Here is a 461,373-nt window from a genome sequence, read left to right as displayed (position 1 = left end):
TCAGGATTCTCATCCACGTTCAATTTAGCGATCTTCACATCGTCACCCAGCTCGGTAGACAATTCCTCGAGAATAGGGGCAAGCATTTTGCAAGGGCCGCACCAAGGTGCCCAGAAATCTACTACTACAGTACCTTGACCTTCCACTTCATTCACGAAGGATTGGTCAGACACGTTCACGATAGCCATGATATTGTTCCTCCTTAGATAAGTTTTGTGAGCCTAAGCTGTACGAAATAACCTCCGCTTCTATAGCCTGAGCCAAGTCCGCAGAATTTACTCCGAAATCATAGCGGGATAAAATGCTTCATGTAATATGATAACCAGATTATCATTTACCGACACATCCTCAGTATAACATAAATACAATGCATTTGTTATATATTTTAAAAAATTATATTGTATAAAATTAATTTGTAATATCCAGCTTCATCGTCCAGGAGGTTCCAGAAATTCCGTGAAACTGAAACCCGAGTCTGTCATATAACCGGACGGCCGCCTCCTGCGGTTCCATAGGTCTTATATGTATCATTAAATCACCCTTATTATCTTTACATCTTCCCTGCATCTTCGTATACTTGAAGAAAGCGCATTAATTGTCAATGACTTCTCTCACATGTATAACTGTAACCCACTTCACGCAGTCATGCAACAGCAAGGAGGAAGAAGCGAATGGACGTCAATGTCAACGCACAGGTCCGTGACCCGCGGGAGCATATTAATGAGGAGCCCCGCAACGATCTCGGTGATCTTATGGTCGGTTTCTTCGGAATGACCGGCTTCATGACCGTGGTCTTCTTCGGAATGGTAATCATCAAGTATTTGTCCGAATAGCTGCTTAAGCGCAGTGTCCGGTATTCTTCGCCCGCGTCAGGGCAGGATGCCGGATTTTTTTGCGTTCAGGTTGCGTTTTATCACGAATCATTAATAATAACATAAATTTACAATTTAATAAAAAGAAAACACATTTTTGTTTCACAGGAGCCGTGTTACTCTGTATGCGAAAGCGCTCTTATACCTATTTGGAGGAGGAAAAAAGAATGAAAAAGCTTGTCAGCCTTGCTGCTGCAGGCTTGTTGGCATCGGCGCTGTATTCCCCGGTATCGTTCGCTGACAACCCTGTTGTACAGACCATCTACACGGCAGACCCGGCCCCGCTGGTATACAATGATACGGTCTACCTGTACACCGGACATGACGAAGACAACTCGACCTACTATACGATGAATGATTGGAGGGTCTACTCTTCCAAGGACATGGCGAACTGGACAGATCACGGGTCACCGCTATCCTACAAGGCGTTCAGCTGGTCGAGCGGAGAAGCTTGGGCCAGCCAGGTTATTGAGCGCAACGGCAAGTTCTACTTTTATGTCACCGCCAAAAGCACTTCGCTCGGACGGCCCGCCATCGGCGTAGCCGTCTCCAGCAGCCCAACCGGCCCGTTCGTGGACGCTATCGGAGGGCCGCTCGTCTCCAGCAGCTGGGGCGACATTGATCCAACGGTATATGTGGACAGTGACGGCCAGGCTTATCTCTACTGGGGGAACCCTACACTGAAATATGTGAAGCTGAACCCGGATATGATCTCCTACAACCAGAGCACAGGTATTGTGCAGGTGCCCATGACCACAGACAGCTTCGGGGTGCGAAACGGCAATGCTGACAGACCAACCCTCTACGAAGAAGGGCCCTGGTTCTACAAGCGCGGCAGCTTATACTACATGGTCTACGCCGCAAGCGGCATTCCTGAGAATATCGCTTATTCCACCAGCTCTTCACCGACCGGACCGTGGAAGTACAGAGGGATCATTATGCCCACCCAGGGCGGCAGCTTCACGAATCATCCCGGCATCATCGACTTCAAAGGGCGCTCCTATTTCTTTTATCATAATGGGGCCTTGCCTGGAGGGGGCGGCTTCACCCGGTCAGTGGGGGTCGAGCAATTCACCTACAACGCGGACGGAAGCTTCCCGGTCATCAACATGACAACCGCCGGGCCGCAGCCCATCGCCACTCTTAACCCCTATGTCAGAACACAAGCCGAGACCAGCGCATGGGCAGCCGGGGTAGAGACCGAGACCACCTCGGATACGGACGGGGGAATAAATGTCGGCTTCATCGATCATGGCGATTATCTCAAAATCAAAAATGTGAACTTCGGCGCCGGAGCTTCCGGCTTCGAGGCCCGGGTAGCGTCAGCAGGCAGCGGCGGTACTATCGAACTGCGGCTGGACAGTCCAACCGGAACCCTGGTCGGCACCTGTGCGGTTCAGAATACCGGAGGCTGGCAGAGCTGGGTAACCAAGACCTGCACAGTCAGCGGAGCAAGCGGCACTCATGACCTCTACCTGAAATTCACGGGCGGCAGCGGATACCTGTTCAATATCAATTGGTGGAAATTCAGCGCCAGCTGAATCTAAGCATACCAGTGGAAACGGCATTGCCGTTTTTTTAAAGAGACGGGAACGTTTCAGCGAGAAATAGAAGGATAATTTATAGCGTAAAACATATAAATCTGCAAAAAAGGGACCCCGCTCAGATGCAGGGTCCCTTTTTTATATTATTAAAAACTCAGCCTCTGGCCTTGCCCCGCTGGTTCTCTCCATGCAGCGGAATCACCTCAACGAACGGGGCGATCCGGTCCATCAGCCGCTGGCCCTTGTAGACCTCTTCCCCGTCCTTGCTGGTGATGCTGAGATGCTTCTCCAGCCCGTCCAGCGGATAATTCGAGGTGTAGAAGGTCGGCTTGCGGTTCATCCGGTAGTTCAGGATCGCTCCGAGTACATGGTCACGCGCCCAGGGATTGAGATTCTCCGCTCCGATGTCATCGAAGATGAGCAGATCACAGTTCTTCATCGTATCGACCATTTCCTTCAGCTTCTGGTTGTCCATCATGATCAGCTTCAGTTCCTCGATGAAATCCGGCATGTAGACAATCACGCCGCTGTAGCCCGAGATCGCCAGCTCATGGAGCAGATAGCACATCAGGAAGGTTTTGCCGGTGCCGAAGCTGCCCTGCAGATAAATGCCCCGCGAAGTCAGGCCCTCTGCCCGCACAGCTGCTATATAGTCAAATATCTTGTTCACGGCTGAGGCCCGCCGGGGGTCCTTGCCCATAATATCCATCTCATCATATCCGCCGTTCAGCACCCGTTCATCCACATAGAAGCTGCGGATCCGCTTGCGGACATTATCCTGATTATCCTGTGCAATCTTCAGCTTGCACGGCGTCTTGCGTTCATACAAATCCGTTACACCGTTCACCGTCTCCACCGACAGCTTGCTGTAATGCCCCTGGAAATCATTCGGGCAATTCGCCAGGCCGGGGCAGTTCTTACAGTGCCGGTCCTCCTCGACATACTGGTACAGACGGCTCAAGTGCAGCCGCAGCCGGGACTCGTCCAGCTCGGGATGCTCCGCCTGAAGCTCCTTGACCAGGGGATGGTTCAGCAGGGTCTGCTCCAGGTCACGGGAGCGCTGGCGCAGAGCAGGGTTGTTCATCGAACGCAGCACTTCGCCCATGGACTCCATCGCTGCACCTCACTTTCTTCAGGGCGTCCTCAGAACGCCTTTTTTCTTGCTGGCCTTGATCTCGGCCGCTTTCTTCATCATCGCCGCGAATTCCTCTTCCGATACGGTTCCGGCACTGCCGTCATCAAGCACAATCGGAATCTCCTGCTTGCCGGACCGCCCGCCGCTCTTCGTATAGGAACGCTGGCGTGTTCCAGCAGTGCCTGTGCCGGAGGAGGCGGAGGCCGCCCCCTTGCCCTTCACCTTGGACTGGTCGCGGATATAGCGCACGGCCTTCTCGTAAGTATTCACCTGCTTCACCAGCATATTGGAGGCAATCGCCTCCACGAAGTTGCGGTTCATCCGCTGATCGCCGCCGGAAGCCACCATCGTCATCAGATAATGGATCAGCACATTGATCACTTCGCCGCTGAGCTTATAGTTCAAATCAATCTTCTCGAAGATATCCATCAGCTGGCCCGGAACCGCCCCGGGGAAGAACGTCTGCAACAACCGTGTATAAGGCTCGTTGCGCAGCATCATATTATATTGGTGAATGTCGCATTTGGACAGAAATTGCGGAGGCACTTCTACATAGAACTCCATTTCGACAGCCTGCTCCACCGGCACTGCGGTGGGATCATTCTCTTCCTCAGCGGCGGAGCGCAACGACACCACCTTGGCGGCGGCAATCTCTCTTTTCTCCTGGCGCTTCATATCCTGACGGAAATGCTGGCTCGCCTTGTATTGCAGCGTATCCAGAATCACCTCTCCGTCCGGCGTGAAGACATCATCCTCATCCAGCAGGCGGCATACATCCTGCGGGCCAAGCTCGTATTTGCGGGCCACATAATTAATGACGCCCATCTGATTATGGTCAAAGCGCAGCTTCTCGACATGCGCACGGTTCACCGATTCACGCGGGAAGCGCAGAATAATATCGCTGTAGGCTATATTCGGCTCAGCGTCTTGGGTGGTGCCAGGCTGACGCACGGAGGCTACCTCGGCCAGGGCCTGCTCCAGCTCATAGTCGATCACATGGGTATTCAGCTCAAAAATATCATAAAAGGGCAGTGAAATATTCTCTTTTCCCATCGACCGCCCGCTCCATTCCTCGGGTTCCCGGTGCCAGAACTGCTCGCGCAGCGACAGCACAGCGAACTTGCCGATCTTATCCCGGAGCAGCAGCGTCAGATGCTGGGTTGCAAAAAAATCAGCCGGCGACAGCGGCGGCATTAGCTCGTACTCGTACATATAATCATCGTTCTCCGCGGCATACAGCCGGCAGGTCTGCAGCAGGCCCACCGCTTCCAGCCGGGAAGCCTGGTCTACCATATATTTACGGCCCTTCTCGTTAGGTTCAACGCCCAGGGTCATAAAGAGCCTGCGCTGCTGCTCCACACCGGAATAACCGATAGATTCAGCCGGAATATGCTCGAACAGCAATCTGTACAGGCTGATGGCGAACGCGCCTACCATTGGCTGATAAACAGAGCCCAGCATCCGTCCGTCCAGCTGGCTTAGACCGAATTCGCGGGACACGCAGTACCGATGATGTTCAGTGAAATGATGCAGGTTGCTCATACGCATCTGCGGATACCTCCCCCTCTTCTATACGATATACGAATTCATATAGATTTCTATTCTATCACAAAACACCCGGCCGGAAATGTAAAATAAAGATGAATCCTTGGCACTTCTGGCGGAAAAAGCAAAAAAACGGCTCCCCCCTTTACAGGAGATTAGCCGTTACTTGTTGTAGCGCCCTTCAGGCAGCGCTTAGAACATTTTGTATCCGCCCAGCCTCAGCTTCTGAATCGTCCAGCCGCTCAGCACCGCTCCGGCAAGACCGGCGATCCCGGTAAGATAATCCACGATGTGGAAGGTAGAGAGGTGCTCCCATAGGGACATCGCGCTCCGGTCCCAGATGGAATAGACCACCACCGGAAGAATAACAATGACGAACAGATAGGCAGGGAACCAGGTAGTCTTCATCAGCATGTTAAGAATGAAGCCAATGCCGAACATCATCACAAAGAATAAAACGGCCAGAACAAACACCGGAATAAATCCCATCGTACCGCCATCCCCTCTCTCTATAAAGAACCGCACACTCAAGCTTATATAATAGTAAGTTTACTAGAAAAAATGTAGCGAAGCAATGAACATTATCGCGCTAAATACCGGAATAAGCGTGAAAGGGGGCCCCGGCGTTTGCTCTCTGCCGCCCGCTGCGCTACAATGCAAATAGCACCCGACCTATGTTCATACATATTTAAGGTATGCGGACAAAGAAGATTTTACGCGAGGATATTCCACCGATAATTGATAAGGAGTGAACAGCTTGAACGAAGCCGCTTTGACACTGGAAGGCTGGTATGCGCTGCATGACTTCCGCTCGCTGAACTGGACAGCCTGGACGGCAGCAGATGACGAGGAACGGGCAGTTGCCCTGGAGGAGCTGCATGCCTTCATGCAGGAATGGGGGCCTGTCGAGGAAGCGAAGGAAGGCAGCACTGCCGTCTATTCCATCGTGGGCCAGAAGGCTGATTTCGTGATGATGTTTCTGCGGGAGAGTCTGGAGGCGCTGAATGCGCTGGAGACCGCTTTTAACAAAATCGCCTTTGCCCAATATACAACGAAGGCCTACTCCTACGTAAGCATCGTTGAGCTCAGCAACTATGCCGCAGGAGGAAGCGCCGGAGACGGCAGCGACCCTATGCAGAACCCGCATGTGGCTGCCCGGCTGAAGCCTGTACTGCCGCAAATGAAGCATATCTGCTTCTACCCGATGAACAAGAAGCGTGAGCTGGCCGACAACTGGTACATGCTGGATATGGAGAAGCGCCGGGAGCTGATGTATTCGCACGGCCTGATCGGCCGCAGCTATGCAGGTAAGGTGAAGCAAATCATTACCGGCTCTGTCGGCTTCGATGACTGGGAATGGGGCGTAACGCTGTTCGCCGAGGATGCCCTGCAGTTCAAGAAGCTCGTCTACGAGATGCGCTTCGACGAAGTCAGCGCCCGCTACGGCGAGTTCGGCCCCTTCTACGTCGGCAACCTGCTGAACGAGGAATCGTTCGAGGAGATGCTGAAGCTGTAAAAGTATACATGCAAATAGACCGCCCCCCCTCTAGCAAAGGTATGCGGTCTATTTGTCGTATACTGTTTGTTCGAGCCTACCGCCCTTAAAAGCGGCTATTACACCCGAGAGCCGTGTTACAAGCACGGCTCTCTTTGCATTGTACGTCTTTTCTACCTCCACTATACCGCATCACTTATGCCGAAGGTTCTTTATCGTCCTCGTCCGCTTCATCCTCATCCCGCAGGCTCTCCAGATATTCCGCTGTCGCCTGGTCGCGGGCGCGGCTCTTCTCCTTCAGGCGCTCAATCGCCGGGAGGATCAGCAGGTCGATCTCCTTCTGGATAGGGTAGGCCAGATCGTACCGGGTCTGATCCTCCAGATAGGTGCCTACCTCAATCAGAGCATTATAGCGGTCCAGCTCCTCGCGCGTCAGCAGTCCGCGTACTTGCACGCTGCAGTGGCGCATCTTAGAGGAATCTTCCTTTTTTGAGGACGAGCGGAATGCCGCCGATAATGAGCAGGTAGCGCATATCAACAACCTTCTTCAGCTGCGCTGCCTTCCAGCCTTTGTATGTCTTCTCGCCGACTACGGCAATTCCCTGGCCCTTACCCAATGAAGCTACCGTCCCCTTGTTGCTGAAGGCGAATTTCTTCGGCTGCTGGCTGCGGATGGCCGCTACGAGATTATGCGCACAGCATTCTCCCTGCTGCATAGCAATCTGTGCTGTCGGCGGGTATGGACGTCCTTCCGGATTAATCATGAGGGAGCCGTCACCAATAATGAAGATGTTCTCATGTCCCGGAGCCCGCAGATATTCGTCTACCTTCACCCGTCCGCGCATCGCTTCGAAGCCGGCCGCTTCAATCAGACGGTTCCCGCGGATACCGCCGGTCCATACGATCGTGGAAGCTTTGATCTCCTCACCCGTGGCCAGAATCACGCCGCCAGGCAGGCATTCCTTGATCGCTACGCCCATCTTGAAGGTTACGCCCTTCTTGGTGAGCACGGTCATGGCGTGCTCCACCAGCTCAGGCGCGAACCCTGGCAGAGCCGTAGGCGCAGCTTCTATATTATAGATGTTGACCATGCTTGGATCGACATCAAATTCTTTGCATAGCGCAGGAATCCGGTCAGCCAGCTCCGCTACAAATTCAATCCCGCTGAAGCCCGCGCCGCCAATGACGAAGTTGATGTGCTCCTGTGCATTATTCTCATTCTTGTATTTGGCGAACTGGTACTGGATATGCTCCCGGATCAGCCGTACAGAGTTAATGCTGCGGATGGTCAGCGCATATTTGTCGAGTCCCGGAATCCCGAACGTTTCAGGCTCACCGCCAAGGGCAATCACGAGGTAATCATACGAGAGCGTTCCATCCTCCAGAATAACCTTCTTCTGCTGGGTGCGGATCTCCTGCACCGAGGATTTGACGAGATCGATCTTGAACTCATCGATTAATTTGGAGATAGATACGCGTGTATGCTCAATGCTGTCCGTGCCCGCTGCAGGCATATGCAGATGGGTCGTGAAATAGTGATATTCATGGCGGTTAACCAGGGTTACATCAGCTTCATTATAGTTCAAAGCTTTCTGTAGCCGCTGGGCGGTCAAAATCCCTCCATATCCCGCGCCTAGAATAACGATTTTGGGAATACTGCTCATGTTCCGGCTCCTTCCAACAGGTGAATCTGTCTATGTGTTATTTTTTGTTAAAAAATCAGGTTTCTTTTGTGAATTTATACACTTAAATTCAGAAGAATTTCCAATAAAACTTAAAGGATTTCTAAAATAACCATATCCATTGTAAACCTTAGTATCGTTTTAATCAAATATAATCATACAACAAAATGTCACATTTTTCATTGATATCAAAGCCTTTGCAGGCAGGTGAGACTATGTTTATAATGAGTAGGTACGCTTGTATGGCAAATTGAAACTATCAACTCGGAGGTGTAATATTACGTGACATTAGAGCAAACCGTTCCTATGAGCGATCTGCTGATTATAGGCGGAGGACCAGCCGGTATGTTTGCCGCTTTTTATGGCGGGATGCGCCAGGCTTCAGTAACACTTATTGAGAGCATGCCCCAACTTGGAGGGCAGCTTGCAGCTCTGTATCCTGAGAAATATATTTATGATGTCGCCGGCTTCCCCAAAATTACTGCACAGGAGCTGGTGGATAACCTGTCCCGGCAGATGGAGCTGTTCCAGTCCGATATCCGTCTGGAGGAGAAGGTCGTATCGGTTGTGAAGCAGGATGAACGCCATTTCACTGTCACCACCGACAAGGCAGAATATCACACCAAAGCTATCATCATCACGGCAGGCGTAGGCGCCTTCGAGCCGCGGCGTCTGGAGGTGCCGGATGCACAGCGCTTCGAGAAAGCCAACCTGCATTATTTCGTAAGTGATCTGAATGCTTATAAGGATAAGAAGGTACTAATTAGCGGCGGCGGCGATTCTGCTGTGGACTGGGCGCTGATGCTGGAGCCGATCGCTGAACAGGTAACCCTGATTCACCGCCGCGATAAATTCCGTGCGCATGAGCATAGTGTAGAGAACCTGATGGCCTCTAAGGTAAATGTGATTACGCCATCCGAGATTACCGAGCTGCATGGTGAAGAATTCATTACCAAAGTCACCTTGTCCCATATCAAGACCAAGGAAACTCAGGAAATCGAAGTAGACAGCGTTATTGTCAATTTCGGCTTTGTCTCCTCCCTGGGCCCGATTGCCGAGTGGGGAATCGATATTGAGGGTAACTCCATTGTGGTTGACTCCCGCATGGAGACCAGCATTCCGGGAATCTTCGCCGCTGGCGATATCACGACCTATCCGGGCAAGCTGAAGCTGATCGCTGTCGGATTCGGAGAAGCGCCTACAGCCGTGAATAACGCCAAGGTGTATATTGATCCGGATGCGAAGCTGTCTCCGGGACACAGCAGTAATCTTAAGCTCTAGGTTGTCTATAACCTTATAACCACAATAAAAGGGTATCCTTTCAGGTTGATTCCACCTCAACTTGAAAAGATACCCTATTCCTTGATGCTTGCGGTTAATGAAGTCCAATGCTGCAGGATGTGCTCTGATCTTTAATGAAGAACCGCATGGTCTGGAGAGTGTAAGTTCCGTTTGCGAATTTCAGCGAGAAGCAGGGCGATGAAATCATGCTCTAAATGCAGCTCTATCGCTCTGTGATAAGAGTCAAGCAGCATCTCATCCGACAATTCAACCATAACGTTCACCTACCTTTCCTTTATTTGGATCTGAATCTATCATAGCAAACTATCATTTTTCGAACAAGCGTTCTCATTATCCACAAGCTGCTGTGGAAATCCTGTGTATAATATGTGAGTAAGGGTTATAATGTCAGGAATTGCACAGTGGACTATGGGGATAACAGTTATACACAGGGCTGAAACCTGACATCTCCACACAAAAACTTTTTTAGAATGTTCATAATTGGCTGGGATATTTCTTGTTGTATTACCTCTGAATCTGCACAACTAAACGCAATATTAGCCTATTACTGTATTTATCGTCAAATATAAAAATTTTATTAATCATTTTGGTCTTGTATTTACTTCCAGAATCCAAATCTTCCCCCGATGATCTACGGCATAGTCGAAGCCCAGTTCACCGATCCCCGGGAAATGCCGCTCCAGCAGTTCGGTGCAGACTAAAGTCAGCCTGCGCATCTCCGCCTTTTTGGATGAGGTCCCCACTCTTGGCAGTGATCTCCGCAATCCCTGGCGGCAGCTTAGCATCGTGCCCCCTTTGCAGAGATTCGTAACGAACAATCCCGGCCGGGCTACTCTCCCTACCATGGAGCGGAACTCCCAGTGCTCGCCGTTCTTTACCACCTTGACCCGGTAATCAATCGGACGCCCGGAGATCCGTGCAAGGGAGATCCCCTGCTGGATCAAATATTTCCGTTTCACCTTGAATCTGTCCAGTGCCTGGCGCATGGAAGTGAAGTCCCCATAGATACGTGTGCTCTTCATATACGTGAAGCCGTACCCCCTCTGATCCCGGAACACCTTAATGACACCATATCCTCCTCCGCCTACAACCGGCTTGATGACTACATTGCCGTATCTTCCAAGCATCGCGGACAATCCGGCAGCACTATATTCCCGCGTTCTCGGAATGTAACCGGCAACCCGTGAATCGCTAAGCAGCGCCGCCGTCTTCAGCAGCTTGCTTGCCAGTTCTCTCCCCGCCATTATTTGCCCTCTCCTTTCGCATTCCCAGCCTACCCTATAGATTACTCACGAAAGGCCGTGCCCTCCTGTATGATTGTCCGTGGTTTAGCAGTCCACAGCAAAAAAGGGCATATGGCTGCGGGCCTTATGTCCCTGATTCATTTGACTGGAAAATCATTAAAATTCGTTGTATTATTGCCTCAAAGGGAGGGTTTCCTAATGGCAGAGTTTTTTGAAATCCTGTATTGGTTTGCAATGATCGGCATGTCTGTTGTACTGGCAGGAACGACAATACTCGTCTGTGCGCTTGGCTTCAAATTCATCAAAGACCGGCGCAGAGTGCTCGGTGCCGGCTGCATCGCCTTTTCCCTGGGTGCCTCCGCCCTGATCGTATTCATGATTAACCTGAAATTTATCATCCCCGCCTGAAGCTTGTTCCCGGCAGCAGTGGCCCGGGAAGCGGATCGCCTAACTCCTGCCGCCACTGCATTACATAATTCATAGATTCGCCCCGCTACCTTATTCTATGAAAACCGCGGCAGGCTGGCCTGTGCGGACAGACTGCTTCATTCGCTGAGCAGGTTCCGGCCTATTCCCCGCTTTTTTGCTCCCTCCCCTCCTGTAAGACACTCCAATCTTTGAAATTTCCGTTCATACAACAACTTTTTCACTTTATCTCCGTAATATGTATGTGCAATAAATTGGAAGAACCAATATTTTGAAAAAGGAGATTCTATTGTGTCGAAACCTGTGTACGGAAAACAAGCGGCTTCTGTCCAAGCCACGGACAAGCTTTCAGTAGCAGCTTGGACGCTTTGTGCTGCGTTTTTGCTGTTCCTCGGCTGGGCCGCTTTTCAGATCGGATTGTTCAATGGAATGACGGCGGATTTCGAGAAGCCCATTTATGTTGCCGCATTATTAAGCTGTCTGCTGCTGCTGGCTGCTGCCGTCCTCTATTTCAGAGCCTTCCGGCTTGAGGGACAGCGTGATCTGCTCAGCCTAGCGGCTCTCCTTCTTCCCTTAACCTATGCGTTGTCGCTATTCGGCGCTGCTTCGCGGTATATGGCAATGAACATGCTGTTCACCCAGTTCACCTATGCCGCAGTCTTCATCGTCAGCATCCTTCTGCTCCGGCACAAGCGGCTCAATTCCGCCGTCCAGCATTACGTGCTTGCCCTTGCTTATCTGATCGTCGGCTTTGGACTGCTCAACTGGCTCGGAAGCTGGAAGCTGGCCGGCAGCCTGGTGGGCTGGTTCTCAAAGACTGTAATTAACGGCCAGTATAATGCTGCCGTCATGACTGACTCGAACGGCCTGCGCCTGACTTCCGTTTTTCAGTATGCCAATACATATGCAGCTTTCCTGATGGCTTTTCTGTTCGTGGCTGTCTTCGCGCTGATCCGCTCCCGCAAATGGCCCGGACAATTGCTGCACGGCTTCATGCTGGTGCCCATCATCGTCTCGCTGCTGCTGACCTTGTCCCGCGGAGGCCTGGTGCTGCTGCCGGTGGTGTTCATACTCCTGCTGCTCTTCCTGAAGCCGGTGCAGCAGATTCTGTGGATTGTTCATCTCGCTATTGCCGGCCTATGCTCTCTGCTGATTACCAGCCCGGTCACGCGGCTGGGCCTGGAGCTGAATGCCGAGTTCAACTCGTCTGCTGCCCTTAAGGGCTGGGGCTATCTGCTGGGAGCCTCGGCCATTGCAGCTGCACTCTGCCTGGTGGTCCAGCGTTACCTGGCGCCTTGGCTGAGCCGCAAGCTCGGCAGACTGGAGTCCCGCCGTATGAGCGGACTTTGGATTCCTGCCATCTCTGTGGCTGGCGTCGTGATCATCGCCTTCCTGTTCATCGGCACCAGCGCCCGCAATATTCTCCCGGCGAATATCGGAACACGGCTGGAGAACATCAACTTCAAGCAGCATAGCGTCCTTGAGCGTTTTACCTTTTACAAGGATGCCATGAAGGTTGTCAAGGATTATCCGGTACTTGGCACGGGCGGCGGCGGCTGGGCCACACTCTATGAGCATTATCAGAACAACCCTTACCTGAGCCGCCAGGTGCATAACTTCTTCCTGCAGTATCTGATTGAGGTGGGCATTGTAGGCCTACTGGTGTTCATGGGCTTCATCCTGTTTATCTTCTACAAATTCAGCAGGGAGTATCTGAAACGGAAGACCGATGACTATAGCAACGGATTCTTCTATCTCATTATCGCCTTGTCCATTCTGGTGCACAGTATGCTGGACTTCAACCTCAGTTTTGCGTTCATGGGAATGCTCGTCTTCCTCTCCCTGGGGGGAATGGCTGTGGCCATGGAGAGCAAGCCGCTCCGTCTTCAGTGGAACAAGCTATGGATTAGAGCGGGTTATTTCACAGTACTCGGAATCGGCACGGGCTACTTGCTCTTCCTGTCTATGAGTTATACTCGTTCCAGCTCTGAAGCCGGTGCAGGCAAGAAGCTGATCCAAGTGAGCCAGTCGTATGAGGAGATCAAGGCCCCTTTCGTAAAAGCACTCAGCATCCGACCCTACCATCCGGAATCGGCTGTGTACCTGTCCATACTGGACCAGAAGGTGTATGAGCAGACGAAGAACGAGCAGTTCCTGGAAGAGGGCTATGCGGTATTGACCCGTGCACTAAAGGATGAGCCGTCTAACAAAGAACTGCTGACCCAGCTCGCTAGCTACTATGACCTGAAGGGCCAGAGCGCCGAAGCCTATCAGGTCTATCTGGACAACGCGGACAAGTTCATGTGGGATATTAACTGGTATGCCGATCTGATTAGCCGGGCCTCTCTCCTTGGACAGCAAGCTTATTCCAAGCAGGATGAAGCCGGGCAACAGACGTATTTCGCTTCCGCACTTGCTGCCTACAGACATGTAACGGACGGCATTGCCCATTTGAAAAGCCTCCCTCCCGAGCAGATGCAGGGCCGTGAATTCTTCGCTACACCTACGATTGGCCTAAGCGCAGGGAGAGTACAATTCCTGTCCGGGGACAAGGACGCCGCGGCTGCAGCTGTGAAGCAGGGCTTCGTGAACGGATACGAGGATCTGACAGACAGCGGAGGCCTGTGGACAACCGCCTGGTACAGCGGAGTTATAGCCCGTTCGCAGGAGCTGGGAGCCGCAGCCTTGAAGCGTTCACAGGAAGCCGCGGCCGAGGGCAAGCTGGAGATCAAGGACCAGGAGAAGCTTAACATGCAGCGGTATTTCAAAACCGGCCTGGACGCTTATACCTACGCCGCCGCAGACCGGGATGCACAGCAGGGAATCACAGTGACACCGGAACTGCTGCTGAACACCGGTAAGATCCAGTATATGTCCCAGGACATGCCGGCAGCAGAAGCCACATTGAAGCAAGGACTAAGCGAGGATTACAGCAACCCTGTCAACCGGGAGGTTGCCCGGTGGTTGCTTGCTGTGCAGCAGCGGATGCAGAGCGTCCAGGATCAGGCGCTCTATCAGAAGCTGATCGCCGCTGATCCGGAAGAAGCGGCAAGAATCAGTGAGATAGCGGGTATGCCGCTGTAACCTTACAGTGTCACTTATCCCTCAAATAACTGTAAAGAGAGCGCCTGCCTGCGGCAGTGCGCTCTTTGCTGTGCGGGGCCTTTGCCGCCGTCATCCCTCCATAAACCAAGTGTCATTAACTCATATCCTCGCTCATTTGACCAATATATGGCAGGTTGTGAAGGATTGATTATAGCTGTACTTTTCATCGGCACCGTATACTTTCAGTGATCAGCCTTAGATGTTGATCCAAATCGGTCCCATATAAGGAGAGGTTGTAATCATTGTGAAGAAACTACAACGCTTGTTATCCGTGTTCGTAATCGTACTGCTCCTATTCACATCCATTCCTTTATCTCTATCAGCCGAAGCAGCAGAGACTTCCGGACAAGCAGAGCCTGGGCCTTGGACCTTCAGTGCGTTCGGAGGTAATACATCCCCGGGCAAGAACCCCGAGCCTGCCATAGAGAATCCTTCCACCGTAACGCTGACTACTTATGGAGGCAAGATTTCAGGCACCGATGAGGGACTCTCTTTTTATTACCGGGAGCTTCCGGCCACCGCGAACTTTGAGCTCAGAGCCAGGGCCACCGTTATTGCCTTTAACAGCAATTCCGGCGTCAATTCGCCTAACCAGAAGTCCTTTGGCCTGATGCTAAGGGATACGGTTAATCCTCATGGAAGTTCAAGCACCACCACCTCCAATTATGCTGCGGCCGGTGCTTTGGATTTGGTGATGAAGGGTTTTTATAAAAAAACGGCACAGGTCAAGCTGAACCCGTTCGCCGGGCTGAACGCCCCTGCTGCGGGCGAAGTCTACGATCTCAGCCTCCGCAAATCGGGTGATACCTATCTGCTGAGCGTTAACGGCCAGACCGAAATCGTAACCTTGGAGGACACTTTTACGGATACAGTCTTTGCCGGGATTTACGTCGCCAGAGATGCAACCGTGACCTTCAGTGAGCTGAATCTACAGATCGATGCCAAACATGTAACAAGCTTGTCTGCCGACACGGGCGGGATGACGAAGACCTCTTATCTGGTGGGTGAACCGCTGGATCTGACCGGGCTTATCGTGAAGGCTGTATTCTCCGATCACAGTGAAGCCACTCTGTCTTCTGAGGAGTACATTGTAACAGGATTCGACAGCAGTAAACCCGGGGAGAATCGAATCCAGATTAACTATAACGGCGCCTCTGCAAGTATTCCGCTGCAAATCATCCCGCTGACCGTCAGCTCATTATCCGTCAAATACGAGCCTGTCAAAACCGTCTATTATCCAGGCGATTCTTTTGATCCGCAGGGGCTTGTTGTTGCTGCCCATTATAATAACGGCTACCTGATTAAGGAACTTGCGGATAATCTGTACACCCTCTCCATTGACGGGCAACCGGTAACAGATCAGCTTCCGTATACTTTTGCCGGGCCGGGCTCCTATGAACTATTGATCGCTTCCACAGCGACTCCGTCTGTCACCACAGCATTGAAGCTTGAGGTCATGGATGCTACCCTGTCCGAATTAGAAATAAGACATGAGCCTAAGCAAACCGTCTATTATATCGGTGATACCTTACAGCTGGAGGGACTCTCCCTTTATGCCCATTATTCAGACCTTACAGAGATCAGGCTGGCCAAGGACGAATACACCGTCTCCGCCTTAGACACAACGACTCCAGGAGACAAGGAGATCAAGGTAACCTACAAGGAATTAACGGCAAGCTTCATGGTTAAAGTCAAAATCAAAGAGCTGACCGGCATCGAGGTAACTGGCTATCCCAGAACTACCTTTTTTGTAAACGAGCCCTTTGACAGCAGCGGTCTGACCGTATCGAAGGTGTATGACAACGCTGACCGGGAGGTGCTAAGCGGGTTCACGCTGGATCAATCTGCATTCGATAACCGGCTTGCCGGAGTATATCCGGTTCAGATCATCCCTGATGATTCTTCCATACAACCCATTACGTATACCGTCACGGTAAAAGAAAAGACCACACCCGTCTGGCACAGTATCACCTTCGGCCAGTCTACATCCGCTGCGAATAACAAAGTCGTCACCCAGGACGACGGTACGCTCCGGCTGATCGCCTTGGAAGGAGGCGGTAAGGTCACTGAAGACCACGATGGCATAACGTTCTACTACACAGAGCTTAATGCCCTGGAAGATAACTTCGTGCTATCTGCGGATATTGAGGTGCTGAACTTTGCCAAAACCCCTTATGACGGGCAAGAATCCTTCGGAATCATGGCGCGGGACGCGATCGGGACACCCGGAACTTCGAGTGTATTCGCCTCGAATATCGCGGCCATCGGCGGCTACAGCGGCGGAACAAGAAGCGCTCTGGGTACCCAGCTGTTCGTCCGTTCCGGTATCGAGAAGCCGGATGGAACCGGAAGCAAGGGCATTAAGACAATCATGCTCAAAAATGAACGGCCTGCACCCGGCAACACGGCCCCTGCTGCACCATACCGCTTAACGCTGTCTAAGACGAACAGCGGCTTCACAGGCCGGATCAATTCGGAGCAGGAGGCTATCCATTTCGAACCGGATATTCTTAGCGTACAAGACTCCACGATGTATGTCGGCTTCTATGCGGCCCGTCTTGCTACGATAGATATCCGCAATATCCAGTTGACAGTGACAAGCGCTGCTACTGATGCGCCTAAGGTGGAGCCACCCGCGGCTCCTGTAACGCCAGATTTGAGCATACTGTCCCGAAGCAAAGCATCTACACCCGAATATGAAGTGATTGTCCGCCCTAACGTGAACGGAACCGTAACGGTGAAGCAGGGCTCCAGGATTATCGCACAGGATGTCGCGGCAACAGCCGATAAGCGTCTGGCGATTCCTGCGGTACTCAGCGGACATGGGGATACGAACTTCAGTGTTGTCTTTTGGCCGGAGGATACCCAGTACTTGACCTCTTACGGTACAATCGTCCGCAACTTCACTGTTAATATGAACAGCTATGGCGATGGGGAAGACATCTATGTATCACCTGCCGGAACAAGTGCCGGGGACGGGACGATGGCTCTCCCGCTGGATCTTGATACTGCGATTGATTATGTGAAGCCGGGACAGCATATCCTTATGCTTGATGGGCATTACGTGCGGAAATCGCCGCTGGTCATTCAGAAGTATAACGACGGTACCGAAGCTGCCAGAAAGGTTCTCGAAGCGGCACCCGGTGCAAGGCCCATTATCGATTTTGACAAAAAGTCAGAAGGGGTTCTGCTCAGCGGGGACTACTGGCATGTGAAGGGACTCGATTTCACCCGCTCGGCGGCCAATACGAAGGGATTCACGGTTGGCGGTAACCATAATATTGTTGAGAACAGCCGCTTCTATGCTAACGGCGACACCGGCTTGCAAATCAGCCGCACCGACGGAACCGCCAGAGACATCACGGAATGGCCGTCCTACAATTTAATTCTGAACAGCACCTCCTTCGATAACCGCGATCCGTCTGACAATAACGCAGATGGCTTTGCGGCCAAGCTAACCGCCGGCACCGGGAATATTTTCAGAGGATGCCTGGCGCATAATAACATTGACGATGGCTGGGATCTGTACACCAAAGCAGGCTCGGGTGCAATCGGTCCGGTACTCATCGAGAACAGCGCCGCCTTCAACAACGGGTATTTAACGGACGGAACCGTTGGGGCCGGCGATAAAAACGGATTCAAGCTCGGCGGAGAAGGCATTCATGTCGCGCATATCATCCGTAATTCGGTCGCCTTCGGCAACGGTGCCTACGGGTTCACCAGCAACAGTAATCCTGGAGTCATTGCGGTTAACAATATCGGCTATAACAACACCCGCGGCAACCTGAGCTTCACCACATATGGTCAGATTACTCCAGACTTCAAGATTGACGGCTTTGTATCTTACCAGTCGGGCAGCATCGGCAAGGATCAATATCCGGCTTCCTTAGCAGCGGAGAATAACTTCATGTACAATGGCACCGCGTCAGTTAATCAATCAGGCAAACAGCTGACCGATGCCAACTTCGCAAGTCTGCTGCCGGTGACCTCTTATCTGCGGGATGCAGAGGGTAATATCATCTGGGGGGAATTTCTGAAGTTTATTCCTTTTGAGAATCAAGAACAGGAGCCAGAGCCGGGAACTCAGCCGGAACCAGAGCCTCAGCCAGAACCGGAACCTCAGCCGGAGCAGGAACCTCAACCGGAGCCAGAGCCGGGGACCCAGCCGTCACCAAGTCCTTCCGCTGCGCCTGTTCCTTCTGCCACACCAAATCCAACCTCTGCACCTAATACAGGCAGCACTGGCACTGGATCAGCCGCCAACGATTCTATTACAACGGTTCTTTTGCTGGACGGCAGCGTAAGCATGGAGTTACCTGTAAGTCATACCACGGGAAAAGCAATAGCCCAGTTAAGTGAATCCGTTCTGCGCCGAATAGTTCCAGTAGCCAAAGCCGATTCCACAGGTACCAAGACTCTGCGGATTCAACTTACTGCTGATCCGGCCCAGGACATGAAGGAAGTTGAACTAAGCCTCCCCGCTGCGGCATTTCGTTCAGAAGAAGCTCCCCTCAAGCTTGAGATCCGTTCTTCCTTAGCGACTCTCGGGTTGCCTGACAGTATTTTCACAGCAGAGGCGCTGAACGGCGTAAAGACTGTTACTTTATCGCTAAGAAGCATTACTCCCGGCGGGCAGCTCCAAGCCAAGCTGGGAGACCGCCCGCTTATCGGGTGCGGGCTTCAACTGGATGGGGCGCCGCTGCAGCCTGACCGTCTTCAGTCGGCTATAGAGATCGGAATTCCCCATCCGCCAGCAGTTCCTGCAGCGGATAATGCCTATATTGTTGTGTGGGGCATCCAGGAATCGGGAATCATCCAGCCAGTGATACACGGGAAGTACAACGCAGATAAGCAGCAGGCCATTTTCTCAACAACACAGGCCTCCGGCCAGTATGCAGCAGTCTTTAATCACAAGACATTCCAGGATATCGCCTCAACCTATTGGGCCAAGTCCGCAGTGGAAATACTCGCCTCCCAAGGGGTGATTCAAGGCATCACGGCAGCCGAGTTCAGACCGGAGCAGTCCGTTACCCGCGCAGAATTTGCACTTCTGTTAGTCCGGGGAATGGAATTAACAGCATCAGAGGGGCCTGGCTTCACGGATGTATCACCGGGGGATTATTATTACAAGGAGCTTATGACTGCCCGAAAGCTTGGCATCATTACAGGTCTGCCGGGAGGTCTATTCCAGCCGGATGTACCGGTATCCAGGCAAGAAATGTTCGTTATGGCAGCTAGAGCATTGCGGGCAGTAGAGCGCATGAATCCGGGGGAGAACACTTCTTCTGTATTAAAAGACTTTACCGATCACCAGCAAATTGCCAGCTATGCGGCAGATGATATTGCCGCTCTAGCCGCAGCCGGTCTCGTTAAAGGAGATGCACAGCAGCAGCTCATGCCCGCTGCCTCCTCGACACGTTCCGAGGCAGCTATGCTGATCTATCGGATGCTTGCGCTATAGTTCAAGGCAGAATTAATTCAGCCTCTTACGCTTGAAGCGGGCTGAGAGAGGTATTCAAAGGGATTTATCCCTTTAATTCAGCCCGAAGTCCTTTGGAGAGGGTATTCAAAGGGATTTATCCCTTTAATTCAGCCCTAAGTCCGTTGGAGAGGGCATTCAAAGGGATTTATCCCTTTAATTCAGCCCAGAGTCGGCTGGAGGGGGTATTCAAAGGGATTTATCCCTTTAATTCAGCCCGAAGTCCGTTGGAGAGGGCATTCAAAGGGATTTATCCCTTTGGTTCAGCCCAGAGTCGGCTGGAGGGGGTATTCAAAGGGATTTATCCCTTTAATTCAGCCCGAAGTCCGTTGGAGAGGGCATTCAAAGGGATTTATCCCTTTAATTCAGCCCAGAGTCGGCTGGAGAGGGCATTCAAAGGGATTTATCCCTTTAATTCAGCCCGAGAGTCGGCTGGAGGAGCGGCTTGGGCAACTTATTTGCTCCCGTGGTTGTTCCTGTACTCATCCTCCAGAATCGAATATTGATAGGAGTCCATCCACTTCTCTTTATGATACATGTGTCCTCTAATATGCCCTTCGTATGTCATGCCCAGCTTCTGCATCACACGGGCGGAACCTGTATTCCCGGGGCGGCAGGTCGCATAGATCCGGTGAAGCTCCAGCTTATGAAAGCCCAAGTCCAGCAGTGCAGCGGCAGCCTCAGTTGCATAGCCCTGTCCCCAGTACAGTCTGTTGTAGCAATAGCCGATCTCTCCCTGTCCTGTTCCGGTAATATGCAGGCCGCAGCCGCCGATCAGCCGCCCGTTCTCCTTCAGAACCACCGCATACTCGAAGCCCTTGCGGGGCTCCTCCTGCTGCAATGTCAGCGTATGGCGGATATATTCGCGGGTATCCTCCAGTGAATTCGGCCCCCAGATTGAATGCGTTACTACTGCCGGATCGGACGCATATTCATGTACCTGCCCTACATCCTCCTCGGTGAATTCCCTAATCCACAGCCGTTCTGTCTCAAATTCCATATCTCTGCGGCCTCCCTGCTCTTTCATTTGTCAAATAATCCTCTACCAATCAGATTAGCCGTCACCGGCGGCCGGCCAATCTCCCGTGACCATACGGAGAGCTGGCCGGTATGATGGATCTCATGGGCAATCACGTGCCGCATCACTTCTCCGTAGGGGTGGGGCTCACGCTCTCCTTCATCCGTAATATCCACCATGATCCGCTCTTCCAGCTCCTCCGACCAGCCATACACAAACGGAGCCAGCTCTGCATGGCAGCGGGCAGAGAAATTCTGCACAAGCTCCAGACTCGCCACTTCCCCGAACAAAGGGATGTCAATGGCTCTCTCCTGAATCCCTCCGCAGATCCAGCCGTATTCAACCGCAACAATGTGATACAACGTGGGCAGGATATACCCGATGCCGCCGGTGCGCGGCTTCATCAGCTCTTCCTTGTCCACCCCGCTGCACCAGCGGAACCAATCCTCGCGCACTTGCCAGTTATACTCAAATAGCTTCTGCATCTGCCGCCTCCAATTCCCCATAAATTTCCTCACTCTAATCTTGTGTCACACTTTAACACAAACAGGACAGGCCCGCTACCGCTAATTGCGGCAACCAGCCTGTCCCATATCCTTGTCCTGCATTTATTCAAACACGTACTCGCCTTCACCCACAGTCAGAGTCTGTCCCTTCAGCTGAGGGGAATCTGTGCGGAACACGATCCGGCTGAGCCGGTTCTCCGTGCCCTGCACGAACTTGAAGGTCTGCTGATCTCCTGCCTTAAGGCTGTAGCTGCCGTCCGGACCATCCGCAGGTCCGCTCACCGGGAGGCCGAACAGCTCACTCCAATGGCTGGCGGCAGCGGCCGGATCGGAGACACGGAAGACAGCACCCGCCATGTCTACCTTCCCGGCAGGATGGGGCTGATTGATTCCGGCAGCATTCAGGCTGTCCAGCCGCTCCTCATCCGTCTGACTCCACTGGATAATGAACGGATAGACCAGTCCCTGAAAATCGCCGTCAATGGTCATCATCCGCCACTCAATTAACCTGCCCTGGTTGTCCAGACGGCGGCCGTCAATGATGGGTGACAAGGCTAAGCCTGCAGCCTTCAATTTACCCTCCACTGCCTCAATATCATCTGTCCGCAGCACCACTCTGCTCAAGACCTCGTGCTCCGGCAGAAGCGTAACGGCATCCCGCACAACTACATTATGCTTGGTCGCCCGCGCCAGCTCCAGATTCTCGATCCCCAGGAACTCCAGGTAGGTGAGCCCGAAATAGCTTAAGGCGTTATACGTTCCCCAATCCTTATGCGATCCGCCCCGGAAGGCCGTCAGGCCATGCTCCGCGAAGAGCTGCACCGGCTGGTCCAGATCGTTGACATAGTGCACCAGATGATCCCATTTGAGCAGGCTCATTACTTCTTCACTCCCAGCTCTGTCGTCCGCTTCACAGCCGCCAATACACTCCGCTGTAATCCGGCCGCGAAGTCACTGTTATTCAGCTCGTACAGCCCGTGCATCCCAACCCCGCCAGGGGAGTTGTTGATATCCAGCAGCTGTCTGGGATGAAGGCCAGTCTGCTCCAGCATCGCCACCGCTCCCCGCATATTCTCCAGCGCCACCTTCCAGGCTTGCTCCCGCGGCAGTCCGGCGAGGACTCCGGCATCCGTGAACGACTCAATAAAATAATAGATGTAGTTCGGTCCGGCAACTCCGAAGCCGGTGAAGATATCAATGTAGGACTCGTCCAGAACCTGCACCTTGCCGAAGCCGAGCAGGAATGCTTCCACCTGCTCCAGCGAAGCGGCTGCATTCAAGGCTACACCGCTGTATCCGTAGCCAGTATCGGTCAGAGTATTCGGAATCACCCGGACAATCGGACGCTCCGCTCCGAAATAATCTCCGAGCTGGGCAATCGTCACCCCGGCCACAATCGATACAATGACAGCAGCCGGTGCGGCATACTCGCGAACCTGTGCTCCAAGTGCAGCCAGATCATCCTGCGGCCGGACAGCAATCACAATCAGCTCTGCACCGGAGAGCGCCTCTTCCTGCGTGCTCTGCGTGTCTACGTTATATTTGGCTTTTAGAAGCCCAAGCCGGCCCTCATTAATATCCGACACACTGATCTGTCCGGCAGCCAGCGTGCCGCCTGCCAGGCAGGCCCGAACGATTGCTTCCGCCATCTGCCCGCCGCCAATGAAATGAATCTTGCCTTTTGACACTTCCATTCACTCCCTGATTAGATTAGTTATTAGCCCAAGCTTCCGGCAGAATGAACCCGGCATATTTCTCTTGTCCGAGGATGTATTCCTCGAACTCCTTGGATTCATAGGCAGCCTTTAGATCCTTGGCCCACTGGGTATCCTGGTCCTTCTTGTTCACCGATACAATGATTCTATGCTGCATAGGCGTATTCTCAATCTTCAGCGCATCCGTAATCTTGCGGTCGGGAGCGTTCGCGATATAATTCCCGTTCACCACACCGTAGTCAACATCCTGCAGCGAGACCAGTATCTGTGCCGGGTCCAGCACCTTCAGGTCAATCTTGAACTTGTCCGGCTCCACGCTGTTCACATTGAAGTCCGCTACCCCGGCGCCCTCTTTGATCTTGACCCAACCCAGCTCCTCCAGAATCCGCAGCGCACGCTCCTGATTAACCGGGTCGTTCGGAATCGCGACGGTTGTGCCGTCCTTCACATCATCAAGCGTCGTGTGATTAACAGAGTACAGCCCCTGTGGAGCACCTGGAACATAGGCAATCCCCACCATATCGGCACCAATTTCCTTATTGATCGCATCCATGTAGGCGGTACTCTGGAAGATACTCGCATCAATCGAGCCTTCCTTCATCGCCGGATTGACCTGCATATTCTGCGAGAAGGTTTTGATATCTACAGTATACCCTTTTCCTTCCAGGATCGGGAGAATGGATTGCCGGAACTGCTCCTCATACGTACCTACGCCGAATCCGACTGTGATTTCCTTCTTGTCCCCAGAGCTTGACGCTTCCTTATTGTTACCGCAAGCCGCCAGCACCGCCATCGAACTAATCAGTAGAATTGCCAGTAATTTTTTCATCACTCTCATCCCCTATCCTAATACTGTGTTTTTAAAATGCACTAATGCCTCGTCTGTAACCGTCAGCGGAATGGCGCAATTGGGCGACAGAATAAACGGCTGCCCCTTCATCTTGGACAAAGCGTCCTTCGCCTGCTGTTCAATCTGATCCAGATCATTTCCGGCAAACAGCCCGTGATCCACTCCGCCCACCTTCGTAGCCTTGAGATCGGCGTCCAGCCCGGGATTGCCTTCGGCTGCCGTATCCCAGCTGATCCCGTCGATCCGGTAATCATTGAATTTCGCAGGCTGGGCATGAGCACCGCAGGTATGTAAAATATTCTTGCCATAGCTCGCCGCCTCCAGCACGATAGAATCATAGGGTCTGGACAGCTCATCGAACATCGCTTCATCGAATAGTCCAGGGTGGGCTGTGCCTGTCACCGCATAGAACAGACCATCTGATCCCGCCTGCCGGAGCTCCTGCACATAATCGGCCAAGGTTAAGGCAATCGCATGCAGGGCATGATGCGCGGCGGCACGGTGTTCCTTGAAGAGTGACTCCAGCGTCACCGGCTGCTGAATCCCGAATACGGTCTCCGTAACATAAGCAGAACGTCCTACAATGAACAGCAATACCGTGAGCGGGGAGAACACTGTCTGAATCAGCGGTGTATCCGGCAAGCCCTGACGAATCTTCCTTACGGCCTCCAGATGCTCCAGCAGGGAAGGGGTTTGCACGGCTTTTTTCACCTCAAGATCCCAGAGATTCGCGGCTGCCGGAACCGCCGTAGTCAGCTGTCTCGGAAACACGGTCTGATAATCCGCGAAGTCGTACTGATTCCCCCAGGCTTCAGCGAGGTAGGTCGCTCTCGGGTTGATTTTGACCCAGTCCCAATTATATTTGTCCGTAAAAGAAATCGTAGACGACGCCAAGTCCTCCGCATTCTGCTCCTTGTCAATAAAGTGTCGCCATCCGCTAATGATCGGCCGGTCGGCAAGTTCCCCGGATAAGATCGCCTGAAATCGCTCCTGCTTGCTCCATACACTCATCTGCCTATCCCCTTTGTCTTGTAATCTCTAATAACGGCGAATTTTGCGCGCCAAGGTGTTGCCCAGGGACTGAATACCCTGCACCAGAATGATCAGAATAATGACCGTCGCGAACATGACCACCTCGTCAAAACGCTGATAACCGTAAACGATGGCCAAGTCGCCGACCCCTCCGCCGCCTACTGCCCCGGCCATTGCCGTAGCCCCGATCAGCCCGATCGTCGCTGTGGTCAGGGAGAGAATTAACGAGCCCACCGCTTCCGGCAGCAGAAAATACCAGATGACCTGCAGCGGAGTTGCGCCCATCGCTTCCGCAGCTTCGAGAATACCCGGATTCACCTCCAGCAGCGAATTCTCGACCAGCCGTGCGATATAGGGGGCGATATAGATAATCAGCGGAACAATTGCGGCACTGGTCCCAATCGACGTGTGAACAATTGCTCTTGTTAGCGGAATAATGGCAAACAGCAGAATGATAAACGGAACCGAACGGATGACGTTAATTAACGGATTCAGTAAGGTATAGAGCCACTTGCTCTCCAGGACGCCGCCCGGACGGGTAATAACAAGCAGGATGCCCAGCGGAATACCCAGCAGCGAGCCGATGAACAGCGATACACCCACCATCTGAATCGTTTCAATAATCGCCTTCAGGAATTGCTCACTTGTGATCGATGTCGAGAACATAGGACTTCACCTCCTCTATGCGGACCTCATGCTGCTTCATATAATTCAAGGCTGCTTCCATCTGGGCCGGTTCACCCTGCAGCTGTACGATAATAGTACCGAGCGTCGTCTCTTGAATCTCTGTCGTATTCGCAAACAGAATGTTGACCTTGACCCCGTAGGTACGGATAATCTCGTACAGCACAGGCTCAGAAGCGCTCTCCCCGGCAAAATTCAGCTTGTACACCCGGCTCCCCTGCTCAGTCTTCAGAGTTCTGCGGACGCTTGTAGTCATGCTGTTCTGAATGACCGTCTTGACGAAATTCTGCGTTGTCTGATGCTTCGGTGCTCCGAACACGTCCAGCACGCTGCCCTGCTCGATAATCCGTCCCTCTTCCATCACGGCTACTTTGTTGCAGATCTCCTGAATCACTGACATCTCATGCGTGATGATCATCACCGTGATGTTGTATTCCGCGTTGATCCGCTTGAGCAGCTGCAGGATGGACTGTGTCGTCTGCGGGTCCAGAGCGGAAGTCGCTTCGTCGCACAACAGTATCGAAGGGTTCGAGGCAAGCGCCCGGGCAATCCCGACCCGCTGCTTCTGTCCGCCTGACAGCTCGCTTGGATAGCTTCCAGCCTTGTCGCTTAGTCCGACGAATTCGAGCAGCTCCTCCACCCGCTTGCGGATTTCCGCCTTGCTCTTTTTCAGCAGCACGAGTGGAATGGCCACATTGTCGAACACCTTTTTGGACTCCAGCAGGTTAAAATGCTGAAAAATCATGCCAATGTTTTTCTTGGCTGCCCGCAGCTCTTTGTCGCTGTACGCTCCCAGATCGTACCCCTCTACCAGCACCTGGCCCTCAGACGGCCGTTCCAGGTAATTGACCAGGCGGATTAACGTGCTTTTTCCGGCTCCGCTGTAGCCGATGACCCCGAAGATATCGCCCTTTTCAACCTTCAGGCTAATCCCCTTCAGCGCTTCAATCTTCACCTCTTTGCGGGTGAACGTCTTATACACATTCCGTAGTTCAATCATATTTGTTCCCCTCAATCATCTGGTAAATTTAGGATTCAGGATTTGATCCAAGTCTGCTGCTTCAGCTTCGCAAGCGCCTCTTCTGCCAGCAGAGCGAAATACTTGGCCGCCGGCAGGATAGCCGCCTCATCGACATCGAAGCGGGGATGATGCAGCGCATGGTTCGGGCCAGTACCAATGTTCACAAAAGCACCCGGGATCTGCTGCAAATAATAGGCGAAATCCTCGCCGCCCATCTGCGGCGGAATATCATGTACCTCATAGCCTGCCTGGGCTGCGGCTGCTTTGGTGAAGTCTGCCCATTCCCCGTGGTTCACGGTTGCCGGCGGGCCGGGATACCAGTGCAGCTTCGCCTCGGCCCCGGCAGCGGCGGCAATGCCTTCAATGATCCGGGTCATCTGCTCCGGAATGCTCCGCCGGATCTCTTCATTGTAGGTGCGCACTGTCCCTTCCAGCTCCACCTTCTCCGGCAGGACATTCCAGGTGAAGCCGCCGTTGATCCGGGTCACACTCAATACTACCGGCTCCTGCGTACTATTCAGACGGCTGACAACGGTCTGGAGCATGGTAATGATCTGCGCGGCAGTGACGATAGTGTCTACCCCGTTCTCGGGGTAAGCGGCATGAGCGCCTACGCCTTTTACCGTTATCTCGAACCGGTCTACCCCTGCCGTCAATGCTCCCGTTCTTGTTCCGAATGCTCCTGTCGGCAGCTCCGGTGAATTATGTAATCCGAAAATCGCCTGGACCCCGTCCAGCCCGCCGGATGCCAGTACGTCCTCCGCACCATGGCCCGTCTCTTCTGCGGGCTGGAACAGGATTCTGACCTTGCCCGGCAACTCATGCTCGCGCTTCTTGAGCAGCAGCGCCGCGCCCAGGATCACCGCAGAGTGGAAGTCATGGCCGCAAGCGTGCATTTTTCCCGTAATGGTGGAGGCATAAGGCAGCCCTGTCTGCTCCTCAATCGGCAGGGCATCGATATCGCAACGGATCGCTACGATGCTGCCGTCACCTTGTCCCACCTCGGCGATCAGCCCGGTCTTCAGCGGAAGGTCTAACACCCGTATCCCCGCTTCAGTCAGCCACCCGCGCAGTTTCTCTGTCGTTCTGAACTCTTCATTGCTAAGCTCCGGTTCCCGGTGCAGGTTCCTCCGCACTTCAGTCAACCGGGCTGCCAGTGCTTTTTCCGTCTCATGCTGTGGTCTCATAGGCCTGTTCTTCCCCTTTCATTACGTATGCTCAATTCCTCTAATCCGCTCCAGCGCAGTCGCAAGGCTGCTTAAGATATGCTCCCGCATCGCCCGCTCAGCTCCCTCTTCATCCCTGTCTACAATCCTCTGCAGAATCACAAGATGCTCCTCATCCGCTTGCGTATTCCAGTCTCCGTGCAGAGAGACATAACGGCAATACCGGAGGGAACGGTCTCTTAGCTGGTTCAACACCTTCTCAAAAGTCTTCAGCGCGCTGATCTCCCACAAGTAATCATGAAATTCGAAGCCATAGGATACCACATCCTGCTGGTCCCCCATCTGGAAGGATTGCTTCAGCTTCTCCAGGATCAGCGTTAACCGCTGAATATCCTTGACGGTAGCGTTTCTGGCAGCGCTTCTGGCGATATGGCCTTCAAGCATGCTGCGGATCTGGAAGATCTCTTCGACCTCTTTAATTGTTAAAGGGGCTACCCGCAGCCTGCCGTTGGGCTGGCGTACCAGGAAATCCTCGTTCTCCAGCCGCTGAATCGCTTCCCGTAGCGGTGTCCGGCTGACCCCGAGCAGTGCCGCCAGGCTCTCCTCGTTAACCGCCTGATCCGGTTCCAGCTCGCTATCTATTATTTTTTGCTTAAGTGCATAGTAGGTATTATCCTTCGACAATCTTCGCGAACGCATTTCCATAGATTTCATTGCTCCTCGCTATTCAATTGCGGGTCGCCCGGTTAACTGTATAATTGTATACAATTATTTAAGATGAGAGACTTCCAAGATAATATGAAAGCTTCCGTTGAAAATCTCTCTGTGCAATCAAGCTTTTTTTCATACTATAATCCCATTATCCCCACTAGTCAAGTATGTTTTATAGGGGAATTAATATCCGACACTAATTTGACAATTAAAGTCGTATTTTCACAAAAAAAACCCTCCAGCACCTATTAGGTGTGGAGGGCTATTCACCTTACTAAAGTTCAAATACTATCTCATCACTTGCCTCACTCTTCTTGAAAGGGAAACTGTATTCTTTGAACCTAAGTTGAATTCCCGAAATCTCATCAGGCAATGGCGGAGAAATCACGTATTTGTAAGATGCATGATCAGATCTGCTCCCGCCACCAATCATTCGGCAGTCATATTGGTCATTAATATATAGTTCGTAATGACTATGCTGATGAGATTTGGATTCAACCTCCGGCTCACTGTCCCAATCTATATTCAGTGTTAATACACTTGCATTGGTGTATTGTTTCATAGAAGTTAGAGTATAGAATCGATCACCTATCACGACTGACTTCAGAATTGCAATATGTTGTCTGAATCCAGCTGGTTCGATCATGGGTTTAAATTCTTTTTCATTCATCAGGCTTCCAAATATCGACATCAAGAATCCTTCATAAAGTCCGTGTTCCTCTGACCATTTAGAAATATACTCTAACGGAGGAAATCCTGGATTATTATCCGAGACTTCCTTTCTCTTCTTGATCAAAGAGCAAATTTGTTTATCCATATCAATAATTCGTTCATCATAATGCTCTGTTGGGCGTACAAATGGCATTCGTATCATTTTTTATCCTCCTCGCAGATCCATTAAATGTTTCATCACCATATTTTAACATATAATGGTTTGAGTCAACATAAAAAACCTCCTAATAAGTACAGTTTGCACCATACAAATTAAGAGGTTTTGAAATCCGCAATCCACGCTTACTTTATCAATCATTCAGCATTTACAGGTTTAGCAAGGCTCCGCCGCCGGATTCCCCGCTTCTTCCTTCGTGCGGAACGATGAGCCGCAGCCACACGTGGCGGAAGCATTCGGATTGTTGATGGTGAAGCCGCCGGTCATGCCGGATTCCTCGAAGTCGATCTCCAGGCCGTTCAAATAACGGATATCGTCTTTGCTGACGACTACCTTCAGGCCTGCAACGTCCATGTAGACGTCCTGTTCGCTCTCGGTATCGTCGAAGCCCATGGCGTACGAGAATCCGCTGCAGCCTCCGGGGTTCACACCCAGACGGAGAAACATATCCGGCACTTCCTGCTCTGCCAGCATGGCCTTCAATTGACCTGCTGCTGTCTCACTTATGCTAATCATAATTACAACCTCCTTAGAATTCACTGTATTGGAATCAAGCAGCCTTCTGGCTGTGTGTAATGAAATCAAAGCCTTGCGCGGGAAAAGAATGAGTATGATGTATATCATTTTCATCGGCTCTTGAAATCAGTATACTCCACTATTCTTCTGCCCTCAAGTCGTAAACGGGGCGCAGTTAAGCGGTTTGTCCCGGAAGACCTGCAGTTTCTGGCGGTTGCTCACCCTACGAGAGAAGTTTATAATGAGAAAAGCGATAAAATTTCGATAAATTGTCACGGGGGTTGCAGTTAACCTCTATTTATAATGCCGGCTGTTGCCGGATATTCTCAGGTACACGATTATGCGATGCAACCGCCTCGCCAACCTTCAGGAGGAACTTATATGTCTACCCTTATTACACCCCACACGGATGCCCGGATGGCGAACATCATTGAGAAGGTTCGCGGCGGAGAACGATTGAATTTGGAAGATGGCGTTTATTTATATGAGAGTAACGATCTCTTAACGATCGGACAGCTGGCCAATGAGGTCAATCTGCGAAAGAACGGGAATAAAGTCTATTTTATCGAGAACATGAGTCTATATTTCACCAATGTCTGCGAATCCCGCTGTGCCTTCTGCAACTTCCGCAAGGATGAAGGTGAAGAAGGGGCTTATACCCTCTCCGGCCAGGAGATGGTGGAGTATGTGAAGCAGCATATTCATCCCGGTGTGCGCGAGTTCCATATTGTAGGCGGGCATAATGATAATGTGCCCTTCCAGTACTATGTTGATTCGCTACGGGCTCTGAACGAGCATTTCCCGGAGGTGACGCTTAAGGCTTATACAGCGGCAGAGATCGACTTCTTCACCCGCATCAGCGGACTCAGTATCCGTGAAGTGCTGGAGCAGCTGCGCGCCGCCGGACTGAAGACTCTTACCGGAGGAGGAGCAGAGATTCTGTCTGACCAGTACCGCAAAAAAATGCGCGTCGACAAAGCCAACGTCGAGGAATATCTTGAGGTGCACCGCACCGCCCATCACCTTGGCATGAAGACCCACACTACGATGCTGTACGGGTCGATTGAATCCCGTGAGGACCGCATCCGCCATATGCTGCAAATTCGTGACCTGCAGGACGAGACAGGCGGATTCATGGTATTCATTCCGCTGTCCATGCAGCCTAAGAACAAGAATGCGGGCATTATGCGCCGCAACTCGGCGAATGAGGATCTGAAGACCATTGCCGTCAGCCGTCTGATGCTGGACAATTTCGATCATATCAAGGCTTACTTCATTAATATCGGACCCCAGTTGACCCAGGTTGCCCTGAACTTCGGCGCTTCCGATGTGCACGGAACGATCCTGAAGGAACGAATCAGCCATGCTGCCGGCGCGCTTACACCGGAGGGGCTGACCCGCGATGAGCTGATCTGGCTCGTGAAGGGTGCGGGACGGATTCCGGTAGAGCGGGATACCTTCTATAACGAGATCAAGGTATACGAATAAGAGAAAGAACTAGCTTCCCTCAGCCAGTGAACGCAGAACTGCCTTGTCCATTACGTACCCGAAAGGAAGATCAGTTCGCATGAGAACCTTACTTGTCCTGGGCGGCGGCTACGGCGGTCTTGCCCTCATTCAGCAACTGCTGGATCATCATCTCCCTTCTGATGTGGAGATCATTCTGGTGGACCGGATGCCCTATCAGGGGATCAAGACCGAATATTATGCACTGGCCGCAGGCACCGTCACCGATTACCATCTGCGGATTCAATTCCCGGTACACCCCCGCCTGACCGTTCGTTACGGGCAGGTGGGCTCCATTGATCTGGAGAGCAGGCTGGTCCTGCTCGACTCCGGGGAGCCGGTAGCCTATGATATCCTCGCGATTGCCCTCGGCTGTACGGATAATTACCATAACATTCCTGGTGCCGAGGAATACACCTGCAGTATTCAGAGCTTCGCCGGAACACGGGAAACTTACCGCCGGCTAAATGATGTGAAGCCTTATGGAACCGTCAACATTGTCGGCGGGGGGCTGAGCGGCGTAGAGATTGCTTCGGAGCTGCGGGAGAGCCGGCCGGATCTGAACATCTCCCTGATGGACCGGGGAGAACGTATTTTATCTTCTTTTCCGGCCAAGTTATCCAGGTATGTTGAGGAATGGTTCAGTGAGCATCAGGTGCAGACGATCGGCCGGGTGTCGGTCTCTCATGTTGAAAAGGATGCCATCTTCAATGGCACCCAGGCTATTCCGGCGGACGTTACGGTATGGACTGCCGGTATTCAGCCGGTGAAGGTCGTGCAGCAGTTGGAGCTTCCGAAGGACCGCGGAGGCAGGATCATTGTAGGGGAATATTACAATATTGCTGAGTACCCGGAGGTATACGTGATCGGGGATTGTGCCAGCCTGCCCTTCGCACCCAGTGCACAGGCGGCGGGTGCCCAGGGCGAGCAGGTTGGCCAGATTATTCAAGCACTGTGGCGGGGAGAAACCCCGAAGCTGCATAAGATTAAGCTGAAGGGAACCCTCGGTTCACTCGGCAAAAATGCCGGCTTCGGTCTGATGGGCCGCCGCTCCGTCATGGGCCGGGTTCCGCGCCTGCTGAAGAGCGGCGTGCTGTGGATGTCCAAACGCCATTTCGGCTGAAGCTTAGCCGTATAACAGGCAGCATTCGGTCTTAGCCTCTATCCGGCTTAATCAATCTCCAGGCTGTCCCAGGCCTCTGCTTCTCTTATAGCGGCTTCAATAGCCTCTTCCAGAGCAGCGGGGGAATCAGCCTCTATGATCTCCCCGTCAACCATGGCGAACGGCTGAAGATAACACGCTCCGCAGTTGTTCAGACAGCCGTACTCCACTACATCATATTCAGGGTTTTGTTCCAGCTTAAGCTTGAGCGGTTCAGTGCCGTGGCCGATGTTGCTGGCACAGAATTCTATAATTGGTCGCATGATGATCTCCCTATTCTGCCTTAACCATTTTATTTTTTAACTTTTTGTACTATAATAAACATACGAAAGGAGTGATTGAGAAATGAGTGAGAATGTACAAAGCGCAACCATGTACGATGAAGTACTGGAAGTCCTTGATAAACTTCGTCCGTTCCTGCAGCGCGATGGCGGTGACGTGGAACTGATTGATGTTGAAGACGGCATCGTTAAGCTGAAGCTTATGGGTGCATGCGGCAGTTGCCCAAGCTCCACGATCACGCTGAAAGCCGGGATCGAACGCGCCCTGATTGAAGAAGTAGAAGGCGTGGAAGAAGTCGTTCAGGTATTCTAATCCCGTTTCATAAACCATCCCGGCCTCCGCTAAGAGGCCGGGATTTTTTTTATTATAGAGGATTTCGTCTGCAGGATCAACCACCGGGTTCGCAAAAAAAACCAGAAGCGGCTCCGCCAGCCATTCCTGGCTGCCGGGCTGCTTCTGGTCTCATTAGGATTATTCAGCTTGCCTAAGCTTAAGCTTAAGCTTAGAATGCTGGAATAATCGCTCCATCATATTGCTTTTCGATGAATGCCTTCGCTTCCGGGGAAGTCAGCGCAGCTGCCAGCTTCTGAATGGCATCCGAATCCTTATTGTCAGGACGGGCTACCAGCAGGTTGGCATACGGGGAATCTCCGCCTTCGATGAACAACGCATCCTTCGTTGGAGACAGCTTGGCATCCAGGGCGAAGTTGGTGTTGATCAGCGCCAGGTCTACCTCATCCAGCTGACGGGGCAGCATGGCTGCATCCAGCTCAATGATATCCAGCTTCTTGGCGTTCTCGGTAATATCCGCTTTGGTGGAAGCAATGTTGGTGTCATCCTTCAGCTTGATCAGACCGTTCTTCGCCAGCAGAATCAATGCGCGGCCTCCGTTCGTTGCATCATTCGGAATCGCAACCTTCGCACCCTCTGCCAATTCGTCGATCGACTTGATTTTTTTGGAATAAGCGCCAAATGGCTCTACATGAACAGCGGTTACAGCTACGAGATCTGTGCCGTTCTTCGAGTTCTGATCATCCAGGTAAGGCTTGTGCTGGAAGAAGTTCGCATCGAGCTGCTTCTCGGCAAGCTGTGTATTGGGCAGGATATAATCCGAGAATTCTTTGATATCCAGCTTAATGCCTTGGGCTTCAAGCTGCGGGGCAATCGCTTTGAGGATTTCCGCATGCGGTACAGCAGAGGCACCAATCACCAGGGTTACCGGTTCTGCAGCAGGCTCTGTAGTCGCTTCTGCACCAGCCGCTTCCGTAGGTGCCGTTGTTGCAGCAGAATTCGCGGCGTTATTCGCCTTGTTGTTTCCGCAAGCGGCAAGCACCAATACCAAGGTCAGGCTGAATAATGTAAGCAGTACTTTTTTCATCTGTAAATCCCCCTCTAATCCATATGGTTTATTGAATAAGGCTATATGTGGACGTACCTTATTTCCGTGTAAAATGTCTTACCAGCCGGTCGCCGGCCATTTGCAGCAGCTGCACCAGAATGACCATCAGCGCTACCGAGATGATCATAACTTCCTTCTCATAACGGTAATATCCGTAGCGGATCGCCAGGTCACCCAGACCGCCGCCCCCGATCATGCCGGACATCGCAGTATACGAGACAAGGGTCACTACAGTAATGGTTACTCCGGCCAGCAGACCCGGACGGGCCTCCGGCAGCAGCACGCGCATCACAATCTGCCCGGTGGACGCTCCCATGCCCTGCGCTGCTTCAATGATTCCCCGGTCAACCTCCCGCAGTGCCGTCTCCACCAGTCTGGCGAAGAAGGGTGCCGCGCCGATCACCAGTGCCGGGATCGTTCCAAGTACCCCTATCGAGGTTCCCATAATAGTCTTACTTAACGGAATCAGGGCAACCATCAGAATGATAAAAGGAACCGAGCGCAGAATATTCACAATAAAGGATAATACCGAGTAAACAACCCTGATAATAATGTTTTTTGACTTCCCCCATAAATATAACACAATTCCGAGCGGTAAACCAAGGATTATTGTGAATATTCCTGAAATAGCGATCATTTTGAGTGTAGCAATCGTAGCTTCCAGCATTTCTTCCCAATTGATTGTGCTAAAATCCATTACGAAATCACCTCCACATCAAGCCCCTGCGCTACTAACTCACGGAGCGTGTCTTCAACCGCACCCTCAGGTCCTTCGAACCGTACAATCAGCTGCCCGTAAGGAACATCCTTGATCGTAGAGATAGTGCCATGAAGAATGGCGAAGTGGACCCCGGTTCCCTGAACCACCTGGGAGAGCGTGGACCCGTAAGTCTTTTGCCCGAGAAAAGTGATTTTGACAGACTTCGTGAAGCCTGGCTGCACAGCATCAATCGCTTGCCGGAGCGGTCCGTCCGACTGGGTCTCACTGCGGATGAATTCCTTGGTGACCTCATGCTTCGGCTTCAGAAAGACCTCAGCCACTTCACCCTGCTCCACAATGCCGCCGCCATGGATCACGGCAACACGGTCACAGATGCTCTGAATCACATGCATCTCATGGGTGATCAGCACGATGGTCAGATGGAATTTGCTGTTGATGTCCATCAGCAGGCGCAGAATGGAGTCTGTCGTCTGCGGATCAAGCGCCGAGGTCGCCTCATCGCATAACAGAACTTCCGGATCACTCGCCAGCGCCCGGGCAATCCCGACACGCTGCTTCTGTCCGCCGGATAGCTGGGCCGGGTACTTATTCCAGTGCTCCTCCAGTCCGACCAGCGCGAGCAGATCCTTGACCTTGCGTTCAATCTCGTTCCTTCCGGCTCCGATCAGCCGCAGCGGAAAGGCGATATTGTCATAGACTGTAGCCGATGAGAGCAAATTGAAATGCTGAAAAATCATCCCGATCTTGCGCCGCTGCTCCTGCAGCTGTCCCTGGCTAAGCGCTGTCAGCTCCACACCGCCCACCCATACTTCTCCCGCAGTCGGGCGCTCCAGCAGATTAATGCAGCGGATCAGCGTGCTTTTGCCGGCCCCGGAGTGACCGATCACCCCGAAGATTTCACCCTTCTTAATCGACAGGCTCAGCGCAGAGAGTGCAGTTGCCTGCTTACTGCCTTTGCCATACACCTTAGTTATATCCTTCAATTCTATCAACCGCTGCGTCCCCCTTCTGTTCTAGCTTCCATCATTGCAATAAAAAGACCCCTTACGATCCATGCAGATCGCAAGAGGCCCTGTGTGTATAATGACAATGCCTTCTCATCTGCCAAATACCCCGTAACCGGCGGCATTGTAGGAATTAGCACCATGACATTTGGATGCAGCGCTTCGCTGTATTCAAACCGGTTGCCGGGCTTCATCGGGCCTATCCCTCCGCCGCTCTCGATAAGATAAAGTATGAGGTTATATATTCCGTATCCTGTCAGAAGTTAATGTATGCCTTAGTATAGTTCAGTTTCGAGTTTTTTGTCAAAGGTAAGTTTTTACGTACGTTCATGTCCGGATTTCGGGCCTGAGGCCGCTAGTTTCTTGTGCCATTGTTCATTCCCGTACTTGTATGCGGCGGTCAGGGATTGGCATACCATCTCCAGACTCTGCTTCAAATCCTCCAGATGGCTGTCCAGATCCTCCAGACGGATCTTGTCATGCAGTCCCTGGTGACGCTGCCAGAGGTCGTCGGTCATCTCCGCGTTCATGTAATGGATCTCGGCATTACGCCGCTTGCGCAGATTCTCCACCGGCTCCCGGTAGGAATTCCTGATCCGCTCCAGTTCGTCCGCGAGCGGATGATGCGGGTGAAGCAGCTGAAATTGCCTCAGCACCGTGAAATAGGAGAAATGCGTCTTCACCTTGCCTGTATTGAGATGGTACAGATTATTGAGCACCGTACCCAGCTTGTCCAGCAGCGAGAAGACACGGATGAAGCCATCCTTGTAGAAATACACATATCTGGCGTACTCCCCCTGCTCGGTGGACGACATATCATCCATATAACCGGCAATCACTGACTTCCGGAAAAAGGCGGCTGCGAACCAGCTCTGCTCCAGCTCATCCAAAGAGGAGATCAGGCCCCGTGTCCAGATTTCCAGCTTGCGGTATTCATGGTCATGGTCTTCATGTGCCGCCATCTCCTTGCGCAGCATGGAGGCAGCCTTCGCCATGGACTCCATAGCTTCAGCCAGCACACCGCTGTTCACGCGGGGCGGCTCTCCCAGTAATGTCCGCAGCATATTTTGACCCTCCTTAAAGTTCACTTCTACGCTAGAGGAAAATAACGGTTCCAGCCCCGCGCTACCCGCTTCGCAATATCCTCGCTTGGAGCCAGCTCCTCCGGGTATCCCGGCTTCATCCGGGCATCTATAATGATCGGCAGCGTATAGCTGATACTGCCCCGGCGTACCCCGGCCGCCGAATAAATATCATCCGCCGGATTGAAGCGGGTGAATACAGACCACAGGAATGAGGTCTGTGTTCTTACCGCCTCTTCCGCCTGATCGACCAGCACAATCAAAGGCCAGGAGGTCTCCCTCTCCTTGAAGGCAGTAACCAGCCGCTCTGGCAGCTCCGGGTCCTCTTCATAGGATGCACCGGAAACGGCTAAACATCCTCCGCAATAAGGCACAGCGGCGGTGATTGATGGAAGCAGCCCCTCTGTATAGGTCCTCGGCAGCTGACGGACCGGGCTTCCGATGCCCGCCATCACCGCCTTACTGCCATGGTTCAGCTTGCGTCCGGTATAATCCAGCGTATCCATGGAGGTATTGGCAAAGATCGTCAGATCCGTGTGCGGGTTGAAGCGCTCAAGCACCGTTTCCAGCAATTTAGGGAAATCGGCAAGCTCTACCTGAACATTAGTCAGCAGCAGGAATTTGGTTAAGGAGAGCTGGCCTTCCCCTAAGATACGAAACGCAGACACCATATACTCACGCGGATAGCTCTCCCTCACGACCGCTGAGGTCAATGAATGCGAACCGGATTCGGAATAGGACCATAGCGCTTTGACCGAAGGGATCAGCAGAGGATAGGCCGGAGCGAGCAGCCGCTGCAAATAATCCTTCAGATAATAATCCTCCTGGCGCGGCTTGCCGGTGATGGTCGCCGGGTAGATGGCATCCTTGCGGTGCCACATCCGCTGAACATGCATGACTGGGAAATCATGCTGCATGGAATAGTAGCCGGACTGGCTGCCATACGGTCCTTCCGCTCTCCGCTCCAGCGGAGACACACGTCCCCGGATGGAGAATTCAGCCTCGGCCGGAATCCGGTGCCCGCCCAAGGGGTCCTGCACCATGGGAAGCTTGCCGCCCAGCATCAGCGACGCCAGCATCAGCTCCGGAATCCGTTCCGGGACCGGAGCCACTGCCGCAGCAATCAGGGCCGGCGGCCCGCCGATGAAGACAGACACCGGCAGGGTCTCGCCGAGATGCTCTGCCTGCGAGTGATGGAAGCCGCCACCCTTGTGAATCTGCCAGTGGATGCCTGTGGTGCTGTCGTCGTACATCTGAATCCGGTACATTCCGAGGTTATGATCCTTGGGGTTGGTGATATTCTCCGTATAGACCAGAGGAAGCGTGAGGAATGCCCCGCCATCCTTAGGCCAGGCTGTAATCCGGGGCAGCTCCTTCAGCGGATCACTGCTGCTGCAGACGCCGAGCACCGGAGCCTCTCCTTGCGGTACGTTCTTGGTTCCTGCCCTCAGCAGCTCAAGCAGCACCGTCCTCTCCCGCCATAAGCCGGCGGCTGAAGGCGGAATCAGCTGCTCCATCGCCGTTGTCAGCGACTTCAGCAGCTGTTCTGGTCTGGTCCCGAAGGCCTTGTTGACGCGCCGGACTGTGCCGAACAGATTCGTTGCAACCGGGAACGGTGTTCCTTGCACGTTCGTGAACAGCAGAGCCGGGCCTTCCTCCTCGACCACCCGGCGGTGAATTTCGGCAAGCTCCAGATAAGGATCAACAGGCGTATCTATCACTGCCAGATCCTTATCCCTGCGGAGCTGCTCGATCCATTGTCGTAAATTACTGTATCGCACTATAGCGTTCCTCCTCAAACAGGACCTTATGCTTATCCCGTCCACCGTTGCCGTTACCTTATCACTTGCTGCCCTTGCCAGCTCCGCTTAACTGCCAGACCCTTACACTCATATAGCACAGAACCCCGAAGAGCCCGGAGATCAGCACAATATGAGACATTGCAGCAAATATGTACAATTTTTCATTATTCAGTGTGTATACCACAGCCGCTCCGCTGAATACCTGCATCAGGCATAGCAGGACTGCCGCTACTCCCAGAGCCCTCAGCTCCGGCAGCTCCTTATACTTCCAGAAGGCCAGATGCCCAAGGATAGCCGTAAGCAGGAACAGAATCGCCGCCGCAATCCGGTGGACGAATACGATCCCTACTCCGCCGCTCATCTCCGGAATCCACTGTCCGTTACACAGCGGCCAGCCGGAGCACCCGCCCTGGGAGCTGGTGTGGCTTACGTAGGCCCCAATGTAGACAACGATATATGAATATACTGCAGTAACCCAGGTTAAGTTGCGGAAGGCAGGGCGGACTTTGGGACTTCCTGTGCTGAGTTCCGCTCCCGGAGAGAACGCCCGCCAAGTCCCAAGCGCCAGCATCAGCGAACCGGCGAAGGCAATCAGCGAGAAGCCCATGTGCAGGGCCATAACCGCAGCCGACTGCGACTTCACAACTGCAAGCGCTCCCATTCCGCCTTGAACGATGACGAATATCAGGGTTAGCAGAGCGTAGGCCAGCAGATCCTTGCGGTGCCTGGCATAACGCCAGAAGGCAACCATGGAAGCCAGTGATAACAGGCCTGCCAGGCCGCTGAACAAGCGGTGGGTATATTCAATCAGAGAGCCGATGGTATAGGCCGGGATCAGCTTCCCGTGGCACAGCGGCCACTCATTCCCGCATTCCAGCCCCGAGCCGGTCTTCGTCACCACAACCCCGCCGAACAACGCCATGAACATAATGAGACAGGTCAGATAGCTGAGCCATTTTAATTGAAGTGTCGTCAATAGTATCACCCGTATTGTATAGGAATGAGTATGAAGCAGTATAAATTCTATATTATTTATATTATTAGAAAAAGCACCGCTTCTGCTCAAAATAGGGCGAAAGCGGTGCTGCGTAATTACTTGTGAATGCTGAGATAAACGTCCAGCGCCGTATCCAGAAACTTCTCGATTTCCTCCCGGGACTTGCGGAGCTTGTTCACGAACCGGACCAATTCCCGGCCATCGGTGTACGCGACAAAGCTTGGAATGCCCAGTATATTCTGTTCCTGGCTGACATCTCCTACAGCATCGACATCCACTTCGACCAGGGTAAGGCGCTCTGCATATTTCTGTTCCACATCCGGCATGAACGGATCAATGAATTTGCAATCCACACACCAATCTGCCTTGAAGACTGCCACCGTCAGGCGCGGAGACTGAATTGCCACCTGGAACTGGGCAGGGGAGCTGATTTTGTCCATCAATTGACCATTCCCTTCTATCAGAGAGTTCCACACGAAGCTTGCTCTTTAAGTGAATCAAAATGTACGGAATAAGTCAAACAATAATGACAAATCAAGACAATAGTCATATCATTATTCACCGGAACGTACACGGGCCGGCTGCAATCTCATCAAAGGACCCAGCACCTTGCGCAGCGGACGGGGATAACCGGCAATCTCCTGGCTGCTGAGGACGCCCAGAATGATCAGGAGAACGAGATACACAACCACAACTGCCGCTCCCACCACCAGACAGGTAATCAGGAAGGCCAGACGGGCTGGCATCAGCTCAGTCAGAAGTAGCCCTGCTTCATTCAAGCCATAGCCAATTCCTGCGGAGGCCAGAACTGCAATGGAGAAGCCTCCCCAGCGTTTGCCAAGAATAGAGAAGGGGACGATTTTTTTGAGCATCCGCAGGTTAAGCATTGTAATCACTATGAAGCATAGCGCCGTGGAACCAATAATGCCATAAATGCCAAACCACTGGCTGAACAGGAAATTGGAGCCGAACTTCACGAGGATCCCCACAAGCACGTAATACATGGATATCCGCGATTTGCCCATTCCGAGCAGGATCGAGTTAGTGGTCATCATCGTAATCTGGAAAATAGTTCCGAGCGTCAGCATCGCCACAATGCCGCTGCCGTCCAGTGTTTTGAACAGCAGGCCGTTAACGGAATACGCCGCCACGACCAGCGAGAGAACAACCGGTGTTCCGGTCAGAATGGATACCCGCATGGCGAGTGTGACCTGACGCTGCAAGTGCTGTTCATCTTTGCGGGCGAAGGCGGCAGAGATAATCGGAATCAGCGATGCACTTAGGGCGATCGACAATACCGGAGGAATCCCGGCCACACTCTGTGCCCGGCTGCCGAAAATCCCCAGCGTCCACGTCGCTTCCTTCAAGCCGATTTGCCCGCTAAGCAGCGGCACAATAAAGGTAGTATCAATGAAGTTCACTACAGGCACCGTAACGGAAGATAAGACAATCGGTATGGATAACTTGAAAATATCCTTATAAATCTTCAGCAGCGGGATACGGGCCTCGTTTGATTCATAAAGTGCGACCTTCTCCTCGCTGCGGCGCAGCTTCATCGCATAATACAGCATCACGCCGAAGGCGCCGATACTGCCGAGCACACTGCCGAAGGATGCGCCTGCCGCCATCCAGGTATTGCTGTAGCCCTGGCGCAGCAGGATGAAAGCAAGCAGAATGGCCGTGGATACCCGTGCAATCTGCTCGACAATCTGTGAGATGCCACCGGCCATCATATTGTTGCGGCCCTGGAAATACCCGCGCATCATCGCGATTGCGGGGAACAGCAGCAGCGCCGGGGCAATCGCCCGGATGGCCAGCGTACTCTCGGGAACCTTGCTGGATTCCGCGTAATAAGGAGCAGCTATGTAGAGCGCCACACTCATAAGCACACCAACCACAGCCGCAAAAATCAGCGCCGCCCGGTACACCTGCTGTGCTTCCTGCGGGCGGTTCAGCGCATAGCGCTCGGACACCATTTTACTAAGCGTACTGGGTATTCCGGCTGTCGCCAGCGGCAGCAGCAGCAGATATACGTTGTTGGCTTGTGTAAACGCAGCGTTACCGACTTCATTGAATAAATGCTCCAGCGGCACCCGCTGGGCAAGCCCGAGAACACGGGCCACCAGTGCGGCCGCCGCCAGAATAAGCGTGCCTTTAACAAAAGATTCCTTCTTGGTGGACAAGCTGTTTCGCCTTCTTCACAATAAATTTAGTAACGTCCGATCCAGATAAAGAAGAGGACGATCATCACAATCTGCAGAATAATCTTGACGACTGTGCTGCTGAACAGCCCGAGCAGAGCGCCGAAGCTGACCTTCACCGCTTTACCGGCCTTCTCGCCGGCAATCAGCTCGCCGATGAAAGCACCCAGGAACGGGCCAATCAGCAGGCCGAACGCCGGAATCAGAAACGGGCCGATAATCAGACCGATGGTGCTGCCGATCACGGAGGCGCGGGAGCCGCCGAACTTCTTGACGCCCCAGGCCCCGACCACATAGTCGGCAATGAACAGCACCACAACGATCAGCGTCTGGGCAATCCAGAACCAGGGACCGAAGGAGCCGAAGGAAAAGAACCAGCCATATACAAAGAAAGCCAGGTAAATCGCAAGCGCCCCCGGCAGGATCGGATATACCGCCCCCGCCATCCCGATTGCGAACAAAGCAATGATCAGAATCCAGCCCAGAATTGTCAATTCCCTCAACTCCTTAAGTTTAAGCTCGTTTCGACACTCTACCGGCCGGGGTTCCGGCCTCTGTCAGGATGTACTTCTGAATCACTTCCGCGATTCCGTCTTCGTTGTTCGTAGCTACTACTGCATCCGCTTCCTGCTTAACAGCTTCCTGAGCATTGCCCATAGCCACTCCGAAGCCGGACTGCTGGATAGCTGCCAGGTCGTTAAGGCTGTCACCTACGGCAACAACCTGGGACATGTTAATCCCCAGCAGCTTACAGACCTCAAGGATGCCAGAAGCCTTGTTGACGCCCAGCGGATTAATCTCCAGGTTGAACGGCGAGGAGTTGGTGATCTCCAGCCCGCCCAGCTCCTGCAGCCGCATCAGCAGCTTATGGCGGATATCGTTATCCTCAGTGGAATAGCCGAATTTCAGCCATTCCCTGCTGTCAATCTCCCCGTCCCAGGTATCCCGGTTGTACACCTCATCTACAGAGTAGGCCCAGAACCAGATATCGAATTCCTCAGCAATTTTGTGCATCTCCTTGACCAGCTCCACATCCATCAGAGACCGTCGGTACAGCTCATGGGGCGCACGCCAGACTTCACTTCCATTTACCATAATCATCGGAGTGTTCAGGCCAAGCTGTTCAGCATAAGGCATCGCACTGCGCGAAGAGCGTCCGGTAGACAGGCAGACATGTACACCGGCCTCCATCGCTTTTTTGATCCATTCCACCGTAAGCGGGGTAATCTTCTGTTCGTCGTTCAGTAAGGTTCCATCCATATCCAGTGCTAGCAGGCGGTATTTGGCAGTCATTTGCCACCCCTCCATTCTTGGTCGCTCTTTCGTGTGAAGGCAACCGTATATTTGGTGTTCTCGCTAATCCATCTCCATCCAGGCTATAATATCATCAGTTTGTTGCGGGAGTATTATCGGAAGGGTCACCGGAAGCAGCGCCGTCATTCGGGTTCGCTGTTTTCAGGCTTTTCTTAGGCACGCCATCCAGCCCGTATTCCCAGTCGTATGCATCGAAAATTTTACGTGCAACCGGAGCGGCACTGTTAGAGCCGAATCCGCCTTCGGGGATGACTACAGCAACAGCCAACTTAGGATTATTACGCGGGGCGAAGGCAATAAATACCCCGTTATCGCGCAATTGCCCTTTACCAAGCTGCTGTGAGGTCCCTGTCTTACGGGCAAAATCATAAGGGAAATCTGCGAATGCCGAGACCTTACTGTTCATACCCTTTTTAATTTCTCGCCAAAAGGACTTGTCAAAGGTCGTCACTTCATCCAGCACCTCGCGCTCAAATTTCTTGACCACCTTGCCCGATGAATCCGTGATCTTGCTGACAAGCTGCGGCTTGATCCGCACCCCTTCATTCGCAAGCGTAGAAGCATACTGAGCTAACTGCAGCACCGTATAACGGCCCTGCTGTCCGAAGGAGGCATAGACCAGCGCGGCTTGCGCACTGCCCGCTGCCTTAGTATCCGTGTAGTTGATCTGTCCCAGGTATTCGTTAGGGAGACCGCTCTGCGTAGATACGCCCAGGCCGAACTCCTTCATATACTTATCCCAGACTCCAATTCCCTCGCCTTTATATTGCTCATAAAGCTTCTTGCCGATCATATCCACCATGAACACATTGGAGGAATCCTCAATTGCCTTAGCCGCATTCATCCGCCCATAGACGTGCCCTGAGGCATTGCGGACGGAGGATTTATCATCCTTGCCGAAATAGGCAATCCCTTTGTCAGTGTAAGTATACGAAGTGCTGAAGAATCCTTCATTCAGACCGATCAGCACCGTCAGCGGCTTAATGGTGGAGCCGAGCAGTACCGTGGAACCAAATCCATGACCGGACATGCCGGAAGAGTATGGAGTGATCGTCCCGTTCTGATAATTACCCATGATTTTATTCCAGGTATCCGAATCCAGCTTCTCCGCTGTCCAGACATTGGTATCGTAATCCGGCATGCTGGCCATGGCTACGATATTGCCGGTATCGACCTCCATCGCCACCGCATAGCCTGTCTTGGCGTCAGGATGAGTCTTGCCTTGTACAGCGTTGCGGTGCAGCCAATTAATCTGTTCGGTGATGGCCTGCTCCGTCTTAAGCTGAACATTCTTGTCAATCGTCATCCAGATATCATTTCCCTTGACAGGCGGAACTACCTCTTCCACCTTCTCGGCCATGTTCTGCGGATTTACCGAGATGACCTGATAGCCGTTCTTGCCGCGCAGCTCCCGCTGATATTGCAGCTCCAGACCGTCGAAGCCGACGAATTCATCGTCTTTATAATTCAGGCCGGGATCTGCGCCGATCTTCTTCATGGCGCTCTGAATATTCTTGTAGATGTTGAGCGTATTGGAGGATTTGAAGGGCTTGATATATCCGACCGTCTGCACAGCTACGGTATCCTTGTCGTAATGACGTACGCCTTCTTCCACGATCTCAAGGCCGGGGAATTCGCTTTTGTGCTCCATGAAATAAGCGATTTCCTTGGTGGTCAGACCGGACTTGATCTTACGGGCCATATAGCCCGAATATTTCTTGAAATATAAATCCAGTGAATTAATTACTTCATTAACAGTCAGCTTCTCGCCGTTCGGGTCGCCATATTCATCAAATTTCGCAACCAGATTATTCGCAAGTGCGTACGCATTGGCTCTGGCCTCCGGCTTCAACGAGCTGATGCCCGTCTCCTTGTCTACCGCTTTAGCTGTATATTCCTTTGTAAGCGTAACATACAGCGTTTGAACGGAGGTCGAGTAGGCGATTTGCTCGCCTGCGGCGGCGCGAATGCCTCCACGGATGGAGGCGAGGGGGACACTTTTGGTATCCCGGCTGGTCTCCACCTCGGTCAGTGTGGGTCCCTCAACGAATTGAATAACTGCGAGACGAATAATAATTACACAAAAAATAACAAACGTGCTGAAGAAAAACACGTTAAGCCGCAGGCCAAGCGAGCTCTTGCTGTCCTTCTCTTCCGGGGGGGAGGCCTGCTTTCGGAAAACACCCACAGTTTTTCACTCCTCTACATCAAAATAAACCGTTTAGTCCACCCTTGACTCGGGCACATTCTTCTTAGGGACTCCATCCAGCCCATACTCATGGTCATAGGCTTCAAAGATCTTCCGGGCTACCGGTGCGGCACTGTTCGCTCCAAAGCCGCCCTCCGGGATGATCACGGCCACTGCAAGCTTAGGATGCTCACGCGGAGCATAAGCAATGAATACCCCGTTGTCACGGGTGGCCCCGAACGCTTCCATCTCAGAGGTTCCGGTCTTGCGGGCGAAATCATACGGGAAACCGTCAAACGCCTTAACCTTAGTATTCATCCCGCGCTTGATCTCCTTCCAGTAAGCAGGATGAAACGAGATGCTGTCGAGGACTTCCCGCCCAAATTGCTTAACCGTATTGCCTTCGGGATCTGTAATCTTACTGACGAGCTGAGGCTTAATCCGCACGCCTTCATTCGCAAGCGTCGCCGTGTACTGGGCAAGCTGAAGTGCAGTGTATTTCCCCTTCTGGCCGAAGGAGGCATAGACCAGCGCCGCTTGGGCAGAGCCCGCCTTCTTCGGATCAAGATAATCGGCAACTCCGGCGCTTTCACCCGGAAGCCCGCTTTGCGTAGACACCCCAAGCCCGAATGCCTTCATATATTTGTCCCATACGGCAATGCCCTCTCCCGGATACTTCTTGTACAAGGCATTACCGACCCACTCTACCATAAATGCATTCGAGGACTCCTGAATAGACTCCGCCGGACTAAGCGGTCCCAGGACATGGCCGGAGGAATTCCTGACCGAGGAGCTGTTATCCTTACCGAAATAAGCGAGCCCTTTATCCGTGTAAGTATCACCGGTAGTGAATAAGCCTTCTTCCAGACCGATCAAGACACTTAACGGCTTAATTGTGGAACCCAGGAAGATCAATGACTTCAGCCCGTTGCCGGAGACACCGGAGGAAATATCGTTAATTGTCCCGTTCTGGTAATAATCCTCAATTTGGTCCCACACTTCGGGCACCAGCTTCTCGGCATTCCAGACATTCGTATCGTAGTCCGGCATACTTGCCATTGCCACCACATGGCGCTGCGGATGTTTTTGTATAAATTATACCCTTTTTCTGTAGAACGGAATTGCTTCATATAACCAACCGTTTGGACGGCCACCGTGTCCTTGTCATAATGGCGGATACTCTCCTCCACAACAGACACCCCGGGATAACGCTGCCTGTTCTCCATCAGATGGGCGACTTCCTTCATCGTAAGACCGGTCTTGATCTTGCGCGGGACATACCCCAGTGATTTCTTATATTCAAGATCAAGCAGCAGCAGGATATCCTCCTTAAGCAGCTTCTTCGCAGCAGGATCGCCATACTCTTCAAACACAGATGACAGCCCCGCCACCAACGCCTTCGTATTCGCCTTGGCTTCAGCGGTGGGTTCATATAAGCCGGTCTTCTTATTCTTGACCTTCGCAGTGTATTCTTGGGTTAACGTAACGAATAAGGATTGAATCGGTGTGGAATGGGCAATGTCTTCCCCGCCCGCCGCATGAATAGTCCCCCGGATCGCCGCAAGCGGAACATCCTTGGTCTCCCGGCTGGCCTCCACCTCGCTAAGCTCGGGACTCTCTACAAACTGCAGTCCTGCAAGCCGGATCATGATGATCACAAAAATAAAAAAAGTGCCGAAGAAAAACAGATTTATGCGTAAGCTCAGGTAGTTGCGGGTATCTCCATCACCCGGGCCGGAGCCCGGCTTACCGAACCATCTCACAGCAAGTCCTCTCCTTATGTTGCATACGATAACTTATCCTTCTATTTCCCGCTGAAACGGTACCATCCTTTGAAAGGACGGCACAGCCGCTTCCACTTGCCCACTGTTATTGTACCATAGATAAAAGAGCATCCGCTCCTTCTCAGAGGATGTTTTCCTTGAGATGCGTGGAGTCGAAATCCCTGGGATTGAACCAGTCGCCGCTGCTGGCCCAGGTGGAATCAAGCGGAATCCAGGCTGCACGGCTGCTGATATAGACCTCATTCCAGGCATGCGGTCCATAACCGCCTTGCCCGTCATAGCCTTTACCGGTGACGACACGCACCTGGAGGCCTTGCGAACGGGCCATCATGGCATAGAGCCGCGCGTAATCAATGCATACCCCAAGCCGTGTATCCATCGTATCCTGCGGGGTCTGCTCATGCCAGATCCGTCTCTCTTCATAATTCTCTGCTTTGTTATAATCGTACGCAATACGCGAGCCTACCCAGTCATAGAGCAGTCTGGCCTTCTCTTCATCCCCGCTGGCTTGTCCGGCAATATCTGCGGCTGCACCGGCAATATCCGCCGAAATATCATGGTCAATCACCTCATATTTGCGCCGGAGAATATCGCTCATCTCGGCGGCTACCGCCTTAGTCAGCACTGGCAGCTTTCCTCTGACCTGTTCACCGGCCAGCGGCTCAAATACCGCTTCCGCACTCTGGCTGTAGACCGGTGATGACTGCACGTAGCGGCTGAAGCCGCTGTCCGGGTTCAAGGCGACGCTGATGAACAGGACAAAGACCAGCACCAAGGCGCGGGTAAGCCCCGCGGCGGTGCCAAGCACTGCCCCGACGAGCCGGCTGAAGCCTGTGATCTGCCCCGAACCCCTCCCGGACTGGCGCGGCAGGCGGAACGGCAGAAGCAGGAACAACAGCCCCAACAGCAGACGAATCAAGGTATAGCACAGTAAGAGCAGCAGCAGAAACCGCACCACTGGTGAATTCGCCAGTACGGAGGCTCCGGTGTAATATAACTGCTGCCATTGGCTAAGCTTGGCATCCGGCGGAGTAACGCCCGAAGCCCAGTTCCCGGCAGCAGGTGAGAGATATACGGCTGCGGGAATCGCCATCACCAGCGAAGCTGCCGCAAGCACGCCTGATCCGAGCATGCCGAACAGCCCTCCGGCTGCTCTGCGGAAGCCCCGGCCCCAGCCTTGCAGGGCAGAGAAGAGGACCACCAGCAGCAGAACAATGGAGATGATATTGGCTTCCCGAAGACTTTCTATCCAGCTGTTCAATGAATCACTCCTCCTTCTGCTGCTGCAGGTAACCCTGAGCCAGCTGCACTGTTACTTGCCCGCCTGTTTCCTGGCTTCATCGATGAAGGTCTTGGTTGTATCCGTAACGCTCCACTTCCCGAGGCTGACTCCGCGGAAGACCACTTCCACCTTATCCTCTGCGGCAGAGCCCTTCACCTCCAGATTAGGAGTAGTGATGGTGAAGGTGCCGTCACCGCCGGAGGTATAAACCGCTTCCTGCGCTTCTTTGAGCATGACCTCCTGCGCCTCATTCTTCAGCGTACTGACCGTCCCGTCCGCCACTTTGTTAACGGCATTACCGATCTGGTCCATAGTTACCCCGCTATAAATGAACAGCCCCACAATAATAACGACGACGATAGCCCATTTCAGCATAGTCTTAACGATGTTAACGACTGCGAACAGCAGGACAAGCGCAATAACGATAACAAGCCAATTCTCTCTGATAAACTGTGACCACACTTCCGGATTCATCAATTTCACAACACCCCAATCGCAAATTTCGCCACTCCGGGACGCTGTCCCGTCAGACATTTCATTAATATTAATTATTATACATGAATGACCCTTATAATTCATGGTTGCCGGAATGCAGAACTGCATACAGGGCTGGCCAAGAAAATGGTATAAGCCCCCGCTGCCGCACGTAAAGTACAAGTAGGCTGTTCCCTCTGCTGGAATCCGTTCCGTCATCAGCGGCTGGCCGCTAATCTGGAGGTGTTATCCGTGAAAACTGCAATGTGGCTCTACCTCTTCATGTTCCTGGCGTTCTTCGATTTGCATGCCCAGTATCCTATCCTGACCCCCTTTGCCATGTCACTGGGAGCGGGCCCGGCCTTCATCGGCTGGATGATGGGGATGTATTCCCTGACCCACCTCCCGGGCAATCTGCTGGCAGGTGTACTTGTAGACCGCAATGGCAGCCGCCGCTATATCGTGTTCGCCCTTACTGTAGCAGGACTGATCCTGCTCTTGCAGGCGCATGCCCAGCTGCCCTGGCATCTGCTCCTGCTGCGGGCAGCGAGCGGGTTCGCCCTGGCGTTCCTCTCGCCAGCCTGTATGACCCTATTAGCCTCGCTCTCCTCTGATCCGGCGACCCAGGGCAAATACATGTCAGGCAACGGAATTATTCACACGCTGGCTTCGGTGGTCTCCCCTGCTGCCGGAGCCTTCATCGTAGCCAAAGCCGGTTACTCCGGCACCTTCAGTACATTAGGGTGGCTCCTGATCTTCACCGGTGTGATGGCCTTCTTCAGTGTGCCGAAGCATAATCCCGCCCTGGTACTGCATAAGCCTGCACTCCCGGTGAAGCAGAATCTGCAACCCGGGGCGGTAGATACCGCCCAGCCTGCTGTCTCCAGGCGTTATTATCTGCTGCCCTTCTTCGTATCCTGCTCTCAGGGCGTACTGTTCTTCGAGCTTCCGCTGTCACAAGGACAGGACGGAATGGTCTCTACAGGAATTCTGCTCTCTCTGCTCAGCCTTGGAGCGCTGGCGACCCTCTGCCTGTTCTTCCTGAACCGGCTCTCGCCAAGCATACGTATTGCTGTTGCCCTGCTTGGGATGGCTCTTTGCTTCTTCACCTTGGCTGCCTTCCGCAGCATCCCGGCCGGAGTCGTTCTCTTCCTGCTCGGCTCTGCCAAAGGGGTATTGTTCCCGGCTATGGCCTCCCTCTTCATCAGTCTGGGCGGCGCAGGACGGCTGGGCCGGACCTTCTCGCTGCAATCCATCGCCATGTCCCTTGGGGCCTTCGCCGGACCTGTAACCGCCGGACAGCTTAGAGGGTATGTTTCGCCTTACTTCATCGCCTTCGTGCTGCTGATGACAGCTCTCCTGCTGCTGCCTCCGGGCAGATCCAGCCGTCTCTCTTCTTATGCTCCCGGCTGGAACAGTCCTGCCGCCTGAATGCGACATTTCCCGGGGAATGAATACATATTGTTCCGCTACGCTGTTAAAAATAGCGCAGCTTAGGTACAATATCGTCATAACAACTATGATCCGGGGGCTGATTGCATATGTCCATCACCATTATTGTCGAAGGCAAGAACGACCGCAGCAGACTGAGACGGCTGCTTGATCCAGAGGTCGACATTCTGTGCACCTTCGGTACGCTGAATACCCTGAAGCTGGAATCCCTGCGGAATACGATCCGGGACGGGGAAGTCTATCTGTACATGGACAATGACAGCTCAGGCAAAAAAATCCGTGCTGTCCTGCGGGACGCCTTTCCCGATGCTGTTCATATGTATACCCGCAAGGGTTATGCCGGTGTGGAAGGGACTCCGGATGAATATAACATCACCCAGCTGGAGAAGGCCGGACTTGAAGATTTCATTATTTACCCCCAGCCGTATCCTCAGGGCATAGAAGGATAATTCATCGCATGAAGCATATACATTCTTAACCTTTCACCACAAAACGAGGGTGTCCGGTGCAGCAGCTCCACTGCTTCACGGACACCCTCGTTTATTGCGTTCCTGTACTATTCACGGGCCAGCTTCTTAACCGTTCTGGCCAGGAACTCCGGCGTTACATTCTCCGTATCCCCCGCATCGTACAATCCCCGGAGCTGATTATTCTTGTCCACCAGACCAATGAGGTTCGCGTGGGCGAAATCATCCTTGCTCGTGCCGTAGATCAGCACCTTGAAGGACTCCGCTGCCAGCTTGCGTACCTGCTCCTGATCCCCCCGCAGAAAATACCAGCCGCTGTAATCAGCATGGAACTTGTCAGCAAAGGCTTTGATAGCTTCCCTGGTATCATTCTTCGGATCGAAAGATATCGAGACGAATTCAACGTCTTTGCCGAAGCTGCCGTCTTTAACCAGTATATCCTGAGTCTCTGACAGCATATAGGTGGTAATCGGACACACATCAGGACAGACCGTGAAGAAGAAATAGACCAGCCTTGCTGTGCCAGCCGTATCTGCCAGACTGATCTGCTTCCCGTCCACATTCTCCAGGGAGAAGTCCTGTACCTGACCGATGACCGGCAGCTTCTTCTCACCGAACCCAAATGACTGGACCGCCAGATAGGCAGCCATAATGATTGCAATCAGCAGCAGCAGCCAGGTCCACTTGTAACGTTTCAAGGTCTGCACAGGACACCTTCCCTCTCTATCCTAAGAATGCTTACACATGAATGGTATTCAGCACCAGGGCAATCAGGCTTAAGGTCAGATAGTTAATGGAGAAGAGGAAGCTTTTCTTCGCCCAGATCTCATCATCCTTGGCCTTGAATCCGATGAGGGTTAAGTAGAGCCAGCCAACCGACAAGGCCAGTGATACAATAAGATAATAAATACCTGCATAATCATAGGCGTACATCAGCACAGGCACCGGAAGCAGCAGAGCCACATAAGGAATCATCTGAAATTTGGTGCGTCGCGTCCCCTTCACTACCGGAAGGAGAGGAAAGCCTGCTGCTCTGTATTCCTCCTTGCGGCGGATACCGAGTGCCCAGAAATGGGGCGGCTGCCACAAAAAGAGCATTGCGAACAGCAGCCAGGCTCCAAGATCCACAGTTCCTGTAACAGCCACATAGCCGATGACAGGAGGCATGGCCCCCGAGATCGCACCTACCGAGGTGCTCCAGGTAGAGGTTCTTTTGAGCCAAAGGGTGTACACTACAACATATACGAACATGCCGACTATGCCGAACAATCCGGCCAATACGCCGCAGAATGCGAACAGCACGCCCAGCCCGGCAATGCCGAGTCCAATGGCATAGATAAGTACTGTTGTAGGCTTCAGCCTTCCTGTAGGCAGCCCGCGTTCCCGGGTCCGTTCCATCTTCATATCCAGATCGCGGTCAAAATAATTATTGAAGACACAGGCCGAAGCCATGACCAGCATGGTGCCGAGCAAAGTAAGAATCAGGCGGCCATACTGCACATCCCAGCCTGATGCCACCCAATAGCCTGCAAATGCCGCAATCAGATTGGAGCGGATAATGCCGGGCTTCGTAACGGTAATAAAGTCGCGCCAGCTTGCACCTTCCGGTGGAGACTTGGCAGACATTGATGCGGAATCAGAAGAAGCTTGATATCTCAATTGATTGTCCACGTATCGGGTTCCTCCTTCTAGGGAACTTCTAACACTCCGCTATTAACTTTATCATAGCAAACTGGGAAAGACTTTGACAATCATTGACCATGATGTTCATTAATTCGACAATTACGTGACGATATTTATTTCCCTGTCCTTAAATAACTTAGCCCAATAATGGGTAGTTATTAATAGAGAACTTCCGTACAAAGGAGATCTGACTAATGGATACTGCCACACATTTTGTTATGGGACTTGGACTTGCAGGTCTGTCCTTCGTCGATCCGCTCGTCGCTTCGAATGGAACGCTGGCCGGAGCGGTGATGGTAGCCACTGTACTGGCTTCTCAGGCACCGGATGCCGATACCGCCCTGCGTCTGAAGGATAACGCGGTATATATCCGCAATCACAGGGGAATCACCCATTCACTGCCCTTTTTACTGCTGTGGCCGGCATTGATCACAGTGGTCATCGGGCCGTTGTTCGGCTTCACAGACCTTGGTACCTTAAGCCATATCGCGCTCTGGAGCTTCATCGGCGTTGCCGTCCATGTATTCTCCGATCTGTTCAACACCTACGGGACTCAGGCTGCCCGCCCGTTCACCGAGAAATGGATCGCCTGGAATATCATCCATATCTTCGATCCGTTTATCTTCGGCAGCCATGCAGCCGCGATTATTCTCTGGATCAGCGGAATAGTGCCGCCCGCTCCACTATTCATTACCTTGTACGCCTGCATCGTCTTGTACTACATCTGGCGGACCCTTGTTCATGCCCGCATTACGCGCAGCATCAAGAACAAGGATGTTCACCACCATGCAGGTGACCGGTATTATGTGATCCCCACCATTTCGCCAGCGCGGTGGAATGTGGTCAAAGCCAAGCCGGACGGCAGCTATAATGTCGGACTGCTGAACAGCGGGCGGCTGGAATGGTTCAAGCATGCGGTGTGCTCCACTCACCCCGCTGTCGAGCATTCCAAATCCCATCCGGATATTCAGGCCTTCCTGTACTTCACCTCATACGCTGTCGCGGAGGTGGAGGAGCTGCCCTCTGGTTATATTGTACGCTGGGGAGATGTCCGTTATTTACACCGTAAGCAATTCCCGTTCGTCGCTGTCCTGGTAATGGATCATGAGTATAAACCGCTGAATACTTATGTCGGCTGGTTAAGCAGCGAGAAGCTCGATGAACGCTTCGCCATTGACCCGGGAACCGTCAAGCTGTAGGAAGTTTTTTTGAAAACAGGTGGCATCTGCCGGGGCAGGTGCCACTTTTTTAATTACATTTACCACCAAAACCACCCACATGTGCGGTCAGGGATCACGCCGAGATGTTGTAAATATTGCAACTTTGAATAAGGGATATAAGGGTCTCTGTAAGGAATGTTGCATGAAGTGCAGGAATTTCCCCGCTCCGCTGATTGGGGGAGGAAGATTGCTGCCTTTTGTGCAACATTTTTTGATTTGGGGTGATTTATAAATCGAAATGTTGCAATTTGTGCAGGATAATGCAACTCATCTAATACGTTATAGACTATATTTACCGGGGGATCTATTCTCTTGCCTGCCCCTTGACGCCCGGGACGGCATAAGGCACAATCACCATAAAGCGGTTACAGCGCAAAGCAAGTGCTCACCTACTACATTTATTTACATTTGAACTGAAAGCTTACTTTTGAACTAAAAATCCCGGCATGCTGCGAGGCACACCGAGATTCACTTGTACACTATTTGAAGCAGAAAGGAAGGCTGGAACATATGGGTAAAGGTCTGTCACTGTGGTTCGCCTGCTCTTCAATTCTACTCCTCACAGCAGCTTCCATCTCGATCAGCTATAACATTTGGCTGGCGCTCCTGCTCGGCGCGCTGTGCGTGCTCAACATCGGCTGGGGCTTCATCGTCAAGGCCAGGCTGAGACGCAAGGCGGAGAGTAACCAGCCTACCCCTTAACTTAACGGGTAGGCAGGAAGCCCATCCGTTCCTTGACGCCCTCCAGGGTCCGGGCAGCACTGATCCGTGCACTTTCGGCACCCTGAGCCAGAATATCACTCAGCATCCCTGAGCTGCGAATGTCCTGATATCTTTGCTGGATCGGCTCCAGCAGGGCTACGACCGCTTCAGCCAGCTCTTTTTTGAAGCCGCCGTACATTTGGCCTTCATATTTGTCGGCAATCTGCTGCAGGCTCATTCCCGAGCACTCGGCATAGATGCTCATCAGATTGCTGATCTCCGGCTTAGCCGCCGGGTCGAAGATAACCTCACGGCCGGAATCCGTTGTGGCCCGGCTGATCTTTTTGCGGATCACATCAGGCGGGTCCAATAGTCCGATTCTGCTGCCGGGGTTGGGATCGCTTTTGCTCATCTTCTTGGTACCGTCATCCAGGGACATAATCCGCGCGCCGACCTCCGGAATGTACGGCTCAGGGACAGTGAAGAAGTCACCGAACCGGTGATTGAAGCGTCCCGCCAGGTCACGGGTCAGCTCCAGATGCTGCTTCTGGTCTTCCCCTACCGGCACCAGATCCGCATTATAGACCAGAATATCGGCGGCCATCAGCGACGGATAGACGAACAGACCTGCGCCCACGGATTCTTTGCCGGCCGATTTGTCCTTGAACTGTGTCATCCGTTCCAGCTCACCCATGGCAGTGAGCGTAGTCAGAATCCAGCCCAGCTCGGCATGCTGCGGCACATGGGACTGCATATAGACATGTGCAATGGACGGATCGATGCCTGCAGCCAGATACAGCGCGGCTACTGATTCGGAATTCTCACGCAGAGCCGCAGGGTCCTGGGCTACCGTAATGGCATGCAGATCGACCACCATGAAGTAACATTCGTATTCCTTTTGAAGCTTGACGAAATTCTTGATTGCCCCGATATAATTACCGAGTGTTAGTGAACCGCTGGGCTGTATGCCCGACAATACTTTTTTAGCCATTTCCTTATCCTCCATCATCATAATTAATATCCGCTGGCGCATAGAACGCAAAAAGGCCCCACATCCGCAAGGGACGTGAGACCGTGGTACCACCCTTATTCGCTGCCTGGAGTCCCCGCAGGGATCTGTGCAAACAGCCTTGGCTTCCGTTAACGGGGAAGAGGCGGCCGGTCTACTTAAGGCTTAAACAGCCTGTTCGAGCGCGGCGCTCAAGGGTCCATTCAGTCAGAGGTGCACCACCGGTTCACATCAGCCACCGGCTTTCTGGAGGTACAGTCCATGCTTACTTGTCCCTGTCATCGCGTTACCTGTGTTACTTGATGCCTCCATCATAGATCGGCCCGGAGAAGTTGTCAAATCCCTAACCTCCGCCGGATAAATCTGGTATGATAAAGATATTCGTGTGTATGTAATCTGATTACAGCTTATCAAAGGAGCATATCTCTTATGAAACAGGTGACCAAAGGGCAGTGGAACGGTTATGATACGTACATTTTGCATAGCCGGGAACTGGAAGTCACGCTTCTGCCCCGGCTGGGTAATAACGTAATTTCATTGTGGGACCTCACCATGGAGCGGCAGATCCTCCGTCAGCCTGAAGAAAGCGACTTGGCATCATATATGCAGAAACCTTATCACTTCGGCCTGCCCCTCCTGGTGCCGCCTGGCCGCATACGCGGCGGAAGCTTCCAATTCGACGGCACAAGCTACCAGTTCGACCGTAATGCAGGAGAACATCATATCCACGGACTGCACCGCACCCAGGCCTGGTGTGTCAGTGACATTGAAGAGGACGAGGATGGCTGTGCGGTCACCACTGAATTCCTTACTGCGGATGATCCCGAGTGGATCAGACAATTCCCCGAGCCGCTGAAGTTTGAAATGACCTTCCGGCTTCAGGATGCCCGGCTCCAGCAGACGCTCAGAGTCACTCATCTCGGCAGCAAGCGCGTCCCCTTTGGCATAGGCTATCATACGTGGTTCATGCTGGACGGAACGCCCTCCCGCTGGAATGTCACCCTTCCTGCCGGGGCCGTCTGCGAGCTTAGTGAGGATCTCTTGTCTACAGGACAGCTGTTGCCGCTTGGGGAGCTTACGAGCCTGCACACCCGGCTGAATCTTGAAGGTGCGGACCTGGATACTGTCCTGCGTATAGCAGAAGGCCAGCCTGCCGAGGCCGTACTGATGCGGGACGATGGGTACGGGCTGCGTTACTCGGCCAATCCTGACCTCTTCCGCCACTGGATTCTCTATACCAAAGGCGAAGCCGACCAGTTCCTGTGCATTGAACCGCTCACCTGGCTTCCGGACGCCCCTAATCTGGAGCAGGACGCCTCCGCTACCGGGCTGATCACGCTTGAACCCGGACAGACGCTGGTTCTGGAAGACACGCTGCAGATGATCTATCCGGAGCGCTGAATTTTCATATAATTACCATCCTATAAACCTTCAAAATTCGTGTATGAATTCTTCCTCCCGCGCTCATACTATCTTCACAACGGGCGAAGGAGGTGAGCACACATGGGTCAAGCAGGTCAACAAAGTCGTGGTAGCCGTTCTAACAACCTGGTCGTTCCTCAAGCGAATGCAGCGCTGCAGCAGTTGAAATATGAAGCAGCACAGGAGCTTGGAGTAACAATCCCGGCAGACGGTTATTATGGTAACTATACTTCCCGCGAAACTGGTTCTTTGGGAGGATATATCACCAAACGTCTGGTGCAACTGGCAGAGCAACAACTGTCCGGTCGTTCGTAATCGCTACCCTTATCTTTAAGATCCGTCTAAGCCGTGAGGCATAGACCGAGCAGCATCACAGCCCTCCCGCGTTTCTCGTCGAAACGCAGGGGGGCTTTTCTATATGTATATAGAATCAGCCGAAGGATTGATCCGAGGCATCGCTGTGACTGCTGCGCGGATAGCGGATCATCAGATTCGCCATATTGTAGTTGGACTCCAGTGTAGCGTCCACCACCACCATTCCCTGGCGTACAGCAAATTCGTAGCTGATCTCTCCATGCGTCCACCGTTTCTTATACTTCAGGCTCTCCAGCGCCATGACGCGGAATGAGGATTGCTGTCCCGAAGTCAGCCCCTCCTGTTCGGCTGCGAAGCTTCCGCTGCGTCCGGCGAGCGGATTGTGGCGGACCCCGAATTTGCCGATAATATTATTCCTGATCTGTACAAATACCGTCCCTGAATTCAGTCCTGACAATTCCTCCTGCAGCTCATGAAATACCAGATCGATCTGTCTTGCAAGCGATAATTGTTCCGTCCTCACATACATTTCCTCCTAAAAGTCTTGTGGGTGATGCAGCCTCATGGCTCTGCCTCACACAACACTTGCTTCGAAAGCAGTTGTTTGAATTTCGTGGGTCTAGCAGCGCTTATATAAGGCTTTAGGCTCATTATAGGGTACTATTCAAACACCCACAACATTATTCAACATAATTGGGTTATAATCCCTATAAATGCGCAAATTATTTAGTATTTATAGCAAAATACAAACTTTTGTCGCCATTTATCGACAAATACACAGCATAAAAAGACCCCGAAACCGGGGCCTTTGCGCATTCACACCATTTTCAACCGCCATCATTATACTGCAAAAAACCAATTCTTCTCATTTTCGACAAATCCTTAGCCGTGTTGTTCTGTCATTTCCAGGAATTCATTGATATCGGCAACGATTAAATCCGCAGCCCCCTGCCAGAAATCCGACTTGGACAGATCAGCGCCCAGATGCTTCGACACCAGATCCTCCAGCGTCATCACCCCGGTATCCTGCAGCAGGCTGTCATACTTATCGGCAAAGGAGGTCCCTTCTTGCAGTGCAAGCCGGTATAGACCGGTACTGAACATATACCCTACTGTATACGGGAAGTTGTAGAATGGCACATCCGTGATATAGAAATGAAGCTTCGACGCCCAGAAATGCGGATGATATTCGGAAAGAACCCCGCAGAAGGCCTCCTTCTGGGCTTCCTCCATCAGCGCCGACAATTCCTCACTGCTTACAAGACCTGCCTTGCGCTTCTCATAGAAGCGGGTCTCGAACAGGAAGCGGGCATGAATATTCATAAAGAACGCCACACTGTTCTGGATCTTCGCTTCAAGCAGCGCCAGCTTCTCTTCGTTGTCCGATGCAGACTTCACCTGCGCGTCCGACACAATGACCTCCGCGAAGGTGGAAGCGGTCTCCGCCACGTTCATCGCATAGTTCTGGTTGAACAGCGGCTGGTCCTCCAGCAGGAAGGAGTGATAGGCATGGCCCAGCTCATGCGCAAGAGTGGATACATTGGACGGCGTGCCGCTATAAGTCATGAATATACGGGATTCCTTGCTCTCCGGGAAGGAGACACAGAAGCCGCCCGGACGCTTCGCGGCCCGGTCTTCGACCTCAATCCAATCCTTGTCGAAGGCGCGCTCGGCGAAATCCGCCAGCTTCGGACTGAATTTGCGGAACTGGGTCACGATGTCGGCGGCTGCCTGTTCATAGGGAATTTTGCCGGAGGACTTGCCGACTGGCGCATCCACATCGACCCAGGCGAGTGACTCCAGACCCAGAATTTCTGCCTTGCGCTTCAGATAGGATACCAGTGCAGGCTTACTCTTCGTGATCACATCCCACATGACATCCAGAGTCTCACGGGACATACGGTTGATGCCCAGCGGCTCCTTCAGCACATCCTCCCAGCCGCGGCCCTTGTACAGCTTCAGGCGGAAGCCTGCCAGATGATTCAAGGTATCTGCACAATAGTCGGCCGCCCCGCCCCAGGCTTCTTCCCATTTGCGGAACATCGTACGGCGGACCTCAGGATTCTCATCCGTCAGCTTGTTGAACGCTTGCCCGGCAGAGAGCAGCTTCTCTTCCCCGTCTTCTTCACAAGGAATCTGGATCTGTCCGACAATGGTCTCATAATGCTCGCTCCAGCCGTGATAGCCGTCAACTGCAAGCTCAAGGGCCAGGCTCTCCAGCTCCGGGCTCATCTTCTCACGGGCCAGACTCCGGCTCTCACTGAGCACGAAATTCAGCGGGGCAATCTCCGGCCGGGCCATCCACTCGGCCCATACCGCGTCAGAGGTCTGGCGCAGCACGTTATCGAAGGCAGAGCTGATGCCCTCATAACCGGCGCGCAGCCCCGTTACCTTGGAGGACAGTCTCACCGCCCCTTTGTCGAGCTGATTCTGCGCACCCAGACAACCGGCGAATTCAGAGGCCTGTGTAAGGCGTCCGGCACAGCTCTGCAGCAGCTCAATGACCGGGTCCAGCTCCTTCGTTGAAGCCGCATCAGCCGGTGCAGCAGCAGCGGCCACCTGTGTGCGCAGGCGTTCAATATCGGATTCGAGCACGCTCAGGAAGCTCTCGAACTGCGGAGAGGCAGAGCCTCCCGGAAAAATCGATTCCAGTTCCCATGTCAGTGATAACGGTTGTTTCATAGATACTCACCATTCCTTTGTTATAGAGTAGTTTTCTTTGTAATTGAGGTAGAGCCATGGTAAAGTGAATCATGATACTCCACTAATTGTAAGGAGGGCCTCCTAATGAAGCCACTGCAAATATCGCCGGAGACGGCCATCACCTTATCCAAACAACTCGGCGTTCCGCTGGAACACCTGATGCATATGCCCCAACATATCCTGCTGCAAAAAATCGCTGAATTATCCAAGAAGGCCGTAAGCGAGCCCCCCGAAGGCAGCGCAGCCCCCTCCGACGAGAAGGACAAGCAATGATCCCCTTCAGCCATACCTGGCCTTATGACATTATTCTTGGCGACATGTACGTGCAATATTGCCCCTTCTGCGACCATGAGAATGTTCTTCTGCCGATGAAGCCTAAGGAGCTGCAGCACGTGCGCGACGGCAAAAAAAAGCTGCTGGTCTTTCCTTGCTGCAGTGCAAGTCCCACCGTCATTGATAATGACAATGACTACCTGCTGTTTGACCGGGCGGTCCGCTAAGTGCGGATGTCCGGCCGTTCGCCCCGCTTAAGCGGGCAGAGGCGTAGAAGAGGCATCCCTTCTACGCCTTTTTGCGTTCCGGTATACCGGATAGACGCTCTAACACCCTACTCCGCCTTCTATGTACCTGCGGGAAGCCCATCCGGATCAACGTCCAGCCCGCGCATCTGCTCACGCAGTATGGCCCATTGCTCGCGCGAAGCCCGAATCATGGCCGCGTCCGTAATGCGCTGGTCATTAATGACCCTTGAGAACCACCGTACAGCAGCGGCGAACTCCCCGATCCGGCGGTTCAACTCACCAATCAGATACATCAGCCGCGCATCATTACCGCCGGAGGAATCATTCTCGAACACCTTCACATACTCATCCAGCGAATAGGTCAGGAAGCGCTGCTCCTGCACCGTATCCCCTTGATACCGGTACAGCCAGGCAATATGGTGCAGCAGGCTTGCTATAATACGTTCCTTGTCTTTAATGCTCTGCGCGCAGATCAGCGCCAGCTTGTACGTCTCCAGCGCTTCCTCCCAGTTACGCTTCTCTCCGAAGCTGCGGGCCTGCCACCGTCTTCCTACCTGGGCATCGAAGGACTTCCGCTGCCAGTCAGCCAGCTTGTCTGCTGAATTCTCTGTGGAGGCGAAGCCGCACTTCGGACAGACCCGAACCACATAATAATCGGGATTCTCCGCCTTGTAGTAGGAGCAGAAGTCCGCATCGCGGCGGATGGCCTTTTTGAGGCTGGGACGTACTCTTGAGGTAGAAAATTCATGTTCACAGTTACAGCAGGTAACCTTAATTGAGTACAGCGGTATTAATTCCGGCACGGGTGCCCTCATCCTTTCACAACTACACTTTATTCATGGGGCATATTGACAAAATGATGGGCGGGACCAGCCAGCCGGCTCAGGACAAAGGTACGCAGGGACTCTTCCACACCAACCTCTGCAAGCGCCGCCTTCATGCAGGCAAGCCAATCCTCCGCCAAAGCAGGAGTGATGGGAACATGCATATGTCTGGCTCTCATCATGGGATGGCCGTGCTGCTCGGAGAACAGGGCAGGGCCGCCAAAGAATTGGCTTAAGAACTGATATTGCTTCTCCAATACCGGAGTAATATCTTCAGGGAATAACGGGCTGAGCTGCGGGTGAAGCTGCACCTTGGCATAAAACACAGTCACTAGACGGTGTATCCCCTCAGCGCCTCCCAGGCTGTCATACAGGCTCTCTTTCGGATTCATGTGGAGGTTTCGCCTTCTTCCATATTAATCTGATAAGCAGTTGCTTATCATTATACCAAAAAACACGCTGCACGGTTATCCCTGCCTTAAGACATCCCCTTATTCCGGGACAAGAAGAACAATACGCTGCCCTTGTGCAACAGAAAGCCCAGATTATTTCAAAATTCAGACAAAAAAAGGCGCCAAACCGGAGTTCAGCGCTCGTAAGCTAATCAGTATGTTCTAAAATCTTCATCACCAGGCGGGACAAGGGAGACCCGGATCACATATACAAAAGCACAAACGAGCACTCCGGCAACCACACTCATCACCATCACTCCATCCCTGAAAATCTAACTCAACAAGATGTGCATTAATTAAGTTTATAATATCATAATTTCAGTGAAAAAGCACCGGTAAATGTAACCGTTTTCCTCGTTTTTTTGTGCTGTTTGTCCACCTTCCGGCATACAACTAAGCATAGAACTGGAGGCGAGAAACCGATGACTCTGAACAAAATCGCAAGCCCGCTGCTCGGGATCGTGCTGGCGGGCTGTCTGCTGCTGATGCTGGTGCATCCCGCAAGCTCTCTGGATGCGGCGCTGCGCGGGCTCGCTGTCTGGTGGGATGTGCTGTTTCCCTCACTGTTCCCTTTCTTCGTCATCTCTGAAATTATGCTGGGCTTCGGCATTGTCCATCTGTTCGGCGCACTGCTTGATCCGCTGATGCGCCCGCTCTTCAATATACCCGGCAGCGGCGGCTTCGTAGCAGCGATGGGATATGTATCAGGATACCCTGTCGGCGCGAAATTAACCGCCAAGCTGCGCGAGCAGGGAATGATTAGCAGAATTGAGGGCGAGCGTCTCGTCGCCTTCACGACCTCCTCGGACCCGATTTTTCTGCTGGGCGCGGTCTCTGTGGGGTTCTTTCATGACGCTTCGCTGGGGCTTGTGCTTGCCCTTGCCCATTACGGGGGAGGACTTATCATAGGTCTGCTGATGTCCTTCCATGGCCGGGGCAGGCCGGAAGAAGCAGCTACGCCCCTTTCCCTCCCTCATTCAGGCAGCTCTTCTGCGTCTCCGGAAGGACAAGGTCCCGGAAGGTTGCGGACTGCGCTGAACGCGATGGCAGGTGCACGCCGGGCGGACGGCAGAAGTCTCGGCGAGCTGCTGAAGAGTGCCATCACCTCCTCACTCCAGCTCATCATCGTTGTCGGCGGTCTGGTTGTCTTCTTCAATGTGCTGATGGAGCTGCTCGCCCGTGCCGGCGTAATGTCCGCTCTGTTCAGCATGACCGGCCGCCTGCTATCGCTGGCCGGCTTCCCGCCAGAGCTCTCAGCCGCACTGGTCAGCGGCTTATTTGAAGTGACGCTTGGCGCCAGGTCGGCGGGTGAAGCTGCCGGAGGCGTTCCACTGCAGTTCAAGGCAGCGGCGGCAGCGTTCATTCTCTCCTGGGGCGGCTTGTCGGTTCATGCGCAGGTCGCCAGTATCCTGAATGGTACCGGACTGCGCTATCTCCCGTTCATGGCCGCCCGTCTGGTACATGCCCTGCTCTCAGCGGTCCTGCTTCTCCTGCTCTGGAAGCCGGTTGTCAGCTCGGGACTGGCCGGTCAGTGGTCCGCATTGCCTGCCGCCTCCGGGCTGGCCGCTCCAGAGGCCGCCCTGATCAGCAGCATCAGCCTGCTCTGCCTTCTGCTTGCAGGCATGCTGGCCCTGTCGCTGGTGGTCTTTCTGCTCGGGAAGCTGTGGCGGCAGCCCTATGCGCGCCGGAGATAATTCAATATGCCTCAGTTCTGCCGCTGCAGCACTGCGGCGTATTCCGGCTTTTCACAGCGCTAATATTGTGTTCCGGGTCAAGATTGATTATGATCGGTGTATGACTGAATTAGACAAAGGAGCCTGTACATCTTGAGATATTATGTTCTGGACCGCGGAGATGAATTATCCATCCAACTAGCGGAGCAATTTCACAAGCTGGCGCAAGGCCGGAATCTGGAGCTGGATGCCAAGTCACCTGAAATCGTGATCTCTATTGGCGGTGACGGCACGATGCTGCACGCCTTTCATACGTTTATCGATCAGATCCCTAGTCTCGCTTTTGTTGGCGTGCATACCGGCCATTTGGGCTTCTATGCGGACTGGCAGGCCGAAGAGCTGCCGTCCCTGATTGATTATATGTGCGGAGAGGTAGGACCTCATAAACCCCGTATCGTACAGTACCCGCTGCTTGAACTGGAAATACATAAGAAATCCGGCTCCAGCAAGCATATTGCCCTGAATGAATTCACCCTTAAGGGGGTGGACGGGACGGTTGTAATTCAGGTGGATATTAATGATGTAACCTTTGAGATGTTCCGCGGGGACGGCCTGTGTGTGTCCACACCTTCCGGCAGTACCGCTTATAACAAAAGTCTGGGAGGCGCTATGGTGCACCCCTCGATCGAGGCGCTGCAGATTGCTGAAATTGCCTCCATTAATAACCGGGTATTCCGGACCATGGGATCGCCGCTGTTGCTGCCTAAGCATCATCACTGCGATATCTTCTCGCGCAAGGAGCAGCGCCTGCTGCTGACCATTGACCATAATAACATTCCGGTGGATGATCTGATTTCGGTACGCGCTCAGGTCGCGGACCACAAAATCAGCTTCGCCCGTTACCGCCCTTTCCCGTTCTGGAACCGTGTCCGGGAGGCCTTCTTAGTCTAGTCTGATCCCTGATTCTCATGAACAAGCGGAAACGGCTTTGCCGTTCTTTTAAAGGACGGCACCGTTTCAGCGAGAAATAGAAGGATAATTTATCGTGTCAACATATAAAGTCTTATATTTCAAGCGAGGATGGTATTGCGCCCTTAGCGGGGACATTCCATAGCCTGCTGGATATCCTAAGATAAAGCCGGAGACGCCCCTGATCTCCGGCTTTATCATGCCGGTTGAGGGGGACTCTACTAAGCCTAGCAGCATCCCGCAGAATAAATAGACAGACGGAATTTTCTAATGGTATAATGGTTCTATTTTACAAAGTTTTCTATTTGAAGGAGCGAATCTATTGAAGAAATTAGTATCCCTGCTAGGCATCAGCCTGCTGGCCCTTGTGCTGGCGGTTCCCGCTTTTGCCGCAGACCAACCCATCAAGGTGTATATTAACGGCAGTAACCTTGCCTTCACAGCAGGGACGCCTTATTTGAAGAATAATACAGTGCTTGTGCCTTTCCGCGTTGTATTTGAGAAGCTTGGCCTGCAGGTACTGTGGGACTCCAAAACAGGCACGGTAACCGGCACCGGAACAGGCCTTACTATCAGCCTTAAGGTAGGCAGCAAGCGGGCCAGCGTCAATGGAACCGTCAAGCAGCTCACAGCCGCTCCCGTCTCTAACGCCGGGACCACCTACATACCCTTGCGCTTCATCGCCGAAGCCACCGGGGGCACAGCGACCTGGGATGCGGCCAGCCGCAGCGTGAAGATTACCGTATCACCGTCCTCCGCCTCCAGTGAGCAGGAGATCAAGGCAATCATTCAATTAGCTAACCAATATTATAATGAAGAGAAGGCCAGCAGCTTCTATTCGCTTGTGGATGCAGGATCAGACCAAACGGAAGCTATAAGCGATATGAATTCCCAGTTCGAGCTATATGACATCAAGGATACGATCGAGAGTCTTAAAGTACTCAGTCTAACGGGCAACGAAGCAACCGTCCATTCCGTCGAAAAAGCAGTGCGGACCGGCGGGTATTATACACCGGATGAACAGTACGAATACCTATATACGCTAGTCCGTCAAAACGGCGCCTGGAGGATCTCTGCCATGGATCTGCAGGAATCCTCCGTGCTGCTGACGCGGGAACAAGGCATGAAGCCGGCTGTGCTGCCACAGGGCGATCAGACCGGAATTAAGGATACGCTCAGCAAATACTACCAGGGGATGAATGCCCGCAATGCAGATGCAGTCCTTGCCGTGATGACCTCGTACAATAAGGAGGATGACGACTCTTACAAAGAGGAGCTGCGTGATTATTTCAAAAATTATGATCTAAGTTATGCGGTGTCTTCCTCCAATGTCTTCTATTACACGGACTATGAAGCCGCAGTCTATGCGGAAGTGGTCATTACGGACGGTGAATCGAAGGAGACCTATACCCAGTCTCTGATCCTCCTCCTCTCCAAGACGGAGAGCGGTGCCTGGACAATTGACACTACTTATCATATCGGCTTCGAAGCACAGTCCTAAATTCAAAAAATTCATCTAAAGGATGTCATGAACTCATGAAATCAGCCAAAATTGTTACTGCACTTTTAAGCAGCTGTCTGGCGCTATCCATCGCCTGGGCTCCTGCTGCTTCAGCAGCAGACGCGGCCGCCACCGACGCGGCACAAGCCTCAAAGACGGAGATTATCAATGAAATTATGCAATATCTGGAGTATTACAACGTCGAGGGTGTAGACCAGGATACACTTATCCGCGGCGCAATTGACGGTATGGTCAGCACATTGGACGATCCCTACAGCCAATACTTCACGAAGGAGGAAGCCGCGGACTTCGGTCATCAGGTTGATCTGCAATATGTCGGCATCGGCGTCCGGCTGATGTATTCGGGCAAAGAGCTCTACATTGAAGAGGTCATGAGCGGCTCCCCGGCCGAGTCCGCAGGACTAAAGCGCGGCGACTCCATCCTCAAAATCAACGGGGTGCGGGTGGCTGATACGAATGGCGACGAGCTGAGCGGCAAAGCGGGCACCAAGGTCTCACTGCTGATTCAGAGAAACGGGGCTAACAAATCCTATACGGTTACCCGCAGCGAGATTGCTACAAGCTCCGTAACCAGCAAGATGCTTAGCTCCAAAATCGCTTACATCTCCATCAACGGCTTCACTCAGACTGCCGATGAGGAATTCTCCGCAGCGCTGGACAAAATGCGTTCAGGCGGCATGAAATCGCTGGTTCTTGATCTGCGCGATAATACAGGCGGTTATATGAACAGCGCCCAGAATATCGTCTCCAAGTTCATGGATGCCGGTATTATGATGTACACCTCCGACCAGACCGGTACACTCAAACCAGTCGCAATTACGAACGGCAGCAAGATCGGCGTACCTGTGGTCGTATTGACCAATGAATATACGGCCAGCGCCTCCGAAGCCTTGACCGGTGCACTTCGTGACAATAAGCTGGCTACAGTTGTAGGCACGCGCTCTTACGGAAAGGCCCGGATTCAGAGCCTGATTCCCATGTCCGGCGGCGGCGAACTGAAGCTGACCACCATGAAGTATCTGACTCCGAACAAGGAGGATTTCAACCATATCGGACTTGCGCCTGATATCGAGGTCAAGGGCAAAACTGCCCAGTTGATTACCGCTCTGCAAATTGCCGGGATGAAGGAGATTGTCGCCTCTGGTGACCGTCATATTCTGGATATCAACGGCACTGCTTTTGCCGGAAATGTAGGCCTGATCCAGCAGGGCGATAAGGTGTATGCCGCCTCCCGTGTTCTCTCCGCGCTGGTGGAGAATGAGGTCTCCTGGGATGCCAAGAACAAGAAGGTGCTGCTGACCACCGGTGCCGGTAACGTATCCGGGTTCACCCTGGCTTCCAAGGAGGCGCTGTTCCAGGACGGAGAGACCTTCATCGAGCTGAATGCCTTCAAGAAAAGGTTCCCTGCGCTCGTATGGAGCTACAATGCTTCACTGAAACAGCTCAAATTAGCTGTGAAATAGAATTAGCCCGGCGACAACAAGGGCTGTCCCAAAAGCCATAGAATGGTTGAATGGGGCAGCTCTTTATTGTGGGTTAGAATCTACGTGAGCACTTGGGTGGACGATCCGCAAACAGAATGTTATTCCAATCGCTTATCCGCGGGTCGTTCTGTCCGCTCCGCTGTTAAGCAAGAATTGACTCTTCCAGGCTTAGGGCTTAGTTTGTTCCGTAAACGGTAGGCGTCAGCACAATGTATGCTGTTTTTCGCATACATTCGGGCCATACGCCTGCGCACCGGCACAATGTATGCTGTTTTTCACATACATTTGGGCCGTACGCCTGCCCGCCAGCAAATGTATGCTGTTTTTCGCATACATTCGTACCACACGCCTGCGCGCCAGCAAATGTATGCTGTTTTCCGTATACATTTGGCTGGTGCTCCCTCGCTCGCTCATTAGAAAAAGCCCCTTCAGCTAATGCTGAAGAGGCTTTTTGAGTTGCATTTTAGTGACAGGGGGTGTACGACTGTCCACCATGGCTATCGTTCTAGTTGTCTTGCTTGCTCTGGTTATTGTCCTGTCTATCCTGCTTCTCCGGTCTTTCCTGCTTATTCTGATTTGCTTGCTTGTTAGACCGGTTGTCTCTGTGTTCTCTGTTCTGCTTGGAATTATTCGGCTGGCCTTGCTGGCCTCTGTTCTGGAACTCTTTATGATTCTTCTTGCCCTGGCCTTCTTTGTTGCGGTGATTGCGGCTCTGGTGCTCACGAACCGGTCTGTCCTTGGTTGCATGCTCGCGGCTGGAGCCGCCTGCGCCATCCCTGTCCCGGCCTGCACCCTTCGTCGGCTCCCGGTGTTCTTTTACCGTTACCACCTGTTCAGCTTCCTGCTCCTGATCCTCGTCCAGCCCGGGCTCCGGGACTTCCTTAATCAGAATATCCTTGAAGATTCCCTCCTGCGGGGACTCCTTCAGCTTATGCAGCACAAAATACGCACAGCCAAAGTTACAGTATTCGTTAATATAATCCACCATGCCTGAGATGGCTGTGTCCCGGTTCACTTTAGGGTGATTATCCCGGTAAAAGCCTTTGAGGCGCAATTGGCTGTAGCCCCAGTCACCGACTATATAGTCGTACCGGTCCAGCACTTCGCTGTATCTTCCGCGAAAAGCCTCCGGGTTCCAGCCATCCTTATGATCGAGCATCAGCTCGTAACCTTTTCCACCTATAACGATCAAGCGTGTGTCGCCTGCCTTTCAATAATATCTGGGGGGGGCGCGTTGATAAGCCGTCATTGCGCGGGATTTTGAATTTCCGGCCGCTGTTGTGGTCTGATTTCTTCCATTTAACCGCTAGGCGGTGAAATCAGACCACAGCTTATGCTTACGATGCAAGCTTTCCAGAGGAAAGCTCTCAGGCGGACGCTGCCGCTCCTACAATTTCAAAATCCCTCTCCATGACTCCATCAACGCGAAGGGGGTGCAACCGCCACCCAAGAACCTCGCCGCTATTGCGGCATTGGTTCTTTCAGCCTTTTCAAACCCCTTTTTAAAACCTAAAACCACTTAAAACCGAAAACCATAAAGCTTAAAACCTAGAACGTTAAAACCCTAAAACGTTAAAGCCCTAAACCTTAAAACAAAAACCTTAAACAAAAAACTGCCTGTGACTTCGTCATGCGGGGAATTTGCCCTAGCAAATTCTAATAAAACTTAAAGGCTCGGTATTGTGAGGGGCGTAGTTGCCGCTAAACATCTATGCCTGCGAAACAGAACGCGCCTCACGGGCCACGGCAGCAGACTTCACCTGCTCATGTGCACGATAAGAGCTGCGCACCAGCGGGCCGGCCTCCACATGGCTGAAGCCGCGCTTCAGGCCCTCTTCCTTCAGCACAGCGAACTCCTCGGGCGGATAGTATTTCTCCACATTCAGATGCTTCGGCGAAGGCTGAAGATATTGTCCTAATGTCAATATATCACAATCTACGGCTCTAAGGTCATCCATCGCCTGCAGAATCTCATCCCACTGCTCACCGACGCCAAGCATAATACTCGATTTGGTCGGAATCTCCGGCTTCATCTCCTTGGCCCGGCGCAGCAGCTCCAGGGAACGGCGGTATTTGGCCCGGGCCCGGACACGGTCAGACATCCGTTCCACGGTCTCAATATTGTGGTTCAGGATATCCGGGCGGCTGTTCATCACGGTCTCCAGGCTCGCGCGGTCCCCCAGGAAATCAGAAATCAGCACTTCAATGCTGCATAGAGGAAGGCGCTTACGGATCGCGGACACGGTCTCGGCAAAAATCGCCGCCCCCCCATCCTTCAGATCATCGCGGGCGACGCTCGTAACCACACAATGCTTAAGCTGCATACCTTCGGCAGCCTCTGCCACACGTTCCGGCTCCAGCAGATCCAGCTCGGTAGGCAGGCCTGTATTCACCGCACAGAATCGGCAAGCGCGCGTACAGATATCCCCCAGAATCATGAAGGTGGCCGTGCGGTTAGCCCAGCACTCATAAATATTAGGACAGCGTGCTTCCTCGCATACGGTATGTAACGTCTTCGAGCGCATCATACCCTTAATTTCCTGATATTCTTCACCGGTGGTTAACTTGATTTTGATCCAGTCTGGCTTGGGCTGTTTGGCTGTTCGATTAGTCAAAGTGATGAGACCCCGCTTTCGATCTGAATGTCAATGTCCATTTCTTTCACAGTCAAAAGTTGCTGCCTCATATTATAGCATGTGAAGTAGGCGTTTGCCTGTTTTTGTGAACCTTGGAGCGGTCATGGATAAAAAAAGTCCTTTTGCTTCAATCTAAAGAAAAGCACCCGGCCCGGGTGCCGCTTCCGCAAACCTATATGCAATTCATGCGCCCAAACGCAGGAGGATGAGATTATGCTGGCCTTATTAAAAAGCCCCTACACCCGCAGAACCTTGATGTGCATATCTGCCGCCGCCCTGCTCTGGAGCGGTAGTCCTGCCGAACATGCCCAAGCTGCCCGTTATCATAAAATTCCAGAACTGAGCTCAGGTAGTCCTTCTCCCGCTCCCGCAAACAGCAAAGAGACTGCCGCCGCTGACCGCAAGCAGCTCTTTGAGCAGATGGGCGCGGCAACCGGCATTCCCTGGTACCGCTTCGCTGCCATCGATCAGTACGAACGGACCATTGCCAGGAAGAGCAAAAAAACAGCCGCCGCAGAACCCCCTTCTGCAGCGGCTAAGCCACGGCTTACCGGAATTATGATTCCGGCGCCGGTATGGTCCGGTCCGCTGAACCCGGATCAGAACGACAAGCAGCCCGAATCGATCCGCTTCTTCGGCGGCTTCGGGCTGGACGGATCAGGGGACGGCATCGCAGATCCCGAGAGCGATGCAGATGTGCTATACAGCATGGCTAGCCACTTGCTCAAATACGGGGATTCCGCTACGGACTTCAATATTGGGATCTGGGAGTACTATCACAACGGGCGGGCCGCCCAGCGCGTCTCCCAGTTCGCCAAGCTATATGAGCATTTCGGACGGCTGGACCTGTCCGGCAGTGCATTTCCGCTGCCGATAGGGACCAATTATGCCTACCGCAGCACCTGGGGAACGGGCCGGAGCTGGGGCGGCGCGCGCATTCACGAAGGCACGGATCTGTTCGCGCCGCATGGCTTGACGGTGCGCAGCACCTGCTTCGGCATTGTTGAGACCAAGGGCTGGAACCGCTACGGCGGATGGCGCATCGGTATCCGCGATATCGAGAACCGCTACCATTATTATGCCCACCTGATGGGGTATGAGAAATCCCTCCTGCGGGGGGATATTGTCACTCCGGGACAGACCATCGGCTGGGTCGGCAGCTCCGGCTACGGCAGCCCGGGCACACAGGGCAAGTTCCCGCCCCACCTGCATTATGGCATCTACCGTGACCGCGGAATTACGGAATGGGCCTTCGATCCCTACCCGTTGCTCAAGCAATGGGAGAACCAGGAATTCCGGCAGCTGCGGCAAAACAAAAAGAAGAAATAACACCTGCAGGCTGCCCCCTCAGAGTCCTTTACTCTCTTGCCCGGGACAGAGGTTACAGGTTAGTGCAGCATCAGACAGCCAAACGGCCCGATCTCCACAAGAAGCTTGCTTGAGCTGCGGAGGGTGTGTCCGCTTAACAGCTCGGTCAGCACTTTGGTGTCCGAACGGTAGGCCGGCAGCTCCAGATGGTAGCGGTTGGGGGAGTTATTGATAATCAGCCCCATCTGGTCCTGCCCGCTGCGCCGGACATAGCCAAGGATACCCCGCGTCTCATCTGTGAACCAGGGGCGGAAAGCCCCTCGGTGCAGGACCTCATGCTCTTTTCTCAGCGAGATAAGCCGCTTGTACCAGTCCAGCAGTCCGGTATGCTGAGCCTGCTCCTCCCAGAGCATCGGCCTCCTGCAATCCGGGTCTGTCGCACCTTCCATTCCAACCTCATCCCCATAATAGATCATCGGCAGGCCTATATAGGTCATCTGGAAAAAGACAGCCAGCCGCATCCGGCTCATTGCCGTAGCTTCCCGGTCCCAGCCCCGCCCTCCCTCCTTGCAGGCAGTCAGGAAACGCAGTGTATCGTGGCTGCCCAGCAGCTGGAACATCGCCGAATTGGCCTGATCATTGTACAAGGCCTCCTGATGCAGCAGTTGTTCCATGAACCGGGTCGGACCCGCAGACTGCGCTGCAAAAAACTCCAGCACCGCATCCCGCAGCAGGTAATTCATGCCGCCGTCGAACTGGTCTCCCCGCAGCCAAGGCCCGGAAGCATGCATAATCTCGCCGATCAGCAGAAGGTCCGGGAATTCCGCCTTCAGCTCCCGCCGCAATCTTGTCCAGAAGGCCGGAGTCACCTCATTGGCCACATCCAGCCTCCAGCCGTCGATACCTGCTTCCCGCACCCAATACCTGGCTACGTTCATCATATAATCCGCTACCTCGGGATGATCCATATTCAGCTTCGGCATACTCGCCTCCGCCTTGGCGAAGGTCTCATAGCCGGGAGCCGGCGTAGTACTGACCGGGAAGGAATGGATGAAGAACCAGTCTTTGTAGCGCGAGGCCTCTCCATGCTCCAAGACATCCCGGAAGGCAAAAAAGGTATCGCCGGAATGGTTAAAAACCGCATCCAGCAGGACCTTCATCCCCAGCCGGTGTGCAGTCCCGACCAGCGTCTTCAGATCCTCAAGCGTCCCGAATCCGGGGTCTACCTTATAGTAATCGGAGGTATTGTACTTATGCCCGGAAGGCGATTCAAAGATAGGCGTCATATAAATAGCAGTTACGCCAAGCTCTTGCAAGTATGTAAGCTTGTCAGTAATGCCTTGAAGCGTCCCCTGATGGTAGCTCTCGGGATAAATCTGGTAGACTACCGCATCTGAACTCCAGGCAGGCAGCGCGATGGCGTGCGGGCGGTGAATATAGGCATACTGAAAGGCACCCGCCTGCTCCCTGTTCTCCGAGCATCCCCGCTCCCCGTACCATATGTATTCGCCCGCTGGATTCCCGATGTGGAACAGATAACGGCATTTTCCAGTCCCGGCCGGAACCAGGGCTTCATGTATGTCATACGCTCCGGCACAGCCGGTCCGCTCCATCTCCTGTGGAAGCTCATGACCAGGTGAATCATAACGGTCAGCGTGGACAACCGTGCAGGACAGGGACTGTCCGCTCTGCACGAATAGTCTGAGTTTAAGCAGGCGGGGGCCTGCCGGGAAGGCGAAGGGGTCCTCCGCTGTGTGATAGACGAATAACCGGTTAAGCATACTGTATAGTCTCCTTTTATGCCGCATAGAGCAGCTTCAGCAACTGTGTTATTATGACAGGTAGAACAAAGTTCGCCATTAGGGCGAACCATACCGTAAGGACGGGAGGGAAAGCTATGAAAGTTACTATTAAGGATATCGCCCAGGCAGCGGGTGTCGCGAAATCCACTGTATCCAAGGTCATGAACGACTCTCCCAAAATATCCGAGGAAACGAAGGCCCGGGTCCGGGACATCATCAAGCAGATGAACTATACTCCGAGCAGCATCGCCACCGGACTAGCCAGACAGAGCAGCAATACGATAGCTATCCTGATTGATATGTCTAAGGAAAGCGAGTTTCTCAACCAGTTCTTTTATAACATTATCGGCGGGGTGGAGAGCGTCATCGGTCCTCTGAAATATGAGCTGACCATTGCCAATATCCAGCATGACCATGCGGAGGGGCATTTCCTGCAGAGGCTGGTGCTGAATAAGCGGGTGGACGGCATTATTGCCAACACCTCAGTGCTGACTCCAGACCTGTGTGCGGAGCTGAACCGTCTTGAGTTCCCTTATATCTCCATCGGTGAGATCAACGCTCCGGGAATCTGGGTCGATTGCGACAATGAGCTGGGCGGATTCATGCTGACCCGGCATCTGCTGGAGCAGGGCTATCCGTCTGTGGCCTTCATCGGCGGTGAGAAGGATGAGCCGCTCTTCCTGCGCCGTGCAGCCGGCTATCAGCGGGCACTCGGCGAGGCGGGAATGGCTGTGCACAGCGGCTGGATCATCAATGGCCGTGCGGCCCAGGAGGATGGCTATCAGGCAGCCAAGCAGCTGCTGCAAAGTGCGAATTCCCCCGGCTCCATCGTCTGCATGAGCAACTTCTCCGCTTACGGTGTGCTGCAGGCGGCCCGGGAATTGAATATCTCCATTCCTTCACAGCTGGGCATTGCCACGTTCGATGATTATCCCTTGTCTCCCTACACTACTCCTCCGCTGACTTCACTCGATATGGATACCTTCCAGCTCGGCGCATCCGCAGGACGGCTATTGATGGACAAACTGGATAACAAAGAAGCTGCCGTGAGCGGACAACTGCTGGAGCCGGAGTTAATTCCCCGGTTATCTTCCAAGCGAAGCGGCGGGGCTGCTGCGGAATAACTAACAGAATCACGAAATAACGGAATAGTAGAATAGCGGAGGAAGGTATTCATCCCCTTTTAGCAAGGAAACCGGTTTCCTTAAGCTGAAAATACCACGCCCCCTCCGCAATGTCAATGTATATCATAGAGTAAGCGACAGACAGAAGAACCCTTTCCAGCCCTGGAAGGGTTCTTCGTTTACCCGGACTCGCCCGAGCGGCGGATAAACCGGAGTACTTCATCCATCATCGCAGGACTCTCCGCGCTATGGCAGACCATATGTCCGCTTTGCTCCATAATCAGCACCTGTTTGCGTTCCGAGGGGATCGTCTGCCGGAGATAGCCCGCACTTTTGAATCTCACCAGATGATCCCGACTGCCCTGTACAATCAAGGTCGGCACCTCCAGCTGCGGATAGACCTGGAAGCTCTCACGAACCAGCCGCTGGAACTCCCGCGTGGCCTTCATGGGTGTAGAGCCCCATTTGCTCAGATAATTCCGCAGCATCTCCGGGCGGACCAGTGTGCGCAGAATCTCGGCCGGATTGAGCGGATACACCGGGGTAGACAACAGAGTGAGCGACTGAATCCGGGAAGAATACTGAACGGACAGACACGATGCAATCAGCGCTCCGGTAGAGAAGCCGATCAGATGTACTTTGTCGGAGCTTGGGAATAGCTGCTTGAGTTCCTCCTCGGCGCTTAGCTGCCAGTCCCCCCGGCTTGAGTGGAGCAGCTCCCTTCTGCCGCCTCCATGTCCATGCAAGGTAAACATTCTGGACACATAGCCATTCGCCTCCAGATACTGCGCAAGCGGAGAAATCTCGTATTTGCCTCCGGTGAAGCCGTGTATAAATAGACAAGTCTCCATCCTTCCTCCTCCCCAATCCTCTATTTCATCCATTTATAGAAAAATAAACCTTAGACATCCTAAAGTCAAGCCGACACGGGTTCGGCCTCCTTGTAGCGACGGTATTACTTCAGCAAGAAATAGAAGGATAATGTCTAGCGTGAATCATCTATAGAGGTGCTGAAGCACCAACCTGCTATCTCTCCCACCAGTTCAGGCTTAATGCAGATATAATTGTCCCGACTGCCGCGCTTGAGGAGCTTACGCTGATGCTGATGACATTGTTCGGAGGGACGATAATGCTGCCGGTAAAAGCCGGACTGAACACACCCGGCGCAATCTGAACATTCGCCAGCACACTGCCCCCGGAAATAGCTGCTGCGCTGGACTGGACCGTCATGGAGCTGGCTGCTGCGCTGGCCAGATTATTATTCACCGGCGTCACCGTGGACGGCGAGGATATCGTCCCTCCTTTGACAATGGTAAAGCTGCCGGAGATCGAGGTCAGCACCGAGGTACCGCCAATACTGCCGCTGATCCGGGACAGATACAAGGTCCGGCCGCTGCCCGCAGGATTACTGATGCGGACCGAAATAACGGCCGAGAGAAGCGACAGCACGATCGTTGCCGAGTTCGAGGCATTCGCCGAGAATAATACGGCTGCCTGCGAAGCGCTGATCTCTGGCGGGGCGCTGATATCCGGTGCACGGAAGGTATTCGTCATTTCCACATAGACCGGCTGGTCATTGTCATTGATTACATAGTTATTGGGCATGGTTCATCCTCTCCCCTTCCGCTCAGAATTCCCACCAGCTGATATTTCCCGTTGCCGCAGTACTCCCTGATGCAATCGTTACCGATAGTGTAAGCGAGTTGCCGGGTGGCAGGATAATCCTGCCGTCCATATTAAGGATGACCGGGCCTATAGCCAGCTGCATCGACATTAATGTCGCCGGAGAACCTGTAGGCGCGGCCGTAGCGGTCCGGGCAGTACTGATGCTGGTGACTGAACTCCCGAAGTTATAGTTAACCGGAGTAATTGTTGAGCCGCCCACCGTTGCATTGCGCAATAGTGTTAAAGTGACCGACGCTGTACCCGTGCTTGCGATAATGCGGGAGATATATAAGGTACGTCCGCTACCGCCGGGATTAGCTACCTGCATGACAAGCGGGGTGGAAGTACCCACCGTGGAGGCAAAAGGAATTCCAAACAATAAACCTGACATCGCAGCTCCCGCTTCAGGCAGAGTATCAATTCCGGGTGCAATATAGGTGTTAACCTGCTCGGTATACAGCGGCTGGCTATTCTGGTTAAATACAGTCTCATTCGGCATATTCTCACTCCTTCTGTCGGTCTAGCATATGTTCATAGTATGCGAGGCTGTCCGGCAGGTTGTTTGGCAGCTGCGTATTTTTGCAGAGGTAACCCAGTCATTCTCTTAAAAAGCTCCATATCCTAATATCACACCATTCGAATGGTTCCTGCCCAGCTACACGCTCCTCCCTCTATTAACTGGCAGACTATACATGCTTAAGGACCCAGACGACGGTTTGGGTCTTTTCATGAGCAGGCTGACAGCAAAAATTGCCCACAGAAAGGATGACTCCATTTGCCAAATTTCAGTTCATTTCAGGCAAACCCGGATAATTTGCGTACGCTTATTTTTGGCCGGGACCCCTCGACCCTGATCGACCGGCCGTTAACTACGGATGCCAGCGGGAACCTGACCACCGTCATTTTGAACGGCACCATCTCTAGTGTACTTGGCGCAACGATCACTGCTGGTACATTAACATCTGCTGGTACAGTAACCAACATCCTCGGCGGTACGATTACTAGCGTGCTTGGTGCGACTATCACCGCTGGTACTCTATCATCTGCTGGTACAGTGACTAACCTGCTAGACGGTACCATTACTAGCGTGCTTGGTGCGACTATCACCGCTGGTACTCTATCATCCGCTGGTACAGTGACTAATCTGCTAGACGGTACCATTACTAGCGTGCTTGGTGCGACTATCACCGCTGGTACATTAACATCCGCTGGTACAGTGACTAACCTGCTAGACGGTACGATTACTAGCGTGCTTGGTGCGACTATCACCGCTGGTACTCTATCATCTGCTGGTACAGTGACTAACCTGCTAGACGGTACGATTACTAGTGTGCTTGGTGCGACTATCACCGCTGGTACTCTATCATCCGCTGGTACAGTGACCAATATCCTCGGCGGTACCATTACTAGCGTGCTTGGTGCGACTATCACCGCTGGTACTCTATCATCCGCTGGTACAGTGACCAATATCCTCGGCGGTACCATTACTAGCGTGCTTGGTGCGACTATCACCGCTGGTACACTGAGCAGCGTGACCTCCATTTCCCAGCGCAGCTTCGTTGAGCTGCCTACATCGGCAATTGCTACTTCGGATACCTATACGCCGCTGCCTGCCAACAATACCAGTGTCCTTGGCACCTATTCCTACTTCATTGTGAATACCGGGGCCAATCCGGTGAATACACGGGTCGAAATCAGCGCAGACGGAACCAACTATTTCGTCGATACGACCGGAGACAACCCGCTGGCAGCAGGTTCTGTAGACGTAATTGTGCCTGCCCGGTTCCTGAAATACACCCGCCTTTCCTATCAATCCGCCACGCCGGGTGCAGCTTCTACGCTTAATGTTATTTTTGATGCACAAGGAACGTAAGCCTAGTTACCGTCATACGATGCAGAAGAGAGGAGTGCATGGGTACCCATGTACTCTTTCCTGTGCGGTATTCCGCATCTACATAAGACGGCACGCTTATACATGCTTATTTTTGCAGAATACCCGGAGGAACTAAGGCCCGCGAAGGAGGAACAATCTTGAATCTATCTGCCACACCTACACTCGGAGTACAGCTCATTGTCAACAATGAAGCCGAGCTGCTCCCCCGTTGTCTAGCCAGCCTGCAGGGCGCCGATGAAATCATCGTTGTCGATACCGGCTCAACCGATTCGTCCGTGGAGATCGCCCGCAGATATGGGGCAACGGTCATTGAAGCCCAGTGGAATCATCATTTCTCAGAAGCACGCAATACCGGTCTCTCCCATGCAGCCAGCAGCTGGATACTGGTTCTGGATGCAGATGAAATCCTGCAAACTTCCATAGCGTCAATTAAGGAGATTCTCGTGGGCAGCACAGCCGAAGCGTACACGGTGCGTATAGAGAACCTGCTGGGAAGCAGGCCCGAGGATCGTCTGTATCACTATCCGGTGCGGTTGTTCCGGGGTGGGCAGGGCTATCTTTTCAGTGGAAGAATTCATGAGAGCGTGGAGTCCTCTATTCTCACAAAACATGGGTCCGCCGCCACCTGGGCCAGTCCAATAGAGATTCTTCACTTCGGCTACCTGCCCCCGGTCATGAGCGCCAGGCATAAAATCAGCCGCAACGAGCACCTGCTGCGTCTTGCACTTGCGGAAGAGCCTGACGATGTGTTCACCCGTTATAATCTGGCGGTCAACTGCTGTCAGGGCGGGCGGCTGAAGGAAGCCGGAGAACTGCTGCGCCAGAGTCTTACCCTCGCTCCGCTTCAGGCCTCTTACCGTCCCTCGATCATTCGCGATCTGTGTACAATTGATTTGGCCAACGGTCATGTAAAAGCGGTCGACAGCCTGCTGACCCGCGAGCTGACACGTTATGGAGATTATCCCGACCTGCATTACATGCAGGGCCAGTCCTGGGAGAGCCAAGGGTTCTATGAACGCGCTGTCCAGTCTTACCAGCACGCCATAGATACCACGTCTGCCCCGGCTCCGCGCAGAGCATATGTCACTGAACAGGGCATGGACAGCTTCCGCCCGCTGCACCGGATGGGGGCCATTTTCCAGCAGCTCGGGAAGCAGAAGGAAGCCGCGCAGCTGTACCATCGAGCGCTACAGCAGCACTCCCTGTATCTCCCCGCTCTGGAGGGGATCACTTCTGCTTTTCAGGAGCTGGAGGTGCCGGATGGAGAGATTGCCGCACTCTTGATACAGCTAACCGGTACAGCGCAGCGTGCTTCAAGAACCGCAATAATCGGAACATTGTATCGGCTGGACGCTTATAAGGCGATTGCAGAGCTGCCGCCCGCCGTCTGTCCGCTGGAAGAGGACACCTTGCTGTTCCTGCTGTCTTCCTGGATCATTACCGGAAATTATCATACATTCAGGAAGACTACCGCCAAGCTGCGGGCTAATCCCACCCAACTGTCACCGGATGGCCTAAATGCGGAGACTCTGCGGCAGCTCTGCCTGCTTGAGGCCGTCTTAACGTGGGAGCTGGGCGGGAGGCTGCAGGAGGAGCTGTGGCTGCAATTCCCTGCGGAAGTGCGCTTCGCAGTGCTTGAGATCGACAGGGAATTGTCTCTTGATTCCGCTGAGCCGCAGGGAGACTTCGCTAGCACCGGGGACTCTCCGCTGCTTGCCGAGGTGATAAGGCTCGCTGTGAAGCACCAGTTCATCGCGCTGGGCAAGCGGCTGGTTGGACGCCTCCCGGCACATACACGCACTCTGGCAGAAGCGCTGTATGAGGAAGGCTGGCGTGCAGAGGCGGGGGAACTATTCATCAGCCTTGCAGACAGTAAAGACGCTTCGGGCGCAACCCTGCGGTATCTCGGAGAACTGCTCATAGATAAAGGGCATTATGCGGAGGCTGCGGGCTGGTACCGGCTTGCCCTGGGGGAATCGCCTGCAGACGATGCCGTCAGCACCGGACTGGCGCTCTGTTATCTGTATCTGGCGGAGCAGCGGCTCGCAGAAGCTGTAGAACGTCTCCAGGGGGCGGGACAGCCGGCTCAGGGGCCGCTTCAGGAGGACAGGGCAGCGGTTGCCCAATCCATCGCGGTGCTGCGCTGCACCCCCTGGCATACGAAGTGGAATTACACCCAGCGGCAGAGAGGAGCGGAGCTGAGCTTATGACCACGAAACCAGAGCAACTGTTGATCTCCTTGTGCATGATCGTCAAAAATGAAGCCGACAACCTGGCCCGTTGTCTCCGGAGTGTGCGCGGGACTGTGGATGAAATCATCATTGTGGACACTGGCTCCACCGACGCCACCCGCCAGATCGCCCGCAGCTTCGGTGCCCGGATCATCAATTACCCGTGGAACGGGGATTTTGCCGCCGCACGCAATGCCGGACTGGCCCTGGCGCAGGGCACCTGGATTCTGGTGCTGGATGCAGATGAGGAGCTGGAGCCGGGGAGCCGGGAGGAGCTGCTGGTGTGCGCGAAGCATACGGAGTATGAGGCTTTTTTTGTGCGGATTCATAATCATCAGGGGACGGAGCGTGCTTCGCAGACGCTTACGGTTAACCCGATCCTCCGGATGTTCAAGAACCGTCCGAATTATCGCTTCAGCGGCATTATTCATGAGCAGATTGCGGCTGTCATTGTGCAGGAGACCCCGGATGCCGCGATGCATATGGGCACCGTCATTGTCCATCACTATGGCTATGCCGACGGGGTCGTGGAGCAGAAAGACAAAATCAGCCGTAATCTCGGATTGCTGAAGCAGCAGCTGGAGCAGAGTCCCGGAGATGCTTTTCAGCATTTCAACCTGGCGGTTGAATATATGCGGCTGGGCGATTACGGGCAGGCGCTGGAGCATATCGGCACCTCGCTGAACCTGGCCGAGCCGGGTACCAGCTATGTTCACCTGCTCTATAAATACAAAGTCCGCTGCCTGGCGGTAACCGGTGATTACCCGGGTGCATTGGAGGCTTGCGGGCAGGGAAGCACACTCTTCCCGGATTACTCCGATCTTCACCACCTCAAAGGTGCGCTGCTGCTACAGGTGTCTGCCTTAGCCGAAGCCAAGACCGCGCTGTGCCGGGCACTGGAGATTGGAGCCTCCCCTCCCCTCTACCATACGGAATCCGGGTTAGGCACCTATCTCACCCACACGCTGCTGGGGCAGGTCTGCCAGCAGATCGGCGAAGCGCAAGAAGCGGCAGCCTGCTTCACCAGAGCAGCCCAGCTCCAGCCGGACCCCTGGCCGCTGATCCCCCGGCTCACGCGCCTGTTCAAATGCACAGGCCGCGAGCCAGAGCTCCACGGCTGGCTGGCCGGGCAGCTGCCTGGCATCCTGACAGAGCAGCGCCAGGAGCTATTGCGCCTGCTGGTAAGGGATGGCTGTTACACAGCGGCGGCTGCTGTGGTTGGGGGCGGGGCTGCTGCGGGTGAGATGGACGGTACGGCGCAGAGTGCGGGTGTGGTGGATGCGGCGGTGCAGAGTGCGGGTGTGATGGATGCGGCTGCAAAAGATGCGGGAACGTTGGGTGCAACTGGGCGAAGTGCGGGTGAGAACGATGCTGGAGCGCGGGGTTCTGAAGGGATGGATAGTGTGATGCAAGATGTAGGGGCGTTGGATGCGACGATGCAGAGTGCAGGTGAGAATGATGCTGGGGCGCGGGGTGCGGGAGTAATGGATAGTGTTATGCATGATGCGGGAGCGTTGGGTGCGGCGGCGCAGAGTGCGGGAGTGATGGATAATGTGTTGCACGATGCGGGAACCGTAGATGATGCAGGGCCTGAGGTGCCGCCTGCCGCTGATTTGTTGAAGCTGTTGCAGCGGGCGGAAGCAGCTTCCGCAGCGGAGCTGGGCTACGCTGATATCACCGGGCTGCTTAATCATCCTGCAGTTGTCCCGGCGGACCGGAACACCACCCTCCCCTTGTCTGATGTTGCTGCGGCTGTGCAGCCCTGGATTCTGTTGGCTGACAAGGTTCTGGCTTCGCTCGTAACTTCGGCCATATACTCACCGGCGGCTGCGGCTGCGCGCCTCACACTTCCGCTTCCCAGACCAGCCGATTAGTACATCATCAGATGATCGGAGTTGCGATAGCCTTAATTGTATTTGGTACAACTAAAACGCCTGATTGCTCACCAATATCCCGTTTAGTTGTACTTCGTACATTTAAACATCCGCCGTTTCTTCCCTCTCCTCTTTTGGGCCAGTTTTAGTTGTACAGACTACATTTATCCATAAAAAGTCTACCTTTTCGCTCGTTTTAAGTGTACGTTCTGCAACTATCCTGCATCTGCATCCGGCTTTTTATCAGGAGAGTGCCGGTGTGACTGGTCGCTCGCGGACTGAGGATCGTTTATTTTGGAGAAAACGCATGATTGGGAAGAGTTACGGACTCCAGTGCGCTTAAAGACGGATCTGCTGCCAAAATCATCGGTTAGAGAGACAATAGGGTCCTCTCAGTCCGCCACTCCGTAAGAAGTGCTGTTTTTGGGGAAATAACGGCTCTCCAGTCCGGCAGGAATATACCCGCTCCGCTTGCTGTACACTCCCGCTTTTTCAATCAGCTACTGTTAGAAAGGAGCTTACAGACCATGGATACCCCCGGGATCTCACTCTGCATGATCGTCAGGAATGAAGCGCAGCATCTGGAGCGATGCCTGCTGTCTGTTCAGGGCATGGTCTCGGAGATCATTATCGCTGATACCGGATCAGAGGATAACAGTATAGTTATCGCCCGCAGGTTCGGTGCTAGGGTGATCCGGCTGCCCTGGGAGCATGATTTCTCCAAAGCCCGTAATCAGACCCTACAGTTGGCCTCCTATGGCTGGATTCTGGTGCTGGATGCAGATGAAGCCCTTGCTGACTGGAAGGTGGAGGAGTTGGAGCTTCTGCTGGAATCGGAGCGTGCGGACGGGTATTTCCTGCCTTTTATCCATTATGTGGGGGAGGGCTCCGGGCGCGAATACGTGACAGACAATGTGTGCCGGCTGTTCCGTAATGATTTACGTATCTGTTTTCGCGGCAGCATTCATGAAGAGGTGGCCTCCAGCATCTGGAGCCTCCCCGGAGGACATATCGCTTATGCCCGTCTGCCTGTGCACCATTACGGCTATCTGGATGATGAGCTTCAGCGCAAAAATAAAGCCAGCCGCAATCTGGAGCTGATCCACGCTGCTCTGCGGCTTGAACCGGACAGCGTTCCTCTGCGGTACGCACTGGGCACGGAATATTACCAGCAGGGACAATATCAGGCGGCAGCAGATCGTCTCCTGCCGCTGCTGGAGGAGGCTCGGCCAGACTCCGGGTATACCGCTGACTTGTATCTTAAGACAGCCTTTGCGCTTCAAGCGGGCGGGCGGCCTCACGACGCGGAGTCTGTCTATGAGGCCGGGATTGGGCTGTACGCAGATTTCACCGATCTGCTGGAGAGCTATGCGGGGCTGCTGCTGGAGCAAGGTCAGGTATGGCGGGCGTACCCGCTGCTGCAGCAGGCGCTGGACAGCGGGGATACCGCACACAAATACCCTTCCTCCTCCGGCAGCGGAACCTACCGCACCCGCCTATTCGCCGGGCGGGTCTGCGAGCGGCTCTTCCTCTACGAGGAAGCCATGGAGCATTACAGGCAGGCGATCGGCTGCTCGCCTGACGATCTTGCCGCCTGGGAGCAGCTGGCCACGCTGTGCCTGCTGTCCGGGCAAGCGGAGCAGCTGACGGTGTTCACCCGTCAGCTGCTCCCTGCCCTGCCCCGGCGAGTGCTGAGCAGGCTGGTGCCTGCCGCACTCAATGCCCGCGCCGCCCCATGGCTGGCGGCGCTTCTCGCAGCACCGCAGCTGCCGGAGGATATCCGGCAGGTGCTTCAGGTGCTGCTGGGGACGCTGTTCCGGGACCCGGAACAGCCCGGAGCCGCATCCGCCGGGCTTGCGCGGATGCAGAGAGATGCGCCGGATAACCCTTGGGTATCCGGCTATCTGTGGGCCTTGTCCTGCCGCAGCGGCGGAATCGCCGCGGCAGGACAAGGCCTGGGGCGGCTGGCGGAGCTGCCGCCCGGGCTCGCTGCCGCGCATCGCAAGCTTGCGGGGCTGCAGGCAGGCCCTGCGGAGCATGGGGCCGATGGACAATCGATCTCTTCATTTCCAGCAGGATGCTCCACTCATCCCCCTTATACTGGCAGCCTGGCCGATTCGGAACACCGCGCAGACACACCGCTTAGCTTTGCAGATTTTTCTTACGCAGCACAGCTTCTCCTTCAAACAGGTGCTTGGGACACATTGCTCGTGCTTGGCAGGCCCACTAGCGCTGCACGCTTTCTCTGGAGCAGACTTCCCCTGCCGCTGCTGCGAGGACTACTGGATGCCCCTGCTTCTTTTAAAATGCAATGGTGTGCGAATTACACCCGGCAATCACAACACTATAGCCTTCCTGGTGATGCTGCGGAATGGCTGCTCTATGCAGCCATCGCCCAGTCTTGCGGGCAGGCCCCGAAGCTTACGTCCACCGATGAACAGACACTGCTGCAATCCGGCTGCGCTGCCGCAATCACTGGCCTCAGCTACCACATGCTGCTTCTTGCGGCGGAGGTTCACTCACAGGGCAACCTCCCCGCTACAGGCAGCATTCCGTGGCTGGTGCTTGTGAAGTCGGCGATTCAGAGTGGGGATGACAGAGATAAGAATGTCTGAAGCGGCGCTAGACTTCCCCCCACTCCACCAGCCGGGGATGCTCATCCAGAATGGAGCGGTAGTGCTCCAGGCTTCCCCATTTGCCCTCGGGATCGAGCTCCATGTAGCGGTCGTACTTGCGGCGCAGCGCGTCAGGCTCCAGCGCCCAGCCGTAGTGCTTCACCCGCAGCTCGGCCAGGAAGCCGGGCAGCACCGCATACGATAGCGGCAGCCGGGGAACGTGATGATCCATCTGCGGGGTGTAATAATAGAAGCCGGGCAGATAACGCACCAGTGTGCGCGTATGCCTCATGTGCAGGTTCCAGAGCTCATCTTCCCGGTAATGGGTCGTGCCGCCCCAGAAATCATATATCCGGAAGGCCACCCAATCGTAGACATCCTGGTCAATCAGACGCCGCATTTCGTGCTTGGCCCGCTCTTCGTAGAACTCATCGGCATCTACCGACAAAAGCCAGTCCGGCCGCGTGGATACCGCCAGATCCCAGAGCGTCTGGCGCAGCTCCCATTCCCGCCCGAAGAGGGAGTGCTCCAGCGTCACCACCTTGCTCACCTTGGCAAAAGAGCGGCACACGCGCACCGTATCATCCGTGCTGCCGTCATCCACAATGACGATCTCATCGGTAAATCCGCTCAGCTCCTGCAGCACCTGCTCCAGATACCGGCCGCTTTCATTGCGCACCTGCATCATCGCTGTCAGGCGGTTGCCTGAAGCCTTGCGCAGCGGTTCATTCCCATGGTCAGCCACCCGCAGCCCCTCCTCTTAACTTCTGCACTGCTTCTTCCAGATCTGCCATTTCGGCAAAAAGCTGCCGGGCCCCCTGATCCGCACCCGCCGAGCGCAGGAAGCTGCGGATAGCCTCATGGCGCCTGCCGTACAGGAGATGCAGGGTCCCCTCAATCACAGACATCTGCCCGGCCATCCGTTCTGCCAGCTCATCCGCAGAAGAAGTCTCTCTTCCCGGACTTGCACCCTTTAGATTCCCCGCCAGCCCCGGCAGTCCCGCACTTCCCGCTTCCGCCACCGTTCCTTCGGCCGTCAGCTCCTGGTGAAGCTGCAACGCCTTCTCCCACTGGAAGGTGGCGATATAATTGTGCAGCAGCCGCTGCTGGGCCTCCGGGCCGGGCAAGCGCACCAATAGTCCGATGGCTGCTGCGTAGTCTTCATTCACCGTCATAAGCTCTGCACAAAGCAGCCCCTGCTGGACTTCACCCCCGTGCAGCCATTGCTTCATCTGCGTAACCCTTGCCCGCTCCTCTTCCGTAAAGGCCGTAATCTCATACTGCCGGAGTGCAAGCGCAAGATTCCCCTTTTTCGCTTCAACCGCTGAGAAGAACCGGTAATGTGAATGCAGACACTCCGTATAATCATGCAGCAGCATCAGCTCAAAGGATTGGGCCAGAAGCTGCGCAGCTTCCTCATCTCCTTGCAGATATAAGTAAGAAGCCGCTACATAATGCACCGAAGGCTCACCGGGCAGCTTGGCGCACATCGAGAGATAGTAACGGGTACGGAGCCTGCGCTGAATATCCAGATACGTCTCCCCGCCGTTCACCGCATCAGGCGGATGCCATAGCTCCGCCAATGCCCTGTTCCAGACCGCCTCAGCATCCGTGAGAAAATACAGCCGCTCCCCCCGGCGGAGAAGTCCGTAGGACACCGGCTCATCTCCATTGAGATAGACCACTTGGCCCCGGCGCAGATTCTGCTCCAGATAGATCCGTTCCGAGGAGGTGCCGGCAAGATCAGCCAGCGCTCCAAGAGATGCACTGTATTTATCCCACAGCGCAGCATCCTCCCCATCCGGACAAGGCTCCAGTAGAGCCACAGTATAAGCAGGCTGCAGAGCCAGCACATCCGGCAGCCAGTAAGGCGATGAGACCAGCAGCGTGTACTCCCTGGCATTCAGTTTGTACACTTCCGCCAGCGTCACAGACCTGACCTGGCTGCTCCGCTGCTGGACCGGGGTCATTGCTCCGGCGAAGCAGACCTCCCCGCGCTCCGGGAGGAGCTCCAGCATTCTTTTATACTCATAATCCTCCCAAGCCGTGCGGCTGAGCACAATGTAGTTCATAAGCGGCCCTCCCCCGCTACGGCTTCATCAAGGCTGCCCGCTCCCGTTGCTGTTGTCTCTCCTTCATAATCTATAGACAACCCCGGGTCCGGCACAAGCTCCAGACTAGGGAGATAGCCCTCCCGCTTCACAATTCTTCCGGGTGCTCTTCCGCTTCTATGCGCAATGCGTTCAAGCAGGAGAATTTGCGGAGTCCCTTCGCCTGTGCGCGGCAGCCCTGATTCTGCGGCATTACCGTCTGAACTGACAATCAGATCCGCCCGGCTGTACTGAAGAACCCGAACCATTCTCTCCACATAGCGGTTATCGTACGATGCGGAAGCCGATAAGTAGACTATGATCTCACTGCCGTAGAGTGCCGAGATATTCTCCAGCGCATGCAGCCATGCCTTCTCGCCGTGAACGGTAATAACCGCATCCCGCTCATGCACCGGAAATTCCGGAAAAGACTGACTCCAGCTGTCCCTGACCCACACCCAGCGGATATTCCCGTAGCTCTGGCTCTCCTGAAGTATCTGCTGCCGTTCGCGGGAATCTGCCGCCGTCCAGTTCTCTTCAAAGTACACGACCGTTGTAACCAGCGCAGCGGCAGCCGTATCCCGGCTAAGCGGAATGACCGGCTGCAGAGGGCAGGCCGTAAGATCACGGGGAATCTGGAGCGTACCCGCAGGGGATGGGGTGCTTTGCAGATTCCATTTTTGCAGATAAGCCTGTTCCCTCTGCCCCCTGACTTCACTGCAGCCCGCCTTCACACTCTCCGCTTCCAGCCTATGCAGCACATGAACATAGCCCGAGTCACTGCGCGCCAGCTCCGCTCCCAGCATCCGGGCCCGCAGACACCAGTCCGCGATGATCACGCGGCGCTCGCCCAGAGAAGCATCGAATCCGCCTACCCTCAGCAGCAGCTCTGTAGCTATAAGCAGGCAGGAACCGGTTAGCACCTCCGCATAACTCCATTTCCCTTGCTGTTTCTCCTGTGTATGGACGGTGTAAGCGGACAGCTCAGGATATCCGGCAAAATGCAGCTGCCGCTGCCCGTCTCCCCGCTCCGTGGAGGAGCAAGGAGCCACAACTAACACCGCAGGATCATCAATCGGCGGCCATAGCAGATGCCCGAGCCAGCCCGGAGCCACCATGACACAGTCCTCCAGCAGCACAGCAAAAGAGGTCTCGGCATAAGCCAAGGCCTCATTCACCCTATATTCCCCCTCGCTGCAAGGCAGGAAACGCATTCCCGCTTCCCCGGAGAACTGCTCCGACAACGCTTGCAGCGGATAATCAGCGGTCATGGCAACCGCAGTCACCCGTACCGCTGGCCCGGAATGCTGAAGCAGCAGCCGCAGGCACTCCGCCGACCAAGGCGCATGCCGCAGCTCCACGACCAGCGTAATGCCTCCCTGCACCGGCAGCGGCAGCAGACCTTCCCGTTCCAGATAACTGTACCTCGCAGCCAGCCGCCCGGTACGGTCCGCTTGTGCATCAATAGCCTTCTCCGCACTCCGGTCCTCCATCGCTCCATAAGACACCCGGCATCACGCTCCATTAGTCAGACTATGCTGTCTATAATGTATGAGTGTGACGGGGAATATATCCATATAATTACCATTCCTACTCACTTCCACCGCCCGCATTCCCGCTCCCGGCATTCGCACCGGGCGCAGAGCTGCCGCTTCCGGCGGGTGGCTCAATCTCATCGCTGCCCGCATGTCCGCCTGAGCCGCCGGAGCTGGAGCTGTTGTTACCGCTGCCTGCTGGTGTGCCGCCCGCACCGGTGCTGTTCTTCTCGGTATTCAGTGAAGGGGCCGGAATAGCGATACCTGGGGCGCTGTTGCCGTTCTCGCCTACAGGCTTGCCCTGATTGTCATAGTAGTACATCGGAACGTCACCGACTACCATCAGGTAGGAGACGGGGATCTCTGTATCCACCACCTGCGGCTCCATATCAAATGGAATGACGACCGCTACCTCAGTAACAATATGGATGAAGACTTCAACGAGAATCATATTGATTCCGGCATTCTGCTGCCGTGTGTTCAGCTCGACCTTCACTGCACCCTGAGGCTCCACCTTGATCGGAATATCCGGACCATAGGAGGCGATCAGCGGACTGCCGAGCGCCTGGCCGAGCGGAATATATTCCGTCCGGTTATGCAGCTCCTGCAGGGTGGACTGGATGACCTCGGCGGCCTGCGAGGTAATCCGCATATGCTCCTTGTAGTTGAGCATGAAGCCCGAGATTTTGCCGTTCTTGTCCGTCTTCCAGTCGATCAGCGCTTCTGCGTTCCCGCCATCCGCCACCTGGGACGTAATCGCCTTGTTAATCGATTCGGTGGCAATCTGCTTCACCCGGATCTGTGCCAGATGGAGAATCGGCGGCTTCAGATGCTGCTCCACATAACGCAGCCCCTGCAGCACCGCCAGAAGCAGCAGCAGGCTCAGGATGAGCCAGAATCTGCCCCGTCTGCGCGGCTTTTGCCCCTTGCCCCCGGCAGCTTCCTGCCGCTTCCCGTCCCTGCTGCCGAACAGGCGGAAGCCGCCCCCGCGCCCGGACTTGCGCCAGACCCGCTGGCCCGGAGCGCCCGCCGCTCTCCCGGATGGCTTCGCTGCCTTGTAATCCGCTTCGCTCCCGTCCAGCCGCACGCCGGACCTGGAGGGCTTCGCCACGAAGCCTCCGCTCCGCCCCCAGCCCCGGCGGGGCAGACCCGCGCCGGATCTTGACGGCTTCGCTTCGAACCTTGCTCCCGAGCCCGCACCCGGCGGCCGGATTCCCGTTCTGGACGGTTTGGCCTTGAAGGCCTGGCGGCGTCCGCCCGGCCCCCTCAGGCCGCTTCCGCTGAAGTCCGGCAGACGCAGACGCCCGAAGAGCGGCACACCTGCGCTCCGTTTCCCCCATTTTCTGATTCTACCCATGCCCTGCAGTCCCTCCCGACATTCCTGCGGTCAAGCCGCTCCCTGTACTAATAGGCTATTCGGCGCACACGCAAAATAACCCCACAAAAGTGGAGTTAACTTGAAGTGAAGAACCTAATGTCCCGCCCGCTTGCGCTTATCCTCCTGGAGATGCCCCCAGTGCAGCCGGACAAAGATAGCGAGCAGAATCAGCATGAATACGCCATACCACAACAGAAAACCGTTCCAGTCCTCACGCGGGACAATTAGCGAGGAGCTGAGCGTACCGAACAGCCAGATGAAAGACAGATTGCCGAGCACCGTCCCCCATACAAAAGCCGCCGGCTTCATTGGAGACACAGCTGACATCAGGTTGATGATATTGCTGGGCACAATCGGAATCGTACGCAGCAGCACTAGGGTCCAGATGCCGTAACGGTCCAGATAGGTCTGCCATTTCTCATACTTCTTGAGCTTGTAGCCCCATTTGCGGTCGAACCAGTCGAAGAGATAACGCCGGAAGAGGAAATAGACGACTACCGCACCCAGGTTGCAGGCCAGCCAGCTGACAGCCATCCCGCCGATCACTTCGAACACAGAGACATGGAGCACAATCAGAATCGCCAGGGGAAAAAATCCGAACAAGCTTTGCAGCACGGCGAGCGGAAAGGTAGCGAAAACAATATACGGGCCGCTAAGTCCCAGGCTTTGCAGCAGCCAGTCAATCCAGGCATTGATGATCTCGGTCATAGAGCGCTCTCCTTTCCTGACTCATAGCAGCATGTAAAGGAACCGCTCATTAATGAAGATTGAATTGGTGAAGAAAAACACCCCTTGCGGGGTGTCTATTGAACATGTACCTATATATTTTGCTTAAAAAAGCGTACAAGTTACAGAATTGTTGCTTATTTTCTCTCATCATAGCACACATCGGTCATCGCCGCCAGATCACTGAACCCTCCAGATTTCAATTATGAAGAGACGCCAGCCGTCCACTCGTTAACCTTGGCTTCATTGCTCTCTACCCATTCCTTGGCTGCTTCTTCAGGCGACTGTCCGCCTTGAATTTTGACCATAACCTGCTCCATATCCTCTGCGGTCCACTTGAATTGGCTCAGGAACTTGTGCACATCCGGCATATCCTCCTGCAGCCCCTTGCGGGCCATGGTGTGAATCTGTTCGGCTCCGCCGTATACATTCTGCGGGTCATCCAGATACTTCAGGTCCATGTTAGCGAACATCCAGTGCGGAGTCCAGGCAGTGACGACAATCGGTTCATTCTTGTCAAAAGCCTTCTGCAGCTCCTGTGCCATCGCCGCAGACGAGCTCTCCAGCAGCGTATAGTCGCTCAAGCCGTAGGCTTCGAGCGCTTTTTCCGTAGCCGTCATAATTCCGGCCCCCGGCTCAATCCCGATAATCGTCTGATTCAGGGAAGAGGCTACATCGGCATTCTTCAGGTCATCGATGGAGTTAATGTCCATATAGGCCGGAACGGCAAGCCCCGTCTTCGTACCCTCCAGATTCACCCCTACATCCTCAATATCCTTGCCGTATTTCTCCAGATAAGAGGCATGCGTGCTTGGCAGCCAGGCGGCTACCATAGCGTCCGCGCTTCCGTCAGCAATCCCTGCCCACATCGGTCCGGCATCGACCTGCAGCATCTCCACCTTCACGCCGAGCTTCGTTTCCAGCACTTCCTTGACTACGTTCGTACTGGCGATCTCGGAATCCCAGGCTACATAAGCCAGCTTCACCGTGCTGTTATTATTGGACGAACAACCGGCTACCAGAATTACTGCCATCAGCAGCATAAGCAGCATGAGCGGTCTGCGCTTTATCGAATGAGTTCTTTTCATATTAATAATACACTCCTATCCTTGTTGTTTGGGTTTGAACAGCTTCTGGGTCAGACGATCCAGCAGGATCGCGATAATGACAATGGCAATCCCCGCCTCGAAGCCCGCACCAGTCTTGGCCTGCGATACCGCACGATATACATAAGCCCCGACTCCCTGGGCGCCGATCATGGATGAGATGACCACCATCGACAGCGACAGCATAATCGTCTGGTTAATACCGGCCATAATGGTCGGCATGGCAATAGGCAGCTGCAGCTTGAACAGCTTCTGCCCTGCTGTAGAACCGAAGGCATCCGCCGCCTCCACTAGCTCGGGCGAGACCTGACGGATACCCAGATTAGTGAGCCGGATGGTTGGCGGAATCGCGAATATAATAGAAGCAATGACCCCGGGAACAACCCCCAGCGAGAAGAATGACACGGCCGGAAGCAGGTACACGAACGCCGGCATCGTCTGCATGAAGTCCAGAATGGGGGTGGCAATATTCTGAAAAGTCCGGCTCTGCGCGCACAGCACACCCAGCGGAACACCGATGACCACCGCCAAGATGGACGCTGTCAGCACAAGGGCCAGCGACTGCATTGAAGGGCCCCATAATCCGAGATTATCGATTAGCAGGAGTCCGACCACTGCGAACAGCGCCATCCGCCATTTGCCGATCCAGTAGGCTAGAGCGGCGATCAGAAGGGTCAGCACAAGCGCCGGCAGGAAATTCAGTGCCGTATCAATTCCGCTGACCATTCCGCCGATCACCGCATGAATGAAGTCAAATATCGGGCCGAAGTAGGCAGTGAGCCAATCCTCGATCCATTCTACGCCCTTTCCGAGCGGTATTTTAGGTAAATTCATGAATGAAGCCCTCCTTCCGGAACTGCGTTACCGGCCAGGGCAGACAACACAGCCCCCTTAATCACAATCCCCTTCAGCTTCTCGCCTTCCCCGACTACCGCCACCGGCAGATGCGTCTCCGACATCAGCTCGAACAGATCATTCAGCAGGGTGTCCGGCTGGACACGGGGAATCTCACGCTGCATCACTTCGAGGATACTGCGGTTCTCCTTCAAGGCCTGAGAGGCGTTATCTGCTGTAAGCAGACCTTGCAGCCGCATCTCATTATCCGCCACATACAGGCTGGATACCCCGCTGTCCCGCATAAGCTGCAGGGCTACCCGGGGTCCGCGTTCCGGGCGGATCATCTCTGGCTGACGCATCACATGGGAAGCCGTCAATACCTTGGACAGATCCACATCCTCCACGAAGCGTTCCACATATTTGTTCGCAGGCTGAATCAGAATTTCTTCCGGCGATCCGATCTGGACAATGACCCCGTCCTTCATCAGGGCAATACGGTCCCCAATCCGCAGCGCTTCATCCAGATCATGCGTGATGAAGACAATCGTCTTCTTCACTCTGGATTGCAGCTCCAGCAGTTCCTGCTGCATATCCTTGCGGATCAGCGGATCAAGCGCACTGAAGGCTTCATCCATCAGCAGAATGTCAGGATCATTGGCCAGACCGCGCGCCAGGCCGACACGCTGCTGCATGCCTCCGCTGAGCTGATCCGGACGGTGATTCTCCCAGCCCTTCAGCCCTACAAGCTCAAGAGCCTCCATGGCCAGCCGGGTTCGTTTGCTTTTCTCCACACCCTGGACTTCCAGTCCGTATTCTGCGTTGGCCAGCACACTGCGGTGCGGGAACAGCGCGAACTTTTGAAAGACCATGCCGATATTCTTCCGCCGGAATTCCCGAAGCTGCTCCGGATTCATCTTGACAACATCCTTACCCTTGAACAGCACCTGTCCTCCGGTCGGCTCAATCAGCCGGTTCAATAGACGGACGAGTGTAGATTTACCACTCCCCGACAATCCCATAATGACGAATATTTCTCCCTCTTCAATGCTGAATTCGGCTTTATTCACACCGACTGTCAGCTTGGCTTCCTTGGCAATTCTTTCTTTGGACCAGCCTTGTTCTAATAATGGAAGCGCCCGTGCTGCATCATGACCGAAAACTTTGGTTAACTGTTTCACCTCTATAATTGCCATGGTGACCTCCTTCTCTCCCCTTGAACTTTCAGGTTAATGCTACTGACCTAGTGTAACGGACTTACGAAAAAATAAGCAAAGCGCATATTCGGTTGAAATTTAGTGTACAGTTTTAACTTTACAAACTTTACGTATAGAATACTCTGTTTAACGCCAAATTCCGTTCCGGATGAATTCTTTACTTCTGGATGGGGATTTGATTACAATACAGTAGGAGAGGCATGTAGCCTGTCAGCCTATTCCTCAGGAGGGACATCATGAACGATTTAGAGGGGCTTCTGCCCGAGCAAATAGAGAAAATCAGCAAGGCCCGCGAACGGGTCATCGATTCTATCGGTAAAAATATGGATTTATACGGCATTACCTTATCGATTGGGCATTTATACGGTTATATGTACTTTAATGAGGGCCCGGTTACACTGGATGAGCTGAGCCGCACCATGGGTATGAGCAAGACCTCCATGAGTACTGGAGTCCGTACACTGCTTGATTTGAAGATGATCGATAAAGTCTGGGGCAAGGGCACCCGCAAGGATCTGTTCGAGGTGGTTCCCGACTGGCACCAGAACTTCAGCGATTACTTCTCTATTAAATGGAGAAAAGCAGTGGAAGGGAATATGACCGCCCTTAACAAATCGCTCGCCGAAATCCGGCAGATGCAAACCGATTATGCGGACGAGCCGGGCCTCTCGCGACTGCTCCACACCGACGAGCTCAAGATTGAGGAAGCTATCAAATACTACCGCTGGCTGCTGAAGCTGATCGAGTCGCTTGAAACCGGCAAGATCTTTGAATTAATTCCTAAGGAATAATATCAGCTATAGGCGTTCGAACTATTCTGCTCATGCTCAAAAAGCTGTCACCAAAAGCCAGGAAATGGCGCTTGGGACAGCTTTTTGTTTTGGAGTAGGAGGAATTGAGGAGTAGGATTAACGTGGGCACTTGGGTGGACGCTGCGTGAACGGACCGTTGTTCCGATCGCTGTTGTCCCCAGATTTTATTGATTCCCCTTAGCGGTGAAAATCCGGGGAGGCGAACGCGGCCGCTTCTACATAATCGTTCCGTCGACTCCGCTGTTTAAGCGGGAAATGGCACTACCTATTCTGGACACCCGCACGTTGGCAAATGTATGCTGTTTTTCACTTACATTCGGGCCATTGCCTGCATTTGGACACAATGTATGCTGTTTTCCGCATACATTCGGGCCATGCGCCTGCGTTTGAGCCAATGTATGTTGTTTTCCACATGCATTCGGGCCATGCGCCTGCGTTTGAGCACAATGTATACTGTTTTCCACATACATTTGGTCCATATGATCTTCTACCAGGGGAATTATAGTTTCCCTACAAGCATCAAAACGGGGCTGTCCCAAAAGCCATGAAGTGGCTGCTTGGGACAGCTCTTTATTTTGTAGTAGGATCAACGTGAGCACTTGGGTGAACGCTGCGCGAACGGACCGTTGTTCCAATCGCTGTGCTCTCCAGATTTTTTTCATTCCCCTTAACGGTGAAAATCCGGAGACCAAGGCGACCGCTGCCGCTTTTCCACAATCGTTCCGTCCTCTCCGCTGTTTAAGCGGGAAAAGGTTCTTCAAATCTTTCTAAAATCACACAAAGAAACCTCTCTTTTGTTAAAATGGAGTTACCACACAACCATTTCAAAGGAGAGGTTTCTTTGTACATTCAATATACCATGGACCAACTTTGCTTGCCAATGGATCTGGAAGAAGATATCCCGAAAAATCACCTCGTTCGCGTCGTGAATGCCGCCGTCAACCGGCTGGACAACGCCATTTTTAACGCGGCCTATCCTGGCGGCGGCCGTGACAGCTACCATCCTAAAATGCTTACCAAAGTCAAAGCTGCGGAGGTTGTCCGCTAAAAGAAAACTGCACGAAGGGAAGCGGAAACCGGGAAATCGCAGTCAGTTTGGAGCGGCTTAGATACCAGAAACAGGCGAAAGAAATCCTCCGAAGCGAGGAAGGCTATCTATTGGCCGTACGTCGAATGACGGAGCCGGAAAGTGTATTTGGACAATTAAAGAATAACCGGGGCTTCCGGCGCTTTCTGCTTCGCGGCTTGGAAAAAGTGACGCTGGAGGTCGGTTGGCTTTCGCTCGCCCACAACCTGCTGAAGCAAGCAGCAAATGACCAGAAATGCAAGGGAGCGATCCTCCAATAACGGAGAATCGCTCCTTTTTTTACTTGGTAAGCTTTGAAAAAGTTGCAGGTTTTGTTTCCACCTATAGAATATTTACTTTTGGGACAGCCCCGTTCTCACATGCTTCGGTGCCGTCTTTCGTTAGCTTACGGGTTCTCCACCAGACTCACATCATCGATGTAGATATGATTGCCTGCCTCGATAGCCGCATTCGTCTCTGCGCTGTTTCCGGGATTCAGCCCCAGCAGAAAGACGAGATGAACGCCTGCATCCGTTCCGCCGTTCATGGTGAAGGTGTAGCTGAAGCGTTGAATTTCGCCAGTCAAGGCAGCGGCGGTTGTCTGCAAATACTTCGTGTAATCTCCTCCGAAATGCTCGACTGCTACTTCAATATGACGGTTGATATCCGAACGGGCGCTGAAGTTCAAGGTATAGCTTTTACCCTGAGTCAGCTTCAGATCCCTATAGTCTACCTGGGCGGCGTAGTTGGCAGATCCCGTGAAGCCCAGCGACACCTCAAGCTCCCCATTCCGGACTGCGGCATTTCCGGCACCCTCGAAGTACTGGGTCCAGCCCTTAAGAGCCGGCTGCGCATCGAATGTGCCGTTATCCAGTGTGCCGCTGGCAGGCTCCGTGTCCGGTCCGTCTGTTACTTTCCTAAGCACGATATCGTCAAAAGAAATCGTATGCGGCGTATGGTTCGCCGTCTTATCCTCACCCAGCGTCGCGCCGATCAGATAATTCAGCTTCAGCGGGTTGCCGTTCGTCACACTGAACTGTGTGCTGTAAGTCGCCCATGTGGCCGTAATGCCGAACTTCGCCTGAGCCGCCTGGGCAGAGGTTCCGCTGTACTCCACGACAATCTGCCGGGGAACGGTAGATTTCGCTCTGAAGCTCAGCTCATAGGTTGCACCGGCTTCCAGCGGGATTTTCTCCTGATAGAGCTGGGTGTGCCAGGCTTGTGACCCCGCCGCCGTGATCAGCACCTCCGCTGCTCCGTCCACCACTTGGAAGGAAGAAGCTCCGCCTTCGCCGGACCAGATAGACCAGCCTGTGCTGCCGCTGGTGAATGATCCGTTGACGACCAGATTGCCATCACTCGCCAGAATGGTCTGCACCACACTAGCGTTAACATAACCTTCAGCTTCCACGGTAATGATATAGCTTCCCTCTGCGGGGAAGGCGGCAGGCTGAATTGTGATTGCTCCAGGCTCTACATCGTACAGCTCCGCCGCAAGCGCGACGCCGTTCACCTTAACGGACTTAATACTGCCGGACCACTCCGCTTTCGGGATAAAGGTAAGCTCAATTGGCTGTGATACCCGGTTGGCTGTGGAATCTGCGAGCAGCTCCTGCGGCTTCGCCGGTGCGTCCTTGATCTCGAATCGTACATTGTCGATGATGATGTCATGACTCTGCGGAACGCTCACCCCGCCCACCTTGCCAAGCAGGAATTTCAATGACAGCGTATCATTCGACCCCTGCCGGAATTCGAACCGGTAATGCTTCATCTCTGGTGTCAGCTCCACCGTCTTATCCATGGAAGGAGAATAGCTCGCATTCTCTGCCTTCACATTGATCTGCCGGGCCACGCTTGAGCTGGCATCGAATTCAACCACATAATCCAAGCCCGCCGCAGCCCTCAGGTTATTCTGGAAAAGCATCACCGAATACGCCTGATTGCCGGTGTTCGTAATACTGAATTTCGCTGCCCCGTCCACCGCAGCCGCAGTGCTCTGGCCGCCGTCTTCTGTCAGCAGCCGCTCCCAGCTTGTAAGCCCGAAGCTGAAATCCCCGTTCAAGAGCGGGTAATAGGTCAGATCAGGGTCATAATAGGAGCTGGTGCGTACCAGTACGAATTGATCCAGCAGCACCGTTCCGGTGCCCCCGCTTAGACGCAGAACGAATTGTCCAAGCCGGTCGCTGCCTCCCGGGAAGTTCTTGAACACCGCTTCAGCTTGCTGCTGTCCCACATTCAGCTGAACCGGCTGGGAAGCATAGACAACGCCGTCATAGCCGCGCAGTTCAACTACTGCTGTCCGTGCGGAGGAGCTATCCGCCTCGAAGGTCAGCTTGTAATCCTGGTCTTGCACCAGGAAAATCCCCTTCTGTTGCAGCGTAACCTCGCTGCCGCCAGAGTCCGCGCCTGTAATGTCCAGCTTCAGGCGGCCTTCAGTGTCGACCTGCGGATTAACCTCCGCACCTCCTGAAGCATCAATATGCCAATAGCTCATCCGGTCCGGCTCGCCCAGATCGAAGCTGCCGTTGTACAGATGGTTGCCGCTGCCGAGCGGCGTCTTGGCGCTGTCATGATCGAAGGGAATGCTATCGATTTCTTCAAGCCGTGCATTGCCGAGCCAGACCGGGGAAGCATTGGTCCCCAGGTTGAACTCAATCCGCGCGGCATTGTCCGAGCTCTCCTTCATCTGGAACATCGTCTCGTAATGCTGAAGCTGCGGGGTCAGCACTGCCTTGAATGCCGGGGAATAGGACGGGAAGCCCAGCGGTGCGCCTCCGGTCAGCCGGGCTGTGAATTCCCTTGCCGTATCCGTTCTAGCGTCGAAGCTTAGCTTGTAATATCTGCCCTTTGCCAGCGAGACAATGGCCTGCGGCTGAATTGAATAGGTGTTGCCGCCCGGCTTCAAGATGTTTACCTTGAGGAGATTTACGCCGCCTGCCTGCTCCAGGGATAGGGCTGCATCCGCGCCTTCCTCCTTGTACATTACCCAGTGGGCTGTATTCGGAATGCCCATCCCGGGATCTCCCTCCACCTGCTCCGTGAACCCGCTGTTATAAATGAAGTTGCCGTCCGCCAGCGGCGGCTTCGCTCCCTCCAGATAAGGCTCCTTCGCCAGCTCCACTGGTACCGGCTGGCGGTATTCGCGTCCTGTCAGTTCATAGATTCTGACATAGTCAATCTCCATGGAACTCGGAAATACCGTTTCTTCCGTAGGATTACCATCGAAGTTGCCGCCGACTGCCAGATTCATCAGCAGGTGGAACTTCTGGTTAAACGGTGCCGGATACGCATTCACCGCAGGCTGTCCGCTACTCTTGCTGTACCAGTCATTCTTGGTAGAGAACAGCACCCCGTCCACATACCAGCGGATCTCACCCGGTTCCCATTCAATGGAGTAAGTGTGGAATTCTTCAATAGTAGAACCGCCCGGCAGCACATATTCCTTGCCGGAATAGACATTATCCGGCCACTGGGAACCATAATGGATCGTTCCGGCAACTACATTCGGACGGCTGCCCCAGCCTTCCATAATATCCAGCTCCCCGGAGGCCGCCCAATTGCCGTACACATAATTCTCCGGCAGCATCCAGATCGCCGGCCACAGCCCCTTGCCTGCCGGTGCCTTCGCCCGGATCTCGAATTTGCCGTACATTTTGCTATACAAGCCGTTGGTCTTAATTCTGGTGGAAGTGTACGGCTTGCCGCCCATTGGCTCCTTGCGCGCGGTAATGATTAGCTTGCCGTCCTGCTCCTTCACATTCTTCGGATCATTCGTATAATACTCCAGCTCATTATTGCCCCAGCCCGGATTTCCGACAACGGTGCCATCTCCGAGATCATAGGTCCACTTCGCAGGATCAATGACATTGTCATCGAATTCATCATTCCACACCAGACTCCAAGGATCACTGGTCGGCGCTGGTGTTGCCGTCGGTGTCGGCGTCGGCGTAACCTCTGGCGTTGGTGTCGGTTCCGGCGTAACTTCCGGCGTTGGTATCGGCGTTGGCTCCGGCGTCGGTATTGGTGTCGGTTCCGGCGTAACTTCCGGCGTTGGTATCAGCGTCGGTTCCGGCGTCGGTATTGGCGTCGGCTCCGGTGTGACCACTGGTGTTGGTATCGGCGTTGGCTCCGGCGTAACCTCTGGCGCTGGTGTTGCCGTCGGTGTCGGCTCCGGCGTAGCCGTTACCGTCTCCCCGCCCCCCGCAGCAACAGGCGGCTGGCTGGCCTGCGGCGAGGCCAGATTCAGATTGCTGCGGCTGCCCGGCTTGAGCGCGATGTCCCCGGCCGTCACAGCCTCGGCCTGATTCAGCACGGTCCCGAAGCTGCCGCTGCCCGTAATCGTAGTGCCCCGGGCACCGGCTGTAAGTAGCAGCTCAGCCACCTGCGCTTGTTTCAACAGCACCAGCTTGCCGGGAGTACTCCAGATCAGCTTGGACAGCTGGCCTGACAAGCTCAGCGTAAGGTTGCCTCCGGCGGCATCAGCGGTGGATACAACCCCATAATTGCCAATAAGAGTGACCGCCCTCTCCCCTGCCGGGAGTACAACATTGGCGAAGCCCTCCCCGGTAAGCGCGCCTTCTTCCAGAATAGCACCGGAATCAAGGTACACTGTTCCAGTAGCTGTCGTCCCGCTGGCAACGATGCGGACGCTGCCCTTCGGCTTCGCCACCTGAACAGGCCCAAGAGTACAATTCACCAGGCTCACGCTATGTTCACCGCCGCCGCGGATATAGGTGGTGCCCTTCACCTGCACTCCCTCCAGCCGGAGCTCTCCCTCCCCGATCCCCTCGGTAAGATAGAGATTCCCTTCAATGATGCTGTCGCTAAGTGTAATATCCTCATGGCTCAGCACCACATTGCCCTTCACCTTGCCCAGCTTCACTTCCCCGGCTGCGGAGCGCAGCTCCGGCACCAGTGAATCCGCCAGCTTCGCCAGCTCGGCCCGGGTGATCCTCCCGTCCGGCTTGAATAAGCCTCCGGCATAGCCGTGCATATAACCTGCTGCCGTAAAAGCATCCGCCGCAGCGCTTACTGCACTGTCGGCTCCCGCCAGGTCGCTATACATGTCCTTCGCTTGACGTTCCGTCTCCAGCCTCAGTATCTGCTGAAGCGCAAGAACCGCCTCCCCGCGCTTCAGCGGAGCTGCAGGTTCAATTCGCTGATCTGCATCTGCACTCAGATACCCCGCTGCTACCGCTTTAGCAATATCGTTCTTATACCAGGCCCCCGCCGGGACATCTGCCGGAAGCACGGCCGCCATGTCCTTATAGCCGAAAATCCGGTTGATAATGGCCGTGAACTCTGCCCGGGTCACCTTCTGCTCCGGCCGGAAGCTGCCGTCCCCGTAGCCTGAGATCACCCCGCTGCTGCTCCAGCGCTGCACTGATTGAGCTGCCCAGCTGCCCTCTTTCACATCGGTAAACGCTTTCAAATCGCTAATCCCTGAGCTTCCGCCCTGCAAAGCGGCCGTTGTCTCCGCAGGTGCTGTCAGCCTGCTCAGAGCAGACGCCGCCTCAGCCCCGCCGCTGCCCAGCGGCGATAGAAGTCCGGTAACGATTATTGCGGCTGCTAACAACGCCGGTATTTTCTTTTTCATTCTGTGTAAGCCTCCTCTGAATTAGAGTCTCAACTTAGCTCAATAACACCGTCCGTTACTCTCCAATTACCTTCAAGCTCCGGATCGAAATCGGTTTCGATTATCTCCGTGCCATTCCTCTGAATGCAATTAACCTTTGACTTGTTTCGGCAAGTTGAATAGACTCTAGAAAGGACTGCTGTTTGACAGCAGAGAGTGTCCAAGTGAACGGTCAGTAGCCTTGAGTAACCCTGGCATACCCGTCTTTTGGCCCTGTTATAACTATCCAGCGGGGGTGAGCATAGACATGCAAATGAATATCAAAAAAATTGCCGAAATGGCCGGGGTCTCTGTATCGACTGTGTCCAAAATCATGAACAATTACAGCGATGTTTCCGAAAAAACGAAACGAAGAGTGCTCGAAATCATCGAACAAACCGGATATACCCCCTCAAGCTCCGCTAAGACGCTGGCTACCAAGAAGTCGAATCTGATCGGGGTTATTTTTGCCGGTGAGCTGAATGTGGAATTTACCCATCCCTTTTTTGTAGAGGTGCTGAATTCGTTCAAGAAGCAGATGGGAGTGCTGGGGTATGACCTGATCTTCTTCTCGAATGAGAAGTTCATTAACAGCGGAGATTACTATTCGCGTTGCCTGCATTTCCATGTGGACGGCTGTGTCATTATCTCGGGAGAGCAGATGGAGCCTGCAATACAGGAACTCGACCGGAGTCAAATTCCCTGCATCGGGGTCGACCTTGAGCTGACCGGCAAGAAGTCCGGCTATGTTATGTCAGACAATTACCAGATTGCCTCCAAGGTGGTGGAGCATTTCTACCTGCTCGGACACCGGGAGCTTGGCTTCATAGGCAGTACAGCGGATTCGGACATCTCTAACCTGCGGGAAGCAGGGTATGTCAGAGCCATTGCCGGCTTCGGCCTGGTCATGAATCCTAAGTGGTTCGTGCATGGCGACGACTTCTTCGAGCCCAGCGGGTATGCGGCAATGAACTCGTTAATTGCATCGGGAGATTTGCCAAAAGCGGTCTTCGCCGCTTCCGATCTGCTCGCCCTCGGCGCAGTCCGCGCCCTGAAGGAACAGGGCCTGCGTGTTCCCGAGGATGTGGCTATCATCGGCTGTGACGATATCGAGGCTTGCAAGTATACCAGCCCTACGCTGACTACCATCCGCCAGAACAAGGAACGCTTGGGTGTGCTCGCCGCCCATATGCTGTTCGATCTCATCAATAACCAGTCGGAAGGCGGCTCGTTTGTCGTTGAACCGGCGCTGATCGTCCGTGAATCCTGCGGCAGCGGGCTGAAGCACTTGAACCGCTGAACGCTTGAACCAATGGATCGCCGTAACGCTGAATTTCTGCCTCTCCGGACCCGCCCTGCGATCCCTCCCCTCCAGCTCAGAATTTCGCTTGGCTGCATGATGCACCTACACGAAAACGCTTTCGATACTATAATCGCTCATTTAACGGGCTGCTTCAAGGCACCGTTTTTCTGATTTTGGGGACCATTTTTCGGCTTGGCCCCCACATTGGCCTGTCCTTGCTTCTTTTGCCTCAATCCATCACAGCGCGATAGGCTCAGCTACCTGAGGGTCCAGCGACAGCCTAACCAGTTGACCCGCATGACTAAGACCCGCACCGAATCCGTACAGCAGCACCTGCTGGCCGCTGCGCACCTTCCCTTCACGGATACCCAGATCAAGCGCAAGCGGAATACTGGCTGCCGAGGTATTGCCGAAGGCTTCAAGACTGTAAAGTGCCTGCTCCAGCGGATAATTCAGCCGTTCACAGATGGGTTCAATCATCCGCAGATTGGCGCTGTGCGGGATGAACCAGTCAACTTCCGCAAGATCTGCTCCGGCATTCTTCAGCACCTGCTGTACTCCCTGCGGAACCGTACGTACCGCCCACTTGAACACTTCCCGGCCATTTTGCACCAAGAGCCCTGTCCCGGAGAGCTCTACTCCGTTCACCTTGTCCGCCAGCCCTGTGCGGTAGACATGCTGCGCTCCGCTTCCGTCACTGCCGAGATGGTATCCCATGAAGTCGTCCTGCTCCCCGCCGCTCTCCACCAGCACGGCCCCTGCACCATCCCCGAACAGAATACAGGTGCTGCGGTCCGTATAATCTGTGATCTTGGACAGCGTATCGGCACCGATGACCAGCACCTTATGATGCAGTCCAGAAGACACCAGCGCGTGAGCCGTATGCAGAGCATACACGAATCCGGCGCAGGCAGCGCTCAGATCTATCGCTCCCGCAGTCAGCGGAATGCCAAGGGTATTTTGTACAATCGAGGCCACAGATGGAAAAGAAAAGTCAGGCGTACTGGTCGCCACAAGCACCATATCGACATCCTGTACGCTTTTGCCATAACGCTTCATCATATCCAAGGCGGCGGCTGCACACAGATCACTGGTATATTCATCCTCGCGGCTGATTCTGCGCTCCCGGATACCCGTCCGCTGCACAATCCACTCATCATTGGTATCCACCATCTGCTCCAGATCCTGATTCGTAAGTCTGCGGGCCGGCACGTAAGAGCCGATCGCTGTTATTTTTGCACCTGTCATATGATCCACCTCAGCTTTTCGATTTATTAGTATCAGATATTAGTACTTGGTACTAATTATAACCTGCTCCTGACTATTTTGCAAAATGTATACCCGGAATCGCCTAGCGGCAATCACATCTTGACATTGTAAAGATCGCAAACACATGCTACAATCTTTACATTGTTAAGATATCAGTCAAGAAGGAAAGGAAGAACGGTACCTTTGAAGGCTAAACCCTACCACCACGGAAATTTACGCAATCAGCTTATAGAAGCAGGTATCAAGCTAATTAATTCGGACGGCATCAGCAGCTTTTCCCTGCGGAAGGTTGCCGCCGAATGTGAAGTCAGCCACACTGCCCCTTACAGCCATTTCAAAAATATAGATGAACTGGTAGCCGCCATGGGAGAGCATGTCACCGGTCAGTTCATGGACACCCTGCACGCCTCGGTTCAAGGCCTTACGGGGAAGCCGGAGGCGATTACCCTGCTTGGGCAGGCCTACATTGATTTTTTCATAGAGCATCCACAGTATTTCCAGTTCCTGTTCTACCATTCAGGCATTGTCATTGATCTGGATAACTATGAGTCTGACAGCTATCCGCCATTTGAAATTTTCAGGACTACGGCCTATGCAGTGTTCCGCAGCTGCGGGCTGCCGGAGACGGAGTTCACCCCTCAGCTAATCACACTCTGGTCCATGGTGCATGGAATTACGGCATTGCTTACCAATAACGGGGTCAAGTATTCGGGCAACTGGCGCGATCTGCTGGAGCTTAAATCTATCTTTTAAGGAGATGAAGTCTTGAGAACGATCATTCACGATCTGCAAGAGCAAGAATTCGCGGGCTGGCTGGGGGATACGGCGCAGGAGGAGGTGACGGTCATCTCGGACAGCGGTGCGATCCGTTCGTGCATGGGCTGCTTCGGCTGCTGGACCCGGACTCCCGGGACATGCGTCATTAAGAGAGATGGCTACGACAATCTGGGTGAGCTGTTCTCGCGCAGCGACGAGCTGATCATCATCAGCAAATGCATGTACGGCAGCTATAGCCCCTTTGTGCTGAACGTGCTGAACCGGAGTATCTCTTATATGCTTCCCTATTTTGTCACCACTGACGGAGAGACGCATCACCGGCCCCGCTATGACCACCAGTTCACACTATCCGTTCACTTCTATGGCAATGACATAACGGAGGGTGAACAGAATACAGCCAGAACGCTGGTTGCGGCCAACAGTCTGAATCTGTATTCGGCAGGTAACAACGTATTTTTCCATACCAGCCCGCAGAGCATTAAGGAGGTCCTGCAATGAACATCGCGATGATCAACGGCAGTCCCAAGCCGAGCGGCAGTAACTCAGGCCTTCTGCTGGGCATGCTGGAGCCGCTGATTGCGGACGGGAATGAGCTGCACGCCTATACACCGAATAAAAGACCGCTCACTTCAGAAGAGTACCGTGAGCTATGCCGCATGGATGTGCTGGTCCTGGCCTTCCCGCTCTATAATGACGGTATCCCCTCGCATCTGTTCCAGCTCCTGGTTACTCTCGAAGGATACCTAAAGGCAGAATGCGAACGGGAGATATACGTCTACGCACTGATTAACAACGGCTTCTATGAGGGGGAGCAGAACCATATTGCGCTGGAGATTCTCAGACACTGGTGCTTACGCGCCGGTGTACACTTCGGGCAAGCCTTAGGCCAAGGTGCCGGTGAGATGCTAGGCTCCCTGGGGAAGGTTCCGCTCGGCCGGGGGCCGCTGAAGAATCTCGGCCGTGCCATGCACAGCCTGGCCGGAAGCATTCGGTCCAGAAGCAGCGGGGAATCCCAGCTGTTCAGCCCGAACTTCCCGCGCTTCGCCTGGAAATGGAGCGCCACCCACTCGTTCTTCCACGGAACGGCCCGGAAGAACGGGCTGAAGCCGAAGGATCTGCGGCGGCGGATGTAGGATATACTGTAGCCAATCGCATACTTGCGGGTTGCCATACCCGGTAAAGGTGCAAGTGGAGGACTTAAGGGAACAAATGGATTACTAAAGGTATAAGTGGTGTGCCTAATTGTACTTTGTACAACTAAATCATCAGATCTTCCACCTAAGATACGTTTAGTTGTATTTCGTACATCTAAATTCCACCAATACCGGGTTTTTCCCCCATTCGGGCAGATTTAGTTGTACAAACTACAGTTAGAAGCAGAAAAACCTCCTTTTCACTGTTTTTAAATGTATGGAATACAACTATCTCCTTTATTTGTTTTTTACAATCATAGTTTAGAATACCTACTACATAGTCTTCCGCAAAAGGGGATGCCTATGAACCGGATAGGAAAGTTATTATTAGCACTAATTCTTATAGTGATAATCACTGGGTGTAGTAAGCTTAGCTCTATGCCTTTACCCGAAATGAGCGCTACTTTGGATACCGGTGAAGTTGTTCCTGTGGAGATTAGTACATATAGTTGGGGTGCCAAAGAATTATACGGTGGTCCATGGGAAGCTATGGAGGAGAAAGATGCGGAAATTGTTCCTGCTGGAGCTGAAATTCATATCAAATTCGATAATCCGCCGGATTCAATGCTCGTAAGAGAACACTTCAGTAAGTATAAATTCAAAGATATTACTGACTTGAATCAATTCAATGTACCGGGTAGTGCCGGCACCTACATCTACGGGGTAATGGCCACCTGGAAGAAAGGTACTGCTGTTTATGCCTTGAAAATCCAAGTTAAATAAAAAAACTTCTTTTTACTCTTAAGAGCCCGGTCCCTCAACAGGACCAGGCTCTTCTACCTATAACCCTATTAACACGCCCGAAGAAATGACTCCGCCAGCTCTCACCCGGTCTCGCCGGATCTCACCGAATCCCCAGGCGTTATCGTTCCGCCAGCTCCACCGTAACCTGCTCCACCAGCTTCTCCGGCTTCTCCGTGTTCCTGGAGCGGCAGTTCAGGAACTCCACTTCCTCCCCATTCTCCACGTAAAAGGCCGGGCCGTCGTGGTTCTCAATAGTGACCTGCTGGAACTGCACCTCGCGGACATTGCCGAGGAAGAAGCCCCGGCGCTGCATGTCCTGAAGTCCTGCCATCATGTCCGGCTGGCCGGGCACCGCATGCTCCGCCATCGAGATATCGATGTTGGTGAAGGTGATTTCCGAGACGGACTGCTCCGCCAGCCCGTACAGGAATCCCGCCGCCGCATGGACATTGCGGGCGGTAATGTTGGCGTAATGAATCCGCCGGAACAGCGGCGTCTCCTCCGTTACCGGATAAGGATTCTTGTCCCAGACATATTTCTCTTTGCCCCGTGGGCCGCAGAAGTAATAGAGATTCAGCGTAAAGGGACAGATGACATCCTCCATCACAATATTGCTGATCCGGATATCCTCAATAATCCCGCCCCGCCCGCGCCGTGACTTCATGCGGATGCCGCGGTCCGTCTGCTTGAACACACAATTGCTGATTGTCACATTGCGGATATCGCCGCTCATCTCACTGCCCAGCACCACCGCGCCATGGCCGTGAACCATCACACAGCCCGTAATCGTAATATTCTCGCAGGGAATGCGCTCCCGGGTATCCTCGGTGCCTGCCTTAATGGCAATGCAGTCATCGCCGACATCGATATGGCAGTTGCTGATACGCACATCGCGGCAGGATTCAGGATTGATTCCATCGGTATTCGGCGAATCGGCCGGATTCAGGATCGACAGATTGTCGATCATCACATTGCTGCAATGAATCGGATTCACCGTCCAGCTTGGGGAATTCACCAGCGTCAGATCGCGGAGCGTCACCCGGCTGCAATCATCGAAGCCAATCAGTCTCGGGCGCGGATACTCCAGCTCTTCCGGGCGGCTCCGGTGCTTCTCCCACCAGGGTTCTCCATTCCCGTCAATGGTTCCGCTCCCGGTAATCGAGACATTAGTCAGACCCGCTCCGTAGATGCAGGCGGCATGAACCTCCCGCTTCACCCCTTCCCACCGTGATTCCACGACAGGATAATCCGCCGGATCGGTACTGAAGGATAATACCGCACCGGGACTTACATGCAGCTCGATGTTACTACGAAGGCGCACCGCTCCGGTCAGGAAAGTGCCAGCCGGAATATACACTGTACCTCCGCCGTCACGGTCCGCCGCAGCTATAGCCTCCGCAATCGCCTGCGTTGCTGGTATTCCGCTGTCCCGCTGTGCTCCGTAGTCCACTATGTTATACACTGTCTGCCTCCTCCTCTCATCCGCTGCCGGTCTATGCAGCTCCAGCTCTATTGCGCCAATGCCTGAACCGGCAGCTTCCAACTCTACTCTGCTTATGCCTTATACAAATCCTGCATCTCCACACAGGCCATTACCAGCGCTCCCACCCCATGCAGATCATTACTGACTCTCGGGCGGGTAACATAGTTCCGGTAATCTCCCGCCGAGGTTCCGATGCAGATATCAGGCAGCAGCAGCCGGCCCTGCTCATCCCACTGGAGCACCTGAATTAAGCCTTCGTAGCCTTTACGCGCGGCTTCCTCCGCTTCATTCATAACTTCAGCCGGAAGGATACCAAGCTTCACTGCTCTGGCAATCGTGTAGACGAACAGACAGGAGCCGGAGGTCTCCAGCCAGTTGTCCGGCTCATGTCCCTTATCCACGACCTGATACCACAGGCCGCTCTGCGGGTCCTGATAGCGGATTAACGCCTGTACGAATCCGCTCAGCTCGGCGGCAAGCTCCGCCCGGCCCGGATCAGTCGCCGGCAGTTCATCCAGGAACTGGGATACGGCAAGCCCGTACCAGCCAAGTGAACGGCTCCAGAACTCCGGCGAGCAGCCGGTGGCGGGATTCGCCCACGGCATGCGGCGGCTTTCATCCCAGGCATGGTAGAGCAGGCCGGTCGCCTCGTCCTTCATATATTTGCGCATCAGGCGCTCCTGGTGCAGGACCTCGGCCCGCAAGGCATCGTCTCTATACGAATTCGCGTACTTCAGCGAGAACACCCCGGCCATGTACAGCCCGTCCAGCCACATCTGGTTCGGATATTTGTCCTTATGCCAGTACCCACCCTCTGAGGTGCGGTTCAGTGTCAGCAGCAGATGGCGCAGCTTGACCGCCGCCTCCCGGTATTTGCGCTTGCCGGTCCGTTCATACAGCGTGAAGAGCAGCAGCCCCGCCTGTACGGCATCCAGCTCATCCCGGGCAAAGTCGAAGTTCCCCTGCTCATCCACCAGATCATCCACATACTGCTTAATATACTCGATATAGCGGTCCTCCCGGAGCGTCTTCCACAGCAGCTCCATCCCGCACAGGAACACGCCCTGATGATAATGCCAGCGGTGCGCAGGCGGGAGCTCTCCCGCCTGATACGTATCCATCAGTGAATCACAGGCCTTTTGCGCCCATTCGATCGGTGTTTGCGGCAAACTGCCTATCATCGTAATACCCCTTTCATCTTGTCAGAATAGCCCGCCCGTCCCAAGGAATCAGCCCTTCATCGAGCCCAGCATCGCACCCTTGGCAAAATGCTTCTGCAGGAACGGATACACCATCAGAATCGGCAGCGTAGCGACCACGATAACGGCCATCTTGATCGTCTGATCCGGCGGCGGAACCGTACCGTCCAGTGTCGCACTGTGATCCATCCCGCTGGCCAGCACGACAATCTGCCGCAGCAGGACCTGTATCGGCCATTTAGCGCTGTTATCCAGATAGAGAATGGCGCTCATATACGTGTTCCAGTACGTTACGGCGTAGAACAGAGAGATCGTCGCAATCGCCGGTAACGACAGGGGCAGCACGATTTTGAACAGAATCCCGAAGTCATTGCAGCCGTCAATCTTGGCCGACTCCTCCAGCCCCTCCGGAATGTTCTGGAAAAAGTTCTTGAGGATAATCATATTAAACGCACTGATCGCAGAAGGAAGAATCAGCGCCGCATACGAATCGATCAGCCCCAGCTCCTTCACCACGAGGAACGTAGGAATCATTCCCCCGTGGAACAGCATCGTGAACACCACCAGGAAGTTGAACACCCGGCGGCCGTCCAGATCCTTACGGGAGAGACCGTAGGCCATCAGCGCCGTGATGAACATACTGAACAGCGTACCTACCAGTGTGACTCCAATCGATACCCCCAAGGCTCTGAAGATCGTATTTGTGGAGAAAATAAATTTGTACGCCTCCAGGCTCCACACCTTCGGAATCAGCACAAACTTGTTGGCGGCCAGCTCGGCGCTGGTCGTGAAGGAGCCGGCCACCACGTGGATGAACGGAAGCACCGTTACCAGCGCGATCAGGGCAAGCAGTATAAAGTTGACGGCAGAGAATAGTCTGCCGCTGAATGTACGGTCTTCTACCATTTAAATTCCTCCTGCGGCATTTTAATAAACGCCTTCTTCTCCTATTTTTTTGGACACCTTGTTGACGGTCATGACCATAATCAGGCCCACAATCGACTTGAAGAAGCCGATAGCTGTACTGTAGCTGAACTGCCCTTGCCGCAGACCGGCGGTGTAGACATACGTATCGATAATTTCCGCAACCTCGCGGTTCATGGAGTTGAGCAGCAGGTAGACATGCTCGAAGCCCAGATCGAGAACGGAACCGATTTTCAGAATAAACAGGGTGATGATCACTCCCCGGATGGCCGGAAGCGTAATATGCCAGACCTGTCTGAGCCGTCCGGCTCCATCCATGCGCGAAGCTTCATAGAGCCCCGGATCAATCGCCGCAATGGAAGCCAGATAGATAATCGTGCCCCAGCCTGCTTCCCGCCAGATGACCTGAAGGATATACATCGGCCGGAACCAGCCCGGACTCAGCAGGAAATTAATCTTGGCGAAGCCGAAGTATGCCAGCAGCTCGTTGATAATCCCCCCGTCCATCGTCACCATGACGAAGGAGATCGAGACGACGATAACCCAAGACATGAAGTGCGGCAGATACACCAGGGTCTGGAAGAATCTTTTGAAGAAGGTGCCTCTGAGTTCATTAAGCATCAGGGCCAGAATAATCGGAATCGGAAAATAAATCAGAATATTCATCCCGAACAGAATCAGCGTATTCGCCAAAATATTCAGGAAATCAGGCTCGGTGAACAGCCGGCTGAAATGCTTCATGCCCACCCATTCGCTGCCGGTAATCCCTTGGTAAGGCTTGTAATCCTGGAAGGAAATAATCAGTCCGTACATCGGCAAATACTTGAAGATAATGAAATACAGCACGCCGGGGATCAGCATGACATAGAGCAATTTGTTGCGCCACAGCCGCTTTTTCAGCTCACTGCTGCTCTTATATTTCTTCGGCATGGGTTCGGGAACTACGCGGGGCGGGGCGGTTACTTCCTGCATGATTCTCTTCCTTTCTCTGTAAATTATTCGGTAGTGGAAAAAAGGCTGCCGGAACGCTAACCCGGGGCAGCCCTCTTCCTGTTCAGTCCGCTGTTATAGCGGCTGTGTTTTGCTTATTTTTTGTACGCGGCATTATATTCTTCGATGATCTTCGCCCCGCCCCGGCTCTTCCAGTTCTCGACTTCCTTCTCGAAGCCGGCCTTATCCAGCTGACCGTACATATATTTGTAAGTGGCATCCGCAATAATCTGCTGCAGCTCTACGCCCTTGGACGTATAGGTTGCCGAATCGAGTGCCGCCGTAGGATCTGCGACCCCGTATTTCACGTTCTCCAGTACCAGCTCCTCTGCATGAATCCGGCCCGGCAGCACGTTCAAGCTCTGGTACATGCCGTTCGTTTCGTATTCACCGATGACGCTGTCCTTGAAGCCTTTGACTTCGCGTTCGATCAGCTCTTTATTGTCGGTTGCCTTGGCCTTGCCGTCCACGACGGTGTAGTGTGTGCCTTCAATACCCCAGTACATCAGGTTCGATACTTCAGGAGTCATCATGTAGTCGAAGAATTTCAGAATCTTCTTCAGCTCTGCTTCATCCTTCACCGCCGATTTCGGGAACAGCACTACGTTGTTATAGCCGGGAATCATCCACTGGGCGAATTTGCCGTCAGGTCCAGCCACCATGCTGTGCGTATCCAGTACGGCATCCGGCACGTTCTTGATCAGGTCCTTGTTCAGGGAATCGATGTCCTGCATCGAGCCGCCGATATACAGCCCCGCCTTGCCGCTGGTGAACATATTGACCGCATCCGTCTTACTGGTTGCCGCGAAGTCCTGGTTCATGTAACCGCCTTCGCGCAGTTTTTTGAAGAAGTCCATGGTGTCGATGTATTGCGGAAAAGTGAACTCCGGCGCAAGCTGGCCGTCCTTCTCCGCCCAGTTGTTCGGCGTGCCGAACCAGGAGGAGACCGTCTTGAACGCACCGTACACCAGCTCATTGCGGTCCACAACGCCGATGGTATCCTTTTTCCCGTTGCCATCCGGGTCCTTCTCGGTGAAGGCTTGGGCCATGGCGAACAGCTCCTCGGTATTGGCCGGTGCTTTCAGACCCAGCTTATCCGCCCAGTCCTTGCGGTAGATGATGCCTTGGCGGGCCAGCGGACGGCCGATGTACAGGGTATACAGCTTGCCGTCTACCTTCGTGTTGTTCAGGATCTCCGGCTTCAGCTTGTTCAGGTTCGGGAATTCGCTGAGCAGCGGCCCGATCTCCCAGAACTGTCCGTCCTTGATCGCTTCCTTCATCTGCAGGAAGGTCGTCTGGTTCTTCAGGTACGTCACCTGCGGCAGGGAGCCGGTGGCGAACGAGGAGTTCAGCTTCTCTTCATACGTGTCAGCCGGGAAGAATTGATAAGTCAGCTTCGTATTCGTCAATTTCTCCACTTCATTCTTGATCGTATCGGGCGGAGTATCTGTCGTATTCAGCGGCAGCATAATCTTGATCTCTGTCGGCTTCTCCGGCTCTGCGGCCGGTTCGGTGGTTGCGGTTGTGTTCGTCCCGGCGCTGGCGCCCGGGTCTGTGGTAGCTGCCGCCTCTTTGTTGTTGTTACCGCCGCAAGCGGACAACATGCTGAGTGTCAGCAGCGAGCTCAGGAGCAGGGTGAAGGATTTTTTCGTCATTCCTTTTTGACCTCCGTTTAACTTGTATTGGTTACAAGCCTCACATTACGCTCTGCACCGGATTACGAAAACAATCATTTGCTCATAAAAGCAGGCGGGGCGCGGGGGTGTGGGTTAATGATTATCGTGTGATGGGGGATAGGCATTGAAAGCTAGGGCGCGGGAGTGGGGGTAGCATGGCGGGCGCGGGACTAGAGCATAGTGGGACTGCGTTGCGGGTGCAGCGGCGGGCGGGACTGTGTTGTGGGCGGGTGCGGCGGCGGGCGGGACTGCGTGAGCTTTGGACTTCCGGCCGCTGTTAGGTTTGGATTTCCTGATTCGGACCGCTAGTTGCGGTAGAAATCCAAACCTAAAGGCGGACGCTCCCGCTCCTACAGTTCCAAACCTCCCTCCGTCCCTTTCTGCCGCTCCAGGGGTGGGCCCTTTCAATGCATATCCTTGAAAGGGGGCAAAGGAAATAGCCCCGCTGCTTCGCGCGGCGGGGCTTTGAAGTATGCTGTGTAGCGGGCGAGGAAGAAAAGGATAGAGTGAAGGTGCTGTAGGAGGCCGGATTGGGTCAGCTTTTGCTGCCTTAGGTGAGCTGAATAGGATTAAAGGTGAACAGTTCCTCTATTACTCAAAATCCTGCACAAAATGCAACACTCCGCTCATGAAACTAACCATTATCAAAAAATGTTGCAGAAAAAGCAGCATTCCTTCTCTTCTAAGCCGCCCAAAGAGAAAATTCCTGCATTTCGTGCAACATTCCTTTGTAGTGTCCTGATATAGGCGATCCAGAGATGCATTATCTGCAACATTTTAATGAAATAGCTTAATGGGCATCGCTTTACAGATCATAGTTTGGTGCGTATTCTGTGTTCGCTTAATTAGATTCCTCTTACAGCTTTCTTTATATAACTCTTCGCTTCAGCCAAGGTTAACTGTGTAGATATAACGAATACGTTCAATTCTTCTTGAGTTGTTTCATTGTATAGTGATTTTTCACCCAATGAATCAAGATCTCCAATTAATTTGTTTCCTAAGGAAGGGAGTTTATTTTGAACCTCAATGATGGAAAAATAATTATCTTCAGTCTGTACAGCAAAAAAACCTAACCGTCTATACTCCACATAGACTTGACCTCTCATTAACCCACTCCTCTCCCTTTTACCATTATTCTTATCTTGTTCTGCACTTTTATTATTGTTAGCTTCATTATTCGGCTGAAAAATAGATTAATCATGAAGGAACTCATTGACTTTTTGTCCTGATAACAATACATTATTATCAGGACAAAAAAAGGGGTGATGTAATGTCCTCTAAAAAGTTGGGGCGTCCACTATCTGATAATCCCAAAAGCAAAAAGATTGAAATACGTGTCGATCAGGAAATTCTGAGCAAGCTTGATGCTTCTGCAGAAAAGCTTAATATGTCACGTTCCGCAATCGTTCGCAAGGGAATTGAAAAGGTGTTTGACGAGCTCCAAAAATAAAAAAGGAAGCAGCGTAAGTCCCGCAAAGAACACCGCTACTTCCTACCACGCAACCGCTTGGATAAGCAGACTGCATAAATATCCTACCATGTGCAGGAAGTTCATTCAAGCGGGTGCGATGAACATAATGGGAGGACAAACATGAAAACAATTTTGGAAGCCCTGTACCATGGGAAGCTTCAATCCGATATGAACAATGTGCCGTCACATCCAGAGTATCGTTCTGCATGCAAACAGGTGGCAGCAGAGACACAGCAATGGCGCGAACGGTTAGGGGAAGAAGTGTTTCGAGAGCTAGAGGAATATTTAGACTTGTGCGACAGCGTGAACAGCATGCAAGTGGAAGCTGCCTTTCATCATGGGTTCAAGCTGGGAGCAAACTTATTAATTGAAGTTATAGGTGATCGGGAAGCACTATTATCTTAAGGGGCGTCCATCTATGCGGAGAATCCGGTCAATCACAGACCGGATTGCCCCGGATTCGATATATAATCGACTGGCGCGTATCATTCCCTGAAGATGTGCAGCATTAGACCAAATCCGAAATAAACATAGGCGTAGCTCCATGCTCACTCGAAAATCCACACTTATAATAAAATTCCACTGCACTCGGATAAGAAATCAGTACTTTATTTTTATATTCTTTATATCGTTCGAGCATAGTGGTCATCATTTCTCTACCTACCCCTTTCCCCTGATAACTGGGATCGATAAGCATATAATGGAAATACACTGTTAAAATACCATCAGACAGAGCATTTACCAGCCCAAAAAGCCTATCTCCATCCCAAGCCGCCACAATGGAATGGGAGTTTTGAATGGCTTGCAAAAGCTCATTCGGATATTTCCCGGACTCCCAATTGACCGATAGAAATAACTCTTGAAGCGCCTCCTTAGTGATAAACTCAATATTTGAAGTGTAACGGATACTCATCTCAGCACCATCTTTCATTCATGTTGGTTAGATACAAATCTTTTCCTCTGGTCAGATTAACATTGAACAGATATAAAGATAATGGAATGTTTGAAGAAATATTTGTACTAATCAGCATAGCTGCCTGTGATTGTAGGATAACAGGACGAACATAAGATGAGAGCACCACTCATCCAATATTACATGAATATCATTGGGGCAAAGAGGATTTCTTCTACATTTATGCTTATAGATGAATCTGTCGCGGAACGCCTGATTATGCTATATTTATCCTAATGAGGTGATTATCATGAAGAAGAAATTAAGTCTTGATGCTGATGCTCGTCGGTTTGCAGGCGGTCATTACGTTGAGCAATCGATGCCCGGCCCCAATCCCAAACGTGACAAAATGGTTAGCGAGGCAATAGCTAAATTAAAGCAGGGTCAATCTGCTGGAATGGTTCGCCAATAAGGCGGATCTTTTTTATTTAAGATGTACAATTTAGGTAAATTGGGGAAACGAGTTGGCTGATGTCACTGAAAAATCCCACCACAAGAATCTGTAGCAGGACTTTAGGTTGAGCTTATAGGATGATACTGTTCTAAGGGTTGGAGGAATTAATCAGCCTTCCCCGTGATTGTATAATGAAAATCCAGGAGAGCTAGGTACATTAGGCCCAACCACAATTGGCACTAAAACAATGCTAAGAACCGTAAGAAGTATAACGACCCTTTTCTTCATGAGAATCTCCTCCCAAAAGTAAAGTTTGATACTGCAGTTTGATCTCTTGACTAGCATTACTTCTAAATTTTTCAAATAGAATTACACTTTCCAGTATATACTTTTCATTGTTTATCTGTTGGAAATTTTTAATTGCTGTTAATAATAAGTCAAACCCTTTAGGATAATCACCTTTATATAAATAATAATATGCGAGTTCATATATTAAACTAGCTTGGCGATCCATGGCAAGGTTTCTAGAATATCTCCCTTTAACAATTTCATTTAATATTTCACTTAATTCTTGCTTATAACACTCCAGCGTATAATCAATAACAAACTGATTTTTATTAGCGGCTCTTAAAATATGTAATAATCCCATGACTAATTCATTTCTGTGTTTATTAATGTAGTCAACGTAAGATTCCAAGACAGTAGTATCGCCACTTAATAACTTTGTTATATAGATATTTGCGGTTGACCATTCAAAGAAAAGAGCTTTCCACTGTTCCACTTCTTCTCCCTGCTCACTTACCCAACTTAAATCGGAGTATGCATACTTGTAACCCAAAGCTCCCTCATAGTCCCCCAACTCATCACAAACATTCCCCCGCAGCAAATCACTGTAAGCAATGTAGAAGAACAGCGGTCTGCCGGGGAGCTTCACGGGTTCGGATGCTCTGCGTTCGTGCTGGACCTTCAAGTCATATTGAATTCTGGCCTTATGTCCCATCTTGGCAGCACATTCATCGACCTTGTCCCAGCGCTGTAAAGACCGGTATGTATTGGCAAGCTCTTTGAGTGCATCCAGTTGATCGACTTCATCGAGCCGTTCCACAAAAGGCTCAAACCGGTTGGCTGCCCACAGGTTCCGGTTCTGATCGTCACTGAGCGCAATAATAAACAGCCTGAACTGGCATAGCGCCAGCCGTTCCGAATGCTGATAACGTTCAGCCTCGGCGACAATCTCATAGATTGCGGCAGCGGCTTCCTTTTTCCCGGCCATAAATAATTCTTCTGCCGTCTCAAACAGCAGGGGCGCATACATCAGATTGTCCATAATATGGCGGGCCAGGCGCTGAATACTGTCCAATTTGTTCAGGTCAGCACAGCGGAGCAATAGCGGTCCAATCCTTCTCCAGTCTGAGGAACCGCGGATAATATAGTCATCGATATACAAGTCATAGAAGTACCCTTCCTCCTGTCCCATGGCCTGGGTAATCCGGTCCAACTGCTGCATCGCAATAGGCCGGTGCCCGCGAAGAATATTGCTGAGTGTCCCGGAATGAAGCTGAGAACGCTTGGCGAATTCCGTAACCGATAATCCCTTCTGCCGCAAATACTCCTCCAGTTCCGATAACATCGTAGTCGTTGCCTGCAAGTCCTAACCACCCTTCCTCTTTAATTTGTATTTATAGAATAAAATCCCTTTTATGTTATACAAAATATACCAGCGGTCGATTCATTAATCAAGTACTAATTATGTATTTTTCCTAAACTTTAAAATTTTGGCATTACGGTTGCCATTCTGATGAACAGGAAGCTGTATTTCACCTTGTGCTGGCGCTCCAATCTTGTAAGCCTCCGGGTGACAAGTGATGAAGAGATGGTTGGCTTTATCCTGTTTGACAATGAAGCCTATACAGACGGCTACTATTGGATTCTGAGGTTTATGATTGACGGGAGATATCAGGGACAAGGTTATGGGAAATCGGGATTACACCATGAATATTAAACTACATAAGATTTAATTAGCTCATCTCCGAACTCGAGAAAGAGCTGACTCATACTTGCAACAAACTCAGATAGTTCATTTTCTTATGAGTCTATAAATCCTGTCAAATAGATATTACCGAAATAGTTATTTTGTATAATGTTTATAATTTGACCCAAAGACATATACCAACCTCATTTCATGTTATTTATACAAGGTCCATTATTTTGCCTGTTTTTTCGTATTCTCCAACTGAATAGGGCAATATACGGTTGTGTAAAAGAAATAATAAAAGAAAGACCTTGAGAGTTCCCGCTCCCAAGGTCTGTACAATAACTAATAATAAAGCTGTTTCCCTCCATCAACTACTAGCAAATCATCATAAATTTCCCCTGACATCCTGAAAAACAACTCATACCTTCCAATTTCTTTGCCATCATAAACGATTGGAACTAGGGCAACAATGTGTGAATATTCAGACTCTCTCCAATCTATAATTACATAGATCTTTTTGAGTTCTAACTTTAACTTTTCAGAGCAGTACTCTCCAAAATACAGCTTCACATCTTCAGGAGAATCCTTAAAGTAGTTATTGACACATTTAAGACAATAGCTTAATGCGGTGGACTCAACATCAAAAGACCTAGCCCACTCATTTATTCCCTCTTTATCGAACATTGTGCTCTCCTTTAATACTTAATTAGTTCGAGATTAGCCCTTTCTACAAAAATAACTTTTATTATATTTTAATATAAATAATCCAATTAAACCCAATAATTTCCTACTCTTTCGCCCTCAATATCTGTGATATCCCTCTCCCCTTCGTTAATAATAAACTTGAATCAGGGATGGTCGAAGGTGGAGTAGCTCTCGTCCTTAAAATTTAAAATTCAATGATTGTTGATTAAGATCGGTATTCTTTTATCAAATTATTATTCTGACCCTAGAATCTCCTATTATCATCCCAATATTTATCCCAAAGAATTTGGCATAACAATAGTGTTATTTGTTTATGGACAACTTTAAAGTATGGCAGATAATCTCATCTCATTGCTTTTCTGAACATGTAAAATATTAGGGGGAATATTATACAGGATAATGAGGATTAAGTTCTTTCAGTAAGCACCCATCAATTCATTCAGCATTTGGAGTAAGGAAAAAGAAGACCTTGAGAATTATGTCCTCAAGGTCTTTAAATATCTGCTTATGGTAACCTGTTATAACTTTAAGTCCTTGTCATTTATCTAGGTTAACTCTTGTTTGTACTTCCTCACTCGACAAGTATTGAATGTTATCGTATTCCCATCTCAAATATCGATTAATCGCTTGCCCCACTTCATCCCAAGTAGGACGGATGCAATCCTTTAAAATCTTATTAACTTCTAGTTCCAAAAAAGTTAGGTCAAATTTATTAACAATGAATATTGCCCTTCCATTAAAAAGATTATTTTCCCTTAAAAATTTCGCCAGAAATTCTGTCGAAATCACTTGGAAATGAAAACAGTCCGCCCCCTTATCATTTTCTTCTGAAATATAAGCCGTTGCTCTCACATTAAAATCAGTCTGCTCTTCTGGGTTTCCAATAAAATCAATACCTTTAAGTACAGGTATTATCACACTAATTCCACCTTTCAAATCATTTAACTTTAATATGAAAATTTCCACCATTATTATTCTCTAAGTTCAATTCTAGTGATCCATCTTTCTTATAGCCATATCTAGCAACAAATTTCCCATCTTTACTAATATATGTTGTATACCCATTTTTGGAAACACCTGTAGAATAGCCGCTACCCAAAAATTCTTTAACAATTCCCATAACCTTATCTTTAGCAACATAATCATCTGCTAATCCAGCAATACCTCTGCTTGTTTTCCCCATTGTAGCAAGTGTTTTAGCGCTCAAGCTACACTCGGAGTTATGAACCCATATCCCTATATCGCTAACAAAATAAGTATGGAACTCGTCAACCGTTATATTATAAACCATAACACGCTTTTGCAATTTTTCAATGTTGTGTATTATTAAATTACTACCGTCAGCTTGAACAAGTAGATCACCGATTTGAAGATCTTTAACAAACGTCCATCCTTTTCCATCAACCCAAAACGGATGATTATAAGTTGATTCGATAATTTGGTCGCCTATATAGATTTTGTATATCTCATTCGTCTCATGGTTAAATGTAGTGGTAACCCTTTTAAAAGCCTTTTCACCTGTTTCATCATTCTTCGAGAGAACCATATCTCCGACTTCAATGTCTTCAATATTCTTCTCCCCTTCGTCCGTTTGAACCTTCGTTCCAGCGGTGAAGCAATTGCATGCTTTTTGGGCTGCCTTTAATGCGTCGCCAGCTAGCTTGAATTCTTTTTCAACAACTTTCCCTTCTTTGTTGAGCAGTTGTAGCGTTAACTTTCCGCCCTTTACAACCTTTCCTAGGGGTATAAAACCTGCAATAGCTAGACCTTTGGCTAACGCAGAGGAATCAGGGTCTCGAAGGGTGTTTATATCATCTAAGATTAAGAAATTAGCAACGCTTCCTACCGGCCCACTCCAGCCTTTCCATGGATCTGTTGCTGAATATCTGTTCCCCGCAAAACCGCTCCAGCCCGCTCCCCATTCATGTCTATTTCCCGTTGGGTCTGTATAAATCAGCGGATTATTAATTACGTATGTGTACAAATTCTGCGTCAGCGGATTATCAATTTGTCCCTCAACCGTATCCTCGTTTAGGAACCGTCCCATACTAGGATCATAGTATCGCGCCCGCAGGTAATACAGTCCTGTCTCAGCATCATACACTTCACCAGTGTACTTGAAGGAGTTAGAGATTCCTTCCACTTGACCTGTAATGTTCCCCCACTCATCATAATTGTAGTTATTAACCACTGCTCCACTCGTATTCACAATCTGCACCACGTCGCCGTGGCCATTGTACAGGTAGTAATAGTCTTGGGCAGTCTTTTTGTCTTTCTTGACCAGTACCCGGTCACCACGGACAAAGTTCGCCTGCTCCACCAACACCCCGTTAACAAGTTTCCCTTCAGTGATCACTTGTCCCTGGAAGTTATAATCCACTTGCGTCTGCGTACTGCCATTAGTCTTCATAAATCGTAAGCCATCTGCATAATACTTGAAGCTCGTTGCTGAGCCTCCCTTAGTCATGCTGGTAAGAGTGTTCTGCAAATCATACGTATAATTGGTATCCATCGATTCAGGGCCTACGCTGCTTGTATCAGATACAGTCAGACGGTTGCCTCGCACATCGTAAGTATATTGAATCTGGCTGCCATTCGGACGTGTGATGGATGTCAACCGATTTAATGCATCGTATCCATAATAGGTCGTCTGTGCCGCCGCCCCGTTCCTTGACTCGCTAACCGAGGTACGGTTACCATTATTATCATAGCTGTAGTTGTAGCTTGAGAGAACCGAACTCCCCTTCGTATTCGTCAGCGTCTCCGTCCAGCCCATCGTCTTGTTATACGTATATTTGCTGATGAGCTTGCTTCCATCTGTCAAGGTTGGATATACAATGGTGTCTACCAGGTTATTGGCATAATAGCTATATTGTGCATTGACGTACGGATCATTGCTCAGCGTAGAACTTCCATTAGTCTGCACCTTTTCCAGGCGTACCTTGTTGTATTGAAACTTGGTGTAGAAGCTCATATATGAGTCATTTAATTCTGTCATACGGCCCAGAGTGTCAAGCTTGTTAGCAATGTATGCTGAGTGAGTACCAGATTGTACATATGCGGATCTGACCTGACCCAAATTATCAAAGGTTTGGGTTAGAGTAGCAGCAATGGCCCCATTCTTAAGAGCTTGTATTTTCTTTGTCTGGGAATTGCCTGCAGATTGGATTATCTTTGTTTCTTCGGTTTGCGCTACATTGTTAATCTTTCCGCTAATGAAACTTTTTTTCAGTTGGCCGCCTTCGTCATACGTATATCCGAACGCACTTCCGTTGCGGTCTGTTTTGGATTCCAGTTGACCAAGATTGTTGTACGTATAGCTCTCACTCTGTGAGGCTCCATCCTGCTTCACATTAAGGAGACCCAATTCATTGTACGTTTTGGTATTAAGCATTTGCGGCGAACCATTGTTGGCTTGGATGGTTACTGCTGACAGCTGGCCGTTACCATCGTATGCGTACCTAGTTGTTTGATTCAAAGCATCCTTGACAGCAATCAACCGGTCGAGGGCATCGTAAGTATACGATGTTGTAACACCATCTTCATTTAGATTTCTATTCGGATCGGTATAGCCAGTGACGTTCCCTCTAATATCATACCGATAGGACTCACTAATTCTTTGCTGATTGGCAGGCCAGTCTTTAAAGGTGGACGTTGAAATTAAATTGCCCCATTCATCGAATTGCTGCTCGGAATAGTTTAGAGCTTCGCCTGTGATCTTATCACTGATATATTTAGTGCTCAAACGCATCTTGGTATTATAGTCACTAACCACGAGATCTCCATTGGCACTGGTTGCGCGGTTCTGTTTCCCCCAAACATCATACGTTGCTGTAATCTCATTACCTTCCGTATCCTTCTGATAGGTTGCCCGTCCCTGGTCATCGTAATGATAATGGGCAAAGACCCATTTTCCAACATTACTGTTCCAATGCTCTTCCATAAGGCCGAGACCGAGTCCGTTATAATACACAGCTGAATTAATCGACACCGAAGTGTTCGTGGCCAGATAAGTCAGGGTTTTAATGGTATTCACTTTTAAAACGAACGTTCCATCATTGACAGAATCAAAGTTTACCGAAGATTGATTATAATAATTGTAATCGATAACCTCTCTGAAGGTCTGACCGTCACTGTTGGTACGGATCGGATACGTTTCTTTTTTGGGACGGCCAGCTGCATCATATTCATACTCTACAATCTGGTTATTTCCATCTTTTTGGCTTTTTAAATTCCCCGTCCCAAGATCATAAGTCATATAGGTTTTGACAATTTTCTGATCCGGTTTGCCGATATTGAAATACTGTTGTTGTTCAGTAGGATACGCATAACGGCTTTCCGGCCCATACAGAGTTATATTTCTAGCAACAATTTGACCGTTGGCAATCTTCTCTGTCGTTACTTGAGAGATTCCACCCGATGTATTGCGGCTATCATAACTGTATGTGGTTTGCTCACCCAAAGCATTGGTTACCGTTGCCGGTCTGCCCTTATCTGTATACGTGTACCGTTCAGTCTTTGGAGCCGGGTCAGATTCATTCTGATACCAGGATGTTGTATCCAAGAATCGATACTTTGGTTCATATTGATATGTTGTAGTATAATGCTGCTTAATTCCAGGATTGTTATACTTGTCACTGGTTAACGGTTGTGTCTGACTTTGAACTAGCCCCCACTCATTAAGCTCTGTTTCGGTGTACTTCCGGTCAGCAGTGGCATCACTGTCTTGAGCGGAATATTCCGAGATCGTCGTGCGTATGGGTGATTGAGTAAATAACCCGTGAAATACTGTATTTTCAATTACTTTTCGTTCTCCGCCAGCTTCCCGGGTCTCTGTCCGCAGAACTCTTCCATCTTTATCAAAGGTATTTGTAGTTTGAATTCCGTTGCTAGGCGTATTACTTACTATTCTTGAAGTAGTACTAAACCGGAAGTCATTAGGTAAGTGATTAGGATATTCGTTAACTCCATTTCCGGTATAATCACCGTCATAGGAGTAATTCATTTGATAGTATGCCTTACTTCCAGTATAATCCCCTCTCGATTTCACACGATATTCAGTGACATAATCATACTGCTGGATTTTACGTGAAACACCTTCCATTTCATATTTAGTCGTAGAGTGAGGGTAACGAATTTCTTTCAGCAGTGAACTGAGATTATAACCATAAGTATTATAAAGATCTACCTCATTCCAGTAATCAAAATAGGTTTTCTCCCCGTTTTGGTCTGTGAAAGAGTACAGAACAGGGATAGCCCGTTTATAGGGTTCAACCAAAGCGCCGTTAGGCATGCTAGCGATCACTCTGCCTTTGGTTAAAACTACCTTCTGTACTTCACTTGGTCCATCATACACACTGAGGACAATATCATCTCCGTCAAAATTAGATGAGTTAAGAGTGTCTTCATAACTTATTCTAACCACTCGTCCAAGGGTATCGGTGATGGAAGACATATATCCAGAAGAAGAATAATTAAAAGTGATGGCATTACCGAACCGGTCAACAATTCCAATTAAATTACCACCGGTTGAATAATACTCTCGCGTCATGTCGGAGTGCTCAATGTATGCTGAAGATCTGTTTTGACCATTGCTGAATTGACCGTTATTCCACTGTTCGTTAACAAATCTCTTGTCTTTGCCTTTGTAATTAATCAATCCTGTATAATTTGAAAGTTCATCTATATTTCCGAGTTTATACGTATTTCCTTGTCCATCATGGTAATACGCAGTGTAATCATCACCGGAGTTTTGAATATAGGGGAACTGGAACGACCATCCATTTCCTATAGTGGGTACTCCATAGTTATAATCATGATCATACATTCCGAAATTCTGATTCCAATAGTAATTATGTGTGAAGGGAACCGTTTGATTGGAGTTGTACATAATCCCTACATCAAGATCCAAACCATCTACACCTGGCAAATGAAGCAGGTTTTTTTTGTAGTTCAGGCTGCCTGACACCGGGTCAACGACTTCACCGCTTTTATCGCGGTCGTTATACTGAGGCTTCTGAACCTGATTTATTTGGGCTTGGACAATCATATCATCAAGCACACTAGACACTGAAGCATCAAAAGCAGTAAATGAAGTTGGCGCAAATGCATTTTGCAGAGTCTTATCCTGTGTTTCATAAACGTCAGAAATCACGGAAGAGCGAGCATCTAAGGGTAGATCGCTTATAATTTCATCATAAACGTTCTTTACAACCGAGGAGCCAGAAGAGTTATCTTTTGACTCCAGTTGCATCAATGCTTGTACATCTTCCCAGTTAAGCTGCTTGTCCTGCTTCAACTTGAGAATGTCCACGGCTGTCCATTGCGTCTGCCCCATAACCAGGAAGTTCAGCCAGTACAAATCAATCATAGAGGCACCTGACTCGACTAGAGCTTGAATATCGTCCCGGCTCAAATCGGCAACAACTTGCAAAGCTTTCCGGGAAGCGTTTGGATTAGTTTTTTGCTTACTTGCTCTGGTTTGCAGAAGATTTTTTTTCTGGAGGATCTTATCTCTTAATGTCTGAAGAGCCTGTTGATTCGTGTCAGCATACACTTCATTGGATACTGAGACTTCTTCATCGGCAACAGGCTGCCCAGAGTTTAATAATTTGAATTCTCCGCTCGGTGGAGGTGTTGCGCTAGGCATAGGAACAAGTGAATCGGAAAAAAGCTTGTCCGGTGATTCCGGTGTAGGGGATGGAGTTGGTACAATTTTAGCTGAGAGTTCTTGGCTACGTTCTCCTGCAGCCGTTACTTGATTAACCGGCGGGAAACAGGATAACAACAAGACAATTGATAAAAGAATCGCTAGAGGCTGTTTTGCTTTCTTAAAGAATTTCAACATAAACTCTCCTGTCTTAATGAAGTTGTATAATGAATAGCTTTAATTCCTTACATCAACCGACAGCATTCCAATAATTCGGCTATTACCATATGCGTCATAGGAATAAACATGGGTAGAATAGGCACCTATTTCATTGTTATGTTTGTAATAAGGAATTCGAATTCTCCAGCTTGTACTGCTTAAACGTTCTCCCTCTATCCATGGTTCTTCAATATCGTCATGGCCATTTTTTTCAGTCCAGGTTGGAAAACGTACTGTTGCTACATTGGAAGGAATCCCATTAACGGTGATATCATAAAAACCGCTGCTAAGATACGCTATGTTTGAATACGTATATTTAATTGTATCGACTACATTAAACTCCCAAGCTCCACTATACTTTCCGTCTGCATAAACATGGGTTATATATCTGCCGAGCTCTGAGTTATGATTGGAGTAAATAACGGTTCCTTTCCAAACACCATTAGCTACTTTAACCCCTTCAATCCATTCAAGATCATCCTGATCTTTATTTGCAGTCCATGTCGGAAATTGAACTTTCTGTGTTTGGGGATCTAGGCCATATATGTATACATCATAGGAAACTCCTGTAATATCGGTCTCACTGGATCCTCCTGTTCCACCTTGAACAATAACAGTTGGACCATTTAAACCACTTGAATTGTTATACTTATCATAAAAATAAATATCAGTGAAGTAATTTCCTGTTTCAAAGTTATGCTTGCTGAATGGTACACGTATTTTCCAGGTAGTATCATTTAACTTTTCGCCTAAAATCCATGGATTCTCTAAGTCATCTTGCCCCTTATTTTCAGTCCAGGTAGGGAATCTGACTTCGCTGATGTTTCTTGCTACTCCTTCTACACTAATTTCGTAACTTCCATCTGCTAATGATGTAGTCTTGGGAGAAGTAACTTTTGCCGTATTTTGGACTTGTACAGTTAACATTTTCAACAATGTTCCGTCAGCATAAATATGGGTATTGTAAATCCCGGTTAATCCCCCGTGTCTGGAGAGTACTATTGTAGCTTTCCAGACTCCCGGCGCAATCTTCTCTCCATTAATCCATTCGATATCGTCCTGTCCGTATAATTCAGTCCAGGAAGGAAAGATTACTTGTTCTAGGTTTTCCGGGACTCCCTTTAAATAGATATCATAAGAGGCCGCAGAACTGCTAATAGTATAGGGTTCAGTTGAATGTGTAGTATATTTCTTTAAAACGTTCCCATTACTATCATAGCTATATGAAACAAGAGAATTATTCGGAAGAATCTCTGTTTCCAATCTTCCTTTATTGTAAATATTTATTTGTTGCTTCTGAATCGCTTCTCCACTATCAACCAAGATATATTCAGACACTGCTTCATCAGCAGCCATAACATATTCGCTCTGAACGATTGATAAGAAACAGAGTGAAAAACAAGTATAAATTTTTCTTAATAATTTTAATTCCCCCAAATAAAATCCACTCCCCTTTTAACTTTTTCATCACTCGATATAAAAGATATAATGTTATCTTCCTTACAAAAGCACACAAAAAAAGCCCATATTTCAATTCACAATGGGCAATCGTCGTAAGATGACTTAAGAACTATTGAATAGTTCCTTCTTATGCACTCCCCAATCCCAATCATATGACAATAATATAAAATTGGAAATAGTGGAATATTGTCGAATCATAGGAATTTTTGAATTATAGTGTCGAATCATTCACTCCTCCCCCCTCGCCGCCTCCCCATACTCCTGAATAATCAGCCTTCCGCCGCTGGTCTTCCATTTCTCGACCTCACCGGCGAAGCCGGCGGCGTCGATGTTGCCGAGAATATAGTTGTACGTGGCATCTGCGATGATGGCGGAGAGCTCGGCGTTCTTCTCATCATAGGTCGGCGAGGTTAGCGACACCGTGGGGTCATCGACGAGAAACTGCTCGTTATCCCGGCTGAGCTGGTCGGCCAGGGCGGTGAGCTGCTCCTTTTGTGCGACCTCCTTAATATGCGGATTGCCCACATCGGCGATCATCAGAGAATTGAGCGGATTGACCTCATACACCCGCAGCTGGGATGTCTCTTCGGGAAGGATCACTTTCCCCTCCCCGTCCAGCTTATAGTGACGGCCCTCGAAGCCGTAAGCCATCAAGTTGGCTACATCCTCATCCATCGTGCGGTCGAAGAATCCGAGCACCTGCTTCAGCTCCTGCTCGGTAGCAATGGCTTTACGTGAAAAGAGGTACAAGCCATTGTACTTGGGTATGGACCATACCTTATATCCGTCCGGACCCTTAATCCGGTTAATTAACGTCAGCTCCGCCTTGGGGTTGATCGCCTTGGCCTCAATGGATAGCCGCTGCACATCCGTCATGCTCCCGATGAAAATCCCCGCTGTTCCCTGGATGAACTTGTCGCGCTGTACCTCTTTGCTGGTCAGGGCAAAATCCTGGTTAATGATATGCTCCTTGTACAATTTACGCATGAAGTTCATCGTGTTCATATATTCAGGCGTGGCGAATTCCGGGACGAACTGTCCCTCTTCAATTTTCCAGTTATTTGGCGTGCCGAAATAGGAGCTTAACGTCTTGAATACCCCGTACACCAGATCGTTGCGGTCCACCAGTCCGAGGGTGTCTGCCTTGCCGTTGCCGTCCGGGTCATTCATAGTGAACTGCTTCATCACCTCATACAGCTCCTCCAGCGTTCCGGGCGGACTGAGGTGCAGCTTCTCCAGCCAGTCCTTGCGGATAATAATACCCTGCCGGGAGGCTGGTCTTTCTGTATAAAGGCCATAGATCCCCCCGTCCACCGAAGTCTGCTTAAGAATCGCCGCATTGAGCTGACTGAGATTCGGAAATTCCGCCAGATAGGGACCAATCTCCCAAAAAGCGCCGGAGCGGATCATATTCTTAACCGGATTATAATCGGTGAATTTCACGAACGTCACTTTGCCGAGGGAGCCGGTGGTCAGTGCGGTATTCATTTTGTCTGTGTAGACGCCCTCCGGCACCCAGGTGATATCGAGCTGAGACCCGGTCAGTTTCTCAATCTCGGCGATCAGCTCCGCCGAAGGCGTCTGCGGAAAATGCAGCGGTGCCAGAATCGAGATCGGCGCCGGGGCACCCGCTGAATCGGAACGCTCAGACTCCCCCCCGCTGCAAGCGCTTAACATCATGAACGATAAAAACAGGATGAAGCACCCTGCTAGAGTATTCTTCCTGCCCGTTAACCGGTTGAACATTCCATAACCCCCTGAAGCGTAATATTTATCTGCCTTAGAAGCCTATCTATTGAATAATGTAGCTTATGTATGAATGATTAGAGAAAATGATTATTGCGGCACCAGATGATTATTGTTATTATCCTTCGTGATGCATACACTTAAGACAGTGATTTCCATATTTCATGCAAAGGTGCTGAACGCTGTTGAAACGTCTTAGCTTTCTCAGTAAATTAACTATGTTCGCGTTCGCCATCAGCATCCTGCCGGTGCTGTTCATTGGTTCGTTCTCCTACTTCACATCCTCCAGCGAAATTCAAAAAAATGTTAACGAAAGCAAAAAGGAACTCATTTTACAAATCACCTCAAATGTAGAACATAAGCTGAATACTGTCAACCAGACCTTGAACCAGGTCGTGAACTCTTCGGTGCTGAAGAAAGCGATGAACAACCCTCTAAATGAAAACGATTTCATTTTATATAACGACATCCGCAATGAGATCCGTAATATGCAGTCCTTCGATACGCGGCTGGAGGATGTCATCCTGCTCAATCAGCGACAGAACTGGATGATCAAGAATTCCGGGCTCTACCGGTTAAATGAATACCGCAATTACGAGCAGCTCACGAATCTGCTGAATGTAGAAGGCAGCTCCTCCTGGGTGCTGAACCCCTCCTCCCTGTTCTACAGTGAAGAGAGCATTAACGTGACCGGCTGCAAGTACAGCATCAGTCTGATTAAGAAGCTGCCGACGACCAAGCTGCAGAAATACGGACTGGCTCTGGCCAATATTCCGGCCTGCAGTCTTCAGGACTTCATTAATCCTGATATGCAGCCGCTGGACAGTATTATGGTGCTGGATAAAAGCGGGCGGATTCTGCTGCATCCGGACCGCAAGCTGATCGGAGAGCCTGCCACAGCGGCCGGATTCACAGGCTTCGAGCAGATCGCCACTGCCGCCGAGCCGTCGGGACAGTTCAAGACCAAGCTTAATGAAGCCGATTACTCGATCACCTATATGCGTTCCCAGCTGAACGGCTGGATCTATCTGTCGGCCACCTCCATCAAGAGTCTGACCCGCGAATCCGGCAAAATCGGCACCTACACGGTATTCGTCTGCACGTTCATGCTGCTGTTGTCTGTGCTGCTGGCGTGGCTGGGCTCCAGGCGCATGTATACACCTATTGAACGGCTGCTCACACAGATTGGACTGCGCCGTCCCGGACTGCGGGCAGGGCGTACGGATGAATTCCAGCTCATCGGCGAGCAGGTGCATTCCCTGTTCCAATCGAAGTCACAGCTGGAGAAGGAGGTCAGCCAGCATCTCGGACAGGTGCGGACCTTTTTTCTGATTCAGGCGTTCGGAGGCAATCTGAGAAGACGCGAGCTGATGGAGGAGCTGGAGCAATACGGTTACGGCAAACAAGTCGAGGAATGGAAGACGATGGCTGTCATTACGCTGAGCATCGACTTCTCCGAAGAGAACAGCTATGAGAAAAAGGATCTCAATCTGCTGTTATTCGCAGCGCATAATATGACTCAGGAGCTGGTCTCTGCGCAGCACAGGCTAACCCCTGTGATGATGGGCCATGCCCTGACTGTCGTCATCGGCAGTGAGGATGAGAGTACAGAAGCTTTTCACCGGATGCTCTATGCGCTTACGGAGAAGCTCCAGCAGGAGATTAACGAGGTCCTGAAGCTGCAGGTCAGCATTGGGCTGAGCCTGCCGTTTCATTCGTTTGACAAAATGTCCATTGCCTACCGGGAGAGCCTGGAAGCACTAAAGCACCGGATTACTCTGGGCAAAGGCATCATTATCCAGTACGAGAATATTAACTCCGGCAAGCATTATCTTAATCTGAACTATCCGACCCATACGGAAAATGACCTGATGGATGCCATCAAGCTGGCGGACAGCGATAAGGCGAAAGAGCTGCTGCATAAGCTGTTCAAGTGTATTTTTGCGCTGGGACTGTCGCCGCAGGAATATCAGATTCCGCTGACCCGGCTGCTGAACAATACGCTCATTATGATGCAGGAATCGGGAATTACGCTGAATCAGATCTACCACGCGGGCGGTTCCCTGTTCGAGGAGCTGACCGATCTGCATATCGTGGCCGAGATTGAAGACTGGTTCTGGACCATCGTGATCCAGCCGGTTATCGTCATCTTCCACAGCAGGCAGAACGCCCAGTATCATAATATCTCCGAGAAGCTGATCGATATCGTCCAGCATGAGTACGACCAGGATCTGACGCTGGAGGAGTGCGCTTCGCGGCTGCATTATAATGCCAACTACATCAGCAGTGTGTTCCGCAAGGAAACGCAGTATTATTTCAGTGATTACCTGACTATGTACCGGTTCAAAATGGCCAAAAAATGGCTGGAGGAGACCGATATGCCCGTGAAGGATATCGCCTCCCGCCTGAGATACAACAATTCACAGAATTTCATCCGTTCCTTCCGCAAGCAGGAGGGGATGACCCCCGGCCAGTACCGGGACAGCTTCCACACGAAGCTTAGAGCGGTCCCGGGCGATGAGTAGGTGCCGTGCCTTCAGGCGGGGCCTTGAGCCTCTTCAGCTTTCTTTTTCTAATAAACCATGTAAGAAGTACGGCCAGAATAAGCAAAACAACGCCTGCTGCAATCGCAATATTCCTGATATCCGGTACATAGACTGCCAGCCGGATAGGCTCGGAATCTGCCAGCGATACATGCCAGGTCAGCGTGTTGCCGTCCTGTTCAGCCGCATTATTCTCACCGTATAGGTCATAAGGAATCGTTAATTTGAAATCCACGGAGAAGCTGCCCATCAGCAGGCGCACCAGTGACTTAGGGACATTCAAGCTGCCAAGGCCGTCAATAATCTCATCGGAGTAAGCGTTCAGTTTAGGCTGGGCCACCACGTCATATTTGGTATACAGCCACCTGTGCGTCTGTCCCACCTCAGCCTCCACAATATCGAAGCCGCTGCTGCTGTTCTTCAATTCCTCCATGGAGGCGTAGGATTTCTGAAATTGGTATTCGGTGGATTTGCCGCTTGCTGTCTTCTTCAGCTCTATGCCGGCATCCGCCAGCCGCTCCGAGAGCAGATCCTCCACCTTGCCGCTGACCAGCTTCTCTGCCCGGGCATCCAGCATAAGACTGAAGGCCAAATTAAGGGAGCCGTCCTTCTTCACGGTTACATGGGCCGTGCCTTGCGCGCAGCCTGTAAGCAGCAGGACAAGCATAAGCATAATCAATATTGCCTTAATTCGAGTACCGTTCAACCTGCGTTTCTTCAACCTCTGTCCCTCCATCCGCTGACTGTTGCTGGTGACTTAACCGTGTCTTGCCGGGCGAAGTCCCGCTCACTCTGAATTGCGGATCTGCAAATCGCCAACCCTCATTGTCTTGCCGGCGTGCTCTGCACGATTGCAGTCCAGGAGCACTTCTACTCCGTATGTACTTGTACCCGATTCCCGGAACCGTATCACCTGTGAACCCAAATGAATGTTCAGAGTATCTCCCTGCTGCTCGCAATCAGGGAACAGGGCATGAATGATCTCCAAGTCCTCCAGCGTTAAGGTCCCCTCAACCGTCACCTCGGCAATCCCCACGATATCATTCTCTCTGCTATTCGGTACCATGTACTGCTCCATGAAATGCCTTGATTTCTCATCGTTCATCTGCTGCAGGAAGAACTGAAACGGCACTCCCTTGAAGGCAGGAAGATAGCTGTTACGCCAAGGCATCGTCCGGGTCAAAAGATTAAAAAACCAGCGGAATCGCAGCGGCTCCGGCGCGGTGATCTCGATATTCAGCGCCTTCAGCCTCTGATATGTCGCATCAATATCGTCTACTTCCAGAGCGAAGCCGACTAGCCCCCGGTGACCTTTCAGATAACGGGTAGTCCACTCGCTGATCCATCCGCCGCCGTCTCTGGTTTTGATTCGGACAAGCTCGAAGTATTCCCGGCCGATCCACAGATTGGATACCTTGAAGCCTCTTGTTCCCTTCCCCCATTTGGGCTTATACGGCAGTCCCATGGCCTCGATCTGCCTGATAACCTGTTTATCCTCCTGCACAGATGCATCCACATTAACAACAAGGTGATCAATTTTCAAGCTAACTCCGCTCCTGTCTGCTGATATCACTCAGAGTCAGCTTACCACATCCTTATAATTGGATAAAAGCACAGAAAGCCCCCAGCCTGCGGATATCCGTAAGCTGGAGGCTTCCCTGCGCATAATCCTGTTATTTTTTCAAATGATAAGGGACGGTAGTAATAATGACATTGCGCCGGTACAGCAGATGTGCGCGGATCAGCAGACTGGACTGGTTATGCAGAATGTTATGCCAGCCCTTCTTCGGTATGAATTGAGGGACGATGACAGTCACCTGATAATTGGACTCGCTTGCCTTGCGCTGAACCGTATCGATGAACTTGGATAATGGATGAATGATACTGCGGTAAGGCGAATACAGCGTCACCAGCCGCACCTCCGGATGGAATTTTTTCCACTTCTCTTCGAATATAGCGTCATCCTCCCGCTCGAACGGGATGTGGACGGCGATGATCTGCTCTGCCCCCAGCGACTTGGCATACCGCAGAGAATTCTCCACCACATGGGTGATACCAGCCACCGGCAGAATGATGATATTCCCCTCAATCGCCAGCGGGGGCTCACCGCAGGTGGCGATCCGCAATTGATCCGCAACCGATTCATAATGCTTGTAGATACGGTAGAAGAACAGGATAATCAGCGGCAGGAAGACCAGCACCGGCCAGACCTGCGTGAATTTGGTCAGGAAGAACATCATGGTAACAACGAAGCTGATCAGCGCCCCAATCGCATTAATGATCAGCTTAGGCAGCCAGCCCTCCGGCTTGTGGCATAGCCATTTGACGATCATGCCCGTCTGCGACAGAGTGAACGGGATGAAGACCCCGACGGCATAGAGCGGAATGAGATGCTCGGTCCGCCCCTCAAAGGCAATGATCAGAATAATCGACAAGATGCCCAGGCTGAGAATTCCGTTCGAATACCCCAGCCGGTCGCCGCGCACGGTGAACATCCGGGGAATGAATTTATCCTTCGCCAGATTCACAGCCAGCAGCGGAAACGCGGAATATCCGGTGTTCGCCGCCAATACCAGAATTAAGGCTGTCGTTCCCTGCACGACATAATACATGAAGCTGCGGCCAAAGACATGCTCGGCAATATCGGACACCACCGTGACCTGTTCGCGCGGAGCAATGCCGTAATAATAGGCCAGGAAGACGATGCCTGAGAATAACAGCGCGAGCAGAATCCCCATCGCCGCCAACGTTTTGGCTGCATTATTCGGTGCCGGCGCCTTGAAATTGGGGATCGCATTCGATATGGCCTCGACCCCCGTCAGCGCCGAGCTGCCCGAGGAGAACGCCCGCAGCAGCAGGAACAGGCTGATTCCGGCCACCGGCGTTCCGAGTGAGGTATGAAGCTCCGCCGGTACTCTTCCGGTCAGCACGTTGAACAGGCCCAGCCCGATCATAATGAACATCGCCAGGACGAACAGATAGACCGGATACGCAAGGAAGGATGCCGACTCGGTGACCCCGCGCAGATTAAGTGTCGTGATCAGCAATACGAAGATGATGGCAATAAGCACATTGTAAGGATGCAGGCTCGGAAATGCTGAAGTGATTGCATCCGTTCCCGCAGAGACACTGACCGCTACGGTTAGTATATAATCGACGAGCAAGGAGCCCCCGGCAATCAGACCCGGATATTTGCCCAGATTCTCTTTGGATACGACATAAGCCCCGCCGCCCTGGGGATAGGCGAAGATGATCTGCCTATAGGAGAGTATCAGGGCCAGCAGCAGCACCAGTACCCCGCCTGCAATCGGAATGGAGTACCAGAATGCGGCTGTACTTACCGTGATCAGCACCAGCAGGATCTGCTCCGGACCATAAGCCACAGAGGACAAGGCATCCGAGGACAGGATGGCCAGGGCCTTGGTTTTGTTAAGCTTCTGTTCTCCCAGCTGATTGGACTTTAGCGGCCGTCCGATCAGGAACCTTTTTACCGAAGACATCATCATCACTCACCGACTTTTTTTAAGTTATATTACCCCTGATGTACGAATACAATCTGGACCTTTAACTGGATACATACACTATTTTTGCTGCCGTTCGATACTACATTAATTCTTTTATCACCATCTGTATATATGCAGATATCCTAGACAAACACCAAACCATGAATAATAAATGTAATCCGCCGAAAGACACAGCAAAAAGGACCAAGCAGGCTTTCCGCTCCGTCCCAATTGCTTATTTCAGCTTTTTTTGCTATATTCAGCCATTTTCAGCCCGTCTCAGAGCCAGTCCTGTATAAGCAGCGTCCGCAGCAGCTCCGCCTGCTCCCTGCCGATCCGGGCCGTGATTTCGGCCTCAATCTTCTGCTTGATCTCCAGCATACTCCGGCAAGCCGCTGTCCCCTTCGCAGTGAGCACGATAGGCTTGTCCCGGCTGTTCCCTTCCTTAACAGCTGTATTTACATAACCTTCGGCCAGCAGATGGTTGATCGTCTTCTGTGTCCCCTGGCGGGAAATGCTGATCAGTCTGCTGATCTCTGAAATGGATAGAATGCCGTGTTGCTCCAGCATCGCCAGAATATGCGTCTCCGTCTTATTCAGCGGCTCGCCGCTCATCTGGTTCACCTTGTCCCGCAGCACCTTATGCTTTTCGCTAATCATATCGACCAGATTCAATCCGCTTATGTATTCATTCATTTACAAGACCTCCATGATAGAAATGCAGTTGCGGTACCCCTTGCCCATATTGTCAACCAGGTTGACAATAATCCTTCCTGCTGCTACTATAAGTGAAGTTTGAAAAACCTACATTTAAGGGAGTTCTGTAACATGGGCAGTAACAAAAAAGAAGCTTTAATTTTCACCAGTATGATGTGTTTTTGCATGGTTGTCTTTATGTCTTTTTACAATGTGATTATAGCGAACGGATTCAACAGCAGACTGTTTATGGATGTGGCTGCGGGCTTGCTCCCGGCACTTGCCGTTGCCCTGTTCTGCGATATTGTGGTGGTAGGCAGAATTGCCAAAGGGCTGGCCTTCAAAATAGTGAAGCCGTCCGCACCCCAGATCCGCAAAGTACTGACGATCTCGTGCTTCATGGTCTGCGGCATGGTCATCCTCATGTCTCTATACGGCACACTAGCACACTTCGGATTCGGGGGCAACTTCTTCCGGCATTACTTCTCCATCCTGGGGCTTAATTTCATCTGCGCCCTGCCGCTCCAGCTGCTGGTGGCCGGTCCGCTGATCCGCTTCCTGTTCAGCCGGATGTTTCCGGTCCGTACAGCAGCACCGGGCATCTAAGGCTGACTGAAACCAGCTCCCCACATTCCCGTATACGTGCATGTCCGTGAGGCCATGGCTGCGGTGTTCCCGCCACACCAACAAGGGTGTTCCGCCAGCCATGATCTCACGGCTGTGCGGAACACCCTTGTCCCGGGTTCATCCTATTGATTATTTATTCCATGAAAGACAAGCGTCCCTCCCGCAGCCGTACACTGCCGCCCTTAGCATAAAAGCTCAGGCCCGAGCAGATGCCTCCGGGGAAGATCAGGCTGGTGATGGCGGCGAGGCCGTCATTAACGAATACCTCCACCGAACAGGTATCCAGCAGGATACGCAGGTTCTCCAGGCTGCCAATTCCTATGGCGTACTGGGGATCGGGGAATATCTCGGAGAAGCCGGTCTCGCCGGACTGATCTCTGCGCAGGGTGAAAGTACCTTCGGCAGCGGAATAGACGAGCTCGGTATACTCGGTAGCGGTATGATGAATAATAAGACCGAATTCTTCCGCTTCGTTGTCCGCAAGCGCAAGCCGCAGCTCCAGGGCTGAATCCTTGCACTTGATATCCTGGGGCTCGCCCGGTATCAGCAGCATCTCCGGCAATGTCCCAGACTCTGCCGCAAAGTAACGGTCAAGCTCCGCTACCGGATGCTGGCGGATCAAGGTCCTGCCTTCTGCATTCTGCAGCGTCAGCACCCGCGGAATCGTCATCGCGCCGCGCCAGCCCTGGCTTGGAATCTGATTGGCATATCGCCAATTATTCATCCAGCCGATGAAGATCCGCCGCCCGTCCGCTGCCGGAATACCCGAGAAGCTGACCCCGGCATAATTGTCTTTGCCGTAATCCAGCCAGCGGATATCGCTGTGCTCAGGCGTGAAGACGGAGCCGTCGAACCCGCCGACGAAATATTGCGTCCGCGAGCCATATCTCTGCCCGCTGTTATCACCGATGCTGACCAGCAGCACCCACTTGCTGTCTTCTGTCCCTTCCACCGGGAGCTGGAACAGGTCCGGGCATTCCCATACTGCATCATGCGATCCTGCACCCTCGCCGAATTCACTCTCCAGGCTCCACTCCCGCAGATCCGGCGAGGAGTAGAACGTGATCGTCTGATCCGTCGCCAGCACCATCATCCATTTCCCGTAGGCCTCGGACCAGAACACCTTCGGATCACGGAAGTCAGCCTTGGAAGGATGCGCCAGCACCGGGTTACCTGCATACTTGCTCCAGGTCCGGCCATTGTCATGACTGTAGGCCAGGCTCTGTCTCTGCACGGAAGGCGACGTCTCCGTCGGCTCCAGATGACTGGTATAGATGGCAACGATACCCGGCTTCTCCGGGAACAGTCCACTCGTGTTCTTCCAATCTACGACTGCGCTGCCGGAGAACGCATAGCCGTGATCGTCCGGATACAGCGCAATGTCCAGCTCCTCCCAGGTGATCAGGTCCTTACTTACAGCATGACCCCAGTGCATAGGCCCCCAGATGGAGGAATGCGGATGATACTGATAGAACAAATGATATTCCCCTTCGAAGTACACCAGTCCATTCGGATCATTCAGCCAATGCTGCCCCGGCGTAAAATGCAGCGCCGGCCTGTGTATGGTTCTCCCGATAATCTCCACTCCATTACCACCTTTATCTGTTTATAGGTTATCTGTTCTTCATGTGCTGCAGCTAGTGCAATCTCAGCCCTTGTTCTTAAGGTAGCTGTCATATCCGGCCTGCTTGATCTCCAGCCATTTGTCCAGCCCGAGTCTGGACAGCTCTGCCTGATAATCGTTCCATTCCTCTTCCACTTTACCTGTCTTGGTCCATTCCGCACGCTTGCGGTTGACATAAGCGAACAGGTCCGTCTCGATATTCGTGAGCGTCTTCTGATCCTCCAGCGAATAGAAGACACGCGGGAAGTTATTATCAGCCTTCATATAAGGTACAAGTCTCTCCTTCATGAGGTCCAGCCGCCAAGCGGCATCATCCGGCTTCGTGGTCACCTTACCGTAGTATTCATCCAGAATCGCCAGCGGTCCGCCGATGCTGGTCTTTTGGCGCAATTCAACCGGGGCCGCGCCTTCCAGCGGCAGATGCTTCAGCATTTTGGCCGATTCATCGTATTCAAAAATATTCTGCTGCGTCTCATCCCCATACGTTCCCCAGTTATCCTCCACCGACTGCTGCGGCTCATAGAGCTGGTCAATCCACTTGGCGGTAAGCTCCAGATTCTTATTCGAGCCTGTAATCACCATCCGTCCGCGGTCAAAGCCGAAGTTATTCGTCCGGGTCACATTAACCTCTCCGTCCGGCCCGGCAAGCGGCTGCATCAGATCATATTTATCATTGAAGCCGGTAATATTGGATTTATCCCACTGGAAGTAGACGCCGTAGCGTTCACTCTGCCCTTTGGCCAGATAGGTATTGTAATCCTGTTCGAACGCCTCTTCATCGATCAGATCGAGCGCATACAGCTCGTTCAGATACTTAATGCCCTCTTTATATCCGTCCTGGCCCGCGGTGAAGACCACTTTGCCGTCATTGGTAACCACCGTGTGATCGCCGTTATCCCCAGGACCGAACGAGCCGAACAGGAAGTTCATATCCTCATTGCTGTTATTCAGCACAAAAGACAGGGGAATCTCATCCTTCTGGCCGTTCCCGTTCGGGTCATCATTCTTGAAGGCGACCAGCACCTGCTTCAGTTCCTCCGTCGTGGTTGGCATAGCCAGTCCCAGCTTCTTCAGCCACTCCACATTGATCCACGGCATCCCGTTGACCGAATGAATGCTCTCCTTGCCGGAGCCCAGCTCCTCTATCCATGGAAAAGCATAGATATGCCCGTCCTGCGCGGTCATCATCGATTTGTACTCCGGCGCGGCAGCCAGCACCTTCTGCAGATTCGGCATGTATTTCTCAATCAGCTCCTCCAGCGGCACAATCGTTCCGTCCTTGCCCAGGGTCAGCAGATCATAATCCGAGTAAGCAGCGTCGATGATCGCATCCGGCAGGTCGCCGCTGGCTACAGCCAGATTTCTTTTCTCGATAAAAGCGTCGTTCGTGTAATTGGTGAAATCGATGTGGACCCCGGACTTCTCCTCCAGCCGCTTGTAGATCAGCTTCTCGTTCGGATCGGCAGGCGCCAGCGCGGAGCTCTGAGACATGAAATGCAGCGATACCTTCTCTTTAAGCGGCAGCGTCACGTTCTCCAGCTTATAATCCTTAGAGGCCGAGGAATTACCGTCTCCGCCGCCGCAGCCCGCAAGCACGGAAGCCGAGAGTGCCAGCACAGACAGGGTTTGCAATGATTTTTTCATATGAGATTCCCCCTATTATTATTTAATGGAGCCGACCATAGCACCCTTCTCGAAGTACTTCTGGAAGAACGGGTACATCACAATAAGCGGCAGGCTGGAGATGACGATCGAAGAATACTTGATCATTTCAGACAGCTTCTTCAGCTCCGCCTGGGCCAGTGCATCGGCAATCATGCCGGGCTGCACCTGATTCTGAATCAGGATCGAACGCAGCACCAGCTGCAGCGGGAACAGCCGCGAATCGTCCAGATAAATCATGGCATCGAAGTAGGAGTTCCACTGCCCCACGAAGGCATACAAGGCCAACACGAAGATAATGGGCTTCGACAACGGCAGGACAATCCGGAAAAAAATACCCAGATCCGAAGCCCCGTCAATACTCGCCGCCTGAAACAGCTCCTTGGGCAGACCCTGGAAATAGGTCTTCGCCAGAATAATATTGAACACGCTGATCGCCCCCGGCAGAATCACTGCCCACACCGTGTTCAGCATCCCCAGATCCTTCACGACCAGATAGGTCGGAATCAGACCGCCGCCGAAGAACATCGTAATCAGGAAGAAGATCATCACCGGCCGCTTCCCGGCCAGCCCCTCAATAGACAGCGGATACGCCGCGAAGACGGAGAAGAATACCGTAGCCAGCGCGAAGGCGGCAGAGTAGAACAAGGCGTTGAAGAAGCCGCGGATCATCGCGTCGTTGCTGAGAATCCGGACATAGCCTGTAATCGTCCAGTCCGACGGCGCAATAGCCAGCCCCTTCGTAATGAGCACATTCGGTGTTAAGAAGGAGGCCAGCACGACGTATACCAGCGGGAACAGAATGACCAGGATGAACAGGCCAAGCAATAGATAAGTGACAACAAGCAGAATCCGGTCCTTCCCGGAATATTGAATATCCATACTTTCCTCCTTTTAATACAGCCCTTCCCCTTCGTTCAGCCGCTTGACGACCGTATTGACGAAGACCAGCAGGATTACGTTAATGACGGAATTGAATAATCCGATAGCGGTGGAATAGGCATAATCGCCCGCCTGCAAACCCACCTTGTAGACATAGGTGGCAATAATCTCCGAGGCAGGAGTGTTGAGCGCTGTCTGCATCAGGAAGGCCTTCTCATAGCCGATGGACATGATGCCGCCTGCGGCAAGGATGAACAGCACGGCCATCACCGGCCGGAGCGCGGGCAGATCGATGTGGCGGATGCGCTTCAGCAGGGAAGCGCCGTCAATCGTCGCCGCATCATGAAGCTGCGGATCTACACCCGCCAGCGTAGCTACATAGATAATCGAGGACCAGCCTGCTGTCTGCCAGATGCCTGACAGAATATACACGCTGCGGAAGTAAGCAGGATCACTCATGAAGGACACCGGCTTCCCTGTAAAAGCAGTAATAAGCGCGTTCACCACCCCTGTCGGCGACAGAAAGACAAACAGCATCCCTGCGACAACCACGACCGAAATAAAGTTAGGCGCATACACAATCAGCTGGATGTTCTTCTTCAGCTTCGCGCTGCGGATCAGGTTCAGCATAAGCGCCAGCACAATCGGCACCGGAAAACCCAGAATCAGCCCGTAGGCGCTTAATTTAAGCGTGTTCATTAGAATATCGTAGAAATTCGGCGAGGAGAGGAACCGCTGGAAGTGCTCGAAGCCCACCCATGCGCTGCCCATGATGCCTTTGCGCGGGCTGAAATCCTTGAAGGCTATCATCGCGCCGTACATTGGAACGTATTTGAATATAACCGTGAGAATTACAGCTGGAGCCAAGAATAAATACAGGATATAATTCCGGCGCATATAGCTTAGCCACGACCTATGCCTGGTGAGCCCTGTTCTCCCGGGTTGAGCCATCGGATTTGCCAATCTTCTTCCCCCTTCTTAATTTTTTGCATTCGCCCCTAATGAATAGGTTTTCATTTTTACATTTGACCATGTTTTGCATTTACAATTTATCAGAGAATCTGACAAGAAGTCAATGCATTTTGTGCAAAAAAATAAATAAATTCGTGCATAATACGATGCAAATGTAACAAATACATATAAAACAAGCATTCACTAGTTATTATTCACTTGAATATGTAAATATAATTTGTGCATTTGTAAAATTACGTTGTCAATTTTGCTGTTATGCTATATATTAGGTAACAGAGACTACAAATATGGGGAATTAAAGGTGGAACACAGTGATGAAGAAAGCCAAGGTCACCATTCAAGACATTGCCGATGCCCTGGGAATCTCCAGAAACACGGCCTCCAAGGCATTGAACGGCGCAGAGAGCGTTCCTCCAGAGACCCGGGAGAAGGTACTCAGCAAGGCCGCCGAGCTTAAATATAAACAATTCTCTTATATGGAGACCGCAGGCAGCCCCTCCGAGCAGCAGGGCAATATCGCTCTCCTGACCAGCAACCTGCCCAACAGCTCCCACTTCGGCTCCCAGCTGCTCAGCGGACTGGAGAAGCGCATCAGCACAGAGGGCTACACCCTGTCCATTTATTTTGTCCGGGAGAACGATATTAACGCCATGGCTCTGCCCGGTAATTTCGAGCCCTCTAATGTGGACGGGATTATCTGTATTGAAATGTTCAATACGGAGTACAGCGGGCTGATTACCGGCCTCGGTATCCCCACGATCTTCATCGACTGCGCGGCGGACATTGTCTACCCTGAGCTGAAGGCGGATCTCTTGCTCATGGAGAATGAACACAGCGTGTATGCGATGACCCGTAAGCTGATAGACCACGGTGTGCAGAGCTTCGGATTCGTCGGCGATTATAACCACTGCCGCAGCTTCCATGAGCGGTGGACCGGCTTCAACCGCGCCCTCTCCTCAGCCGGTATCCCGCTGGATCCCGAATCCTGCATTGTCGGCCAGGACAAGGATTACCTGCTGGAGGCGAACTGGATGGATCAGCAGCTGGAGGCGCTCGGCCAGTGGCCCTCCGCCTTCATCTGTGCGAATGACTTCATTGCCATCAGCGTGATGAAATCGCTTAAGAACAGAGGGGTCAAGGTACCCGAGCAGGTAGCGGTCTGCGGCTTCGATGACGCTTCGGAATCGCGGGTCATCGAGCCTCATCTCTCGACCGTACATATCTACAGCAGCCATATGGGGATTGTCTCGGCTGAGATGCTGCTCTCCAGAATCAAGGACCCGGCCCGGCCTTATCAGGTCACACATGTCGCCACTGACGTTCTATTCAGAGACTCTACTCCCGTTCCGAACTAATTCCGCAGGAGGTTACTATCGTGCAATCCATGAATACAGTCCTTTGTGTGGGCGAGCTGCTCATTGATTTCTTCTGCACCGAGGCGGACGTAAGCCTGACTGAAGGACGTCATTTCGCCAAGCAGGCGGGCGGGGCACCAGCGAACGTAAGTGCAGCCATCGCCCGGCTCGGCGGTCACTCCGCCTTCCTCGGCAAGGTCGGAGCCGATCCCTTCGGCCTCTTCCTGAAGCAGACGCTGGAAGAACAGAGCGTAGACACCTCAATGCTGCTGCTTGATCCCGCAGCACCAACTACACTGGCTTTCGTCTCACGGTCAGCCAGCGGGGAACGCGATTTTGTGTTCCACCGCGGGGCAGACCAGCTGCTTAGGCTCGAAGAGCTTGACCGGGCAGCTGTACAGGACGCTTCCATGCTTCACTTCGGTTCGGCCACTGCCCTGCTCGCCGAACCCTTCCGCGAAGTGTATATAACGCTAATGGATGATGCGAAGGCGAATGGGCAATTCATCTCCTTCGACCCCAATTACCGGGGCGACCTGTGGGCCGGCCGGCAGGAGGAATTCATTACGCTGTCCAGAGACGGTATCTCCAAGGCCGATCTGGTGAAGGTCAGCGACGAGGAGCTGCAGCTGATTACAAGCCAAGCGGACTGCAATGCTGCCCTCGATCTGCTGCATGAATGGGGAGCCAGAGCAGTAGCTGTTACTCTAGGCAAAGATGGCACCCTCATCTCCTCCCCGGACTCCCGGTTGCTGGTCCCAAGCATTACCATAGAGTCCATCGATTCCACCGGTGCCGGCGATGCCTTCATCGGAGCACTGCTCTGCCGGATCAGCCAGCTGGCCCATCCGGCAGAGTTCACCCGCAGCGCGGAGCTGCAGCGGGACTTCGTCACCTTCGCCAACCGGGTGGGGGCGATCGTCTGCACCAAGATCGGGGCGATTGCTGCGCTGCCGACACTGGACGAGGTCCAGGAGTATGCCGGGTAAGCTCAGGAGCTTAGATGTATCGGTATCTGGTCTTGGTACCTTAGTATTACAAAAGGTGTTCCTTAGCCGTCTGATTGCAGACGGCCAGGGAACACCTTTTTGTGTAGTAAGCTTTATTGCTGCCAGGACCGGTGCCGGAGAACCGCTGTGGAGTCGCTGCTAAACCAATCTTTACCTGCTGTTTTCATCACAGACACAGGAGCTTGGCACGTAATATGATAAGCACAATATCATACGACTGAAGGAGCAGTAGGTGCATGAGTGCGAAACAAGAATTCGATAATCTCATGGCGTTTGCCAAGGATTTAATCAATGAGAATCTCGGCTTTTATTACGATATTAATTATGGCTACTTCCAGCCGGAGACCCACCCGGTTGTGGACTTCATCCGGCTGATCGGCAGACGTATCCAGAGCCAGCTTATGCTGATGCCCGCGCTCTACGGGGAGGTTAATCAGATGGAGCGGATGTTCTCGGACAACCTGTTCTTTGATGAATGGGCCGAGGTTACGCTGGATGGACGGAGCTTCCACTTCCTGATGCGGCAGATCGACAATAGCAGCAGGATCATCAACCTGGCACGTGACCTGGTCTTCCCCTCCCCCTGGGTTCCCCGCAAGCTGCGCGACAGCCTGATCCGCATCGGTGAAGGCACCCTGAACGGAAGCTGGCGGCAGGATAAGGATCATCAGGTTACCCTATGGCTTCCTCTCGGCATTTCCTTCGTGGAAGGCTCAGGCCATCACTCCATAACGGCGGGAATCGCCAAGGGCGAAGGGGAGCTCTACCCCACCTCAGTGTATGACATCAGTCTCATCTATGATCACGTGTACACCGACGGCAGGTATTACTACAGAACGCATGATCATTCGATCATCTCCGAGGTTCATTTCGTGGAATGTGCCGCCATCTTTGAGATCGGCCGGATCATGGCGGCGCAGAAGATTATTTTCTGAGGAACATGCTGCGGAAGGAGATCTTAACAGTGGCGGTGGGGATGATGATGGCGGTGACGATGGGTAGTGACGGTGGCGATGTGGTGGTGGTTATTCCGGAAATAATTGGATTCCCCACACTTGCTATGTAGTTATTAGCAAGCGAACCCTTCGGGACTCAGGTGCGCTTAATTGCCGCAACAAGCAGGACTTCACGAGGCTTGCGGACTCAGATGCAGCTATTTACTGAGCTTCAGCCGAATTCCGTCCAGCAATGTTGTGATAAACGCACTGGAGTCCTTTGCCCGGACAAACTACGCAGAATTCAGTAAATAAGCGCGCTGGAGTCCGCAACTCCTCCCCTTATCTCTTGGGATTATGGCCCATGTACTGAGCCAAATATTATTTTCTATGCATCCTCCTGTCCAAATCGAACATTCTCGGCGTTTTTAAGTAGTAGTTCTCTCCACCAGCTGAAATTCCAGCGGCTCCTGCTCCGCCTCTCCCCCCTTCAGCTTACAGAGAATCAGATGCAGCGCATTCTGTGCCTGTGCAGCGATCGGATTATCAATCGAAGTGATCCCTAGCGTATGGGCCAGCTCCGTGTTGTCGAAGCCGACCACCGCCAGCTCCTCTGGCACCTTCACCTTCAGTCTTCGGGCTTCGCTCAGCACCCCTGCCGCGACCATATCATTGGCGCAGAGGATGGCATTCGGAGGCCCGCCTGGAATCATCAGCAGCCTGCGGATCAGCTCCTCACCCTGCCGGATGGAAAAGATCCCTGTATGCGACCATTCCGGGTTCACCTCCAGATGATAGTTGCGGGCAGCATCCCGGTAGGCCTGTATCCGCCCGGAGGTATTCATGCTGGCCGGCCGGCCCCAGGCATTGGCAATCCGCGTATACCCCTTTTCAATCAGATGTTCAAGCCCTAGCATATATCCGTCATATTGATTCATGGCTACACTCTGAATCTCAGGAAGCTCCATCCGCTGCCAGGAGACAATCGGCCCGTATTTGCAATAGGAGCCCAAGAGCGCCTGATCGTTAACACAGGTACTGATGACGAGCGCATCGACTCTTTTGCGCCGCATATCCTCGAAGGCTTGCAGCTCTTTGGCCGGATCGCCCCCGGAGGTATAGATAATCGTCTGATATCCGTGCCGGCTCGCAGTCTCCACGAAGCTGTTCAGGAAGGGCAGCATCACCTCGTTGATCCCCTCCGTCACCATCCCGATCTGCATGGTCTCCCCTCTGGACAAGGAGATGGCATTGCCGTTCGGCACATAGTCCAGCTCTTCCATGATCTTCAGAATGATCTCCCGCGTTGCCTGGCTCACATGGGGAGAACGATTCAGTACTCTCGATACCGTAGCTTTGGAGAATCCCGACAGTTTAGCGATTTGATCCAGATTCGACATGATGGCTCTCCTTACATAAATTTTCATCTTTATAATAATACTTGACATGTAACGCGTTACAACATTTAGCATGGAATTATAGGACCTATGAACAGCTTACCATATCTGAATCCATAACTAATAAAAGGCGGGATTATCGATGAATACACCATTTCCTGAAGGCTTCCTGTGGGGCGGCGCAGTCGCTGCGAACCAATTGGAAGGCGCATACAACGAGGACGGAAAGGGCCTGTCCACCCAGGACGTAGCTCCACAAGGAATCAAGGGCCCCATCACCGAGGTGCCTACCGAGGATAATATGAAGCTGGTCGGCATCGACTTTTACCACCGGTACAAGGAAGATATCAAGCTTTTTGCCGAAATGGGCTTCAAGGTCTTCCGCACCTCGATCGCCTGGTCCCGGATCTTCCCGAACGGCGACGAGCTGGAGCCTAATGAGCAAGGCCTGCAATTCTACGACGACCTGTTCGATGAATGTCACAAATACGGTATCGAGCCGCTGGTGACCCTCTCCCACTACGAAACTCCGCTGCACTTGTCCAAGCAGTATGACGGCTGGGTGAACCGGCAATTAGTCGGCTTCTATGAACGGTATGCCCGAACGGTATTCACCCGCTACAAGGACAAAGTCAAGTATTGGCTGACCTTCAACGAGATCAACTCCATCCTGCACGAGCCGTTCATGAGCGGCGGGATCTATACACCTAAGGACAAGCTGAGCAAGCAGGATCTGTATCAGGCCATTCATCACGAGCTGGTTGCAAGTGCCGTTGCGGTCAAAATCGGACATGAGATCAACCCGCAGGCCCAGATCGGCTGTATGATTCTAAGCATGCCTACGTACCCGCTCACACCTAACCCGGACGATGTCATTGCGGCCATGAAGTCAGAGCATATGAACTATTTCTTCGGGGATGTGCATGCCAGAGGCGTGTACCCTGGATATATGAAACGTTACTTCAGAGAGAATGGCATTGAGATTCACATGGAGCCTGGAGATGCAGACATTCTTAAGCATACCGTTGACTTTATCTCATTCAGCTACTATGTGAGCATCTGTGAGACTGGAGATCCCAGCAAACGCACCCAGGAAGGCAACCTGTTCAGCGGAGCGGCCAATCCATACCTGAAGGCCTCCGAATGGGGCTGGCAGATCGACCCGCAGGGTCTGCGCTATGTACTCAATATGTTCTATGACCGTTACCAGAAGCCTCTGTTTATTGTGGAGAATGGACTCGGGGCCAAGGACGAGCTGATTACCGGCGAAGACGGCGTGCCGACCGTGAATGACAACTACCGGATCGAGTACCTGAATGACCATCTGGTGCAGGTTGGCGAAGCCATCGAGGACGGCGTTGAACTCATGGGCTACACTTCATGGGGCTGCATTGACCTGGTCAGTGCGTCAACCGCACAGCTCAGTAAGCGCTACGGCTTCATCTATGTGGACCGCCACGACGACAATACCGGAACCCTGGAGCGTTACCGCAAGAAATCCTTCCACTGGTACAAGGAGGTTATTGCTACCAACGGGCAGAGCCTGCGGCGCTGAGGCGAATAGAATAGCCATGACAATACAGGTTGTCCCGAAAAGCCTTACAAAGGCTGATTGGGACAGCCTTTTTTTGCATATGGAAAGATAACATCTTGCGTTCTTCATGGCTTCAGATACAGGCTGCAATGCCCATTCCGCCCAGCCTGGATTAGACTGTAGGAATGGTAGCGACAGCGGCCCATTCCGCCGTCTTTGCCTGCCCCTCCCCCGATAACTGAAGATATCAATTTCAGTTGAATACGCCATTAACAAAAAGCGGGAAGGAGCGGAGGGGAAATTTGGAACTGTAGGAGCGATAGCGCCCGCCTTTGTATACGGATTTCAACCGCAAACAGCGGCTTGAATCAAGAAATCTGTATACAACAGCGGCCGAAAGTCCAAATGTTCACCGCAGTCGACGAGTTTAAGCTTTGCGTTTCTGTCATTTCATCTCATATTCCATCTCATATTCCATCTCATATTTATATCTTCACTTATCCCCCTTTACCATTTTGAAACTAATTCCCCAAAAGGTTAGGATATACTAGCCACAGATGAATCCTAAGGAGCGTAACTTGTAATGAACAAATATACCTTCGGCCTTAGCAGCCTCTTATTCTTAAGCCTGATCGCCTCCGGCTGTGGCACCATGAAGACGCCGAGTGATCTGCTTCAAGCCCCGTCACAGGGGAGTAACGACGGCAATCTTACCGGAATCGTCCGATCCTTTCTACCGGCCAACGCGCATTTAACGGTACCCATCCACTCGGCATCCGGCAGTGCGATTCAATTACAGGACCTGGACAAGGATGGGCAGGAGGAACTCCTGGCTTTCTACAAAACAGACAAAACCGATTATGAAATCAACACCCTCCTCCTCACACAGCAGAACGGCAATTGGACCAAGCTGGCTAACCTTACCGGGGTGGGCAGCGAATTAAATGAAGTGTCCTTCACAGATGTTACCGGTGACGGAGCGGAGGAGCTGCTGCTCGGATACGGCGGCGGAGAGGGATTAAGCAAAGAGCTGGCGGTCTACAGCCTAAGCGGCGGCAAGCTGAACGAGCTGCTTAAGCAGCCTTACGACCAGCTGGTCCTTGGCGACCTGACCGGGAGCGGGCATACCGACATTGCCTTGCTTCAGAGCACCTACACCACGGATAACATCCGTGAGACACATCTCCTGCTGCTCCGGCTCAAGGACGGTACGCTGCAGACTTTATCCGACCAGAGGCTGGACGGTAATGTGATCGAAGCCCAGTTCGGCAAGGCATCCCCTACACGGGACGCAATCGTCATCGATGCCGCCATTGGCGCACATGCTTCCTATACTTCACTTCTGATTTGGGAAAAAGACAGATTTACTGATATACTGGCAACAGATGATTATCAGCGTAACGCGCTCGCTGCAAGCAAGGATCTGGTGCTGTCTCCGCCAGCTGTCTCTCCTGACCTGCTTGGCAGCAGCAGTATTGCAATCAAGGACTACCCGCAGTCCAGCCTGGATGTGAACAATGACGGGATCTTGGAGTTCGGCTTCCTGGTACCGCCTGCCGGTACGCAGAGCATGGCTCCCTTAGCGACCCCATTCATCACCAAATATTATCAGTGGGACGGACAGTCCCGCCTGACCTTTGTGCAGGAGCAGTTCGACCGCTGGGGCTTCAACTTCCATATTCCCAAGTCCTGGGCGGGCCAGACCCTGCTGGAGGTTCCGGGAGAATCACCGCAGCCATGGGAGAAACTCCAGTTCAGCTATAAGAATGCCGGATCTGCTGTGACGGCTCCGCTGCTTGAGCTTCGCCTGCTGACGAAGAAGGCCTGGGCTGCCGCAGAGGTCCAGCTGAAGGCTGAGAATAGAGAATATACGCTGCTGTATGAGCAAGGGATCTCTAATAATGACACGGAGCCTACCCTGTTCGTTGCCGTAATGCCCGCAGCGGATGCCGCCGGCAAGCTGCAAGGGGCCGATCTGCAGAATTATAATCAGCTGAAGCTGACACTGGATGAAGTCGTTCAGCTGGCCGGCACACCCCAGAAGCCCCGGCAATAAGAAGGAGAGCTGTTCATGAAAGTGCTGATACTGGAAGACGAGAAGCCGATCCGTGATCTGCTGTGCATCAACCTTAAACGGGCAGGCTTCGAGATCGCGGAGGCTTCTACCGGTGAAGAGGCGCTGAGCATTGCCCGGGAGCAGAGGGATTTCGACATCGCGATTCTCGACCTGATGCTGCCCGGACTCAGCGGGTTCGAGGTGTGTACGCTGCTGCGGGCACAGTTCCCCCGGCTGGGAATCATTATGCTCACCGCCAAAAGCCAGGAAATCGACAAGGTCATGGGCCTGGAATCCGGCGCAGACGACTATGTGGTCAAGCCCTTCAGTCCGGTGGAGCTGGTCGCCCGGGTGCGCTCGCTTTACCGCCGGATGTATCCTGGAGAAGCGCTGCCGCAAGAGAATCTCATCGAGCTTCCGCCTTTTATTCTGATGCTTGATGAACGGAAATTATTGAAGGACGGGCAGGATATCCCGCTGACCCCAACCGAGTTTATGATCGTTAAGCTGCTGATGGAGCAGCCGAACAAGGCCATGAACCGGGACGATATTCTAACCGCCGTATGGGGGCAGTACTTCATGGGGGATCTTAAAATTGTAGATGTGAATATCAGCCGAATCCGCCAGAAGATCGGACAGGAGTCCTCCGGGCCGCAGTTCCTTGAGACGGTGTGGGGATTCGGATATATTTGGAGGGGCTAATCGTGCTGAAGGGAATCAGGTCCAGACTTATCGTCTATATTACCCTTATGCTGCTCCTGATCGTGCTGCTGCTGGAGGGGGTGTTCATTGCCGCTGTCCACTACTATTATCTGGGCAGTGCGATGGAGACATTGAATACAAGGGCCACGACTTCAGCGACCTTTTTCAATAAGTATCTGGAGAGCTACAGCTTGAATGAACGGGCGCGTTATATTCTGGAGAATCTCTCCCCTGAGGAGAGCAGTAAGGTGGAAGTGCTGACTCCGGCCGGGCAAGTGGTCATCAATTCCTTCGGCTTCTCCAGTACAGAGCAGGTGAATACCCCTGATGTCAGAGCAGCTCTGTCCAGCGGCAAAGGAAGCTTTCAGAGCATCAAGCCGGTGAACGGGGAACGAATTATGGCGGTCTCTATCGCGCTGAAGGAGTCGGGGAGCACAATTGGCTTGCTGCGTTACTCGGTCTCGGCAGAGCCTTTATATCATGTTATTGTGCGGATCGCGCTCAATGCAGCCGTCATCGGGCTGCTCGTCATTGGATTCGGCTTCATGCTCAGCCTGATTATCGCCAAACGGATCGTAGGGCCGATCCAGCAACTGACCGGGGTCGCCAAGGAAATGGCCACCGGTAATTTTGCCGTCCGGGCAGAGAGGCGGTATGACGATGAAGTCGGCACCCTTGCGGTAACGCTGAATTATATGTCGGAGGAAATTCTCAAGAGCGAGAAGCTCAAATATGATTTCATCTCCTCCGTCACCCATGAGCTGCGGACCCCGCTTACCTCCATCAAAGGCTGGGGGGAGACGCTGCTGGTCGGTGATTTGTCGGACAGGCAAGAGACGCTCCAGGGTCTTGAAGTCATGACCGGGGAGACAGACCGGCTGATCGGCCTGGTGGAGGATCTGCTCGACTTCTCCAAGTTCCAGGCCGGAGAGATCCGCATTGTACGCCAGCCATATGATCTCAGAGGCCTGCTGGAGGATCTGCTGCTGCAGTTCAGATACCGGGGGCAGACGAAGCAGATTCGCCTATATGCCGACCTTCCCGATCAGCCGCTGCCGGTGGACGGTGATTTTAACCGATTGAAGCAGGTCTTCGTCAATTTGCTGGATAATGCGTTCAAGTTCACCCCTGCGGGGGGTGAGATCCGTCTTACCGCAGTGCTGGAAGGTGAGCGGATAACCGTCACCGTTGCTGACAACGGCGAAGGCATCGAGGCTGCGGATCTGGCACAGCTTGGCACCAAATTCTTCAAAGGCCGCTCCCGTCAATCCGGCAGCGGCCTGGGCCTCGCCATCTGCAAAGAAATTATCGGGCTGCATGACGGGCAGCTGCGGATCGAGAGCGAATTCACCGAGGGAACCACGGTAATTGTAGAGCTGCCGCGCTACGAGGTGGAGCAGCATTTTGCCTCAACAGAGTAGCTCTAGCTTTGTATTCCGCTGTGCTTCTATGACTCTATCCGGGCTTGTCCGTTCTCACAAGCAATTTCCACTACTGGCTTAGCTTCTATAACGACGTTCCCGGCCACGGCTCTGGAGATCATGCATGAGACTTCAGCCTTATGTGCCAACCGCTCTGCCAGCTTGAGCTGCGCCGGTGTCGCATCAGCCTGAAGCAGAATGCTGGGCTTATGCACGATCCGCTCGTACGTAAACACATTATTCGTGACATCTACTGTCGCCTCAGACGCCAGAGTCAGCCCCTCTGGAACAATCTCCGAACGCTCCAGCATCGCGGCCAGGGTAATCAGGTAACAGGTCGCTGCTGCGCCCAGCAGCATCTCGTCCGGGTTCGTGCCGGTTCCCGGTCCGCCCATCTCCTGCGGAATCGATATGACCGTACGCAGTCCTCCTGCATCTATATGCCCTTCGCTGTTACGCCCTCCATTCCATACCGCCTTCAGGTGAAAAGGATGCTTCATCTCATTACTTCCTTTCTTTCTTTTCTGCTTAGCATAATTTACAGCCGTTCTTACCTCTACTGCAACTTAATCTCCTCAAAAAGCCCCGTCTGCGGATCAGGCTGATCCAGATATGCAGCCTCGTTCGCCGGACCGCTTCCGCCCAGATATTTAGCAAAGAGCGCCTCTACCTGAGCCATAGTGACCGGCTTTGCGGAATCCTGCAGTTCATATCCCAGCTGGCCGTTAGGCTCAATCGTCGCCGTTTTAACATCGCTGAGCCTGGAGATGCCCTGTCCCCGCAGGCTCATCTCCAGCTCATCGACGGTTAACCTCAGCTTCCTCAGATTCTTAGGCTGAAGCTGTCCCTCCGCAATAACAATAACCGCAGGCCCCTTAATCAGCCGCTCAAAAGCATTCCACCGTACCTGCAGCCATTCCACCACGATTAATACAGCAATGAAGACTGCTGCTGCCACTATGGTAATCAGGATACTGTGATCCGCTATCGGCTGCACAATAATGGTTCCTATCGAGATCATCGCGATCGTCGTTGGAATGGTCATTTGCGAGATAGATTTCCGTCCGGCAAGCCGAAGCACCAGCATTCCAACTACAATCAGGACCAGCGCCTTCCATATTTCACTCCAGATTTCATGCATAGCCAGGTCTCCTTTGATAGGGTTGATTCCAGCTATTTTTTGTCATTTAGGAGATTAATATTCATTGTAGGATTAGAGAAGGGGTGCCCGGCAGACACCCGCTTGAATGCCTATGCTGTTGTAATGCTGTTTGATGTTAATTAGGGCATGGCCGTTGAACACCCGGGAGACCCGCTCTTCGATGGGACCAGCCTCCACCTGTTCCTGCCGCAGCAGCCGCTCCACTGCGGCCTTGATCTCCCGGGGGTATATATTTCCAGCCACACTGGAGAGACCATTGCAAGGGCCTGAGTCGAAATTCTCCACAAGCTTCATATCCCCCGCAGCAAAAAGAATGAATTCCTCCGGGTACTCCACCCCCGCATGCCGCTGCAAATCGCCTGTTTCCTTATACCCTACAATGTTCGGATAACGGCGGATTAATGTGTACAACGACTCCGGGGTCAGATCGAATCCGGTTCTTCCCGGATTATTATAGAGAGCAACAGGTTTAGAGGTGTGACTAAGCAGCTCCTCCACATAAGCGATTGCCTGCTGCTGCGTAGGCCGGATGTAGGGCGGGAAGCCAATCATAATGGCATCCATCACCGATGTCTCCAGCGCCTGCACCAGCGTTACCGCGTCCCGGGTTCTGATAGCTGAAGCCCCGAAGACCAGCTCTATCCCTTGGAATCGCTGCTGATTGAAGTACTCAATGATCTCCAGTCTCTCCCCGATACTCATCGAATGCTGCTCACCGGTGCTTCCTGAGATAAGCAGCGATTCGATACCATTCTGCTTCTGGTAGGCGACAATGGCTTCGAATCCTTCTACATTCAGACCTTCATCCTTATGAAAAGGCGTAGGGATCGCTACATTTAATCTTTTCATATTACACTCCTTACTGTTAGTAGCTGTACTTAAGAAGTTCTGGACAAATACTTCTCTTCCATCGCATCCAGGAGTATGAACAGCAGGGTATTAGACGCTATTATTCGCTCTGCCTGATCTGTCATTTCGGACGGTGCTTGAATATACTCGCCAGGCTCCAGCTCTCCGGCACAATTTGTAATGATTTTGCGGATGCTGGATTCATTAACCTCCAGATGGAACTGCAGGCCGACTACATAATCCTCATATTCATAACACTGATGGGCACAGCCCAGGCTGGAAGCAAGCCTCCTCGCTCCGGCAGGCAGACTGAAGGTATCTCCATGCCAGTGAAACGGCACCCATTGCTCCGGGAACCCTTTGAAAAAGGCAGAAGCCTGCGCATCTCCCGTTAGCCTGACAGGGAACCAGCCGATCTCCTTCCACTTGTTAGGGTAGACCTCTCCGCCGATTTGTTCAGCAATAAGCTGCGCCCCCAGACAGATTCCCAGCGTCAGCTTATGCGAGTGGATCGCTTCTTTAATGAAGGCTTTCTCTGCCGTCATCCAAGAGTATAGTGCTTCATCATATACTCCCATCGGGCCGCCCATCACCACGAGCATATCGAAATCCCGGATAGCAGGCAGAGCCTGACTCTCATACAGCCGTGTTGTTGTTAGCTCATGCCCCTTGACCACTGCCCAACCTGAGATTTCCTCCGCCGCTTCAAACGGAACATGCTGCAAGCAATGAATTCTCATGCACTCCACCCGCTTTACATTTTTTATACGATCATCTTCTATCTACAATGTAACAAAAAATCCTGATGAATCAAGAAATACTTGATCATCAGGACAAATTCACTTCTATAACCGCTCAGCTTCCTGCTTATTTAGCCTTATCGGCAGGCTCATAGATCAGACAACGCAGCTGCTTACCCGGATAGCGTAATTCCGCATTATATTTGCTGCCGTCTTCCAGTAACACATCCACGGCTACCATTCCGCGTTTATTGTTTTTCTCGGTGTCCGTCAGATACGCCTTCACTATCTTTCTTTTCTCTCCCTGCTTGTCCTTTACAATCCGGGTTGCTTCCTTTATCCAGCTGTCATCCTTCTTAACGGCAGCCGCTGCTGCCGCATCGATAGGGGTTCTTTTAATAACAGAGTTAAAGGCTGTCGTATCTACCACCACCCCGGTGTCCGGATCAATCCGCACATCATATTGCCAGTATTCCTGGCCTTGTCCACGCAAAGTACGTGACTTATATGGAGCGGAGTGAACTGTCCAATAGGAAGGCCTGCCAAAATTATAGTCCGGTTGAATCAGCATAACATTTGTTTGCAGCTTGGATACATCGGCATCGAACAGCTTGCGCACACTTTCAGCTGCCCTCGCCTGTACTTCAGCCTGGCTGAATTTATCCGGTACGGCAACGGGAGGGGCAGTTATATTACGTTTGGAGGCCACAAGATTAAGCCGGTAGTACCAGTCAATCATTTGCAGCATCTCTTCATCCGTCCAGGTGTGCTCCGGTTGATGGTACGTATTGTTCTTTATATCGAAATACACCTCTCCTTGCCCCGCCTGTAGCGGCAATGGCTTCTGTGGCCGCACACCATCATACACATACTGATCCTCCAGCACCAGCCAGCGGTTGGTCTCCGCTTCGGTCATGTTCCGGCCTGAACTGTGGGGGTCACCCGGAAGCTCCATATAGTCGTAGATTTGCTGTATCTCTTCCTCTGTCATCTGCTCCAGCAGCAGATCATCATTTACGGTAGACACCGGCACGGCTGCCTCCACCTTCAGTACAGGAATAGCGTCTTCAGCCGGACTTGCCTTAGCATTGACCTGGGTCGCCGTACTGTACTTCGCGATGACTGCCGAGTTCGCCAGACTGGGGACAAGAAGTCCGCTAAATGCGAATATACCGCCTGAGCATAGAACAACTGCCATAGTAACAGACCACTTTTGCTTGTTCAATTGTATGACCTCCATCGGGATTCAGAATATGAACTCTTTCCATAGCTTAATCCCGGGATATTATAGAGTAGAGGAGCAGTTGTTATGGAGTTGTAAAATAGCTTCACAAAGTTGAGCTTAAAAAAAGGCGGATGCGCGTTCCCTTCCCGAGAGCAGATAGCAGCTCAATTCTGGCCTGATGCGCTTCAGCAATCTGGCGGCATAGAGACAGACCCAGACCTGCATGGCCATAGGCCCGCGAACGTGAAGGATCTGCACGGTAGAACGGCTCAAACGCCCGCCTGCTCTGCTCTTCTGTCATTCCGCTTCCGCTATCCTGTACTTCAAGCACCCCTTCTCCGTCCTGCTGATAGGCCAGCACACGGATCGTCTGCCCTGGCGGGGACACCGGAATTGCATTTTCGATCAGATTCACCAGTAAAGCCGCCAGAAGATCAGCATCTCCCCATAAGGCAGGAATGGAGCTATTCATCTCCAGCAGTAATCCGTTATCTGTCACCCTCTGTTGCTCAGTCTGGGCCACAGTGTCAAATAGCGAAGCTACGTCTACCTCTGCCAACACCAGCGGTTGATGCCGCAGAACGGACAGATCCAGCAGTTTAAAAGCCAGATTCTTCAACCTCACCGTCTCACTTAAGATATAATGGCCTGCCTTGATCTGATCCTCCCGGTCGATATTCGCCGTAGTCAGCAGCTCTGCGAATCCCTGCATACTGGTCAGCGGTGTCCGCAGCTCATGGGCCAGATTATCGACCATCCGCTGCTTGTCCTCGGCCATGTCCGATAGATCGGTAATCCGCTGCTCCACCACCGAGGCCATCCGGTTGAAGTTTACGGCCAGCTCCCCGAATTCATCCCTGCTGTTCAGCTCCACACGGTTGGAATAATCGCCTTCAGCAATCGTCTTCGTCGTCTCTGACAACAGCTTGAGCGGCTTGGTCAGATGCCGGATCAGAAGGTAGAGCAGCACCACAAGAAGCGGTCCCACAATCCAGTTAATCATTACAAAAAAACGGTTAAGCTCCTCCTGCTGGGCATACAGCTCGCTGATATCACGATTATAGGCCAGCTCCAGATGCTGATAGGGGGCCGGGAGCGGCATCGCTAACGTCATGATATGTGCTTCCAGTGCTGCACCCGTCTCTTTCTGACCGGAACTCCCCCCGTCCTCAATGGGATAGAGCAGCCTCCCATTCTCCCGCAGCTCTAATCCTATTCCCTGTTTGCGGTAATGCTGACCATAAGATTGAGCCACTCTCAACAACAGTGCCGGGTTGAGCGATACTCCTCTTGCCCGAATCGAATCCAGATTCTCATAGATATTATTCATAATTAGCAGCTGCTCGCTGGCCGCACGATTGCTCTCACTGGCCATGTTCAGCTGCCAGCTTTTTTTCATCACCATTACGACACTTACATCAAGGGCTGCTATAAAAAGAACCAGCACAGCAAGCAGAATCTTATGCCAGAACCGCATGGCTAGACCTGAACTTCCAGCCGGTAGCCCAGCTTGAACACGGTTTTGATCCGTTCTTCCCAGCCCAGCTTTTTGCGCAGCTGCCGGATATGTACATCCACAGTACGGGTATCACCGGCATAATCATAGCCCCAAGCCAGCTCCAGCAGCTTCTCTCTGGAAAGAGCAATATTCCGGTTACGGATCAGCACTTCAAGCAGCTCGAATTCTCTGGCCGTCAGATCCACTGGCAGCTGATCCACCCAGACCTGACGCTCTGTGAACCGGACTTCAACCCCATCGCATATATAAGCAGAAGCGGCCTGCTCATTCCTCCGCAACACGACATTAATCCGGGCCAGCAGCTCCAGAATCTCAAAAGGCTTAATAATATAATCATCCGCCCCCAGCTCGAAGCCCCTGATCCGGTCAGAGAGTGCACCCCGGGCTGTAATCAGAATCACCGGAATCCGCAGTGGCGCAATCTGCTCCATCACCCCGAACCCGTCCAGACCGGGAAGCATGACATCCAAGAGAACCAGATCCGCACGTTCCTTCTCCAGCATGTCTGCTACCTCCGAGCCGCTATAGGCTTTGGCATACGTATGTCCCACCAGCTTAAGGTTCATAGTTATTAAATCATTAATCGCCTGTTCATCCTCAACAACAAGTATATGAGCCATCTGTAGAATATCCTCCTAACTTCTGTAGCCACGAGGTGACTGTTCATAGGTAACCTAATCTTAATCATACCAGATTCCATAACATCCATAACCTTTAAGCCGAACCTGACCTTACCCACCCACCTGCCAAAAAGTCCTGACGAATCAAGAACTGCTTGATCGTCAGGACTACTTTGTTCATAGTACATAAACTTCCCGTTTATTTTCTCATATCGGCGGGCTCATAAATGAGGTAACGCAGCCCAGTCCTTGTCCCCGCATGGTCCGCTCCTTGTAGGGTGAGAAACACACCCACTATTGGGGAGGAAAGCCAAATCACGGTTTTCGCAGACTAGTGGATATTTCCAGCTTGGACACATCCGCACCATAAAGCTTACGTACACTTTCAGCCGCACGCATGATAAATTCAGACTCGCTATACTTCTCAGGAAAAACAGGTTTGTCCGGATAGCGTAGAGAGGATACATAACCCTGCCGAAACGAATAACCCCCCGGCACATAACAGGACAACTATAGAAAAACAGACCACATTTTCTTATTCAATAGGATAACCTCATTAGGAATATAGTACTTTCTCTACCACTATCCTACTCTCAACATGTTATAAAATAGAGTAACAGTTGTTATGGAGTTGTAAAAAGTAACAGGACCGGCAATGACTCGATCCAGATTGGAACCAAGACGGCTTCTACAGCACGCAAATGGAAAAAAGTATCTTATTGCTTAAGTTTCCGACAGACGGACCGAAGCAAGTGGACAAACAACAACTATTTCTGCGTGCGAACTCTTCTTTGGCTGAAATCGAATCTATTAAGTGTTGTTTTTCCAACTCCTGTCCCTGCATCGGTCATTTGCTTATCAGCAAGTGGATAAAATCTAACTATCGGCCGTAACCGTTATATCGTTGCTTATCTGGCTGCGCCCAGGCTTCTCCGGAAAATACAAAAAGACCACTATCAGAAAATCAACAGTGGTCTTAAGTGCTTGGCAACGTCCTACTCTCCCAGGACCCTTCGGTCCAAGTACCATCGGCGCTGGAGGGCTTAACGGTCGTGTTCGGGATGGGTACGTGTGGAACCCCTCCGCTATCGCCACCAAACGGGCATTTACAGCGTAAATGCTTCAGGAATTTGATTCCTGAAAACTGAATCCGAAACGAATCTGCGCTCGCCCTTCTTACGGGGCCCCCGGAAAGTACTCGGAATCCGCTTCGTCAGCGTCATCTTCACTTTTTGGGGTAGTTTTTTGGATAAGCCCTCGACCGATTAGTATTGGTCAGCTCCATGCATTGCTGCACTTCCACCTCCAACCTATCTACCTCGTCGTCTTCAAGGGGTCTTACATGTTGGGAAATCTCATCTTGAGGGGGGCTTCACGCTTAGATGCTTTCAGCGCTTATCCCGTCCGTACGTAGCTACTCAGCCATGCTCCTGGCGGAACAACTGATGCACCAGCGGTACGTCCATCCCGGTCCTCTCGTACTAAGGACAGCTCCTCTCAAATTTCCTGCGCCCACGACAGATAGGGACCGAACTGTCTCACGACGTTCTGAACCCAGCTCGCGTACCGCTTTAATGGGCGAACAGCCCAACCCTTGGGACCTACTTCAGCCCCAGGATGCGATGAGCCGACATCGAGGTGCCAAACCTCCCCGTCGATGTGGACTCTTGGGGGAGATAAGCCTGTTATCCCCAGGGTAGCTTTTATCCGTTGAGCGATGGCCCTTCCATGCGGTACCACCGGATCACTAAGTCCGACTTTCGTCCCTGCTCGACTTGTAGGTCTCGCAGTCAAGCTCCCTTATGCCTTTGCACTCTGCGAATGATTTCCAACCATTCTGAGGGAACCTTTGAACGCCTCCGTTACTCTTTAGGAGGCGACCGCCCCAGTCAAACTGCCCGCCTGACACGGTCCCCGTACCCGCTAAGGGTACCAGGTTAGAACCTAGATACGATCAGGGTGGTATCCCAACGGCGCCTCCACAGAAGCTTGCGCTCCTGCTTCAACGGCTCCCACCTATCCTGTACAGATCGTACCCAAATTCAATATCAAGCTGCAGTAAAGCTCCATGGGGTCTTTCCGTCTTGTCGCGGGTAACCTGCATCTTCACAGGTATTAAAATTTCACCGGATCTCTCGTTGAGACAGCGCCCAAGTCGTTACGCCATTCGTGCGGGTCAGAATTTACCTGACAAGGAATTTCGCTACCTTAGGACCGTTATAGTTACGGCCGCCGTTTACTGGGGCTTCGGTTCACAGCTTCGGATTGCTCCTAACCGCTCCCCTTAACCTTCCAGCACCGGGCAGGCGTCAGCCCGTATACTTCGCCTTACGGCTTCGCACAGACCTGTGTTTTTGCTAAACAGTCGCTTGGGCCTTTTCACTGCGGCCCCCTCGGGCTATTCACCCTACCGAGGCACCCCTTCTCCCGAAGTTACGGGGTCATTTTGCCGAGTTCCTTAACGAGAGTTCTTCCGCGCGCCTTAGAATTCTCTTCTCGCCTACCTGTGTCGGTTTGCGGTACGGGCACCTTCTCCTGACTAGAGGCTTTTCTTGGCAGTGTGAGATCATGACCTTCGCTACTGTAATTTTCGCTCCCCATCACAGCCCAGCCTTCACGGTGTGCGGATTTGCCTACACACCAGCCTCACTGCTTAGACGGACATCCATCAGTCCGCGTCACTACCCTCCTGCGTCACCCCATCGCTCATAGCGGATTACGGTGGTACAGTAATTTCAAACTGTTGTCCTTCGACTACGCCTGTCGGCCTCGCCTTAGGTCCCGACTTACCCTGAGCGGACGAGCCTTCCTCAGGAAACCTTGGGCTTTCGGCGGATCAGATTCTCACTGATCTTTTCGTTACTCATACCGGCATTCTCACTTGTGTAGTGTCCAGCGCTCCTTACGGTACACCTTCAACCCCTACACAACGCTCCCCTACCCCAGATGCAAAGCATCTAGCCATAGCTTCGGTGGTGTGTTTAGCCCCGTTACATTTTCGGCGCAGAGTCACTCGACCAGTGAGCTATTACGCACTCTTTCAATGGTGGCTGCTTCTAAGCCAACATCCTGGTTGTCTGTGCAACTCCACATCCTTTCCCACTTAACACACACTTGGGGACCTTAGCTGATGGTCTGGGCTGTTTCCCTTTTGACAATGGATCTTAGCACTCACTGTCTGACTCCCGGCAAGAAGTAAATGGCATTCGGAGTTTGACTGAGCTTGGTAACCCTTGCGGGCCCCGCACCCAATCAGTGCTCTACCTCCACCACTCCATTCACCGAGGCTAGCCCTAAAGCTATTTCGGGGAGAACCAGCTATCTCCGAGTTCGATTGGAATTTCTCCGCTACCCCCACCTCATCCCCGCATTTTTCAACATGCGTGGGTTCGGGCCTCCAGTGCGTGTTACCGCACCTTCACCCTGGACAGGGGTAGATCACACGGTTTCGGGTCTACGTCCACATACTTAGTCGCCCTATTCAGACTCGCTTTCGCTGCGGCTCCGGCTTCTCACCTTAACCTTGCATGTTAAACGTAACTCGCCGGTTCATTCTACAAAAGGCACGCCATCATCCATAAAGAGGACTCTGACTTTTTGTAAGCACACGGTTTCAGGTTCTATTTCACTCCCCTTCCGGGGTGCTTTTCACCTTTCCCTCACGGTACTGTTTCACTATCGGTCGCCAGGTAGTATTTAGCCTTAGCAGATGGTCCTGCTGGATTCATACGGGGTTTCACGTGCCCCGCACTACTCGGGATCCGTCTCGGAGAGAATACCATTTCGGCTACAGGGCTTTTACCTCTATCGCGGGCCTTTCCAGACCTCTTCGCCTACCCTATTCCTTTGTAACTCCATGTGAGACGTCCCACAACCCCAAGAGGCAAGCCCCTTGGTTTAGGCTGTTCCGCGTTCGCTCGCCGCTACTGACGGAATCACTATTGTTTTCTCTTCCTCAGGGTACTTAGATGTTTCAGTTCCCCTGGTCTGCCTCTGCGTATCCTATGTATTCAGATACGAGTAACTGCGAATTACCACAGCTGGGTTTCCCCATTCGGACACCCCCGGATCAAAGCTTGCTTACAGCTCCCCGAGGCAGTTTCGTTGTTCGCCACGTCCTTCGTCGGCTCCTGGCGCCTAGGCATCCTCCGTGTGCTCTTAGTAGCTTAACCAATGCGTTTTCCGTTAGGAAAATCGCTTAGCATCACTAAAATATTGAAACTTGTTTACACAAGTTCAGCTTAAAGGAATGTTCTAAAACGCAAATTCGTTTCGGTATCCAGTTTTCAAGGATCAAGTTTCTTGCGTGAGAGTTTGAGCTCTCAAAACTGACCAACGAGTGAGTAACTAGCCGACCGGCTAGATTTAAGATTTGAATGTTTCCGTTGCAGGAAACGATTCTCCATAGAAAGGAGGTGATCCAGCCGCACCTTCCGATACGGCTACCTTGTTACGACTTCACCCCAATCATCTACCCCACCTTCGGCGGCTGGCTCCCTTGCGGGTTACCCCACCGACTTCGGGTGTTGTAAACTCTCGTGGTGTGACGGGCGGTGTGTACAAGACCCGGGAACGTATTCACCGCGGCATGCTGATCCGCGATTACTAGCAATTCCGACTTCATGCAGGCGAGTTGCAGCCTGCAATCCGAACTGAGACCGGCTTTGCTGGGATTGGCTCCACCTCGCGGCTTCGCTTCCCGTTGTACCGGCCATTGTAGTACGTGTGTAGCCCAGGTCATAAGGGGCATGATGATTTGACGTCATCCCCACCTTCCTCCGGTTTGTCACCGGCAGTCACTCTAGAGTGCCCAGCTCAACCTGCTGGCAACTAAAGTCAAGGGTTGCGCTCGTTGCGGGACTTAACCCAACATCTCACGACACGAGCTGACGACAACCATGCACCACCTGTCTCAACTTTCCCCGAAGGGCACCTGATGCATCTCTGCTTCGTTAGTTGGATGTCAAGACCTGGTAAGGTTCTTCGCGTTGCTTCGAATTAAACCACATACTCCACTGCTTGTGCGGGTCCCCGTCAATTCCTTTGAGTTTCAGTCTTGCGACCGTACTCCCCAGGCGGAGTGCTTACTGTGTTAACTTCGGCACCAAGGGTATCGAAACCCCTAACACCTAGCACTCATCGTTTACGGCGTGGACTACCAGGGTATCTAATCCTGTTTGCTCCCCACGCTTTCGCGCCTCAGCGTCAGTTACAGCCCAGAAAGTCGCCTTCGCCACTGGTGTTCCTCCACATATCTACGCATTTCACCGCTACACGTGGAATTCCACTTTCCTCTTCTGTACTCAAGTCACCCAGTTTCCAGTGCGACCTCAGGTTGAGCCCAAGGTTTAAACACCAGACTTAAATAACCGCCTGCGCGCGCTTTACGCCCAATAATTCCGGACAACGCTTGCCCCCTACGTATTACCGCGGCTGCTGGCACGTAGTTAGCCGGGGCTTTCTTCTCAGGTACCGTCACTCCGGCAGCAGTTACTCTACCGGACGTTCTTCCCTGGCAACAGAGCTTTACGATCCGAAAACCTTCATCACTCACGCGGCGTTGCTCCGTCAGGCTTGCGCCCATTGCGGAAGATTCCCTACTGCTGCCTCCCGTAGGAGTCTGGGCCGTGTCTCAGTCCCAGTGTGGCCGTTCACCCTCTCAGGTCGGCTACGCATCGTCGCCTTGGTGGGCCGTTACCCCACCAACTAGCTAATGCGCCGCAGGCCCATCCCCAAGCAGCAGATTGCTCCGCCTTTCATTCTCTCCTCAGGAGAAGAAAGAAATTATCCGGTATTAGCTACCGTTTCCGGTAGTTATCCCAGCCTTGAGGGCAGGTTGCCTACGTGTTACTCACCCGTCCGCCGCTAAGTCTGAAAGGAAGCAAGCTTCCTCTTAGACTCCGCTCGACTTGCATGTATTAGGCACGCCGCCAGCGTTCGTCCTGAGCCAGGATCAAACTCTCCAAATTGGTATTTAGAAAGAGCGATTGCTCATTTTGAAACATCTGACGAGAATTGTTACATCCTCTAATTTGGATCTCACCGAAGTGATCTCCAGATACTCACTCGTTGTTCAGTTTTCAAAGATCAAGCTCGTTGTCAGCGACAATTACCGCGTCACCAGCAACTTTTATAATATAACATGGATCAAACAACTATGCAACTATTATTTCAAAAGTTTCTGCTGAAGCAATACCATCAGCTCTTCCGCAGTATCCCAAACCAGAGGACGTATCTCCTGAAGATGTATCCTTAACAGATCTGCCTCATCGCTTCTGACCGTCCAGATTACCGGAATGTTCAGCCCAAGCGCATAGCCCGCTGCCAGATACACCTCAGATGACTGGCCTGTGAGGTCCGCAATAACCAGCTTGCTGTCCGCCACAGACTCCAGGGAATTCGTAGCTTTGCTCCTGCTGGCAAGCAAACGGGGTAAATAGCCAAATTGCTCGATTTTGGCCCAAAGCTTGTCCTGCCATTCCGCCTGCAGCTTCTCATCATCCGGCAGAAGAACCAGGCATTGTTGTAAAATCCGGCCGCCTGCGATTGCAGCAGCTTCCTCCCACCCCATAGGGGTCAAAGAGAAGTTCATACCTTCCCGGACTAACAGCTCCTCATTTTGCAGCCTGTCAATAATATAGACCAGCTCCTGCAGATTGGGAGAGTACGTCAGATTGTAGCTGCGGGACAGGGGATGAATGACCACCGGCTCCCCAGGGCCACCGCAATGCCTATGCAGATACTGCAGCAGCCTGTTTCCTTTATCCTCAGCAGTTACCGGAATACCCGGGGCATTCACAATCTCCTCCAGATCACTGAACGCAAGGACCACCTTCCCGCCACAATCCATTTTTTCGCGGATATAGCCTGAGATCAGATGCAGCATGTCCCGCTTCTGCTGGAACGAGAGCGCAAGAATCGATTCATAACTGTCTCTAAGCAAGCTGTAGCTTCCCCCAGGAGAGCAGGAGCAGTCGAAATATTGATCATACTCACCGTCTGCTGCAATGCGGACAATCTGATCGCAGAATGCACAATGTTTCTTTTGCATAACCATCACCTCTTCAGAATAGCAGTCTCCCTACCTTACCAAGAATGGATGGAAAAGTGGACCGGAAATTCCTTCCTCCCCATACAGCGCTTAGCGTTTCTTCACCTAATAGGTGCCGGCAAGCGGGCGGGACATCAGATGGGTCTCCGAATTCCGCAAAATGCAAACCATGACGTGAAACTGGATGGTTTACACGCTTTTATGTTATACTCCTTCGTATATTTAGGTGGGGAGGTGAACAATAAATGGGAAGGCGATTTTGCAAATGGATTGTGCTCATGAATTGATTCACTTCTCAAGCGGCTGTTCATGTCCATCGTTAAGTTCTATAGGATATGCAATCTAACCATAACTTGGAGGTGAATCCCTCTTCATGAGGGGGAAAGCTTGGACCTAATAACGATCACTAATTTAATTATTCTTGCCATATTAATTGTTTTAACCGCTTTTTTTGTAGCTTCGGAATTTGCGGCCGTCAAAATCCGCATGTCGCGCATTGAACAATTGATTGATGAAGGAAATAAGAAAGCCGTCATTGCCAAAAAGGTTGTCGGTAATTTGGACTATTATCTTTCCGCCTGCCAGCTTGGAATTACCGTTACAGCCCTTGGTCTGGGGGCGATCGGTAAACCAGCCGTGGAACGCATTCTTTACCCGGTCTTTGATTTCTTTAACTTGTCCGGCGCAACCGCTTCCGTTGCTTCCTATGCCATTGCGTTTATTTTTGTTACCTTCTTACACGTCGTTGTAGGTGAAATGGCACCCAAGACGCTGGCGATCCAGTTTTCTGAAAAGATGACGCTGCTGCTCTCTCCCCCACTGTACTGGTTCGGCAAAATTATGCATCCTTTTATCGTTGCCCTAAATGGAACTTCCCGGGTTATTCTGCGCCTGTTTGGAGTAAAACCCGCCGGACATGAAGATCATTATTCAGAAGAGGAACTTCGGATCATTATGGCTCAAAGCTTCAAAGGCGGGGCGCTGAATGAAACAAAGCTGGAATATTTAGATAATGTATTTGCTTTTGATGAACGTATCGCCAAAGACATCATGATTCCAAGAACTGAAATGGTAGCTTTGGATTACGCAATGTCGTATGAAGAGATCACAAGTGTCATTGATTCCAATAATTATAGCCGTTACCCGGTCACCCAGGATGGAAACAAGGATATCATTCATGGTGTGGTGAACATCAAAAAAATGCTTCCCCACATTATCGCCGGCCGGGAGCGTCATCTGAAGGATTTTGTACGCAGCCTCCCCGTTGTAGCGTCGACGACTCCTATTAAGGAAGCTATGCTCAAAATGCAGCAGGAACAGATGCATATGGCCATGGTTGCTGATGAATATGGAGGTACAGCCGGAATCCTGACCTTAGAGGATATTCTGGAGGAGCTTGTAGGCGAAATCCGCGACGAGTTTGACGCAGATGAACTTGCTGATATTCAGCTTATCGGCGAGCAGATCTATAGGATCAATGGACGTGTCTTGCTTGAAGAGATTGAACAGCAGTTTGGATTAGTCTTTGAGGACAGGGATGGCATAGATACTATCGGAGGCTGGATTCAATATAAGGCCGGCAATCCCGTGACCCCGGGGTATGAGCTTCAGGATGGTGGTCAACACTGGGTCATTACTGAAATGGATAACCTGCAGATCAAGCAGATTGTTCTTACGAGAGCAGTAGAGCAATCTTCATAGCGTATAATTATAACTTTTGGAGGTGAATCCCTCAGCCGGAGGGAAAAATTTGGACGGAGTCATTACATTAAACTTAATTCTGGTAGCTGTCTTTATTGGCCTTACCGCTTTCTTTGTAGGCGCTGAGTTCGCTATTCTCAAGGTACGTATGTCCCGGATTGATCAACTGATCACCGAAGGCAACAAGAAAGCGGTGACCGCCAAAAAGGTTGCCCGCGATTTAGATTACTATCTATCCGCTTGTCAATTAGGGATTACAATAACCGCTTTGGTGCTCGGTGCGCTGGGTGAGCCTACCGTTGAACGGGTTTTGCATCCGCTATTTGACCAAATAGGTGTTCCAGCCGCCTTGTCTACCGTCTTATCTTATCTGATCGCCTTGTCAATCATCACCTTCTTGCATGTAGTGATTGGAGAGCTTGCCCCCAAGACCCTGGCGATTCAGTTTGCTGAAAAGATGACCTTACTGCTTGCTCCTCCGCTCTATTGGTTCGGCAAAATCACCTATCCGTTCATCGTTGCCCTGAATGGATCTGCAAGACTGTTGCTCCGTATTTTTGGAGTGAAGCCTGCGGGGCATGAAACGGTGCACTCTGAAGAAGAGCTGAAGTGGATTGTGGACCAAAGCTTTGAGAGCGGAGAAATCAACAAGACGGAACTTATCTATTTGAATAACATCTTCGCTTTTGATGAACGCAGACTTAGTGAGATTATTGTGCCCATTGAAAAAGTGGTAACTGTACAAATGGGAATGCCCGTCGATAAGTTAATTGAAGTAGTGGGTGAGCATGACTACACCCGTTACCCCGTTGTAAGTCCAAATGAAAGCGAACCGTTTACGGGTTACATTAACACCAAAGAAATGTTGACCAGTATTGCAGCAGGACGAAGCGCGGACTGGCAAAAATTCGTTCACGAGATTCCAACATTTACGGAGACTGAGAACCTGCGGGATGTATTGTTGCGAATGCAGCATACCAGGGTCCATATGGCAAAAGTGACGGACAGCACCGGCAAGACTACCGGGATTGTGACCATGGAGGATCTTCTGGAAGAGATTGTCGGCGAGATCCGTGATGAGTCATTAAATATCAATGTTTCTCCAGTCTCATAAAGAACGTTTAGCATTTCACAAAAAAAGGCCTGTTTCAGGGCCTTTTTTTGTTATGCAGCTTAATTAAACTGCCAGCAGCTTAAGCTTAGATTACCATATTGATAACTCCGGTGAAGAAGCTGCGCATTACGCCCCGGGTCCCCCGCTCCCATAGCGATGAACAGCGGAATAAAATGCTCACTCGTCGGGACCGCCATCTCTGCATAGGGAGCAAGCTCATCGTATTTAAATAGAGCTTCTGTATCCCATGCTTCCAGCTTCTCCTGAACCCAGTGATCGAACTGCTCGGCCCATCCGTTGACCTCATCCGAATTCCAGTTCAACCTCCGCAGATTATGAACGGTTCCCCCGCTGGCAATAATAAGCACATCCTGTTCACGCAGCGGCGCCAGCGCCTTGCCGATCTCGTACTGCTGTTCATTAGGCAGATCACGATTCACAGACATCGCCACAACCGGAATATCCGCTTCCGGGTAGAGCAGCTTGAGTACAGCCCATGCGCCGTGGTCAAGGCCTCTTGTCTCATTCCGTACATTCTCAATCCCATGCGCAGTGAACAAATTCTGGATTTGATCTGCAAGCGTCTGGTCACTCTTCGCCGGATATGTCATCTGGTACAGCTCGTCCTGGAATCCGCCAAAGTCATAAATGGTATCATACGTTGCCGCCGCGCCTACTGACTGCACGTGTTCCTCCCAATGCGCTGAGAAGAGAACGATAGCTTTCGGTTTGGGCATATGGTCTTTGAACTCTTTTAACAGTTTGGTGTAGGCATTATCTTCCAGAACAATAGATGGAGCTCCGTGTGCAAAAAAATAGGAAGGCATCATCGATAATCACTCCTTATTAAGGGTTAATCCGGCATCCTGCTTGAGCCATTGCAGGAAATCACGCTGGTTCTCTTCAGTTACGCCGTGGTCGGACGGATAGAGTCTGAAGGTCAACCGTTCGGTTTGCCCCTCCAGATAGGCGGCAGTCTCATGTCCAATGCGCACCGGGAATACCGAATCGTATTCACCATGCGAAGCGAAGACGGACACGTTCTTAAGGCTGCGGAGGTCATACTCCTTTTTCACAAAATCAGGAATATATCCATTCAGCGCGACAATACCCTTGAGCTGCTCGCCCATCGTAAGCGCAAGCGTCATGGACAGAATGGCCCCTTGGCTGAAGCCGAGCAAATAACGTCTGTCCGGATCGACCGGATACTGCCGCGTTGCATAGTGAATGAAGGCCTCAAGATCGCTGACCGCTTGGTCAAACATCTCGCGGATGGGGTTGCCCAGGCTTTTCAAATCATAATATTGATACCCCGTACCCAGCGGCAGATTCCCGCGAACCCCGATAATAATGAACTCCTCAGCCAGCGGCGCCACCAGACCGAACATATTGTGCTCATTAGAGCCCTTGCCGTGAAAAGTAAAGATCACCGGGTACCTCCTGCCTTGCAACAGCTTATCCGGTAAATGAACATCATATGAATATTTAGGATTCATCTTATTTTCCTCCATACTTAATATCCATAATTAAATATTAGTTATAATAATATATTTTCTATATGAGTAATTTATCGTAGTCCGCATTGACTTGTCAATAATAAAATTGTTAATATAAAAATAAGTTTAGTATTACAAATATTATTAAGGTGTGATCCCATGGATATCGGCGCTACAATACGGGCAATCCGCAAGCGGAAAAATATCACCATCGCGCAAATCTGCGACACTACCGGCCTCTCCCAAGGCTTCATGAGCCAGGTCGAAACCAATAAAACCTCGCCTTCGATTTCAACGCTGGAGAATATTGCACAGGCCCTAAAAGTGCCTTTAGCTTATTTGCTGTTAAAGAAAGAGGAGCGAATGCAGATTGTCCGCAAGAATGAACGGAGAATCACCACCAGCGGCGCAGCTAAGCTCAAGGTCGAGCACCTCAGTTCTACCCAGAACGTACGCATGTCTATCGTGGAGTTCCCTCCCAGTGCCATGATTGGGGATGCCCCCCATGCGCATGAAGGACAGGAGGTCCATATCGTCCTTAAAGGGACCATCTATGCACAGCAAGGGGAAGACGGCGCCGAATTTACCGAAGGTGATTCCTTTAGCTGGAATGCCTGCACCCCCCATTCCGTCAAAAATACGGGGGAAGACACCGCGATTGTGCTAATCTCCATCTACACAGAAAACGAAAACGGACACGACGTCCTCTGAACAATCAAAAGCCCGTACTCTGGCCGGATAGGCGGAGTGCGGGCTTTTATTCACATATTCGCTATCTCATTATATTCAGCATGTTTCTCTATCTCCGTCACGATCATCTGCTGATTGATCTCTTGAATCCTATAGGCCTTGGCCTGCTCTCTGGAGGAGATCACTTTATATACGTCATCTTTATAAATAATGGCGCAGTGATTCTCAATGGCTATGCCTGTTGTATCCATCCCCTTAACCATCTCCAAGAAATCTGCCTCACGGTTGTCTTCATTATAATGAGGACAGTGAATCCCTGGTAAGATCCCCATCGCCTTCAATTTGATATAAATCCTCTCTCCTGAAGTATCAAACGCCTCTGTATCACTATGACCGTATTCGTACCAGCAGATCGAACCCGCACTCATCCCTGACAACACAACCCCCGAGTCGTACGCTTTCTTCAGCAAAAGATCCACACCATGCTCCCGCCAGATATCCAGCATCATCCTCGTATTACCGCCACCCACATAGATTACATCGGCGAATAAAATCATGTCCTCTATTTCTTCTCGTGCATATGTATTTTTCGTCAGCAGCAAATACTTGACCTCACACCCTAACCGGTCACCGTACACTATTTGAAAAGAGTCACAATATCCTTCCGCATCCATGCTTGCTGTAGGAATGAACAATGCTTTGGGCTTCCTTTTATTCGTTAGATCTACAATCGTCTGATCGATGGCCAAAGTCTCCAATTCGCTAATCTCTCCTCCGCCAATCGCCACAATAATCCCCATCTCCATCACTCCTATTTATAATATGGAAGCAGAACAAGAATACAAAAAAGCCCCGGATGCATGACGTCTTATTCAGACACACCGGGACTGACTCTGTTGTGACAAGCTATATAGGTTGGTTAAGCACATTATACTTCTAAATTGTTGTAGGGTACAAATTCATTTATAAAGAACTCCATTAAGCACGCTTATTATTTCCAATAATCCACTTCCATCAGCGATATGGAACCAGTTTAAAAATTATTGTCGGCCTGACAAGCCCTTAATTTTCCCTTTAACCCTAGAAATAAACGAAGGATTAACTTTATGAGTTTCTGATTGTTCATTTTGTATTATTTTTTGCCCAATTTGCTCTTCGAGAGAAGAATTTTTCTTTTCTTCTACTATTTTCTTGTCTTGCGAATTCGCCTGTTGAATCGGTTTATGACGTGAAAGATCCCTAGTATGTAATATTGCTTGCTTCAATTGCTCCTGTCTCGAACTGATACTCATTGGAATATTAGGTCTATCGTCTAATAATGTTTTATTAGTGTACTCCTCACTCTCTTTATTACAAAGTGCAATATATTCATGCACTAATGGATGGTCTATTAACGCTTGATATTTCTCCCCTATTCTGTATTTTCCAAACTTAGTTACATCGTCTGCTACAAAAACAATGCCTTTAGTAATAGATATTTGTGGCGTAACATCTACTTTTTCACCATTATCTTTAATCCAGATGGCATGATGGACAGCTTCAATCATGAATTTAGGTGAAGGATCGGGCACAACTTGAATGCGCCAGCCTAACTGCCTCTTACCACCAAATTGTTGTACCATTTGTTGTACATTATCGTAGCATTCGTTTTTTTTAGTCCATTTTTCAGGGATCACTTTTATGTACTCTGGTTTTTCTTTTGGTGAAATGGACTTACAAAAGTTGATTACGGTATCGTCAATTTGTCTTGGTACATTAATTCGGCTCATTAATTCTTAAGCCCCCTTGTCAAAACATAATTAGTCTATAACTTTATTTTTTACACCTTCATCTAATTTTTTCATGAGCGAGTAGGTTTGTCTAGTAGCTGCACTACAAAAAAGGCCGCCATTTCGGGTAATGGTAAGTACGACCAAACCAAACCGAAATGAGGCGACCTCATAATAGTTATACCCCATTCTTGACCGTATTCAAACAAGTATTAACTTCGGAAGAAGTCTAAAGGATGGCCGTGTAAACCAAGGACTACGAAATACAGGAACCAAAATGATGCCGTTTTGTTGTTCGGCTCCTTTGTCCAAGCCTGTTACCAAAAATGGCATGGCCTTCGTCAAAGTACTCGCGTGGCTCGAACTACGATTTACTCAAGGTTCATCACTCCACCCTTTAATTCCCCCGCTGCCGCATTCCCTCAAAAAGCAATATCGTCGCGGCCATCGCGGCGTTCAGCGATTCGGCGCGGCCGGCCATGGGGATGAGGATGCTTTTGTCGACTAGCCGGGCTGTCTCGGGCGAGATGCCTTGGCCTTCGCTGCCGATCAGCAGCCACTGGCTGCCGTGAAAATCATGGGTGTAGCAGGAATCCTCAGCCGTCAGCGAGGTGCTGACCAGCAGCGCCCCGCCCTCCCGTGCCTGCGGGAGTATGGTACTTAGCTCTCCCTCCACTACCGGGAGATGGAACATCGAGCCCATCGTGGACCGGATGGTCTTCGGGTTGAAGAGATCGGCGCAGCCCCGGCCGAGGATCACGCCGTCCGCGCCCGCCGCATCCGCGCTGCGGATGATGGTGCCTACATTGCCGGGGTCCTGGACCCCGTCCAGCACCACAACCAGGCTGTCCGGCTTCGACAGAATAGCCTCTAGGCCCTGTTGCTCCTTCCGCACAATGGCGAATACCGGCTGCGGGGTGCCCGTGCTGCTGCACTTGGCAACCACTGCCGCCGATACGCCGATGACCTCCATGCCCTGTATGGCCTGAAGCAGCGGCTTCAGCTCAGCCGGCATGCCTTTATCAAGATCAAAGGCCAGGCATTCCACATCTGCTTCCGCCTGCAGGGCCTCCTGCACCAGATGAATGCCTTCCACGATATATTTGCCGGACCGGTCACGGTGCTTCTTCTCCTGTAGTCCGGCCCATTCCTTCACCCGCGTGTTCTGCGGCGACATAATTTCCATAGGGTCCTACCTTTCTGTTGCTTACAGATTCCTATTGATAAGCCATTTCCAGCTTCGTCAGGTTATCCTTCCGTCCGACAATGACAAGGACATCACCATCGGTCAGACGGTCCTCCGCTCTGGGAGAGATATTCATTTCCTCGCCCTGACGGATCGCCATCACATTGCACCCATATTTGGCGCGTATATCAAGCTCCTGCAGGTTCTTACCCAGCATTGGCCCCGAGACCTTCATGTCGAGAATGCTGTACTCCGGTGACAGCTCGATGTAATCGAGGATGTTCGGAGAAGCGAGATGATGCGCCACGCGCATCCCCATGTCCCGCTCCGGGTAGATCACCTTATCTGCTCCGATTTTGCCCAGTACCTTGCCGTGCAGCTCACTTTTGGCTTTGGCGATAATGGCAGGTACGCCCAGATCCTTCAGGATCAGCGTTGTCAGAATGCTGGCCTGAATATCTTCACCGATGGCGACTACCACCACATCGAAGTTACGGATGCCCAGCGCACGCAGCGCCTCTTCATCCGTGGAGTCCGCAGATACGGCATGGGTCACAATATTGGAGATTTCCTGGGTGCGCTGTTCATCCGCATCAATGGCCAGCACCTCATAGCCCATCCCGCTGAGCGCTTTGGCCACACTTGAGCCGAAGCGGCCCATGCCGATGATCGCATACTGTTTTTTTGCCATTAAGCCTTGTCCCTCCCGCACATATAATACATCTCACACAGTATAGCATAAGCCGTTATAAACTTGAATGTTCAGCGCTCCCGCAGGGCACCTTATAAGAAGGCTGCTTATACCTGACTAAGCTCCTGCTTTCGAAGTCAGTTGTGCGATGCTGATTCAGGAAGCAGATGCTCACAAAACTTTAAGGAGGCCGATTATGCCAGTCACCCTTGATTTGCGCCAGGCCATCATTCACAAGGTGCACGGCCAGTCCGAAGAAGGTCTGCGGGAGGTCATTGAGAATTCCGTAGACGGGCCGGAAGCCGCGCTTCCCGGACTGGGTGTCGTCTTTGAGATGATCTGGAAGGACCTCGACCCTGCGAAGCAGGACCGGGTTCTCTCTATGCTGCACAGACATCTGGACAAGCTTACCCCAGGGTCCATCACCTCCTAGAGGAGGCCCATCCCGCCAAAAACCTCCGCACCCCACCGTGCAGCTGCACGGGTGGAGGCGGAGGTTTTTTATAGCCTAATCATGCATATGCTAAACTAAGCATCTTACTTCTATAACACCCATCAAGGAGCAGTCTCCAGGAACTTCGCGGTCGGATTCTTCTCCATCGCGGTCCGCATGGCGTATTCGTTCTCGAACAGCACTACGTAATTGCCCTTCTTGTCCGTAACCAGAGTGGAGTTGATCCGGAACTTGCTGGCATCCGGCTTGTTCTCATCCACGATCCAGCGTGCGAACTGGTAGCTCATACGCTGCAGCTGCACATCCACGCCATATTCACCCTTCATACGGTACTCGAACACCTCGAACTGCAGCTGTCCGACTACACCCAGCAGAATATCATCGAAGTTGACGGTACGGAACACCTGGATCATGCCCTCTTCGGTCAGCTGGTCAATCCCCTTTTGGAATTGCTTCGATTTCAGTGCATTCTTGATGGTGACTTTGGAGAAAATCTCCGGCGAGAAGGTCGGCAGCTCATCGAATTCGATATCTCCAGCCTGACTGAGCGTATCGCCAATCCGGAAAATGCCCGGGTCGAACAGGCCGATAATATCCCCCGGATATGCCTCTTCCACAATGTCCCGGTCTTGGGCAAGGAACTGCTGCGGCTGGGACAGCTTGATGTCTTTGCCGGCACGTACATGCTTCACACTCATTCCGCGCTCGAACTTGCCGGACACGATACGCAGGAACGCGATACGGTCACGGTGTGCGGGATTCATGTTCGCCTGAATTTTGAATACATAGCCGGTGAATTTCTCATTCGTCGGTTCTACAGAGCCCGCTGTACTGCGGCGCGGTTCAGGCTTCGGCGCAAGCTCCAGGAAATTATCCAGGAACGTCTGCACACCGAAGTTGTTGATCGCACTGCCGAAGAATACCGGAGTAATCTCCCCGCGCAGCACCTTCTCATAGTCAAAAGGATCGCCCGCTACATCCAGCAGCTCCAGATCCGCGCATAGCTGATCATGCAGGTACTCCCCCGCCATCTCACGGATAATCGGGTCGCGGTAGCTCTCTACCTTCTGTACTTTAATTACGGAATGGTCATCGCCCTGGAACAGCTCGACCTGATTCTTCATCCGGTCATAGACACCGCACAGCTCACGGCCCATCCCAATCGGCCAGTTCATCGGCACCGAGCGGATGCCCAGCACATTCTCCAGCTCCTCCATCAGATCAAACGGGCTGCGGCCTTCGCGGTCCAGCTTATTAATGAAGGTGAAGATCGGAATGCCGCGCTTCGCGCAGACCTGGAACAGCTTGATGGTCTGTGTCTCCACACCCTTGGCTACGTCGATCAGCATGACCGCACTGTCAGCCGCAGTGAGCGTACGATAGGTGTCTTCACTGAAATCCTGGTGACCCGGAGTATCCAGAATGTTCACCCGGTGGTCCAGGTAATCAAATTGCATTACGGAGGACGTTACCGAGATTCCGCGCTGCTTCTCAATTTCCATCCAGTCACTGGTGGCGTGCTTGCTCGCCTTACGGGCTTTGACTGTACCTGCCAGACGGATGGCGCCTCCGAAGAGCAGCAGTTTCTCGGTCAGTGTAGTTTTCCCCGCATCCGGGTGGGAAATAATCGCAAAGGTTCTGCGTTTGTCGACTTCACTCTGAAGCTTATGGTCCGTTGCTTTATTCATTGCACATATCCCTTCATCTATAAATTCATGCTTACTTCTGCCTCAATTCCCGGATCGGTCAAATCGGTCTGCTATTCATGGATTCAGATCCTTTCTTATAAAAATCAACAAAATTCAACGTCTATTTCTTGAACGTAACGTTTACCATGTATAGGATCATCTATAGCGCTAGGCTTAGAAATCTTTATATTGAAAGCATCCTTCTCAGTATAGCAAAATCCGGCAGAGATTATCTACAAAAAAGCGCCTGTAGTGAAATATCTTATATTATAAATTCATGATCCAGCAAAAAATCCCCCTGCAGCGGAATGCAGGAGGATCTGTAGCCATTCTTCTTCAGGGACTAGCGGTTAACCTGCCAGACCACATTGTCTTCATCCTGGCCGTTGACCGGCCACCAGTGGAAGCCTTCTCCGGCAAGCAGCTGGTCGGCTTCAACCGGACCCCAGGAGCCTGCAGGATAGGAAGCCAAGTCGTTGCTCTCTTCCTTCCACGCCTTGGCAATCCGGTCCACGAAGGACCAGGCCGAGGATACTTCATCCCAGCGGGTGAAGTAGGTGGAATCGCCGCGTGCAGCATCATGCAGCAGACGCTCATAAGCCTCCGGCGAGTTAATGCCGATCATGCAGCTCTGGCAGAAATCCATGGCCAGCGGCTGAATCTCGGATTCCGAGCCCGGCTTCTTCGCATTGATCTTCACATAGATGCCTTCCATCGGATTGACGCGGATGACGAGCAGGTTCGGCTCAAGCTTGTGCTTCTGGCCCAAGTAGACATTGGTCGGCATTCCTTTGAATTCTACAACCACTTCCGTGGTCTTCACAGGCAGGCGTTTGCCGGTGCGGATATAGAAAGGAACTCCAGCCCAGCGGAAGTTATCGACGAACACACGGGCTGCGAAATACGTTTCTGTATTCGATTCCGGGTCCACTTTGTCTTCCTGGCGGTAAGCCGGAAGCGTCTTGCCCTTGTAGAGACCTTGCGTGTATTGGCCGCGGACTACGTTCTCACGGACCTCATCAGCAGTAGCATAAGGACGCAGCGAACGAAGAACCTTCACCTTCTCATCACGGATATCTTCAGCCAGGAGACGGCTAGGCGGTTCCATAGCAATCATCGTCAGCAGCTGCAAAATATGGTTCTGGCCCATATCGCGCAGCGCCCCCGCATGATCGTAATACCCGCCGCGTTCTTCGACACCCACCGTCTCGCCGAGTGTAATCTGAATGTTGGCAATATGCTTGTTATTCCATAACGGCTCGAAGAAGGCATTGGCGAACCGGATCACTTCAATGTTCTGAACCATTTCCTTGCCCAGGTAGTGGTCAATCCGGTAAATCTCCTCTTCCTTGAAGACCTGGCGGATCTGTTCGTTCAGTTCCTCAGCGGATTCGAGATTGTAGCCGAACGGCTTCTCGATGACCAGTCGGTTCCAGCCTCTGGCCTGCAGCATCCCGCCTGCCTTGAGGTTGAAGGATACGCTGCCGAACAGCTCAGGCGCAAGCGCCAGATAGAACATGCGGTTGCCCGGAATATGGAACTTCTCTTCCAGCCGCTCCGTCTGCTCATTCAGCTCACGGAAGCCGTCAATATTATTGATGTCGAGTGACTTGTATTCAAAATGCTGTACGAACTCATTCCATTCCGCAGCATCTCCTGCCTGATACCGGCAGAACTCGCGGATGGATTCCTTCACATCTGCCCGGAATTCATCCTGGGTACGGGGACGCCGAGCCACGCCAACTACCGCAAAATCATGAGTCAGCTTGCCTTCACGGTACAAACTGTAAATCGCCGGAAAAAGCTTACGCCGCGCCAGATCTCCGGTTGCCCCGAAGATAAAGAATACAGCACCGGGTGTATGCAGTGCATCAAGGGTTTGATTTTCAGCCATGGCTCCTCATCTCTCTGTATGTAATATAGTTGACATTCATTCTCATCGCCTGGTATGAAACCACATACGACTATAGGCGTGATGTCATTTTATCATAATTGCACGGAGGATGCCATCACATTCCTGACAGTTTCTCTCGGGATTTCGCACTTTTCCATTACTCTTTCTTATGCCTTCAGCGGATTATGCTTATATTATGTCATTTACCTCAGTATTCGATTGTAATTAATGGCATTCCAAGGGTAATCCGGTTCTCGTCCGTGTTGACGTTCTTGTGAACTGCGAGCTGGAGGGCCAGGGCGTGGTTACCGCTGCTGACCATGCGCTGAAGACCCGGCACACTATAAGAATGGCTGGATGTAGAGACGTCAGCGTAGCTCTCCTCTGCCTGAATTCCGGGAAGCTCTGCGGCCAGTAACTGCTCCGCAGCAAGGAGTGCTGCCTGCGTTCCGCCCTGCGCCTTCGCTGGTGCCTGCAGCGAAGCATTCCACTCCGCAGCAATTCCCGCCTGGAGCATCGCCTCTCCTGCATCCGCCGCTGCGTCCGGCAGCTCCGGAGAGCCCAGAAGATCCGCCGTCTCCAGCGTAACAATACAATAGCTGCGTCCGCCGCCAAGCTCACTCCAGAACAGGGTCAGCTGTGTGCCGCCGCTGAGCTGCGTCGCAGAACGCCAAGCCCGGTGTCCTTCATCATCTGCGCTGCTAATTTCACCGAGCCCTAGCCGGTTGCTAAGGCTCTGTACCGCAGCCTCAGCAGCCTCAGCAGCCTCTTCGCCGCTATATTCCCCCTGCCATTTCAATACGAGCCGGAGCGGCGCGCCGGGAGCGGAGGCCTCTCCGCCCAGTGAGGTCAGCAGAGCCAGGGATTCCCGAAGCTCTCCAGCAGTTGTAGAAGCAACAGCATTCTTCTGTACACCGCTTACTCCTGCGGGCTCTGCGCTGCGGAATCCGCTCAACAGCAGCAGCGCACAGATCCCCGCCAGCACCAACACCAGTATCCCCTTGCTCCGCCCTTTATTCCCCACTTCGCATCTCCCTCTCAACCCGTTCTAGTAATCTACTAGACAGGTTATCCAATTTCAGAGAAAGATATACGAGCGAAGGCAAAAACACTTCCAAGATCATCCGGGCGGACTCACTTGAAAGTGCTCTATCGCTAGACCGGCCCTATTCCGCCAGTCCATTCTTATATGCATAAATAGCCGCCTGGGTCCGGTCTTCAACGCCCAGCTTGGCAAGAATATTCGTGACATGGAATTTCACCGTCTTGATTCCGATAATTAATTGATCGGCAATGTCCTGGTTGGACTTGCCTTGAGCTAACAGCTTCAGCACTTCCATCTCACGTTCCGTAAGCTCTTTGTAGGCAGGTGACTCACCTCTTGCATTGGAACGGAAGCGGTTCATCATCTTGGAGGCTACCTGCGACTCCAGCACCGACTGGCCTCTTGCAGCTGCCCGGATCGCATCTGCGACTTCGCTGGCCCGTGAGGTCTTAAGCAGGTAACTGAAGGCTCCGGCTTCAATCACCGGGTACATCTTCTCATCATCCAAATAACTGGTCAACACAATAACCTTGCAATCCGGGTATAGCTTCAGTAGCTGTCTAGTCGTCTCAATGCCATCCATGCCGTCCATGACCAGATCCATCAGTACAACATCCGGCGTATACTCCTGGGCCAGACGGATGCCCTCCTCGCCGCTTCCCGCTTCCCCGACGACCTCAATGCCATCCTCGGTGCCGAGCACCGCAGCAAGCCCGATCCGGACCATCTCATGATCGTCTACAAGCAGGACCTTGATTGCATCATCTTCTTCTATCTCCATCGTTACACCTGCCCCCTATTCATTGACTACCGGTACGGTAATATCGATCCGCAAGCCTTTGCCGGGAGCGGTGATGAACTGGATCGAGCCCCCGATCTCAGTAATCCGCTCCTGCATATTCGACAGACCGTAGGAGGTCTGCTTGCTGTCATCCATCTCGAAGCCGATTCCATCATCGCGCAGCGTCAGCCGGACCGTATCCCCCCGGCGGTGCAGGCGGATCTCCATCTTCTCCGCTTTGGCATGGCGGAGCGTATTCGAGATAGCCTCCTGCACAATACGGAACAAATGGTTCTCCACGCCCTTCAGCAGCTCTACACCCTGATCCATCTCGAACACAATATCAATCGGCACCTTGATCTTCAGTTCCTTAATCAGCTCCTGCAGACCTTCCTCCAGCCCCTTGCCTTCCAGATAGACCGGTCTTAGATGCAGCAGCAGTGCCCTCATCTCCGACTGGGCTACGGCTGACATCTCCTCGATCAGTGCGATTTGCCGCTGTGCCTTGTCAAAGTCCTTCTCCAGCGTCCGGCCCACGGCCGTTGCTGTCATTGAGATGGCGAACAGCTGCTGCGATACCGCATCATGCAGCTCCCGTGCCAGCCGCTGCCGCTCCTCTATGATTGCCGTAACCCTGGCCTGCTCAGCAAGCTTCGCGTTATTGGTCGAGAGCCGCTGCAGCGTATTCACCTGATTCTCCCACTTGCCGCTGATCCGCCCGAGCTGTTCCCCGAGCCGCCCCAGCTCATCATTGCCGAGGTCAGGCATGGCCGGGGTGAGATTGCCTTTCTCCCAGGCGACCAGGGTGGCCCGCAGTAATTCCAGCTTGCGCTTGCTGCGGAAGCCCTGATAGAATCCGTACCCGATCCCAAAAGCCATAGGAAGCAGAATTAGCGTCAATCCTGTCCTTACGCCAATCCGCCAGTCCTCGAATGGCCGTAATAAGCCATATGTATACATAATATATGTAATAACGAGCAGCATGAACAAAGAGAACAGAGCTCCCTCACCCATACTTCGCGTTACCATGTTACTGCTTTTTTTGTCCATGCCGGGAGCTCTCCTTTCTCTCTTGGCTCTAACATACTCTTAAGGGAAGCGTACGTCCAGATCCCCCATCAGATAAGAAATGTTAAATTTCACTTTATGCTCGCAGCTGTCATAGTTGGGTGACTTCCAGTTCAGCCGGTTCAGCATCCCCGTATCGCGGTTACTGCCGGACTCAATCGAGCCGAACAGCACAAATGCCTCAATCTCTACCCCGTAATCCTCAGACAGCAGAATATCCACATCACCAAAAATCCCCTGATACAGCATAATCGTCTCCTGCTCTTCCGCCATGGCCAGGGAAAGATCCACATCCACCTCACCCAGCACATGCCAGGCGCTCAGGCTGCGCATCACCCAAGGCGAGAGATCCCAGTCGAACCGGGAAGAAAAGCTTTGCTTCTGCACAAACCCCGCCTTGCGCTGCATTCTTTTCGATTTGACAAAGAACATCCCCAGCGAAACCAGGCAAATGCCAAGCACCAGCAGCAAATGATCCAGCAGCAGCAGCACCGCTCCGACTCCCATAAGCTTATAGCCTTGCTTGACCCTGCCCGACGTCGTCCGGTAGATTCCCAGCAGCAGGAACAGGAGTGCGACAATGGAGAAGAAGCCGATCCATTTGCCAAACATCATCAAGCAGCCTACACCAATCAATCCGATGGCAATCAACCGGTTCCGTTTATCCATTTCCGCACCTCCTAAGAGTTTTGCAAAGCAAAACTGACTTCGTAAGCATTAGCTGAGTTTTGCAAAGCAAAACTGACTTCGTAAGCATTGGCTGAGTTTTGCGAAGCACTACATCTTCAGCCTGCTGCATCCGCTACAAAAGCCATACCGGTATGGAGAATCCATACCGTATGGCTTTACCTTGATCAGCATATCATATCCGGCTGCTCTTTAGGAACAGGGATTATTGTTCTTTTTTATTCAAAGGAGGGGCTGCAGGAGTTGAGTTCAGCTTGTTCTTAAGTGCCGCAAGCTGCTCCTCTACCTTCAGTTCCTTCTCAGGATCTACCGGCTTAGCATATGCGGTTGCCGAAGGGCTATACGGAGCGCGCATCACATCTGCTTCCGCTTCGAGCTGCATGATCTTTTCTTCCATGCGGTGGAATCCAAGGGAGGCACTTCCGCTTTCAATGGAATGTACGCTGCTGATCTGGGACATTTGCTTCTTGGCCTTAGCCATTTGAGCGCGGGATACCAGTTCATTGCGTTTGTTGCGCATCTTGTAGAACTCATCCTTCATATCATGCAGCTGCTGCACCAATTCCTTGGCTTGCACTTCAGCCTGTGCGTGAAGCTCGCCATACTCGGTAAACTTCTGGTCGAAGTAGATTTTCTCTTCCAGCAGCTTACGGGTTACTTCCTCCTGCCCGTTCTTCAGCGCAAGCTCAGCCTGTGCCCCGCGTTGTCCGGCTACCTTGGCAGCTTCGTCCACACGCTGTTTCATACGGCGTTCATTAGCCATCTGCTTCGCTACAGTTACTTCAGCCTCATGAATCTCAGCCTCCATATCGCGCAGATACTGATTCAGCATCACAATCGGGTCCTCTACCTTATCCAACATATCGTTTACCGACGCCTTAGTCATATCTTTAATCCGTTTGAATACTCCCATAATTTACACTTCTCCCTTCTCGTATTTAGCAAGTTTTTGTTTGAGCTCTTCCACTTCTTTTTGCAGTGCCTTCTTCTCGATATCCTTCATCATGGCATCCAGGCCAGAATCGGGAGCTGCGTGAGCACTTGCCTTGTCATAGCCGGGATTGTAGCCCGGCTGTCCGCCATAGGGGCCATATCCCTGAGGTCCTTGGTGCGGAGCCTGTGGTCCGCGGCCATATTCAGGTCCGCCGGAGTAAGGTCCGCCGTACGGGCCACCCGGCGCGCCGGGTCCGGGACCGAAGGGATTGTACTGGTTAGGTTCCTTGGCAATCACCATTGCCGCGATAAAGTATACGAGGATCGTAGCTCCGCCGCTAAATGGAATACTGATCACCAGCAGAATCCGGAACAGGGTAGAGTCAATGCCGAGTGTCTCGGACAATCCGCCTGCCAGCCCTGTCATTACTTTGTCTCTTGTTGAACGATACAATCGGGTCATACTACTACTCCTTTCTGCCATCATTGTTCAGCTTCTCCTTTAGGCGGGCCATTTCTCTTTCGAGTACGGTTGCCACGGTCTCTCCGGCCTGCACCGCATATTCCTGTCCCATCCGGCGCAAGTCGCTCAGGCTTTTGGCTTCAAGCTCCCAGTCGGACATTTTGTCTTCCAGACGGCCGAACATTTTGGGAACATCTCCGCCGCCATAAGCACCCGCTCTTTGATTCATGCGTTGCTGCAACCGCAGCGACTCCATCCGTGCTGCATAGAACTGGCGTTTACTGTATACCGTCTGATACTCCATTTTGAGCTCGTTCAGCTGGGATTCCAGTTCGAAGAGTGATTGCTGGCTCGTCTCCAGCAGCCCGCTGTATTGCTCCAGCTTTTCCTCGTGGATAATTTTCTCCTGCAATGCCAGCTTGGCCAGATGATCTTCGCCTGCCTTGAGTGCGAGTAGCGCCTGCTCTTCACGTTTGTTCCTCATAGCGGTAGCCTGATTCACCTGCTGCTGCAATTGCTTCGTATGAGAAGCGTACTGCTGGTACAGCCGTTCGGCCTCCCCAATCTCTTCACGGGTTGAATGTAGAAATTGATCAATCAGCTTCACCGGATCCTGGCTCTGCTCCAGGCGTTCATTCAAGTTGGCTACGGTGATGTCCCTCATTCTGCGAAAAACACTCATGATTTCCTGCTCCCTCCCTGCTTCTTAATAAGTATGGACTATGTGTATTAGTATGTTCTGCTTTGTTTGCCTCTGAGTACCGAGATGCCCCACACTACCAGAGCAATACCCAGCAGCGGACCGATAATCCAGGAAAGCTTGGAGATCAGGGACATGACACCGATGAACAGCACCACCCAGCCGATAATCTTGCGGCCGCTCTTAATTCCGTAGTATCCGAGCGCAACCAGCACTGCCGGGAACAGGATACCGAAGATTCCTGAAATCAAGTGGGGCAGAATGCCAAGCAGCATTACCGCTCCGATTACAATCAGCGCAATCGCAAGTCCGTTACCTCTATTTCTTTGCATTTGTTATCACCGCCTTTCGCTGCTCTCTCTTTCTTATACCCTTATTCTAGGGCAATCCCGCATCTTTCAAAACAGACTGTGGACGGTTTTATGTACTGGACCTTAGTCGGGGATGGTTGCAGGACTTGGGCGTCTGGGCGATGCCTGTCGGCCGAAAAGCTCTATACACATGGGATAAAAGCATACCAAAAAGCCGGATGCTCTGTTAGAGTACCGGCTGTTGATACGCCCTTACTTTTAATGTAGCGGCCGCTGCTGCGGTTGTATATCAAGCGCTGCTTGAGTTGCCGCCGGCTGTGGCTTACTTCGGAAAAGAGTCACCAAAACCACGGCCCCGATAATGATCACGGCAGCGATCAGGGTGTTCAGGGTAAGCTTTTCGCCTACCAGCGCCCAGCCAAGCAGCACAGCGACTACCGGATTAACGAAGGCATATGTGGAGACGAGGGTAGCGTCAGCATTCTTAAGCAGCCAGATATAGGCTGTATAGCCGACAATGGAGCCGAAGGTGATCAGATAGGCCAGAGCCAGGTAAGATCGCATAGAAATGCCGGAGATATGAAGTGTGGACCAATCGCCGGTAAAATAAGAGAATATCACCAGCAGCGCGCCTCCTGTCAGCATCTGCGCCGCTGTCGCCATCAAGGGTGAGCCCGGCATGGTCGCGTTTCGGGAGTACATCGACCCCACTGCCCAGCTTATAGAAGCTGCCAGCACGGTAATAATTCCGAACAGATCAGTAGCGCTCCCCGTCTCCCCCTTCCCCGGTTGGAAGACCAATACAGCGATGCCGAGCAGTCCAAGTGCGATTCCTGCAATGACTCCGGTATTCGGCCGTTTGCCGCCGCGTCCAAGCCAGCCCATCAGCATCATCCAGACAGGCACTGCCGCCACAATGAGCGAAGCGATGGAGGAAGCGACCCTTTGCTCTGCCCAGGCTACAACCCCGTTGCCCCCAAGCAGCAGCAAGGCACCAACAATTGTTGAGGCGCGCCATTCACGCTTTACCGGACGCTTCGCTCCGCTTAATCTGGCTATGATATAAAGGACCACACCTGCCGTGAAAAAGCGGACCCCCGCCATCAGAAAAGGCGGCATCGTCTCGATGGCAATCTTCATGCCGACATAGGTGCCTCCCCAGAATAAATACACGGACAATAAAGCAATGGCAACTATGTACAGGGAGTTCACTTTCGCCTTCCGGTTCATATCGCTAGACCCCTTTCATCCCATCCTCATATATAGTAGACAAAATAAATGTCGTCGAGGTTTCCTTAGCATCAGGGATGCGAAGAATCTCATCGAGCAGCAGCGTAAGCACCTCCGGTGAGGTCACCCTCACTTTTAGCAGCATGCACCATTCTCCCGCCATCCGCTGGCATTCTATAATGCTTACTCCCGGAATTTCAATGCTGATGATCTTACCGGCGGCTTCCTGGAAGCTCTGGCTGACAACCTTCACGGATACCAAAACCTTGATCTTCTGATCAAGCTTCCCCCAGTCTACAATTCCCCTGTACCCTTTGATCACGCCGTTCTTCTCCAGCTTACCGACCCTTTGATGCACTGATGGCCGGGAGATATGCATCAGCTTGCCGATCTCTTCGTGCGACAGTCTCCCATTCGTTTCCAGCAGCTTCAGAATTTTGACATCCAGTTCATCCATAAGACCGCCTCCTGGGCAAATTATAGCATGATTCCTTCTGAAAATAACTAATCGTTAGCATCTATTCACTAATTCAAACGATTCGTAATTCAAAAAAAGAAATGTACAGGATATTCGTTATTTTCTGGACGCAAATTAGTATCGAGCCTAACGATTCGTAGGTGCAGGCGGCGATTCCCCTCCCGGCAGTCCGCCGCCAAAAATGCTCCCCTCCGCAAGCCCCGACACGAACCGCTGCAGCCAGGCATAGTACTCGGCCGCATGCTCCAGCTTCTCCAGATCTCTGAGGCAGGCTTGTCGCTCCTCTTCGGGTGTGTCTGCTGCATGGGCCAGTGCCTTGAGGCCCGGGACCCCGGCTGCCATCGCTTCCTGCATCACATCGATCTCCCGCTGAAGCTTCAGGGTGAAGAAGTTCCGGAAGGCCTCGAAGAAGTCTGTCTCCGCTGCATACAGCTCCTTCCGCTCACGCTTCTCCGGTAGCTTCGTAACCATCCGGGAGGCGATCAGGGAGCGGACTCCGTAGCTCATGTTGCTTTTACTCATATTCATGACCTGCTTCATTTCCTCCAGCGTCATCGGCTTGTCCTCGAAGAACATCACCCCGTACAGCTGTCCGAAGGAATAATTCGCTCCATATAAATCCATGGTCTGGGCTATGGCATCGATCACCGGGCCGAGCAGCTGCTCCCGGGGCGAACGGTGCGTATGTTCCTCGCCGAATGCGGCCTGCTTCATCAGGTGGCACCTCATTTTCACATAGAATCGTTCTCTCTACACTACACAATACCGCAGCTATACGGCAATCATCCTACAAATTTTACACAAAATCCGACCGGGTTTTACCCCCGCTTGACCACAAGGCTGGCTCATGAGTGTACAATTTTTTTTGAACAGAGGAGCTGTCCTTTGCATTATACCGCATCAACCAATATGGATGAAATGGAGAATATGGACGAAAATGACACGTTCAAAGTTAATCAGCGGCCTCAGGCCCGTGCTGTTCACTCTGCCGGCCATGATCCCGTTCGCCGTGTTCTGGCTTGCGCCACTGCTGTATGTGCTGTATCTCAGCTTCACGGAATGGGATTTCATGAGCCCGGAGAAAACCTTTGTCGGCTGGGAGAATTATACCGATCTGCTCAGCAACCCGGCTTTTTACAAAGCGCTTAGGGTGACCGTACTCTTCTGCCTCGGCAGTGTGCTGCCGGTGATCCTGCTCGGATTGGGGCTGGCCCTAATAATGAACAAAAAGCTAAAAGGATCGGCACTATATCAAGTGCTGCTGTTCTCGCCTTGGGTGACGCCAACCGTCGCTGTGTCTATCGTTTGGTCCTGGATCTATCAGCCTGAAGCGGGACTTGCGAATGCGGTGCTTAACTTCTTCGGCCTGGACTCCATCGGCTGGCTGCAGGACCCCAAATGGGCATTAACCGGTGTCCTGCTGGTCACGATCTGGAAGTCGGTAGGCTGGGCAATGATCTTTTATCTGGTGGCCCTGCGCAATGTGCCTTCCGATCTGCTGGAAGCCGGGGAATTGGACGGGGCAAGCCCGGTGCAGAAGTTCCTGCGGATTACATGGCCGCTGATCTCACCGACCACTCTTTTCTTATTCGTGGTACAGCTAGTCTCGGCACTTCAGGCCTATGACCAGATTAATGTGCTGACCCAGGGCGGCCCGTCCGGCTCCACCCGTACTCTGCTCTATCTATATTATCAGTCTGCCTTCGAATCGTTCCAGATTGGAGAGGCTTCTTCCGTAGCTGTCGTTCTGGTCTTGATCTGCATGCTGCTGTCGGTCCTCTCTTTCGGGATCAGCAAACGGACCACTCATTATCAATAGAAGCTATCTCATCCACTCCTAAGGAGGTCTCACCGCTTGCCTATATTCTCACGTATCAGCGGGCTGGTCCATCAGATTTTTTTCGCCGCGCTTGCTCTTCTGATGGCCTTCCCGTTCTATTGGATGGTTACGAGTGCCCTCAAGACCAATGATGAAATCTGGCGTTCCCCGCCCACCCTCTGGCCTGAGGTGCCGCTGTGGGGCAACTTCGCCGCTGCCTGGAACGAGGCGCCGTTCGCCAGATATATGGGTAACAGTATCTTCGTCGCTGTCTCCATTGTCCTCCTGCAATCGATCAATTCCGGGATGATGGCTTATGCGCTGACGCATATGAAATTCCGCCTGAAGGGCGTTTTTGCCGGAGTGATTCTGTTCGGTTATATGGTTCCTGCAACGGCAGTCTACCTGCCCGGCTATCTGGTCCTCTCTGAGCTGCACTTGCTGAACTCCTATGCGGGCCTGATTCTCTCCAACTGTGTGAGCATCTTCTCGATCTTCCTGATCAGGCAGGCCTTCCTTCAAGTCTCGCATGAGCTGGTGGAGGCCGGTGAAGTAGACGGTGCTTCGCATATGCGGATTCTCTGGACGATCCTTGTACCGGTCACAAGATCCTCATTCGCCGTGCTGGCGCTGATCACCTTCATTGACCAATACAACAATTACTTCTGGCCGATGCTCATTACGAAGGACCCCAGCCTGCAGCTGGTCTCGGCCGGTCTGCGCAGCTTCTTCGTGGAAGGAGGTGCTTACGGACTGAAATGGCCGCTCATCATGGCCGCCAGCGCCTTCACAATTGCCCCGCTGCTGCTAGTCTTCCTGCTGGCGCAGAAAACGATAATGCAAAGTGTCAACATGACCGCAGGCTCAAGCAAAGGCTAACACCCAAACTTCCATACCCAAGAGGAGAATGATGATGAACGTTTTCAAAAAAGTGTCTGCAGTATCCCTGATCGCCGGACTCTCCGTACTCACTGCTTGCGGCGGAAATGCCGCTCCCGGCAATGCAGCCACAGCAGGCGGAGCAGCCTCCGAAGTCCCTGTTGCCAATGCTGCTCCGGCAGGAGGCGCACCAGTCACGATTGAATTCTGGTATGGGCTCGGCGGCAAGCTGGGTGAAAACATGGAATCGCTAATTCAGAAATTCAACGCCTCCCAGCAGGAGGTTGTTGTCAAGGGGATCGTGCAGGGGGATTATACAGAGACCGAACAGAAGCTTCAGGCCGCGATTGCTGCCGGGCAGGTCCCGGCGGTGGTTCTCTCCTCCAATATCGCTTGGGCGCGCAAGGGTTATTACGCCCCGATGGATGAGCTGATTGCCGGGCAGCCGGACTTCAATAAAGAGGATTTCGTCCAGACCTTCCTGAACCAGGGCCAGGTGGACGGCAAGCAGTATTTCCTCCCGATGTATGGATCGACCCAGGTGATGTACTACCGTAAGGATGCTTTTGCGAAAAGCGGCATAGACGCCAGCCAGATTAAGACCTGGGAAGACCTCGCTGCGGCCGCGAAAAAGATGACCGTCTCCGAAGGCGGCAAAACCACCTTCTACGGCTGGGAACCGATGTGGGGCTCCGGCAATATGATTGATGCCGCTCTCAGCAAAGGGGGCAGTATTCTTAGTGAGGACGGCACCAAGGTCACGATTGATTCCCCGGAGTGGATCGACACCTGGGAGTTCTTCCGCAAAGCCATTCATGAGGATAAGACCATGCGTATCCATTCCGGCGGACAAGGCTGGGAGTACTGGTACAAGACGATTGATGATGTGATGAAAGGCCAGGCGGCCGGATACACCGGCTCCAGCGGCGACCAGGGCGACCTCGATTTCAGCGTCGTCTCCGCTATGGAGCAACCGGGCTGGGCCGGAGCCGGCGAAGGCAAACCTGTCGCCGGGGCGAGTATGGCCGGTATTCCTGCCCAAGCCGGAGACGCCGAGAAGCAGGCAGCGATGAAATGGCTGACCTACTTCACAAGCTCCGAGAATACGGCTTTCTGGTCCATAAACACCGGATATATTAGCGTACGCCAGTCCGCCCTGCAAGATCCGGCCTTCGTTGCCTTCAGTGAGAGCAACCCGCAGATCAAGATTCCTTTGCAGCAGGCGGCTCATGCTTCCGCTCCGTTCCAGGACCCGACCGGCGGCAAGATTAACGATGCGCTTAAGATCGCTGCGGACAAGGTGCAGATTGAAAATATTCCGGCAGCCGAGGCGCTGAAGGAAGCGCAGCAGACAGCTCAGGCGGCACTGGATAAGCTGAAATAGAACGTTATGCCGGTATGCAGATATGCAGGACAGATAGACCGCCGTCTGATTAAGGCGGTGGTCTGTATCTGAACAGGGAAGCTTCACTACTGTTCTACTAATAAAAGGGGGACGCTGCATGATTGAGCTTAATACTCCGCAAGGAAACTATCCCGTATCGGCCATCCTGTTCGACAAGGATGGAACATTGCTGCAGTTCCTATCCCTCTGGGGAAGCTGGGGCGAGTGCTTCCTGGACCAGTTCGCCCGGAGGCTTGAACAGCGCGGCCTGAGCTTTCCTGAGCTGCACCGGTCCTCTCTGCTGGGAACGGTTCATGATGCCGCAGGGAGAATCACCGATTACGACCGTAACGGCCCGCTCGCCATGGGCACAATGAGCGATCTGTATGCCATACTATCCTGGCAGGGCTATACTCTTGGCCTATCCTGGGCCGAAGCGGTTGAACTGGTGGACGCCTGCCGGAATGCAGCGGATGCGATGCTGGAGCAGAGCCGTCCGGTCCGCCCGCTCCCCGGGCTGGTGCCCTTTCTGGACGCATGCGCTTCCCAGGGCATACCTATGGCCGTAGTGACTGCCGATGAAACTGCGGCAGCCGAGAGTCATCTGCGCTGGCTGGGCATCCGCCAGTATTTCACAGCCGTGATCGGCACCGATCAGGTGGAGCGGGGCAAGCCCTTCCCCGACATGGCGCTGCTTGCCTGCGGGCGGCTGGGGGTATCTCCGGCTGAAGCCGCCGTGATCGGCGATACGAACGGAGATATGCGGATGGCTGCGGCTGCGGGCGCTGCCGTAGCCATTGGGATTGCCGGCGGAGTCACCGCCGGGCTGGCGGCTTCAGCTGCGGCGGAAGGACTGGCCGCAAATGCGGGCAGGAACGGGCAGGCGGCAAGCCGGGTTACTGCGGCGGCATCTGCCGCAAGCGGGTCGGGTGATGCGCACGGAGCGGCTGATGTGGGCCGAAGCGGGCTGACGGCAGACATGCAGGCTGACGGGGTTCTTTTGCCGGATGCAGATTGTGTCGTGTCCTCTTATGCTGAGCTTGGCGTACGAAGGATAGCACGATGAAGGCCGAAGGGGCTTTGGCCTGGGTATTTCTTGCCTTGGCTATTGTCTTCGAGCTGTCCGGTACGGTCTCCATGAAGCTGTCTCATGGCCTCACCCGGCCCTGGCCCTCGGTGCTGATGTTCGTATTCTACGGAATCAGCTTCACCTCGCTGAGTGTCGCACTCACCTCCATCAAGGTTGGAGTCGCTTATGCCGTATGGTCCGGGGCGGGTATCCTCCTGATTTCTCTGGCGGGGGCTTTGTTTTTCGAAGAGCGGCTGACGGGTTCCTCCCTCCTGTGGGTGACTGTAATTGTAGCCGGGATTGTTGGCTTGAACATTAGTGCCAAGGGGCATTAATCTGACTAATAAAATATTTCAAGGAGGCTTCACTTGCCTATGAATACATCCGCCACACCCGGCGTGACTGAACCGCTGTTGACGTTCCAGATTATTACTGACACCCATGTCACGTCCAATCCCGAGCATGAGTACAATCAGAACTTCGGACGGGCACTTGAGGACATAGCGGGACATGCCCAAGGCAGCAGCGGGATCATGCACATTGGAGATATTACGAACAATGGCTTCCCGGAGGAGTATGAGGAAGTCCAGCGTATTCTTGAACAGCATCAGGCCTCACTGCCGCAGATTCGTTACACCCTGGGCAACCATGACGTCGGCCTCGGACATTGGGAATCCCGCCTTGCGATGTATACTTCCCGCATGGGGATGCCAGGTCCTTATCATGATCACTGGATCGGCGGGTATCATTTCATCTTCCTGGGAACTGAGGAAGGGCTGCAGACGTTCTGCAATCTATCCGCTGAACAGCTGCAGTGGCTGGACCGCAAGCTTGGGGAATGTGCACCGGACAAACCGGAGCCTGACGGGCAAATGCAGCCGCACCCGGAACAGGCTCACCTGCCGGATCAGCCCGTATTCCTCTTCCTGCACCAGCCGTTGAAGGATACGGTAGCCGGTTCTCTGGAATCTCAGGAATGGTACGGGGTAACTCAGGATCAGGAGCTGCGCACTATTCTGTTGCAGCACCCTCAGACCCTGCTGTTCACCGGGCATACCCACTGGGAGCTGGAGGTCAGCAACACGATGGTTCCCGGCAACGGACAGACGGCTACGATGTTCAACGCTGCTTCGGTAGCCTACCTCTGGACGGATGCGGATGAACACAAGAACGGCAGCCAAGGCTATTATATAGAAGTCTATGCTGATAAAGTGCTTGTGCGGGGACGGGATTTTACAACGGGGACCTGGATTGAAGCTGCGCAATATGAGGTATCGTATCCTGTTAGCGCTCTACTGTAAGTTAGGGAATCATTGATGTTCTACTCACAATAAAAAGCTGCCCCAATCAGCCATTTGATGGCTTTTGGGACAGCTTTTTCGTTTATCAACTATTTAAAAGCAGGCAACGCGATGTCCGCGTAATTATCCTCCAGGAACTTCTTCACTTCCGGGCCGCTGATCGCCTTCGCCAGCTTCTGGATGGCCTCGGAATCCTTGTTGTCCTCACGGGCAACGAGGGTAATGGTGAAGGCTGAATCTTCACGCTCGGTGATCAGCGCATCCTTCTTCGGAGTCAGACCCAGCGGGCTCGCGTAGGCTGGCGTCATCGCTACCAGATCCGCATCATCCAGCATCCGGGCCAGCATCAGCAGATCGACCTCCTCGAACTTATAGTTCTTCGGATTGGCGGTAATATCGGCTTGCGTAGCCTGAATCCCTATGCCATCCTTCAGCGTAATCAATCCGGCATCTGCGAACATTTGCAGGGAGCGTCCAATGTTGGACGGATCATTCGCCATCACGAGCGTTGCTCCCTCCGGCAGATCGGCAATGTTCTTGAAGCGCTTGGAGTACCCGCCGTAGATGGCATCATACACAGGCTGAACGGGCACCAGCTTTGCACCTTTGCTGGCATTGAACTGCTCCATGTAAGGGACATGCTGGAAGAAGTTCGCATCCACCTCTTTGTTCGCCAGCGCTTCGTTCGGCTGCACGTTATCAGACAGCACAACAACCTCCATGTCTACGCCTTCTTCCTTCAGAATAGGCTTCACAATATCGAGGATATCCGTCATTGGCGGAATCAGCGAGGCTACCTTGATCTTCACAGGCCCGGTGCTGGTAGCTGCCGGTGTCTCTTCAGCTTCTTTGTTGTTGCCGCAGCCTGCCAGCGCAAGCGTCAATACAAGCAGTACCAGTGCAAACGTGGTGGTCATTCTTCCTGTTCTTTTCATGATCTCTCTTAAGCCCCCATTATTGTATAGTATTCTAGCGTTTGTCGAGCAGTCTGGCTATCGTGCTTCCCGTGAATTGAATCAGCTGCACCAGTACAATCATCACGAGAATGGCGTAGATCATCACTTCTGTCTCGAAGCGCTGATACCCGTAACGGATGGCGAAATCGCCCACGCCGCCGCCGCCGACAACCCCCATTACGGTTGAAAAAGAAATGAAGCTGATCGTAGATGCAGTAAGTCCCAGCACCAGCCCTGAACGGGCCTCTACATATAGAAACTTGAAAATCATTCCCGGCTTCGAGGCCCCCATCGACAATGCCGCCTCAATCGTTCCCCGCGGAACCTCCAGTAGTGACTGCTCCACCAGCCGCGAGTAATACGCAATTGCAACGATGGATAGCGGCACCGTGGCCGCCAGTGTACCGATCGCCGTACCCACAACCAGACGGGTGAACGGAATCAGCGCCACCACCAGCAGCAGGAACGGAAAGGAACGGACGACATTGACGATGCTGTTCAGCACTAGAGACAGTCCTCTATTCTCATATAATTGGCCTTTGCGGCAAAAATACAGCAGCGTCCCCAGCGGAAGGCCCAGCAGCAGTGCAGCACCTATGGAAATACCGACCATAACAAAGGTCTCTCCGATAGACTGCCACATCTGATCCTGGTATTTCAGCATGCTCTCAAACATGGGTGGCCCCCGTTCTGCCCGTGATCCGCTCCCGGAAGGAGCCTGAATGCGTTCCCGGCGGGAGGAAGCCGCCCTCCCCGCGGGAGAAGGAATCTACGATCCGTCCGCCCTCCATGACAGATACCTCGGAACAGATGCTCCGCACGACATCCAGTTCATGGGTAACGATCACAATCGTTACGCCCAGAGAAGCATTGATATGGCGCAGCACCTCCAGAATATCCGCCGTGGTGCCCGGATCAAGCGCAGATGTAGGCTCATCGCACAGCAGCAGCTTCGGATTGTTCGCCAGTGCGCGGGCAATTGCTACCCGCTGGCGCTGTCCGCCGCTGAGCTGGGCCGGATATTGCCCGGCTTTGTCCGCCAGGCCTACGAAATGCAGACATTCCTCCACCCGCTTCATCCGCCCTGCACGCGGTACTCCAGCTAGCTCAAGAGAAATCGCCACATTCCGGCTGACAGTGGCATTGCCGATCAGATTGAAATGCTGAAAGATCATCCCGATTCTCTGCCGCTGCCGGCGCAGCTCCTTGTCCGGCAGCTCCGTAAGCCGCTGCCCGTCAACTATAACCGTTCCTTCATCCGGCCGCTCCAGCAGATTAATCAGCCGCAGGAGCGTAGATTTGCCCGCGCCGCTGGCGCCAATAATACCATGAATGGCACCCGCCTGTACTTCAAGCGATACCTGATCGACAGCCGTATAAGGGCCGTCCTTCAGAGTGAAGCTCTTGCTAACCTGACTCAGCGAAAGAATATAAAGCCCCCCTACAGACTGCCTGGACATGCTCCCTAAACCTCAGGACTTATTGTACTATAATTATTTAAAATCTGTTTCATTAAAAATCTCTTTAAATAATAAGGTATTTCTTCTGCTGTGTCATCATTTTTTTTCAAAATGATTGCTAACTCCTTGGAAGAGCAGAGCATTATAAGGATGCTCGTGGCTCTATGGGATTATTCAGATCTAGTTATCCGGTGTCGGCCGTTGCCCGGACATACCGATAAATGCGCTAAGCTTGAACGGTTCATTCTTTCCTCCATTGTTAGCTGAATTTGAATCCATTGCTGTTGTCTCCTTAGCCCCCCCATAAAGCACCTACATAGTGTGCTGTCTTTATTTTGTATGCACTTACACAATTAAATTATAGAGGTAAACGTCCGCCTAAATACTACCGCACTAAAGCGTCCCCGAGAATTTTAGAATTTGGCATTCCGGTACTCATTCGGTCCCACATGCAGCTCCTTCTCGAACCGTTTCAGAAACTGTCCGTAATTGGCATAACCGACACGTTCAGCAATTTCCGATAGCTTCAGCCTGCTCCCGCGCAGGAGCTCTGCGGCCGCTTGAATCCGCAGATGATGCAGCTGCTCATTGAAGGTCATCCCGTTCTTCTTAATCAATAGCTGCCCCAGGTATACCGGATGCAGGAAGAAAATCTCGGCCAACTTCTGAATGCTCAGGCTCTCCTGATAATGCTCTCCGATGTATTGATTGATCTCCCGGACAATCCCATGCGATTTATAGTTCTGTTCACGCACCAGCAGATCTATGGCCTTTCCGCCGTAGGACAATAAGCGGCTGAGCAGCCCGCTCAGCGGGGTCATCGCCTGCTGAATCTCTGATACCTCAACACCCGAGGCCATCCCGCCCTCTTCGCTTGCGGCTTCTGCCCCGGGTGCGAGTTCGAAGATCCTGTACATGAGGTGGATGCCGAATTTGCGCACCACCTCCGGCGCCACCTGCTGTTCCCGGAAGCTGCGGGCCGCCGCCTCCAATGCCTCGCGGTAGCCGTCCGCGTCCAGAAGATTCACGCTACTCAGTAAAGCATCCGTCAGCCCGATATGGTCATAGTGATAACTGAAGGGCTTGCCCTGCACCCCACTGTAAGCCAGCACCCCAGCCTGCTCCGGCTCGTAAAAGAAATGCAGCAGAGTCTCTTTGGCCCGGCCATAACTACCCTCTATGGAGAACAAGGAGTCCTCCGGGGTTCCCAGCGCAATATGGACATTCCCTCCACCGTACTCGCGCAGCAGGATGTCCAGCACTTCAGCTATGCCGCCAGCGTCCCCGCTGCCTGCTGTCATCCCGTGCACGATCCCGAGCAATCCCGCCTCCAGATCAATCGTTATCAATGCTTTATATCCGGCCAGCAGAGAGACTGTGCGGCTCCTCACCTCTGTGTACAGCTCCGGGACCGTATGGATCAGGCAAACATTCCAGGAAAGGATTCCCTTCGAGCCGGGCAGAGTCTCCAGCCATTCCATAAGCTCGGGTTCTCCCTTTTTACCATATAACAGCCCTTTGATTAAGGTTGCCGCCTCTTCCCCGGAAGCTGTCTCATGGATTCTTCTCCGGTTCGTCTCCTGTTCCAGCTCCAGGCGGATCTCCCGCAGCTCCTCCGTAGCCTCCTCCGGGAAGACCGGCTTCAGCAGATAGTGATTAATTCCGTAGCTGATAGCCGTGCGGGCATATTCGAACTCACTATAGCCGCTCAGAATGACGAACTTCGTCGAATCCTTCCCCTCCTGCCGCCACTCCCCGATCATCTCCAGACCATTCATCAGCGGCATATGGATATCGGTAATGACCAGATCCGGCTGAAGCTGCTTCATCATCTGCAGCCCTTCCCGGCCGTTGCCGCAGGTTCCGCACAGCTCGAAGCCCAGCTCCTGCCAATCGATCCACATCTCCATACCTTCCAGAGCGCTAGGCTCATCATCGATTAGCAGCACTTTATATTTCATCGTCTATACCTCTCTTTCCGGGGAATAATTCTGTTCAAGCAGCTTCAGGGGAATGCCAATAGTCACTACGGTTCCCTGATCCGGCGTGCTGGATATCTCGAAGCGCACCTGATCTGCGTAATTCAGCTCCAGCCTGCGGTATACATTGCGAATCCCGATGTGGGTGCCCGAGTAATCCTCCTTACGCACCGCGAACATCAGCTCCTTCAGCTTCTCCGGCTCCATGCCCTTACCATTGTCAGAAACTGTAATCTGCAGCCTGTTTTCCAGCACGGCCGCAGCCACCTTGATTACCCCCAGCCCCTCAATCGTCTGCAGGCCGTGCTTGCAGGAATTCTCGACCAGCGGCTGCATGCTCAGCTTCGGTATTTTATAATCCAGGGACTGCTCATCGATCTCAAAGGTATAATCGAATTTATCCCTGAACCTGAATTTCTCAATCCTCAGATACATGTCGATAAATGCAATCTCCTCGCGCACCGGCACCAGATCCTCCTTCCAGCTTAGCAGTCTGCGCAGTAGCTTCGACAAGCTTTTCACAATATCGGTGACATCGTTATAGTTGTTCTTGGTACAGACCACCAGAATCGCATTCAGCGTGTTGAACAGGAAGTGGGGGTTCATCTGGCTTTGCAGGAAATTCAGCTCCGCCCTGACGCGCTCCATCTCCAGGTTCTTGCTCTGGATCTCAAGCTTGTACACGTCATTGATCAGGGAGTGAATTCTGGAGGTCATCCGGTTAAAATTGTGGATTAGCCTGCCGATCTCATCCCGGCCCTCATCGATAGCAATCAGCTCAAATTTCTCGTTCGTCACCTTCTGCATATGCCGGGCCAGGCGTTTCACCCGGTAATTATAGGAGCGCAACATGATGTAGATGAATATGCTGGTCAACAGAGTAAGCGTGGTCGCCAGCCCCGCTGCGTACAGCCGGATATCGAGAACCGCCTGGGAGATCCGCTCCCCCTGCGTAATTCCGATAATCCGCCAGCCTTTGAGATAATTCGCCGCCCCTACAGCCATCACCCGCACCCCCTCGCTCTCGTCCTGGCTGTCGCCCCACTGATCAAATACCGGATAGGGATTATCCGTAACGTGCTGATAACCGCTGTCCGCTGACATCACAATCTTGTTCTCCCCATTAATCAGATATAGGTTCAGGTAATCCCGTTCACGGACGATAATGTCATAGATCTCACTGATGTCCAGATCAATCCGCAGCACCTTCTCATAATTGTTCAGATTAGGGTAATTGTCCATGGTCTTGATAATGCTGAGCGTAGGGATGGACGAGACCAGATTTTGCTCCTCCGTTGTCCGGTAAGCCGCAACATATATTTGGGTGGTGGCCTTCTTCGCCTGCCGGTACCAGTCACTGTACCATACTTTATTGTTCGTCACCTGGTAATTGCCCCCGGATACAACTGTCTGGTTATTCGTGTAAATACTGATTCGTTCCAGCTGATTATTGACAGGCATATAGCTGTTCAACCGGTCTCTGAGCTGTTCGTTGAACATGCTGTAGAACTCGATAGAATCCGTATAAGTGCGGTCCAGCATCTCGTACAGGTTCTTATCCGCAGCCAGCGTGTAGCCGACAGAGACCCCCCCTTCAATAAAATCATGAATGTCCTTCCGCGCCCGTTCCATGGAAATCTCCAGATTCTGCTGTTCCCGCGATTTGATGAGATCTGTAATCCGCTCCAGAAATACCAGATTCAGCACCATGATCGGCAGGAGCACACCCACAATGTAGATAAGATAGAACTTGTAGCTTAGCGGAATATCATTGACGATGGTGCCGAATTTAATCCGTTTTGTCGTCATCCCACACACACCCGGCTTTCTTGTAATTTCGGGGTCTCCGCAAAGGTTCTGAGTAACCTTCGAAGCCAAAGCCTCGATTTGCGGGGTTAACTAGATTTATTCTTATGGGCATTCTTGTACACCGAAGGTGATGAACCCACCTTATTCTTGAACTTGTCGATGAAATAATCCGTATTGGCAAAGCCTACCTGCACCGCGATATCCGATATCTTGAGCTGTGTGCGCTTGAGCAGGCTCTTGGCTGCTTCGATCCGCTTCTCATTCAGATAATCGCTGAAGCTGCGCCCCGTCTCCTTGCGAAACAGCTGGCCCAGATAAGCCGAATTCATATGAAACTGCCGGGCGAGATCCTGGAGCTGCAGCTTGCTGCGGAATTCCAGATCGACGTATTGAATCACGTTGTAGATCGTGTTCCCCTCGTTATTAGCCCGTAGCTCGATGAGGTACGCCGCTGTCTCCAGGCAGAGCCGGTCCACATACAGACTGAGCTTGTAATAATCCGAGAGTCCGCCCAGGTTGCCATACTCCTTATGCATCGCACACATGATCTGGTCGGGATCTCCCTGCATCTCGGTAATGCTCCGGCATAAGGTCATCTCCAGATGGGCTACCTCGGCCTGTGCAGCTTCAATGCTCACCCTCTTGGCAGTCATAGCTGAGAAGGCTTCCCTGGCAGCGGCCCGGATTCTCTCCGCCACGCCTTCCTTCACCTCATTCAGCACACGCGTAAAGTATCCGTCTGTAAATTCGGGAGACAAGCGGGCCGTACGCAGATCATTGTAGTAGAAAATCCCGCCCCGCTCCTTCCGGTATTTAAGCCCCCAGACCTCAAGCGTTTGGGTGTACAGCTCCGGGATGGAGCGCAGGCCGCTTCCCCGTCCGCTGATCATTACAGCCACCGGCACCCCCAGCTTCTCTGACTGCACCTTCTGTACCTGGGAGGCGGCCGCCTCCAGCGCTTCCGGGGACAGTCCGGCTGAGCGAACCAGGAGTCCGGCCCTTCCGGACGGGTCGTGGAACACATAGCCCAGGTGCTCCGGGAAGCCTTCGGTATCCCCTTCGTTCAAGCTCACTGTGCCTGAACCTGAAATGGCAGCAGCAAGAATGCATTGCAGCTCTGTATCAGGCTGAAGCCCCAGCAGACCGGAGGCGGCATGTTCCAGTTCCTCACTCCAATCCCCCTGGACACATCGGCTGATCAGATTATGTACCAGGATGTTGCGCTTCTTCTGCCCCTCTAATCTGGAAGCGGTTTCATTTTGGATAATAGTACGGATCTTCCCCAGCAGTTCCTCAATCTCCTCATCATCCACCGGCTTCAGCAGATAGCCGTCCACTTTATGACGCAGCGCGATCCGGGCATAGTTGAAATCGTCATACCCGCTCAGGATCACGAACCGGGGCGGCGGGTCCACCGTCTCCTTCACCGCCCCAATCAGCTCCAGGCCGCTCATCACCGGAAGATTGATATCCGTCAGCAGCAGATCCGGCCTGTGCTCCCGGATCAGCCGCAGCGCATCACCGGCACTAAGCGCTTCGGCACATACCTCGAATCCGGATTTCTCCCAGTCCACCATCGTCCTGAGTCCTTCCAGAACCCAAGGTTCATCGTCTACAATCATGACTTTTAGCATGAGCTCACCCACCTCAATCATCTAAATTTGGTAAGTAATAGAATTACAAGTAATGCTAACATACAAGTTTAAGGTTGTGAATGTTAACTTAAAACTCAGAGCGTGGCCGTCCCTGCGGTGAACATTTGGACTTCCGGCCGCTGCCGTAATTGGATTTCCTTATGGGGAACGCTCCTCTTGGTAGAAATCCAAATACAGCCTATGCTTACGATGCGAGCTTTCCTTCGAAAAGCTTTCAGGCGGTCGCTACCGCTCCTACAGCTCCAAATTTCCCCTCCGCTTCTTTTTGCTTTTTGTTTATTTCTTCAGTTCTTCTTATCTACACTTACTCATTAAAAACAGGGAAGACCGCAGCCATTATCGTAAGGTTGTGGTCTTCCCTGTTCTTTTCAGCAATTAGATTTATCGTGCACTGGATATTGATTAGGCAGCACTATAGATCGATTCATACGGTACCAAACCCATTATTCAGTTTCTACCACGAATCTTTTTATTACTGTATCTCCATCAAATACATAAATTCTTTCACAATTCGCACATTTACATTGTAACCTCGCCATAGACCTCTCTCCTTTAGGATATTAGCAAATTCCTTCATTGGTCCAAATTTCAACTTTATCGGGAATTGTTCCGTTAGTATCATCATTCCAAAAAAAATACATTTTTCAGGTTAATAAACAGTGAATTTCTAAGTAAACATAGATTCAAAGCGTTTGTCTAAGTTATCACTCATTAAAGTCAGTTAGACTGCCTCCGCCTGAGTGAGCAGCTTTTGGACGTCTGTTTCCGCGGACTTCTATCCTTTATTTATCCTTTTTCGCTATCTAAAACATTAACAATCGTTTCTTTCATAATAGATACATTCCGATCTTTTAGTGTTAAAAGCTTAATAAGAACTTGTATGGCTTTTCTAAAGCTCACTGAACTTGAACCTACAGATCCATGAGCCCCTATGCATATATATATCTTGCCAGATGGTACCTCAGTAGTCATATCTTCAGATAAATCTCTTATTTCTCTTAACATAGCATCTACATATTCTTCGGGTATCCCAAGTCTTACCACTTCGGGTTGCATGGCAATTACTTCATGAATAATGTCACCTTTTTCATAACCTATTTCAACTTCCACCTCTAAATTATCTTGAACTGATGGATAATAGGAAAGTCCAACAAATCCATAGTTACTTACCATTCGAGCGGCTATGATAAGTTCAGCAGTAATTGAACATGGAGCTACACCTAATGTGTTTGAAGCAAAGACTTCCATCTTTTTTTCTCTTGATGGATACGGGGCAATTGGAAACTCATCCACCCAAACTCTTCCACTTCTACATTTACCTAAATCATCCAATTTAATTTGCATTATTTATTCAACCCCCAAAATTCTTTCCAACTACTGTTAAACCACTGTGATAATGCTTCTACTACTTCAGGATGGTAGACAGTAAACTCTGATACATTATACTTTGCAAAAGCAGCCTCATGAGCAGCTTTATAATCCATTCCTGCTGCCATCATTGTCGATTCAGCAACCCCATGTAAGTAAAAGCTAGCATCTGCACCGGTTAATTTATCTCCGTTTGCTAGAGCCTTTTCTAATCTTTGTAACATCATTTTATTCCCATCAAAATCGTCAAAGTTAGCAAGATGTGTTTTAACTATATTTAATCCCTTTTGTGAAACTATGATTGAATTTCCTTCTATTTACCAAATGCTCCCGCTTTTCCTACATACTCCGAGAAATAAGCTCCTGTGCTAACCGATTTACTAGCACCAGAGGCTGCTCTAATTTCAAGAGCCCAAGCAAGCTCTGGTCCCAATCCAACTAGTCCATCAATAAAAGAATTACATCCAAACCAATTACAGAAATCCCCCACTTTGTTATCCACTACGTTTGCAGCACGGTTTGTAGCATTATCTAGTGCTTTATACCAGCTAGGTTTTGGGGCGGCACCATCCATTAATCCGCCTCCACCTCCCCCAAAATCATATGCTTTAGCTGCATGTCCCGTTGGATCAATATAAATCAACGGATTATTATGCACGTAAGTATACAAATTCTGCGTCAGAGGATTGTCAATCAACTACTGAAACTTTATTTTCCCCTGCAGAGGGAAAGGTAAAAAAGACCTTGAAGAATGATCTCCTCAAGATCTTTTTTAGAATTACTTCAGCTCTTTAGTATAGTTTACTAAAAGGCAGTTCAAACATATCTAATTCATTTTCAACAACCTTAATTTTAAATGCTACTACAAAATAACGCTTGTCATTTGATGATAGAACTATGATATTTTCAAGTCTCACACCCTTATCAATTTTCCCTTTGATATAAAGAAGATCCTCATTCGTTGCTTCTTCAATTTTTAAATTTTTAAGGATATATGGTAATTCTACATAAGTAACATCAGTAAAAATAATGTCAATATTCTTAGCGTTATCAGCGCTTTTAATGCTTCTTACTAGTAATTCTCCATGACTAATGTGATAATACCAAAGTTTAAAGACTCTACTGCTATCAAATGTTTTGAACATGTTTTCGTCTGCCTCCCATATATTACTCAAATGGATTAGGAACTTTTTTCCCATTCTCATACCACGTAATTCTTCCCCATACTTGAGGATTTGACTTAATTTGAAGTAACTCCCAATCAGTTGCTCCCCCCGCCCCTCTAGCTGCCCTTGATACAGAAGCCCATGGACTATCTATGCCTGTAAGATTAAATTCTATCTTCACATTTGCATTATTCAGTCGTTCTAATACAGTTACTTTCCAATCCTGGTCGAAGTGTTTCCAAGTCTTCGCTCCTTGACCAGCTGCAAAATCGTCTAGATAATCCCTAAGTCCTAAAGCAAATTTTTCAGACTTGCCCAAATCATTAACTACTCGCTCAACTTTCAAAGCTTTTTTTGCACTGCTTATTAATGCTTTTACATTAGACGCTACTTTGATAGCACCATTCTCCACAAGTAAAAAGTTTCTTTTTACAAACTCTGATGCGGCTGCTCCTCTTACATCCATAGAGTATCTTCCGTCACCCATAATTTGCGTTAATTCAAACTGATTCATATCTGAAAAATGCTTAAATTCCAAACCATCGCCACTTGAACCACCATCTGAACCAATGCTGTCAGCGCCTCTTGTCATTATATGACCAGTTGGATCACTATAAATCAATGGATTATTTACTACATACGTATACAAATTCAAACTCAACGGATTTGTAATCTGCCCCTCATACGTATCCTAGTTTATAAAGCGGCACTTTGAATAAAGATGGTGGCAACTGAGAATGAAATCCCAGCTACCACCCATTTTATCATCCCGCCTGTTGTACAGGTGTATTAGGCATCACGTAGGCTGACTTTTTCTTCATCATGACGTAGATGATATTTACCAGCTTCCTCATTAAGCACACAATCGCTTGCTGTTTCGTCTTCCCCTCTGCTATCTTTCGCTCATAATAAGCATGAAAATAGGCATTCTTTGGCTCCCTCTTGGTACGGGTGACACCAATCTGACGAATCGCAAGGCTCTTAATAATCTCATGTAATACCCGATTGCCCTGCTTACTCTTACAATTTCGAAACTTATTACCTGAACCTACGATGACTGGTGCAATGCCAGCGAATCGGGCAAGTTTATCGGAGGAAGAGAACCGGTGAATATCGCCAATCTCTGCCACAAGCTGTGCTGCTGTCACCACATTGATCCCTGTCATGGATTCAAGCTGGAAACCAAGCTGCTGCATCAAATGCTCAATCTTACCCTCGATACTGACCAATTGTTCTTGGAAAAACCGAGTGGATTCCACCTGACTCACCACAACTGAATCTCTTGAATCCTGAAAATCCCGATACGTTTCTCCATCTGCGTCGATCAGAGTAAGAATTTGATTAGCCTTCTTATGAGACAATCCATTGTTGCTGTGCTTTCGCAAGAAGGCAGCAAGGGCTTCCTCAGACATGTCCTTCAAAGTATAGGGTGAAGGGTAGGTTTCCCAGAAGGCAAGCGCCGTTTTCCCCTCTACTTCAGAGAAGAACTTTTTGTAACTGGGATAGGAATAGCTAATCTGCTGATGCATCTTTTTTACCGCTTCCGTTAAAATCTTAGACAACCATTTGCGCTGTGTCACAAGCTGGCTAATTGCCCAGAACAGATCAACGGGCTGGGCATCCGGCAGACGCTCCAACTCGTCTCTGAGCACCTTGGCAACACATTCCGCATCCCAGCTATCCGACTTCTGAACAGTCACATGGCTCTTTCGTCTGGCGTTAGCGAGTTTTGCATTCACTTCCTTCACCCAGCAACGATTGTCTTTCAGATACACGGCAAGCCCTCTGCCGTAACCTCCAACATCCTCCAGTCCATAGACAACGGACAAGCCCTTCTTGATGTACTTTTTTAATTCTTTAAGCAGCAAGGGAAAGGCAGACGGCTTGTTATCGAATTTTAGTTCCCCTAGTTTCTTGCTCCAGCAGTCAATAATGACGGCTGTATGATGTTGTTTATGCAGGTCAACTCCTACATAGATTAGATTCTGCTGTTCAATCATTTTCTTTTGCTCCCTCTGTATTTGAATGGTTATTAATGGATTCGATTCGTTACATTCAAGAATCTTTGCTGTCCTTATCGCTTGATCTGTATGTATCCAGCCCATTAGTAACCACTCAAACGAGTGGCGAAAACATTAGGGATAAACAAGTTTGCATCCTCAGTTCGAGCGGTCGATGCCGCAAAGATACGTTAGCAATCTCTTGTTTTCGATAATGCTTAGAAAGCTGTAAGTTTTAACATCCCAGCAACATGTGACTTCTCCAGACGTACATAAAGCAGGTCTAGCCGCAGTTCTTCTGTGTATTCGTGAATCTTATCTATAATTCTCTCCGCTGTCGGTAAGTCAATTTCCGCAGCTTGTTCATGTGTAATTTGAAAAATGGCATTTTCGTAAGCGGCAGTGGTTCGGAGACTTGTTAGAAGCTGATTTTCTTGCTCCACCAGCAACTCATAATTGTCTTGTAATATCGTCACAAGCACATTCCCCCAGACTGTAAGATCGCTTGATGTTTACCGTCTGCTTTGATCTGCCCATAACGATACGTTCCTTGGTAAAATGCTTTACGATCTAGAATTCGTTTGACCTGTACTTTGGTAAACCTCTTCCCTTGTTCTGTTGTGAATCCTTCTTCATTTAACTTCTCAGCTAAAGCCGACAATGACCATTCAGGATGTTTATCTTTCAATTCAAATAGCCGCTGAACCGTGGATGCCTTCTGTTCGTCAATGAACATTTGCTTTGATCCCCGCTTCCCTTTGTAACCAAAAGGAATACCTCCACCTGCAAACTTGCCTTCGGAAGCCTTTTTATTACGTCCACGTCCCAGCTTTATAGCAATCTCTAGCCGCTGATAAGCATCCAGCAATTCCATCAAACCGTTAATCAAGAAGTCAGATGGATCTTTCTTAAAAATACTATAGGTTGGTTGTTCAATACTCCGAATGTCGATATTGCGCTTTTTCAGCTCCCGATGGACAAGGACTTTGACAATATCACTTCTCCATAATCTGCTTGTGTTCAGAACAACAACGTAATCCACCTTGTGACCCGATATATAGGTCAGCATGTCTTGGAAGCCCTCTCGTTCGACTTCTAAGGCTTCCTCGTCCACTTTCGCCCCACTGATGCCCTCGTCTGTAAAAACCTGAACCAGGTGCCATCTCTGCTGCTCACAGTACGACCGAATCTCGTCTTGCTGGTAGGACAAGCTGTAGCCATCCTTCACCTGACCTTGCGTACTGACCCGTGCATAGCCTATGACATTCATGTATAATCCTACATCGTTACGGAAATTGTAATCAGTGTAACTCTTAACAGTTCCACATTATGATTATATAACCTTTAAGAGTTACATTCAATGATTTTCCAGACAACTTCATGATATAATCTTTCTATATTTAGCTGCTGGAATGATGGAGGAAGACATGAAGATAAAGATTCGATTAAAAGATATATTAGATCAGCGTGGAATGTCACAAAGACAACTTGCCCGACAAATGAACCTACGTCCAAGTACGATCAATCATCTCTGTTCCGATTCAGTAGACAGAGTCTATATCCGAACGCTGGAAGCGATATGTGAAGCCCTAGACATCTCCATCCATGAACTGATTGTTGAAGATGCTGAAGCTTAAGGTTTCTAAATACAAGTCGGGTCGGACGCTGGATGTGCTACGCCCTATTCCTCAATAAGAATCATGCTTTTTGATGTAAACCACCCCCGGGTGTTTTCCTATCGTAATGGTGAACATTTTCCGGAAGGTAGGGGTTGAAATCTCTTTATTTTCAAGTACAATAGAGACTATGTTATTTTTATTTCATCCAGCATGTTGGACTTTTTATCGTTATCGGCAAAATAACGTGTCCGTCGGTGAGGATGTGTCTTCTAGCTATTTATAGCAAGACGATCTAGGCAGTTCCCTTGGGGGATTGCTATTTTTTTTGCCAAGTTTTTGCGATTGGCATACGTAGATGATGTATAAAGCTGCCTTAATACGGATTCATCAAACATGCTTTGCAGTAGTTGGAAACCAAGAACAGTTTCGATCTTGGATATGTTCTCTCTGTTCTCCATTAGCCAAGACAAATCCATATCGCTGACTTCCTCTGGATACTCAATCTGTACAAGTGTCCTCTCCATCGTGTAGTCAAAGAATAGTTTTTGGAGTAATTCTACTGCCTTTTTCGTTGGCGAGAATCTTCTCAGATCATTGTCATTAGGTCGGACTTCTAGTCGAAGGATACCTTTAGAACGTTCAATAATCTCGTTTGATTCTTCTTCCTTTCGAGTCTGCTTATGCTTATCATAAAACATAATTCTGCTGCTCTTGTTCCGGTATTCAACGGTCTGTTCTTGGTTGTACGCTATTGTATTCTTGTAAGCAAGCTGCTGCCTACTTAGCATCCGTACATATTCACTGACCTTCTTACCTACTTGAAAATTGCAACAGACATCACATCGGCTTATTATCCATTCAGAGTGTGGAAGATACACATCAAAGAGCTGGAGCAGCCTGTCTTGCAATTGTTCAAAGAACAAGGGGATATCTGCTTCTGTGAGCATCGTAACGTTGTCTCCATATAGAAACTTCGGCATGGATACTTGTACCGTGAGTGTTTGGCTACCCTCGATATACTTCATGTATGGCAACTTTTCACCTTTAAACGTATAGCTTGTGTTCAATGCACCTGTTTCTTTGCTATAGAATGTAGTTAAATTAGAGCTATGTTGATTCAATATAGCTGGATCAATAGGAATAGGTTTTGCTTTCAGTATGATAGTGTCAAACATATGAAACCTTCTTTCACTTCTATATAAATTGAACGAAAGAATCTAGCAATCAAAGTCGAACGCATAGGCGGTCAATGATTGCACCTGGGTTTTCCATAATTTCATCCATAAACTGCCCGACGCGCAGACGGATTTCGGAAACGCTGGAATAGAAGACGTTATTGATTACACTGGATTTGAGCCATTTCCAGAGACCTTCTACAATATTGAACTGCGGGCTGTAGGGTGGCAGAAACACAAGCGTTAGCCGTTTGTTTTGTTCTTTCAGAAACGGTTGAAGCAGCTTAGCATGATGAATTCGAGCATTATCTAACACGAGAACCAGTTTTCCCGTTGGATAAGCCAAGAGGATTTTCTGGAGAAAGGTAAGAAACGTTTCAGCGGTATAGTGTTCGTCTTCTTGCCAAACGATTTGTCCCGTCACATAGTCAACCGTGGCGAGTAGCTTGACTCCGCGATGCTTACCTGTGGTTGGAATGATTCGCTGTTTTCCGCGAAGAAACCAGGTTTTCTGAATCGCTTGATAATCCCGGATCATTGATTCATCTTCAAATAGCAAGTGATCGATTTCATCGTTCAGTACCTTTTTTTCAAGTCAGGAAAGGTCGTTTCAGCAAACTGGCGTTGCTTTTCTGGATCTGCTGCCGCAAGCGTGTAGGTTGGTTTCGTGTAGCTGAGCCCTAATCGTTCCATGACCTTGGAGATCCCTCGGAGCGAATAGCGGTGACTCCATTCTCGTTCCACATAAGCGGCAATGAGCTCAAGCGTCCAGTTGTGTTTAGCCGCAAAGCCAACCTCATGCGGAACCGAATAGGCGATCGTCTGTTTCAACTGATCCTGCTGTTCCTTCGTCAGCCGAGTAGGTGCACCTGATGAGTACTTCAGTTGCAAGGCTGCCAATCCACCGTTTTCGTATGTGTGGATGTAGCTGCTCACCGTCATTCGGTTTCGATTTAGAATGCCAGCGATCGCCGTCATGGATGTGCCCTTCAAATGCAAATAGATCGCTTGGTAACGCTCATACATGCGTCGCTCTTTAGCTTGCTTCATAGCCTCTGTTAGTTTTTCCAGTTCGGTATGCTTATCCATGACGTTCCCCACTTGTCCGTTTTTATAGATCTGTTTCTTATTCGACAAATGGTTCGTTTTTCCTTGCCGAGGTTTGCTAAAAACTTTGATTCAACTTATATAGTAGTCTAAAATATTGGATGTGATTGGAGATGTTATAAGAATGAGAACACACGGCTGGAGTCCGGCAATTGTTCAACTCGTGTCTATCTTTTTCATCGTGTTCACCACCTCATTAAGGTTTAATTCCTGTTTCTTCAAACAGCTTGTCAAGCTTCTCAAAGAACTGTTTCTGTTCGTATTTAGCAAAATCGGGATGTACTCCCCATTCGTTATCCCGGTGAACGAGATAATATAAGACCAATTCCAATGCTGTCTTTTTATTACGGTTCTGTTCTTGGATTACTGCCATTACATCTTCAAGCCGTTTAAAATCCTCATTTTCTTCATCATTGACCAATACTTCCAACTGTTCAATCAGCCGTTCCTTTTTTTGCTCTTCATGAATATACTCAATGAGCTGCCTATTATGCGAATAGTGCTCTGTTGTTGTATATTCATATCCTTCATCATCAACGCCTGTCAGCTCAATTTCCTCATGTTCATCTGTTTTGGTTAAGTAAACCATAAGAATTTCCGACTTTTCAGATGGAAGCAATTCCTTCTGGAATAGGGTCTTATCCTCGATCCCAAATAACTCAGACAATTGCTCAAGATGTGGTTCCGGTATCTTCCGTCTTTCTTTGATCCAGTCCTGAAATGTCAAACATTAAGTCAAAAGAAAAACCACATGTAACAATCTCACATGTGGCAAGAATGGATATTAATATTAGATTTCCGAAAGACTTATTGCCTTTAGCAATGCCTCCGCTAGAGAAAACTCATTTAATTTTCCACCCAAGAAAAAGGTGTTTTCCTCTTGATGAACATATCCCTTCTTATCTGAATACGTAGTAGGTGTAACTTGATAACCTTCCTCATCCCAATGTAAATTAACAACTTTCTTGTTTTTAATTGCTTTCTTGTAACCCTTTATTTTTAAGTGCTTCTCTATTGCAGTAATCTTTGGAAAATCGCTATCGACTTCCTATGAATAGCATCGTTTAAAACTTTCTTCTATGACAGATTGAAGTTCTTCAGTACCATAAGGATGTTTTAGCTCTACAATACTGTTAATTTCAGCAGTAACATTATGAACTACCCATATTCCATGCGGCACAAAGAACAGGTCATTACTCTTATCCACATAAACTGTCACATCTTTGAAATCAAAATTCAATTGAATCACTCCTATTCAACTATTTTAACTATTATTTGTCCTCCTCTGTTACTGCCTTCAGTTATCGCTTAATCTAGTTGACGGGAGTATAAGTTCACTTGTCAGCTATAAATTATATTACAATTATTTCAACACCGTGAAGCTAGAATTCGAACGTTAAGTAAAAAGCCATATGCAGCAAATCCGCATATGGCAAAGACAAATAATCCTATTTCTGAAAGGTATTTTTTTAGCAATACTTCAATTACTCAAGTTCATCTAACATCTTTTTAATATTCTCTATATCCTTTGTAAGACTCTTAGCCAAAATTTTATTCTCTTCAGAATCACGTGTTGTAAAATCTATTCCACCAAAAAAATCAATATGCAACAACATAACTTTTTGCTTTATCTCATTTTTAGCTCCAGTATATTTTGTATCATAAAATTTGTTTAATACATCCATTTTGGAACGGACGACACCTACATGTTGAATATTGATTTCAAATATTTCAAGAATCTCCGATACCCTCTGTTTAAAATCATTTATATCAGCATTGTTATTTTTTACATTCACCTTAGAACACCCCAATATCAATATAATTACAATAAACAGTAGTAAAGTTCTTCTCATATCATTTCTTCCCTTTTCCTGGCTTTAATTGTATGAAATCAGAAAGATCAGGTCCATAGTCAAAGTTTGCTTGTAAATAGTAAGCCGCATCAAAAGTAGTCAAATTTATAGTCTTTCCCTCCCCCAAATCCAAATAAAAATCATATAAAATTTTTCCTTTATCATGAAATGTAATATTCATTCTAAGCATATCTACGATTTCTATTCCGTATATATTTTCAAATTGTTGTCCCCTAGTTAACTTAGTATTTAAGGACGCATAATTATTAAGTTGTTCTTCAGCATTTTCATAGATACCATCATAGGATTGTTTTAGATTAAATACGTTGCTCCTTGGCTTAACCTCCCACATTTCATAATCGCTAGATACAATATCAGCCCAATAATGTTTGTTAAGACGCCACGGAATATCCTTTTCAAGATGGTACTCAAGTTGAACATCAAGCCCAGTTTGCTTATGAATCGCACTCCCTGCAATTACTTGTGTAATTTCGTGAAAAGCTTGATAAATCCCCTTTTCTCCATTTGTTGTTAAAACAGTTTGAATCATTTTCTTTGTATCATTTCGCTTGGTATAGGTGCTGAAAATTGCATTAAGAAGGTCTTTAGGCATGTTACCGCTCGGATCAGAATACCTCAACGGATTATTATGCACGTAAGTATACAAATTCAAACTCAACGGATTTGTAATCTGCCCCTCATACGTATCCTCATTTAAAAACCGTCCCATACTCGGGTCATAGTACCGTGCTCGCAGGTAATACAGTCCCGTTTCCTCATCATAGACTTCCCCCGTATACTTGAAGGAATTAGAGGTTTTCTCCACCTGACTAGTGATATTTCCCCACTCATCATAGGCGTAGTTATTCATGACTGTTCCGCTAGTATCGACAATCTGCACCACGTCACCATGGCCGTTGTACAAGTAGTAATAATCCTTAGTCGATTTTTTATCTTTCTTCACTAACACCCGGTCACCACGAACAAAATTAGCTTGCTCGACAAACTGACCGTTCACAATTTTCTCTTCCGATATGACTTGACCCTGGAAATTGTAGTTGACCTGGGTCTGGGTATTGTCCTTGGTCTTTATAGATCGCATTCCATCGGCATAGTATTGGAAGCTGGTACTGGCACCGCCTTTGGTAACACTCGTTAAAGTATTCTGCAGATCATACGTGTAGCTGGTATCCGCAGAATCCAGACTCACGGTGCTCGTATCCGATAATGTGAGCCGGTTGCCCCGCACATCATACGTATACGTCGTTTGGCCACCGTCTGGGCGGCTGATCGAGATCAGCCGGTTTAGCGCATCGTAGCCATAATTCGTTGTTTGAGCACCGCCTCCGTTACGCGATTCACTGACAGCGACCCGGTTTCCGTTGTTGTCATAGCTGTAGCTGTAGGCAGTGAGCACGAAGTTTCCTTTGGTGTTGGTCATCCGCTCCGTCCAGCCCAGTGACGGGTTGTAGGTATATTCTGTCTTCAGTGTGCTGCCATCCGTCAGGGTCGGATAGGTGATCGACTTCACTTGATCATTGCCGAAATAGGTGTACTGTGCATTAGCCGATGCTGCTCCAGTCACTGCCGCACTCCCGTTGGTCTGTACCTGAGTTACCCGTGACTGCTGATACGTATAGTTGGTGAAAAAGCTCATATACTGGTCGCTGATCTGCGTCATTCTCCCAAGCACATCCACCTGATTGCCAATCGATACGTAGTGGCTTCCGGAGCGCCCATAGATCGAACGAACTTGTCCCAAGCTATCCCTCGTTATCGTCTGGTAAGCCGTCTCCGCCTGATTGAGCAGTGTTTGGATCGTCTGCTTTCGCGGACTTCCATCCCCTGGGATCATGACCGTCTCCAGCTTTTGGTCTACATTGTTAATCTTCCCTTGTATCGTGTTCTTCTTCAGTTGACCCGCTTCATCATAGGCATACGCAAAGCTGCTGCCATTGCGGTCGGTTTTAGCCGCTAACTGCCCGGTACTGTTATACGTGTAGCTCTCACTCTGTGAGGCACCGTCCTGCTTGACGCTTGGCAGACCCAGTTCGTTATAGATCTTGGTGTTTAGGGTTTGCGGAGTACCGCCTTTGGCTTGGATCGTAACCTTGGTGACTTGGCCGTTCCCGTCATAGCTATAACTGGTCATCTGGTTCAGTGCATCCTTCAGGGCAGTCAACCGGCCTAAGGCGTCATACCGGTAACTAGTGGTCACCCCATCCTCATTTAGATTACGATTCGGATCGGTGTATCCCGTCACCTGCCCAGCAATGTTATAGCGATAGGATTCGCTGATGGACTGTTGCTTCGTCGGCCAGTCTTTAAAGGTGGACACAGACAACTTCTTACCCCAGGAGTCATAGCTCTCCTGAATATAGTTCAGAGTCTGGCCGGTGGTATGGTCCTGAATATAGCTGGTCGCCGTGCGTGATTTGAGATCATAGTCGCTGACCATTACATCCCCGCTCGGTGTCGTCGCCCGATTCTGCCGGCCCCAGGCATCGTAGCTGGCGGTCAGTGTATTTCCTGCGGAATCTATGGAGTACACTGGACGTCCCTGGTCGTCATAATGATATTGGGTAAACACCCAATTGCTCACGTTCTCGTCATAATGCTCTTCCAGTAAGGCAAGACCTAATCCGTTATACAACACATTCGCATAGGTTTTCATGCTCATGCCACGGGTGATGTTGTTGACCGTGGTAATAGAATCCACCTTTAAGACCTGTGTGCCTGCATTTGTCGCATCGAAATTAGGAGAGCTCTGGTTATAGTAGTTGTAGTCTACTAATTCCTGAATCTGTTCACCCTTGGCGTTAATCTTTATCGGATACGTTTCTTTTTTCAACCGCCCTGCAGCATCGTATTCATAGGCAACAGTCTGATTGTTGGCCTCGGTTTTCTGAATGACCTGGCCATTGTCTTTATTGTAGAGCATTTTGGTGGTGACAGCTTTTTCGTCAGCGGTCCCGATATTGAACCACTGCTGTTGCTCTGTAGGATACGCATAGTTGTTCTCACTACCATACCGCACCACCGATTTAGACACCAAACGAGCGTCCGCCCAAATGTCAGCTGTTGCATGTTCAATCTTCCCTTGTCCGTCGATATATCCGTAAGTATAAGATGTCTGCTCATTCTTAGCATTAATTACCGTTGCCGGGCGTCCCTCCGCAGTATACGTGTAGGACTCTACCAACGGATTTGCATCGCTTTCGTTCTGGTATTTGGATACAGAAGCCGGAAAACGATAGGTAGGTTCATACTGATAGCTAGTGGTGTAGTGCTGTTTCAGATTCGGATTATTCCATTGCTCGGCCGTTAGCGGCTCCGTTTGGCTCTGAACCTGGCCCCAATTGGTATAGGTTGTCTCGGTATACAGCTGTTTCGCAGTAGCGTCACTGTCCTGCGCGGCATATTCCGAAATCGTTGTCCGTGTGGGATACTGGGTAAACAACCCGTGGAACGCTGTATTTTCGATTATTTTCCTCTCTCCGTTACCGGCAACCGTCTCTGAACGAAGGACTCTGCCTTCTTTGTCAAATGTATGGGTCGTACTTAGCCCGTTACTTGGTGTACTACTCATCACTGCGGATGTGGTACTGTAACGGAAATCATCCGGCAAATGACCTGGATACTGCTCTGGGGTATTCCCCGTATAGTCTCCCGTGTAGGTATACCGGAGTTGCTGATAGGCCTTTCCTCCCATATAGTCACTTCTAGACGTCGCCCGGAATTCTCCAAACGAATCAGAATTACTCATATGCCGGCTCACATATTCATAATTATACTTCGTGCTGGAATGCGGGTAGTTGACTTCACTTAGTAGGGCCTCAAAGTTAAATCCGTTATACGGGATTAGCGTCAGTTGATTATCATAGTTGAAGTACGTGCTTTCTCCTATTGAATTTGTAATGCTAGAGAGAACCGGCTGATACACTTTAATCGCTGGCGCAAAATTTTTCGGGACATCCACAGCTACTCTGCCTTTGGTGAGAATGACCTTCTGAACTTCTTTCGTCCCGTTCATCACCCGGAGGGTAATCCGTTCACCGTTAAAGGGTTCTTCGTGAAGATTATACTCATAGCTGAAGAGAACCATGCGACCCAGCGTATCGGTAATCGAAGACAAGCGACCATTATCAGCATCCGAATACTTGAAAGTGATCGTGTTGCCGAACCTGTCTTTAATGCCAAGCAACTCGCCTCTAGAAGAGAAATACTCCCGTTTCATATCCGAATATTCCATGTAATACCTTGATTCGTCTTGCCCGTTATTGAACTGGCCGGAGTACCTGGATTCAAAGATAATCCGTCTATCTTTTCCTTTGTAGTTAATCAAATTGCTGTAATTGGAGAGTTCATCGCCCTGTTGCCCGATGGCATAGACACTGCCATTTCCGTCATGATAGAAGCTTTGATTCTCTCCCATTTGAACGTATGGGAACTGGAAGGACCACCCATTCCCTAACTCGGGAGTCGCGTATTCATAAACGGATTCCCACATCTGCCAGTAATTACTATAGTAACTTCTATAGACAAAAGGAGTCCCCTGATTAGAGTTGTACATCAGTCCCACATTCAAATCCAGTCCATCCACGCCTGGCAAATGCAGCAGACTTTCTTTCCTCGTCACACTTCCCGCCACAGGATCAATGGTTTCACTGGAGGTATTACGATCACTGAATTGTGGTTTTTGGACCTGATTGATTTGCGCCTCTATGGCTCCTCTATCAATCACACCCGAGACTGCTGCATCAAATGCGGTAATCGACATCACCGATAACGGATCTGCACTGAAATTCATCTCCGTCTTTGATGGCTCATAGACTGAGGAACGCACTGTGAATCTTCCAATCGCTTCCTGCTGCAGTAGATTTGGGTCGTATACATCTTCTCCAACTGTAGGAACATGGAGCGTCTGCATTTCCTGATCAAGTGTGGCTTGAATGTCTTCCCAGGATGCTTGTTTATCCTGCTTCCATCTCAACAGTTCGATAGCCGTCCACTTCGTCTGCCCCATCACCAGCAAGTTCAGCCAGTACACATCAATCTTGGAGGCTCCCGCTTGAACAAGTTGTTCAATATCTGCTTGTTTCAAGTCTAGATCCTCATTATCAGGTACACTCGACAAGATCCCCTTAGCCTTCATACCTGTCAGGGCCGGTTGCAACCGTTCTTTCTTCTGAAGAATCTTCTTCTTCAATTGAGTTACAGGCAGCAGGTTGATATCATAAGCATCTTGAGTTACAGAAACAACCTCGTCTGCAATCAAGGGCTGGGAGGGTGCATTCCTTTGGGCTCCTGGTGTTATTGTCGGCTCAGGACTTTGGGGCAGGAATAGATCGGAAGGTCCTGAGGGTACTGGAGAGGGAAAAGGACTGCTTTTAACCAATTCCGCTGTGCTTCTGGATGCAGTTGTCATAGCAGGGTTAGCTGACGCCTTCCCCATAAGGTTAGGAAATCCGCTAAATAGTATAGCCAAGGATAGGACATAAATGAATAATGATTTTGCTTTTTGGTTACTATTCACTCTACAACTCCCCTGTTCATATAAGATCAAAGCCAACATACATTCGATACATATATAAAAGCTGTCGCCTTTCTCTTTCACCTCAACGAGATGATCATTTAAGTCCAAGTACTCGGATCGTTAGGATTTTCATAGAATATTTTGATATTTCGAACCCAGACCATTTGCTCTCCCATACTGTTCTCAATGACCACTTTGAGCGTGTAATTTACTGTCTTTCCGTAGTACTTTTTCGTGACCGTTGGTTTTGGAACAGTGATCTGAAAGCCAGAGCTCTTATCACCATATTGAGGGTAGACATTGTACACATCCAACCTGGAAATACGATTTATTGTTCCTGAGTATTTTTTCTCGTTGTCCAAATAAACTGAAATACTCTTAACAGGAGCCATATCCAAATACCAGCCCAAAATTTTTATTTGATTATCAGGACTTGTGCTGGCTTCACCGCCATAAAAGACCAAATTCTCTCCTTCTGTCGGTGAATCCAAATACCCTGTTGGAGATAATTTTTTGTAATTAACCGTTTTTTCATAATAGGTCTCGGTTCCACGCTTGTCCTTAATAACAATTTTTATATTGTATGACTGTGTTATATTAGGAAGCACGGTATCGAAGTGATAGCCTGAATTATGATTAGAAAATTGAGGATATGAATTGTAAACATCTTCTCTAATATCTCCGTAAGTTGCTGTCCCCTTATATTCATTGTTAATGAACACTTTGATACTCTCCACTCCATTGTCACTAAGGTACCATCCATTCACATGCACATAAGGGGAACTTATTTCGGTAGTAACTGGAGAGTCTAAATTTCCAAGAATCTGTACAGGCACCTTTTTGAGCAAATTGCCGTTTCGGTCATATTGATAAGAAATAGTTGTACCATCTTTCGACATAAAAGTAACAATTCTTCCGTTGACATCATAAACATATGTACCAGATGGGCTAAAACTCACAGCCTCTGCAATAGAACTTGCAGTACACATACTCAACAGAACTGTTAATAAAGTAAAAATGTACACCTTCAACTTATTAGTCATTTAACAGGCCCCCTTTTTTAAGTGAATTTTAAGCTGAATTTAATATTATTTTAATAAAAGGCTTTATTTTCGCATCATACAACAAAAATCAACATTTGGAAATAAATATAATTAGACAGAATCTATTAAGAAAAAACTACTGATAGGTTGGCAAGATTGCAGCCTTTGAATACTAAAAAACAACAAAAAAGCCGCCCAACCGCAGCGGATGTTTTCCTCTGAAAACATCCGCTGCGAGGCGGCCTCATAAAAAGCGCTCACATATCATTAGTATCTGTATTATCCCTGTTTCTTGTCTCCCAGCTCCGCCCGCAGCTTCAGGAACACCTGATAGCTGCGCTCCGCGACCTCAGAAATGGCGATCGGGTGGAAGCCCGGCAGATCCGCATACAGCAGGTCGTTCAGCGGTGCAGTCCAGTTGACCGGCAGCTTGGCAGCCCCCAGCTTCGCTCCCATAATAGAACCAACGGTGGCCCCGTTGCAGTCGGTATCCATTCCGGCGGATACGGAGGTGACCACCGCTTTCTCGAAGTCATCGCCGCCATAGATCAGCGAGGCGGCCACAATGGCCGCGTTGTTGTTGGTATGCACCGGGTCGTAATGGCTGAACTCATTCCAGAGGGTGCTGACCAGTTCACGCTCACTGCCGGACTGCTGTGCAATTTCTACGCCCCGCAGCACATCCTTAGCCAGTCTGCTCGTCTGCGGAATCTCACTCAGGCCGATCTGCACAATCTCTTGGTTGCTGAGGCCTGCGAACGCCGCTGAAATCATTGCGGCGTTGAACATCTCGCCGTAGATTCCATTCTTCACATGCGAGAAGGAAGCATCCCGCCAGCCCAGCTCTGCCGCCAGCTCGGGATGTCCTGCCGCTCCATAAGCGAGGGCATCCGCGCGGATTGCGGCACCGATCCATTCCCGGTACGGATTCAGATGCATCCGTACCCGCTCCTGCCGCAGCGGCCAGTCAGCCGGCTTCTCCCCGTGCAGATGGGAGGTCTCCTGAGCAAAGTTCATATAGCTCTGCGTTTCCGCCGTGCAGACCTGACTATAGGTCAGATGCCCGTGCCACAGCTTGCCGATATCCCAGGAATCCCAATTCAGCCCTTTTTGCTCCAGCAGGATAAGGCCAAGCACGGTATAACGGATATCATCATCACTCTCCATATAGCTGATCTTCTCGCGCGTGCTGGTGAACGACCAGTCGCTTAAGCCCAGGCCGTATTCCTCCCGGGCCGTAGAGAATTCCGGGGTATAGCCCGTAATCGGCCAGGCATCCGCACCACGGAACCACAGCTCGATATTCTCCCATCCGGTCCGGCCGTCCTTCCCGTACAGATAGTCCCAATATTCCAGCGGCTTGCCCAACGCGCAGCCTACACTCCGCCCAAGCCAGGCACCGTAGAATCTGTCTCTCCACTGGTCCGGCGTCCAGTCCACTGCAAGCTTACGCGGACCCTCCGGACGAAGCTGTCTGATCGCTTCCAGATCCGACGGCTCCTGGTAAGGAAAGCCCCCGTCCACGGGAAGTGCCATCAGCTCCCGGTATACCTCCATCAGCTTGTCCTCATCGCTCCCGGCTGCATCCAGCTTCTCCGCCAGGCTGCCCGGCTGGCAGCCCTCCTCGATCCGCTGCTGCAGCTCGAACCTTACCGTCTCCTGCAGACGTTCCCAGCCCGCCATCTGCTAAGCTTCTCCTGCCGGCGACTCCAGCTGCCGGTCTAAGCGGTCCAACGAATCGAATAGCAGCTTGATGAAGGCTTCGCGGTCCACGCCAAGCAGCACCTCCGTATTCGCAGGCTGCTCCGGCTTCTTGCGGCGGTCGGCCACGGTCATGCCCCGGGTAAGTTTGCCTTCGGTCTCTACCGTTACATACAGGTGCTCAGATTCGAACAGCTCCGGATGCAGCAGCCAGGCAATGGCGCAAGGGTCATGCAGTGCATTGCCGACAAAGCCCATTTTCTTCCCGTAGATCGAATAGAAATCCAGCAGCTCACCGACCATGACGGACACGGGGCCGCGCGTCTTGAGCTCCTGAATCTCCTCTTCGAAGATCGCTGCCTTATCCGTTACATCCAGTCCGCTCATAACAATCGGAATGCCGGATTCAAAAACGATCCGCGCCGCCTCCGGGTCCACATAAATATTGAACTCCGCTGTCCGGGTCACATTGCCGTAAGCCAGCCCGCCGCCCATTAGAGAAATCTTCTCGATCCGCTCCTTCACTTCCGGGTAAGCGGTAATCAGCAGGGCGATATTCGTCAGCGGAGCGGTAGGCACCAGGGTAATCTTCTCTTCCGAGGCACGGATAATTTCCAGCATGAATTCCACTGCGCCCTGCTCTACGGGCTTGAACTTGCTCGCCGGCAGCGCCGGGCCGTCCATCCCGGACTCCCCGTGGGCTTCTTCCCCGGTAACAAGCTTGCCCAGCAGCGGCGCCGCCGCGCCTTTGGCTACTGGAATATCTGCATTTACAAAGCTGAGAATCTTGAGTGCGTTGTCGGTGATTTTGTCCAGAATCTGGTTGCCGCCAACGGTTGTAATCCCCCGGATATCCAGCTCTCCCGGATGTGCCAATGCAAGCAGAATGGCAATCGCGTCGTCATGCCCCGGATCGCAGTCAATAATGATAGGTGTTGGCATCGTTGTCGCTCCCTTAGATTAGTTGTGAGTGGATACTTTATTTCGTAACAGTAGCCTTAAGCTTCTTATTCTTCTTCCGTGTCTCGGAGATGGCGTAGATAATCAGACCAATGACCGTTGCCACATAAGGTAGCGTAGCGATCAGCTCGGCTGGAATCTTCAGTACCTGCAGAGCATTGGAGAGCGCGTCAGCTGCGCCGAAGAGCAGTGAGGTTAGCGCTGTGCCCACGGTGGTGCTGCGGCCCATGGATTCAGCGGCAATGGCAATCCAGCCCCGGCCGGCGATCATATCACGGGTGAACAGCGACAGGTAGCCCATCGACATATAGGCTCCGCCCAGACTGGCGAAGAAGCCGCTGAGCAGCAGCGCGCTGTACTGAATGCGGACCACACTGACACCTACGGACTGGGCAGCATGCGGATTCTCGCCCACAGAGCGGATTCGCAGTCCCAGCGGTGTACGGTTGAGCAGATAGTAGACTACGAGCACTGACAATATAGAGAAATACGTCAGAATGTGGTGCCCCGACAGAATCGGGCCCAGCACCGGAATATCCTGCAGGAGCGGAATATCTATACTCGGCAGCACTTTACTCGCTAAGGAGGTGGAAGATCCTTTGTCGCCGCTCAGGAGATACAGAATAAAGACCGTACCGCCGGAAGCGAACATATTAATCGCCACCCCGCCGAGAATAATATGGGTCTTGAACTTCAAGGTGAAAAAAGCCAGAATCCCCGCAATCAACGTTCCCGACAGCACCGCCCCAAGCAGCCCCACCCAGGCACTCTGCGTGTAGGCACTCACGATAACCCCGGCCAGCGCCGAGACCAGCATGATCCCTTCCATTCCGATGTTGATAATTCCGGCACGGTTCGAGATCAGCGCCCCCAGTGCAGCGAACAGTATAGGCGTAGTTACACGCAGGACAGAGAAGGCAAAATCCGTAGTCAGTATGACATTCAGCAGACTGTTCATGCTTCCTTCGCCTCCTTCAGCAGCATGCGGTTCTTCCAGAACTTGAGGAACTGCTCAGCGGATATCAGCAGAATAATGACAGCCTGGATAATCGAGATCATCTCGGACGGCACATCGGAAAGGCGTGACATCATATCGGCGCCAATGCGGATATAGGCCAGGAAGAGCGCCGAGACAATGACGGAGAACGGATTATTCTTAGCCAACATGGCCACCAGAGCACCATCCATACCGTAGCCCGGCAAGGAGGTCCACTGAAACCGGCTGTACATCCCGAGCACCTCCACCGAGCCTCCCATACCGGCAATGAACCCGGCGATCAGATGGACCAGAATGATCACCTTGGCCGTCTTCATCCCCGAGTAACGGGCGAATTCCCGGTTAACCCCGGTCATCCGCAGCTCGTAGCCCCATTTGGTCTTGTAGAGGAACAGATGGGCCAGTACGATTAGCACCAGCACAATAATAAGTCCGGTGTGAATCCGCGTTCCTGCAAACAGCTTGCTGAGCTGGGCCGTTTTCTCAAATTTAAAAGAAACATTGGCAAACGCCTTGGCATCCCGCAGATGATAGTTCAGCAGATACAGCCCCACCCCGAACAGGATGTTATTGAACATCAGCGAAGTGACCAGCTCATTGGCATTCCACCTGGCTTTGAGAATACCGGGGATGGCGGAGAGCAACGCCCCCACGATGGAGCCTGCAAGAATCGCCACTACCGGATGGAACCAGCTGTTCAGGCTGAGATGAATCGCCAGTGCAGTAGTCACCACTCCTGAGAAGTAGAAGATCCCCTCCGCTCCCAGGTTGAACATATTGGCCCGGAACAGCAGAGAGACCGCAAGACCGGTGAACATCAACGGGATCGCCATTTCAATGACGTTGCCGATATGGCCCTTCGTGGACAACGGCTCCCAGAGGAAAATTCCGATCGTCTTCACCGGGTGGTCACTGACCAGCGAGATGATCAGGAACGCGATAATAAGTGCAATGACGATGACCGCCGCTGTGCGGATCGCCTCGAAATATTTGACTTTAAACATGATTTGCGGCCCTCCCGGTCTGCTCTTTGTCCTGCCGGTTGATTCCCAGCATATAGAGCCCCAGCTCTTCCTCACCGACTGCTGACGGATGTTCGAAATAGGCCACAATCTGGCCCTCGTACATCACGAGAAGACTGTCGCTCAGCTCCAGAATTTCATTCAGATCCGCTGATACCAGCAGCGTGGCACAGTTCGCCGAGCGCAGCTCCAGCAGCTTCTGGTGAATGAACTGGGCAGCCCCGATATCCACGCCCCGGGTCGGCTGCTCGGCGATCAGCAGCTGCGGATTCGTGGAACACTCTCTCGCTACGACCACCTTCTGCATGTTACCGCCGGACAGCATGCCGATCGGCTGCTGCGGACCGGAGCACCGCACCTTGAATTCCTCTACCAGCGCAGAGGCCAGCGCAGCAATTCTGGACCCGTGCAGAAATGGCCCCTTATTCATATCCTTCTGGCGGTAGCGCGTGGAGATCAGGTTGTCGGCAATGCTGGCTTCTCCAGCAGAGCCCTGGCGCATCCGGTCCTCAGGGATATAGGATACCCCCAGGTTGCGGATGTCCAGAATATCCAGTTCACGGATATCCTTCCCCTTCACCTGTACCGACCCGCTGCCGCCAACCCCGCGCAGGCCGCCGGTCAGCGCCTCGATCAGCTGCGTCTGTCCGTTCCCTTCAACGCCGGCGATGCCGACAATCTGGCCTTCACGGACCGAGAAGCTGATCTCGGAGAGCAGCGCTTTGCCTTGGCTGTCTGAGACGCTCAGCCCTTCCACCGCAAGCACCGGCTTGCCGTAGGGAAGATCGCTTTTGTCATACTTCAGCACCACATCCCGTCCCACCATCAGCCGCGAAATCTCCTGCTCCGTTACTTCCTTGGTCTCGAAGACGCCTTCACTCCGGCCGCCGCGCATGATGGTAATCCGGTCACAGATGGCCTTGACCTCCTTCAGCTTGTGCGAGATGAACACAATCGTGTGTCCCTGCTCCTTAAGCTGCTGCAGTTCATGGAACAGCTCCTCCGTCTCCTGCGGAGTCAGCACCGCTGTCGGCTCATCAAGGATGAGTATCTTGGCCCCGCGCACCAGCGCCTTCAGAATTTCCACCTTCTGCTTCATGCCGACGCTCAGGTCCTCCACCTTCGCCTTGGCATTCACCGAGAGATTATATTTACGCGCAGTTGCTTCCGTCAGACGTACGGCCTCTGCATAATTGAAGCCCACGCCCTTCTTCGGCTCCATTCCCAGCACCATATTCTCCGCCACTGTAAAAGAAGGCACCAGCATGAAATGCTGATGCACCATGCCAATGCCGCGGTCAATCGCGTCCTGCGGAGACTGAAGCTTCACTTGTTCTCCCCGAATGTAGAGCCCGCCTTCGCTCGGGCTCTCCATTCCGAACATAATTTTCATCAGAGTCGATTTACCGGCTCCGTTCTCACCCGCAATCGCATGGATCTCGCCTTCGCGCAGAGAGAACTCAACGTCCTTGTTGGCAACCACACCGTTCGGATACACTTTGGTGATTCCCCGCATTTCCAGCAGAGCATTTGCCATGGGTCATCAACGCCTTTCAACCAAAGTTAGATTCATGTCCTTAAGGTTTAACGGCATTACGGATCGCTTCCACTTCAGAAGTCTCCATACCCATTGCGTTATCCACCTTAATTTCCTTATTGATCAGCTTCTGCTTCACTTCTTCAATCTTGGTCTGCAGTTCCGCCGGGAATGCTGCCTTGTAGATCTCGTTCTCGGCAATGCCCACGCCGTCTTCAACAAAGCCAAGCACATCGCGTTTACCCATTTCAAGCGTACCGTCCTGCAGCTTCTTCACTGCACCAAGGATGGCAGAATCAATCTTTTTAATCGCAGAAGTAACGATCAGGTTGGCTTTCACACTGTCTGTATCCTTCAGCAGCATCGCCTGGTCAGAATCGACGCCGATGGCATATTTGTTCTTTTCCTTCGCTGCATCGAAGATGCCAAGGCCCGTACCGCCCGCTACGTTGAAGATAATATCCACACCCGAGTTATACTGGATCAGCGACAATTCCTTGCCCTTGGCAGGGTTTACGAAATCTCCGGCATAAGAGACAGCTACCTTCACTTCCGGATCAACATACTGTGCTCCCTGAATGTAACCGACCAGGAAGGCATTGATGCCGGGAATGTCCATTCCGCCCAGGAATCCGATCACATTGTCCTTGTTGGCATTAGGCATATCGGACTGGGTAGCAAGCGCCGCAGCCGCTCCGGCCAGGAAGGAGACCTCATTGGTCGAGTAAGACATATTGTACATATTGGCAGGCGCTTCCTCGATGTCAGTATCATAGTTGATGAATTTTTTATCAGGATTCGCTTCAGCCGTTGCATTGAACATTTCGGTAATTTCCGAGCCGCCGGAGATGACAACATCCCAATCCTCAGCAGCGATATCATTAAAAGTCGGCTCCCATTTCGTCTTGTCAGCGCCCATTTCCACAACCTTCGTTTCCGCGCCAAGCTCGCTTTTCACCTTCTGCAGACCATTGTTCGCCGCATCAAAAAACGATTTGTCCCCCAGCGTACCCGGAATCAGCAGCACCACCTTAAGCTTGTCCCCCGCAGCCGCGCCTCCGCCTTCCGCATCCGTTCCCGGAGTTGCTGCCGCACCATTTCCATTACCGGACTTGTTGTTTCCGCACGCAGCGACCAGTACCATAACTGCCAGCAACATTAAAGTGAGCATTTTCTTTTTCATTTTCTAAGTTCACACCCCTATTTGTAATAGATCCACCCTGCTGAATAGCATAAAATCCCAATTACACGTTTTGTTGGTCCCTTCGAATCGGGCAGCATGAATAAGCGACTGTTGAAATTCTGAAAATAAGCAATTTACTCTGAAAACCAAACATTTCATGTTACATTTCGCTAAAAAACCGTAAAATATCCGAACAAGATGGCCAGTCCAGTTGAGAATCTTCGGTTTTATTGATAAGATCATATCAAATGAAAACATAAATATTTATATATTTTCGGTCATGTTTTTGTACGATTCGGCTAAATGACGATCAAGGGAGGCTCATCATGGATCGTGTCCTATATATTGTAAATGCAGAACATGAAGCGGGTACCTATATCCCTCCGCACCAGCATGAGTGCTTCGAGCTTGTCTATTACATCCATGGTCAGGGCACCTGCAGCATCGGCCAGCGCAGCTATCACTTCCGGCCCTCTACCTTCGCCCTCATACCGGCAGGCTTCAAGCATGATGAGAATCATCAGCCCAGCCCGGAGGTGCTGTTCGTTGGCTTTCACTGTGGCAATCCGGTGATTAATTCGCTGTCCGGTGTGTTTGATGACGATAAAGAGCACACCGTACTACAGACCCTGCAACGGATGAGCGCCGAGTTCAAGCGCAAGCGCGACGGGTTCAGCGAGCTGCTGAATCTGCAAATGAGTGAAATTACCGTCTATCTCCAGCGGCTGCTCAGCGCCTCCGATTTCCATTCCCCGGCAGAGGATCAGATGCAGTATGTGCTCAATTATATGAACGAGCATTACCGCCACAAGCTCTCGGTGGCTTCGCTGGCAGAGATGTCCGGATACAGCTATGACCGCTTCCGGCATTTGTTCAAGGAGCGGTTCATGCACTCCCCTCACCGTTATCTTTTACTAAAACGCCTGGATTATGCCAAGTCGCTCCTCCTGCACAGCCAAATGCATATTTCCGAGGTCTCGGCTGCAGCCGGATTCGTCAACGATGCCCAGTTCTGCAATATGTTCAAACGGGAGATCGGCCTCTCCCCGCGCACCTTCCGCATTCAGAGCAGAGTTTTATAGGAATAGTCCTCCCTGGCACAAGTAGCTTTTGTACACGAATCTTGCATTTGTTCACTGTGCAGCGGTCCAGCCAGTTCACTGTTGTAAGCTTGTTCCACTGTCCTGTTCATAGGCTGGAGCTTATAATCGTACTATGAACATTTAAGACAAAGAACGGTACCCGCAAGAATACACAGTGAGTCAGGGGGGCTACTTGGATGAGACTGAACAAGATCGGCAATCAACGGGCACTGTACAGCAGACTGCTTGTGAGCATAACGCTTTGCGTATCCTTAACCTTTCTGGTCTCCACCATCATTTATTACAACTACTATATCGGCGTAGAAAAGAAACAGACCTTCCAGTCCGATCTCGGCAACCTAACGCAGACCAGCCGGGAGGTCATGAACATGACCGATGCTGCGCAATCGCTTTCTTTTCAAATCTACCGCAACAGCACCATCTCCAAAATCGTGTTCTACGATAAGCCGGACATCTACGATGTCACCGCCGCCATGTCCGAGCTGGGCAACTATCTGAGCTCCATGCCTTATATTGAATCCATCTATGTATATAATCCCAAGGGCGGGCAGCTGTATGTTGCCTCCTCCCATGGCCAGAACGGCGTATATACCGAAAAGGAGCTGGTCGACACCTCCATTCTGGATATCCTGAGCCACTATCAGAACTATAAGGCGTTCACCCCAATTCCCAGGGTCTATTCTAACGGCGCACTGGAGAATGATCAGGTCCGTGCCTACACCTTCCTGTGTCTGGATGCCATCGGCTGGGACCGGGCCATCAATTCGGCAGTGATTGTGAATATTTCGGCTCCGTGGATTAACAAAGAGATCGCCGGCCCGGCGGACTCCACCAGCGCGACCTACATTCTGGACGACCAAGGCGCGTTCCGCTCCAGCAACAGCCTGCAGCCCCAGGAGCTTACCCGGGAAGAAACGGGTTTCATTGAGCAGCGGATCAAAGGCCGGGAGGCCGGATATTTCATCGCGCCCTTTAAGGGGGTCAACTCGCTAATCTCCTATACCTCACCGGATGATTTAAGCTGGCAGTATGTGCGGATTACGCCGTATGAGATCATTACGAAGCAGACCAACAACATCCGTAACACCACCCTGCTGATTGCAGGTCTTGTGCTCGTGGCCGGCATCGGCCTCTCCTGGATCATGTCCAGAAGCCTCTACCTGCCGATGAACCGGATTGTCAGCGAGATGCATATCCTGGAAACCGAGAAGCGTGACAGCATGTTCATGATCCGGCAAAATACACTGCGGGACCTGATCCTCGGCCTGAAGCCGCTGCAATCCATGCAGCAAGTGGAGAAGCTGCGCCAGCTGGGCATTCATTTCACCTTCAATGATGATTACCGGCTGATCCTGCTGCGGATTGACCGTTACCGGGAGTTCCGGGAAGCCCGCTCTTCTTATCTGCTGGCCTCCAAGTTCGCCATTATGAACATCGCCTCCGAAATTTGCGGCCAGACCTACCGCGTGGAGACTGTGGATATGAACGATGACGGAATTCTGGTGCTGCTGAACATTATCGATCCCGTGGAGTATACGGATACCGGCCTGATCGAGGCCCTGCTCCGGCAGATTCAGCAGGCCTGCTCCGACTATCTGAAGATCAGCCTTACCCTGACCTACAGCCATATTGACCGTAATGCCAGCCAGCTGCATCAGCTCTATCAACAGGTTCGCGAGGCGTCGAATCACCGCCTGTTCTATGGACATGGCTGCATCCTTAATGCCCGGGACATCTGTGCGCTGGATTCAAGCACTTATCATTATCCGGCGGACAAGGAGAAAAAACTGGCGGATGCGCTGCTGAGCGGCAAGCTGACGGACGCCGCCGAACAGTTCAGCGCGATGATCCGCGAGACCGGGGCCTTCCCTTACCAGACCGCGCAGTTAACCGTGTCCAGGCTCAGCGTCACCGTCAGAGAGATCATGAACACTATCCAGAAGCGTAATCGCTTACAAATCGATGGAATGGCTGAGCTGCCTAGCCTGGACGCTATCGAAACGATAGACGAGCTGGAGGAGGCCTTCGCCGCCCTCTTCCATACCCTGCAGGAGCAGCTGGCCGGCAAAAAGAACACCAAGCAGCACGATCTCATCTGCCAGATTAACGCGAAGATCAACGAGGATTACATGAAGCCTCATCTGAGCCTGAACCAGATCGCCGATGAGCTGGATATGTCACCCATCTATATCAGCCGCCTCTACAAGCAGCAAACCATGAACAGCATCGTGGATGTCATTCTGGAGGTGCGGATGCGTGAGGTGTGTGCCCTGCTGGAGAACACCGACCTGCCCGTCACTGCGATAGCCGAGCGCTGCGGCTTCACCAGCAGCTCCTACCTGCACCGGATGTTCAAGCGCAGCTTCGGTACAACGCCTACCGATTACCGGCGGTTGAAGAGTGTGCGGATGAACTAGGATGGGGTTAAACAAACTAGCCTGATCGAAATGTTGCAGAAACTGCAACCTGGAGACCTGAATCCTTAGCTTCTGTGTTAAATTGTTGCACCAAATGCAGCAACTCGCTCAAGTATCCGCTAAATCTGAGCGGAATGCTGCATTCCCTGCAACATTTGCTGCTCAGGTCCCATTTATAAAGTATAATGATGCAATTTGTGCAAGATTTCGTCATGGAGCCGCTTTTGTTTTTGCTTTGGTGGAACACCAAGCCCCTGCCGTTAGCTTTTCTGGTTTAGTGAAGCACCATGCACCTCAGGTGTCACTAACCCGCACATTGTCGAGATACACATATCATCTGAACAAACTCGGCCAGTCGAGATGTTGCAGTTAATGCAACTTGGAGCCCCTATCCTTAGCTATTTAGTTGAATTGTTGCACCAAATGCAGCAACTCGCCCAAGTATCCGTCGAATTCAAGTGAATTGCTGACTTTTCTGCAACAATTCCCACCTGGAGCCAGTTTTAGAGTGTCGAATGTTGCAATTCATGCAGGATTTTAGAAATCGAGCCGTTCCATGCTTTGGTGGAACACCAAGCCCCCGCCGTTAGCTTTCCCGCTTTGGTGGAACACCAAGCCAGTGTTTTGGCACCTTGCATTTGCTCTGTTACGCTTTAGATGTAGAACAACATCAGCCCGTCTCCAAATCCATGGAGACGGGCTTCTGCTCTTCCCTCCTGCCGCAGAGGCCGTAGGGCTGACGCGGCCCTGCAGCTGTGGTCCGGTTGCGCCCAGCGCTTAAACAGCGGAGAAAACGGAATGAATGTGGAGAAGCGGAGCGTTCGCCTTTGTGTCCGGATTTTCACCGCTAAGGTAAAATCAAAAAAATCCGGACACAACAGCGATCGGAACATCATTCCGTTTTCGGAGCGTCCACCCAAGCGCCCAAACGCCCAAGCATCCACCCAAGCGCCCAAACGCCCAAGCATCCACCCAAGCTCCCACTGCAGCAAAAACAAGCCCCTAAAGCCATATGGCTCCCGGGGCTCACCTCTCTACTCCAGCAACTCTACTTTAGATTCTTCTCCGCAACATAAGCCTCCCACTGCTTCGTCCACTCCGCCTGAATTTTCTCCAGGCCCGCCTGCTTGGCCTTCTGCATGAAGGTCTCCAGGCCCTTATCCACATCATCTACCAGACCGGCCTCCAGCGGGAACAGATACTGCTTCTCTACCTGCTCAAGCGCAGCCTTCTCTGCCTGATAAGAGCTGTAGTCCTCGGCGAAGCCCAGGAACAGATCCGGCTTCTGGATTTTATCCAGCTCATCAAAGATCGCCTTGACCCCGTCAAAGCCCTTGTCGAACAGCATGAACTCCGGATTTCTCCACGCCCAGCCGTTCATGCCTTCCCGGGTGAAGCCGTTGGAGGTGCTGGTGCCAACAAGCTTGTAGTAGCCATCTTCGACCGTGTAGTTCTTGCCTTCAATGCCGTATTGCGTCAGCTGATTATACCGTTTGTCCAGCACCATCTTCTGATAGAAGGCCAGTGCCCGTTCCGGGTTCTTGCTGCTCTTCGGAATCGCGAATCCGTTGTGAATCGGATGGACCGGAGTCGCATAGCCCGTAGTCAAACCAAACGGAGAATAAGCCATTTCCCAATCCGGGTGAGTCGTGCTGATCTTCATCTTCATATCATTGAACCGGTTAGGGTTATCTCCGAACATACTGGCGGCTTTGCCGGAGGTCATCGGGTCCTGCATCGTATCCTTGATGTTCAGCACGTTCTTCGGAATGAAGCCCTTGTCCGCCCAGCGCTTCATCGTCTTCAGCTCTTCCTTCTGCTCGTCCGAGCCCCAGTAGGAGTAGACGGTTCCCGGGGAGTCATACTTCACACCCATTCCATAAGGCAGCGCGCCAATCATCTTGTTTAGCTCCGTGTAGATGTAGTGCAGGTTATTGCCCACATCGCTGTTCAGGGACATCGGCATCATATCCGGCTCATTTTTGGCAATGCCGTCCATGTAGGCCTCATAGCTGGCCAAGTCCTTGGGCACCGGTAGATTGTATTTCTTGCGCAGATCCTCGCGGTAGACGAACCCGTTGGTGACATACTCCTTGAAGGTCGCCGGAACCGTGTAGATTTTACCGTCAACCTTAACATCCTCCCACATTTGCTCAGGGACGAACTTCTGCAGCTCAGGAGCCGCCTTCGGCAGTAGATCATCCAGTGCCAGGAAGGCACCGCGCTTCGCATAGGATTGATATTGAGTCCAGTCCGCCGTAAAAATCAGATCAATCGCCTGCCCGGAGGACAGCAGCAGCTTATACTTCTGATCCCAGTCCGTCCAGCTGGTGAAGTTGAACTTCACCGTGGCGTTCAGGTCTGCCTCAGCCATTTTGTTGACTTCAGCCTGGATGGCCGGAAGATCCTTAGGAGCATCGCCGAGCATATAGAATTGCAGCTCCACCTTCTTCGAGGTGTCGATCCCGGTATCCGCTGCCTTCGCCGCTCCCTCTGATGCAGCCGGTGTGCCTGCGTTGCCGTCCTTCCCGGCACTGCTGCCCGTGTTGCCATTGCTGTTCCCCCCGCCGCAGCCGGCCAGGAGCGATAGAGCGAGCACCCCCGCTGTAAGCGTAACCACAGATCGTTTGCCTGCTTTCTTTCTCATGAATGAACCCTCCTAGAATTTTTTGTAAGCCCAGATTCCTGATGCCCCTCGTGCTGTTCTCTCCCCGGAAGCATACCGCCCTTGTGTGTGACTCTATGTTAGCCGATATAGCAGCTGTACGGTAAAGGTACAATCTGCCACACGGTTCTAACCTTTGACCGCTCCGATTGTCAGTCCCTTCACGAAATAACGCTGGATGAACGGATACAGGAACAGAATCGGCCCCGTGACCACAATGGCCATCGCCATCTTGGTGGATTCTGTAGGCAGATCACTGCCTAAGCTGACCCCGGTACCCGCGCCCATATTGGCGATGAAGGAGGCCGAATTGATGACATTATACAAATGGAACTGCAGCTGATACTTATGCGGATCATTGATGAACAGCGACGAGGAGAACCAGTCGTTCCAGTAAGCCAGCGCAAGGAAGAGTCCTACCGTAGCAATCCCGGGCATCGAGAGCTGCAGCACAATGCGCCAGTATATTTTGAAATCCCCCGCCCCGTCAATCTTGGCCGATTCGAACAGCTCCTCCGGCACCGCCGAGCGGATGAAATTCTTCATCAGAATAATCAGGAACGGCGTCATCAAGCCGGGAAAAATCAACGCCCCATAAGAATCGGTCAGATGCAGATACTTGGTAATCATAATGTACCAGGGCACCAGCCCCCCGCCGAACAGGGTCGTGAAGTAAATATAGAACGAGAAGGTATTGCGGTATTTGAAATCCTTGCGGGCCAGCACATAACCGGCCATCGTCATGAAGAACAATCCCAGCGTCGTACCAATCACCGTAGTGAACAGCGTCACCCCATACGCCCGCAGCACCTCATCAGGAAAAGTAAATACTGTCTTATAGCCCTCCAGCGAGAACTGTGCCGGGATGAAATGATAACCGTCCTTAATGATGGACTCATTAGCCGTCAAGGATGCCGAAATAATCAGCAGGAACGGAATCAAACAGGCTAAGGAGCCCAGTATAATTACCGTATAAGCTACTCCCTGCAATAGCCTGGTGTACGAGTCGTCTTTGATTTGCATGCTCTTTCTCTCCTTCCGCAGCAGGTTCCGCACAACCTAGAACAAGGCGTAATCGTCATTTATTTTACGGATGATATAGTTGACCGTCATAATCAGGAAGAAGCCGAACAGCGATTGATACAGGCCGGCCGCCGTTGCCATCCCGACATCGAAGGTCACCTTGAGCGAGCGGAACACGTACGTATCCAGAATATCCGTTGTATTGTACAGCACCCCGTTATTGCCAATCAGCTGGTAAAAGAGGTCAAACTGCCCCTTCATAATACTCCCCAGCGAGAACAGCAGCAGCATGACAAAGGTCGATTTCAGCATCGGCACCGTGATATACCAGATCCGCTGAAAAATGTGGGCACCGTCAATTTTGGCCGCTTCATAATATTCCTCGCTGATGCCCGTGATGGAGGCCAGGTAGATGACCATGCTGTAGCCGAGATTTTTCCAGAGATAAAAGAGAATAATCAGGAGAATCCAGATGACCGGATTATTATAGACATCCACAGGATTCGCCCCGAATTGCGTCAGCAGCGTATTCAAGAAACCGTTATCATAATTGAACACATTGTAGACGATAACGCTTAAGATAACGAACGATACGAAATACGGCAGAAACATAACCGATTGGGTCAGCTTCTTGAACCACTTCACCCGCAGCTCGCTAAGCAGGATCGCACAGATAATCGCCAGCACATTCCCGAGTAAAATAAACGCCAGATTGTAGCCGATCGTATTGAGCGTCAGCTTCACCAGCGTGCCGGACTTCCAGAGAAATTCAAAATTCTTCAGCCCCACGAACGGAGCGTCGAACAGCCCGGAATTGAAATCAAACTGCGTGAATGCATAATAGACCCCGACCATCGGAAAATACGAATTAATTAGAAAGAACAACAGCGTAGGCAGCAGCATCAGGAACAGAATCCGGTTATGGACCAGCTCATGCACGAAGCCCTTCTTCTTTTTCTTCCGGGTGCCGGAGTCAAGCTGCGGGGACAGCCCGCTTGTTCCCTTCAGGGGAAACTGGGCGACAAGCGGCATACCGGTCTTGCGTTTGCGGTGTCTCAAAGCCTTCACTCTCCTATGCCTATAAATAAGTTGCCGCGTCACTTGGTCCGAAGCCTCCGTCCTTGATGGCCCCTATAGCTTCGTTAAGTCCAAGTGTATGACTTGTATGACCTGAGTATAGAAGAAGCCTCCTGCGGCTGAACAGTGAAGCTTCGGGATATTCCTGTACTTTACGGCTAACCGCACTGTGCACTTATCATACATTTGTGCAGAAATCGCAAGTCCAACGCAAATAAGCCCCCGGAGTACTCCTTAAGGAGAAGAATCCGGGGGAATTCGGGAGGTCGCGCAGGACCTTTCCATAGCCTTACGATTTAAACTTGCCTGTAATAAATTATAGATGATATACTCTGGAAAATGTACTAATTCTCCAACCTAAACTTTCAATATCCAAACTTTTCTTCAGGAGGCCAGCCCATGAACCCGCTTCTGTTCCGCATCCCTCCCCTGCCGCATTATATAGCCAGCGGCCTTAATCACTGCCAGCCCGGCTATAAGCACCGGAGCCGCCAGCAGATCAAGGTATTTGATTTGCTCATTGTCCAGCAGGGCTGCCTGTATCTTGGTGAGGAGGAGCAGCGGTTCACCGTGAAGGCAGGCGATGCCTTGATTCTGCGCCCGGACTGCCACCACTTTGGAACCGAAGGCTGCAGGGAGGAGACGGCCTATCATTGGCTTCACTTCCAGACCTTCCATGACCTGCCTTCCTTATCCGCAGCAGGGTCCGCTTCCGGCAACCCTAACGAGACTACAGGAGAGCTTGCTGCTTCTCTATTCGATATCAGCTCCTTCAATCTGGTGTTATCCCAGTTTGTTAACTTACTTCTGCCGGACAGAGCTTACGGGGTATTGGAGCAGCTCACACAATTGCAGGCCACCGCCCACCTTGAAGCGGTCCGCTTCCGGCAGCAGCTCCTCTTCCAGGATCTCCTGCAGCAGCTGGCCGCTTCTGTGAACCCGGAGCACCGCAGCTCCCAAACCACCCTATGTGCCGAGCAGGCCGCCTCCTATCTCCGCACCCACTACCGTGAAGAGATTACAACCGCCATGCTGGGAGACAGTCTCAACTTCCATCCGGTCTATATTGCCCGCTGCATGAACAAGGTATATGGCTGTTCGCCCATGGAGTATCTGCTCCGCTACCGCATCGGGCAGAGCAAGCTGCTGCTGATGCAGACCAGCTTCCCGATTGCCCGGATTGCCGAAGAGGTGGGCTTCAACCAATCCTCCTACTTCAGTTCCACCTTCATGAAGCTGGAGAGGTTATCGCCGCGGGAGTACCGGCAACGCTTCTCATGAAACAGGCCATCAGCGAAGCATACGCTGATGGCCTGTTTCTATATGATCCTTACACCTCCGGCAATGCCGCCGTCAGTGTGAACTCGAATTCCAGCTGCTGATTAGCTGCGATCCGGTATTCCGGATGCACCGGTGCTCCCCAGCTGTCATCCCCGCCCACACCCATCTGCTGTCCCGCGAGGGTGACAACCGTGTAGTGCACCTTAGGCAGCTCATAAGCATGTGCTGCCTGCTCCAGTTCGAACGCTGTATACGGTGACAGCGTACATTCCAGCGGCTGGCCTGCAGCCGCCTGAACCTGCAGCCCATACCCCCGGCTGTCCGTGATGCTCACCTCACGGACGCCCGTCCGGTTGCCGGATTCCTGCGGCACCAGATACGGTGACGGCAGCTCCGTCACCTTACGCCGGAAGCGGGTGAGCCGCGCTCCGAACGCGCGGTCACTGTAGTTCTCTTCCGGTCCGCGGGCATACCACTCGGAGGCCTCGTAGTCTGCCGACATCCGGAAGGATACCGCCACAACCGGAACATCCGGCAGGCCGTCTGCCCCGGTGTAGACCATGCGTACACGGACGCTGCCATCGGCATGGACCGTGTACTGAATACTTGCCTTCAGCTCACTGCTGATGCTGAAGGCATAATCGAAGCTGACCGTAGCCCGGTCTGCTTCCGCTTGCAGTCTGACCGCCGTGCACTGGCGGGTCAGACTGGCTGCAAACCAGCCGCCGGCATGGTACCCCAGCGCGGTCCCCTTATCATTGTCGGTCGTTGCCCGCCAGAACAATGGAACCGGCGGAGTCGCAATCATCTCGCGCTGCCCGTAGCAGAGCGACACCAGCGAGCCCGCCTGCTTGGAGAACAGCGCGGAGAAGCCGCGTCCAGTGACCCCAATGTTCACATCCCCTTCAATGACGCAGAGCTCCGCTGCCGCAGGGAGCAGCTCCGTTTCTCCGCCTGTTTTTGCCCCGGCCGTTTCTACGCGAGCTGCTTCAACCCGGAACACATGCTCTCCATAGGCCGTCTCGAACCCCCGCTCCGCCCATAGCTCGGCTTCCTTCAGCGTAAGACTTACAGCCAGAGTGTACTCTCCCGGCTCTGCTGACACCTCCGGCAGCTCCAGGGGAATCCGCGCCTCCTCCTGCGCGGCCACATGAATCTCCTGTTCCCCCTTGAAGATCTCCCGTCCCTCTCGCAATAACCGGAACTCCAGCAGCAAACGCTCCGTCCCTTCGAACAGATTGCCGTTGATCACCGTCACGGCGTCCTGTTCAGGAACAAGCCGGAGGTTCTGGTAGAGGAACTTCACCTCCTGCATCTTCGGCGTGATCGTCCGGTCAGCGAACACAATCCCGTTGCCGCAGAAGCTGTAGTCCGTCGGCCGGTCATCGAAATCTCCGCCATACGCCAGATACTCTTCACCGTAACGGTTCTTGGCTACCAGCGCCTGATCGATGTAATCCCAGATGAAGCCGCCCTGATACAGTGGATAACGGCTCTCCAGCTCGATATATTTATGGAGTCCCCCTACCGAATTCCCCATAGCATGCATGTACTCACAGCTTATATACGGCTTATCCGGTTTATTCTCCAGGTATTCCACTATATCCGCCGGCTTCGCATACATCCGGCTCTCCATATCACTGGTGTCATTATATTTGCGGTTATGGAAGACTCCTTCATAATGAACCAGCCTGCCCGAATCACTCTTGCGGAAATACTCCGATACCTTCAGAATCACCTCACCCGCATACGATTCATTGCCGCAGGACCAGATCAGAATCGACGGATGGTTTTTATCGCGCTCCAGCATCGATACCGCCCGATCCATGACAATCCCCTCCCACTCCGGCTTATCTCCGGGAATGTTCCAGGACGGCTCAACAGCGCCCATCTTCTGCCATGAGCCATGGGATTCCAGATTCATCTCGTCAATCACATACACCCCGTATTCATCACACAGCTCATACCAGAGCGTCTGGTTCGGATAATGCGAGGTCCGTACAGCGTTGATATTATTCTGCTTCAGGATGATGATATCCTTAATCATATCTTCCTTGGAGATGTTCCGGCCCGTGCGGGGGGTGAACTCGTGGCGGTTGACGCCTTTGAACATGATCCGTTTGCCGTTCAGCAGCATCAGCTTGTCCTTCAGCTCAAAGGTGCGGAAGCCCGCCCGCTGCACAATCGCCTCCACCAGTTCCCCCTGGCTGTTATATACAGAGATACAGACGTTATAGAGGTACGGATTCTCGGCGCTCCACAGGAACACCTTGCCCGCATCCATACTCAGAGCCGCCTTACCCGCCACAGCTCGTCCTTCTGTATCCGCAACTACAGCGCCTGCTGCATCCTTCAGCTCCACCCGAACCATAGCCTCAGCCTCAGTTGCCATGCGAAGTTCCGCCGTTAACTTGCCTTTCTCATAGGAAGCATCCAGCTCCGCCTGAATCCGCAAATCCTGTACATGCAGCTCAGGAACCGTATACAAATACACCTCACGAAAAATCCCTGAGAACCGCCAGAAATCCTGATCCTCCAGCCAGCTCCCCGTACAGCGCTGATAGACTTCAACCGCGAGCTTATTGGCTCCTTCCTGCAGATAGGGTGTCAATTCGAATTCCGCAGGGGTGAAGCTGTCTTCACTGTAGCCGACGAAGTGCCCGTTCAACCAGACATAACAAGCCGCCTCTACCCCCTGAAAAGAAATAAAGACCGGACCCTTCTTCCACTCTGCCGGAACCTCGAACATCTTCACATAGCTGCCCACCGTATTACTGCTCACCGGAATCTCCGGCGGCCTTACAGCATCCAGACCGTCCCATGGGTACATCGTATTCGCATATTGCGGCCTGCCGTACCCCTGAAGCTGGATATGACCCGGCACTTGGATGTGCCCCCACCCTCTCGTATCATATTCAGTCTTATAGAAATCCTTAACACGGGCTGCCGCATTCACCGCATAACTGAATTTCCAGTCTCCGTTCAGAGAGTGGCGCAGCGCCATGGGGGCTTGTCTCTCCGCTTCCTCCATCGTTCTATAATAGCGGTGATCCGAATGCGCTTCCAAGCGGTTCACCTTAAATACAGTTACATCGCTTAGCCAATCCAGAATTGGTCCATTGACTGACATTATAGTATCCTCCTTCATCTTCTTGAAATGAATCTGTTCCTTATTCTACCCAAAGTTTGCCCTGGCTCCAAGAAGCGGATCACAACTTCGGTGCAGATAACTGACTTTTCAGACGGTTTTATGATTTCCGGAGGCTTTCGCTTCATTCTCCAATGATGCAAAATAAGCGATCTTATGGTCAATCTTCCGGGCAAAGCTCTGAAAGAACTTAATCTTCTCATCGATATGCTGTTTATGCTCCTGCAGCAGTCTGCGCTGGTCGGACAAGGCTTCTTTTCCTTCCTGCGAGAGTGCGATGAATTGCTTAATATCCGCTATAGCCATTCCGGTATCCTTCAGACAGCAGATTAGCGAGATCAGCTCCAGATCCTCGTCATTGAAGCAGCGGTTGCCGTTGGCATCCCTGCCCACAACCGGCAACACTCCCTCCCGCTCATAGTAACGCAGCGTATATTGGCTTAGTCCGCTTTTTTGTGCTATGGTTTTGATGCTGTAGCCCATCTGTGCAGCTCCTCTCTGTCAGCAAGCGTTGGTTTCCCTTATAACGTACACCAATCGGATGCGATGAACAACTACTCTATCAATCTATTGACTTACACCTAACTCTAAGGTCTAAGCTTAACTCAGAACCTTTCATTTAAGGAGTGAAATATTAATGGTAAAAAGAATTAACGTCGCGAACGGCACACTTGACGTCTCCGAGATTTCTCTGGGTTGTATGCGGATTGCCGATTTATCGCCCCAAGAGGCTGAGGTCCATATCCACAGCGCCCTTGAAGTGGGCATAGACTTTTTTGACCATGCGGATATTTATGCCGGCGGTCAGGCAGAGGAAGTATTCGGCCACGTTCTGGCTGCAAATCCCGGCATGCGCGAACGGCTGATGATTCAGGCCAAATGCGGCATCCGCAACGGCTTCTTCGACTTCTCCAAGGAGCATATTGTCAGTTCAGTAGAGAACAGCCTGAAGCGGCTGCAGACTGATTATGTAGATGTCCTTCTCCTGCACCGTCCCGACACCTTGATGGAGCCGGAGGAAGTAGCCGAAGCCTTCGATAATCTGGAGCGCAGAGGTCTGGTCAAGCATTTTGGCGTCAGTAACCAGAACCCGCTGCAGATTGAGCTGCTGAAAAAAAACGTCAAGCAGCCCCTCCTGTTCAACCAGCTTCAGCTCAGCATTATGGTAACCGGAATGATTGATGCTGGCTTCAACGTCAACATGACGAATGCCGGTTCCGTAGTCCACGATGGCGGTATCCTGGAGTACAGCCGCCTGCACGATATGACCATCCAGCCATGGTCGCCGTTCCAGTACGGCTTCTTCGAGGGCGTATTCCTGGGCAACGAGAAGTTCCCTAAGGTGAACGAAGTCATTAACCGTATCGCCGGGGATAAAGGAGTAGCCGATACTGCGATTGCCATCGCCTGGCTGCTTAGACACCCGGCCAAAATGCAGCCGATTGTCGGCACCACCAACACCGCCCGCCTGCTCGACATCGCTAAGGCCTCTGACATCACCCTCAGCCGCGAGGAATGGTACGAGATTTACCGCGCAGCCGGGAATGTGCTGCCTTAAGGAAAACCTTAACTTTTTGTATGACAAAACCCGCAAACCTCTTAGTATAGAGGGTTTGCGGGTTCTTTTATCACATGCAAAAATTTTTTATATCATAATAGTCTTGTCACAGACATCTAGGTGTAAATTGTAATTATTCAAAAATTATTAAATCATCTATCTCTCCTAACGCAACATACAAGAATCTCTTAAATTTATCAATCGTAACATTACTTAAAATATCAACAAAATCCTCGTAATCTTTTATTACTTGAAAATTATTAAAGTACACTATATTCAATATCTCTGCTTCGCATTCACTTCGACTTATTGGACCAAAACTATTACTGTGTACATTTATCCTTAACTCTTCTTTTAACTCATAGAAATTCACATTTTCAAGCATAAGATTTATGATTTGTTCCAAATTTAGCGTTATCTTATTTGGAGTCTCGAAAATATCATTGCTGCTCATTAATTCAAATATATAGTAAATTTTAGTAGAATCTTCATTACTAAAGAATATAACTTCAAATTTACAGTTATTTTTGACACCATAAGCTTTATCTAATAATTTGCAAATACTTATCATGTACAATTCATTGAGAATCGTTTGTTCTTTGTTAAAAATCCTAGAGAAAAAAGCGCTAGAAAGTGCAGCTTTTTTATTACTATTACCAAATACTTTTAATATTTGAAGATCTATATTTGAATTAGTTGTTATCCGTTCCAACTCTTTGTCATGGAATTCCTGCTTTTCTTCACTACCTCTTCGCTTTGTTTTTTGAGGCAAGTCACAAAAAACAAATTCATTTTTTTCATGATCAAAAATGAAATATCTTAAATTTTCTGATACATAAGTACTGCTTAAAGTATCAAATAATTGGTCAATGTTCAAACCTTTAACGTCCTCAAGTAGGCCTATGGGACGAGAAAAAATATCATTATTTAAAGAATGAATCATTACATTGATCTTTGTCGCTTCATTGTGTTTTGATAGTATCTCTTCCTCGACCTCTCTAATTGCCATTAACATTAAGTCATAATATTCATTTTTATCATTTAATATCTTCCTCACATAATTTTCAAATTCAAGAATAAGGTTTAACCCGACTTGGTAATTCGCATTGCTCCAGCTATACAAGCAATAACAGTAACTTGTTTGTCCTCTCAAATTGCTTTTTCTCTCTGGGAAAAAATCTTTGAGCATCGCCAGTATAACAAAGTGCTCTAGAACGTGAGCTAAACCGTTTTTGCTAATGCCATCTTTTTCTGATCCCGCTTCGCATAAAATAAAAAATGAATACATCCACTACCTTCTTTCTGAACTCTCAATTCATTTTTTCCTTGATGTGATTTTAACTATGCATAATGCTCACTCTAAGAAGTAAAACTCATTTTATTAAACCGTCTTTGCAAAAATAGTAGGAGTAAGAATAAAACTGCAACAGTAATGGAAGGAACGGCAATGATTGTTGAAATACCCCCATAGGATTCAAAACTTGTATAATAGCTGTTGAACTCGGCTATCTGCATGGGTAGAAAGTTACCCATGTAATGTTTCAGAAAGAAAACATCGCTCATCTGAACGGCATAAGATATGGCTATTGTGAACAATAACAGGGCGTAGCCAGTATAAACCTGTGTGACTAATATGCTGATCAATAAGGTTATCCCTGTCATCAAGGAGATTGCCACATAACCAATGACCAGGTTGATCAAAAACTGCTCGAAATAATTGACCTCAACCATTGATAAAAAAAATTGTGGGTTACTTTGTATAGGCAAATCTGCTCCTTGCAGACCATACATGAAGAATATAGGCGTAACGTAAATCGCCACCCCCACCAGATAAAGCAATAAAGAGAGTTGGAAGGCGTTGATAATTCGTATTCTACTCAGCTTACGTTTCCCAAACTTCGTGGAATTCACCAGTCCGTCCACGCCCAGGTTCTCATCCTCATTAAAAATTGGAACCAGTATAATGGAAATTAGAACCAGGACAATGAAAACACACTGACTCATTCCAGAGTTAACGTTCTTCCACCCCTCGCTATAACCCATCCGGATAGGTTCGGAGAGAGAAGTTGCTGCAAAAATCCCATTGCTACTTCCTTCCCCAGAGCTCCCCGCTTCCTTCTTTGCACTTCTGATGATGTCTGCCCTATCCTGATTGAATTGTTCTGCTGAAACATCCCGTATTCCAGTCCAGTCCCAGCCATATACCTGGATAATCATATCCAAGGCTGGCAAATCTGCAACATCTGCTTTATTTCTGTCTTCTGGTAGGCTTAGTTCTCTGTATTTATTCAAGATTTTATTAATCTCAACTTCATCCAACACCTGCGGTTGATAGATATACCGGTATTCCGTCCCATCTGTTACCTCATATCTTGCCTGATTTAAATAACCTGATTTGATGGTGCCTAGATTGTAAAAAGTAAGTATCAGAAACAAAGCCAACAAAAAACCGAATACATTAATATTTAGGATTTTACTTCTGTTCAATTTTGATAAATAGCTCATGATTTCACCTACCTTCCTCTACTGTAAATAATATCTTCTCATCCAGATAGAGATAGCGATTCGAGATAAGAGAATGTACACAATGCCCAGAAACAGGGCGACAAAAACATAGGGAAACACAGTATTACCCACAAAATATAATTTTTCTATGCCTAGAAGATTATTGATAAAATTCTGGGGCATGAAGATCATCACTTTTTCAATCAGCGCCCCCCTCCCCATTTGATAAGTATTGACGAGATAGAAATAAATCAATGAAAGTGCTAATACCATTTTCCCTCTTTTAAAAACCACAGATAAGAACAGGATAAGATGCGTCACGACAAGTGTGGAAAAGTATCCCATTAAAATATAAAGTAACCCCTCTTGAAGCTGATTAATGGAATAAAATGTAGTTGTTCCGATTTGAACCGAAGAGTCCCAGCCGTGCAGCGTATACACTGCAGTAATAAACAACAGTACAATCGCAATATATACAAAATAGGCTATCGTAGAAAACACACAGGCGGAACCAAGCTTATAGCTGAGCAACTTCCCCCTGCTCTCCTTAGTGGATAATATTACTTTGTCAATTCCTTTGCTGCTGTTTTTGGAGAATCCCTCGCATAGAATAAAGGCCAAGAACATAAAGAACAGATAGATTGTATTTAATAGACCTATTTTCAGGTACTCCCAGCCACTATCGTATTTGAATATAAATGGGGTGTGTACTTTTTGCATTTTTTGGGATATGATTTCGATTTGTTTGTCTGTATAAGGAAATAGATTTTGTTCAGTGGATAAATATTCGGTAAAGCTGCCCTTCCAATCCACATAATAATTGGCGAGCTGCTTATCCTTTAAATTCAAGCTGTTATCGAGCGTACGGTATTTTATATATGGAAAGTTCAGTTCCCAGTTCAGCGCGTCGTGAGGGAAGGTCAATCTTTTTCCCAGCTTACGGTCTGTATCCACTGTGCCCTCAATATAAGGTTTGTCTACGCTGTGTTCGTAGTTTTGCTTCATTTTTAATAAGTAATCCAGCGTCATTGTACCCTCAACCGTGCGCTCCCTCAAAATTTTCCAGCCTCCAATACCGCTATGTATGGTTCCCTCATCATCCAAGACATCGATGCTTTTGGCCGTTTGTATCCAGGGAATCAGAATAATTATGAGAAAAAGCAGGCTGATAATCAGCGTACTTTTATTTCGCATTTTTTTCAGTTCTAGAGGAATGAAATTACGCATGGCTTCCACTCCCTAAGTAGATGTAGTAATCTTCCAGCGTGGGTTCGCATTCAATTGCGCCATATTCCATTTTTCCCAAGTAACGTACATTGACAACGTTCTCTTCCTGACGGATCCGTACGACAAGGTGTTCCTTTTTAAAGGAGGCGAGCCGCTCTCTGTCCATCTCCGCGGTGAACACTTTCCCTTTAATCCCCGATAACATCTTTTGCACATTACCTTGCTCTTTAATTTTGCCCTGATTTAGGATGATCACATTGGTGGTGATTGCTTCAATGTCCGAAATAATGTGGGTAGAAAACAAAATGATCTTATCCTGCCCCATTTCGCTTATGATGTTTGAAAAACGGATTCGCTCATTGGGGTCAAGCCCAGCGGTAGGCTCGTCAAAAATTAATATCTTCGGATCGTTAATTATGGCTTGGGCAATGCCCACCCGCCTTTTCATCCCTCCGGAAAAAGTTTTGACCTTTTTATTAGCAACCTTCTCTAGGTTAACAAACTGTAGTACCTCTGGAACTTTGTGCTTCAGTTCCTTTTTTGACAGACCTTTCAGTGCCCCCATATATTCCAGATATTCTGATGCCGTAAATGCGGGATACACCTCGAAATCCTGAGGAATATATCCCACAAGATTCCGGTATTCATCGTTCATATGAAAAATGTCTTTGCCGTTAAAGGTAACCTTGCCACTAGTTTGATGGTCGATTGCCACTAGAATTCTCATCAGGGTGCTCTTCCCTGCCCCATTATCTCCCAAAAGCCCATACACGCCTTCAGGCAATGTAAAATTCAGTTCATCGTTTGCCCGTTTTAATCCAAAAGTTCTTGTTAAATTCTCCGCTTTAATTTCCATCGCTAATCTCCTCTCTCAATTGATATACGTCTCCTTCCAAGAGAACTTTCCATTCCTCTCCCGCAGACTTTCTCCCTAACAGGAGGTTGGTATATTCTCCGTTCAGTTTTTTCACTTCCCAAGCTACCAGATTTTCATTTTCGAATCCTGCTATGATACCTGATTTTTCTCCTGCATATAGAATATTTTGAATTCTCGGATCATCCGTGTTTCCCCTGGTGCCATCGTCCGCTGGTTCGGGAAACCGATCTGCATTTTTCCTCATGTACGCATCAACAGTTTTGTAGATTCCTATTACATCCTCAATAGAAAGATGCGGAACTTCTATTGTCGGTCTAAATGCTGACTCTTTTCTTCCTTGCTCCCGATAAGTTCTTTCATTTTTTTTCCTCACTTCATCAAGACGTTTGTCCAAGGCAATATCCTCAAAAGTCCTTTTATTATTTACCTTTGCATTCTCTGGATGTTTCTCATTGCCCGGATTCTCATTCTTTGTCGTTTCAAACTTCGGATTATTATCTACGGTAATTAACTCCTCCGGGATGGTTTTATCATCCTGTAAGCTTGCATATTCTGAGTAGCTACTTTGATTTTGAAAGTAGAGGCTTCCTCCAATCAAAATGGTTATAGTTAATACAATCATTAAGATTTTTTTCACTAAGACACCTCCGTCTTTAACATGTGATCCTACATTTAAACACTCCGAGTACAATCCGAGAAGAATAATTGCCAAACCTGATATTCTTACTGCATTGGGTTTGCTGTTATATAGCGGACCACATTCCCCTTTCTTCATTTCCATTTTATACCTAATACTGGTATCAGTATAGACTCAACAACTTAAAAATCTAGGTGTGTAGATCTTAAATTTTTCTTAAATAATATAATCCAACAAATTTTAAGATTAAAAAAATATGATGTCACTATTTTTAGATTGATATATTTTAATTTAGCAATTATAATAAGCACAATCTACTATATAAAGGGTGAATGATATGAAAAAACTACCAAGAATCAGTCAAAAAGAACAAGATGTAATGTTTGTTTTTTGGCGAGATGGTGGAAATATGACCGCATCTGCCATCGCAGATAAAGGGGATGGATTGGGTATTAATACTGTTCAAGCAGCGGTTCGGAATTTATTGAAAAAGGAGTATATTGAAATTGCTGACATTGTATATAGTGGTACCGTACTAACAAGAAGCTATAAGCCTGTCATAAGTGCAGAACAATTTGCTGCATACCAATTGCAAATTCTAAAAATAAATGCTAATAACTTTTCAGTATCGAGCTTTATAGAACATTTTAAAGCAAATAATGAGATAGAATGTTTCAAAGAGTTGACATAGTCATTAATGATATGCTGCAAAGTTCCCCCTTTCAACTACTCTCCTGCAATAGCAGGCTCTTTAATGAATCCTTTATAGTTGTCTGCTTGAATGTCATACAGCTCTGCGTATATTTTATTATTGCTCATTAGCAAATTATGATCACCCACAGCGTCTACTTTGCCTTTGTGTATAACAATTATTTGATCAATATTTTTTATATTAGTGAATCTATGAGTAATAATTATATTAATCCTATCTGTTTTTTTGTTCACCATACTTTTAAAGACTTCCCCTTCTGTCTTAGCATCTAGTGCTGCTGTCGGTTCATCAAATACCATAACATCTGCTTCCCGGACGAAACTTCTTGAGATAGCCAGTCTTTGCCATTGTCCTGTCGAAATATCTTCACTATTCTCCCATCCAATTAATAAATTCGTATCAAACTTTCTATTCAATTCATTAATAAAATCATGTGCTTGACCTAAGACTGAAGCTTCTATTATAACTGGCATATTGTTAATATTTTCAACCATGGAAATCCCAATATTTTCTCTTATTGAAAGCGGAAACTTCACAAAATCCTGAAACATTGCACTCATTTTTTCGAAATACGCTTCTTTGTCATACAAAGTTCTATTAATGCCATTGATTAATATCTCGCCTTTTGTTGGTGCATACAACCCTAAAATGAGCTTGATCAACGTAGTTTTACCGCTTCCGTTATATCCGACCACTGCATAATCAAATCCCTTTTTCAATGTCAAATTTATATCTTCTAAAATATAGTGACATGAGCTTGGATATTTAAAATAAACTCCTATAAACTCAATTGAATCCACGACGAAATCCTTTATTAAATCCTCCCTAACCTCCTCGTTTTTTGTTGATTTTAATTTGTTTAACCTTTCAAAACTCAACAAATACAAACAATTTTCATATAGAGTCAAAGTACAGCTTATTAAATTGATCAAAGCATTTTGCAGCTTAGTAGCAGTTTCAATGCTCATTATAATAACACCGATTGACAGTTTACTTATAACACCATTCACAACTATGATTATTTTCAATAAATATGTAAGTAAATGTTGAATAGAATCGCCTAAGGTAGATTTTATAGTCAAAGCTCTTTTTACATTTTTATCTTGCTCAATGATCTGTTCAAAAATATTATTAATAATATTCTGTATAAAAGATATATTGGAAAACAACTTCATTTCTTTGAAATTTTCATATGTAACTATCATTTCCTTCAAAGAACCATAGTATCTGATTTTTTCATACCGTTTATCATATACTTCAAATAACTTTGACATAGATTTTAAATTAATTATTGTACTTGGGACTATTGATAGTATGATGATAATCACTATACTTACCTGGTACGATGCCAATATACTTATTGTCCCAACGAATATAGTTATATTCATGATAATCTCAATAATGTTATTCAAGATGCCTATACTTCTCACTGTGGACTCATCATTTGTTTTTTGGATGTCATTATGTAGCCCCGGATCTTCAAAATCTTGCATTTCCATGCTATTTACAATTTCAATAGTTTTATTTGTTATATACTTATCAACTAATACAGTATAAATTTCCTTTACATAATTTGTAGTTTTATTAAGTATCAATTTTAGTAGTACAATAATGAAATGAAGAAGGAATAGATATATTACGATCATATAATCTTTGTTATTATTTATTAAAAGAGAACCTATTTGATCTATGATATGCTGCCATACAATTAAGTTTATGATATCAGGTAAAGCCATAACAGAACTTAAAACTAAAATTAATATGAAGTATTTTCTTGAAGAAGCGAATAAAACACCTAGAGCAGTTTTCATAATAGCCAAGTAGTTAATAACGTGTCTAAAATTGTTGAGTTTCTTCATCTGATTATCCTCCAGTATTCATTGTGTTCTAAGTACTAAGGACGTGACTACACCCTGAAGAATAATAAGGTTATTTTATTATATTCGACATAGCTCCTAGCCTACCGATGGGTAGCAACTCTAGTTGAACAACCTTAGATTTGAATACAACAATGTCTTCGCCCATTTCTGACGAAGACACTGTTGTATTATGCACTTAGTTTCTTGCCTCGTCGAAGTTCTACGTGTTTTTTACAGAACCGGCGCAAGAGCATGTTTAGTCAAGTGCTAAAATTTTAGTTACTGAATAGTTCGTTAATTGAGAATTACACATACTGCTGGTTTCTAAAACTAGTTTCTTGCTGCGTCTTGGTTAGCCGCTTCATTCACAGAACCGATGCAAGAGCATTGACAACCAGTTCCTGAAACCTTAGTAGCTGCTTGGTTATTTAATTTAGAGTTACATACACATGGTGCACGAAAAGCGATACTCTCATTGTCAATAGCTTGCTGTTGATATGGATTCATAATTTTCAGCATATTCTCACCTCCTTTCATTTATGTATTTATCCAGGTTTAAATGAGAACAATTAAACCGAGAAATCAATTGTTATAAAAGAACATCGTCATTAAAGATTGCTAACTGTTCCGGTGATGTCCTAAGTAAGTTGTGATAATTCTTTAAACTACGTTCTGTTGTACTTCTATAATATTCACACTCTGCAAGGTCAGGTTCCCTGACGCCCGAAGAATCCATTCTATCTACATAACAACTACTACAAAGTTTAGCGGCCCAACAATCAGAGCAAATATTTTCCCAAACTTCGGAAAATTCATAAACGTATTTATTATAAATCTTTTCCTCAATAATCCCTTGATTTATATCTCCTATTGAAGGACTGTTTCCTATTCTTTCACATGCAAGAAAATCGCCAACTGCAGAAACAAATAACCGTCGGGATCCAACAACACAACAACCATTCATTGGCACAAAATTAGTAGCTCTTTTGGTTACGCTTCTTTTATGAATTCTATCAAGTGAATTAAAAATAGTTTGTTCTTTAAGCTCTTCCAAATTGCTTGTAATACTGAGTTGCTTATCCTGCCATTGACGTAACGATTGATCATTATAATCAGAGCTTTTAAGCAATTCTTCCGGCACAGTGCCAGGACCGGCATAGCCTAATTGATATCGAAAATCTTCATGAGTAAAATCTAAATTTGTAAAAAATTCATCTATTTGAGAAACCTTTTCGACGCTATAGGGAGGCATGTACACCGCATTTGCACTTATGTGCATTTTCTTGCCATTTTTTCTGGCTACGCTATTTAATAATTTGAATTTCTTGAAAACGTCATCAAATGAGCCAGTGCCACTCTTATAAACCCGATACATATCATGTATTTCTTTGGGACCATCAATGCTGCAAAGAATAGATAAATTATCAACGGTAGCAAAATATTCAGCCATTTTGGGGGTTAATACAGACAAGTTAGTAGTAAAAGAAAATTGTATAGTCCTGCCCGCTAAAGCAACCTTTGAGTATTCAATAACTTCTTTTAATAGCTCGAATTCAAGTAACGGCTCTCCGCCATAAAAAGTAATAGAAACCTCCTGCTGATCCCCATAAAGTTTCATGTAATCAATAGATTTAAGCGCCGTATCAGATGACATTCTTTTTGAAGTAAAAGCCCGATTATGAGGATACCCATCATGGTAAATGCAATAGCGGCAACGCATGTTGCATTTACCAGTTAATTCTAAAATGAGTTGTGTTGTACCTGTATTCATTTCTTTTTTTATATACTCTAGGGATATGTCATTATATAAGTGTTTAATTTTGAACCCTTTGAATAAGTCCTCCTCATTAATTGAAGTCATTAATTCGTCTACATTAACGTTGTGAGCATAAATATATTGATTTAATTCATCTAAACTTTTAGTAGAGGAAATTAACAATTCAAATAACTGAGCTATATCATTGTCAAGCATCACAACCTTACTTGTACCACTATCGTAGAAGTAATAAAAGTTATGTTCTGAAAATATCTTCCCCATAGAAAGTGCTGTTTGTGCTGGTTTCTCTTTTTTGTATTCTTGGATGTAATTAAAAAGCTCTGAAAAGTTCTCGAAGTTATCTTTATATGTATCCATCCCATTCCCTCCTACCATTAAAATACAACTATTGAATATTATTATAATGACAAATTAAAAAAATATCAACAAATTATTTTTTTGACATATAATAATTTTCTTTCTTAACTCATTTGGCTTGTAAAGTTTAGTAGGCGAATACTTTGCTTGATATGACAAAAACTGAGCCCCATACTTTAATAGACAAATTCGCATAGGAACTTGCAACAGTCTAAACCAAAAAAGAGCAGCATAAGCGCTGCTCTTTTTTGCTAAACTGGGATCGAATTCTTAATCTCTAGAGTCATACTATTTACTTTTGTTGTGTGTGCTACCACGATATAAATGTTTCTTAATACTACCCTTCAACCTTCTTAAGAAGAAGCTTCATTGCTCTGCGCCTGGCTCTGGTCAAATAGGATCTAATATTAACCGCTTGGACATTCATAGAAGCAGCAAGCTCGTGATCACTCCATTCAAGAATATACTTGTTATACAATAACGTCTGATCCCGTTCTGATAACTCACTGAGTACCTTGGCAATCTCTCTATAATCCTCCTTGAGGCTATACATCTCCTCAATGCTGGGTTGCTTGTCTGCAATTTGTTCTAAACTTTCAACGGTTATTCCCGCATAGATATGATTCAGATACCCCTTTCGCTGCTTCGCATGATTAATAGTAGTATTATGTACTGTATGAACCAGATAGGAAACTTGTTTATACGGTTCCAGGGAACGCAATAATGTAGCTTTACTGATTAATCGGACGAAGGACTCCTGTATCATATCATCGACAACATGATAGTTCCGCAAGATCTCATAAGCCTTCTTTTTCATTATAGAATAATACTTATCATATAGTTCAGTTAGAAATACAACATCCTCATTAACTTCAAAAGTCGATAGGATAGTGAAGAACATGAATAATTCCGCCTCCCTTTCACTTACATTATAATACATAATTATAATTTAACTCCTTATTTTGTAAGTGACATATGTTTCACTGGATGCTACTAATACAGCATCAGCTTTAAAATAGTTAAAATATGGTGAATGTGAAGATGAGAGTCCGATGAAACCGGCAAGCAGCTGAGAGAAGACTCCGAATACGTAAGCCATAGAACTTGTAGTATCTTTATTTTCACGTAACCGCTTGCGGGACATTGCTGAAGTGGAAACTAGACTTACTATAAAATGCTAAAACTCGCAAAAATCCTTGTAAATTCAAGGTTCTTGCGAGTTTTTTTGTATCCACTAATTCTATCTTAATATGTACTCATTTATTACATTCCGTGTTATTTTGTCATAATTTGAATCCGATGATTGGTTCACTGTTGATCCCGTCAAATGTTAATGCAGCTACTGAATCTGAGAATACATCGGCTAAGATCGTGACCGCCGCGTCCTTTACTCAAATAGATTCGGGCTACAGTTCTTATCGTACATTGGCCCCTGGAGCAACAGAGTCATTCAAAATCACTAATAGCAGTCCTTACGCCCGGGGATTTCAACTAACTGTTAACAGCCCAGGAGCCAATCATTATCCATCGTACATTAACTTTACTGGTTCAGGAAGATTCCCCCTATGTCGCAGCAATTCGGACTCTATGTATGTGACATTATAATTCAGCCGGTTCAACTTGTAACATTGAGATAACCGGCGCCACATATCAGACTGGCCCCAGTAATTATGTAATTACTGTTTATTAAATTATTGCCCTTCCTTCTCAGCAACCGTTAGTTACAGAAGTCTCAAAAAACACCGCCAGACTTTAGACCTTTTCGGCTAAAGCTGGCGGTGTTTTTTTACTACCTCGTGATTGGACTTGCTTTTTTACCCATCCTATAAATTCCAATCCAGGCTAACAATAATACAATTTGAGCCAGAACGACCAGCCACAAGACTTCCGTGAAACCTCCTATGAGGCAAAATATAGTATTAACCAGCGGGAATCCTACGAAAGTAAACATGATCGGAAAATCTTTTTTGGGCGTGATTGAATAATTAGCCTTCCGGTCCCAGAACTTTATGAAGGTTAATGCTAAAACTCCGATGGTAATGACAGAAAGTGCAATCAACATCACCCATTGCATATTAGAGGTTCTTTCGAAGAACGGCCCCATATAGTTAAAGAAGTTAGATAAAGGTGAGAACATACAAGCCAATGACGCAATGGCCGCCAGAAACGGATAGATGTAACCCACGGATTTACTGTAGCCTTTCTTTTTATGCCACCATTCCCCAATTAGAATAAAGACTGTCCAATACCCCGCTATATAAATCCATCCTGTAAAATTCATCACCGGTTCCCCATAGATTTGAGGTTCACCGGCCAGCGGATAATACGTCCATCTTGCAATGGTTCCATCCATGGTCTCAAAAATCTGTTTAACAGCCACCGGGTCGAGTGAAAAGTCAAACACCATAGCGCTTAATCCCGTAATAAAGGGCTTCGTCCAGGACGGTATATTAACAGACTTTAGAACACGCAAGGTGGAATAAATGATCAGGAACTCAATAATAGGTACCGTAATCGGTATATTAAATAACATTAAAATACTCCGGCCATAAGCGTAGAAGCCTTCCCCAAGCGATGAAGCCGTAATTTCAAAAACGGCGGCGTAAAAAAACACAAAACCTATAAATTGCAATAGAACCGTTTTGGGATGCGTTTCCTTATCAAGGATATAGAACACCATTAGGACAGCAGCAATTAAGACAAGAATGTCTTGAATAACCCATACAGGCACTACAGTTATACTACCCATTTTCTTCCTCCAATTAATTTAATTTGAATCGAACGATTAAATAAATTATAATGTCACCATGTTAGTTAAACAACAGGCTGTTCGTTTGGATTATGTTAGTTATCATACAAATCATATTAGATTTGTTCATTTACTATTTTATTATTTTAAATTGGGAGGATACGATGTCAGACAAAAAAACAGATCACAGAGTGAGATATACAAAAATGGTTATCAAAGAAAGCTTGTTGAAGCTGTTGACAGAACGCTCTATCAACAAAGTTACCGTGACCGACATTTGCTGCGAAGCAGGGATTAACCGCAACACCTTTTATTCACACTATGCGAATCAGTTTGAGCTTCTTTCAACGATTGAAAATGAGCTTTACGAAGACATTAAGCAGGTCGGGATGAGTTCGTCCAACCCTCAGAAGCTATCTTATGAATTATGTAAGTATATAAAAGCGAATAAAACGATATGTGAGGTTCTATTCTCCGAGCATGGCGATAAAGAATTATTAGAAAGAATCCTGTATATCAGTCACGATCTAACCATTGAGCGCTGGAAGCAGGAATTAAAATATTTTGATCCCCAATTATTTGAGTCCTGGTATACGTTCACCGCTCATGGCAGCATAGCCATTATTAAAAAGTGGGTGAGCAGTGGTCTCAAGGAAAACCCGAGTAAGGTTGCGGCTTTTATTGATAAAGCGACTGAGGCCGTATCAAAAGCATTTTATGCCGAAAATTCATAATCTATTAAAATAAGCGGCCGCTCATTGTTGAGGGCCGCTATTCTACACTCTTACTGCTTTATCCCTTAATAGCTCCCACCAGGGCGCCTTTTACAAAATACTTCTGCAGAAAGGGATAGATGACCAGAACAGGTACCGTAGAGATCACGATGGTTGCATATTTGATCGTTTCGCCAATTTTCGCGGCCTCTCCTACGCCCGCCCCGTACGAAATATTATCCGTGGCGTTATTGAGGAGAATCTCGCGCAGGACGAGCTGCAGCGGATACAGCGTACGCTCCTGAATGAACACGGAAGGAATAAACCACATATTCCATTTGTCTGCTGCCGTATACAGTACAATAACGCTAATGACCGGCAAGGACAAAGGCAGCACGATGTTGAGCAGCAGCGTCAGATGGTTAGCGCCGTCGATCTGGGCCGACTCCTCAAGCTCGGCGGGAAGCGACAGAAAGGCGGTGCGCAGAATAATCAGATGGAACGTATTGATTGCAAACGGAAGGAGCAGCGCCCCCAGAGTATTCATAAGCCCCATCCCTTTTACCACAAGATAGAACGGAATCAGGCCTGCGTTAAAGAACATCGTCACTACAACGAATTGCATGAACAGCTTATTCCACAGCACCAGACGCCGCGAAAGCACATAGGCCGCCACAATCGTCATGGTTAAATTAAGAACGATACCGCCGGCAACAAGCTTGATTGTATTCCCGTACCCCGTCCAAATCGCCGGATTGGCAAGCGCTCGCTCATAGGCCAGTATACTGAATCCGGCCGGCTTCCACAGCAGGCTGCCGCTTGCCATAAGCCTATCCCCTTCGCTAAAGGAAGCAAACAGGACATACATTAGCGGATACAGGGTAACAACCACAAGAACCGTCAACAGAGCATATACGATAATACCAAGAATCCGGTCCGACAATTGCATAGATTTGGCCTCCTACCATAAGCTGTTTTGATTTATTTTGCGGCTGAGCGCGTTGGCGGACAGCAGAAGCAGGAGATTAATCGCGGAATTGAACAACCCAATGGCGGAGCTAAAGCTCCAGTCGTTGTCAAGCAGCCCCTTACGGTATACAAATGTGGAAACGACGTCAGCCGTCCCGTAAATGACGGGATTGTAGAGTAACAGGATTTTCTCATAACCCACCTCCAGCAAACGGCCCATCCGCAATATACCCATGACCATAATCGTCGGCAACAGCCCGGGCAGCGTTATGCTTATCATCTGACGGAGCCGACTGGCACCGTCTATTCGTGCCGCCTCGTACTGCTCCCTTGGAATTGTGGTGAGCGCAGCCGCATAAATGATCGACTCCCAGCCCATCCGCTGCCAGATTTCGGACAGTACATAGATGCCCCGGAACAGCCCCGGCTGCTGCAGCATATCCTGGCCATCCCCGCCGGTCAGCCACGTATAGGCCAGATTCACAATGCCGCCGCTATGGGTCAAGTCCTTGATCAGGCTGCTGACAACGATCAGCGAGATGAAGTAAGGCATGAACGATACCGTCTGCACAAAAGACTTGATATAACGGGAACGAACCTCATGGATCAGCAGCGCGAGGACGATAGGAGCCGTAAACTCAAACAGCAGTGAGTATAGGCTCAGCAGCACTGTATTCCCGAGCAAGCGCCAGAAATAGTAGCTGTTGAAGAAGGAGCGGAAGTGCTCCAGTCCTATCCACTCGCTTCCCCAAATCCCTTTCATAGGCGTATAATTCTGAAAAGCAATAACTGCTCCGTACATGGGCAGGTATTGAAACAACACATAATAGATGACAACCGGAAGCGCTAATACATACAGCCATTTATTGCGTTTGAAATCCCTGGCGATACTGCGTCTGTTCATCGGCTAAGGAAGCGCTCATAAGCAGCTTGCTGAATTTCGAGCGCGCGGCCGATGCCCAGTTGCTCAAGCTGGTCCGCAAACCTGCGGTAAGCGTCATCCGCAGACACTGTGCCCAGAATAATCTTAAGCGTTGTCTCGTCGACAAGTGTATTAATATCGGCCATAATACGCGCATATTCGCCTGATTCCTCCGCCGTAATCGAGACGGGAGGCAGAACATGCTTCAGATTGTCCGTTTTCCAGCGGTCATAATTATGATCCTCGTTCGTCAGGGCCAATTTGCCGATCAGCTCTTTGGATTCGACATAGGGGCCTGGATTCACAGTATGGGTATACAGAGTCAACGCTTCAAGATAGGACAGGTTGTCCGGATTTTGTGTAATCAGACCAGTTACCTCCGGCTTGCCGTCTTTCATGATATAGGACTGCCCCTCCGTCCCATAGTTGAACAATAGATAGCCCTCTTCTCCATAAGCATAATCAAGCACCTGAACGGCGAGCTCGGGATGCTTGCTGGTGGCGGACACGGCAGCGGATGCTTCAGCCCCGTATAACCAGGCTTCCTGTCCGAACTTTGGAGTCTCGCCCTTATTCAGTACGGGATACGGCGCAAACACGAAGACTGCCTGCGGATTCCCGGCGGCAAGCGCCGTCTCCCATTTATCTATATTGGCACCTGAAGAGAAGGTCGCTCCGGAAGCTCCGGTCATGATATTGGCATCCTGCGTTTTGCGGTCGTTCTGGGAGAAGCTCTGGTCCAGCAGCCCTTCCTTGTACCAGGCGTTCATCGTCTCCAGAAACTGCCTGTACCCAGGCTGCAACGGGCCATACTTCACCTTCCCGTCTTCAACGTAGAAGTCACGAATGACCCCGAACGCTCCGATGAATGCCCCGTCCAGGAAACCCTGCAGCGCACTAGATTGACTATTGAAAGTCAGCGGGGCCCGCGCTCCCTTTTGTTCCTTGAACGCCGTAAGTACTTTGTGCCACTCCTCAATAGTCGCCGGAACGTCCAAATTCAATTCCTGCAGCCAATCCTTTCGCAGCACCGGACCCGCCCATTGCGTGGTCATCCCTCCCTCTTTGAGAAACGGGAAAGCATAATAGTCTCCGTTATCCGTTTTGACCAGCTTGTCGATGTCGGGGTGCTCCTGCAAATACTTTTTCAGGTTCGGCGCGTACTGATCAATCAGATCGTTTAACCGCAGAATGTAGCCATCCTTAATCGCCTTTTCCGGTCCCCCCGGTAAGCCGGTCAGCCAGTTGTATTCGATAATGTCGGTCAGCTCCCCCGAAGACAGCATAACGCTGAACGCTTCCTTCGCCTGAGCCGAGGAGATTTCCGAGAACCGGACCGGTACGCCAATCCGCTTCTGCCATTCCTGATAAAAGGGGATATCCTTGATGCTTGGTTTAAGAGTCGTCTGAGTTAGCAGCCAATAGGTTAGTTCAGTATCCGTCTGAATCGGATAATCCGGGCCTGAGCCGTTGCCCGACTGCACCGCTTCCGGTGCTTCGCCCCGTCCTGAGCACGCTGTGATTAGGAACAGCAGAGCCATCACAAACGGCAGCACGAATGTTTTTTTCATTGTCAGCATATCTTGAAGGTTCACTCCTTATGAGCTGCGGTTGTCACTCTTGTAAACAGAGGGCCCGCTTTGCTATAATCCATAGTAAATATAGATAATTACTCGACATTCCTGCAAAAAAAAGAGGAGGCTCAACAATGATCAGGTACCGCAATCACGATTTCATGTGCACCTCCGAAATTGCCCTGGGGTTGATCAGCGGCAAATGGAAGCCCTTGATTCTAGGCCATTTATCGCAACAAACCTACCGGTTCAATGAACTGCTGCGCTTGATGCCCGGAGCCACGCAAAAAATGCTGACGATACAGCTAAGAGACCTGGAAACCGCCGGTTTAATCGTCCGCAAAGTGTATGTCGTCGTTCCGCCGAAGGTGGAATACTCCCTTACCGATACGGGTAAAAGACTTATGTCCATCTTAGTCCAGCTCTGCGACTTTGGCGCCGATTATATACAGGCATTTCCGGAGGAGGACCAGACGGCTGCGGAGCATCGCGCTTAACCTCCTCTGCTGCTGAACTCCTTCCGGTAGACTTAGGAAATGCCGCGGTGGAGCAGGAATTTAGCACCGAATTGTTTGCCTGCCCGAAGCGCCCCTGCGTATTCATCCGCCCCACCTCCGCCGATCACGACGACGTTCTGCGGGAACAGCTTACCGAGCAGTCCCAGGAGGAGAGGCGTGTTTCCTTTAGCCGAAACATAGTATATGCTGTCCCGGGAGCTGTCCGCCAGACCAGGTAGCCCTAATAGATCAGCCGCTTCGTACTCAAGCCAACCGGAACGTCCTTCACTCCCAGAGGTGGGACTGGAGGATTCTGATTCTGTGGAAATAACAGCCTCGGGACGGTACATATAGCGCTGTCCCCGCAGAGCCTGTCCGAGATCCACACCATACTCCCTTCCCTCAGAATCAGTCAACCGCAGCACAAGCGAAGCGCGTCCCGGCTCAAGCATCCGGGGTACGATATCGGCATCACTTCTAAAATGCAGACTTGCCGCATTGGTCTTGTCCCCGTTTGACTTGCCGGGCGCACAAGAATCAATCCAGCTGCGGGGCGCCGCCCCGTAATCAGCCTGCTCATAATCGAAAGCGATTGCTTCCGTATTCCCGGCTTCCGAACCTGGCAGGATTTGTGCAGGGTGCCAGCGGAGCAGGCACGGGGCTGCGGTTACCGGCGACTTCCCGACCGCTGCGGGCAGCACAGTCCCGAGCCGGTATTGGAATCCGTAACCAACCGTGACAAGCTCCGGGCACAACACCTTCTGGGTAAAGCGTACGATTTCCTTGTGTCCAATCCGTTTGACAATCAGCTCGGTGAAGAAGCTGTCCCGCGCTGGTTCAAGGTGACGCAATCCAATGACCTCGCGATCCTCTCCAATCTCCAAGGGAACCTCCTCCCAATTTTCATATGGAATCAATATATCCCTGAGCAACACAAGCTGATGCAAATACTCGTTGAACAACTGCATGACTTCCGGGCTGCCGGCCGGTCCCATCAAAATACTTACCGCCTCCAGCGTCCATAAATGCTGATCGCACCGGCTCCGATGAACGAGCCGGAGCAAGGCATCATATCCATACCTTTGCCTTCCCGTCTGCTCAGTATAAATTTCCCGCGCCCAGCCTGATAGAGCTGTTCCGATTTGCTCTGCCTGGGCGAGGAACAGGCTCTTTCGCTCCTCGCCCGCCGCAAGCGAAGCGAACGGCAGCACTGCTTCTCTCCCGGAGACCGCCAGGCTTGCTTGAAGATTCTTTAACAGCGGCCCAGCAGAAGCAGCTCCCAGCCGGGCACACACCGCTTCGAGCAGAATTCCGGCTTCACGGACAATCTCCTTGGCCCGGTACACACCAGCAGGAATATCCCACTTTGCCAGCTCCCGGACAGTTTTAGAATTCCACGATAGCGCTTCTGGTGTAGGGTCCAACTGCGTTCCAAAGCGCAGAGTTCCTCCCTCCATTCGGATCCGATAATCCACTTGCGACCTCCCCCAATCATTATGTTTGACTCAGTATAGAATCATTCCTCCAGCTTGAAAAGTACGCACTTTAAAGTATGTTAATTTCATTTCCGTAAGTCAGTTTCAATAAGGAAACTGTCCTTCCTTTTCATTCTGATTGATCTAATTGATCCTTTGCCTTTTGTAAAAGTGCAGTCTCTTGAGCGGAAAGCTCATTTAGAGTCGTAAAAAAAGGTTCTATAGGTATCATCACACCACAGGTTGAACCTAATCCCAGCATCAATCTGAGGTAAAATTGAACCTTTCTTTTCTCACTGGCAATTTGCTCTAATTCTGAGAGACCCGGTTTTTTTTCTTCATCACCTGATGCTTCCTTCCGTCTCGAATTAAATATCTTCATTTCCGTTAAACTTCCCCTCGGAGTATTCTTCGGCGCGCGCCAACAAATCACTCATGAACTTCCCAATCGTCTGTAATTCAGCCTCTGAATAAGCTTCAATAAACTGATAAAAACCCTCTTCTTTCTCTTGATGCATCTTTTGGTGCAGTTGATACACCTGTCTTCCCTTATCCGTTAGACTGAAATAACTTTCCTTTCGGTTGTTGTTCATTTGACTTCTCACAATGAAACCCATCTCCAATAACTTTGAACTAATATTTGTAATGCTTGCTTTGGACAAATTCATTTTTTGGGTTATTCCGGTATGATTAATCGGCTCATGATCACCAATGCAATCAATAACGTGCACACTGGTAATATTATTGGAGAGCATATCGATTTGAAGCTTTTGTGCTTGCTCCCGAAACACGTTAATTTCATGTTCTGTATATAATTCGTTCAAATGCAGCATTCTGATATATTGCTCATAAAGGTGGCCTTTAGAATGATTTTGAAATTCCACTTGCCGGGTCTCTCCTCTCTTGTGTTTGATTCAGCCCATGGTTAAAGGCAGCCATCCATTGCTTTTATTTTTGTTCACAACTGAACAAAATCATATTAGCACGAATGAGATTGAGAATCAATATCATTTTCATCTTTTCAAGCCGAATTGAATCTGCTATAATTCAACCAAAGTACCAAACATCCTACGTTTGCAAAGGAATGATACAATTGTTAGCTCAGACTCAACGTTTAACCTTGGTGGAACAGGTGGCCTACCAGATCCAAGAGAAGATCGAAAGCAGCGAATGGCAAGTAGGGACGCGTATTCCTCCAGAGCCGGAGCTAATGGAGCAGCTTCATGTCAGTCGTAATACCTTAAGGGAAGCGATTCGGGCTCTAACCTATGCGGGTCTGCTCAAGACCAGACAAGGGGACGGCACATATGTCTGCTCCTCCAGTGTTTTGGGGTCAGTGATTAGAAAAGTAATAGAACATACCGATAAGTTTGAGAGCCTGGAGGTCCGGTATGCATTAGAGAGAGAGGCGGCTGCCCTGGCTGCGCTCAGGAGAGACGAGGAAGATTTGGCGGCACTTCGGACATGTCTTGACCAGTGCAGACAAGCAGCCGCCCGGCAAGATCTTGAAGCTTATGCCTATTTGGATGTGGAGTTTCACAAAATGGTGATAGCCGCTTCGCATAACCAATTGATGTCGAATTTATACAATCATATTTCCGCGGCGCTGCAAAACATGATTTTGGAAATGAAGGATCTCAAAACCGTAGATTTTTATCTCGATTCTCATGCCCTGCTCTATCAAGCCATTGCTGACCAGAATAGTCATCAAGCGGAGGAGGCTGTTCGTTTATACATTGATAAAGCCCGTACACAGGAGGCACATCTATGAGTTCACCAGAACAATTGTTAAACAAGCACGATGGAATATCCAATACCGGTATTAAGAAGCAAACGACACTCTGGTTCATGATCATAGGAATTATTTTTATCGCAGCGAATTTGCGCGCCCCTCTCACATCAGTGGGACCCTTGGTCAGCCTTATTCGGGACAATGTGCATATTTCTAATACTTTAGCAGGCCTGATTACTACAGTTCCACTAATTGCATTTGCCCTATTATCACCTTTTGTACCCAAATTAGGACATAGATATGGTATAGAACGAATTATCCTGATTTCTCTGATTTTTTTAGTCATCGGTATTGCTGTTCGGTCGTTATCTGGAGCAGCGACATTATATGTTGGAACTGCAATTCTGGGATTTGCTATTACTATATGTAATGTATTACTTCCCAGCCTGATTAAACGGGAATTTCCGCAGCAAATGGGGACTATGACAGGGGTCTATTCAGTTTCCATGAATCTATGCGGGGCGATTGCTTCCGGTATTAGTATTCCCTTAGCTGTGGGAGCAGGTATGAACTGGCAAGGTGCTCTGGGAGTATGGGGAATACTTAGCATCATCTCCATTCTCTTTTGGATACCGCTGCTCAAGACTCCAACGAAACCCGCCATTATTAGTAACAGCACAGGTAAGAACCATCAGGTTAAAATATGGCGCTCTCCATTAGCTTGGCAGGTGACTCTTTTTATGGGAATTCAATCAGCCATTTTCTATGTGCTGGTTGCCTGGTTGCCTGAAATCCTAAAAGAACAAGGCATCAATTCAAGTCAATCCGGCTGGTTTCTCTCGGTTTTGATTATGGCTTCCCTCCCCTTTTCATTTATCGTCCCTGTTATGGCAGGGCGAATGTCTAACCAGCGGTCCTTAGTGGTTATTACAACAATCCTACTTTTAATCGGAACGCTTGGGCTTCTCTATAGCAGTATCCAACTGCTTCTGTTGTGGGTAATTATTCTTGGAATTGGAGCGGGCTTTGCCTTTGGCTTGTCTATGATGTTTTTCGGCTTGCGCACTCAAAGTGCCCATCAAGCGGCGGAATTATCGGGCATGGCCCAATCCATCGGGTATCTGCTGGCAGCCATCGGCCCGGCGCTGATTGGATACCTGCATGATGCCACTCATAGTTGGAGTGCTCCACTCCTGATTTTGGTTGGCGCTTCTGCTCTCCTCGGTATTGTTGGTCTAGGTGCAGGCAGAAATCAATTTGTGGGTTCGGCGAATGACCGGCGCGCAAAAAATTAAAAATTTCATAAATGAAGAGCCCATATCCGATTCCGATGTGAATTCATGAAATCAAAAAAGCAATTGATGAAATCAAAAAAGCGATAGTCATGGACGAGAAATAAATTCCCAGACTTTCGCTTTTTCATTGAAGGAAACCATAAAACAGAGCGCAGACCCTCCCCAAAGTCTTCCTTCAGCAAGCCGCGCAAAAGCACCTCCGAACCGGGTATATATTCCTCTGACGGCATGGTTGTTACATTCATCATTCCTAATTGCTGTTCCATGGGGCAGCCTCCTTTGCAATATCCCCCCCTCTCCGCCTGAGCAAACTGACAGCGGTCAGCTCATACAAGGACGAATGGGGATTGTTTCGCGGTACCACCCAAGTTCGCTGCCACCCTCGCGGATGCAGCCTCATGAGGTAAAACTAATGCCTTACTTGTGCGTTATCGAGTACCATTTCGGTTAAGCTTTATGATTATTGAGCTCTTGTACCCGGTAGGTTAACGATAGAAGTCAACCATTTCTCCAAACAACCGTTTAATAAATTCGAGCTCGCTTTCGTTATATTTTTCCAAAAATTCGTACATTCTTTGCTTTTCCTTCGCATGAAGCTCATCATGAGCAGCAAATAGCTTTTTGCCGACAGACGTTAGCCGAAAGTACACTTCCTTTTTGTTGTCGTTGAGCTGGGCTTTTCGAACCCAACCTGCCTTTAATAATTTATTTGCGATCTTGGAGGTATTTCCTTTGCTTAAATTTATTCTCTCCGCGATGGAAGTGAGATTGATCGGCTCCTGCTCACCGATGCACGCAATGATGTGCAGTTCCGTCATATTCAAGCTGAATTCTGATTCAATATGTTTCCGGATATCCTCCAGGTATGTGGCAGTTATTCGGGTTTCATACTGCTCTTTTTGCTCAAGAAACTGAACGAAAAATTCATGAATGGCGGTTTTGTTCTTACTGGCAGTATCCATGATTATGCTGGCTCCTTAACTTGTTTTTATCATTATATCACATATTGTTTTACATGAAACAAATTATCATAACTTATTATTATTGGGGTTGACAGAACAAATAGCAACAAAGTAAACTAATATTGTTTCATATGAAACTAAATAAGCATATAATTTTCATCACACTTGTTTTAACAGGCAGTAAAAAAGGTTCTAACGAAACAATAATTGATGAAGGAGGTTTACTGGAAATACTTGACCACTTTTCAAGAGAAGATTTATATATATGGGAATGGAGCCTACCTGCCTATGGAAATTGTGAATCCGAAGATATTGACGGACAAGGTTACATCTGTAATTTCTCATGTCGTGGTAACTACTGCCTCCAAATTGGCTTTCATCTCAGGTCAGGTCTCTGTAGATGAATCAGGAGCATTGATCGGTTCAGGGGATTATTACGCGCAAGCGATTCAAGTGTTCACCAATCTTAAGTATGCTTTGGAAGCCGTGCAAGCGGATCCCTTGTGCATTGCAAAAATGAATATTTTTGTCGTAAACCACAGCCCGGATTTGATTTCGATTATTTTTAAGGCCGGATTCCATGTGTTTGGCCCTAACTGGCCGAGGACAGCAAGTACCTATATAGGCGTTCAAGCACTAGCCGATCCTGAATGGCTTATCGAAATAGACGCTATCGTGATCTTCCCATAATGTATAAGAAAAGAGGTTGTTGATATGAAATATGAAGTCATCCTGATCGGTGGCGGTCCTGTCGGCATGATGTTGGCTGGAGAATTGGCCTTAGCCGGTGTAAAGGTGTGCGTCATTGAGCGACTAAAGGAGACAACCCCATATTCACGTGCGCTTACCGTACATCCACGCACGCTTGAAATATTAGATATGCGTGGAGTGAAATCACAATTAATCAAGCAAGGCCGCTTACTTTCGAGAGGACATTTCGCCGGATTAGAAACTCCTTTGGATTTCTCGGTGTTGGATTCTTCTTCCAATCACACCCTCTTTTTACCACAGAGTGAGACAGAGAAGGTGCTGGAGGATTGGGCTCTTAGTCTTGGCGCGGAGGTCTTGAGAGAGGTCGAGGCTCTGTCTGTGCATCAGGATGAGAATGGGGTCGACGTTAAGATCGCGGGACCGCATGGAGAAACAACGTTAAGATCAGCTTACGTGGTAGGTACGGATGGAGCCAGAAGCTTGGTTCGCAAACACGCAAATATATCCTTTGAAGGTACAGATGCGACCTTCACGGCTATTCTGGGGGATGCTGTTCTATCTGATTTGGCTCCTATGAGTGTCATATCCCGAATTACAGAACAAGGATTGGTCAGCATCATTCCAATCAATGATCATATCTATCGAGTCTTGATGATCGATATGGAGAGACGTAACGTCTCCAAGGATGAGAGCGTTACATTGGAAGAGTTTCGTTCATCGCTCATCCGTACGACCGGAAGTGACCTGGGATTGAACGATGTGAAATGGATGTCCCGATTCGGAAATGCTACGCGGCAAGCGGAACGCTATCGGAATGGCCGATTGTTCTTGGCGGGAGATTCGGCGCACATTCATTTTCCCGCTGGTGGACAGGGAATGAACGTCGGCTTACAAGAAGCGATGAACTTAGGCTGGAAGCTTGCAGGAGCAATCAAAGGCTGGGCTCCAGACTGGCTATTGGACAGTTATCATGCCGAACGTATTCCATGGAATACGGCCTTGCTCCGGAATACCGAGGTCCAGACCCTGCTTCTGGACGTGACGCCTCTCATCATGGAACTGCGAAGCATGCTGGCTAATCTGATTCAAATACCGGAGGCTAATTATCAAATCGCTGCACAAATTTCTGCCCTAGACGTACATTATGTACCCGACGCCGAAGCGCCTTCCCATCCTTTAAACGGGAAACGTTTCAAAGATCTAAGCTTAAAGCTGAAAGACGGGCAATTAATTAACTCCTACCCGCTCTTGCACAAAGGTACTTTTCTTCTGTTGCATTTCCATTCTGATGAACAGAATAGCGGTCAATGGGAAACGTATAGCAACCTTCAAGTGGTACATGCCTCTTTGACTGAGGCTGACGCAGATTGGAACGACGTCCACACGGCGCTGATTCGGCCGGATGGACATATTGCCTGGGCGATTTCTCTATCCGATCCCAATCCAATTCAAACCATAAAAGAAGGAATCATTCGCTGGTGCGGAGACATTACCGTGTAGTAATTCGCTTGAGGTGTGTAACAATAGATTTTGAATGATCCGAGAAAAATAAAAACGGCCCATTAGATGAAGAGTCTAATGGGCCGTTCCTTTTAAAAATAATACCGGCGAGAGGACTCGAACCTCCACGGTTTCCCACTCGATTTTGAGTCGAGCGCGTCTGCCATTCCGCCACGCCGGCGTATACATATACAATTCCTAAAAAATAATGGAGGTGCCACCCAGATTTGAACTGGGGATAAAGCTTTTGCAGAGCTTTGCCTTACCACTTGGCTATGGCACCGAAAAAATGGAGCGGACGACGGGAATCGAACCCGCGACCCTCGCCTTGGCAAGGCGATGCTCTACCGCTGAGCCACGTCCGCATATAATGGCTGGGGATATAGGAATCGAACCTATGAATGACGGAGTCAAAGTCCGTTGCCTTACCGCTTGGCTAATCCCCAACAACTTATTGAATAAAAATGGGGCGACTGATGGGTCTCGAACCCACGAATGCCGGAACCACAATCCGGTGCGTTAACCCCTTCGCCACAGTCGCCATATGAAGCTTTTAAGTTGTATTCCTATGTAATTCTTATAAAAGAAATGGGGCGACCGATGGGTCTCGAACCCACGAATGCCGGAACCACAATCCGGTGCGTTAACCCCTTCGCCACGGTCGCCATATGATTCTTTTATATGAAATTACTTGGCAGGGGCAGCAGGAATTGAACCCACACCAACGGTTTTGGAGACCGTTGTTCTACCTTTAAACTATGCCCCTAAAAAATGGTGGAGGCTGATGGATTCGAACCACCGAACACGTACGTGAGCAGATTTACAGTCTGATGCGTTTGGCCACTTCGCTAAGCCTCCACGGGATGGTGCCGGCGAGAGGACTTGAACCCCCAACCTACTGATTACAAGTCAGTTGCTCTACCAATTGAGCTACACCGGCATATTAAGTTGTATATGGTGGCGCGGGAGGGAATCGAACCCCCGACACAAGGATTTTCAGTCCTTTGCTCTACCGACTGAGCTACCGAGCCATAAAAGTGATTCTGTAAAGATGGCGGAACCGACGGGATTCGAACCCGCGGTCTCCTGCGTGACAGGCAGGCATGTTAGGCCAACTACACCACGGTTCCAGGTTTGGTACTTTGTGAAGATTGGTTGCGGGGGCAGGATTTGAACCTGCGGCCTTCGGGTTATGAGCCCGACGAGCTACCGGGCTGCTCCACCCCGCGTCATTGAACATAATCTATTCGGTTAAGATAGATGGTGGAGGCTGAGGGGTTCGAACCCCCGACCCTCTGCTTGTAAGGCAGATGCTCTCCCAGCTGAGCTAAGCCTCCATATATGACTCGTATGGGATTCGAACCCATGTTACCTCCGTGAAAGGGAGGTGTCTTAACCCCTTGACCAACGAGCCATGCTGTAAATACATTTACTCTCATCCCCTTGCAGGGAGGTAACGCTACGGAGAGAGAGGGATTCGAACCCTCGAGACGCTTGTGGCGCCTACACGATTTCCAATCGTGCTCCTTCGGCCAAACTCGGACACCTCTCCATATGGCTCCCCGAACAGGACTCGAACCTGTGACAACTCGATTAACAGTCGAGTGCTCTACCAACTGAGCTATCAGGGAATATACATACCAGGCTTAATCGCCTGAAAACTGAATCCGAAACGAATCTGCGTGATCGAAATTTGGATAAGCCCTCGACCGATTAGTATTGGTCAGCTCCATGCATTGCTGCACTTCCACCTCCAACCTATCTACCTCGTCGTCTTCAAGGGGTCTTACATGTTGGGAAATCTCATCTTGAGGGGGGCTTCACGCTTAGATGCTTTCAGCGCTTATCCCGTCCGTACGTAGCTACTCAGCCATGCTCCTGGCGGAACAACTGATGCACCAGCGGTACGTCCATCCCGGTCCTCTCGTACTAAGGACAGCTCCTCTCAAATTTCCTGCGCCCACGACAGATAGGGACCGAACTGTCTCACGACGTTCTGAACCCAGCTCGCGTACCGCTTTAATGGGCGAACAGCCCAACCCTTGGGACCTACTTCAGCCCCAGGATGCGATGAGCCGACATCGAGGTGCCAAACCTCCCCGTCGATGTGGACTCTTGGGGGAGATAAGCCTGTTATCCCCAGGGTAGCTTTTATCCGTTGAGCGATGGCCCTTCCATGCGGTACCACCGGATCACTAAGTCCGACTTTCGTCCCTGCTCGACTTGTAGGTCTCGCAGTCAAGCTCCCTTATGCCTTTGCACTCTGCGAATGATTTCCAACCATTCTGAGGGAACCTTTGAACGCCTCCGTTACTCTTTAGGAGGCGACCGCCCCAGTCAAACTGCCCGCCTGACACGGTCCCCGTACCCGCTAAGGGTACCAGGTTAGAACCTAGATACGATCAGGGTGGTATCCCAACGGCGCCTCCACAGAAGCTTGCGCTCCTGCTTCAACGGCTCCCACCTATCCTGTACAGATCGTACCCAAATTCAATATCAAGCTGCAGTAAAGCTCCATGGGGTCTTTCCGTCTTGTCGCGGGTAACCTGCATCTTCACAGGTATTAAAATTTCACCGGATCTCTCGTTGAGACAGCGCCCAAGTCGTTACGCCATTCGTGCGGGTCAGAATTTACCTGACAAGGAATTTCGCTACCTTAGGACCGTTATAGTTACGGCCGCCGTTTACTGGGGCTTCGGTTCACAGCTTCGGACTTGCGTCCTAACCGCTCCCCTTAACCTTCCAGCACCGGGCAGGCGTCAGCCCGTATACTTCGCCTTACGGCTTCGCACAGACCTGTGTTTTTGCTAAACAGTCGCTTGGGCCTTTTCACTGCGGCCCCCTCGGGCTATTCACCCTACCGAGGCACCCCTTCTCCCGAAGTTACGGGGTCATTTTGCCGAGTTCCTTAACGAGAGTTCTTCCGCGCGCCTTAGAATTCTCTTCTCGCCTACCTGTGTCGGTTTGCGGTACGGGCACCTTCTCCTGACTAGAGGCTTTTCTTGGCAGTGTGAGATCATGACCTTCGCTACTGTAATTTTCGCTCCCCATCACAGCCCAGCCTTCACGGTGTGCGGATTTGCCTGCACACCAGCCTCACTGCTTAGACGGACATCCATCAGTCCGCGTCACTACCCTCCTGCGTCACCCCATCGCTCATAGCGGATTACGGTGGTACAGTAATTTCAAACTGTTGTCCTTCGACTACGCCTGTCGGCCTCGCCTTAGGTCCCGACTTACCCTGAGCGGACGAGCCTTCCTCAGGAAACCTTGGGCTTTCGGCGGATCAGATTCTCACTGATCTTTTCGTTACTCATACCGGCATTCTCACTTGTGTAGTGTCCAGCGCTCCTTACGGTACACCTTCAACCCCTACACAACGCTCCCCTACCCCAGATGCAAAGCATCTAGCCATAGCTTCGGTGGTGTGTTTAGCCCCGTTACATTTTCGGCGCAGAGTCACTCGACCAGTGAGCTATTACGCACTCTTTCAATGGTGGCTGCTTCTAAGCCAACATCCTGGTTGTCTGTGCAACTCCACATCCTTTCCCACTTAACACACACTTGGGGACCTTAGCTGATGGTCTGGGCTGTTTCCCTTTTGACAATGGATCTTAGCACTCACTGTCTGACTCCCGGCAAGAAGTAAATGGCATTCGGAGTTTGACTGAGCTTGGTAACCCTTGCGGGCCCCGCACCCAATCAGTGCTCTACCTCCACCACTCCATTCACCGAGGCTAGCCCTAAAGCTATTTCGGGGAGAACCAGCTATCTCCGAGTTCGATTGGAATTTCTCCGCTACCCCCACCTCATCCCCGCATTTTTCAACATGCGTGGGTTCGGGCCTCCAGTGCGTGTTACCGCACCTTCACCCTGGACAGGGGTAGATCACACGGTTTCGGGTCTACGTCCACATACTTAGTCGCCCTATTCAGACTCGCTTTCGCTGCGGCTCCGGCTTCTCACCTTAACCTTGCATGTTAAACGTAACTCGCCGGTTCATTCTACAAAAGGCACGCCATCATCCATAAAGAGGACTCTGACTTTTTGTAAGCACACGGTTTCAGGTTCTATTTCACTCCCCTTCCGGGGTGCTTTTCACCTTTCCCTCACGGTACTGTTTCACTATCGGTCGCCAGGTAGTATTTAGCCTTAGCAGATGGTCCTGCTGGATTCATACGGGGTTTCACGTGCCCCGCACTACTCGGGATCCGTCTCGGAGAGAATACCATTTCGGCTACAGGGCTTTTACCTCTATCGCGGGCCTTTCCAGACCTCTTCGCCTACCCTATTCCTTTGTAACTCCATGTGAGACGTCCCACAACCCCAAGAGGCAAGCCTCTTGGTTTAGGCTGTTCCGCGTTCGCTCGCCGCTACTGACGGAATCACTATTGTTTTCTCTTCCTCAGGGTACTTAGATGTTTCAGTTCCCCTGGTCTGCCTCTGCGTATCCTATGTATTCAGATACGAGTAACTGCGAATTACCACAGCTGGGTTTCCCCATTCGGACACCCCCGGATCAAAGCTTGCTTACAGCTCCCCGAGGCAGTTTCGTTGTTCGCCACGTCCTTCGTCGGCTCCTGGCGCCTAGGCATCCTCCGTGTGCTCTTAGTAGCTTAACCAATGTGTTTTCCGTTAGGAAAATCACTTAGCATCACTAAAATATTGAAACTTGTTTACACAAGTTCAGCTTAAAGGAATGTTCTAAAACGCAAATTCGTTTCGGTATCCAGTTTTCAAGGATCAAGTTTCTTGCGTGAGAGTTTGAGCTCTCAAAACTGACCAACGAGTGAGTAACTAGCCGACCGGCTAGATTTAAGATTTGAATGTCTTCATTGCAGAAGACGATTCTCCATAGAAAGGAGGTGATCCAGCCGCACCTTCCGATACGGCTACCTTGTTACGACTTCACCCCAATCATCTACCCCACCTTCGGCGGCTGGCTCCCTTGCGGGTTACCCCACCGACTTCGGGTGTTGTAAACTCTCGTGGTGTGACGGGCGGTGTGTACAAGACCCGGGAACGTATTCACCGCGGCATGCTGATCCGCGATTACTAGCAATTCCGACTTCATGCAGGCGAGTTGCAGCCTGCAATCCGAACTGAGACCGGCTTTGCTGGGATTGGCTCCACCTCGCGGCTTCGCTTCCCGTTGTACCGGCCATTGTAGTACGTGTGTAGCCCAGGTCATAAGGGGCATGATGATTTGACGTCATCCCCACCTTCCTCCGGTTTGTCACCGGCAGTCACTCTAGAGTGCCCAGCTCAACCTGCTGGCAACTAAAGTCAAGGGTTGCGCTCGTTGCGGGACTTAACCCAACATCTCACGACACGAGCTGACGACAACCATGCACCACCTGTCTCAACTTTCCCCGAAGGGCACCTGATGCATCTCTGCTTCGTTAGTTGGATGTCAAGACCTGGTAAGGTTCTTCGCGTTGCTTCGAATTAAACCACATACTCCACTGCTTGTGCGGGTCCCCGTCAATTCCTTTGAGTTTCAGTCTTGCGACCGTACTCCCCAGGCGGAGTGCTTACTGTGTTAACTTCGGCACCAAGGGTATCGAAACCCCTAACACCTAGCACTCATCGTTTACGGCGTGGACTACCAGGGTATCTAATCCTGTTTGCTCCCCACGCTTTCGCGCCTCAGCGTCAGTTACAGCCCAGAAAGTCGCCTTCGCCACTGGTGTTCCTCCACATATCTACGCATTTCACCGCTACACGTGGAATTCCACTTTCCTCTTCTGTACTCAAGTCACCCAGTTTCCAGTGCGACCTCAGGTTGAGCCCAAGGTTTAAACACCAGACTTAAATAACCGCCTGCGCGCGCTTTACGCCCAATAATTCCGGACAACGCTTGCCCCCTACGTATTACCGCGGCTGCTGGCACGTAGTTAGCCGGGGCTTTCTTCTCAGGTACCGTCACTCCGGCAGCAGTTACTCTACCGGACGTTCTTCCCTGGCAACAGAGCTTTACGATCCGAAAACCTTCATCACTCACGCGGCGTTGCTCCGTCAGGCTTGCGCCCATTGCGGAAGATTCCCTACTGCTGCCTCCCGTAGGAGTCTGGGCCGTGTCTCAGTCCCAGTGTGGCCGTTCACCCTCTCAGGTCGGCTACGCATCGTCGCCTTGGTGGGCCGTTACCCCACCAACTAGCTAATGCGCCGCAGGCCCATCCCCAAGCAGCAGATTGCTCCGCCTTTCATTCTCTCCTCAGGAGAAGAAAGAAATTATCCGGTATTAGCTACCGTTTCCGGTAGTTATCCCAGCCTTGAGGGCAGGTTGCCTACGTGTTACTCACCCGTCCGCCGCTAAGTCTAAGAGGAAGCAAGCTTCCTCTCAAACTCCGCTCGACTTGCATGTATTAGGCACGCCGCCAGCGTTCGTCCTGAGCCAGGATCAAACTCTCCAAATTGGTATTTAGAAAGAGCGATTGCTCATTTTGAAACATCTGACGAGAATTTACATTCTCTAATTTTGGATCTCACCGAAGTGATCTCCAGATACTCACTCGTTGTTCAGTTTTCAAAGATCAAGTTCATCTTTCGTCGCCGTCTTTTGTCTCAGCAGCGACCTTTATAATATATCACAGCGTCCTCGTTTTAGTCAACCTTTTTTTTAATTTCTTTTTTCGGCTGATTTACGACTGCATTGCTGCGCATCGTTATGTCAGAGGGACGAGTTATAATTTATCATAAGAACTGCACCCTAGTCAACCCTAAATATTATGCTCTCCCTCAGCTCTTCTACAAACCCGGAAAAATAAAAAAAGAGAGTATATTCACTCTCTCCATTCCCCCGCTGATGCTATCTATATAGAGCTATTACCGACAGTAGACGATTTGTTAATTTAGAGCGTATAACGAATGGCATGACCATCTCCGGCATCCACTGCCCACGAGGCAATCTCCCGAATTAATGAACGGGAAACCAGCTTGCGAAGCACAAGCGGCAATTCTGCCTGGAGCGGGCTGAGCCCCGAATGCTGCAGAAGCTCCTTCATACTCCACGCCTCCTTACGGCTGCCCAGAATATGAAGCAGCATGGTACAGCACTCCTCCATTTTTGACATGAGGGCAAATTCACAGGCAAGCAGAATCAGTTCAATTCTCTGGTCCAGTGTCTCTGTGCTGATAGTCAATTCTTCATATAGCTTATGGACCGGGGAGTTGAGGCTTTTCACCTGCCCCCATACTGCCGGTTCCGGGAAATCCCCCGCTTCACTCACTTCAATGCGCGCCCAATGATACAAGGCAATAAGTACGCAATTATAGGCGTCCATGGTACAGCCTGCCTCAATATACCGCTTGGACTTAATATACATATGTAAAAAACGGGCGAATTCCATAAACATTACCCGTTCTTTGAGCGGGCCCTCAAACTGAATGAGCTGCTTGCGCATCTCCGCCAAGATCCCCTTCGGGTCCCAAAGTACCTCTCCGGATATCAGGCTGCTCAGCAGCTCGTTGTTATCCCCTGCCATGACAGCACGTTCCAGTGCAGACAGACCTACATGCACCGATTGTGTCCGCTTATCACCGGCAATGCTATGGGTTATGATGCGTTCCGTCTCCTGTTCCTCGTGCAGCAGAAGGACCACCATATCAAAATCATGCAACAGCGCACTTTGAAACGTGGCATCCCCTCTTTGCCGCCAAGCAACGGCTCCAAGAACATTCTCCTCAAATGTCTCCCCGCTTAATAGGGTCAAATTGGACAGTTCCATACTTCCCTCCATCAAATTTGGCGATTTTGCGTCCGTCAGTTATAATCTCTATACATAAGCTTATTCTACATATTCATGCCAGTTCCTCCTGAACAACCGAACTATATTTCAGTTAGGAGATCATACTCATGAAATTTAAATCGGCCAAAATCAATGCTTTTCGCACCTGGGGACTGCTTCTGACCATGCTGGGCATGGGTCTCATGATCATGGGAACCGCAGGCATTGTATTCTGGGGATCTGCCGGAAAAGTCGTCGCTGCTGTCGGTCTTGTCATTGGACTCGTCTCCATGATGGCCAGTCTGGCTATTTATTTCTGGGCGGGCATGCTCTCAACCAGTGCAGTTCAGGTGGAATGTCCGGAGTGCCATAAGCTGACCAAAATGCTGGGCAAAACCGACCGCTGTATGTTCTGCCACACCATCCTCACCATGGACGCTGCACAAGCTACTATTACCGCCGAAGAGCTTGAACTCCAACAGCTTAAACATTAACCCTGTTCATGAAGCGTTAACTTCAATCATTTGTTGTGATGTGGGCATTCAGATTTTCTTGCAAAAAAGGTGTTGTCCTCCCTAGGACAACACCTTTTTTATGATTATGATCAGCAGGAGATCATTCTTATTTAATAATTCCCTTCAATGCTTCCCAAGCCTCCGGACTGGCGAAGCTCCGGTTCCAGGCGGCCACTCCGCCCAGCTTCAAGGACTGGGCCAGCTCTACCCTGGCTGTGAGCGAGGTGCTGTCCTCGATCCAGATTTTGCGGAGAACATCATCTTCCTTATACTCCACGTAGTTCTGTCCGGCTTCCTTATCGAATACCGGTGTCAGCTTCTTCTCGGCGATAATCTCCTTGACCGCATTCATGCTGACGGCCTTGGAGCTTACTTTGGTCTTGCCCTTCTCGGTGGCTTCCGTCCAGATCCGCGTATAGAGCGGCACTCCCAGAATCAGCTTCTCTGACGGCACCATATCCTCCTCGATAATCCGGTTCATAGAGGTCTTAACCCATGGTAGAGAGGCTACTGAGCCTGCAACCGGACTGGCTGCCCAGTGCTCGTCGTAGGCCATTACAATCAGGAAGTCTGATGCGGCTGCAAGCGCCGGGCGGTCGAGGAACAGGGACCACATCTCGCTCTTGGACTTCGGCGTTACGTCAATAGAGACAATCAGATTCCGGCTCTGGGCCATCGGCTTGAGTTCCCGCATGAACTGGGTTACGTTCGGTCCATCCTTGGTGTACACATTCTCGAAGTCGATATTAATCCCGTCTAAGTTATACAGGTCTGCATACTTAAGCATCTGCACAATGGCATTCATCCGATTGTCATACGTGGATAAGGCTTCCGTAGTCAAATCAGGTTCAAAGCTGTTGCTCAGCAGCCCCCATACCTCCATCCCCTGATTATGCGCCCAATCCACATAAGAGCGGTCCGCCTGGCTGCGCACATTCCCCTTCACATCAATAATGCTGAACCAGGTGGGGCTAACCACATTAATTCCAGGCAAGGCTGCAAATTTGGCCGGGTTTGGCTTGCGTTCGTACACGGCTTCCCAGAACATGTTAACCGGTTTATCCTTCCAGCTGCGCTGCGCACGTGTAGGTGTTTCGGGCTTCTTTTCTACCGTTCGGGTGCCGTCTCCGGTAATATCATCAGCCTGGGCGTAGCCCGAATAACCATTATCAAGCTGGGCGTATACCCAGTCCTTGGTGTCCGTGTTCCAGATCCGTACAACATCGCCAGGGTTCATATCGGCCAAAATCGGTGCATGCACCGAAGGTTCACTGCGCAGGGCTTTCGTTTTCCCGCCTTCTTTACCCTTCACCTTGCCAAGCGGCACCGATTCTCCCGCAGTCATTAGCAGCACCGCACCGGTATTCGCATTCTCTTCGATCTCGAAGCCGTACAGATTCTCCAGTGTATCTGCCGGAAGATAGGTCACTTTATCTTTAACCTCGGGAGCAAGGCGAAGCTGCAGAGGTTCATTGTTCAGAGCTGCGGCCTTGGATTCCTCCTGCATGTACAGCAGACTGCTGTCCGTTGAGAGGATGACTGATTTGCTCTCTTTTTCATAACGGATAGAAGGATCTACATATTCCTGCAAAAAAGGCAGCGGTAAAAGCAGACTGTCCCCCGTACCCGATGCTGAATAGCCGGTAAGCTGTCCCTTCACAAAAATCGGCTTGTCCAGCCCCTTCCAGTCCGGGTCCAGATGCTGGCGGTTCGGCAGTACATAATAAACAACCCAAAAGGCTGCGGCGGCTATGATGACAAGTCCCAATAAGCGGCGAGTAAGACTTCCACGCTTCGTGACGCGTCTTTGTCTCTGTCTTCTGTCCAAAATAGGTCCTCCAAACCGTTCGTTGAATTTTAAAAGCAGGCAACACTTCTGTTAAGTATACGCCATGCAGGCGAGCTTGGTTGCGCGAATCTCTTGGAAGGTTTGTATTTTTGTAACAGCTTGATTGTATCTCCATACAAAAAAAGCGTGCAGAATCCGTATTTGGACTCCACACGCTTACCGGTACTATTTCATTCAGTGCTGCTTCTCGCCGCAGCCTTTGCACACACCGTACAGCTCCATACGTAATCCATGAATCTTGAAGCCTGTAGCCTGTTCGGCCTGCAGCTCTACCTCATGAAGAGTAGAATAGCTGAAATCCTCAATCTTGCCGCATTCCTGGCAGATAACATGATAATGATCAGATACATTGGCGTCGAAACGGCTGGAATTATCACCGTAGGTCAGCTCACGGACCATACCTGCTTCCATGAACATCTTAAGATTGTTATACACAGTTGCCACGCTCATGCTCGGAAATTGAGGCTCAAGAGCCCGGTAGATGTCGTCTGCCGTAGGATGATTCATCGCTTCCATCAGATACGTTAGAATCGCATGACGCTGAGGCGTAATACGAACACCGGTTGTTTTGAGTTGCTCCAATGCATGCTGTACGCCACTACCCATCCATGCCACCGCCTTTGATTATACAACTTAATAATAATTCTAATGTAATTGTATGACTCTGCTTTCTACGTTGTCAATGAAGTCATTACATTATATTCATTATTATATAATAAAAATTCCTTATTTCAATATTTGCTCACATTTAAATTGCTGTTTCCGTCTACGCGCAGCTTGAATTCGCCGGTTCCGATTTGGCCGGAAAGCACCTTTTTATCAATCACAAGCCCTGGCAGGTCTGTTACGATGTCTCCATAGCCGCTGGAGCCTTCCACCGTATAATTACCCGTCAGCGGCAGGAATAGTTCAATATCCCCCACTGCACTGTAAATATCCCAGTCTCCCCCGAAATCTCCGGAGCGGATGCTGATCCGGCCGTTCAGGGATTCGGCATGCAGCTTGGATCTTGCTCCGGATACCTCCACATTGCCGTTCTTCGTGGACAGATCCAGTGTATCCCCGCTGTCATATGCCGTAATGTTGCCGACTGCCGTGGACAGCTTCAGAGCGCCTCTGACATCCCAGGCCCCCATATCGCCTCCGCTTGTCCCCAGCTCCACATTGCCCAGGACATCTCTGGCGCGTACTGCGCCGTTTAAGGTTTTACCTTTTACATTGCCGTAAATGCGGTGCAGGATCAGCTCCCCGTTCCCTGTCTCCAGCGAGATGTCTGCAATAGCTTCCACATTCTGCAGCGTAATTCCGCCGTTCATCGTACGGACGTTCAGGTCGAACCGCCGGTCTTCCGGCAGGGAGATATCGAGGTTAATCCGCGGCTGGCGTTTGCCGGATTCACCGTACGCCTTACTCTGGGGTGTAATCTTGATCGTTGTGCCCTCTGTCACCTCGACAAAAGACTGATCGGCTATGGATTCAGCCAGTACCCCGTCCAACTGGTCCACCCATACGGTTGCCGTAATCTCGATATCCTCCACAGCAGCCCGGTGAATGAGAATGTCTCCATTAATAGCGTCAATATTGACCTTGGAGGTGTTCAGTTCGACCGGCACCATTACCGGAGCCTTCGTATAAGAGCTTCCTTCCGCTTCCCCGTAATCGACCGCCGCCACGGTCAGGTTAAGACTCACCTTGTTCCACAAATGCAGATAGTGCTCCTGCTCGGTTACGATAAACACACAGGCAGCCAGTATTACCGCAGAGAACAATCCCCGCAGATCCATACGCGCTCTTCCAGCCGTACCATTCTGCTTCAGCCGGCGGAAAAGAATATAGATCAGCAGATACTCTACTCCCCATAATACCGGAATGATGGGCCACCATTTGAGCAGCAGCATCATATAATCTGTTCCATCGCGCCAGTCCAGGAGAAGCAGGATTCCGACAGCAGCCAGCGTTACTGAGGCCGTATATCTGCCGATCCGCCGTTTCTTACGCTCCTTGTCCTGACGCGCTATGGAGTCCCTGGCCATTTCTCTGATTCCCATAAGCAGGCCAAGTCCTATCAGCACCACGGAGACGGCAGCACCGGCAGAGGTCTCAATGAATACGCGAAGCCAGGGCGGCTTTTGCTGAAAAAGGAAGAGCAGCGCCCCGCCGATAAGCAGCAGGAGGCCAAAGGAAATGCCCGGCTCGCTGATCCTTACGCGTCGTCTTGAGGTGGTACCGCCACTCATGGTCTCCAGCTCTTCAGGATCATGCTCTTCAGGATAACGCAGAATCCGGTCTGCGGTCTGGAGCGCGTCAAACACATTATAGAAGTATAACACCGGGATCAGCAGCCCCAGTAAAATCAGCAGCGGTACATTAATCTGCATCCCGATAGATGAGAAATACAGCAGTGCCACAATATCCAGCACAATAAGGAAAATGACAGAAATCCCTTTGCGGAGCAGCCCGAGATAGAGATGTCCCGTGCCGGGAAGCACTGCAGCAAGCAGGCCGGCTATAAATTTACGTTTGCGCGGACGGCGCTTGGGACGGGGAGGGATGTAGGGGCGCTTCAATTCTCCGTCTGCTTCAGACAGCGGCATGTCTGCCTCGTTCTCTTCCTCCCGCACGGGAAGCTCCTCATGATTCTGATAACCGGAATTCATTCTCGGTACTCCTCCTTTCTAAAGTGGTATGTACTCTTGTCATTTCAGCCTGCCTGGCCGGTGAAGCTCCAGCAGTTCTACTCCCGGAGCCACCTCTTCGGACCCGGCAGGAATGAACCCATGCTTGGTATAGAGCGTCACTGCCGGAAGGTTCAGCTTCCCAGTAGATACGATAAACTGCTCCATCTCCGCATAACGGGCAAAGATAAATTCTAACATCCTTCCGGCCACGCCTTGGCGGAAATGATCCGGGCTGACCATCATCCGGGTAACCGTTAGCTTGCCGGGAGACTCCTCCATAACTGCAACAGCGCCGAGCAGCTCCTCCGTCTCATCGAAGCAGCCATAGAAATCCTCTGTAACCCGGCTGAGCATGTCCCTCGTCTCCAGCAGCGGCGGTATGTCACGAAACCCGATGATCTCCGCCTCCAAGCGGTATGCCTTATGCTGAAGGCTCCACAGTTCATCCAGCGTGAACTCATCCTGCAGATTCAGCTTCACGATTGTATCCATCCGTACATTCCCCTTATATACCGCACAGAGCCTGCCGTTGCCGACAAGCCCTGTGCCAAGATTCTATGATCTATTACCCAAAAGCAGTCTATCTGTTCAACACTTCTGTGAGCAGGGTGTTCGCAAGACCCGGGTTAGCCTTCCCTTTGCTTGCCTTCATGACCTGTCCTACAAGGAAGCCGATGGCTTTTTGCTTACCCGCCTTGTAGTCTTCGACCGATTGCGGATTGGCCGCGACCACTTCCTCAACGATTCGTTTGATCGCCCCTTCATCGCTGATCTGAACGAGGCCTTGCTCTTCCACAATAACCGCCGGCAGCTTTCCGCTCTCCAGCATTTCTTTGAATACCGTTTTGGCGATTTTGCTGCTGATGGTTCCGCCTGCGATCAGGCCGATCATCTCGCCCAATCCCTGCGGCGTAATCTTCACCTGGGATAATTCCAGATTATTGCTGTTCAAATATCCGAGCAGATCGCCCATCATCCAGTTAGCGACAGCCTTGGCATCCTGCGTGAAGGCCAGACTGCCCTCGAAGAAGTCCGCAAGCGGCTTGGAGGAGGTGAGCACTCCGGCATCATAGGCAGTCAGGCCGAATTCTTCGCTGTAACGCGCCCGACGGGCATCTGGAAGCTCGGGAATGGTGGAGCGGATCGCTTCCCTCCATGCATCGTCGATATGCAGCACAATCAGATCCGGGTCCGGGAAATAACGGTAGTCATGGGCTTCCTCCTTGCCGCGCATGGACAAGGTCTTGCCTCCGGCTTCATCCCAGCGGCGGGTCTCCTGTACAACGACTCCCCCGTCATCCAGGATCTCTGCCTGGCGGATCTGTTCGTACTCCAGCCCGCGCAGAACCCCGCGGAAGGAGTTCATATTCTTCAGTTCCGCACGGATACCGAATTCTTCCTGGCTTGCCGGCCGCAGGCTGATGTTGGCATCACAACGCATGGAGCCTTCCTCCATCTTCACATCGGACACATCGCAGTACTGCATAATAGCGCGGATCTTCTCCAGGTAAGCACGCGCTTCCTCCGGCGAACGCAGATCAGGCTCCGACACAATCTCAATCAGCGGCGTTCCCACACGGTTGAAGTCAACCAGTGAAGCGAAGCCTCCATCCACATGCGTCAGCTTACCCGCGTCCTCTTCCAGATGAAGACGGGTGATCCCGATCCGTTTGGTCTCTCCGTTCACTTCAATATCAATCCAGCCGCCGAGGCCGATAGGCTGATCGTATTGCGAGATCTGGTAGGCTTTTGGAGAGTCAGGGTAAAAATAGTTCTTGCGGTCGAATTTACTGACATCGCCGATCGTACAGTTCAGAGCCATTGCCGCTTTCATGGCATACTCCACCGCTTGGCGGTTCAGCACCGGCAGTACACCGGGGTGACCGAGACAAACCGGGCAGGTATGTGTATTAGGCGGCGCGCCGAATTCAGTGGAGCAGCCGCAGAAGATTTTGGACTTGGTATGAAGCTCCACATGAACTTCCAGCCCGATGACCGTTTCATATTTAGACATAGATAATCTCATCCCTTAAAAGTTTATGGTCAACTAACTTCAAGCTACAGTTGCGGGCGGGCCTTGTGATGCTCTGTATGTTGTTCAAAGGCATGCGCTACGCGCAGTACCGTACTCTCATCAAACTCCTTGCCGATAATCTGCAGGCCCACAGGCAGACCTTCCGCGAAGCCGCAAGGGATACTGATGGCAGGAATACCGGCAAGGCTGACAGGAATGGTTAGGATGTCATTCAGATACATGGTCAGCGGATCTTCAGTCTGCGAGCCCAGCTTGAAGGCTGTAGTTGGCGCAGTCGGCCCGATGACAACATCATACTTGCGGAACACTTCGTCGAAATCCTGCTTGATCAAGGTGCGGACCTTCTGTGCCTTCAAATAATAGGCATCATAATATCCGGAGCTGAGCGCGTAGGTGCCGAGCATGATCCGGCGTTTGACTTCAGGGCCGAAGCCCTGGCTGCGGGAGTTATGGTACAGATCCAGTAATCCGCCCCCATCATCCACACGCACTCCGTAACGGACACCGTCAAAACGGGCCAGGTTGGAGGAAGCCTCCGAGGAGGAGAGCAGATAATAAGCGGCTACAGCATATTCTGTATGCGGAAGAGAGACCTCTTCCCACACTGCCCCAAGGCCTTCCAGCACTTTGAGTGCTGCGAGCACCGATTCACGGACCTGGGCATCCACACCTTCACCTAAGTACTCCTTAGGTACGGCAATCCGCAGACCCGAGATGTCACCGGTCAGCGAGTTCAGATAATCAGGTATGTTAACCTTAGCTGAGGTGGAATCCTGGGCATCGTAACCGGCAATTGCCTGCAGGACATATGCGGAATCCTCCACGGTACGGGTAATCGGACCGATCTGATCCAGGGAGGAAGCAAAAGCGACCAGCCCGTAACGGGAAACCAGGCCATACGTAGGCTTAAGGCCGACTACTCCGCAATAGGAGGCCGGCTGGCGAATGGAGCCGCCTGTGTCTGAACCGAGGGTGAAGAAGACTTCCCCGGCTGCAACCGCTGCTGCCGAACCGCCGCTCGAACCGCCTGGAACACGCTCCAGGTCCCATGGATTGCGTACAGCGCCGAAGCTGGAATTCTCATTGGACCCGCCCATGGCGAACTCGTCCATGTTCAGCTTCCCCATAGTGACGGCATCAGCCTGACGCAGCTTGGAGACTACGGTCGCATCATAGACCGGCTGGAAATTGGTGAGAAATTGGCTGGCACAGGTGGTGCGCAAACCTTGGGTCACGATATTATCCTTAATACCGGCAGGCAGTCCGAAGAGCAGACCGCGTGAAGCCCCGGACGCGAGCTTGTCATCAAGCTCGCGTGCCTTGGCACGGGCTCCCTCTTCATTCAGTGTCAAAAAGGCATGAACCTTACTGTCACGCTCCGCAATAACGGATAGCGAATCTTCGGTCAGCTCACTGACCGAGACCGCTTTGGTGTTCAGCATGTTATGTACTTCAGGTAATCGGTATTGAAACAGGCTCAACTTGCTTCCTCCTCTCAGGTATGGGTTATTCCAGAACAGCGGGAACCTTGAAATGTCCGTCTTCATCTTCAGGTGCGTTAAGCAGAGCTGCCTCCTGGGCCAGGCTCTCCTTGACCACATCGTCACGCATTACATTGCTAACCTGCAACACATGGGTGGTCGGCGGAACATTCTCGGTATCCAGCTCATTCAACTTCTCGGCATATTGTAAAATAGCATTCATTTGTTCGGTGAAGGTAGCCTCTTCTTCCGGGCTTAATTGCAGTCGGGCCAGCTTGGCCACATGCTGCACATCTTTGACGGTGATGCTCATAATGAATATCCCTCCTGTTTAAAGGGCTAAAGCGCCCGGATAACGTTTTTAATTATAGGGTAGACGGCCTTACAATTCAATGCGCTTGTCGATTGAGGGGGATATATGGAGAGTAAGCTTACAGAATTCCTGCAGCTAGGGGGCGGCACTGCGATTGTTGCACATGGAGTCACATGGAGCAGGTTTAATGCAGCTTAGCAGATCAAATACGGGATTGGTGTACGTTGTGCAGGAAGCAGAGGATACAAAAAAGCCGGCATTTCGCCGGCTCTTACTTAAATCCAAGCGCGAAGATTCACCTGCTTGATGAAATCCGCCTGGGACAAACTTTCTGGGGATGTTGTCTCTATCTCTTCCGCTTCAACTTCTTCGCCGTTCATCAGGTGATGGAACAGCTTCTCGTTGTACGTTGACAGTGCATAATCTATCAGCGCTTCGTGCGTGGCTCTTTCAGCTTCTGCTACCAGCAATTGCTCCTCGGCCTCAATATCCTCTGCCGTAACATAGAAATTCCGGTTAGCTTCGGGAACACGAATGACATAATCAAACGCATTATCTGGATTGCGGTCGTAAGCAATCAGGTAGCCATAGTCTCCGATAGGAAGACTCTGCTCAAAAGCGTCTGCGACAATGACAATCTTCTCTCCTAAACGCAGCATCATCCTACCTCCTGACAAAATCTATCATGGATTTGCTTGTTTCAACAGTCTACTAAAAAAAGATAGAGCTGTCCAGCAGCAGGATGACTGTACGATGAATTTTCGCAGAAAACACTCTGAAAATTCATGAAAGATCGCTTTCTTATTGCAAAGCTTGCTAGACTGGTAATTTATTTCTTCCAGCGAGCAGTGAGGCACCGGTAATACAAATCATAATCAGGAGCAATGCAGAGACAATTGGTGCCACGCTCACTCCGGTGCCCCCATCTGCAAGCACAGCGGCAGACATTCCGGGCAGAGCAGCAGGCATCCAGTTCAGCTTAACTGGCAACAGGCCATTTACGAGACTCATGACCGCTGCCAGCAAGAGTGACAGGCCGGCAGCTGCAGGCCCGCGCAGCCAGGCACTGAAGAGCAGCGTAAGCGACACTGCACAGAGCAGCCACAGCGCATACAATCCAGACGCTACAATGACATCCCCCCAGGATAAAGCTCCCATAAGCTGTACTGTGTAATAAGCTGCTCCCGCTGCCCCAAGCCCAATGGCAATAACCAGCACCGTGAAGTTCGCGGCCCATTTGGCTGCAACAACGGATATAGAGGAGACCGGCTTAGCCATTAACAGTTCGGAGGTGCCGCTGCTGCGCTCTCCTGCCAGGCTGTTCATCGTTCCCAGCACCAGAATCAGCATGCCAATTGTTCCATACTGGCTTAGGGCCTGAGCCATTACAGAGGACGCGGCCGGTCTCTCCATATTCTCCATCAGTCCAGCCGGGACATTGGAAGAGAACGCCAGGATATCCGCCATATAAAAGCTCACCAGCGGCTGCATAATTCCCAGAACAATAAACACCACGGGAACCCATATCAGCTTATAGCTGCGCACATTCTCCAGCATCTCCTTCAAATACAGAGCCCAAAGCTTCCTCATGTTCCCACCATCTTCATGAACAGGTCCTCCAGTGTCGATGAGCCTGCTTCAAATTGCAGCAGCGGAATATCCAGCTCTACAGCTTCCTGCAAAAGCGTCCGGCGGGCGAGTGCTACATCCGTGACATTGAACATGGCCTTGCTATCCGAAATTAGCGCTTCTTCGATAAAATCCTTGTGTCTAAGCCCTTCTAGCCAGCGGACAGCCGATTCTTCCTTCCCAGTAGTGAGCCGGATTACTGGCAGACTGTATTCTGCGCGGAGACTGGACAAGGTTCCTTGAACGGCTATAGCCCCCTGGTTCATCAATACGACATCATCGCATATCTCTTCCGCATCATGCAGCACATGCGTGGAGAAAATAACGGTTGTCTCCTCCCGGATGTCCCTAAGCAGCTCCATGACTTCCCGGCGTCCGATAGGATCAAGCGCGGAGACAGGCTCATCCAGCAAGAGCAGACGCGGGCGGTGTACCAGGGCCTGGCCCAGCCCGAGGCGCTGCTTCATACCCCCGGAATAACCGCCAATCCGCCGCCGTGCCGTAGAACCCAGTCCCACACGCTCCAGCACATCGCCCGATGCCGCCGCAGCCTCCCGCGCATTCATGCCGCTCATCCTGGCGGCAAATACGATATATTCGTGCCCGCTCATCCAGTTGTAAAAAGCCGGGGCTTGCGGCAGATAGCCCAGCTGCCGGCGGTAATCCGTCCCCGGAGACCCGTCAAAAGTGATTGTTCCGGCAGTCTGCGGCAGAAGACCGGCAAGCATACGCAGCGTAGTTGTCTTCCCGGCTCCATTGGGTCCGAGCAGCGCGACACAGCGTCCCGCTTCAATTCCAAAGCTGATGCCATTCACTGAGGGATGCCCCTTAAAGCTCTTGTGAAGATCCTTAACCTCTAAGAGCGGCATCAGAACTCTTTCCTTCCCAGCGTGAAATAAGCCACGCTGCCCAGCAGGTTGCCCAAAATCAAGAACAGCACCCACATCCATTTTGGTCCGCGTACCTGCTCTGTCTTGCTCAGAGAAATCAGACCGATTATTGCCAGCACGACCTGCAGTGCAAGCAGCGGCCCAATCAAACCCCAATTCAAATCATTCATAGCCATATCCTCCTTATCTCCCCGGCAATCAGCTATTGTCTCAGCGGCTCCTTCCGGCCTTCCGTCTGCGCTTATCTGGAAGAACTACAAACAGCAGGTAACATACTGCCGGTGAGGGCGCCCCGGTAAGTCCCCAGATTCCCCACAACCAGGCCTTCATCCCCTGACCTCTGTCTCTGGCATCGTGGAACAGCCAGGTTCCCTGCAGCAGCAGTAAGGCCGCAATAATCATCCAGAGCCAAATAGGTATCTCCTGCAGCTCCTTCACGATTATGATTCCTCCCGCCCGTGTCTGATCCGCGCTGCTCCCAGGCTGCCAAGTGCGCCCAGGATGAACACTGCCTGCAGACTCCAATACAGCACCGGCGCTGTGCTTAGAACAGAAATCACTATGGTAACCAGCACAAGAGCCACCAATAGGAATAGCAGCAGCTCCTTACGGCGCCGCTTCCTCCGGCGGACAGCTTCCCCGGCAATAAGCTGCTCCAGCTCCGGCAAGGAGGGCGGAGTAACATCGGCATACAGCATATCCAGATGATCCAGCTCCGTGGACAGCTTACCCAGCAGCTCCTCGTCACTCTTAAACCTCATCCTCATTCAGCTCCTTTCGCAGTTGACCCAGTCCGGCAGCTACCCGTGATTTGACCGTTCCGGAAGGGATCTCCAGCATCTCCCCGATCTCATCATAGCTGTACCCGTAATAATGCTTCAGCAGTACAGCCATTCTGTGCGCAGAGGATAGACGCGACAAGGCGTCGAGCACTTCACTCCACTCCATATTCCGGCTCTCAAAGCTCCAGCGTAAACTGCGGTTCCCCTGCTCCTGCATCTGCCCTTCCCGCCACTGCGCCTCACGGCTCCAGCGCCGCTTACGGTCAATGTACAACCTGCTGCCAATGGTAATCAGCCAAGAAGAAAATGCCGAGGTCCCGTTATATGTCCCGATCTTCTCCATGCATCTGACCATCGTGTCCTGCGCAATCTCTTCCGCAAGCAAAGGGTCAAGTGTCGCTTTGATCAGATACTTGTACAGGAAGGGATAATGCTCCTGCAGCAGCACGGCCAGTGCAGCAGCGTCACCCTGCTGTGCCTGACTGATCATCTCCAGCGTCCTGTCGCCCATAGCCCCTCCCCTTATCTCTTCTGTCACACCTGTAATACGTCTATGTAATAGCTATCGTTCATTCAGAGTCCGAATTATTCTGCAGCTCCCACAGTCTGCGTCTCCATGGCTGTACAGCCCCCTTGCCTCCGGGAAAGCTCCAGAACAGCGTATACTTAGTATCACTCTTCCCGGTCAGATCATTCACTTCATTCCGCTCTGCTATCAATGAATCATTCGCTTCCAATTCCCCGTAATCCAGCTGGAAATGCATATTATTCTTCATTCTGCTTCCCCCTAAAAAATTCATATCTTTAGGCAAAAAAAAGAACGCAAACCGGGATTATTCCACAGTCTGCGTGCTTCGCGAGGTAAATGTTACATTTAATTAACCATATTGTAACAACCTGGCCCCGGCTTGTCTACCTCTAATTTCCCGGTTTGTGTCAAATCCAGCCAGAGGATGTCGTTACAATGCACAATCATCCCAATTGATATTCCTTCCTACATCGGAACATACGGGTTGTGCAGCTTCTCATAGCCGATTGAGGTTCGCGGACCATGTCCCGGGAACACTCTCACTTCTTCATCCAGCCGGTAGAGCTTGCCGCGGATCGAATCAATCAGATCCCGTTCTCTGCCGCCCGGAAGATCGGTACGTCCCACTCCCATTTTGAACAAGACATCACCGGCGAACAGATCATTCCCGCATAAAAAGCTGACGCTGCCCGGCGAATGTCCCGGCGTATGCAGCACACGGAAAGAAAGGCCGAGCAGCTTCAGAATCTGGCCTTCCGCCAAATCGTATTCTGCCGGATCTGTGCTGATGGGAGGCGTGGTATCAGGCCACATCAAGGAGCCGTTCAGCTTCGGGCTGCCCAGCCACTCACTCTCCAGCGGATGGATATAGACCGGGCACTTCTTGGCTTTGCGGACCTCGTCCAGCCCGGCAATATGATCGAAATGGGCATGTGTCAGCAGAATCGCCTCAATCTCCATTCCTTCGGCGCCGCGGAGAAGACCCGCAGGATTAGCCCCCGGATCAATGATGACACCGCGCTTAGGGTCTGCCCCTGTCAGAAGATAGGCATTGGTCTGGAGTGCCCCCAGATTATAGGAACGAATATTAAGCATCGGCATTAGAATCCGGAGATCAAACTGCGCAGCTCTTTGGCGATAACCGCGTGTGATTCCGTTCCTTCTCCGTAGGCTTGCCCCATTGCTTTGCGCACTTCGGTAATTTTGCTGTCATAGTCCGCTGCTTCGCGGTCCGGGTTCTCCCGTTTGAATTCTCTCATCAGGGTCTGGACATGCTCCGGACGCGGTCCCCACTGCCCCAGTACATAACCTCCGGTATCCGCAAATATCACGATGGGTACGGAGCGTCCGCCCATGGTCAGGAAGTTGTCCATCAGCTCCTGGTTCTCTTCGAGAATCAGCACTTCCGTCTTGATGCCTGCAGTCTCCAGAATCCGGAAGACGACCGGAACATTGCGGACCACATCTCCGCACCAGTCCGCAGCCAGAATCAGCACACGCAGATCATCACGGTGATTCAGGCTCTCGAAATATTCGCGGTCACTCTCGTCTTCCCAGGCGAACTTCTCATACCAGGATTCAAAAGCCTGCTGGTTCTTCGTCATGGCTTCCACGAACTGGCGCGGAGTCAGGCCTTGGCCAAATTTGGATGCTACATTCTGCTTCATACTGCACTACCCTTCTTTTTGGATTTGTACCACTTGAACAGGAAATACAGAATAATTACCGCAATGGCGCCCAGAAGAATCTCATGAGTGTACTTGGCTGCGACCTCATCAATGGTCTTCCACTTGTCTCCGAGCGTATACCCCAGATAGACAAACAACGCGCTCCACGGAATAACTGCAAGGGTTGTCAACAAAGTGAATTTGCCCAGCGGCATGCGGGAAATACCAGCCGGAACCGATATGGCATGGCGGACAACCGGGATAAAGCGGGCTGTGAAAATCACACCGGTCCCATACTTTTGAAACCATTCTTCGGAGTGGTCAATATGCTTTTTGGAGATAAAAATGTACTTGCCGTACTTCTCCAGCACAGGCCTGCCGCCATAACGGCCAATCCAATAAACGAAGATCTGGGCGACTACTCCCCCGACGGTACCGAACAGCACGGCACCAAAAAAGTTAATATCGCCTTGTGAGACCAAATAGCCGCCAAACGCCAGGACAATCTCACTTGGAATGACTTCAATCATGAGCCCGATCATAATCCCGAAGTAGCCCAGAGACTGAATCCATTCAAACAAATGTGAAATGATATCAGATATAAATTGCACTGCAGGTCTCCTCCCGTATGGCGTAATAGCCTGGTATTCTGCTGGCAGAACCCATCTGCTTAACCGCTCTATGTATCCAGCTTCTCCTAGCCTATTCTAGCATATGCAGGCTTACGACTTCTACTTAAGGAATGCAAGCGTAAACGGCTTTGCTGTTCTTTTAAAGGACGGTAGCGTTTCAGCGGGACATGAAGGATAATTTATAGCGTGAAGCATATAGGAGCTTCTGTATTGACAAAGATTGGAATCGGGTCGTATTATATATTTAGATAATTACTTAAATATCGAAAGGAGGATATGGAGTTGAATGAATCGTTCAAAGCGCTCTCCGACCCGACCCGGAGGCAAATTCTCCGGCTGCTGCGTGAAAAAGACCGGACGGCCGGGGAAATCGCGGATTTTTTCAATATGACCAAGCCCAGCATCTCTCACCACCTCAATGCGCTGAAGCACGCGGGGCTGGTGCAGGACGAACGTAACGGGCAATTCATCGTCTATTCGCTGGACTCCACGGTACTTGAAGAGGTGCTTGGCTGGTTCCTGGAATTGACGGGTACGGGCAAGGGAAACAGGGACCGCCAACCGGAAGCTCAGGCGGATGCTGGCTCAAAGGGCTCCGGGACCAAAGGGAAAAGTAACCCGCACGCTATTAAACATACGGAGGATGAACATTGATGAAGAATTTCACATGGAAGTGGCAGGATACGCTGATTGTCATTCTCGGGCTCCTCTCACTGGGCTACGCGCTGGTCAATTACGGCAAGCTGCCGGATCAGCTGCCCGCCCAATTCGGTATAACCGGCCAGGTCAATACTTACTGGAGCAAGGGTTCGGTTATCGCCTTGTTCTCTTTTTTGGGCTTGGTTTTTCCGCTAATGATGCAGTTCATACGCAATGTTGACCCCAAGGGAGAGAATTATAATAAGTTCCCGGGCGCTTACAAAATGGTCCGTCTCACCGTTGCGGTTATGTGTGATGCCGCTCTTGTCCTGTCGGTCAGCTTCGGGCTTGATGAGCAATTTGCCGCCGGAAAATGGGTGCTTGTAAGCATCGGACTGCTGCTGGCTGCAACAGGAAATTTCCTGCCGCAGATCAGAGATAATTATTTCACGGGAATCCGCACGCCCTGGACGCTCCATAACCCCGCCGTATGGCGGAGAACCCACCGCTTCTCCGGAAGGATGTGGGTGACCGGCGGTCTACTAATTGTGCTTGCCGCCTTCATGCCCGTTACGCTGTCGATCAGCATGATCATCACCGCTCTGGTAATCATGATTGTTCTCCCTATTGTTTACTCATGGCTGATCTCGCGGCGTGTTAAGGCTTGAGATTAGTTGGAGGATGGGTAGGAACTGAGACTCGGGTGATGAGCAGCGGCAGGCAGTCCTAGTAGCTCATCAGATTTAAACGTGTGAAAATTACTTTGACTAATAGCTTGCTGAGGGTTTACCTCACCCTAATTAAGGTGCACGGGGTAGGCTTAGTTGTAATTTGTACAACTAAATCACCCGATGTGCTTCCAAATCTCCGTTTAGTTGTAGTTCGTGCAATTAAAATACCTCTAGTTCTGGATTTTCGCCCATCCGGGTAAATTTAGTTGTACAGACTACAATTAGACGAGGAAGTCCACCCGTTTCACTGTTTTTAGTTGTACAGAATACACTTATCCCTGTTTTTGGCTACGAACGCAGCTTCATCCCTTACCACATTTATGAAATGAAATCGCTTGTTTGAATCTGATGTTCTACTAGGTTGAAGCTGCGGTCATTATGCTGATGTATTTACCGCAACGGCGGTCAAGCTCCGAATTACACTCTGAGATGCGTCTTATCTGTCATTGGAGCTAAGCGCCGCCCGGAACTGTAAATGTGTTAACTGAAAGTAGATCTCTTCGCTCTGCGGAAGCAGGGTAAAGTTGCGGTCATTGTGCTGCGGTCCTCTGTCCTGCTCCATGGTGGTCAGCAGGCTGTACTGCCGCAGCAGCTCTAATCCCGCCGTCGCGCTGTCCGCCGCTATACGTCTGTCTCCCTCTGCCAAGCTGCGTTCCCCCATCTCAAGCATTCCTCTTAAAGCGGCAAGCCGCCCCGCAGCATTAAAGTGATCTGTCTGTTGACTTCGGCGGACCCAGTACAACGCTGCTCCAGGATCACTGCCGTGCAGATAACTTGCCGCAAGCCCCCTATAAAGAGCAACATCCCCCGGAGAGAATGACAGGCTTCGCAGGAGCAGATCAACCCCCTGCTTCTGTGGAAGCAGCCGCGATAAAGCAACCGCAGTCTGCGGCTCTCTCGGATTCCATCTCAGTGATTGCTGCAGCAGTATAATTCGTACGGCAGGATCATTCTCTCTGACCGCCTGCTTGAATAGGGCAGCCCCCTTCATGGCCTGAAAGGAAAAAGCGCTGCACAGGAGGGTCAGCCCACAGAGAACGGTTATGCCTGCATAAATCCATAATCGGCGCGGCCGGTTCCTTCGCTGCCCATGCGGCTTGCTGCGCCACCAACGGGAGTCATGCAGAACTGTAGGCACAGCCGTCCCAGCGGTCCGGCTGTTTGCTTCGGCAATTGCCCAGGCGGGCAGCAGGAGCAGCAGCAGCCAGACCAGTCCATAGCTCCAGTCGAAATCGGCTGCGCTATGCAGCACGATTACGAGCAGAGGCGGAAGCAGTCTTGGTGACGCCTTGAATACCAACCCTCCTGCGGCCAGAAGCAGCAGGAGGACCGCAGCCAGACCCGCCATCCCGAGGTTCAGCAGGATGTCGAGGTAACCGCTGTGCACCTGGCTGCCTACGTAGGGGCGGGACTGGGCGGCAAGGTACGTATGCCGCCAGGTCTCGCCCCCGCGCCCCAGCCAGGGCGCTTCTGCCGCGAGCTTCCAGGCATCGCGGTAGAACAGCCCGCGCGCGGCGGCCGTCGGTGACGGCCCGGTGATCCGCGCGCGTACCAGCAGCAGGACGGCGCTGGCCGCCGCCGTCCAGCCCGCCGCCGCCAGCGCCAGCACGGCGGCGCGGACCCCGCCCGCCGCATGGCAGCTGCGGCGGTGCAGCCATAGGCCGGCCAGCCACGCGCCGGCCCAGAGCCCGGCCAGCAGCAGCAGGCCGGGCAGGGGCTCTGCCGCCAGCCCGGAGCGGGCCAGCTGGCGGTAGAGCAGCGCCGCCGCGGCAACGGGGGCGGCGCCGGTGATTAGAAGCGGCACGAACAGTTGCCGCTTCAGGAGAAGGGCTGCGGCACCGGCGGCAGCCGCAGCCAGCCATGCGCCGCGCGACTCGCTGAGCAGCAGCGCGGCGGCGTACGGGAAGAGCGGCAGCAGGCGCGCCGCTCTTAGCCATTGCGAAGCGGACCAGGCTCTGGTCCGCTTTGCAATGATGCCTGCATCTCCTGCACCTGACTCATCTACTCCGCCGACACCTGAACGTACCGAATTATTGCCCGCACCCGCAGTTTCTGCACCTGACTCATCTACTCCGCCGACACCCGTGCATACCCAATTATTGCCCGCGTTCACACCTTCTGTACCTACCTCACCCGCTCTGCTAACATCCGTACGCTCAGCAATATTTCCCGCCCCCGCACCTTCTGCCCCTACCTCACCCGCTCCGCTGACACTCGCACGCACCGCACTGCTGCCCGCACCTTCCTGAGACTCTCCAGGCCAGAAGCTATAAGCGGCAGCAAACAGCCGTTCCAGCAGATACACCGCCATCACCGCACCAAAGGCATTCGGATACTGAAGCAGTCCGGCCAGCCTGGCACCAGTAGCACTGACCCCGGGCGATTGGGTATAAGCCACCGCATAAGGAACCGGCAGACCTCCGCAGACCGCCAAAAGGGCTGACAAACTAATAGCAATTCCAAGCAGATGCCACACTGCCGCAAGAAGGGCCCCTCCCCGACGGGTTCGTGCCGCCAACAAAGCAAATATCATAAAGCTGGTGTAGAAGCCTGAGCGCAGCATTTCATTTAGCGTTCCTTGCGCGGATACGGGACTGCCCAGTGATTGAATAGCATACAAGAGACATAGTAGCACACAACCGCTGAGTAACCCCCAGACAGCCAGCCCCCTTACTCTACCTATACTGCCAGCCAACTCCCGGGTATTCTCTCTGCGTTCAAACTGTTCCTCAATTTGCGTCCTATTTAAGTAACCACCAGACAACTTCGGATCTACCTTGTGCAGCCTCAGCCCAGCCCCTCTGCCAGCCGCCATATAGATAATTACCAATCCCAGCAAGACCCCGCACAAGCCAAACCACACCGTCAAGAACAAATACATCTCCCCGGTGAAAAAGAAACCTCTCAGCACACAGGCCGCTGTCCCCGCTGCTATTAACGCCAACCCGCAAACCAAAGTAACCAACCATTCACTTTGCCGTTCATACCCTTTCACGCGCATCCTAAATCTCCTATTACTCATGATGCTTAACAGTCTGCCCATATATACTGGAAAACAGAAGAGGCAACTGGTCCCCCTAAGTTAACTCAAACGCGCGAATGAAGGGCACTTATACACCTGATTCAACCAAAAGTAGCTCACACGCTCAAATGAAGAGCACTTATGCTCCTCATTCCACCAAACACAGCTATCACGCTCAATTGAGGAGCACTTATGCACCTAGCAGCACAAAAACAGCCGCCCCCATCAGGAAGCAGCCGTTCTGTCATACCCTTAACTATTCATCACATAAATTAAGCTTCCGGACTGCCGGCGGGCAGCAGGTCGGAGCAGACGCGCTCCAGATAAGGCTTCGCGCCGAGGAAATCGCGGAATGCCGTGTATTCGCGCCATTTGGCGGCCTGATCGCCGCTGTCGCTGCGGACGGCGCGAATCAGGATGTTCTTCGGGGTGTGCTCCATGTCGATGAATTCCAGCAGCTGGCTGCGGTAGCCCATCAGGTCCAGCAGCTTCGCCCGGATCGCATCGGTGGCGAGCGCCGAGAACCGCTCCTTCAGGATGCCGTGTGACAGCAGCGGATTCAGCACCTCGCTCTCGACCTGCGCGAACAGCTCATGCTGGCAGCAGGGCACCGAGAGGATTACCGATGCGCCCCAGCGCACGGCCTTCTCCAGTGCAGCATCGGTGGCGGTATCACAAGCATGCAGCGTGACCACCATGTCCACCTGATCCAGCTCATTATAGTCCGCGATATCGCCCACCAGGAACTTCAGCCGGTCATAGCCCAGCCTGGCAGCCAGCGCATCGCAGTGCGCAATGACATCCGCCTTAAGGTCAAGGCCGACAATATTCAGCTCCCGCTGCTCGCGGACGGCGAGATAGTGATACAACGCGAAGGTCAAATAAGACTTGCCGCAGCCAAAATCCACAATCGTCAGCGGCCGGCCTGCCGGCAGATCGCCCAGCACATCCTGAACCATCTCCAGGAACCGGTTGATCTGGCGGAACTTATCATATTTCTTGGCCAGCACCTTGCCTTCGCTGTTCATAATGCCAAGCTCGACCAGGAATGGCACCGGCTCCCCTTCATCCAGCACATACTGCTTCCGGCGGTTATGGGCCAGATCCGGCGCTTCCTGTTTGCTGGCGGATTTGGTCAGAATAGATACCTTGTATTTCTTGCTGATCAGCACTTGGTAGTCGGCACCAGCCGTACACAGCAGACCTTGGCGGAAGGTGTCCCTCAGCAAAGAGAGCATCTCTCCAGCGGCCTCCTCTGCGGGAATGTTGCGGTGTTCGACCTTAGGGCCGATGTAATAGGCAAACTGATAATGCAGCTTTCCTTTTAGCTCAACAGGCTTAACCTGCACTTTATTGTAGGGGGCGTCGCCCTTGCTGCGCAGTTGGCTTAGTGTAGCCGTAATCAGAGTGCGGCCGGTCATCACTTGCTCGATCAAGTCCTTCAACGCTTCCAAATGGGTACATCTCACTTTCGGGTTCATAAAATAGAGCACGTAGTCTCCTGAATATCGTTACATTATAGCATTAACGGTAAGCTTGCTCCATTCTTCCATGCCCTGCCGCACTTCCTCTAGCGGAAGACCGCCCTGGTCTAACTGCTCCGGACATAACAGCAGCAGGCGTTCATACAGCGCCCTGCCTTCCTCCGCTACATTCTCCCCCTGCTCCCAGAGCCGGTAGAGACTGTCCTCCGCCTTGGCGTATAGTCCCCGGGATTCGTGGTAAGCCATCAGGAGGCGTTCGGTCTTGGCGGGAAGGCGATACGGCCCCACCTCCTCAAGCAGCTCATGGATCTCTTCCGTCATGTTCAGCAGTTCACGGTCCGCACCATGAAGATCGGCATAGATGAATAAATGCAGGGAACGCATCGCCCTGAACAGGGCTGCATCCCGGTCTCCTTTGGCCGCGTAAATCCCGCCTTCCTCCTTCAGCAGCCGGGCTACTCCTTGCAGCTTATCAGCCTCCAGCACTCCTCCGAGACGAAACATATCAATAATATCCTCTACAGACAACGAATTAAGCAGACGCGAATTCAGGCGAAAATGCCGCATCAGCAGCTCATCTACCTCCCACAGCGCCTCCGTTGTTTTTTTATCCTGCTTCAAGGTCAGCACCTTGGCGACCATCGCCGTCATATCCTCAATCATCCGTACAATATAATCTCTCCGGAACATACCGAGCTCCTTTCGTTACGCAGTTGCTTCTCTTCTGTATCAAGCTCAAAGGCTAGTCCCTAGCCCAATCCTTGCAATATCACATGGCTAGTTTCAGTAGGTTTTGAGCAGCATTTACATCCCGATCATGATGCACGTTACATTCTGGACAAGTCCACTCTCGCAAGGCGAGATTCTTCACCTCTGCGTTCTTATAACCGCAACAGGAGCAAAGCTGACTGCTTGCATAGTGCTTAGGGGCAATAATAAGCTCTCTGCCATACCATTGAGCCTTATATTCAAGCATCGAACGGAACATACTCCAAGATACCTCGCTAATCGCTTTTGCAAGTTTGTGATTCTTCAGCATATTCTTTACACGCAAGTCTTCCATCACGATAACTTGGTTTTCGTTTATCATTTGGGCAGACGTTTTATGCAAGAAGTCTTTACGCTGATTCGCTATTTTTTCATGGTGCTTGGCCACTTTCAGCCTAGCCTTATGACGGTTATGGCTTCCCTTCTTCTTCCGTGATACATCCTTTTGCAGCTTCGCTAACCGCTTTTCAGACGTACGCAAGTATTTAGGATTGGATAGGATTTCGCCATTTGAAGTTATCGCAAAGTCTTTCAGCCCAAGATCAACGCCAATCTTCGTATGCATGTTGGGCAACTGGACGATATCCGTTTCAACCAATACGGAAGCATAATACTTTCCCGTTGGTGTTTTTGAAATCGTGCATGATTTGATCAGCCCCCCGAATGGGCGGTGTAGCTTGATTTTGATGCCCGTTTTTAGCTTTGGAATCTTGAGATATCCATCCTCTATGGCCACTGCTCCATTTTGGTTATTCGTTGTGAAGCTATGATGATTCGTCTTCTTGCTCTTGAATTTAGGAAATCCCGTTTTCTGATCCCGAAAAAAATTCGTATAAGCCTTGTCTAAATTCAGTTGTGTATTCGCTAAGGCAAGACTATCGACTTCTTTCAGCCAGTCGAATTCCTTTTTGTATTGTGCGGGTGTATTCCTCAGCATCGTTTCCGTTTGCTTGTAATGTTCCATTTTATCTGCAAGCATTCTGTTGTAGATGAAGCGAACGCATCCGAACACTTTAGCGAAGTAGTGTTGTTGCCCATGGCTTGGATAGATACGGTATTTGTAGGCTTTCAGCAATGGTGATCACCCTTTCCCCCCTTGGGTTTCGATGTATTTTTGAATGACGTCTATTGGCGCTTCACCCGTTGTAAGCAAGCAATAGGAGCGTGACCAAAAAGCCTCTTTCCAAAGTGATGTTCGGAGGGTAGGAAACTCCTTCTTGATCAGCCTAGATGATGCACTCTTATAAGCGTTGAGAAATTTAGAAATGTCGGTATTAGGATGAGTTTTCATTAAAATATGAACGTGATCCCTGTCATGATTCCATTCCTGCAAAGTCACATTGTAAGTAGGCTGAATGGATGCAAATATCTCTTTCAGACGTTCGGATATGGGATCTGTAATGACTTTCCTACGATACTTGATGACTAGAATAAGGTGAAAGTGAAGGGAGAACACTGAATGGTTATTTGAGTCTAATTTCATTAACTTCACCGACCTTCCCAAGATACGACTGAACACTTTAATTATAGCATCTCAGGCGGTTAGAATCCATGTAGATTAGACCGTTTCCATTCATCCCCCACTTAAAGAAGATGGGAGAATTCTGTCAACTGAGGGTTAAACTATTCGTCTCTCCGGCGCCACTCTGCGGAGTTAAGTCTTGACCACACTATAACGATGAACTATAATCCAGTTACCCAATCTGTATTACAGATCGAACTATTTAACAGACCGTAAATTGGATACAGACTGTATACCTGTTAATACGGACCCTGCATAGGAGGCTTATTGATGACCAAACCAACCGGCAAAATGCAAGACTCCTTCACAACAGCCGTTTCAGCTCAACCGGACTTGCAGGCAAGCAACCGGCTTTTGAACGTTACCCCGGAACAGGATAAGCTGCTGGAGAGCGCCTTACGGATTAAAATTATGCACACGCTGTCGGCAGAGCCGCTTACATCCAAGCAGGTTGCGGAGAAGCTGAACAAGACTCCGGGTAATATTCACTACCATATCGTCAAGCTCTATGAGGGCGGTCTGCTGGAGCTTGTCCGTACAGAAGCCGCAGGAGGCATCATCCAGAAATTTTACCGTTCCAAAGGTACGATGTTCCACTCGGAAGCGCTTCGCAGCCTTAACTTCCGCAAAGAAGACCAAACCCGGCATTTCACTACCAGACTTACTCTCTCTCCTCAGGAGCTTGCGGAGTTCCACCAGGAGCTGCTGCAGCTGATTACCGCCTGGGAGTCCAAGGTAACGGAAGGTGACGAATACGGCGTAGAAGTGATGCTGGGCCGTTTGCAGTCTGTCGATGCTGCTGCACAGCGGGAAGAGGAGGCACAGCAATAGATGAGCACCACTGGCCCTTCCGGACAACTGAAGCATCATCCGCTTGAAGGCTTCGCGGCCCCTTTCCGGCAATCCCGCGCCTTTCCTTACCTGTGGCTGGGACATTTAGTTTCTTTTTTGGGCAGCTCGGTAACCATGGTTATCCTGCCTGTCCTGGTCTATTCCCTGACCGGCTCCACCACCATTATGGGGATGGTCATGGCCGCCTATATGCTGCCTAATGTAATTATGCTGCCGGTATCCGGCCATATTGTCGACCGCTACGACCGTGTACGGATTATGATGCTGGCCGATATTGCCCGGTTCGTCGTTATGATTACGACGGCTGTGCTGTCCTTGACCGGAGTGCTGAGCATTCCGTTGCTCTATGGACTTGTTGCCTGCTACGGCCTGCTGGACGGCTTATTCCAGCCTGCCTACGCTGCCGTCCGCGCTACCGTATTCACTCCGGATATCCGCGTAGCAGCGAATTCTCTAACTCAGATCACAACCCAGTCCGTGCGGCTGATCGGTCCCGCGTTAGGGGGACTGCTGATTACCCGCCTGTCCGCGGGCATCGGCTTCGGAATTGATGCCTTCACCTATCTTATCTCCCTCATCTGCCTGATCTATCTGCGCAGAGTGATGATGGCCCGGCTGCAATCTGCTGCCGTTGAGACGGAAATCCCGGCTAAGCCTGCTGCCGGGACCTCTGCCACTCCGCACTGGAGGAAGGATTTCGCCGAAGGAATACTTGTTCTCCGGAGCCAGCCCTGGCTCTGGATTACAATTCTCGCCTTTTGCTTCGTCAATATATGTTATACAGGGGTAATCAGCGTCCTTCTTCCCTGGCTGTTCAAGGTCCATCACGGCTGGCCTCCCTATTTCTATGGCCTGGCCGTTACGTTCTCCGGTGTCGGGGCCATAGCGGCCGGCCTGCTATACGGCCTGCGGCCGAAATGGAATCACCGCGGCATCCTGGCTTACGGCGGCGCCATGATCAGCGGGGCTGCTCTGCTGCTGCTCCCGTTCGCAGGCACTCCGGCAGCAGCCGTCACCTTATTTGCCGTAGAAGGCTTTGGATTAATGATCTTCGGACTGATCTGGGAGATCAGCCTGCAGGAGCTTGTTCCGAAGGAAGCCTTCGGACGGGTAGCCAGTCTGGATATGTTCGGGTCCTTCGCCCTGCTGCCGGTCGGATATATCTTAGTCGGCTGGCTGGCCGACCGGATCGGAGGAGTACCGACCATTATTATTTTTTCCGGCCTGGGCCTCTCTTGTGTTGCCCTGGTGCTGTGCGTTCCGGCGATCCGTAAGTTTCAATAAAATCCAGGCAAGCGGAAACAGCTTTGCACAACAAACAGAAGGCAGCACCCGCCGGAGAGCGGAAGTGCTGCCTTCTGTCCTTAATGCCTGATGTCATTTACTTCTTCACAGGCGAATATACGAAATCCTTAATAATCTTCGCCAACTGCTCCGGTGCTTCAAACATCCCCATATGGCCTACACCCGGCAGCGTCACCTTGGTGATGTTCCGGTTGTCTGAGGTGAACGTGCGCTCCGGTGTCACCTTCGAATCCTCTGCTCCGGCAACCAGCAGCACCGGCAGCGCCGTTGCCGAGATCACATCGCGGCGGTCCGGGCGCTCACGCATAGCCAAGGACGCGCCAACCGCACCTTGCGGCGGAGTCTTGTAGCCAATCTCCTTGGCACGTTCCAGCAGCTTGGATTCCGCACCAGGGGCAAAGAGTCCGGGCACCAGCTGATCCACAAAAGCAAAGATGCCTTCGCTCTGGATCATGGTGACGCTCTTCAGCCGGTTCTCCTTGGCTTCTTCACTGTCCGGATACCCGGAGGAATGAATCAGCCCGAAGCCCTTCAACCGGGAGGCATGGCGCTGGGCAAACGAGAGGGTAATATAGCCTCCGAGCGAATGTCCCAGCAGATAACATTCTTGAATCTCCAAGGCATTCAGCAGCGACAGCACATCATCAGCCATCTGCTCGATGGTATAGGCTCCAAGCGGAGCATCCGAAGCCCCATGCCCGCGCAGATCCGGGGCAATGACACGGTAATTGTCAGTCAGGCTTGGAATCACCTTTTCCCAGTACTCGGCACTCCCGCAGAATCCATGCAGCAGCACGATTACATCCCCTTTGCCTTGATCACTGTAGCAGATGTTGCTTCCCTCGCATCGAACATTTTCCATGGCTGTTTACCCTCTTTCTATGTAGTGGTCTATATTAATAAGCTAGAACAGGCTGATTTGAAACGCTCTCAATCCGTAAGTCTGAATCCCTGTGCAGCTGCCTTGGCAATCTGATCTGCCATAACCATTACCCGGTAGAGCGGGGTAGTCTGTATCGTCCGGTAAGGGCGCGGACTGTTCACGTCAACGATTGCTGCCAGACTGTAATTCCCAACAGCTGGCAGGAGTCCTCCTACCGATTCTGCCGGACGCAGCGGCTGCGCCGCCGCAAAATAACAGCCCAGTGCGGCCGGCGGTCCCAGGCAGGCATCGACAGCGATAATAATCTGCCCTTCCGGAATCTCTGTTATCCGCTGGACCAGATTATCCGCATCGCAGGGCGCCGGAAGCGTACCCGTTACATTCGGAAATCCGTACTCCAGCAGGCGGCTTCCCGTCAGCGGTCCCAGCGCATCTCCGGTGGAGCGGTCTGTTCCGATACAGAGAAAGGTCAGCTGCTCAGCGGAATACACATCTGCGATTCCGCGGAAGAAAGCCGCCAGCTCCCCGGCATTCATTTTACGCCGCTTTCTGCTCTCTTCTTCTCTGATGGCCAAAGACTCTCTCCTCCTTGCTAAGCAGCCTGTTATATTTATCTTTAATTTAACATGTTTGCGGGATCTGGACAAAAAAATGGTCATCTGCTGCCCGACATGATAAGATATTTGAACTATATCAATTCACATTCTATATTACTCAGGAAGGACGGTTATACTCAATGGATTTGTCTAACCCAAGCCAGGAGAACGTTGAATATATGATTGAAGGCATCAAAAACAAGCTGAAAATGGCCAGTGCTGCTGCCATGCAGGCCTCAGCCTTTTCGGTGGAGCAATATGAGGATATCCAGGATATTTACGAGGTGGCGATGGGCAGTGACCGGCTCAGCATCTCCCAGGTGGAGGCACTGGTCTCAGAGCTTGGACGTCTGCGCAAGAAATAACACCAGCCCATAAGAAAGCCCTTCAGCTTCATTGTCCGTAAATCCGGACGTTGAAGCTGAAGGGCTTTTATATGCTGCAATAATACTCTTACTGTCACGCTCCGGCTGTTATGGAAGATCAATCAGAATGAATTCTGCATCTCCTGAGCTGCTGATGCCTTTGAGTGTAAGCTCACAGCTCTTGCGGATACGCGCCGCATCCCCCTGCTGGAGCTGGAATGTACCATCCGCGCAGGAGATCTCCAGATTCCCGGAAATGACATACAGATGGGTGCGCCGCTCCTCCTGCTGGGGATAACACAGCTCACGGTTCGTCTGCAGCACGGACAAGTAGATGTTAACGTCATTCTCCAGCTGCAGCGAGCCCTGAAGCCCTTCGCTTGAAGCCACAGGCAGCAGGTGGTTGAGCTTAAGCTCTGCCGGGAAGAACCGGGCATCCCATTTCGGGTCCTTCCCGGGCCGGTCGGGCAAAAGCCAGATCTGCAGGAACCGGACATCCCCATGGCCTGAGGGATTCGTCTCCGAATGATTAATGCCTGTTCCTGCGCTCATCAGCTGCACACTGCCCGCCTGCAGATCTGCATGATTCCCCAGGCTATCCTGATGCTTGAGCACACCAGACACTACGTACGTGATAATCTCCAGATCATGATGCGGATGCTCATGCATGCCTTGCTCCGGCTTCAACTCATTGTCATTATGCGCCAGCAGCGCACCGAAGTGGGCATTGCTGGGGTCATCATAATCGGCAAAGGAGAAGCTGAATTCACTGTGTATCCATTCTCTATTCGAAGTATGACGCTCGGCTGCTGTAACTACTTTAATCATAATAATGCACCTCCATAGATGTTAGAAACTTATCAATATCCTAAGCAGGGAAATGAATGCTCCTTAATATGAGATGTATATGGGCGCTATAATTTACTATTTCTTACCCCCTTCTTTTCCAGGTCAATCAACATTGTAAAGCCGCAAATTCTGCGGAAAAGGGTTACTAAAGCACGTTTTTGACAGCCATGCTTCTTTATTCTCCGGCAATCTTTGCCAAGCTGTTCCGCTGTTTCAGCCGATAGCCCAAAGTTTATATACGAAGTAAGAACATTCAGGCTAACCTGAATTTGAATGACAATTCTGATAAGGAGTGATTGATAATGAATAAAGCAGAGAAGGAATTTCCGGTAGAAAGCGGCAGCACGTTCTTTAAAGGGATCTTCATCGGCGGTCTGCTCGGAGCAGCAGCGGCCCTGTTATTCGCACCAAAGCCTGGACGCGAGATGCGTAGCGATCTGTCAGATAAGCTGACTGTAGCTACGGACAAGACTAAAGAGGTTGCCGGAACGGTAACGGACAAAACCAAATCCTTGGCTACAACAGTTAGCGAAAAGGCTACCGATCTGGCCGGCACAGTATCCGCCAAGGCCTCTGATATCTTCACAACCGTTAGTGACAGCAAACAGCAGATCGCAGCTACTCTTGCGGAAACCGGTAAAAAGATTGGCGAAACAGTAACGGATGCTTCCAAGGATATTTCGGAGAACGTGAAGGATGCCTCCGGCGAGGTAGCCGACAAGGCGAAGGATGCTTCCAAAGAAGTTGCAGACGAGGCGAAGGACGCTAAAGAGGAAGTTAAGAGCACTTACAAATCCTCCTATTGAAGCCGGGGCTCCGGCTGAATAGACATTCAAGAGAGCGGCCAGATCGTCTATAGCTGGCTGCTCTCTATTTATGCATGCCTTATATTCCATTAAAGCCTGGTTCAGGCTACAGAAAGCAGGTACGCCTTATGGGAGAAGCGGACAACAGAACCAAAGCTTATGACGTAGATGAGCATCCCTTCGAGCTGCGGCATGAGGTCAAACGCTTGAATGCGAGGCTGGACAAGATCGCTGACTCACTGGAGAAATCCGAGTTCAAGGATATCCTGGAGAACTATACAGACCCCAAGAAGCGGATCATCACCAATCTGATGGCCGGCATCTCCAGAGGCCTGGGCCTCTCACTCGGTACCTTTCTCATTCTCGGTATTCTTGGCTATATTCTCAGTTTGTTTCTCAATGTACCGGTTATCGGGGAATATCTTGGAGAAATCAAAAAGTATATCGATGCGAACTAAATACATTTCCCGCGCATCCCTCCTGCAGCCTACTCTACCGTGAATAGACTGCAGGAGGGATGTTGCTACGACGCATAAAAAGGGCAGGTTCCATCCCATAAGGGATAGAGCCTGCCCTGATAAATATAATGGCATTGATATTTAATAGGATGAATTAGCCATGATCTGCTTCAGCTTCTCGGTGGCCCGCTTCTGGATACGGGAGACACTCATCTGCGAGACGCCCAGCTTCTGGGCAATAGCCCGCTGGGATTGACCATCCTGGAAGGCCAAGAGCAGCACCTGCTGCTCCTGCTCCTTCAGCTGTCCGAGCGCCTGCTGGAGATCCATACGCTTCTCCACCGTCTCGTAGTCATTCGCATCGGAGCTGATCAATTCACCGAGTGTAGCTCCACTCTCTTCCTGGGAGAGCGGTGAATCCAGAGAGACATAATGATAACACTCTCTGCCGGCCAGTACTTCTACAGTTTCTTCTACAGTAAGATCCAGATAATGGGCGATCTCTTCAACCGCCGGAGAACGTTCGAGCCGGATGGTCAGTTCATCAATGGCCTGCTGAACAAGCGCGCCTTTTTCCTTAATCCGCCGCGGAACCTGTATGTACCAGGATTTATCGCGCAGGAAGTTTTTCATATGTCCAATCATGCTCTTCATCGCATACGGCTCGAAGGGAATCCCCAAGCTGATGTCGTATTGCTGCAGCAGCCGGATCAGCGCCATTTGCCCCACCTGGTACAGATCCTCGTAGAGATCCGGACGGTTACGGGCAATTTTGCCGGCGGCCATCTTCACCATGGGTTCATATTTGCGGATGAGCACTGTTGCAATTTCATTGTCTTTCGTCTGCTGGTATTCCCAGATCAGGCTTACCGCTTCATTCATGGACTCTGGGGGAGTCACTTTGTCATTCATACTTTCTCCTCGCTGAAATTGAGCCGTTTAGTCAGGGTAACGACTGTCCCTTTCCCTGCTTCGCTAACGACGCTAACGTCATCCATCAGCGCCTGCATTAAATAGAATCCGAGTCCGCCCACTTGAACATCATTCAGCTCCTTGTCATGAAGCGTCAGACGTTCTCCGGACGCATCCAAACTATCAAAGCTCTCCCCCTCATCTTTGACAGTAATGGATAAGACGCTTGTTCCTACCTCAAAGATTACATCAACCATACCGTCTGCCTGCCCATAGGCATAGAGCACGGAGTTATTACACGCTTCTGAGACGGCTACCTTCATATCTTCAATGTCTTCATAAGTGAAACCCATCTTGGAGGCAATGCCGTATAAATTAAGTCTGACAATATCGACATATTCTGCACTGGCGGGTAACTGAAGAACTACTCTTTGTATGTCATCACTCATTCTTAGTTCGATCCTTTCCTAGTGGGAATTCTCTTGGGAGGCAAAAAACTTGGAAATGCCGGTCATGTCAAACAGCTTCTGTATTTGCGGGGGAACTTCAGCAACGGTGAATTTGACGTCCATTCCATGTCTTGCTTTGAGAATCGACAACAGGATTCCGATACCTGTGCTGTCAATGTATTTCAGATCCTTCAGATTAATCACGAGATCAAGCCCCGTGTCTCCCACTAGCGGTTCCATCACCAGACGAAAGTCAGGCGCTACAGACAGATCGAGTTCACCTACAAGATAAACCGTACATACCGAACCAACGGTTTCGGTCTTTGCGTGAAACTTTTCGCTTTTATGTGTATTCATAGACAACTCTCCTGGTTTAAATGTTTTCTTTACCAATAACCCTAATAGCCTAGGCTTGAAACAATAAAGGGACAATGCCGGCGCTGGTAATTCATGGGTCAAGCATTAAAAAGTGAAGTGTTCCGCTGGGTGGCGGGATTATCTCTGCCTGAATATCTGGAGATCATTTGTTTGATGCTGCTAAGCTTGAGCGGCTTGCTGATGTATCCGTCCATCCCGGCAGCGGTGCAGCGGTCTTGAATCCCCTCCATCACATTCGCAGTCATCGCAATGATCACTGTCTTGTCCGGAGAACCGCTGCCTTCCTGACGGATCAGGGAAGTTGCTTCCAGTCCATCCATCACCGGCATCTGCAGGTCCATGAAGATAAAATCATAAGCCGATTTCCGGGCCAGCTCAACAGCCTGATTCCCGTCCTCGGCCACATCGGCCCGGTACCCGAGCTTATCCAGCATGCTAACCATAAGCCGCTGGTTAATCGGATGGTCATCCACGACCAGCACTTTGCTCCGGTTTGCCTCGTCTGCCTGGGCCGCTGTGCCTTCCTCTTCCCCGCTGCTGCCCTCCAGCTCATGCTCAGGCACGGCTACCTGAATATTGAATACAAAGGTAGCCCCCTTCTCTTCCATTGACTCTACACGGATATCTCCGCCCATCATGCCTACGAGGGATTTACAGATGGCGAGGCCGAGGCCCGTTCCTCCGTACTTACGTGTCATGGAGGAATCAAGCTGGGAGAAGGGCTGGAACAGCCGGTCGCATTTCTCCGGCGAGATTCCGATGCCGGTATCTTTAACCGTAAATTCCACTACCAGTTTATTATCCGCTGCAGGCAGGCTGGAAGCAACCAAATACACGCCGCCCTGGTTGGTAAATTTCACCGCATTGGATACAAGGTTAATGAGCACCTGACGCAGACGGGCCATATCGCCATAGATCAGCCGCGGCAGCTTCTGGTCGATGAAATAGGCCAGCTCCAGATTTTTTTTGCCGGCTTCCGCCGAAAACAGGCTAAATACCTCCTGAACGGTGGTATGCAGCTCGAATAATTGCTCTTCCATTTCCATTTTGCCCGATTCCATCTTGGTGAAGTCAAGAATATCATTAATCACGGTTATTAGGGTGTCCGCACTTTTACGTATAATCTCTGTATATTCCTTCTGCTCCGGAGCAAGCTCGGTCTCCATCAAAAGATCAATCATCCCCACTACACCATTCATCGGCGTGCGGATCTCATGGCTCATCATCGCCAGAAACTCGGTCTTGGCCTTAGCCGCGATCTCTGCTTCTTCCTTGGCTTTGATTAATTCGCCGTTCATACGCTCAAGCTCCAGCGTCTTTTGCTGCAGCTGCATCGCTTGAATCTGCTGCTTCTTGCTGGTCAGATACATATTCACAAAGCCTTCAATCTTCGACTTCAGAATCTGCGGGATAAACGGTTTGACCATATAATCAATGGCGCCGGCAGAATACCCTGCGAACAGATGCTCCGACTCCCGGCTGTTGGCTGAGATGAAGATGATCGGAATATCCTTGGTTTTCTCCCTGGCTTTGATTAATTTGGCGGTTTCGATCCCGTCCATACCTGGCATCTGAACGTCCAGAACAATCACGGCGAATTCATATTTCAATAAGCACCGCAGTGCTTCTTCTCCAGAATTGGCTTTGACAAGCTTGTAATGCTGACTCTCAAGGACGGCTTCGAGTGCCAGCAAATTCTCGGGACGGTCGTCAACCAGCAGTATATGAATCGGTTCCTGAACCCCCATAGGTCCCTCCTTACCCGCTATTTATTTTTGCGGTATATTTTCTCAACCCGGTCCAGAGGCTCATAGCTGTCACTGTAGCGAGTGAAATGAATGGATTCCTTGGAACCGAGGACCAGCACTCCGAACCGGCTGAGGCTCTCATGGAACAAGCCATGCACATGATCGCGGAGCTCATCGTTGAAGTAGATCATTACGTTCCGGCACAGGATCACATTGAATTCATTGAAGGAAGTGTCCGTTGCCAGATTATGCTCTGCAAAAATGATATTCTTGCGCAAATACGGCTGCAGAATCACTGAGTTATATTTCGCTGTATAGTATTCCGAGAAGACACCTGTGCCTCCGGCCTCCAGGTAGTTCTTGGTGTATTGTTTCATCTTGCCGATCTCGTACACGCCTTCTTTGGCCTGCTGCAAGGAACGGGCGTTCATGTCCGTGGCATAAATTCTTGCCTTGTCATACAGTCCTTCCTCATGCAGCATAATTGCCATCGAGTAGACCTCTTCGCCTGTGGAGCAGCCGGCGTGCCAGATCCGGATATAAGGATAGGTCCGCAGGAGCGGAATGACCTTCTGACGGAAGGTCAGGAAGAGTCCGGGATCACGGAACATCTCTGTCACAGGGATCGAGAGACTGTACACGAACCGCTCGAAGCATGCACGGTCATGCAGCACCTTTTCCTGCAGGGCAGAAATGGTAGGTAAGCTCTCTGCATGGACATGATGCCAGATGCGCCGCTTCAAGGAGGGCAGGGCATAATTCCTGAAATCATATCCATACAAACGGTGTACTCCGTTCAGAAGCAGCTCAATCTCAATCTGTTCAAGCTCCTGCTTGTTCTCCGGCGGATTCCCCTGCCCCTCATATCCGTGCTCCATCGCTGCCATTGTCATCAATACTCCCTTGCCTGCGCCTTATTTCCGTACTTGGTTTGAACCTGCTGTATAGGTATTACCCCGAAATCACCCTTACGAATACAACCAGACGCGCATTAACGAAAGAAGCTGATCTGTACTGATCGGTTTCTTCATATAATCGGAGGCTCCGGCTTCAATACACTTGGCCCGGTCTTCCTTCATAGCCTTGGCTGTGAGGGCGATAATCGGCAATTTCTGGTACTGCGGCATCTGCCGGATGCGGCGCATCGCTTCATACCCGTCCATCTCGGGCATCATCATATCCATCAGCACCAGGTCATAATCAGTCTGTTCGACAAGCATGTCGATGGCCTCGCGGCCGTTCTCGGCAAATTTCACTTCCATGTGATAGCCTTCGAGCACACTGGAGAGGGCAAAGACGTTGCGGATATCATCATCGACGAGCAGAATTTTTTTGCCGTCAAACAGCTCCTCTTTATTGTGCAGCTTTTGCAGGATTTTACGCTTATCCTCCGGCAGATTTGCTTCTACCCGGTGCATGAAGAGCGTTGTCTCATCCAAAAGCCGTTCCGGCGAGCGGACATCCTTGATGATAATGGATTCCGCATATTTGCGCAGCTTGGTCTCTTCCTTGCTGTCCAGATCCTTGCCGGTATATATAATAATCGGCAGATCGTTTAGCTCCTCATCGTCACGGATCTGATCCAGCAGCTCGAAGCCGGTCATATCATCCAGCATCAGATCAAGCACCATACAATCATATCTCTGCTTGTGCAGTTCATTCAGAGCCTCTTGACCTGAAGACACCGCCGTAATCACTACATCATCATGTCCGATAAGCTCCTCAATAGAGCGGCGCTGGATATCGTCGTCCTCGACGATCAGGAGATGCTTCATCGTGCTGGCGGTGTAATTCTCAATCTGCGAGAAGGCCCGGTCCAGCGCTTCACGCGAGGACGGCTTTCTAAGATAGGCCATCGCTCCCATCATGAGCCCCTGCTTCATCTCATCATTCACAGAGATCACATGCACCGGAATATGGCGTGTCTGGGAGTCGCTCTTAAGCTCCCTCAGAATCGACCAGCCGTCCATGACCGGCAGCTGGATGTCGAGAATGATCGCGTCCGGCAGCAGAGTCTTCGCCATCTGCAGGCCGGTATCGCCCTGCAGGGCTACCAGTCCCTTGAAGCCGCGCCCGCGGGCCATGCCCAGCAGAATCTTGGCAAAGCTCTCGTCATCCTCAATAATCAGCAGCACCTTGTCGCCGCTGGCCAGAGAATCGCGGTCATCTTCCACAACTACAGGCATAACAGGTGTAGGCGCGATATCCCCTGCTCTATCCCATGACAGTTCCTCCCGGAACTCCTCAAGCTGCAAGGGCTCCCCGGCAGGAGCGGCTTCTACCGCTCCCGGCAACAGGCTGAAGTTCCCCTGAACCGGCAAATACAGTGTGAATACACTTCCTTGCCCTTCGCGGGACTCCAGTCCGATGGCTCCGCCCATCAGGCGGGCTAATTCGCGGCTGATTGAGAGACCAAGCCCCGTGCCGCCATATTTGCGGCTCGTCGTCCCATCCACCTGCTGGAACGCCTCGAAGACGATATCCATCTTATCGGACGGAATACCGATGCCGCTGTCCTTAACGGCTATGGCAATATAATCATAATCATGCGGCAGATAGGCAGGCAGCCGCTTGACGTCCGCACGGCTGACAGAGAATTCCACATACCCTTCGCTGGTGAATTTGAAGGCATTGGACAACAGGTTACGCAGGATCTGCTTCAGTCTGTGACTGTCGCTATATACGCTGTCCGGCAGCGGCTCGTCAAAGGACAGGCGCAGCGACAGCCCCTTCTTCGCAGCCAGCGGAGCAAAGTTCTGCTTCACGAAGGTCTTCAGCTCAATCAGCGGAATCTCTTCGTGATTCAGCTCCATTTTGCCGGCATCGACCTTGGACAAATCAAGAATCTCGTCAATCATCTTAAGCAGATCTGCACCTGACATATAGATGGTATGGGCAAATTCCACCTGCTTCTCGCTCAGATTGCCTTCCTTATTCTCCGTAAGGAGCTGGGAGAGAATGAGCAGGCTGTTCAGCGGTGTGCGCAGCTCATGGGACATATTGGCCAGGAATTCGGATTTGTATTTGCTGGTTACTGCAAGCTGCATAGCCTGCTTCTCCAACTGCATGCGGGCATGCTCGATTTCATCCTTCTTCTCCTCAACCTCCTGCACCTGATCCTGCAGTGCACGGGTCTTGGCGACCAGCTCTGTATTGTAATGCTCCAGCTCTTCCTGCTGGCGCTGCAGCAGCTCCTCTGAACGCTTCAGGGCATCCGTCTGCTCCTCCAGATTCTCGTTGGAGCGGCGCAGCTCCTCCTGCTGGGTCTGCAGCTCTTCCGACTGGCATTGCAGCTCTTCGGTCAGTGCCTGCGATTCGCGCAGCAATTCCTCAACCACTAGCCTGCGGCTGATGTTGTTCAGAATAATCCCCAGATTACTGGAGAGCTGATGAAGCAGTTCATTCTGCAGCACCGAGAACGGTGTGAAGGATGCGAATTCTACTACACCCAGCACTTCATCCTCGAATAAAAGCGGGTGAATGGAAATATAACTCGGATGCGCTTCCCCGAATCCCGAAGACACCGAGATATAGTTGTCAGGCGCCTCTGTCAGCTTGATCGGCAGCTTATCCAAGGCGCTCTGCCCGATTAGGCCCTGGCCAATCTCGAAGCTCTCCTTCGGCGTAACCCCCTCCTCACCGGCATAAAAGGCACTGCTGACCAGCAGGTTCGGATTGTCCTGGCTCTTCAGGTAGACGGCACCATACTGTGCTCCCAGCACCGGCGTGAACTCACTGATGAAGGTCTGGGATACCTGATCCAGTGAGCTGACACCGCGCAGCAGCTCGGTAATCCGGGCAATGTTGGCATTCAGCCAAGCCTGGTCACTCTGTGCCTGGGAATAGGATCTCTCCAGCTCCTGCTTCTGCTCAATATCCTCAGCCATCCGCTGGAATACCCGTGCTACATCGCCAATCTCATCCTTCGATTTCACCTTGATCCTGCGGATCGCCCGCATCTTGCCGTTGCCGAAGCTGGTAATCATCATGGAGACGACGCTTAGGCCGCGTGTGATACTCGGTATCACCCACAGAATGACACCCAGCCCCAGCAGCAGCCCCAAGACCATGATCAGTGTGACCATCTGAATCGATCGGCTCGAAGCCTCCTGGGCATTGGCCGTCTCCTCGGTCATGCGGAAGGCATTATAATCAGACAACGCATTCAGACTGTTCAGCACCTCGTTCTGAACGTCCTGCCCTTCTGCGTTACGGTACGTGTTGGCATTCTGAAAGTATCCGGCTCCCAGCATCTCCAGAACCTTATCCTGATATTTCAGATACGCAGAATAGGAGTTCTCAATCCGGGATAATATTTGCAGTTCCTCTGCGGTCTTCAGCGAAGCCTTAATGTTCTTCAGATGCTCCGCTGACTTGAGAACCTTGCTGTCAATCTCCGCCTTCTGCGCTTCCAGGGTTACAGTATCGGCATTAAGCATGGAGGTGGTCAATATCCTTGCCATGTCGTTCACTTCCCCGCGAAGTCCTGAAGAAGCCCGGCCCTTGCTGTATCTCTCCTGGTAGCTGTCCAGCTGGCTGCTCATATAATGAAGCCTGTCATACCCGATCAGGGTCAGCGCAAGCATAATTGCCAGCATGGCACTGAACCCGATCAGCAGTTTAGCCTTTATCTTCATTCCATATCGGTTCCTTTCTTCAGCGAGATCCAGACCAGACATTTATCGTCATCCCGGTCCGCGTTAACAGGCTCGCTCAGGAATGCAGCGCGTACCAGTTCTTCCTGCCAGTCATGAGTGGTATTCAAATGTCCGATCATGAATTGCAGCTGCTCCTCCTGACCTCCCTCCACCATCTCCAAAAGGCCGTCCGTGAACAGCACCAGATGCCCCTCATCCTCATAGCTAAGGCTCTGCTGCTGGATATCGATCCGGTCAAACAGGCCCACAGGGTGACAATTGCTCTCAAGCAGCACCGGAGTCTTAGCGTTCCCTTCAAAGAACAGCGCCGGCGGATGCCCGGCATTCACATAATTAATCCGCTTCATGCGGGTATCAATGACAAGATAAATGGCCGTGAAATAATACTGGACCAGCTGCTTCTCAATATAGAGCTGATTGAATCGTCTGTTCAGCTCCTGAATGACTTTTTCCGGCTCCACATACGTAGTTACAGTATCCTTCAGCACAGAGGCCAGGAACATACAGAACAGGGAAGACGAGATCCCATGGCCCATCATATCCAGCAGAATCACCGCATAACGCCCGTCCCCCAGCGGATACCAGGCATACAGATCTCCGGCCAGCTCGAAGGAAGGCTGATAGATGGCATGCACCTCCAGGCTCTCCTCGGCCAGCGGCAAACTGAGTACCGCATTCTGCACCAGGGCAGCCAGCTTCAATTCATCCTGTATCCGCTGGTCCCGCTCCTTATGCCAGTCCTTCTCACGCTTCAGCCGCAGCGCGAGGCGGATGCGGGCCATCAGCTCCACCTTGTTGATGGGCTTCGTCACATAATCCACCGCTCCGGCATCCAGCGCCTCGGCAAGCTTCTTAGAGTCACCTACAGCCGTAACCATAATAATAGGAATATCCTTCAGATGCTCATATTGCTGAACTACACGGCAGGCTTCAATCCCATCCATCTCCGGCATCATCATATCCAGCAGAATCAGGTCCACGTCAGACGGCCGGGGCTGCCCGTTCTCTTCCCCTGCACCGACGCCGAGCAGCTTCAGCATATCTTTAGCGGACGAAGCCGTTATGAAATTCCGGTAATCTTCCTTCTTGAGGATCTCACGAATGATAATTACATTGGTAGGATTGTCGTCTACGATTAATATTCTCAAGCTCTTCACCTCACGCGAATGATATTAAGACCATAAACCCGCAACTCTATCGTTCTATCATACGATATTTACACGGCCTGTTACCATCCAGCTAGATATTGGCATAAACAGGTTCCGGTTTCAACAAAGTAACCTCCAGCTCCACTACGTTTAGTGGGACTGGAGGTTACGCTATTGTACTATTGAGGTCAACGAAGCTGACCCGCGATTATTGTGGGTTTCTTTTGGCAATCACCAGAACCTTGCCAGTATCCAGCTCTTTCTCGTAAAATGCCGCCTCCGCTGCGCTGAAGCCCAGTGAAGTAATCTTGAAGCGTAAAGCGTCGCCACGCGAACGGAAGAGGTTGGCAATGGCACCGAACAGCCCTTCTTCGCTCAGCCCCACTTCATTAGTATCTGCGGCGTCTACGATACGCCCTTCGCGGTCTTCATCGTGACTGATCACATAAAGATCCTCTCTGGTGTAGCCGCTGCTGCGGAGCCGATTCACTTCTTCTATCGCTTGAACGCCGTTCTCCAGCAGCTTGGCATAAGCCTGTGTACCGGTTGAATCCATGAAATCACTCTCCTTTATAATGAATAAGGGCCCAGCCACCGGATAGATGACTGACCATTCATTAACCAATACCGCCGTATTTGAATCAGCCTCAGAAGGAATATGCGTCGAACAAATCCAAGCCGTCCCATTCGCCGTTCTTCATATTACGGTAGATCTTGAGCGCGGCCTCTCCTCTAATGTAAACATCCCCATCCTCGGCTTCAAAATCAGGCGCTCCCAGCATATCCTGCACATTCATCGTCCGGGGATGGAGCATCAGCCCGTTAAGGCTCAGACCGTATTGCCCTGCCTGGGCAGGGGAAACATGTACATAGAGGACCACACCGCCACATACCCCCGCCGAGAGATCGGCATATTGATATTCAAGGCAGCCCGCCCAAGGATCTTCAGCAATCTGCTGAGGCGTTCCTTTGGCCTGCTGCAGCTTCTCTTCTGTCATATATAAGCTAATCCCGGACAGGGAATCGAAGCTGCTTATGTAAGGATCGGCAACTGCGCTATGCCCGAAGGCGAACATTGCCGGCAGCTGTGCGGCGGTAACGGGACCGGGCGTAACCGTCTCTCCTTGCGGCGGTGCAGAAATGAAGGGAGCAAGCAGACTAAGCAAGAGAATAACCATTTTCATAGAGTTCCCGCCTTTCATGTGCTGGTATTGCCCCGTCCTGTGCCCCGCCGTATATCATTTCATTAAGGTATTAGTGGCGGAATTTCTGCCAGATCGCGGCGGCTGCATCCACGCCTTTGAGGGCTGCAGCAATCTTGCCCTTGGGTTTGGTTGAACTCACTGCCTCATAGGATTGAACGGTTCTCTCCTCCGCCGGTGTTAACGGGACTTCTGCGATAGATACCGATTTTGCCTTATCCTTCAGTTCACGTGATTTACGGAATTTCTCAATTACCGTTACCGATACCTGCTTCACGGTCAATGTCAGCTCGTTCATAACATCGCCCAGATTCTTCACGGAATCCACGATCGGGTCAATCTTCTGGATTTTGCCCTGGACATCGGCAGTGATGTCATTGGCATGCCGGACTGTTGTTTTCACTTCATAGGTAAGCTCATCGATAGTCTTCTGAACCTCCTGCAGCGTCTGGCTGACCTTGTCGAGCGAGTCCTTCGCCGATTTCAAGGTTTTGATTAAAAAGAATACGAGTACTGCAAAGGCGATAGCAGCCAGTGCAACGCTAAGTTCAATGATCATAGCAGATAACCCCTTCCAAAATGTTTAAATTGTCGGTTTGCCCTGTGTGATACTGCATAGTTACCCTTACAGAATTCGGCCGAAACAAAGGCCAAGCACCTGGAATCCTCTTCCTTTCCTCCCTGTTTCAAATGGATAAGCCCCGTTTAAACAATGACTACATCAACGTACAGAAAGGATGACATCTCATGCTCAGATGGTCCATAATTCTGCTGGTAGTGGCCCTGATTGCCGGTATCTTCGGCTTCTTCAATATCGTGGCGGCGGCTGTCGGCATCGCCAAAGTATTGTTCTACATCTTCCTGATCCTCTTCGTGGTCTCACTCTTTATGGGGCGCAGGGGACGATCCATGTAGGTAAGCATACCGTTAACTGACTGCCGGCCAGGCAGTGCTCAAGGCCCGGAGTTCTTCGTCAGGAAGCCTCCGGGCTTCTTGCTGCCCTTCAAAAAGTATAGGCCTTTCCGCTCAGAATGTCATCGGTGATTCAGACCGGATGAAGCGGTTCCCGTCAAGCTGGACAAGAAAAATAAAATTTCTTGGTTACGCTGGTTCATTCAATGCAAATTATGTTTACATCCATATTAGCACAGCAAGAACATAGAACATCACACCAACATACCTAGGAGGAATCATCGATGAAAAAATTAGCCAGTTTAACAGTAGCAATGGGTCTTATGGCTTCCCTGGCAGCAACAGCTTCCGCTGCTGAGGTAGTAACAGGAACAACAGCAACTACCAAAACCACTTCTTCCGATGCAGTAACCACTGTAACCGGAGCAACTTACCTGAATCCGGCAGACCCGGTCATTACTGCAGCTAATGTCAAGCCTGCAACTCCTCAGATCATTCTGACCAAACTCACAGCATTCCATCTTTCTGCGGGAAGCACGACTGCTATTGGCTGGCTGGGTGCACAGACTGTTGATACTACTGGTGTGATCACGAGAGACACTATGGGCAACGAATGGAGAGAAATCTACACTTGGCTGGGTAAAGCCTGGATCAAGGTTCCTGCTTCCGCATACGTAATCAATCCATAAGCGATTCGACACATAAGAGTCATAGCTGCTCCACTCCTATGCTGCAGCTATGACTCAACGGATGTACCCTGACAAGGCACGTGGACGCCAATCCAAACGGCCTTTTTTTTGTGTCTAATTCATGTGAAAAAGGGTTATCCCTTCAGCAGAATCTTCTACTGAAGGGATAACCCCGCCATACACCCGCTTGTAGTTCACCCGTCACAAACTTGTACTGCCTGTCGCTTCTTGCTGTCCTGGCTGTATATATTAGCGGATGACCGAGCCTCCGTACAGGAAACGGTTCATCCAAGAAGCGCTAAGATTATCTACTCTTACACCGCCGGAGCTTACTGAATAGGTATGCAGCAGCTTCCCGTCACCCAAATACATAGCGACATGCGTAATTCTTGCCGTAGACTTGTTGATTCCGGCATAAGCAGAGGGCGAAGTTCCTTTATAATCCATGAAGAACATCAAATCACCGCGCTTCAAGCCGGAGATATCCGTAGTTACACCGCTGTTCTGCTTCACCCAGTCCCCTTGCTGCCGGGAATCGGCAGGCAGCTTGAGGTTCGCTGCATCCATGAAGATCTGGCGGATGAAATCCGAGCAATCGAAGGTACTCGTATCATTACGGCTGGAACCGAATTCATACGGTGTACCCAGATAGCCCATCCCCGCTGCGATCACACGTTCAATCACGGCCGTCTGACCGGCTGTAGGTACAGGTGCCTGTGTTGGAACAGGCGCCGGCACCGGCGTCTGAACAGGTACCGGTGTTGGAGCTGGAGTTGCTGGAGCAGACGGCGATGAAGCACCCGCTGTAATATATTGATAGGATGAGCTGGTATAACCCACCGTCCCATTTGCCGTTCTTATTTTGTACCAATAGCTGTTGGTCTCTTCAAGGATGGTTACCTGATCATTCTTATAGAGATATCCAACCACTTGACCACTGGTTGCAGGGGTCTCCCTTACACGGACCGTGGCCTGAATCACTGCTGTCCGGGACGCAGGTGCGGAAGCCGTAAGCAATCGGATGTAGGAATCTCCCGAGCTCATATACCCCACAATGCCCTCTGCCGTTCTTACTTTGTACCAGTAGCTGTTCGCAGCTTCCAGAATAACGACCTGGTCGCCTTTATTTAGATATTTCAGTACCGTGCTGCTGGTAGACGGATCTGTACGCAGCCGGACCGAAGCTTGAATAAGGCCTGTCTGTCCAGTGGAGGCCGCAAGTGTTGTAATCGATGAATCGGTTGCAGCGAAAGCCTGACTTGGACTGAACACTCCCAAGGATAATGCCAGTGATGCGGAAACCCATAACGATGCTGTAATTTTCTTGCGTGATACGATCATAGCGTTCCCCCGCTTAGCGTATTAAGAAATTCAACAACGGCGCGCGCTACGTTTGTTGCTTTCTGCCCTCATTATAGGCTGGCCCGGGATTTGGAACATGCTCCAAATTTCACAAAAAACCTTTCCATCTTATGGTAACATGCAGGTCTAAAGTCGCTATTTCTCCTTGGATTTGGTGGAAATTACAGCTAACTAGGAGAAATCATGGAATGTTAGTCCTTGGGCTCCACGTGAACTTGCACATGCATGATATTATGCAGCTTGGTCATCCGCTCTTCAATCGAATCGCTGATCTCATGCCCTTCCATGACTGTCATGCGGGCATTCACCTCTACGACTACATCCACCAGCACATGATTGCCGTGTACACGGGCTTTTAAATCCTTGATACCCTCTACGCCAGGGGTCCGGGCAATGGTGCTTCGCAGGTCAAGCAGCTTATCTTCGTCAAAGCCGTCTGTCAGCCGGTACGTGGAATCGCGGAAAATATCCCAGGCTGTCTTGATAATCAGCAAGCCGACTCCGATGGCAGCCGCCGAATCAATCCACGGCAGTCCGAACTGCGCCCCAACAATGCCTACAGCCGCCCCTACGCTTACAATGGCATCCGAAAAATTATCCTTCGCTGCAGCCATCAGCGCATGGTTATTAATTCGCTCTGCCAGACGCTTGTTATATATATATACCCCCATCATCGCTACTGCACACACCAGCGCAACGCCGGCAGACCAGAGCTGCGGCGTGGCCTTCCCGCCCTCGAACAGCGAGCGCACCGCCTCCACAATAACCTGAATGCCCACCAGCGCCATAATAAAAGAGGCCATCAGCGCCGCAATCGTCTCGGCCCGGAAATGCCCGTAGGTATGATCGGAATCCGGCGGCTTCCGCGAGATGCGCAGCCCGATCAGCACCGCCAGCGAGGCCACAATATCGGTTAAATTGTTGAATCCGTCCGCCAGGAGCGCACTGGAGGCGAACAGATAGCCGCAGATCAGCTTAAAGGCTGACAGAATCAGATAAGCGGCGATACTGACCAGCGCACCCTTCTCACCCTTGCGAATATCTTCATAAATATCGGTCATCTCTGCCTCTCTCCCTATTCCTGCCGCATAAATACAGGAAAACTTTCTTTGAGTTATTCTTGCCCTTGTAGCAGCATTTAAAAACATTTAGAATAAGGAAAAGGACTTGCTGCCTAAGGGGGTAACATAATGAGCGAGAACAACGAGAAACCAAAAATTAATTTGGCTGATGCCATCCGCCAGAAGCTGGAGCAGAAGAAACAGCATGCTTCGGGAAAACCGGGTTCAACCTTCCAGGCCGGCTCCGCGAAGCCGCTGAAAAGCCAGAATAACAAGAAGCCTAACAATCAGCGCCGCCGGACTGGCGGTTCCTAGACCTTAGATTTCAAGTGGAAACGGCTGCGTTATCCCTCCGGGGACGACGCAGCCGTTTTTCATATGAACTCATAACTGTTCATTCTGTCTATATCTGATTCTTAAGCCTCTACAGGGTACATCCGGGCCCGCATTTCCTTGATCTCCGGGTTCTCCAGATATTCGTCATAGCTCATCGTACGGTCAATGATGCCAGCCGGAGTAATCTCAATGATGCGGTTGGCAATCGTCTGGATGAACTGATGGTCATGGGAGGTGAACAGGATTGTGCCGTCAAAATCGATCAGGCCGTTATTGAGCGCGGTGATCGATTCCAGGTCCAAGTGATTGGTCGGCTCATCGAATACCAGCACGTTGGCTCCGTTCAGCATCATCTTGGCCAGCATACAGCGGACCTTTTCGCCCCCGGACAGTACGCTTGCCTTCTTCAGTGCCTCTTCGCCGGCGAACAGCATCCGGCCCAGGAACCCGCGCAGGAAGGTCTCGTCCTGATCCTTGGAGTATTGGCGCAGCCATTCCACCAGGTTCATGTTCACCCCGTCGAAGTAGCTGGAGTTATCCTTAGGGAAATACGCCTGGGTAGTTGTCACTCCCCAAGTATACTCGCCTGCATCTGCTTCCTTCTCACCCATAATCACATCGAACAGCAGGGATTTAGGCTGGGAATGCGGTCCTACAAAAGCGATTTTATCTCCTTTGTTGACTACAAAGCTGATTTCATCCAGTACCTTCTCACCGTCCACTGCCTTGGTCAGGCCGCTGATCGTCAGCAGCTGCTTGCCGGCTTCACGCTCCGGCTTGAAGTTCAGGAACGGATATTTACGGTTGGACGGACGGATGTCATCCAGGGTAATCTTCTCAAGCTGCTTCTTACGGGAAGTCGCCTGCTTCGATTTGGAAGCATTGGCCGAGAAGCGCTGAATGAAGGCCTGCAGCTCCTTCATCTTGTCTTCCTTCTTCTTGTTGGCATCGCGCTGCAGCGCCTGGGCCAATTGGCTGGACTCATACCAGAAGTCGTAGTTGCCGACATACATCTGGATTTTGCCGAAATCGATATCCGCAATATGCGTACAGACCTTGTTCAGGAAGTGACGGTCATGGGATACCACGATAACGGTGCCTTCGTAATCCATAAGGAAATTCTCCAGCCAGCCAATCGATTCAAGATCCAAATGGTTGGTAGGCTCATCGAGCAGCAGGTTGTTCGGGCGACCGAACAGGGCCTGGGCCAGCAGGACCCGCACCTTCTCGTTGCCGCTGAGTTCGGCCATTTTCTTGTCATGCATCTCACGCATGATCCCAAGACCTATCAGCATAGCAGCAGCGTCAGGCTCAGCATCCCAGCCGTTCAACTCCGCGAATTCGCCTTCCAGCTCACCGGCACGAAGTCCGTCTGCTTCAGTGAAGTCGCTCTTTGCGTACAGAGCATCCTTCTCCTTCATAATTTCATACAGGCGGGTATGACCCATAATTACGGTCTCCAGCACCTGGAACTCGTCATACTCGAAATGGTTCTGTTTCAGTACGGCCAGCCGTTCACCGGGTGTGATATGCACATCGCCGATGTTCGCTTCGATCTCTCCGGACAGAATCTTTAGGAAGGTCGATTTGCCGGCGCCGTTCGCGCCAATCAGACCGTAGCAGTTGCCGGGTGTGAATTTTATGTTTACATCCTCAAATAGTGCGCGTTTTCCGTAGCGGAGTGTTATACCGCTTGTGCTAATCATTAAGCATTACCATCCTTTTCACATAGGTTCCGGCTCATTATAGCATAAATCTAAGCAAAATGGCCCTTATTACGGCTCTTATTTAAGTAGAAGTGTTTAATACAAGCCTTCTCCGGGTTATTGCCCCTCCGGGCGTTCTTCGGGCTGGACGACCAGCGTCTCCCCATAGCCCAAGGTACGGATACGCTCCTCACCAAGCCCTTGCGCTACCCTCGCCTGCTCCATCCGGTCCAGCGCTTCGCGCGCGGTATCATCGGCCAGCCTGAAGGTTCCGAAGTGCATCGGAATCATCAGCTCGGCGCCTACATCCAGGAAGGCCTGCACGGCCTCCTCGGGATTCACATGCTGGGAGTTCATGAACCATTCAGGCTCATAAGCGCCAATCGGCATCAGCGCGACATGCAGCTTGAAGCGTCTGCCGATCTCCTTAAAGCCCGGGAAGAAGCCGCTGTCTCCGGCAAAATAGAGGTTCGGCGGAAGCAGCTTATGCTGCGCCTTGCCCTCCTCCCCCTCCGGGTGCTTCTGCGGATCTGCCGGCTGAAGCACATAACCGCCCCAGTGCGAGGAATTCGTATCGAACGGCGTTCTCCGCGTCCAGTGCTGGGTCGGGACAAATGTCAGCTTGACGGCACCCAGCGTAATCTCCTGCCACCACTGCATTTCCCGGCAGTTCGGGAAGCCTTTGCGGAGCATTTTGCGCTTAAGCCCCGCAGGCACCACAATGGTTGTCCCTGCCCGGTACAGCTTGCGGATGGACGCTATATGCAGATGGTCATAATGGGAATGGGAGATCAGAATCAGGTCGATCGGCGGGATATCCGCGAGCGGAATGCCCGGCTGACCGATCCGCTTCTCGAAGCCCAGCCGCCGCGCCCAGATCGGGTCGGTGATGATATTAAACCCTTCATATTGCAGAAAAAAGGTAGAATGCCCGATCCACGTAATCGTCGTCTCCAGCCGGTTCCCGGCCAGATAGTCGAGGCGCGGCGGATGATTCGGCACTTTATAGCTGTAATCCTTCTTTTTCCTGCGGCGCTCCTCACGCCATTGGCGGAATTCCTTAAGTGTTTTATCGGTGCTGACATTGTCGATGTTGTTGTAACGTATTCTGGCCATGCAAGAACCACTCCTTATAGCAGATTTGCCGTTTCTGTTGCCGGGCGGCAAACCACATATCTTAACTATAGGGTTCCGCAGAATCATTTGCAAAATTACAGGGCTCTGCGGGACGCTTACTACAAATTGTACCCAAATGGGTGGGCGGGAAACGTCGGGGCATCTTTTGTCAGGGATGTTGCGGACTTAGCGGCGGTATCGGGCGGGAGGGGACGGTATGGGGAAGGATGAAATCCTGCACGGATTGCAACATCCCCTCCCTATCTTCAGCCTCATACCCAAGATTATTGCATAAATATCAGCATTTCTACTCCACCGTGGGTTCTTAGCGGGACATTTCCTTCATTTTATGCAACATTCCCCAACAACCCGGTTATATATGAAGTCAAAATTGCAAAAAGTGCAACACTTTCCGTTTGAGTTGCTAATTCAACAATATTTAAAATTTTAGAGGGTTCGCGTCCGCCCCTTTGTATTCACTTGCTTAAATGAGGTAAAATGCGGGTAAAGCAAACGGTGCTTATGCTACTTAGAAGAGGAGCTGACATATGAAGATTACCTTTATTGAACCAACCCCGAGTCCAAATACCATGAAGCTTCATCTGGACGAAAGCCTTGCCCCCGGGATCCGCCGGACGTATACCCCGGAGACCCGGCGCTCCGCCCCTTCCTGGGCGCAGGAGATGCTGGAGATTCCGGGCGTGACCAGTATTTATCATGCCGCTGACTTCGCCGCGCTGGAGCGCAAGGGCAGCGCGGACTGGGCGGCGATTCTGCGCGAGGTCCAGAACCGCTTCGGGGCGGATGGCCTCAGCGCGGAATATAGTCTTGGCGATGAGAATGACGGCGCCCACTTCGGGGAGTCCCAGGTGTTCGTGCAGATGTTCCGCGGTATTCCGATTCAAATACGCGTCAAGACCGGCGCGAAGGAGGAGCGCATCGCCCTCTCCAGCCGCTTCACCCAGGCGGTGACTGATGTGGCCAGCGCTGTGATGATCAAGGAGCGCAAGCTCAGCGATTACGGCGTACGCTACGGCGTGCCGCCGGAGATTGCCCGCGAGGTCGAGCAGGAGCTGGAGGCGGCGTATCCGCAGGAACGCCTCGACTCCCTCGTGCAGCAGGCCATCGCGCACGGGGCTGCCGGCGAGTTCGTCGAGCAGCGGCACAAGAAAGAGCAGGCCGAGCTGCTGCGGGACCTGCACGATGCGGATTGGCGCGTGCGCTATGCCGCGCTGGAGGATCTGGCGCCGGGCGAGCAGCTCCTGCCGGAGCTGCGGGCGGCGCTGCACGACCCCAAGCTGCAGATTCGCAGATTGGCGGTCGTGTACCTGGGCGATATCCGCACCCCGGGCGCGATGGAGCTGCTCTATGAGGCGATGAAGGACAGCGCCCCGGCCGTGCGGCGCACCGCCGGGGACACGCTCTCCGACATCGGCGACCCGGCGGCGACGCCGGTGATGACGGCGTCGCTGAGTGATGCGAGCAAGCTGGTGCGCTGGCGGGCGGCACGCTTCCTCTACGAAGTCGGCACAGCCGAGGCCCAGGAAGCGCTTAGCGTTGCTGCCGAAGACCCCGAATTCGAGGTCGGGCTCCAGGCCAAGATGGCACTGGAGCGGATTCTGTCCGGCGAGGAAGCAGCGGGTACGGTCTGGCAGCAGATGTCTGAGCGCCGGCGGAGCTGACGTGAACCTGCCGTATTTTGTCATTGCCTGAGAAGCCGCTATGCCTTATACTGATTCCTGTTGTTCATATCGTTCAAAGATAGCCTCATCATACCTAGGATGAGGTAGAGGTCGCGGATAAGAAGAGTAAGCGCGTGGAGATGCCTAAGAGCCATCGGTGATACGCGCCCAAAGGAATATCCGCCGAAATCGTTAACTGCTGCTCTTAATCCGCAGTTACGATTGGGGCCGTTTGCCGAAAGGCGCGGAACTGTCACTGTGCATGCCGCCTGTCAGGAGACTGCGGGAGCTGCACCGTGTTGCGCTATCTTAACAGGGAGTATGATGCGGAGCCTATAATCAGGAAACCGCAGCGTCCGTCTGCGGTTTTTTTGCGTGCAGCATGCCGGGAAGAAGACACCGGCCCATGCAGGCAGCGGCACTCCCCCTGTGAACAGAACCATCAATCTAAAGGGAGTGTCTTATTCATGCAAGCACAGCAGCCTAAACGGCCGGCAGTACAGGCGGGTAACGCCAATACGCCGGGCCTGCGCAAATCCTTCAAAGCAAGACATCTGACCATGATCGCCCTCGGCGGCTCGATCGGAACCGGACTGTTCCTCGCCAGCGGCGGGGCCATTGCCTCCTCCGGTCCGGGCGGAGCCCTGCTCGCCTACACGGCCGTCGGCATTATGGTCTATTTTCTGATGACCAGCCTTGGGGAGCTGGCCACCTACCTGCCCGATTCCGGTTCCTTCAGCACCTATGGCACACGGTTCGTCAGTCCCGCCTTCGGCTTCGCTATCGGCTGGAACTTCTGGTACAACTGGGCAGTGACCATTGCAGCCGAACTCTCTGCAGCTACCGTTATCATTAAGTACTGGTTCCCGGACAGTCCTTCCTTCCTGTGGAGTCTGCTCTTCCTGGCGCTCATGTTCGGCCTGAACTTCCTGTCTGCGCGGGGGTACGGTGAGTCAGAATACTGGTTCGCCATTATCAAGATTATTACGGTGGTCGTCTTCCTGACGGTCGGCGTCCTGATGATCTTCGGAATTCTGGGCGGCAAGGCGGTGGGCTTCAGCAACTTCCACCTCGGAGGCAGCTCCTTCCATGGCGGCTTCTTCGCCTTCGTCGGGGTCTTCATGGCCGCCGGGTTCTCCTTCCAGGGAACGGAGCTGGTGGGCGTAGCCGCCGGAGAGAGCGAGAACCCGCGCCGCAATGTGCCGATCGCGATCCGCCAGGTATTCTGGCGCATTCTGATCTTCTATATTTTTGCAATTGCCGTCATCGGTATGCTGATTCCTTATACGAATCCCGATCTGCTCCGCGGCGGTATTGATGATATCGGCGTCAGCCCGTTCACCATCGTCTTCAACAAAGCAGGGCTGGCGATTGCCGCTTCGGTAATGAATGCCGTAATTCTCAGCTCCGTGCTGTCTGCCGGGAACTCCGGGATGTACGCCTCCACCCGTGTCCTGTACGCCATGGCCAAGGATGGAATGGCACCGCGCGCGCTCGGCAAGCTGAACCGCAGAGGTGTTCCTGTAGGCGCACTGCTCGTGACGACTGCTGTCGGCATGCTCGCCTTCCTTGCCTCCTTCTTCGGAGACGGCGCGGTGTACAATTGGCTGCTTAACGCTTCCGGGATGTGCGGCTTCATCAACTGGCTCGGGATTGCCGTCTGCCATTACCGTTTCCGCCGGGCCTTCGTGAAGCAAGGCCATTCCCTGAAGGAGCTGCCTTACCGGGCAAGATGGTTCCCGTTCGGTCCGCTGTTTGCCTTCGCTCTGTGTATGGTCGCCGTATTCGGCCAGAACATGGGCGCCTTCACCGGTGCGAAGATCGACTGGTACGGCATTCTGGTCTCCTATGTCAGCGTGCCGCTGTTCCTGCTGATCTGGCTGGGCTATGGATGGTTCCGCAAAAGCAGCCTGATCCCGCTGGAGAAGTGTGATCTGAGCACCCGCGCAGACTGATTCATTGCAGCATAAGTGGAACCGGCATTGCCGTCCGTTTAAGGACGGTACCGTTTCAGCGGATAAGATAAGGTAATTATAGCGTGAAGCATATGGATTTTTATTTTTCAGCAAAAGACCGGTTTTGATCCGCAGCAGCGGGCCAAAACCGGTCTTTTAAATATAGCTAGTACGTTATCAGATTTAAAATAGTGGAACAGATGCAATCCCCCTTCAAATTACATCTTTTTCCAAGCGGGTCTTGTTCTTCAGGGGCGTTTGGCTTCGCGTAACGGACTGAGTCCATTAAGCTGCAAAAAGTGGCGTTTTCGCGGGGATAAGATTCTCTCCGGTCCGTTAGATATTCGTGGGAATTCCTGCAACTGTTGCTTACGCCCAGGTTGTGATCGTATCGACCGGCAGGCGGTAAGATGGATAGCCTTCCTTGGCAGCCTTGCCAATCGAAATTAACATGACCGGCTGGAACCGTTCCTTGTCAAGGCCAAATACTTCGGCAATATGCTCCTTGTCATACCCGGCCATCGGATTGGTATCGTATCCGTGGGCGCGGGCCACCAGCATTAACTGCATCGAAATAAGCCCCGAGTCAATCAGATTCACATCCCGCAATTCGGACGCTGAGATGTTGGCATAATAAGGTTTGACCTGCTGCAGCTGCATTTCCATTACCTCGCGGGGCATGTACCCAAGCTCTACAGCTTTGCCGAAAATTTCGTCCATATATTCAGTGTTGTTAGCATCATAGAATACCGCAATTACAGCAGCGGATGTGAGTGCCTGGGTCTGGTTGAAGGAGGCCAGCGGCGCAAGCTTTGCTTTGCCTTCAGCGCTGTCAATGACGAGGAACCGCCATGGCTGCATGTTAATGGAGGATGGGGCACGGGTGGCTTCCGCCAGAATCTCGGTCATTTCCTCTCTGCTGATTTTCACCTCAGGATCATAGACCTTCACGGAACGGCGCTCCAGGACAATTGTGTTGAAATCATTGGTTGTGCGGAATTTACCTGTCGTTGTGCTCATGGTTATTTCTCTCCTTTGTATATAATGTGCTGATGTTGAATCATCACTAGGAGAATTGTAAACTATAAACTATAGTTCATAGCAAGAACAAACCATGAGGTGATGGCATGAAGATCAGTGAAGTCGCAACAAAGGTCGGTCTTCCTATTTCAACCCTGCGTTATTATGAGAAAATGGGCATCATTACGGAGGAGTATATCCTCAGAGAAGAGAATAATTACCGGAATTATGTCCCGGAAATCGTTCAATATATTGAAGTGGTAAAGAACTGTATAGCGGTCGGATTTTCAATTCAGGACATTAAAGACATGATTGCCAAGCATGGAATATCCAAGAATGAGCAAGCACGCATTATACATCACAAAATAGCAGAGATTGAAGACGCGCAGAAAAAAATGGAGGCTTCCAAGCAATCTCTGTACGAGATTCTGGATATGAACATCACGTGTGAGAACGGGTTCGGGAAAACCTGAATTCATAAGAAGCAATCCAGGCATAGAAGCGCCTTCGAAGGGATACGCTAACCAGTATTCACACCCCAAGGAGGCCGCTATGAAAATGAAAAAAAACTGGATGATAGCCTTGCTGATGCTCCTGCTTGTCACCGCCGCTCCAATTAGCCGGAGCTCCGCTGCACCTGACTATGCCCGGTGGGGTACCATCGCCGTGAAGGAGACGCAGCAGAAATACAACGCCGAGATCATCGATTACAAGCACATCGGCCGGACCCAGATCCAGCCGAAGCTTGCAGAAGAGAAGTTCAAGCTGCTGGTCCGCAGCAAGGCGGGCCGGGAATTCGGCGTAGTCGTGATGGTCCGCTTCAACCCTTCCACAAACAAGCTTCAGACAATTCAGTTCCTGGAGACCAAGGCCTGAAATAAACTCCACCCTGGCTGGTTCGCCGGACAGCTGACACTCTTTTATTTCCAGGTCACATATACCTTAAGATCTCCTGTATTCTCGAACGGCGAGCTGTTGAAGGCCAGGTTGTTCAGTCCCAGCCCGTAAAGCACCTGCAGATCCTCCCTAAGCAGCTTGTCGCTTCCGCGATAGCGGAACAGCAGCGATTGCTGTCCGGCCTCTGCCGCCTGCTTCGCAAGCGCCTTGAGCTGTTCCGCCGACGAAACCACCTGATTCTCCTCGTACAGCCAGTAGTTCAGGTCCTTCTGCAGCGTCTTGTATGCCTCCACCCCCTGGTCCCCTTGATTAACCAGCTTAGTCAAGGTCTGGGCATAACTGGTGGAGGCCGCCGGATAGGACTTGGTCCAAGTGTGGTCAAGCCGCATCTGGGCATCGGTCCTCATATAATAGAGCGTGCTGATTCCGCCCTCCGGACTCGGGTCCGGGTCATCCCAGGTGGTATCGAGGTGATACCATGCCCCGTTCAAGAGCACCAGATTCCAGGCATGGGACTGGGTCACACCGTCTGCCGCCCTGGCCGTCCCTTCCACAATTCTGTTCGGAATGCCCGCTCCCAGCAGCAGCTTATAGGTTAGCAGCGTATAGCCCTGGCAGACCGCACTTCCGGTCTGAAGTCCCTCATAAGCGGTGTATTTGCGGTGCGAGTGATCATATTCCAAATTCAGCACGACCCAGTCGTGAATCGCTTTTACCTTCTGGTGATTGTTCATGCCCGGTGTTATGATCTGCTGCAGAATAGCCTTCACCTGTTTGTTAACATATGCCGTCTGCTGCAGCGTCTCCCGGTATTCCACCTGAACCGTCACATAAACAGCCCGCGTGCTTCCACGGTAAGAGAAAGCATAGCTGTCAATAATATAATACAGGTACGGGTCGCTCCCCATCGCCTGATTAATGGCCGTCTGGATCTCACTTTTCAGCTTGGCAGTCTTACCCTGATAAGTGAAGGTAATCGTCTCTCTGCGGTTACTCATCGCTCCGGCCAGCTTCTGCGTCATTCCTTGTGTCGTCTGCACCACCGCCGAATCCGCTGCAGCATACGCATGCTCGTATCCCCAGTACATCGCAGGCGGAATAGCTGCACACACAAGCATAAGTCCAACCGCCGTCTTCATCAGCGATCTATATCTCTTCCCCATATGATCCGCGCGCCTCCTGCAATCTATATTATCGGCCATAGCCGTATACTCTATATTAAATGCCAATAATGCCCTAATTACAACTTCAACCTGAAGAATAGGCAGGCGGTCGTGCCTGTACTCTCCATTACATTATATCGGCTCTGCCCTCTCCCTGCATCATAAGCAAATCTCTCCCATTTAATTTTGAAGCTCTAGTAGGGAAATTTGTTACTCGCTCGATTTTACTTCTGACAATCACGCTAGATGTATTATCAAAAAAAATAGCAGAAATGAAAAAAACGAAGTTTAATGTGAAATATTGCACCAATTGGGCTCCATCACAATACCATAAAACATATGACTAATATAAAGGAGATGAGCATCAGTTGAATAACTATCATCAAGTATATGTTGACTCTACAAACCACTCTATCCTCCGTGCTCCTGGGGTAATGCAAAAAGATCTTTTTTCATTTGATTATCCTGAGTTTAAGGTAGCAATGTGTGTAACTGGTTGGACCAATGTCCCCTGTCCAACATGGAGTAACCCTGGACGTATGTGTAGGCAAGATATAAAACTGCCATGTACTCAAACCAGAAAGAGCAAGTTTCGAGTATATGCTGAAGTTGTTTATCCAGAAAGTTTAGAATCTGCTGTAAAGAGTGAATTGGAACGATGCCACTTGACCGCATCGGCATTAGCTACAAATGTCGTATACACTGCAGCTACTGCTTCTAGCGTTATTGGTCCAGCGGCAACTATCTCCGCAGCAGTTGGATCAATCCCAGCTGCATTAAAAACCTATCTTGAATCTTTTTCTTCTTGCATTAAAGGAATAGGTCTTTCAGATGCCTTAAGAAGACAGATCAAGGCAGACATCAAAAAGAGTGATAAAGTAATATCAGATTGGCGTCTTGGCTATGAATACGACGGCTTGAGATTATTTCCTGCAGAAGATATTCTTTACTTGCTGTAGTTGATTTTTTTAATCTATATGAAATATTAAGTACAGACAGATTCCTCATCAAGTAATGCCGCAGCTTCCAGGTCACCATCAGGGAACTGCGGCAGCAACAGCTTACATATTTTGTATATAGGTCTCCCTCATCCTTACACCCCCACAAAGTACACCCCGCCAGCCGTAACCTCAAGCACATCGTTCAGCGCCTGGCGGCGGCCGTCTGCAAGCTGTAACTTCAGCTCTTGCGTATACCTGAGACGAAGTGTTCCATCGAACCGGGCTGTAATTCGCGCGGAGACCAGTACTCCAGCCTGCCATTCCATGTCGACCGTATACCCTCCGCGCGCCTTCAGGCCGCTGATAGATCCGTTCTTCCAGACTCCCGGCAACGCCGGGAGCAGCGTAAGCTCCCCGAGATGACTCTGCAGCAGCATTTCTGCGATTCCGGCGGCCGCACCGAAATTACCGTCAATCTGAAACGGCGGATGTGCATCGAACAGGTTGGTGTAGACGGAGCGGGTTAGCAGCGTGCGCACATAGCCGTAAGCCGCAGCGCCGTCTGCGAGCCGGGCATAGAGGTTGACCAGCCAGGCACAGCTCCAGCCGGTATGTCCCCCGCCGGAAGCAACCCGCTGCTCCAGTGTTATGCGGCTGGCTTCCAGCAGCTCCGGCGTGTCCCGCCTGTTAATCCGGTTGCCCGGATACAGGCTGTACAGGTGGGAGACATGGCGGTGCCCCGGCTCAGCTTCGGCGAAGTCATAGAGCCATTCCTGCACCCGTCCGCTCTTGCTGATCTTCAGCGGAGACAGACGTACGAGTGTCTGTTCCAGCTCCTCCTGAAACTCAGCGTCTACGCCAAGAATACGAGCAGCCTCCAGGCAGTGCTGCATCAGCTCAGCGATGAGGCTCATATCCATGGCCGAGCCCATAGATATACTGCAAGCTCTGCCGTCCTCCGCGATGAACCGGTTCTCCGGCGAAGTAGACGGGCTGGTAACCAGCCGGCCCTCCGGTCCTTCCACCAGCCAATCCAGGCAGAAGAGGGCTGCTCCTTTCATTAGCGGATAAGCGCTCTCGCCCAAATACTCCAAATTGGGGTTGAATTCGTAATGCTCCCACAGGTGACGGCATAGCCACACGCCGCCCATTGGCCAGAAGGCCCAGCTGGCATCTCCGCCCGACGGTGTGGAGGCCCTCCACAGGTCCACATTATGATGAGCCACCCAGCCGCGCGCCCCGTAATGAATAGCCGCCGTTCTGGCTCCGGTCTCACTAAGCTCCTTAATTAACTCAAGGAGCGGCTCGTGGCATTCGCTGAGATTGCAGACCTCCGCCAGCCAGTAGTTCATCTGTGTATTGATATTGGTCGTGTAATTGCTGTTCCATGGTGGCTGAACATGGGGATTCCAGATCCCCTGCAGATTCGCTGCCTGTGTTCCGGCCCGTGAGCTGCCCATCAGCAGATAGCGGCCATATTGGAACAATAGGGCCTCCAGCGCCGGGTCTTCTGCCCCCTCCTGATATGCAGCCAAACGTTCATCGGTTGGCCGCTCCTCCGCCTCGTGACCGCCCAGATCCAGATCCATCCGGCAGAAGATCGCCTGATGCTCCCCGGTATGCCTTCTCCGCAGCTCCTCATAAGTCTTACCCGCCGCAGCGCTTAATCTGCTGGCGCACAGCTCTGCCGGACTTAGCATAGCTGTGGAATACTGAGCTGGCGCTGCGGCTCTATGGCTTGCTCTTGACCGCACCTCCTCATAGTCCGTTCCGGCAGCCAGCAACAGCAGCACACGCTCCGCGCCATTGATTACAAGCTTGTCTGCGGAATGCCGGATACTTCCCCCGGTGGCCTGTACATGCAGGTGCAGCTCGAACGCAACTCCAAGCCCCTCCTCATAGAGCACCGCAAGCGGATGATCCTGGCGGTAATTGTCGGCAATATGTGAGGGACAGCGGCCCTGCATTACAAGCCCAAGCCCGTTCCCCTCCAATGGGCTAACGCTATGCTGTAATTGGCTGTCCAGCTCCAGCTCTAACTGAATTCCCCGCGGCTGATCGCTTGTCAGATACACGACACCGACCTGGTCCGGCGTGCTGATGAATACTTCACGGGTGAAGTTGCCCTGCTCCGTCTGATAAGTCACTTTGGCAACCCCGCTATCTAAATCCAGCTCTCTTTCATAGGCCGTACAGTTCTCTGCGCCCGGCTGCGTAAGAATCAGGTCCCCGAGCGGCATGTAGGCCTGGGCGTTGACCCCCAGCATATGGGCATTCACCATATCCTCGGCCTCGCCATAGTGGCCTGCAGCAATTAGCTCCCGGGTTCTTTTCAAATACCTGAGCGCTTCGTAATTATTGGTATCCCGGGGGAACCCGGACCATAAGGTATCCTCATTCAGCGAGATCAGCTCTCTGGCGGTACCGCCGAATACCATAGCTCCCATATGCCCGTTCCCCAGCGGCAGCGCCTCTTCCCAGGCGGCTGCGGGCTGGCTGTAACTAAGCTTCCACGCGGATTTCCTTTGTTCAGTTTCCATATTCTCCTCATCCTTCCTGCTAAGAGTTCTGAATACAGCAAAAGGCCCTGACCTAAGTCGGGCCTTTCTGCCTCCTGCTCTACTCTAAATCATGCTACATCTCATTAATGATTACAGATTTTTGCCTGTCCACAGGGATACTCTCTTCTTCACCAGCTCAGTGAATTCTTTTTCCATATCCTGAGCGCCGGCTTTGTCCAGCTCGGCCAGGAAGGCATCATAGACTTTATCGAAATCACCCGGTTTGGACAGAATCGCTTCCGGGATACGTTTACGTACGATATCCTGGGTCTTTTTGAAGATGACCTGATATTTGCCGTCTGTCGGAACCGGCAGGTTGTACAGGGCACCTGTTTCTTTTACAGGGAATTCATCCTCTTTCGGGAACAGATCCTTCCAGGTAGTCGCCTTGTATCCGGCAAGGGATTCCTTCTCAGCTTCGGAGTACGAAGCAACAATCTGCTCAGGGAAGCTTGTGGTGTAGTAGTTGTCTGTTGAATCCTTCACTCCGTCGCCGTAACGGGCACCGAAGATCAGGTACTGGCCGATCCCGGTTGTTTTTTGAGTGTTCGCTGTATCATTGGCTAAGCCGTCACGGATTTCAGGCAGAACCTCACGTTTGCCATTCGCATCCACAGTATAGTGCTTGTCTTTAATCCCCCAGGTTCTCAGGATCTGGCCTTCATCGGAGGACATCCAGTCCAGCCATTTGATGATCCGCTCCGGATCTTTGGCAGCCGTAGTGATCGCAATCCCGTAGCCGTCGATTCCCGTCTGCATGAAGGAATGATCCTTATACTCTTCGGACAGAGTTACAGGGAAGTGTCCATAGGTATACTCGTCTTTACCAGCAGCCTTCAGCGCATTTTCGCCATCCTGGTACTCCCATTCCTGGGAGATCAGACCGAGCACGCGCCCGCTGGCCACTTTCGCTTTGTATTGGTCATCTTTTTGCACGAAGGTGTCTTTATCCAGCAGGCCCTGGTTATACATGCCGTTCAGCCAGCGGAAATATTCCTTTTCTTCAGTACGTTTATAATGAAGCTTCGCTTCAAAGGTCTCAGGGTCCACATAATATTCACCATCATCCGGTGCACCGGTTGTAATAAAGGCCGGGTTCGTCACGGTGATCATAATCTTCCAGTCATCGGCATTTAGCGTCAACGGAATGGTAGGCTGCCCATCGGTTTCCGGATGCAAGGCGACATAATCCTTCAGCACCTTTTCAAAATCAGCTACTGTACGCACTTTCGGATAGCCCAGTTCTTTAAGCACACGATGCTGAATTTCAAATCCGCCTGTGGCATCGAAGGATTTCTGGCCGACACCCATATTCGTAGGAATCTGATAGATACTCTGATCGTCCAGGCTGTACTTCAGACGGTTCATGTTCTCGCCGTAGACTTTCTTGAGGTTGGGGCCATATTTGTCAATCAGGTCCGTCATATCAATGATCAGGCCGGCATCCACCAGGGTACTCAGACTTCCTTTAGCGAAAATAATATCAGGAACGTCGCCGCTGGCCGCCATCATGGCGATTTTTTGGTCACCGCCGCCGCTGCCTACATCGAATTCTGCCTCAAGGGTGACGCCTGTCTTTTCTGTGATGGCTTTACCGACATCATCCTGCATCTTGTTCCAGTTCGGGCTGGCATCCGCTCCGAAGAAGGTGAACGTAGCCGGTGAGGTATCTAGAGCCGTATCATCTGCTGCAGCAGTAGCATCAGGTGTAGTTCCTGAGTTGTTAGGCGTCGTATTGTTGGCTGCATTATTGCTGTTGCCTCCACAACCAGCGATCAGCATCGAGCTCATCAGCAGGAGCGTGAAGATCGTCTTGGTACTCTTGCGGTTCATTGTGTATCCCCCTTATATCTTAATATGTTGCCTTTATGCATATCAGGTGAGACCTGAATATACCATTGTGAACGCTTGCAAAACTACTATAAATATAAGTTCCCACTAATTAACACTTCACCCACAGCGGGTTAGCTGCCCGGCTCTGCACTGAACCCGGCAGCTTCTCCCCTGTCGCTCTGGGTTAAGGCCTATGCCTTGACTGCACCCAGCGTCATCCCGCCGACAAAATACTTTTGCAGGAACGGATAAACCACGAGAATCGGCACGGTTACGACAATGGTAATCGCCATCTTGATCGACTCCGGTGAAATCTGGGCCATCTGTCTGGCCATATCATTCGCATTCACCATGCCGCTGCCCTGATTGGTCGAAGACAGGACCTTCATCAGCTCGAACTGAAGCGTAGTCAGATGCGGCTTGTTGCCGTTGTAGAGATAGGTAGTGAACCATTCATTCCATTGCCCCACGGCCAGGAACAAGGCGATTGTCGCCAGCACCGGCTTACAGAGCGGAAGAATGATTTTGTAGAAAATCATAAAGTCATTCGCCCCGTCCAGCTTGGCGGATTCCTGCAAGGCAAACGGCAGGCCGTCCATGAAGGAGCGGATAATGAAGACGTTGAACGCGGATACCATACCCGGCAGGATGTAAATCCAGAACGTTCCGATCAGGTTCAAGTCCTTCATGAGAATGTACATCGGCACCATACCGCCAGAGAAATACATGGTCAGGGCCAGGAATACCGAGACAAATCTTCTGGCTCTGAACTCCGGACGGCTGAGCGTAAAGGCCAGCATGGAAGCACTGACTAGCCCTAGAAGAGTACCGGAAATAGTACGCAGAATCGATATTTTGAAGCCTTGAATCAGCCCTGTATAACTGAAGATCCGCTGGTAATTCTCCAGAGTCCAGGCCCGCGGGAAGATATAGATGCCGCCCCGGACTGTATCTGTAGATTCATTGAAGGAAATTGCCAGCACGTTCAGAAAGGGATATAACGTCACAATCATAACCAGGATTAGAGCGATGTAGAGAAAAATATCGAAGACACGTTCACCTTTTGACATTTGGAATGCTTTGCCACCCATAGTTGATCCCCTCCTTACATAATGCTTTCTTTAGCAAATTTCTTCATCAGACCGTTGGCGGTAAACAGCAGGATGACACTGACTACCGAGGTGAACATGCTTATCGCTGTACCGTAGGAGAACCGTGAAATCTGTATCCCGTATTTAAGCGCATACAAATCCAGCACTTCCGAATAATCGGTAACCATGTTGTTCTGCAGCTGGAATTGCTTCTCGAAGCCGATGCCGACCAGATGGCCGATATTCATAATCAGCAGCACCATCACCGTTGTGCGGATACCCGGCAGCGTAATATTGAACATCTGCTTGACCCGTCCTGCACCGTCCACTTTGGCCGCTTCATACAGCTCTTTATCAATGCCTGTAATCGCTGCCAGATAGATGATCGCATTCCAGCCCGTTTCCTTCCAGATGTCAGCAGCTGTTAGGACTCCCCAGAAGTATTTCCCTTGGGCCATGAACTGAATCGGCTCATCAATAAGATTCGTCCAGAGCAGCAGATCATTCACGATCCCTCCGTCGATGGCAAGCGTCTTGTAGACAATCCCTCCTACAACGACCCAGGATACAAAGTGGGGCAGGTAAGAGATCGTCTGGACCGTTCTCTTGAAGACGTTCCCGCGCAACTCGTTGAGCATCACGGCGAACAGGATAGGAACCACGAAGCCGAAGATCAGTCCCAGCATGCTCATCGCCAGTGTATTTCTTAATACGAGATAGAAGCGTTCGTCCTGGAACAGCTCCCTGAAGTTGTCCAATCCGACCCATTTCTGCTCGCTGAACGATCTGACCGGCTTATAATTCTGAAAGGCCATTAGCCATCCCCATATGGGTACATAGCTGAAAATAAATACCCAGATTACGAATGGAAGGGACATCAGGTATAAGTACTTTTGCTGGAGTACGCTTTTCCAAAATCCACTATTCCGTTTCGCAGGTGGGCGGGGGGTTACGCTTTCATTTGCTGTAACACCGTTTTCAGTGAGCGCTTTCACGATCAATATTCCCCCTTCGCTTTGATAGCTTTATCTTATCCCAGCGCCGGGGGCGAGAATACCCAACAGATTTCACGTAAAAACCTATAGAAATTAGACATTCTCCCCGCCAGTATCCCCTTAAGCCTTCAAATCACTGTCCTTCGGGATTGAAAATGTAATCCGGGTCCCCTCTCCTTCCCGGCTTGAGATGTTCAGCCCGTGCTCCGCTCCGTAATACAGAGTCAGTCTCTGCTGCACATTACGCAGCCCGATCCTGCCCTGCTCCTCTTCCTCCACCTTGGCGATGACCTCCATAATCTCGGACAGCCGTCCTTCCCTCATGCCGATCCCGTCATCCATTACAATCACCTGAATCTCCTGATTCTCTGTGAGGGTAACAGCGATGCTGACATGCACGGTGCCCTCCTTGTTCTCCAGACCATGAACGACCGAATTCTCCACCAGCGGCTGGATAATCAGCGGCGGAATCATCACCTCAGCGGCGGCAGGATCGCAGGTAATCTCATATTCCAGCCTGTCCTCGTAGCGGAACTTCTGAATATCCAGATAGGAGCGGATCATCTCAATCTCTTCCTTGATCGGCGCTCTCTCCCGGCCTACTTCCAGATTCTTGCGCATCAGCTTGCCCAGCAGCCTGACAATATTGGCAATCTCCTTCTCTCCCCGCAGATGGGCGTTCATACGGATGGACTCCAGGGCGTTGAACAGAAAATGCGGATGAATCTGGCTGGCCATCATCTTCAGCTTAATCTCCCGCTGCGCAATCTCCAGTGTACTGTTCTTCTCATTGCTCTCTATCACCTGGTTAATCAACTGGTTGATGCTGGCTACCATGTAGTTGAACTGGCGCGACAGCTGGCCGATCTCGTCTGTTCCGTCTATGTGGGAGACGACATTCAGGTTCCCGAGGGCCACTTGATTGAGCTGGCGGCTCAGCCGCAGCAGCCGGTTGCTGGTCAGCAGCGAGATCGTATAGACCAGTACAAGCGCAACCAGCAGCACCCCGATTACGATAAGCAGGCCCAGCTGACTCACCTTGTTGGCATCGCTCAGAATACTTTTAGTCTCAAATACCGAGATAATCTTCAGCTTGCTGACACTCAGCTCAGGGATCATCTCATCGATGATGACGTAGGAATCCTTGTCCTTCACCTGGGTCGTGAACACACCCTTGGTCTGCGCCTGCACATCAATCCCTATGTCGAAAGCATCCACCGTGCTGCCCACCAGCTGCGGATTCTTAGCGGATACAATATAGCCCTGCTCATCGATAATAATGGTCTCGAACGGCTCCTGGTGCAGCATCTGGTTCAGCTCATTCTGATTCACCTGCACCATCAGAATTCCTGACTTGCTGTATTCCGGGTAGGGCACCTGGCGGACCAGGCTCAGCTTGTTGATCGTTCCTTTGGGACTGTTGAAATAAGGGTCCTTGTCGTGGATATACATCCAGTAGATCTGATTGTTCTGCATAGCCTGTGTATACCAGTTTCTCGTGCGGATCTCCGGCGTTACCGGTGCGATGGACATATCGTCCACCAGTGTGGGATTATCGATGAAAAAGCGGATATTGGAGATTTCCCGGTACCGCAGCACATATTCCTTGAGGTCGGTATAATTCAGGTAAGCCTTGGTCAGCTCCAGGATACTCGGATAATGCGTATTGACCAGCCGCTCCAGATCCTCATCGAAATAGAGCAGATTCGAAATATCTGTAGGAACCCGCAGCTTGCTGTACAGCTGGCTTTTGATCTTTTCCACATTGTTGGTGGCCTGATCTATCGCTCTGTTCAAGGCTCCCTCCCGAAAATAATTCGTCAGAATAATCCCGGCAATCAGCACGGGAATCATCACCACTATGATATAAAAGAAGATCAGCTTGTATTTCAGCTTCATGTTATTGACCATCCGCACCAGCTTCTTGATATCAATCTCCCCTCTCTATACAAACAGGCTGCTCCCGAATCTTCTGCAAGAAGGGGAACAGCCTGTATATCATAAGCCTCATACCTGATTTTCTGCAAGCTTGCCACTGGTCTAACGAAAGCGCACTAAAAAATTCGAACTCAAAGCTTGGTCGTCACTGCGGTGAACATTTGGAGTTACGGCCGCTGTGTCTCCAGATGTTGTTGATTATATGGCTTGCAGCAGGTTTACCGCGCCCCATTTAGTGTGCAGGTGGAGACTTAATTGCAATTTGTACAACTAAGTCGTCTGATATGCTGCCAAATCTTCGTTTAGTTGTATTTCCGAGACAATTTCATAATTCAAAACCCTTGCTATACCTGGTTTTTTTGAGCATAGAAAAAGGAGTACCTCCCCAAATTCTCGAAGTTATAGGTGACGAAACCAACACCCGAGAAGAAAAGAGGTAATCCCTATCTATTCTATTCGACAAGAAGAACTGTTTTCCTTTGAGGAATTGCTCCAGATGGCTCCGGAAGATAAATATAGCCAAATCTTTGAACACTTACATTTAGCTCCAGTTCTGTTCGCACTGCGGAAAAAGAGCCACCGTGGACGGCCTGAAAAACTAAACGTACCTGCCATGATCTACTCGCTGCTGATTGCCAAAATGGAGAACATCGAGTTTGTCTCTGCCTTGGTCCGGCGATTGAATCATAGCCACGAATTTCGAGTCCAGTGCCGGTTTACGGGCTCGGACAATATTCCCAGTCAGGCCTCCTATTCTCGTTTGATTCACGCCCTAGCGCAAACGGGAATGCTGGAACAACTTCAGGATCGCCTAGTCACCTCTGCCCTAGAAGAAGGTTTTGTGAGCGGCACCCATCTGGCTGTGGATTCCTCGATGGTTGAGGCATGGGATTGCCAATTTAGCGAATCAGCCTCCAAGCGTCGTGCGGCTCGCCGGGAGCAAAAGAAAGGCGAAGCTCCGGGGGCCGAACAACTTCAGCTCGAACATCAAGAGCCTGAGCCGAAGGCGGTGAACGCGCCGCTGAAGAAACCCAGGTACAGCAAGCCAGGTCGTCCATCCCAGGCCGAAAAGGAACGTCGGCGCGAGGAAATGGAAGCCTATGAACAAAGTCTCGGACCGTTCCAGAAAACCATTGAAGCGATGTTGCCGTACACGTACGATGAACTGCTGACCGAGTTGCCCCGGCATGCTGCGCGTTGTGATAAGAAAAATACGAAGGGCCGAATGACCAGCTATTACGGGTTCAAGGCGAATCTGCTAGTCGACACGGACAGCCAGTATATCCTCAGTGGGCTCTTTAGTTCGGCCAATCCGAATGACCAGCGTATGGCGGTCGTCCTTCTCAAAGGCCTGCTCCTAAAGTTTCCGATGCTAAAGGTCAAGCATATCTTGGGCGACAAAGGCTACGACTGCGCGGCAATCTACCAGTTGATTCATACGCTCGGCGCCTATCCTGCGATTTCCCTGATTCACCATAAAGACCCGCCTGCAGGAATGAATCTGGATTACACGCCGGTGTGCGCTCAAGGACATACGTACCGTTACGACAGTTTTGATGCCAAGTATGAGACCCTGAAGTACACCCGGCCTAGCGAATGCAAAGGCTGTGAGCTTTCCGGTTCCGATTGCCAAAAAGTGTTTAAAATTCGCATGCAAACGGATTTGCGGTTGCACACTTATCCCGCCAGAGGTAGCGAAAGTTTTACCACCCTGTACAACAAGCGGACGGCCGTGGAGCGTGTGTTTGCCTATCTCAAAGAGTATTTCGGGATGAAACGCACACGTCACCGGGGTGTCCGGGCAAGTGTCGATTTCCAGCTCAGTACGCTCGCGTACAATTTGAGTAAGTTTGCATTAGACAAATTGAATCAGCAGTTGAGAGACTCCCAGCAAGTGGCCTGATTTTTTTAAAAAATATGACCTTAGATTTTGGACCAATCTTGCTTTTCAGTAAACTGAATTATGAAATTGACTCTTTCCTACAATTAAAATGCCTCTATATCTGGATTTTCACCAATCCGGGCAAATTTAGTTGTACAGACTACAATTCGACGAGGAAGTCCACCCGTTTTACTATTTTTAGTTGTACAGAATACACTTATCCCTGTTTTTTTGCTACGAACACAGCTTCATCCCTTACCGCATTTATGGAATGAAATCACTTGTTTAAATCTGATGGTCTACTAGTTCTCCTTACGGTACGCGCTAGGGGAGACGCCGACATATTTGCGGAATTTGGCGTTGAAGTAGTCGGAGTTCATGTATCCAACCTGCTCGGCCACCTCATAGACCTTCATGCCCTGGGTCAGCAGCTGCTTAGCCTTCTCGATCCGTACCTTATCCAGATACGTGTTGAAGTGCTCGCCCACCTGGTTCTTGAACATTTTACCCAAATAAGCACTATTGTAGTTAAAAATTTCCGCAAGTGTGCCCAGCTTCAAATTCTCCTTATACCGGCGCTGGATCAGATCCGTGATCCGCTTAATCTCATCGCCGCGTCCGCCTCCACTGCCCGTCAGCCGGGAGAGCTGCTCCATGTAGCCCGACACCAGCCGCTCTGTATCATGCAGGTACCTGCTGCTGTACACCTCGCCCATCGGCGAGGCTTGTCCGGCAATCAGCGGGCGCAGCTCAGGACTCGCCGCCTCCAGCCGGGCAATGGTACTGCTGACAATCCGCAGCAGCTGATCCTTGATGTAAGTCTCATCCCGCTGGGTAAGCACAAGCTGGCGGATAATCTGCAGCGTAAGCTCCCTGGCCACCTCGCTGCTTCCAGCCTCCACTGCCAGTAACAGCTGCACCTCAATATCACGCTCGGGGTCCGGCTCCTCCTCCAGTTCCACCGCGCCTTGTGCAGGCTCCTCCCACAGGTCCGGTATTCCGCAGAGGAGGGTATTCTTCTGCCCGAAGAAGGCATCGTCCAGCCGGTCGCGTGCAGCCGCGAAGGACTGTCCGGCCTCCTCCGGCCGGACAGCTGCTCCGCCCGCTGCGGCCACGAACTCCAGCCCCTCCTTCGAGATCAGCTGGTGCAGCTCCTGCCAGAGCGCTGCCCGTGCACGTTCATCCAGGAGCGGCTCCTTCAGCAGAATTCCCATGTACGGGGGAAGGGTGAAGAAGAAGCCGCGCTCCTCCTCCTGCCAATGCCGCTCCATCAGCCGCTTCACTGCATCTTCGCGGGTATCCTCGCCCTTGTTAAGCCCTTTCAATTCCAGCAGCACCACTTCGCAGCTGCTGTCCTTAAGGCCCAGCTCGGCCGCCGACTCTCCGGCTTCCTTCGACTGCAGCAGCTCCCGCACCAGCACCTCGGTAGTTCTTGCCGGCTCCAGCGCCTGCCATTCATTGATCCGTTCCTCCAGGCTGATCTTCTCCCGCAGCTCCTGCAGGTAGCTGATCAGCTCCTCCTCATCCACCGGCTTCAGCAAGTAGCCGTCAATATGATAGGAGATGGCCTGCTTCGCATATTCAAAATCGGCATAGCCGCTCAGAATCAGCACATGGCAGCCTGGATTCTCCTTACGCAGTTCAGCGATCAATTCCAGTCCGGTCATGCCCGGCATGCGGATATCCGCCATTACAAGTCCAGGCTTCAGCTCACGGAATTTGTCCAGCGCTTCATAACCGTTAGCCGCTGTCGCCACCACGGTATACCCCTCTTCCTCCCAGGGAATCAAGGTGCGCATCCCTTCCCTCAGCTTGGGCTCATCATCCACAATCAGTACTTTGATCAATGGGGGCCTCCCTTCACAGAGCTTATTACAAAAATTACAGCAAGCTTATACCATAACCTATACAAGTGGAAACGGCATTGCCGTCCTTTTAAAGGACGGTACCGTTTCAGCGAGAAATAGAAGGATAAATTATCGTGTGAAACATATAAATTCTTATATTTTAAAAGAAAATAAGCTGCCACCCTGTACAGGATGGCAGTCATTCCGTGCGGATATTCTATTTACGGTAAGAAGCCAGCTTCTCATTCAGCTCGCGGGTCTGGCCGTATACATCCTGATACAAAGCGAAGATCCCGTCATATAGCGCCGCCTGATCTGCATTAGGGGTATAGGTCTCTGCAGGACGGATGAAGGCTTCCGCACATGCACCCAGGGATTCAAACCAGCCTGCGCCATAGGCTGCCAGCATAGCTGCGCCCATAGCCGGACCCTGCTCGCTCTCCAGCTTGATGATCGTAGCACCGAAGATATCCGCCTGCATCTGCAGCCAGGCTTCATTCTTGGCCCCGCCGCCGATCGCTACAACCTCGGTAATCTCTTTGCCGGATTCACGCACAATCTCGATGGATTCACGCAGCGAGAAGGTGATGCCTTCCAGCACAGCCCGGGTAAAGTGGGACAGAGTATGTCCGGAATCCATGCCGATAAAGCTGCCGCGGATGCTCGCATCCGGGTGCGGTGTACGTTCCCCGCTGATGTAAGGGGTGAACAGCAGCCCGCTGCTGCCGGCCGGGATTTCGTTCACACCCTTAAGCAATTCGTCAAAGCTCTTGTCCGCTGCAAAGGTCTCCTTGAACCAGGTCAGGCTGTGTCCTGCCGCCAAGGTAACACCCATGATATAGAAGGCATCCTTCTCACTGTGGTTGAAGAAATGCACCTTGCCTTCGAGGTTAAGATCCTTATTGCTCTCGTAGGACAGCACCACACCGGAGGTTCCGATGCTGCACATCGTCCGGCCTTCACCCAGAATGCCGGCACCCAGTGCGCCGCAGGCATTGTCTGCCCCGCCGGCGAACACCTTGGTGGTAGGCAGCAAGCCGGAGGCTTCGGCAACTGCCGGAAGCAGGGTTCCGGTCTGCTCGAAGGATTCCACGAGTCTCGGGCAGAGGGAGACCGGCAGATCGAACGCCCCGGCAATCTCCGCACTCCACTGCTTCGCTCCAACGTCGAGCAGCAGAGTTCCGGCTGCATCGGAGTAGTCCATGGCGTAATCACCTGTCAGGTGGTAGCGCACATAATCCTTCGGCAGCAGGAATAATTCAGCCTTCGCAAGCACCTCCGGCTCATGCTCCTGGACCCACAGAATCTTCGGAAGCGTGAAGCCTTCGAGCGCACGGTTCCGGGCGATATCGATCAGCTTGCTGCCGAGCTTCTTCTCAATCTTGCGGCATTCCGCAGTTGTACGCGTATCATTCCATAGAATGGCGGGACGCAGCGCCTTGCCTTCGCCGTCAACGAGCACAAGCCCGTGCATCTGGCCGGAAAAGCTGATACCGTCGATCTGTTCAGGCTTAGCGCCGGATACTTCCATCAGACGCTTCAGACTGGCGATGGTTCCCTTCACCCAATCCTCCGGATTCTGCTCACTCCAGTTCGGCTGGGGTCTGCTGAGCGGATACGCTTCAGAGTGCTCAAAAGCCACCTTGCCCTGAGGATCTACCAGTACAGTCTTTACCGCGCTGGTTCCCAGATCGACACCAATTACATATTTCATAGTTATCCTCCTAAAAGTTTTGCGGGGGCCCGCATCCTGTATTCACTTCAAGCAAAACTCGCTTCGTAAGCATACGCTTAGTTATATGAAGCATTTCTTCTTATGAAACTTCTCCGCTATTTTCCAGCGAAATTAGAGCATTCTATTGCACAAAATACACTCACACAGTTTGAGCCATACTTCATACTTACCGCGTTTACGGAATAACTTCACTTCTGCAATCCTGATGCCCTGCTTCGCAGCAAACCCTACCATCTCAGTATTAAAAAAGGGGCTGCCGAAGAATGCTCTCTTCAGCAACCCCCGTTGCGTGTATTCTCTAATGAATCTGCGGGCACTCCCGCAAATCCGGCAGCGTCTTACTCAGCAGTCAGGATGTATTGGTTAAGTGTAGCTCTCAGCAGTTCCTGACGTCCGGATTTGTTCGGACGCGGGCTCTCGTTGTTCAGCGCGTAGTCAGCCAGCGAAGCCAGTGTTGCTTTGCCGGATACGATGTCAGCGCCAACGCCTTCGTTGAAGCTGCTGTAACGCTCAGCGATGAAGTTCTCGAATACGCCGTCTTCCAGCAGCTTAGCAGCTACCTTCAAGCCCTTAGCGTATACGTCCATACCGGAGATGTGTGCCAGGAACAGATCCTCAGGCTCGAAGGAAGGACGGCGTACTTTGGAGTCAAAGTTGATTCCGCCTTTGCCCAGACCATCGTTCTTCAGTACTTCATACAGAGTCAGTGTAGCATCGTAGATGCTTGCAGGGAATTCATCTGTATCCCAGCCGAGCAATGGATCGCCCTGGTTCGCATCGAGTGATCCCAGCATACCGTTGATACGGGCTACATGCAGCTCGTGCTCGAAGGTGTGGCCGGCCAGTGTAGCATGATTCGCTTCAAGGTTCAGCTTGAAGTGCTTATCCAGGTTGTACTTCTGCAGGAACGCGATGCAGGTTGCAGCGTCGAAGTCATATTGGTGCTTGGTAGGCTCTTTCGGCTTAGGCTCGATCAGGAATTGTCCGTCGAAGCCGATTTCCTTCGCATAATCAACAGCCATGCTGAACAGGCGGGCAATGTTGTCTTGCTCCAGTTGCATGTTGGTGTTGAGCAGAGTTTCATAACCTTCACGGCCGCCCCAGAATACATAGTTGTCAGCGCCCAGACGTTTACCCACTTCCAGACCTTTCTTCACTTGTGCAGCAGCGTGTGCGAATACGTCAGCGTTACAGGTAGAACCTGCACCGTGCATGTAGCGCGGGTTGGTGAACATGTTGGCAGTGTTCCACAGCAATTTTTTGCCGGAAGCCTTCATGCCTTGTTCAAGGATGTCTACGATAGTATCGATGTTGCTGTAGAATTCACGCAAGGACGCGCCTTCAGGAGCGATGTCCACATCATGGAAGCAGTAGTACTGCAGGTCCATCTTCTCCATGAATTCGAATGCTGCTTCCGCACGTGCCTTAGCTTTGTCCAGTGTGCTCAGTTTGTCCCAAGCGCGGACTGCAGTTTCAGCGCCGAACGGATCGGAACCGCCAGCTGTTAATGTATGCCAGTAAGCCATTGCAAATTTCAGGTGCTCTTCCATTGTTTTGCCGGCTACGATTTCTGTAGGATTGTAGAATTTGAATGCATAAGGGTTGGTGGAACGGCTTCCCTCGTAAGAGATCTTGCTCACTGTTTCAAAATAAGCCATTTGTAAAATCCTCCTCGATATTTTGCTTCGCCCGCAAGCGTTTACAGCATCATCTTAACACATCTCTTTAACTTTGTATATTGGTTAAACAAAGTTTTTTTATTTTTATTTTTCCCGCTGTATTGAGCGATCCCGGTACCTGTTCCCACCTCTATAAGTTCCTTATATTTAAAAATATGTAACATCCGGATCGTCCTAATTCAATGGATGCAGTTGCATTTTTGCGCTCTTCATTCTAGACTAGGGGGCATACCCGCGCAGCGGAGAGCGTCTTCACGCTCACGTTTCAGCGGGAATTAGAACGTTAGGTTATAGTGTGAAACCTATAAATTCTTATATTGCAGAAGGAAGTGTGCCGCTTGAAAGTTACCGGTGATCAGGCGCTGGTCAAAAAAATAAACAAATCGATTATTTTACATACCATCCGTATGCATTCCCCTATCTCACGGGCCAAGGTATCCGGGGTGACAGGCCTTAATAAAGCCACCGTCTCCAATCTGGTAGCCGAGCTATGCGGACAGCAGCTGGTTACTGAGGCCGGACCCGGAGAATCCAGCGGCGGGCGCAAGCCGCTGATGCTGCATTTTAACGAAATGGCGGGAAGTGTGATCGGGATCGAGCTGCGGGTGAAACAGCTTAAGGCTGTACTCTGCGACCTGGGGGGCGGCATTCTTCATGAACGGGACAGTGTGCTGGAGACCCACGACTTCCCTTATGTGCTCGGGCAGATGCAGCAGATGATCTCAGAGCTGATTGCTACGGCCCCGCCTTCTCATTACGGGCTCGTCGGCATTGGTGTCGGCGTCCCGGGAATGGTCGATGAGCAAGGTGTTGTCCTGTTCGCGCCCAACCTGGGCTGGGAGATGGTAGACCTGCGTTCGATTCTGGAAAGCGCCTTCGCGGTGCCGGTCACCATTGATAATGAGGCCAATGCAGGCGCCCAGGGTGAGCTGAACTTCGGAGCGGCCCGCGATGTACGCCATCTGCTGTATATCAGTGCGGGGTCGGGGATCGGGTCGGGGATTATTATTGGCGGAGAGCTGTACAAGGGCGCGCGCGGCTATGCCGGTGAGACAGGACATATGACGATTGAAGCGGAAGGCAAGCCCTGCAGCTGCGGCAGCCGGGGCTGCTGGGAGCTGTACGCCTCCGAGAAAACCTATGATAACCCCGGCCTCTCCCTCCCGGCCCGTACTACGACCGGACTGGTCAAGTATGCACTTGAGGGGCAGCCCGATACGTTAAGCCATTTCAACTCCATTGGCGAGTATCTGGGGATCGGAGTTACCAATCTGATCAACAGCTTCAACCCCGAGCTGATCGTTATCGGCGGCGCTTTATCGGAGGCGGAGCCTTGGCTCGGCGAGCCGCTGCGCCGGGTGGTAGCTGAGCGTACCCTCCCCTACCACAAGCAGCAGCTCGAAATCACCTTCTCCAGGCTGGGAAGCCGGGGAACCATGATTGGAGCGGGTTTTTCAGCGGTTATGCATTTCCTGGGCAACATTCGCGTGACCCTATAGACGAATTGACGTAAAATCGCCGCATTTTTTTCTGCATTTCCTGCTCTAAAGGGAGTAGCTATCCTATATAATAAGGATACTTGTGTGACATTTGTCACCATACCCCTTTTTTTGAAATGGAGAGAGAATCCATGACTTATGTTGATACGTCTGATATTTCGGCGAAGATGTTCATCGCGGTGCTGCTGCTGCTCATCGTCATTGCTCCGCTCGTCAGCCTCGGTGTCCTGCGTCTGTTCCAGTCGCGGAAGAAATCGGGATTCCTCCTTATCGCCAGCGGCATTGCCGTTTATGCTGTCTTTCAGATGTTCATGTCTCTTACCTGAGGCCTGCAAGCAGACAGTAACAACGCAAGCAAGTGGAGAAGCAGTATTTAAGATTGTTCATATTCGTTAAAACAAGTCAGACCCATGGGCAGATTTAAATGTTGTTTTTCCGCCGCCGTACGCAAAGAGCCGCCTCCCACCGGGAAGCGGCTCTTTATATTTCAGGATTGCCGGCTATTATTCCGTTGCAGCCAGAGCCTTGTCGAACTTGGTCTTGTTCATTCCGACGATCTTCATATCCCCGATCACCGTAATCGGCACGGCTCTCATGCCCATATCCCACACCTGCTGGGCGTACTCTTCATTCTGCTCGATGTTGCGTTCTTCGTACGCTACCCCTTTATCGCTCAGGAAGCTTTTCACCTGACGGCAATGCGGGCAATTCGTCGATGTGTATACAATTACATTCTCCATAGTATGATTTCCTCCTCGTATCTAAGTATTAGACTCTGAGATCTATTGTAGCACCGGAATCCTTGCTTCTCCAAATGCCAGACTTACATAATTACTGCGCTGTGCTCCAGGCTCTCGATATATTTCTCGGCATCCATAGCCGCCATACAGCCGCTGCCTGCAGCCGTGATGGCCTGTCTGTAACGGGTATCCTGCACATCGCCGCAGGCGAATACGCCGGGAATGTTCGTCTCGGAGGTTCCGGGGTTCGATACAATATAACCGTTCGCATCCGTAGTAATCTGTCCGCCCAGGAATGCCGTATTCGGATGATGGCCGACCGCCACGAATACCCCGCTGGCTTCAATGAACTCTTCTTCGCCTGTCTCGTTGTTGACCACCTTCAGCCCGGTTACCCCCTTGTCTCCGGCAACCACTTCAACAGGGGTGCGGTTCAGTCCCCAGCTCACTTTGGCGTTATCGCGGACACGGTCCTGCATAATCTTCGAGGCCCGCAGCTCTTCACGGCGGTGTACCAGGGTTACCTTGGAGGCAAAACGTGTCAGGAAGCCCGCTTCTTCAAGCGCGGAATCGCCGCCGCCGACCACCACGATCTCTTTGCCGCGGAAGAAAAATCCGTCACAGGTGGCACAAGTGCTGACCCCGCGTCCGATGTTATCCTGCTCCCCGGGAATCCCGAGATACTTGGCCGTAGCACCCGTGGAGATAATCAAAGTATCCGTGATCAGCGTGCCCATGCCTTCCACATTCAGCTTGAACGGACGGTCGCCCAGCTCCACGCTGTTCACCCAGCCGGTCACGAACTGTGCACCGAAACGCTCTGCCTGCTTGCGCATATTATCCATCAGATCGGGACCCAGAATGCCTTCCGGGAAGCCCGGGAAGTTCTCGATCTCCGTTGTAGTTGTAAGCTGTCCGCCAGGCTGCGGACCTTCGATAACGAGCGGGTTCAGGTTCGCACGGGCCAAATATATAGCAGCTGTCAATCCGGCCGGTCCAGTACCGACAATAATTGATTTGTACATGATGATATCCCCCTTGAGATGGACGGAAAAGACGCCGTTCCTTATTTAAAATAATTATAATCTAGTATTTATTATGATCACCTCAAGGGGAGTTGTCAATATGTCAGAACCGTTGTAAACGCTCCTTTTTGTGAACAATTCAATTTTAAGCAATTAAGTTGAACCGGCTTTGCCGGCCCTATGGAGGACGGTACCGTTTCAGCGGGAAATAGAAGGATAATTTATAGAGTGAAACCTAAAAATTCTTATATTTTTAAAATATTAACGCAGTAGACGCAATCCGTTAAGGATGACGAGAATCGTGCTTCCCTCATGCCCAACCACCCCGAACGGCAGCGCAATCCCCTGCACAAAGTTGCTGATCATCAAGGTGGCAATGACCGTTACGGCAAAAATCATATTCTGCTTCACAATCCGCTGCGTCCGGCGCGCCAGGGCAATCGTCCCGGCAATCTCTTCAATGTTGTCATTCATCAGCACCACATCGGCAATCTCCAGGGCAGCCCCGCTGCCCTTCATTCCCATGCCCATGCCAACCGTTGCGGTAGCGAGTGCAGGTGCATCATTCACCCCGTCGCCTACCATGATGACATGACCGTATTGCTCCCGAAGCGCCTTGACATGCGATACCTTATCTTCCGGCAAAAGTCCCGCGAACACGAAATCAACGCCGCTCTGCCCCGCAATGACCCGGGCTGTAGCCTCGCGGTCTCCGGTCAGCATCGCTACCTTGATCCCCAGAGCATGCAGCTTGCGCACGGCCGCCGCCGCCTGGGGGCGAACGGTGTCCTGCAGGGCAATCATTCCGGCGATGGTCTCGCCGGCAAGGATCAGCGATACCGTTTTGCCTTCCTGTTCCAGCCTGCTGCGCAGAGCCTTCCAATGGTCCGCAGCCGCCCCTTCTGCTTCATCCAGCAGATTCGACTTGCCGATACGCCACAGCTGGCCGTCTATGACGCCTTCAATTCCCCAGCCGGTAACCGACTGGCTCTCTTCAATCTCACGCAGTCCGATCTGCTCCGCTTCTGCCAGCGCGACAATGGCTTCTGCCAGCGGATGCCCCGACAGCTTCTCGATGGATGCACTCACGGCCAGCAGCTCTTCCCGCACATACCCTTCTCCGGCGATGAAGTCCGTGACCTGCGGAATTCCCTCCGTCAAAGTACCGGTTTTGTCAAAAGCAACGACCGAAGTCCGCGCCATATTCTCCAGATGAACTCCGCCTTTGAACAGGATGCCTTTGCGGGCGCTCTTGGAGATGGCCGACAGCATGGCAGGCATGATTGAGGATACCAGCGCACACGGGGATGCCACGACCAGGAAGACCATTGCCTTGTAGAACGTATTGCTCCAGCTCCAGTCCAGCACAAACGGCGGCAAGGTAATCAGCAGGACTGTGGCAGCCACCACAACCCGGGCATATACGGATTCCAGCCGTTTGATAAAACGCTGCGAATCCGGCACTTCGTTCTCCGCCTCTTCCACCATGCGGATGATTTTGGCGAACAGTGTATTCTCGGCAGTCTTCGTCACTTCTATATAGAGGGGGCCTTCTCCATTGACGGTACCGGCGAATACTTCACTGCCGGCAGCTTTGTCTACGGGAAGCGATTCTCCCGTGATAGAGGCCTGATTCACAGAGGATTCCCCCCGGCATACCTTGCCGTCAGCGGGAACCAGCTCACCCGGACGGACCAGCAGCAGATCGCCCAGCACAAGCTGATCAATGGGCACCTCGCTCATCGCTCCCTGCTCAATGCGCACAGCGGTAGCCGGCTTGAGGGCCAGCAGAGAGGAGATATCCTTTTTGCTGCGTTCCATCGTATAGCTCTCCAGCGCTCCGCTCAGGGCAAAGATGAAGATGAGCATCGCCCCTTCATTCCAGTATCCGATGGAGGCGGCACCCAATGCTGCAGCAATCATCAGCAGGTTGACATCCAGGTCACGCTCTTTGACCAGCGTCTCCACGCCTTCCTTCGCCTTCATCCAGCCGCCCAGTGTATAAGAGATCACGTAGAGAATTACGGATAAGACCTCCGACCAGCCGCTGGCAGCCCAGGCTACCAGCATAATCAGCCCGCTCCCCAGAGCAGCCTGCATTTCGGAGTTACTAAGCACCGCCAGCGGATCGAAGCGGCGCGGTCCCGGAGTCCGGGGCTGCTGCGCCCCTCCTTGACGCGCTATGGATTTGGGCATTGATTTCGAGGTTGCTTGCATCATAAATCACCTTCCTGAATGGTTTTGGTTAAGCGCACACTTGAGAATGAGAGCCATTATTAACACCCTTAAAATGACACATGCTGCCCCGGCATCGCCGGGACAGCATGTTGAATAGGTATGGTTGTTGAGGATAATGACTGGGATGATGGCATGACTCAAAGTGATGACTGGAAGATAGTCATGCCTGGAAGAGAGTGAGAGATAAATGAATGACTGAGAGATGAATGAGAATGATAATCATTGTTGCGATAGAGCAACTATATTTCCTTCGTGCAACTTATACCTATACTATACCACGCAAGGCGTAAAAGTAAACCCGGGGGCAAGCCTGATTTTTGAGGAGAGAGGGTTGGCCTGGAGACAGGGTAAGGGTTGCTGGGGCGGATGAAGAGAATTCGGGTTAGGGAGTTATTGAAGGTGCTTGGGAATTTGTTTAACGTCATTAACAGTAATTTCTGGTTCACCTGCGAATTCAGGTGCACTTCTGCACCTCATTGATCCAGCGATTTCAAGTGGTGGGGCCAGGTGCGCAGTTCCTGTTTGCATCAATCGGCTGATCGTTGAACGCCAAAAAAGTGCCCCGTACGGGCGATGCTAGAGGCCGCCCACGGGACACTTTTACATACTGCTTATACACTCTGTCTCTACAGAAAGCCTGCAGCTACATTATGACCTCCACTTTCACTGATGGTTTGTGCGGGTATGAGGGGATGACTGTGCCTTCGAGCCGTTCGCCATCCACCCGGATTTCTTGTACGCCTGAGCAGACACGGCTGTTGTTCTTCACGGTAATCTCATACTCGCAGCCACGGAACCGCCGGGTGACCGAGAAGCCCTCCCAGGCAGACGGGATGCACGGGTTAATGGACAGTCCGGCCAGCACCGGCTTGATGCCCATAATATACTGCGTAGCGGCCACATACATCCACGCGGCCGTCCCGGTCAGCCAGGAGACATTCGCCAGACCGAATCTGTCGGACTCCGGCCCGAACAGGTTCGAGGCATAAACATACGGCTCCGCTTTGTAGCGCCGGATTCCGGCCTGCTCCATGGCGATGTTCGGGATGAGCTGACGGTAATATTTATACGCCTGGTCCCCTCTGCCCAGCATACACTCCGCAATAATCGCCCAGGTATTGGCGTGGCAGAAGACGGCACCGTTCTCCCCGGTTCCTTTGTTATAGTTGGTTAGCGGATCGGCGGGATCGGGGAAGGTGGTGATGGACGGATGCAGTTTTTTGATGCCCAGCTCTGTATCGAGAATGTCGCGCACACTATCCATCGCCTTCAGCCCCTTGTCAGCCTCAGCCATCCCGGACAGGGTAGCCCAGGTCTGGGCATTGAGCCAGATCTGGGCCTCCTCATGCTCAGCGGTACCCAGATACCGCCCGTCATCCATCACCGCACGCCGGAACCATTGGCCGTCCCAGCCCAGCGTGTTCACGAGTAACTTCTGCTCCCCGTAGAGCCGCTCATAGTCCGCCGCATGCTCCGGGTAACCGGAGGCCGCCGCCAGATCCTTCATGCGCAGCAGCACCGTCCCGAACTGCATCGCTGTCCAGATGCTTTCCCCCCTGCCCTCACGGCATACACGGAAGAGCTGGTCATTCCAGTCCGAGCGCAGCATCAGCGGGAAGCCGTTCGGTCCCAGCCGGGAGACGGTGAAGTCCACCGCCCGCTTCAAATGATCATAGAGCGTCGCTTCACCGCCGTCATAGAATGGAATATTTTCCTGGAGGAATGAGGCATCCCCGGTCTCGGCAAGAATGTCCCATACCGCCAGCGCCGTCCACAGGTGATCATCCGAGTGGATGCTGGTCACCGGGTCCCATCCCTCATTCGGGAAAAAGTAATGATTCACATGCCCGTCCTGATATTGCTGCCCCAGGAGCAGGCGGACTTTATCTTTGGCGGCCTCCGGATCGTAGGGTACAACCGCCAGAATATCCTGGGCCGTATCCCGGTAGCCTACACCCCGGAAGGTGCCGGTGGCATAATACGAAATATTGCGCGAGAACAGGAAGTTCCGCTGCGACTGGTACGGATTCCAGGTGTTGAGCATACGCTGCGCATCCTGATCCGGCAGCTCACAGCTCCACGCCCCGAGGTAACGCTCCCAGTTCTCCTGAAGCGCCGCATAGGAACGGGTGACGAAATCTGCCTCCCGCGAATGGCCGATGGCCCGTACAATCTCTTCCTCGTTCATCGCTGTCCCCAGGAAAAAGTTCACGGTGCGGGTCTCGCCGGGCGCAAGCGTTACCCGGACCTGGAGTGCGCCGCAGGGGTCGCCACCCAGAATGGACGAACCGGTGCAGCCCCCCTGCTCAATAGCGGCCGGATTGGATTCGCTGCGGTAGCTGCCGATGAATTCTTCACGGTCTCCGTCATACCCGGCGAGCGGTGCATCGGACATCATATAGACCAGCGGGGTTTCGTCCGGCTTGGGCTGATTCTCCACCCCGTATTTGTAGATCAGTGCTTCCTTGTCATGGTACTGCACCGACACCTGATGCTTGTTATAGCATTGCCATTGCAGCTCGCGCATGAATTCCATCATCCCAAATTCGGCGTAGGCATACACGTTCAGCTCCTTGACCTTGCTGCTATGGTTCGTCAGCGTCAGATTCCAGATCAGGGAATTCTCATGGGGCCCGGCAAAATAAACTGTCTTCGCCGCCAGCTCATCCGCCTGCGCTTCAAAGCGGGTATAACCCATTCCGTGGCTGCTCTTCCACTCCTGAGGTTTCTGGAAGGCCGGCTCATAGGTAGGACACCAGTAGCTGCCTGTACCGGCATCCTGCAAATAAATATAAGGGCCGGAGCGGTCGGTGGGCAGATGGAAGAAACGGTAGCGGGTAATCCGCCAGATCTGCGGAGATTTATAGAAGGCCAATCCGCCGCCTGCATGGGACAGCATCGTATGGAAGGTCCCGTTGGATAAATAGTTCAGCCAGGGAGTCGGCATATCATGCCGCTTGAATTCCACCTCCCTCGCCTCATCGTTGAAGGCAAAATACTGGTCAAGCTCAGCAGTGCGGGCAAGCAAATTGTTCCCATAAGGCGGTTCTACAGTATTGTTACTCTGTGCGTGGCCAGATGAGTCTACGGGTGGTACGGATGATGTGGACGGTGCGGGTGATGCAGATGCTGCGGATGGTACCGGTTCATTGGCGTTCATATCGGTCTGCTCCTCTCTATTGCTCTTGCTCACTTGGGCTCCACCTCATCCATCGTCAGGCGGAATTCCAGATCATTCATATACGTGCCGTCTGTATTCAGGAACACCATGCCGAAGGCAATATCCTCCTGCGCTCCCCGGACGATGGCGATCAGGCGGTTGATTCCGCTTGTCAGCGTAATCTCCTGTTCAGGCTCCGGCACTAACCGGCCATTCATGTAGATGTCAAAAGCACAGGCCGAGTTCACCCGGAGTCTGCCGGTTCTTGTGCCGTCCGGCTTCCCGCTGCCTGTGGCTGCGGCTGCGACTGCGGCTTCGGTAGTGGCTGCAACTTCGGTAGCAGCTGCGCCCGCCATCTCCGGCAGGTATACGAAGCAGCTCAGGAACAGGGGCCGGCCTTCCGGTGCGGGGATGAGGAAGGTTCCGTCCGGGCGGCGTTCTTTTTTCTTCATCCAGCCGTATAGGCCTTCCCCCAGATTGTTCAGGGAGAACTCGGGGTCGGTATAGTAATCCTTCATCGCCTCGTAGTCGATGTGCGGCGGACAGAACAACGTCATTGCGGCCTCCACCGCCCACTGCGCATCCTCCTTGTCATGAAGCAGCAGCTCATCGGCGAACGAGGCTCCGAGATTGCCGAGCAGGCGGGTGTAGAGCCTGAGACTCTTGTCACTGTCCGGATCGGCGAGCAGCTGCGAGCAGATGATCTCTCCCGCTCCGGCCGTCTGCCGGATTACAAAAGCCCCGGGAGCAGCGGCCTGGCGGCGGTTCAGCTCGACCAGCGCCAGCCGGCTGTATTCCGCCGTATGCTGCCCGGCGAAATAGTCCTTCCAGGCTGTGCCTTCGACGCTGGTGCACAGCACCTCCGCGTCCGGCACCTCCAGCCTGCAAACGGCAAGCTCCCGGTTGACGACATCCCGGGGCGAGAGATGCACCTTGTCGAAGCCGAACAGGTCGACCGGGCTGATGCCCTGCATGGCGGCGTGCGCATAGTCCGCCGCCAGATGATACGTCCCGTGCGGCGCGATGCGCACGGGAGCATCCAGCAGGCGGGCGAGTGCCTCCTGCCCGCCGGGCTCCGCCGGCAGCACCAGCACGCTGCCGCCGGCCAGGGCCGCCTGGCGCACAGCTTCCGCTGCGCCCGGCGCGCCCAGCAGTGCGGCCTCCACGACGAGGAGGCCGGGGGGCAGGCCGGACAAGCCTGCGGCGCTGTCCAGCCTGTGGCCCTTGAGGCGGAGCTTGCTGAGCAAAGCCTCCGCCATGCCGCCGCTGCGGACCCAGACCACAGCGGACCCAGCCGCCGCGGGCGCCAGCGCGGCGGCTGGCTTGGCTGCGGCGGAACGCGCAGCCGGGGGTGCAGCCGCGTGGACCGTGCGGCCCGCGTACTGCAGCAGGCTGCGCAGCAGCAGCTGTGCCTGGGGAACCCGCTGGAGATGATCCATAATCTCCAGCTGATTCGCCAGGAGCATGCCCGCACCGCTGCGGTATTCGAGCAGCGGCGACCACAGATCGCCGCCGTCTCCGAAGTCCCCTGCGCTGCATTCCAGCAGCAGGGTGAAGTCGCCGGTTACCGGCTTCTCGAATGCCGCCCGGATGATTGGCAGCGGCCCGTCCTCGCGCAGCTCCCCATGCCAATACATCAGATCCTCCGCGCCTAATCCCCGGAGCACCGGATGTCCGTAATCCCCGCTATGTGCGCGGATGAATTCCCGGCGGTTGAGCGGCAGCCGGCCAGGAGAGAGCTGAAGCTGCTCCAGCAGCAGCAGCCGGCCGCCCCGCTGCACGAAGCCTCTCAGCCTCCGGTCCAGCGCCCCGTCCTTATCCTGCATTTTGCTGCCGACAATCAACAGGGTTCCGGCCGCAAGCTTATCTACCGCTTCCGGCTCTGCCCGGACCAGCGCAGGCACCAGCACGTGAATCGCCTGGAAGTCCCGGTCTGAGCCGATGTATGCTGCGGGCAGAGCGATCTCTACCCGCTCCGTCCGGCAGCTCCCGGACACCAGGCGGTAGCTTACCTCAAGCTCATGCATCAGTTCACTGCCATGGAACAGCCGGGCAGACAGCGTAGCTTCGCCTTCACTTGCCGTTGCGTCTATTTCAGCCCCATCTCCTGCTGCTGGCCCAGTTCCTTCACCATTGACCGGGTCCGGCATCCACTCCAGCCGGATGCTCCGGCGCTGAGCAGGCTCATGACGGAAGCGGAAGGCCTCGCTGTGTACCCTGCGCCCGCCCTGCATAACTTCACATTCAATCGTCACATCCTGCGCGGACAGCGTATCGTTATAGACATCGAAGCTGCGGGAGACCGGCGCATCATCGAAGAAGCAGCGGTTGTATTCGGCTGCAATCAGCGTGACCGGCTTGAAGGCCGCAGCCATAATGGCAAAAGCAGGATTAGGCAGGTAGACCGGATACTCCTCGGGCAGCAGCCCGTTGTTCAGCGAAAGCGAGTAGGCCGGAATCACAGCAGGCTTAGGGCCGGGTGTGGTCAGGTCGGCCTGCGGCAGCTTCAACTCCTGCTCCGGCATGGCCCGCATGAAGTAGTGGACAAAGTTAAAGGTGGAGATCCCTGAGACGCCTTGCCGCCGTGCATATTCCACAAACAGCCGCTCCTTGTGGGCCAGCCCGGCTGCACTTGCGTCCGAATCCTTATATACCTCCATTCCTGAGTACATACTGCTGTTCTGCGGGCAGATGTACCACCAGCCGCCATGCTCGCCGAAGGTGAGCGGAACCTTCCGGTCCCACTGCGCGATCGTGCCGTCAATGTTATAATGACGGCTCTCCACCTCGGTCTGCTGCTTGGAGACCAGACGGTTATCTCCTTCCACCATCACCGGACGGGTATCATCCAGCACCTTCATCAGCTCAATCAGGCCTGGGATATGCTGCTTGTATTGATCGCGCCCATCCACCCAGCGCATCTCGTTCTGCACACTCCACAGAATGACCGAAGGGTGATTCTTGTCCCGCTGCACCAGCCGCTGCACATGCGCGCGGCAATTGCCGATGAAATCGGGATGGGCGGCATCCATGCTTTTGCTGGAGCCGTAGATGGCCGTCTCATCGACAATCAGCATCCCCTCCTCATCGGCAATCCGCAGATAATCGGACGGATACGGCTGCGCATGAAGCCGGATGCTGTTAATCCCGGCCTGCCGGCACATCCGGTACCAGCCCCGGATATAGTCCTCTGTCTGCTGGGCCGCCCCCTGAAAATGCCAGGAATCCCCCCGCAGATTAACAGGAATCCCGTTCAGCATAAATTGCGGCCCTTCGCACCAGAACTCCCGGAAGCCGAAGGTCTCGCTCCGGCGGTCCAGAATCTCGCCGTCCGCTTGCAGCACAAGCTCCAGCTCATACAGGACAGGGGAATCCGGGCTCCACAGCATAGCCTCCTGCCAAGGCAGGCTGAAGGCCGCTCCGCCCCATTCCCGGCTGCCGGTATTGACGCATAACTGCCGCCCGGCCGCACCCTCCGCAGGGCGGGGCGTTACTGCCGCTTCCGCTTCAAGGACGGGCAGCGGACGGGCGGACGAGAGCGGCTGCGGACGATTCTGCGGCTCTGCCAGCGCGGCCTGTACGCCGGGCTCCCGCCCGCGGACCTGCAGGAGCACCCGCAGCCCTTCGGGTGAAAGCCCGTCTTCTGTGCTGCTGCTTATCAGAGTATCCACTTCCAGCCTTCCCTGGCGGACAGAGGTGCGGATCGTAAGATCCTCCAGCGAGACCTGCGGATAACCCTCCAGGACAACATCCTGCCAGATGCCCCGGGCGATTCTGCCGAACCAGGAGCCGGAGAGTCCGGTGATTTTGGTCTCCCCGGAGGGGAGCACCGCCGTGTCGAAGCTGCCGCAGACTACATGGAGCTCCTGCTCCCGGCCGGGCTTCACCAGCGCGGTGATATCCAGCCGCAGGGGCAGGAAGCCGTCCTCCCAGAGCGCAATCCGCTCGCGGTCCAGATAGATGGCCGATTTTTGCAGAATGCCCTCGAACCGCAGTACGACCCGCTGCCCCAGCATCGTCTCCGGCACCTGAAAGCTGCGGTGAAGCACCCCGGCTTCAGCTTCGTTCCATTCCTCGGGGTATCTATACACATCGAAGGGCTGGAACTGGTATTCGGCGACTTCGCCGAATTTGCTGCCCGAAGGCGCAGTATAGCTGTAGCGCCAGCTTGAGGGAACCTGTATTTTGCGGGCCTCGTATTGCAGTCTCTCCGGAAGCGCGCGGCTGCGCGGCTGGCCATAGAGCGGCATGAAATCCCACTCACCATTGAGACATATGGATGTACGTAGCATAATCATTCTCCTTTTCCTGTATGGGGGCGGGGGATGGTAAGGACGTGTGCAAGCTTTTTCCAAATGGCCTGATCCGGCTCCACCTCACTCCATTTCCTGAAATGCGGGTCCATCACCTCACCCCAGTTGTCCGGCCGCAGATTCGTGGTAAGCTTCCCGTTGTATGGTGCAGGCTCTACCGTTGCAGGCAGCTCGGAATAGAAAAACAGCAGGTTCTCATGCAGCCCGATAATCCCGTACTTGTCACCGTCTCCCGGGCGCTCCTCCTGGTACTGATAATGGTGATACACATAGCTTGCGACCTGCTCCGGCTTCAGTACCGCCACTCTTCCGTAGGGGGTTCCCGCCGAATGACTGCGCTCCCAATGCTCTGCGGAAACCGGCTGCTGATAATGAAAAATATCCATCATAGGCACCCACAACCGGGGCTGCTCCCCTCCCGGCCATTCCTTGAGAATCTCTGCCGCACCCTGGAATAACTGCTCCGGCTCCACCTCCCGGCTGGTGCACTCATAGTACAGAAACAGCTCCTGGCCATCCTGAAAAATACTCAGCCGTTCAAGTCCCAGCCTATCCATACGTTCATTCAGTAACGGGGTATGTGCATCCCAGAACGCTGACGAATTAGCTTCGTCCCTGCACTCGGCTCTATATAAACAACGCTGCATCCGTGTCCCTCCAACCTTATGTCATCTACCCCTTTAGAGTACCGTATCCGTCGGGCCGATTCCTTGACGATCATGCCCTTCTTTAGCATGATAACGACATGCGAAAATGCGGCTAAACGTGCACATGATACGGCAGCGGGACCAATGGTGGATTGGCCGTAATGTGGTGCATTTATACCCTTCATTCGCACTCCAACGGGAGATTTCCAGAAATGTAGTGTATTTATGCTCTTCATTCGTGCGCTTGTGGTGAATTTTCGGAAATATAGTGTATTTATACCCTTCATTCGCACTCCAACGGGAGATTTCCAGAAATGTAGTGTATTTATGCTCTTCATTCTCACACCAATGTTGGATTTCCAAATATGTGGTGTATTTATACCTTTCATTCGTGCGCCGCTGTCCGCCCCGTTTCCGTCACGGGTTTATGAGCCTAATCCTCCTATCAACAATCCCCCCTGCGGCCACTCCCAATTGCCATCGTAATAATTCCGATAGGTGCGGTCTCCTGAATCGAGCCTTGCATATCCTTCATCCGCTCAATGACACGGGCGATATGGCCTTCCAGTGCTGTTCGTGACACGGTCTTCATCCTGTTCTCCCTTGTGAATGTCCTGACCAGGGCCTGCTGCTGCTAAGCTGCTGCCCAATCGCCCTGTTCGCCACCTCAGTGTAGCCAAGCGGCGGAATGCCGTCCATTAACAAGAATCTTGCTAATCGCCCTCCATTCTGGCATTGTTCTTGGTGGAGCCGTATTCGTCTTAGGCGGGAGCGGTGCTCACATGCATATTCGGTATATTTTATAGTCAGGGAGGATAACAGCAATGAGAGTTAAATTCGATCTTTTTCCAGGCGGAGTTTCTAAAGCGCTAACAACAAGCTGGGATGATGGAAGAATCCACGACCGTAAGCTCGTGGAGATTCTGAATGGGCATGGGCTGAAGGGGTCTTTTCATCTGAATTCGGGGTTATTCGGCAATGAGGGCTACATCTCGCGGGACGAGGTGGCTGCGCTCTATGAGGGGCATGAGATTTCGGCACATACCAGCACCCATCCCTTCCTCACCATGACCCCGCGCGAGGGGATCGCCGATGAGATTCTGACCGACCGTAAGGCGCTGGAGGCGTTGGCCGGTTATCCAGTAAGAGGCATGTCCTATCCGTTCGGCAATTACGATGATCAGGTGATCGGCTTGCTGCCTGCCCTGGGCATTGAATATTCCCGCACGGTGAATTCCCACCGCAGCTTCAGCCTGCCGGACAACCTGCTGGCCTGGCACCCTACCTGCCACCACAAGGAGATGCTCAGCCTGGGCCAAAAGTTTCTGGAGGAGAAGCCCCGCTTCTCGTACATGCAGCTTCTCTATGTCTGGGGACACAGCTATGAGTTCAATGACGATGACAACTGGGGAGAGCTGGAGCAGTTCGCCACTATGATAGGCGGCCATGAAGACATCTGGTATGCGACAAACATTGAGATTGTGAACTACCTGTCTGCTGTACAGGGACTGCGCTTCTCCGCTTCGCAGGAGATGGTCTATAATCCTTCGGCTACGGAGGTGTGGGTCTCTGCGGGGGATGAGGTCCGCCGGATTCCGGGCGGGGGGACGGTTAGACTGGGGTAGAAATTGCTGGCCACGAAGGAGAAATGTTGCACAAATTGCAGCTTTGATTCATTACTCCCGGGGTTTTGAAAGGAATGTTGTACAAAATGCAGGAATTGTCTCTCCCATCAGTTCGGGGGATGAGAAATGCTGCATTTCATGCAGCAATCCATAGTTACAGCCGACTTAACGCGGGGAATGTTGTATTTAGTGCAGGATTTCGGCTACAGCATCCGGTTAGTTCAAAGGTACACGGTGGTGTGGCAACTCCCTGCCTTACGCAGCACAAGATAACCCGATTCCGCCGCAGCCTGAATGGCTGGAGGAATCGGGTTATTGTTATAGCAGAGTCGCTTAGGCACTGAGAGTTATCGGTAATGATGTATAGTCTGGCGGCCCAAAGGCCTGATCACCGGCGTGTGTCGGTGATCAGGCTTAGATGGTGGCAGCAGCTTGAGCACAGTTCGCGGTTCTAGATGAATTAGGAACAGCCGCCCTGTCTGCCTCCTACTGCCAGCTTCCGGCGGCAGCATCGGAATGCTCCTGCCTCGCTATCCAAGTGAGGCAGGCCGCCCGCAGCAGCGCTTCGGTCCGCTGGGCCGCGCTGCAAAAGATCCCGCTCATGCCGATCTCATACAGATCGGCCAGCGCGTACGCCGCCGGTGCCCCCGCGGCGAGCACTGCCGCCGCCGGCCGCACCCGGCGCACGGCGGCCAGCACCCCGGCCGCCGCCTGCGCGAAGCCCTCGGCGGCGCTCTCCCCCGGCGCGGCTTCGCCCGCCGCGCCGTCCAGCACCAGGAAATCGGCGATGCGCGCGATTTCCCCGGCGGCAGCCTGCCCCACATCGGGCGCGAGCAGCGCCCCGATACGGCAGGCTGCCGCATAAGCGTGGCCGAGGGTCTGCTCGGCCACGCCCTCAATGAATTCGCGCTGCGCCGCGAATTCCTCCAGGCTGGCGGGGTACGGCGCCAGCAAGTCGATGCGGCTGTCGCCGCCCAGCCGCTGGCTGTGCAGCGCGGCAGCGAACAGCGCGTCAAGCTGCGCATCCTGAAGCGCAGCGAGCCTGGCCGGGCGGGCAGCAAGCTCCGGCGTATAGAGCAGAGCCACTGCGGCCCAGACGCCATCCGCCGACTCCAGGAGGTCGGCAGCAGCAGCCCGCAGCCGGTGATAGATCCGCTGCAGGATACGCTCCGCCTGCTCCTCATCACTGCATGACATCCAGCTTGAATAGAGTGTTGCAACCTCCGGCGCAAGCAGCCATTCTTCGCCCCGGATCAGGCAAGGGCCCGCAGGGTAGACACCCGGCTCTGCGCGTTGAAGAGACCGCTCGCCCGCTCCATCGCGCAGGACCAGGAATGCCTGTCGCTCACCCGGGCGGCGGGAATACGTCCGGTCCCGGTTCACCTTTCCCTTACGCGGTTCCCCTTCAGCAAGAAATTCCGCTGCGGCGGAAGCGACAGATGCGGACTGGCTCATCTCTATGCCAAGGGTCCGGTCGCCGGTGTTATACTTGAACGGGCGCTCTTCCTTGTTTGGATCATCCTTCTGCTGGCGTTCACCCTTCATCCTCGCACCCACCCTTTACCTTTGAATTACTGCCGCTCCGCTCCCCCCTGAGGAGAAGCTGCCAGCATTTTAAGAGGCTTCAATCTATAAATACTGGCAATGGCACTGAAATATGCAAGCGGTATCAAATGAATGCGACAACAGCACCTCACCGGATGAGTAGTGAGCAGGCGGTGGGGCGGCGAGTTAAGGTGGAACGACGACCTGGAGTCCGTGGGTAAGCTGACGTGAGTGGGTGAGCTGGAGTGAGTAGGTGAACTGAAGTGGTGGGTGAGCTGGAGTGAGTGGGGCGAGTTGGAGCAGGTAGGAAGTAACCTTTACATATTTGTTGTTAATCTCTTAAGGCTTTGAAATGGTTCGGGTTCGGGGTCGGGGTTGGAGTTCGGGTTGGCTTCGGCTTGACGCTTGAGTGATCTATTGTATTTACTACAGCAGATTTTCTCCCGCTCCTCTCACGAACCGCTTTTCTTGCGAACCGCTTTCCTCACAATCCGCTTCCTCATTTCTCACATCCCCGCCCCTTCTCCCTCTTCCCATTACTCCCACTCCCCCCCATCTCCTGCTCCCTCTAAAAAAAGACCACCGCCTAATACAGAAACATTCTGCATCAAACAGTGGTCTTTAATTTCTCTTCCTGAGTTTCCAGGAACTGTGCTCAATTGAAACCTGTTGGGAGGAATACACGGCTTCTGCTCACCGTCTATCCGGCTGCAACTCTCCGGCAGCTCAGCGGCTCAACCGCTCCCCCAAACACAGCCCGTTCCCGCTAGACTAGCCCTGCTGGCTGGCAGCGATCGCCTGCTCCAGGTCGTAGAGGATGTCATCGATGGATTCGGTTCCGATCGACAAGCGCAGCAGCTCCGGCGTTACACCAGCCGCCTTCTGTTCCTCATCCGACAGCTGCTGGTGGGTCGTGCTGGCCGGGTGGATGATCAGCGACTTGGAATCGCCGACATTGGCCAGATGCGAGAACAGCTTCACGTTCTCGATAACCTTCACCCCTGCGGCAGCCCCGCCCTTGATGCCGAAGGTCAGGATCGCCCCTTGGCCCTTAGGCAGATATTTCTGGGCCAGCTCATAGGATGGATGGCTCTGCAGTCCGGCATAGCTGACCCACTCTACATCATCATGCGCCTCCAGATACCGGGCAACCTTCAGTGCATTCTCGCTGTGGCGCTCCAGACGCAAATGCAGCGTCTCCAGACCCTGCAGCAGCAGCCAGGAGTTGAACGGGGAGATCGCCGCGCCAAGGTCGCGGAGCAATTGCACGCGGGCTTTGATGATGTAGGCGATTGGCCCCACCGCTTCCGTGTAGACTAAACCGTGGTAGCTCGGGTCCGGTTCGGTCAGGCCCGGGAACTTGCCGCTGGCCTTCCAGTCGAACTTGCCGCCGTCCACGATGATACCGCCGATGGAGGTTCCGTGTCCGCCGATGAATTTGGTGGCCGAGTGTACGACGATATCTGCCCCGTGTTCGATTGGACGCAGCAGGTACGGGCTCGGGAAGGTATTGTCCACAATCAGCGGAATGCCGTGCTCGTGGGCGATGGCGGCAACTTTTTCGATATCCAGAATGTTCCCTTGCGGATTGCCAATCGTCTCGGCGTAGAGCGCCTTGGTCTTATCTGTGATCGCTGCCCGGAAGTTCTCAGGGTCATCGGAATTCACGAAGTTCACCTTAATCCCCAGCTTGGGCAGCGTCGTGGAGAACATATTATAGGTTCCGCCGTAGAGACTGGCCGAAGAGACAATCTCATCGCCTGCTCCGGCAATATTCAGAATAGAGAAGGAAATCGCCGCTTGCCCGGAAGCGGTCGCCAGTGCCCCTGCCCCGCCCTCCAGAGCAGCCAGCCGCTGTTCAAACACATCAGTCGTCGGATTCATCAGCCGGGTGTAGATATTGCCGAACTCCTTGAGCGCGAACAGATTTGCAGCGTGCTCCGCATCGCGGAACCCGTAGGAAGTGGTCTGGTACAACGGCACGGCACGGGCTAGAGTAGTGGGATCAATCTCCTGGCCTGCGTGGACAGCGAGGGTTTCAAAGGACAGCTTGCGCTCTTCTGACATGGTGTTTCCTCCTCTAAAATAGGTAATGTCAAATGTTAACTCTACAAGATTGTACCTATTCTCTCACAAACCATGTCATTTGAAAAGATAAAATTCTTATTAATTCACTGTGTTTTATTAAGTTTAGTAAATCCCCGGCAGAGCCTCATGGCTGCTGCCCTATCCCCTTCATGAAGCTCATGAATTTCTCCGCAATTTCTGCGGGATGAGAACGGTATAAATAATGATTGGCATCCAGCAGCTCCATTTCGGCATGGACGGACTTCTGAATCAGCTTCTCATGCTCAGGAATCCATTGATCGGTTGCCGGATGCTCTGCTTGAACAAAAAGAAGGACAGGGAGATTGGGAGGGAATGTTACCCCCCGCTGTTCAGCCCCTTTAAAGCTGGAGTACATGTTCTCCGCCTCATTTAACAGCGTCGTATTGTACATATTTTTCTGTATCAGCAGGTTCAATTGTTCTTTGGTATGTTCATCATACGCCAGTCCCTCGTAAGGGTCAGCACTCAGCTTCAATTGCAGCCGGGCAAAGCCCAAATTGCGGAACCATTTAACCATAGTTGTCTCTGAAGACTCAATCTTTTTCTCGCTCAGCGAGGGTACACTGTTGTCCAGTCCGACAAATGCACTGACTTCATCTGAGTATTTATTCACATAATCCAGACTATAAATGCCTGATATAGAATGGCCCATAAGGATATAACGGTCAATATCTAGCTGCTGCAGTGCTTCATGGATTTCACTTACGATATTCTCTGAGGTTCGTTCTTTCTTCGTTGCGTCGCTTAAGCCGTAGCCGAAAGGCTCCACCACTACAACCTTGTAATGCGCAGACAGCTCATCGATGAGCAGCTTGAAATCAAGCACCGGTGAAGCGGTTCCGAAGCCGGGAAGCAGCACGACTGTGTCCGGGCCGTCGCCCTCTATGAACACATTCATATTCTTGCCGTCTACGGATACATGCTGGCCGTAAGGCTCTATCCTTTTGGCCTCGGCATTGCTGCTGATGACATTCGTGATATACACAATCCCCACAAAAAGCACGATAGCGGCCAGGATCGCTCCCAATACTCTAAGCAGAATTTTACGCACTTTTTTGAACCCTGTTTGCTTGCCCGTTGTCTTGTTCTCCGGTGGTCTCATGTTCATCTTCCCCTGTCTGTTAGTAGGCTTGCTTCATGGCCGTTCATGCAAGCTTACTGGATGAAGATGTCCTCTCTATGACGCCAATATGAACGGAAGATGAACGGAATATGTACTATCCAAGTGGAAACGGCTTTGCCGTCCTTTTGAAGGACGGTACCGTTTCAGCGAGAAATAGGAGGAGAAGTTATCGCTGTGCAACATATTAATTATATTTGAACAAAATCACCCTAACGGGTGAAGGATGCCTGCGCCCGATTGTGTTTGATTTTTCGAATACAAGCTAGCTCTTCATTCCGATGAATCAAAGATTACTTACCCTCAAATTTATCACGGTTTTTTCCATAACAGAGGAAAATCTTAATTTCCTAAAAGCAAAAATGCCACGGCTGCCAACAAGCAAGCTTGTGTGCAACCGTAGCATTGTAATGAGAGTGACGAGCCTCAAGTGTCGTAGCTGACCAGATAATGATGCAGCTCCGTATTATAGCAGCCGATACTGTGTTCGATCAGCCGGCCTTCCGCATCATAGGAGTTGCGCAGGCGCTTGAGTACATACGCACCGGGAGGGAGGTTCAGCAGCAGGCATACCTCAGGCGGCGCCGGCTCCACGAAGAAGCGGTCCCTGAAGTTCTCCAGCACAATGTCGTTCTCCTCCAGCGAGTCGTACAGGGACTGGATGTCTGCCCCCATCTCTGCTGTTCCCCCGCCGGGCAGAGCGGCTGCCGTCAGAAAATGCACCAGATGGATATAGGGCTGGCCATCCAGAATATACAGGCGTTCGATCCGCTGGCAATACGGCCCGTAACGGCTGTATTCCTCTGATCCTGCTTCATTCGCGAGGCGCTGGGATGCGAGCAGCTTCTTTTCCAGCTTATGGCCCGCTTCGACCAGCAGTTCTGTGAACCGCTTGCCCTTGGAGAGCTTCTGGTAGGCGGTATTGCGCATGACAATGGTTCCGACGCCGCTCTTCTTCTGCACATAACCTTCCTGGGCCAGTTCCTGAACCGCGCCGCGGACCGTCATTTTGCTGACACCGAACTCTTTCTCCAGCTGCGGCTCGGAGGGGATAATGCTGCCGAGCGGATATACCCCGTGCAGAATCCGGTCCTTGAGGATCTTCTGGATCTGCTGGTATAAGGGGCCTTGCTTGCGTTTCAGTGACACCTTACGTTCACTACCTTTCAACATCTGAGGTATGGCCATCCAGCGCCCGGAGCACCTCACTCTCGGTGAACAACGCTGTATCGCCCGGGATGGTGTGGGCCAGCATCGCTGCGGCTGCTGCCATATCCACCGTCTGCTGCTGCGGATAATCCTGCAATTCACCATGAATAACGGCGCTGGCAAAAGCATCCCCGGCACCGATCCGGTCATACACCGGGAAGGTCAGCTTGGGGGAGAACGCGAACGCACCTTGACGGTAAATGTAGCCGGTCAGGGAATGTGTATTGTCCGCGTTAATCTCACGGTGCGTGCCCGCAGCCGCCCTGATTCCGAAGCGCTCCGCTACAGCGGGAACCGCTTGCTTCAACTGTGTTATTCTATCATAACCTGCCGCTTCCGTGCCAAGAATGTACAGCGCATCCTTCTCGTTCATCAGCACCAGATCGGCAAGCGTAAGCAGCTCTTCGTAATGCGGGCGGGCCTTGGCATACCCCTCCTCGCCCCATAACGCCGGACGGTAGTTGCAGTCGAATACCACCCTGCCCCCGGCGTGCTTCACCTCTGCCGCAAGCTGCTTCATCTGCCCGCGCACCCCGTCATTCATAGCCAGCGTAATGCCGCATAGATGCAGGACGTCCACCCGGGAAGCCAGCGCCGCCATATCATACTGATCCGCCACTGCGGTATTGAAGCTGCTGCCCAGCCGGTCGGTATACGTGACTCTTCCGGGACGGGCCCCGAACCCGTTCTCCAGGAAGTACATCCCGAGGTGCCTGCCGCCCCGGCGGATCAGTGACGTATCTACCCCAAGCTTGCGCAGATAAGCGATGGCGGCTTCCCCCACCGGAGTCTCCGGCAAGGTCGTGATCAGTGCTCCGTTATGACCATATCTGGCCAGCGCTGCCGTTACATTTACCCCGCTCCCCGAAAAAGAGTACTCCAGCCTGCTGCTCTGGGCCAGTGTCTCCACCCCCGGAACCTGTAGCCGCATCATCACTTCGCCAAAGGCAGCGATTCTAGACATACCGGTCCACCAGCAATTTCATCGTGCTGAGCAGCGTGCGGACATCCTGCACCCTTGTGCTTCCCGTCTCGGAATCAATGATGGAGGAATAGACATGCGGGATCACCTGCGGCACCCCCGCCTGAAGCGCAATCTCCAGAATGGGCGCGAAGTTATCCAGATCGATGCCGCCCGTAGGCTCCAGGGCAAAGCCTTCTTCTCCGCAGGCCTTGGCTACCGCACGGTACTCTTCTTCCAGCTCCAGCCCCTTCATCGGATAATATTTGAGCGCATTGCCGCCCATGTCCCGGACCAGAGCGATGGCGGCGTGCACCGGAACAATAGCCCGCTGGGCATTGCCCGAGCTGACCGGGCCGGTGGATATATTGACATAGCCAGGCTGTCCGCAGGGGGAGACCAGGCTGTTAATCCAGCTGTCCTTCGCTCCCAGATTAGCACGGGTTGCGCCTACAGCCGGAAAGACCTGGTTGATATGGCTGCCCGCGTAGCTTGCAGCAATCTCTGCGACCACCGCCGCCTGGCGGTTGTCCCCGGCACCAAGCCCGATGGATACGGCATCCTGGATCGCCTGTCCGTACTCCGTCATAGCGGCGGACGCTTCCTGGGCGTTGGCGTAATTTTTGGAGAGTACGCCTACCAGCACATGCCCGTCGGCAGCCTCGTAGATGTCCTTGGCGTTCGCGATGCTGCCGGACAGTACATTCAGTGCCGCTCTGTTCTTATAGAAACGCTCCTGAATTTTGCTCATTATGATCTGCCCCCTATAATCTCATGAATTCTGCTGACGATAACCTGTAGATCATCGCCCTGCAGCGATCTCGGATCGATATCGAAATATCCTTGCTTCACGCCATAGTCCCGCGTATACACGGCAATATTGCCTTCCCGCAGGCGGTCATTGACCTCTCGCGCATTCACGCCCGCAGCAGCGGCATCAATCTGGATGCGTCCCCGGTAAATCGCCCGGCCCGCTTCATCCTGCACGGTGCGGACCGATACTCCGGGAAGACCTGCGAGCGGCTGAAGTGCTTCCAGCGCCTGCTTCTCCTGCTGGCTGTTGTCCGCCTTGTCCTGATATTCATCCAAGGCCTGAAGCAGTCCGAAGGTCGTCTCTTTGCCGACCTTCATGCTGCGGCCGATTCCGTGCTGCTGCACCTTCAGCCACCCGATGTACTTCTGCTTGCCCGCTACAATGCCCGAAGTAGGACCTTCCACCGCCTTCGAGCCGCTGTAGATGGCCAGATCGGAATACTGGACATATTTGCGCAGGTCCTCTTCCGCAGCGGCGTCGACAATCATCGGCACGCCCCTGCGCTGTGCAACCTCCCAGGCTTCCTCCACCGAGATCATATTCTTCTGGACGGCGTGGTGGGATTTCACATAGAGAATCGCTGCGGTATGTTCCCCGATGGCTTGTTCAATGTGCTCTGCGCGGCCTTCGTTGGCATACCCAACCTCGATCACCCGGCCGCCGCCGAGGAAGACCATCGTCTCCACCGGTGCTCCATACTGTACATTATGGCCCTTCAGCATAATAATCTCATTCTTCAGCACCGGCTCCTGGTGCAGGCGCAGACTGAGGCGGGGATCTCCGGCGGTTACAATCGCCGCCACCGACAGCGCAATGCCGCTGGAGGCTGAGTTCACGACAACGGCTCCTTCGGAGCCGAGCAGGCGGGCGATGTAATCGCCCGATTTGTCCACCAGATCCGCGATCTCCACATACCGCTGCCCGCCCTGCTTCATGGCCTCCATCACCGAATCAGTCGGTGCGGAGACGCCGAGGATGCTCATTCTTCCACTGGCATTAATCACACGCTTTAATCCATATTTAGCCTGTAATGAGTGATCCATTGATAAAGACTCCTTTTGCTTCAATATAGTGATGCGCGGTCCGGACCTCACCCTCTGAGTCTATAAGCTGTTTCTCACCGTCTTCCAGGGAGAACAAGGTCAGATTCGCCTGCTCCCCTACCCGGATCTGCCCAAGCTCCGGCTTGCCGAGCCACGCTGCGGCGCTGCTGGTTACGGCACGGATCACCTCTTCCAGACTGTAGCCGAGATAGAGAAACTTGGTCAGTACATCTGACATACTGTACACCGGACCGTTAAGCCGGTTACCCCGGTAGATATCTGTGCTGATCGTATTCAGCGCAATTCCTGCCCGCTTCGCCTGCTCAGCCACCTGGAAGGAGAAGCTTGCCGTGCCATGCCCGACATCCAGATGAACACCCCGGGCCACAGCATATAGCAGCTCTTGCAGCGGTGTGCCGTCCGGCCCGAACAGATTATTGGCTTTACCGTTCAGGTAGTGGGTAATTACATCGCCCGCCCGCAGCAGCTCCAGCACCTCAGAGATAGCAGGCGGCGCGGAGCCGATATGCACCATGAGCGGAAGCTTCGTCTCATCCGATAATGCCCGTGCCAGCTTAAGCGGCTGTATGCCGCTGCCCTTAACGACACTTTGGCTGATGCGGGCTTTCAGGCCGACGATGAACTCAGGATAAGCCTCCGCTGCCTCAAGGGCGTGAGTCCGGTCAATCCAGTCCAGCTTAGAGAGCTCATCGGTCCGCGCAAGGCCGATTCTTGAGATATTCAGCAGCGCGTATACCCGGGTAGCAGCTAGAAGACTCGCACTGTAAAAAGCCCCGATCCGGTCTGATCCGCAGCTCCCGGCATCCACCAGTGTCGTCACTCCCTGCTTCACCCCGATCTCGTCGATCAGATCGCCGTAGGGGGTGAGCTCCGGTACAGCATGCACATGCAGATCAATCCATCCGCTGGAGCCGTATAACCCTGAGCAGTCCAGCAGGGTCCTGCCTTCCGCATGGCCCGGCGGGGTAATCCCGGTGATGAGCCCCTCCTGAATGGAGATATCCACCGTCCGGCCGTCCACCAGCCGCAAATTGCGCAGCACGTTCTCTGTGCCCACTCATCCCATCTCCTTCTTCAATTACAGATTTACAGGGGAATTACAAAAAATGATTAATGACATGAACTCCATACATCCTTATATTTAACAATAAGCAACGGCTGTGCCGTCCTGTCCTTAAAATATAAAGCTGCTTCACTCCAAAGATTATAATGTTATAATGTTTATAGTAGCACAAGTGTAATCCGGAAGAGAACTGCGATTTCTGATTCAACAGATTCCATCCAAGATTTCTGGTCCGAATATTTTAACACTGGAGGTACTGCTGCATGTCCAATCCTGCCCCCCAGCCATCCTTGCTGCACCGGTTCCGGCTGACCTGGAATCATTTCAAGTCAAGGCTGCTGCTGAAATATGCTTTTTCCTATATCCTCATGTTCCTCATTCCTCTAACGGGCGTTACCATCTTCGTCTATGAAAACGCCGTCAAGGGCCTGAGGGTCGAAATTGAACAATCTAATGTCAATCAGCTGAATCAGGTGAAAAGCACCATCGACGGCCGGATGAATGAGCTTCAGGAGATCGCCGGAAGAATCGCCTATGACAAGCATCTGACCCCTTATATGGTCCGGCATCCTTATTACAGTCTGGAGGCGATTCAGGCACTGGCGAATTACAAGGCCAGCAGCAGCATCGCCGAGGATCTGTTTCTCTATTTCCACGGTGATTCCAATATCTATTCCTACCGCGGTCTGGCTAATCTTAATGTCACCTTCGATACCCTCTATCAGTTTGAGCGCTGGACCCCGGAGGAGCTGCGGCGTGACTTGAACCAGACCCGTCAGCCGCTGGTGCGTCCGGCTGAGAATGTGACCGTCAACTCGCGTGTGGAGCCAATGCTCGCCATGCTCGTCCCGGTGAAGCCGAATGACCCGTTCCCTTACGGAACGGTTGTCTATCTGATGAAGGAATCCAACCTTACCGGCGTCATGGATTCGGTTCTAAGCGATTTCTCTGGCAGCAGCTATATCTTCGGCCCCTCCGGCGAGGTGCTGACCGCGAACAGCCATGGCGTCAGCTTCCCCCAGAACGAGCTCCAGACCCTCTCCGCCCTTCAACCGGGGATTCACAATCTGGAGCTGGACGGGGAGCAGTACTCCGTGGTCTCTGTAAAGTCTGAAGAGAACGGCTGGATCTACGTCACCACAATACCCAGCTTCCAGTTCTTCAGCCGGGTTGCCCATGTCCAGACGCTGATTCTGATCGTCTTCTGTATTACAGTCGTCACCGGCATAGCGGCGGCGCTGCTGCTGGCCAAGCGGCAATACCACCCGATCCGCGATCTGATGGAATTCGCCAAGCCGCGGGGCAGCGGCAATGACGCTCCGAAGCTGCGCAATGAATGGGAATCCATCCGGCAGACGCTGCATGACTACAGTGCCCGGATTGATCTCCAGGAGCCTTTTGTCCGCAACCAGTGCATGCTGCTGCTGCTCAAGCACGGCCAGCCGGATGATCCCGAGATCGAGCAGATGATCCTGAGTGCAGGCTTCAGGCATCCGCAGGGACAGGGCCTCTACTTCTCAGCCATTCTGTCCTGGGATGATGCAGCGCCGGGCGGCAAGTCCTGGCAGGAACGCCATCTGCTGCAGGAGATGCTCAGCAATATCTGCCTGCCGGGCCCGGATGCGCAGATCTTCGGGATTGAATTCTCGGTCAAGGACCAATTCGCCCTGATTATCTCCCTGCCAGGGGAGGGGGAACTGCCCGTTCAGAGCCGGATGGAGCAGGTGATTGAAGCGATTCAGGCAGTGATCCGTGAGCACTCGCAGCTTGCGCTGAGCATCGGTGTCGGTATGGCCTACCGCGATCTCGCCCGGCTGAACCAGTCCTTCATTGAAGCCTCCGCTGCTCTTGAGCACCGGATGATCCGGCGCAGCGGCCAGGTCACCTACTTCGAGCAGCTTGCGGAGCTGAACCCCGCCGCTGCCGAGAGCTTCTGGATTCCACGCAAATCCATGCTGAAGCTGGAGCAGAGTCTGAAGCAGGGCAACGAATCGGTAGCGGCCCAGATGATTGCCGACACCATCGACACGATCAAGGACGAGCCGCTGCAGGTTCATCTGCTGCGGTGTATCTGCTTCGATCTGTTGAATGCTTTTCTGCGTACCGCCTCGGAGCTGGGCATGGATGAGGTGTTCACCAATATGCCGGAGCTGACCTCCTTCGAGACGCTGGAGGAGCTGGAGAGCCGGCTGCTCTCGCTGGCTTCCGCCATTTGCGCCCAGGTGGAGCGGAACACCGAGACCAGTGAGTCTTCCCTGATGGATGACATTCTGGCCTATGTGGACCAGCAGTTTGCCGATTACACCCTCAGCCTTGAGCATGTAGCGCTGAAGTTCGCCATCTCGACCTCTTATTTAAGCCGGAGCTTCAAGGAGAAGACCGGCAGCAATTTCTCGCAATATATCTGGCAGCGGCGTGTAGACGAGGTCATCCGGCTGCTGGAGAACACCAGCGCACCGCTCAAGGAGATTATCGAGCAGGTCGGTTACCTGGATGCGCCCAATTTCATCCGCAAGTTCAAAAAAGAAACCGGTCTGACGCCGGGGCAATACCGCAAGGAACATGCCTTGAAGGGGACCGCTGCGAAAAGACCGGTTTGAAAAACGGGCGGAGCGTCCGCCCTGGATGTTGAGATACCACCAATACTGCACTTAATGCAACATTTCACTCATCGGATTGGCAAGAACGCGTAATTGTTGCACAAAAGGCAGGATTCCATCTTTTCCAGGCAGTGTGGCAGGATTATTCCTGCATTCTATGCAACATTCCTCCCGCAAAGCTGGCTATCTGTGAACCGAAGCTGCAAAATATGCAACATTTATGTCACTATATAAATTGAACTAATGGTTTTTATGTTTTGGGATTATCCGTAACTCCAGAGAAGTTTTGGACTTCCGGCCGCTGTTGTCTGCAGATTTCTTGATCTATCCCGTTTTTAACGGTTGAAATCCGCAGACAGCTGATGCTTCCGAAGTGAGCTTTCCTGCGGAAAGCTTTCAGGCGGTCGCTACCGCTCCTCCAGTTCCAAACTTCCCCTCCGCCACTTTTCCTTTAACTTAAATTTTTAGTTCAATATATAGCCGCTATACAGGAGACTCGCCACCGCGCCATTTGCTGTAATCAGGCGTCCGACTTAGCTGGTGCTTCCGGCTACTCCGCTTCCTGCAGAATATGCTCCACCAGTTCATCCAGCGGCACTGTAGCCAGCGCAATCGCTGTATCGGTTACGCCGTAGTAGATATAGAGCAGGCCGTCCTTGACCACGTTGCCGGTCGGGAAGATGACATTCGGAATCTGGAAGCCGAATTTCTCGTAATACGTCTCCGGCTCCATAATGAAATTATGGGTCCGGGCAATGATTTTCTCCGGCTGCTCCAGATCCAGCAGCATCGCTCCTACGCGGTACACGATATCCTCATCTACTCCGTGATAGAGTACCAGCCAGCCCTTGTCTGTACGGATTGGAGGCGTTGAGCCGCCGATCTTCCGCGATTCCCAGGACAGGTTCCCGGCGGTGGCGAGCAGCTTGGGCTCTTCCCAATGCACGAGATCCTCGGAATAGGTAATCCACATAGCGGCTTTTTCCGTTCCGTAAGCCTCGCCAACATATTCTTCGGGGCGGCGGAGCAGCACGAATTTGCCGTTGATTTTCTCAGGGAACAGGATGTTGTCCCGGTCGTTGATGTCCAGCGGTGTGGTGTCGGCCACGAACTCCCAGTCCAGCAGATTGGTTGACTTCAGAATCGAGGAGCGGGTCAGCCAGTGGCCCTCCTCTTCCCCCCAGCAGTCCGGGTATTTCGGAATGGAGCGCTCAGGGACGCCACGCCCGGTAGGATAATAGCTCATGGCGCAGGGGCGCAGGGCATAGTTCAAGTAGAAGGTTCCGTCGATCTTCACAATGCGCGGGTCCTGCACACTGCCGTACGGGAAGCCCAGCATATCCGGTGTAACAATTGGCTCATCCTTCACATGGGTGAAGTTCACGCCGTCCTCGCTCTCCAGCAGCCCCAGGAAGTTCTTGCACGGGGTCAGGGAACCAGCGGTACGTTCGATCATATAGAATTTGCCGTTATCAATGATAACCGCCGGATTGAACACGGTCACCTTACGCCATTCATAGCCGCCCGGGACGACAATCGGATTATTGGGATGTCTTGTAATTTGCATGTCTATTCCTCCTGCGAATGATGTTCGTGGTATATAGGAAGCATTTGAGTTGTGAACTTGAAGCTTCATCGTCACTCCGGTGAACATTTGGACTTCCGGCCGCGGCCCGTATACAGATTTCTTGATTCAAGCCGCTGGTTGCGGTTGAAATCCGTTGACTGCTGATGCTTCCGAAGTGAGCTTTCCTGCGGAAAGCTTTCAGGCGGACGCTACCGCTCCTACAGTTCCAAATTTCCCCTCCGCTCTTTGCTTTCAGTTAATTTCATTCATGCTTCTTATATAACTTAAGCGTCTGCACCTCGTAAGGTCTGAAGGACCGCGGGATCACACCGCTGGCGGTATCCACGGAGCCGATAGTGCTCTCCAGCAGATTGACGCGGCAGGCGCTGACGTTCTCGTCCTTCCAGTCCAGTGTAGCCGTCTCTCTGCTGCCCGCCGCTTCATACAGCCGGACAATCGTGCCGCTGCCGTCCTCGGCCGGCTTGATCGTGTCCAGCATGACATGATTGCTCTGGAAGGCCAGCCAGGCATGGGTGCTTGGATAACGTCCGGTATGCGGGGCTTCGCTCACCGCCAGCAGTGGCTCATTCAGCGCCGCCGCTTCGCGTACTACATCGGCCTGCCGCCAATCTCCGCTGTGCGGATAGAGCGAGTAGGTGAATTCATGCTCTCCCTGGTCGGCATTGCGGTCCGGCCAGCGCGGGGAGCGCAGCAGCGAGAGCCGCAGCACCCCGTCATGGATGTCATAGCCGTATTTGCAGTCGTTCAGCAGGCTGACACCGTAGCTGCCTTCAGATAGATCAGCCCACCGGTGTCCGCAAACCTCGAATTTCGCCTGCTCCCAGCTGGTGTTGCGGTGGGTCGGACGCTCCAGCGCGCCGAACGGAATCTCATAGGTAGCCTTCGCAGCCACAATATCGACCGGAAAAGCAACCTTCAGCAGCTTATGCTGCTCCCGCCAGCTTACACTGGTGCGGAAATCCACTCTGCGGCTGTTCCGGGGCAGGACGATCTCCTGCTCAATCTGCGATTCACCGAGCTGCCAGCGGAACTTCAGCACAGTCTGCACAGGTCCGCTGCTGACTACCCGGCGCTCAAGCAGCTTTGCCTTGCCCGCCGGCTGCTGCTCATAACGCGGGTCTATATCCCAGGCATCCCACAGCGGCGGGGTATCATGATAGAACTGCAGCTGGTTGCCGGTCTGGCCGGGCTGGAGCAGCTCGCGGTCTGCGCTTTTGTCATACCAGTTGCTGATCTCGCCGTCTTCATTGAACTTCAGGATATAATGGTCTGTCTCCCATTGCTCCGGGAAGCCGTCTCCAGTAGCAGAATCTGCACGTGACACATGCCTTACTCCGGCTGGCTCCGCAGCCTCCCGCAGCCAGATCGTGCGGCAGCCGAAGGCCGGAACCTTGCGGACCTGCACAGCCAGCGTGTAGCTATCCCCGCCAGCCTCCGTGTTCCAGTATTCGCTTGGCAGCAGGCCATCTTCATCGAATACCTGCACCGCAGCCAGTTCAGGACCGCCTTGCAGCCGGATGACCTCCGTCCGCTCCCAGCTCAGGCTGTTGAAGACCACATAAGGGCAGCCTTCGCCCGATGTATTCACTTGGCCTGCCAGAGTGTGCAGAGCGGTGTCCAGCACCTGCCCGCCCAGACGGAAAATCTCCGCGTATTCCTCCCGCGAGGTTGTATACACCTCCGGGATTGAAGTCCCCGGAATGATGTCATGGAACTGGTTGAGCAGCAGCAGCTTCCAGCCCTCGGCCAGTCCCTGGGCAGGCATCATACGCTGCAAATCGGGCTGATCCGGCTGGTTCAGCTGCTCGAACTCCACAGCATCGTCCTTCTCAGCAAGCACGCTCCAGATCTCCGCCTGCCGGTATAAGACCTCCGCCTTGCGGTTGCTGCGTTTATTGAAGGCATGGGTCGTGAAGGTGCCCCGGTGCAGCTCCAGATAGAGATCGCCATGCCACGCCGGAAGCTCCGGCTGGCGCGAGCCGATCTCCGAGAAGAACGCTTCCGCCGTCGAGAATCTGCTGACCGGCTGGCCCGGCGCAAGATCGGTGCGGCTCACATATTCCAGCATCTCGTGGGTGACTCCGCCTCCTCCGTCGCCGTGGCCGTAGAGCAGCATCAGCTCATCGTGCTCTTCCTTCTGGGCGTAGGCCGCCCAGTGCTCCTGCACATCCTTCGGATGCGTATGCTCGTTCACCCCATGGTTCTGATAGGCCACAATCTTCGTCCCGTCAATGCCGACCCAATGGAATAAGGTATGCGGGAAGGGATTGGTATCATTCCAGCCCAGCTTAGTGGTCATGAAATAATCGATGCCTGCCTGCTTCAGCAGCTGCGGCAGGGAGGCGCAATAGCCGAAGGTATCCGGCAGCCATTCAATCGTGGAATGCTTGCCGAATTCCTTCATATAGAAATCCTGCCCGTACAGCATCTGCCGGACCAGCGACTCCCCGCCGGGAATGTTCAGATCCGGCTCCACCCACATGCCGCCGACCAGCTCCCACCGGCCCTCGGCAATCCGCTCCTTGATCCGCCCGTATAGCTCGGGATAATGCTCCTTGGCGAAGGCATAGAGCTGGGGTTGGCTCTGCGAGTACCGGAAGTCCGGGTACTTATCCATCAGGGTGCAGACGGTGGAGAAGGTCCGGCTGACCTTGCGTACCGTCTCCCGGACCGGCCACAGCCAGGCCACATCAATATGCGACTGCCCGACCATATGCATCGTCCCCGGGTTCAGCCCCGCAGGCCGTTCCGCAGAAGCAGCCGCCCGCAGTTGCTGTTCAGCCGCAGTTACAGCACCGCCGTCAAGCAGCAGCTCCTCCTTCATATAGAGCGTGTCCATCACCCGCTCCAGCGCCTTAAGGCTGCGGATGCGGCGCATGTCGCCCTCCGGCAGCAGGAGGGCCGCTTCGTGCACGATTCTCACCGTATGCAGCAGGCTGTATACCGGACGATTGACGCGCACCAGCTTGATTTCAATGCCCGTCAGCGGCGGCTTAATCACCGCCTGCCGGTTCAGCGGGTCCTCCGGCTCCGGCACCGGATCATACAGCTCGATGTCCAGCTTCAGGCGTTCACCCGCAGCGCCGGACGGCAGCGGAATGAACCAGTGATTGCTGTCCAGGCCATGATACGGCGCTCCGTCCAGCCTCAGCAGGCCTTCCCCGCGTCCCAGATAGAGCAGCGCCGCCTCTTCAGGTGCCCAGTCTCCCGGAACCGTAATCTCCCGGTGAAGGAAATACGTAGTGCCATACCCGCCGTCCAGCAGAGAAATATTGTATTCCTGATGCACTTCCTCCTCATGCTCATAGCAGCCGGGAGTAAAGTAGCGGGATTTACGCATAGTCCATTCCGCAAGCTCTCTCTTCTCAGCCCACTGCCGCTTGGCCAGCCATCCGGTGAACCGGTCCATTCGCTTCATGGCTTAGCCCTCCTCTCTGACCTGGAGAGGCGCGCTCAGATACTCGGCGGAGTTCGGACCAGCCATCACTGTGAAATCTCCCGGCTCGACGATCCGCGTCAGATCCGCCGATACATACTCCAGCTCCTCCCGGCCTACACGGAATGTCACCGTCTGCGTATCTCCCGGCTGAAGGCTGATTTTGCGGAAGCCCTTAAGCTGCTTCTCGGGACGGGTAATGGAAGAGGCGAGGTCAGAAATATACAGCTGGACCACCTCGCTGCCCGCCCGGTCCCCCCTGTTAGTTACATCCACGTAGACCAGCGCTTCTTCCTCCGCAGAGATGACAGCAGGCTCGACCTTCAGATTGCTATAGTTGAATTCAGTGAAGCTAAGACCATAACCGAAGGGGTATTCAGCATGGAAATCCGTCTCCAGATATCGTTTGCCTCTTGTCCGCCGCTTGTAGTAATACACGGGAAGCTGGCCGACATGCTTCGGAATGCTGATCGTCAGCCGCCCGGAAGGGTTCACCTCACCGAACAGGATATCGGCAATCGCATGTCCGCCCTCCTGCCCCGGGTACCAGGCCTCCAGAATGGCGTCGGCGTGCTCTACAATCCAAGGCTCGGCAATCGGGCGGCCGTTGATATAGACCACAATCAGCGGCTTGCCCAGCTTATGAAGCTCCTGCGCCAATTCAAGCTGCACGCCCATCAGATTCAGCGTGGACCGGTCGATGCCCTCCCCGCATTCCATGTCGCTCCAGGAATGTTCGGTCACGACAGAAGCGCCGGTGAGCAGATCAATCGTCCCCTCACCGAAATCCCTGGCGCTGGAGCCGCCGATCGCCAGCACTATCGCATCGGCTTCAGCCGCACAAGCCAGCGCAGGGGCGAAGCCTTCCCGGGAATCGCCCTTGATCCGGCAGCCGGGTGCATATGATACCCGGTCCGCACCGCCGCCCAGCGCTTGCCGGATGCCCTCCAGCACGGTAACAATCGCGCCTGCGGGCTGCGGCGAGGTGTAGTCGCCAAGCTGGTTGTACGGGGCATCCGCATTGGGTCCGATTACGGCAAGCTTGCGAATCCCCTTACTCAGCGGCAGCACTGCGTTCTCATTTTTCAGCATGATGATGCTCTCACCGGCGATCCGCCGGGCTAGCTCGCGGTGCTCCGGCTTGCCGATGGTGCTCTCCGCCTGCTCAGGATCAGCATAAGGACGGTCGAACAGCCCCAGCTTGAATTTCAGCTCCAGAATCCGCGCCGCTGCGCGGTCGAGATCGGATTCCTGAAGCCGTCCATGCTCGATAGCAGCCGCGATATGCTGCTCAAACATTTCACCCGACATCTCCATGTCGATGCCCGCCAACAGTGCCTGGGCTACAGCCGTTTCTCCGCTGTCTGCGGTGTTATGACCATTCGTCAGCATCCCCAGCGCTCCGCAGTCCGTGATCACGAACCCTTCGAAGCCCCACTGCTCCCGCAGCACATCCTGCAAAAGATAACGGTTCGTCGTACAAGGAACGCCGTCAATCTCGTTGTACGCTGTCATGATAGACAGTGCTCCGGCCTCCACCGCCTTACGGAACGGCAGCAGATCGACCTCATGCAGCTCGCGCAGTCCCATGTGCACGGGCGCAGAGTTCCGCCCGCCTTCAGAACTGCCATAGGCGGCGAAATGCTTCAAGGTCGCCAGCACGGAATCCTCCGCCTCCAGCCTTTCTCCCTGCAAGCCCTTCACGGCCTCCACGCCCATAGCCGCAATCAGGAACGGGTCTTCGCCGAAGGTCTCCTCCGTCCGGCCCCAGCGCGGATCACGCACCACATCCAGCACCGGCGAGTAGGTCGCCGCCCCGCCCTGGCTGCGGGTCTCAAGCGCTACCACCCGGCACATCTCCCGGTACAGCTCCGGGTTCCACATGCTGCCCAGTGCAAGCGGCACCGGAAATACAGTAGCCCCGATCGCCATATGCCCGTGGGAGCATTCCTCCCCGAACAGAATCGGAATCCCGAGCCGGCTCTCCTTCATCGCATAGGCCTGAATCGCATTGACCGCCTCCGCCCCTTCCTTCGGGGACAGGCCGGTCTCCAGCGTAACTCCGGTCCACGGGTCGGCACGCAGCGTTCCATACAGGGAGCCGACACCACCGGCGGCAACCTGCCTTTTGAAAGCCTCCGTCATACCCGTAGTTCCGTCCGCGTGCTTCTCATAGCACTGCCAGCCGAAAGGCTGGACTAATTGTCCAGCCTTCTCTCCAAGTGTCATGCGCTGCAGCAGGTCCTGTACCCGATCCGCCACAGTCCGCGTTTTATCCTTATAGATCATTTTTACAGCACCTTTCTGCTGAGCCTGAATCAGTTAGTCTTCCAGCGGTCATACGCAGCCTGGTTAATCTCGGCTACACGCTCTCCGCCCATCTTCTTGACAGTTGCCACATAGTTGTCCCAGCCGGTCAGCGGCTCGGCGCCGGTGATGAACTTCGCTTCCATCTGCTTCACATAGGTGCTCAGATCTGAATTCAGACTGCTGATTTCTGTCTGCTCTTCCACCGTGAGGAACAGGGCCGGGAACGGAATCCGTGCGCCTTTATCCAGCAGCTTCTGCTTGGTCTCCTGCTCTACCCAGAGATCAAAGTCTGTCTTCAGCCCCTTATTGATATCATCCATGGACAGGGTTGGGGCAGGAATGCCGTAGTTCGGCGTCAAGGTGGCCCGGAAATCTTCCATTTCCTTACCATCCGGTACAGGCAGGTATTGCTTCACGCGGTTGTCTTTGTCGGTGTACTCCCAGAGCGTTCCCTCCGGCCCTTTGTTGAAGAACAGGGCGCCTTCATAGGAATAGAGGTAATCTACCCAGCGGAGCGAGGCTTCCGGTGCAGGATTACTGTTCGTAATGGCAAAAGCGCCAGTCGTAATCCCTCTGTTCTTGGCAATCGCCGGAGCGCTTACCGATTCGCTGCGCACAGGGGCGAACATCGGATCTGCCGTGGACGGCTCTCCGCCCTTCGTCATATAAGCATGCCAGTCGGAAAAGAGCGCCACGCGGTTGTTCTGCGCCTTGGCCTTCTTCTGCTCCGCCGTCTGCGAGAAGCTCTCATGATCCAGCAGCTCCTCGGACCACAGGCGGTTCATATACGTCAGGTACTCCTTATAGCCTTCTTCAAGCGGGGTATAGTGGACCTTGTCCGCATCGTCTACATAGATTTCTTCTTCATAGATGCCAAAAGCGCCCAGCAGCCAGGTGCGGATATCGCGGAGGTTCGCAGCGGTTGTCGTCACCGAGGAGATTGGAATCTCATCGGCCACCCCATTGCCGTTCGGATCTTCCTCCTTGACGCGCTTCAGGTAGGTGTACAGCTCCTCGGTCGTTTCCGGCAGCTTATCGATGTTCAGCGCCTTCAGGAAGTCGCCGTTATACCACATCGGGTTGCGGTACCAGTGCTGGCTCATTTCCACCACCGGCAGGGAGTAGATATGACCGTCCGGGGCGGTAATCGATTTGCGCACATCCGGGTTCTCCTCCAGCAGTGCCTTGAAGTTCGGGGCATACTCTTCGATCAGGTCCTCCAGCGGGATCAGAATCCCCTGTTCACCGTAATTCATCTGCTCGGCAGTCGTCAGACCGGCCGCATAGAAAATATCCGGGTAATCGCCGCTGGCGAATACCAGATTCTTTTTGGTATCGAAGCTGTCCTTCGGCGCATTTTTATATTCCATCGTAATCCCGGTCTTCTCCTTCATCTGCTGGAGCACCGGCATGTTCTCCCAGTTCTGAATGCCTACATCCGGGGCCATCATGGACAGAGTGATCGGCTCATTCACAATCGGGAAGCCCTCTTTGTTCACTGTAGCCTCTGCGGTACCCTTGTCCGTTTTACCTTCATCTGACCCTGAACTCCCGCAACCTGCCAGCAGTCCAACAATCACAGCCGATGACAGCAGAATCTTCCATGGTTTACGTGTGATCTGCATTCATAATTCCTCCCTTAGGTTCATTACATTTTAACCTTTAGCCTTTCACAGAGCCAATCATGACCCCTTGGACAAAATAACGCTGCAGGAACGGGTAGACCGCCACAATCGGCAGCGTCGATACAACGATAACTCCGTATTTGACCAGCGATGCTGTCTCTGCCTTATTATTCATGGCCATAGCTACCTCGCCGTTGATCGCAGCGCCTGTGGTCTCGGCCGACATCTCCTGTAGGACCAGGATCTGGCGCAGCACCATCTGCAGCGGATACTTCGCTTCATCATTCAAATAGATCAGGGACGGGAAGTAACTGTTCCAGTGTCCAACCCCGTAGAACAGGGCCATTACGGCGACAATCGGCGCGGACAGCGGCAGGATAATGCGGATGAACAGCTTCAGATTCGTACAGCCGTCGATGTGGGCCGCTTCCTGTAGTTCTTTTGGAATGGTGGACTGGAAAAAGGTGCGGGCGACCACGATGTTCCACACCGACGCAGCCACCGGCAGGATCAGCGCCCCCATGCTGTTAATGAGGCCCAGGTTCTTAACCAGCAGATACGTCGGCACCAGCCCGCCGCTGAAGAACATTGTGAACAGAATGAGGCCCATGAACAACTGGCGTCCGACAAAATCAGACCGGCTAAGCGCATAGGCAGCAGGCAGTGTAACCGCCAGATTCAACAGAGTGCCCACCGCAGTGTAAATGATAGTATTCAGATACCCGTTCCAGATCTTCGGGTTCTCGAACACCAGCTTGTAGCCGTCCAGCGTCACATTCTTCGGGAACAGCCACATGGCGCCCGAATTGACATCCTGCGGCGAACTGATGGACGCGCTGAGGATGTAGATCAGCGGATAGAGGACCACTACCAGCGCAAGGCACAGATAGATGTAGGTGCTGATCAGAAACAGCTTATCTCCCCTGGATTCTTTCATCGCAGTAACCAAAGACTTCAACTCCTTTCTACCAGAGGCTGTTCTCACTGGTGCGTTTGGCAATCCGGTTGACGGTAACGAGCAGTATTACATTGACCACCGAGTTGAACAATCCGACAGCGGTCGAGAAGCTGTATTGGGCGTTCACCAGACCGGCTCGGTAGACATAGGTGGATATGACATCAGAGGCTTCCATGTTGAGCGAATTCTGCAGCAGCAGGATTTTCTCGAAGCCCAGGCCCAGAATGTTACCCATGTTCAGAATCAGCATGATCGTAATCGTGGGTATAATCGTCGGCAGATTGATATGCAGCACCCGCTTGATCCGGCTGGCTCCATCCACAATGGCCGCTTCATGCAGCTGGGGATCGACGCCGGACAGGGCCGCGAGATAGATAATCGTCCCCCACCCGGTGCTCTGCCAGACGCCTGAGAAGACGTACACCGTCTTGAACCAGGCCGGATCGGTCAGGAACTGTGCGGGCTCGAAGCCCAGGAATTCAATCGCCCGGACGATCATTCCGCTGGAGGGCGACAGGAAGGTAATAATCATCCCCGCCATGACGACCACTGAGATGAAATGCGGCGCATAGGTAACCGTCTGGACCGACTTCTTGAACGGGCCGTTGCGGACCTCATTGAAGGCCAGGGCCAGAATGATCGGCAGCGGGAACCCGATGGCAAGCTCATAGAAGCTGATGCTGAACGTGTTCCACAGCAGATCCCAGAAGAAATAAGAATTGAAGAACCGTTCGAAATGGTCGAAGCCTACCCAGTCGCTGCCCGTAATTCCTTTGGAGGGTACGAAGTTCTTGAAGGCAATCTGAATGCCGTACATCGGACCATAATGAAAGATGAAGAAATACAGTAACGCGGGAAGCATGAACAGATAGAGCTCCCAATTCTGCCAGATTCTTTTGCCAAGGGACTTGTTCCCCTTCATTCTCCCACTCCTCTCTATGTTAGTTTTCATTACACATAAATCTGTATCCGCTTCGCATTCTTGCTATGGCCTCTCCTGCTAACGCTTACATCCCAAATTGTAGAGAAACTAAGCTGACATCGTAAATATGTAGGTTGTGCATTGTCATGTTAACCAAGTGTAAAACCGCGCTGCTACGGGGCTTACGGGCTGAATAGCTTGTCTGCGCTGCTCCCCGCTGTCTGCGGTAAATGTGTGAATTATGAACCCTCCTCCCCCCTGCAAAAGTTACATATTGTGCTCCCCCGGCAGGTATGCAAACATTTGCTACGAATGCCAACGCTACAACACCCGACTGACATATAGGAGGTTTCTGTCATGACCCGTACAACTGCCCACCTGATCTCACACACCCATTGGGACCGGGAATGGTATATGCCTTATGAGCGTCACCATGTGCTGCTGGCGAAGCTGATGAACGAGCTGCTGGAGACGCTGGAGCAGGACGAGCGCTACCGGTACTTCCACCTGGACGGACAGACCATAATTATTGAAGACTATCTGCAAGTGCATCCTGAGAAAAGAGAGCAGCTGGAGCGGTTCATCCGCGAAGGCCGGATTGTCATCGGTCCCTGGTATGTGCTCCAGGATGAATTCCTGACCAGCTCCGAGGCCAATGTGCGCAATCTGCTGATCGGCCATCAGGATGCGGCAAAATATGGCGTGATCTCGAAGCTCGGCTACTTCCCCGATTCCTTCGGCAATATGGGCCAAGCCCCCCAGCTGCTCAAGCAGGCTGACATCGAGACCGCGGTGTTCGGCCGCGGCGTGAAGCCGACAGGCTTCGATAATATGGTCGGCGAGCTGAACAGCACCAGCTATGAGTCGCCTTACTCCGAGATGTACTGGGAATCCCCGGATGGCTCGGTTGTACTTGGATTACTGTTTGCGAACTGGTACAGCAACGGCAATGAGGTGCCGGTGGATGCCGCGGAAGCTAAGGTTTTCTGGGACAAAAAAATAGCAGATGCCGGCAAATACGCCTCCACCCCGGAGCTGCTGTTCATGAACGGCTGTGATCATCAGCCGGTGCAGCGTGATCTCGCGGATGCGCTGGAGACGGCCCGGAAGCTGTACCCGGATACGGACTTTGTCCATTCCAGCTTCGAGGAGTATCTGAAGGCACTGGCCCCTTCGCTTCCTGAGGATCTGGTCACCGTGCACGGCGAGCTGCGCAGCCAGCATACGGACGGCTGGGGGACGCTGGTGAATACCGCTTCTGCCCGCGTCTACCTGAAGCAGCTCAACCAGCAGGGCCAGACGCTGCTGGAGAAGGGCGCTGAGCCGCTGGCGGCACTCGCTTACCTGGTCAGCGGGCAGGCTTATCCCCATGCCCTGCTGACCTACGCTTGGAAGACGCTGATGCAGAATCACCCGCATGACAGCATCTGCGGCTGCAGTGTGGATGAGGTCCACCGCGAGATGATCAGCCGCTTCGAGAAGAGCCGCCATGCCGGCGAAGCTATTATAGAAGACAGTCTGAAAGCGGTCTCCGCACAGATTGGCACCCGGAAGGTCGCGGCCTGGAGCGAATCGGCCCGGCCGGTGACGGTGTTCAATACTACCGGCTGGGAGCGCAGCGGAACAGTAAGCGTGGAGGTGATCTTCGCCAAGCGTTACTTCAAGGAAGGACCGAATCCGGCGGCGATTGCTGAAGCGCTGGATCAGCTTCCGCTTGACCTTACGCGCGGGCGGCTGCTCGATGCTGAAGGGCGGAGCGTGGCTTGCAAGGCGGAGGATCTCTGCACCCGGTTCGGCTATGAGCTGCCGGATGACCAGTTCCGCAAGCCTTATATGGCCCGGATGGTCCGGCTGACCTTCGAGGCCGCACAGGTGCCAGCGTTAGGCTACAGCACCTACGCCTGGGTAGAATCGGCGGATGAATCCGCCGGGGCTGCTGCTGAGGGCCCGCTTAAGCTGCTGGAACGGGGGATGGAGAATGAATTCCTGGCTGTCCGTATCCGCGAAGACGGTTCTTATGATGTGGCCGACAAGCGGACGGGCCGCAGCTTCACTGGACTCGGCGTCTATGAGAACTGCGGCGATATCGGCAATGAATATGTGTTCCGCCAGCCGGAGGGCGATGCTGCACTGACGACCAAGGGCCTCGCTGCCCGCATCTCGCTTGCCGAGCATGAGCCTTACCGCATCACGTATGAAATTGTGCACGAGTGGACGATTCCGGTCTCCGCCGATGCTTCGTTCGAGGATGAGAAGCGCAGAATGGTGCCGTTCCGGCAGCGCAAGGCCGGACGCTCTACGGAGCAGGTGCCGCTGCGGATCGTGACCCGGATCAGCCTGGAGGCCGGCGGGACCGGCGTTCAGGTCTCGGCCGCGTTCAATAATCAGGCCAAGGACCACCGGCTGCGCGTGCTTTTCCCTACCGGGCTGGCCGCTTCCACCCTGCGGGCCGATTCCATCTTCGAAGCTGCCGAACGTGAGATTGAGCCGGCCGCAGACTGGATCAATCCGAGCAATGCCCAGCACCAGCAGGCTTATGTCAGCGTATCGGACGGCAGCACCGGACTGCTGGTGGCCAACAAGGGACTGAACGAATACGAGGTGCTGCGGGACGGCAGCAATACGATTGCCGTTACCCTGCTGCGCAGCGTATCGGAGCTGGGCGACTGGGGTGTGTTCCCTACACCGGAAGCACAATGCCTTGGCGAGCAGACCGTGGAATTCGCGATTCGTCCCTTTGCCGGGGATGCAGACTGGACGGAGGCTTGTGCCTGGGCCTACCAGTACCAGGTGCCTTGGTTCACGGTCCAGACCGGCTGGCAGGAGGGCTCCCTCCCTGCGGTTTATCAGCCGCTAGAGTGGCAGGGCCGCACCCTGGCACTGTCCGCCTGCAAAATGTCCGCAGACCATGAGGACATTATCCTGCGCTGGTACAATCTGGCGGGAGTAGAGCAAGAGCTTGCGCTTACGCCGCATTTTCCGGTGGAGGCCGTATATGCCAGTGATATTCTGGAACGGCGCAAGCAGCAGGAAGCCCTGGATGGAGGCACTCTGCGCCGCTCTGTCGGCAAAGCTCAAATCGTCACCTATGCCCTGAAACCTGCACAACCCTAAATTCACTATGCCAGGAGGAGTTATACTATGAACTTGCCCGCTTCCATTACCGCCTATCTGAATGAGGCCGATGAACGGCTAGCGCATCACCCGAAACTGCAGCAGTTGTTCCGCAACTGCTTCCCGAACACGCTGGAGACCACAACCAAGCTGCTGGATGACGGCACGACCTTCGTGTTCACCGGCGATATTCCTGCCATGTGGCTGCGCGATTCGACGGAGCAGGTGCGGCACTATATTCCTTTTGCCAAAAATGATCCTGAATTGCAGCGGATTCTCCGCGGCCTGATTGCCCGCCAGATGTTCTATGTAAATATTGATCCGTACACCAATGCCTTCAACGAGACGGCTAATGACAAGCATTACCGCGACACGGACGACTGTAATCTAAACCCATGGATGTGGGAGCGCAAATATGAGCTGGACTCTCTCTGCTTCGTCGTTCAACTGGCTTATATGTACTGGAAGGAAGCGGAGCAGACCGACATCTTCGATGCCGCCTGCTATCAGGCGCTGACCTCGATTGTAAACACGATTGAGACTGAGCAGCGCCACGGGGAGAAGTCTCCGTACCACTTCATCCGCCAGACGCTGAAGGATACCGAGACCTTGCAGAATGAGGGCCGGGGAATGCCGGTCAACTATACGGGGATGAGCTGGTCGGGCTTCCGCCCGAGCGATGATAGCTGCGAATTCGGCTACAATATTCCCTCGAATATGTTCGCTGTAGTCATTCTGGGGTATATCGGCGAGATGGCCAGCGAGGTCTACCAGGACGAGCGGCTGGCGGCGAGAGCGGCGAAGCTGCGCAAGGAGATCGACTTCGGCATCCGCACCTACGGCATCGTGAACCATCCGAAATACGGCAGAATCTATGCCTATGAGACGGACGGTTACGGCAACTACTCGCTGATGGACGATGCCGGAACCCCGGGGCTGATCTCTATTCCTTACATTGGTTACGTGGGCGTGGAGGATGAGATTTATCAGAATACCCGCCGGTTCGCGCTCAGCTTCGATAACCCCTTCTATTTCGAGGGCAAGCACGCCAAGGGCATCGGCAGTCCGCACACCCCGGGCGGTTACGTCTGGCATATGGCACTCTCGATGCAGGCGCTGACGGCGGATAACGATGAGGAGATCAAGGCGCTGATCGACATGCTGATCCGCACCGACGCCGATACCGGCTACATGCACGAAGGCTTCCACCCGGATAATCCGGCCGACTTCTCGCGCGAATGGTTCGCCTGGTCCAACAGCCTGTTCGCTACGCTGATCGGCAAGGCGATGGATAAGGGGCTGGTTTAAGGGGGCTCGGTAAGGGGGGAATTGAACAGTCATTTCTCTCTCACCGATCAGTTATATAGAGAGCATTGTTGCATATTTTGCAGAATTCTTCTATAACTTTTACTGATTGTGGTAGAAGGTTGCATTATTTATTCCCTGGAAATCAACCTTCAATAATGCCTACTGCCTTGCCCCTCAACCATAGATCATTCATAAAATCGGCTACCTGGAATATATATGGAAATGGGGCGAGGGGATTAACTATGCTAAAGCTCAATAATATCAGTTGTATGTATGCTTTATTATTATTCATTGAATTACAATTAATGGGGAATGTAAATAGATTGAGTAGGACAACTGGTTTAGATTTCGTTTTTACAAATAGATTGGTCTCAATTTTTAATATAATATTTTTTATATTAGGCACGGCTTTCTTCGTTTTTTATACCAACAAACATTTTAAAGAATCTAAATTAAATTATTTCACGGCAATTCTATGGTTGCCATACTTCGCCATTTTCGTATTTGTTTTTACCGCAATATGGCCAAATGTGAATCCTGCTGAAATGGTTCCTCCAGTGCATGGACTCCTTGCTATTGGTGCTATGGTTACATATCCTTTTTATATAACTTTTATTAATTTGTTAAGCACCCTTAAATACAATTAATTAAAAAGTGGTTCTCCAGCTCTCATCCTTTCATTAATAGTCGGAGTAAATCCACCTACCCTACTTCCTCTAAACACAAAACGGCTGCGGCTCCCTTGAACTCAAGGAGGCCGCAGCCGTTTCTATGTGTTTAACTCACCTATGCTTAGTAGCCGCTCTGGCTCTGCTCGCCCTTGGCGATGGCTACACCGCCGCTGGTGCCGATCCGGCTGGCGCCTGCGCCGATCATCACCATCGCATCCTCTGCGCTGCGGACTCCGCCGGAAGCCTTCACGCCGATCTCCGGTCCGACCGTTGCCCGCATCAGGGCGATATCTTCCTTCGTTGCCCCGCCGGTCGAGAAGCCGGTCGAAGTCTTCACGAAGTCTGCTCCCGCTTCTACAGCAAGCTTGCAGGCACGGACCTTCTCCTCTTCAGTCAGCAGGCAGGCCTCAATAATGACCTTGGTCAGCGCTTTGCCGCGCGCGGCTTCGACTACAGCAACCATATCGCGCTTGACCAGCTCGTCATTGCCGTCCTTCAGTGCGCCGATATTAATGACCATATCCACCTCACCGGCGCCGTTCGCAATGGCATCCTTCGTCTCAAAAGCCTTCGTCTCAGGCGTCGATGCCCCCAGCGGGAAGCCGATTACTGTACACACCTTCACTTCTGGCGTATCCTTTAGCACAGCATGCGCAGTAGCTACCCAAGCCGGATTCACACACACAGAGGCGAATTTGTAGGCTTTAGCCTCTTCGGCAAGCTTGATAATATCGTCTTTCCGGGCATCCGCCTTCAGCAGCGTATGATCAATAATCCCGGATATTGTAGTTTCACTCATGTTCAATTCCTCCATATAATCGGTAATAGATGTTCAACATCCCTTGTAATCATACCAATAGTCGTAAGCTTTTGAAAGCTGGAGGGCATAACATCTGCTAATCCTGTATCCACTCCGGGCAATATATAGATCAAGCCCACTGAACCTCTTGCCTTATACATTCACCTGCCGGATGGCCTCCCGCAGATCGCCCGTACTCGCGCTGACGCTTAGTGAAGCCTCATAGACTTCTTTGATTCGCGCCAATTGCAGATCGGTCAGCTCACGGATCTCCCGGGTCTGCTCCGAGACCTCTCCGGCAATATCCGCCATGCTGCCCACCGCTGCCGCAACCTCCTCCGAGCCGGCGGAGAGCTGCTCCGCTGTCGCCGACACATCAATGATCTGTCCGGCCACCTCCCGGAAGGCGGCGGATGCCTCCAGCAGAGCAGCCTCCGCCTCGGCTGACATCCGCACCCCTTCCTTCACTTCAGCAGACGCTTCCGTCATCTGTACCCCGATGCTCGCCGAAGCCTGGCTGATATGCAGCAGCAGCTCGGCTACCCGCTCGGCCGAGGCAGCGGAGCCTTCTGCCAGCTTGCGTACTTCACCGGCTACGACAGTGAAGCCTCTGCCGTGCTCCCCCGCACGCGCCGCCTCAATCGAGGCATTGAGCGCCAGCAGCTTCGTCTGATCTGCAGACTGCCTGATCGCAGCCAGCGCGCCTTCAATCTCATCCATATACCCTTGCAACCGCAGCACAATATCCAGCGTCTCCCCGGTGGATATAGAGATCGACTTCATCTGCTGATTGGTGTGGTTCATAGCCGTCTGGGACGCCTCTGCAATGTCCAGCGCCTTGACTGCGAATTCCGAGACCGCAGCCGAGGCCTCCGAGATGCGCGAGATGCCCAGTGCCATCTCATCCATAGCCACAGCGCTGCTCTGTGCGCCTTCCGTCTGCGAGTTAGCCCCCGCATGGATATCGCTGATTCTGCCGCTCACCGTCTCACTCATCTTCAGCACATCATCGGCATTCCTGGCGAAGGTCTCGGAGGAGCCGTAGAGACTGTCGGATGCGGTAGACACCCCGGACACCATCCCCCGCACTCTGGCATTCAGATCCCCTGACATCTGGAGCATCGCCTGATAAGCCCTGCCAATCTCATCCCGGGAGGTGACCGGACGGGAATGCAGGATACGGGCAGCCCCAGCGAGCTCTCCTTCAGCCATCTTGCCCGCACTCTGCGTAATCGTCTTCAGCGGACGCAATGACCTGGATACGAACCATGCCAGCACCGCGAGTGCGCCCAGAGACAGAGCCAGAATAATACTATAGAGCGGCAGGCTCTCGATCAGGACATCACGGGTCAGCGTACTCAGCACAGCCACATCCGTATCAATGCCCAGCGCCCCGACCAGCTTCCCGGCGGTGTCCTTCATAGGAACGAATGCCGAGATATAATCTCCGTATTCAGGATTGCTGATCAGCGGCGTGCTGGCATTCTCCCCGGCAAGCACAGCCGTAACTGCGGCCGCTGGCATATCGGTACTCTCATTAATCCCCGAAGCCAGCGGGTCTCCCTCCGGCCTGCCGTCAATCATTAGCTGCGGCTGGCGGGCATCATCAATCCGCACAAAATATACATAACGGGCACCAATCGACTTCCGGAACTGATCCAGTTCATGACGGAGCGACCAATACAGGTCCGACTGCTGCGGATCGGCCAGGAATTCACTGTAGCGCCCGGCATCAATCTGCGTCACATAATGGCTGGCAATACTCATGTTGTAGCTGCTGATCGTCCCTTTGACCGCTGATCCGGTGTTCACCCACTGAATGGCGGCATTGCCTGCTGTAATGCAGAGAATCACTAAAGTCATAACACACAGAATACGGGCAATCAGTCTGGTTCGGATAAAAGAAAACATGGAGGCCTTCCCTTTCGCGCATCACAATTGCGTAGTTATAGTAGGGCCATCCGAAGAAGCAATGACAAATGTCCCTCTACCGGAAAATTTCGACAAACTTTTTAAAAATCCTTTTCCAAAGGGGTACAAACGATTAAATTTTGAACAATTCGAAAAAAAGACTGCTTCTGAAGCCCAACCGCTCCAAAAACAGCCTTCTGTCCTTGATCCGTCAATGGCCGCCCGAGGGCGACAATCCAACCCGCTGCACCAGCCGGGCACTTTCTTCATTTAGACCCGTGAGAGTGACCTTAGTACCCAGTGCCGCGTATTTGTCCATCGTCTTGGCAATAGCTCCCACCGCCGACTGATCCCACACATGGGAACGGCTGAAATCGATAATGACCTGTGCCGGATCACTGTCATACATGAATTCATTCACGAAATGGCTCGTGGTTCCGAAGAACAGCTGACCCGATACCCGATAAGTCGTTACAGATGCTGTAGTATGAACACTCAGCTGGAGGGAAGCGATTTTCCAGGCAAAAGACAAAGCACTCAGCAGCACGCCGAACAGCACGCCGATCGACAGGTTATCGGTCGCTACTACTGTAACCACAGTGACCACCATGACCAGGGCATCGCTTAGCGGAACTCTCCGCAAGGAGGTCAGAGACTTCCATTCGAAGGTGCTGATGCAGACCATAATCATTACACCGACCAGTGCGCCCATCGGAATCTTCTTAACGACATCACCCAGCACAAGAATCAGGAACAATAGGAAGATCCCGGAGACAAAAGTGGACAGGCGTGTCCGTCCGCCCGATTTCATATTGACCATCGACTGGCCGATCATCGCGCAGCCCGCCATGCCTCCGAAGAAGCCGGTTACGATGTTGGCCAGCCCCTGCCCCTTGGCTTCCCGGTTCTTATCGCTGCCGGTGCCCGTGATATCATCAATCAGCGTAGCCGTCATCAGCGATTCCAGTAATCCGACTACCGCAAGAGAGAGCGAATACGGCAGAATAATCAGCAGCGTATCCAGCGTCAAGGGAAGGCTCGGCAGATGGAATACCGGCAGTGCCGAAGTAATAGTCCCCATATCGCCCACGGTTCTTACATCCAGACCTAGCACAATGCTAAGCACTGAGACTACAACAATGGCGACCAGCGCCGACGGCACCGCCTTGGTAATCCGGGGAACCGTATAGATGATGACCAGCGTAAGAGCCACCAATGCGTACATGATCCAGCCCTGTCCTTCGAAATGCACCAGCTGAGCCATAAAGATCAGAATCGCCAGCGCGTTGACAAAGCCCGTCATTACCGGCTGCGGCAGGAAGGTGATGAACCGCCCCAGCTTCAGCAGTCCCATCACAATCTGAAGGATACCAGCCAGCACCGTAGCCGCGAACAGATACTCAATGCCATGCGACAGCACCAGGCTGCCGACCAGGAGCGCCATCGCTCCTGTCGCCGCCGAGATCATCCCCGGCCGCCCGCCGGCGAAGGCTGTTACAATGGCGATACAGAAGGAGGCGTACAAACCAACCATCGGGCTTACGCCAGCAAGGATGGAGAAAGCAATCGCTTCAGGAATTAAGGCAATAGCCACGGTCATACCCGATAAAATATCACTCCGTGTGTTGGAGAACCAACCGTTGTTGTATGAGACGATTTGCTTCAAAATTTCAGTTCCTCCCAGTGCCTGAATTCACCCTTTTCAGCTTAACGGTATAATCCCGAAGCCTTCACTTCATTGAAGAAGGTGTTGAACTCCTCAATATTAAGCTGCTGCGCCGCATCGGACAAGGCGGTGGCCGGATCAGGATGCACCTCAACCATAATCCCGTCGGCACCGGCAGCAAGCGCGGCCTTGGCACATGGAATCAGGATATCCTTGCGTCCGGTGGAATGGGTGACATCGACCAGCACCGGCAGATGGCATTCCTGCTTAAGAATCGGCACCGCCGAGATATCCAGCGTATTGCGCGTTGACCGCTCATAGGTGCGGATACCGCGTTCAATCAGCATAATCTCCATATTGCCGCGGGACATAATATATTCTGCCGCATGAACGAATTCATCCAGCGTGGCGGATAGTCCGCGCTTCAGCAGCACCGGCTTATTCACTTCTCCTACCGCCTTAAGCAGCTCGAAGTTGTGCATGTTCCGCGCGCCGACCTGAATGACATCCACATAATCCAGCGCTTCTTCAATATGCCGGGGATCGACAATCTCACTGATCGTCAAAAGCCCGTATTCACTCGCCGCTTCACGCAGAATCCGCAGGCCATCCATGCCCAGCCCCTGGAAATCATAAGGGGAGGTCCGGGGCTTGAAGGCTCCGCCGCGCATCACCTTCACGCCTGCCTTCTGCAGGGCCGCAGCTACCGTACGGGTCTGCAGCTCACTCTCCACCGAGCATGGTCCAGCTACCATCAGCGAGGATAATCCGCCAACAGTAACGCCGCCCGGCAGCTCGATAACTGTATCTTCTGCATGGTCTTTACGCGCTACCAGCAGGGTCTTCTTATGCTCCGTGCTTTGCAGATCAAGCGAAGCAGAGAAAATCTGCTTGAACAGCGTGCGGATGGTTCCATCCGTGAACGGCCCTTTATTGCCTGCCACCATCTTCTCCAGCATCGCATTCTCCCGTTCAGGATCGAACTTCGGCACGCCCTGCTTCTCTTTGAGCACCCCAATCTCCTGAACGATTCCGGCACGCTCCGAGATCAGCTCCAGCAGCTGACTGTTAATCTCATCCAATCTCGCTCTCAGATCATCCAATTCCACATTACTCATTCCCAGACACTCCTTTGTGATATTAATAATTAAGGCTATGAACGAACGCAAAAAGACCCCCCGCCGCAAGGGACGAGGAGCCGTGGTACCACCCTTATTTAGAGCTGAATCCTGCTGACGAAGCAGCATATGACGGCATCCCTGAAGGTTACCGGCCATAGATTCATTCTGTCTTACATCCGTTAACGCAGGAAGCGGGCCACCCTACTCATACCTGCTGCAGCAGTGTACTTCAGGGACCGACTCGGAAGTGAACTTCGGCACTAAACGTCTCATGAGGGTGCTCTCAGTCTCCGGCACGCCTTCCCTGTTAAGATCCGCTATGAAGTGCTTACTCTCTTCGTCATTGTCATTACTAGGTATATCAGTGCTCTTATGCACCAGTTTCTGCTATCTTAATCAAAAAGACTTCCATATGCAAGATAGTACAGCACTGCATTGCAGCTTTAGCTCAGTATTGTGATTATTCTGTGAAGAGAGAACCGCTTATTCCTGTTCTGCAAAAAATTTCCCGATCACTTTAGCAATGCTGCCAGTTCTCAGCGGCTTGCTGATATACTCGTCCATTCCTGCTTCGAGGCACAGCTCCCGGTCGCCCTTAAGCGCGTTGGCCGTTACTGCAACAATAACCGGCTGCCGGTCTGCCGGCTGCTCTGCCCTGATGGCAGCTGTGGCCTCCAGGCCATTCATCCCGGGCATCTGCACATCCATGAAGATCAGATCATAGCCGTGCCGGGCCGTCATATCGACCGCCTGCCGCCCGTCCTCGGCCACATCGACGGTGAAGCCGCGCTTCTCCAGGATCTTACGCAGGACGATCTGGTTGATCACATTGTCCTCGGCGACCAGAATATGCAGGGAACGGCCTGCTGATTGCTGCTCCGGCAGAATTCCCTCCAGCCCGTCAGCCGGAAGCGCCTGCGCTTCTGTCCGGAGGACCACGGTGAACACAAAGGTCGCCCCTTGCTCGGCCGCTGTATCCAGATAAATGCCGCCGCCCATCCGTTCGGCCAATTGCTTGCTGATCGCCAGCCCCAGACCGGTGCCTTCCCCCTGACGGCCCCTGAAATGCTCCAGCTGATAGAACGGCTCGAACAAGCGGCTGCGGGCCTCCTCGGGAATGCCGCTGCCCGTATCCGCCACGGTGAACTGGAGCGTTACTCCTGCCGGGCCATCGGCAATGCGCTTTACGCTTACCTTTACCCCTCCGGTACAGGTGAACTTCACAGCATTGCCGGCCAGATTGAGCAGGATCTGCTTCAGCCGCTCCCCGTCCCCGATCAGCCGCTGCGGCACATCCGGCCCGGTCTCCACGCTAAGGGTCAGCCCCTTGCGCTCCGCCTTGAGCTGAAGCAGCTCCAGCACGGAATCCAAGCAGTGCCGGAGAATGAACGGCTCGTCCTGGAGTGAGATTTTGCCAGCCTCAATCTTGGAGAGATCGAGAATGTCGTTGATGATATTGAGCAGGGATTCGCCGCTCTGGCGGATAATCTCCAGGAACTCCCGCTGCTGCGAACCCGGCTCACTGCTCTCCAGGAGCAGGTCGGTCATCCCGATCACCCCGTTCATTGGGGTACGGATTTCGTGGCTCATCATGGCCAGGAACTCACTTTTGGCGCGGTTCGTATTCTCTGCGGTCTCCTTGGCAATCAGCAGCTGCTTCTGCTCGGTAATATCCTTGACGATAATATAAAAGCCTACGGTAGACTGGTTGATAATAATCGGCGCAAGGGTGGTCAGAACCTCGACCGAATGCCCGTCCTTATGCCAGATCAGGTTGATATCCTGTCCCGCGGAGCCGTTCTGCCGGCGGGGACCGATTACATTCTGCAGCTGGCGCTCGCCGATGATCCGGCTGACACTCATGCCCACCAACTCAGCTATCGTATACCCTGTCAGCCGTACCGCCTGTTCATTCCCGTTAATAATATGGCCTTCCAGGTCCAGCGATATGATCGCGTCATGATTATATTTCTTCAGCGAGGTATAACGCTCGACGGACTCCTGAAGCTTCTGCTCCACAATCTTGCGCCGGGTCACATCGCGGCCGACAGCCAGCACCCCGCGCTCCCCGCCGTCTTCCACCGTTCTCAGAGAGAATTCAATCCAGATATATTGGCCATTCGCATGTAATATCCGGAGCTGGACATCAGGCGATTCTGCCATCTGCTCCGCACTGATTAAGGCCAGATCCTCAGGATGAACCAATCTGCTACTGTCACGGCCGATCAGCTCTTCCGGTCTATACCCGAGCACCTCTTCCACTGAGGGGGAGCAATAACGGCAGACTGAACCCGGCGCCGCATAGTAGACAATGTCCCTGATGTTGCCGGCAATCAGCCGGTACAGCCGCTCAGACGGTCCGGGAAGTGTCTCAGCCGGTGCCTCAAGCAGCCTTCCGGCCAAGTGAACGATATAATATAACCCCTCTCCCGTAGAAGGCTCGCTCACCCTCGCTACATGCAGCAGCACTGGAACCGCCGAACCGTCCGCATGGCGCAGCTTGATTTCGGCTTCAAAAAAAGGGGCTGCTCCGCTCCTGAGGCTCCCCATCCTGTAACTATGTATGTGCAGGCTAGCTTCATCCCAGAACGCTTGGAAGCTACGTCCCAGCAGCTGCTCTTCGGAATATCCGAGCAAGAGGGTTACCGCCGGATTCACTTTCATCCATTCTTCAGCCATGGAGAGAAAGGCTACTCCGGCAGTTCCTGTCTTAAATGCCTGTTCAAATGGAGAAGACGACTCCGTATGATGCCCTAGCATAAGATCCACCGCCCGTTTGTGAAATATTGAATGCAATTCTTTTATATTAAATCTGCAATATAAATATCTTGCATAATCGGGCGAAAGTCAAATCATTATGTCGAATACCAATAATTCCTTATTCAGCGGATTACAGCAGTTCGTGAACCCGCCGCCAGACAGAGATCTCCCCAGCTCCCCACCTTAATGAATCCCCTGTTACTGTTTTCGTGCTAAATCTTCTGTAGGTCTTCTCCGTAGAGCAGCCTTTTCACGGTTTCGGTGAACGCTTTAACCTGAAAGGGCTTGGTGATATATTCGGCAAAGCCCTTCTTCCGGGCCTTTTCAATATCCGAGTTTTGCGCAAACGCACTGGTTGCCAGCACCGGAATATGACAGGTTGCCTGATCCTGCTGCAGTATTTCCAGAGCTTCATATCCGTTAAGTCCGGGAAGCCCGATGTCCAGGATGATCAGATCCGGCAGAGCTTCCTGTGCTATTTGCAGTCCAAGCTCTGCCGTTTCAGCCTTCAGCAGCAATACGGAGGGCAGATTTCTTTTGAAGATATGGTGTACTAAGGCCATATTGAGCTGATTATCTTCTACATATAATACCGTCCACTTGCACTCCTCCATCCAGCTTATCCTCCTAAAAAGTCTCAGCACCCCTAACTGCAGATGGGCAGAAAATAAAAAAACCGAAGAAAGGGACCATTCCCCCTTCTTCGGCTCATGTTCGGCTCATTTGCATGTCCGACTCATTTCCACCCATATATGGTTAGACTTCAGTGAAAAGTATAGGCTATCACGCTGGTATCTTTGTCGAAATCCCAGTCCACATAAATATCCGACAGCTCTTTGCCAAGCATCTGGGCGATTGTGGTGGTATCCTCCAAATATCGTTTTTCCATCTTCCGCTTGGTGGTCTTCAGTGTATTCTCGTAGCCGAGGCCAATCAATTCCTTCTCCAAAGGAATCATGATGCCTTCGCGCTTGATAATCAGAATGCGGGGTCCCAGCCACCAGGAGTCTGTATAGACCGGTTCCTTTTGGACCTTCCTGGTTACCTCGTTAATCTGGGTATGGACTTCTTCGCGCCCGGCATAATCATCAACCGGTACGTCGTCATTCTTGATGAGTGCCACGATCATACCCGATGCGTTATGAATGCCCCAATCATAAAAAAGCTCGCCGACCTCAATAGCCATGCTGTCCTTCAGGTACGCTGCAAGCTCGGGAAGCAGGGACTTCATCAGAAGCTCCCGTGTATAACGAAACGCCTGTTCTTCTTCCTTATTCAATAGAAACCTCTCCACAGGTCCGATGAAATTACGGATATGCAGTGCAATACACTGCTGCCCGATCGAGGCGTGTATCGATTCAGGTCCCTTCCCGAAGCGTTCCCGCAGTAGCCTTCCTGTAAAACTGGAAAGTTGGCTAGTAAGTTCTGTAATGCTCATTCAATTTCCTCCAGCATAATATTCTAGTGTCTGTGTGTGTACATCTGGGGAGACGCTCCGCCTGCTGAAGAAACGGTTCGTTCAACTTAGTATAATCTCAACCGCCCAGTTAGTATATATAAAACTTTATGGGCTGACCCCAGCTACTCCGGTTAAGGACACAGAAGCTCCTATAAATAGGGTACCCAATATTCAGAACTTCCCGCCGTACACACAGAACAATAAAGGCGCTCCACTGCCTTGAACCGCAGCGGAACACCTTCAGACACTCAGGTTATTCAGCTGTTATTCAAGCTGCCAATCGCTGATATTGAAATCCTTCTTGGCCAGCTTCTCATCGACGAGGAAATTCTTGGTGCCCTCCAGCAGCTTAAGGCCGTCATCCGTGAAGGCTGTATCCTTGATATCACTGATCGGAGTGACCTGCTTCGCGATTTCCGGGGTGGTATCTCCGATCTCCGCCAGGAACTGATAATATTCATCTTCATGCTGCTTCAGATCGGCCAGTGCCTTCTCCCGTGCCGCATTCCAGACCTTTGGGAAATCCGGGAATTTCGCAAGATACTCCTCCGACACTACGGTAGCGCTGCTTCCGAGCAGATCCGGATGGGTCGAAGCATCATCCAGATGGGTGTACCCCTGCTCTATCTGCTTAAGCGCCGCTACACCGTTATTGGTGGTCGCGTCTACATCGCCGCGGGCCAGTGCTGCGGTTGCATCGGGAATCAGCATGTGAACCAGCTTATAATCAGTTACGCCCTCCTGCTTCAGTAAGCCGACTACGTAACGGTGCATAAACGAACCTTTTTGGATGGCAATCGTCTTGCCCTTCAGATCCTGCACCGTCTTCGGCCCGTCCTTCTTGCCGATCAGATAACCAACCGTATGCGCTGAAGTCTGGGCGATCAGCCGGGTCTTGGCTCCTGAGGCGTAGGCGATAATCGCCGGGGTATCCCCGAGGCTGCCGAAATCAAGTCTTCCGCTGATTAAGGATTCCGTCTGATCCGGTCCGTTCGGGAAGCCGGTCAGCTTCACTTCGGTAATCCCATACTGTTTCAGTTCTTCCTGAATAATACCTTTGTAAAGACCCCACCCTTCCGCCCCTCCCGGCAGATTCAGCTTGTTGGAGCCGATGTATCCGAAATTCAGCACGGCCGGAACATTGCTTGCCGCCTTACCGCCAGCTGCTTCAGCGGTATTGGTACCTCCACTGCCTGCTGCCGGGCTGCCTCCCGAGCCTGTGTTATTGCCGCAAGCCTGCAGTACCAGCATGATCATCACCACAGCTGTAATCAGCGTGAGGCGTCCCCTTTTGCTCCATACACCTGTAATCTCTCTGTACAATCTGCTCATTGCTGTATTCTCCCCTCAGTCGTCTACTGGATGTTGTTCACGCATATCTGAAATCAGAATCCTGCCCGGGCCGCCAGCTTCACCATGAAGTCATGACTAGCCACCGGCTGTCTGCCCTTGCCCCAGCCTACCTTCTCGCGGTAGCCGCCAAGCAGGCCTTGCTGCTCAAGCTCTGCCTCTGTAATGCCGGTAAGCCCCTCGGAATCCGGAGCCACATACAGCGCGTCCACCGGACAATACAGCTCACACATGAAGCAGGTCTGGCAGTCGCTCTGCCGGGCGATTACGGGAATTCCGTTCTCTACCCGGTCGAATACATTGGTCGGGCAGACGGATACGCACTGGTTACATTCTACACACCGGTCAGCGCTGATGACTTCAATCACAGCAATACACTCTCCTTCGCTACCTCTTCTGCCTTCACCCATATCTGATCCAGTCCGCCGCTGATTAAGCGGTGATGCTGGCTGTCATCACTTCCCTTGAAGTCCTCCCGTTTGTGCATTCCCCGGGTTTCGGTGCGGGCCAGTGCGGAGTTGTACATCCAGCGTGCCGTTGCCGTCATCGCTTCGGCTTCACGCGCCTTCACGCCTTCCGGCGTGCGCTGGATTTCCCGGCTGCGCTGCTCCTTCCATAGTCCGTCCAGACGCTCCAGCGAGGACGCCAGCCCCTGCTCTGTACGGAACAGATTAATATCGTACGGTTTGACTTCTGCCTGCACAGCCTCCACATACTCTGCGGTTCTGGCCGCAGCTCCCGCCCTCACTTCCTGGTGAACCAGCGGTGAAGAGGATAGCCCGGCAGGTGCGCGGTGATCTGAATACCGGCCGAGTCCGGCTGCATAGGCGGCCGCCCCTTCTCCGGCGAAGGAGCCGGAGGACATCGCCCAGGCGGCATTATGACTGCCGCCTCCGGTGAATCCGCCGCAGATCAGCTCGCGGGTGGCGGCATCCCCCGCCGCGTACAAGCCGGGTACGCCTGTACCGCACTGCTCATCCGTAATCCGGATGCCGCCGGTCCCCCGGACGGTTCCCTCCAGCCGTAAGGTTACCGGGAAAATATCCTTAAAGGGATTAATTCCCCGCCGGTCGAACGGCAGGAAGAAATTCGTCTGTGCCACCCGCAGCAGCGGCTGCAAGGCCTCATCGGCTCCGTCCAGCTTCGCAAACACCTGGCGGCCGGCCAGCAGATTCCTGGCAATGACCGAGCGGCCCTTTTTGGAGCCCGCTCCTTCCACCACGCTGCCGTCCTCATAATAGAAGCTGGCATAGCTGTAATACGCGGTCTTCGTTACAGAGGAGAAGGTCGGGCAGATCGCATAGGCATTGGAGAACTCCATGCCGGACAGGCTCGCCCCTGCTTCCGCAGCGAATAAGTAGCCATCACCCGTCAGGACGTTGCAGCCCAGCGCCTTACTGAGGAAAGCGCAGCCCCCGGTGGCGATAACTACCGCCCCGGCATGCACGCTCCAGGTTGCTCCGCTCTGGGTCTGCACGCCGGCCGCTCCGGCTACCCCGTGCTCATCGGCGAGCAGCTCCAGCACGGGACTGTGGTCCAGAATCTTCACCCCCGCCTTCTTCACCAGCTTGCGCATCAGCCGCATATATTCAGGTCCCTGCAGACCCCGGCGGTATGGATTGCCTTCTTCGTCCACCGGGAACGGATAGCCGCTGACGCCCAGTCTGTTCATATTCTCATACGTACGGTCCAGCACCCGGTCCATCCAGCGCTGCTCGGCCAGCTTGCCGCCCATCGCGTAGCGGCTGGCCTTCGCTGCCTCGCGCAGCTCCGCCTCCGGCTTCACGTACCACACGCCTGTTCCCGACGGGGCAGTCGCACCGCTGGTGCCGCAGTAGCCCTTATCGGCCAGGATCACCTTCACTCCCTTGGCTGCGGCTGTAAGTGCCGCCCATGTTCCTGCCGGACCTCCGCCGATTACCAGTACATCTGCTGTCAGTTTCAATGCTTCCTTCAGTGCCGGTTGGTTCATGTTGTTGCCCCCTTGGTTTCATTAGCGTTAGCGTTGCAATAACCCGTCTTTACCCTTGATAGCTGTCCCGCCAGTACAGGAATCTGCGTTCAATGACGCGGAATAGCGAATCGATTAGCTTGCCGACCACGGCGAAAATAAGTATCCCGACAAATATAACTGCCGTATTGGAATTCTGCTTCGCTTCATTAATGAGAAAGCCAACCCCGGACTGTGATCCGATCAGTTCAGCAACCACCAGACCGATCCAGGCCACCGCCATCGATAAGCGCAGGCCCAGGAGAATGCCGGGCAGCGCAGCCGGCAGGATCAGCCGCCGCAGCTTCTGCAGCGGACTGAAGCCGAGCACCCGGGCCACTTCGAACAGCTTGTTGTCCACTCCCCGGATGCCCATGAAGGTATTAACATAGAGCGGGAAGAAGGAGCCGCTCATGATAATCACCACCTTAGAAATCTCCCCGAAGCCAAACCACAGAATAATTAGCGGGGCTATGGCCAGATGCGGAACCAGACGCAGAATCTGTATACTGGGGTCCAGCAGATAGGCTGCGCTGCGTAACAGGCCGGTCAATGTCCCCAGCAGCAGGCCGAGAATTCCTCCAATCAGGAACCCGAGGCCCGCCCGACCGATGCTGACGCCCAGATGGTGGATAAGCTCCCCCTTAACGGCCAGATCCGCAAATGCGGAGAGAATCGTCAGCGGTGCCGGAAGGAACTCCGGCGAGATCCAGCCTGTGCTCCCGCCAAGCTGCCATATGGCTAGTACTGCTGCGGGAATGGCTGCCCCGGTGCCCCAGTCATACAGAAGATTTTTCCAGACTACAGATTCTGTCTCTCTCTTGTTGTTAGACGCAGTAATTGAAGCAGTTCCGCTATAATCACGGGCTTCCCTTACCCCCTTGGCTGTCTTGATTATGGCTTCGATCCCTTCACTCATGCTACGCTTCCCCTCCTATCCCTGATAACTGTCCCGCCACCGGAGCAGACGCTGTTCAACCAGGCGGACAATCGTGTCACTCAGCAGCCCGACAGCGGCAAATATAATAATTCCGACAAATACAACCGGCGTATCAGCGAACTGGCGGGCATCTGACATCATGTAGCCGATCCCCGAGGTAGAAGCAATAAGCTCCGCGACCACCAGTCCCAGCCAGGAGAGTCCCAGCGACAAACGCACCCCGAGCATAATATTCGGTACCGCCGCAGGCAGCACCAGCCGTACAATCTGCTTCCCTCTGCTGAAGCCAAGGACTCTGGCTACCTCAAACAGCTTGTTATCCGTCCCGCGTATACCGATAAAGGTATTGATATAGACCGGGAAAAACGCGCCTTTGGCAATCAGCAGCACCTTGGATTCTTCGCCGATGCCGAACCAGAGAATGAACAGCGGCACTACGGCAAGGCTCGGAATCATCCGGATCATTTGCAGCGAGGGGTCCAGCAGCTTCTCCGACCGGCGGAATAATCCGACCAGTATGCCAAAGAACAGGCCGAGCCCGCCGCCAAGCAGAAAGCCTGACAATGCCCGCAGGGCACTGATTCTCAGGTTGCTCCATAAATCCCCGGCAGACGCCAGCGTAATGAAGGACTGGGCAATCGTATAAGGCGTCGGGAACAGCATCTCCGAGATCACTCCGTAATGGCCCAGCATCTGCCACAGGATCAGCACTCCTGCCGGAAGCAGCAGCCCCAGACCGGCAATGACCACTTTTCCGGGTCCATCAGACCGTCCGGTTCTTCCGGCATTTCCTGCTGCTGCAGTTCTTTGAGCCATGGCTGTCCCTCCTTCTGAATGAATTAATATATTCGTATGGATTAAGTCAGATATAAATCAGCGCTTAGCCTTACCACAATAAGCATCTGGTTTACTTTATATTCCAGCCCCGTCCTTCAGCTCCAGCTCATCCACCTTCTCGAAGTAATTCAAGACCTTGAGCCGCAGCTCCTGAAAGGAGGTTGTAGTTTTGGTGCGCGGATACGGCAGGTCAATGGGAACGATTTTGCGGATTCGCCCGGGACGGGGCTCCAGAATGACCACCCGGTTGCCCAGGAACACGGCTTCATCAATATCATGTGTCACAAAAATCATCGTTGTCCGGTTACGCCGCCAAATGTCGAGCAGCACCGCCTGCATATGCGCCCGGGTAAAAGCATCCAGCGCACCAAAGGGCTCATCCAGCAGCAGAACCTTGGGACTGCGCAGCAGCGCCCGGGCAATCGCTACCCGCTGGGCCATCCCTCCCGACAGCTCGCGGGGATAGGATTTCTCGAAGCCGCCAAGCTTCACCAGCTCAATCAGCTCATCTACCCGCTGCCGGATATCCGGCCTGCCCAGCGGCAGATCCGAGGCAATATTCTTCTCTACCGTAAGCCAGGGAAACAAGCGGTGCTCCTGAAAAATAAACCCCTTATCGATTCCCGGCCCGCTGATCGCTGCCCCCTCCAAAGTAACACTGCCCGTATAGCCGGTATCCAGACCGGCGATGATGCGCAGCAGGGTGCTTTTGCCGCAGCCGCTGGGTCCAATCACCGTAATGAACTCACCCTCCTGCACCTCCAGCTCCACATCCTCCAGCGCATGCACCAGGCCCCCGGCGGTACCAAAGTGCTTATTCAGTTCTGTGATAGACAACAAAGCCTCGCCCATATCTGCTCCTCCTTCTGGCTGAATTCCCTTAGCAAGTGGAAACGGCTTTTCCGTCCTTTTAAAAGGACGGTACCGTTTCAGCGAGAAAGATAAGAATAGTTATAGCGAGAAGCATATAAATTCTTATCTTTCAACAAAAAAACAGAAGAACCTCGCGCAGCAATCACGCAGGCACCTCTGTATGTACAGTCGGCAAATTATAATCCAAAGTAAGTTGATTGGAATTTGTAAATTTAAAATATCACCCCCCAGGTGATCTGTCAATAAAAATACACAATATCCGGGCGGATTAATTTGATTTAGTACTGACATTCTTCTAAAACTATGAAACAGTAACTAGGAAGCAGCCACGATGAAACAGCAAATGTTAATAAGTTCGCAAACTTCCACTCATATACTTACAATTAGTAAGTATATGTGTTATACTGGGCTATATCTTTGCATTAACGGACAAGCTTACAAGATAACTGCTGCTCACTATTATGGATGATAAGGGGTCTGTACCATGAATGATCAAGGGAACAATGAAGGAAATACACAAGCTAATGAGCAACTAAATACTCAAGCGAATATAGAAGCGGATGCGCAAGCGGATATACAAGCGAATACGAAAGCCAAAGAAGCAAGCCTGCCGGAGTTTGAATTCGGCATTTATACATTGGGCGATATCGTCACCGATTGCCATACCGGACAACGTATCAGCCCCGCCCAGCGCCTGAAGGAAGTGATTGCCGCCGCGAAGCTGGCCGATGAGGCCGGGCTGGATGTGTTCGGCGTCGGGGAGCATCACCGGCTGGATTTCGTGATCTCTTCGGTGCCCGTTGTCCTAGCGGCCATTGCCCAGGTTACACAGCGGATCAAGCTCACCAGCGCCACGACCGTGCTAAGCACCATTGATCCCGTGCGGGTTTTCGAGGATTTCGCCACCCTGGACCTGCTGTCGGACGGGCGGGCTGAGATTATTGCCGGGCGCGGCGCTTTTCTGGAATCGTTCCCGCTATTCGGCTACGAGCTGGAGGATTACAAGCAGCTATTCAGCGAGAATCTCGATCTGCTGCTCACCCTGAACCAGCATGAGGTCATGAACTGGCAGGGCAAATTCCGCTCCCCGCTGCATAACGCCGAGATTGCTCCGCGTCCGCTCCAGCAGAAGCTGCCGCTCTGGGTCGGCATCGGCGGCTCGGCCGAGAGCGCAGCGAAGGCCGGGGCCCTTGGCATCGGCATGGCGATCGCGATCCTGAGCGGCAGCCCGGAGCCGTTCCAGAACCTGGCCGGCACCTACCGCCGCGCCGGGGCCGCCGCCGGCCACCAGCCGGAGGACCTGAAGATCGCCATCACCAGCCATGGCTACATTGCCAAGACCTCTCAGCAGGCACTGGATGAGTATTATCCTTATTACTACAGCTACCGTAACAGCATCAGCCCGCGCCCCGGTCAGGAGTACCGGATCTCCCGCAGCGAATTCGGCAGGTTCACCTCCCCGGACAACACCCTGGCCGTGGGCAGCCCGCAACAGATTATCGAGAAGATTCTCTATCAGCATGAGCTGTTCGGCCATAACCGCTTCATGACCCAACTCGACATCGGCGGCCTCCCCTACCCCAAGGTAGCCGCCGCCATTGAACTGCTCGCCACCGAGGTCGCCCCGGTGGTGCGCCGCGAGCTTGCGAAGAACCCGCGCGGAATTGCCTCCGCGCAATAGGGGACTATTGCGCGGGATGGGGTGCCGCCTAACTGATTGGCTCATTTAACTAACAGCTACTTGAATCAGGTGCACTTGTGCTCCTGATTTGCTCGTTTAACTAACTTTTACTCGATTCAGGGGCACTTGTGCTCCTGATTTGCTCATCTAACTAACTTTTCCTTGATTCAGGTGTACTTGTGCTCCTGATTTGCTCATTTAACCAACTTGCACTCCTCATCCGACCTACTTTCAGCACCATCAAGGGGATTTATCCCTCTCATTTCCCCATCCGGCCCACTTTTCAGCTCCATCAAGGGGATTTATCCCTCTCATTTTCTCATCTGGCCCACTTTTCAGCGTCACCAAGGGGATTTATCCCTCTCATTTCCCCATCCGGCCCACTTTCAGCACCACCAAGGGGATTTATCCCTCTCATTTCCCCGTCCAGCCCACTTTTAAGCGCCACCAAAGGGACTTATCCCTCTCCCTCTCCCTCTCCCTCTCCCTCTCACTCTCACTCTCACTCTCACTTTCCCTATCCCCATCCCCATCCCCTCTAATCCCCGCCGCAGCACTCGGCCCGCTTCCAGCAGAGTCCACAGAATCACCCTAATTCTTATATTAGTTTAAATTCAAGACCCGGCAGACGGAGAAAGCCACGGATGTGAGTGAGCAGGCGCATCAGGAGAGCTTCTAACCTAAGTGGCGGCGGCCGTTCGTTCCTTCATTCGTTCTTCGTTCCACCATTCGTTCAAAATACAAAAAAAGCCCCCAGCAATCGCTGGGGACCTGTTCAATAATATGATTTAGCCAATGTTCAGGCAAATGATGGCTTGTTATTATCCACTTTACCGCTGATCAGCTTCTTGTACTCGTCGTCGCCACCCTCCACGGATGGTGCCAAATACACGCTTGACGCTGAGGGCGTAAGCTTGGGGCCGGATTTGCGTCTTGTGCGGCCTTTGCCTCCCGCGCTGTTGCCGTCACCGCTTGCAGACCGGCGGACAGTACTGGATACACTAACGGCATTCTTCATATTCTTCATCCTGTTAGTCCCCTCCCACTAAATGATTGACGGTGCGGAACAAATCCCGGTTATAGGCCACGACTGCTGTAATATCCTCTGCCGATAATCCCTGACTTCCTGAGAAGTGCACGGACAGCACATGGTTCTTACCTAAAGGATAGCATAGGATATATACCTCCGCAACTTCCGTACGCTGTAAAAAAGTCCATTCTTTTGCCAAAAAAGCATCCAGCACCCCCGGCTTCACACTCCCGTCCTCGAAGGCGGAGAACGGATACATCTGCCCGCGTCCCACATTGCCGCCGACCTGCTTCAGGGCCGTTTCCGCTTCGGCCCGCCACATGGCCGCTCCGATGACCCGGCAATCCTCCGGGGGCAGGAAGGAATTGCGGACAGCTTCGCTCAGTGCCTGATATTTCTCGCCTGCCTGCGGCGGCGTTACATTATTATTATATTGCCAAAAGAAGTGAAGGATACTTTCTTTTCGCCTAAGCTCTGCCCGAAGCTGCAACAGCTCTACAGCCGGGTCGTGGTACATCCCTTGTGCCTGAATACTGTCGATGATCTTGCCGCAGCTCACATCCACCGCCGCTGTAACATTGTCATGCTGCCACTCATATTCCAGCGGAGTTAGTCCCGACAGATCCGACAGCAAATGATACTCTTCCACATTCTCACCCGGGATCAGATCACCGCGGGCGGGCACCTGATCCGGCAGCAGGCAGAAGACCCGGCCGCGCCGCAGCCTTGCCCAGAACAGGCCCATTTCGAACTGGGTGTTGTCCCGGGTCACATAATAATATTTACCCCTAATCCGGGCTACATCATCCGGCGAGAACACAAAGACGGCAAAATCGCTGATATCCAGATTCCGCTCCAGCGCTTCCATGGTGTATTCATTCGGCCGGAAAGCTGCGGCATACCACGGATGGACCTCGGCGGTCCGCTTCAGCTGTTCGTGGATAGCCCTGGCATAGCGGATAGATTCTCTGGAAGAACCAATGAATAATCTAGGTCTGATCACGGCGGCACTCCTTTGTCTGTTTCCCCAATATGTAATAATTATACAGACATTTCCTGCCAACGAATAGGGCTTCGGGCGATATTCAACTGCTGCAGAGGAAGATAAGAGGATTGTAATTATCAGCGTTGTTAGCGGTAGTTGGAGTAGGTATTTATCTTCAATTTTAATTTTTCGGTATTCTCCTGCCGATGAAACGGGTAATAGAATGTTATCTCTAGGGGAAATGGGGCTTTATTTGTATGCGACAAAAAATACATACCGCAGTTCTGTCAGCCTGTCTGCTGACTTCATTCATACTGGCACCTGTCCTGCCGTCTTCTACCGCTTATGCTGCAACTGCTTACACAGCCAAAGTGTACGCCAGCTCCCTGAATGTACGCAGTGAGCCCGCTGCGAACGCTGCCGTCACAGGCTCTCTGGCTGCCGGAGCCACCGTTACCGTAACTGAGGAGCAGCATGGCTGGCTCAAGGTCCGGGCCGGCTCTGTCTCCGGCTGGGTAGCCGGTTACTACCTGAAGCGAACCAGTGGAAGCTCCTCCACCAGTGCCTCTTCCAGCCCCACCGCCTCCAAGGCATCGGCCACGGCAGCGGTCAAGACTACCTCAGCCTCCAGCGGAACGGCTGTCGTGACCGCGTCTTCCCTGCGCATCCGCAGCGGGCCGGGAACCGGTTATGAGGTGGTCGGCTCCCTGCAATCCGGCAACAAGGTGACCCTCCTGCTCCGGCAGGGAGAGTGGGCGCGGGTCCGCACCGCCGGAGGAACGGTCGGCTGGGTATCCTCCGGGTATTTGTCAGGCGGAACCGTCCGCAGCGCAAGCACGGTCAGCTCGAATAGCCAGGCTCAGAGTGTGGTACGGAAATCCGGCAGCATCCGGGGCAAGCTGATCATAGTGGACCCTGGCCACGGCGGCACCGATCCCGGCATGCTCGGGACAACCTATGACACGATGGAGAAGGATCTGACGCTCCAGACCTCCCTGTACCTGCGGGATTATCTAACCGCCAAGGGAGCCAGAGTGGAGATGACCCGGACCCGCGGGGACCAGAAGCCTGCGCTCTCCCAGCGGGTGCAGCTCGGACGGCAGCTCGGTGCGGACGCTTTTGTCAGCATTCATTATAATTCATCGCCGAAGAATGTCTCCGGCACGCTGACCTTCTTTTATTCGCAGCAGAATGATCTGCGGCTGGCCCGGGCAGTGGAGACCCGGCTGGGTGAGGGCATCGGTCTGCGCAGCAACGGCCTCTCCTTCGGCGACTACCATATTCTGCGGGAGAATCCGCTGCCGGCCACCCTTGTAGAGCTGGGCTTCCTGTCGAACCCGTACGATGAATCGATTGTGCGCAAAGCGGCTTATCAGCGGAAGGCGGCTCAAGCAGTCGCTGAGGGAGTGGCCGATTATTTCAACCAGTAGACCGGAATCAGAGGCTGATCTCCCGGATGTTAAGCTCCGTTCTTTTGCTCAGATCAATATATTCATCCCCGATGCGGATCAGCGGAGTCTCGATGTCATGCGGGTTCAAGTAGACAATCTCGCCGACCCGGCCATCGGTTAGGACAACTTCACGCCCGACAGACCGCTTCACGATATTTTCCAGAAAAACGGTTACAATATGCGGGTCCAGCGCGCCGAAGCTGCCTCTTCTCATCTGATCCACAATCATATGGAACGGCGTCGGTTCATGATACGGGCGCTTGCTGGACATCGCATGAAAAATATCGGCCACGGCCACTATTTTGCTGTACGGATCGATCTGTTCGTCCTTCAGCCCCAGCGGATATCCCTTGCCGTCGTTTCGCTCATGATGCTGAAGCGCCACCAGGGCAATGCGTGAATTGGCTCCGGCGGTTTCTTTGAGGATCTCGTAGCCATAGACGGTATGTTTCTTCACCTGAGTGTATTCCTCGTCCGTCAGCTTGCCGGGCTTATTCAGCAGCTCTGAGGGAATCTTCAGCTTGCCGATGTCATGCAGAGTTGCAGCCATGGAGAGCACGGACAGCTCCGCTTCACTCATCTCCAGCCATCTCCCGATCAGGGTAGAGAGCACCGCAACGCCGACATTGTGCTCATATGTATAATCATCCTTGCCCTGCACCGAATGGAACAAGGCGAAGATATCCGGGTTGCGCGAGATCTCCTGGATAACCGGAAGAACTTCCTTGCGTATATCCGCCAGCGGGATTTTGCGGGAGATCCGGTAGGATTCGAATAATTCCTTGGACAGATCCACTGTATTGTTGACCATCTTCTGGTAGGAGGGCGTCTGGTCAGCCTCATCTGCAAAAAGAATGTCGAATCTGTCGATTTTTTGTTTGCGGATAAGCTCCAGATGCTCGGCAGTCAGTCTGCTTCCCGCCGGAATTACAGTCACTCCATAGGCATTAATCAGGTCATTCTTAATCGTTCTTCCCAGATCATTGTCCATATTATCCAGCTCTCCCCTATAACCGCAGCTATGTATTCATTGCCCATATAGCTATTATCGGTTGCAGACCGGGAAATGCTGAAAGGCAGGCTGTGAACGATACATACTCACGCTTCTTCTTCCTGCTTGCGGTATTCTCTTGGCGTAAGGCCGGCGGTTTTCTTGAAGACACGGCTGAAATACTTCTCATCCTCATAGCCCACCAGCTCCGCGATCTGCGACAGCCGCAGATTCGTATTCTGGAGCAGCGTCTTCGCCTTCTCCACGCGGAGACCGGTCAGATAATCCGACAGATTCTCCCCGGTAACCTGCTTGAACTTGCGCGACACGTTCTCCCTGCTGATGAAAAAGCGTTCCGCAATATGCTGCAGTGTCATCTCCTGCGCATAGTTCCGGTCCAGGTACTCCCTGATCTCCTGGACGAGCCGGCTGTCCGGGGCCTGCGGGCTGCTCTTGGACAAGCGGTGCAGCAGCGATTTCAGCCGGAACTGCCAGTTCTCCACCGAGAACAGCCCCTCGGCGTCATAACAGCGCTCCAGGCTGAGCTCCTCCTCCGGCCGCCAGCGCTTCAGAACCCCCAGAATCTCCGTCTGCTGCTGGAGCAGAACGCGCTCCGTGAGCAGCGGCAGCCCGGCCAGATGCCCGGCCCACTCCTCCGCCACCCGCTCCATCCGCTCCAGATCGCCGGACAATACGGCGATTCTAAGCTTATCCAGCCGTTCCTCCAAGCCGTAGTCGTGTGCAGGTCCACTTCCGTCCCCATGCGCTCTGAAGGGATGGATTCGCCCGTCCCGCTGTAATAGATTCCGCTCCGCAAGCGCCTGTCCTGCCTGTTCAAAAGCAGACCGCAGCCCTTCCGGCAACGGGTTCAGCGGACTAAGCCCGATATCCAGCTGAACGCCAAACGCCTGGCGGATGGCTTCATTCATGCGGTTAAGCATCTCCTCCGCCTGGGCCGCAGCGCTCCACAGCAGAACTACAAGCTCGCCGCCGCCCTGCCAATTGCGGAAGGCATAGCCGTTCTGGTCTGCGGCCATCACTTCATTGCAGACATTAGCCAGCACGAAGGCCGTCAAGGCCACATCCCCGCGGAATCTCCGCAGCAGGTGGCAGTCTGCAGCTTGCAGCGGGATGACGGCGATTCTGCACTCCTGCGCCCCGATCGGCATCCCCAGCTCTTCACAGAGGGACAGCTTCAGCTCATGGAACGAGGCCTGTCCGCTCACCAGATCGGACAGCATCTTGTCCCAGTAGAGCGGACGCAGCGCGTTGAGCTGCATGTTCTGGCGCTGCCGCCGCTTTCGTTCCGCTTCCTCTTCCATCCACAGCTTGAAGGCATGCTCCGCAGCGGCAATCAGCTGCTTGCTGTTCAGCGGCTTCAGCAGATAATCCGTACCGCCGTATACGATGGCCGGCTTCACATAATTGAAATCTTGATATCCGCTGATGACAATCGTCTTCGTATGCGGATAATGCCGGTGCAGCCATTCCAGCAGCTCCGCCCCGTCCATCAGCGGCATCCGCATATCCGTGAACACGACAGCCGGCTGATGCTCCTCCATGATCCGTGTCGCCTCCTGCCCGTTAGTCGCCTCATAGATCCCGGAGATGTTATAGCTGTCCCACGGAACAAAATAACGGATGGCCTCCCGCACATGCTTCTCATCATCTACAATCAGCACCTTCATCTCAGCCGCTCCTTTTAAGGATCATTTATCGTGTTAAATATTTATGCTGTGAGCTTCACTGGACAAAAGCCCAAATTAACGGTCTATCTCCTCCAGCGGAATAATCAGCGTAACGGTCAGCCCCTGGCCGTCTTCATTATTCTTAAGCTGCATCTCTGCTGCGCCTCCGAACTGGAGCCGCAGGCGGGCCAGCACATTGTACAAGCCGATCTCCTCCTGGTCTTGCCGGCTGCTGCCTCTGAGGCAGGCCGTAATCTCCTCCAGCCGCTCCGGGCTCATGCCCCGGCCGTTATCCTTCACAGCAAGCACCAGCTTGGCCACCCCCTCCAGCCTGCACTCGATCTGGATCAGCCCCCCGCTTATCCCGTCAGCGAAGGCATGCTTGAAGATATTCTCCACAATCGGCTGCAGGATCATCTTCGGCAGGATCAGCTCCAGAGTCTCCGGCCCCGCTTCAACCACAAGCTGCAGATTCTCTTCGCCGAACCGCTCTGTCTGGAGAACCATATAGTTCTGCACATGCTCAATCTCATCACGCAGCGGTACCTGGGTCCGCTCGGTATTCATTGAATAACGCATCATGCTGCCCAGGGAATAGATGAGATCATACACCTTCGGCGCATTATAGCGCAAGGACAGGCTGGCGATGGATTGCAGTGCATTGTAGAGAAAATGCGGGTTCACCTGGGCCTGGAGCGCCTTCAGCTGATTCGTCTTGTTCGCCAGCTCCAGCCGGTATTCCTTAACGATCAGCTCATTGATCGTGCGGGTCATGCCGGTGATCTTGCGGGTAAGGAGCCCGAATTCGTCCTCCCGCTCGGCATCCATATGCGCATCCAGCTGGCCGGTCTGCACCTTCTGTGTGAAGTGAATCAGCTTCTTGATCGGACGGGTGAAGCCGATGGAGATCAGCACGGCACTGATGCCCCCGATCAGGAGGAACAGCAGTCCGATGCCCATATTGAACCGGGTAATTACCCTTGCGTCTGTGTAGAGATCCTCATACGGCACCAGCTTGATAATGCTTCCGCTGAACAGAGGGTCCTTGATCTGCTTGTACATTACAATCCCCTGGAAGCCGTCCTTCTTCCAGGCGAAATGCCCGCTGTCCTGCTCTGCGGGCAGACGGCTCCAGCCCGCAGTGACCGGCTTCCCGATCCAGTCCGGATCGGAGGCGAACAGCGCCTCGCCTTGCTCATTCAGCACATACAGGCGCTCGGTGTCTGAATTGTACATCGACTCCACAATCCCCTCCAGCTCCCCCAGCGTATAATCAATCGACAAATCTGCCAGTACGCTGTCACTAGGGGTCCGGTAGATGGGAAAATGAGCCGTAAAAACCGGCACGCTCCCCGGCTTCAGATTGGGGAAGCCGGACTTCACTCCATATTGATGGTCCATATGTGCCACTTCGAGATATGGTCGGTAGGTGCCTGCAGCAAGCCCGCTCGCCGCGGCATAGCTGCCGTTATCCTCACGGCGGAAATACCCCTTAAGCAGCAGATTGGACTGCCTGGCAGCCCTCACATACAGATGAATCTGATACGTATTGCGGTCAGAGAGAAACAGATTGTACAGCTGGGTAGAGATGATGGCCCGGGTGTCCGGCAGAATCGTGCCAGGCGGGGCCTGAGCGGAATTTTTGGCGGTAAGCAGGGTGGTGTAAAAGGAGCCGGGAACATTAATTCCACTATATAGCGACATCGCCCGCTGATTCATGCCGCTGAAATAACTCCGGAGATTCGCCTCCCCCAGCGTCAGCAGCTTCGTATTCTGCTTCACGGACTGGTCCGTAACCGACTGCCTCGTATAAAGATAAGAGAAGGTCACAGAGATGCCTGACGGGATCACTGACGCCAGCAGCACTAAGGCCATCAGCCGTGTACGGATGCTGTTCTTGAACATGGGGGAACCTCCTACAAGTTATGTGGCCGTATGGCCTGCAATATAATCCACTTTTCCCGGCATGAAATGAAGTGTTAGCGGTGGCCCGGGCTTTCTATAATCAAGCTGTGAACCCGTAGATAGCTTACCCAAACTTACCCAAAGGAGAGTCTATATGAGAAAAACTCTAGGTATACAGCGCGGCTGGGGACAGCAAATCGTATTTCTCGGCCCCTGTCTGCTCTTTTTCCTGACCATTGTGGTCACCCCGTTCTTCCTTGGCTTCTACTACTCCTCCACGGACTGGAACGGGCTGGATCTGGACAAAGCGGTCTGGACCGGCGCGGCCAACTGGAAACGGATTTTCATGAATGACGATAAGTTCTGGGAGTCCCTGGTCTTCACCCTGCGCTTCACCGTAATCTCGGTTGTGGCTGCCAACGTGCTTGCGCTGCTGCTGGCCTTCATTCTAATGACGACGCTGAAGACGAAGAAGCTGCTCCGTACTGTCTTTTTCATGCCCAATGTGATCGGCGGCATTCTGCTCGGCTACATCTGGCAGTTCATCTTCACCAAGGGCTTCGCTACAATCGGCGAGCTGACCGGGATTTCATTCTTCCAGCTGCCCTGGCTGGGCACGCCAAGCACCGGGTTCTGGGGTCTGGTGATCGTGTTCGTCTGGCAGACGGCCGGTTATATGATGGTCATCTATATCGCCGGACTGGCCGGGATTCCGAAGGATCTCATTGAAGCTGCCCGCATAGACGGTGCCCGCGCTCCGCAGCTGTTCAAGAGCGTCTACATCCCGCTGATTATGCCGGCGATCACCATTTGCCTGTTCCTGACGACCTCCAATGCCTTCAAAATGTTCGACCTCAACCTGTCGCTGACCAAAGGCGGGCCGGGCACCTCGACCCAGTCGCTGGCCTATAACATTTATGCGGAGGCGCTGATCAACAACCGGTATGGCCTGGGTACAGCCAAAGCGCTGCTCTTCTTCGCCGCCGTCTCCCTGATCACCGTCACCCAGGTCTGGCTTACCAAACGAAAAGAGGTGTCCGCCTAATGAACAGCAGCCGCTACCGCCCGGGCAACTTCATCCTCGAAATTGCCGCCATTCTGCTGGCTATTGTCTTCCTGTCACCGTTCTATCTGGTCCTGAGCAATTCGGTCAAGGGGCTGAAGGACATCCTGATCGATGCCGCTTCCTGGCCGCAAGTATTCCACTGGAGTAACTATTCCAAGGTCTGGGATGCCATTAACTTCCCGCAGGCCTTCTTCAACTCTCTGACCATTACGATTCTAAGTGTAATCTTCATCGTCCTGTTCAGCTCGATGGCCGCTTACCAGATTGTGCGCAAGCCGACACGCTTCAATTCCTTCGTCTTCCTGCTGCTGGTCTCGGCGATGATCATTCCGTTCCAGTCACTCATGCTGCAGTTGGTCCGGGTGACCAGCCTGCTGGAGCTGCGCGGCGAGCTATACGGCATTGTGGCCTGTTATCTAGGCTTCGGGATGCCGCTGTCGGTCTTTCTGTTCCACGGGTTCATCAAGACCGTGCCTCTGGAGCTGGAGGAAGCCGCGCGGGTGGATGGCTCGAATCCGTACGGCGTGTTCTTCCGGATCGTCTTCCCGCTGCTGCTGCCGATTATTGTAACCGTCATTATCCTGAATACGCTATGGATCTGGAATGACTACCTGCTGCCTGTCCTGGTGATCGGCGGGAATAAGGATCTGACGACCCTGCCTGTAGCTGTGACCAAATTCTTCGGACAGTACACCAAGAAGTGGGATCTGGCCCTTGCGGGTCTCGTCATGGCAATTACGCCTATTCTCTTGTTCTTCCTGTCGCTCCAGCGTTATATTGTGGAAGGCGTGACGGCAGGCTCCATTAAAGGGTGATCTCTCGGCCGGCTTTCCTTTGCAGCAATAATATCCACTTTTTCGAGCAACATATGAAGTGTAAGTCATCTTTGAATTCCATTACGCTCTAAGAGCAGGAACCACAGACCAGGGAGGTTATTCTATGAAAAGAAAGTTCGCGTTCATCATGGCAACCGTTTGCACCCTCATTATCGCAGGTTGCGGGAACAGCGGCAATACGAATTCCGCAGGCAATGGAAGCGCTACGAATGCTCCTAACGCGTCAACCGAATCCGCAGCACCGGAAGCCGGCAAAGCGCCTGCCAAGGATGTTACGATTAAGATGTTCCAGTTCAAGGTGGAAATTGCCGAGCAGCTGAATGCGCTCGCTGAAGAATATGAGAAGGAGACGGGGGTGAAGGTTGAGGTCGAAACGCACGGCGGCGGTGAGGATTACGGTGCACTGCTGAAGGCGGAGATTGCTTCCGGCTCTGAGCCTGAGATTTTCAATAACGGCGGGTATACAGCCCTTGTTCCTTATATGGACCGTGCCACTGACCTGAGCAATGAGCCTTGGGCCGCCCAGCTGATTCCGACCGCCAAGACACCGGCAACCGTAGACGGCAAGCTCTATGGCATGCCTATGAATGTTGAAGGCTACGGGCTGATCTATAACAAGGATCTGTTCGCCAAGGCCGGTATTACGGAAGAGCCTAAGACACTCCCGCAGCTCAAGGACGCTGTTGCCAAGCTGAAGACTGCCGGCATCACGCCGTTCGAAGCGACCAATGAGTGGTGGTCGATGGGGATTCACCTTGTTAACGTGGGTATGGCGCACCAGCCTGATCCCAAGCAGTTCATTGATGATGTGAAGGCGGGCAAACAGACCATCAAGGGCAACGCTGTCTTCAAGCAATGGCTGGATCTCGTAGATGTGATCATAGGCAATGCCCAGGACAACAAGATGACTACCGATTATGCGACCCAGGTGGCTGAATTTGCCTCTGGCAAGGCCGCCATGATGCTGCAAGGGAACTGGACGCAAGGCGATATCGACAAAATTGATCCGGCCCTGAACCTGGGCCTCCTCCCGCTCCCGATCAATAACGAGGAAGGCACCATCCTGGTGGGCGTGCCTAACAACTATATCGTGAACAGCAAATCCGCACATCCGGAGGAAGCCAAGGCCTTCCTGAACTGGATGGTCAGCTCGGAAACGGGCCAGAAGTATCTGACCAAGGAATTCAAGTTCATTCCGGCGGAAGCGAACATCACCGCAGATGCCGCTGATATCGGCCAGGTTGCCGTTGCTGTGCAGGAGAAATCCGGGAATGCGCTGGGCTGGAACTGGGATATGTTCCCTGACGGCGTCACCCAGGGCTTCGGCGCAGCCATGCAGGAATACCTCGGCGGCCAGCTGAACCATGACCAGCTGCTGGAGAAGCTGGACAAAGCGGTGCAGGATATTGTGAAGCAATAGCAGCAAGCTGATCCATTAACAGAAAAGAGGTGTCCCAGAAGCCGGCAAACGGCAAATGAGACACCTCTTTTGTTATGCGCATGATTTACGTACGACGCCCGGTGAGCACGCTCCGCAAACGGAATGTTGTTCCAATCGCTCTTGTATCCAGGTTTTTTTCATTCCCCTAATCGGTGAAAATCCGGATACAAAGGCGAACGCTCCGCTTCTCCGCGGATCATTCCGCCCACTCCGCTGTTTAAGGGTGGGAGTTACAAACTCTAATTCAAGTGCACATCTGCTCTTCATTCTCGCCTATCGCCCGCCTCCGGCAAGTTCAGGTGAACTGTACGTGGTATCCAATGTAGCTTCTTCCTTTCCTGGAGGTGCTCCACCTATCTCTCGCCAATTCCGAGACTTTCCGCTCACGGATCGCTTGTATGGATCGCATTGTTGCACATTTTGCAGGATTCCTCTAAAAAAGTTACGGGCTACGGTAGATTGTTGCATCTTTTGCAGGAATTCTGGTGTTTATAGCAAGTTAGCGCTGAATTTGTTGCATTTTATGCAGGATTTCAGCATAAGTCGCTTCTATGGGGCAGTATTGTTGCACATCTTGCAGGATTCCTCTATAAATGTTACTGGCCGTGGAGCATAGGGTCCACACTTCAAATAATCAATTCCATGCACAACTTACACAAACATCTCCACTACCAGAAACAGGTTCAGCGCGACCACCAGGGCGGAGATGATCCAGCCGAGGATGGTGGTGATCCGGTGGTTCACCAGCCCCTGCATGATCCGGCGGTCACTGGTGAAGATGACGAGCGGAATCAGGGCGAAAGCAATCCCGAAGGAAAGGACGACCTGGCTCATCACCAGTGCGCTGGTCGCATTAACGCCTAAAGCGATGATGGCGAGCGGCGGAATAATGGTGATCGCCCGGCGGAGGTAGAGATTGATTTTTTTATTAATGAAGCCCTGCATGACCACATCACCGGCCATTGTGCCCACCGACGAGCTGGACAGACCTGCGATCAGCAGGCTGAGGCCGAAGGAGATCGCTGTAACCGGACCCGCCAGATTGCGGAACTGCTCGAAGGCGATATCCAAATCCTCGACGACCAGACCATTCTTGAAGAACAGTGCCGCTGCGACGATGACCATAGCCATATTTACTGCACCGGCAATCAGCATCGCAATCAGGATATCGATGAATTCGAGCCGGAAAATCTGCTTCTTCTCCTTCTCATTAGCGCCGACGATACGGCTCTGGGTCAGCGAAGAATGCAGATAGATGGCATGGGGCATAACCGTTGCACCGAGAATCCCGGCAGCCAGCAGAATGCTGTCCACGCCTTCGAATCTGGGGGTGAACATCCCCGCCACTACGCTGCCTGCATCCGGCTTCGCCATAATGACCTGGAATACAAACGCCAGAACAACGATCATCACCATGCCGGCGATTCCGGCCTCAAGCGTACGGTAACCGCGCCGCTGTAATTCCAGAATGGCAAACGATCCTACCGCGGTGATCAGTGCCGCCGGAAGCATCGGGATGCCGAACAGCAGATAAAGTCCTAGCGCTGCGCCGATGAATTCCGCAAGATCGGTGGCGATAATGACGATTTCACTCTGAATCCACAGGAAGATCGACACGCCCTTCGGGAATTGCTCCCGCGCGACCTCCGGCAGATTCTTGCCGGTAGCAATGCCAAGCTTGGCGGATAAGGATTGAATCAGTACGGCCATCAGATTCGAGGCGAAGATGACCCAGAGCAGCAGATAACCGTATTTCGAGCCTGCGGTAATATTAGTGGCGAAATTGCCGGGGTCCAGGTAAGCTACGGAAGCTATAAAAGCCGGGCCCAGAAAAGGAAGAAGTCTCTTCAGTCCTTTGACATCTCCGTTAAGCACCGATTGCGCCGAATGTTTGTTAGTATGACCTGTATGACCCTTAAGTATAGGGGATGATTCTACTGCGGTATTTTGCTCCATCATGTTCTGTCCTCCTCTTGCCCGGAAAAAGTTGTCTATACACACGAAAGTTTCCCTGGTGCAACATTTGATCTGGTTTTATTATAATCCTCAAGATGAGAATTGTAAATGTATTTTCACTGGGTTTTCATACGCTGCCTGATCTTATGCCTGCACACCTAATCCTTCACCCATATTATGTAATTCGACTCTATAAAGTGAGGCTTATGCCTTATGTTATTACCCGCTCCCACAATCGGGCGAACTCCTTTGCTGGAGGTGATTGTACTTTGTGCGCTGTATAAACTACAATAGAAGCCGTTTTTTGATCGATTTTAATGAAATCTAATGTACAAAGTGCAGACAACGCTCTACTCCCAACCGGAAACGGTATTCTCCCGCTTGTCGACCCTTAACATGGCAGACGCCTCACGCAAATCAGCGATGCTCCCATAACAAGAGCATCGCTGATTGTGTAACTCTGTGAGCTTTTAAGAAATAGCCTTAGCGTAGCCAGTCCGTACAACGTTCCTAGAAGGTGTGAGAAAGGTCTTGTACTTATTACACTTCCGCAGATGTTGCTGCGTTGCCCTTCCAAGTGTCCTTAAGCGGGACAATTCGGTTGAACACCAGCTTCTGAGCTGTGCTATGCCTGCTGTCGATGCAGAAATAGCCGTGACGCAGGAACTGGTAGGTATCCCCGGGTTGAGGGTTACCGGCAAGCGGCTCCAGCAGGCAATCCTTAAGCAAGGTTGCGGAACCCGGATTGATGTATTCCTCCCAGCTCTCCCCTTCCTCCTTCGGCCCGTTGTTATCCGTCAGCAGTTGCTCATACAGATGTACGTCACTCTTCCGCGCATGAGCAGCCGAGACCCATTGCACGGTCCCCCTCACCTTCCGGCCGCTGAGTGTACCGCCGCTCTTAGTCTCCGGGTCGTAGGTACACCGCAGTTCGAGAATGGCTCCCGTCTGCGCATCCTTAATGACCTCATGGCAGCAGATAATATAACCGCCCTTAAGCCGCACCTCGCCGCCTGGAACCAATCTGCGGAAGCCCTTCACAGGCACCTCCATGAAATCGGCCCGCTCAATATAGAGCGTACCGGAGAACGGCACCTCTCTTGAGCCCAGCCCGGCATTCTCGGGGTTGTTATTGATAGTAAGCAGCTCGGAGGCCCCGGCTGCGTAATTGGTAAGCACGACCTTCAGCGGGTCAAGCACAGCCATGACAGCCGGCACCTTGGCCTTAAGATCCTGTCTCAGGCAATGCTCCAGCAGCGAGAAATCCACCATGGCCGTATTCCGGACCATCCCGATCTCCCGGACGAAATCCCTGATGCTCTCCGGCGTGAATCCCCGTCTGCGCAGTCCGCTGAGTGTTGGCAGCCGCGGATCATCCCAGCCGTCCACATAGCCCCCGGCAACCAGCTCCCGGAGATACCGCTTGCTGGTGACCACTCCCGTCAGGTTCACCCGGCCAAACTCCCTTTGCCTAGGGGCTTCCGGGATTTCCAGTTCCCGCAGCACCCACTCATACAGCGGCCGGTGATCCTTGAATTCGATCGAGCACAGCGAATGCGTCACCCCTTCCAGCGCATCCTGAATCGGATGGGCGAAGTCATACATGGGATAAATACACCAGGCATTGCCTGTACGGTAATGCTCTGCATGAATAATCCGGTAGAGCACCGGATCCCGCAGATTCATATTCGGCGAAGCCATGTCAATCCGCGCCCGCAGCACTTTGGCGCCGCTCGGGTATTCCCCCTTGCGCATTGCCCGGAACAACCGCAGACTCTCCTCCGGTGTGCGGCCGCGGTAAGGACTGTCCTGCCCCGGCCCGGTTAAGCTTCCCCGGTAAGCCGTTACCTCCGCTGCCGTCAGATCGCAGACATAAGCTTTGCCCTTCAGAATCAGCATCTCTGCACTGCGGTAGATCTCCTCCGAATAATCGGAGCCGTAGTAGATATGCTCCCCCGGACTGCAGCCGAGCCATTCAAGATCACGGATGATCGCCTCCACATACTCCTTATCCTCTTTGAGCGGGTTGGTATCGTCGTAGCGCAGGTGGAAGCGTCCGCCGTATTTACGGGCGATTCCCGCATTCGTATGGATGGCAAAAGCACTCCCGATATGCAGATAGCCATTAGGCTCCGGCGGAAACCGGGTGCAGATCTCCCGGCTGAAGACTCCGGCCTCCACATCCTCTCTAATCAGCTTATCCATATAATTCTCCGGCAGAGCCGGTCCATTATTCTCTGTCATTCCAATCTCCTCCTGTTTATGAGTGGTACACCGCTTGATCTGGATACAACAAAAAAGAACCTCACCTCCAAGACCGTAAGTCTTGGGGACGAAATTCTCGCGGTACCACCCCAGGTTTATTAATATGTCACCATATTAATCTCATCAAGTACGGCGCTGCCATCCGGCAGGGCTTATACTCTAGCTCTATAACAGGAGCTCCTGTCTACCATCCCCGGCTGCTGCCTGGTTCCGGTAAGCCGCTCAGAGGCTTGTTTCCATCCAGTCTTCCCTGCTCCTTCACACCAGCCGGAGCTCTCTGTGAGGGAAGAAACTGAATGTACTCTTCTCGTCATCGCGTTTAAATTATTGGATACAGAATATCAAATCTCACGCAGCGTGTAAAGGCCGGCTGCTTGCGGCAGGAAGACAATTACCCTAATGGATGTGCGATACTGGCGGTAGCCGGTTGGCCCATGGCCAACGTGCCTTTGCACCGTCCAATATAACCCCAGCCCAGAAGCTCCCCATCTACCCTACGCTTCGCTCAGCGCCGCCAGCAGCTCCAGTGCTTCCTCATGCTCCGGCTCGATCAGCAGGGATCTGCGCGTATAATCCAGCGCCGCCTCATCATCCTCCTGCTCATAGCTGCAGATCGCCAGGCAGTACAGCACGGTAATTACCGGCTCCTCCTCACTCGCCGCCTGCGAATGCTCCAGGAAGCGGCGGGATTCCCCGTACTGCTCCATCTCGAACAGCAGCAGGCCGCAGTCCAGCGCCAGATCATACTTTTGCGGCATCGGGTAGAAGCCCCGCCACATCCGGTCAATCCCCCGCTGAAGGTCCAGCAGCTCCTCGTCGCTGGCATCCGGCAGCAGCGCGGAGATCCGCTCGGCGCTCTGAATGAACAGCTCCGCGTCATATCCCCCCAGCCGCCAGAAGGCCAGGATCTGCTGCATGCCGATAGTGTCATAATTCTTGTCGATCCACACCTTCAGGCTGAAGAAATCATCCGGCCCGAACCGCTCGACAAACCGCCGGTAGGCCAGCCGGGTATGCGGATGCAGCATCGGCTCCTCCAGCATCAGGATGCAGCCCACATTGAGATTCTTATAATGATGCTGCGTGAACTGAGACTGTGCGCCTTTCCGCTCAAAAAAATGCACCAGCGCATGATAATTCGCCGTAAGCGAGATGCTGCCGTGGTGCATCAGCTTCGGCGGCTCGATAAATTCCCAGTTCTCCAGCCGGTGATCGCCCTTGTCGGCAGTGAGCAGCAGGAAGCTTCCCCGGGACAGTGCCCCCAGACGCTCCATGCAGGACAGGGCTGCCTCCGGGAACAATACATGTGAATCCTCCAGCTTGTCCAGATAGAAGGAAATCACTTCATGATAAGGATACGAGCTGTCTTCATAGCCCGCTGCACGCTTGTAATGGTATTCCGGCACCAGATCACGAAGCACCTCGGACGGCCCCATCGTAGCGGATTGCTCAGGATATTTCAGCGAGACCTCACATTCATAGATTTTGCCTTCATCCACATAGAGCAGCTCCTGCGGGATACTGTCGAAGAAATAGTTGGCGATCACCATCAGCGGCTGCTCCAGCTCCCCGGGCTTAATCACCAATCCGCTCTGCGTTAAGGACAGCTCCGTATCCCGGACCGCATCGAAGCGGGCAAAATCAAGCATTCCCTGCTCTACAAAAGGCTTCAGCCCCTCATGCTGCTGCCAGCCTTCAATGTTCTTCCACGGTAAATCACTCATCACGTAACGGAACGGCGGCAGCGGCACGCCCGCATACTGGATCAGCTCACAGAGCTGCTGGAGCACATGGAACGCCAGACGTCCCACTCCTGCACCCAGCTCCAGTACCACTACCGGCTCTCTAGTGAATCCCTTCTGCGCACGGTCCTGAAGAAAGCCGAAGATGATCTCAGCATATGCCGTTCCAATCATCGGATTGCTTGTAATATACTGCGGAACCTGGTCATTGGCCCAAGCCTGGAGACCCAGCTGTTCATAATAGGTGCGCTGCAATTCCCATATAGGCGCTTCGCTGAAGCGGTAGCGTTCTTGTCCACTTAATGTCATTAGTTCTAACCCTGCTCTCTGATTATCGTACGGATCTTTGTCCGGTAGTCAAATATTATCACATTTGCGCATATATTTTCTTGAAATGCTGTGCGTTCCAGAAAGGAGCAATGTGATGAATCCTGAGCATCCCCGTTCTCCAGGCCAGCCCGTCATTCCCCAGCCCATCCGCAGTGACGGTGCAGGCAATGTCGACCTGGGTCCACGTGACATCATGCGCGACCGGGAGAATCCCGATATGTTCGTTCCTCCAGTCACAGACAACGGGCTGATCCCGAATCTGAAGTTCTCGTTCTCCGACGCCCATATGCAGCTGAATCATGGCGGCTGGTCCCGTGAGGTGACGGTCAGGGAGCTGCCGGTGGCCACTACCCTTGCAGGCGTGAATATGAGCCTGACGCCGGGCGGTGTACGTGAGCTGCACTGGCATCAGCAGGCAGAATGGTCCTACATGTTACTTGGCAGCGCAAGGATTACAGCCGTGGACCAGAATGGCCGCAACTTCATTGCCGATGTCGGTCCCGGCGATCTGTGGTATTTCCCTCCAGGCATCCCGCATTCCATTCAGGGTCTGGCTGAGGGATGTGAATTCCTGCTTGTGTTCGACGATGGAGGCTTCTCGGACCTGAACACCCTGTCAATCTCCGACTGGTTCGCCCATACGCCGCGTGAAGTCCTGTCCGCGAACTTCGGTGTACCTGAATCTGCATTCGCCTATCTTCCCAAGAAGCAGGTGTACATCTATCAGGATCAGGTGCCCGGCCCGATTGCAAGCCAGCGGGTCGAATCGCCCTACGGGGAGATTCCGCTGAGCTTCAAGCACCGGCTGATGGCCCAGCCGCCGCTTAAGACCCCGGGAGGCAGTGTGCGGATTGTCGACTCCAGCAATTTCCTCATCTCCCGGAATATCGCCGCAGCACTGGTAGAGATTGAGCCCGGGGCGATGCGGGAGCTGCACTGGCACCCGAATAATGATGAGTGGCAGTATTACCTCAGCGGGCAAGGACGAATGACCGTCTTCGGAGGCAACGGCGATGCCCGCACCTTCAATGTCAGGGCCGGGGATGTCGGCTATGTGCCTTTTGCGCAGGGGCATTATGTTCAGAATACCGGCACCGAGACGCTCTGGTTCCTGGAGATGTTCCGCAGTGACCGGTTCGCCGACGTCTCCCTCAACCAGTGGATGGCGCTCACGCCACAGCAGCTGGTCAGCAGCAATCTGCATGCCGGGCCGGAGCTGTTGAACGCCCTGCGCAAGGTGAAATGGCCTGTGGTGAAGTACCCGGAGCAGGAACAGGAGAAGACCAAGGAATGATAGGCTTAGATTTCACAATAGCCCCACAAAGTGTGGCTTTAGCTTCGATGATATTCAGGTAATTTGCGGGGACCCCAATCAAAAAAGAGCGGTCAGACTAAGGTCTGCACCGCTCCTTGTATATTATGAATGGTACACGGGATCGTGGCCCCCAGTTCGCTTACCAGATCCCTGATCAGAGCCACCTCAGCTCCAGATATAGACCCAGCAATGTGATGAACAGTGTGGGAACCGTGAGGATAATCCCTATTTTGAAATAGGTGCCCCAGGAGATCTTCACACCCTTGCCGGACAGCACATGCAGCCACAGCAGGGTGGCCAGTGAACCGATCGGTGTAATTTTCGGCCCCAGATCCGAACCGATAACATTGGCGTAGATCAGAGCCTCCTTCACCAGGCCCGCGGCATGTGCGGTATCAATGGCCAGCGCCCCGATCAGCACCGTCGGCAGATTATTCATCACCGAGGAGAGCAGCGCGGCCAGGAAGCCCATGCCCATCGTGGCTGCGAACAGCCCGTGCTTCGCAATCCCGCCGATCATCTCTGCAAGCACATCCGTCAGTCCCGCATTACGCAGGCCATACACCACCACGTACATACCAATAGAGAAGAAAACAATCGCCCAAGGTGCCCCCTTGACCACTTCCATCGTCTTCACGTAAGGACTTCTGCGGGCCATCAGCAGGAAGCAGATGGCGATTACTCCCGCTACCACGGATACTGGAATGTCCAGGAATTCACTGACGAAATATCCGGCTACCAGAAGCGCGAGTACGAACCAGGAGAGCCGGAACATCCGCTGGTCCTTGATGGCGTCCCCCGGACGCTTCATTCCGGCCGTGTCATATGATTTCGGAATGCTGCGGCGGAAGTATAGATATAAGACCAGGATACTCGCCCCCAGCGAGAACAGGGTCGGCAGCCACATATGTCCTGCATACTGCATGAAGGTGATGCCGAAGAAATCGGCGGATACAATATTAACCAGATTACTGACGGTCAGCGGCAGCGAGGTGGTATCAGCAATGAAGCCGCTGGCAATAATGAAAGGAAAGACCTTGCGCTCGTCGAGATTCAGCGCCCGGACCATCGCCAGCACGATCGGTGTCAGAATCAGCGCTGCCCCGTCATTGGCGAACAGCATCGCCACGACTGCACCCAGTACAATCACATAGATGAACATCAGCGTGCCGTTGCCGCGTGCCGCCGCCGCCATATGCAGTGCCGCCCACTCGAAGAAGCCGACACGATCAAGAATTAAAGAAATTAGAATAATCGCTACGAAGGCAAGCGTCGCATTCCAGACAATCAGCGTCACATCACGGACATCGCCGAAGCTGACCACTCCTGCTGCAAGCGCGAGAATCGCCCCGCCGCAGGCGGACCAGCCAATCGATAAATTCCGCGGCTGCCAGATCACAAAAACCAAAGTCACAACAAAAATCAGGCAGGCTATCACAACCATAATTCAGCCCCCCATTTGATCTGCAGCATTCCCCGATGCACTCCTTACAGTAGATATAAATATAAGCCAATTTATATATACTAAAGCAGCCTTATCCGAAGTACAAGCTAAAAATTGCTGGAAGGTTCACCTGCGTTACGCAAGGCTGGTTAGAGGCATTGCCGCTCCGCCCGGCAGACGTCTGCTGCAATAATATTTATATGCTTAAGTGCTAAGTGTATGTATGAATACATAGGCTGGATTATGGGGAACGAAGCAGCTTCTTGGAGAGGAGATGCAGGTCCGTAAAGAGCCATCCTTGTTACGGGATTGGAGGTTCGGACTACCATGAGTACAGACCAGCTCATCGCACTGCTCGTTCTCGTTATTATGATTGTACAGCTTGCCGTCAAGAAGGATAAATCCTGAATCCTGAAGACAGCAGGCCGCCAAAGAGGCCGGGGCAACCCGGTCTCTTTGGCGTGGAGAAGTGTAGACCCTCGCCCCCTCGTACCTGGCAAAATGCCCATTGTAATCGGTTTTTCGATTACATTTCGCCTACACGCCGCGTCCGGTCCCATTGTAATCGGTTTTTCGATTACATTTCACCTTCGCGCCGCGTCCGGTCCCATTGTAATCGGTTTTTCGATTACATTTCACCTTCGCGCCGCGTCCGGTCCCATTGTAATCGGTTTTTCGATTACAATCGCCTACACGCCGCGTCCGGTTCAATTGTAATCGGTTTTTCGATTACATCCGCACACGTCCCCACGTACTTGTCCAGTGTGTTCGGTTTTTCGCATACATCGGCGCGTCCTGCTAATCACGGAGTCTTCCGTATATACTAATAAAAATCATCCATTTCACTTACTAAAGTTGAGAAACATTAAAAAGTATAGTAGAATGATGACATGAAGAAAGGGGCGGATCATTATGGCCGAGGATAAGAAAATTATGGAAATTGGGATAAGTACGTTTTTGGAGACTACACCGGACCCGGTGACAGGGCAGACGATCAGTCATGCAGAACGGCTGCGGGAAGCTGTCGAGGAGATCGTGCTCGCTGATCAGGTGGGCCTGGACGTATATGGAATAGGCGAGCATCACCGTAAGGATTATGCAGGAAGTGCCCCGGCTGTAATCCTCGCCGCAGCGGCAGCGACAACCAAGCGGATTAGACTGACCAGTGCGGTCAGCGTCTTATCTTCGGATGACCCGGTGCGGGTTTACCAGGATTTCGCTACGCTGGACGGCCTCTCGAACGGCAGGGCAGAGATTATGGCCGGACGCGGTTCGTTCACTGAGTCCTTCCCGCTGTTCGGTTACAGTCTGGAGGATTACGATGAATTGTTCGAGGAGAATCTGGAGCTGCTGCTGGCGATCCGCGCCTCCGAGAAGGTCACCTGGCGCGGCGGGCATCGTCCTGCAATTCACAATCTGCCGGTCTATCCCCGTGCTGTTCAGGACCCGCTTCCGGTCTGGGTCGCCAGCGGCGGCAATCCCGAATCTGCCGTGCGGGCCGGAACACTGGGTCTGCCCATTGCCTTCGCCATTATTGGCGGAATGCCGGAGCGGTTCGCTCCGCTGGTGAACCTGTACAAGGAAGCAGCAGCACGCGCCGGGCATAATCCGGACAAGCTGCAGATTGCCACACACTCCCATGGCTTCGTAGGTGAAACTAACGAACAGGCCGCGGCCTTGTTCTACCCTTCCACCCAGGCCCAGATGAATGTCATCGGACGCGAACGCGGATGGGGCGGAACCTACAACCGCGCAGCCTTCGACGATGCCCGCAGCTTACGCGGCGCCCTCTATGTCGGTGACGCAGAGTATGTCGCCGAGAAGATCATTCTGCTGCGTAAGAATCTCGGCGTGACCCGGTTCTTCCTGCATGTGAATGTAGGCTACATGCCGCACCGTGAGGTCCTGCGCGCCATCGAGCTGCTGGGCACCAAGGTGGCCCCTATCGTGCATGCAGAGTTAGCCCGTGCTGAGGGGAAATAACTGCACGCAAGCACAGCACAGCATACCCAAAACACCTCAAGGCCCATTCGGCGCCGGAGGTGTTTTTTGGTGACGTCATCTGAAGCTCCCTATCTTCTCAATCGTCCGGCGTTCCTTCTCCAGCTAAGATTGAACCAGGGCCTGAATCACAGGATACGAAATCAGATTCCGGTCTCTGTACGCCGCCGTGATTACATCCTTGTGCGAGCTTAGAATCCCATTCTGCAACAGCACCGCCTTAATTCCCCTCTCGGCAGCACCGTTATAGGTGAACAGTACGCAATGCTCGGCGGCATAGCCGGAGAGGATCAGCAGATCGATGCCCTGCTCCCGCACAAGCTCCTCCAGATCCGTCTTCCAAAAGGCATTCGAGTATTCCTTCTTCACATTGAAATCCGTCTCCTGAACCTCAACGCCGGGGATAATCGCGAACTTCGCTTCCTCAGACGGCTGCATGCCCTCAATATCCTGAATATGAATAACGGCATGTCCCTTGGCGCGCAGCAGTCCCGAGACAAAATTGATATACTCGCAGGCGCGGTCAATTTCCTTCTGCTCTACCCCGCTTACATGGACCTCTTGCAGGTCGATAATTAACAATCCGATTTTCACTGCTGCTTCCCCCCTATCCGTTGATCCTTCCACCTTACCTGATGCCGGATGTTCATTCAACCCGCCGCACACAAAAAACTGCAGTAGAATGTTCCACCGGAATGGACCTTCTCTGCAGTATGGTTTGTCTTCACAGCTATCCTGATCCGGTTATTCTTTGACTCCGCCCAGTGCTACACCTGCGATAATATAACGGGACAGCAGGAAGTAGACTACGAACAGCGGCAATGCCGTCAGCGCCAGCCCCATGTAAATCGAGCCGAAGGAGGTCTTGTATATATCCCCCCGGAGCAAGCTGACCATGATCGGCATCGTGTACTTCTCCTTCTGAGTAAGGAGGATTAACGGCATGAACAAGTTGTTCCAGTTGCCCACGAAGGCGAAGATGGCCTGCGTTGCGACTGCCGGAACCATCAGCGGCAAGATGATGCGGTTAAAGGTTTTAAACTCACCGGACCCGTCCACGCGTGCTGCTTCCACAATCTCAATCGACAGTGTGGCCAGCAGATACTGGCGCATAAAGAACACTACAGCCGGCGCGGCAATTGCAGGAAGAATCAGTGGAAGGAAGCTGTTCGTCCAATGAATTTTATACATAAACTGATAGAAACCAATGGCACTTGCCTGAGAGGGAATCATCATTACACACAAAATAAAGGTAAAGAATGCCCCGCGCAGCTTCCAGCTATAAGTCACCAGACCATACGCCGCAAGGGATGAGAAATAGACAGTCAGGAGAGTGGCTGAAGCCGAAATAATAAATGAATTCATGAACCCCTGAATCGGATCGAAGCTCTTTTCGAGCAGCACCCGCAGGTTGTCCATCATATGCGTTGAAGGCAATAGCGAGAGACCTGCTTGAATTTGTGCCGAAGAGCGGGTGGCGTTAACAAACATGATCCAAAACGGTAAAATGCTGAGCAACGCCAGGCTGATACAAACGATATAAATAATCGTTTTATTGATCGTCCGGGTGACATTTCCGCCTTTTTGATTATTGTCCATGTGCTACGCCCCCCTTTTGGCTGCTCTTGGTGGATTTCCGGTGCATTTTTTCGATTTTTTTAAGTCTGGCCGCGTCACGGTCACGCATTAGATAGAACACAAATGCGGACAATATCCCCGAAATCAGGAACATAATCATACTCGCAGCAGCTGCACGGTTGTACAAATAGCTTCCTTTAAAGGCTTGCCCATAAATGAACATGGAGGTGGTAAGCGTAGAGTCATCCGGTCCGCCTGCAAGGAAGAGCTGCGGAATATCAAACATAGTCAAGCCACCGACCATCGATGTAATCAGCGTGAATAACATAATGGTACGTAAACTTGGCAGCGTGATCCGGAAGAACGTCTGAACTCCGTTTGCACCGTCAATTGCCGCAGACTCGAAGAGCGCAGGATTGATCCCCATAACACCTGCGATAAGGATGATCATGGTGTTTCCGTACCACATCCAGAACTGGATGAATGCCACAATGCCCCGCGCTACCGTCTTATCCTGAAGGAAATAGATTGGAGCGTCGGACCAGCCCATCATTTGAAAAAAGCTGTTTACCGGACCCATCGGATAGCCAAACAGAGTGCTGAACAGCAAGGCGATGGTACCTGCAGTAATAACATTTGGCATGTAGAGCAGAACCTTGAAAAAGCCCTGTCCCCTAATTTTAAGACGCTGGTTAGTGAACCATGCAGTGAGTAAGAGCGCAAGAAGGATCTGAGGAACGAAGTTAAGGAACCAGAGCAATCCGGTGTTAATCAGTGATTTCCGGAAAGAGGCATTACTAAAAAGCAAATCTTTGAAATTCTGAAAAGGATTATCCAAAATATGTATTGGTTTTGGTATTAATCCCTGCAAATCCGTGAACCCGATGAATGCGGTGTATAAAATAGGATAGAGTGAGAAAATCAGAAATGCCAAAACAAACGGAAACGTAAAAATATAGCCAAATTTAGAGTAGTTCACACCTTTGCGGCGCATGCTCTCACCCCTTTAGTTGATATGAAGGGGCGGGATGACTCCCCCGCCCCTTCGTTTAATTTTTATTCGCTATCAATATTAAGTTGGTCTTTGACTTGCTGTTTGAAGGTTTCGATTGCTTTATCACGGGTCTTATTGCCTGCCGTATATTCGCGTACTTGATCACGCCAGAGCTTGTTGATCGTTTCGTCGAATGCAGTCAAGTTCTTACCGGAAGCGTTGGCATTCGCCGGAACAAAGATATCGAAGATGTTCTGTCCGCCAACGAGTTCCAAGTCACCCTTGGACTTGTCCATGACAACGGAGGAAGCAACGCTGTCCTTCGCGCCTTGCTCGCCATCTTTCAACGTTCCGTTAGCCCAGTAGTACTGGAGTCCGGTTTCAGTGGTATCGAGCGTTACCCACTTGATAAAGTCTGCAACCGCCTTTTTCTTGGCTTCGTCCTTGACTACGTCTTTGTTAGCGAGCAACCAAGTGCCTCCCCAGAAGAATCCTGTTGGGGATTCAGTAACTGCCCAGTCACCCTTTGTATCTTTGGCATGTTCGCTTAATGTATAGTTAATGAGCCAAGCCGGACCGAAGAATCCGAAGACTGGTTTTTCGCCAGTGCCGTTCATATCAGCGAACCAGGCTTCTTGCCAATCTGTCGTATCGTTGTAGTAGTTATTGTCTTTAAGCTTCTTAGAGAGATCAAGGAATTCTTCACGCTTCGGATCGATATGCAGCTTGCCATCGACAATCCAGCCTTTATCCGAGCTGTTTTCGATCGCGTGCCAGATATCGCCGTCACCGGAAACTGCAGCATACCCTTTAGCTTTCAGCTTCTCTGCTGCACTGAAGAATTTATCCCAGCCTGGACCCACCTCATCCTTAATCTTAGCCGGGTCATCTGTTCCAAATACATCTTTGGCAAGCGAGCGGCGATAGATAAAGGCTCCGCCTGTGGCCTGATATCCGAGACCTTTCAGCTGTCCGTCAGTGCTGCTGCCAATATCTACAGAGTACTGGGCAATGCCTGCATCCTTAACCATTTGATCAGTAAGGCCCAGGTCCGCATAGTTGGCTGCAAAAGTGGATGCATCACCTTGTGTATATTTGAGTACGAATGCGCCTTCAGTAGCATAAATATCAGGTGCATCTTTGCCGCCGGCAGCTAGAGCCTGGTCAAGCGCAGGCTGATATGCGCCGTCTGTAGTTGCAACAATCGTAGTTTTGAACTCTACATTTGCCTCGGGATGGATTTCCAAATACTTCTTAGTCATGTTCGGAATTTCATCGGTGAAGCTCCACAGATTGATCGTTACCTTCTCACCGCTACCTGCATCAGGAGCTTTGGTTGCCTCTGCCGCATTCGATGCCGGAGCCGTTGTTGCAGCTGCGCCGGACGAGCTATTACCTGAGTTCCCGCCGCAGCCTGCCAGAGCAGATGACATTACGAGTACTGTTGAGAGCCCCGCTAAAACACGCTTCATACTTTTCATACTTTGCCTCCCCTTTTATATTCATCCTCGGTTTTATGTAACCGCCTTCATATTATAGTGCCTGTCCCTCTCCGGCATAAGGAACCCTCATTGGGAAAAATACCACTTTTTATGGGTTTTGCTCTAAAAGTACAAAAAAAGACGCCTGGGCATGGCCCTTAGCGTCTCTGGTTCCGCAACACTATAACTATTTTCTTTGATTTTATACAAAAGCCGCCCTTTGGGGTATAAGTAATTAGCCGCCCGGGCTGAAAATCTTGAAACTTGTCATACTATATAACGTAAATTTGGACCATACAGACTAAAGAATAACTAACGGGAGAGGAGCTTGTACCTGATGGAATATTACCGCCGCCATATATCAGACACCCTGGAAGAAGTCGGCAGTTCCGCAAGCGGGCTTACGTCTGCTGAAGCAGAGAACCGGCTGGCCAAGGAAGGCTACAATGAGTTGAAGGGCAAAGCGAAGGACCCGCTATGGAAGCTGTTTCTGGAGAATTTCAAAGATCCTATGGTCATTGTGCTGCTCATCGCGGCTACCGTTCAGATCGTAATGGGACATATTATGGAATCCGTCATCATCTTCGTGGTGCTGATTCTGAATGCTGTAATTAGTGTGGTGCAGACCCGGAAGGCGGAGAGCTCACTGGACGCCCTGCGTAAAATGTCCGCACCCGAAGCCAAGGTCATGCGTGACGGGGCCTTACTGTCGATTCCGGCAAGGGAGCTTGTCCGGGGAGACATCGTCTTCCTGGAGGCTGGTGATTATGTGCCTGCGGATGGACGGATTATTGAATCCGGGAGTCTGCGGATTGATGAGGGCATGCTGACGGGCGAATCCGAAGCCGTGGAAAAGCATACTGACCCGATCCCGCAGGAGGCTCCGCTGGGTGACCGGCGCAACATGGCCTTCAGCGGCTCACTGGTCGTCTATGGACGGGGAACTCTGGTGATTACAGGAACGGCACTCGGCACCGAGCTCGGAAAGATCGCCGGGCTGATCGAGAGTGCCGAAGCCAAACAGACGCCCCTGCAGCGCAAGCTGGAGAGCTTCGGCAAAAAGCTGGGAATTGCCGTCCTGCTGCTGTCTGTACTAATCTTCTCCATTCAGGCCGCACGCGTCTGGCTCTCGAATGACACGGTGGACACCACCGAAGCCATCCTGAATGCCCTGATGTTCGCTGTTGCAGTAGCCGTCGCCGCTATCCCCGAGGCGTTGTCTTCTATCGTAACCATTGTACTCTCCGTGGGCACGAACAAAATGGCCCGTCAGCATGCAATTATCCGTAAACTGCCTGCTGTAGAGGCACTGGGATCAACGAGCGTCATCTGTACGGACAAGACCGGGACGCTGACCCAGAATAAAATGACGGTTGTCGATTATTTCCTCCCCGGAGGGCCGAAGGAGCAGTTCAAGCTGAAGGCCGATGACTGGTCGGAAGAAGCCCGCAAGCTGCTGCATATCGCCGTACTCTGTAACGACTCCAATATTAATGAAGAAGGCAAGGAACTGGGCGACCCGACCGAGGTAGCACTGATTGCCTTCAGTAATAACAAGGACAGGGATTACCGCGAGATCCGCGATAACTTCCCGCGCGAGGCCGAGCTGCCGTTCGATTCGGAACGCAAGCTAATGACCACATTGCATACGTTCGAAGGTCAGAAAGCCCTGCTTACGAAAGGCGGTCCGGATGTTCTGTTCAGCAGATGCTCCCATGTCCTGCTGGAGGGCCAGGAGGTTCCGCTGTCAGAGGAGGTCCTGGAATACTTCAATGAAGCGAATGAACAGTTCTCCAGCAGAGCGCTGCGCGTGCTTGCTTATGCCTATAAGAACGTGCCGGACACGGTGACTGAGGTGGGCCTTGACGATGAGCATGACATGGTGCTGGTCGGCCTGTCGGCGATGATTGACCCGCCGCGCGAGGCCGTATATGGCTCTATTGCTGAGTCGAACAAAGCAGGTATCCGTACGATTATGATCACCGGGGACCATAAAACCACCGCCCAGGCCATAGGCCGCGACATCGGGCTGATGGCGGAGCATGAGATCGCAGTGACCGGCCAGGAGCTGGACGCCATGTCCGACGAAGAGCTGGACAGCAGATTGGAGCAGATCGGCGTCTACGCCCGCGTCTCCCCGGAGAACAAGATCCGGATCGTCCGGGCCTGGCAGCGCAAGGGTAAAATCACCGCCATGACCGGTGACGGTGTCAATGATGCCCCGGCACTGAAGCAGGCCGATATCGGAGTTGCGATGGGCAGCGGAACCGATGTTGCCAAGGATTCGGCGGCTATGATCCTCACCGATGATAACTTCGTGTCGATTGTCAATGCAGTGGCCGTTGGCCGGACAGTGTTCGATAACATTAAGAAGGCGATCGCCTATCTGTTCGCCGGCAATCTGGGGGCGATTATCGCCATCCTGTTCGCCCTGATCTTCGACTGGATCAATCCGTTCACGGCGATTCAGCTGTTGTTCATTAACCTGGCGAATGACTCCCTCCCGGCGATTGCACTGGGCATGGAAAAGGCCGAGCCGGATGTAATGAGCCGCAAGCCGCGGGACATCAGCGAAGGCATCTTCGCAGGCGGGATGATGCAGGCAGTGATCACCCGTGGTCTGCTGATCGGGATCGCCGTAATTACCTCCCAGTATATCGGGCTGCAGCATTCGGATGAAATGGGGATTGCGATGGCCTTCACCACACTGATTCTGGCGCGCACCCTGCAGACCTTTGCTGCCCGCTCCAATAGCCAGACCTCAGTGGAAGCTGGATTCTTCAGCAACAAATATGTAATCGGCGCGGTCATGATCTGCTTCGCCTTCTACGGCATTGCGGTCCTGCCAGGTGTCAGAGAGATCTTCTCGATCCCTGCCACGTTCGGAATGAACCACTGGCTGACCGCCACCGGACTCGCCCTAGGCGCAGTCATTGTGATGGAGCTGGCGAAGCTGGTCCGCCGTCTGCTGCCTGCGAAGCAGGCTGCTTAAGCTAGGCTAACTTAACGAACCTTAATAACAGCAAGAAGCCTGCACGCCCGGTATAGAGGGGTGCAGGCTTTTTTATAATCCATCACTTCTTTAAATGATAAGGCACTGTAGTGACAATCACATCACTGCGGAACAGCAGACGGGCGCGTATCAGCAGACTCGATTGATTATGAAGGATATTATGCCAGCCTTTCTTCGGAATGAACTGTGGAATAATTACCGTTACTCTATGATTCAGCTCTGCAGCCTTCCAATTCACTTTATCAATAAACTTGGTCAATGGCTGTACGATGCTTCTATAAGGAGTATATAGGGTTACTAACCTTACGTCCGGCTGCCACTTTCTCCACTTCTCCTCGAACACCGCTTCATCTTCCCGCTCGAAGGGCACGTAGACGGCTATAATCTGCTGCGGAGACAGCGACTTGGCATATTCCAGGGAGTTCATTACGACATGAGTGATTCCGGCAACCGGCACGATAATCACATTGCCTTCAATCTTGATCGTTTCCTCACAGGTCGTAATTCTAAGCTGGTCCGCAATGGCCTCATAATGCTTATGAATCCGGTGGAACACCAGGAGCAGAATCGGCAGGAAGACAAATACCGGCCATACCTGAGTAAACTTGGTCATGAAGAACATCATCGTCACCACGAAGCTGATTAGAGCGCCAACCGTGTTAATGATGAACTTTTGCACCCAGCCTGCTGGCTTTTCCCGGAGCCATTTCACCATCATCCCGCTCTGCGACAACGTAAAGGGAATGAACACACCTACAGCATATAAAGGAATCAGCTGCTCTGTTTTCCCCTCAAAGACATAAATCAGAAGCATGGACAGAACACCCAATATGATAATGCCGTTGGAGTAGCCCAGCCGGTCCCCCCGCATAGTAAACATTCGCGGAATGAATTTATCCTTGGCAAGGTTCACAGCCAGTAGTGGAAAGGCGGAATAACCGGTATTGGCAGCCAGTATCAAGATTAATGCAGTCGTTCCTTGGATAAAATAGTACATCGCATTCCGGCCAAAGGTTTGCTCGGCAATTTGCGACACCACAGTGACGTCAGCGCGGGGTGCAATCCCGTAATAATAAGCTAACACCACAATGCCTGAGAACATGACAGCCAGTAACACGCCCATGGCGATTAAGGTTTTGGAGGCGTTGGACGCTTCCGGGCTTTTGAAATTCGGTATGGCATTGGAGATCGCTTCAACCCCCGTTAACGCAGAGCTCCCGGAAGAAAATGCGCGCAATAATAGAAATAGGCTTATTCCCGCTACAGGAGTACCCAGCGAGGTATGCAGCTCTGCCGGAACGTTACCTGACAAGATGTTGTACAGACCTGTACCAATAAGGATGAATAAGGCCAGGACGAATAAATAGACCGGATAAGCGAGGACGGAGGCAGATTCCGTTACTCCTCTTAGGTTCAAAATCGTGATCAGCAGCACAAAAGCAATGGCAATCACCACTTTATGCTCATGCAGGCTTGGAAACGCTGAGGTGATGGCATCCGTCCCCGCCGATATGCTTACAGCAACCGTTAGAATATAGTCAACCAGCAGCGAACCGCCGGCAATTAACCCCGGATACTTGCCCAGGTTCTCCTTGGACACCACATAGGCGCCCCCGCCGTGGGAATAAGCAAAAATAATCTGCCGGTAGGACAGAATGAGCGCGGTCAGCAGGATCAGCACACCCAGCGCAATCGGGATCGAATACCAGAAGGCGGCGGCCCCAACCGTAACCAGAACAATCAGTATCTGCTCCGGCCCGTAGGCCACGGATGACAGCGCATCAGAAGACAGTATAGCCAGTGCTTTCTTTTTATTTAACTTTTGCTCTCCGAGCTCACTGGACTTTAAGGGTCTGCCAATTAAAAACCGTTTTAAAAATGAAATCACTCAGTTTCACCACTCGCTTGTTATTTGTAGGACACAACAAAAACACCACAGAAGACTATTCTGTGGTGTTCAACATATCATGTCCGGCATTAATATAGCGTTAAGGAATATGCAAGAACATTAAGATTGCATTAAGATATTGGAGCTGGCTGGTCGACCCATAGCCTCTGCTTGTTCACCTTCTGGTGTATCCCAATCCAGTTTTTGAATAAGTGCTTGAGTATCTTCCACGCGCTGCCTCCTACTTTGCAATAGTCTATTTCCTCTGTTCTTCTGCCCACGCTCCATCCTTATAGATGAAATAACGGGAATTTCCCTCCTGGTCGCGTGCAACAATCTCTCCGGTAAGCCCTTGTCTGCTCTCCTCCAGCACTTCCAATGAAGCTTCATCTTCAGCAGAGGGCATCCGGTACACGTACTCCAGCCCGTCTTTTCCCGAATTGCTGCGTACAACGTCACCCTTCGCGGCAAAGATCAGATTAACCTCCAACCGGATGCCGCCGCCCGGGACAGGCAATATTCCAAGGATTCTGCGCTGGGAGTCGATGACGTCAAACCCCATTTTCCAAAAATCCGTAAGCCCTTGAACCTGATAATCCCCAAGCGGATGCACCTGTACGGCGGCCTCTGGAGTTAGCGTGAATTTACGCGGAAGCCCTTGCTCCAGCTGCATCAGCATGGCAAGCTTAAGGCCGAGGTACAGGACAATACACACAGCACAGGCTACATTGAGCACCCGTCTCCTGCCCAACGGCACCGGAAGCACAAAACTCATAACACCCACCAACATAGGCACCCACACCGTAGGATCACCGAGGTAGATTAATGGCAGGGTGTAAGCTTCGCTGGACAGAGGATACACCAAATGCACCCCATGTCCCAGAGAGTCTACCAGAATATGCCCCAGCACACTCCCCGCCAGACATAGATATAACTGAATGTACGAATATTTCTTGAGTAGCAGCTTGAATAAGAACACGATTGGTACCATGACCAGCCCCATGACGACAATGGAATGCGACCAAGGAGACACATACCTGTTCCCCAAGAGATCCGGCACAATTCCCAGGAATGAGGCCAGTCCGAGCAGAACCACTTTTTCCTTAAAAGATATCGCCTTGCGCATAAGCACAATCGATACAACAAAACTGCCTGTAAGCAGATGTGTCATCACATGCATTGCCAGTATAACCGTCACCTGTAGCCCTCCACTTGCTGCTCTGAACAGCCAGACGTTCCCCACTACCCAGAGCCTGTTATATCATTAACAAATGAAATAGGGATAAGGTTCATTTACGTTAATGTTTTGGCCTCACTATGCTCCGTACTTCTTGAATTCATTCTTATAGATTTCCAAGTTATTTTCATCAAAGCATACAAATATAACCCTCTTAATGTTTGTTTCATTCTTCGATAAATACCCGGACACTTCCTCAACCGCGATGGAACACGCCGGGTCTTTCGGGTATCTGTAGATGCCAGTGCTTATATTAGGAAAAGCAATGCTTGCCACTTCCTTTCCTTCAGCCTGTGTTAATGCATTCCTGTAACAATTTCTCAGCTTATCCTCCTCCTGATTCCCTCCGCCATTCCACACGGGGCCAACGGTATGAATGACATAACGGCTTGGCAAGTTCCCTGCTGTGGTGACTACCGCTTCTCCAACCTCACAACCACCTTGCTGATTCCGGATCTTCATACATTCTTCTAAAATAGCTTTTCCCCCGACTCTATGGATTGCGCCATCTACACCACCCCCACCCAGCAAGCTGGTATTAGCTGCGTTCACTATCGCTTCCGCCTCAATCTTGGTTATATCACCTTGGACCAACTGAATCCTAGAGTTCTTCACAGTAAGTTCCATAATTACCCTCCTGGTATTTAGTTTATCTCTTCCCATTATATACACCAAATAGCGGTACCCTGGCCCCTTAAGACCGGCTACCGCTCCTTATTCAACACACTACTGTCTACTTACGCCGGGCGACCATCATAATCTCCATGCTGCCAAGCTGTAAGGGATGCTTCCCGAATTGTCCTGGGCTACAGCCATATGCAGCCTCTACAGCGAAGCCTTCACTATCCAGAAGCATCTGTAATTCCCGGAAGGTAAAAGCGGTGGTATAGATCAATACCTCTTTGGATTCACCCTCGGGACTATGAATCTCTTCTTTATCGATCACGGTGCAGGAATACGGATCAAATAACGACTCATCCTGTATACGCCGGGCTAAGTTAAACGCATTAATTACCGTAAGAACAAATAGAGCACCCGGCTTCAGCGCCCGATGAACTCCTCTAAGGACCTTCCGGTGATTCTCTTCACTGCCCGCCAGTCCAAAAGCCCCTTCACACAGACAAATCGCACCATCGAACTCCTGATCAAACATTAGCTCGCGGGCATCCGCCGCCAGAAATGTTGCCTCTAACTCTTCCTTCGCAGCTTCCCGGTTCGCGTGTCTGATAAATTCCGCAGAAATATCCACGCCCACTGTTCTCACTCCGCGCCGGGCCAATTCCAGACTATGCCGCCCCGGACCACAGCCAATATCCAGAATGCGAGTACCCTGCCGCAGATTCATTAACTTCATTAAAAAGTCTGCTTCCTGCATCGTTCCCTGGGCGAAACCATATTTCAAATACTGCTCCCGCATGAAATCTCCGATGGCTTCATAATAATCCCCATTGTACTCAAAGCCTGCTTGCGTATTCTTCAAAAGCTATCCCTCCGTATCTGTTGTGCCTACACGGAAGTGAATTGGCGTGAGCGCTTAACCCCTTCCGTGTCCCGAATGACAACGTTCAGCTTGTCAGCGCTTCTATTCATAGGTTCACTCGCTTTCCTTATTATGTAACTTCAGGGTAGACATTCGTAGCCGGGAAGTCAAAAGAAAGAACCGTTTTACTCATTCTATACGGTTAACCTAACTTAGCCCTCGCACCCGCATCTGCAACTTCTGCACAGCAACCGCGTCCATAACAATATGGTAAATCTATCTATTCTCTGAAAACAATAGGACAATTAAACACCACAGGAGGTTAATATATGCGCTATATGACAGCAATTGTACTAGCGGCGGCTCTGCTCACAGGATGTCAGGCGGCGGACAAGAAAGCTGTGGACAACTCTTCCTCAGCACCATCCACAGCTTCCCCAACGATCGGATCACCCACAGCTACATCAACTACACCTTCCGCTTCAGCATCTTCAAGCATGGAGGAACCGCTACTTTATATTGAGCAATTGAAATCTATCGGCGGAGGCGGACAACTGATACAGGTGAAGTCGAACAGCGATATCGACCAGAAGTCACTGGAGCAAGCACTGAAAAACAGTCTACAGACCAGTGATCCCGAGACAGAGTTCCGGTATACGCTGGAATGGGAGTCCCCGCGGTTTCTGCAAATCATTCTGCATCTGGATGAAAGCAGCGCCTGGTCCGGGACGTTCAATCTGGATGAAGCCGTTACCGCAGACGGGCGTAAGTATGCCAGTACGGAGCAGCCATACCGTAACTCGGTTGTGGTCAGAACTCAGGCCGGCGAGGGCAGTCTGCTGTTCCAGGGCATCACCTCCGGCATCCGGCGCGTAGTACCTGCCTGGAACACGGGCTGGATTAAGTCCATTCAGACCCCGAAATCGGTGGCCCCCTCCTATCTGTTCTACGGGCAGGAGAAGCATCATCTGGTTCACGCCCTGACTGGCGAGGCGCTGGAGATTCCGGCTTTTCCCGAGGAGAAGGAGGCCTACGGTAATGACTATGGTTACCAAGAGATGTACTCTGACCGCTTCTACGGGGACTTCACTTATATGATCTCAGGCAATAAGACGCTGTACCGGGTGGACCTGAAGGACTTCACCCGTATGAAGCTTCATGTGTTCGACAAGCCGGTCTACGGAATGTCCTCCTCGGCTGACGGTAAGCGTATCGCTGTACTTACCGCACATGACGAGTTCATCGGTCCCGGGGCAGACTTGACAGTGCTAGATCAGAAGGGGAAAATACTGCATTCGCGGGAGAACGCCGTCTTCCTCTCCCACAGTGACGGCTTCCTGTTCGTGTATCCGCTGGCTTGGGCGGATGATTCGTATCTGATTCTTCCCGCAGACAGAGGTGAGAATAACCCTCTCGGCCAAATCCGATACAATACCGGAAGCGGAGATTCTTCGGTGATGCAGGATCAGCGGATCACGGTCCAGGTACAACAGGATATCTCGGAGCATGAGCGGCAGCAGCGAGATGACTTCCTGTTCGCCGAACTCCACTGGTCACCGGACAACAGATTTGCAGCCTTCAAATCCGGCACAGGTGCCATACAGGTCTACGACACACAGGAGCGGACCTTTAGCTTCGTGGCCGCAGGCACACTGCTGGACTGGATGCCGGATGGAACGCTGGCCTGGGCGGATGCCGGGGATCATGTGTATACCTTTTAACTATACTTCTCCTATTTTGTTTTCTTTGGAAAACCGTATACGAATAGGATCACACCAATTAACGTAAGAACTGGAACAAAGATATTATCGAAGAAGCCTGCGATAGGCGTTTCTGGCTGGAAATTCAACAAGTTAGCTTCGTATAACGCAGAATATTCATGACTTCGCGCGATCATAGTCCCTACACGTTCGATCGTGTAGATTAACCCGGCAGCAATCAAAAAAGCCGCACCTAGTTTTCGGTATAAGTTGTTGCCCATGAAATATTGTTGCCTCCTCTACTCTTAGTCGATTGATGTAGTTAAGGCTTCACCACGCCGGCCGGAAGCCCGGAAGCCGGTGGCCAGACGATGGTTCCGCTGCGGTTCATGTACCCTCTGATTTCCTCGCGTGTATCTGGAACGAGCAGGGTGATTTCCGCCAACTCGCCATTGAACGAATCGGCCCAATAGAGTTGCGGCTTGACCACGAAGCGGCCGGAGGTATTAATGTAGCCGTACCTCTGCCCCGGGCTGACTGGAGCCAGACCGCCCTTGAACAAACCTCCGGCCGTATATCCCTGGATGACTTTGACACCCTTCTTATTAATATAGAAAGTGACTCCATTGCGCTCAACGAATGCCAGTCCTTCCGAGAACGGCTGCGCCATGCTGAACTGCGGCTTGATCAGGTAATTGCCTTTTTTGTCGATGTAGCCGTATTTGCCATTCACAGACACGACTGCTGCCCCATCGGAGAACGGTGTGGCGTAATCATACCGTGGGGTTATGCGAAGCTTGCCGGTGGTGTCGATGTAGCCGTATTTGCCGCCAACGGCAAGCGTAACAGCTGCCATGCCTTCGGAGAAATCAGACGTAAAGCTGTACCGGTACGGAACGATAAGCTCGCCCTTCGTGTTGATGTACCCTGAGGCTTTGCCCAAATTAACCCGGGCCAGACCTTCGGAGAAATTAAAAGCCCGGACGTAGCTTGGCTGTATAGCCACCTTGCCTTGACTGTCGATATACCCGTACCGGGTCGCCGTAGCCCCGCCAGCGAGTTGAATCTTCGCTGTATACAGCGCACGGTCATTATACAGAATGCCGGCATCTCTCAGCTTGTATTCAAACAGCTTGGTGCCCTCCGAACTGAAATAGTATTGCTTTTTAGCCGCGTGGTCCTCGACATATACTGTCCCTCCGGGCACTCCTGAATACCCGTATCCGTCGTATACCGCTTCGATAACAACCTTACCTTTTCCGTTAATGAAGCCGTATTTCCTGTTCACTTCAACCGGATACAATTGATCGGCGGTCTTGGCCTGTACAGCCCCAGCACCGGCGGCCTGGACCTTGGCCTGCGATTGCGATGGACCCGCTACACTTGCACTGAACACCATCGTCGTCATTAGAAATGTTAAAGCCAGCTTTTTGAACAATTGCGGTTCACACTCCTTTGAGACTATTTTCCATTCTTTATGTATAGACGGCGGTTGTACCCGTTTTGTTGTGCATGTTTTGGAAGAAAGATAAAGAACACTTGCCAAAAAATAGGACTGCCCTTTGCGGATGCAGCGTATCTCCTTCAGGTTGAACTTTTCTCAGGAAAAATCCACTCCAAATACTTGGAATGGATGCAATGCAATATAGAAGGAGTAGGGTGCCAGCCAGATGAAAGCAACACAATCGTCCATTTTTCATCATCTGGTTTCTCTTAGAAAATAGAATTCAATCAAACAAAAACTCCCCATACAGCAACAGGCTTTATTATCTCACCTGTCTACCATATGGGGAGTCAATCAGTACAGAAACACTGTGTTCTTGTGGTGCGAATCAGCCTTTACTGTGAAGAGTAATCAAGTATCCGTCCGGATCGGCGAAGGTAAAGGTACGTCCGAAGGGACCGTCGATGGGTACAGATGTAATTTTCACGCCCGCTGCTGCGAGTTTATCGTGAATATCTTGCGTATCCGGAGCATAGAGCCATAACGCAACACCAAGTCCAGGCTGAGTTCCCTTACTAAGTTCGACTCCCGGCATGAGGTCACGAAGTGCAAATGCAATAGGCTTGGTCTCAAAAACCACCGCATGAGGCGGGCCCGCCTGTGAACGGACGAGTCCAAGATAGTGTTGATAAAATTCAGCCGAGCCTTCAAGATCGCTGACCTGAAGTGAGATGAAATCGGGTCCAATGACTGACATAATATAGCCTCCTAATATTCGCGTTTGTAGGTTAATATAGTCTTCATTATACCCACCCTTCCTGACAACGTTATGTCAGTAGCGTTTTATTAAGATCAACATCTCTTTTACGCAATTTCTGAAATACCGAGTATTCATTATCAGACTTAATGTAGTTTAAAATCTGTTCGGCGCATTCCGCCGGATTCAGCTCTACCGTGTTCACTTCGAGATCATATTACAGCTTAATCGTTGAATAGAACACGGAGCAGATGGAATCGTCCAGAATATCAGAGACCACCTGATGGTCGATTTCGCGTACTGGCTCATCTGGATATTTATGATTAATGAAATCATTGTAATTCATGAAAAAATCATCAATCGACACATGATAAAACGGGATCTCTTTCTGTTTTACAACCTCAGCCGAGATGGACGTCTTCCCAGAGCTTGAGGTTCCATTTAGAACAAGCAACATGCCTTTATTCAATTCGTTCCCTCCTATTCATCCTTCCATTATAAACCATAGGCGATAGAGGAAGGAACTCATCATCTGCTTCAGTTAAACCCGCCATTGACGCGAATCGTCTGCCCGGTGATCCAGCGGGCCTTGTCACTGACGAGCAAGTCGATTACATTCGCAATATCCTCCGGTTCACCAAGCCGTCCAAAAGCATTCATCCGGCGGAAGGAATCCACCAGCTCATCGGATTTCCCGTTCAGGAATAACTCCGTCGATACTTGCCCGGGTGCAACGCAGTTCACGACGATATCCTTCGCTCCGAACTCCTTCGCTAATTGGCGGGTTAACTGCTCGACTGCCCCTTTGGTTGCGGCATAGACGCTATAGGTCGGCAGCATCGCGCCTGATACTGAGGTCGAGAAATTAATAATTGTTCCACCCCGCTCCATATGCTTCATTGCTTGCTGGCAGGCGAAATACGTGCCTTTTACATTTACAGCAAAGTGCCGGTCGAACATTTCCTCCGTTACATCTGCGATAGGCACGCAGTCCATAATTCCGGCATTATTCACCAAAATATCAACACGCCCGAATTGCCCGATTGTCTCCGAGAAAAGCGCTTCGACCTCACTGACCTTGCTTACATCACCTTGAACGGCTATCGCTTCCCCGCCGAATTCCTTGATGATTTGCACGACCTCGTCCGCTTTTCCCCGGTTGGATGAATAGTTGACAGCTACTTTTATTCCTAAACCGGCCAACTGAATGGCGATTTGTCTTCCTATACCCCGTGATGCACCTGTGACGATGGCTACTTTTCCGTTCTGACTCATTAGGAACACTCTCCTTAAGTTTGCTTAGGCCGGATGATGATCTGTTGGCCTTATGGATTCATTGTAAATCATTCGAAGAGCATCCCGTTATAACAGACCTGTTCACTTCTTGCCTATTTCTCTTCAACTCGCTATGATTAACAACAACCCTACGTATATGTGAAAAGGAGGCTACTAACTTGAACGATTCATTGCGGACCGGGCCGCTTTTAGAGCAATTGGCCGCGCTGATCCTTTGCCATGCTCCATCGGCAGGCACCCATCAGACGCTTATTCCTTCCTTGCAGCTGATGCACGCCACGGATGTAGCAGAACCGCTGGAGTCGGTCTATAAGCCATCGATCTGCGTCGTTGCTGAGGGAGCTAAAGCAGCCACCCTGTCGGGTGAAACATTTCATTACGATCCGTCAACGTACCTGGTGACCTCTGTCGAGCTGCCGATTAACGGGAGAATTACCGGGGCTACGTCTGAGCATCCTTTTCTGGGCATCAAGCTAAGCTTCGATCCCGGGACCATCCTGGAAATTGTAAAAGAAATGACGGACCCCACCCTTGTTGCGGGTGAAACCTCCCTTGGCATCACGGTTGCCCGAACCTCTGAGCCCTTACTCGAAGCCATCGTACGGCTTATCCAGTTACTTGACGCACCTCAGGATATTGCCATTCTATCCCCGCTCGTGATCCGCGAGATTCTCTATCGTGTTCTTCAGAGTGACCAAGGCGCACACCTGTATCAATTCGCCATTATCGGCAGCCATGCGCACCGGATTGCTGAGGCCATCCAGGTGATCACCAGGCAATACGCCGAGTCCCTTGTCGTTGAACAGCTTGCAGAATCCGTGAATATGAGCACCTCTGCCTTCCACAAGCATTTCAAGCGTGTCACCGCCATGAGCCCGCTGCAATACCAGAAGGTCATCCGCTTGCAGGAAGCCCGCCGCCTCATGCTGACCGAATCGCTCCAAGCCTCCGATGCTGCCTTCCGTGTAGGCTATGAGAGCCCCTCCCAATTCAGCCGCGAATACGCCCGCCAGTACGGGAGACCTCCGGTGTCGGATGTTCAGGGGATTCTGAGATTATCTAAGTAGTGCATTAAAAAGGCCGTCCTATCGTTTCAGGACGGTCATAATTTCACTGGACTTTAAGCTGGAGAATTTGCGTATAATCGCAGTGCTTCACATTTTCGATACTGAATCCGTGATTTTTAAAATACTGTTTCAGATCCTTTTTCAAAAAGTGTTCAAAGTTGTCGAATTCAAGCCGCTTAATGATGGAGAACATACATTTCTGAAACAAGCCCTGAGGCTGCTCCCACTCTACTACTAAGATCATTCCCTCCGGTTTTACAACCCTCCGTGCTTCGCTTAGCATTTTGCTGGCCAAGGGTTTTCCCATCTCATGTAATATCAATGAAATAATCACCACATCAAAAGACTGTCCGGCAAATTCCAGCTTCATGGCATCCATTTCAAGCATGTTCACACCGTGAAGCTTTTTTTGGGCTATTTTCCTGCGGGCTATGGAGAGCATCTCTTTGGAATTATCAATTCCGACTACCGTAGCATTGGATTTCTGCTCTGCAATCAGAATGTCATTGCTGGCTGTGCCCGCACAGATATCAAGGATATGGACCGGTTCATCCGGTAAGAAGCCTAATAAGGCTTGGCGGGGACTCCTTCCGGGTCGGCTGAAGAACAGCAAATCACATACATCATATAACCTAGACAGAACTCGGTAATTCAAGCTCAGCTTCACCCGCCGCTTCCTCCTTAGGCCGGCCTTTGGAGGCACAATATCTGAATATGCCCGCTCTTTCACTTGAAACTCTGCATTTTTTGGCAACCTCAACGGACAACTCAGGCGGCATCGGCGTTAAGGAAGTATCAATATTTTCTTTGGCAATGACACTGCTGGATGAAATTCCGAAGCAGGCACAATTGGAGCTGGAGAAGATGGCTCCCATATCATTATATATTTTCTCCAATGTATGGTCATATACGCTTCCGAATGAGGAGGGCACTGAGACGCATGGCGACACATGGCCGTCATTATTAATCGCAATATAATTGGAGCCTGCACCGCATCCAAAGTAATCTGAGCTTTCAAACTCGCAGAAATTAATAATGACCGGGAATGCCTCATTGGCTGCATTTTCTCGTTTTAGCTGTTTCAACAATCCCATGGCTTTTCCATAAAATCTGCCTACCTCTTGACCTTCCAGATTACCCTGCGGAATAGGCATCACTACCCGCACCTCTTGAACCCCAAGCCCCCCGACAAATTCGAAATACTGCTGCAATGCCCCTTCCTTCATCAATTCATGCGTAATGCAGACCGTCACAGCCGTATAGATATCCTTAGCCGTCAGTGCTTGAATGGCTTGTACAGCATCCTTGAAGGCGTTACGGTTACGTCTGAGCTTACAGCAAATTTCCTCATCGAAATGATCCAGGCTCAGTATACATCTGGTCAAACGGGTATGCTCCAGCTTGAGCGCAAAAGCATCATCAATGCCAAGACCGGTTGAGAATAGAACCCCTTCCATTCCTTCCGGTATGGCTCCGATAATCTCCATAATGTCCGTCCGCAGCATAGGCTCCCCTCCAGTAATTCCCACCGAAGCAGCCCCGAGCTCCGCTAAAGCATTCATACATTCCTTAATTTTATCCAGACTCATATCTTCTTGTCCGTATTTGGCTCTGAAGCAGTGCCAGCAGTCGCAATGGCATCTTCCCGTAACCACAATATCAGCTTGAAGCGGAACTCGCTTGTCCTCATAGACAATGTCATGAATACCAGCGATCAGCCGATTCCAGGCAGGGCTGGGGAAGGAGGGGAAGAAACTGCTCATATAAAAATTGCCGCCGGCCGGGTTGTACGTAAAGCTCTCATTCTTACCTTGAAAAAATTCCCCCACATATCCGGCCAATTCGCTTAAATCGCATTGCTGCATTGCACTTAAGGCCTCTTCATTCAGAACAGCTTTCTTCATCAATACTGTCATCCTCTTCACCTCTTCTATTCGGTTTTTAGAACTGTCTGGCTTGACGCCTGGTGCTTTAAGACTGCATTCCTCACATCTTCCACCGTTTGAATACCTTTCAGCATTTTCTCATCGACCTTCAGACCGAATTCTTCTTCCAGTACAGACAGCAGACATACTAAATCAAAGGAAGTGAACCCCAGATCGCAAATCAGCTTGGATTCCATCTGAATCTCCTGAATATCAACATCTGTAAATGGAGAGATCACTGTTTTGATTTTCAGCATCGTCTCGTCATTCTGTTCTCTAATCATGATTTACCTTCTCTCTGGTTATTCTAGTAGGCGCTCTTAGCTCCTTCTTCAATGCAAGCTTATCGAAGGGCTTCTCGCTTACCTCTAGTCTCCGAATCCGTCTGAATGCAGGCGAATTGTCATTTAGCATCTGTATGAGTTCGTCTAAAGCTAACCTCACATCAGTATATCCGTTGTTAACTGCATAATCATAATCAGGGTGTATGATGGCCACCAGGGTCTCCCCACCCTTCTTACCGTCCGCATAAACCAGTGACTGATCTACTAATGGGTGCCGTTCGATGCTTTGTTCTATTCCCACCGGTGAAATATTGTTGCCGTCCTTCAGAATGATAAGGTCTTTTTTGCGCCCTGTAATATAGAGGTAATTATGCTGATCCAGATAACCCAAATCTCCCGTTCTAAACCAGCCCTGGTCAAAAGCCTCCGCTGTGCTCTTGCAATCCTTGTAATATTGCTTCATCACAATACTTCCTTGAACCTGAATCTCGTCATCTTCGATTCGTACCCGGCAATATGGCTCTGGCCCAACCAGCCCCACAGAATGACTGATGATCCCGTTAGGCCGGTTACAGGAGACAAGCGGTGAACATTCGGTAATTCCGTATCCGTTCAATAGGTTAATTCCCAGCTTCTTATATTTCACCACCCATTCCGCGTCCAGATAAGCCCCGCCGCAAATAATCGTACGCAACTGTCCGCCAAAAAATTCAAGGTTCAACTGCCCCGTCCTTGCTGCCTCTCGCGAGATCCGCTTATGTAAGCCTTCCACAAGCATGGGAACCATAAAGAGCACCGAGGGGCGGAATTGCTGTATACTGCTCAGATAGCCGCTTAACCCGCCACTAAGGCACAGCGTCAAGCCGTAAAACAACAGCGGAACCAGCATCCCTGACGTAACGGCAAACATATGATGCGGCGGCAATACGACAACTGTGCACCCTCCGGGCTCAAAGGCTTCTATGCCAGCCAGATAGACGGAGCAGATGATATTATGGCAAATATTCCGGTGGGAGAGCATTGCGCCTTTGTAGCCGCCTGTTTCACTTGAGGTGAAGACAATCATAGCCGTCTGATCTGCATCCACATGAGTGGACCTAAGTTTCTCGCTGCACCGGGTATCTCTTATGAATTCAGCTATACTTGGAAAGGGGCCTCCCGCTTGAAAACACACGATCACTTCCAGAGTTTCGCAACTGTGCCTCAACTGCTGTACAATGTGCGACATGCTGCTATCTACAAACAACATGGATATATCGGCCTGAAGAACCAGGGTTACCAGATCATCCAGGCTTAAATCCTTGTCCATAGGAACGGCTATATTGCTAGAGCCTGTCACTCCAAAAAAAGCAACCAGCCACTCGTAGCTCAAACCGCCGATAAAAGCAACATGTTTTTGGCTCAGCCCCCTCGCTTCAAACGCAGCGCTCAGTGCATCCGAATCAGACTTTAACTGCAGGTATGTTTTTTGAAGCCTCTCGCCGTCTTGCTTGGCCTCAACCGCTGTTTGATGGCGGTATCTCCCTGCACTGTGAGACAGAAATTCAGGGATACTATCTGCTCCTCCCATGAACATGGCGTTTCGCTCTAATTCACTCATTTGACCAGTCTCCTTAAGAGTTTCCAACAATGGCAATGCGAGAATCAGCAGCTAACAAGGTATCCGATACCAACTGTCCATCCTTGACGACTATATTTCTGGTGCCATAGCCGATCAATTCTGCATTATGGGTGATATGTACAATGCTTGTTTGCCAAATCCGGTTAAGCTGCTGCAGCATTTCCATCACCTGAACCGCCGAGGCGGTGTCCAGATTTCCAGTAGGCTCATCGGCAAGAATCAACGGGGGATTATTAATAACTGCCCTGGCAATCGCCACCCGCTGCTGCTGCCCTCCTGACAATTGCGCAGGAAGCTTCCGCCTATGTTCTGTCAGTGCCAGAAGCTCCAGTAGTTCCTCCAGCCCAGATGCGGCAGTGCTTCTCTTTCTGCCTGCTAACAGAACCGGCAGCTCAATGTTCTCCTCCACGGTCAGATTTTGAACAAGATTATAGTTCTGGAATACAAAGCCTATTTCACTTTGGCGAATTTTACTTTTTTGTCTGTCCGACAATTTGTTAAGATCGCGTCCAGATAAGTGGACAGTCCCGCTGGTTGGATACTCCATACCACTCATAATGTACAGGAGTGTGCTTTTCCCACTGCCCGACGAGCCCATTATTGTGGTAAATTCCCCCTCTGCAATGATTAGTGATACGTCCTTCAGAACAACAGCATCCTTGTACTGCTTGTAAACATGATTCAGTTCAAGTAATGAGATGACGCTCCCCTCCTAATCCATTGCCCTTATTCTAAATTTAATTTCTTGATGAAAATATAGTTTATCGTGCTGTACATAAGACCGCAGATCAACAACTGAAACAATACACATATCCCAATCAAGGACAACATATTGCCGCTCTGATTTACGGTATGGAGTCCGAGCAGATATATAGCCGGCACCAGCAGAGCCACCAGCAGAATTTGCATTACAATATAGACGACAATGCCTGCAATAAAAGTGCCTGCCAGTCTGTTTTTACCCATAAGAATTTGTCCCAAGGCTATAGCCGTGTACATAAATAAATTAATGGTCATGGAAGAAACCATGTATATAGCTACTATTGAGCTTACAGCTATAACCAGCCTCGTCCCCGGACCAGCCGTTCCTGATTGAAAAAAACCTTCCAATGCTTCCCTAAAAACTCGAGAATTGTCTGGGGAATAAAAGACTACCGCCAGCGAAGCCAGCACCAGCAGCATTGTTGCAGCATTCCAGCTTACTGCGGTTATAAGCTTGGAAAGGGTCAAGTTCCGGGTAGGAGCAGGCAAAGTGAAGGTTAGATACCCTTCATCAGTAACCATGCTGGTATAATACCGGATAGCCTGCAGAGCGTATGTTATAAGAATGACCGCTGCCAGCATCAGCTCATAGGTCAGCTTGGACACAACAGGAATGAATGCGAAGACTCCAGCAAATACGCTCCAACGGGTCGTTCCCCAGGCCAATACTGTAAAAAAGACGAAAATCAGATACACAGGAAACATATACCTCATCGTTGATTTAAAATCATATTTGATCAGTTTTTTTAGCATAAAGCCTCCTAAAATATTGATCGACAGTCATTTCATTTCCGGTCCTGATGTCTTTGGCTGCCGCCGCCTGTACAAGGCATCCCTGATCGATAAGGATTACATCATCCAGAATATGCTCGATATCCGCAATCAGATGGGTGGAAATTAAAATGGAGGCTTTTCGGTTATAGCATTTCAGAATCGTATCGATGATATAGTCTCTGGATGCGGGGTCTACCCCGCCGATTGGCTCATCAAGGCAGTACAGCTCTGCATCACGGCTCATCACAAGAATAATTTGTATTTTCTCTTTTGTCCCCTTAGAGAGGGTCTTCAATCGGGCATTGGAGTTGATATTCAGTTTATTTAGTAACTCATAGGCCATGCTGCGGCTGAAGTCCGGATAGAAATCGCTGTAAAAGGCGACCAGCTCCTGCACCTTCATCCAATTGTTCAGACAATTCCTCTCAGGAAGGAAAGCGATCTGCCGCTTGGTTTCTATGCCTGGGCTCCTTCCATTGATTCTCACCTCTCCACTCGACGGCACCAGCAGACCGTTGATCAGCTTGAGCAGAGTTGTCTTGCCGCTGCCGTTGGGTCCGAGCAATCCGACAATCCTTCCCTGCTCCACCGTCACGTTGATATTATCAAGCGCGGTATGATGCTCATACCGTTTGCTCAATGCAAGGCACTCCATAATAGCCGTCACCCTATCCCATCCTTTTCCCATTTTGGCTCATTCGTATTTCAATTCCTGGACGACATTCAAGCTTGGGATTCTTCGGATCGACAACGCTGAAGCCATCATCAGAAGAAGGAACATCCCCCCCAGTAATGTGCAGGCGGCCGCCACATCCAAGCTTATGCTTACGTATTCACCGATGCAAAAAAGAATCTGCTCCAGTGCCTTTGCAAGAACCAGGCCAAGACCTCCGGCAAACAGACAGCCGGTCACAAAAGTCCCTGCCAGCTCAATAACAACCATCCGCTTCAACTGTGACCTGCTCATTCCGAGGGAATATAAAACTGCATACTCCTTTTTACGCTGAAGAAATCCGATCAGTTGATTAATGAGCACGCCCGTAAAGGCAATCAAGGCAGACAAGCCTATAATCAGGTTGATCAAAGACAATAAAGAATCAATCTCACTTTTGTTGCCGTCCAGGAACTCCTTCACAGTCTGCACATTGACTCCTGTTCCAGCCAGTGTCCGGATCAACTGATCTTTCACCTGCTCCGGTTTTCCTGTAATCCCGATTTCAATGGTGGCTGGAATCCGGCTCACTTTTTGCAGATATTGCTCTGGAGAGATCACAACTACATTTCTGCTTGAAGTGAATTCTCCAGCATCCACATAGCCGGCTATCTTCACTGTAAATGCCTCCTTCCCTGCACTCCTCAGGGTCAGCCGGTCACCGATGTCCAGTTGGTTGCGGGGCCCATAATATTTGTCGATCAAAGCTTCTCCTGCTGACAGTCCACTCATTTTATCCGAGGTATCCTTGATTCCGAGCATCTCATGATCCATCCCAAAGATGCCTATATTCATGGCTTGATGATTAACTGTAATATTATTGAAGCTGTAGTATACAGGCTGAAGGGACTGCACCCCTTCCACAAGTTCAAGTCTGCTGTACATTTCAGCGCGCTCAGACAAGCCCGTCAGTTGAATATCCCCTTCAAAGCTCTCGCCCACCCGTGCAAATACCTGATTAATCGATAATGTTGTTAAATAGATGGTTAGCATTATAGATAGAGTGACTGTTACCAGTGTAATACTAGAGTGAATGGTTTTGCTGCCCGCAAGATTCTTGCTGCACAGATGATTGCTCGCTCCAGCCCGCAATCTTGTTATCCTGGAGAGAATTCTGGATAAGCCTCTAATAAGCCAAGGAAGCATACAAATCGTACCTGTCAGCAGCAGTATAAATACCAGACCTGCCAGCAGCAGGCTATACTCTGTATTGACAATATACAAAAGAATGGAGCATCCCCAGAGGACGAGCCCGCATAGACTTCTTGGCCTGGAGACTCTGGCCTTGGCATATACAGTATCCAGCATAATGGCTCTAATCGATTGGCGGCTTGCCGATAGAATTCCATACATAGAGACCAGAATCTGAAAAATCACTGTCAAAGCCAGCGAATATACTACATATCGAATTTCAAATTTATCCGGAATATTCAAATAGGAAGCCTTCCCCCCGTAGGAGCCCAGAGCGGACATCACTGGCTCTTTCAGAAGAACTCCTGCAATTACACCAATAATACCGCCAAACAATCCATATAGCGCATGTTCAGCAAGCAGAATCAGATTCATTCTGAAGCGGGTGGCCCCAATGCTGCGGAAGGTTGCTATTTCGGGCATTCTTTTGGCCACAATGATCCTGGTATTACTGGCGTTTAAATAGAAAACCATCAGAATTACCGCGAGCAAAACAATAAACAGCAACTGATTGGTTTTCTCCAGCTCTGCCTTAATGGCAGCCTCATTGGCAAGCATGTCACCAGTAAAAGCCGGATTATCAGCCCTAAACTGGGTGTCGAAATGCTCCGGTGCCATCGCAAGGTCCTTCTGGACATAGACACCTGACACCTTGTCTCCCATTCCATTTAAATATCCTACATATTGAGGAGAAGAGAATAACATCAATTTATTATTTTCCTTCAAATATAAGCCTTTATTCTCAGCAATTCCGCCCACTATCAGCTTTTGTTCCCCAGCCAAAGTGGATACCTGTAAGGTATCATTAATATGAAAACCATACTTTTCCGCTGCACGCTGACTGATAATCACTTGTTGCTTAGCGGCAGGATCAAAGCCGGCCTTCCTCTCTTTAAGTACCAGCAGCTTGTTTTCCAGTACCAGGCTTAAGTCCATGCCATAGATATTCAGCGGAGTGACTCCCTCTTTTAATTGGCCGGCACCGGGAGCTTTTGTAAGCCCCAGTAGGTTTTTGACCTTTAGATTGGATAAATTCAGCTCATTTACACTAAAATACCTATCCTGCTCGCTGGAGACGTTGCTTTTATATACATAGTAATTAAAATCCTGGTATGTTCCCTGAAGGATCGACTTATACTGCAACAGCATTTGATCTTTGACCGTCATATTCAAATAAATCATTGCAGTAGAGAGGGTCAAGGCAATAACGATTAACAGACTGATTAGCCGGTTCGCAGCCATATGTTTGAGGATGTATTTTGTAATTATTTTCACGTACGCCAGCACCTTTACAGAAAGAATAGGTTAGGAGTGTAGACTGCCTTCATTTGCTCCAATCTAGCGTATATTTGCCTTTTGCTTTTATAGCCTTGATTTCGATTTCATAATTTTGGGTCTTATCTACAATGAAGTCGACCTCTCCTGAGCCCTCTGTCTTGAGAAAAACCTCGTTGTCAGCCTCGTCCCTTACTTTCATCTGGAGGGTTCCTTTGGATAATTCAATGGAGTAAGTCATCTTGACTTGGTCTCCTTTGTTGAATTTCAGCTTTTTAGTGTTAGTACCGTTAAAATAATAGAAAGAGGCGTTCAGTTTGTTCCCATAGCTGTTTTCGCCGTATCCCACTCTGACATCAGGACCAAGGAAGCCCGCCCCAATAAGCACGACCGATATTAACAGCAGCAATCCGGCAGACAACAGGATAAAGATTTTTTTTCTGCTCATATTTAACGCTCCATTTCCTCTTAGAAGTTAATCCCTACATAGAAGCGGTGCTGAAAATAGTTTTGATAGCTGTAAACTGTCGCTGCTCTGATACAATAATCTTCTCCCAAACCTGAAGAGCCTGCAGCAGATTTGCGGCCAGTTCTCCTTTATTATGTGCAATCCTGCTGAACAAGGTGAAGAGCTCCTTCCATAAAGATGTTATTTGGGCAAACTCGCAACCTGTATCATACAAATAAGGTACATTATATTTTAAAGCACAGTATTTTATGCATCGTCCAAACTCTTCTCGGAATGCAGAATAACTCCCGAACAACAGATTGTTGCGCAAAAAAACTATCTTTAGCCGGATAATCGCCGAGTTGCCCTGGGTCTTGCATTGAAGCAGCAGCCTCTGTAAATCCTCTTGCAGCCTCTTCATGCCCTGAATCCCCCAGGAGTCTGATTCACCAATAAATAGCCCTAGATCCGATTGGGGCCACTCGCCTTCGTTCAGCATGATATTCGTGGTCGCAATAATACTGTTGAGTACAGCCTCCCTAATGTCAGGAGAACGAATTCCGGCGTCCCCATCATTCGGCTTCAAATAATAGCACAAGCCTCCCGGTGAGAACGGTACGCAACTGGAGTGTCTGTAGGTCTGGAATTCACCTATACTGATTTCGTTCACGCTTTCCCGCTCATCATCGTTGGTCAACACGACCAGCGCCTGATCCTGTTCTTCATCATAGCCAACCAGCAATAAGGTAGACAGATAATACAGGTTAAGTTTGAGTGCTCGAGGAGCAGCATCCTCAGCCCCTCTCAGGAAGCGGCTGTCAATTTTGAACAACACAGGAATGTCTTGATCTATTAAGCGCTTGAACTGTTCCCAGCCCGGAAGATCACCGGATATATGCTCCTGATGATATTGGATATTTAAATTTCGGAAAAAACGGATTTCCACCTGATTCTGTGATGCTACAGCGTAAGGCAATGCCTCAATGGCTACCCCGGGTATTTTGATTCGGTCATACATGAAGGTATAGCTTTCACTTAACAGCATAATTTCATAGGAATGAAGATTTAAGCCGTAGTGCCGGACCCATTCCTGAAGAGACTTAATTCTGCAATCCAGCATCTCTCTCCGTGCAATCTGGCGGTAGGTTTCAATCAACTGCACAGCGTACCTCCTCCGGCACACGCGTGCGTTTTTTTTGATTTGAAGAAGCACTTTCTTGACCATAAAACGCCAAACCAGATTCAAGAAAAAGAACAAGGCAATATATGTAGTGATTCTGTCAGACAAATATCTGACCGCTTCAGCAAAGCTGATATTGACCTGTGAAGGAGTCAGCTTTAACAAAGCTGTGATATCATGGCTGAGGTTGTGGAACGCCAGAATCCAGCTCTCTACCAGGAACCGGATGAACGATGCGAAAAAGCACACGGTAAGTAACGAATATATATACATCACGGCTTTTTTTCCTTTACTCAGTAAAACTGGAACTGCCGGTCTGCCCAAGACCTTATAAAACAGATTGGCCCATAATTGATATATAACTGTCTTCACCTCTGTAATCCCCAGATAATCAACCAGCACCCAATACCCGTCAAATTTGATAAAAGGATTAAAATTGCCGAGAATCGTAAATCCAGAGAGTAAAATAGCTATATTCAAGAGATGACTATGCAAGAATAGCGCATTGAACAGGAAGGACAGCATCAAGAAAACACATTGAAGGTACATTCCTGCCAAATCCACAATTACACGCTGATGACGTTTGATTCTCCAAATTCTAGTGACATCCGAGAACATTACCGGCATCACAAAATATACTCCAACACCAATTCTGCCTGGAGCAACACCATAGGACATTGCTGCAATGGAATGACCAAACTCATGAATCAATCCTGTTGCAAAAATAAAAAATACGCATAAGGCAATATCCTTGATATCCAGACTGAACATGCTGCCAATTACCTGTGTATTGGAATAGGCGAATAAAATATAGGCAAGCCATATAACAGCAAGGGAACTAAGACCCGTCAACGTCTTTTTATGGAATAAAAAAATAAAAATTTTGAGCTTTGCGATTACACTTGGACGGAGCAAAGTGAATTTGCCCCACATCATTTTATTATGAGGGGGTTCGGTTGTAGCTATCGTACCTTCCAGAATTCCATTACGGACTAAAGTTAGCTCAATGACTTGCTCCAATTTCTGCTTACTGATTCTCAGTGAATAACGATCATGCAAAAATTCCTGCAGTTCTTCCACCGTCCGCTGGCCGTCCATGCTGAACAGGATATAATAAATAGTCTCTGATACCTTCCATTGACGTCCGTTCATCGTAATCAGATAGCAGGGCTGTTCATTGCCATCGTCAAATACTGAAATTTCCACTTCTTCCTTCACCTTAAGGACAGGGTTGCTCCATGAATAGCTGTTGACTGGGGTAGCTGTATTCATAAGTTCCTCTCCCTTCTTGTTTAGGCCGTATCCCCTTAACAGACCGAACCAACACGAGAACTCAGCCTGCAGTCCGGTCTGCCATCTAATATTTAGGCTACGTGCAGCCCCAGGAAGCAGACAGAAATACCGACACAGCCGGCGGCACAGGCTTGGCCACCACATGGGTTGGCAGCGGCGCCACAGGCATTAAAAAAACACAGCATCTCATCTCTTTCTTCGAGCTCATTCATGAATAAGTCCAGTTCTTCATTGTCGATCGCAGAATTCATAGAAGTAATCACAGGTTACGCTCCTTTCTAAGCAGGTAGAGTCATTAGTAGGGTTAAAGGCCTTCCGCTTGCGCTCCACAACCATTTCCAGTGCAAGCCATTTCTCCGCGTTCAGCCAGCTCCGATATCAGTTGCTCCATTTCCTGGCTGTCAGTGTCAAGTTCTTGGTTCAGCATCTTAATCTCCATAATATGCTTATCCTTTCTGTAACCTGTTAATTGGGCTTAATTCACGCCACAGGCTTTAGCTCCGCATCCATCCAGCGTACAGGCACATTCTTCTCTTTCCACCAACTCGGCAATCATATCCTCGAATTCCTCACTGCTCATTTCAATCTGGCGGTTCAGGGATTCAATCCGGTTCATTGTCCACACTTCCTTTTTTTGATTTATTTGATGCCACAAGCATCCCCACCGCAGCCATTGCCGGTGCAGGAACACTCTTCCCTTGCTACCATCTCCACAATCATCTTCTCGATGTCTTCAATGTCCCCTTCCAGGTGCTGATTCAGAGTAACAATAGGAACAAAATCCACCTCCTTTCTGGTTAGAAAGACTAATTATTGCTTAATGATCTGTGGAGCGCCTATGATGGCACAGCGGAATATTCTTCACACAGATCCACGGCAACCTCATCAAAAAGAGCAGTAAAATCATCACAATACACCTGATTCATGTCATTGTGCATTACTTTAGCCTGGGCAGAGCAGCCGCCGCCGCAAAACAGCATATATCTGCATTTGCTGCAATCGCTGATACGGTCTACCGTTCTGTCTTTCCAGGTACTATGTACGTCAGTAAGGACAAATTCTCCTTGCTGAACATCTACCGTGCCAATACGGCTGTCCGCCTCGGATAACACATCCCAACAAGGATAAATATCTCCAAATGGATCTATCGTGTACATTCCTGTATTTGCACCGCAAAAACCTGAACGGAGCGGTGCATAGCTGTTATTTTGCAGCATATATCTAATCCCTTCGGCTAATCCGCTGTAAATACTGTTCAGGTTAAAGCGGTCCGTGCCCTGGCCTACATACTCTCCTAACTGCTGCATCAATTCCACATCAGAGAGGGCGTTCTCGTCCTCCTGCTCATAACATCTGATATTTGTCTTGAAATAATAATGAAAATTAGGTTTGCCGATCCAGCCTTCTTTTTGATATTCTTCAATTAAAGCCTTTACGGAATCGGTATTCTTACGGTTGACATTGGTTCGCAATGAAATATTATTACCTTTTTCCAACGCTAAGCTGATGTTGGCTTTTATTCTGTCATACGTTCCCTGTCCCCCTACCAGAAATCTTCGCTTATCATGCTCTTCCCCGATTCCGTCAATTGTAATTTGAACTTTTTGAAACTTATATTCATTGATCAAATCGACATATTCATCCAGAAAATAACCGTTGCTGATGCAACTGATAGGAATATTCATTTCCCGGCATTTTTCGCATATGTAAGTTACAATATCCTTACTGCTTTTCAAAAGCGGCTCTCCGCCAAATAAGTAGACACTCCCGATTTTATAACCCTCAGCTTTATATTTAGCTAATTGGACAAAGATCGCATCCACTGTTTCTACTGATATTTTCTTATTAAGAAACTCCTTACCTTTAGCCAGCAAATTTTGTTCAAAGCAATATTCACATCTGAAATTGCAGTTATAGGTAGGCATGATGGTAATACATAAATTTTTTCGGCTGCTGGCGTTCAAGGTGTGACTGATTCTCTCAATCACTTTATACTCTTCCTCATCTGTTAGAGTGGTAATATATCCTCTGTTGGCCAGAACCTCTTTGTCCTCAATGCTGATGGCATCCAGCACGCTGCTATCCGCTTCACCTTTTTCCAGAATTTCAGCGATGGAATGATCCACAATATCAAAGGCTCCGCGAATTCCCTGAATCATCAGTTTTTTATTCTGATCCCGCTTCATTTCCAAATAAATGTTGTATTTGCTTACTCTGTACCCGGACATAGAATTTCTCCTCTTCAACAAATTTAGTTAGTTAAAAATCTAAGATATGTGAATATTTTCACTTAAAAAACAAACGAATTACACCTAATCCAAATAATAGAAACAACTAAACTCTATCACCGCTTATAAAGGACGTCAAATACATTTTTTTAAGAATTTACCATAGTTAATCATTAAAAATTAATATCATTTTCCCTAAAATAGAGAGTTCAATGGGAGTTGGAGAGGAGATTACATGGAGGCTATTTCCTAATTGTTATATTAAATTCGGGAGATAAAGCTTCAACTATAAGTCAACGGATAAGTTAAGCAATTATTTTCGTCATTGCCAACTACATTTAGTCAAATTAAGTCCGTTTTTTTATAAAAAAAGGACTCTCTATTGTACAAATAGAGAGTCCCATTACGAATTATTTATGCAGAAGCATGATTGTAGCGGAATCTAACGTCTAATTCCCACTTCTATTTTACGAATTCAATGATTAGTTACCTACATTTCCCCCTACTCCACAGTAACACTCTTCGCCAGGTTTCTTGGCTTATCGACATCATGACCCAGGGCCAGAGATGCGTAGTAGGCCAGCAACTGCAGCGTAACTACTGACAATGCAGCGGTAAGCAGCGGCAGGGTCTGAGGGATCACGAATACCTGGTCAACAGAGCGGAGCAGGTCGTCTTTGTGCTCTTCGTGGGTGATGGCCATGACATGAGCGCCACGGGCTTTTACTTCTTTGATATTGCTGACGGTCTTCTCGAGCACGGATTCCAGGGTAGCCAGAGCGATGACAGGAACGCCTTCTTCGATCAGGGCCAGGGTACCATGCTTCAGTTCACCCGCAGCATAGGCTTCCGAGTGAATGTAGGAGATTTCCTTGAGCTTCAGCGAGCCTTCCTGAGCTACAGCGTAATCTACGCCGCGGCCGATGAAGAACAGGTGCTTGTGCTCAGCGATTTGCTCGGCATAGGCTTTAATCGCGTCTTTTTGACTCAGAATGACTTCAACTTGCTCCGGCAGAGACTGCATAGCGGCCAGAATCTTCGTAACCTCAGCCTCAGACTGTGTGCCGCGTACTTCTGCCAGATACAGACCCAGCAAAGTGAATGCGATCAGCTGGGAAGTGTAAGCCTTGGTCGAGGCTACAGCGATTTCTGGACCAGCCAGCGTAACCAGTACACTGTCTGCTTCCCGGGCAATAGAGCTGCCTACTACGTTAGTGATTGCAAGTACATGAGCTCCATTCGCTTGACCTTCACGAAGTGCAGCCAGTGTATCAGCAGTTTCACCCGATTGGCTCACTACGATAACCAGTGTCTCTGGAGTTACGATTGGTGAACGGTAACGGTATTCAGAAGCGATATCATTCTCTACAGGAATGCGTACCAGGGACTCAATCAGGTTACGTCCAACCAATCCGGCATTATATGCAGTACCGCAAGCTACCACTTGGATATTGCGGATGTTCTTGATTTGTTCTTCTGTCAGGTTAAGCTCAGGCAGAATGACTTTGTTGCCTTCCGCATTCATCCGTCCGCGCATGGTATCGCGGTATGCCTTAGGCTGCTCGTGGATTTCTTTCAGCATGAAGTGCTCATAACCGCCCTTTTCTGCGGTAACGGCATCCCAATCGACAGTAATCATTTCCCGAGAAATAAAGTTGCCTTCAATCGTCATCAGTTCGACAGCATCCCGTGTCAATACAGCCATTTCGCCGTCGTTCAGAATATATACGTTGCGGGTGTATTCTAGCAGTGCCGGAATATCAGACCCGATAAAGTTCTCGCCATCGCCCAGACCGATGATCAGCGGGCTCGCTTGACGCACAGCTACCAGCTTATCCGGTTCATATTCAGTCAGTACACCCAGAGCAAACGCTCCGCGCATGTAAGAAATCGCCTGCTGTACCGCCTTAACGATATCTCCCTTGTATTCGCGGGCAATCAGGTGGGAGATAACTTCTGTATCTGTCTCAGAGGTGAAGTGGCATCCTCCGGCAATCAGCTCTTCCTTGAGATCCAGGTAATTCTCGACAATCCCGTTGTGTACTACCGAGAATTTGTGACTGTTGTCAGTGTGAGGATGAGAGTTCTCATCGGATGGCTTGCCGTGTGTAGCCCAGCGTGTGTGACCGATCCCGGCGCTGCCTGTCAGCGGAGTCGCGTCCAGACGGGATTCCAGGTTCGCCATACGTCCCTGTGCTTTTACCACCTGCAGACCATCCTTCGTGAACACAGCAATACCAGCGGAATCATACCCGCGATATTCCAGTTTCTTCAGACCCTCGACCAAGATCCCCTGCGAATTCTGATTACCAATATATCCTACAATACCACACATTATATTTTCCTCCGTCCAATTTATCGTAATTAGGCGCGCATGAGGAAAGAAACGTGCCGTGCGGCATGTTTTGAAGAAAAGCAAATATGATGTTGTCCATTACAACCAACATGATAACCTGTCAACTACATCGTTAGTCACGATTATGCACAGTCTTCTCCTCTGCCGTGGCAGAACCGTCCTGTCTTCCTGCAAATGCGCATACCCATGCTCTGTACATCTTTAAGTTAGCACCCACAAAAGCGTTGTGTGCAAGGTCGCCCTCGCATTTTCCGCTTCCATTTACGGCTCTGGTGCATCACCGGGAGGTCCCCGCCGAACATTTCGAACACCTCCACCTCGTCAGCTTACATCTGCCGTGATCCGTTCAGACCGATCTGCACTGCTCACGCAGCCACCGGTCCTCCCTTCTCCCCCGCGCAAGATCAAGCTCTGGCGCTTGTGTTGCAATAACCTTACAATCCCCGCTTTCCTTCTGGAATGACACTTAGTCTATTATATGCACCTCAACCCGTTTTTGCAACGATGTGGTGAAGAAAACCTTTTTCATCCATTTCACACTTTTTCCAAACAGCCATGACCTCATTAATAATTCAGCCGGTGAACGAATCGGATTGATCCATCCACCGGCCATCTGTCCTGCTACTTCAGTGAGTGATTACACCAGCTCGCGCTGAACCACTTCAACAATCTGCCCTACAAAAAGATCCAGCTCCGCCTTATCCGGCCCTTCGGCCATTACACGGATCAGCGGCTCGGTTCCCGAAGGACGCACCAGGACACGCCCATTGTCGCCCAGCTTGCTTTCTACCTCTATGATCGCGGCCTCAATGGCCGGATTGTTCGGATAATTGGTTTTGTCCTGCACCCGCACATTGACCAGCACCTGCGGATATTTAGTCATCATGGACTTCAGTGTGCTTAGCTTTTTGCCGGAAGCCTTCATGGTATTCACCAGTTGAATCGCAGTCAGAATTCCGTCACCCGTAGTATTATAGTCCAGGAAAATCACATGGCCGGATTGCTCCCCGCCCAGATTATAGCCGCCGCGGCGCATCTCTTCCATGACATAACGGTCGCCGACGGCGGTCTTCGCCGTATTCAGCGCCAGCTTCTCTGTCGCCTTGTAGAACCCGATGTTACTCATTACTGTAGATACAATAGTGCCGTCCTTCAGCTTCCCTGCACGGTTCATCGCATCCCCGCAAATGCAGAGAATGAAGTCTCCATCCACCTCGTCGCCGTTCTCATCAATAGCAATCAAGCGGTCCGCATCCCCGTCAAAAGCAAGTCCCAGATCCGCACCATGCCGCAGCACCTCTGCACGCAGAGTCTCCGGGTGTGTGGAGCCAAAGCCGTCGTTGATATTCAGCCCGTCCGGCTCTGCCCCAATGGCAATCACTTCTGCGCCCAGTTCCTTGAATAATCGCGGTGCTAGTTCATAGGCTGCGCCGTGTGCGCAGTCAAGCACCACCTTCGTACCCTTGAAGCTCTGGTCGATGGTGGTCTTCAGATACTCCAGGTAGAGGTATTTCGCTTGATCATCCACCCGCAGCGTGCCCAGACCCGATCCTACCGGACGTGGCAGCTCATCCTGCTCGGCATCCATCAGCTCCTCGATGCGCAGCTCCGTTTCATCCGTCAGCTTGAAGCCGTCTCCGCCGAAGAACTTGATTCCGTTATCCTCCACCGGATTATGTGAAGCAGAGATCATCACTCCGGCATCCGCCTTCAGCAATCTAGTGATATAAGCTACAGCAGGTGTAGAGACTACACCCAGACGGATCACATCTGCCCCAATGGACAACAAGCCGGCAATCAGTGCCGATTCAAGCAGCGGACCGGAGATTCGTGTATCCATCCCGATGACCACTTTAGGCTTTTCCACATTTCCTGCCAGCACATATCCCCCGCAGCGTCCAATACTGTAGGCCATTTCTGCTGTTAGTTCACGGTTAGCCACCCCGCGTACGCCGTCTGTTCCGAAATACTTACCCATCTTTTTTTCTCCTTTTGAATACGCTGCTTCAGCTTAATAAATTATAGTATGAATGATTCGATAATTCGTGTATGTCAGGTGCATATAAATAGACTCGTACTTACATGAAAAGTTACGTTCCGCCCGTACTGTCGGCATTATTTCCGCTTGCAGGCGGCGTTGGTTCAGCAGTCTCCAGCGGAATATGTGTCGGTGCCGGAGTCTCCTCTATAATCTCACCGGTATGCTCCGGGGTCGGCTCTACGAGCGTCTCATCCCCTGATGCAGGTTCAGCGCTGGGCTCCGGCGTAGGCGATGATGAGGCCGGGCTGCTGTCCGGCGCGGCAGTCGCGGCTGGAGCAGCAGGTGCCGACAGTTCCACCTTCGCCACAAGCTGCGAGGCGGCATTCTGCAGGGTAATGAACCGGGGGAGCGAGACCTGCAGCGTAACATCGTGAACGCCAGCCGTAAGCCCTACTACATCTGCAACCACGCTGATGCTATCCTGGTCGAGCTGGTCCAGCAGCGTTGGCGCGCCTGAAAGGGTCAGATCTATAGTAGCACCCCCAGGATCTATGACACGGGCTGTCAGCCCGCTGCTGACGCCCTCCAGCTTAATGGGAATAGCAGAGAGAGTCCGCTCGGTAATCTCCGCCGCTGAGACCGCCACAGTCATTGCTGCAGGCTCAATCTTGCCGGTACCCTCGGGCGGCTTAAGCTCCAGCTTCATCTGCTCTGTCCCCGCATTCTTGATAGTGCTTAAATCCAGGACAGCCTCATACGAAGATAAGGTCTTAAGGGTCTCTGCACTGCCGTACACTGTTACCATATCCTGCTCAGGCGTTACCCTAGAGAGCACCAGTGAACCCGGCAGACTGCCCGTGAAGCTGATGTCCAGCGGCAAGGTTTTGGACGGGAGGGTAACAGGCAATTCTACAGCTACTGTAGAGGGTTCAATGACCGCATCCTCCAGCGTATTCCCCTTACTGTCAAGAGCAAAGAGCTTCAGCCTCTTCTCGCTAAAAGTCTCATTTTGCCCATCCAGCTCCACCTTCCCCTGCACCTTCGCTACCCGTGCAAGATCACTAGCCGGAAGGGTAACTTCCACAGATACCGGGTCAATCACAGGACTGCCTACTTCATAGCCTGCTGCCGGCTCTCCCATAATATTCAGTGAGACGGGAAAAGACTTGGTCGTCCGCGGCTCGATATGCACATTCACCTGATTCGGGACCATAGCTTCCAGGGTTACACCACTTGGAGTCGAATACATCAGCGGAAGTGTGTTATCGCCGGGCTTCACATCCTTCAGATCCAGCCATACCCGGTAGGCATCGGAGAACTTGTAGGTCAGATCGGACTTCTTGCCCATTACCTCCATCCTGACGCTATCCACATCCTTGGTCAGTACATAATTCTCACTGTCGAAGCCTTCAATCTCCACTTTGACATTCT

At 51.7% G+C, this 461,373-nt stretch carries 384 protein-coding genes, 16 tRNA genes, 5 rRNA genes, 4 pseudogenes, 2 riboswitches and 1 other annotated feature (2 of these 412 only partly in view); of the genes and pseudogenes, 106 read left to right on the top strand and 303 right to left on the bottom strand.

Translation table 11 applies throughout. The features are described from left to right. Positions 1 to 188 carry the 5' portion of a thioredoxin gene (gene trxA, locus NSU18_RS25710; protein ID WP_036701616.1) on the bottom strand. The gene continues 130 nt to the left of window position 1, outside the view, so 188 of the gene's 318 nt are visible here — the first part of the coding sequence; it begins with the start codon at positions 186 to 188; its stop codon lies beyond the left edge, outside the window. A 483-nt stretch (positions 189 to 671) separates the two neighbouring features. Between trxA and NSU18_RS25705 the strand changes: the two genes are divergently transcribed. Continuing rightward, positions 672 to 833, top strand: coding sequence for a YqzM family protein (locus NSU18_RS25705; protein ID WP_341150380.1), 162 nt, complete (start codon positions 672 to 674; stop codon positions 831 to 833). Between the two features lie 206 nt (positions 834 to 1,039). Further along, a complete protein-coding gene (locus NSU18_RS25700; RefSeq protein WP_341150379.1) occupies positions 1,040 to 2,413 on the top strand; it encodes a glycoside hydrolase family 43 protein in 1,374 nt (457 codons plus the stop codon). A 157-nt stretch (positions 2,414 to 2,570) separates the two neighbouring features. Here the strand turns inward: NSU18_RS25700 and dnaI are convergent, their stop codons facing one another. From dnaI to NSU18_RS25685, 3 genes are all read right to left on the bottom strand, one after another. Further along, positions 2,571 to 3,530, bottom strand: coding sequence for a primosomal protein DnaI (dnaI, locus tag NSU18_RS25695; protein WP_341016919.1), 960 nt, complete (start codon positions 3,528 to 3,530; stop codon positions 2,571 to 2,573). An 18-nt stretch (positions 3,531 to 3,548) separates the two neighbouring features. Continuing rightward, entirely contained in the window at positions 3,549 to 5,099 is a 1,551-nt protein-coding gene (locus tag NSU18_RS25690) for a helicase DnaB (RefSeq protein WP_341150378.1), read from the bottom strand. 189 nt (positions 5,100 to 5,288) lie between these two features. Then, on the bottom strand, positions 5,289 to 5,585 hold the full coding sequence (locus tag NSU18_RS25685; protein WP_025707684.1) for a YuiB family protein: 297 nt from the start codon (positions 5,583 to 5,585) through the stop codon (positions 5,289 to 5,291). A 268-nt stretch (positions 5,586 to 5,853) separates the two neighbouring features. Between NSU18_RS25685 and hemQ the strand changes: the two genes are divergently transcribed. Then, positions 5,854 to 6,612: a hydrogen peroxide-dependent heme synthase gene (hemQ, locus tag NSU18_RS25680; RefSeq protein WP_341016916.1), complete on the top strand. Its 759-nt coding sequence runs from the start codon at positions 5,854 to 5,856 to the stop codon at positions 6,610 to 6,612. A gap of 175 nt (positions 6,613 to 6,787) precedes the next feature. On the opposite strand, the gene NSU18_RS25675 is transcribed toward hemQ, so the two are convergent. Both NSU18_RS25675 and NSU18_RS25670 read right to left on the bottom strand, forming a co-directional pair. Then, positions 6,788 to 7,060, bottom strand: a complete 273-nt coding sequence (locus NSU18_RS25675) for a hypothetical protein (protein ID WP_341016914.1) — start codon at positions 7,058 to 7,060, stop codon at positions 6,788 to 6,790. A 1-nt stretch (position 7,061) separates the two neighbouring features. After that, a complete protein-coding gene (locus NSU18_RS25670) occupies positions 7,062 to 8,255 on the bottom strand; it encodes an NAD(P)/FAD-dependent oxidoreductase (RefSeq protein WP_036701637.1) in 1,194 nt (397 codons plus the stop codon). A 324-nt stretch (positions 8,256 to 8,579) separates the two neighbouring features. Between NSU18_RS25670 and NSU18_RS25665 the strand changes: the two genes are divergently transcribed. Continuing rightward, positions 8,580 to 9,554 carry an NAD(P)/FAD-dependent oxidoreductase gene (locus tag NSU18_RS25665; RefSeq protein WP_341018599.1) on the top strand — a complete coding sequence of 325 codons (975 nt, stop codon included), beginning with the start codon at positions 8,580 to 8,582 and terminating at the stop codon, positions 9,552 to 9,554. Between the two features lie 131 nt (positions 9,555 to 9,685). Here NSU18_RS25665 and NSU18_RS25660 read toward each other — a convergent pair whose 3' ends face one another. Together NSU18_RS25660 and NSU18_RS25655 are read right to left on the bottom strand one after the other, a co-directional pair. Next, positions 9,686 to 9,829, bottom strand: a complete 144-nt coding sequence (locus tag NSU18_RS25660) for a sporulation histidine kinase inhibitor Sda (RefSeq protein WP_036721967.1) — start codon at positions 9,827 to 9,829, stop codon at positions 9,686 to 9,688. Between the two features lie 327 nt (positions 9,830 to 10,156). Then, positions 10,157 to 10,819, bottom strand: coding sequence for a YheC/YheD family protein (locus NSU18_RS25655; protein ID WP_036701641.1), 663 nt, complete (start codon positions 10,817 to 10,819; stop codon positions 10,157 to 10,159). Positions 10,820 to 11,017: 198 nt separating this feature from the next. Between NSU18_RS25655 and NSU18_RS25650 the strand changes: the two genes are divergently transcribed. The 3 genes from NSU18_RS25650 to NSU18_RS25640 all read left to right on the top strand — a co-directional run bounded on the left by NSU18_RS25650 (position 11,018) and on the right by NSU18_RS25640 (position 19,811). After that, on the top strand, positions 11,018 to 11,227 hold the full coding sequence (locus NSU18_RS25650; protein WP_036701644.1) for a hypothetical protein: 210 nt from the start codon (positions 11,018 to 11,020) through the stop codon (positions 11,225 to 11,227). Between the two features lie 309 nt (positions 11,228 to 11,536). After that, on the top strand, positions 11,537 to 14,329 hold the full coding sequence (locus tag NSU18_RS25645; RefSeq protein WP_341150377.1) for an O-antigen ligase family protein: 2,793 nt from the start codon (positions 11,537 to 11,539) through the stop codon (positions 14,327 to 14,329). Positions 14,330 to 14,594: 265 nt separating this feature from the next. Then, positions 14,595 to 19,811, top strand: a complete 5,217-nt coding sequence (locus NSU18_RS25640; protein ID WP_341150376.1) for a bacterial Ig-like domain-containing protein — start codon at positions 14,595 to 14,597, stop codon at positions 19,809 to 19,811. A 472-nt stretch (positions 19,812 to 20,283) separates the two neighbouring features. On the opposite strand, the gene NSU18_RS25635 is transcribed toward NSU18_RS25640, so the two are convergent. From NSU18_RS25635 to NSU18_RS25580, 12 genes are all read right to left on the bottom strand, one after another. After that, a complete protein-coding gene (locus NSU18_RS25635) occupies positions 20,284 to 20,829 on the bottom strand; it encodes a GNAT family N-acetyltransferase (RefSeq protein WP_341016910.1) in 546 nt (181 codons plus the stop codon). 23 nt (positions 20,830 to 20,852) lie between these two features. Further along, positions 20,853 to 21,332: a DinB family protein gene (locus NSU18_RS25630; protein WP_341016909.1), complete on the bottom strand. Its 480-nt coding sequence runs from the start codon at positions 21,330 to 21,332 to the stop codon at positions 20,853 to 20,855. A gap of 123 nt (positions 21,333 to 21,455) precedes the next feature. Beyond that, complete coding sequence (locus tag NSU18_RS25625) at positions 21,456 to 22,232, bottom strand: VOC family protein (RefSeq protein WP_341016908.1); 777 nt, start codon at positions 22,230 to 22,232, stop codon at positions 21,456 to 21,458. After that, positions 22,232 to 23,047 carry a pyrroline-5-carboxylate reductase gene (proC, locus tag NSU18_RS25620; RefSeq protein WP_341150375.1) on the bottom strand — a complete coding sequence of 272 codons (816 nt, stop codon included), beginning with the start codon at positions 23,045 to 23,047 and terminating at the stop codon, positions 22,232 to 22,234. Before proC ends, NSU18_RS25625 begins: the two co-directional genes overlap by 1 nt. Before the next feature lie 16 nt (positions 23,048 to 23,063). After that, positions 23,064 to 23,897: a MetQ/NlpA family ABC transporter substrate-binding protein gene (locus NSU18_RS25615; RefSeq protein ID WP_341016905.1), complete on the bottom strand. Its 834-nt coding sequence runs from the start codon at positions 23,895 to 23,897 to the stop codon at positions 23,064 to 23,066. A gap of 12 nt (positions 23,898 to 23,909) precedes the next feature. Beyond that, positions 23,910 to 24,929: a uroporphyrinogen decarboxylase family protein gene (locus NSU18_RS25610; RefSeq protein WP_341016904.1), complete on the bottom strand. Its 1,020-nt coding sequence runs from the start codon at positions 24,927 to 24,929 to the stop codon at positions 23,910 to 23,912. Positions 24,930 to 24,956: 27 nt separating this feature from the next. Continuing rightward, positions 24,957 to 25,616, bottom strand: coding sequence for a methionine ABC transporter permease (locus tag NSU18_RS25605; RefSeq protein WP_076081622.1), 660 nt, complete (start codon positions 25,614 to 25,616; stop codon positions 24,957 to 24,959). Continuing rightward, complete coding sequence (locus tag NSU18_RS25600) at positions 25,591 to 26,634, bottom strand: methionine ABC transporter ATP-binding protein (protein WP_341016903.1); 1,044 nt, start codon at positions 26,632 to 26,634, stop codon at positions 25,591 to 25,593. Before NSU18_RS25600 ends, NSU18_RS25605 begins: the two co-directional genes overlap by 26 nt. Positions 26,635 to 26,669: 35 nt before the next feature. Further along, on the bottom strand, positions 26,670 to 27,842 hold the full coding sequence (locus NSU18_RS25595) for an amidohydrolase (protein WP_341150374.1): 1,173 nt from the start codon (positions 27,840 to 27,842) through the stop codon (positions 26,670 to 26,672). Between the two features lie 21 nt (positions 27,843 to 27,863). Next, positions 27,864 to 28,526: a GntR family transcriptional regulator gene (locus NSU18_RS25590; RefSeq protein WP_341150373.1), complete on the bottom strand. Its 663-nt coding sequence runs from the start codon at positions 28,524 to 28,526 to the stop codon at positions 27,864 to 27,866. Between the two features lie 280 nt (positions 28,527 to 28,806). Next, positions 28,807 to 29,406, bottom strand: a complete 600-nt coding sequence (locus NSU18_RS25585) for a hypothetical protein (protein ID WP_341150372.1) — start codon at positions 29,404 to 29,406, stop codon at positions 28,807 to 28,809. Between the two features lie 171 nt (positions 29,407 to 29,577). Further along, positions 29,578 to 29,937 (bottom strand): HesB/IscA family protein, encoded by a 360-nt coding sequence (locus NSU18_RS25580; protein ID WP_341150371.1) that lies wholly within the window; start codon positions 29,935 to 29,937, stop codon positions 29,578 to 29,580. Between the two features lie 381 nt (positions 29,938 to 30,318). Between NSU18_RS25580 and mqnE the strand changes: the two genes are divergently transcribed. Both mqnE and NSU18_RS25570 read left to right on the top strand, forming a co-directional pair. Beyond that, a complete protein-coding gene (gene mqnE, locus NSU18_RS25575; RefSeq protein WP_341016895.1) occupies positions 30,319 to 31,425 on the top strand; it encodes an aminofutalosine synthase MqnE in 1,107 nt (368 codons plus the stop codon). Between the two features lie 79 nt (positions 31,426 to 31,504). Next, positions 31,505 to 32,566 carry an NAD(P)/FAD-dependent oxidoreductase gene (locus NSU18_RS25570; RefSeq protein ID WP_341150370.1) on the top strand — a complete coding sequence of 354 codons (1,062 nt, stop codon included), beginning with the start codon at positions 31,505 to 31,507 and terminating at the stop codon, positions 32,564 to 32,566. A gap of 47 nt (positions 32,567 to 32,613) precedes the next feature. Here NSU18_RS25570 and NSU18_RS25565 read toward each other — a convergent pair whose 3' ends face one another. Further along, positions 32,614 to 32,868, bottom strand: a complete 255-nt coding sequence (locus tag NSU18_RS25565; protein WP_341150369.1) for a YuzB family protein — start codon at positions 32,866 to 32,868, stop codon at positions 32,614 to 32,616. A gap of 82 nt (positions 32,869 to 32,950) precedes the next feature. Here NSU18_RS25565 and NSU18_RS25560 point away from each other — a divergent pair, with 82 nt between their 5' ends. Then, positions 32,951 to 33,199, top strand: a complete 249-nt coding sequence (locus NSU18_RS25560; RefSeq protein ID WP_036701687.1) for a NifU family protein — start codon at positions 32,951 to 32,953, stop codon at positions 33,197 to 33,199. Positions 33,200 to 33,389: 190 nt separating this feature from the next. Here NSU18_RS25560 and NSU18_RS25555 read toward each other — a convergent pair whose 3' ends face one another. From NSU18_RS25555 to NSU18_RS25485, 14 genes and pseudogenes are all read right to left on the bottom strand, one after another. Continuing rightward, positions 33,390 to 34,265, bottom strand: a complete 876-nt coding sequence (locus NSU18_RS25555; RefSeq protein WP_341150368.1) for a MetQ/NlpA family ABC transporter substrate-binding protein — start codon at positions 34,263 to 34,265, stop codon at positions 33,390 to 33,392. 58 nt (positions 34,266 to 34,323) lie between these two features. Further along, on the bottom strand, positions 34,324 to 34,983 hold the full coding sequence (locus NSU18_RS25550; RefSeq protein ID WP_341150367.1) for a methionine ABC transporter permease: 660 nt from the start codon (positions 34,981 to 34,983) through the stop codon (positions 34,324 to 34,326). Further along, positions 34,983 to 35,999, bottom strand: coding sequence for a methionine ABC transporter ATP-binding protein (locus NSU18_RS25545; protein ID WP_341150366.1), 1,017 nt, complete (start codon positions 35,997 to 35,999; stop codon positions 34,983 to 34,985). Before NSU18_RS25545 ends, NSU18_RS25550 begins: the two co-directional genes overlap by 1 nt. Before the next feature lie 102 nt (positions 36,000 to 36,101). Then, a riboswitch (SAM riboswitch) is annotated at positions 36,102 to 36,237 on the bottom strand. 91 nt (positions 36,238 to 36,328) lie between these two features. After that, the gene (locus NSU18_RS25540) at positions 36,329 to 37,075 is read right to left on the bottom strand and encodes a Cthe_2314 family HEPN domain-containing protein (protein WP_341150365.1); all 747 of its coding nucleotides are present in this window, start codon (positions 37,073 to 37,075) and stop codon (positions 36,329 to 36,331) included. Between the two features lie 26 nt (positions 37,076 to 37,101). Beyond that, on the bottom strand, positions 37,102 to 38,874 hold the full coding sequence (locus NSU18_RS25535) for a UbiD family decarboxylase (protein ID WP_341150364.1): 1,773 nt from the start codon (positions 38,872 to 38,874) through the stop codon (positions 37,102 to 37,104). 61 nt (positions 38,875 to 38,935) lie between these two features. Beyond that, the gene (locus NSU18_RS25530; protein WP_341016886.1) at positions 38,936 to 39,871 is read right to left on the bottom strand and encodes a COX15/CtaA family protein; all 936 of its coding nucleotides are present in this window, start codon (positions 39,869 to 39,871) and stop codon (positions 38,936 to 38,938) included. Between the two features lie 116 nt (positions 39,872 to 39,987). Next, positions 39,988 to 40,332 (bottom strand): thioredoxin family protein, encoded by a 345-nt coding sequence (locus NSU18_RS25525; protein WP_036722030.1) that lies wholly within the window; start codon positions 40,330 to 40,332, stop codon positions 39,988 to 39,990. A gap of 114 nt (positions 40,333 to 40,446) precedes the next feature. Continuing rightward, positions 40,447 to 42,075: a putative polysaccharide biosynthesis protein gene (locus NSU18_RS25520; protein ID WP_341150363.1), complete on the bottom strand. Its 1,629-nt coding sequence runs from the start codon at positions 42,073 to 42,075 to the stop codon at positions 40,447 to 40,449. Between the two features lie 26 nt (positions 42,076 to 42,101). Further along, positions 42,102 to 42,587, bottom strand: a complete 486-nt coding sequence (locus tag NSU18_RS25515; protein WP_341150362.1) for a DUF456 domain-containing protein — start codon at positions 42,585 to 42,587, stop codon at positions 42,102 to 42,104. A gap of 19 nt (positions 42,588 to 42,606) precedes the next feature. Continuing rightward, positions 42,607 to 43,386, bottom strand: a complete 780-nt coding sequence (locus NSU18_RS25510; RefSeq protein WP_341016882.1) for a Cof-type HAD-IIB family hydrolase — start codon at positions 43,384 to 43,386, stop codon at positions 42,607 to 42,609. Between the two features lie 94 nt (positions 43,387 to 43,480). After that, positions 43,481 to 45,595, bottom strand: coding sequence for a peptidoglycan D,D-transpeptidase FtsI family protein (locus NSU18_RS25505; protein WP_341016880.1), 2,115 nt, complete (start codon positions 45,593 to 45,595; stop codon positions 43,481 to 43,483). A gap of 33 nt (positions 45,596 to 45,628) precedes the next feature. Continuing rightward, positions 45,629 to 47,151, bottom strand: a pseudogene (locus NSU18_RS32445) (penicillin-binding transpeptidase domain-containing protein); the annotation flags it as partial. A gap of 349 nt (positions 47,152 to 47,500) precedes the next feature. Continuing rightward, positions 47,501 to 48,640, bottom strand: coding sequence for a transglutaminase domain-containing protein (locus tag NSU18_RS25490; protein WP_341150360.1), 1,140 nt, complete (start codon positions 48,638 to 48,640; stop codon positions 47,501 to 47,503). A gap of 51 nt (positions 48,641 to 48,691) precedes the next feature. Then, positions 48,692 to 49,135: a hypothetical protein gene (locus NSU18_RS25485; RefSeq protein WP_341016875.1), complete on the bottom strand. Its 444-nt coding sequence runs from the start codon at positions 49,133 to 49,135 to the stop codon at positions 48,692 to 48,694. 252 nt (positions 49,136 to 49,387) lie between these two features. Here NSU18_RS25485 and NSU18_RS25480 point away from each other — a divergent pair, with 252 nt between their 5' ends. Next, positions 49,388 to 50,566, top strand: a complete 1,179-nt coding sequence (locus NSU18_RS25480) for an MFS transporter (protein WP_341150359.1) — start codon at positions 49,388 to 49,390, stop codon at positions 50,564 to 50,566. A gap of 110 nt (positions 50,567 to 50,676) precedes the next feature. Then, positions 50,677 to 51,036, top strand: a complete 360-nt coding sequence (locus NSU18_RS25475) for a toprim domain-containing protein (protein ID WP_341016873.1) — start codon at positions 50,677 to 50,679, stop codon at positions 51,034 to 51,036. A gap of 107 nt (positions 51,037 to 51,143) precedes the next feature. Here NSU18_RS25475 and NSU18_RS25470 read toward each other — a convergent pair whose 3' ends face one another. Both NSU18_RS25470 and cyoE read right to left on the bottom strand, forming a co-directional pair. Beyond that, positions 51,144 to 51,761 carry an SCO family protein gene (locus NSU18_RS25470; RefSeq protein ID WP_341150358.1) on the bottom strand — a complete coding sequence of 206 codons (618 nt, stop codon included), beginning with the start codon at positions 51,759 to 51,761 and terminating at the stop codon, positions 51,144 to 51,146. A gap of 31 nt (positions 51,762 to 51,792) precedes the next feature. Beyond that, entirely contained in the window at positions 51,793 to 52,725 is a 933-nt protein-coding gene (gene cyoE / locus NSU18_RS25465) for a heme o synthase (protein WP_036701718.1), read from the bottom strand. Positions 52,726 to 52,931: 206 nt separating this feature from the next. Here cyoE and NSU18_RS25460 point away from each other — a divergent pair, with 206 nt between their 5' ends. After that, positions 52,932 to 53,936, top strand: a complete 1,005-nt coding sequence (locus tag NSU18_RS25460) for a metal-dependent hydrolase (protein ID WP_341016870.1) — start codon at positions 52,932 to 52,934, stop codon at positions 53,934 to 53,936. A gap of 531 nt (positions 53,937 to 54,467) precedes the next feature. Beyond that, complete coding sequence (locus NSU18_RS25455; RefSeq protein ID WP_036701722.1) at positions 54,468 to 54,659, top strand: hypothetical protein; 192 nt, start codon at positions 54,468 to 54,470, stop codon at positions 54,657 to 54,659. A gap of 1 nt (position 54,660) precedes the next feature. On the opposite strand, the gene trpS is transcribed toward NSU18_RS25455, so the two are convergent. After that, positions 54,661 to 55,650 (bottom strand): tryptophan--tRNA ligase, encoded by a 990-nt coding sequence (trpS, locus tag NSU18_RS25450; protein WP_340938262.1) that lies wholly within the window; start codon positions 55,648 to 55,650, stop codon positions 54,661 to 54,663. Positions 55,651 to 56,097: 447 nt separating this feature from the next. Between trpS and NSU18_RS25445 the strand changes: the two genes are divergently transcribed. Next, entirely contained in the window at positions 56,098 to 57,069 is a 972-nt protein-coding gene (locus NSU18_RS25445) for an aldose 1-epimerase (protein ID WP_341150357.1), read from the top strand. Positions 57,070 to 57,171: 102 nt separating this feature from the next. Further along, a complete protein-coding gene (locus tag NSU18_RS25440) occupies positions 57,172 to 57,405 on the top strand; it encodes an alpha/beta-type small acid-soluble spore protein (protein WP_036701727.1) in 234 nt (77 codons plus the stop codon). A 115-nt stretch (positions 57,406 to 57,520) separates the two neighbouring features. Here NSU18_RS25440 and NSU18_RS25435 read toward each other — a convergent pair whose 3' ends face one another. After that, complete coding sequence (locus tag NSU18_RS25435; RefSeq protein WP_341016867.1) at positions 57,521 to 57,934, bottom strand: O-methyltransferase; 414 nt, start codon at positions 57,932 to 57,934, stop codon at positions 57,521 to 57,523. 353 nt (positions 57,935 to 58,287) lie between these two features. Beyond that, on the bottom strand, positions 58,288 to 60,087 hold the full coding sequence (locus NSU18_RS25430) for a M3 family oligoendopeptidase (RefSeq protein ID WP_341016866.1): 1,800 nt from the start codon (positions 60,085 to 60,087) through the stop codon (positions 58,288 to 58,290). Between the two features lie 105 nt (positions 60,088 to 60,192). On the opposite strand from NSU18_RS25430, the gene NSU18_RS25425 reads away from it, so the two are divergent. Together NSU18_RS25425 and NSU18_RS25420 are read left to right on the top strand one after the other, a co-directional pair. Then, positions 60,193 to 60,381 (top strand): YycC family protein, encoded by a 189-nt coding sequence (locus tag NSU18_RS25425; RefSeq protein ID WP_341016865.1) that lies wholly within the window; start codon positions 60,193 to 60,195, stop codon positions 60,379 to 60,381. Further along, positions 60,378 to 60,608: a hypothetical protein gene (locus NSU18_RS25420; RefSeq protein WP_340938257.1), complete on the top strand. Its 231-nt coding sequence runs from the start codon at positions 60,378 to 60,380 to the stop codon at positions 60,606 to 60,608. The genes NSU18_RS25425 and NSU18_RS25420 overlap by 4 nt, the downstream gene beginning before the upstream one ends. Before the next feature lie 119 nt (positions 60,609 to 60,727). Here NSU18_RS25420 and NSU18_RS25415 read toward each other — a convergent pair whose 3' ends face one another. After that, the gene (locus NSU18_RS25415) at positions 60,728 to 61,444 is read right to left on the bottom strand and encodes a DUF2225 domain-containing protein (RefSeq protein ID WP_341016863.1); all 717 of its coding nucleotides are present in this window, start codon (positions 61,442 to 61,444) and stop codon (positions 60,728 to 60,730) included. Positions 61,445 to 61,461: 17 nt separating this feature from the next. Then, positions 61,462 to 61,845, bottom strand: coding sequence for a globin domain-containing protein (locus NSU18_RS25410; RefSeq protein WP_341016861.1), 384 nt, complete (start codon positions 61,843 to 61,845; stop codon positions 61,462 to 61,464). A 482-nt stretch (positions 61,846 to 62,327) separates the two neighbouring features. On the opposite strand from NSU18_RS25410, the gene ylbJ reads away from it, so the two are divergent. The 4 genes from ylbJ (at position 62,328) to NSU18_RS25390 (ending at position 67,532) form a co-directional block, all read left to right on the top strand. Beyond that, positions 62,328 to 63,599: a sporulation integral membrane protein YlbJ gene (ylbJ, locus tag NSU18_RS25405; protein ID WP_341016859.1), complete on the top strand. Its 1,272-nt coding sequence runs from the start codon at positions 62,328 to 62,330 to the stop codon at positions 63,597 to 63,599. A gap of 132 nt (positions 63,600 to 63,731) precedes the next feature. Beyond that, positions 63,732 to 64,529 (top strand): NAD kinase, encoded by a 798-nt coding sequence (locus NSU18_RS25400; RefSeq protein WP_341016857.1) that lies wholly within the window; start codon positions 63,732 to 63,734, stop codon positions 64,527 to 64,529. A gap of 340 nt (positions 64,530 to 64,869) precedes the next feature. Further along, complete coding sequence (locus NSU18_RS25395; protein ID WP_341016856.1) at positions 64,870 to 66,048, top strand: stalk domain-containing protein; 1,179 nt, start codon at positions 64,870 to 64,872, stop codon at positions 66,046 to 66,048. Positions 66,049 to 66,083: 35 nt separating this feature from the next. Further along, a complete protein-coding gene (locus tag NSU18_RS25390) occupies positions 66,084 to 67,532 on the top strand; it encodes a S41 family peptidase (protein ID WP_341150356.1) in 1,449 nt (482 codons plus the stop codon). 526 nt (positions 67,533 to 68,058) lie between these two features. On the opposite strand, the gene NSU18_RS25385 is transcribed toward NSU18_RS25390, so the two are convergent. Beyond that, on the bottom strand, positions 68,059 to 68,745 hold the full coding sequence (locus NSU18_RS25385) for a YutD family protein (protein ID WP_341150355.1): 687 nt from the start codon (positions 68,743 to 68,745) through the stop codon (positions 68,059 to 68,061). A 517-nt stretch (positions 68,746 to 69,262) separates the two neighbouring features. Beyond that, complete coding sequence (lipA, locus tag NSU18_RS25380) at positions 69,263 to 70,168, bottom strand: lipoyl synthase (protein WP_341150354.1); 906 nt, start codon at positions 70,166 to 70,168, stop codon at positions 69,263 to 69,265. A gap of 234 nt (positions 70,169 to 70,402) precedes the next feature. Here lipA and NSU18_RS25375 point away from each other — a divergent pair, with 234 nt between their 5' ends. Then, positions 70,403 to 71,518, top strand: a complete 1,116-nt coding sequence (locus NSU18_RS25375) for a M23 family metallopeptidase (RefSeq protein WP_341150353.1) — start codon at positions 70,403 to 70,405, stop codon at positions 71,516 to 71,518. A 59-nt stretch (positions 71,519 to 71,577) separates the two neighbouring features. On the opposite strand, the gene NSU18_RS25370 is transcribed toward NSU18_RS25375, so the two are convergent. Beyond that, positions 71,578 to 73,278, bottom strand: coding sequence for an alpha amylase N-terminal ig-like domain-containing protein (locus tag NSU18_RS25370; protein WP_341150352.1), 1,701 nt, complete (start codon positions 73,276 to 73,278; stop codon positions 71,578 to 71,580). 116 nt (positions 73,279 to 73,394) lie between these two features. On the opposite strand from NSU18_RS25370, the gene NSU18_RS25365 reads away from it, so the two are divergent. Beyond that, a complete protein-coding gene (locus NSU18_RS25365) occupies positions 73,395 to 74,423 on the top strand; it encodes a LacI family DNA-binding transcriptional regulator (RefSeq protein WP_341150351.1) in 1,029 nt (342 codons plus the stop codon). 179 nt (positions 74,424 to 74,602) lie between these two features. Here the strand turns inward: NSU18_RS25365 and NSU18_RS25360 are convergent, their stop codons facing one another. From NSU18_RS25360 to NSU18_RS25350, 3 genes are all read right to left on the bottom strand, one after another. Beyond that, on the bottom strand, positions 74,603 to 75,274 hold the full coding sequence (locus NSU18_RS25360) for an alpha/beta hydrolase (protein WP_341150350.1): 672 nt from the start codon (positions 75,272 to 75,274) through the stop codon (positions 74,603 to 74,605). Between the two features lie 175 nt (positions 75,275 to 75,449). Then, entirely contained in the window at positions 75,450 to 76,028 is a 579-nt protein-coding gene (locus NSU18_RS25355; protein ID WP_341150349.1) for a hypothetical protein, read from the bottom strand. A gap of 22 nt (positions 76,029 to 76,050) precedes the next feature. Continuing rightward, a complete protein-coding gene (locus tag NSU18_RS25350; RefSeq protein WP_341016846.1) occupies positions 76,051 to 76,587 on the bottom strand; it encodes a hypothetical protein in 537 nt (178 codons plus the stop codon). Between the two features lie 276 nt (positions 76,588 to 76,863). Between NSU18_RS25350 and NSU18_RS25345 the strand changes: the two genes are divergently transcribed. The 4 genes from NSU18_RS25345 (at position 76,864) to NSU18_RS25330 (ending at position 84,702) form a co-directional block, all read left to right on the top strand. After that, on the top strand, positions 76,864 to 77,961 hold the full coding sequence (locus NSU18_RS25345) for a DUF6385 domain-containing protein (RefSeq protein ID WP_341150348.1): 1,098 nt from the start codon (positions 76,864 to 76,866) through the stop codon (positions 77,959 to 77,961). A gap of 158 nt (positions 77,962 to 78,119) precedes the next feature. Continuing rightward, complete coding sequence (locus NSU18_RS25340; RefSeq protein ID WP_341150347.1) at positions 78,120 to 80,192, top strand: glycosyltransferase; 2,073 nt, start codon at positions 78,120 to 78,122, stop codon at positions 80,190 to 80,192. Continuing rightward, positions 80,189 to 82,087: a tetratricopeptide repeat-containing glycosyltransferase family 2 protein gene (locus NSU18_RS32440; protein WP_445321825.1), complete on the top strand. Its 1,899-nt coding sequence runs from the start codon at positions 80,189 to 80,191 to the stop codon at positions 82,085 to 82,087. The genes NSU18_RS25340 and NSU18_RS32440 overlap by 4 nt, the downstream gene beginning before the upstream one ends. Positions 82,088 to 82,614: 527 nt before the next feature. Continuing rightward, the gene (locus NSU18_RS25330; RefSeq protein WP_341150346.1) at positions 82,615 to 84,702 is read left to right on the top strand and encodes a glycosyltransferase; all 2,088 of its coding nucleotides are present in this window, start codon (positions 82,615 to 82,617) and stop codon (positions 84,700 to 84,702) included. A gap of 7 nt (positions 84,703 to 84,709) precedes the next feature. Here NSU18_RS25330 and NSU18_RS25325 read toward each other — a convergent pair whose 3' ends face one another. The 8 genes from NSU18_RS25325 to NSU18_RS25290 all read right to left on the bottom strand — a co-directional run bounded on the left by NSU18_RS25325 (position 84,710) and on the right by NSU18_RS25290 (position 93,567). Next, a complete protein-coding gene (locus NSU18_RS25325) occupies positions 84,710 to 85,447 on the bottom strand; it encodes a glycosyltransferase (protein WP_341150345.1) in 738 nt (245 codons plus the stop codon). Further along, entirely contained in the window at positions 85,440 to 86,774 is a 1,335-nt protein-coding gene (locus tag NSU18_RS25320; protein WP_341150344.1) for a hypothetical protein, read from the bottom strand. The genes NSU18_RS25325 and NSU18_RS25320 overlap by 8 nt, the downstream gene beginning before the upstream one ends. After that, entirely contained in the window at positions 86,771 to 88,300 is a 1,530-nt protein-coding gene (locus tag NSU18_RS25315; RefSeq protein WP_341150343.1) for a glycosyltransferase family 2 protein, read from the bottom strand. The genes NSU18_RS25320 and NSU18_RS25315 overlap by 4 nt, the downstream gene beginning before the upstream one ends. An 82-nt stretch (positions 88,301 to 88,382) precedes the next feature. Beyond that, entirely contained in the window at positions 88,383 to 89,216 is an 834-nt protein-coding gene (yunB, locus tag NSU18_RS25310; protein ID WP_341151100.1) for a sporulation protein YunB, read from the bottom strand. Between the two features lie 582 nt (positions 89,217 to 89,798). Continuing rightward, positions 89,799 to 90,413 carry a TVP38/TMEM64 family protein gene (locus NSU18_RS25305; protein WP_339311509.1) on the bottom strand — a complete coding sequence of 205 codons (615 nt, stop codon included), beginning with the start codon at positions 90,411 to 90,413 and terminating at the stop codon, positions 89,799 to 89,801. Positions 90,414 to 90,634: 221 nt separating this feature from the next. Continuing rightward, complete coding sequence (locus NSU18_RS25300) at positions 90,635 to 91,519, bottom strand: glycine betaine ABC transporter substrate-binding protein (RefSeq protein WP_341016836.1); 885 nt, start codon at positions 91,517 to 91,519, stop codon at positions 90,635 to 90,637. Positions 91,520 to 91,534: 15 nt separating this feature from the next. Further along, complete coding sequence (locus tag NSU18_RS25295; RefSeq protein ID WP_341016835.1) at positions 91,535 to 92,371, bottom strand: ABC transporter permease; 837 nt, start codon at positions 92,369 to 92,371, stop codon at positions 91,535 to 91,537. Then, positions 92,368 to 93,567, bottom strand: coding sequence for a quaternary amine ABC transporter ATP-binding protein (locus NSU18_RS25290; protein WP_341016834.1), 1,200 nt, complete (start codon positions 93,565 to 93,567; stop codon positions 92,368 to 92,370). Before NSU18_RS25290 ends, NSU18_RS25295 begins: the two co-directional genes overlap by 4 nt. 257 nt (positions 93,568 to 93,824) lie before the next feature. On the opposite strand from NSU18_RS25290, the gene NSU18_RS25285 reads away from it, so the two are divergent. Beyond that, positions 93,825 to 94,379: a GbsR/MarR family transcriptional regulator gene (locus NSU18_RS25285; protein WP_341150342.1), complete on the top strand. Its 555-nt coding sequence runs from the start codon at positions 93,825 to 93,827 to the stop codon at positions 94,377 to 94,379. A gap of 236 nt (positions 94,380 to 94,615) precedes the next feature. Here NSU18_RS25285 and NSU18_RS25280 read toward each other — a convergent pair whose 3' ends face one another. Next, the gene (locus NSU18_RS25280; RefSeq protein WP_341150341.1) at positions 94,616 to 95,035 is read right to left on the bottom strand and encodes a hypothetical protein; all 420 of its coding nucleotides are present in this window, start codon (positions 95,033 to 95,035) and stop codon (positions 94,616 to 94,618) included. A 206-nt stretch (positions 95,036 to 95,241) separates the two neighbouring features. On the opposite strand from NSU18_RS25280, the gene NSU18_RS25275 reads away from it, so the two are divergent. Both NSU18_RS25275 and NSU18_RS25270 read left to right on the top strand, forming a co-directional pair. Continuing rightward, positions 95,242 to 95,448, top strand: a complete 207-nt coding sequence (locus NSU18_RS25275) for a hypothetical protein (protein WP_341016830.1) — start codon at positions 95,242 to 95,244, stop codon at positions 95,446 to 95,448. After that, positions 95,415 to 95,747, top strand: a pseudogene (locus NSU18_RS25270) (transposase); the annotation flags it as partial. The gene NSU18_RS25275 and the pseudogene NSU18_RS25270, both read left to right, overlap by 34 nt. Before the next feature lie 125 nt (positions 95,748 to 95,872). Here NSU18_RS25270 and NSU18_RS25265 read toward each other — a convergent pair. Beyond that, the gene (locus NSU18_RS25265) at positions 95,873 to 101,062 is read right to left on the bottom strand and encodes a carbohydrate binding domain-containing protein (protein ID WP_341150340.1); all 5,190 of its coding nucleotides are present in this window, start codon (positions 101,060 to 101,062) and stop codon (positions 95,873 to 95,875) included. Between the two features lie 292 nt (positions 101,063 to 101,354). Between NSU18_RS25265 and NSU18_RS25260 the strand changes: the two genes are divergently transcribed. Further along, on the top strand, positions 101,355 to 102,380 hold the full coding sequence (locus NSU18_RS25260) for a LacI family DNA-binding transcriptional regulator (protein ID WP_341016828.1): 1,026 nt from the start codon (positions 101,355 to 101,357) through the stop codon (positions 102,378 to 102,380). A 240-nt stretch (positions 102,381 to 102,620) separates the two neighbouring features. Here the strand turns inward: NSU18_RS25260 and NSU18_RS25255 are convergent, their stop codons facing one another. Further along, positions 102,621 to 103,631, bottom strand: coding sequence for a ketoacyl-ACP synthase III (locus NSU18_RS25255; RefSeq protein ID WP_341016827.1), 1,011 nt, complete (start codon positions 103,629 to 103,631; stop codon positions 102,621 to 102,623). 204 nt (positions 103,632 to 103,835) lie between these two features. Between NSU18_RS25255 and NSU18_RS25250 the strand changes: the two genes are divergently transcribed. From NSU18_RS25250 to NSU18_RS25235, 4 genes are all read left to right on the top strand, one after another. Further along, entirely contained in the window at positions 103,836 to 104,405 is a 570-nt protein-coding gene (locus NSU18_RS25250) for a TetR/AcrR family transcriptional regulator (RefSeq protein ID WP_341016826.1), read from the top strand. 12 nt (positions 104,406 to 104,417) lie between these two features. After that, positions 104,418 to 104,927, top strand: coding sequence for a flavodoxin family protein (locus NSU18_RS25245; RefSeq protein WP_341016825.1), 510 nt, complete (start codon positions 104,418 to 104,420; stop codon positions 104,925 to 104,927). Continuing rightward, positions 104,924 to 105,562: a hypothetical protein gene (locus tag NSU18_RS25240; protein WP_341150339.1), complete on the top strand. Its 639-nt coding sequence runs from the start codon at positions 104,924 to 104,926 to the stop codon at positions 105,560 to 105,562. Before NSU18_RS25245 ends, NSU18_RS25240 begins: the two co-directional genes overlap by 4 nt. A gap of 363 nt (positions 105,563 to 105,925) precedes the next feature. Further along, positions 105,926 to 106,345: a hypothetical protein gene (locus tag NSU18_RS25235; RefSeq protein WP_341150338.1), complete on the top strand. Its 420-nt coding sequence runs from the start codon at positions 105,926 to 105,928 to the stop codon at positions 106,343 to 106,345. A gap of 139 nt (positions 106,346 to 106,484) precedes the next feature. Here the strand turns inward: NSU18_RS25235 and NSU18_RS25230 are convergent, their stop codons facing one another. The 6 genes from NSU18_RS25230 to NSU18_RS25205 all read right to left on the bottom strand — a co-directional run bounded on the left by NSU18_RS25230 (position 106,485) and on the right by NSU18_RS25205 (position 113,744). After that, positions 106,485 to 107,828, bottom strand: a complete 1,344-nt coding sequence (locus tag NSU18_RS25230) for a glycoside hydrolase family 28 protein (RefSeq protein ID WP_341150337.1) — start codon at positions 107,826 to 107,828, stop codon at positions 106,485 to 106,487. A gap of 92 nt (positions 107,829 to 107,920) precedes the next feature. Then, positions 107,921 to 109,030, bottom strand: a complete 1,110-nt coding sequence (locus tag NSU18_RS25225) for a glycoside hydrolase family 88/105 protein (RefSeq protein WP_341150336.1) — start codon at positions 109,028 to 109,030, stop codon at positions 107,921 to 107,923. Positions 109,031 to 109,078: 48 nt separating this feature from the next. Then, complete coding sequence (locus NSU18_RS25220; RefSeq protein ID WP_341016821.1) at positions 109,079 to 109,954, bottom strand: carbohydrate ABC transporter permease; 876 nt, start codon at positions 109,952 to 109,954, stop codon at positions 109,079 to 109,081. A 21-nt stretch (positions 109,955 to 109,975) separates the two neighbouring features. Continuing rightward, the gene (locus NSU18_RS25215; protein WP_445321824.1) at positions 109,976 to 110,944 is read right to left on the bottom strand and encodes an ABC transporter permease; all 969 of its coding nucleotides are present in this window, start codon (positions 110,942 to 110,944) and stop codon (positions 109,976 to 109,978) included. A gap of 113 nt (positions 110,945 to 111,057) precedes the next feature. Beyond that, positions 111,058 to 112,617: an extracellular solute-binding protein gene (locus NSU18_RS25210; protein WP_341150335.1), complete on the bottom strand. Its 1,560-nt coding sequence runs from the start codon at positions 112,615 to 112,617 to the stop codon at positions 111,058 to 111,060. Between the two features lie 866 nt (positions 112,618 to 113,483). Next, complete coding sequence (locus NSU18_RS25205) at positions 113,484 to 113,744, bottom strand: hypothetical protein (protein WP_341150334.1); 261 nt, start codon at positions 113,742 to 113,744, stop codon at positions 113,484 to 113,486. A gap of 164 nt (positions 113,745 to 113,908) precedes the next feature. On the opposite strand from NSU18_RS25205, the gene NSU18_RS25200 reads away from it, so the two are divergent. Further along, on the top strand, positions 113,909 to 114,088 hold the full coding sequence (locus NSU18_RS25200; protein ID WP_341139038.1) for a ribbon-helix-helix protein, CopG family: 180 nt from the start codon (positions 113,909 to 113,911) through the stop codon (positions 114,086 to 114,088). Positions 114,089 to 114,229: 141 nt separating this feature from the next. Continuing rightward, a complete protein-coding gene (locus tag NSU18_RS25195) occupies positions 114,230 to 114,514 on the top strand; it encodes a DUF6809 family protein (RefSeq protein WP_341150333.1) in 285 nt (94 codons plus the stop codon). Between the two features lie 103 nt (positions 114,515 to 114,617). On the opposite strand, the gene NSU18_RS25190 is transcribed toward NSU18_RS25195, so the two are convergent. Beyond that, positions 114,618 to 115,040 (bottom strand): GNAT family N-acetyltransferase, encoded by a 423-nt coding sequence (locus NSU18_RS25190; protein ID WP_341150332.1) that lies wholly within the window; start codon positions 115,038 to 115,040, stop codon positions 114,618 to 114,620. Between the two features lie 271 nt (positions 115,041 to 115,311). On the opposite strand from NSU18_RS25190, the gene NSU18_RS25185 reads away from it, so the two are divergent. Next, positions 115,312 to 115,473 carry a hypothetical protein gene (locus NSU18_RS25185; protein WP_341150331.1) on the top strand — a complete coding sequence of 54 codons (162 nt, stop codon included), beginning with the start codon at positions 115,312 to 115,314 and terminating at the stop codon, positions 115,471 to 115,473. Positions 115,474 to 115,705: 232 nt separating this feature from the next. Here NSU18_RS25185 and NSU18_RS25180 read toward each other — a convergent pair whose 3' ends face one another. Beyond that, positions 115,706 to 117,085: a helix-turn-helix domain-containing protein gene (locus tag NSU18_RS25180; RefSeq protein ID WP_341150330.1), complete on the bottom strand. Its 1,380-nt coding sequence runs from the start codon at positions 117,083 to 117,085 to the stop codon at positions 115,706 to 115,708. 168 nt (positions 117,086 to 117,253) lie between these two features. On the opposite strand from NSU18_RS25180, the gene NSU18_RS25175 reads away from it, so the two are divergent. Continuing rightward, positions 117,254 to 117,457 carry a GNAT family N-acetyltransferase gene (locus NSU18_RS25175; protein ID WP_341150329.1) on the top strand — a complete coding sequence of 68 codons (204 nt, stop codon included), beginning with the start codon at positions 117,254 to 117,256 and terminating at the stop codon, positions 117,455 to 117,457. 315 nt (positions 117,458 to 117,772) lie between these two features. On the opposite strand, the gene NSU18_RS25170 is transcribed toward NSU18_RS25175, so the two are convergent. The 5 genes from NSU18_RS25170 to NSU18_RS25150 all read right to left on the bottom strand — a co-directional run bounded on the left by NSU18_RS25170 (position 117,773) and on the right by NSU18_RS25150 (position 128,210). Then, positions 117,773 to 118,114, bottom strand: coding sequence for a hypothetical protein (locus tag NSU18_RS25170; RefSeq protein WP_341150328.1), 342 nt, complete (start codon positions 118,112 to 118,114; stop codon positions 117,773 to 117,775). Between the two features lie 558 nt (positions 118,115 to 118,672). Then, positions 118,673 to 119,071, bottom strand: a complete 399-nt coding sequence (locus tag NSU18_RS25165) for an Imm8 family immunity protein (protein WP_341150327.1) — start codon at positions 119,069 to 119,071, stop codon at positions 118,673 to 118,675. Between the two features lies 1 nt (position 119,072). Beyond that, positions 119,073 to 124,979 (bottom strand): polymorphic toxin-type HINT domain-containing protein, encoded by a 5,907-nt coding sequence (locus NSU18_RS25160; RefSeq protein WP_341150326.1) that lies wholly within the window; start codon positions 124,977 to 124,979, stop codon positions 119,073 to 119,075. Positions 124,980 to 125,021: 42 nt separating this feature from the next. After that, positions 125,022 to 126,440 carry a GBS Bsp-like repeat-containing protein gene (locus tag NSU18_RS25155; RefSeq protein ID WP_341150325.1) on the bottom strand — a complete coding sequence of 473 codons (1,419 nt, stop codon included), beginning with the start codon at positions 126,438 to 126,440 and terminating at the stop codon, positions 125,022 to 125,024. A 252-nt stretch (positions 126,441 to 126,692) separates the two neighbouring features. Continuing rightward, positions 126,693 to 128,210 (bottom strand): extracellular solute-binding protein, encoded by a 1,518-nt coding sequence (locus NSU18_RS25150; protein WP_341150324.1) that lies wholly within the window; start codon positions 128,208 to 128,210, stop codon positions 126,693 to 126,695. Between the two features lie 185 nt (positions 128,211 to 128,395). Here NSU18_RS25150 and NSU18_RS25145 point away from each other — a divergent pair, with 185 nt between their 5' ends. Further along, positions 128,396 to 130,735, top strand: coding sequence for an AraC family transcriptional regulator (locus NSU18_RS25145; RefSeq protein ID WP_341150323.1), 2,340 nt, complete (start codon positions 128,396 to 128,398; stop codon positions 130,733 to 130,735). Here NSU18_RS25145 and NSU18_RS25140 read toward each other — a convergent pair. The 4 genes from NSU18_RS25140 to NSU18_RS25125 all read right to left on the bottom strand — a co-directional run bounded on the left by NSU18_RS25140 (position 130,710) and on the right by NSU18_RS25125 (position 134,952). Continuing rightward, on the bottom strand, positions 130,710 to 131,474 hold the full coding sequence (locus NSU18_RS25140) for a hypothetical protein (RefSeq protein WP_341150322.1): 765 nt from the start codon (positions 131,472 to 131,474) through the stop codon (positions 130,710 to 130,712). The genes NSU18_RS25145 and NSU18_RS25140 overlap by 26 nt on opposite strands. Positions 131,475 to 131,540: 66 nt before the next feature. Continuing rightward, positions 131,541 to 132,296 (bottom strand): VOC family protein, encoded by a 756-nt coding sequence (locus NSU18_RS25135; RefSeq protein WP_341150321.1) that lies wholly within the window; start codon positions 132,294 to 132,296, stop codon positions 131,541 to 131,543. Positions 132,297 to 132,426: 130 nt separating this feature from the next. Next, positions 132,427 to 134,256, bottom strand: coding sequence for an APC family permease (locus NSU18_RS25130; RefSeq protein WP_341151099.1), 1,830 nt, complete (start codon positions 134,254 to 134,256; stop codon positions 132,427 to 132,429). Positions 134,257 to 134,535: 279 nt separating this feature from the next. Then, positions 134,536 to 134,952, bottom strand: coding sequence for a MarR family winged helix-turn-helix transcriptional regulator (locus tag NSU18_RS25125; protein WP_341150320.1), 417 nt, complete (start codon positions 134,950 to 134,952; stop codon positions 134,536 to 134,538). A gap of 132 nt (positions 134,953 to 135,084) precedes the next feature. Here NSU18_RS25125 and NSU18_RS25120 point away from each other — a divergent pair, with 132 nt between their 5' ends. Then, positions 135,085 to 135,558 carry a DUF2798 domain-containing protein gene (locus NSU18_RS25120; protein ID WP_341016796.1) on the top strand — a complete coding sequence of 158 codons (474 nt, stop codon included), beginning with the start codon at positions 135,085 to 135,087 and terminating at the stop codon, positions 135,556 to 135,558. A 154-nt stretch (positions 135,559 to 135,712) separates the two neighbouring features. Here the strand turns inward: NSU18_RS25120 and NSU18_RS25115 are convergent, their stop codons facing one another. From NSU18_RS25115 to NSU18_RS25100, 4 genes are all read right to left on the bottom strand, one after another. Further along, positions 135,713 to 137,164: a glycoside hydrolase family 32 protein gene (locus tag NSU18_RS25115; protein ID WP_341016795.1), complete on the bottom strand. Its 1,452-nt coding sequence runs from the start codon at positions 137,162 to 137,164 to the stop codon at positions 135,713 to 135,715. Between the two features lie 63 nt (positions 137,165 to 137,227). Further along, positions 137,228 to 138,847, bottom strand: coding sequence for an extracellular solute-binding protein (locus tag NSU18_RS25110; protein ID WP_341016794.1), 1,620 nt, complete (start codon positions 138,845 to 138,847; stop codon positions 137,228 to 137,230). An 18-nt stretch (positions 138,848 to 138,865) separates the two neighbouring features. Continuing rightward, a complete protein-coding gene (locus NSU18_RS25105; RefSeq protein WP_341016792.1) occupies positions 138,866 to 139,747 on the bottom strand; it encodes a carbohydrate ABC transporter permease in 882 nt (293 codons plus the stop codon). 12 nt (positions 139,748 to 139,759) lie between these two features. Beyond that, positions 139,760 to 140,698 (bottom strand): ABC transporter permease, encoded by a 939-nt coding sequence (locus NSU18_RS25100; protein ID WP_341018591.1) that lies wholly within the window; start codon positions 140,696 to 140,698, stop codon positions 139,760 to 139,762. 335 nt (positions 140,699 to 141,033) lie between these two features. Here NSU18_RS25100 and NSU18_RS25095 point away from each other — a divergent pair, with 335 nt between their 5' ends. The 4 genes from NSU18_RS25095 to NSU18_RS25080 all read left to right on the top strand — a co-directional run bounded on the left by NSU18_RS25095 (position 141,034) and on the right by NSU18_RS25080 (position 144,150). Then, on the top strand, positions 141,034 to 142,074 hold the full coding sequence (locus NSU18_RS25095; RefSeq protein WP_341016791.1) for a LacI family DNA-binding transcriptional regulator: 1,041 nt from the start codon (positions 141,034 to 141,036) through the stop codon (positions 142,072 to 142,074). A gap of 29 nt (positions 142,075 to 142,103) precedes the next feature. Continuing rightward, positions 142,104 to 143,063, top strand: a complete 960-nt coding sequence (locus NSU18_RS25090; protein WP_341151098.1) for a carbohydrate kinase family protein — start codon at positions 142,104 to 142,106, stop codon at positions 143,061 to 143,063. Between the two features lie 257 nt (positions 143,064 to 143,320). Further along, complete coding sequence (locus NSU18_RS25085; RefSeq protein ID WP_341016789.1) at positions 143,321 to 144,019, top strand: DUF6710 family protein; 699 nt, start codon at positions 143,321 to 143,323, stop codon at positions 144,017 to 144,019. 5 nt (positions 144,020 to 144,024) lie between these two features. Further along, entirely contained in the window at positions 144,025 to 144,150 is a 126-nt protein-coding gene (locus NSU18_RS25080) for a hypothetical protein (protein WP_341016788.1), read from the top strand. Between the two features lie 297 nt (positions 144,151 to 144,447). On the opposite strand, the gene NSU18_RS25075 is transcribed toward NSU18_RS25080, so the two are convergent. Continuing rightward, complete coding sequence (locus NSU18_RS25075) at positions 144,448 to 145,419, bottom strand: LacI family DNA-binding transcriptional regulator (RefSeq protein WP_341150319.1); 972 nt, start codon at positions 145,417 to 145,419, stop codon at positions 144,448 to 144,450. 139 nt (positions 145,420 to 145,558) lie between these two features. Between NSU18_RS25075 and NSU18_RS25070 the strand changes: the two genes are divergently transcribed. The 4 genes from NSU18_RS25070 to NSU18_RS25055 all read left to right on the top strand — a co-directional run bounded on the left by NSU18_RS25070 (position 145,559) and on the right by NSU18_RS25055 (position 151,129). Beyond that, positions 145,559 to 146,971 (top strand): glycoside hydrolase family 1 protein, encoded by a 1,413-nt coding sequence (locus NSU18_RS25070; RefSeq protein ID WP_341016786.1) that lies wholly within the window; start codon positions 145,559 to 145,561, stop codon positions 146,969 to 146,971. A 562-nt stretch (positions 146,972 to 147,533) separates the two neighbouring features. Next, entirely contained in the window at positions 147,534 to 149,006 is a 1,473-nt protein-coding gene (locus NSU18_RS25065) for a hypothetical protein (protein ID WP_341016785.1), read from the top strand. Between the two features lie 15 nt (positions 149,007 to 149,021). Next, on the top strand, positions 149,022 to 149,708 hold the full coding sequence (locus tag NSU18_RS25060; protein ID WP_341016783.1) for a response regulator transcription factor: 687 nt from the start codon (positions 149,022 to 149,024) through the stop codon (positions 149,706 to 149,708). Positions 149,709 to 149,710: 2 nt separating this feature from the next. Beyond that, complete coding sequence (locus NSU18_RS25055; RefSeq protein WP_341016782.1) at positions 149,711 to 151,129, top strand: sensor histidine kinase; 1,419 nt, start codon at positions 149,711 to 149,713, stop codon at positions 151,127 to 151,129. A 26-nt stretch (positions 151,130 to 151,155) separates the two neighbouring features. Here NSU18_RS25055 and NSU18_RS25050 read toward each other — a convergent pair whose 3' ends face one another. From NSU18_RS25050 to NSU18_RS25000, 11 genes are all read right to left on the bottom strand, one after another. Continuing rightward, a complete protein-coding gene (locus NSU18_RS25050; protein ID WP_341016781.1) occupies positions 151,156 to 151,629 on the bottom strand; it encodes an OsmC family protein in 474 nt (157 codons plus the stop codon). Between the two features lie 56 nt (positions 151,630 to 151,685). After that, positions 151,686 to 152,270: a DUF421 domain-containing protein gene (locus NSU18_RS25045; protein WP_341016780.1), complete on the bottom strand. Its 585-nt coding sequence runs from the start codon at positions 152,268 to 152,270 to the stop codon at positions 151,686 to 151,688. Positions 152,271 to 152,342: 72 nt separating this feature from the next. Continuing rightward, positions 152,343 to 153,140 carry a dihydrodipicolinate synthase family protein gene (locus tag NSU18_RS25040; protein ID WP_341016779.1) on the bottom strand — a complete coding sequence of 266 codons (798 nt, stop codon included), beginning with the start codon at positions 153,138 to 153,140 and terminating at the stop codon, positions 152,343 to 152,345. Positions 153,141 to 153,169: 29 nt separating this feature from the next. Further along, positions 153,170 to 153,880 carry a type 1 glutamine amidotransferase gene (locus tag NSU18_RS25035; RefSeq protein ID WP_341016778.1) on the bottom strand — a complete coding sequence of 237 codons (711 nt, stop codon included), beginning with the start codon at positions 153,878 to 153,880 and terminating at the stop codon, positions 153,170 to 153,172. 127 nt (positions 153,881 to 154,007) lie between these two features. After that, on the bottom strand, positions 154,008 to 155,105 hold the full coding sequence (locus tag NSU18_RS25030) for a hypothetical protein (protein ID WP_341150318.1): 1,098 nt from the start codon (positions 155,103 to 155,105) through the stop codon (positions 154,008 to 154,010). 103 nt (positions 155,106 to 155,208) lie between these two features. Then, a complete protein-coding gene (locus NSU18_RS25025; RefSeq protein ID WP_341150317.1) occupies positions 155,209 to 156,582 on the bottom strand; it encodes a sensor histidine kinase in 1,374 nt (457 codons plus the stop codon). Positions 156,583 to 156,584: 2 nt separating this feature from the next. Beyond that, positions 156,585 to 157,244, bottom strand: coding sequence for a response regulator transcription factor (locus NSU18_RS25020; RefSeq protein WP_341016775.1), 660 nt, complete (start codon positions 157,242 to 157,244; stop codon positions 156,585 to 156,587). Positions 157,245 to 158,226: 982 nt separating this feature from the next. Continuing rightward, positions 158,227 to 158,343 (bottom strand): 5S ribosomal RNA (rrf, locus tag NSU18_RS25015). A 146-nt stretch (positions 158,344 to 158,489) separates the two neighbouring features. Then, positions 158,490 to 161,416: ribosomal RNA gene (locus tag NSU18_RS25010) — 23S ribosomal RNA — on the bottom strand. Positions 161,417 to 161,652: 236 nt separating this feature from the next. Beyond that, positions 161,653 to 163,213: ribosomal RNA gene (locus tag NSU18_RS25005) — 16S ribosomal RNA — on the bottom strand. The 16S, 23S and 5S rRNA genes sit together here, the layout of an rRNA operon. A 197-nt stretch (positions 163,214 to 163,410) precedes the next feature. Further along, positions 163,411 to 164,295, bottom strand: coding sequence for a hypothetical protein (locus NSU18_RS25000; protein ID WP_341150316.1), 885 nt, complete (start codon positions 164,293 to 164,295; stop codon positions 163,411 to 163,413). A 387-nt stretch (positions 164,296 to 164,682) separates the two neighbouring features. Between NSU18_RS25000 and NSU18_RS24995 the strand changes: the two genes are divergently transcribed. Next, entirely contained in the window at positions 164,683 to 165,996 is a 1,314-nt protein-coding gene (locus NSU18_RS24995) for a hemolysin family protein (protein ID WP_341150315.1), read from the top strand. 49 nt (positions 165,997 to 166,045) lie between these two features. Continuing rightward, entirely contained in the window at positions 166,046 to 167,110 is a 1,065-nt protein-coding gene (locus NSU18_RS24990) for a hemolysin family protein (RefSeq protein ID WP_341150314.1), read from the top strand. A 59-nt stretch (positions 167,111 to 167,169) separates the two neighbouring features. On the opposite strand, the gene NSU18_RS24985 is transcribed toward NSU18_RS24990, so the two are convergent. Further along, positions 167,170 to 167,940 carry a dioxygenase family protein gene (locus tag NSU18_RS24985; protein ID WP_341150313.1) on the bottom strand — a complete coding sequence of 257 codons (771 nt, stop codon included), beginning with the start codon at positions 167,938 to 167,940 and terminating at the stop codon, positions 167,170 to 167,172. 6 nt (positions 167,941 to 167,946) lie between these two features. Further along, positions 167,947 to 168,606 (bottom strand): alpha/beta hydrolase, encoded by a 660-nt coding sequence (locus tag NSU18_RS24980; RefSeq protein WP_341150312.1) that lies wholly within the window; start codon positions 168,604 to 168,606, stop codon positions 167,947 to 167,949. Positions 168,607 to 168,765: 159 nt separating this feature from the next. Between NSU18_RS24980 and NSU18_RS24975 the strand changes: the two genes are divergently transcribed. Beyond that, on the top strand, positions 168,766 to 169,317 hold the full coding sequence (locus NSU18_RS24975) for a helix-turn-helix domain-containing protein (protein WP_341150311.1): 552 nt from the start codon (positions 168,766 to 168,768) through the stop codon (positions 169,315 to 169,317). Positions 169,318 to 169,367: 50 nt separating this feature from the next. On the opposite strand, the gene NSU18_RS24970 is transcribed toward NSU18_RS24975, so the two are convergent. The 4 genes from NSU18_RS24970 to NSU18_RS24955 all read right to left on the bottom strand — a co-directional run bounded on the left by NSU18_RS24970 (position 169,368) and on the right by NSU18_RS24955 (position 172,942). Next, on the bottom strand, positions 169,368 to 170,096 hold the full coding sequence (locus tag NSU18_RS24970; RefSeq protein ID WP_341150310.1) for a Type 1 glutamine amidotransferase-like domain-containing protein: 729 nt from the start codon (positions 170,094 to 170,096) through the stop codon (positions 169,368 to 169,370). A 240-nt stretch (positions 170,097 to 170,336) separates the two neighbouring features. Then, positions 170,337 to 171,065, bottom strand: coding sequence for a hypothetical protein (locus NSU18_RS24965; protein WP_341150309.1), 729 nt, complete (start codon positions 171,063 to 171,065; stop codon positions 170,337 to 170,339). Between the two features lie 397 nt (positions 171,066 to 171,462). Beyond that, the gene (locus NSU18_RS24960; RefSeq protein WP_341150308.1) at positions 171,463 to 172,251 is read right to left on the bottom strand and encodes a TrmH family RNA methyltransferase; all 789 of its coding nucleotides are present in this window, start codon (positions 172,249 to 172,251) and stop codon (positions 171,463 to 171,465) included. 31 nt (positions 172,252 to 172,282) lie between these two features. Beyond that, entirely contained in the window at positions 172,283 to 172,942 is a 660-nt protein-coding gene (locus tag NSU18_RS24955; RefSeq protein WP_036700269.1) for a potassium channel family protein, read from the bottom strand. 196 nt (positions 172,943 to 173,138) lie between these two features. On the opposite strand from NSU18_RS24955, the gene NSU18_RS24950 reads away from it, so the two are divergent. After that, positions 173,139 to 173,375, top strand: coding sequence for a small acid-soluble spore protein SspI (locus NSU18_RS24950; protein ID WP_036700271.1), 237 nt, complete (start codon positions 173,139 to 173,141; stop codon positions 173,373 to 173,375). A 122-nt stretch (positions 173,376 to 173,497) separates the two neighbouring features. Here the strand turns inward: NSU18_RS24950 and NSU18_RS24945 are convergent, their stop codons facing one another. From NSU18_RS24945 to NSU18_RS24885, 13 genes are all read right to left on the bottom strand, one after another. Then, the gene (locus tag NSU18_RS24945; protein WP_340751756.1) at positions 173,498 to 175,084 is read right to left on the bottom strand and encodes a peptide chain release factor 3; all 1,587 of its coding nucleotides are present in this window, start codon (positions 175,082 to 175,084) and stop codon (positions 173,498 to 173,500) included. A gap of 343 nt (positions 175,085 to 175,427) precedes the next feature. Further along, complete coding sequence (gene zwf / locus NSU18_RS24940; protein ID WP_341016755.1) at positions 175,428 to 176,978, bottom strand: glucose-6-phosphate dehydrogenase; 1,551 nt, start codon at positions 176,976 to 176,978, stop codon at positions 175,428 to 175,430. 208 nt (positions 176,979 to 177,186) lie between these two features. Beyond that, positions 177,187 to 178,002, bottom strand: a complete 816-nt coding sequence (locus tag NSU18_RS24935; RefSeq protein WP_341150307.1) for a YwmB family TATA-box binding protein — start codon at positions 178,000 to 178,002, stop codon at positions 177,187 to 177,189. 142 nt (positions 178,003 to 178,144) lie between these two features. Further along, on the bottom strand, positions 178,145 to 178,804 hold the full coding sequence (locus NSU18_RS24930) for a response regulator transcription factor (RefSeq protein WP_341016752.1): 660 nt from the start codon (positions 178,802 to 178,804) through the stop codon (positions 178,145 to 178,147). 15 nt (positions 178,805 to 178,819) lie between these two features. Beyond that, entirely contained in the window at positions 178,820 to 179,854 is a 1,035-nt protein-coding gene (locus tag NSU18_RS24925; protein WP_341016751.1) for a sensor histidine kinase, read from the bottom strand. 39 nt (positions 179,855 to 179,893) lie between these two features. Next, positions 179,894 to 180,541: a cell wall-active antibiotics response protein LiaF gene (liaF, locus tag NSU18_RS24920; RefSeq protein WP_341016750.1), complete on the bottom strand. Its 648-nt coding sequence runs from the start codon at positions 180,539 to 180,541 to the stop codon at positions 179,894 to 179,896. A 223-nt stretch (positions 180,542 to 180,764) separates the two neighbouring features. Continuing rightward, entirely contained in the window at positions 180,765 to 181,472 is a 708-nt protein-coding gene (locus NSU18_RS24915; protein WP_036700284.1) for a PspA/IM30 family protein, read from the bottom strand. A gap of 3 nt (positions 181,473 to 181,475) precedes the next feature. Further along, positions 181,476 to 181,955 (bottom strand): PspC domain-containing protein, encoded by a 480-nt coding sequence (locus tag NSU18_RS24910; RefSeq protein ID WP_341016749.1) that lies wholly within the window; start codon positions 181,953 to 181,955, stop codon positions 181,476 to 181,478. Between the two features lie 4 nt (positions 181,956 to 181,959). Continuing rightward, positions 181,960 to 182,637 carry a PspA/IM30 family protein gene (locus NSU18_RS24905; protein ID WP_341016747.1) on the bottom strand — a complete coding sequence of 226 codons (678 nt, stop codon included), beginning with the start codon at positions 182,635 to 182,637 and terminating at the stop codon, positions 181,960 to 181,962. A gap of 47 nt (positions 182,638 to 182,684) precedes the next feature. Further along, positions 182,685 to 182,987 (bottom strand): LiaF transmembrane domain-containing protein, encoded by a 303-nt coding sequence (locus tag NSU18_RS24900; protein ID WP_341150306.1) that lies wholly within the window; start codon positions 182,985 to 182,987, stop codon positions 182,685 to 182,687. A gap of 237 nt (positions 182,988 to 183,224) precedes the next feature. Next, positions 183,225 to 184,196: an EamA family transporter gene (locus NSU18_RS24895; RefSeq protein ID WP_341150305.1), complete on the bottom strand. Its 972-nt coding sequence runs from the start codon at positions 184,194 to 184,196 to the stop codon at positions 183,225 to 183,227. Positions 184,197 to 184,200: 4 nt separating this feature from the next. Beyond that, positions 184,201 to 184,653 carry an Lrp/AsnC family transcriptional regulator gene (locus tag NSU18_RS24890; protein ID WP_341150304.1) on the bottom strand — a complete coding sequence of 151 codons (453 nt, stop codon included), beginning with the start codon at positions 184,651 to 184,653 and terminating at the stop codon, positions 184,201 to 184,203. A gap of 147 nt (positions 184,654 to 184,800) precedes the next feature. After that, a complete protein-coding gene (locus tag NSU18_RS24885; protein WP_341150303.1) occupies positions 184,801 to 185,388 on the bottom strand; it encodes a GbsR/MarR family transcriptional regulator in 588 nt (195 codons plus the stop codon). A gap of 223 nt (positions 185,389 to 185,611) precedes the next feature. Here NSU18_RS24885 and NSU18_RS24880 point away from each other — a divergent pair, with 223 nt between their 5' ends. From NSU18_RS24880 to NSU18_RS24855, 6 genes are all read left to right on the top strand, one after another. Beyond that, the gene (locus NSU18_RS24880) at positions 185,612 to 186,493 is read left to right on the top strand and encodes a carbohydrate ABC transporter permease (RefSeq protein ID WP_341016741.1); all 882 of its coding nucleotides are present in this window, start codon (positions 185,612 to 185,614) and stop codon (positions 186,491 to 186,493) included. A 36-nt stretch (positions 186,494 to 186,529) separates the two neighbouring features. Further along, positions 186,530 to 187,372, top strand: coding sequence for a carbohydrate ABC transporter permease (locus NSU18_RS24875; protein WP_341016740.1), 843 nt, complete (start codon positions 186,530 to 186,532; stop codon positions 187,370 to 187,372). A gap of 34 nt (positions 187,373 to 187,406) precedes the next feature. Further along, positions 187,407 to 188,756: an ABC transporter substrate-binding protein gene (locus NSU18_RS24870; protein ID WP_341016739.1), complete on the top strand. Its 1,350-nt coding sequence runs from the start codon at positions 187,407 to 187,409 to the stop codon at positions 188,754 to 188,756. A gap of 118 nt (positions 188,757 to 188,874) precedes the next feature. Beyond that, positions 188,875 to 189,822 (top strand): HAD family hydrolase, encoded by a 948-nt coding sequence (locus NSU18_RS24865; RefSeq protein ID WP_341150302.1) that lies wholly within the window; start codon positions 188,875 to 188,877, stop codon positions 189,820 to 189,822. Continuing rightward, complete coding sequence (locus NSU18_RS24860) at positions 189,819 to 190,160, top strand: DMT family transporter (protein WP_339220248.1); 342 nt, start codon at positions 189,819 to 189,821, stop codon at positions 190,158 to 190,160. Before NSU18_RS24865 ends, NSU18_RS24860 begins: the two co-directional genes overlap by 4 nt. Positions 190,161 to 190,199: 39 nt before the next feature. Further along, positions 190,200 to 191,126: a metallophosphoesterase family protein gene (locus NSU18_RS24855; protein ID WP_341016736.1), complete on the top strand. Its 927-nt coding sequence runs from the start codon at positions 190,200 to 190,202 to the stop codon at positions 191,124 to 191,126. A gap of 89 nt (positions 191,127 to 191,215) precedes the next feature. Here NSU18_RS24855 and NSU18_RS24850 read toward each other — a convergent pair whose 3' ends face one another. The 14 genes from NSU18_RS24850 to NSU18_RS24785 form a co-directional block, all read right to left on the bottom strand. Continuing rightward, entirely contained in the window at positions 191,216 to 192,043 is an 828-nt protein-coding gene (locus NSU18_RS24850) for a MetQ/NlpA family ABC transporter substrate-binding protein (RefSeq protein ID WP_445321873.1), read from the bottom strand. 52 nt (positions 192,044 to 192,095) lie between these two features. Continuing rightward, positions 192,096 to 192,758 carry a methionine ABC transporter permease gene (locus NSU18_RS24845; RefSeq protein ID WP_209994116.1) on the bottom strand — a complete coding sequence of 221 codons (663 nt, stop codon included), beginning with the start codon at positions 192,756 to 192,758 and terminating at the stop codon, positions 192,096 to 192,098. After that, entirely contained in the window at positions 192,751 to 193,512 is a 762-nt protein-coding gene (locus tag NSU18_RS24840) for a methionine ABC transporter ATP-binding protein (RefSeq protein WP_341151097.1), read from the bottom strand. Before NSU18_RS24840 ends, NSU18_RS24845 begins: the two co-directional genes overlap by 8 nt. Before the next feature lie 443 nt (positions 193,513 to 193,955). Beyond that, positions 193,956 to 195,503 carry a response regulator transcription factor gene (locus NSU18_RS24835; RefSeq protein ID WP_341016734.1) on the bottom strand — a complete coding sequence of 516 codons (1,548 nt, stop codon included), beginning with the start codon at positions 195,501 to 195,503 and terminating at the stop codon, positions 193,956 to 193,958. Positions 195,504 to 195,506: 3 nt separating this feature from the next. Further along, entirely contained in the window at positions 195,507 to 197,330 is a 1,824-nt protein-coding gene (locus tag NSU18_RS24830; RefSeq protein ID WP_341150301.1) for a sensor histidine kinase, read from the bottom strand. 86 nt (positions 197,331 to 197,416) lie between these two features. Beyond that, a complete protein-coding gene (locus tag NSU18_RS24825) occupies positions 197,417 to 198,964 on the bottom strand; it encodes a response regulator transcription factor (protein ID WP_341150300.1) in 1,548 nt (515 codons plus the stop codon). Positions 198,965 to 199,771: 807 nt separating this feature from the next. Then, positions 199,772 to 200,329 carry a hypothetical protein gene (locus NSU18_RS24820; RefSeq protein WP_341016730.1) on the bottom strand — a complete coding sequence of 186 codons (558 nt, stop codon included), beginning with the start codon at positions 200,327 to 200,329 and terminating at the stop codon, positions 199,772 to 199,774. Next, a complete protein-coding gene (locus NSU18_RS24815) occupies positions 200,329 to 200,577 on the bottom strand; it encodes a hypothetical protein (RefSeq protein WP_341016728.1) in 249 nt (82 codons plus the stop codon). Before NSU18_RS24815 ends, NSU18_RS24820 begins: the two co-directional genes overlap by 1 nt. 89 nt (positions 200,578 to 200,666) lie before the next feature. Beyond that, positions 200,667 to 201,050 carry a hypothetical protein gene (locus NSU18_RS24810; RefSeq protein ID WP_341016726.1) on the bottom strand — a complete coding sequence of 128 codons (384 nt, stop codon included), beginning with the start codon at positions 201,048 to 201,050 and terminating at the stop codon, positions 200,667 to 200,669. Positions 201,051 to 201,144: 94 nt separating this feature from the next. Continuing rightward, positions 201,145 to 201,498, bottom strand: coding sequence for a hypothetical protein (locus tag NSU18_RS24805; RefSeq protein ID WP_341016725.1), 354 nt, complete (start codon positions 201,496 to 201,498; stop codon positions 201,145 to 201,147). 22 nt (positions 201,499 to 201,520) lie between these two features. Beyond that, positions 201,521 to 202,180: a hypothetical protein gene (locus tag NSU18_RS24800; protein WP_341150299.1), complete on the bottom strand. Its 660-nt coding sequence runs from the start codon at positions 202,178 to 202,180 to the stop codon at positions 201,521 to 201,523. A gap of 103 nt (positions 202,181 to 202,283) precedes the next feature. Continuing rightward, positions 202,284 to 203,519 carry an IS110 family transposase gene (locus NSU18_RS24795; RefSeq protein ID WP_341150298.1) on the bottom strand — a complete coding sequence of 412 codons (1,236 nt, stop codon included), beginning with the start codon at positions 203,517 to 203,519 and terminating at the stop codon, positions 202,284 to 202,286. 218 nt (positions 203,520 to 203,737) lie between these two features. Next, a complete protein-coding gene (locus NSU18_RS24790) occupies positions 203,738 to 203,995 on the bottom strand; it encodes a hypothetical protein (protein WP_341148583.1) in 258 nt (85 codons plus the stop codon). After that, positions 203,992 to 204,789, bottom strand: coding sequence for a recombinase family protein (locus NSU18_RS24785; protein WP_341150297.1), 798 nt, complete (start codon positions 204,787 to 204,789; stop codon positions 203,992 to 203,994). The genes NSU18_RS24790 and NSU18_RS24785 overlap by 4 nt, the downstream gene beginning before the upstream one ends. 157 nt (positions 204,790 to 204,946) lie before the next feature. Between NSU18_RS24785 and NSU18_RS24780 the strand changes: the two genes are divergently transcribed. Next, complete coding sequence (locus NSU18_RS24780; protein ID WP_341148585.1) at positions 204,947 to 205,156, top strand: helix-turn-helix domain-containing protein; 210 nt, start codon at positions 204,947 to 204,949, stop codon at positions 205,154 to 205,156. A 251-nt stretch (positions 205,157 to 205,407) separates the two neighbouring features. Here NSU18_RS24780 and NSU18_RS24775 read toward each other — a convergent pair whose 3' ends face one another. The 13 genes from NSU18_RS24775 to NSU18_RS24715 form a co-directional block, all read right to left on the bottom strand. Then, positions 205,408 to 206,313: a hypothetical protein gene (locus tag NSU18_RS24775; protein WP_341016720.1), complete on the bottom strand. Its 906-nt coding sequence runs from the start codon at positions 206,311 to 206,313 to the stop codon at positions 205,408 to 205,410. Positions 206,314 to 206,362: 49 nt separating this feature from the next. Further along, a protein-coding gene (locus NSU18_RS24770) for an IS630 family transposase (RefSeq protein ID WP_341149910.1) occupies positions 206,363 to 207,402 on the bottom strand; the annotation gives its coding sequence in 2 pieces (ribosomal slippage) (positions 206,363 to 206,902 and positions 206,905 to 207,402; 1,038 coding nt in all). A 214-nt stretch (positions 207,403 to 207,616) separates the two neighbouring features. Continuing rightward, positions 207,617 to 208,087, bottom strand: coding sequence for a hypothetical protein (locus NSU18_RS24765; RefSeq protein WP_341150296.1), 471 nt, complete (start codon positions 208,085 to 208,087; stop codon positions 207,617 to 207,619). Between the two features lie 381 nt (positions 208,088 to 208,468). Continuing rightward, positions 208,469 to 208,660, bottom strand: a complete 192-nt coding sequence (locus tag NSU18_RS24760) for a hypothetical protein (RefSeq protein ID WP_341150295.1) — start codon at positions 208,658 to 208,660, stop codon at positions 208,469 to 208,471. A gap of 244 nt (positions 208,661 to 208,904) precedes the next feature. Further along, positions 208,905 to 209,273 (bottom strand): hypothetical protein, encoded by a 369-nt coding sequence (locus NSU18_RS24755; protein ID WP_341150294.1) that lies wholly within the window; start codon positions 209,271 to 209,273, stop codon positions 208,905 to 208,907. Position 209,274: 1 nt separating this feature from the next. Continuing rightward, positions 209,275 to 214,809: an RHS repeat domain-containing protein gene (locus NSU18_RS24750; RefSeq protein WP_341150293.1), complete on the bottom strand. Its 5,535-nt coding sequence runs from the start codon at positions 214,807 to 214,809 to the stop codon at positions 209,275 to 209,277. A gap of 98 nt (positions 214,810 to 214,907) precedes the next feature. Continuing rightward, on the bottom strand, positions 214,908 to 215,852 hold the full coding sequence (locus NSU18_RS24745; RefSeq protein WP_341150292.1) for an RHS repeat domain-containing protein: 945 nt from the start codon (positions 215,850 to 215,852) through the stop codon (positions 214,908 to 214,910). Positions 215,853 to 216,131: 279 nt separating this feature from the next. Beyond that, entirely contained in the window at positions 216,132 to 217,535 is a 1,404-nt protein-coding gene (locus NSU18_RS24740; protein ID WP_341016713.1) for an ADP-ribosylglycohydrolase family protein, read from the bottom strand. A gap of 3 nt (positions 217,536 to 217,538) precedes the next feature. Continuing rightward, a complete protein-coding gene (locus tag NSU18_RS24735; RefSeq protein WP_341150291.1) occupies positions 217,539 to 218,495 on the bottom strand; it encodes a nucleoside hydrolase in 957 nt (318 codons plus the stop codon). 37 nt (positions 218,496 to 218,532) lie between these two features. Continuing rightward, positions 218,533 to 219,471, bottom strand: a complete 939-nt coding sequence (locus NSU18_RS24730) for an ABC transporter permease (protein WP_340994435.1) — start codon at positions 219,469 to 219,471, stop codon at positions 218,533 to 218,535. Next, the gene (locus NSU18_RS24725) at positions 219,468 to 220,514 is read right to left on the bottom strand and encodes an ABC transporter permease (RefSeq protein ID WP_341150290.1); all 1,047 of its coding nucleotides are present in this window, start codon (positions 220,512 to 220,514) and stop codon (positions 219,468 to 219,470) included. Before NSU18_RS24725 ends, NSU18_RS24730 begins: the two co-directional genes overlap by 4 nt. Continuing rightward, positions 220,507 to 222,069, bottom strand: a complete 1,563-nt coding sequence (locus NSU18_RS24720) for an ABC transporter ATP-binding protein (protein WP_340751703.1) — start codon at positions 222,067 to 222,069, stop codon at positions 220,507 to 220,509. The genes NSU18_RS24725 and NSU18_RS24720 overlap by 8 nt, the downstream gene beginning before the upstream one ends. 40 nt (positions 222,070 to 222,109) lie before the next feature. Further along, a complete protein-coding gene (locus NSU18_RS24715; protein ID WP_341150289.1) occupies positions 222,110 to 223,228 on the bottom strand; it encodes a BMP family ABC transporter substrate-binding protein in 1,119 nt (372 codons plus the stop codon). 350 nt (positions 223,229 to 223,578) lie between these two features. Between NSU18_RS24715 and NSU18_RS24710 the strand changes: the two genes are divergently transcribed. After that, complete coding sequence (locus tag NSU18_RS24710) at positions 223,579 to 224,334, top strand: AraC family transcriptional regulator (protein WP_341016707.1); 756 nt, start codon at positions 223,579 to 223,581, stop codon at positions 224,332 to 224,334. A gap of 197 nt (positions 224,335 to 224,531) precedes the next feature. Then, positions 224,532 to 226,772, top strand: a complete 2,241-nt coding sequence (locus tag NSU18_RS24705; RefSeq protein ID WP_341150288.1) for an AraC family transcriptional regulator — start codon at positions 224,532 to 224,534, stop codon at positions 226,770 to 226,772. A gap of 1,048 nt (positions 226,773 to 227,820) precedes the next feature. Here NSU18_RS24705 and NSU18_RS24700 read toward each other — a convergent pair. The 3 genes from NSU18_RS24700 to NSU18_RS24690 all read right to left on the bottom strand — a co-directional run bounded on the left by NSU18_RS24700 (position 227,821) and on the right by NSU18_RS24690 (position 231,363). Then, positions 227,821 to 229,419, bottom strand: coding sequence for an extracellular solute-binding protein (locus NSU18_RS24700; RefSeq protein WP_341150287.1), 1,599 nt, complete (start codon positions 229,417 to 229,419; stop codon positions 227,821 to 227,823). Positions 229,420 to 229,566: 147 nt separating this feature from the next. Next, entirely contained in the window at positions 229,567 to 230,460 is an 894-nt protein-coding gene (locus tag NSU18_RS24695; protein WP_341016702.1) for a carbohydrate ABC transporter permease, read from the bottom strand. 36 nt (positions 230,461 to 230,496) lie between these two features. Beyond that, positions 230,497 to 231,363, bottom strand: coding sequence for an ABC transporter permease (locus NSU18_RS24690; protein ID WP_445321872.1), 867 nt, complete (start codon positions 231,361 to 231,363; stop codon positions 230,497 to 230,499). A gap of 573 nt (positions 231,364 to 231,936) precedes the next feature. Between NSU18_RS24690 and NSU18_RS24685 the strand changes: the two genes are divergently transcribed. Beyond that, positions 231,937 to 232,818, top strand: coding sequence for a helix-turn-helix transcriptional regulator (locus tag NSU18_RS24685; RefSeq protein ID WP_341150286.1), 882 nt, complete (start codon positions 231,937 to 231,939; stop codon positions 232,816 to 232,818). 49 nt (positions 232,819 to 232,867) lie between these two features. Here NSU18_RS24685 and NSU18_RS24680 read toward each other — a convergent pair whose 3' ends face one another. Together NSU18_RS24680 and NSU18_RS24675 are read right to left on the bottom strand one after the other, a co-directional pair. After that, positions 232,868 to 235,948 carry a glycoside hydrolase family 2 TIM barrel-domain containing protein gene (locus NSU18_RS24680; RefSeq protein ID WP_341150285.1) on the bottom strand — a complete coding sequence of 1,027 codons (3,081 nt, stop codon included), beginning with the start codon at positions 235,946 to 235,948 and terminating at the stop codon, positions 232,868 to 232,870. A gap of 108 nt (positions 235,949 to 236,056) precedes the next feature. Further along, positions 236,057 to 236,449 carry a MerR family transcriptional regulator gene (locus tag NSU18_RS24675; protein WP_341150284.1) on the bottom strand — a complete coding sequence of 131 codons (393 nt, stop codon included), beginning with the start codon at positions 236,447 to 236,449 and terminating at the stop codon, positions 236,057 to 236,059. A gap of 154 nt (positions 236,450 to 236,603) precedes the next feature. Here NSU18_RS24675 and NSU18_RS24670 point away from each other — a divergent pair, with 154 nt between their 5' ends. Further along, complete coding sequence (locus NSU18_RS24670) at positions 236,604 to 237,524, top strand: aldo/keto reductase (RefSeq protein WP_341150283.1); 921 nt, start codon at positions 236,604 to 236,606, stop codon at positions 237,522 to 237,524. 133 nt (positions 237,525 to 237,657) lie between these two features. On the opposite strand, the gene NSU18_RS24665 is transcribed toward NSU18_RS24670, so the two are convergent. The 5 genes from NSU18_RS24665 to NSU18_RS24645 form a co-directional block, all read right to left on the bottom strand. Further along, entirely contained in the window at positions 237,658 to 238,812 is a 1,155-nt protein-coding gene (locus tag NSU18_RS24665) for a hypothetical protein (RefSeq protein ID WP_341150282.1), read from the bottom strand. Between the two features lie 71 nt (positions 238,813 to 238,883). Continuing rightward, positions 238,884 to 240,029: a hypothetical protein gene (locus NSU18_RS24660; protein ID WP_341016695.1), complete on the bottom strand. Its 1,146-nt coding sequence runs from the start codon at positions 240,027 to 240,029 to the stop codon at positions 238,884 to 238,886. Positions 240,030 to 240,047: 18 nt separating this feature from the next. Beyond that, positions 240,048 to 241,265 carry a hypothetical protein gene (locus NSU18_RS24655; RefSeq protein ID WP_341150281.1) on the bottom strand — a complete coding sequence of 406 codons (1,218 nt, stop codon included), beginning with the start codon at positions 241,263 to 241,265 and terminating at the stop codon, positions 240,048 to 240,050. Continuing rightward, on the bottom strand, positions 241,249 to 242,112 hold the full coding sequence (locus tag NSU18_RS24650; protein ID WP_341016693.1) for an ABC transporter ATP-binding protein: 864 nt from the start codon (positions 242,110 to 242,112) through the stop codon (positions 241,249 to 241,251). The genes NSU18_RS24655 and NSU18_RS24650 overlap by 17 nt, the downstream gene beginning before the upstream one ends. Then, complete coding sequence (locus NSU18_RS24645; protein WP_341016692.1) at positions 242,102 to 242,770, bottom strand: hypothetical protein; 669 nt, start codon at positions 242,768 to 242,770, stop codon at positions 242,102 to 242,104. Before NSU18_RS24645 ends, NSU18_RS24650 begins: the two co-directional genes overlap by 11 nt. Before the next feature lie 337 nt (positions 242,771 to 243,107). Here NSU18_RS24645 and NSU18_RS24640 point away from each other — a divergent pair, with 337 nt between their 5' ends. After that, a complete protein-coding gene (locus tag NSU18_RS24640; protein ID WP_341016691.1) occupies positions 243,108 to 243,461 on the top strand; it encodes a BlaI/MecI/CopY family transcriptional regulator in 354 nt (117 codons plus the stop codon). A gap of 35 nt (positions 243,462 to 243,496) precedes the next feature. Here the strand turns inward: NSU18_RS24640 and NSU18_RS24635 are convergent, their stop codons facing one another. From NSU18_RS24635 to NSU18_RS24615, 5 genes are all read right to left on the bottom strand, one after another. After that, on the bottom strand, positions 243,497 to 245,341 hold the full coding sequence (locus tag NSU18_RS24635) for an ABC transporter ATP-binding protein (RefSeq protein ID WP_341016690.1): 1,845 nt from the start codon (positions 245,339 to 245,341) through the stop codon (positions 243,497 to 243,499). A gap of 330 nt (positions 245,342 to 245,671) precedes the next feature. Then, positions 245,672 to 245,860: a hypothetical protein gene (locus NSU18_RS24630; protein WP_341016688.1), complete on the bottom strand. Its 189-nt coding sequence runs from the start codon at positions 245,858 to 245,860 to the stop codon at positions 245,672 to 245,674. A gap of 70 nt (positions 245,861 to 245,930) precedes the next feature. Then, positions 245,931 to 247,475: a radical SAM protein gene (locus NSU18_RS24625; protein WP_341150280.1), complete on the bottom strand. Its 1,545-nt coding sequence runs from the start codon at positions 247,473 to 247,475 to the stop codon at positions 245,931 to 245,933. 337 nt (positions 247,476 to 247,812) lie between these two features. Further along, positions 247,813 to 248,376 carry an RNA polymerase sigma factor gene (locus NSU18_RS24620; protein WP_341016686.1) on the bottom strand — a complete coding sequence of 188 codons (564 nt, stop codon included), beginning with the start codon at positions 248,374 to 248,376 and terminating at the stop codon, positions 247,813 to 247,815. Between the two features lie 888 nt (positions 248,377 to 249,264). Further along, a complete protein-coding gene (locus NSU18_RS24615; protein WP_341150279.1) occupies positions 249,265 to 250,224 on the bottom strand; it encodes a carotenoid biosynthesis protein in 960 nt (319 codons plus the stop codon). A gap of 164 nt (positions 250,225 to 250,388) precedes the next feature. On the opposite strand from NSU18_RS24615, the gene NSU18_RS24610 reads away from it, so the two are divergent. Next, positions 250,389 to 250,958, top strand: a complete 570-nt coding sequence (locus NSU18_RS24610) for a TetR/AcrR family transcriptional regulator (RefSeq protein WP_341016684.1) — start codon at positions 250,389 to 250,391, stop codon at positions 250,956 to 250,958. Between the two features lie 58 nt (positions 250,959 to 251,016). Here the strand turns inward: NSU18_RS24610 and NSU18_RS24605 are convergent, their stop codons facing one another. From NSU18_RS24605 to NSU18_RS24595, 3 genes are read right to left on the bottom strand one after another with little or no spacing between them, the layout of a single operon-like run. Continuing rightward, complete coding sequence (locus tag NSU18_RS24605) at positions 251,017 to 251,886, bottom strand: carbohydrate ABC transporter permease (protein ID WP_341016682.1); 870 nt, start codon at positions 251,884 to 251,886, stop codon at positions 251,017 to 251,019. A 12-nt stretch (positions 251,887 to 251,898) separates the two neighbouring features. After that, positions 251,899 to 252,810: an ABC transporter permease gene (locus tag NSU18_RS24600; RefSeq protein WP_341016681.1), complete on the bottom strand. Its 912-nt coding sequence runs from the start codon at positions 252,808 to 252,810 to the stop codon at positions 251,899 to 251,901. Further along, positions 252,807 to 254,399, bottom strand: a complete 1,593-nt coding sequence (locus NSU18_RS24595; RefSeq protein ID WP_341016679.1) for an extracellular solute-binding protein — start codon at positions 254,397 to 254,399, stop codon at positions 252,807 to 252,809. Before NSU18_RS24595 ends, NSU18_RS24600 begins: the two co-directional genes overlap by 4 nt. 137 nt (positions 254,400 to 254,536) lie before the next feature. On the opposite strand from NSU18_RS24595, the gene NSU18_RS24590 reads away from it, so the two are divergent. Continuing rightward, positions 254,537 to 254,899 (top strand): winged helix-turn-helix transcriptional regulator, encoded by a 363-nt coding sequence (locus tag NSU18_RS24590; protein ID WP_341016677.1) that lies wholly within the window; start codon positions 254,537 to 254,539, stop codon positions 254,897 to 254,899. A gap of 32 nt (positions 254,900 to 254,931) precedes the next feature. On the opposite strand, the gene NSU18_RS24585 is transcribed toward NSU18_RS24590, so the two are convergent. The 3 genes from NSU18_RS24585 to NSU18_RS24575 all read right to left on the bottom strand — a co-directional run bounded on the left by NSU18_RS24585 (position 254,932) and on the right by NSU18_RS24575 (position 257,258). Further along, positions 254,932 to 256,374 (bottom strand): hypothetical protein, encoded by a 1,443-nt coding sequence (locus NSU18_RS24585; protein WP_341150278.1) that lies wholly within the window; start codon positions 256,372 to 256,374, stop codon positions 254,932 to 254,934. Positions 256,375 to 256,504: 130 nt separating this feature from the next. After that, positions 256,505 to 256,756: a hypothetical protein gene (locus NSU18_RS24580; RefSeq protein ID WP_341016675.1), complete on the bottom strand. Its 252-nt coding sequence runs from the start codon at positions 256,754 to 256,756 to the stop codon at positions 256,505 to 256,507. Continuing rightward, on the bottom strand, positions 256,743 to 257,258 hold the full coding sequence (locus tag NSU18_RS24575; RefSeq protein ID WP_341016673.1) for a MarR family transcriptional regulator: 516 nt from the start codon (positions 257,256 to 257,258) through the stop codon (positions 256,743 to 256,745). The genes NSU18_RS24580 and NSU18_RS24575 overlap by 14 nt, the downstream gene beginning before the upstream one ends. 209 nt (positions 257,259 to 257,467) lie before the next feature. Between NSU18_RS24575 and NSU18_RS24570 the strand changes: the two genes are divergently transcribed. Both NSU18_RS24570 and NSU18_RS24565 read left to right on the top strand, forming a co-directional pair. Continuing rightward, positions 257,468 to 258,145, top strand: coding sequence for a FadR/GntR family transcriptional regulator (locus tag NSU18_RS24570; protein ID WP_341018581.1), 678 nt, complete (start codon positions 257,468 to 257,470; stop codon positions 258,143 to 258,145). After that, the gene (locus NSU18_RS24565; protein ID WP_341150277.1) at positions 258,142 to 259,401 is read left to right on the top strand and encodes a CynX/NimT family MFS transporter; all 1,260 of its coding nucleotides are present in this window, start codon (positions 258,142 to 258,144) and stop codon (positions 259,399 to 259,401) included. Before NSU18_RS24570 ends, NSU18_RS24565 begins: the two co-directional genes overlap by 4 nt. A 5-nt stretch (positions 259,402 to 259,406) precedes the next feature. Here NSU18_RS24565 and NSU18_RS24560 read toward each other — a convergent pair whose 3' ends face one another. Together NSU18_RS24560 and NSU18_RS24555 are read right to left on the bottom strand one after the other, a co-directional pair. Next, entirely contained in the window at positions 259,407 to 259,667 is a 261-nt protein-coding gene (locus tag NSU18_RS24560) for a hypothetical protein (protein WP_341150276.1), read from the bottom strand. 219 nt (positions 259,668 to 259,886) lie between these two features. Beyond that, positions 259,887 to 260,363, bottom strand: a complete 477-nt coding sequence (locus NSU18_RS24555) for a MarR family transcriptional regulator (protein ID WP_341016670.1) — start codon at positions 260,361 to 260,363, stop codon at positions 259,887 to 259,889. Positions 260,364 to 260,597: 234 nt separating this feature from the next. Here NSU18_RS24555 and NSU18_RS24550 point away from each other — a divergent pair, with 234 nt between their 5' ends. Continuing rightward, positions 260,598 to 261,053: a RidA family protein gene (locus NSU18_RS24550; RefSeq protein ID WP_341016669.1), complete on the top strand. Its 456-nt coding sequence runs from the start codon at positions 260,598 to 260,600 to the stop codon at positions 261,051 to 261,053. A 24-nt stretch (positions 261,054 to 261,077) separates the two neighbouring features. Beyond that, positions 261,078 to 262,574, top strand: coding sequence for a monooxygenase (locus NSU18_RS24545; protein WP_341016667.1), 1,497 nt, complete (start codon positions 261,078 to 261,080; stop codon positions 262,572 to 262,574). Positions 262,575 to 262,676: 102 nt separating this feature from the next. Here the strand turns inward: NSU18_RS24545 and NSU18_RS24540 are convergent. From NSU18_RS24540 to NSU18_RS24450, 19 genes are all read right to left on the bottom strand, one after another. After that, positions 262,677 to 262,755: transfer RNA gene (locus NSU18_RS24540), tRNA-Leu, on the bottom strand. A 28-nt stretch (positions 262,756 to 262,783) separates the two neighbouring features. After that, positions 262,784 to 262,857, bottom strand: a tRNA-Cys gene (locus tag NSU18_RS24535). A 7-nt stretch (positions 262,858 to 262,864) separates the two neighbouring features. Further along, positions 262,865 to 262,939 (bottom strand) — tRNA-Gly (locus tag NSU18_RS24530). A gap of 6 nt (positions 262,940 to 262,945) precedes the next feature. Continuing rightward, a tRNA-Gln gene (locus NSU18_RS24525) sits at positions 262,946 to 263,020 on the bottom strand. 19 nt (positions 263,021 to 263,039) lie between these two features. Continuing rightward, positions 263,040 to 263,115 (bottom strand) — tRNA-His (locus NSU18_RS24520). A 48-nt stretch (positions 263,116 to 263,163) separates the two neighbouring features. Beyond that, a tRNA-His gene (locus NSU18_RS24515) sits at positions 263,164 to 263,239 on the bottom strand. 27 nt (positions 263,240 to 263,266) lie between these two features. Beyond that, positions 263,267 to 263,340 (bottom strand) — tRNA-Trp (locus tag NSU18_RS24510). A gap of 6 nt (positions 263,341 to 263,346) precedes the next feature. Continuing rightward, positions 263,347 to 263,432 (bottom strand) — tRNA-Tyr (locus NSU18_RS24505). Positions 263,433 to 263,438: 6 nt separating this feature from the next. After that, positions 263,439 to 263,514, bottom strand: a tRNA-Thr gene (locus NSU18_RS24500). 15 nt (positions 263,515 to 263,529) lie between these two features. Continuing rightward, positions 263,530 to 263,605, bottom strand: a tRNA-Phe gene (locus NSU18_RS24495). Between the two features lie 21 nt (positions 263,606 to 263,626). Continuing rightward, positions 263,627 to 263,704: transfer RNA gene (locus NSU18_RS24490), tRNA-Asp, on the bottom strand. 22 nt (positions 263,705 to 263,726) lie between these two features. Next, positions 263,727 to 263,803 (bottom strand) — tRNA-Met (locus NSU18_RS24485). A 32-nt stretch (positions 263,804 to 263,835) separates the two neighbouring features. Next, positions 263,836 to 263,911, bottom strand: a tRNA-Val gene (locus NSU18_RS24480). Between the two features lie 5 nt (positions 263,912 to 263,916). Further along, positions 263,917 to 263,988, bottom strand: a tRNA-Glu gene (locus NSU18_RS24475). Positions 263,989 to 264,036: 48 nt separating this feature from the next. Next, positions 264,037 to 264,126, bottom strand: a tRNA-Ser gene (locus NSU18_RS24470). A 3-nt stretch (positions 264,127 to 264,129) separates the two neighbouring features. Continuing rightward, positions 264,130 to 264,205, bottom strand: a tRNA-Asn gene (locus tag NSU18_RS24465). A 62-nt stretch (positions 264,206 to 264,267) separates the two neighbouring features. Beyond that, positions 264,268 to 267,196, bottom strand: a 23S ribosomal RNA gene (locus NSU18_RS24460). Positions 267,197 to 267,432: 236 nt separating this feature from the next. Beyond that, positions 267,433 to 268,993 (bottom strand): 16S ribosomal RNA (locus NSU18_RS24455). Positions 268,994 to 269,428: 435 nt separating this feature from the next. Continuing rightward, positions 269,429 to 270,304: a nucleotidyltransferase-like protein gene (locus NSU18_RS24450; protein WP_341016665.1), complete on the bottom strand. Its 876-nt coding sequence runs from the start codon at positions 270,302 to 270,304 to the stop codon at positions 269,429 to 269,431. A 128-nt stretch (positions 270,305 to 270,432) separates the two neighbouring features. Here NSU18_RS24450 and NSU18_RS24445 point away from each other — a divergent pair, with 128 nt between their 5' ends. Beyond that, positions 270,433 to 270,798, top strand: coding sequence for a DUF2614 family zinc ribbon-containing protein (locus tag NSU18_RS24445; protein ID WP_341150275.1), 366 nt, complete (start codon positions 270,433 to 270,435; stop codon positions 270,796 to 270,798). A gap of 127 nt (positions 270,799 to 270,925) precedes the next feature. On the opposite strand, the gene NSU18_RS24440 is transcribed toward NSU18_RS24445, so the two are convergent. The 18 genes from NSU18_RS24440 to NSU18_RS24355 all read right to left on the bottom strand — a co-directional run bounded on the left by NSU18_RS24440 (position 270,926) and on the right by NSU18_RS24355 (position 285,283). After that, positions 270,926 to 272,647, bottom strand: a complete 1,722-nt coding sequence (locus tag NSU18_RS24440; protein WP_341150274.1) for a glycosyl hydrolase family 18 protein — start codon at positions 272,645 to 272,647, stop codon at positions 270,926 to 270,928. A gap of 195 nt (positions 272,648 to 272,842) precedes the next feature. Next, positions 272,843 to 273,274: a Fur family transcriptional regulator gene (locus NSU18_RS24435; RefSeq protein ID WP_036696300.1), complete on the bottom strand. Its 432-nt coding sequence runs from the start codon at positions 273,272 to 273,274 to the stop codon at positions 272,843 to 272,845. A 125-nt stretch (positions 273,275 to 273,399) separates the two neighbouring features. Then, complete coding sequence (locus NSU18_RS24430; protein WP_341016659.1) at positions 273,400 to 275,325, bottom strand: DUF4097 family beta strand repeat-containing protein; 1,926 nt, start codon at positions 275,323 to 275,325, stop codon at positions 273,400 to 273,402. A 39-nt stretch (positions 275,326 to 275,364) separates the two neighbouring features. Continuing rightward, a complete protein-coding gene (locus NSU18_RS24425; RefSeq protein WP_341150273.1) occupies positions 275,365 to 275,838 on the bottom strand; it encodes a GNAT family N-acetyltransferase in 474 nt (157 codons plus the stop codon). Between the two features lie 88 nt (positions 275,839 to 275,926). Continuing rightward, positions 275,927 to 277,372, bottom strand: coding sequence for an Asp-tRNA(Asn)/Glu-tRNA(Gln) amidotransferase subunit GatB (gatB, locus tag NSU18_RS24420; protein WP_341150272.1), 1,446 nt, complete (start codon positions 277,370 to 277,372; stop codon positions 275,927 to 275,929). A gap of 32 nt (positions 277,373 to 277,404) precedes the next feature. Continuing rightward, a complete protein-coding gene (gatA, locus tag NSU18_RS24415; RefSeq protein ID WP_341150271.1) occupies positions 277,405 to 278,862 on the bottom strand; it encodes an Asp-tRNA(Asn)/Glu-tRNA(Gln) amidotransferase subunit GatA in 1,458 nt (485 codons plus the stop codon). Between the two features lie 25 nt (positions 278,863 to 278,887). Beyond that, positions 278,888 to 279,175, bottom strand: coding sequence for an Asp-tRNA(Asn)/Glu-tRNA(Gln) amidotransferase subunit GatC (gene gatC, locus NSU18_RS24410; protein WP_341016652.1), 288 nt, complete (start codon positions 279,173 to 279,175; stop codon positions 278,888 to 278,890). Between the two features lie 275 nt (positions 279,176 to 279,450). Next, positions 279,451 to 279,834: a hypothetical protein gene (locus NSU18_RS24405; RefSeq protein ID WP_036696310.1), complete on the bottom strand. Its 384-nt coding sequence runs from the start codon at positions 279,832 to 279,834 to the stop codon at positions 279,451 to 279,453. Positions 279,835 to 279,991: 157 nt separating this feature from the next. Continuing rightward, a complete protein-coding gene (locus tag NSU18_RS24400; RefSeq protein WP_341016651.1) occupies positions 279,992 to 280,765 on the bottom strand; it encodes an ABC transporter permease subunit in 774 nt (257 codons plus the stop codon). Further along, positions 280,762 to 281,619 (bottom strand): ABC transporter ATP-binding protein, encoded by an 858-nt coding sequence (locus NSU18_RS24395; protein ID WP_341150270.1) that lies wholly within the window; start codon positions 281,617 to 281,619, stop codon positions 280,762 to 280,764. The genes NSU18_RS24400 and NSU18_RS24395 overlap by 4 nt, the downstream gene beginning before the upstream one ends. A gap of 53 nt (positions 281,620 to 281,672) precedes the next feature. Next, positions 281,673 to 281,864 (bottom strand): PLD nuclease N-terminal domain-containing protein, encoded by a 192-nt coding sequence (locus NSU18_RS24390; RefSeq protein WP_341016649.1) that lies wholly within the window; start codon positions 281,862 to 281,864, stop codon positions 281,673 to 281,675. Positions 281,865 to 281,904: 40 nt separating this feature from the next. Then, positions 281,905 to 282,132 (bottom strand): hypothetical protein, encoded by a 228-nt coding sequence (locus NSU18_RS24385; RefSeq protein WP_341016648.1) that lies wholly within the window; start codon positions 282,130 to 282,132, stop codon positions 281,905 to 281,907. 2 nt (positions 282,133 to 282,134) lie between these two features. Further along, entirely contained in the window at positions 282,135 to 282,455 is a 321-nt protein-coding gene (locus tag NSU18_RS24380) for a DUF5345 family protein (RefSeq protein ID WP_341016647.1), read from the bottom strand. Beyond that, positions 282,445 to 282,987 (bottom strand): RNA polymerase sigma factor SigY, encoded by a 543-nt coding sequence (sigY, locus tag NSU18_RS24375; protein WP_341016645.1) that lies wholly within the window; start codon positions 282,985 to 282,987, stop codon positions 282,445 to 282,447. Before sigY ends, NSU18_RS24380 begins: the two co-directional genes overlap by 11 nt. Before the next feature lie 58 nt (positions 282,988 to 283,045). After that, positions 283,046 to 283,252 carry a hypothetical protein gene (locus NSU18_RS24370; RefSeq protein WP_341150269.1) on the bottom strand — a complete coding sequence of 69 codons (207 nt, stop codon included), beginning with the start codon at positions 283,250 to 283,252 and terminating at the stop codon, positions 283,046 to 283,048. A 218-nt stretch (positions 283,253 to 283,470) separates the two neighbouring features. Continuing rightward, positions 283,471 to 284,100: an MBL fold metallo-hydrolase gene (locus tag NSU18_RS24365; RefSeq protein ID WP_341018579.1), complete on the bottom strand. Its 630-nt coding sequence runs from the start codon at positions 284,098 to 284,100 to the stop codon at positions 283,471 to 283,473. Positions 284,101 to 284,105: 5 nt separating this feature from the next. Further along, on the bottom strand, positions 284,106 to 284,672 hold the full coding sequence (locus NSU18_RS24360; RefSeq protein ID WP_340751667.1) for a thioredoxin family protein: 567 nt from the start codon (positions 284,670 to 284,672) through the stop codon (positions 284,106 to 284,108). Further along, positions 284,669 to 285,283 carry a DedA family protein gene (locus NSU18_RS24355; RefSeq protein ID WP_341150268.1) on the bottom strand — a complete coding sequence of 205 codons (615 nt, stop codon included), beginning with the start codon at positions 285,281 to 285,283 and terminating at the stop codon, positions 284,669 to 284,671. Before NSU18_RS24355 ends, NSU18_RS24360 begins: the two co-directional genes overlap by 4 nt. Positions 285,284 to 285,586: 303 nt before the next feature. On the opposite strand from NSU18_RS24355, the pseudogene NSU18_RS24350 reads away from it, so the two are divergent. After that, a pseudogene (locus NSU18_RS24350) lies at positions 285,587 to 285,847 on the top strand (autorepressor SdpR family transcription factor); the annotation flags it as partial. A 110-nt stretch (positions 285,848 to 285,957) separates the two neighbouring features. After that, positions 285,958 to 286,611, top strand: a complete 654-nt coding sequence (locus NSU18_RS24345) for an SdpI family protein (protein ID WP_341150267.1) — start codon at positions 285,958 to 285,960, stop codon at positions 286,609 to 286,611. Between the two features lie 499 nt (positions 286,612 to 287,110). Here the strand turns inward: NSU18_RS24345 and NSU18_RS24340 are convergent, their stop codons facing one another. From NSU18_RS24340 to tnpA, 5 genes are all read right to left on the bottom strand, one after another. Beyond that, positions 287,111 to 289,120, bottom strand: coding sequence for an O-antigen ligase family protein (locus NSU18_RS24340; protein WP_341016639.1), 2,010 nt, complete (start codon positions 289,118 to 289,120; stop codon positions 287,111 to 287,113). An 848-nt stretch (positions 289,121 to 289,968) separates the two neighbouring features. After that, positions 289,969 to 291,117: a class I SAM-dependent methyltransferase gene (locus tag NSU18_RS24335; protein ID WP_341150266.1), complete on the bottom strand. Its 1,149-nt coding sequence runs from the start codon at positions 291,115 to 291,117 to the stop codon at positions 289,969 to 289,971. Between the two features lie 90 nt (positions 291,118 to 291,207). Continuing rightward, complete coding sequence (locus NSU18_RS24330) at positions 291,208 to 291,870, bottom strand: DUF6483 family protein (protein ID WP_341016638.1); 663 nt, start codon at positions 291,868 to 291,870, stop codon at positions 291,208 to 291,210. Between the two features lie 79 nt (positions 291,871 to 291,949). Further along, on the bottom strand, positions 291,950 to 293,023 hold the full coding sequence (tnpB, locus tag NSU18_RS24325) for an IS200/IS605 family element RNA-guided endonuclease TnpB (RefSeq protein ID WP_341150265.1): 1,074 nt from the start codon (positions 293,021 to 293,023) through the stop codon (positions 291,950 to 291,952). Between the two features lie 6 nt (positions 293,024 to 293,029). Then, positions 293,030 to 293,431, bottom strand: a complete 402-nt coding sequence (tnpA, locus tag NSU18_RS24320) for an IS200/IS605 family transposase (RefSeq protein WP_341151095.1) — start codon at positions 293,429 to 293,431, stop codon at positions 293,030 to 293,032. 309 nt (positions 293,432 to 293,740) lie between these two features. Between tnpA and NSU18_RS24315 the strand changes: the two genes are divergently transcribed. Further along, the gene (locus tag NSU18_RS24315) at positions 293,741 to 294,301 is read left to right on the top strand and encodes an ArsR/SmtB family transcription factor (RefSeq protein ID WP_341016636.1); all 561 of its coding nucleotides are present in this window, start codon (positions 293,741 to 293,743) and stop codon (positions 294,299 to 294,301) included. After that, positions 294,302 to 295,606, top strand: coding sequence for an MFS transporter (locus NSU18_RS24310; protein WP_341016635.1), 1,305 nt, complete (start codon positions 294,302 to 294,304; stop codon positions 295,604 to 295,606). 97 nt (positions 295,607 to 295,703) lie between these two features. Here NSU18_RS24310 and NSU18_RS24305 read toward each other — a convergent pair whose 3' ends face one another. After that, complete coding sequence (locus tag NSU18_RS24305; protein ID WP_341016633.1) at positions 295,704 to 296,489, bottom strand: alpha/beta fold hydrolase; 786 nt, start codon at positions 296,487 to 296,489, stop codon at positions 295,704 to 295,706. 68 nt (positions 296,490 to 296,557) lie between these two features. Next, positions 296,558 to 297,085 (bottom strand): spore protease YyaC, encoded by a 528-nt coding sequence (yyaC, locus tag NSU18_RS24300; protein ID WP_341016632.1) that lies wholly within the window; start codon positions 297,083 to 297,085, stop codon positions 296,558 to 296,560. Positions 297,086 to 297,246: 161 nt separating this feature from the next. Here yyaC and NSU18_RS24295 point away from each other — a divergent pair, with 161 nt between their 5' ends. Further along, positions 297,247 to 297,471, top strand: coding sequence for a DUF1128 domain-containing protein (locus NSU18_RS24295; protein WP_340751658.1), 225 nt, complete (start codon positions 297,247 to 297,249; stop codon positions 297,469 to 297,471). Between the two features lie 108 nt (positions 297,472 to 297,579). Here NSU18_RS24295 and NSU18_RS24290 read toward each other — a convergent pair whose 3' ends face one another. After that, positions 297,580 to 298,299: a pirin family protein gene (locus tag NSU18_RS24290; protein ID WP_341016630.1), complete on the bottom strand. Its 720-nt coding sequence runs from the start codon at positions 298,297 to 298,299 to the stop codon at positions 297,580 to 297,582. A gap of 323 nt (positions 298,300 to 298,622) precedes the next feature. Here NSU18_RS24290 and NSU18_RS24285 point away from each other — a divergent pair, with 323 nt between their 5' ends. Then, complete coding sequence (locus NSU18_RS24285; RefSeq protein ID WP_341150264.1) at positions 298,623 to 299,126, top strand: YtxH domain-containing protein; 504 nt, start codon at positions 298,623 to 298,625, stop codon at positions 299,124 to 299,126. A gap of 128 nt (positions 299,127 to 299,254) precedes the next feature. Next, positions 299,255 to 299,584 (top strand): DUF5665 domain-containing protein, encoded by a 330-nt coding sequence (locus tag NSU18_RS24280; RefSeq protein WP_341016628.1) that lies wholly within the window; start codon positions 299,255 to 299,257, stop codon positions 299,582 to 299,584. A gap of 141 nt (positions 299,585 to 299,725) precedes the next feature. On the opposite strand, the gene NSU18_RS24275 is transcribed toward NSU18_RS24280, so the two are convergent. From NSU18_RS24275 to NSU18_RS24230, 10 genes are all read right to left on the bottom strand, one after another. Continuing rightward, positions 299,726 to 300,496, bottom strand: a complete 771-nt coding sequence (locus tag NSU18_RS24275) for a sigma-70 family RNA polymerase sigma factor (RefSeq protein WP_341016627.1) — start codon at positions 300,494 to 300,496, stop codon at positions 299,726 to 299,728. Then, positions 300,493 to 300,945, bottom strand: coding sequence for an anti-sigma B factor RsbW (gene rsbW, locus NSU18_RS24270; RefSeq protein ID WP_341016625.1), 453 nt, complete (start codon positions 300,943 to 300,945; stop codon positions 300,493 to 300,495). Before rsbW ends, NSU18_RS24275 begins: the two co-directional genes overlap by 4 nt. Positions 300,946 to 300,963: 18 nt before the next feature. Further along, positions 300,964 to 301,302: an STAS domain-containing protein gene (locus tag NSU18_RS24265; RefSeq protein ID WP_036694974.1), complete on the bottom strand. Its 339-nt coding sequence runs from the start codon at positions 301,300 to 301,302 to the stop codon at positions 300,964 to 300,966. A 98-nt stretch (positions 301,303 to 301,400) separates the two neighbouring features. After that, positions 301,401 to 303,071 (bottom strand): response regulator, encoded by a 1,671-nt coding sequence (locus NSU18_RS24260; RefSeq protein ID WP_341016621.1) that lies wholly within the window; start codon positions 303,069 to 303,071, stop codon positions 301,401 to 301,403. Positions 303,072 to 303,088: 17 nt separating this feature from the next. After that, positions 303,089 to 303,958 carry a CheR family methyltransferase gene (locus NSU18_RS24255; RefSeq protein ID WP_445321823.1) on the bottom strand — a complete coding sequence of 290 codons (870 nt, stop codon included), beginning with the start codon at positions 303,956 to 303,958 and terminating at the stop codon, positions 303,089 to 303,091. A gap of 81 nt (positions 303,959 to 304,039) precedes the next feature. After that, on the bottom strand, positions 304,040 to 307,708 hold the full coding sequence (locus tag NSU18_RS24250) for a response regulator (RefSeq protein ID WP_341016620.1): 3,669 nt from the start codon (positions 307,706 to 307,708) through the stop codon (positions 304,040 to 304,042). Beyond that, the gene (locus tag NSU18_RS24245; RefSeq protein WP_341016618.1) at positions 307,705 to 308,877 is read right to left on the bottom strand and encodes a SpoIIE family protein phosphatase; all 1,173 of its coding nucleotides are present in this window, start codon (positions 308,875 to 308,877) and stop codon (positions 307,705 to 307,707) included. Before NSU18_RS24245 ends, NSU18_RS24250 begins: the two co-directional genes overlap by 4 nt. Before the next feature lie 208 nt (positions 308,878 to 309,085). Next, entirely contained in the window at positions 309,086 to 309,433 is a 348-nt protein-coding gene (locus tag NSU18_RS24240; protein WP_076080447.1) for a general stress protein, read from the bottom strand. 91 nt (positions 309,434 to 309,524) lie between these two features. Further along, on the bottom strand, positions 309,525 to 310,061 hold the full coding sequence (locus tag NSU18_RS24235; RefSeq protein ID WP_341016616.1) for a hypothetical protein: 537 nt from the start codon (positions 310,059 to 310,061) through the stop codon (positions 309,525 to 309,527). Between the two features lie 70 nt (positions 310,062 to 310,131). Further along, positions 310,132 to 310,638, bottom strand: a complete 507-nt coding sequence (locus NSU18_RS24230; RefSeq protein WP_341016615.1) for a DUF948 domain-containing protein — start codon at positions 310,636 to 310,638, stop codon at positions 310,132 to 310,134. Positions 310,639 to 310,826: 188 nt separating this feature from the next. Between NSU18_RS24230 and NSU18_RS24225 the strand changes: the two genes are divergently transcribed. Together NSU18_RS24225 and NSU18_RS24220 are read left to right on the top strand one after the other, a co-directional pair. Beyond that, positions 310,827 to 310,994, top strand: coding sequence for a DUF1328 domain-containing protein (locus tag NSU18_RS24225; protein WP_036694965.1), 168 nt, complete (start codon positions 310,827 to 310,829; stop codon positions 310,992 to 310,994). A 281-nt stretch (positions 310,995 to 311,275) separates the two neighbouring features. Beyond that, positions 311,276 to 311,680 carry a hypothetical protein gene (locus tag NSU18_RS24220; protein ID WP_341016614.1) on the top strand — a complete coding sequence of 135 codons (405 nt, stop codon included), beginning with the start codon at positions 311,276 to 311,278 and terminating at the stop codon, positions 311,678 to 311,680. Between the two features lie 249 nt (positions 311,681 to 311,929). Here the strand turns inward: NSU18_RS24220 and NSU18_RS24215 are convergent, their stop codons facing one another. Then, the gene (locus NSU18_RS24215) at positions 311,930 to 313,021 is read right to left on the bottom strand and encodes a C40 family peptidase (protein ID WP_341150263.1); all 1,092 of its coding nucleotides are present in this window, start codon (positions 313,019 to 313,021) and stop codon (positions 311,930 to 311,932) included. Positions 313,022 to 313,233: 212 nt separating this feature from the next. Next, complete coding sequence (locus tag NSU18_RS24210; RefSeq protein WP_341016612.1) at positions 313,234 to 314,103, bottom strand: cation diffusion facilitator family transporter; 870 nt, start codon at positions 314,101 to 314,103, stop codon at positions 313,234 to 313,236. A 129-nt stretch (positions 314,104 to 314,232) separates the two neighbouring features. On the opposite strand from NSU18_RS24210, the gene NSU18_RS24205 reads away from it, so the two are divergent. After that, a complete protein-coding gene (locus tag NSU18_RS24205) occupies positions 314,233 to 314,418 on the top strand; it encodes a hypothetical protein (protein WP_036694961.1) in 186 nt (61 codons plus the stop codon). A gap of 101 nt (positions 314,419 to 314,519) precedes the next feature. Here the strand turns inward: NSU18_RS24205 and NSU18_RS24200 are convergent, their stop codons facing one another. After that, entirely contained in the window at positions 314,520 to 316,145 is a 1,626-nt protein-coding gene (locus NSU18_RS24200; RefSeq protein WP_209876806.1) for an ABC-F family ATP-binding cassette domain-containing protein, read from the bottom strand. A gap of 117 nt (positions 316,146 to 316,262) precedes the next feature. Further along, complete coding sequence (locus NSU18_RS24195; protein WP_341150262.1) at positions 316,263 to 317,261, bottom strand: MBL fold metallo-hydrolase; 999 nt, start codon at positions 317,259 to 317,261, stop codon at positions 316,263 to 316,265. A gap of 548 nt (positions 317,262 to 317,809) precedes the next feature. Between NSU18_RS24195 and NSU18_RS24190 the strand changes: the two genes are divergently transcribed. After that, positions 317,810 to 318,943, top strand: a complete 1,134-nt coding sequence (locus NSU18_RS24190; RefSeq protein WP_341150261.1) for a virulence factor — start codon at positions 317,810 to 317,812, stop codon at positions 318,941 to 318,943. 97 nt (positions 318,944 to 319,040) lie between these two features. Continuing rightward, positions 319,041 to 319,258: riboswitch (Lysine riboswitch) on the top strand. 152 nt (positions 319,259 to 319,410) lie between these two features. After that, complete coding sequence (locus tag NSU18_RS24185; RefSeq protein ID WP_341150260.1) at positions 319,411 to 320,898, top strand: amino acid permease; 1,488 nt, start codon at positions 319,411 to 319,413, stop codon at positions 320,896 to 320,898. A gap of 369 nt (positions 320,899 to 321,267) precedes the next feature. Here the strand turns inward: NSU18_RS24185 and NSU18_RS24180 are convergent, their stop codons facing one another. Then, on the bottom strand, positions 321,268 to 321,918 hold the full coding sequence (locus NSU18_RS24180; RefSeq protein WP_341150259.1) for a nitroreductase family protein: 651 nt from the start codon (positions 321,916 to 321,918) through the stop codon (positions 321,268 to 321,270). Positions 321,919 to 322,025: 107 nt separating this feature from the next. On the opposite strand from NSU18_RS24180, the gene NSU18_RS24175 reads away from it, so the two are divergent. After that, a complete protein-coding gene (locus NSU18_RS24175) occupies positions 322,026 to 322,391 on the top strand; it encodes a MerR family transcriptional regulator (RefSeq protein ID WP_341016603.1) in 366 nt (121 codons plus the stop codon). A gap of 79 nt (positions 322,392 to 322,470) precedes the next feature. Beyond that, positions 322,471 to 322,794 carry a DUF3889 domain-containing protein gene (locus NSU18_RS24170; protein WP_341150258.1) on the top strand — a complete coding sequence of 108 codons (324 nt, stop codon included), beginning with the start codon at positions 322,471 to 322,473 and terminating at the stop codon, positions 322,792 to 322,794. Positions 322,795 to 322,838: 44 nt separating this feature from the next. On the opposite strand, the gene NSU18_RS24165 is transcribed toward NSU18_RS24170, so the two are convergent. Beyond that, positions 322,839 to 323,978, bottom strand: a complete 1,140-nt coding sequence (locus NSU18_RS24165; protein WP_341150257.1) for a transglutaminase domain-containing protein — start codon at positions 323,976 to 323,978, stop codon at positions 322,839 to 322,841. A 368-nt stretch (positions 323,979 to 324,346) separates the two neighbouring features. Here NSU18_RS24165 and NSU18_RS24160 point away from each other — a divergent pair, with 368 nt between their 5' ends. After that, a complete protein-coding gene (locus NSU18_RS24160; protein WP_341150256.1) occupies positions 324,347 to 324,937 on the top strand; it encodes a hypothetical protein in 591 nt (196 codons plus the stop codon). Between the two features lie 134 nt (positions 324,938 to 325,071). Here the strand turns inward: NSU18_RS24160 and NSU18_RS24155 are convergent, their stop codons facing one another. The 5 genes from NSU18_RS24155 to NSU18_RS24135 form a co-directional block, all read right to left on the bottom strand. After that, entirely contained in the window at positions 325,072 to 327,459 is a 2,388-nt protein-coding gene (locus NSU18_RS24155; protein WP_341150255.1) for a glycoside hydrolase family 95 protein, read from the bottom strand. Positions 327,460 to 327,570: 111 nt separating this feature from the next. Next, positions 327,571 to 329,313 carry an ABC transporter substrate-binding protein gene (locus NSU18_RS24150; RefSeq protein ID WP_341150254.1) on the bottom strand — a complete coding sequence of 581 codons (1,743 nt, stop codon included), beginning with the start codon at positions 329,311 to 329,313 and terminating at the stop codon, positions 327,571 to 327,573. 191 nt (positions 329,314 to 329,504) lie between these two features. Further along, positions 329,505 to 330,404, bottom strand: a complete 900-nt coding sequence (locus NSU18_RS24145; protein ID WP_341016594.1) for a carbohydrate ABC transporter permease — start codon at positions 330,402 to 330,404, stop codon at positions 329,505 to 329,507. A gap of 14 nt (positions 330,405 to 330,418) precedes the next feature. Next, a complete protein-coding gene (locus NSU18_RS24140; protein WP_341150253.1) occupies positions 330,419 to 331,405 on the bottom strand; it encodes an ABC transporter permease in 987 nt (328 codons plus the stop codon). Positions 331,406 to 331,519: 114 nt separating this feature from the next. After that, positions 331,520 to 333,298 carry a sensor histidine kinase gene (locus NSU18_RS24135; RefSeq protein ID WP_341150252.1) on the bottom strand — a complete coding sequence of 593 codons (1,779 nt, stop codon included), beginning with the start codon at positions 333,296 to 333,298 and terminating at the stop codon, positions 331,520 to 331,522. 535 nt (positions 333,299 to 333,833) lie between these two features. On the opposite strand from NSU18_RS24135, the gene NSU18_RS24130 reads away from it, so the two are divergent. Beyond that, positions 333,834 to 335,240: a transposase gene (locus NSU18_RS24130; protein WP_341014692.1), complete on the top strand. Its 1,407-nt coding sequence runs from the start codon at positions 333,834 to 333,836 to the stop codon at positions 335,238 to 335,240. A gap of 281 nt (positions 335,241 to 335,521) precedes the next feature. Here NSU18_RS24130 and NSU18_RS24125 read toward each other — a convergent pair whose 3' ends face one another. From NSU18_RS24125 to xylA, 3 genes are all read right to left on the bottom strand, one after another. Beyond that, positions 335,522 to 337,066: a response regulator transcription factor gene (locus NSU18_RS24125; RefSeq protein ID WP_341150251.1), complete on the bottom strand. Its 1,545-nt coding sequence runs from the start codon at positions 337,064 to 337,066 to the stop codon at positions 335,522 to 335,524. A gap of 217 nt (positions 337,067 to 337,283) precedes the next feature. Then, complete coding sequence (xylB, locus tag NSU18_RS24120) at positions 337,284 to 338,780, bottom strand: xylulokinase (RefSeq protein WP_341016586.1); 1,497 nt, start codon at positions 338,778 to 338,780, stop codon at positions 337,284 to 337,286. Between the two features lie 359 nt (positions 338,781 to 339,139). Beyond that, positions 339,140 to 340,459: a xylose isomerase gene (gene xylA / locus NSU18_RS24115; RefSeq protein ID WP_036730361.1), complete on the bottom strand. Its 1,320-nt coding sequence runs from the start codon at positions 340,457 to 340,459 to the stop codon at positions 339,140 to 339,142. 359 nt (positions 340,460 to 340,818) lie between these two features. Between xylA and NSU18_RS24110 the strand changes: the two genes are divergently transcribed. Beyond that, positions 340,819 to 341,979: an ROK family protein gene (locus NSU18_RS24110; RefSeq protein WP_341016583.1), complete on the top strand. Its 1,161-nt coding sequence runs from the start codon at positions 340,819 to 340,821 to the stop codon at positions 341,977 to 341,979. Between the two features lie 131 nt (positions 341,980 to 342,110). Continuing rightward, positions 342,111 to 342,305 (top strand): hypothetical protein, encoded by a 195-nt coding sequence (locus tag NSU18_RS24105; RefSeq protein ID WP_341016581.1) that lies wholly within the window; start codon positions 342,111 to 342,113, stop codon positions 342,303 to 342,305. 177 nt (positions 342,306 to 342,482) lie between these two features. Here NSU18_RS24105 and NSU18_RS24100 read toward each other — a convergent pair whose 3' ends face one another. From NSU18_RS24100 to NSU18_RS24070, 7 genes are all read right to left on the bottom strand, one after another. Continuing rightward, positions 342,483 to 342,719: a glutaredoxin family protein gene (locus NSU18_RS24100; RefSeq protein WP_036694922.1), complete on the bottom strand. Its 237-nt coding sequence runs from the start codon at positions 342,717 to 342,719 to the stop codon at positions 342,483 to 342,485. An 83-nt stretch (positions 342,720 to 342,802) separates the two neighbouring features. Then, entirely contained in the window at positions 342,803 to 343,744 is a 942-nt protein-coding gene (gene trxB, locus NSU18_RS24095) for a thioredoxin-disulfide reductase (RefSeq protein ID WP_341016579.1), read from the bottom strand. Positions 343,745 to 344,005: 261 nt separating this feature from the next. Next, positions 344,006 to 345,961 (bottom strand): heavy metal translocating P-type ATPase, encoded by a 1,956-nt coding sequence (locus NSU18_RS24090; RefSeq protein WP_341151094.1) that lies wholly within the window; start codon positions 345,959 to 345,961, stop codon positions 344,006 to 344,008. Between the two features lie 664 nt (positions 345,962 to 346,625). Then, the gene (locus NSU18_RS24085) at positions 346,626 to 349,175 is read right to left on the bottom strand and encodes a GH36-type glycosyl hydrolase domain-containing protein (protein ID WP_341150250.1); all 2,550 of its coding nucleotides are present in this window, start codon (positions 349,173 to 349,175) and stop codon (positions 346,626 to 346,628) included. Further along, a complete protein-coding gene (locus tag NSU18_RS24080; protein WP_341150249.1) occupies positions 349,172 to 353,434 on the bottom strand; it encodes a glycoside hydrolase family 2 TIM barrel-domain containing protein in 4,263 nt (1,420 codons plus the stop codon). The genes NSU18_RS24085 and NSU18_RS24080 overlap by 4 nt, the downstream gene beginning before the upstream one ends. A gap of 2 nt (positions 353,435 to 353,436) precedes the next feature. After that, positions 353,437 to 354,012: a hypothetical protein gene (locus NSU18_RS24075; RefSeq protein WP_341150248.1), complete on the bottom strand. Its 576-nt coding sequence runs from the start codon at positions 354,010 to 354,012 to the stop codon at positions 353,437 to 353,439. Between the two features lie 535 nt (positions 354,013 to 354,547). Then, positions 354,548 to 354,694 carry a hypothetical protein gene (locus NSU18_RS24070; protein ID WP_341150247.1) on the bottom strand — a complete coding sequence of 49 codons (147 nt, stop codon included), beginning with the start codon at positions 354,692 to 354,694 and terminating at the stop codon, positions 354,548 to 354,550. A 232-nt stretch (positions 354,695 to 354,926) separates the two neighbouring features. Here NSU18_RS24070 and NSU18_RS24065 point away from each other — a divergent pair, with 232 nt between their 5' ends. Further along, complete coding sequence (locus tag NSU18_RS24065; protein WP_341150246.1) at positions 354,927 to 355,727, top strand: polysaccharide deacetylase family protein; 801 nt, start codon at positions 354,927 to 354,929, stop codon at positions 355,725 to 355,727. 486 nt (positions 355,728 to 356,213) lie between these two features. Here NSU18_RS24065 and NSU18_RS24060 read toward each other — a convergent pair whose 3' ends face one another. The 8 genes from NSU18_RS24060 to NSU18_RS24025 form a co-directional block, all read right to left on the bottom strand. Continuing rightward, positions 356,214 to 357,284, bottom strand: coding sequence for a hypothetical protein (locus NSU18_RS24060; protein ID WP_341150245.1), 1,071 nt, complete (start codon positions 357,282 to 357,284; stop codon positions 356,214 to 356,216). Between the two features lie 759 nt (positions 357,285 to 358,043). After that, positions 358,044 to 359,339 (bottom strand): homocysteine synthase, encoded by a 1,296-nt coding sequence (locus NSU18_RS24055; RefSeq protein ID WP_341150244.1) that lies wholly within the window; start codon positions 359,337 to 359,339, stop codon positions 358,044 to 358,046. A gap of 145 nt (positions 359,340 to 359,484) precedes the next feature. Further along, positions 359,485 to 360,483 (bottom strand): alpha/beta hydrolase, encoded by a 999-nt coding sequence (locus NSU18_RS24050; protein WP_341150243.1) that lies wholly within the window; start codon positions 360,481 to 360,483, stop codon positions 359,485 to 359,487. A gap of 444 nt (positions 360,484 to 360,927) precedes the next feature. Then, on the bottom strand, positions 360,928 to 361,650 hold the full coding sequence (locus NSU18_RS24045; RefSeq protein WP_341016564.1) for a GntR family transcriptional regulator: 723 nt from the start codon (positions 361,648 to 361,650) through the stop codon (positions 360,928 to 360,930). 10 nt (positions 361,651 to 361,660) lie between these two features. Continuing rightward, a complete protein-coding gene (locus tag NSU18_RS24040) occupies positions 361,661 to 362,674 on the bottom strand; it encodes a sugar kinase (protein WP_341150242.1) in 1,014 nt (337 codons plus the stop codon). Further along, complete coding sequence (gene dagF, locus NSU18_RS24035) at positions 362,667 to 363,422, bottom strand: 2-dehydro-3-deoxy-phosphogluconate aldolase (protein WP_341150241.1); 756 nt, start codon at positions 363,420 to 363,422, stop codon at positions 362,667 to 362,669. The genes NSU18_RS24040 and dagF overlap by 8 nt, the downstream gene beginning before the upstream one ends. Next, positions 363,422 to 364,528 (bottom strand): DgaE family pyridoxal phosphate-dependent ammonia lyase, encoded by a 1,107-nt coding sequence (locus tag NSU18_RS24030; protein WP_341150240.1) that lies wholly within the window; start codon positions 364,526 to 364,528, stop codon positions 363,422 to 363,424. The genes dagF and NSU18_RS24030 overlap by 1 nt, the downstream gene beginning before the upstream one ends. After that, on the bottom strand, positions 364,506 to 365,606 hold the full coding sequence (locus NSU18_RS24025) for an amidohydrolase/deacetylase family metallohydrolase (RefSeq protein ID WP_341150239.1): 1,101 nt from the start codon (positions 365,604 to 365,606) through the stop codon (positions 364,506 to 364,508). Before NSU18_RS24025 ends, NSU18_RS24030 begins: the two co-directional genes overlap by 23 nt. A gap of 269 nt (positions 365,607 to 365,875) precedes the next feature. Between NSU18_RS24025 and NSU18_RS24020 the strand changes: the two genes are divergently transcribed. Continuing rightward, positions 365,876 to 368,212, top strand: a complete 2,337-nt coding sequence (locus NSU18_RS24020; RefSeq protein ID WP_341150238.1) for a helix-turn-helix domain-containing protein — start codon at positions 365,876 to 365,878, stop codon at positions 368,210 to 368,212. A 550-nt stretch (positions 368,213 to 368,762) separates the two neighbouring features. Here NSU18_RS24020 and NSU18_RS24015 read toward each other — a convergent pair. From NSU18_RS24015 to NSU18_RS23990, 6 genes are all read right to left on the bottom strand, one after another. Next, positions 368,763 to 369,779: a glycoside hydrolase family 130 protein gene (locus NSU18_RS24015; RefSeq protein ID WP_341150237.1), complete on the bottom strand. Its 1,017-nt coding sequence runs from the start codon at positions 369,777 to 369,779 to the stop codon at positions 368,763 to 368,765. Positions 369,780 to 370,041: 262 nt separating this feature from the next. Continuing rightward, positions 370,042 to 373,218 carry an alpha-mannosidase gene (locus tag NSU18_RS24010; protein ID WP_341150236.1) on the bottom strand — a complete coding sequence of 1,059 codons (3,177 nt, stop codon included), beginning with the start codon at positions 373,216 to 373,218 and terminating at the stop codon, positions 370,042 to 370,044. Between the two features lie 3 nt (positions 373,219 to 373,221). Further along, positions 373,222 to 375,525 (bottom strand): glycoside hydrolase family 3 N-terminal domain-containing protein, encoded by a 2,304-nt coding sequence (locus tag NSU18_RS24005; RefSeq protein WP_341150235.1) that lies wholly within the window; start codon positions 375,523 to 375,525, stop codon positions 373,222 to 373,224. 29 nt (positions 375,526 to 375,554) lie between these two features. Then, a complete protein-coding gene (locus tag NSU18_RS24000) occupies positions 375,555 to 377,171 on the bottom strand; it encodes an extracellular solute-binding protein (RefSeq protein ID WP_341150234.1) in 1,617 nt (538 codons plus the stop codon). 37 nt (positions 377,172 to 377,208) lie between these two features. Further along, positions 377,209 to 378,120 carry a carbohydrate ABC transporter permease gene (locus tag NSU18_RS23995; protein ID WP_036694906.1) on the bottom strand — a complete coding sequence of 304 codons (912 nt, stop codon included), beginning with the start codon at positions 378,118 to 378,120 and terminating at the stop codon, positions 377,209 to 377,211. Positions 378,121 to 378,136: 16 nt separating this feature from the next. Next, complete coding sequence (locus tag NSU18_RS23990; RefSeq protein WP_341150233.1) at positions 378,137 to 379,051, bottom strand: ABC transporter permease; 915 nt, start codon at positions 379,049 to 379,051, stop codon at positions 378,137 to 378,139. 357 nt (positions 379,052 to 379,408) lie between these two features. Here NSU18_RS23990 and NSU18_RS23985 point away from each other — a divergent pair, with 357 nt between their 5' ends. From NSU18_RS23985 to NSU18_RS23975, 3 genes are all read left to right on the top strand, one after another. Continuing rightward, positions 379,409 to 382,165: an alpha-mannosidase gene (locus tag NSU18_RS23985; protein ID WP_341150232.1), complete on the top strand. Its 2,757-nt coding sequence runs from the start codon at positions 379,409 to 379,411 to the stop codon at positions 382,163 to 382,165. A gap of 27 nt (positions 382,166 to 382,192) precedes the next feature. After that, complete coding sequence (locus NSU18_RS23980; protein ID WP_341150231.1) at positions 382,193 to 383,473, top strand: glycoside hydrolase family 125 protein; 1,281 nt, start codon at positions 382,193 to 382,195, stop codon at positions 383,471 to 383,473. A 242-nt stretch (positions 383,474 to 383,715) separates the two neighbouring features. Next, on the top strand, positions 383,716 to 384,120 hold the full coding sequence (locus NSU18_RS23975; RefSeq protein WP_341150230.1) for a hypothetical protein: 405 nt from the start codon (positions 383,716 to 383,718) through the stop codon (positions 384,118 to 384,120). Between the two features lie 145 nt (positions 384,121 to 384,265). Here the strand turns inward: NSU18_RS23975 and deoC are convergent, their stop codons facing one another. The 13 genes from deoC to NSU18_RS23910 all read right to left on the bottom strand — a co-directional run bounded on the left by deoC (position 384,266) and on the right by NSU18_RS23910 (position 399,829). Next, positions 384,266 to 384,943 (bottom strand): deoxyribose-phosphate aldolase, encoded by a 678-nt coding sequence (gene deoC, locus NSU18_RS23970; protein WP_341150229.1) that lies wholly within the window; start codon positions 384,941 to 384,943, stop codon positions 384,266 to 384,268. 153 nt (positions 384,944 to 385,096) lie between these two features. Beyond that, positions 385,097 to 386,806, bottom strand: a complete 1,710-nt coding sequence (locus NSU18_RS23965) for a methyl-accepting chemotaxis protein (RefSeq protein ID WP_341150228.1) — start codon at positions 386,804 to 386,806, stop codon at positions 385,097 to 385,099. 259 nt (positions 386,807 to 387,065) lie between these two features. Then, on the bottom strand, positions 387,066 to 388,520 hold the full coding sequence (locus NSU18_RS23960; protein ID WP_445321822.1) for a SulP family inorganic anion transporter: 1,455 nt from the start codon (positions 388,518 to 388,520) through the stop codon (positions 387,066 to 387,068). A 41-nt stretch (positions 388,521 to 388,561) separates the two neighbouring features. Next, positions 388,562 to 389,638 (bottom strand): bifunctional 3-deoxy-7-phosphoheptulonate synthase/chorismate mutase, encoded by a 1,077-nt coding sequence (locus tag NSU18_RS23955; protein WP_341150227.1) that lies wholly within the window; start codon positions 389,636 to 389,638, stop codon positions 388,562 to 388,564. A gap of 486 nt (positions 389,639 to 390,124) precedes the next feature. Then, a complete protein-coding gene (locus tag NSU18_RS23950; RefSeq protein WP_341151092.1) occupies positions 390,125 to 392,401 on the bottom strand; it encodes a PAS domain S-box protein in 2,277 nt (758 codons plus the stop codon). A 212-nt stretch (positions 392,402 to 392,613) separates the two neighbouring features. Next, on the bottom strand, positions 392,614 to 393,015 hold the full coding sequence (locus NSU18_RS23945) for a response regulator (protein WP_341016537.1): 402 nt from the start codon (positions 393,013 to 393,015) through the stop codon (positions 392,614 to 392,616). Between the two features lie 149 nt (positions 393,016 to 393,164). Next, positions 393,165 to 393,839, bottom strand: a complete 675-nt coding sequence (locus NSU18_RS23940) for a Na-translocating system protein MpsC family protein (RefSeq protein ID WP_341016535.1) — start codon at positions 393,837 to 393,839, stop codon at positions 393,165 to 393,167. Between the two features lie 285 nt (positions 393,840 to 394,124). Next, the gene (locus tag NSU18_RS23935; RefSeq protein WP_341016533.1) at positions 394,125 to 395,192 is read right to left on the bottom strand and encodes an ABC transporter substrate-binding protein; all 1,068 of its coding nucleotides are present in this window, start codon (positions 395,190 to 395,192) and stop codon (positions 394,125 to 394,127) included. Positions 395,193 to 395,245: 53 nt separating this feature from the next. Beyond that, on the bottom strand, positions 395,246 to 395,578 hold the full coding sequence (locus NSU18_RS23930; protein WP_341016529.1) for a ferredoxin family protein: 333 nt from the start codon (positions 395,576 to 395,578) through the stop codon (positions 395,246 to 395,248). Beyond that, complete coding sequence (locus NSU18_RS23925) at positions 395,575 to 397,182, bottom strand: FAD-binding protein (RefSeq protein ID WP_341150226.1); 1,608 nt, start codon at positions 397,180 to 397,182, stop codon at positions 395,575 to 395,577. Before NSU18_RS23925 ends, NSU18_RS23930 begins: the two co-directional genes overlap by 4 nt. 49 nt (positions 397,183 to 397,231) lie before the next feature. Then, entirely contained in the window at positions 397,232 to 398,119 is an 888-nt protein-coding gene (locus NSU18_RS23920; RefSeq protein WP_341150225.1) for an ABC transporter permease, read from the bottom strand. A gap of 15 nt (positions 398,120 to 398,134) precedes the next feature. After that, positions 398,135 to 398,956: an ABC transporter permease gene (locus tag NSU18_RS23915; protein WP_341150224.1), complete on the bottom strand. Its 822-nt coding sequence runs from the start codon at positions 398,954 to 398,956 to the stop codon at positions 398,135 to 398,137. Positions 398,957 to 399,052: 96 nt separating this feature from the next. Then, on the bottom strand, positions 399,053 to 399,829 hold the full coding sequence (locus tag NSU18_RS23910; protein ID WP_341016523.1) for an ABC transporter ATP-binding protein: 777 nt from the start codon (positions 399,827 to 399,829) through the stop codon (positions 399,053 to 399,055). A 505-nt stretch (positions 399,830 to 400,334) separates the two neighbouring features. Between NSU18_RS23910 and NSU18_RS23905 the strand changes: the two genes are divergently transcribed. Beyond that, complete coding sequence (locus tag NSU18_RS23905; protein ID WP_341016522.1) at positions 400,335 to 401,531, top strand: LLM class flavin-dependent oxidoreductase; 1,197 nt, start codon at positions 400,335 to 400,337, stop codon at positions 401,529 to 401,531. Between the two features lie 799 nt (positions 401,532 to 402,330). Here the strand turns inward: NSU18_RS23905 and NSU18_RS23900 are convergent. Both NSU18_RS23900 and NSU18_RS23895 read right to left on the bottom strand, forming a co-directional pair. After that, complete coding sequence (locus NSU18_RS23900; protein WP_341016518.1) at positions 402,331 to 402,558, bottom strand: hypothetical protein; 228 nt, start codon at positions 402,556 to 402,558, stop codon at positions 402,331 to 402,333. 4 nt (positions 402,559 to 402,562) lie between these two features. After that, on the bottom strand, positions 402,563 to 403,564 hold the full coding sequence (locus NSU18_RS23895) for a TIR domain-containing protein (protein WP_341150223.1): 1,002 nt from the start codon (positions 403,562 to 403,564) through the stop codon (positions 402,563 to 402,565). Between the two features lie 239 nt (positions 403,565 to 403,803). Here NSU18_RS23895 and NSU18_RS23890 point away from each other — a divergent pair, with 239 nt between their 5' ends. After that, a complete protein-coding gene (locus NSU18_RS23890) occupies positions 403,804 to 404,976 on the top strand; it encodes an N-acetylmuramoyl-L-alanine amidase (protein ID WP_341150222.1) in 1,173 nt (390 codons plus the stop codon). A 7-nt stretch (positions 404,977 to 404,983) separates the two neighbouring features. Here NSU18_RS23890 and NSU18_RS23885 read toward each other — a convergent pair whose 3' ends face one another. From NSU18_RS23885 to NSU18_RS23875, 3 genes are all read right to left on the bottom strand, one after another. Then, positions 404,984 to 405,988: an HD-GYP domain-containing protein gene (locus NSU18_RS23885; protein ID WP_341016515.1), complete on the bottom strand. Its 1,005-nt coding sequence runs from the start codon at positions 405,986 to 405,988 to the stop codon at positions 404,984 to 404,986. A 107-nt stretch (positions 405,989 to 406,095) separates the two neighbouring features. Beyond that, complete coding sequence (locus tag NSU18_RS23880; protein ID WP_341150221.1) at positions 406,096 to 407,676, bottom strand: response regulator; 1,581 nt, start codon at positions 407,674 to 407,676, stop codon at positions 406,096 to 406,098. A 75-nt stretch (positions 407,677 to 407,751) separates the two neighbouring features. After that, positions 407,752 to 409,581, bottom strand: coding sequence for a sensor histidine kinase (locus NSU18_RS23875; RefSeq protein ID WP_341150220.1), 1,830 nt, complete (start codon positions 409,579 to 409,581; stop codon positions 407,752 to 407,754). A 154-nt stretch (positions 409,582 to 409,735) separates the two neighbouring features. Between NSU18_RS23875 and NSU18_RS23870 the strand changes: the two genes are divergently transcribed. From NSU18_RS23870 to NSU18_RS23860, 3 genes are all read left to right on the top strand, one after another. Next, positions 409,736 to 410,626, top strand: coding sequence for a carbohydrate ABC transporter permease (locus tag NSU18_RS23870; RefSeq protein WP_036730439.1), 891 nt, complete (start codon positions 409,736 to 409,738; stop codon positions 410,624 to 410,626). Beyond that, a complete protein-coding gene (locus NSU18_RS23865) occupies positions 410,626 to 411,462 on the top strand; it encodes a carbohydrate ABC transporter permease (protein ID WP_036730441.1) in 837 nt (278 codons plus the stop codon). The genes NSU18_RS23870 and NSU18_RS23865 overlap by 1 nt, the downstream gene beginning before the upstream one ends. Positions 411,463 to 411,586: 124 nt before the next feature. Next, positions 411,587 to 412,903 (top strand): ABC transporter substrate-binding protein, encoded by a 1,317-nt coding sequence (locus NSU18_RS23860; RefSeq protein WP_341150219.1) that lies wholly within the window; start codon positions 411,587 to 411,589, stop codon positions 412,901 to 412,903. Positions 412,904 to 413,575: 672 nt separating this feature from the next. On the opposite strand, the gene NSU18_RS23855 is transcribed toward NSU18_RS23860, so the two are convergent. The 3 genes from NSU18_RS23855 to NSU18_RS23845 form a co-directional block, all read right to left on the bottom strand. Next, the gene (locus NSU18_RS23855; RefSeq protein WP_341016505.1) at positions 413,576 to 414,883 is read right to left on the bottom strand and encodes an Nramp family divalent metal transporter; all 1,308 of its coding nucleotides are present in this window, start codon (positions 414,881 to 414,883) and stop codon (positions 413,576 to 413,578) included. A 537-nt stretch (positions 414,884 to 415,420) separates the two neighbouring features. Then, positions 415,421 to 417,124, bottom strand: a complete 1,704-nt coding sequence (locus NSU18_RS23850; RefSeq protein ID WP_341150218.1) for a glutamine--tRNA ligase/YqeY domain fusion protein — start codon at positions 417,122 to 417,124, stop codon at positions 415,421 to 415,423. 81 nt (positions 417,125 to 417,205) lie between these two features. After that, positions 417,206 to 417,468 (bottom strand) — a binding site (T-box leader). A gap of 171 nt (positions 417,469 to 417,639) precedes the next feature. Further along, on the bottom strand, positions 417,640 to 419,196 hold the full coding sequence (locus tag NSU18_RS23845; RefSeq protein ID WP_341150217.1) for a tetratricopeptide repeat protein: 1,557 nt from the start codon (positions 419,194 to 419,196) through the stop codon (positions 417,640 to 417,642). Positions 419,197 to 419,311: 115 nt separating this feature from the next. Between NSU18_RS23845 and NSU18_RS23840 the strand changes: the two genes are divergently transcribed. Further along, positions 419,312 to 420,511: an oxalate decarboxylase family bicupin gene (locus tag NSU18_RS23840; RefSeq protein ID WP_341150216.1), complete on the top strand. Its 1,200-nt coding sequence runs from the start codon at positions 419,312 to 419,314 to the stop codon at positions 420,509 to 420,511. A 175-nt stretch (positions 420,512 to 420,686) separates the two neighbouring features. Here NSU18_RS23840 and NSU18_RS23835 read toward each other — a convergent pair whose 3' ends face one another. Further along, positions 420,687 to 421,976: an arsenic transporter gene (locus NSU18_RS23835; protein ID WP_341150215.1), complete on the bottom strand. Its 1,290-nt coding sequence runs from the start codon at positions 421,974 to 421,976 to the stop codon at positions 420,687 to 420,689. Positions 421,977 to 422,909: 933 nt separating this feature from the next. Here NSU18_RS23835 and NSU18_RS23830 point away from each other — a divergent pair. Next, positions 422,910 to 423,959, top strand: a complete 1,050-nt coding sequence (locus tag NSU18_RS23830; protein WP_341016495.1) for an LLM class flavin-dependent oxidoreductase — start codon at positions 422,910 to 422,912, stop codon at positions 423,957 to 423,959. A gap of 123 nt (positions 423,960 to 424,082) precedes the next feature. On the opposite strand, the gene NSU18_RS23825 is transcribed toward NSU18_RS23830, so the two are convergent. The 4 genes from NSU18_RS23825 to NSU18_RS23810 all read right to left on the bottom strand — a co-directional run bounded on the left by NSU18_RS23825 (position 424,083) and on the right by NSU18_RS23810 (position 428,030). After that, complete coding sequence (locus tag NSU18_RS23825) at positions 424,083 to 424,571, bottom strand: cysteine hydrolase family protein (protein ID WP_341150214.1); 489 nt, start codon at positions 424,569 to 424,571, stop codon at positions 424,083 to 424,085. 150 nt (positions 424,572 to 424,721) lie between these two features. Further along, the gene (locus NSU18_RS23820) at positions 424,722 to 425,576 is read right to left on the bottom strand and encodes a carbohydrate ABC transporter permease (RefSeq protein WP_341016493.1); all 855 of its coding nucleotides are present in this window, start codon (positions 425,574 to 425,576) and stop codon (positions 424,722 to 424,724) included. Then, the gene (locus NSU18_RS23815) at positions 425,566 to 426,549 is read right to left on the bottom strand and encodes a carbohydrate ABC transporter permease (protein ID WP_341016492.1); all 984 of its coding nucleotides are present in this window, start codon (positions 426,547 to 426,549) and stop codon (positions 425,566 to 425,568) included. Before NSU18_RS23815 ends, NSU18_RS23820 begins: the two co-directional genes overlap by 11 nt. Positions 426,550 to 426,611: 62 nt before the next feature. Further along, positions 426,612 to 428,030 carry an ABC transporter substrate-binding protein gene (locus tag NSU18_RS23810; protein ID WP_341016491.1) on the bottom strand — a complete coding sequence of 473 codons (1,419 nt, stop codon included), beginning with the start codon at positions 428,028 to 428,030 and terminating at the stop codon, positions 426,612 to 426,614. A 337-nt stretch (positions 428,031 to 428,367) separates the two neighbouring features. On the opposite strand from NSU18_RS23810, the gene NSU18_RS23805 reads away from it, so the two are divergent. Beyond that, the gene (locus NSU18_RS23805) at positions 428,368 to 431,022 is read left to right on the top strand and encodes a cation-translocating P-type ATPase (protein WP_341150213.1); all 2,655 of its coding nucleotides are present in this window, start codon (positions 428,368 to 428,370) and stop codon (positions 431,020 to 431,022) included. 82 nt (positions 431,023 to 431,104) lie between these two features. Here NSU18_RS23805 and NSU18_RS23800 read toward each other — a convergent pair whose 3' ends face one another. The 4 genes from NSU18_RS23800 to NSU18_RS23785 all read right to left on the bottom strand — a co-directional run bounded on the left by NSU18_RS23800 (position 431,105) and on the right by NSU18_RS23785 (position 435,648). Continuing rightward, positions 431,105 to 432,931, bottom strand: coding sequence for an APC family permease (locus tag NSU18_RS23800; protein ID WP_341150212.1), 1,827 nt, complete (start codon positions 432,929 to 432,931; stop codon positions 431,105 to 431,107). Between the two features lie 256 nt (positions 432,932 to 433,187). After that, complete coding sequence (locus tag NSU18_RS23795) at positions 433,188 to 434,129, bottom strand: metal-dependent hydrolase (protein ID WP_341150211.1); 942 nt, start codon at positions 434,127 to 434,129, stop codon at positions 433,188 to 433,190. Between the two features lie 117 nt (positions 434,130 to 434,246). Continuing rightward, positions 434,247 to 434,795, bottom strand: coding sequence for an O-acetyl-ADP-ribose deacetylase (locus NSU18_RS23790; protein ID WP_341016486.1), 549 nt, complete (start codon positions 434,793 to 434,795; stop codon positions 434,247 to 434,249). Between the two features lie 106 nt (positions 434,796 to 434,901). Continuing rightward, positions 434,902 to 435,648 carry an SAM-dependent methyltransferase gene (locus NSU18_RS23785; RefSeq protein ID WP_341150210.1) on the bottom strand — a complete coding sequence of 249 codons (747 nt, stop codon included), beginning with the start codon at positions 435,646 to 435,648 and terminating at the stop codon, positions 434,902 to 434,904. Between the two features lie 329 nt (positions 435,649 to 435,977). Between NSU18_RS23785 and NSU18_RS23780 the strand changes: the two genes are divergently transcribed. Then, entirely contained in the window at positions 435,978 to 437,369 is a 1,392-nt protein-coding gene (locus tag NSU18_RS23780) for a hypothetical protein (RefSeq protein WP_341150209.1), read from the top strand. An 11-nt stretch (positions 437,370 to 437,380) separates the two neighbouring features. On the opposite strand, the gene NSU18_RS23775 is transcribed toward NSU18_RS23780, so the two are convergent. The 5 genes and pseudogenes from NSU18_RS23775 to NSU18_RS23755 form a co-directional block, all read right to left on the bottom strand. Then, positions 437,381 to 437,629, bottom strand: a complete 249-nt coding sequence (locus NSU18_RS23775; protein WP_341016481.1) for a hypothetical protein — start codon at positions 437,627 to 437,629, stop codon at positions 437,381 to 437,383. A 41-nt stretch (positions 437,630 to 437,670) separates the two neighbouring features. Beyond that, on the bottom strand, positions 437,671 to 438,786 hold the full coding sequence (locus NSU18_RS23770) for a WG repeat-containing protein (protein WP_341150208.1): 1,116 nt from the start codon (positions 438,784 to 438,786) through the stop codon (positions 437,671 to 437,673). A 394-nt stretch (positions 438,787 to 439,180) separates the two neighbouring features. Further along, complete coding sequence (locus NSU18_RS23765; RefSeq protein ID WP_341150207.1) at positions 439,181 to 439,549, bottom strand: VOC family protein; 369 nt, start codon at positions 439,547 to 439,549, stop codon at positions 439,181 to 439,183. A 70-nt stretch (positions 439,550 to 439,619) separates the two neighbouring features. Continuing rightward, a pseudogene (locus NSU18_RS23760) lies at positions 439,620 to 440,018 on the bottom strand (phosphotransferase-like protein). Positions 440,019 to 440,086: 68 nt separating this feature from the next. Beyond that, positions 440,087 to 440,824, bottom strand: coding sequence for an SDR family oxidoreductase (locus NSU18_RS23755; protein ID WP_341016477.1), 738 nt, complete (start codon positions 440,822 to 440,824; stop codon positions 440,087 to 440,089). 179 nt (positions 440,825 to 441,003) lie between these two features. Between NSU18_RS23755 and NSU18_RS23750 the strand changes: the two genes are divergently transcribed. Next, a complete protein-coding gene (locus tag NSU18_RS23750; protein WP_341150206.1) occupies positions 441,004 to 441,912 on the top strand; it encodes an AraC family transcriptional regulator in 909 nt (302 codons plus the stop codon). A gap of 43 nt (positions 441,913 to 441,955) precedes the next feature. Here the strand turns inward: NSU18_RS23750 and NSU18_RS23745 are convergent, their stop codons facing one another. The 17 genes from NSU18_RS23745 to NSU18_RS23665 all read right to left on the bottom strand — a co-directional run. Next, positions 441,956 to 442,579, bottom strand: coding sequence for a class I SAM-dependent methyltransferase (locus NSU18_RS23745; protein ID WP_341150205.1), 624 nt, complete (start codon positions 442,577 to 442,579; stop codon positions 441,956 to 441,958). Further along, positions 442,545 to 443,816 (bottom strand): radical SAM/SPASM domain-containing protein, encoded by a 1,272-nt coding sequence (locus tag NSU18_RS23740; protein ID WP_341016472.1) that lies wholly within the window; start codon positions 443,814 to 443,816, stop codon positions 442,545 to 442,547. Before NSU18_RS23740 ends, NSU18_RS23745 begins: the two co-directional genes overlap by 35 nt. A gap of 26 nt (positions 443,817 to 443,842) precedes the next feature. Beyond that, positions 443,843 to 444,121, bottom strand: coding sequence for an acyl carrier protein (locus tag NSU18_RS23735; RefSeq protein WP_341016470.1), 279 nt, complete (start codon positions 444,119 to 444,121; stop codon positions 443,843 to 443,845). Continuing rightward, entirely contained in the window at positions 444,114 to 445,721 is a 1,608-nt protein-coding gene (locus NSU18_RS23730; RefSeq protein WP_341150204.1) for an AMP-binding protein, read from the bottom strand. Before NSU18_RS23730 ends, NSU18_RS23735 begins: the two co-directional genes overlap by 8 nt. A gap of 13 nt (positions 445,722 to 445,734) precedes the next feature. Next, positions 445,735 to 446,388 (bottom strand): ABC transporter ATP-binding protein, encoded by a 654-nt coding sequence (locus tag NSU18_RS23725; RefSeq protein WP_341151091.1) that lies wholly within the window; start codon positions 446,386 to 446,388, stop codon positions 445,735 to 445,737. A gap of 80 nt (positions 446,389 to 446,468) precedes the next feature. Then, complete coding sequence (locus NSU18_RS23720; RefSeq protein ID WP_341150203.1) at positions 446,469 to 447,257, bottom strand: hypothetical protein; 789 nt, start codon at positions 447,255 to 447,257, stop codon at positions 446,469 to 446,471. Next, positions 447,232 to 447,918: an ABC transporter ATP-binding protein gene (locus NSU18_RS23715; protein WP_341150202.1), complete on the bottom strand. Its 687-nt coding sequence runs from the start codon at positions 447,916 to 447,918 to the stop codon at positions 447,232 to 447,234. The genes NSU18_RS23720 and NSU18_RS23715 overlap by 26 nt, the downstream gene beginning before the upstream one ends. 54 nt (positions 447,919 to 447,972) lie before the next feature. Next, positions 447,973 to 450,423, bottom strand: coding sequence for an ABC transporter permease (locus NSU18_RS23710; protein WP_341150201.1), 2,451 nt, complete (start codon positions 450,421 to 450,423; stop codon positions 447,973 to 447,975). An 82-nt stretch (positions 450,424 to 450,505) separates the two neighbouring features. After that, positions 450,506 to 450,904 carry a hypothetical protein gene (locus NSU18_RS23705; protein WP_341016464.1) on the bottom strand — a complete coding sequence of 133 codons (399 nt, stop codon included), beginning with the start codon at positions 450,902 to 450,904 and terminating at the stop codon, positions 450,506 to 450,508. A 34-nt stretch (positions 450,905 to 450,938) separates the two neighbouring features. Continuing rightward, complete coding sequence (locus NSU18_RS23700) at positions 450,939 to 453,356, bottom strand: hypothetical protein (protein WP_341150200.1); 2,418 nt, start codon at positions 453,354 to 453,356, stop codon at positions 450,939 to 450,941. A 92-nt stretch (positions 453,357 to 453,448) separates the two neighbouring features. Next, positions 453,449 to 453,640, bottom strand: a complete 192-nt coding sequence (locus NSU18_RS23695; RefSeq protein WP_341016461.1) for a hypothetical protein — start codon at positions 453,638 to 453,640, stop codon at positions 453,449 to 453,451. 41 nt (positions 453,641 to 453,681) lie between these two features. Further along, the gene (locus NSU18_RS23690) at positions 453,682 to 453,816 is read right to left on the bottom strand and encodes a hypothetical protein (RefSeq protein WP_341016460.1); all 135 of its coding nucleotides are present in this window, start codon (positions 453,814 to 453,816) and stop codon (positions 453,682 to 453,684) included. A gap of 36 nt (positions 453,817 to 453,852) precedes the next feature. Beyond that, positions 453,853 to 453,993: a hypothetical protein gene (locus tag NSU18_RS23685; RefSeq protein WP_341150199.1), complete on the bottom strand. Its 141-nt coding sequence runs from the start codon at positions 453,991 to 453,993 to the stop codon at positions 453,853 to 453,855. Between the two features lie 220 nt (positions 453,994 to 454,213). Next, positions 454,214 to 455,605 (bottom strand): radical SAM/SPASM domain-containing protein, encoded by a 1,392-nt coding sequence (locus NSU18_RS23680; RefSeq protein ID WP_341150198.1) that lies wholly within the window; start codon positions 455,603 to 455,605, stop codon positions 454,214 to 454,216. Between the two features lie 502 nt (positions 455,606 to 456,107). Then, positions 456,108 to 457,940 (bottom strand): glutamine--fructose-6-phosphate transaminase (isomerizing), encoded by a 1,833-nt coding sequence (gene glmS, locus NSU18_RS23675; RefSeq protein WP_341150197.1) that lies wholly within the window; start codon positions 457,938 to 457,940, stop codon positions 456,108 to 456,110. A gap of 658 nt (positions 457,941 to 458,598) precedes the next feature. Then, positions 458,599 to 459,939 (bottom strand): phosphoglucosamine mutase, encoded by a 1,341-nt coding sequence (gene glmM / locus NSU18_RS23670; RefSeq protein WP_341150196.1) that lies wholly within the window; start codon positions 459,937 to 459,939, stop codon positions 458,599 to 458,601. 112 nt (positions 459,940 to 460,051) lie between these two features. Then, a protein-coding gene (locus tag NSU18_RS23665; protein ID WP_341016452.1) for a CdaR family protein crosses the window boundary here: on the bottom strand, positions 460,052 to 461,373 show its 3' portion. The gene runs 136 nt beyond the window's last position; 1,322 of the gene's 1,458 nt are visible here — the last part of the coding sequence; its start codon lies off the right edge, out of view — the gene reads right to left on this strand; its stop codon occupies positions 460,052 to 460,054.

Origin of the sequence: Paenibacillus sp. FSL H8-0048, assembly GCF_038002825.1 — a bacterium.
Taxonomy (GTDB): Bacteria; Bacillota; Bacilli; order Paenibacillales; family Paenibacillaceae; genus Paenibacillus_AQ.
This window is presented reverse-complemented; position numbering and strand designations above follow the sequence as displayed.

What these genes read in the sequence shown, in the direction of transcription:
- NSU18_RS25705 (WP_341150380.1), top strand. Translation starts at nt 672, where the DNA reads ATGGACGTCAATGTCAACGCACAGGTCCGTGACCCGCGGGAGCATATT.
- NSU18_RS25700 (WP_341150379.1), top strand. Translation starts at nt 1,040, where the DNA reads ATGAAAAAGCTTGTCAGCCTTGCTGCTGCAGGCTTGTTGGCATCGGCG.
- dnaI (WP_341016919.1), bottom strand. Translation starts at nt 3,530, where the DNA reads ATGGAGTCCATGGGCGAAGTGCTGCGTTCGATGAACAACCCTGCTCTG.
- NSU18_RS25690 (WP_341150378.1), bottom strand. Translation starts at nt 5,099, where the DNA reads ATGCGTATGAGCAACCTGCATCATTTCACTGAACATCATCGGTACTGC.
- NSU18_RS25685 (WP_025707684.1), bottom strand. Translation starts at nt 5,585, where the DNA reads ATGGGATTTATTCCGGTGTTTGTTCTGGCCGTTTTATTCTTTGTGATG.
- NSU18_RS25675 (WP_341016914.1), bottom strand. Translation starts at nt 7,060, where the DNA reads ATGCGCCACTGCAGCGTGCAAGTACGCGGACTGCTGACGCGCGAGGAG.
- NSU18_RS25670 (WP_036701637.1), bottom strand. Translation starts at nt 8,255, where the DNA reads ATGAGCAGTATTCCCAAAATCGTTATTCTAGGCGCGGGATATGGAGGG.
- NSU18_RS25665 (WP_341018599.1), top strand. Translation starts at nt 8,580, where the DNA reads ATGAGCGATCTGCTGATTATAGGCGGAGGACCAGCCGGTATGTTTGCC.
- NSU18_RS25660 (WP_036721967.1), bottom strand. Translation starts at nt 9,829, where the DNA reads ATGGTTGAATTGTCGGATGAGATGCTGCTTGACTCTTATCACAGAGCG.
- NSU18_RS25655 (WP_036701641.1), bottom strand. Translation starts at nt 10,819, where the DNA reads ATGGCGGGGAGAGAACTGGCAAGCAAGCTGCTGAAGACGGCGGCGCTG.
- NSU18_RS25650 (WP_036701644.1), top strand. Translation starts at nt 11,018, where the DNA reads ATGGCAGAGTTTTTTGAAATCCTGTATTGGTTTGCAATGATCGGCATG.
- NSU18_RS25635 (WP_341016910.1), bottom strand. Translation starts at nt 20,829, where the DNA reads ATGGAATTTGAGACAGAACGGCTGTGGATTAGGGAATTCACCGAGGAG.
- NSU18_RS25630 (WP_341016909.1), bottom strand. Translation starts at nt 21,332, where the DNA reads ATGCAGAAGCTATTTGAGTATAACTGGCAAGTGCGCGAGGATTGGTTC.
- NSU18_RS25625 (WP_341016908.1), bottom strand. Translation starts at nt 22,232, where the DNA reads ATGAGCCTGCTCAAATGGGATCATCTGGTGCACTATGTCAACGATCTG.
- proC (WP_341150375.1), bottom strand. Translation starts at nt 23,047, where the DNA reads ATGGAAGTGTCAAAAGGCAAGATTCATTTCATTGGCGGCGGGCAGATG.
- NSU18_RS25615 (WP_341016905.1), bottom strand. Translation starts at nt 23,897, where the DNA reads ATGAAAAAATTACTGGCAATTCTACTGATTAGTTCGATGGCGGTGCTG.
- NSU18_RS25610 (WP_341016904.1), bottom strand. Translation starts at nt 24,929, where the DNA reads ATGAGTGTATGGAGCAAGCAGGAGCGATTTCAGGCGATCTTATCCGGG.
- NSU18_RS25605 (WP_076081622.1), bottom strand. Translation starts at nt 25,616, where the DNA reads ATGTTCTCGACATCGATCACAAGTGAGCAATTCCTGAAGGCGATTATT.
- NSU18_RS25600 (WP_341016903.1), bottom strand. Translation starts at nt 26,634, where the DNA reads ATGATTGAACTACGGAATGTGTATAAGACGTTCACCCGCAAAGAGGTG.
- NSU18_RS25595 (WP_341150374.1), bottom strand. Translation starts at nt 27,842, where the DNA reads ATGAGACCACAGCATGAGACGGAAAAAGCACTGGCAGCCCGGTTGACT.
- NSU18_RS25590 (WP_341150373.1), bottom strand. Translation starts at nt 28,526, where the DNA reads ATGGAAATGCGTTCGCGAAGATTGTCGAAGGATAATACCTACTATGCA.
- NSU18_RS25585 (WP_341150372.1), bottom strand. Translation starts at nt 29,406, where the DNA reads ATGATACGAATGCCATTTGTACGCCCAACAGAGCATTATGATGAACGA.
- NSU18_RS25580 (WP_341150371.1), bottom strand. Translation starts at nt 29,937, where the DNA reads ATGATTAGCATAAGTGAGACAGCAGCAGGTCAATTGAAGGCCATGCTG.
- mqnE (WP_341016895.1), top strand. Translation starts at nt 30,319, where the DNA reads ATGTCTACCCTTATTACACCCCACACGGATGCCCGGATGGCGAACATC.
- NSU18_RS25570 (WP_341150370.1), top strand. Translation starts at nt 31,505, where the DNA reads ATGAGAACCTTACTTGTCCTGGGCGGCGGCTACGGCGGTCTTGCCCTC.
- NSU18_RS25565 (WP_341150369.1), bottom strand. Translation starts at nt 32,868, where the DNA reads ATGCGACCAATTATAGAATTCTGTGCCAGCAACATCGGCCACGGCACT.
- NSU18_RS25560 (WP_036701687.1), top strand. Translation starts at nt 32,951, where the DNA reads ATGAGTGAGAATGTACAAAGCGCAACCATGTACGATGAAGTACTGGAA.
- NSU18_RS25555 (WP_341150368.1), bottom strand. Translation starts at nt 34,265, where the DNA reads ATGAAAAAAGTACTGCTTACATTATTCAGCCTGACCTTGGTATTGGTG.
- NSU18_RS25550 (WP_341150367.1), bottom strand. Translation starts at nt 34,983, where the DNA reads ATGGATTTTAGCACAATCAATTGGGAAGAAATGCTGGAAGCTACGATT.
- NSU18_RS25540 (WP_341150365.1), bottom strand. Translation starts at nt 37,075, where the DNA reads ATGCTGCGGACATTACTGGGAGAGCCGCCCCGCGTGAACAGCGGTGTG.
- NSU18_RS25525 (WP_036722030.1), bottom strand. Translation starts at nt 40,332, where the DNA reads ATGGACAAAATCAGCTCCCCTGCCCAGTTCCAGGTGGCAATTCAGTCT.
- NSU18_RS25510 (WP_341016882.1), bottom strand. Translation starts at nt 43,386, where the DNA reads ATGACTGCCAAATACCGCCTGCTAGCACTGGATATGGATGGAACCTTA.
- NSU18_RS25485 (WP_341016875.1), bottom strand. Translation starts at nt 49,135, where the DNA reads ATGAATCCGGAAGTGTGGTCACAGTTTATCAGAGAGAATTGGCTTGTT.
- NSU18_RS25475 (WP_341016873.1), top strand. Translation starts at nt 50,677, where the DNA reads ATGTCCATCACCATTATTGTCGAAGGCAAGAACGACCGCAGCAGACTG.
- NSU18_RS25460 (WP_341016870.1), top strand. Translation starts at nt 52,932, where the DNA reads ATGGATACTGCCACACATTTTGTTATGGGACTTGGACTTGCAGGTCTG.
- NSU18_RS25455 (WP_036701722.1), top strand. Translation starts at nt 54,468, where the DNA reads ATGGGTAAAGGTCTGTCACTGTGGTTCGCCTGCTCTTCAATTCTACTC.
- trpS (WP_340938262.1), bottom strand. Translation starts at nt 55,650, where the DNA reads ATGGCTAAAAAAGTATTGTCGGGCATACAGCCCAGCGGTTCACTAACA.
- NSU18_RS25445 (WP_341150357.1), top strand. Translation starts at nt 56,098, where the DNA reads ATGAAACAGGTGACCAAAGGGCAGTGGAACGGTTATGATACGTACATT.
- NSU18_RS25440 (WP_036701727.1), top strand. Translation starts at nt 57,172, where the DNA reads ATGGGTCAAGCAGGTCAACAAAGTCGTGGTAGCCGTTCTAACAACCTG.
- NSU18_RS25435 (WP_341016867.1), bottom strand. Translation starts at nt 57,934, where the DNA reads ATGTATGTGAGGACGGAACAATTATCGCTTGCAAGACAGATCGATCTG.
- NSU18_RS25430 (WP_341016866.1), bottom strand. Translation starts at nt 60,087, where the DNA reads ATGAAACAACCGTTATCACTGACATGGGAACTGGAATCGATTTTTCCG.
- NSU18_RS25425 (WP_341016865.1), top strand. Translation starts at nt 60,193, where the DNA reads ATGAAGCCACTGCAAATATCGCCGGAGACGGCCATCACCTTATCCAAA.
- NSU18_RS25420 (WP_340938257.1), top strand. Translation starts at nt 60,378, where the DNA reads ATGATCCCCTTCAGCCATACCTGGCCTTATGACATTATTCTTGGCGAC.
- NSU18_RS25415 (WP_341016863.1), bottom strand. Translation starts at nt 61,444, where the DNA reads ATGAGGGCACCCGTGCCGGAATTAATACCGCTGTACTCAATTAAGGTT.
- NSU18_RS25410 (WP_341016861.1), bottom strand. Translation starts at nt 61,845, where the DNA reads ATGAATCCGAAAGAGAGCCTGTATGACAGCCTGGGAGGCGCTGAGGGG.
- ylbJ (WP_341016859.1), top strand. Translation starts at nt 62,328, where the DNA reads ATGACTCTGAACAAAATCGCAAGCCCGCTGCTCGGGATCGTGCTGGCG.
- NSU18_RS25390 (WP_341150356.1), top strand. Translation starts at nt 66,084, where the DNA reads ATGAAATCAGCCAAAATTGTTACTGCACTTTTAAGCAGCTGTCTGGCG.
- NSU18_RS25375 (WP_341150353.1), top strand. Translation starts at nt 70,403, where the DNA reads ATGCTGGCCTTATTAAAAAGCCCCTACACCCGCAGAACCTTGATGTGC.
- NSU18_RS25370 (WP_341150352.1), bottom strand. Translation starts at nt 73,278, where the DNA reads ATGCTTAACCGGTTATTCGTCTATCACACAGCGGAGGACCCCTTCGCC.
- NSU18_RS25365 (WP_341150351.1), top strand. Translation starts at nt 73,395, where the DNA reads ATGAAAGTTACTATTAAGGATATCGCCCAGGCAGCGGGTGTCGCGAAA.
- NSU18_RS25360 (WP_341150350.1), bottom strand. Translation starts at nt 75,274, where the DNA reads ATGGAGACTTGTCTATTTATACACGGCTTCACCGGAGGCAAATACGAG.
- NSU18_RS25355 (WP_341150349.1), bottom strand. Translation starts at nt 76,028, where the DNA reads ATGCCCAATAACTATGTAATCAATGACAATGACCAGCCGGTCTATGTG.
- NSU18_RS25350 (WP_341016846.1), bottom strand. Translation starts at nt 76,587, where the DNA reads ATGCCGAATGAGACTGTATTTAACCAGAATAGCCAGCCGCTGTATACC.
- NSU18_RS32440 (WP_445321825.1), top strand. Translation starts at nt 80,189, where the DNA reads ATGACCACGAAACCAGAGCAACTGTTGATCTCCTTGTGCATGATCGTC.
- NSU18_RS25330 (WP_341150346.1), top strand. Translation starts at nt 82,615, where the DNA reads ATGGATACCCCCGGGATCTCACTCTGCATGATCGTCAGGAATGAAGCG.
- NSU18_RS25320 (WP_341150344.1), bottom strand. Translation starts at nt 86,774, where the DNA reads ATGAACTACATTGTGCTCAGCCGCACGGCTTGGGAGGATTATGAGTAT.
- NSU18_RS25305 (WP_339311509.1), bottom strand. Translation starts at nt 90,413, where the DNA reads ATGACCGAGATCATCAATGCCTGGATTGACTGGCTGCTGCAAAGCCTG.
- NSU18_RS25300 (WP_341016836.1), bottom strand. Translation starts at nt 91,519, where the DNA reads ATGAAAAGAACTCATTCGATAAAGCGCAGACCGCTCATGCTGCTTATG.
- NSU18_RS25295 (WP_341016835.1), bottom strand. Translation starts at nt 92,371, where the DNA reads ATGAATTTACCTAAAATACCGCTCGGAAAGGGCGTAGAATGGATCGAG.
- NSU18_RS25290 (WP_341016834.1), bottom strand. Translation starts at nt 93,567, where the DNA reads ATGGCAATTATAGAGGTGAAACAGTTAACCAAAGTTTTCGGTCATGAT.
- NSU18_RS25285 (WP_341150342.1), top strand. Translation starts at nt 93,825, where the DNA reads ATGAACGATTTAGAGGGGCTTCTGCCCGAGCAAATAGAGAAAATCAGC.
- NSU18_RS25265 (WP_341150340.1), bottom strand. Translation starts at nt 101,062, where the DNA reads ATGAAAAAGAAAATACCGGCGTTGTTAGCAGCCGCAATAATCGTTACC.
- NSU18_RS25260 (WP_341016828.1), top strand. Translation starts at nt 101,355, where the DNA reads ATGAATATCAAAAAAATTGCCGAAATGGCCGGGGTCTCTGTATCGACT.
- NSU18_RS25255 (WP_341016827.1), bottom strand. Translation starts at nt 103,631, where the DNA reads ATGACAGGTGCAAAAATAACAGCGATCGGCTCTTACGTGCCGGCCCGC.
- NSU18_RS25240 (WP_341150339.1), top strand. Translation starts at nt 104,924, where the DNA reads ATGAACATCGCGATGATCAACGGCAGTCCCAAGCCGAGCGGCAGTAAC.
- NSU18_RS25235 (WP_341150338.1), top strand. Translation starts at nt 105,926, where the DNA reads ATGAACCGGATAGGAAAGTTATTATTAGCACTAATTCTTATAGTGATA.
- NSU18_RS25225 (WP_341150336.1), bottom strand. Translation starts at nt 109,030, where the DNA reads ATGATAGGCAGTTTGCCGCAAACACCGATCGAATGGGCGCAAAAGGCC.
- NSU18_RS25220 (WP_341016821.1), bottom strand. Translation starts at nt 109,954, where the DNA reads ATGGTAGAAGACCGTACATTCAGCGGCAGACTATTCTCTGCCGTCAAC.
- NSU18_RS25215 (WP_445321824.1), bottom strand. Translation starts at nt 110,944, where the DNA reads ATGCAGGAAGTAACCGCCCCGCCCCGCGTAGTTCCCGAACCCATGCCG.
- NSU18_RS25210 (WP_341150335.1), bottom strand. Translation starts at nt 112,617, where the DNA reads ATGACGAAAAAATCCTTCACCCTGCTCCTGAGCTCGCTGCTGACACTC.
- NSU18_RS25205 (WP_341150334.1), bottom strand. Translation starts at nt 113,744, where the DNA reads ATGAGAGGTCAAGTCTATGTGGAGTATAGACGGTTAGGTTTTTTTGCT.
- NSU18_RS25200 (WP_341139038.1), top strand. Translation starts at nt 113,909, where the DNA reads ATGTCCTCTAAAAAGTTGGGGCGTCCACTATCTGATAATCCCAAAAGC.
- NSU18_RS25195 (WP_341150333.1), top strand. Translation starts at nt 114,230, where the DNA reads ATGAAAACAATTTTGGAAGCCCTGTACCATGGGAAGCTTCAATCCGAT.
- NSU18_RS25190 (WP_341150332.1), bottom strand. Translation starts at nt 115,040, where the DNA reads ATGAAAGATGGTGCTGAGATGAGTATCCGTTACACTTCAAATATTGAG.
- NSU18_RS25185 (WP_341150331.1), top strand. Translation starts at nt 115,312, where the DNA reads ATGAAGAAGAAATTAAGTCTTGATGCTGATGCTCGTCGGTTTGCAGGC.
- NSU18_RS25180 (WP_341150330.1), bottom strand. Translation starts at nt 117,085, where the DNA reads ATGTTATCGGAACTGGAGGAGTATTTGCGGCAGAAGGGATTATCGGTT.
- NSU18_RS25175 (WP_341150329.1), top strand. Translation starts at nt 117,254, where the DNA reads ATGAACAGGAAGCTGTATTTCACCTTGTGCTGGCGCTCCAATCTTGTA.
- NSU18_RS25170 (WP_341150328.1), bottom strand. Translation starts at nt 118,114, where the DNA reads ATGTTCGATAAAGAGGGAATAAATGAGTGGGCTAGGTCTTTTGATGTT.
- NSU18_RS25150 (WP_341150324.1), bottom strand. Translation starts at nt 128,210, where the DNA reads ATGTTCAACCGGTTAACGGGCAGGAAGAATACTCTAGCAGGGTGCTTC.
- NSU18_RS25130 (WP_341151099.1), bottom strand. Translation starts at nt 134,256, where the DNA reads ATGATGTCTTCGGTAAAAAGGTTCCTGATCGGACGGCCGCTAAAGTCC.
- NSU18_RS25125 (WP_341150320.1), bottom strand. Translation starts at nt 134,952, where the DNA reads ATGAATGAATACATAAGCGGATTGAATCTGGTCGATATGATTAGCGAA.
- NSU18_RS25120 (WP_341016796.1), top strand. Translation starts at nt 135,085, where the DNA reads ATGGGCAGTAACAAAAAAGAAGCTTTAATTTTCACCAGTATGATGTGT.
- NSU18_RS25110 (WP_341016794.1), bottom strand. Translation starts at nt 138,847, where the DNA reads ATGAAAAAATCATTGCAAACCCTGTCTGTGCTGGCACTCTCGGCTTCC.
- NSU18_RS25105 (WP_341016792.1), bottom strand. Translation starts at nt 139,747, where the DNA reads ATGGATATTCAATATTCCGGGAAGGACCGGATTCTGCTTGTTGTCACT.
- NSU18_RS25100 (WP_341018591.1), bottom strand. Translation starts at nt 140,698, where the DNA reads ATGGCTCAACCCGGGAGAACAGGGCTCACCAGGCATAGGTCGTGGCTA.
- NSU18_RS25095 (WP_341016791.1), top strand. Translation starts at nt 141,034, where the DNA reads ATGAAGAAAGCCAAGGTCACCATTCAAGACATTGCCGATGCCCTGGGA.
- NSU18_RS25090 (WP_341151098.1), top strand. Translation starts at nt 142,104, where the DNA reads ATGAATACAGTCCTTTGTGTGGGCGAGCTGCTCATTGATTTCTTCTGC.
- NSU18_RS25085 (WP_341016789.1), top strand. Translation starts at nt 143,321, where the DNA reads ATGAGTGCGAAACAAGAATTCGATAATCTCATGGCGTTTGCCAAGGAT.
- NSU18_RS25080 (WP_341016788.1), top strand. Translation starts at nt 144,025, where the DNA reads ATGCTGCGGAAGGAGATCTTAACAGTGGCGGTGGGGATGATGATGGCG.
- NSU18_RS25075 (WP_341150319.1), bottom strand. Translation starts at nt 145,419, where the DNA reads ATGTCGAATCTGGATCAAATCGCTAAACTGTCGGGATTCTCCAAAGCT.
- NSU18_RS25070 (WP_341016786.1), top strand. Translation starts at nt 145,559, where the DNA reads ATGAATACACCATTTCCTGAAGGCTTCCTGTGGGGCGGCGCAGTCGCT.
- NSU18_RS25065 (WP_341016785.1), top strand. Translation starts at nt 147,534, where the DNA reads ATGAACAAATATACCTTCGGCCTTAGCAGCCTCTTATTCTTAAGCCTG.
- NSU18_RS25060 (WP_341016783.1), top strand. Translation starts at nt 149,022, where the DNA reads ATGAAAGTGCTGATACTGGAAGACGAGAAGCCGATCCGTGATCTGCTG.
- NSU18_RS25050 (WP_341016781.1), bottom strand. Translation starts at nt 151,629, where the DNA reads ATGAAGCATCCTTTTCACCTGAAGGCGGTATGGAATGGAGGGCGTAAC.
- NSU18_RS25045 (WP_341016780.1), bottom strand. Translation starts at nt 152,270, where the DNA reads ATGCATGAAATCTGGAGTGAAATATGGAAGGCGCTGGTCCTGATTGTA.
- NSU18_RS25040 (WP_341016779.1), bottom strand. Translation starts at nt 153,140, where the DNA reads ATGAAAAGATTAAATGTAGCGATCCCTACGCCTTTTCATAAGGATGAA.
- NSU18_RS25035 (WP_341016778.1), bottom strand. Translation starts at nt 153,880, where the DNA reads ATGAGAATTCATTGCTTGCAGCATGTTCCGTTTGAAGCGGCGGAGGAA.
- NSU18_RS25025 (WP_341150317.1), bottom strand. Translation starts at nt 156,582, where the DNA reads ATGCGGTTCTGGCATAAGATTCTGCTTGCTGTGCTGGTTCTTTTTATA.
- NSU18_RS25020 (WP_341016775.1), bottom strand. Translation starts at nt 157,244, where the DNA reads ATGGCTCATATACTTGTTGTTGAGGATGAACAGGCGATTAATGATTTA.
- NSU18_RS25000 (WP_341150316.1), bottom strand. Translation starts at nt 164,295, where the DNA reads ATGCAAAAGAAACATTGTGCATTCTGCGATCAGATTGTCCGCATTGCA.
- NSU18_RS24985 (WP_341150313.1), bottom strand. Translation starts at nt 167,940, where the DNA reads ATGATGCCTTCCTATTTTTTTGCACACGGAGCTCCATCTATTGTTCTG.
- NSU18_RS24980 (WP_341150312.1), bottom strand. Translation starts at nt 168,606, where the DNA reads ATGAATCCTAAATATTCATATGATGTTCATTTACCGGATAAGCTGTTG.
- NSU18_RS24975 (WP_341150311.1), top strand. Translation starts at nt 168,766, where the DNA reads ATGGATATCGGCGCTACAATACGGGCAATCCGCAAGCGGAAAAATATC.
- NSU18_RS24970 (WP_341150310.1), bottom strand. Translation starts at nt 170,096, where the DNA reads ATGGGGATTATTGTGGCGATTGGCGGAGGAGAGATTAGCGAATTGGAG.
- NSU18_RS24965 (WP_341150309.1), bottom strand. Translation starts at nt 171,065, where the DNA reads ATGAGCCGAATTAATGTACCAAGACAAATTGACGATACCGTAATCAAC.
- NSU18_RS24960 (WP_341150308.1), bottom strand. Translation starts at nt 172,251, where the DNA reads ATGGAAATTATGTCGCCGCAGAACACGCGGGTGAAGGAATGGGCCGGA.
- NSU18_RS24955 (WP_036700269.1), bottom strand. Translation starts at nt 172,942, where the DNA reads ATGGCAAAAAAACAGTATGCGATCATCGGCATGGGCCGCTTCGGCTCA.
- NSU18_RS24950 (WP_036700271.1), top strand. Translation starts at nt 173,139, where the DNA reads ATGCCAGTCACCCTTGATTTGCGCCAGGCCATCATTCACAAGGTGCAC.
- NSU18_RS24945 (WP_340751756.1), bottom strand. Translation starts at nt 175,084, where the DNA reads ATGAATAAAGCAACGGACCATAAGCTTCAGAGTGAAGTCGACAAACGC.
- zwf (WP_341016755.1), bottom strand. Translation starts at nt 176,978, where the DNA reads ATGGCTGAAAATCAAACCCTTGATGCACTGCATACACCCGGTGCTGTA.
- NSU18_RS24930 (WP_341016752.1), bottom strand. Translation starts at nt 178,804, where the DNA reads ATGGAGATAGAAGAAGATGATGCAATCAAGGTCCTGCTTGTAGACGAT.
- NSU18_RS24925 (WP_341016751.1), bottom strand. Translation starts at nt 179,854, where the DNA reads ATGGACAAAAAAAGCAGTAACATGGTAACGCGAAGTATGGGTGAGGGA.
- liaF (WP_341016750.1), bottom strand. Translation starts at nt 180,541, where the DNA reads ATGGATAAACGGAACCGGTTGATTGCCATCGGATTGATTGGTGTAGGC.
- NSU18_RS24915 (WP_036700284.1), bottom strand. Translation starts at nt 181,472, where the DNA reads ATGGGAGTATTCAAACGGATTAAAGATATGACTAAGGCGTCGGTAAAC.
- NSU18_RS24910 (WP_341016749.1), bottom strand. Translation starts at nt 181,955, where the DNA reads ATGACCCGATTGTATCGTTCAACAAGAGACAAAGTAATGACAGGGCTG.
- NSU18_RS24905 (WP_341016747.1), bottom strand. Translation starts at nt 182,637, where the DNA reads ATGAGTGTTTTTCGCAGAATGAGGGACATCACCGTAGCCAACTTGAAT.
- NSU18_RS24900 (WP_341150306.1), bottom strand. Translation starts at nt 182,987, where the DNA reads ATGCAAAGAAATAGAGGTAACGGACTTGCGATTGCGCTGATTGTAATC.
- NSU18_RS24895 (WP_341150305.1), bottom strand. Translation starts at nt 184,196, where the DNA reads ATGAACCGGAAGGCGAAAGTGAACTCCCTGTACATAGTTGCCATTGCT.
- NSU18_RS24890 (WP_341150304.1), bottom strand. Translation starts at nt 184,653, where the DNA reads ATGGATGAACTGGATGTCAAAATTCTGAAGCTGCTGGAAACGAATGGG.
- NSU18_RS24885 (WP_341150303.1), bottom strand. Translation starts at nt 185,388, where the DNA reads ATGAAGCAGGCCGCATTCGGCGAGGAACATACGCACCGTTCGCCCCGG.
- NSU18_RS24880 (WP_341016741.1), top strand. Translation starts at nt 185,612, where the DNA reads ATGACACGTTCAAAGTTAATCAGCGGCCTCAGGCCCGTGCTGTTCACT.
- NSU18_RS24870 (WP_341016739.1), top strand. Translation starts at nt 187,407, where the DNA reads ATGAACGTTTTCAAAAAAGTGTCTGCAGTATCCCTGATCGCCGGACTC.
- NSU18_RS24865 (WP_341150302.1), top strand. Translation starts at nt 188,875, where the DNA reads ATGATTGAGCTTAATACTCCGCAAGGAAACTATCCCGTATCGGCCATC.
- NSU18_RS24860 (WP_339220248.1), top strand. Translation starts at nt 189,819, where the DNA reads ATGAAGGCCGAAGGGGCTTTGGCCTGGGTATTTCTTGCCTTGGCTATT.
- NSU18_RS24855 (WP_341016736.1), top strand. Translation starts at nt 190,200, where the DNA reads ATGAATACATCCGCCACACCCGGCGTGACTGAACCGCTGTTGACGTTC.
- NSU18_RS24850 (WP_445321873.1), bottom strand. Translation starts at nt 192,043, where the DNA reads ATGACCACCACGTTTGCACTGGTACTGCTTGTATTGACGCTTGCGCTG.
- NSU18_RS24845 (WP_209994116.1), bottom strand. Translation starts at nt 192,758, where the DNA reads ATGTTTGAGAGCATGCTGAAATACCAGGATCAGATGTGGCAGTCTATC.
- NSU18_RS24835 (WP_341016734.1), bottom strand. Translation starts at nt 195,503, where the DNA reads ATGAAATATAAAGTGCTGCTAATCGATGATGAGCCTAGCGCTCTGGAA.
- NSU18_RS24830 (WP_341150301.1), bottom strand. Translation starts at nt 197,330, where the DNA reads ATGACGACAAAACGGATTAAATTCGGCACCATCGTCAATGATATTCCG.
- NSU18_RS24825 (WP_341150300.1), bottom strand. Translation starts at nt 198,964, where the DNA reads ATGCTAAAAGTCATGATTGTAGACGATGAACCTTGGGTTCTGGAAGGA.
- NSU18_RS24820 (WP_341016730.1), bottom strand. Translation starts at nt 200,329, where the DNA reads ATGCAAATTAAATTGGATGATTTAGGTAAATGTAGAAGTGGAAGAGTT.
- NSU18_RS24815 (WP_341016728.1), bottom strand. Translation starts at nt 200,577, where the DNA reads ATGTTACAAAGATTAGAAAAGGCTCTAGCAAACGGAGATAAATTAACC.
- NSU18_RS24805 (WP_341016725.1), bottom strand. Translation starts at nt 201,498, where the DNA reads ATGTTCAAAACATTTGATAGCAGTAGAGTCTTTAAACTTTGGTATTAT.
- NSU18_RS24795 (WP_341150298.1), bottom strand. Translation starts at nt 203,519, where the DNA reads ATGATTGAACAGCAGAATCTAATCTATGTAGGAGTTGACCTGCATAAA.
- NSU18_RS24785 (WP_341150297.1), bottom strand. Translation starts at nt 204,789, where the DNA reads ATGAATGTCATAGGCTATGCACGGGTCAGTACGCAAGGTCAGGTGAAG.
- NSU18_RS24780 (WP_341148585.1), top strand. Translation starts at nt 204,947, where the DNA reads ATGAAGATAAAGATTCGATTAAAAGATATATTAGATCAGCGTGGAATG.
- NSU18_RS24775 (WP_341016720.1), bottom strand. Translation starts at nt 206,313, where the DNA reads ATGTTTGACACTATCATACTGAAAGCAAAACCTATTCCTATTGATCCA.
- NSU18_RS24755 (WP_341150294.1), bottom strand. Translation starts at nt 209,273, where the DNA reads ATGAGAAGAACTTTACTACTGTTTATTGTAATTATATTGATATTGGGG.
- NSU18_RS24745 (WP_341150292.1), bottom strand. Translation starts at nt 215,852, where the DNA reads ATGACTAATAAGTTGAAGGTGTACATTTTTACTTTATTAACAGTTCTG.
- NSU18_RS24740 (WP_341016713.1), bottom strand. Translation starts at nt 217,535, where the DNA reads ATGGCGGGCTGGGAACGTCTGCAGGAGACGGTAAGGTTCGAGCTGCAG.
- NSU18_RS24735 (WP_341150291.1), bottom strand. Translation starts at nt 218,495, where the DNA reads ATGCCAACACCTATCATTATTGACTGCGATCCGGGGCATGACGACGCG.
- NSU18_RS24730 (WP_340994435.1), bottom strand. Translation starts at nt 219,471, where the DNA reads ATGAACAGTCTGCTGAATGTCATACTGACTACGGATTTTGCCTTCTCT.
- NSU18_RS24725 (WP_341150290.1), bottom strand. Translation starts at nt 220,514, where the DNA reads ATGTTTAAAGTCAAATATTTCGAGGCGATCCGCACAGCGGCGGTCATC.
- NSU18_RS24720 (WP_340751703.1), bottom strand. Translation starts at nt 222,069, where the DNA reads ATGGCAAATGCTCTGCTGGAAATGCGGGGAATCACCAAAGTGTATCCG.
- NSU18_RS24715 (WP_341150289.1), bottom strand. Translation starts at nt 223,228, where the DNA reads ATGTTGCTGGCAGTTATGGTACTGGTCGCTGCGTGCGGAAACAACAAG.
- NSU18_RS24710 (WP_341016707.1), top strand. Translation starts at nt 223,579, where the DNA reads ATGGATCGTGTCCTATATATTGTAAATGCAGAACATGAAGCGGGTACC.
- NSU18_RS24705 (WP_341150288.1), top strand. Translation starts at nt 224,532, where the DNA reads ATGAGACTGAACAAGATCGGCAATCAACGGGCACTGTACAGCAGACTG.
- NSU18_RS24700 (WP_341150287.1), bottom strand. Translation starts at nt 229,419, where the DNA reads ATGAGAAAGAAAGCAGGCAAACGATCTGTGGTTACGCTTACAGCGGGG.
- NSU18_RS24695 (WP_341016702.1), bottom strand. Translation starts at nt 230,460, where the DNA reads ATGCAAATCAAAGACGACTCGTACACCAGGCTATTGCAGGGAGTAGCT.
- NSU18_RS24690 (WP_445321872.1), bottom strand. Translation starts at nt 231,363, where the DNA reads ATGCTGCTGCCTACGCTGTTGTTCTTTCTAATTAATTCGTATTTTCCG.
- NSU18_RS24685 (WP_341150286.1), top strand. Translation starts at nt 231,937, where the DNA reads ATGAACCCGCTTCTGTTCCGCATCCCTCCCCTGCCGCATTATATAGCC.
- NSU18_RS24680 (WP_341150285.1), bottom strand. Translation starts at nt 235,948, where the DNA reads ATGTCAGTCAATGGACCAATTCTGGATTGGCTAAGCGATGTAACTGTA.
- NSU18_RS24675 (WP_341150284.1), bottom strand. Translation starts at nt 236,449, where the DNA reads ATGGGCTACAGCATCAAAACCATAGCACAAAAAAGCGGACTAAGCCAA.
- NSU18_RS24670 (WP_341150283.1), top strand. Translation starts at nt 236,604, where the DNA reads ATGGTAAAAAGAATTAACGTCGCGAACGGCACACTTGACGTCTCCGAG.
- NSU18_RS24665 (WP_341150282.1), bottom strand. Translation starts at nt 238,812, where the DNA reads ATGTATTCATTTTTTATTTTATGCGAAGCGGGATCAGAAAAAGATGGC.
- NSU18_RS24660 (WP_341016695.1), bottom strand. Translation starts at nt 240,029, where the DNA reads ATGAGCTATTTATCAAAATTGAACAGAAGTAAAATCCTAAATATTAAT.
- NSU18_RS24650 (WP_341016693.1), bottom strand. Translation starts at nt 242,112, where the DNA reads ATGGAAATTAAAGCGGAGAATTTAACAAGAACTTTTGGATTAAAACGG.
- NSU18_RS24640 (WP_341016691.1), top strand. Translation starts at nt 243,108, where the DNA reads ATGAAAAAACTACCAAGAATCAGTCAAAAAGAACAAGATGTAATGTTT.
- NSU18_RS24635 (WP_341016690.1), bottom strand. Translation starts at nt 245,341, where the DNA reads ATGAAGAAACTCAACAATTTTAGACACGTTATTAACTACTTGGCTATT.
- NSU18_RS24630 (WP_341016688.1), bottom strand. Translation starts at nt 245,860, where the DNA reads ATGCTGAAAATTATGAATCCATATCAACAGCAAGCTATTGACAATGAG.
- NSU18_RS24625 (WP_341150280.1), bottom strand. Translation starts at nt 247,475, where the DNA reads ATGGATACATATAAAGATAACTTCGAGAACTTTTCAGAGCTTTTTAAT.
- NSU18_RS24620 (WP_341016686.1), bottom strand. Translation starts at nt 248,376, where the DNA reads ATGTTCTTCACTATCCTATCGACTTTTGAAGTTAATGAGGATGTTGTA.
- NSU18_RS24615 (WP_341150279.1), bottom strand. Translation starts at nt 250,224, where the DNA reads ATGGGTAGTATAACTGTAGTGCCTGTATGGGTTATTCAAGACATTCTT.
- NSU18_RS24610 (WP_341016684.1), top strand. Translation starts at nt 250,389, where the DNA reads ATGTCAGACAAAAAAACAGATCACAGAGTGAGATATACAAAAATGGTT.
- NSU18_RS24605 (WP_341016682.1), bottom strand. Translation starts at nt 251,886, where the DNA reads ATGCAATTGTCGGACCGGATTCTTGGTATTATCGTATATGCTCTGTTG.
- NSU18_RS24600 (WP_341016681.1), bottom strand. Translation starts at nt 252,810, where the DNA reads ATGAACAGACGCAGTATCGCCAGGGATTTCAAACGCAATAAATGGCTG.
- NSU18_RS24595 (WP_341016679.1), bottom strand. Translation starts at nt 254,399, where the DNA reads ATGAAAAAAACATTCGTGCTGCCGTTTGTGATGGCTCTGCTGTTCCTA.
- NSU18_RS24590 (WP_341016677.1), top strand. Translation starts at nt 254,537, where the DNA reads ATGATCAGGTACCGCAATCACGATTTCATGTGCACCTCCGAAATTGCC.
- NSU18_RS24580 (WP_341016675.1), bottom strand. Translation starts at nt 256,756, where the DNA reads ATGAAGATATTTAATTCGAGACGGAAGGAAGCATCAGGTGATGAAGAA.
- NSU18_RS24565 (WP_341150277.1), top strand. Translation starts at nt 258,142, where the DNA reads ATGAGTTCACCAGAACAATTGTTAAACAAGCACGATGGAATATCCAAT.
- NSU18_RS24560 (WP_341150276.1), bottom strand. Translation starts at nt 259,667, where the DNA reads ATGGAACAGCAATTAGGAATGATGAATGTAACAACCATGCCGTCAGAG.
- NSU18_RS24555 (WP_341016670.1), bottom strand. Translation starts at nt 260,363, where the DNA reads ATGGATACTGCCAGTAAGAACAAAACCGCCATTCATGAATTTTTCGTT.
- NSU18_RS24545 (WP_341016667.1), top strand. Translation starts at nt 261,078, where the DNA reads ATGAAATATGAAGTCATCCTGATCGGTGGCGGTCCTGTCGGCATGATG.
- NSU18_RS24450 (WP_341016665.1), bottom strand. Translation starts at nt 270,304, where the DNA reads ATGGAACTGTCCAATTTGACCCTATTAAGCGGGGAGACATTTGAGGAG.
- NSU18_RS24445 (WP_341150275.1), top strand. Translation starts at nt 270,433, where the DNA reads ATGAAATTTAAATCGGCCAAAATCAATGCTTTTCGCACCTGGGGACTG.
- NSU18_RS24435 (WP_036696300.1), bottom strand. Translation starts at nt 273,274, where the DNA reads ATGGGTAGTGGCGTACAGCATGCATTGGAGCAACTCAAAACAACCGGT.
- NSU18_RS24430 (WP_341016659.1), bottom strand. Translation starts at nt 275,325, where the DNA reads ATGAATTCCGGTTATCAGAATCATGAGGAGCTTCCCGTGCGGGAGGAA.
- NSU18_RS24425 (WP_341150273.1), bottom strand. Translation starts at nt 275,838, where the DNA reads ATGGATACAATCGTGAAGCTGAATCTGCAGGATGAGTTCACGCTGGAT.
- gatB (WP_341150272.1), bottom strand. Translation starts at nt 277,372, where the DNA reads ATGAGATTATCTATGTCTAAATATGAAACGGTCATCGGGCTGGAAGTT.
- gatC (WP_341016652.1), bottom strand. Translation starts at nt 279,175, where the DNA reads ATGAGCATCACCGTCAAAGATGTGCAGCATGTGGCCAAGCTGGCCCGA.
- NSU18_RS24405 (WP_036696310.1), bottom strand. Translation starts at nt 279,834, where the DNA reads ATGCTGCGTTTAGGAGAGAAGATTGTCATTGTCGCAGACGCTTTTGAG.
- NSU18_RS24400 (WP_341016651.1), bottom strand. Translation starts at nt 280,765, where the DNA reads ATGAGGAAGCTTTGGGCTCTGTATTTGAAGGAGATGCTGGAGAATGTG.
- NSU18_RS24390 (WP_341016649.1), bottom strand. Translation starts at nt 281,864, where the DNA reads ATGAATGATTTGAATTGGGGTTTGATTGGGCCGCTGCTTGCACTGCAG.
- NSU18_RS24380 (WP_341016647.1), bottom strand. Translation starts at nt 282,455, where the DNA reads ATGAGGTTTAAGAGTGACGAGGAGCTGCTGGGTAAGCTGTCCACGGAG.
- sigY (WP_341016645.1), bottom strand. Translation starts at nt 282,987, where the DNA reads ATGGGCGACAGGACGCTGGAGATGATCAGTCAGGCACAGCAGGGTGAC.
- NSU18_RS24370 (WP_341150269.1), bottom strand. Translation starts at nt 283,252, where the DNA reads ATGAAGAATAATATGCATTTCCAGCTGGATTACGGGGAATTGGAAGCG.
- NSU18_RS24365 (WP_341018579.1), bottom strand. Translation starts at nt 284,100, where the DNA reads ATGCTTAATATTCGTTCCTATAATCTGGGGGCACTCCAGACCAATGCC.
- NSU18_RS24360 (WP_340751667.1), bottom strand. Translation starts at nt 284,672, where the DNA reads ATGAAGCAGAATGTAGCATCCAAATTTGGCCAAGGCCTGACTCCGCGC.
- NSU18_RS24345 (WP_341150267.1), top strand. Translation starts at nt 285,958, where the DNA reads ATGAAGAATTTCACATGGAAGTGGCAGGATACGCTGATTGTCATTCTC.
- NSU18_RS24335 (WP_341150266.1), bottom strand. Translation starts at nt 291,117, where the DNA reads ATGACCGGCCGCACTCTGATTACGGCTACACTAAGCCAACTGCGCAGC.
- NSU18_RS24330 (WP_341016638.1), bottom strand. Translation starts at nt 291,870, where the DNA reads ATGTTCCGGAGAGATTATATTGTACGGATGATTGAGGATATGACGGCG.
- tnpA (WP_341151095.1), bottom strand. Translation starts at nt 293,431, where the DNA reads ATGAAATTAGACTCAAATAACCATTCAGTGTTCTCCCTTCACTTTCAC.
- NSU18_RS24315 (WP_341016636.1), top strand. Translation starts at nt 293,741, where the DNA reads ATGACCAAACCAACCGGCAAAATGCAAGACTCCTTCACAACAGCCGTT.
- NSU18_RS24310 (WP_341016635.1), top strand. Translation starts at nt 294,302, where the DNA reads ATGAGCACCACTGGCCCTTCCGGACAACTGAAGCATCATCCGCTTGAA.
- NSU18_RS24305 (WP_341016633.1), bottom strand. Translation starts at nt 296,489, where the DNA reads ATGGAAAATGTTCGATGCGAGGGAAGCAACATCTGCTACAGTGATCAA.
- NSU18_RS24295 (WP_340751658.1), top strand. Translation starts at nt 297,247, where the DNA reads ATGGATTTGTCTAACCCAAGCCAGGAGAACGTTGAATATATGATTGAA.
- NSU18_RS24290 (WP_341016630.1), bottom strand. Translation starts at nt 298,299, where the DNA reads ATGATTAAAGTAGTTACAGCAGCCGAGCGTCATACTTCGAATAGAGAA.
- NSU18_RS24285 (WP_341150264.1), top strand. Translation starts at nt 298,623, where the DNA reads ATGAATAAAGCAGAGAAGGAATTTCCGGTAGAAAGCGGCAGCACGTTC.
- NSU18_RS24280 (WP_341016628.1), top strand. Translation starts at nt 299,255, where the DNA reads ATGGGAGAAGCGGACAACAGAACCAAAGCTTATGACGTAGATGAGCAT.
- NSU18_RS24275 (WP_341016627.1), bottom strand. Translation starts at nt 300,496, where the DNA reads ATGAATGACAAAGTGACTCCCCCAGAGTCCATGAATGAAGCGGTAAGC.
- rsbW (WP_341016625.1), bottom strand. Translation starts at nt 300,945, where the DNA reads ATGAGTGATGACATACAAAGAGTAGTTCTTCAGTTACCCGCCAGTGCA.
- NSU18_RS24265 (WP_036694974.1), bottom strand. Translation starts at nt 301,302, where the DNA reads ATGAATACACATAAAAGCGAAAAGTTTCACGCAAAGACCGAAACCGTT.
- NSU18_RS24260 (WP_341016621.1), bottom strand. Translation starts at nt 303,071, where the DNA reads ATGGGGGTTCAGGAACCGATTCATATACTGCTGGTTGACGACCGTCCC.
- NSU18_RS24255 (WP_445321823.1), bottom strand. Translation starts at nt 303,958, where the DNA reads ATGGCAGCGATGGAGCACGGATATGAGGGGCAGGGGAATCCGCCGGAG.
- NSU18_RS24250 (WP_341016620.1), bottom strand. Translation starts at nt 307,708, where the DNA reads ATGAAGATAAAGGCTAAACTGCTGATCGGGTTCAGTGCCATGCTGGCA.
- NSU18_RS24240 (WP_076080447.1), bottom strand. Translation starts at nt 309,433, where the DNA reads ATGGATTCAACCGGTACACAGGCTTATGCCAAGCTGCTGGAGAACGGC.
- NSU18_RS24235 (WP_341016616.1), bottom strand. Translation starts at nt 310,061, where the DNA reads ATGAAAATGGTTATTCTCTTGCTTAGTCTGCTTGCTCCCTTCATTTCT.
- NSU18_RS24230 (WP_341016615.1), bottom strand. Translation starts at nt 310,638, where the DNA reads ATGATCATTGAACTTAGCGTTGCACTGGCTGCTATCGCCTTTGCAGTA.
- NSU18_RS24225 (WP_036694965.1), top strand. Translation starts at nt 310,827, where the DNA reads ATGCTCAGATGGTCCATAATTCTGCTGGTAGTGGCCCTGATTGCCGGT.
- NSU18_RS24220 (WP_341016614.1), top strand. Translation starts at nt 311,276, where the DNA reads ATGAAAAAATTAGCCAGTTTAACAGTAGCAATGGGTCTTATGGCTTCC.
- NSU18_RS24215 (WP_341150263.1), bottom strand. Translation starts at nt 313,021, where the DNA reads ATGATCGTATCACGCAAGAAAATTACAGCATCGTTATGGGTTTCCGCA.
- NSU18_RS24210 (WP_341016612.1), bottom strand. Translation starts at nt 314,103, where the DNA reads ATGACCGATATTTATGAAGATATTCGCAAGGGTGAGAAGGGTGCGCTG.
- NSU18_RS24205 (WP_036694961.1), top strand. Translation starts at nt 314,233, where the DNA reads ATGAGCGAGAACAACGAGAAACCAAAAATTAATTTGGCTGATGCCATC.
- NSU18_RS24200 (WP_209876806.1), bottom strand. Translation starts at nt 316,145, where the DNA reads ATGATTAGCACAAGCGGTATAACACTCCGCTACGGAAAACGCGCACTA.
- NSU18_RS24195 (WP_341150262.1), bottom strand. Translation starts at nt 317,261, where the DNA reads ATGGCCAGAATACGTTACAACAACATCGACAATGTCAGCACCGATAAA.
- NSU18_RS24190 (WP_341150261.1), top strand. Translation starts at nt 317,810, where the DNA reads ATGAAGATTACCTTTATTGAACCAACCCCGAGTCCAAATACCATGAAG.
- NSU18_RS24185 (WP_341150260.1), top strand. Translation starts at nt 319,411, where the DNA reads ATGCAAGCACAGCAGCCTAAACGGCCGGCAGTACAGGCGGGTAACGCC.
- NSU18_RS24180 (WP_341150259.1), bottom strand. Translation starts at nt 321,918, where the DNA reads ATGAGCACAACGACAGGTAAATTCCGCACAACCAATGATTTCAACACA.
- NSU18_RS24175 (WP_341016603.1), top strand. Translation starts at nt 322,026, where the DNA reads ATGAAGATCAGTGAAGTCGCAACAAAGGTCGGTCTTCCTATTTCAACC.
- NSU18_RS24170 (WP_341150258.1), top strand. Translation starts at nt 322,471, where the DNA reads ATGAAAATGAAAAAAAACTGGATGATAGCCTTGCTGATGCTCCTGCTT.
- NSU18_RS24165 (WP_341150257.1), bottom strand. Translation starts at nt 323,978, where the DNA reads ATGGGGAAGAGATATAGATCGCTGATGAAGACGGCGGTTGGACTTATG.
- NSU18_RS24155 (WP_341150255.1), bottom strand. Translation starts at nt 327,459, where the DNA reads ATGGAAACTGAACAAAGGAAATCCGCGTGGAAGCTTAGTTACAGCCAG.
- NSU18_RS24150 (WP_341150254.1), bottom strand. Translation starts at nt 329,313, where the DNA reads ATGAACCGCAAGAGTACCAAGACGATCTTCACGCTCCTGCTGATGAGC.
- NSU18_RS24145 (WP_341016594.1), bottom strand. Translation starts at nt 330,404, where the DNA reads ATGGGTGGCAAAGCATTCCAAATGTCAAAAGGTGAACGTGTCTTCGAT.
- NSU18_RS24135 (WP_341150252.1), bottom strand. Translation starts at nt 333,298, where the DNA reads ATGAAGCTGAAATACAAGCTGATCTTCTTTTATATCATAGTGGTGATG.
- NSU18_RS24130 (WP_341014692.1), top strand. Translation starts at nt 333,834, where the DNA reads ATGGCTCCGGAAGATAAATATAGCCAAATCTTTGAACACTTACATTTA.
- xylB (WP_341016586.1), bottom strand. Translation starts at nt 338,780, where the DNA reads ATGAAATATGTAATTGGTGTCGATCTGGGAACCAGCGCGGTAAAGACT.
- xylA (WP_036730361.1), bottom strand. Translation starts at nt 340,459, where the DNA reads ATGGCTTATTTTGAAACAGTGAGCAAGATCTCTTACGAGGGAAGCCGT.
- NSU18_RS24105 (WP_341016581.1), top strand. Translation starts at nt 342,111, where the DNA reads ATGACTTATGTTGATACGTCTGATATTTCGGCGAAGATGTTCATCGCG.
- NSU18_RS24100 (WP_036694922.1), bottom strand. Translation starts at nt 342,719, where the DNA reads ATGGAGAATGTAATTGTATACACATCGACGAATTGCCCGCATTGCCGT.
- trxB (WP_341016579.1), bottom strand. Translation starts at nt 343,744, where the DNA reads ATGTACAAATCAATTATTGTCGGTACTGGACCGGCCGGATTGACAGCT.
- NSU18_RS24090 (WP_341151094.1), bottom strand. Translation starts at nt 345,961, where the DNA reads ATGCAAGCAACCTCGAAATCAATGCCCAAATCCATAGCGCGTCAAGGA.
- NSU18_RS24080 (WP_341150249.1), bottom strand. Translation starts at nt 353,434, where the DNA reads ATGCTACGTACATCCATATGTCTCAATGGTGAGTGGGATTTCATGCCG.
- NSU18_RS24075 (WP_341150248.1), bottom strand. Translation starts at nt 354,012, where the DNA reads ATGGATAGGCTGGGACTTGAACGGCTGAGTATTTTTCAGGATGGCCAG.
- NSU18_RS24070 (WP_341150247.1), bottom strand. Translation starts at nt 354,694, where the DNA reads ATGAAGACCGTGTCACGAACAGCACTGGAAGGCCATATCGCCCGTGTC.
- NSU18_RS24065 (WP_341150246.1), top strand. Translation starts at nt 354,927, where the DNA reads ATGAGAGTTAAATTCGATCTTTTTCCAGGCGGAGTTTCTAAAGCGCTA.
- NSU18_RS24055 (WP_341150244.1), bottom strand. Translation starts at nt 359,339, where the DNA reads ATGTCAGAAGAGCGCAAGCTGTCCTTTGAAACCCTCGCTGTCCACGCA.
- NSU18_RS24050 (WP_341150243.1), bottom strand. Translation starts at nt 360,483, where the DNA reads ATGAGACCACCGGAGAACAAGACAACGGGCAAGCAAACAGGGTTCAAA.
- NSU18_RS24040 (WP_341150242.1), bottom strand. Translation starts at nt 362,674, where the DNA reads ATGTCTAGAATCGCTGCCTTTGGCGAAGTGATGATGCGGCTACAGGTT.
- dagF (WP_341150241.1), bottom strand. Translation starts at nt 363,422, where the DNA reads ATGAGCAAAATTCAGGAGCGTTTCTATAAGAACAGAGCGGCACTGAAT.
- NSU18_RS24030 (WP_341150240.1), bottom strand. Translation starts at nt 364,528, where the DNA reads ATGGATCACTCATTACAGGCTAAATATGGATTAAAGCGTGTGATTAAT.
- NSU18_RS24020 (WP_341150238.1), top strand. Translation starts at nt 365,876, where the DNA reads ATGTCCAATCCTGCCCCCCAGCCATCCTTGCTGCACCGGTTCCGGCTG.
- NSU18_RS24015 (WP_341150237.1), bottom strand. Translation starts at nt 369,779, where the DNA reads ATGCAAATTACAAGACATCCCAATAATCCGATTGTCGTCCCGGGCGGC.
- NSU18_RS24010 (WP_341150236.1), bottom strand. Translation starts at nt 373,218, where the DNA reads ATGAAGCGAATGGACCGGTTCACCGGATGGCTGGCCAAGCGGCAGTGG.
- NSU18_RS24005 (WP_341150235.1), bottom strand. Translation starts at nt 375,525, where the DNA reads ATGATCTATAAGGATAAAACGCGGACTGTGGCGGATCGGGTACAGGAC.
- NSU18_RS24000 (WP_341150234.1), bottom strand. Translation starts at nt 377,171, where the DNA reads ATGCAGATCACACGTAAACCATGGAAGATTCTGCTGTCATCGGCTGTG.
- NSU18_RS23990 (WP_341150233.1), bottom strand. Translation starts at nt 379,051, where the DNA reads ATGAAGGGGAACAAGTCCCTTGGCAAAAGAATCTGGCAGAATTGGGAG.
- NSU18_RS23985 (WP_341150232.1), top strand. Translation starts at nt 379,409, where the DNA reads ATGACCCGTACAACTGCCCACCTGATCTCACACACCCATTGGGACCGG.
- NSU18_RS23980 (WP_341150231.1), top strand. Translation starts at nt 382,193, where the DNA reads ATGAACTTGCCCGCTTCCATTACCGCCTATCTGAATGAGGCCGATGAA.
- NSU18_RS23975 (WP_341150230.1), top strand. Translation starts at nt 383,716, where the DNA reads ATGCTAAAGCTCAATAATATCAGTTGTATGTATGCTTTATTATTATTC.
- deoC (WP_341150229.1), bottom strand. Translation starts at nt 384,943, where the DNA reads ATGAGTGAAACTACAATATCCGGGATTATTGATCATACGCTGCTGAAG.
- NSU18_RS23965 (WP_341150228.1), bottom strand. Translation starts at nt 386,806, where the DNA reads ATGACTTTAGTGATTCTCTGCATTACAGCAGGCAATGCCGCCATTCAG.
- NSU18_RS23955 (WP_341150227.1), bottom strand. Translation starts at nt 389,638, where the DNA reads ATGAGTAATGTGGAATTGGATGATCTGAGAGCGAGATTGGATGAGATT.
- NSU18_RS23950 (WP_341151092.1), bottom strand. Translation starts at nt 392,401, where the DNA reads ATGCTAGGGCATCATACGGAGTCGTCTTCTCCATTTGAACAGGCATTT.
- NSU18_RS23945 (WP_341016537.1), bottom strand. Translation starts at nt 393,015, where the DNA reads ATGGAGGAGTGCAAGTGGACGGTATTATATGTAGAAGATAATCAGCTC.
- NSU18_RS23940 (WP_341016535.1), bottom strand. Translation starts at nt 393,839, where the DNA reads ATGAGCATTACAGAACTTACTAGCCAACTTTCCAGTTTTACAGGAAGG.
- NSU18_RS23935 (WP_341016533.1), bottom strand. Translation starts at nt 395,192, where the DNA reads ATGAGCAGATTGTACAGAGAGATTACAGGTGTATGGAGCAAAAGGGGA.
- NSU18_RS23925 (WP_341150226.1), bottom strand. Translation starts at nt 397,182, where the DNA reads ATGAACCAACCGGCACTGAAGGAAGCATTGAAACTGACAGCAGATGTA.
- NSU18_RS23920 (WP_341150225.1), bottom strand. Translation starts at nt 398,119, where the DNA reads ATGAGTGAAGGGATCGAAGCCATAATCAAGACAGCCAAGGGGGTAAGG.
- NSU18_RS23915 (WP_341150224.1), bottom strand. Translation starts at nt 398,956, where the DNA reads ATGGCTCAAAGAACTGCAGCAGCAGGAAATGCCGGAAGAACCGGACGG.
- NSU18_RS23910 (WP_341016523.1), bottom strand. Translation starts at nt 399,829, where the DNA reads ATGGGCGAGGCTTTGTTGTCTATCACAGAACTGAATAAGCACTTTGGT.
- NSU18_RS23905 (WP_341016522.1), top strand. Translation starts at nt 400,335, where the DNA reads ATGAATGATCAAGGGAACAATGAAGGAAATACACAAGCTAATGAGCAA.
- NSU18_RS23900 (WP_341016518.1), bottom strand. Translation starts at nt 402,558, where the DNA reads ATGAAGAATATGAAGAATGCCGTTAGTGTATCCAGTACTGTCCGCCGG.
- NSU18_RS23890 (WP_341150222.1), top strand. Translation starts at nt 403,804, where the DNA reads ATGCGACAAAAAATACATACCGCAGTTCTGTCAGCCTGTCTGCTGACT.
- NSU18_RS23885 (WP_341016515.1), bottom strand. Translation starts at nt 405,988, where the DNA reads ATGGACAATGATCTGGGAAGAACGATTAAGAATGACCTGATTAATGCC.
- NSU18_RS23880 (WP_341150221.1), bottom strand. Translation starts at nt 407,676, where the DNA reads ATGAAGGTGCTGATTGTAGATGATGAGAAGCATGTGCGGGAGGCCATC.
- NSU18_RS23875 (WP_341150220.1), bottom strand. Translation starts at nt 409,581, where the DNA reads ATGTTCAAGAACAGCATCCGTACACGGCTGATGGCCTTAGTGCTGCTG.
- NSU18_RS23870 (WP_036730439.1), top strand. Translation starts at nt 409,736, where the DNA reads ATGAGAAAAACTCTAGGTATACAGCGCGGCTGGGGACAGCAAATCGTA.
- NSU18_RS23865 (WP_036730441.1), top strand. Translation starts at nt 410,626, where the DNA reads ATGAACAGCAGCCGCTACCGCCCGGGCAACTTCATCCTCGAAATTGCC.
- NSU18_RS23860 (WP_341150219.1), top strand. Translation starts at nt 411,587, where the DNA reads ATGAAAAGAAAGTTCGCGTTCATCATGGCAACCGTTTGCACCCTCATT.
- NSU18_RS23855 (WP_341016505.1), bottom strand. Translation starts at nt 414,883, where the DNA reads ATGATGGAGCAAAATACCGCAGTAGAATCATCCCCTATACTTAAGGGT.
- NSU18_RS23850 (WP_341150218.1), bottom strand. Translation starts at nt 417,124, where the DNA reads ATGACAGAGAATAATGGACCGGCTCTGCCGGAGAATTATATGGATAAG.
- NSU18_RS23845 (WP_341150217.1), bottom strand. Translation starts at nt 419,196, where the DNA reads ATGACATTAAGTGGACAAGAACGCTACCGCTTCAGCGAAGCGCCTATA.
- NSU18_RS23840 (WP_341150216.1), top strand. Translation starts at nt 419,312, where the DNA reads ATGAATCCTGAGCATCCCCGTTCTCCAGGCCAGCCCGTCATTCCCCAG.
- NSU18_RS23835 (WP_341150215.1), bottom strand. Translation starts at nt 421,976, where the DNA reads ATGGTTGTGATAGCCTGCCTGATTTTTGTTGTGACTTTGGTTTTTGTG.
- NSU18_RS23830 (WP_341016495.1), top strand. Translation starts at nt 422,910, where the DNA reads ATGGAAATTGGGATAAGTACGTTTTTGGAGACTACACCGGACCCGGTG.
- NSU18_RS23820 (WP_341016493.1), bottom strand. Translation starts at nt 425,576, where the DNA reads ATGGACAATAATCAAAAAGGCGGAAATGTCACCCGGACGATCAATAAA.
- NSU18_RS23815 (WP_341016492.1), bottom strand. Translation starts at nt 426,549, where the DNA reads ATGCGCCGCAAAGGTGTGAACTACTCTAAATTTGGCTATATTTTTACG.
- NSU18_RS23810 (WP_341016491.1), bottom strand. Translation starts at nt 428,030, where the DNA reads ATGAAAAGTATGAAGCGTGTTTTAGCGGGGCTCTCAACAGTACTCGTA.
- NSU18_RS23805 (WP_341150213.1), top strand. Translation starts at nt 428,368, where the DNA reads ATGGAATATTACCGCCGCCATATATCAGACACCCTGGAAGAAGTCGGC.
- NSU18_RS23790 (WP_341016486.1), bottom strand. Translation starts at nt 434,795, where the DNA reads ATGGAACTTACTGTGAAGAACTCTAGGATTCAGTTGGTCCAAGGTGAT.
- NSU18_RS23780 (WP_341150209.1), top strand. Translation starts at nt 435,978, where the DNA reads ATGCGCTATATGACAGCAATTGTACTAGCGGCGGCTCTGCTCACAGGA.
- NSU18_RS23775 (WP_341016481.1), bottom strand. Translation starts at nt 437,629, where the DNA reads ATGGGCAACAACTTATACCGAAAACTAGGTGCGGCTTTTTTGATTGCT.
- NSU18_RS23765 (WP_341150207.1), bottom strand. Translation starts at nt 439,549, where the DNA reads ATGTCAGTCATTGGACCCGATTTCATCTCACTTCAGGTCAGCGATCTT.
- NSU18_RS23755 (WP_341016477.1), bottom strand. Translation starts at nt 440,824, where the DNA reads ATGAGTCAGAACGGAAAAGTAGCCATCGTCACAGGTGCATCACGGGGT.
- NSU18_RS23740 (WP_341016472.1), bottom strand. Translation starts at nt 443,816, where the DNA reads ATGAAGAAAGCTGTTCTGAATGAAGAGGCCTTAAGTGCAATGCAGCAA.
- NSU18_RS23735 (WP_341016470.1), bottom strand. Translation starts at nt 444,121, where the DNA reads ATGATTAGAGAACAGAATGACGAGACGATGCTGAAAATCAAAACAGTG.
- NSU18_RS23730 (WP_341150204.1), bottom strand. Translation starts at nt 445,721, where the DNA reads ATGAGTGAATTAGAGCGAAACGCCATGTTCATGGGAGGAGCAGATAGT.
- NSU18_RS23720 (WP_341150203.1), bottom strand. Translation starts at nt 447,257, where the DNA reads ATGCTAAAAAAACTGATCAAATATGATTTTAAATCAACGATGAGGTAT.
- NSU18_RS23710 (WP_341150201.1), bottom strand. Translation starts at nt 450,423, where the DNA reads ATGGCTGCGAACCGGCTAATCAGTCTGTTAATCGTTATTGCCTTGACC.
- NSU18_RS23705 (WP_341016464.1), bottom strand. Translation starts at nt 450,904, where the DNA reads ATGAGCAGAAAAAAAATCTTTATCCTGTTGTCTGCCGGATTGCTGCTG.
- NSU18_RS23700 (WP_341150200.1), bottom strand. Translation starts at nt 453,356, where the DNA reads ATGAATACAGCTACCCCAGTCAACAGCTATTCATGGAGCAACCCTGTC.
- NSU18_RS23690 (WP_341016460.1), bottom strand. Translation starts at nt 453,816, where the DNA reads ATGGAGATTAAGATGCTGAACCAAGAACTTGACACTGACAGCCAGGAA.
- NSU18_RS23685 (WP_341150199.1), bottom strand. Translation starts at nt 453,993, where the DNA reads ATGAACCGGATTGAATCCCTGAACCGCCAGATTGAAATGAGCAGTGAG.
- NSU18_RS23680 (WP_341150198.1), bottom strand. Translation starts at nt 455,605, where the DNA reads ATGTCCGGGTACAGAGTAAGCAAATACAACATTTATTTGGAAATGAAG.
- glmS (WP_341150197.1), bottom strand. Translation starts at nt 457,940, where the DNA reads ATGTGTGGTATTGTAGGATATATTGGTAATCAGAATTCGCAGGGGATC.
- glmM (WP_341150196.1), bottom strand. Translation starts at nt 459,939, where the DNA reads ATGGGTAAGTATTTCGGAACAGACGGCGTACGCGGGGTGGCTAACCGT.